Consider the following 402,325-nt stretch of genomic DNA (forward strand, 5'->3'; position numbering starts at 1 on the left):
GCCCAAGCCGGGAGCGTGGATGGAGACGCTCAAGCAGGTGCTGGCGTTCCCGATGTACCTGAGCGCGATCTGGCTGCTGTGGGTGCTGGGCAAGCAGCGCGGCGTGGACGCGGTGGCGCTGCTGCTGATCGGCGCCACCCTGCTGGCGCTGGGCCTGTGGTGGTTCGAGCGCGCGCGCTGGCGCGACCACAAGACCGGCATGCGCCTGGCCGCCGTGCTGCTGCTGGCCGCCCTGCTGCCGGCGTGGGGCGTGACCCGGCTGCCGCCGCCCAGCGCCAGCGTCGAGCGCAACACCGTGGCCTATTCGCCGCAGATGCTCGACCGCCTGCGCACCGACAACCGCGTGGTCTTCGTCAACATGACCGCCGACTGGTGCGTCACCTGCAAGGCCAACGAGCGCAATGTGTTCGACAGCGACGCGTTCCGCGACACCATCAAGCGGGTGGACGCGGTGTACATGAAGGGCGACTGGACCAACGAGGATCCGCGCATCAGCGCCTTCCTCGCCGAGCACAAGGCGGTGGGCGTGCCGCTGTACGTGGTCTATGGCCCCGGCGCGCCGCCGACGGTGCTGCCGCCGGTGCTGAGCCAGGCGGTGGTCGAGGACGCCCTGCTGCGCGCGGCGCGATGACCCCCGCCAGCGCGCGCCTGCTGGCGGTCGCCGCGGTGGCGGCGGTGCTCGGCGTGGCGGCGGCGCATTGGTGGGAACGGCGGACGCCAGCGCTGGCCCCGGCAACGTCCGCCCCGGCCAGCGGCCATGCGGCGGCGACGTCGGTCGCCGCGGCGCGCCCGGGCGACCTGGCCCCGGCACTGCGCCTGCCCACGCTCGACGGCGGCCACCTGACCCTGGCCCAGTTCCGCGGCCGGCCGCTGCTGGTCAACGTGTGGGCGAGCTGGTGCGAACCGTGCGTGCGCGAGATGCCGGAACTGGACCGGCTGGCGCGCGCGCAGCCGGCCGACGGCCTGCAGGTGCTCGGCATCGCCCTGGACCGTGCCGAGGACGTGCGCGCCTTCCTGCAGCAGGTGCCGATCGGCTACCCGATCGCGCTGGAGACGCCTGGCCCGGCCGACGCCAGCGTGCGCCTAGGCGACACCCAGGGCCTGCTGCCGTACAGCGTGCTGATCGACGCCGACGGCCGCATCGTCAGGCAGAAGCTCGGGCCGTTCGCCCCGGGCGAGGTCGAGGGCTGGGTGGGTGGCGGCGCGCAGCCGACGCAGTAGCCGGCAGAGCGCTGGACGCACTCGCGTAGGAGCGGCTTCAGCCGCGACCGGGCTTTACCGGTAACGCTTGGTCGCGGCTGAAGCCGCTCCTACGCGGGCAGTGCGGACAGCGCACGCATGCGGATCCGGCACTAGAACGCCAGCCGCTGCGGCGCATCGCCACTGGCGCCACCATCGGCGGTCCGCACCTGCGCCAGCGTCGCCAGCTCCTCGGCCAGGCGCTGCGCGGCGGTGCGCAGTTCCGGCACCGCGGTGATTTCCCACAGGCCGCCGCGCAGCAGCGGCCCCAGGCAGTACAGGCCGGCGACCGGCTGGCCGCCGGCGTCGCGTACCCGCAGCCGCGGATCGACCACCACCCCCAGGCCCAGCGGATCGGCCTGCAGCAGGCCGGCCTCGCGCAGCGCCGCAACCAGCGGATGGCTGGTGCGGGCGACGTCGGTATCCAGCCCGGTGGCACGGATCAGCACGTCGAACTGCTCGGTACGCGCGCCGCGGTCGGCGCGGTCGCGGATCACCGCCTCCACTGCGTCCTCGCCCAGGCGCGCGCGCAGCAGGCGCCCGGCGCGGATCCGCAGCTGCCCCTGCTGCTGCATCTGCGCCAGCGCGGTGGCTGCGGCCGGGGCCAGGCGGTGCCGCGCCACCTCCCAGTACGGCCGCAAGTGGCGCAGGAAACGCGCGCGCGCCGCCGGCGCCAGCCCGCTCCAGAACGGCTGCAGATGCGGACGCAGCGCATCCACCACGCAGCGCCAGTCCTCCACCACCGTGGTCAGTTGCCGCAGGCTGCGCACCAGGCCACGCAGGTCGTGGCCGCGCAGCGCCTGCACCACGCTCGGCGGCAGGCTCACCGGCGCGCCCGGCTGCGGCAGGTGCGCCTGCGGCGCCAGGCCGCGCCGCGACAGGGCGGTGATCGCGCCACGGTGGCCGCGCCGGCGCAGGGTCAGGGCCACGTCGGCCATGGTCAGGCCGGTGCCGACCAGCAGCAGCCGCGCCTGCGGCGGCACCGTGTCGAGCACGCCGTCCTGCCATGGCCAGCCGATGTAGCGCCGGTGCACCGCCAGGCGCGGGCCCACGCCCGGCAGCGCCGCCGGCGGCAGTGCGCCGATCGCCAGCACCACCACGTCGCTGACGAAATCCTCGCCATTGGCCAGGAACACGCGGAAGCCGCGCGGATCGCGCTCCAATGCCACCGCCTCCTGCGCCAGCGGCACCACCTCGGTGGCCGAGTCGGCCAGGGCGGCCGCCAGGTGCCGCTCCAGGTACTGGCCGTACTGCAGCCGTGGCAGGAACGCCATGCCCTGCGCCGCATCCAGGTGCAGCGCCGCGGCAAAGCCGCCGGGATCCTGCGGATCCACGCCCAGGTCCTTGGCGCGCACGTTCAACAGGTGCTCCGGCCGCGCCGCGCCATAGGCGACGCCGCGGCCGAAGGTGTCGGCCATGCCGACCAGGGTGATGCGGCTGGCGGTGCCCTGGCGGGCCAGCGCCGCGGCCAGCACGTTGCCGCAGAATCCTGCGCCGATGATCGCAATTCGCATGGCACGCACCTTGGCCGCTCGGGGCGTCCTTTGTGCCCGGGATCCGCCGCGCGGGTGTAAATCGCCGGTTAATGCGTGCGCTGTGCGGCATGGCGATCGGGCATCAGCACATGGGCGATGCCCATGAGCAGGTCCGCGCCGCCGACGCGCCGAACCGGAACGGACCGCAGCCCGCTAGCGCGCCGGCGGGCGTTCCACCAGACCGGGTGCATCGGCGATGAAGGTATCCAGCACACCGTCGGCGACCTTGACCGGGCCGCCGAAGCGGGTCGCGCCGGGAATGGATGGAACCGCCGCCGCTTGGGCGGCGAGCTGCCTGGCCGCAGCGAAGGCCTGCTCGGCCGCCGGATCGCCGGCCAGCACCTGGTTCAGCCCGTCCACGCTCAGGCGCAGCGCGCGGCCCCATAGCCCGGTCGCATCCAGCCACGGCGCCGCCTCGGCCACGAACGCGCCGGTGGTGGTACCGGCACGGATACGCTGAGGTGCCGCGGCCAGGTCGTCGGCCGCGCGGCCCAGCGCGGCCAGCGCCGCGCTGCGGGCGGCCGGATCGCCATCGGCCAGCGCATCGCGGGTCGCATCGATCAACGCCTTGAGCCGCGGCGCCTGCGGCTGCCAGGGCAGATGGCCGAAGGTCGGCGCCAGGTGCTGGGTGTCGAAGAAGGTCAGCAGCGCGTCGGCCACCTGCGCATCGCCGCCGGCCAGATCGCGCGCGGCCGCGCGCCAGGTGCGCTGTGCGTCGTAGCCGCGGTCGTTCCAGGCGAAGGCGAGCAGCCCGGCCACCGCCGGCCGGCTGGCCACTTCCTGGTTCATCGGGTTGGACACGATGCCGCTCAGCTCCGCCGACAGCCCGGCCTGGCGGCGGTCGTACGGCGCCAGCAGCAGGCGCCCGGCGGTCTCGGCGAAGTCGTTGACCGGATAGTTGTCCCACAGCAGGGTCTTGCGCCCGAACGCCTTGGTCGCGTTCTTCGCATCGCTCACCGAGATCGACGCCGGGACCACATCGGTGCCGGTCCACTGCACCACCACGCGCGGATCCAGCGCCTTGCGCAGGGTCGCCTTGTACGGCGATTCGGTGACGTTGTAGTACTCGGTCGGCACCATGATCAGCGCGCCGTGGCCGGCCGCGGCGATGTCCGCCTGCACCGCGTTGAGCAGTTGCGCCTGCGCAGTCGCCGCGGCCTGCTCGCCGGCCGCGCCGAACGCGGCGGCGTCGCCGGGGCAGTTCCACTTGGTGTATTCGATGTCGTCGAAGGCGATGTAGAAGCTGCGCACGCCGCGCGTGCGCAGCGCGGCGAACTTGCGCCGGATCGCCTGCAGGTCGGCCGCATCGCTGTAGCAGATCGACGGCCCCGGCGAGAGCGCGTAGACGAAGTTGATGTGCTCGCGGTTGGCGACCGCGGCCAGCTTGCCCAGCGCCGCCAGCGTGGCCGCCGGGTACGGCGCGCGCCAGCGGTCACGCGCGAAGGCGTCGTCCTTGGGACTGTAGATGTAGGTGTTGGCCTTGAACCGCGCCAGGAACGCCAGGTGCGCGGCGCGTTCGGCCATGCTCCAGGGCTTGCCGTAAAAACCCTCGATCGTGCCGCGGACCGGCATCGCCGGCGCGTCGGTCACCGCCACCGAGGCGACGCGTCCGTGCGCGACCAGTTGCCGGAAGGTCTGCGCCGCGTGGTACAGGCCGGCGTCGTCGCGGCCGGCCAGCACGATCCGCGCGCCGCCGCCGCTGGCGGTGCTGCCCAGCGCATAGCCTTCCGCGCGCTCCGGCACGTCCAGGTCGACGGCGGCCAGCGCTTCGCGCACCGGCGCCGCGTCGACGGTGCCGAGCACCACCGACACCGCCTGCGGGTCGTGCGGCAGCGTGCTGGCGCGGCGGATGCGGGAAACCCCGGCCTCGCGCAACACCGCGCGCACCAGCGCGTCGGTGGCCGGGTCGGCCTTGCCGGCCTGCACCAGCACCACCGACGGCCCCAGCGGCAGTTCCGGCCCGAGCAGGCGCAGCGCGGTCGGCGTCGGGTACACCGCCGGCAGGGTGGCCGGCGCCGCCAGCGCGGGCGCGATCGCCCCGGCCAGCAGCGCGAACGCCAGGATGTGGCGGCCAAGGCCGCAACGGCCAATACGCTCGCTTCGCATGCGCCTACCCTCGACTGGTATTTCAGTGATTTTGAAATGGTATATACCACTTCCACCGGCGCGTCGACGCGCGGCGGCGATGGCGCTGCAATGTGGCCGTCCCATGCTGCAGCGACACTTGCATGGTCCGCGCAAGATGCGACATAACCGCAGGCAGTGGCGCGGCCCGTTGCCCGCACGCCATGCCTGCGCTGACGCGACGCAGACCGGCGAAAAATCAAACATTTGTTTAAAACACCCGCAACTTCGCCGAACTGGACAGCAATGCCGGCTTCGCGCAGACTGCCGCCTTTTCCGCTGCTTTGTTCCCGATGGCGCGACTGCTGCTGCTGCATGGCCCCAACCTCAACCTGCTCGGCACCCGCGAGCCGGGCGTGTACGGCCATGCCACCCTGGCGCAGATCGATGCCGCGCTGCTGGCCCAGGCCAGCGCCGCCGGTCACGCGCTGGAGAGCCTGCAGTCCAACGCCGAGCACGTGCTGGTGGACCGGGTGCAGGCCGCGCGCGGCGACGGCACCGCCTTCATCCTGATCAACCCGGCCGCGTTCACCCATACCTCGGTGGCGCTGCGCGACGCGCTGGCGGCGGTGGCGATCCCGTTCATCGAGATCCACCTGTCCAACCCGCACAGCCGCGAGCCGTTCCGCCACCACAGCTACTTCAGCGACCACGCGGTCGGCGTGGTCTGCGGCTTCGGCGCCGACAGCTACCGCTATGCGATGGACGCGGCGCTGACCCGGCTGGGAGCGGCCGCATGAGCCGCGCCCACGCCCGACCGGCACCGCATATCCCCGTCTGAGTCCCCGGGCCGCGCGCCCGGTCTTTTTCAAAAGTCACCTCACGAGGCCGTTATGGATCTCCGCAAAATCAAGAAACTGATCGACCTGCTGGAAGAATCGAATCTCGCCGAGATCGAGATCAAGGAAGGCGAGGAAAGCGTGCGCCTGGCGCGCACCCCCAAGGGCATGACCGCCAGCGCGCCGCAGTACGTGGCCGCCGCCCCCGCGGCCGCGCCGGCCGCCGCCGCGCCGATGCCGATGAGCTCGCCCACCGAAGCCTCCACCGGCGGCAGCGCCAAGCCCGGCAACGCCCTGCCCGAGGGCCACGTGCTGCGCGCACCGATGGTCGGCACCTTCTACACCTCGCCGGCCCCGGACAAGCCAGCCTTCGTCAGCGTCGGCCAGGCGGTCAAGGCCGGCGAGACCCTGGCGATCATCGAGGCGATGAAGATGTTCAACCCGATCGAAGCCGACGTCTCCGGCACCATCGTCGCGATCCTGGGCGAAAGCGGCCAGCCGGTGGAGTTCGATCAGCCGTTGTTTGTGATTGGCTGAGACGCCGGGAATCGGGAGTGGAGAATGGGGAATCGTCAAAGCGACCGCACGAGCGGCTCGACGTCTGGCGCGACTCCATGGATCTGGTGGAAATGATCTACCGCCTCTCCGAAACGTTTCCGGCGACGGAACGTTTCGGGCTGACGGCGCAGCTGCGCCGCGCAGCGGTCAGCATTCCCGCCAACATCGCCGAAGGCGCGGCACGCCGCTCCACTCCCGAATACCTGCGTTTTCTGTCGATCGCACGTGGCTCGCTGTCCGAGGCCAGCACGCACCTGCAGATCGCGCGCCGGCTCGACTACACCTCCGACATCGCGGCACTCGACGGATTGATCGATACGATCTTCGCCAAACTGACCGCATTGATGAATGTTCTGAGCAAGCGCGGAGATTGACGATGCACGCCGTCCTCCATTCCCGATTCTCCATTCCCAATTCCCGGCCTTCCCATGCTCGATAAAGTCGTCATCGCCAATCGCGGCGAAATCGCGCTGCGCATCCTGCGCGCGTGCCATACGCTCGGCATCCGCACGGTCGCGGTGCATTCCACCGTGGACCGCAACCTCAAGCACGTGGCCATGGCCGACGAGTCGGTGTGCATCGGCCCGGCACCCTCGTCGGAGAGCTACCTCAACATCCCGGCGTTGATCGCCGCGGCCGAGGTCACCGACGCCCAGGCCATCCACCCCGGCTACGGCTTCCTGTCGGAGAACGCCGACTTCGCCGAGCGCGTGGAGCAGTCCGGCTTCATCTTCATCGGGCCCAAGGCCGACACCATCCGCCTGATGGGCGACAAGGTCGAGGCGATCCGCGCGATGAAGGCCGCCGGCGTGCCGTGCGTGCCCGGCTCCGGCGGCCCGCTGGGCGAGGACATCGTCGCCAACACCAAGATCGCCCGCGAGATTGGCTACCCCGTGATCATCAAGGCGGCCGGCGGCGGCGGCGGCCGCGGCATGCGCGTGGTGCATTCGGAGGCCGCGCTGAAGGCCGCCATCGAGACCACCAAGTCCGAGGCCAAGGCCGCCTTCAGCAACGACCAGGTGTACATGGAGAAGTTCCTGGAAAATCCGCGCCACGTGGAGATCCAGGTGCTGGCCGACGGCCAGGGCGGCGCCATCCACCTGGGCGAGCGCGACTGCTCGATGCAGCGCCGCCACCAGAAGGTGGTGGAGGAAGCGCCGGCGCCGGGCATCACCGAGGAACTGCGCAACGAGATCGGCAAGGTCTGCGTGGACGCCTGCATCCGCATCGGCTACCGCGGCGCCGGCACCTTCGAGTTCCTGTTCGAGAACGGGCGCTTCTACTTCATCGAAATGAACACGCGCATCCAGGTGGAGCACCCGGTCACCGAGCGCATCACCGGCATCGACCTGGTGTGCGAGCAGCTGCGCATCGCCGCCGGGCACAAGCTCAGCATCAAGCAGAAGGACATCGTCCTGCGCGGCCATGCGATCGAGTGCCGCATCAACGCCGAGGACCCGGAAACCTTCATGCCCAACCCGGGCCTGATCACCGGCTTCCATCCGCCCGGCGGCCCCGGCGTGCGCGTGGACACGCACATCTACAGCGGCTACAAGGTGCCGCCGAACTACGACTCGATGATCGGCAAGCTGATCGTGCACGGCCCCGACCGCGAGACCGCGATCGCGCGCATGCGCGTGGCGCTGAGCGAGATGGTGGTGGACGGCATCAAGACCAACATCCCGCTGCAACAGCGGATCATGCGCGACAAGGGCTTCCAGGCCGGCGGCCAGAACATCCACTACCTGGAAAAGCGCCTGGCCGAGCGCAAGAACAAGTCGATTGCGTTGTAGGAACGGCGGGATTCGGGATTCGGGATTCGGGATTCGCTAAAGCCGGCTTCGGATCGATGCCGGCGAGCGCAACGGTTGCGGCTTCGATGGGCCCATGGTCTTGCCGGGCCTAGGGTCGCAGATGCGCCCAGACACACCCGAAAGATTCGGATCTGGATCCGCTTTTGCGAATCCCCCCATCCCCAATCCCGAATCCCGGCTACTTCGCCTGCGTCCCCGCCACCGGCTCCACGCCCAGGCTCGAGGTCGGGCTGACGATCATCACCGTCTCGGTGGAGCCGTCCGGCCAGACGATCTGGAAGGTGCTGCCCGGGGCCAGGGTGGAAAAGGGCATGCCGCTGTTGGCGCGGTAGATCGCCGCCACCTGCGCGGCGCCGGCACGGCGCACGTCCGGCGCGGAGTGCGCGGTGGTCAGCTCGACCTTGGACAGGCCGCGGTAGCGCTGCTCGGCGGTGTCGATCAGCAGCAGGCCCGCCGCCGCCGCCGAGTAGGCGACGAAGGCCAGGACCCAGAACCAGAACTTGGCGCCGTGCAGCCATCGCCGGTAATTCATGAGCCTGCTCCCGTGCTGTCCACCAGTCGATTGACCATGTCGTTCATCGTGTCCGTGCCTTGCCGCGGCACCGCGGCGTCGTAAACAAAACTGCTGAAGTCCTGGGTGGGGTCGCGCGAGCAGATCCCGCCGTTGGCGCAATAGCGGGTCATCAGCTCGCTGTCCGGGCCGCAATCCAATCCCAGCCTGCAGGCGGCCAACTGCCAGGCCAGTTCGGAAAACTGGGTGCCGGCCACGCTGCCGCCCAGGCTGTCGTCGCCGCTGGCGGCCAGGCCCATCGCCGGCGCCAGCGCCACGTAGGCATCGGGATCGCCGGAGGCGCGCACCCGTGCGACCAGGTCGCGCTTGTACTCGGCGCCGGCATGCAGCGGCTGGCCCAGCGCCAGCAACGCCGCTTCGGCAGCCAGGTTGCCGCCACGCGCGGCCTGCACGCGCTGGGCCACGATGGCCTGGCGGGTCAGGCCATCGTCGGGCGCGAAGCCGGCACAGCGGCGGCCGACGCGGGCACGGGCCTGCACCATCTGCGCCGAGGTCGGCAGGCGCGCATCGGCGATGGCGCGGGTGTCGGCGCCGTAGCCGATCGGGTCCATCGCATAGCCGGCGCAATAGTCGTAGATGCGGCTCAGCCGCCAGGACGCCTCGGGGTCGCCGTGCGCGGCGGCGATCGACAGCTGCTGCGCGGCGCGGTAGAGGTCGGCACTGCGCTCGCCCCCGTTCTCCTCACGCAGGCGCGCAGGCGTCGACGCCTGCCGCGACGCCGTGGCCGGCGCGACGGACGCGGGGTAGGCGTCGGCCGCCACCACGCTCGCCGGCGCGGGCGCCGCCGCCGGTGCCGTCGGCAGCGACAGCGCGCGATAGGCCACCACGCCCAGCAACAGCGCGGCGGGCGCCAGCAACAGCCAGGTTGGACGGGACACGACGGGCATGCGCGAAAGAGCCGGACAACGGGCAGAAACGCAGCCGGACCCCCTGTCGCCCCGCCGCTGCGAGCCGGCAGTCTACCCCAGGCCACGGCGGCGGCATGCGCCAAATGCATGCCGCGATCCCAGCGCATGGACGTGCGGACCGGCGGCACGGACGAACGGCACGACACCACGGGCGGCGCGGTGCAGATCGCAGTGCCGGTGCTGGCCCGGCAGCGTCCAGACGCATTGCTGAGCCCTTTTCGGCCCGGCGCGGCCAGCGAGACGCCGCGTACCGCCGTCGCGTGTCGCGTTCAGAACGGCGCCGGCTGGACGTGGTTCGCAACCGGCCGAAATGCGTGCCGTACCCCGCTCCGCCGCAAGTCGGGCTTCAGCGCTAAGCCCGCCGCCCGTCTAAGATGCGCGCTTCTCCTTCTTGACCCACCGACCGATGCCGTTCCTCGAACTGACCCTGCGCTGCACCGATGCCACCCAGCCCCGCTATGAGACCGCGCTGGAGGATGTCGGCGCGCTGGCGGTGACCCTGCTCGATGCCGACGCCGACACCAGCAACGAACGCGCGATCCTGGAACCGGGCGTGGGCGAGACCCCGCTGTGGGGCACGCTGGTGCTGAGCGCGCTGTTCCCCGAGGACCAGGACGCGCTGGTGCTGCTGGCCGCGCTGGAGGCGTTCGACCCCGGGCTGGACTGGGCTCAGGTCACCTTCCGCAAGGTCGACGACCAGGACTGGGAACGGGCCTGGCTGGACCAGTTCCAGCCGATGCGCTTCGGCGCGCGCACCTTCATCGTGCCGTGGAACCACGACCTGCCCGAGGACGCCCGCGACGCCGACGCCGCGGTGGTGCGCCTGGACCCGGGCCTGGCGTTCGGCTCCGGCACCCACCCAACCACCGCGCTGTGCCTGCGCTGGCTGGACGCGCTGGCCGCCGACGGCGTGCTGGCGCAGGCGCGCGTGCTGGATTTCGGCTGCGGCTCGGGGATCCTGGCGCTGGCCGCGCTGAAGCTGGGCGCCGCCGCCGCGGTGGGCGTGGACAACGACCCGCAGGCACTGCTGGCCAGCCACGACAATGCCGAACGCAACGACGTGGGCGAGCGCCTGGCGGTGTACCTGCCGGCCGACGAGCCGGCCGCGACCTATCCGGTGGTGGTAGCCAACATCCTGGCCTCGGCGCTGGACGCGCTGGCACCGACCCTGGCCGCGCGCGTGGCGCCGGGCGGTCGCATCGCCCTGTCCGGCATCCTGCATGGCCAGGAGCAGGAACTACTGCAGCGTTATGCGCCGTGGTTCACCCAGCTGCGCACCGAGCAGGACGGCGACTGGATGCGCATCGACGGCGTGCGTCGCGACTGAATCGGGGCGCGAACGCGCGCAGCGGCGCCGAAGCGCGGCATTCCCGCGCCAGGCATGGCCCGCGCCCGGGCCGGCCGGCCCAATGAAACGAAGACAGTATCGCTAACATTCGCTCACTGGACAGCGCCACGAACCAACCGCAGCGGCCGCCGCGGCTATATCTCGCCTCCCCTGCGGAGGTGCGTGTGAACAGCAAGCTGTACGAACGGGTGCGCGAAGCGCGCAAGCTCACCGGCCTCACTCAGGAGGCCCTGGCGCTGGACCTGGGCGTGACCCGCAGCGCCGTGGCGCAGTGGGAAATGGCCGAAGGCACGGCGCCGGCGCTGGAGCACCTGATCGCCCTGGCCCGCCGCAGCGGGCTGCATTTCGAGTACCTGGCCACCGGCCGCGGCGAGCGCGTGTTCGGCGAACCGATGACGGCCGATGCCGCCGCCATCGGCGAACTGCCCAGCCAGTACCAGTTCACCGACCAGCAACTGCGCCTGCTGGAGCGCTTTGAAGGCCTGAGCCCGCGCCAGCGCGCCGGCCTGCTCGACCTGCTCGACCCCCGCAGGTCGCGCTGAGCGCGCCGCGGCGGGTTGCCCGCGCCGGGAATGGGGAATCGGGAATCGGGAATCGGGAATCGAATTCAGGTTTTCGGCCGAGTCCCGGTGCTGCGCCCTGCTCGCGCGGCGCCGATCGGCGCGCCTGTCTGACGCCTGCAAGGCCGCAGCCCAGCCGCCAGCGCGCTGCAGATCCCGCCGGCGCGTGCTGAACATGCTTGAATAAGGGTCTCGCCGTCGTCGTCCGCGCGCATGCCCGATCGCACTCCGCCCCGCCCGAGCCTCGCCACCTTGCTGCGCCAACCCGATCCGTCCGCCACGCCGGACGAGACCCCGGTTGCGGCAGCGGCGGACGAGGCGGCGTCGGCGGGCGCGGTGCCGCCGACCGACACCACAGCGCACCCCACGGCGCCGAGCGTCTCGCCAACGTTTGCGAACGCAACATCGGTCGAGACCGAGGGCGAAGCCGGGACCGAGGCAGCCCGCGCGCCCAGCGAGACACATGACCTGGACGCGCCGCTGGCGGCGTCGGACCCGACACCGGGGCCGACGCCAGCCACACCCCCAGCACGCGCGACCGCCCCCACCGCGGCGGCATCCCCCGCCGCCCCGAGCTTCCTGCACGGCCCACGCGCACGGCGCCCGGTGCTGCGCGCCGCGCCGTGGCAGTGGATCGCGCTGGCCGGGCTGGGCCTGCTGCTGGCGCTGCAGATCCTGATCGCCGATCGCCAGCGCCTGGGCGCCGACCCGCGCTGGCGGCCTTGGGTGGCCGGGGTCTGCCAAATCCTGCGCTGCAGGGTGCCGGCCTGGCGCGAGCCGGCCGCCTTCACCATGCTCAGCCGCGAGGTGCGGCCGCTGCCCGGCCATGCCGGCACCCTGCAGGTACAGGCGACCTTCCGCAACGACGCGCGCTGGGCGCAGGCCTGGCCGCTGCTGCAGTTGTCGCTGGCCGACGCCGACGGCCGCACCATCGGCAGCCGCGTGCTGCGCCCGCAGGAATACCTGGGCCGCGCGCGTCCGGACAGCGTCACGCTGGCACCGGGACAGAGCGCGCAAATCGCCTTCCAGGTGCGCGAACCGGCGGCCGAGACTGCGGCATTCAGTTTCGACTTCCACTGAGAACGCTGCGTTCGGGCACTGCGCCATGGCAGCGGCGCAGGCCACGCGCTAGACTCGTCCCCCCGCGCCGGCCCTCCTGCCGTCCGGTGCCGCTGTCATCCGGGGATCCGTCGAACTTGAACGCCGCCACCACTCGTCCTGACTCCAGTCGCGGGGCGCCGAAGCCGCCGCTGCGCGAACACGTGGCGCAATCGGTCCGCCGCTACCTGCGCGACCTCGACGGCTGCGATGCCGACGACGTGTACGAGATCGTGCTGCGCGAGATGGAGATCCCGTTGTTCGTGGAAGTGCTCAACCATTGCGAAGGCAACCAGAGCCGCGCCGCCGCGCTGCTGGGCATCCACCGCGCCACCTTGCGCAAGAAGCTCAAGGAATATGGGTTGGCGTGAGTGAGGCGGGGATTCGGGATTGGGGATTCGGGATGACCAGCCTGCGGCTGGTGAAAGGCCGGGAATCGGGAATCCAGCGCGCTGTCCTGCATGATTTCACTGTCAAGCAATCCGATACGCAGCGTGTAGCGCCTGCACATCGCCCTCGTAGGAGCGGCTTCAGCCGCGACGCCTGAAACCCACCCAGGCAACCGAACGCACTACCGCGGCGAAGAAAACACCGAACGCCGAACCGCGCACCTCGCTACTGTGGGAAGGCTTCAGCCCCGACGCGACATCGTCTGAAGATGCGGGTGCGGAAGCCCTGCTGTCCTCTTGCGCGATCAGCCGTTACGCGCTCTCGGTAAAGCATCGCGGCTGAAGCCGCTTGTGTCAAATAAGGGTCTATCGTTGTAGGTGAGAGCGGAGTGCGGCAGGCCGTTTAGCCGCAGTGCCAGCAAGCACGAGTAGGAGTCAGCGCCGCCGCACTCCGGTTCTCCTGCCTGACAAGCCCGAACAGTTGCCCGAGTGACGAGCTCGAACTCCACAAGCATGGGCATCGGCAGGAGCGCTCTCGTCCATGAGTCTACTGCGGAGAACGTCTATGCGGCGCCATGTCGGGATCGATGTATCCAAGGCCGAGTTGGTCATTCATGTCCTGCAGGACGAGCAGGCCTGGACCCAGCCCAATACCCCACAGGGGCAGCGTGCGCTGGCCCAACGTCTGGCTGGGATGGACTGCGAGCGGATCGTGCTGGAAGCCAGCGGTGGCTACGAACGTGCCGTGCTGCAAGTGTTGCGGCAGGCCGATCTGCCCGTGGTGCGGATGCCCGCCGATCGTCCGCGCAAGCTCGCCCAGGCCTTGGGCCTGCATGCCAAGACCGATGCCCTGGACGCGCGCCTGCTGGCCATCGCCGCCCAGCACATCCCGACCACCCCCACGCCCGTGGTGCCCGAGCACCAGCAGTCTCTTCGCGAACTGCTGGACCTGCGTGCCACCCTGGTGGGCCAGCGCGATGCCCATCGGCGGCGCTTGGAACACATTACCAGCGCCAAGGCGCAACACCGCTGCCGAGAGGTGATCGCCCTGCTGAACCAGCAGATCCAGACGTTGATGCAGGAGATCGAGCAGCAGGGCAAGACCTGCTCGAGCCTACCCAAGGTGCCTGGGCTCGGGACGATCCTGCGCGCGGTTCTGGCCGCGCGGCTGCCAGAGCTGGGCACGCTGCCGCCACGCAAGCTCGCTGCCCTGGTCGGGCTGGCCCCGTTCAATCACGACAGCGGTTGCTGGAAAGGCCAGCGCCGCATCAAAGGCGGACGTGCCGACGTGCGGCGCGTGCTGTACATGGCCACCTGGGCCAGCATCCGCGCCAAATCCCCCTTGGCCAACACCTACGCACGTCTGCGCGCAGCCGGCAAACCGGCCAAGGTCGCCATCGTCGCCTGCATGCACAAGTTCCTGCGCTGGCTCAACGCCATCGCGCGCGATCAGGCCCCGTACGCTCCTCCTGCCATCGCAGGTGCATGACAGTTGACTCCTACGCTCGCATAGACGCACACGCGCAGCCCGCGGCGCTCCAACCAATCCCCAATCCCACCATCCCCACTCCCCGCCCCTCACACCCATCCATAGCGGATCAGGTGGAAGAACACCGGCGCCGCAAAACACACCGAGTCCAATCGGTCGAGCACGCCGCCGTGGCCTTCGATCATGTGGCCCCAGTCCTTGATGCCGCGGTCGCGCTTGATCGCCGACATCACCAGGCCGCCGAAGAAGCCCATCAGATTCGCCACCAGCGCCAGCGCGAATGCCTGCAGCGGCGAGAACGGGGTGATCCACCACAGCGCCGCGCCGAGCAGGCTGGCCGAGAGGATGCCGCCGACGAAGCCTTCCACGGTCTTGGACGGCGACAGCTTCGGCGCAATCAGGTGCCGGCCCAGCAGCTTGCCCCACACGTACTGCAGCACGTCCGAGGACTGCACCACGATCACCAGGAACGCGAACAGCAGCAGGTTGCGGTCCTCGTAGCCGGGGATGCGCAGGTTCAGCAGCGCCGGCACATGCGAGATGCAGAACACGCAGATCATCAGCCCCCATTGCACCTTGGCGGTACGTTCCAGGTAGCGCGTGGTGTCGCCGCCGATGGTCGCCAGGATCGGCAGCACCAGGAACGCGTAGACCGGGATCAGCAGCGTGTACAGGCCGTACCAGTCGCTCCACACCAGCCAGTACTGCCACGGCAGCACCACGTAGAACGCGGCCAGCAGCGCGTAGTAGTCGCCGCGCCGAGTCGGGGTGAGGGTGATGAACTCGCGCAGCGCGAACAGCGACACCAGCGCGAACAGCACGATCACGCCGAGCCGGCCGAAGGCGAACGCCAGCGCCACCACCCCGGCCATCACCCACCACGCGCGGATCCGCGCCACCAGGTTGTCCAGCACCGCGCTGGGCCGTCCGCGTGCGCGCCAGCGCAGGGTCTCGGCGATCAGCGTGGCCACCACCAGCACCGTGGCGATGCCAAGAAACAGCCACACCGTCTGTTGCCGCAGCGAGGATTGCTGCAGGTGTTCGCTCAGCGCGATCGGATTCATCGGGCCGCCTCCGCCTGCTCCGGCGCCAAGGCCAGCAAGGCCGCACGCGCGCGATCGAGGAAGGCCTGCTTGTCCTCGCCGGCGCCCAGTCGCAGCGGTTCGCCGAAGGTGGTGGTGCACAGCAACGGCAACGGCAACCACTTGCCCTTGGGCATCACCCGCTTGAGGTTGTCGATCCACACCGGCACGAACTCCAGTTCCGGACGCTGCCGCGCCAGGTGATAGAGCCCGCTCTTGAACGGCAGCAGGCCGTCCTCGGTGTTGCGCGTGCCTTCCGGAAACAGGATCAACGAGCCGCCAGCGTCGACCGCCTCGCACAGGCAGTCGATCGGGTCGCGCGTGCGCTGCTGCGGATCGCGCTCGATCAGCACGCCGTTGAACACCGCGTGGATCAGGTAGCGGCGCAACGCATCGCGCTGCCAGTAATCGGCCGCCGCCACCGGCCGCACCTCGCGCCGCAGCGGCGCTGGCAGCGACGACCAGATCAGCACGAAATCGCCGTGGCTGGCGTGGTTGCCGTAATACACGCGGCGTTCGCTGGACGGCATGCAGCCGCGCCACAGCGCACGTGCGCCGGTGAGCAGGCGGATCGCGGCACTGCAGCCGCGGGCGATCAGGCGTTCGATCATTTCCACTCCAGTTCGCGCACGATGGCGCGCACGCGGATCACGATAGTCAGGGCGGCGGCGGCGATCAGCAGCGCCAGCGCCACGGCTAGGATCGTGCGGGCTAGTACCACGTGTTGCAGCAGCAGCGCGGCCGCCGCCAGCAACGCGGCCAGCGACAGCCAATGCATGCGCTGCACGCGCGCCATCGGCCCCTGCAGCGGTTCGCGCACTGCGCAGGCCAGACCGAGCATTCGCACATAGGCGGTGCCCACGCACAGCAGGGCGGCGGCCCAGCCCAGTTCCGCGCCGATGCCCAGCACATGCTGCAGGCCATAGCCCACGCCCAGGCACACCGCCACGTCCGACAGCCGGTCCGGCGCCTCGTTGTACACCGCGCCGGCACGGCCGATCATCTGCGCCTGCTGCGCCATCAAGCCGTCCAGGCGGTTGCACAGCAGCCGCGCCTGCAGCGCCAGCGCCGCCAGCACCAGCAGCGCGGCGGCGTTGGCCGGCGGCTCGCGCCAGGCCAGGGCGAACATCAGCGCCGCCAGCACCGCGCACGCCAGTCCGCTCCAGGACACGCCGTTGGGCGTGGCCCCGCGCGCGCGTAGCGCCAGCGCCAGCCGCACACGCCATTGCGCGCGCCGCGCCTGCCAGGTCGAACCGGCCATCAGTCGCCGCCTCCACACCCGCCGCAGCCACCGCCGCCGCAACTGCTGCCGCCGTCGCTGCTGCCACCGTCGCCACCGCAGTTGCTGGTCGAACAGCTGCCGCCGCGGCCGTTGGCTGCGGGCGCACGCAAGGCGTGATAGTCGGCCCAGGGCGTGGTCATCAGCACGCTGGTACCGGCCAGGGCCAGCGGCAGCGCCAGGTGCGAACCGGGCGCCAGCGAGGGCGCGGCGACGCCATCGCGCCAGGCCGCCTCGCGGTCGGCCAGCAAGGCATCGCCGGCGACGCTGCGCCGCGGCGGCGTGAGCAGGAAGCCGAGCGCAACGACGCCGACTACCACCATCGCCGCCACCAGGAAGCCGATCGGACGCTGCAACTGCAGGCCGATCCGCAACTTCATCACGCCCAGGGTCCACAGCGCCAGCAACGGCGCGGCGCCGAGCAGGCGGGCGCACAGCGCCTGCCCGTGGCCCAGCCACAGCCCCTTGGCGACCAGCACCCGGCGCAGCGGCGCGGCGTCGCGCTGCAGCGCAGCCAGCGCCTGCTGCAGCTGCGGGTGCGCGCGCACGATCGCGAGCGCGCGCTGCAGCGCCGGTGGTACCGCGACCGTGGTGTGCTGCAGCCGCGCCTGGCGGCGCACGTGCGGCTCCGCCTGCAGGCGCACCGCGCCGGCCGCCAGCAGCAGGGCCAGTTGCTGGTCGGCGACGCGTTCGCTGCCGCCGGCCAGATAGGCCAGTTCGGTGGCGTCGAGCGGCGTGTCGAGGGCGGCGCGGCGCAGTCCGCGCACGGCCAGGCGCAGGCGCGCGCCCAGGCTCCAGGCCAGGCCGATGCCGGCCAGGAACAGCAGCAGGAACGGCGGACCGGGCCAGTGCAGCGGCGACATCGGTCCGTGGCGTTGCCAGAGCACCGCGAACAGCAGGGCCACGCCCAGCAGCCAGCCCCACAGGGCGACGCCGGCACGCGCCGGCGCGCTGCGGCGCGTGTTGACCTGGTACCGGGCCGGCGCGGATGGCCGCGTGCCGGCCGGCGCTGGCCAGCACGCCGCCGGCGGCTCGCCGAAGTAGTGCCGGTACTGCGCCAGGGTGGCCGCGTACTGGGCCTGGAAGCGCGCAGCGTCGGCCGGGTCGCCGCGCCCGGGCTGGTGGTGCAGGGTGCGGCGCAGCACCTGTGGACAGAACCGCTGCCAGTACTCGCGGGTGTCGGTGAGGTGTGCATGCCAGGCCTGGTCGACCAGGGGACTCGGCGTGATCTCCTCGCCGGCGACGCAGGCCAGGAAGCAGAAGCGCCGATATTCCTCGACCAGATGCGCGGCCAGCGCCAGCGAGACGCCGGCCTCGTCGGCGACGCGACGCTCGAACGCCGGCAACGCCGCGTCGCCCTCGCCGAAACCGTCGGCCTGCAGGCGCTGCCACAGCGCCGCGTGATCCGGATCGACGCTGGCCGGCAGCAGTGGCGTCGGCGTTCGCGTCATCGCAGTGCGTCCCAGCCCGCTGGCGCCGTGCACAGCGCTAGCAGCAGTGACAGAACCTGCAGGGCGAAACACAGCAGCTGCCGCCGCAACAGGCGACGCATGCCCTGCCAGCGCGCCAGCCAGTCGCGCGGCGGCGGCAGCGTGCGCAACAGGCCCAGCCGCTGCAGCGCCGTGTCCAGGTCGGCGCCGGCGCGCTGCAGGTCCGGGTCGGCCAGCACTGCCTCAAGCAACGCCACGTCCAGGCCGACCCGCGCCGCCCAGTAGCGCTGCAGCAGGCCGGCCAAGGCGGCGACGCCGCAGCAGCACACGGCGAGGACGGCACCGGTGCCGGCATACCACGCCGCCAACAGCACGCTGACCGCGAGCAGCAGCAGCGACAGCCGATCCAGTGGCGCCGCTTGGCGCAACACCGCCGCCATCGTGCGCAGTTCCAGCGGCGTGTTCATGCCGGCACCTCCCGCGCCTGCAGCGGCGCCGGTGGCGCGGTGCAGGCGGCGGCGATGGCGGCACGCTGCGCCGGTCCCAGCACGATCCGCGGCGCGTGCGCTCGCACCAGCGCCAGCGCCTCGTCCACGCTGGCAGCGCGGCCGCTGCGCAGCAGCCAGGTGGCCACTGCTGCCGCGCTGCGCGAATAGCCCAGCGCGCAGCAGGCCAGGACGTGGCCGCGCGCGCGCGCCGCTTCGATCGCGTCGGCGGCCATGCGCAAGGCCGCCGCCGGCGGCGCCACCAGGTCCAGCATCGGCACCACGCGATCGTGCGCCTGCGCCTCGCGCAACGACAGTTCCGCACTGACGTCGACCACCACGGCGAAGCGTGCGCGCTCGCCATGGCCGGGTAGGCGCCCGAGCCAGACGCCGTCGACGATCGCGCGCGGCGCCGGATCGCGCCAGGTCCAGGCGCGCGAGTTGAGCCAGGCAGCGGCCAGGTACGGCGCATACAGCCAGCGGGCGGCCAGGCTCAGGCGGCCATCGTCACGTTTCTGCAGGCCCAGCGGGCCGAGCAGCGCATAACTGAGCGCGACCAGCAGCAGCGACAGCGCCGGCCACAGCAGCCACCAGCCGGCGCCACCGAGCGCGCGCGCGGCAGCCGCGCAGGCCGCGCTGCCGAGCAGGTACAGCGCAGCCAGGCGCCAGCGCCGCGGATCGCGCGCCGGCGCCGCGGCCCGCCACGGCGCGGCGATGCGCTCCGGCCACAGCCACACGCAGAGCCAGCCCGCGGCCAGGCCGGTGGGCACGTCGAGGAAGTGATGCTGGTAGGTGGTCAGCACCGATAACCCGATCAGCGCGAACCAGCCGTGCAGGGCCCACCGCGCCAGCCCGTGCAGGTGCTGCGCATAGCGCACCCACAGCACCACCAGCAGCACGATGTGCAGCGACGGCGCCTGGTTGAACGGCTTGTCGAAGCCGAGCAGCACCGCGAACAGCCAGCTGAACACGCCCTCGGTCGGCGGCCGCTCGAAGCCAAAGCGTAGCGGCCACAGCAGGAAGCAAGCCACCGCCAGCAGTTGCGCGGTGAGCAGGCGCCGCGCATGCGTGTCCAGTTCGGCGCGCGTGCGGCAGACGAAGAACGAAGCGACGTAGAACAGGTCGATCGACCAGTACGGCACGATGGTCCACGGCCAGAACGGGATGTGGGTTTCCCAGGCGAACGGCAGCGACGGCACGCCGGCGCGTCGCGCGGCCAGCGTGTTGGCCAGGCCATAGCTGAGGAAGAAGAACGGCCCCAGCAACGCCAGCCACGCCAGCGCTCGCCGCCACGGCCGTGCGGCCGCCGCGCTCATGGCGCGATCCGCTGCGCCAGCGACACGGTGAAGATGCCCCAGTCGTCGATGCGCTGTTCGAGCTTGCGGAAGCCGGCCGCGCGCACCAGTTCGTCCATCTCCTGCTGGGTGCGGCGGCGCATCACCCAAGCTGCACCGCCGCGGTGGCTGGTCAGCGCGCGGGCGATGAACTCCAGCTGCGGATGCCAGGGTTGGCCGGTGTAGGCCAGGTAGCCGCCCGGCTCCACCGCCGCGGCCACGCCCTGCAGCGAACGCAGCACCTGGTCGTTGTCCGGGAACAGCTCGTACAGACCCGACACCACCGCCAGCGTCGGCCGCGGCTGCAGCGCCGCTAACGCGTCGCGGTCGAAGGCGTCGCCCTGCTCGAAGCGGGCGATATCGGTGGCGCCGAGTGCGGCAATCAGCGCGCGGCCCTGCTCCACGTTCAAGGGGCTGAAATCGCGCAGCAGGATCGCATCGGCGCGCTGGTTGCCGCCGGCCAGCGCTTCGAGCACGTAGCGGCCGTGGCCGGCGGCGATGTCCAGCGCGCGCACCGGCAGGCCCGCTGCGCGCAACCGCTGCATCGCCAGGCCCAGCAGTTCGTGCAGGTGCTGGCGGCGCACGCGGATGCCGCGCCAGCCGATCGCATCCAGGTAGTTGCGGTCGATCATCCGCCCCAGCGGGCCGCGCCCGGCCGCCTGGTCGCGGTAGATGTAGTCCAGCGTGCTGCCGGAATCGAAGCCGGTCTGCAGGCCGAGGGCAATGCCTTCGGAGAGCTGCCCGCCCAGGCGCAGGCCGGCGCGCACGCCGCGCCAGCGCAGGTCCTGCAGGCTGTAGCGCTGCGGCGGCCAGGCCAGGCGCTCGGCTTCCTCGAAGGTCGGCCCGCGGCGGTGCGCCTGGCGCAGGCTGGGCAGCGCCGGCACCTCGGCGAAGCGCTCGCGCACGAAGCGGCGGATCTGCGCCAGCGCCGGTGCGCGGTCGCGCTCGCCCAGGGTGTCGTGGAAGAAACCGGGCAGCAGGTGGCGCTCCTTCACCGGCGAGGACAGGCGCTCGTAGAAGCGGTCCTGCGGCCCGCGGTGCACCACGAAATCGCTGCCGGACACCAGCAACTGCACCGGCACGGTGATCGCCTGCGCATCGCCGACCACGCGGTCGGCCGCCGCGTACAGCCCCAGCAACACGCGCACCGAGATCGGCCGGGTGATCAGCGGATCGGTGCGGTAGCTCTCGACCCGCGCCGGGTCGTGGGTCAGCCACTGCGGCTTGACGTAGCTGTTGACGAAGAAGTTGCCGCGCAGCGTCTGCATCAGGGCCAGCCCGGGCCGCGCGAACGGCACGTACAGCTTGACCTTGAACGCCGGCGAGGCCAGCACCAGCGCGCGCAGCGGCGGCGCGTAGTCGTGCACCCAGGTGCTGGCGACCACCGCCCCCACGCTCTGTGCGATCACCACGATGTCCTGCACGGCGATGCCGTGGACCTCGCCGATGTGCGCGACGAAGCGGTCCAGGTCGCGCACCAGCGCCGGGAAGCCGGGGGCATCGCCGCGTGCGCCGGGCGAGCGGCCGTTGCCGCGCGCATCCCAGGCGAACACCGCGCAGTCGTCCAGGCCCAGTTCCTCGGCCAGGTGCATGACCCGCCCGGAATGTTCGTGGCCGCGGTGCAGCAGCAGCACCGCCCGCGGCGGCGCCGCCGGCGCGGTGGCCGGCCAGTGCCGGTAGAACAGCCGTGTGCCGTCGAAACTGGCGAATTCGCTTTCGTTGACCTGCCGCATCCGTTGCCGATGTCCTGTCTGCCGTGAATCCCTGTGCCCCGCGGCCACGCCGGCCGCCCCTACTCACGCGCGCGTGGCCGCCTCGCGCAATCCGGCGGCGACCCGACGCACCACGGTCGCCACGCACAATAGCGCCACCGCCAAGGCGACGCCGTTCACCGTCGCCGCCCCGATCCAGCCGCCGGCCAGCACCACCCCCAGCACGCCGACGACGAAGGCGCGGTCGCTCTTGCCCATCGGCCCATCGTAGCGGCGGCTGGCGCCGACCATCAGCCCGAGCACGCCCGCATATTCGGTCAACGCGGCGGTCAGCGCCATCAGCCACAGCCAGCCGGCGCCAACACCGGGCACGCCGAGCAGGCTCAGGTACAGCGCCGTATCGGCGACCACGTCGCTCAGTTCGTTGAGGTAGGCGCCCAGCCGCGACTGCTGGCCGAACTCGCGCGCCAGCATGCCGTCCACCGCGTTCAAGGCCATCCGCAGCAGCATCCAGACGGGAAGCAGCGCGTACCACAGCGGCTGCGTGGCGCCTTGCGCGTAGACCACCGCGGCGACCAGCAACGACAGCAGCGCCGCGGCCACGGTCACCTGGTTGGCGGTGACGCCGCGCCTGTACAGCACGCGCACGCCCGGCCGCAGCAGATCCTGGAAACGTCCTTTGAGGGCATAGATCGACACGCGCGTGGTCCTGACGGCGAGGGCGGGGCGGCGACAGCCTAATGCATCGCCGCGGCTGCGCGCGCGATGGCGCGCGCAGCCAGCCCTGCCACCCGCTCGCCCACGGCAGGCGACGCGCGTGAGGCGACAACCGCGGTGGGCGTCGTCGACACGCTGCAGGGCGCCATGTCGCGCCGCCTGCAGCAGGGCAGCGAAGCTGCGCATGGGGCACGCCGCCCTCGTCGCCATCGCCTGAAATGGGCCTTCGCAGGCACGATCGGCGTACCGGGCGCGCGCGCCGGCCGGGCGTCGGCGGGCCTCAGCGCCTACAATGGCGGCCCGTTCCGCTGCCCCCGCCCTGCCCCATGTCCTCCGATTTCCTGCCCGTGCGCCGGGCGCTGCTGTCCGTTTCCGACAAGACCGGCCTGATCGACCTGGCCCGCGCGCTGGCCGCGCGCAACGTCGAGCTGCTGTCCACCGGCGGCACCGCCAAGGCGCTGCGCGAGGCCGGGCTGGCGGTGAAGGACGTGTCCGAACTGACCGGCTTCCCGGAAATGATGGACGGCCGGGTCAAGACCCTGCACCCGCTGGTGCACGGCGGCCTGCTCGGCCGCGCCGGCACCGACGATGCGGTGATGGCCGAGCACGGCATCGCCGCGATCGACCTGCTGGTGCTCAACCTGTATCCGTTCGAGGCGGTCACCGCCAAGGCCGACTGCACGCTCGCCGACGCGGTGGAGAACATCGACATCGGCGGCCCGGCGATGCTGCGCTCGGCGGCCAAGAACTTCGCCCGCGTGGCCGTGGCCACCGACCCGGCGCAGTACGCCGAGCTGCTGGCCGAGCTGGAGGCCAACGACGGCCGGCTGTCGGCGGCCAAGCGCTTCGCCCTGTCGGTGGCCGCGTTCAACCGCGTCGCCCAGTACGACGCGGCGATCAGCAACTACCTGTCCGCGGTCACCGCCAGCGACGCCGCCGTGCCCACGCGCAGCCCGTTCCCGGCGCAGATGAACTCCAGCTTCGTCAAGGTGATGGAACTGCGCTACGGCGAGAACCCGCACCAGCAGGCCGCGTTCTACCGCGACCTGCAGCCCACGCCCGGCACCCTGGCCACCTTCACCCAGCTGCAGGGCAAGGAACTGTCCTACAACAACATCGCCGACAGCGATGCGGCCTGGGAATGCGTGCGCCAGTTCGACGCGCCGGCCTGCGTCATCGTCAAGCACGCCAATCCCTGCGGCGTGGCGGTCGGCGCCGGCTGCGGCGACGCCTACGAACTGGCCTACGCCACCGACCCGACCAGCGCCTTCGGCGGCATCATCGCCTTCAACCGGCGCCTGGATGCGGCCACCACGCAGGCGATCCTGGACCGCCAGTTCGTCGAGGTGCTGATCGCCCCCGACTACGACGACGCCGCGCTGGAGTACGCCAAGAAGAAGGCCAACGTGCGCGTGCTGCGCATCCCCGCCGGCGACGGTGCCTACGGCATCGACAGCAAGCGCGTCGGCTCCGGCATCCTGCTGCAGACCAGCGACGCGCACGTGGTGCCGCGCGACGCGTTGAAGGTGGTGACCCGGCTGGCGCCGACCGAGGTGCAGTTCGACGACCTGCTGTTCGCGTGGAAGGTAGCCAAGTACGTCAAGTCCAATGCCATCGTCTACGCCAAGGACCATCGCACCATCGGCGTCGGCGCCGGGCAGATGAGCCGGGTGTACTCGGCGCGCATCGCCGGGATCAAGGCCACCGACGCCGGCCTGGCCGTGGAAGGCTCGGTGATGGCCTCCGATGCGTTCTTCCCGTTCCGCGACGGCATCGACGCCGCCGCCGCGGCCGGCATCAAGGCAGTGATCCAGCCGGGCGGTTCGATGCGCGACGCCGAGGTCATCGCCGCGGCCGACGAGCACGGCATCGCCATGGTGTTCACCGGCGTGCGCCACTTCCGGCACTGAGTCCCGGAGCGCTGCGCATGTCGGCTGTCGCGCCCCGTCCGCTCGCCGTGCTGGCCCTGGCAGGCGTGCTTGTGCTCGGCGGCTGCAAGCCGGCCGCGACGCCCGCCCCCAGCGCGGCACCTGCGTCCGCCAGCGCCGCAGCGCCGTCCCACGTCAGCCGCACCGCGCGGCTGCAGGCGTTCCTGCAGCAACGCTACGGCAGCGCCGCCATGCTCGCCGGGCACTGGCCTGGGCAGTGGACCCAGGATGGCGCGCGCCATGCGGTGGACTGGCAGGTCTGCGCCGAACAGCCGGTGGTCACCGGCGACGGCTGGCAGCAGTTGCTGGCGGTGTGCGGCGCGCTGCGCGATGCCGGCCATCCGGAGCCTGGCACCATCGACTTCTACGTGCTGCGTCCCGAGGGCCAGGGCTTCGCCGTCGCCGCCGAGCGCACCGGCGGCACCTACGGCAGCAACGGCCAGCCGGGCGAGGTCGACATCGTCCGCGCCGGCAGCGATTTCTACGGGTTCCGCGTCGAGGACGGCTGGTTCGGCCAAGGCTACGCGCTGCAATCGCAGACGCTGATCCTGCCCGACCCCAAGGGACTGGTCGACGCCGGCAGCGTGCGCAGCCACATCGACAATGGCGGGGCCGCCGACTGCGAGGAGGCCGATGCGGCGGCGGACTGCAAGGCCGGCCAGTTCAACATCGACTTCGCCCTGCGCTTCGACGACCGCGACCCTGCCGCCCGCGTGTGGCCGCTGCTGATCGAGGAAACCGGCGTGGATTGTGGCCAGCGTCAGGTACGGCGCGAACACCGCTTCGTGCTGGACACGAAGACCTGGACCTACCATTTCCCCGAAGCGCTGCAACGCGAAGGCTGTGCATGAGGCACGCGCGCCCGGTGCAGCCGTTCCCCTTTCCCCTGCAATCTGGAATTCCGCGATGAAACTGCTCGTCATCGGCTCCGGCGGCCGCGAACACGCCTTGGCCTGGAAGCTGGCCCAGTCCCCCCGTGTCGACGAAGTGCTGGTGGCGCCCGGCAATGCGGGCACCGCCGGCGAGGCCAAGTGCCGCAACGTACCGGTCAAGGTGAACGACCTCGACGGCCTGCTGGCGCTGGCCCGGGACGAAGGCGTGGCGCTGACCGTGGTCGGCCCGGAAGTGCCGCTGGTGCTGGGCGTGGTCGACCGCTTCCGCGCCGCCGGGCTGCGCATCTTCGGCCCCAGCGCCGCCGCCGCGCAGTTGGAAGGCAGCAAGGCCTACGCCAAGGACTTCCTGCAGCGCCACGGCATTCCCACCGCGTTCTACGCCGTGCATACCGAGGTCGAGGCGGCGCTGGCCTATGTCCGCGACAAGGGCGCGCCGATCGTGATCAAGGCCGACGGCCTGGCCGCCGGCAAGGGCGTGATCGTGGCGATGTCGCTGGAGGAGGCCGAGGCCGCGGTGTGCGACATGCTCTCCGGCAACGCCTTCGGCGACGCCGGTGCGCGCGTGGTGATCGAGGAATTCCTCGACGGCGAGGAAGCCAGCTTCATCTCCATGGTCGACGGCCACACCGCGCTGCCGATGGCGACCAGTCAGGACCACAAGCGCGTCGGCGACGGCGACACCGGCCCCAATACCGGTGGCATGGGTGCGTACTCGCCGGCGCCGGTGGTGACGCCCGAGGTGCACGCACGCGTGATGCGCGAAGTGGTGGAACCGACCGTGCGCGGCATGCGCGCCGACGGCGTGCCGTTCACCGGCTTCCTCTATGCCGGGCTGATGATCGACGCCAGCGGCGCACCCAAGGTGATCGAGTTCAACGTGCGTTTCGGCGACCCGGAAACGCAGCCGGTGATGCTGCGCCTGCAGTCGGACCTGCTCGACCTGCTCGACGCCGCGCTCGACGAACGCCTGCACGCGACGCAGGCGCAGTGGGATCCGCGCCCGTCGCTGGGCGTGGTGCTGGCTGCCGCGCCGTATCCGGAGACCCCGGTCACCGGCGAGCCGATCACCGGCCTGGACGCGGTCCCGGCCAACGCCAAGGTGTTCCATGCCGGCACCACGCTGGATGCGCAGGGCCGCGTGCTCAGCGCCGGCGGCCGCGTGCTGTGCGTGGCGGCGCTGGGCGAGAGCGTGGCCGAAGCGCAGCGCCATGCCTACGCCGGCGTGGCGCAGATCCACTGGGCCAGCGAATTCCACCGCCACGACATCGGCTGGCGCGCGATCGCGCGCGAGCAGGGGGCGTAAGCGCGCACGGCAGCGCTGCAGCACATGGCCCAATGTGGGAGCGGCTTCAGCCGCGACGAGTGAAGCCCAAAGCCGACTGACACCATCCGGCGTCGGGACTGAAGTCCCTCCCACAAGGACACCCGACCCGCTCCCTGTAGGAGCGGCTTGAGCCGCGACAGGGGCATGACCGGGAACGCCGGTCGCGGCTGAAGCCGCTCCTGCGAATGCGCCCACGCAATCTCCATCCCCCCCGCGCTAGCCTGAGTTTCCGCTGGTTCGCGCACACCCCATGGCCCTCTCCCCCACCCTCCGCACCCGCTTCCGCGCGCTCGCCGCGCAGACCGACGGCATCGACACCGCGGCCTATGCCGCCTGCGGCAAGGATCCGCTCGATCCCATCATCGGCCTGGGCCGCCGCGATGCGAAGGTGTGCATCCTCGGTCGCGACCCGGGCCGCAGCGAGGTGGAACACGGCCAACCCTTCGTCGGCAGCGGCGGCCAACTGGTGCGCAAGGCGCTGTACCGGCACCTGCACCACGGCGAGGAGATGCCCGACTTCGCCGCCGGGCTCAAGGCCGGCCGCGTCGCCTTCTGGCTCAACACCGTGCCGTACAAGCCGGTGGGCAACAAGGCGTGGTCGATGCCGGTGAAGCGGCGCTTCCATCCGCTGATGCGGCGCCTGCTGCTCGAGCAGTGGCGCGGCGATGCCATCCTCACCCTCGGCCGCGAGGCCTTCCTGTGGTTCGGCATCGACCAGCCGCGCGAGGTGCGCGCGGCGCTGGAGGCGTTCTGGGCGCGCGAGGACCGCTTCCAGGCGCGGACCGAGGTGGAACTGCGCAGCGAGGACGGCCGCCGCACCCGCCGCGTGACGCTGTACCCGCTGCCGCATCCCTCGCCGCTCAACCAGACCTGGTACAAGCGCTTCCCGGCGCTGCTGGACGCACGCCTGCGGCAACTCGCGGTCTGAGCCTACCTCTCAGAGGGGATCGCATACAGCGATGGTGCGCTATCGTGTCGCGGTGCCGACCCCCTCGATCGAAACCCGCCTGAGCCGCCTGTGGGCCCACGAAAAGGCCAGCTACGGGCTGCGCGTGTTCATCGCGCTGGCGGTGGCGATGGGCGTGTGCTGGCATCTGCAGCAACTGGAGGCGGTGCCGGCGATCTTCCTGGGCACCATCGCCAGCGCCATCGCCGAGACCGACGACAACTGGCTGGGCCGGATCAAGTCGGTGTTGCTGTCGCTGCTGTGCTTCGCCGCCGCCGCCGCCGCGGTGGTGCTGCTGTTCCCGTATCCGTGGCCGTTCGCCGCCGGGCTGGCGCTGTCCACCTTCGCCCTGACCCTGCTCGGCGCGCTCGGCGAACGCTACGCCTCGATCGCCCAGGCCACGGTGGCGCTGGCGATCTACGCGATGATCGGCCTGGATCACGGCAACCAGAACGGCCATGTCGGCGGCGACGCCTGGCACGGCGTGGCGCTGCTGTTGCTCGGCGCCAGTTGGTACGGCGTGCTGTCGGTACTGTGGACGGTGCTGTTCGCCAACCGGCCGGTACGCGAGCGGCTGTCGCGGCTGTACCTGGAACTGGGCCGCTACCTGCGGTGCAAGGCGGCCCTGTTCGAGCCGGTGCGGCAGAGCGACCTGCACGCGCGGCGGCTGGCGCTGGCCGAACAGAACGCGCGGGTGGTGGCGGCGCTGAACGCGGCCAAGACCGCGATCATCAGCCGCTTCGGCCGCTCCGGCCGGCCCGGCGTGCAGTCGGGCCTGTACTTCCGCCTGTACTACATGGCGCAGGACTTCCACGAGCGCGCCAGTTCCTCGCACTACCCGTACGAGGCGCTGACCGACGCGTTCTTCCACAGCGACGTGCTGTACCGCTGCCAGCGCCTGCTTGCCCTGCAGGGCAAGGCCTGCGCGGCGCTGGGCGAGGCGATCCGGCTGCGGCAGCCGTTCGACTACGGCGAACAGACCCAGCAGGCCACCACCGACCTGCGCCAGTCGCTGGATTTCCTGCACGCCCGCGCCGATCCGCGGCAGGCGCGCCTGCTCGGCTCGTTGGAACTGCTGGTGACCAACCTGCACAGCATCGAGCGGCGCCTGGCCGAGGCCGCGCAATCGGATACCACCAGCGACACCCTCGATACCCGCCTGCGCGACTCCTCGCCGCACACCCTGCGCGAGATGCTGCGGCGCCTCGGCCAGCAACTCACCCCCGGCTCGGTGCTGTTCCGGCACGGCCTGCGCATGGCCATCGCACTGGTGCTGGGCTATGTGGTCATGCAGTCGATCCACGCCAGCAACGGCTACTGGATCCTGCTGACCACCGCCTTCGTGTGCCGCCCCAACTACGGCGCCACCCGCCTGCGCCTGGTCCAGCGCATGGCCGGCACCCTGATCGGCCTGGGCGCGGCCTGGGCGTTGATGCAGTTGTTCCCGGGCACCGAACTGCAGCTGCTGTTCGCCCTGCTCGGCACCCTGGTGTTCTTCGTCACCCGCACCGACCGCTACATGCTCGCCACCGCGGCGATCACGGTGATGGCGCTGTTCTGCTTCAACCTGATCGGCGACGGCTTCATGCTGATCTGGCCGCGCCTGCTCGACACCCTGATCGGCTGCGCGATCGCCGCCGCCGCCTCGTTCCTGATCCTGCCGGACTGGCAGGGCCGGCGCCTCCACCAGGTGCTGGCGACGGTGCTGTCCAGCAGCGCGCGCTATCTGGCGCAGGTACTGGAGCAGTACCGCAGCGGCATGCGCGACGACCTGCCCTACCGCATCGCCCGCCGCGACATGCACAACGCCGACGCCGCGCTGTCGGTGGCGCTGTCGAACATGCTGCGCGAACCCGGCCGCTACCGCCGCAACCTGGATGCCGGCTTCCGCTTCCTGGCCCTGTCCAACACCCTGCTCGGCTACCTGTCGGCGCTGGGCGCGCACCGCGCCGCGCTGGCTGGCGAGACCGATCCGGACATCGCCCGCGCCGGCGACTACCTGCCGCAGGCGCTGGGCGCGTTGGCCGACGCACTGGCCGCGCGACAGGCGCTACCGCCCGCCGACGAACCCGCCGAGATCGCCCTGGCCGAGGCGCTGGAGCGCGAGGACGGCATCGACGAGGCCAAGCGCCGGCTGGTGCGCAACCAGCTCGCGCTGACCCTGCGCCTGCTGCCCAAGCTGCGCGCCGCCGCGCAGGCGGTCAGTGCCGCACCGGTGCCGCCGGCGCCGACGCTTGCCGCCCCGGCCGCACGCTGAGGCCCATCCACAGCAGCGCCGCCACCGCCAGCCCCGCGCCACCGATCGCCACCCCGCGCCAGCCGGCGTAGGCATAGGCCGCGGTGCCGAGGCTGGACCCGATCGCACCGCCGATGAAGTAGCAGGTGACGTAAGCCGAGGTGATGCGGTTGCGCGCGGCCGGATCCAGTTGGTAGATCACGCTCTGGTTGCCGATGTGCACGCCCTGCACCGCCACGTCCAGCAGCACCACCCCGGCGATCAGCAGCCACAGCGAGTGCGGCGCGCCGAGCAGCAGCAGCCACGACAGCAACAGCATGATCAGGCCGCCCCAGCCGACCAGATGGCCGGCACCGCGGTCGGACAGCTTGCCGGACAGGTTGGCGGCGAACGCGCCGGCCGCGCCGATCAACCCGAACAGGCCGATGGTCGCGGTGCCGTAGCGGTAGTCCGGGCCGGACAGCAGGAACGCCAGCGTAGTCCAGAACATGCTGAAACCGGCAAAGATCAGCCCACCCAGCACCGAGCGCGCGCGCAGCACCGGCTCGTCGCGCAGCAGCGCCAGCACCGAGCCGATCAGGTGCGGATAGGACAGCTGCGGATTGCCCGGATGCCGCGGCAGGCCGCGCCACAGGAGGCCCGACACCAGCAGGATCAGCGCCGCCGCCACCCAGTACACGGTGTGCCAGCCGCCGATCCCGGCCAGCAGGCCGGACACCGTGCGCGCCAGCAGGATGCCCAGCAACAACCCGCTCATCACCGTCCCGATCACCCGGCCGCGCTCGTGCGGCGCGGCCAGGGTCGCGGCGAACGGCACCAGGATCTGCGCCGCCACCGAACTCAGGCCGGTGATCAGCGTGCCCAGCAGCAGCAGCGCGAAGCTGTGCGCCATCGCGCTGACCAGCAGGCCGACCGCGCTGAGCGCATACAGCCCGACGATCAGGCTGCGGCGCTCGAAGCGGTCACCCAGCGGCACCAGGAACAGCAGGCCGGCGGCATAGGCCAGCTGCGCGGTGGTGACCACCGCGCCGGCATGGCGCACGTCGATGGCGAAGGTCTGCGCCAGTACCTCCAGCAGCGGCTGCGCGTAGTAGTTGCTGGCCACCGCCAGGCCGGTGGCGGTGGCCATCAGCAACACCAGGCCGCGGCGTATCGGCGGATGCGAGGTCGTGTCCATGGAAGGGAACCGGATCGAAGAGAGGGGCGCAGTCTGTGGCGGCGGCAGCGATCGTTCAAACGCATTTTTTTCACCACTGCCATCTGTTTTTGAGATAGCGTGGGTGCGGCCCGCGGCACCGCAGCTTCCGAGGAACCCGCCCATGCCCAGCACCGACATCGCCGAGGCGCTGCACCGGCACGGCTACGCCGTGGTCCGCGGCTTCCTGGGCGACGGCGACATTCCCGACGGCCTGCTGCGCTTCCTGGAAGGCGCCGAGAAGTTCCACGATGGCGTGATCGGCGACCTGCCGGCGGCGGACATGCAGCGGATCCAGGCGCGCATCGCCGCCACCGTGCCGCCGGTGGCCGCGGCCATGGGCCTGGCGATCGCCGTCGACCGCTTCGGCTACTGCGCCATCCGCATCCGCGAGAGCCACGCCGCGCCGAGCCTGCGCCTGCCGTTCGACCAGCACCGCGACCCGAAGACCGCGCCGGGCGGCGCGCTCAACTGGCACCTGGACCACTTCAGCTATTTCCTGCATGGCGACCACCGCAACTACCTGATCTGCTACATGCCGGTGTTCAAGCCCGACGCCGGCCTGGCCAATGTGGCGATCGTCGCCGACGACGTGGTCGCGCGCCTGGATCCGCACCTGCACCAGCGCATCCAGGGCCGCGGCGCGCTGCGCTTCCGCTGCGTGGAGGCCGACACGCTGGACTGGTTTCGGCTGCGCTTTCCCGGCGAGGCCATCGCCATCGGCGACTGGTATGCGATCGAGGACCTGCACGACGCCAGTCCCGGCTGGAAGATCGGCTTCGACCTGGAAGCGCACAAGGTGGTGCCGCAACTCGCCGTCGGCGACCTGCTGATCATGCGCGCCGACGTCATCCACCGCACCCACGACGCCGGCTGCGACCGCATCTCGGTGCGCTGCGACGCCCTGCCCGCGCAGGCGCCGCGGCTGGACACCCTGCGCGGCCTGCTCGGCATGACCCTGCGTTACCCGTTCATGAGCCGCAAGCGTCGCTACAACATCCGCCTGTGGCTGCGCCAGCAATGGCGCAGGCGGCTGGGACGCCCGGCATGAGGCGCGCGCCGCGACCACGGGCGACGCACGCCTGCGGCAGCAGTGCCGATCGGCTGCCACATCGGCGCGACGCACGCGGGGCGCCATCATGCTGACCCTGCGCCAGCTCGAATTCGCCGTCGCCGTCGCCGAGGAAGGCAGCTTCACCGCCGCCGCACGCCGCTGCCACACCGTGCAATCGGCGCTGAGTCACCAGATCGCCAAGATCGAGCAGGCGCTGGGCGCGCGGCTGTTCGAGCGCGGTGCGCGGCAGGTGCGCGCCACCGCCGCCGGCGAGGTGTTCCTGCACAACGCCCGCGCCACCCTGCGCGCCGCCGAGCGCCTGCACGAGGAAATGGCGCAGACCCTGGGCACGGTGCGCGGCCGCCTGCAGATCGGGCAGATCTCCTCGTTGAACGCAGTGCAGGTGCCTGCGGTGCTGCGCCAGTTCCGCGAGGCGCACAGCGCGGTGGACGTGCACCTGCGCACCGGCATGAGCGATGCGCTGCTGCTGGACCTGGGCGAAGGCCGGCTCGACGTGGCCCTGGTCGGGGTCGGCCCGCACGTGGCGCTGCCGCCGCAGCACCTGCTGCTGCACGAGGAGCCGCTGGCGCTGATCGCCGCGCCCGGCAACCGCTTCGCCGCGCGTCGCGAGGTGTCGCTGCGCGAACTGGAGGACGCACCGATGGCCGGGCTGACCCCCGGCGCCGGCGTACGCGGCATCATCGACCGCGCCTTCGCCGCCGCCGGCCTGCGCCAGCGCCTGCAGTACGAGGTCACCCACGCCGACCTGCAGCGGCAACTGGTGGCCGAGGACCTGGGCCTGGCGGTGGTGCCGCAGACCATGGCCGCCGGCATGCACGGCGTGGCCACGGTGGCGCTGCGCGAGCGCTTCCGTTTCCTCACCTACGCCGTATGGCGGCCGGACCCGACCCCGGCCGCACGCGCCTTCATCGCCCTGCTGCACGCGCGGCGCGACGCCATCCAGGCGGCGGCCGGCAGCGCCGGAGCGGGCCGCCGCGCACCGCGCCTGCGCGCGCGGCGAACCTGCTAGGCTGCGCGCGTTCGCAAAGGAGCCTGCATGTCCGCCCACAGCCAGTTCGCCCTGCTGCGGCAACGCCGCTTTCTGCCGTTCTTCGTGGTCCAGTCGCTGGGCGCGTTCAACGACAACGTGTACCGGCAGGCGATCATCGGCCTACTGTTCTATTTGGGCGTGACCCCGGAGCAGCGCACGCTGTACACCAACCTGGCGCCGGCACTGTTCATCCTGCCGTACTTCCTGTTCTCCTCACTGGCCGGGCAGATCGCCGAGAAACTGGAGAAATCGCGGCTGGTGGTCATCACCACCACGATGGAGATCGGCATCATGTCGCTGGCCGCGGTCGGCTTCCTGACCGAGAACATGGCGGTGCTGCTGGTGGCGCTGTTCTGCACCGGCCTGCAGTCGACCCTGTTCGGCCCGGTGAAGTATTCGATCCTGCCGTCGGTGCTCAAGCCGGAGGAACTGACCGGCGGCAACGGCCTGGTCGAGATGGGCACCTCGATCTCGATCCTGTGCGGCATGATCCTGGGCGGGCTGATCTTCCAGATCGCCGGCAGCCACGGGCCGGTGGCCGCGGCCACCGCGGTGGTGGCGCTGGCGGTCACCGGCAACCTGATGGCGCGCTGCATCCCCAAGGTCGACGCCGGCGCGCCCGAGTTGAAGATCAACTGGAACCCGCTGCCGGAATCGCTGGCGATCATGCGCCTGACCCGGCGCCAGCTGGCGGTGCGCAACGCGGTGCTCGGCGTGTCCTGGTTCTGGTTCGTCGGCACCGTGCTCACCGCGCAGTTGCCGACCTACGCCGAACTCAACCTGGGCGGCGCGCAGGACCTGTACATCTTCGCCCTGGCGCTGTTCTCCATCGGCACCGGCACCGGCTCGCTGCTGTGCGAGAAGCTGTCCGGGCGCACCGTGGAAATCGGCCTGGTGCCGCTGGGCGCGTTCGGCATCAGCGCCTTCATGCTCGACCTGTACTTCGCCCGGCCCGGCGCCGCGCTGCAGACCGGCCTGGGCATCGGCCAGTTCGTCCACCAGGCCGGCAGCTGGCGGATCATGCTCGACCTGGTCGGCATCGGCCTATGCACCGGCCTGTTCGTGGTGCCGCTGTTCGCGCTGATCCAGAGCCGCACGCCGAAGGCGGAGCTGTCGCGCGTCATCGCCGGCCTCAACATCCAGAACTCGCTGTTCATCGTGCTGGCGGCGATGATCGGCATCGTCCTGCAGATGCAGGAGCTGCACCTGTTCGGCACGCGCATCCCGCTGCCCGGGCTGAGCATCCCGCAGGTGTTCCTGGCGCTGGCCATCGCCAACGCGGTGGTCGCGATCTGGATCTTCAGCATCGTCCCCGAATTCCTGATGCGCTTCCTCAGCTGGGTGATGGTGCGCACCCTGTACCGGCTGCGCCTGCACGGCATCGAGCGGCATGTGCCCGAGGAGGGCGCGGCGCTGATCGTGTGCAACCACGTCAGCTACATGGACGCACTGGTGCTGGCCGCGGCGATCCCGCGACCGGTGCGCTTCGTCATGTACTACCGCATCTTCAACATTCCGGTGATGCGCTGGATCTTCCGCACCGCCAAGGCGATCCCGATCGCCGGCGCACGCGAGGATCCCGAGCTGATGCAGCGCGCGTTCGACGCCATCGACGCCGCGCTGGCCGAGGGCGAACTGGTGTGCATCTTCCCCGAGGGCGCGCTGACCAAGGACGGCGAGATCGCCGCGTTCAAGTCCGGCGTGGAGAAGATCCTGGCGCGGCGCGCGGTGCCGGTGGTGCCGATGGCCTTGCGCAACATGTGGACCAGCATGTGGAGCAAGCGCGACTCGCGATTGCGGCGCATGCGCGTGCCGCGGCGCTTCCGCGCGCATGTCGAGGTGATCGCCGATGCACCGGTTCCCGGCGCGCAAGCCAGCGCCGAGAGCCTGGAAGCCGACGTGCGGCGCCTGCGCGGCGATGCCGCCTGAGTGCGGCGCAGGTGCCGCAGGCGCGCGCTTGGGGTAAATTAGCCGCAGGGGAGATGCCACAAGCGGTGGCGTCCATCACGAAGGACCGCGCGGAAAGTGAACCACGTCGCACCACCACCAGCGCCCAACGCGACGGGCGTGTATGTACCCAACAATCTCGTCTGGGCGATCCTGTCCACGCTGTTCTGCTGCCTGCCGCTGGGCATCGTCTCCATCGTCTACGCCTCGCAGGTGGATGGCCGCCGCGCCGCCGGCGACATCGCCGGCGCCCGCGAGGCCTCGCGCAAGGCCGGCCTGTGGGCGCTGTGGTCCGCGTTCGCGCTGCCGATCCTGATGGCGCTGTGGTTCCTGCTGTTCGGCGGCCTGGCCTTCCTCGGCAGCCTGACCAACCACTAGCGCCAAGCGTTTCCCGTTTCACCACCCAACCATCGGAGCAACACGGATGAATACCACCGCACCGCAAGTATCCAACAACCTCGTCTGGGCGATCCTGACCACGCTGTTCTGCTGCCTGCCGCTGGGCATCGTGTCCATCGTCTATGCCGCGCAGGTCAACACCAAGCTCGCCGCGGGCGATGTGAACGGTGCGCGCGAGTCGGCGGACAAGGCCAAGAAGTGGGCGATCTACTCGGCGATCACCTCGGTGGTGCTGATCGTGCTGTACATGATCTTCCTCTTCGCCCTGGGCGGCCTGGGCATGATGCAGCAGTCGTCCATGTCCTGAGGACTGCGGCCGCCGTCGCCTGCGACGGCGGCCGACCACGCGATCGTCCGCCTGCCATGTCCCTTCAGCGCCTGCAGTCCCTGCCACGCTGGCTGCCGCTGGCCGCACTGAGCGGCGCCGCAGCGGTCGCCACCGTCGTGCTGCGCCGGGTCGATCCGAATGTCCCCGGCAATCCGCTGCCGGGTTGCCCGTTCCGCGCCCTCACCGGCCTGTACTGCCCGGGCTGCGGCAGCACCCGCTGCCTGCATGCGCTGGTGCATTTCGACCTGAGCCACGCCTGGGCCAGCAATCCGTTGCTGGTGGTGGCGCTGCCGCTGCTGGCGATCATGGCGCTCAACGCCGCCGGCCTGCGCCTGCGCCCACTGGCGCCGCTGCTGAAGATCCTCGCCGACCCACGCCTGTGGCTGTGGGTGCTGCTCGGCTATGCGCTGCTGCGCAATCTGCCCTGGTACCCCTTCACCCTGCTCGCGCCGCACTGACGGCGCGCCATGCCCGCACCGCAGCGGCTCGTCTAGACTCAGCGGCTGCGGTGCACCATCCCTCGAGGAGATCCACATGAGCACCGTCAGCCCCGTCACGCCCCCGCCTCCGCCCGCTCCCGGCCCGGTCCCCAACCATCTGGCCTGGGCGATCATCTCGACGGTGCTTGGCTTCTGCTTTTGCTGCCCGTCGTTGATCACCGGCATCGTCGCCATCGTGTTCTCCAGCAAGGTCAACGGCCTGCTCAACCAGGGCGACCTGGAGGGCGCGCGTCGCGCCTCCAACACCGCCAAGACCTGGTGCTGGGTGACCACCGTGCTGGCCATCATCGGCGTGCTGATCAATGGGGTCATGGTCGCCACCGGCGGCATGCAGAGCTACATGCAGTACATTCAGCAGATGCAGCACGCGAGCTGATCGGCATGCGCGCCTGGCAACAACGGGCGTGCCTGGGCGCCGCCGCCGCGTTCGCGGCCGGCGGCGCCACGCTGCTGTACCGCTTCGATCCCAATGCCGCGAACAATCCGTTCGCGCCGTGCATGTTCCATGCGCTCACCGGCTACTACTGTCCGGGCTGCGGCATGACCCGCGCCCTGCATGCGCTGGTGCACCTGGACCCGGTCGGGGCGTTCGCGATGAATCCCGGCGCGATGCTGGGCCTGGCCCTGCTGCCGGGCCTGATCGCCTGGAAGGCCGGCTGGCGCGCGGCCTGGTTCGCGCCGGTGGTCGGCGTGGTGTCGCGGCCGAACTTCTGGCTGATCGCGCTGCCGGGCTACTGGATCGCACGCAATCTGCCGTGGTTCCCGTTCACCCTGCTGGCACCGCACTAGCCGGCCTGCCGCATCCGCCTCGTCGTGTCCGATAGCAGGCTCGCACCTCCCAGCCCAGTTGATGGGTACATCTCATCACGTCGGCACGCGTCCCGTAGGAGCGGCTTCAGCCGCGACAGGCGTTCCCGACAAATCCGTCGCGGCTGAAGCCGCTCCTACGCGACAACCTCATGCGTGGCGAAACAGGTTGTCAGAGGTGCCCTGAGGTCGAGAGCGGCCTCAGCTGACCCAGCCGGCGATCACCAGCAGCGCCAGCAGCACCAGCCACAGCAGCAGCACCCGCCAGACCTGGCTCATCGCATCGCGCAGTTCGGGCAGGCGCCGCAGCGCCGGCACCACCATGCCCGCATCGCTGTAGTCGTGCGCCTCGGCATCGAGTTCGCCGCGCACGCTGGCGCAGGCCACCGGCCCGAGGAAGCCGATGTCCAACTGCCAGCGCTTGCTGCCGGCGGCGCGCCAGGCGCCGAACACCGCCTCGAAATTGCCGACCAGGGCAAGCGAGAAGGTCATCAGGTGCGCCACCGGCCATTCCAGCGCCGTCAGCAGCGCCCGCGCGCCGGCGGCAGTGGACGGCGGCAGCCGTGACGCGTACGGACCGACCGCGGCCAGCGCCAGCAAGCGGTAGCCCAGCGCGCCGAACGGCCCCAGCAGCAGGAACCAGAACAGCACCGCGAACCAGCGCCGCAGCGCGCTGACCGCCACCGCCTCGACCAACCCGGCCGGATCGGCGCGCAGTGGCCCGCCATCGGCCTGCAGTTGCGCCACCGCCAACTGCCGCGCCGCGGCATCGTCGGCGTCGATGATCGCCTCCACGTCGGTGTCCAGGTCGCGCGGCCCCCAGCTGAAGGCCAGCACCGCGATCCCGAACAGCAGGGTCAGCAGGCCCAGGTGCGGCGCGGTCAGCAACCACTGCAGCAGGCCGACCAGCAGCAGCGGCGGCAGCAGCGCCAGCGCGATGCCGTAGCGGCCGCGCCAGGCGCTGCCTTCGCCGGCATGCGTGTCCAGCCAGCTCAGCCAGTCGCCGAAGGCGTCGAAGCGGCGCAACGAGGCCACCATGCCGGGGGCGACATGGCCCAGCACCAGGGCGACGATCACAGCGACGAGGGTCGTGAACATGCAGGTCCTCCGGGACCATTCTGAAACGGATGCGCGCAGCGCGCCGGCGCGGTCAGGCCGGCACGCCGCGCCGGTACCAGTCCTCGATCAGCGCGCGGGCGATGGAGATGCGCGGCGGCAGGCGCAGGCCGTGGCCATCGTCGGCGCTGTCGCCGTGCGCGGCCAGGCGCGCCAGCGCAGCGCCGACTTCCTCGCGCTCGAACCAGCGCGCGTCTTCCAGCTCGCCATCCACCTGCGGCATGTCCGCCTCTGCCTGCGCGGTAAAGCCGAGCATCAGCGCGCCCGGGAACGGCCACGGCTGCGCGCCGAAGTAGCGGCAACTGCCGGGCCGCACCCGCACCTGGGTCTCTTCGGCCACCTCGCGCGCCACCGTCTGCTCCAGCGATTCGCCCGGCTCGACGAAGCCGGCGATCACCGAATAGCGCCGCGCCGGCCAGCTCGCCTGGCGCCCCAGCAGCAGCCGCCGACCGTCGCTGACCGCGACGATCACCGCCGGATCCACCCGTGGGTAATGTTCGCTGGCGCACTGGGTGCAGACGCCGAGGAAGCCGCCGCGCTGCAAGGCGATGGCGCCGCCGCAGACGCCGCAGAAGCGCGTCCGCGACTGCCAATGCAGCATTGCGCGGGCGTAGGCGAACAGTCCGGCCTCCCGCGCCGGCCACTCGGCGGCGGCGCGGCGCAGATCGATGCGCTGCGGCGGCGACGCCAACTGCGGCACCGCGTCGGTGGCCAGCGCAAACCAGGCCTGGCCGTGGTCTAGACCGAGGAACAGCGCCTGCTCCACCACGGCGCCCAGCGCGGCGCCGCTGGCGATCAGCGGGCGCCCGTCGGCCTCGGCATGCGCATGGCCATCGGCCTCCAGCACCAGCACCCGCGCCTGGTCCCAGGCCTGGCGCAGCGCGGCCGCGTCGTTGCGCACGGCATCGGCACGGTCGATCGCAGGACCGGCGAAGGCGAAGGAGTCAGGCGTCGGATCGGACATGCGCCGCAGGGTGCAGGCAAACCGTGCGTCCCGCAAGCCGCAGCGTGTCTACACGCTGAAGCTGCTGCCGCACCCGCAGGTGGTCTTGGCGTTGGGATTGCGGATCACGAACTGCGCGCCGTGCAGGCCCTCGCTGTAGTCCACTTCCGCGCCCATCAGGTACTGCAGGCTGAGCGGGTCGACCAGCAGGGTGACCTGGTCGGTCTGCACCGCCAGGTCGTCCTCGGCGCGGTTCTCGTCGAACTCGAACCCGTACTGGAAGCCGGAACAGCCGCCGCCCTGGATGTACACGCGCAGCGCCAGCGCATCGTTGCCTTCCTCGCGGATCAGCTCGCGCACCTTGGCCGCGGCGGCCGCGGTGAAGTTCAACGGCCGATCCAGCGACTGGTAGTCGGGCGTGGGCGCGGCGCCCGGCAGGGAAACGAGAGTGCTCATGGCGGCAGGATGGGGACGGCCGGCGCCCGAATCAAGCCTCGGCGGTCAGCGCGCGCGGCGGCTCGGCGTCGCCGGCGGCCTCGCGGTGCGCTTCCGGCGGCGCCAGCGCCGCCAGGCTGCCGGCGTGGATCAGGCGCCCGGTCAGCTGCGCGCCAGCGTTCATCTCCACCACCTGGTAGTGCACGTTGCCCTGGACCCGCGCCTTGGACGCCAGTTCCACGCGCTCGGCGGCATGCACGTCGCCGATCAGCTGGCCGTTGATGATGACCACCGGCGCGCGCACCTCGCCCTCGATGCTGCCGTGCTCGGACAGGGTCAGCGTGGCCGGCGCGCCGTCTTCGGCGATGACCTTGCCGAGGATGCGCCCTTCCACGTAGAGCCCGCCGCTGAACACCAGGTCGCCGCGGATCACCACCTGCGCGCCGATCAGCGTGTCGACCACGGTCTGGCCGCTGCTGCGGCTGTTCTTGTTCCCAAACATAGGCTGATTATTCCCCTTTGCCGTTACCGGCCAATGTCCAATCGAAGGTCTGGCTGACCGGCGCCCCCCCGCCGCTCAGCACCACCCGCACCCGTTGCGGAGTGAAGCCCTTGGGCAGGATCACGCTGCCGTCCAGTTGCTGGAAGTAGCGGAACGAGTAGTCCTGCCCGGGCACACCTGTCTTCTGGTGCAGTTCGTCCCAGCCCACGCTGGTCAGCTTGCCGCCGCGCACGCCTTCCACGGTCAGCCGCAGCTGGCCCTGGCTGATCGCGCCGCGGTTGAGGTTCTGGGTCAGCACCACGTTGTAGCGCCAGGTGCCGCCGGCCTCGGCGGAGAACTCCACCGAATGCACGCTCAGGCCCTTGCGCTGGCTGGTCGCGCCGACCAGGCGCTCGTAGAACGCCACGTCCGCGCGCAGCCCGGCGATCTCCTCGTCGCGCTCGGCCAGCGAACTCTGCACCTCGTTGTTGGCGGCGCGGCTGATCTGGTCGGAGCGGGCCAGGGTGGCCTGGCGCTGGTTGAGCGTCTCGATCTGCCGCTGCTGCGCCTGCAGGTTGCGTTCGGCCTCGCGCAACTGCGCGCTGACCGCACTCAGCCGCGGCGCGGCCTGGCGGCTGGCCAGCCACCAGGTCAGCGCCAGCGACAGCAGCCACAGCGCGGCCAGCAGCAGCCACAGCCCGCGGCCGCGGCGGGGCGCGGCGCCATTGGGCACGATCTGGAAACGGGGAACGGGTCGGTTCATGCGCACTGCCACGCCACCGAGGCGGCGCCGGCGTCGATCCTCGCGGGTCGGCCTGCTGGAACGCCCTAGTGTAAGCCACCCTCCTGAGCAGCGCCGGACTGCACCGCATCCCACGCCCCGCCCCGCGGGCTGGCCTTCGCGGCAGGCATGGCCGATAGTGGCCGACACCCGTGCTTTGCAGGAGCGCCTGCCATGACCGACGCCCATCTCTTCGTAATCGGCATCCTGCTGGCCTGGCTGGCCGGCATCCGGGTGTACCTGACCGTGTTCGGCATCGGCCTGGCCGGCCTGCTCGGCTGGCTGGAGCTGCCGCCGGCGCTGCAGGCGACGCAGTCGTGGTGGGTGCTGGGCACCTCCGGCGCGCTGGCGCTGGCGGAATTCTTCGCCGACAAGATCCCCGGCGTGGACTCGGTCTGGGACCTGCTGCAGACCCTGACCCGGATTCCGGCCGGTGCCTTCCTGGCCGCGGCCACGCTCTCGCCCGACGGCCAACTCGGCGCCGGCGCGCTGGCCACCGGCGCGGGCGTGGCGCTGACCAGCCATGCGCTCAAGGCCGGCACTCGCGCCCTGCTCAACACCTCCCCGGAACCGGCCAGCAACTGGATCGCCTCGCTGGCCGAGGATTCGGTGGTGATCGCCGCGCTGGCCCTGGCCCTGGCGCACCCGTGGCTGGCGCTGGCGGTGGTGCTGGCGGCGAGCGTGCTCGGCGCGCTGCTGGTGTGGTGGATCTGGCGCCTGCTGTGGCGGGGCATGCGCCGCCTGCTGGCCTCGCCCGCCCCTGCAACCGGCAACGCCACGCACACGGGCGTCCTGCCATCGTGAACTTCATCGCATAATTGGACGCGCCCCAGGAACCAGACGCGATGCCCGCCAACGACACCGCTCCGCTTTCCCCTCGCGAGGACGCCCGCGCGCGTCACGTCCGCGCCGAAACGCCGCCGCCGCACTACTGGCGCCGCTGGGTCGGCGATGCAGCGCGCGCCACGCCCGCCGATGTCGCCTCTGCGGCCGGCATCGCCGATCCTGCGTCCACCGACGCGACCGCCGACGCCACGCCGCCGGCCGGCAATGAGCACGACGACGGCGCGGCCGACGCCAACGCGGCCGCCTTCGTGGTCGCCGACGCCACCGCCGATTCCACCGCACAGGCTGCAGCCGCCGCGCCGTACCGCGTGTTGATCGTCGAGGACGACCGCGCGCAGGCGCTGTTCGCGCAGAGCGTGCTGCACGGGGCCGGCATGCACGCGCAGGTGCAGATGCAGGCCGAAGGCGTGCAGCAGGCCATCGCCGACTATCGGCCGGACCTGATCCTGATGGACCTGCACATGCCGGGCCTGGACGGCATGCGCCTGACCGCCCTGATCCGCCAACAGCCGCAGCACCAGCTGCTGCCGATCGTGTTCCTGTCCGGCGACGCGGATCCGGAGCTGGAATACGAAGTGCTCGACAGCGGCGCCGACGATTTCCTGACCAAGCCGATCCGGCCGCGGCACCTGATCGCCGCGGTGTCCAACCGCATCCGCCGCGCCCGCCAGCAGGCCCAGCACGGCCACGCCGAGGCGGCGCCGCTGAACAATCCCGAGACCGGCCTGCCGACCCGCGCGCATGTGCTGCAGTTGCTGGACACGACGTTGCGCGCCCACCGCCCCGGCAGCCTGTACTTCATCGAGATCGCCAGCGCGCTCGGCCTGCGCGAACGCTACGGCTACGCCGCGTTCGAGCGGCTGATGGTGCAGGCCGGGCGCCGCCTGGCCGGCGTCACCGCCCCGCAGCCGCTGGCGCGGCTCAACGACAACAGCTTCCTGCTGCTGGCCGACGACGCCGATGCCGACGCGCAGTTGCAGTGCGCGCAGCGCCTGCGCGACGCGCTGTCCGGCCACGCCTTCCCGCTGCGCGAGGACGAGGCGCTGCACCTGCGCTGCGCAATCGGCTACGCCGACTTCGGCCATGGCTTCGAGGACGCCGGCAGCGCGCTGGAGGCGGTCGAGCGCACCGCGCTGCAGGCGCGGCTGCAGCCGCAGGGCATCGCCGCCTACGTGCCGCCGCGCGCGGACGAGGACCTGCAGCGCATCGCCATGCTGGAAGGACAGCTGGAACCGGCCTACCAGCCGATCGTCGCCGTCGCCGGCGGCGACATCGCCCAGTACCAGGTGCTGCTGCGCCTGCGCCAGCGCGACGGCAGCCTGCTCTCGGCCGGCCAGGTGCTGCCGGCCGCCGAGGCCGGCGGCCGCATCGCCGACCTCGACCAGCAGGTGCTCGATCACGCGCTTGGCCTGCTGCACCTGTACCAGCACGCCACGCCGCCGCTGCGCCTGTTCGTCTCGCAGTCCTCGCGTACGCTGGCGCGTACCGCCTTCGCCGAATGGCTGATCGACACCATCGGCCGCCGCGGCGTCACCGGCACCTCGCTGGTGATCGACCTGCGCCTGGACGACGCCCTGGTCCACACCGCCACGCTGCAGCAGTTCTGCGCGCGGCTGATGCCGCTGGGCGTGCAGTTCTGCGTCAGCCAGTTCGAACCGGGCGCGGAGGCCGAGGCGCTGCTCGCGCACCTGCCGCTGGGCTATCTGCGCCTGTCGGCGCGCTTCGCCGGCGCGCATGCCGATCCCGAGTTGCGCGACCAGTTGCGCGCCACCATCGATCTGGCGCACCGCGCCGGCCTGCTGATCATCGGCCAGCAGATCGAGCAGGCGCAGGCCGCGGCGGCGATGTGGATGGGCGGGGTCGACTTCATCCAGGGCAACCTGGTGCAGTCGGTCGGCGACCAGTTGAACTTCGACTTCCAGAACGCGGTGCTCTAGCCATGTCCGTCCGTCGACGTCGGCCCGTCCCACGGCCGGCGGCCTTCGCCGCGGTGCTCGCCGTCGCCGGCACCCTGCTGGCGCTGCCGCCGCTGGCACTGCCCTTGCCGGCGCCGTGGCACTGGCTGGCGCCGGTCTGCATGGCCGCCGCCGCGGCCCTGGCCACCCTCGCCGGCTGCCGCGCGCGCCAGCAGATCGAACGCCTGGATGCGGCGCTGGCGCGTGCCGCGCTGGCCGAGTCCGAACGCAACGCCCTGCAGCACGACGTGCATGCGCGCGAGCGGCTGGAACAGGAACTGCTGCAGGCCAAGCAGGCCGCCGAGGCGGCGGTGCTGGCCAAGGGCGAGTTCCTGGCGACGATGAGCCACGAGATCCGCACCCCGCTCAACGGCATCATCCCGATGCTGGAGCTGATCGGGCGCGGCCCGCTCGGCCTGGACCAGCGCGAGATGCTGCGCGCGGCCAGCACCTCCTCGCTGCAACTGCTGCGCATCGTCGACGACATCCTGGATTACTCCAAGCTGGAAGCGAACCGGCTGGAGCTGGAGATCACCACCTTCAACCTGCGCGAGCTGCTCGACGGCGTGCTGGAGCTGATGCAGCGCGCGGCCGAGGCCAAGGGCCTGCGCATGACGCTGCAGCTGAACCCGGCGGTGCGCCTGCCGGTGCGCGGCGATCCGGTGCGCCTGCGCCAGGTGCTGAGCAACCTGCTCGGCAACGCGGTCAAGTTCACCGCGCGCGGCGGCATCGACCTGGGCGTGCGCCGGCTCGGCGAGACCCCGGCGCAGCACCTGCTGCGCTTCGAGGTGCGCGACACCGGCATCGGCATCAGCGCCGAACGCCAGGAGCACCTGTTCCAGGCCTTCACCCAGGCCGACGCTTCCACCACGCGCCTGTACGGCGGCACCGGCCTGGGCCTGACCATCTGCAAGCGCATCGTCGAACTGATGGGCGGGCGCATCGGCGTGACCTCGCGGCAGGGCCAGGGCGCCACGTTCTGGTTCGAGATCCCGTTGCTGAAGGTGATCGGCGACCTGGCGCAGCACCCGGGCGGCCTGCCGCGACTGCATGCGTTGCTGGTCGGCGCCGACCAGCGCCTGCAGCAGCGCCTGAGCGTGCTGCTGCCGAACTGGGGCGTGCAGGTCAGCAAGGTCGATTCGACCCAGGAGGCGCTGGAGCGGCTGCGCGGCAACGGCAACGGCAGCGGCGCGCGCGCGGCCTACGACCTGGTGATCGGCGACCTGGACGGCCTGCGGCAGAGCGCACGCGCCCTGCAGCGCGCGGTGGCGCGGCTGCCGGCACCGCAGACCACGCGGCTGATCTGGCTGTACGGCGAGGCCGACATTCCCGAGGAGATCCGCGCGCACGGCGCCCTGCTGTCGCGGCAGGCCGCCGACATCGATCTGCGCAGCATGCTGGCACTGGCGCCGGCGACGCCGCACCTGGCCAACGAGACGGTGGGCGCCAGCGACGACGCCGCGGATACGTTCTACCACGACGCCTTCGCGCAGGACGCCGCGGACAGCGCAACGTCCCCTCCCGCCGCGGACGCGGCGAGCGCGATCGCCGACGCCCCGCCGCCGCGCAGCGGCTACCGGCTGCTACTGGTCGAGGACAATCCGGTCAACCTGATGGTGGCGCGGCGCCTGCTGGAATCGCTGGGCCACCACGCCGACAGCGTCGAGGACGGCGCCGCCGCACTGGCGCAGTTGGCGCAGCAGCCGTACGACCTGGTGCTGATGGACTGCCAGATGCCGGTGCTGGACGGCTACGCCGCCACCGGCCAATGGCGCCAGCGCGAGGCCGAGATGGCGCGCCCACGCCTGCCGATCGTGGCGATGACCGCCAACGCGATGGCCGGCGACAGACAGCGCTGCCTCGATGCCGGCATGGACGACTACCTGTCTAAGCCGATCGACCGTGCGCGGCTCGAGACCTGCCTGCAGCGCTGGCTGCCGCTGCAACCGGCGGCCTTGCCGGCCAGCGCGGCGTTCGCGCCCGAGGCGGACGCAGCCCCGGCAACGGCCGCCATCGCGAATGGAGCGGCCACGGAGGCGCTCGCCAGCGCGATGCGCGTCGAACCGCAGGACACCCGCCACGCCGACATGCCCATGGCCGACGCCGCGGCGGCCACGCCTGCTACGGCATCCAGCCCCACTACCCCGTCGACCGCCCCAATGCCATCGCTCGATCACGACATGCGCGAAGCTCCCCCGGCCGCGCCTGCGCCGGAACAGGACCTGGCGTCGCGCGTCGCCACCGCGGCGTCGACGCCGCCGCTCGCCTCGCCAGAGGCCGACGATCTGCAACCACCATCGGCAGTGCCGGCGCCAGTGCTGGACATCGCGGTGCTGGACGAACTGCGCGACGTCATCGGTGCCGCCAGCGTGACCCAGATCGTCGAGCTGTTCCTGGCCGATGCGCCGCTGCTGATCCAGCGCCTGGAGCAGGCCGCGGCGACGGCGCAGAGCGACGTGCTGCGCGAAGCCGCGCACACGCTGAAATCCTCGGCCGCCAACCTCGGCGCGCTCGCGCTGTCGGCGGCGGCGCTGCGCATCGAATCGGGCGTACGCACCGGCACGCTGGAGCGCCCGGTGGTCGCGGTCGCCCTGGTGATCGCGGAGTTCGCGCGCGCGCGCCTGGCGCTGAGCGGTTACCGCGCCAGCGTCCGCGATGCCGTCGAGGACAGCGCCGCGCCCTGAGGCGTGCGGAGATCTGAGGACGCTCAATGCGTTTCGCCGTCCACGCCCGCAGAGGATGACGGCCAGGTGGAGCGAATCGCCCGACCTGACGCATGCAGGTTGCCCGCGTAGCGAACGGCGCTTGTCGCTTTCCGGATCCGCCGCGGCTTCTGATGCCACGCGTCGCGGCTGAAGCCGCTCCTACAGCAAGAGCGACGCGGCGCTGACATGGGCGTCGCGATGCGCCTTCCTGACCTGTCCCTCCTCGCACGATCGGGGTCTGTGATCGCACATAACTGAGGCAGCGCGATTCAGCCGCTTGTTCGATTCGTGTAGGAGCGGCTTCAGCCGCGACGCTTCACCGACACCGCATCGCGGCTGAAGCCGTTCCCGCTCGTGTACGCCGGGGCCGACGCAGTCCCTGCGTGCAGCAGCGAACACGCTCGATCGCGGCGGAGCCCCAGGCCAACGCCGCGGCAACCTGCGCCGACGATTCAGTCGTCGAGCTTGGTCAGCAGATAGTTCGGCTCGCCGATGCGATCGATCAGGTCGAGCTGGGTTTCCAGCCAGTCGATGTGCTCTTCTTCCGATTCCAGGATGTCGGCCAGGAGCTGGCGGCTGACGTAGTCCTGGATCGATTCGGCGTAGGCGATGCCCTCGCGCAGCGTGACCGTGCCGTCCTGCTCCAGCGCCAGGTCGCACTCGAGGATTTCCTTGGGGTTCTCGCCGATGCGCAGCTTGCCCAGCGCCTGGAAGTTGGGAAGCCCCTCGAGGAACAGGATGCGGTCCGCCAGCTTGTCGGCGTGCTTCATCTCGTCGATGGATTCCTTGTACTCGTGCTCGGCCAATTCCTTCAGGCCCCAGTTCTTCAGCATCTTGGCGTGCAGGAAGTACTGGTTGATCGCGGTCAGCTCGTTGTAGAGGACCTTGTTGAGGAACTCGATGACTTTGCTGTCGCCCTTCATGCTGTCGCTCGCGTAAATCCGGAAAGCGCAGACTCTAGCGAATCGCGCCGCGACGTGAAGGAACGCGAATCGTGATCATCCCGCGCCGCAGCGCGGCAGCCGCACTCAGGCGGCGCGGGCCAGGCCGCCCAGCACCGGCAAGGGCAGTTCGCGGCTCAGCGCGCGCTCGAGCAGCTCGCCGGCCATGTCCAGGCAGGAGCCGCAGGTGGCGCCGCAGCCCGTGCGCATGGTCAGTTCGGACACGCTGCGGCAGCCGGCGTCGGCGGCTTCGCGGATCTGGCGATCGGTGACCCCATTGCAGATGCAGACGTACACGGCGGGCTTGGCGGCGGACGGCGCGGACTGCGCCTGGCACCCATTCAAACCAAAGTGAGAATGGTTGTCAATTCCGCCCGTTAATCGTTATTAATACGCGCTGCCCAAGGCCCGCCGCGCTTGCGCGGACGCTTGCGCGGGCGCTCGTGGCCGGCGGTATTGCCCGGCAACCAGGCCTCCTGGGCCAGGGTCGGCATGGCGCGGATGCCGGCGCCGGCGATGGTCTGCGCCAGCGGCGCCAGATGGCGCAGCGCCCGCGCGTAGACCCCGCGCTTGAACAACACGACGTGCTCCACCGGGTACCAGAAATCGACCCAGCGCCAGTGGTCGAACTCCGGCGTCTCGGTCAGTTCCAGATTCAGCTGGCTCTCGTCGCACTGCATCCGCAGCAGGAACCATACCTGCTTCTGGCCGATGCAGACCTGGCGCTCGTTGCGGCGGATGGCCCGGCTGGGCAGGCGATAGCGCAGCCAACCGGGGGTGGCGCCGAGCACTTCCACATGCTCGGGCAACAGCCCGGTTTCTTCGCGCAACTCGCGGTACATGGCCTCCACCGGGGTCTCGTCGGTGTTCATGCCGCCTTGCGGGAACTGCCAGCCGTCCCGGCGCACGCGGCGTGCCCAGAACACCTGACCATCCGGCCGCATCAGCACGATGCCTACGTTCGGTCGATAGCCGTCCGGATCGATCACGATGCGGACTCCTGAAAAATCTACTGGCTCCGACTCTGCCATGGCTGCGGCCGGGCCACAAGCAGCGCAGAAACCCGTTGACAGCCGCCCGCTTCTCCATAAGAATTGGCGGTTCACCAGGGCTATGTAGCTCAGCCGGTTAGAGCACAGCACTCATAATGCTGGGGTCGGTGGTTCGAGTCCACCCATAGCCACCATGGTGTGTACGCCCAAGGCGTGCGATACTTGCAGTCCACATTGCCCCGTCGCCAAGCGGTAAGGCACCTGACTCTGACTCAGGCATTCGGTGGTTCGAATCCATCCGGGGCAGCCAAACACACAAAAAAGGCCGATCGAAAGATCGGCCTTTTTTGTGTGTTTGGCTGCGGGTTCGCGCAGGCGCAAAGCGCCTGCGCCCCACACCTTGCTGCGCAAGGTGCGGGCCCCGGCCTTCCGCCCCCACATCCCCGCGCCTGTCGGCGCGCCCCCTTGGACTCCAAGGGGGCTTTTCACCCGACGCATTTCGGACTGAGCCTTCGCATAGCGAATGCCGAGATCAGCTACTCACTCCCGGTTGCGCACTCGCCTGAAGTGGCGACGCTGCTGCAGCGAACGCCCACCAAGCCAGCCCGGGCACCGCGATCAGACAACCACCATCCAAGGCCGCCAATCCGACCACCCACTCCCCTCCAGCGAAGCCAGACGCCGCAGCACCAGGCCAGAAAGACAAAAGCCCGGCCGAAGCCGGGCTTTTGCGTCGTCCCCAGCAGGCTCCCGAAGGAGCCCACGCCAGGCGCGATGGATCAGCGCTTGGAGAACTGGGTGGCGCGACGGGCCTTGTGCAGACCGACCTTCTTACGCTCGACTTCGCGGGCGTCGCGGGTCATGAAGCCGGCCTTGCGCAGCTCGGTCTTCAGGGTTTCGTCGTACTCGACCAGCGCGCGGGCGATGCCCAGGCGGATCGCACCGGCCTGGCCGGTGGTGCCGCCGCCGGTGGCGGTGACCAGGATGTCGAAGCTTTCGGTGTTCTTGGTCAGCTCCAGCGGCTGGCGCACGATCATGCGCGCGGTCTCGCGGCCAAAGAACTCGTCCAGCGGACGGCCGTTGACGGAGATGTTGCCGGTGCCCTTGCGCAGGAACACGCGGGCGGTGGAGGACTTGCGGCGGCCAGTGCCGTAGTTTTGCGAAATCGCCATGATTAGATATCCAGAACCTGCGGCTGCTGAGCGGCGTGCGGATGCTCCGCACCGGAATAGACCTTGAGCTTGCGGTACATCGCGCGGCCCAGCGGGCCCTTGGGCAGCATGCCCTTGACCGCGATTTCGATCACGCGCTCCGGGTGGCGCTCCAGCGCCTGCTCCAGGCTCTCGGTCTTCAGGTTGCCGATGTAGCCGGTGAAGCGGTGATACTTCTTGTCCTTGAGCTTGTTGCCGGTGACGACGATCTTCTCGGCGTTGATCACCACCAGGTAATCGCCGGTATCGACGTGCGGGGTGTAGACCGGCTTGTGCTTGCCGCGCAGGCGGCGGGCCAGTTCGGTGGAAAGCCGGCCCAGCGTTTTGCCGGCGGCGTCGACGAGATACCAGTCGCGCTGGACGGTCTCGGACTTAGCAGTGAAGGTGCTCATGATCAGACTCGGTTGGTCGGGCGGATTCCTGCAGCGAACGGCCGGAACTTTGCCACGCGTTGTGAATTGCAAAAACGCAAGAGGCGAAATTCTACGTGGCCCAGCCGGCCGGCGCAAGTCCACCCATGACCGGCGGAGATCGGGCAGCGGCGCGCTTGGCAGTGAGCCGGTCGGCGGCGAAAATCGGGATCCCCACCGCTTCCGGGCTTGCCCATATGACGACCAGCCGCCAGCATTCCCCGCTCGATCGCGCCCTGGTCGAGGCCCAGCGCGCGCTGGAGACGGTATTCGGCGACCCGCCGGCGCAGCGCCCCTACCCGGCCGCGGCCACCGCCGATGTGGTGCTGGCGCCGGACGAGCGCCGCCATGCCGCCGGCCTGATGCGCATCAACCACGTCGGCGAGGTCTGCGCCCAGGGCCTGTATTTCGGCCAGGCCGCGGTCGCGCGCGATCCGGCCACCCGTGCGCACCTGCTGGAGGCGGCGCAGGAAGAGACCGACCACCTGGCCTGGTGCGCGGCGCGGCTGCGCGAACTGGACAGCCGCCCCAGCCTGTTCAATCCGCTGTGGTACGCCGGCAGCTACGCGATCGGCACCCTGGCCGGCCTGCGTGGCGACGGCTGGAACCTGGGCTTCGTGGTCGAGACCGAGCGCCAGGTCGAGGCGCACCTGGACGAACACCTGCAGACCCTGCCGCCGGCCGACCTGCGCAGCCGCGACGTGCTGAAGGTGATGAAGGCCGACGAGGCCCGCCACGCCGAGCATGCCGAACAGGCCGGCGCACGGCGCCTGCCGCCGCCGATCCCCACGGTGATGGCCGCCGCCTCGCGGCTGATGAAGGCCGTCGCCTATCGGCTGTAGCCGCCCGCCGGTCGGACCGGCGATGCGCCGGCTGGCATTGCCGGCCCAATGGGGGTAAAGTGAACGAACGCTGACTGATTCCACGTCGGCGCACGCCGTTCCGGCCGCAGCACCGCCATGTGCCGCAGCCACCGATGTACCCGTGCCGAGCCGCGCCCGCGTGCGCTCCGCCTGCCGACTGCCATGCCCGCATCCACGCTCCATCTGCCATCGCCCCGCACCCGCTGGTTGTCGCGCCTGCTGTTCGCAACCCTGTTCGCGCTCGGCGGCGGCACCCTGTTGCACCACCTGCTCGGCGATTACCGCCAGGCCAGCGCGATCCTGCGCGACCATTCGGTGGCGACCGTGCCGGTGATCGCCGATGGCGCCTTCGGCGTGCAGACCGAGCCGCTGGTGCGCTACCGCTTCCACTATGTGTTCGAGAGCAAGGGCCGCCTGCACAGCGGCGCCTTCGAGGCCAGCGGCGCCGAGGCCGCGCCGCTGCTGCTGGACGGCGCCACCGTCGAGATCGCCTACGCCAACGCCGACCCCGCGCGCTTCGGGCGCCTGGACCAGTTGCAGCATGCCGGCAACCTCGGCAGCGTGTTCACCCGCGCGATGATCGCGCTGTCGATCGCCGCCCTGCTGGCGGTGGTGGCGCACCGGCTGCTGATCGGCCGGGTGCTGACCCGACGCCGCATCGCCGCCGCCTGAGTTCCTGCGCGCGCCGCTCAGTGCGCGACCAGTTTCAGGCCGATCACCCCGACCACGATCAAACCGATGCAGGCCAGCCGCGCCGGCGAGGCGCTGTCGCCGAACAGGACCACGCCGAGCACGGCCGTGCCCAGCGCCCCGATGCCGGTCCAGATCGCATAGGCGGTGCCCAGCGGGATGTGCTTGAGCGCCTGGGTCAGCAGCCACAGGCTGAGGGCGGCACCGGCCATGGTTCCCAGGGATGGCCACAGCCGGGTGAAGCCTTCGCTGTACTTGAGGCCGAGGGCGAAGCCGATCTCGAACAGGCCGGCCAGCAACAGGTAGATCCAGGGCATTGTCTTTCTCCGTAGACAAATGAAAACGAAAACGGCCCGATGTCTGCACATCGGGCCGCCGTCGGCAGGGGTCGCAGCGCAGGCTGCGGGCGGGTCGTCCCGCCGGTGTGGAGGCTGCCTACTCGGACAGGTTGCGCCCGTGGAACAGCTCCTCGATCTCGCGCTTGAGCAGCGCTTCGATGCGCATGCGCTCCTTGAACGAGAGGTTCTTGGCCTTCTCCTCGAACAGGTACTGGTCCAGGTCGAAGTCCTTCAGGTGCATCTTGGTGTGGAAGATGTTCTCCTGATAGACGTTGACGTCGAACATCTCGTAGCGCGACTTGACGTTCTTGGCCAGGAAGTTCTGGATCGAGTTGATCTTGTGGTCGATGTAGTGCTTCTTACCCTTCACGTCGCGAGTGAAGCCGCGCACGCGGTAATCCATGATCACGATGTCCGATTCCAGGCTCTCGATCAGGTAATTGAGGGCCTTCAGCGGCGAAATGACGCCGCAGGTGGCGACGTCGATGTCGGCGCGGAACGTGGCGATACCGTGCTGCGGGTGGGTTTCCGGGTAGGTATGGACGGTGATGTGGCTCTTGTCCATGTGCGCGACCACGGCATCGGAAATGATCTCCTTGCCGGCGGCCTTCTTGTCGATGACCGGCTCTTCGGAGATCAGGATCGTCACCGAGGCGCCCTGCGGATCGTAGTCCTGGCGCGCGATGTTGAGGATGTTGGCGCCGATGATTTCGGCCACATCGGTGAGGATCTGGGTCAGGCGGTCGGCGTCGTACTGCTCGTCGATGTACTCGATGTAGCGCTGGCGCTCCTCTTCGGAGATCGCGTAGCAGACGTCGTAGATGTTGAAGCTCAACGCCTTGGTGAGGTTGTTGAAACCTTGCAGCCTCAGGCGAGGCAACGGCTTGACCACGGCGTGGATCCTCTGGAAGTGGGTGGGGAAAGACACTCAATTATGAGCCAAATGGCTCCGCTGCGAAACGTGGCGCCCGTCTCTTGTTTGCCGCCGCGAACGCGTCCCGTTAAGCTTCGGGAATTACGCCGTAGCGAAGCCGCCATGAGCCCCGGAAACACATCCACTGCAGCACCTGTGCGCATCGCTCCAAGTCCTCTGACGTTGGACACCGCCACCATCGACCGCTTCCTGGCCCACAGCCACCGTCGCCGCTATCCGGCGCGGACGGATGTGTTCAGGCCTGGCGACCCGGCCGGCACCCTGTACTACGTCGTCAGCGGCTCGGTCAGCATCATCGCCGAGGAAGATGACGACCGCGAGTTGGTGCTGGGCTATTTCGGCAGCGGCGAGTTCGTCGGCGAGATGGGCCTGTTCATCGAGTCCGACCAGCGCGAGGTGATCCTGCGCACCCGCACGCCCTGCGAACTGGCCGAGATCAGCTACGAGCGCCTGCATCAGCTGTTCCTGGGCTCGCTGTCGTCCGATGCGCCGCGGGTGCTGTACGCGATCGGCGTGCAGCTGTCCAAGCGCCTGCTGGACACCTCGCGCAAGGCCAGCCGCCTGGCGTTCCTGGACGTCACCGACCGCATCGTGCGCACCCTGCACGACCTGGCCCAGGAGCCGGAGGCGATGAGCCATCCACAGGGCATGCAGTTGCGCGTGTCGCGGCAGGAACTGGCGCGGCTGGTCGGCTGCTCGCGCGAGATGGCCGGCCGGGTGCTGAAGAAGCTGCAGGTCGACGGCATCCTGCATGCCCGCGGCAAGACCGTGGTGCTGTACGGCGCGCGCTGACCGCCATGGGGCGATAGGCCCGGCGCGATGCTGCTGAGCGAGACGTTCTACTGGTTCGTGCTGGTCGGCCTGGCCGCGCAACTGGTGGACGGCGCGCTGGGCATGGCCTTCGGTCTGGTCTCCTCGTCGGTCCTGCTGAGCCTGGGCCTGCCGCCGGCCGTGGTCAGTGCCAGCGTGCACAGCGCCGAGGTCTTCACCACCGGCGCCTCGGGGCTGTCACACCTGGCCCTGGGCAATGTGGACAAGCGGCTGTTCCTGCGCCTGGCGCTGCCGGGCATGGCCGGCGGCATCGCCGGCGCCTACGTGCTGACGCAACTGCCGGGCGAGCTGATCCGCCCCTTCGTCTATCTGTACCTGCTCGCCCTGGCGGTGCTGATCCTGCTGCGCGCGGCTGGCCGTGCGCTGCCGCGCCGCGAGGTGCAGCGGGTGCCGCTGCTGGGCTTCGTCGCCGGCCTGCTGGATGCCAGCGGCGGTGGCGGCTGGGGACCGGTGGCGACCTCGACCCTGCTCGCCCACGGCGGCCAGGCGCGCACCACCATCGGCACGGTCAACGCCGCCGAGTTCCTGGTGACGCTGTCGATCTCGCTGACCTTCCTGCTGACCATGGGCGTGCAGCACCTGGACATCGTGCTCGGCCTGCTGGTCGGCGGCATGCTCGCCGCGCCGCTGGCGGCGTTGCTGGTCAAGCGCGTGCGCGAGCGCTGGGTGCTGGTGGCGGTGGGCCTGCTGGTGCTGGGCATCAGCCTGTATCAGGTGGGTGGGGCGCTGTATCGCTGGCTGGGCTGAAGGTGGGGAGTCGGGATTGGGGATTGGGGATTCGTAACGGCGGCGTTCGTGGCGCCTGAGGCACCTTCTCTGTTGAGCTGATCTGCGGTCAGGCCGCGTTCGCTTTTTCATGGGTGGACCGCGCGATGATCGCGGCCGGGATGCCGCCGCCGATGGCCGCGCGTCTCGCCACTCCCCTGCCCCGCGAGACCGCCATGCGTGCCATCCCATTGCTCCTGGCCTTGTTGTGTCTGGCGCTGCCGGCGCCGCGCGCACGGGCCGACGACGCCTTCGCCCAGCTCGGGCGCGGGGTCAACATCCTCGGCTACGACCCGCTGTGGAACGACCCGGCGAAGGCGCGCTTCCGCCCGCCGCTGTACCGCACGATCCGCGACGGCGGCTTCCGCACGGTGCGGGTCAACCTGCAGGCGTTCGCGCACATGGACGCGGACAACCGGCTCGACCCGAGCTGGCTGAAGACGCTGGACACGGTGGTCGACCAGGCCACCGCCGCGGGCCTGAACGTGATCCTGGACGAACACGACTTCCACCCCTGCGCGGCCGACGCGGCGGTGTGCCGGACCAAACTGCTGGCGTTCTGGAGTCAGATCGCCCCGCGCTACCGCCACGCGCCGCCGTCGGTGCTGTTCGAGATCCTCAACGAGCCCAACGGCCAGATGACCAGCGCGGTGTGGAACGATCTGCTGCGCGATGCGTTGCCGATCATCCGCCGCGACAACCCGACCCGCACGGTGGTGGTGGGCCCGGCCAGCAGCAATTCCTTCACCGCGCTCGACAGCCTGCGCCTGCCCGATGACGATGCGCACCTGCTGGTCACCGTGCACTACTACAACCCGTTCCGCTTCACCCACCAGGGCGCGCCGTGGGCCCCGGCGGACATCCGCGACCACACCGGCGTGAGCTGGGGCAGTGCGGCCGACCGGACCAAGCTGTACGGCGAATTCGACCGCATCGCGGCCTGGGCCAAGGCGCACCATCGGCAGGTACTGCTGGGCGAGTTCGGTGCCTACGAGCAGGCGCCGCCGGCCGATCGGCTGGCCTGGACGGTGGCGGTGGTCAACGCCGCCGAGAAACGCCATTTCGCCTGGGCGTATTGGGAGTTCGAGGGCAGCTTCGGCGCCTACGACATCGACCGCGGCCAGTGGGTCGCGCCGCTGCACCACGCCTTGGTGGGCAGCGACAGCGCCTACCGCGGGGCCGGCGGCTGATCGCCGGCCTTCCTGCCGCGGCGCGCCCTAGCGGGAACCGGCGGCGTCGCCAGCGCGGTCGCGGCAGCCCCAGTTGAGAATTGGCGTGCCAGACGGCAGCAGCCGGCGGAACACCGCCACCGCGCCGTGCTTGGGATTGACCACCACCGGCGCGGCCGCGGCCTGCAGCAGCGGCAGATCGGCGGTGCTGTCGGAATAGGCCATGGCGATCTCGCCGTAACCCAGTTCGCGCAGCATGCGCATCTTTTCCTCGTTGTGGCAGTGGCGGGTGGCGGTGACCGCACCCAGGCGCGGGCCGATCAGGCTGCCGACCACCGGCACGTCCTGGTGCGCGACGAAGCCGAGGATGGCGCGCGCCAGTTCCGGCGGCGCGCCGGTGGCGACCACCACGCGATCGCCGGCGGCGCGGTGCCGAGCGAACACCTCCAGCGCCTGCGGCAGCAGCCGCTGGCGGATCTGCGCCTGATGCTGCAGCACGTACTGGTCGATGATGCGGTTGAACTCGCGCGCGCGGCGCAGGCCGAAGCTGGCGATCCAGACATAGCCGGAGATACCGGTGCGGCGGGTCGGCAGCATCGCCACCAGCGGCCCTAACAGCGGCGTGGCCAGCACCGCGGCGGTCAGGCGCAGCGGATTGCGCTTGATCAGCCAGGCGAACAGGTGGCTGCCGGAGTCGCCGTCGTACAGGGTGTGGTCGAAATCGAACACCACCAGCGGCGCATCGGCACGCGGCAGCGGATACGAGCTCGGGTCCTGCGCACTCATGCCGCGAAGAACAGCTGGCGCAGCGCCTCGCCCGGCTCCTCGGCGCGCATGAACGCCTCGCCGACCAGGAACGCGTGCACGCCGGCGCCGCGCATGAGCGCCACGTCGTCCGGGCCGAGGATGCCGCTTTCGGTGACCAGCAGGCGGTCGCGCGGCACCGCGTTCTGCATCGACAGGGTGGTCTGCAGCGACACCTCGAAGGTGCGCAGGTTGCGGTTGTTGATGCCGATCAGCGGCGCCGGCACCTGCAGCGCGCGTTCCAGCTCGTCGATGTCGTGCACTTCCACCAGCACGTCCATGCCCAGTTGCAGGGCCAGCGACGACAGCTCGGCCAGCTGCAGGTCGTCCAGCGCGGCCACGATCAGCAGGATGCAGTCGGCGCCGAGCGTGCGCGCCTCGTAGACTTGGTACGGATCGATGGTGAAGTCCTTGCGCAGCACCGGCAGGGTGCAGGCGTCGCGTGCCTGCTGCAGATAGCGGTCGTGGCCCTGGAAGAAATCCTCGTCGGTCAGCACCGACAGGCAGGCGGCGCCGCCGAACTCGTAGCTGACCGCGATGTCGGCCGGGTGGAAGTCCGGGCGGATCACGCCCTTGGACGGGCTGGCCTTCTTGACCTCGGCGATCACCGCCGGGTCGCCGTTGGCGATGGCCGCCTGCAGCGCGCGGGCGAAGCCGCGGGTGGGCGGCATGGCCTCGGCACGGGCGACCAGCTCGGCCAGCGGCACGCGCGCGCTGCGCTCGGCGATCTCGTCGGCCTTGCGCGCGAGGATGGTGCGGAGAATGTCGCTGCTCATGCGGTGGGAATCCTGGGGGATGGCCGGATTATCGGCGATGCAGGGTGTCGGGGGTGAGAACCGGGATCGGGCGCTGGCAAAGGCGGTTCAGTCCAGCCCGGCCAGGCCGCGGGTGCAGGCCACGTAGGCCTCCAGCTTCGCCCGCGCGCGGCCGTCGGCGATGGCCGCACGCGCCAGGGCGATGCCGGCACCGATGTCGGCGGCCAGGCCGGCCACGTACAGCGCCGCGCCCGCGTTGAAGGCGACGATGTCCAGCGCCGGGCCGGGCACGTTGTCGAGCACGGCGCGCAGCATCGCCATCGATTCGGCGGCGTCGGCGACCTTGAGGTTGCGGCTGGCCGACATGGCGATGCCGAAGTCCTCCGGGTGTACTTCGTACTCGCGGACCTGGCCGTCGCGCAGTTCGCCGACCAGGGTGCCGGCGCCGAGCGAGAGCTCGTCCATGTCGTCGCGACCCCACACCACCAGCGCGCGCTCGGCGCCCAGCTCCTGCAGCACGCGCGCCTGGATGCCGACCAGGTCGGGGTGGAACACGCCCATCAGGATGTTCGGCGCACCGGCCGGATTGGTCAGCGGACCGAGGATGTTGAAGATGGTGCGCACGCCCATCTCGCGCCGCACCGGCGCCACCACCTTCATCGCCGGGTGGTGCACCGGTGCGAACATGAAGCCGATGCCGGTGGCCTCCAGCGCCTGCGCCACTTGTTCGGGCTGCAGTTCGATCGCCGCGCCCAGTGCCTCCAGCGCGTCGGCGCTGCCGGACTTGGAGGAGACGCTGCGGTTGCCGTGCTTGGCGACCTTGGCGCCGGCCGCGGCGGCGACGAACATTGCGCAGGTGGAGATGTTGAAGGTGTGCGAGCCGTCGCCGCCGGTGCCGACGATGTCGACCATGTGGGTGCGGTCGGCGACCGGCACGGTGCGCGAGAACTCGCGCATCACCAGCGCCGCGCCGGCGATCTCGCCGACCGTTTCCTTCTTGACGCGCAAGCCGGTGAGGATGGCCGCGGTCATCATCGGCGAGACCTCCCCGCGCATGATCTGCCGCATCAGCCCGACCATCTCGTCGTGGAAGATCTCGCGGTGCTCGATGGTGCGTTGCAGGGCTTGCTGGGGGGTGATGGTCATGGCGAAGACGGGTCTGCGGTTAGGCGAATGAGGAAAGGCGGCGCGGGTCAGCGCGGAGGCGTCGGCCGCGGCATGCGCAGGCGCCCTTGCGCCAGCACCTCGAAGTAGTCGGCCGGGCCGCCGGCGCGCAGCAGGGTGGCGACCGCGGCCGGGTCGTAGATGCCGTCCTGCAGGGCGTGCTCGGCGATGTGCACGCCGACCACCTCGCCCAGCACCAGCCAGGTCTGGATCGGCTCGCCGCGTGCGCTCTGCAGCGGCAGCAACTGGCTGAGCCGGCATTCGAAGCTGACCGGGCTGGCGGCCACCCGCGGCGCACCGATCAGGCGCGAGGGCGCGACGGTCAGGCCGGCCAGCGCGAACTCGTCCACCTCCGGCGCCACCGCGGCGGAACTGGCGTTCATCGCCTCGGCCAGCGGCCGCGTGGCCAGGTTCCAGGTGAACTCGCCCGTGGCCTCGATGTTGCGCACGCTGTCCTTCCAGCCAATGCTGGCGAAGCCGACGATCGGCGGGACGTAGTTGAAGGCGTTGAAGAAGCTGTAGGGCGCCAGATTGGCGACGCCATCGGCGCCGCGCGAACCGATCCAGCCGATCGGCCGCGGCCCGACGATGGCGTTGAACGGGTCGTGCGGCAAGCCGTGGCCGTTGGCCGGTTCGTAGAAATGGAAGGCGTCGGTGCGATCGTGCATCGGCAGGGTCCGGCAGTGACGGAAGGCGGGCGACGCCGGCGCGGCGCGCTCAGCGCTCCAGGAAGTTCTTCAGCAAGGCGTGGCCATGCTCGGTGAGGATGGACTCGGGATGGAACTGCACGCCCTCGACCGGGAACTGGCGATGGCGCAGGCCCATGATCTCCTCCACCGTGCCGTCGTCGTGTTCGGTCCAGGCCGTCACTTCCAGGCAGTCGGGCAGCGTGGTCTTCTCCACCACCAGCGAGTGGTAGCGGGTGGCCTCGTAGCGGTCCGGCAGGCCGGTGAACACGCCGCGGCCCTCGTGGCGGATGCGCGAGGTCTTGCCGTGCATGATGGTGCCGGCGCGCACCACCTGCCCGCCGTAGACCTGGCCGATACTCTGGTGGCCCAGGCACACGCCCAGGATCGGCGTGCGCTGGCCCAGCCGCTCGATCAGTTGCAGCGACACCCCGGCCTCGTTCGGCGTGCACGGCCCCGGCGAGATGACGATGCGCTCGGGCGCCAGGCGCTCGATCTCGTCCACGCTGAGCGCATCGTTGCGCACCACCTTGACCTCGGCACCGAGCGCCTGCAGGTACTGCACGAGGTTGTAGGTAAAGCTGTCGTAGTTATCCAGCATCAAGACGGTCATCGACTTAACCTATTGATTTTTCATTGCATGTCTTGGAGAGAGAGAAAGCCGATCCGCGTGCAGTATTGACGCGCGATGGCTGGGTGCGGCGCAACCGCAGCATCGTTCGCGCCCGCCATCGTTGCCGCGCAGCACCCGCAACGACAGCACCAGGAGCGGTTCGGTCCTCACGCATGGATGCCGCCGATCCGTGGAGGGAGGCGCCGGCTCCGCAGACGCGGGAACCCGGACAGGCGCCGTGACGCGCGGCAGGCATGGGAGGCGTGGATCTGGTGGGGGACAAGACAACTCTCCTTCGTTGGGAGCCGCCATGCCGGGAGCCGAGGGAAGCCGCCACCGGTCAGGGCGGCGATCGTGCAGTCATGGACCGCAGGGGTGCGCCGCTTCTAGGAGAAGCGCCACCAATGCACCACGTTGGACGGGATGTTGCGGGTCATGCACTCGGCCACTTGATCGATGGAGGGTCCGGCCACCGCTGCAGGCAGCGGCGACAGGCCGGTCCCGAGTGTAATGCCCATGTTCGACAGTGTCGATTGCGCGCCGCGGCTGTCGTGTCGCCGCAGACAGCGGACCAGGTAAACCCCGCTGTTAGACCGCGCGCCCACGGCACATTACCGCGCTCGGCGACAGCACTGCGGACCGGTCGGGCTTCCGCCGTGGCGGGTGCTGCACTCAAGCGTCGAGCGCGTGCCCGGCAAAGGTGGCGACCGCCTCGCGGAAGGTGGCGACGATCGGACGCGCATCGTCGCTGCGCCAGACCAGATACAGCTTCACCCGCAGTCTCAGCCAAGGCAGATCGCGGAACACGATGCCGGCCGGCGCGCGCTCCTTCAACGCGGACTGGACCAGCGCCACACCGAGGCCGGCACTCACCAGATACAGCGAGGCCAGTGGATCGGAGGTCTCGTAGGCGATGTCCGGCGTGAAACCGGCATCCTGGCAGGCGGCGAGCAATGCCGGGCGAATCGTGTCCACCGGCTGGCGCGTCACCGCGATCCAGGTCTGCCCGTCGAGCTGCGCCGGGGTGATGCTGCGCGAACGACACAACGGATGCCCCTTCGGGATTGCCAGCGTCAACGGCTCATCCAGCACCAGGGCGCTGCTCAGGCCGGTATCGCGTTCCGGCATCCTGTAGGCGAGCCCCACGTCGAGCATGTGCCGGCGCAGGTAATCGAACTGCACCGCGGTCCCCAATCCCTGCAGCGACAGCAGCACCGACGGGCTGGCGATCCGGAACGCGCGCACGCTCGGGCTGACCACGTTCGCATACATCGCGCCCTCCACGTAGCCGATCGCCAGGCGCCCGGCGCTGCCCGCACCGAGGCGCCGCGCGAAGGTCTCGACCCGATTGGCGTTGGCGATCAGCGTCCGCACCTCGCCGAGCAGATCGCGCCCCTCCTGGGTGAGCCGGATGCGCTGCTTGCTGCGTTCGAACAACAGCACGCCCAACTGCTCCTCCAGTTGCTTGATCTGCCGGCTCAGCGGCGACTGCGAGATGTACAACTGCTCGGCCGCACGACCGACGTTCTCGGTTTCGGCCACCGCAACGAAATACCGAAGCTGGCGCAGGTCGAGCATTTGGGTGTGTCCTTTTGGGTCTCAACTTTCCCATATTCCGTCTTGGACGCCCAGCGACCGGGCGGCCATCCTCCGCATCGTCGAGCCGGCGCGACCCACGCGCAGCTCCACTCACCCAACAGCGGACAGAGCACCATGCACATCCTCCACCTCGATTCGAGCATCCTCGGCGATGCGTCGGCGTCCCGAGCGCTGACGGCATTGGTTGTCGCAGAGCTGCTGGCGCACGTGCCAGCGGCACAGATCCGCTACCGCGACCTCGTCGCCGAAGCGATTCCGCATCTCGATGGCCCCGTCGCGGCCGGATTTCGCCCCTTGACCGCACCGGCGGACACGGCAAGCGTGGCCGCCGAGCACGCGCGATCCGAAGCGCTGGTCACCGAATTCCTGGCCAGCGACGTCGTGGTCGTCGGCGCACCGATGTACAACTTCTCGGTCGCCACGCAGTTGAAGGCGTGGATCGACCGGATCGTGCAGCCCGGCCGGACCTTCCGCTACACGCCCGACGGTCCGATAGGACTGGCCACTGGCAAGCGCGTGGTGATCGTGACCACGCGCGGCGGCGTCTACACGAGCGGCCCCCTCGCGCCACTGGACTTCCAGGAGCCGTATCTCAAGGCCACGCTGGGCTTCCTGGGCATCACCGATGTGCATGTCGTTCGCGCCGAACCCCTTTCGAAGGGCGATGTGCTGGCCACGCAGGCCATGTCCGCCGCCCGCAGTGCCGCGGCCGATGTTGCGCGCCAGATCGCCCTGCACTGATCACCCGCACTTTCCGAGGAATCCAGATGATCTACATCGTCGCGTTGTCCTACCTCCGCCCGCCCGAGTACATCCAGGCGCATCTCGATGCTCACCGCCGATGGCTGGCGAACCATATCCAGGCAGGCCGCATCCTGGCGGCGGGACCGAATGCGGACAAATCCGGCGGGATCGTGCTGGCGTCATGCACGAGCCGCGTCGAACTCGACGCCATGATGGCGGAGGATCCGTTCGTGACCCATGGGCTGGTCGCGGTGTCGGTACAAGGTTTCGAGCCGTCGATCCGCGCCGACGCACTGGCGGCACGCTGGGCAAGCGCCGCCGCCGTGGTCAGCGCCCAGCCCGCCTGAGCACACGGCAAAGGAATTCTCATGGCGTTCCCCACCAAGCTTCTTGCGGGCCTTGCGGTCGCCGGCATGCTCGCTGCCAGTGTGTTTCCGCGATCAAGCCGGGCCGAGACGCTCCGCGGTGCCGTGCCGAACATCGTGCTGGTGCACGGCGCATTCGTCGACGGATCGAGCTGGGCGGAGGTCGTACGGCGACTGCAGCGCAAGGGCTACCACGTGACGGCCGTGCAGAACCCGCTGACCTCGCTGGCCGACGACGTCGCCGCAACCCGCCGCGTGCTGGCGCGGCAGCGCGGACCTGTTCTGCTCGTCGGGCACTCCTGGGCAGGCGCGGTCATCACCGAAGCCGGCAATGCCGACAACGTCCGCGGCCTGGTCTATCTGTCCGCCCTCGTGCCCGACAGCAACGAATCGGTCGCCGAGCTGCTGACCCGGCTGCACGCACCCATGGACGGCCTGACGCCCGATGCGGACGGATGGCTGTGGCTCGACGCGCCAGCCGCCTTTCGAACCGTCATGGCGGGCGATGTGCCGATAGACAAGGTGCGTGTGCTCGCTGCCACGCAGCAGCCCATCGCCGCGCGCGCCTTCGCCGACAGGGTGTCGCATGCGGCATGGCGCAGCAAGCCCAGTTGGTATCTGGTCACCGACAAGGATCACGCCCTGCCGCCGACGGTGCAGCGGCAACTGGCGCACGACATCGGTGCCCAGGTCCAGCATCTGGCGTCGAGCCACCTGTCGCTGGTGTCGCACCCGCAGGCGGTCGCCGATTTCATCGACCGCGCGGCGCGCGACGTGGGGCGGTGAGCGACGGGCTCATACATGGGTGCCATCGCGCGCGCCGGACGGATCAGCCGGCGCACTGCGTCGGTGTCCGCCGCACACCGCATAGCGAAGGACTCATTGCGCGATCAGGAAGACCGCATAGACGTTTTCGGAAAGGGTGAGGCTGCCGGCTTCGAGGGATTCGGCGGCGGGTGGAGGCATCGGGAGTGGCGTAGGCCGGTAGTTCCCGCTGACTAGACCTTGGCGACGCGATCCCGATGGCCAATGGCCAGCCTGGATGCCATAAGCGAAGTCCGGCGCCACTTCCGAAATGGTGTACAGGCCGCCCAGGCGAACGCCATAGGCGTTTGCCAGCGCTTGCGCCGACGCGCGGGTCTGTTCGGCAGCCTGACGCTTGAGTTCGGCACGCAGCGCGACTTCGCCGCTATAGTGCGGTGCGATGCCGGACACTTGCAGTTCTTCGCTGGTCCTGAGCTTGCCAAGCAAGCCACGCACGTCGTCCAGCGTTCCGAAATCAGCAGACAAGGTTCGCTGCACGCGGGTCCCGCTGAAGATTTGCTTGTCGTCTTCGTAGCGCTGCTCTGGCTCGATCGACAGCGTCGTCGCCTGCACGCTGTCAGCGAGCGCGTGCTGTTGCTTGAACGCAAGCAGCACGTTTGCCGCATTGGTCTGCACACGCTTGCGCGCCGCATCTGGATCGGCATCCACTGCGCTCAGCGTGATCTTGACCCCGAAGCGATCCGGCACCACCTCGCGCTCAGCCTCGCCTTTGACCAACAGATGTGGCTGCGACGGCAGACTGTTGACCTGCGCGCTTGCGACGGCCGGCAAGGCCAGCGCTGCGGCAATGGCCCAGGCAACAAGCGTACGGATTTTCATCTTCCTCTCCTTGGCGGAAGGTCAGCCGGCCGCACGCTGCGTGCCGGAGTGGAGCAGCGCGGCGAAATCCGCGATCAGCGCATCGACCGCCGCATCCTGCGTGGCCCACGAAGTGACGAAGCGGATCACCCAGCGGCCGTCGCCGAGCAGTTGCCAGCGCTCGAAGTCGTAGCGCTGCGCCAGCGTCTCGACCGCGGCGGTGGGCAGGATCACGAACAGTTGGTTGGTCGGCGAGTCCGAGGCGAACTGCGCGCCAGCGGCGGCCAGCCCGTCGCGCAGCCGTACGGCCATGCGATTGGCGTGCGCGGCTAACTGGTAGAACAGCCCGTCCTCGAACAGCGCGGCGAACTGCGTGCCCAGCATCATGCCCTTGGCCAGCAGCGCGCCGCGTTGCTTGAGCAGGTAGCGGAAATCCGCCTTCAACCCCTGGTTGAGGATCACCAACGCCTCGCCGAGCAGCGCGCCGTTCTTGGTGCCGCCGATGTAGAACGCATCGGTGAGCGCGGCGATGTCGGCCATGCGCAGGTCGTTGCCCTCGGCAGTGAGCGCGCTGCCGATGCGTGCGCCGTCCAGGAACAGCAGCAGGCCGTGCGCGTCGCAGAACGCGCGCAAGGCCTGCAGTTCGTGCTTGCGGTAAATCGTGCCGACTTCGGTGGTGTTGGACACGTAGACCAACCGCGGCTGCACCAGGTGCTCGTTACCGTGCTCGGCCAGCAGCGGCGCGATCCGCTCCGGCGTAAGCCGGCCGTCGGCCGCATCCACGGTGAGCACCTTGTGCCCGGTGGCCTCGATCGCGCCGGTCTCGTGGGTGGCGATGTGGCCGCAGGCCGCAGCGATCACCGCTTGGTGCGGACGCAGGAACGCGGCGATGGCGGTGAGGTTGGTCTGGGTGCCGCCGACCAGAAGGTGCACGTCAGCGTCGGCGCAGCCGATCTCGGCACGGATCAGTTCGGCGGCGCGCGCGCTGTGCCGGTCCAGGCCGTAGCCGGCATTCTGCTCGGCGCTGGCGGTGGCCAGGGCGGCGAGCAGGCGCGGATGCGCGCCTTCGCTGTAGTCGTTGCGGAAGCCGATCCGCGGCGCGGCGGCGCTCACAGCCCCTTCGCCGCTTCGGCGACCGCGCGGAACAGCGCGCGGCCCTTGTTCATGGTCTCGTCCCATTCGGTCTGCGGGTCGGAGTCGTAGACGATGCCGGCGCCGGCCTGCACGTGCAGGCGGCCGTGCTTGATTACGGCGGTGCGGATGGCGATGGCGGTATCGGCGTCGCCGTGCCAGCCGAGGTAGCCGATGCTGCCGGCGTAGACGTTGCGCTTGATCGGCTCCAGCTCGCGGATGACTTCCAGCGCGCGGATCTTCGGCGCGCCGCTGACGGTGCCGGCGGGGAAGGTGGCGCGCAGCACGTCGGCATAGCTCAGGCCGGGCAGCAGGGTGCCGGTGACTTCGCTGACGATGTGCATGACATGGCTGTAGCGTTCGATCACGAAGCGCTCGCCGACGGCGACGCTGCCGGCCTGCGAGACGCGGCCGGCATCGTTGCGGCCTAGGTCGATCAGCATCAGGTGTTCGGCGCGCTCCTTCGGATCGGCGAGCAGCTCCGCCTCCAGCGCCTGGTCCTCTTCCGGGGTCTTGCCGCGCGGGCGGGTGCCGGCGATCGGGCGCACGGTGACCTGGCCGTTCTCCAGCCGCACCAGGATCTCCGGCGAGGAGCCGACCACCTGGGTGTCGCCGACATCGAGGAAATACATGTACGGCGACGGGTTCAGCGCGCGCAGCGCGCGGTACACGTCCACCGGGCGCGCGGCGAACGGCACGCTCAGGCGCTGGCTCAGCACCACCTGGAAGATGTCGCCGGCGCGGATGTAATCCTTGGATTTCTCTACCGCGGCGATGAAGCCCTCGCGGGTGAAACCGGAGACGAAGTCGCTCTCGTCCAGCACATCGCGCGCCAGCGGCGCGGGGTAGCCGGCGCCGGGCTGGCGCAGCGTGGTGGTGAGCGCATCCAGGCGCGCCTGCGCGCGCTCCCAGGCGTCGGACTCGGCCGGGTCGGCGTGCACGATCAGGTACAGGCGGCCCTTGAGGTTGTCGAAGACCGCCACTTCCTCGGACAGCATCAGCAGGATGTCCGGGGTGTCCAGCTCGTCGCGGGCGACGGCGCCGGCCAGGCGCGGCTCGATGTAGCCGATGCATTCGAAGCCGAACCAGCCGACCAGGCCTCCGGTGAAGCCGGGCACGCCCGCCAGCTTGGGCACGACATGCTGGGCGCGCAGCGCCTCGACCTCGGCGAAGGGATCGGCGACCTCGCGGCGCTCGATCAGCTCGCCATGGTCGCGCACGTCCAGGGTGTGCCCGCGGAAGGTGTACACGCGGCGCACCGGCAGGCCGATGATCGAGTAGCGCCCGAAGCGTTCGCCGCCTTCGACCGATTCGAACAGATAGGTGTGCGGGGCGTCGGCGAGCTTGAGATAGACCGACAGCGGCGTGTCCAGGTCGGACAACACTTCGCGGACGACGGGGATGCGGGTGTGACCTTCAGCGGCGTAGCGCTGGAACTGCTCGCGGGTAATCAAGACGGCTTTCCTTCCGGGACTCGGTGACAGGGCGGACGACGGCTGCAGGCCACCATCGCCACGCACGGCGAGCGGAAGTGAAGGAACGCGGGGTCGTCAGACTGGACACGGCGGCTACTTTACCGCAACTGCGGCGACTGGCAACGGTTGCAGACGCGACCGATCGAGTGCGGTGCGGAGGTGGTCGGTGAGGGCGTCGCGTCGGGACTGAAGTCCCTCCCACACGGGGCGCACTCGCCTTGGTGCGCCGTGCGGAGTCTGAGGTGCGCGATCTGGTCAGCGCAAGCGCGTCCACGATCGAACCGATCCTCGCCACGCCGCCTGTCGTAGGAGCGGCTTCAGCCGCGACGGGCGTTACCGGGAATGCCCGTCGCGGCTGAAGCCGCTCCTACGAGAGCAATACGCTAGCAACACGAGCGCAGATGGATGACGTGCGCTGCGGGCCGGCTAGCGCCCGCGCGCCTGCAGCAGCGGCGAGTCCGGCGGCAGGTGCATGCGCAGGCGCCCGGGCACGCAGTCGATGCGGAAGTGGCGCGAGGTTTCCGGCTCGCCGTCCAGGTTCAGGGTCAGCGGCTGCGCCGCCTCGATCCGCAGCCATGGCAGGCGCGCACGCACCGCCACCCGCTCAAGCGCGGCCTGCTTGCCGGACGTGACCAAGGTGCCGAGGGTCGCGGCGACCTCGCCGGTCAGCTCGGGCACCAGGGTCAGGTCGAGCAGGCCGTCGTCGAGCAGCGCCTCCGGGCACAGCACCTGACCACCGCCGGCTTGGCGGCCGTTACCCAGGCCGAGCGCGATGAAATCGCCTTCCCAGGCAAACTCCGGCCCTTCGAAGCGGGCCCGGATCGGATCGATCCGGCCCAGCCGGCTCATGCCGGTGACCAAGTAGGCCAGCCCGCCCAGCATCTTCTTCAGGCCTTCGTCGGTCTCCACCGTGACCTGGGTGCCGAAGCCGCCGCTGGCGACATTGGCGCACCAGTGCGGGCCGTGCTCTGCCTCGATGCGCAGCAGGTCGATCGGCTGCGCCGTGGTGCGGGCGATCAACTCCAGCGCCTCCAGCGGCGGCAGCGGGAGACCGGTGGCCGTGGCGAAATCGTTGGCCGTGCCCAGCGCCACCAGACCCAGGGCCGGCAACGCCGCGGCCGGTTCCTGACGATGCGCCAGCGCGCTGGCGACCTCGCTCAGGGTGCCGTCGCCGCCGGCGGCGACGATGCAGGCGGCACCATCGGCCACCGCCTCGGCCACGTAGCGTTCGGCATCGCCCTGCTCCCAGGTGACCCGCACCTGCAGCGCCACGTCGCGCGCGCGCATGGCCATGACCGCCTCGCGCAATGCCTCGTCGCCGGCCGACTTGCCGTTGAGGATCAGACGCCAATGCGCTGCAGCCATGCGAACCATCCCGGGGTGAGGCGCCCAGGCTAGTAGGCGCGGCATGCGCGATGCGTGAATCCAGGCGGGTGCGTTGTCATACGCACGTCACCGAGCGTCCGGAACATGGAAGGCCATAGCAAGGAAGACGGATGGAGGCAGGATCAGCCTCCGATTTATCTCCCAGGGGCCGCACCGGCGACGGTGCGGTTCTTTTCTTTTGGCTGCCCTGTGCCGCTCAGCCGGCGGCGAACCGGGCCAGCGCCTCGCCCTGCAGCCGGTACACGGTCCACTCGTCCTGCGCGCGGGCGCCGACCGCTTCGTAGAAGTCGATCGCCGGCTGGTTCCAGTCCAGCACCGACCATTCGAAGCGGCCGCAGCCCTCGGCCACCGCCTGCCGCGCCAGATGCTGCAGCAGCGCCTTGCCGGCACCGACGCCGCGGTGCGCCGGGTCCACGTACAGGTCTTCCAGGTACAGGCCGTTGCGGCCGAGCCAGGTGGAGTAGTTGTAGAAGTACACCGCGTAGCCGATCGGCTGGCCGTCGGCCTCGCAGATCAGCGCCTGCGCGCGGGCATCGCCGCCGAACAGGGTCGCGCGCAGGCCGGCCTCGTCGGTCTGCACCGCGTCCTCGGCGCGCTCGTAGCGCGCCAGGTCGCGGATCAGGCGCAGGATCAGCGCCGCATCGTCGGCCACCGCCGGGCGGATATGCAGCACCGCCATCTCAGCGCCCCGCCACCGCGGCGCGCATCTGCGTGATCGCCTCGGCGTAATCCGGCGCATTGAAGATGGCCGAGCCTGCAACGAAGGTGTCGGCGCCGGCGGCGGCGATCGCGGCGATGTTGTCCGGCTTGACCCCGCCGTCGATCTCCAGCCGGATCGGCTTGCCGCTGGCGTCGATGCGCGCACGGATCGCGCGCAGCTTGTCCAGCGCCGAGGGAATGAAGGCCTGGCCGCCGAAACCCGGGTTGACCGACATCACCAGCACCAGGTCCAGGTCGTCCAGCACCCAGTCGAGGATGTCCACCGGCGTGGCCGGGTTGAGCACCAGGCCGGCCTTGCAGCCGTGCGACTTGATCAGCTGGATGCTGCGGTGCACGTGGCGGCTGGCCTCGGGGTGGAAGCTGATGATGCTGGCGCCGGCCTCGGCGAAATCCGGGATCAGCCGGTCCACCGGCTCCACCATCAGGTGCACGTCGATCGGCGCGGTGACGCCGTGCTTGCGCAGCGCCTGGCAGACCATCGGGCCGATGGTCAGGTTCGGCACGTAATGGTTGTCCATCACGTCGAAATGGATCCAGTCGGCGCCGGCGCGCAGCACGGCATCCACTTCCTCGCCGAGGCGGGCGAAATCGGCGGACAGGATGGACGGGGAGATGATGCAGTCGGACATGGCGGGATCTCAGCGCTTGCGCAGGGTGCGGATACGGTCGTAGGCGGTGTTGAGCTGGCTGGCCTTCTTCTCGGCGCGGGCGCGCAACTCGGGGCTGGCGCTGGCGACCTTGTCGGGGTGGTACTGGGACATCAGCCGGCGATAGGCCAGTTCGATCTCGGCGTCGGTGGCGTCGCGGGTCAGGCCCAGCTCGCGGTACGGATCCTCGCGCTGGGACAGCTTGAACCAGTCGGCGTCGAAGGCATGCCCGATCAGCAGCCCGATCAGGGCGCCCAGCACCGGCGTGGGCCGCAGCAGCAGGGCCCCGGCGATGGCGCCGAGCAGTTTTCCGTACCAGGGCATGGGGCGAGGGCGGGCGCGGCGTCAGGGCCGGCCATTTTACGGCACAGCGGGGCGTTCCGGCCGTACACTACGCGGCCCGCCGTCCGCCGCGGGCCCGCCGGGTCCCGGGACGGTCGCCATTGCGAAGTCCGTAGGAGTGCCTGTGTCCACCACGCTGTTGCAATCCGATCTGCCTGGCCTGCCCTTGCGCCACCGCGGCAAAGTCCGCGACGTGTTCGACATCCCCCGCGAGCGCCTGCCGGCCGACGCCCCGCCCGGCGACTACCTGCTGATGGTCGCCACCGACCGCCTGTCGGCCTTCGACGTGGTGCTGCCGGACCCGATTCCCGGCAAGGGCGAGATGCTGTGCCAGGTCTCCAACTTCTGGTTCAAGAAGACCGAGCACCTGATGCCCAACCACCTCACCGGCATCGACGTGGCTGCGGTGCTGCCCGAGGGCGTGGACACCGCGCTGTACGCCAGGCGCGCCGTGGTGACCCGCAAGCTCAAGCCGGTGCCGGTGGAGGCGATCGCCCGCGGCTACCTGATCGGCAGCGGCTGGAAGGACTACCAGCGCACCGGCAAGGTCAGCGGCATCGAACTGCCCGACGGGCTGCGCCAGGCCGAGAAGCTGGCCGAACCGATCTTCACCCCGTCGACCAAGGCCGCCGTCGGCGACCACGACGAGAACATCGACTTCGACGCCATGGTCAAGACCGTGGGCGCGGAACTGGCCGAGCGCGTGCGCGACGCCACCCTGCGCATCTACCGCTTCGCCGCCGACTTCGCCGCCGAGCGCGGCATCCTGCTGGCCGACACCAAGTTCGAGTTCGGCACCGACGCCGACGGCCGCCTGTACATCATGGACGAGATGCTGACCCCGGACTCCTCGCGCTACTGGCCGGCCGACCAGTACGAAGTCGGGACCAGCCCGCCGAGCTACGACAAGCAGTTCGTGCGCGACTACCTGGAGACGCTGGACTGGGGCAAGACCGCTCCCGGCCCGCGCCTGCCGCAGGACGTGATCGACCGCACCCGCGCCAAGTACGCCGAGGCGCTGCAGCGGTTGGCGGGGATTTCGGTCGACTGAGTGAGGTCGTGCGCCGGGTGAGCCGGCGCGTGAGGGTGGTCGCGGAAGGCGGCCGCCTTGCGGTCAGTGAGGTAATCGCTTCCGCTTCACGAGCAGACTGGCATGGATGTTCCTCGCGAACGGGCTGTGATCCGTCGCGATGTGCTGGTGTTTAATAGCGGGTTGCTCGGGCTACTTTCCGCCCTTGCATTGTGAGTTGTAGCAATGGCGGCAATACCCTGCCCCGGCTTCACGACATGATGATCCTGGTGAACTAAACTCACCCGCCCGCAGGGCGATTGCCCGCCCGACCCGATCAGGAGGATCCGTTGGCTATCGCACGCCCCATTCTGACGCCCCTGGCACTGGCCGCGGCCCTGGTCGCGTGCAAGGCGCAACCGGCTGGCTCCACGGTCGCCACGGCGACGGCCGCACCCGCGCAGGCTGCGCCCGCCGCAGAAGCCCCGCGTTGCCAGGACGCCGATTTCGATGCCTTCCTCAAGCGCTTCAGCGCCGACATCGCGGTCCAGGAAAAGGCCACCGCGAATCCGTTGACGATGATCCACATCGACCCGGACGCGCAGCCGGAACCGGCGCCGGTGACCCGCAACGTGCCGCTGGCCGAGGTCGAATGGCCGGTGATCCCGAACCTGGAGGCGGCCCGCAAGGGCGGGCGCGAGGTAGTGGTGACGCAGAACGCCGAGGGCCGGCAGGTCCTGGTGCGCACTCCCGATACCGGCGACCAGCAGGTCTACCAGTTCGCGCAGAAGCCGTGCTGGACGCTGGTTCGCGTGGACGATCAAGTACTTTAACTGCCGCTTTCCAACAGCTCCGCGCAAGTCCCACTCAGCCTCAACCTCCTTCACTATGCTGTATCTCGCCCACGCTACATTTCCGCAACCCTGCTCGCATGTGAGGTAAAGATGCGCTTGTCCCGTCCTTTCCGCCACTCCGGCAACCGCGTTGTGTGGCCTGCTATTTCGTTGATGCTGCTCGCGCTGAGCGCATGCAGCAACGGCCAGTCTGCCGCCCCTGCCGCTGTGTCCGCGAGCGACCCTGCGCCGGCCAAGCAAGCGGCTCACGCCACGCCCGCAACTGTAGAAGCCACGCCAAGCGACGCAGTACAGCAACTGGTGCAGTCCAGTGGTGTCCAGTGCGAAGACAGCAAGACGGTACGCAACTGTACGGCCGGCAATCTCGACGCGGGCGACTACTACGACGTCGAATTGACGGCAGACTGCGGCGAGCATGGATTCTTCGCAGGCGTTGCAGACACCAAGGGCGCGCCAGCACTGAATGCCGTACCAACGACGGGCAGCCATGCCACACCGCGGGCCACCCTCTCGCAAGGCCAGCTCGTCTGCGTCCAGGGCATCGCCCGCGCCGGCCAAAACCCAATGTACTACTACGTCGTCGCGGTTCCTGCGGAAAGCGTGGCGAAGTGCAAGGGCAATGCACTATGCAAGCAGTATGGGGATCGTCCAATCAAGTGGACCTCCCCCGCAAACGGCGCCGCCTGCCATGCCGCTGCGCCGGGCCACTATGCAGGTAACTGCGCGCAAGGCTGGGTCAGCGCCAGCGCGCTGGACGTGTTTTCAGACGGAATGTAGCAACTGCTTCCACAAGCCTCGCGCTTGTCCAATCGCAAGGAGAGCAATGTATGTCGGACCCCAAAATCACTCGACTCGTCAGCAGCGTCGGCACCACGCGCACGGTAGAGATGGACGATGGAAGTACCGTCAGCCGATCAGGCGGATCGGTGTCGTGGCGCAACAACAATCCTGGCAACCTCAAGTTCGAGTTCGCTGGCAGTGCGGACAAAACAGTCAACAACCCGCGTACGCGCGAAGAGGCGTTGCAGTCGGCACAGGACCGTTATCGTGGTGTCGTTGGTCTCGACCAGTGGGGTAATGCGGTTTTCGAAAGCTACGAAGCAGGTCGCGCCGCCAAGATCCAGCTGCTGGAGCGACGCTTCGGCAACGACACGGTCGAACAGATGCTGCCGCGCTACTCGAAGGCCGATTACAGTGGCACCACGCATCATCGCGAACAGGCCGCCACCATTTTCGCGGAGGGCGACCGCCAAGGCGTGGACCTGCGTAATAAAACGGTTGCGCAGATGAGCGAGCGCGAGCGCGAAGCGCTGGCCGACGGCATCAGGCGCTTTGAGGGTTGGCGAGCGGGCGAGGTCACGGTCCAAACACCCGCTCAGACCACGGCACAGACCGTGGCGCAAGCGACGTCCCCAGCTACGCCCACTGCATCGAGTCCTGTCCCCGCGACATCCGATAGACCTAGCGCGGCGGTCTACAACGAGGCGTACCAGCACTTCTTCAACGAGGGCCGACGCTACGAGTACGGTCGTCCGGACCACCCCAGGCCGGGGCGCGACAGCAGCCGCCTTGAGCGCGATGGTGATGGCGACGGTCGCCTTGGCGTGGATTGTTCCGCCTTCGTATGGCGCGGCCTCAAGAACGCCGGCTACGACGTGCCGGGCGAGAATGCCGCAGGATTTACCACCGCCAAGCTCTTCAATGGCTCACAGGTCACGCCTTATGCGCGTGAGCATTTCGATGTCACCTCGGCAGCGGAGGCACGCAAACCCAATGGCTCGTTGCACCAGGGCGATCTGCTGCTGTTTTCGTCGCCAAACGGGCAACACATCGGCATCTTCAAGGGATATGACAAGGCAGGAAACATTCAGTTCATCGGCTCGCAGGGCAGTACCGGGCCGGCGGAGGTCACGATTCGCCCAGGTGGCTACTGGGATGGAGGCAGCACCCGCATCGTGGGCGCGCTAACCCCGAAGCCGGAATTCCAGGTTCGCGCTCCACTGCATGGCAATGGCGAAGTTCCTGCGCGGCAGGCATCCGCCACACCCTCAGAAGCACACGGCGCCAAGAGTGCGGCCATGGCCGATGGCCTGCTCAAGCAGGGCGAACGCGGCAATGAAGTCGAAGCGCTGCAGCGTCAGCTCAACCGTATCGGCGTGCGCGATGCGCAAGGCAAGGCGTTGGCCGAGGACGGACGCTTCGGCGAGCATACCCGCGAGGCGGTTCTTGCCTTCCAGAAACAACGCGGCCTCACCCAGGACGGCATCGTCGGCCGCGACACCCGTGCCGGACTGGCGGCTGCCGAGCAGGCCCAGGCCAAGCCGGCGAAAGGTCCGCAGCTGGGCGAGCCGGGGCATCCGGATACGCCGCTGTACGACAAGATGCGCACGGAGGCCGATCGCGGTGCCGAGAAGGCCAACCCGCCGCACGCCAAGCTCTCGAACGAGGCAGTGGCCAACCTGACCCTGCAGGCCAAGCAGGCCGGGATCGACAGTCCCGACAAGCTGAAGGAGGTCAATGTGACCAACGACAAGGCCTTCGTCGCCGGGACCACGCCGGGCTTCCGTGCGGTGGTGGACCTGCAGCAGCCGGCACCGCCGCTGGAGCAGACCAGCGCACAGCTGGCGCGCCAGTCCGCGCAGCAGCAGGAAACGGTGCAGCGCGAGCAGCAGCAGGAGACGAACAGGAGCATGGCGCGCGCCTGAGCCGCCAAGCCGTGGCGGGGCGATCGTGCCGACAGCGCGATCGCCCCTGGTCGGCGACGCCGCCGCTTGCGTGCGGCGATTGGTCACGTGGTGTCTGACGCCGGTCGTCGAGACGCAAAAAGCGTTTCTCATGCCTTGCATTTGGCTCGATCGAGCGGATGCAAGGTGCGCCTGTAGGAGCGGCTTCACCCGCGGCGAGGCGTCCCGGTGAGGCCTGTCGCGGCTGAAGCCGCTCCTACGGGATGCTTCCCGAAGGTTTAGAAGCCCGACACGCCGCGTGGTGTCTCCGCATCGCGCCAGCGATGGCGCTATGCTGAGCCGGTTCCTGGGAGGGAAGATGGATACCACCGCCTACGCGCGCCCGATCGACCGCTATTTCGCCAGCTATTCCGACGATCACCGCAATGCCGCCAACCAGCGCATCCACGTGGTCGCGGTGCCGGCGATCCTGTGGTCGGTGGTGGCCCTGCTGTGGTGCATCCCGGTCGGCGGCACCTGGTTCCAGAGCGGGCTGTGGGCGGCGTTGGGCATGTTCGCGGCGTGGATGTACTACAACCGCCTGTCGCGCCCGCTGGGCTACGGCATGCTGGCGGCGTTCTTCTTCTGCGGCTGCCTGTGCCGGCTGCTGGAGGCGCACCTGGGCCTGCAGGGGCTGCTGTGGCTGGCGATCGGCGTGTTTGTGGTGGCCTGGATCGCGCAGTTCATCGGCCACGCGCTGGAAGGGCACCGGCCGAGTTTCCTTACCGACCTGACCTATCTGCTGATCGGCCCGGCCTGGGTGCTGGCCAAGCTGTACCGGCGCATGCACTGGCGCTACTGAGCGCGGCTGAAGCCCCTACCGCGCCTTCTTTCCGCACACCTCACGGTCGCTGCACGCGGCCCGCAGCAGGCTTGGCCGTGCGCGCAACACGACATCAGCCCTGCTTCGCCGTCTCTGCGGTCTCCAGGCCCAACATCGCCGCATCCGGGGCGAAGGCGCGCGGCGCGTAGCCGAAATCCTGCCGCGCCGGTTGCAGGTCGAACGCCAGGTCCTCGCGCATGCGCTGCAGCGCGGCGCGGTTCATGCCCTGCAGGCGGCCGCAGGCATGGGCCAGCGCCAGCGCCGACGCGAACAGTGCGTGCGGCAGGGTCAGCAGCCGCGCCGGCGGCCGCAACGCGATCAGGACCCGCCGCACCATTTCGCGGTAGCTGAGCGTCTCGCCACCCCCGAGCGCGTAGCTGCGTCCGTGCGTGGCCGGATGCGCCAGCACCGCCAGCGCCGCGTCGGCCAGGTCCTGCACATGCACCGGCTGGCGCAGGCCACTGGCGCTGCGCGGCAGCACGAACCAGCCGGTGCGCCGCGCCAGCGCCGCGATCGCGCTGAGGGTGCGGTCGCGGCCAGCGCCGTAGACCAGGGTCGGGCGCAACACCGTCGCCGCCGCGCCGCGCTCGGCGGCGACTGAGAACACGATCGCTTCGGCCTCGCGCAGGCGCCGGGCGACATCGCGTTCGGCGGCATCCAGCGAGTCGCGCTTGACCTCCAGGCTGGTGGAGCCGAAGGCGACCACGCGCGCGGCGGCGACCGGCGCGCGCCGGTACCAGTCGGCGAAAGCGTCCAACGGCCCGCAACTGAACACCACCTCCGCCGCCACCGGCGGCGCCTGCAGCGCGCTCAGTTCGCCGGCATGCCAGTGCAGGCCGGGTTGCGCCGTGCGCGCCTGCCGTGAGTAGGCATGCACGTCCCAGCCGTCGGCCAGCAAGCGGTGCAGCAGGCGCTCGCCGATCTGGCCGCTGCCACCGAACACCAGCGCGATGCGCGGCGACGCCACGGACGGAGGGGAAACGGATGCAGAAGCAAGCGAATCGGTCATCGGCACAGGATAGTGCGTGCGCCGCCATTTGCGGCCGGAGCGGCGTGCGATCGTTGCACCGCACGGCATGCCGACGGCTGGTAGCGCTTGGCAGGCGATGGGCAGCACAGGCCTGCACAGCGCCGGCGATCGCCACGCTCATAGGCGAACTCTCCCGCACCTCTCGCACCCTCATCCGCATCAAGGTCGCACGCGCCTCTGCCGCCGAACGTGTCCACACGAGGCGCTGCCCGCACCGCACGCCAACCGATAACGCGCAGCGCCGACATCCAACATCGTCCACGCCACGCATGCTCGCAAGCGCCTCACCCGCCCGCGGCTACGCTGACGGCATGACCGTGCACGCCTTCCGTTCCCGCGCCGGCCACCGCCGTGATGCGCCTGTTACACTCGGGCTCCTGCTCGCGAATCTCGTATTCCCTGCATGATCCCCGCCCTCGACATCCTGCTGGCCTTGCCGTTCCTGATGGCGGTGGCCGTGGTGGCCCTGCGCCACCGCTCGCGCGCCACCCTGGCCTGGGCCGCGGCGCTGGCGCCGTTGGCGGGATTGGCGGTGCTGGGCGCGCTGACGCCCACCGTGCTCGAGGGCGGCATCGTCCGTGCCGACCACGCCTGGCTGCCGCAGATCGGCCTGCAGTTCTCGCTGCGCCTGGACGGGCTGGCCTGGATGTTCGCCGGCCTGGTGCTGGCGATCGGCGCGCTGGTGGTGATGTACGCGCACTACTACCTGAGCGCACGCGAGAACGCGGCGCGCTTCTATGCCTGCCTGCTGCTGTTCATGGGCGCGATGCTGGGCATGGTGATCGCCGGCAACCTGTTGCTGCTGATGGTGTTCTGGGAACTGACCAGCATCAGCTCGTTCCTGCTGATCGGCTTCTGGTCGCACCGGCAGGATGCGCGCGACGGCGCGCGCATGGCGCTGGTGATCACCGGCGGCGGCGGCCTGGCGTTGCTGGGCGGCGTGCTGCTGCTCGGGCGCATCGTCGGCAGCTACCAGCTCGACGCGGTGCTCGCCGCCGGCGATGCGATCCGCGCCAGCGCACTGTATCCGTGGGCGCTGGGGCTGATCCTGCTCGGCATCTTCACCAAGAGCGCGCAGTTCCCGTTCCACTTCTGGCTGCCGCACGCGATGGCCGCGCCCACCCCGGTGTCGGCCTATCTGCATTCGGCGACGATGGTGAAGGCCGGCGTGTTCCTGCTGGCGCGGCTGCATCCGGCACTGGCCGGCAGCGACCTGTTCTTCTACACGGTCAGCGGCATCGGCGCGGTCACCCTGCTCACCGGCGCCTGGTTCGCGATCTTCCAGCACGATCTCAAGGGTCTGCTGGCGTATTCGACGATCTCGCACCTGGGCCTGATCACCATGCTGTTCGGGCTGTCCACGCCGATGGCGGTGGTGGCCGGCGTGTTCCACATCCTCAACCATGCGGTGTTCAAGGCCTCGCTGTTCATGGCCGCCGGCATCATCGACCACGAGACCCACACCCGCGACATGCGCCGGCTCGGCAACCTGCGCCGCTGGATGCCGCTCACCAGCGCGCTGGCGATCACCGCCTCGCTGTCGATGGCCGGCATCCCGCTGCTCAACGGCTTCCTGTCCAAGGAGATGTTCTTCGCCGAAGCGCTGGGCGCCGACGGCCCGGCGGCGATGCGGGTGTTCACCGCCACCTCGGCGCTGCTGGCCGGCGTGTTCGGCGTGGCCTACAGCCTGCGCTTCGTCTATGAAACGTTCTTTGGCACGGGCCCGCGCGATCTGCAGACGATGCCGCACGAGCCGCCGCGCTGGATGAAGATTCCGGTGGAGATCCTGGTGCTGGTGTGCGTGGCGGTCGGCATCGTGCCGGCGCTGACCGTGGCGCCGGTGCTGCGCGCCGCCGCCGGCGCGATCCTCGGCGACGCCCTGCCCGACTACAGCCTGGCGGTGTGGCACGGCTGGAACGCGCCGCTGGCGATGAGCATTGCTGGCGTCGTCGGCGGCGTCGTGCTGTATTTCGGCCTGCGTCGGCTGACCGCGCTGTACACCGAGGTCAGTCGTTCGCTGGGCAAGCGCGTGTTCCACTGGCACGTGCAGACCCTGTTCGGCGTGTCCACGCGTTTTACCCGCCTGCTCGCCAACGGCCGCCTGCAGCGCAGCCTGCGCTGGCTGGTGCTGGCCGCGGTGGTCGTCGTGGCCGCGCCGCTGCTGCGGGCGCCGCCGCTGTGGCAGCAGTGGCCGGCGCCGCAGGGCATGCCGTTGCTGGGTTGGGGGCTGTGGCTGCTGATCCTCAGTTGCGCGCTGTCCACGCTGTTCCTGTACCGGCAGCGGCTGCTGGCGGTGCTGGTGCTGGGCGGCAGCGGGCTGGGCGTGAGCCTGGTGTTCGTATTCCTGTCGGCGCCGGACCTGGCGCTGACCCAGTTGCTGGTGGAGATGGTGACCCTGGTGCTGATGCTGCTGGGCATGAACTACCTACCCAAGGCCTCGCCGCCGGAGCCGCGGCGCTGGCGGCGCTGGCGCGATGCGGCCCTGGCGATCGTCGCCGGCGGCGGCATGGCGCTGCTGGCGTATTCGGTGATGACCCGGCCGGCGACGACCATGGCCGGCGAGCTGCTGCAGCGCGCGCTGCCCGAAGCCTACGGCCGCAACGTGGTCAACGTGATCCTGGTGGACTTCCGCGGCTTCGATACCTTCGGCGAGATCACCGTGTTCGGCATCGCCGCGCTGGTGGTGCACGCGCTGCTGCGGCGCGCGCGGATGGCGCCGGAGAAGGTGATGCCGGGGCCGCCGATCAAGCTGCCGGTGCCGGCCGACCTGGCGCAGCTGATGTTCCCGTTGACCCTGACCGTGTCGATCTTCCTGTTCCTGCGCGGCCACAACGCACCCGGCGGCGGCTTCATCGCCGGGCTGGTGCTGGCGGTGCCGCTGCTGATGCAGTACGTGATCCAGGGCGCGGCCTCGGTGGAGTCGCGCTTCGGCTTCGACTACATCCGCTGCATCGGCCTGGGCCTGCTGCTGGCCACGTTCGGCGGCATGGCCTCGATGCTGTTCGGCGTGCCGTTCCTCACCAGTGGCCACCTGGATCTGCAAGTGCCGCTGATCGGCACGGTCCCGCTGGCCAGTGCGCTGGTCTTCGATACCGGCGTGTACCTGGTGGTGTTCGGCGGCACCATGCTGACGCTGTCGATGATGGGCACGATCAAGCCCTCGCGCACCCGCGATTCGCAGCGCGGGCAGATCGATCCGACGCGGCGGTCGGCCATCACCGGGGAGATGCCCTGATGGAGCTGGCACTGGCGAGCGCGATCGGCGTGCTGACCGCAGTCGGCGTGTACCTGCTGCTGCGCGCGCGCAGCTTCGACGTGATCCTGGGCATGACCGTGCTGTCCTACGCCACCAACCTGCTGATCTTCGCCGGCGGCCGGCTGGTGCAGGGCAAGGCGCCAGTGCTGCGCGACGGCATCGCCCCGACCCTGGCCGAGCACGCCGATCCGCTGCCGCAGGCGCTGGTGCTGACCGCGATCGTGATCGCCTTCGCGATGACCGCGGTGAGCATCGTGCTGGCGATGCGCAGCCGCGGCGACAACCACAGCGACCACGTCGATGCGCGCCCGGACCCGGGCGACGGCGAAGGCGAGGCGCCATGACCCATCTGTTGATCCTGCCGATCCTGATCCCCTTGCTCGGCGCGGCGCTGTCGCTGTTCGCCGAGCACCGCCGCTACGGCCGCAAGATCCGCCGTGCGGTGGCCTGGACCGCGATGACGGCGCTGGCCGCGGCGGTGCTGGCGCTGTGCGTGCAGGTGAGCGACGGCCAGGTCCACGCCTACCTGCTCGGCGACTGGCCGTCGCGGCTGGGCATCGTGCTGATGGCCGACCGCCTGTCGGCATGGATGCTGGCGACCACCACCCTGCTCGCCGGCGCCTGCCTGCTGCACGCCTGCGCCGGCTGGGACCGGCGCGCGCCGCACTTCCATGCGCTGTTCCAGTTCCAGCTGGTCGGCCTCAACGGCGCGTTCCTGACCGGCGACGTGTTCAACCTGTTCGTGTTCTTCGAGGTGATGCTGATCGCCTCCTACGGCCTGCTGCTCAGCGGCGGGCGCGGCCTGCGCCTGCGCGTGGGCTTCCACTACGTGGTGTTCAACGTCACCTCCTCCACCGTGTTCCTGATCGCGCTGGGCCTGCTGTACGCGCTGCTCGGTTCGCTGAACATGGCTGAGCTGTCGCAGCGCGTGGCGCAAGCGCCGCCGCAGAACGTGGCGCTGATCAAGGCCGCGTTCGGCCTGTTGCTGCTGGTGTTCTGCGCCAAGGCCGCGCTGCTGCCGCTGTACCTGTGGCTGCCGGAAACGTATGCGCGCGCGCCGGCGGCGGTGGCGGCGCTGTTCGTGATCATGACCAAGGTCGGCCTGTACGCGGTGCTGCGGGTGGGCACGCTGATCCTCGGCAGCCAGGCACAGGCGCTGGACGGCTACGGCCGCGACTGGCTGCTGTGGCTGGGCCTGGCCACGCTGCTGCTGGCCGCGCTGGGGGTGCTGGCGGCGGTGCGCCTGCGGGTGCTGATCGGCTACCTGGTGATCGTGTCGGCGGCGACGCTGTTCGTGGCCTTCGCGCTCGACGCACCGGGCACGCTCGGCGCCGGGCTGTATTACCTGGCGCATAGCAGCTTCGTCGCCGCGGCGCTGTTCATGATCGCCGACCTGATCCGGCGTCGCCGCGGCGGCGCCAGCGATCGCAAGGAGATCATCGCGCCGTTGCCGGGCAAGACCGTGCCCGGCGTGCTGTTCCTGATCGCGGCGATCTCGGTGGCCGGGCTGCCGCCGCTGTCCGGCTTCCTGGCCAAGGTGGCGATCCTCAGCGCGACGCCGGCCGGGTTGACCGCACCGGTGTGGGCCGCGGTGCTGCTCAGCAGCCTGATGGTGATCATGGGCCTGACCCGCGGCGGCGTGCGCCTGTTCTGGCGCGTGCCCGGCGACCAGGACACGGCCGAGCACGGCACCGTGGAGTTGCCGCGCCCGGCGCCGCGCAAGGCGCCGGCACGGCCGCTGGAAACCGCCGCCACCGTGCTGCTGCTCGGCTACGGCGTGGCGATGACCGTGGCCGCCGGGCCGCTGCTGCGCTACAGCGAGGCCGCCGCCGCGCAACTGCTGCGCCCGGCCGACTACACCACCCAGTTGCGCGGCACCGCGCCGGCCCTGCGGGAGCCCTGACATGTCCGCCCGTCCCTGGTCGCGCCGCCTGTTCCCGTCCTGGCCGCTGAGCCTGACCGTCACCGCGTTCTGGCTGCTGATGAGCGACAGTTTCAGTCTCGGCCAGGTGCTGCTGGGCGCGGTGCTGGGCGTGGCGGTGCCGCTGTTCGCCGCGCGCCTGGACCGTGAGTTCGCGCGCATCGGCTCGCTGCGCCCGGTGCCGAAGATGCTGTGCGTGGCGGCATGGGACATCGTGCGCTCCAACGTGGTGGTGGCGCTGCAGGTGCTCGGCCCGGAGAAGCGCATCCACCCCGGCTTCATCTGGGTGCCGCTGGACATCGCCAACATCCACGGCATCGCCGCGCTGACCAGCATGATCACCCTGACCCCGGGCACGGTGTCGGCGGCGCTGTCGGACGACCGCAAGTACCTGCTGGTGCACGTGCTGCACCTAGACGATGCCGAGACCGTGATCCGGCAGATCAAGACGCGCTACGAGGCGCCGTTGATGGAGATCTTCCCATGACCAGCCACATGTTCATCGAGACCACGATCGTCGTGTGCATGCACGTGGTGGCGCTGGCGATGCTGCTGGCGCTGTGGCGGCTGCTGCGCGGGCCGACCGTGCCCGATCGCATCCTGGCGCTGGACACGCTGTCGGTGACCGCGATCGCCGAACTGATGCTGTTCGGCATGTACCTGGATTCGCCGGTGTACTTCGAGGCGGCGCTGATCATCGCCATGCTCGGCTTCGGCAGCACCGTGGTGCTGAGCAAGTACGTGCTGCGCCGGGACATCGTCGAATGATCGGCGTGCTGCAGGTGGGGCTGTCGCTGCTGCTGATCGTCGGCTGCTTCTTCATCCTGGTCGGCGCGCTGGGCCTGGTGAAGCTGTCGGACTTCTTCAAGCGCCTGCACGCCCCGACCAAGGCCAGCACCCTGGGCGTGGGCTGCGTGCTGCTGGCCTCGGTCGGCTACCACCTGTTCCTGGGCCAGGACCCGCAGCCGCGCGAACTGCTGATCACCGCGTTCCTGTTCATCACCGCGCCGATCAGCGCGCACATGATGGCCAAGGCGGCGCTGTCGCTGATGCTGGAACAGCGCCCGCAGGTGCCGGGCAGCGACCACGCCGAGCAGGAAGGGCTGCCGCCGCCGGAGCAGCCGGAGGAGCGCTGAGCGCGCAGGTCTGCGTAGGAGCGGCTTCAGCCGCGACAGGCTTTACAGGGAACGCCCGTCGCGGCTGAAGCCGCTCCTACGAGCGAGGCCGGTGCGTACCGTGGGACCAGCCGCTTTTTCCAATCCCCAATCCCGACTCCCCACTCCCGGCCCTCAAGCCAGCAACGCCAGCTCCAGTCCCACCCACGCCAGGAACGCCACCAGCAGCACCGCGCCCTCGCCGCGGCTCAGGCGCATGTCGCCGCGCAGCATCGGGTACAGCACCACCGCCAGCGCGATCGCCGCCGGCAGTTCCAGGCGCACGAACGAGGCCGGCAACGGCAGCGGCCGCAGCGCCGCCATGCCGCCGATCACCACCAGCAGGTTGAACAGGCTCGATCCCAGCACGTGGCCGACCACCATGTCGCCCTGGCCACGGCGCGCGGCGGCCACTGCGGCGGCCGCTTCCGGCAGTGCAGTGCCGATCGCCACCGGCAGCAAGCCGACCAGCAACGGCGACAGGCCCCAGGCCGCGCCCAGCCGCGGCGCGTGCTCCACCACCAGGTTGGCGCCGGCGTTCAACAGCACGAGGGCGATCAGCAGGCGCAGCAGGTTCAGTACCAGCCCAGTGCGGGTCACCGCGTAGCCGGACACGCCGAGCTGGCGTGCGGCCGGCTCGTGCCGCGCGCGCAGCAGCAGGAAGGCGACCACGCCGACGAAGGCCAGCAATAGCGCCACGCCTTCGGTGCGCGAGATCGCGCCATCCAGGCCGAAGCCGATCAGCGCCAGCGTGGCCAGGGTCAGCAGGATCAATAGCGGCGGCAGCAGGCGCGTGCGCAGCAGCAGCGGCGCCGCCAGCGCGGCAAGCCCCAGGGTCAGGCCGAGATTGGCCAGATTGCTGCCGACCGCATTGCCCAGCGCCAGGTCTTGCGCGCCGGCGGCGTAGGCGCGCGCGTTGACCGCCAGTTCCGGCAGCGAGGTGCCGAAGGCCACCAGCAGCAAGCCGGCCACGAACGGCGAGGCACCAAAGCGCTGCGCCAGGCCGGAGGCCGCCTTCACGATCGAGTCCCCGCCCAGCGCCAGGAACGCCAGCCCCAACACGACCCAGCCGATCGTACCCGCCATCGCCGACTCCCCGCCCTCAAGAAGCGGCGATTCTATGCGCAGCGCCGATGACGCCGCCGTGGTCGTGCCGCCGCAGTGGTACGCGGCCGGCGTCCGGGCTGGGGCGCCGCCACGACCGCGCGTTCATGCCCGAGCGTGTCTGCTAGCGCCTGCCACGCGCCCGAGCGCGCCCTCCCTCGCCGCCGCCACAGGAGCCGCCCCATGTCCCGTCCCGATCTCACGCCGCCGCCGCGGCGGCCCTGGCTGGCGCTGGCCGGCATCGCCGCGATCGCCGCGGCGCTCGCCGCCGCCTTCGCCTGGAGCGCCGGCTGGCTTGGCGGCCCGCAGCGGCTGACCGCGCAGCGCATGACCGACGCCATCGAAGCCGGCGGCCCGCCGCATCCGGGGTTCCGCCGCGCGCACAGCAAGGGCGTGTGCGTCAGCGGCCATTTCGAGGGCAATGGCCAGGGCAGCGCGCTGTCCTCGGCGCGGGTGTTCGCGCAATCCTCGGTGCCGGTGCTCGGCCGCCTGTCGATCGGCGGCGGCGACCCGCACGGCGCCGACGGCGCCGCCCGCGTGCGCAGCATGGCCCTGCAGTTGCGCAGCGACGACGGCCAGGAATGGCGCACGGCGATGAACAGCTTCCCGTTCTTCGTGGTCGCCAGCCCCGAAGGCTTCATGGCGCAGACCCTGGCCGCGCGCCCGGACCCGGCCACCGGCAAGCCGGATCCGGCGAAGATGGCGGCGTTCCTGCAGCGTTACCCGGAGGCGAAGAAGTTCCAGGAGTGGGCCAAGACCGCACCGTGGTCGGACAGCTGGGCCAACACCCAGTACAACGGCGTCAACGCGTTCCGCTTCACCGCCGCCGACGGCAGCACGCATGCGGTGCGCTGGTCGATGCGCCCGCAGACCCCGTTCGCGCCGCTGTCGGCCGAGCAACGCGCCAAGGCCGATGCCGACTTCCTCAGCGAAGACCTGCAGGCGCGGCTGGCGCGCGGCCCGCTGCGCTGGGATCTGGTGCTGACCGTGGCCGCGCCCGGCGACCCGGTCGACGACCCCTCGCAACCGTGGCCGCAGGATCGCCAGCAGGTGGTCGCCGGCACCCTGGTGCTGGACCACGCCGAACCGCAGGCCACCGGGCCGTGCCGCGACCTCAACTACGATCCGCTGATCCTGCCGCACGGCATCGCCGGCTCCGACGATCCGATCCTGGCCGCGCGCTCGGCGGTGTATTCGCAGTCCTTCAACCGCCGCGAGCGCGAGATCGCCCACGGCCAGGCGCCCGACGCCACCGGCCGCCCGCACGGAGGTGCGCAATGAACCGCGACGACCGCCCCGCGCACTTCAACCTGCTCGCGCGCGTGCTGCACTGGCTGATGGCGGCGATGATCCTGACCATGCTGTTCGTCGGCGTGGGCATGGTCGCCTCGGTGTCGCAGCGGCCCTGGCTGCTGAACCTGCACCGCCCGCTCGGCATCGCCATCGGGCTGCTGGTGCTGGTGCGCCTGGGCAACCGCCTGCGGCACCGGCCGCCGCCGCTGCCGGCCGACCTGCCGCGCTGGCAAAAGGCCGCCGCGCACGCCTCGCACTGGCTGCTGTACGCGCTGATGCTGGCGATGCCGCTGCTGGGCTGGTCGATGCTCTCGGCCGGCGGCTACCCGATCGTGCTGTGGCCGGGCGTGCAGTTGCCGCCGATCGCCCCGCACAGCCCGGCGCTGTACGCCTGGCTGCGCAGCGCGCACGGTTGGCTGGCCTACCTGTTGTTCGCCACGGTGATGATGCATCTGTGCGCGGCGCTGTTCCATGCCTGGGTACGCCGCGATGGCGTGTTCTCGAGCATGGCGCGCGGCGCGGCGACGCCTGCAGCGCCACGCGACAAGGCTTAGTCCACGCGACACGCGGGACGCAGCGCGTGCGTCCCGCGCCGCGCACGCTAGTGCCCTCACGCGCACGTCGATCGGCCAGTGCGGTGCGGCATGACTCCCGGGCGACGCGACGCGTTTGTGCCGCCCCCGACATGGCCCCAGCCGCGGGCCGCCGTTACACTTGTCGGCGGACGGGCGCGCTCGTCCGCCCTGTTCTTCCCGCGCACCGGTCGTTCCCCTGGGAATCCGGCGCCGCGGCCGCGCCAGCCAGCGCCGTTGTTCCGCAGCCCGCCACGCCGGCCTGCGAGTCCGCGCGCCAAGCCAGCTCACCCTCGATCGTCGTCCGGCGCCGCATCCGCGCCGGCGATGGCCCTGCCTGCTGCCTTGGAGTCCGCGATGTCCCGTGTTGCCCCCACCCGCCGTTTTCCGCGCCGTTCGGCGCTGGCCGTGGCCTGCCTGCTGGCCGCCGCGCCGGCGTTCGCCGCGACACCGGCCGCGTCCGCCGCCGACGGCGCGGACGATGCCGAGCGCGATGTCACCACCCTCGACAAGATCAGCGTCAAGGGCGAGCGCGCCGAGGGCTACAGCGTGCGCAAGACCAGCGCCGGCACCCGCTTCGAACTGGCGCCGCGGGAGATCCCGCAGTCGGTGAGCATCATCAGCCACCAGCGCATCGAGGATCAGGGTCTGGACGACATCATCGACGTGCTGCAGAACACCACCGGCGTGTCCAGCACGCGCTCGGACAGCGAGCGCTTCGAGTTCTACGCGCGCGGCTTCTACATCGACAACTACCAGTTCGACGGCATCCCCACCACGATGGTGCAGAACTGGAGCTACGGCGATTCGGCGCTGGACCTGGCCCTGTACGACCGCGTCGAGGTGGTGCGCGGCGCCACCGGCCTGCTCACCGGCGCCGGCAACCCCTCGGCCTCGGTCAACCTGATCCGCAAGCACGCCGACAGCGCCGAACTGACCGGCAGCGTCACGGTCAGCGCCGGCAGTTGGGGCCGCACCCGCTCCACGGTCGACGTCACCACCCCGCTCAACGCCAGCGGCACGGTGCGCGCGCGGGTGATCGGCAGCTACCTGGACACCGATTCGTACGTGCAGCGCTACAGCCAGCGCAAGTCGCTGGGCTATGCGGTGATCGATGCCGACCTGACCCCGGACACGCAACTGAGCGTGGGCTACGACTACCAGAACAAGCAGTCCGACGGCGTCACCTGGGGCGGTTTCCCGCTGTGGTACGCCGACGGCAGCCGCACCGACTACCCGCGCTGGTTCAACCCGGCGGCGGACTGGACGTTCTGGGACACCACCAGCAAGCGCGCCTTCGCCACCCTGCAGCACGCCTTCGGCAACGGCTGGCAGCTCAGGCTCAACGCCACCCACGACCAGACCGACGTCACCGACAAGCTGTTCTATCCGTACTACACGATCTATGGCTTCGACCGGCAGACCGGCGCCGGCGTGGTGCCGTACTCGGGTTACTACATCACCGGGCGCAAGGTCGACGGCCTGGACGCCTACGCCGAAGGCCCGTTCCAACTCGGCGGGCGCGAACACGACCTGATGGCCGGCTTCAGCTACAACCGCCGCCGCTACGTGAACACCGGCGCCTTCGACTTCCCCGGGCCGCTGCCCAGCTATCTCGGCTGGACCGGCGCCTATCCGGAACCGGCGTGGTCGCCGCTCAGCGAGTTCAGCCGCGGCACCGTCACCCAGAAGGCCGGCTATGCGGCAGCGCGGCTGTCGCTGGCCGATCCGCTGAAGCTGATCCTGGGCGCGCGCTACACCGACTGGAAGGTGGACAGCAGCGAGAGCGGGGTGGGCTACGTGCTGCACCAGGAGAAGACCACGCCCTACGCCGGCCTGGTGTACACACTCGACGACGTCTGGTCGGTCTACGCCAGCTACACCGACATCTTCCAGCCGCAGACCGCGCGCACCGCCAGCGGCGCCTACCTGGACCCGGTGATCGGCAAGAGCTACGAGGTTGGGGTCAAGGGCGCCTGGTTCGACGACCGCCTCAACGCCGCGCTGTCGGTGTTCCGCATCGACCAGGACAACGTCGCCCAGGCCACCAGCGGGTTCGTGCAGGGCACCACCGAGACCGCCTATGTCGCCGCGCAGGGCACGGTCAGCCGCGGCGTGGAGTTCGAATTGAACGGTGAGCTTGCGCCGGGCTGGAACGCCACCTTCGGCGCCTCCCGCTACGTCGCCAAGGATGCGGCCGGCGCGGACATCAACAGCCAGCTGCCGCAGACCACGCTCAAGCTCTACAGCAGCTACACCCCGCGCAGCCTGAGCGAACTGACCGTCGGCGGCGGCGTCAACTGGCAGAACCGCATCTACTACGTCGATGCCACCTACGGCCGCTTCGCGCAGAGCGGCTACGCGCTGGTCAGCGCCTTCGCGCGCTACCGCCTGTCGCCGGCGTTCTCGGTGCAGCTCAATCTCAACAACCTGCTGGACAAGCGCTACTACGCGCAGATCTACGGTTACGGCGCCTGGGGCGAACCGCGCAACGGCACGCTGAGCTTCAGCTGGTCGTTCTGAACCGGCAGTCCACGCCGCACGCATGCCGCGACGCGGCATGCCTGGGAGGGAGACAGGCGCCTCAGGCCTCGACGATGCGCAGCGGCACGGCGTCAGCGGCGGCGACGCGGTTACGGCCGCCGCGCTTGCCGCGGTACAGCGCCGCATCGGCGCAGCGCAGCAGTTCTTCGGTGCTGCGGCCGTGGTCCGGATAGGCGGCCACGCCGATCGACACGGTCACTGGCGGCAGCGCCTGGCCCTGGTGCTGCACCTGCAGCGCCGCCACCGCGGCGCGGATCTGCTCGGCACGGCGCTGCGCCACGTCGGCGGCGGCACCGGGCAGGATCACCGTGAACTCCTCGCCGCCGTAGCGGCAGGCGATGTCCTCCGGCCGCACCAGCCCGGCCAGCAACTGGCCGAACGCCGCCAGCAACGCATCGCCGCCGGCGTGGCCGAGGCGGTCGTTGAGCGCCTTGAAGTGGTCCAGGTCCAGCATCATCAGCGCCAGCGGCTGCTCGCGCCGCTCGCAGCGCGCCAGTTCGCGCACCAGCGATTCTTCCAGGTAGCGGCGGTTGTACAGCCCGGTCAACGGATCGCGGATCGACTGCGTGCGCAGGCGCTGGCGCAACTGCAGGTTGTGCAGCGCCATCGCCAGCTGTTCGGCCACCACCTCGACCAGCGGCAGGCGCTCGAGCAGGGTCGGATCGCGGCTGGACAGATGGATCAGCCCCAGCGGCTCGCCCTGCACCAGCATCGGCACGCAGGTGCCATGCCGCGCCGCGCCCGCAGCGTGGGCGCAGGCCGGCGCCGCGCCGGGCCGCTGGATCTGGGTGGCGCGGCTGCGCAGGCCTTCGCAGCCGCTCAGCGACAGCGCCGGCATGCACAGCGCCTCTTCGCCCCAATGCGCCACGCAGACGGCCTGCTCGCCTGCCGCATCGGTGCAGTACACGCTGCAGCCGGCGTCGCCGAGCAGGCGTTCCAGCGCCTGCCGCGCGACCTCCACCGCCTCGTCCTGCTGCACGCAACTCTGCAGCCCGCGGCTGCAGCGGTTGAGCGTACGCAGATCCTGTTCGGTGCGCTGCATCTGCTGCACGGTGCCCACCAGCAGCGCATTGGCATGGTGGCCACGCAACTCGGCCTGGCTGCGCCGGCCGATCTCGCGGCGCAGCAGCAGGTACAGGCACAGCGTCATCGCACAGACGGCGGGAATGCCGACCACCGCCAGCCGGCGCAGCAGGTCGGCGTTGGCGGCGGTGGAGCGGGCGCTGCTCGCCAGCGCCGCGCGCTCGCTGCGCACCATGCTGTCGGTGTTGCGCCGGATCGCCTGCGCCAGCACGCGGCCCTGGCGCGCGCGCTCCGGGTCCGGCCTGAGCATGCCCGGGCCGCCGCCGCGCTCGAAACGGGCCACGGCCCGCGCGCTGTCGCGCATGCGCGTCTGCACCTGCGCCTGGACCAGGCGCAGGCGCTGCTGCTGGGCGGGGTCGTGCCGTACCAGCGCGGCCAGTTGCTCCAGCCGCGCCGGCAGCGTCTGCTGGCAGCCGCGGAAATCGGCCAGATGCTCGCGGCTGCCCAGCAGCAGGAAGCCGCGCAGGGAGGCATCGCAGTCGGCGAGGTTGAGCTGCAGGCCGTTGATGCCGGCAATCACCTGGTGGCTGCGTTGCACCTCGGCGGCATCGTCGAGGAAGCGCTCGCTGCCCACCAGCACGCCGCCGCTGATGCCCAACAGCAGCAGCAGGGCCAGCGGCACGCCATAGCGGTTGATCGTGGTGGAGGGCATGGCGTCGACGAGGGGAAGGGAGGAAGGCCGCGCGCGCCACCAACTGCGCTGCGCAGTCAAGCGCAGGGAGCCATGCAAATTTCAGGCCACCTGGCGCGGCGCGTCACAGCCAGCCCTTCTGCCGCGCCAGCCGCGCCGCCTCGATGCGGTTGCCGACCCCGAGCTTGCCGATCGCCTCGGACAGGTAATTGCGCACCGTGCCCGACGACAGCCCCAGCTGCGTGGCGATGTCGCCGGCCGAGGCGCCCTCGCCGGCCAGGCGCAGCACCTGGCGCTCGCGGTCGTTGAGCGGGTCGGCTTCGGACCACGCTTCCAGCGCCAGTTCCGGGTCGATCGCGCGGCCGCCGCGGTGCACCTGGCGGATCGCCTCGATCAGCCGCTGCGGCGGCGCATCCTTGAGCAGGTAGCCGCCGACCCCGGCATCCAGCGCGCGCCGCAGGAAGCCGGGACGGGCGAAGGTGGTGACGATGATGACGCGCACCGGCAGTTGCTGCCGCTGGATGCGCTGGGCCAGCTCCAGCCCGCTGAGGCCGGGCATCTCGATATCGGTGACCAGCAGGTCGGGGGAATGCGCCTGCAGCGCGCGCCACGCGGCCTCGCCGTCGGCCGCGCTGGCGACCACGTCCAGATCCGCTTCCAGGCCCAGCAGTGCGCCCAGCGCACCGCGCACCATCGCCTGGTCCTCCGCCAGCACTAAACGAATCACGGCACCCCCCGGTCCTTGTCGGCCCATTGTAGTGCCCGGGCCGGGCCGGCGCTCAGCCCAGTGCGGCGTCCTGGTTCGCCGGCGCGGGCACCCGCGGTGCCGCTGCGGGCTCCGGCACCACGGTCGCCTCGATCCGCGGCAACGGCGCGGCGGCGACCAGGCAGGTGCCCAGGCCGCGCTCGGAGGCGATGCGCAGGCTGCCGCCCACCGCCTCCAGCCGCTCGCGCATGCTGCTCAGCCCGGTGCCCGGCTGCAGCGCGCCGCCGCGCCCGTCGTCGCGCAGTTCCAGCAGGGCCTGGCCGCGCTCGCACCACAGCCGCAACTGCGCGTGGCTGGCACGCGCATGGCGCTGGATGTTGGTGGCGGCCTCGCGCAGCACCAGCGCGAACACCGTCTCCAGCTGCGGGCATGGCGGCAAGGCCTCGACCTGATAGCGGAAGCTCACCCCCGACGATTCCAGCAGCAGCTTGGCGGCGGCGATCTCCGCCGCCAGCTGCGCGGCGCGGATGCCGCTGACCGCGCGCCGCACCTGGCTCAGCGCCTCGCGTGCGACCTGGCCCACTTCCTCCATCTCGCGCTGCGCCGCGGCGGCGTCGTGGGCGAGCAGGCGGGTGGCCAGGTCCGACTTCAGGGCCACCAGCGACAGGGTGTGGCCGAGCAGGTCGTGCAGGTCGCGGCCGATGCGCTCGCGCTCGGCCACCGCCGCCAGGCGCCGTACTTCCTCGTGGCTCAGGCGCAAGCGCGCCTCGCCGCGCGCGCGGCGCTCGAAACTGATGTTCATCAGCCCCACCGACAGGCCGACCACCACCGCGCTGACCATGTACAGCGGCGACCAACCGCGCATCGTCCAGGCCAATGCGAACGAAGCCAGCACCAGCAGCATCGCCACCACCGCCCGCTTCGGCTCGAAGCAGAACGCCAGGAAGGCGCAGGCATAGATGATGTAGCACTGTGCGCCGGGGTTGTACGGCAGCACGACGAACGCCAGCGCCGCCATGCCGGCCACGCACCAGGGCAGGTAGCGCCGGTGGCGGTAATAGGCCACGTAGTACAAGGCCAGGAACATCAGATAGCTGGCCAGCGTCGGCGGGAACCAGTTGCGGAAGTAGTACGGCTCGTACAGCGGAGTGACGAACAGCCAGATCGACCACACCAGCGACAGCCACACGAACCAGTGGGTGCTGGGCTTGGCCGAGCTCCAGCCGATGCGTCGGGCGATCAGCGAGTCGGGCGAGGCGTGCAGCAAGGCGATCACGTCGGGCTCCCAGGGCGGCACGGCCGCCGCGGCGCATAGCTTAGCGAAGGCGCCGGCGCGCGGAACCGCGCGGCGACGCCGGGATCGGCGCGGCGTGCCATCAGCCGCGGCGCAGGCGCCGCTGCGCCAGTGCGTAGAACACCACCGTCACCGCCAGCAGCGCGGCGACATGGCCGACACTGCCGCGGCCATCGGCCTGGCCGACCACGCGCAGCGCCAACTGGCCCAGGTGATAGGACGGCCACAGCGGCGCCAGCGTGGTCAGCCATGCCGGCAGCAGTTGCAGCGGGATCCACAGCCCGGACAAGAACGCCATCGGCAGGTAGATCAGGTTGACCAGCGCCGGCGCACCGCTGCCGCCGGCATAGGCGCCCAGCGCCAGCCCGATCGCGCAGAACGGCAGCGTGCCCAGCACGTCGACCAGCAGCAGCCAGAGCCGCTGGCCCGGCGTCAGCATCACCCCGCCGAGCACGGCGGCCAGCGCCTGCAGCAGCACCCCGATCGCCAGCGCGAACGCCATCGCCAGCGCGGTCCGTGCCAGCAGCAGCGCCATCGGCGGCACCGGCATCGCCCGCTTCAGCGCCAGCAGGCCGCGCTCGCGGTCCAGGGCCAGGCCCACGCCGAACCCGAACAGCGCCGGCGCCATCACCCCGAACACGCTGTAGCTGGCCATCAGGTACACCGCCGCGTCGTGGCGCCCGTGATTGAGCAGCACGCCGAACAGCAGGTAGAACAGCGGCGGGAACAGCAGCGTCGGCAAGGCGAACGACGGCGTGCGCAGCCAGCGCAGCACCTCGTAGCGGATCTCGCGCAACAACAGCGCGCCCTGGTCGCGCAACGACCAGGCGGCCGCCGGCGGGACAACGGAAAGATCGATCGGGTTCATGCGGCCTCCGCACGGGTGATGGCGAGAAAGGCGTCGGCCAAGCCGGCGCGGCGGACTTCCAGCGCCGTCAGCGCCGGATCGCTGGCGAGCAGCCGCGCCACCACCGGCTCGGCCGGCTCGGCGACCACCTCCAGCACACCGTCGCGGCTCTCGGCGTGGCGCACCTGCGGCCACAGCGCCACCTGCGCCGCCGGCAGCGTGCTGCGGCAGCGGATGGTGCATTGTTCGAAGCGCGCACGCAGTTCGGCGACGCTGCCCTCGGCGATCAGCGTGCCGCGCTGCAGCACCGCCACCCGGTCGGCCAGCGCCTCGGCCTCTTCCAGATAGTGCGTGGTCAGCAGCACCGCGCAGCCGTCGGCGACCAGTTCGCGGATCGCCCGCCACAGGCCCTGCCGCGCCTCGATGTCCAGGCCGGTGCTGGGCTCGTCCAGGAACAGCACCTGCGGCCGCCCGCAGATCGCCATCGCGAACTGCACGCGCCGCTGCTGACCGCCGGACAATTGACCGTAGCGTCGTGCCATCAACCCGTCCAGCCCGGCCAGCGCCACGCAGTCGGCGACGCTGCGCGGCTGCGGGTAGTAGCCGCGCGCCTGCAGCAGCAGTTCGCCCACACGCAGCGTCTCCGGCAGCCCGGCGGTCTGCAGCATCGCCCCGGCCTGGCGGCGCGCGGTCAGCGCCCGCGGATCCTGCCCGCACAGGCGCACGCTGCCGACGTCGGGCGTCTGCAGCCCGAGCAGCAGGCTCACCGCGGTGCTCTTGCCGGCACCGTTGGCGCCCAGCAGCGCCAGCAACTGGCCGCGGTGCAACTGCAGGTCGACGCCGTCGAGCGCAACCAGCGCCCCATAGCGCTTGTGGACACCGCTGAGCTGCGCCAGCGGCAACGCATCATGGTCAGGCATGGACAATTCCAGTGGTGGCAGGGAGTGCCTAGGCTGCGCCGTGGCGGCGACGCGTCCCAGTGCGGCGCGTCAACTGCATCGGATGACATCTGTCACTGGCAGCCCCGGCACGATTGCCGCATGCTGCGATCCACGCCGAGGGGCGGCGTTTCTTCCCGTTGCAGCGCACCGCAGAAAGTGACTTCCGGCCATGCCCACGGCGGCCGGTGGCTCGCACACTGCAGCGCGCCGACCGTTTCGTTCAAGGACACGATGAGTACTTCCTCCGACCTGCTCAAGGAACTCCGTATCGACCGCAAGGCGCCGCCGAGCGAGCCGCCGTCGCGACGCGGACTGTGGATCGCATTGGTGCTGCTGGTGGTGCTGCTCGCCCTAGGCGCCGGCGGCTGGTGGCTGTTCGGCCGCAGCAAGCCGCTGGAGGTGCGTACCGCGGCGGTAGTGGCGATCGCCCCCGGCAGCAGCAGCGCCTCGGTGCTGGACGCCAGCGGCTACGTGGTGGCGCGGCGCATGGCCACGGTGTCGGCCAAGATCACCGGCAAGGTCCGCGAGGTGCGCATCGAGGAAGGCATGCGCGTGGAGGCAGGCCAGGTGATGGCGACGCTGGACCCGATCGACGCCAATGCGCAGCGGGTGCTGTCGGCCTCGCAACTGGACGCGGCACGCAGCCTGGTCGCCAACATGCAGGCGCAGGTGCGCCAGGCCGATGCCGACGCGCAGCGGCTGCAGACCCTGGCCGGCCAGCAACTGGTCTCGCGGTCGCAGTACGAGCAGGCGGTGGCGCAACGCGACGCCCTGCGCGCGCAGTTGCAGAACGCGCAGCGCAACGTGGCGGTGGCCGGCAACCAGTTGTCGATCTCCGATCTCAACGTCGACAACACCATCGTGCGTGCGCCGTTCTCCGGCGTGGTCACCGCCAAGGCGGCGCAGCCGGGCGAGATCGTCTCGCCGCTGTCGGCCGGCGGCGGCTTCACCCGCACCGGCATCGGCACCATCGTCGACATGGATTCACTGGAGATCGAGGTCGAGGTGGGCGAGTCCTACATCGGCCGGGTCAAGCCGGGCATGCCGGTGGAGGCCACGCTCAACGCGTATCCGGACTGGAAGATCCCGGCCGAGGTGATCGCGATCATTCCCTCCGCCGACCGCGGCAAGGCGACGGTGAAGGTGCGCGTGGCGCTGAAGCAGAAGGACGCGCGGATCGTGCCGGAGATGGGCGTGCGGGTCAGCTTCCTGGAGGCACCGCAGCCGCAGGCGCAGCACACGCCGCAGGGCGTGCGGGTGCCGGGCGCGGCGATCGTCAAGCGCGCCGGCCAGGACGTGGCGTTCGCGGTGAAGGACGACAACACGGTCGAGCAGCGCGCGCTGAAGACCGGCATCGCCCTGGGCGACGACCGCCAGGTGCTGTCCGGCCTGGCCGCGGGCGACACGGTGGTACTGGATCCGCCGGAGGCCTTGCATGCGGGCATGCAGGTGAAGACCGCGGAGGCCGCTGCGCAGTAGCACGCGATCGTGTGCTGCGCACTGCGTCAGCACCCGAGGTTGCACCTGAAGTTGTCACTTTCCAACGGCGCCCCACCGCAGCCACACCGCTCTAGCTCAAGTTTATGCAGTTGCTGTTGCATTCCTTCCCCGAGTGACGCTCCTGCTGTTGCTTTGTAGCTGTTGCTTTTGATTTTTGCTCTACCGGGTTCCCTTCCGCAGCGGCGGATGGACCGGGGAAACACCCGAAGGGCGGCGCACATGGATGTGCGCCGTTCGCGGCAGGGGCAGGATGCCCCTTCCGCGAATCCCCGGTGCATCCGCGGACCCGGAGCGCGCAGCGCGGAGGGCGCAAGGCAGGGCGCGCTTTCTTTTGGTTACCTTTTCTTTGCGCGAGCAAAGAAAAGTAACTCGCCCGTTAGGGCGAAAGCCTTTGCTGTTGCTTCAATCTTGAGCGTCAAACGAGAAGATCTGTAGGAGCGGCATTAGCCGCGACAAACGTAATTGGTCATGGCTGTCGCGGCTGAAGCCGCTCCTACAATCCAGCGGTCGTCACCGTAGCAGCAAGTGCAAGAGCAAAGCTTTCGCCTTGCGGCGAGTTACTTTTCTTTGCTTGTGCAAAGAAAAGTAACCAAAAGAAAGCACACCCTGCCTACGCGCCCTCCGCGCTAACGCGCTCCGGGTCCGCGTCCAGCCCGGGGATCCGCGGAAGGGGCATCCTGCCCCTGCCGCGGACGGCGTACATCCATGTACGCCGCCCCTTCGGGGTTTTTCCCCGCGCTGGCCGCCGCTTCGGAAGGGAACCCGGCAAGGCAAAAGCAAGAACAACGGCAACAGCGAAAACAACAGCAACAGCAACAACTGCAAAACCATCCCGCCGCTATCGGCGACCGCATCGCCTCCACCTCGTCCACCGCCAGGAACACCACCATGTCCACCCTCGTCACCCTGCGCAACGTCACCAAGACCTACCAGCGCGGCCCCGAGAAAGTCCAGGTCCTGCACGGCATCGACCTGGATATCGCCCGCGGCGACTTCGTCGCCCTGATGGGCCCGTCCGGCTCCGGCAAGACCACCCTGCTCAACCTGATCGGCGGGCTGGATTCGCCCAGCGGCGGCGAGATCGAGATCGAAGGGCAGCGCATCGACCGCATGAGCGGCGGCCAGCTCGCCACCTGGCGCAGCCACCACGTTGGCTTCGTGTTCCAGTTCTACAACCTGATGCCGATGCTCACCGCGCAGAAGAACGTCGAACTGCCGCTGCTGCTGACCTCGCTCGGCGCCGCCCAGCGCAAGCGCAATGCCGAGATCGCGTTGACCCTGGTCGGCCTGGCCGAACGCCGCAACCACAAGCCCAGCGAACTGTCCGGCGGCCAGCAGCAGCGCGTGGCCATCGCCCGCGCCATCGTCTCCGATCCCACCTTCCTGATCTGCGACGAACCCACCGGCGACCTCGACCGGCGCTCGGCCGAGGACGTGCTGGGCCTGCTGCAGGAACTCAACCGCAGCCACGGCAAGACCATCGTCATGGTCACCCACGACCCCAAGGCCGCCGAGTACGCCACCCACACCGTGCACCTGGACAAGGGCGAGCTGGCCGACGCGCCGGCCGCGCACTGAGCGAGGCGATGCCATGAAGTATTTCTCGTTGATCTGGGCGCAACTGTTCCGCAGCAAGACGCGGACGTTGTTGACCCTGTTCTCGGTGATCGTCGCCTTCCTGCTGTTCGGCCTGCTCGACTCGGTGCGTGTGGCGTTCACCGCCGGCGGCTCGGTGGAAGGGGTCAACCGCCTGGTGGTGGCCTCGCGGCTGTCGATCACCCAGTCGCTGCCGGTGCGCCTGGAGTCGCAGATCCGCAGCGTGCCGGGCGTGCGCGACGTGACCTATGCGATGTGGTTCGGCGGCATCTATAAGGATCCCAAGGACTTCTTCCCCAACTTCTCGGTCGCGCCGAACTTCTTCGACGTGTACAGCGAATACGTGGTGCCGCCGGAGCAACTCAAGGCCTTCCGCGACACCCGTACCGGCGCGGCGGTGGGCGAGGCGCTGGCGAAGAAGAACGGCTGGAAGGTCGGCGACGTGATCCCGCTGCAGGCCACCATCTTCCCGCGCGGCGGCAGCAACGACTGGCCGCTGGAGCTGAAGGCGATCTTCAAGGCCAAGGACCGCGCCAACGTGCAGGCCGAGAACCAGTTGATGATGAACTGGAAGTACTTCGACGAGAGCAACGACTACATCAAGGGCAAGGTCAGTTGGTACACGGTGCGGCTGGACAACCCCGAGCACGCCTCGCGCGTGGCGCAGGCGATCGATGCGCTGTCGGCCAACTCCGACCACGAGACCAAGTCGCAGACCGAGTCGGCGTTCCAGCAGGCCTTCGTCAAGCAGTTCGCCGACATCGGCCTGATCGTCACCTCGATCATGGGCGCGGTGTTCTTCACCCTGGTGCTGCTGACCGGCAACACCATGGCGCAGGCGGTGCGCGAGCGCATCCCGGAACTGGCCACGCTCAAGACCCTGGGCTTCCAGGACCGCACGGTGCTGACGCTGGTGATCGTGGAGTCGGTATTGCTGATCGTGCTCGGCGGCCTGCTCGGCATGGCGCTGGCGGCGGCGGCGATCCCGGTGCTGGCCAGTGCCAGCCGCGGCGCCCTGCCGGTGCACGCGGTGCCGCTGCAGACCTGGCTGATCGGCGCGGCGCTGATGCTGGTCATCGGCGTGGTGGTCGGCCTGCTGCCGGCGCTGCGCGCGCAGCGGCTGAAGATCGTCGACGCCCTGGCCGGACGCTGAGCCCGCCCTCTCTCTCCAGCACAGCGATGCCACGGACGGCGACGCAGACCCGAGGAACAACGCAATGAAGATGCAATGGTTATGGAATGTCCTGGCGATCGCGGCGCTGGCGCTGTGCCTGGGAATCTGGATCGCCCTGCCCTGGTTCATGGTCCTGGCGCTGGTGGCGGTGCTCGCCGTGCTGCTGCTGGTCACCCGCAGCGGCCGGCTGTCGCTCGCCGCCGCGCGCATCGGCATCGCCAGCCTGCCGCAACGCTGGGGCGCCAGTTCGGTGATCGTGGTCGGCATCGCCGGTGTGGTCGGCGTGCTGGTGGCGATGCTGGCGATGGGCCAGGGCTTCCAGGCGACCCTGGACAGCACCGGCGACGACACCACCGCCATCGTGCTGCGCGGCGGCTCGCAGGCCGAGACCAACTCGGTCATCACCCGCGACCAGGTGCCGCTGATCGCCAGCCTGGCCGGTGTGGCACGCGGCGCCGACAACCGCCCGCTGGTCTCGCCGGAACTGTCGCAGGTGGTGAACCTGCAGTCCAAGTCCGACGGCAGTGACGTCAACGCGCAGTTCCGCGGCGTCGGCGAGCAGGGCTGGGCGGTGCACGACAAGGTCAAGCTCCTGCAGGGCCGTCGCTTCAAGCCGGGCTTGCGCGAGATCGTGGTCGGCAAGGGCGCGCAGTCGCAGTTCCGCGGCCTGCAGCTCGGCCAGACCCTGACCCTGGGCAACCAGGCCTGGACCGTGGTCGGCGTGTTCGCCAGCGGCGATGCGCACGACTCGGAACTGTGGACCGACACCCAGACCCTGGCCACCACCTACAACCGCAGCGCCTACCAGTCGATCAGCGTGCGGACGCAGGGCCAGGACGGCTTCCGCCAGTTCAAGGCGGCGATGGACGCCGACCCGCGGCTGAAGCTGGACGTGTTCACCACCCGCGAGTACTACCGCAAGCAAGGCGGCAACCTCAGCAAGGTGCTGGAGGTCCTGGGCACCTTCATCGGCACCATCATGGCGATCGGTGCGGTGTTCGGCGCGCTCAACACTATGTACGCGGCGGTCGCCACCCGCGCCCGCGAGATCGCCACCATGCGTGCGCTGGGCTTCCGCGGGCTGCCGGTGGTGGTGGCGGTGATGCTGGAGACCATGCTGCTGGCGCTGCTCGGCGGGGTGCTGGGCGGGCTGATCGCCTGGGCGATCTTCAACGGCTACAGCGTCTCCACGCTGGGCAGCAACTTCAGCCAGGTGGTGTTCCAGTTCAAGGTGTCCCCGCCGCTGCTGTGGACCGGGCTGAAGTGGGCGCTGGGCATCGGCCTGGTCGGCGGCCTGTTCCCGGCGCTGCGCGCCGCGCGCCTGCCGATCACCACCGCCCTGCGCGCGCTATAGCGCCAGGGCTGAACGCGCCGGGCCGGGACCCCTGTCCCGGCCCGGCCCAATGGCCGCTGACGCGTCATCGTTTCGTCATCGAAACGCGGTAGAACGGCGGCCGCCGAGGCGCTAGCCTGCGCGGCCATTTGGTTCCACGCCGCCACGTCCATGTCCTCGCGCCTGCGCCTGCTGCTCGTCCTCTGCGCCAGCCTGTGGCTGAGCGCCTGCTCCTCCACCTCGCTGAGCGACCGCCTGGTCGCGCCGGGCGGCGTGTCGCCGCTGATGGACGAGGAGCGCATCCAGAGCCTGCTGGCGACCCTGCCCAATCGCAGCGGCCACGTGGTGGTGCCCGGCGGCATCCCGATCTTCTGGCGTGCCATCGACCCGGGCGACTACCACATGCGCTACCGCTACGAGCACGCCGGCCGCGACGCCAGCGGCCACGAGCACGCCGACTTTGCCATGGACGTGGGCACCCCGGCGCCGGCCACGCACATGGCCCCGCGCGGCACCGTGTTGCTGCTGCACGGCTGGATGATGGACGGCGACTCGCTGCTGCCGTGGTCGCTGGACCTGGCCCAGGCCGGCTACCGCAGCATCAGCATCGACCTGCGCAACCACGGCCGCTCCGGCGGCGGCCCGGCCGGCTACGGCACCCGCGAGTCCGACGACGTGGTTGCGGTGATCCGCGCCCTGCGCGCCAGCGGCGAGGTGCAGGGCCCGGTGTACCTGTTCGGCGTGTCCTACGGCGCGGCCACCGCGCTGTTCGCCGCGCAGAAGCTCGGCGACCAGGTCGACGGCGTGGTCGCGATGGAATCGTTCGCCAACGCCGGCCGCGGCATCCGCGACATGATCCCGCACATGCTCGCCAGCCGCCCGCGCGGCTGGATGGCCAGCGCGGCGATGGACCTGGCGCGCTGGCGCTACGGCGGGCAGAACCTGGATGCGGTGATCGCCAACGCCAACCAGCGCCTGGCGCTGAACCTGGACCAGGTCGACGTCACCGCCGCCGCGCGCGCCGCACCGGCCTGCGTGCTGTTGCTGCATGGCAGCGCCGACCAGCACATCCCGGTGGCGCACGGCCGCCTGCTGGCGCTGGATGCGCCACGCGCGCACTACCTGGAGATGCCCGGCGAGAATCACCTGAGCCTGCCGATGCGGCTGGACCTGCTGGCGCCGACCGTGGAGGACTGGTTCGCCGACCTGCAGTCGCCGAGCCACGGCGGCCGCTGCCCGCAGCCGCTGCCACCGCGTGCGGACCCCGAGCTGCAGTTGACGGGTGGGCCGGCTGCGAGTGGTAGCCGCGGCTGAGCCGGGATGACCAGCCATTCGGCTGTGGAAAGCGGGGAGTCGGGATTGGGAATTCGTAACGGCGGGTGCGCTGCGGCGTTTACCAATCCCGAATCCCTAATCCCCAATCCCCGCTCGCCGCCACACGCCCGACCGCCACAGACTCTCACCGGCGAACAACAGCAACCCGATCCAGATAGCAGCAAAGCCGATCGCCTTGCCCGCGTCGAACGGCTCGCGGAAGAACCACACGCCCAGCAGCAGTTGCAGGCTCGGCGCGATGTATTGCAGCAGCCCGACCAGCGACAGCGGGATGCGCCGCACGCCGTAGGCGAAGCCGATCAGCGGCACCGCGGTCACCACGCCACCGAATGCCAGCAGCAGGTCGTCGCGCCAGCCCCAGCCGCCGACGAAGCCGCCGCCGTGGCCGGCCTCGCCCCACAGCACGAAGCCCAGCGCCGGCAGGAACAGGTACAGGCTTTCCACGCCCAGCCCGGCCACCGCATCCACCTGCACCAGCTTGCGCAACAGGCCGTACAGCCCGAACGAGCCGGCCAGGCCCAGCGCGATCCACGGCAGCGTTCCCGCGTCGACCGTCAGCCAGGCCACGCCGAGCGCGGCGCAGGCCACTGCCAGCCATTGCAGCGGACGCAGCCGCTCGCGCAGCACCAGCACGCCGAGCAGCACGTTGACCAGCGGATTGATGAAATAGCCCAGGCTGGTCTCGATCACGTGACCGGCATTGACCGCCCAGATGTACAGGCCCCAGTTGAAGGCGATCGCCACGCTGCTCAGCGCCAGCGTGGCCAGCGCGCGCGGCTGCGCGGCGATGCGCCGCCACCACTGCAGGCGCGCGCTGTACACCAGCCAGGCCACCACCAGCAGCGTGCTCCAGACGATGCGGTGGGCGATGATGTGCGGCGACGGCACCGCCTGCAGCAGGTGCCAGTACACCGGCACCACGCCCCACAGCGCGAAGGTCGCCGCGGTGATCCACAGGCCGCGCCGGGCCTCCTGCTCGGCGGCCGCGATCATCGCCGGGTTCTCGCCACGGTGATCACCACCACGCCGGCCAGGATCACCGCCATCGCGCCGAAATCGCTGGCGCTGAAGCGTTCGCTGCCGAGCCAACTGCCCAGCGCCACCGCGATCACCGGATTGACGTAGGCATAGCTGCCGGCCAGCGCCGGGCGCACGTTCTGCAGCAGCCACACGTAGGCAGTGAAGGCGACGATCGAGCCGAACACGCACAGGTAGGCCACCGCCAGCATGCCCTGCGCGCTCGGCAGGGTGTGCAGGCGCTCGCCGCTGAGCAGGCCGATCGCCACCAGCATCACCCCGCCGCACAGCATCTGCCCGGCGGCGGCCATGAACGGCATCGGCAGGTCGCGCCCGCGCGACCACACCGAGCCGAACGCCCAGCCGACCGGCGCGATCAACAGCAGCACCAGCCCCAGCGGGCTGGCATTGAGGCTGCTGCCGGCGTTGAGCCACACCACCCCGGCGAAGCCGACCACGATGCCCAGCCATTCGCCACGGCTGGCATGGTGGCCGCGCAGCGTGCCGAACAGCGCCATCCACAGCGGCACCGAGGCCACCGCCACCGCCGCCAGCCCCGAGGACACCTGACGCTCGGCCAGCACCACCAGGCCATTGCCGCAAACCAGCATCAGCGCACCGAGCATGGCCAGCGGCCGCCACTGCGCGCGCGTGGGCGCGGCCACGCCGCGCCAGCGCAGCACCGCGTACAGCACGCTGCCGGCGATCACGAAGCGGGTGCCGGAGACCACGCTCAGCGGCGGCGCGCCGCCTTCCAGGGCGAAGCGGATCGCCAGATAGGTCGAGCCCCAGACGACGTAGACCAGGAACAGGGCGAGAACGACGAAGCCGCCGCGCGCAGGCGCGGCAGCGACAGGAGCAGACGACATCGGACGGCGCCAGAGACAGCGGGGGCGCTATTCTAGAGCACCTGCTCCGCGCGCAAGCCGCTTCACCCGCGCGTGTCGCGCCGCCGCGGCGTGCGGACCACTCGTCGAGAAAGGAGTCGTGGATGGCATCACACCGCACCTGGCTCGCGCTGCCCTTGCTGGCGGCGCTCAGCAGCAACAGCGCGGCACGCCCGCCTGCCGGACCCTGGGAATTGAACGGACATCAGTTGCTGGAAGCCCCGCTGGACGGCTCACTGGCCGCCGACCTGGGTCCGCAGCAACCGCAGGAACTGCGGGTCATGGTGTCCTCGCGCACGGCGGCCGCGTACATGCTCGGCATCGCGGCCGGCAGCGAGGGCGCGCGATGGTGCCGACCGGCCGGCCAGTCCGGCCCACCGGATGTCCAGGCACTGGTCGCCGATCTCAGCACGCTGCCCGACGCGCGCCTGGACGAGCGCGCCAGCGATCTGGTCGTGCAGTCCTTGGCCAAACGGTATCCCTGCAAATCCACGCCGCGCCGCGCCTCACGCTGAGGGCGCCCGGCTACCGCAGGTCGCGTCGGCGAGGCGAGGTCGTGATTCATCGCGGCTGGCGCGGTGTCCGCGCCGGGCGCCGAACGCGCATCCACTGTGGCATCGGCGCCACCAGGAGCGGCGCTTGCGCTCCACCAGCACTACCAAGCCCGTGTTGCAGGCCAGCATGGGCACGCCGAGGCGCGTCGGCGGCCGCTCCTGTACGCAGCCATGCCGCGCCGCGCTGCAGCCGAGGAAACGGGATCGGCCTCGCGTAGCGAATGTGCTGCGTAAAGCAGTTCTGGTCCTGATGTCTTCACCGATGAAAGGACGCCGATGACAGCACGGTCGGCACCTGCTGCCGCGCTCCGCCGCGCCGCGAAATACCTAATAGACGGTTCAGCCGCGCGGGCGTATCTGTACGCGTACACACCCGCTCGCCGAGCATCGCCATGGCCATCGCTACCGCACTGTCGCCGCTCGGCACCGTCAATCCGTACGGCACCTCGCCCTATGGCTTCTCTGCAACGGGCACCTCGGGCGATTCGGCCCAGGCCGGCAACCCCATCGTGTCCAGCAACGATCCGGCCGCGGTGCAACAGGCCGTGGAGTTGTCCGGCGACGCCTCAGTGATCTTCAGCCTCGGCGGACTTGCCGCGAGCACCGCGGCGGACACGGGCCTGACCTACAACGCCGCCGGGCTGTTCAACAGCATCGTCAGCGCCGGCCCCACCGATGCGGCCTCGACCAGCGGCACCTCCGGTTCCAGCACCGATCCTTCGACGTCGACGACCGGCACCGGCACGTCGACCTCGACGGCCACCTCGCCGTATCCCACGCTCGACCAGGCCACGCAGACCTACGACCAGGGCCTGCTCGGCACCATCACCGCGCCGCCGTCGACCCCCGGCCTGTACAACGCCTCTGGCGTCTTCAGCAGTCAGGGCCTGACGCCGCAGCTGTCGTCGCTGCTGCAGTCCAACCCCGACCTCAGCGGCACGGTGACCGGCGATCTGCTCAATCAAGGCATCGTCGGCGGGCTGATCGATACCACCGCCTGAGCAGTGGCCGCCTCGCAGTAACTACCTACGTCTGACCGGTGAACGGCGCTTCCCGTCACGGCCTCGCGGGACACCGGTCGTCCCCACGTAGGAGCGGCTTCAGCCGCGACAGGCCTTACCGGTAATGCCCGTCGCGGCTGAAGCCGCTCCTACGGGAATGACCTTTCAGCGCGCTCGGCGATGCCTTTGCGCCGCGACACCATCGCAACCGTGCGTACCGGCCATCGCCAACAGGCGCCAATCCTGCGCAACCGACTTGGGGTGGCGGCACGTCGTGCCGCAGCTCCGGCATCGTCTTCCTGCCAACCGCTCAGCCCGGCAGCGCCGGACCGCAACCCTCCGAAGAATCGCACGCCGCCGGCAACGCATGCCGCTCCAGCGCATCGGCGTCGCTTCCGGCGTCGCCGGCCAGCGCATCGTTGGCCGCTTGTGCCGCACCTCCCATGAACAGGGAAGCGGACAGCAGCAACATGCGCATCGGGTTCACGGTCACGACCTGGCAACAAGCGGGCCGCACAGTGTAGAGAATGGCGTCGCGCCGAGACAGCGCTGCGTGGCGTTCGCGTGCGCGACGCGAGGCGGCGTTCAGCGCGCGGGACGCTCCAGCCAGCAGGCCAGCCCCTGCGCATTGAGCTCGATGTCCATGTGCAGCACGCGCTCCACGCTGGCATCGTCCAACGGGCAGCCATGCAGCCGCGCCCGCTCCAGATACAGCGCGGTCAGTGCGGCGACCAGGCAACGATGCCGGTCGGAGCGGCCATCGCAGCCACGCGCGATCGCCACCATCGCCTCCAACTGTTCCAGCAGTTCCGCCGCCAGCGCCTCGGCCCCCTCCACCGGACCGTAATGGGTGATATACAGCGTCTGTGGCGCGTAGCCGAGCATGCGCTGGATCGAGGCCTGCATGGCCTCCGGTTCGAATTGCACCGGCGACGAGGTCGGGATCGCGAACGCCCCGCGCGCGCTATCCAGTTCGCGGTAGGACAGGCCGAAGGTATCGCCACTGAACCAGCTGCGGCTGCGTGCGTCCCACACGCACAGGTGATGGCGGGCGTGCCCCGGCGTGTCGATGCACAGCAACTCGCGCCCGGCCAGCGACAGGCGATGGCCGTCCTCGGCCACGACCACGCGCTCCGCCGGCACCGGCACGATGGTGCCGTAGCTGCGCGCCATCTCCGCCTCGCCATACACCGCAGTGGCGCCGGCGATCAGCCGCGTCGGATCGATCATGTGCGGCGCGCCGCGCGGATGCACCAGCAGGCGCGCGTTCGGCAAGTGCTGCAGCAGCGCACCGGCACCACCGGCGTGGTCCAGGTGCACGTGGGTGAGGATCAGCCAGTCCACGTCGCCCGGCGCCAGGCCCGCGTGCGCCAGCGCGTCCAGCAGCACCGGCACGGCATGGCTGGTGCCGCAGTCGACGAAGGCGCCGCGCCCGTTCTCCACGATCAGGTAGGCGGCATCGAACTGCGCGCGCTGGAAGCCGGTATCGACGAGATGGATGCTGGGATCGCGTGGCATGGCGCAAAGGCGTGGCGGGCGAGGCTCCATTCTAGGCGGTATGGAGGACGCTGCCAGTGCTGCCGGCAAGGGCCGGACGGAGGATGGACGACAGAACCACCCAGACGATCGCGAGCGCCCAGTGTGGGAGGGACTTCAGTCCCGACTGCATGCGACCAGCAAACACACGCGCTTCGGATGTCGCAACAGAACGCGTCATTTGTCTGTCGGCGCGGCTTCTGGCGCGACAGGCCTTCCTGGGAATGCTTGTCGCGGCTGAAGCCGCTCCTACGACGAACCGCCGCTTGTGCTCAACCCGCCTCGCGCAAGCGCGCCAGCGCCGCCAGCACCGTCTCGGCCGGCGCCTCCAGCGTCACCGGCGCGGCCTGCAGCGCGTCCGCCTGCGCGGCCTGCTTGAGCGCGGCGATGGTCTGCCCGGCATCGCGCGGCGAGGCGAAACCGCCGCTCTGCAACAGCAGCACGCCCTCGCCATCGAGCAGCTTGAAGTAGAACTGGCCGTCGGCCTCGCGGTACTGCTTGAAGCTCGGCAGCGCCTGCTTGGCGGTCGTCGCTGCGGTGGCGCCGCCGGCCTGCGCCGACAGGTCGCGCAAGCCCACCGCATGCCGCAGCTCGGCGAGGAACGGGATCGCATAGCGCTCGCGCAGACGCTGCGCGTTGTCGCGCAGAATCGCCTCGATGTCCTGCGGGCGCGCCATCAGCGCCTCGTAGCGCACGCGCATCGGTGCGATCTCGGCATCGATGCGCTCGAACAGCTGCTGCTTGGCCTCGCCCCAGCCGATGCCGGCGGCGAATGCCTGCGCGAACGCGGCGGTCTCCTCGGCGCTGGCGAAGGCCTGGTACAACTGGAACAGCGCCGAGCCCTCGGTGTCCTTCGGCTCGCCGGGCGCGCGCGAATCGGTGACGATGGCGAACACCCGCTTCTTCAGCTCCTCGCGCGGGGCGAACAGCGGAATGGTGTTGTCGTAGCTCTTGCTCATCTTGCGCCCGTCCAGCCCGGGCAGCGTCGCCACCTGCTCGTCGATCAGCGCGTCGGGCAGCACGAAGTGCTCGCGGCCGTAGACGTGGTTGAAGCGCTGCGCGAAATCGCGCGCCATCTCGATGTGCTGGATCTGGTCGCGGCCCACCGGCACCTGCTGCGCCTTGAACAGCAGGATGTCGGCGGCCATCAGCACCGGATACATGAACAAGCCGGCGGTGACCCCGGCATCGTCGTCCTCGCCGTCGGCGCGGTTCTTGTCCACCGCCGCCTTGTAGGCGTGCGCGCGGTTGAGGATGCCCTTGCCGGCGACGCAGGTCAGGAACCAGGTCAGCTCGTTGGTCTCCGGCACGTCCGACTGACGGTAGAACCACACCTGCGCCGGATCCAGGCCTGCGGCCAGCCAGGTCGCCGCGATCTCCAGGGTCGAGCGCTGGGTCCGCGCCGGGTCCTGCGCCTTGATCAGGCTGTGCAGGTCGGCCAGGAAGAAGAAACTCTCGATGCCGGGACGCCGGCTGGCCTGCAGCGCGGGGCGGATGGCGCCGACGTAGTTGCCCAGGTGCGGCGTGCCGGAGGTGGTGATGCCGGTGAGAACGCGGGTGCTCATGCGAAATGGACGGTCCGGAGAAAACCCGGCGAGTTTACCCGCTGCGCGACAACCCCGTTCCGGCGCGTGGGGCGTTCAATCCGGCGTCCCCAGCCTGGAGTCGCCGCGATGCATGCTCTTGCTCCGTCCCTGCCCCGTCGTTCCCTCGCCGTGCTCGCCTTCGCCGTGCTGTGCATCGGCGGGCTGTGCGGCTTCCGTCCCTGGCCCGCGCCACCTGCCTCGGCGCCGGCGGTGCAGTTGCAGGTGGTCGATCGCGATGCCGGCGACGCGCCGCTGCCCGCGCATGCCTGGCGCGGCGAGCGCTGGATCGCCGCCACGCCCGGCCACCGCTACGCGCTGCGCCTGACCAACCTGACCGGCGCGCGGGTGCTGGTGGTGCTGTCGGTGGACGGGGTCAATGCGGTCAGTGGCCAGACCGCGGCCAGCGACCAGCGCGGCTATGTGCTGGCGCCATGGCAACAAACCGAGATCGCCGGTTGGCGCAAATCGTCCGAGGACGTGGCGCAGTTCGTGTTCACCGACCTGCAGGACAGCTATGCGGCACGCACCGGACGCCCGCGCAATGTCGGCGTGATCGGGATGGCGGTGTTCGACGAAGCGCGCGCATGGCCCGATGATGCCGTGCGCGACGCGGACATCGACGCAAAGCGGGCAGCCGAGACGCCAGCGCGCGCAAGCGCAACGCCTGCACCGGCAGCGGCCGCCGACCTCCCGCAACCCAGTGCCGACGCACCGCTCGCGGCGGCGCCGTCGGCCGACGCACGGGCGTATGCACGCGAGGGCAACGCCGCCGAACGCGTGCAACAACGTCTGGGCACCGGCCACGGCGCACGCGAATGGTCGCCCTCGCGCGTCACCGAGTTCCAGCGCGCCAGCGACGTGCCGATGCAGCGGACCACGTTGCGCTACGACAGCCGCGCGCGGCTGATCGCACGCGGCGTGCTGCCGCGCGCCCTGCCACCGCCGCGCGTGGCGATCGCGCCGGATGCGTTTCCTGGCGACTACGTACCGGATCCGCCGGCGCGCTGATCGGCAGGGACACAAAAAGACACGGGCCGCGATGCGGCCCGTGTCGACGACGCTGCGGCGATGTGCGCCTCAGTCGTGGTATTCCTTGCCCAGGCTGTCGCGGAAGGCATGCACTTCCTTTTCGGCGCGATCGCGCGCCCAGCCGTAGCGCTCCTGCAGCTTGCCGGCCAGATACTGGGTATTGCCCTCGGCGACGTCGAAATCGTCGTCGGTCAAGTCGCCCCACTGCGCCTTGATCTTGCCCTTGAGCTGGGTCCACTTGCCGGCAATGATGTCTTTGTTCATGGCATCTCTCGTGATGTGTAAGCGGCGCCTTACGCCGCCCGCGCAGCATCGCGCAGCCTGTGTCGCGGATCGATCAATGCAGCGTCAGCGATGCATGAGCATCGTGAACCGTTGTGCATCGCAGGCAACCGCGCAAAAAAAAACGGGCCGGCAAGCCGACCCGTTTTTGCAGCTGAGACGAGGCTCAGTTCTTGGCGGCGTCTTCGACCTTCTCGCCCGCCTTCTGCACGTCCTTGCCGGCACCGGCAACGGTGTTGCAGCCGGACAGCAGGCCCACCGAGAACATCGCCAGCAGCATCCACGCAAACGTACGCTTCATAGGTTTCACTCCTTTACTTGGTCATGGGACGCGGCACGCAGGCCGCGCGAAACTCAGCACTTGCCAGCGCTGCAATCCTGCGCCTTGTCTTCCACCTTCTCGCCCGCCTTCTGCATGTCCTTGCCGGCGCCGGCGACGGTGTTGCAGCCGGTCAGCACGCCAGCGCAGAACAGGGTCAGCATCAACAGGGTGGTCAGTCGCTTCATCGTGTCGTCCTCGGCAATCGCAGGTGGTCGGGGTGGGCGGCGATAGGCGTCGCCGCGCTACCGTCTGGCGGTGAATCTGCCGTCACGACTGTGGATTTCACGTGAATGAACCGGCGACCCATTCAGGCTGAGGCCGCACCGCTCAGTCGCGCATCAGCGTCGATTTGCCGAACAGGCTCTCCACCAGGTCCACCGCCAGTTCCGCGGTCAGGTTGCGGTGGTCCAGCACCGGATTCAGTTCCACGATGTCCAGCGAGGCCATGCGCCCGCTGTCGGCGATCATTTCCATCACCAGCTGCGCCTCGCGATAGTTGGGGCCGCCCGGCACGGTGGTGCCGACGCCCGGGGCGATGCTGGGGTCGAGGAAATCCACGTCGAAACTGACGTGCAGGTGGGTGTCGGCGTCGAGCCCGTCCAGCGCCGCCTCCATGGTCCGTTTCATGCCCATCTCGTCGATGTAGCGCATGTCGTACACGTCGACGCGGTGCTGCTTGATCAGCCGCTTCTCCTCGGGATCGACCGAGCGGATGCCGATCTGCCGCACCTGCTCCGGCCGCAGCGCCGGCGCACTGCCGCCGAGTTCGATGAGCGCCTGCGGGCCAAGCCCGCACAGGCAAGCCACCGGCATGCCGTGCACATTGCCCGACGGGGTGACCTCGCTGGTGTTGAAGTCCGAATGCGCGTCCAGCCACAGCACGCGCAGCTTACGGCCCTGCTCGCGGCAATGCCGCGCCACCGCGGTGATCGAGCCGATGCCCAGGCAATGATCGCCGCCAAGCACGATCGGCATGCGGCCATCGCGCAGTTCCGCATAGCTGGCCTCCATCAGCGCGCGGTTCCAGGCCACCACCTCATCCAGATGGCGGTAACCGTCGACCGGCGCCTGCCACGGATTGCGCGGACCATCGATGTTGCCGACGTCGCGCACTTCCACGCCGCGATTGGCCAGCGCCTCGTGCAGGCCGGCGATGCGCAGCGCCTCCGGCCCCATCCGCGCACCGCGATGGCCGGCCCCGATATCGGTGGGAACGCCGATCAGGGACACCGGCAGAAAAGACGACTTCATGCGCATACGCTCCAGCCAAAAAAGTGGCCCAGTCTAGCGGGACCGGCATGGCACGACCCGCCGCGGCGCAGCAGGCGGAGGCGTGCGGTTGGACGTCGATGGCAGTGCCTGACTAAGCTGCTCCGCCGTTTCTGGAGATCGCCTTGGAAAAGCCCTTGATCGTGACCCTGGAAGCCGCATTCGCCGGGTTGACGTTCCTTCCCTGGTTCGCGTGGGCGCACAACAGCCTCAACCCCAGGCTGATCCTGCATGCGGACCACGTGGAATATCGGGCTCTGCGTACGCGCACCTGCCCGTACCGCGAGATCGCCAACGTGGACTATCGAACAGCGTGGGGAACCGAGAACATCGTGCTGGAATTCCACGGCGCGAAGACGACCTTCATCGCCAATACCGGCCTGCTGCGGCGGACAAGGGAGGCCATCGCGATGTTGAAGCAGCAGGGTTGTCCGCTTTCCATGCGCGCGCAGACCATGCTGATGTCGCAAAGCGCCGCGGTTTCGCAGCAGTAGGACACAGCGCGACTGCACAGCGCTGCAGACGCGTTTGGTGGCGGGCAGTTGCAGTGTGGTCGCGCCGCGCGTCCATGCCATCCACCGCAGCGTCTACACAGCGCGGGATCGCTCGCTGCTCGGAGAAATGTTCGGGAGGACACGCAACGGAGGGCAAAAGCCGCTGTTCCAGCGGATTGATGACCCGCCGCGGATCTCCGCGATGCAGAGAGAAGAGGGATGGTGCCGCTTATCCGAATCGAACGGATGACCTACTGTTTACAAGACAGTTGCTCTACCGACTGAGCTAAAGCGGCAAGACGAAAGACGCCCATGAGCGGGGCCGGGGCAGTCTACCTGCTGGCGCGGGCCGCGGCACGTCCGACGGCGCGGCGCCGAACACCGGCAGGCGCGGCATTCTAGCGCAGCGCGGCGCAGTCCACGCTGCGCTGGCGCGCGGCGCCGAGTTGGCGGCGCAAGGCCGCGGCCTGCGCCGCGGAGTCGGCGCGCAGGTCCAGCCACCAGCGCGACTGGCCGTTGCCGCCGCTGGGGATCAGGTCGGCGTTGAAGCCGGCACGGGCCAGTTCCGCGCGGCGGCGCTCGGCGCCTTCGCGGCTGCGGTACTGGCCCAGGGCGATGGCATTACCGGTCTCGCCCTGGCGCAACGGGTAATAGTCGCGGATGCCGGCAGCGACGATGCGCTCGGTGGCCTGCCTGAGGCCGTCCTCGCCGCCGATCGTCGGCAGGATCACGCGGAAGCTGGTGGCATCGCTGTCGGCCGCCTCGCGCAGGCGCGGACGCGGCGCGCCCGGGGCCAGCGCGGCGACGGCCGCCTGGGCGGCATCGCGATCCGGGTACGGCCCCACGCTCAGGCACACCGCTGCGTCGGCGGTGGACTTCGCCGCAGGCTCGACCTCGCTCTGGGTCGGAGCGGGCGTAGGGGCGGCCGCGGGCGGCGTGGGTGCGGCGGCCTGTGCGGCGGTCGTGGGAGCCGCCGGTGCGTCAGCCTGCGCCGGAACCGATCCGGCCCCATCCGCGGCGACGGCGGTGTCGGCCTGCACAGCGTTCTGCGCATCGGCTGGCGCGGCGACAGGCGCGACGGCCGGCGGAGTGGGCGCAGCGGCCGGTGCCGGCGTCTCGTTGACCAGTTGCAGCGTCGCCACCCCGGCAGGCACGGCCGGCATCGGCACCGACGGCGGGGTCGGCGGCTGCATCGCCCACCACACTGCGACGCCGAGGTTGAGGATGGTCAGGACGACGAGCAGGGCGCGAACGAGCATGGCCGGATTCTAGAGCGTGCGATGCAGCTTGGGAGAGACAGTGAGGTCCGGGTGGCAGATGGCTGCCTCGGCGCAACCTCCGCCGCCGCCACGCCGCACTGCATCGCGGCCGCCAGCGCTGGCCTGCTCAGGCGGCACCGGCCGCTGCATGCGCCTGCGCCCACAACGCCAGCCCGTCCAGGACCAGCGCCGGGCGCTGCTCGGCTGGCGGCAACGCATGCAACAGCGGTGGCACGCCGCCGCCATGCAGCAACAGCCGCGGCCGTCGCCCCAGCACGGCCTCGCCCTGCTGCAGGCTGCGTTCGATCAGCGCGACCGCGGCGCCGTCGCAGCCGGAGGCCAGGGCGTCGGCGGTGTCGGCGGCGAACTCGTGGTAATCGCCGCCCTCGGCCGGCAACTGCGCTGCCTTCTGCTGCAGGGCCTGGCGCATCACCGTGGGCGAGGGCGCGATGCGGCCGCCGTGATGCAGACCGTCGCGATCGAGCAGGTCCACCGTCAGCGCCGTGCCCACCCCCACCACCAGCACGTCGCCGCCGCCATGCGCGGCGAGCAGGGCCAGGAACCGGTCCACGCCGAACGCCTGCGGCCGCGCATAGGCGATGCGGACCCCGGCGCAGACGGCCTCGGTCCGCGCCACCTGCACCTGCGCGAAGCGACTGCGCAGTGTCTCCAGCACGGTTGCGGTCAGGGCCGGCGCGGCGACGCTGGCGACATAGGCGATGTCGCCCTGCGGCAGGGCCGCCACCGCCGCCGCGTCCATGGCTTCGGCCCCATGCGGCCAGGCCTGCACCGTGCCCGCCTGACCGCTCTGCAGCGCGGCGAACTTGAAGCGCGAGTTGCCCAGGTCGAACAGCCAGTCGCTCATGCCGCCCTCACGCTGACATCGCCCGCATGCACCGGCAGCTCGCCGTCGGCGAAGGCCACGCGCAGCGCGCCATCCTCGGCCAGCCCCAGCGCCACGCCTTCGCGCACCTGGCCGCCATCGTCGATGCGCACCGCACGTCCGGCCAGCAGATCCAGCGCGGCGTAGCGCGGCAGGAACGGCGCCAGGCCTTCGGCGTCGAACAACGCCAGCGCCGGCAGCAACTGCGACAGCACCGTCGCGGCGATCGCATTGCGCGACACGGTGCCACCGGCGAGCCGGGTCAGGTCGGTCCAGGGCTGGTCGATGTCCGCGGCAGTGGCCGCCGGCATCGCCACGTTCAAGCCCAGGCCGATCACTGCCCGCGCCGGCCCGGCGAACTCGCCGCCGCCTTCCACCAGCAGGCCGCCCAGCTTGCGCCCGTCGGCCAGCAGGTCGTTCGGCCACTTCAGCCCGACCGTGGCGAATCCGGCCGAACGCAGGGCTTCGGCCACGGCCACGCCGGCCGCCAGGCTCAGGCCGCCCAGTCGGCCCAGCCCGCCCTGGAAGCTGCGCGCCACCGACAGGTACAGATGCGCGGCCAGCGGCGAGGCCCAGACCCGGCCACGGCGGCCGCGCCCGCCGGTCTGGCGCTCGGCCAGCAGCACCGCGCTGCCCTGCGCCGGCGCCGGCCGCTGCAGCAGCGTCGTGTTGCTGGAGACCAGGCTCCAGGCGATCTCCAGGCCGGCCAGTTCGGTGCGCGCCGGCGCAGTCAGCCCAGCCCGGATCGCTGCGGCGTCGAGCAGTTCCAGCGGCCGCGCCAGCCCATAGCCCTCGCCGGCCCGGCCCTCGATCTCCACCCCGGCCGCGCGCAGCGCCTGAATGCGCTTCCACACCGCCGCCCGGGTCAGCCCGCAGGCGCGCGCCAGGGCATCGCCGGACAGGGGGCCCTTGCTGAGCCTGGCCAACAGTTCGCGCTCGTCCAACGCCGGTTCCATCGCCTCGTTTCGCCCCCGGGCGCGCCGTTGCGCGACCTCGTAAACCGAAAAGTATGCGGCAACGCCCCCCGGGCGCCCAGGGCCGGCGCCCTGCAGCGGGTGAAAACCGCGTTAGAATCGGGATTCACCGCCGCTCGCCCTGGATGCCGACGATGCGCCGTTCCCTGCCCTGCCTGCTCCTGTTGCTGCTGCCCCTCGCTGCCGCCCACGCGTCGAATGTGCTGGCGGAGAAGCCGCACACCGACTGCACCTACGGCGACGCGGCCGATGCCGACAACACCCCGACGCGCCCACCCGCGACGCTGCATGCGCCGTCCTCCACCAAGCCGGCCTCGACCACCACGGGCGGCGGCAGCGACAGCGACCTGGTGCCGCGCATGCGCATGCCGAAGTGGCACAGCTTCCTGCCGGGGATGTTCCGCTGATCCCACGCTGGCTGCGCGGGCTGTGGTCCAAGCCTGCTGCCATCGATGACGCCACCTGGCAGGCCGTGCGCCGCGACTGCGCCTGGGTTGCCGCCCTGGATGCGCCGCGCGAACAGCGCCTGCGGGCGCTGGCCAGCGAATTCCTGCACCGCAAGACCATCTCGCCGCTGGGCGGTCTGCAGCTGGACGCCCGCCAGTGCGGCCTGCTTGCCGCATTGTGCTGCCTGCCGCTGCTGGAGTACGGCGTCGACGGCATGCGCGGCTGGTCGCAGCTGCTGGTCTACCCGGACGCATTCCGCGTGCAGCGCAGCCATGTCGATGCGGCGGGCGTCCTGCACGAGTGGGAAGACGAACTGATCGGCGAATCCTGGGACAGCGGCCCGTTGATCCTGTCCTGGGCCGACGTGCAGGCCGACCTGGACGATCCGCGTGCCGGCTACTGCGTGGCGGTGCACGAGATGGCGCACAAGCTCGACGTGCTCGACGGCGTCCTGGACGGCACGCCGCTGCTGCCGCGCGCCTGGCAGCGGCAATGGGCCGACGATTTCCAGCGCAGCTACGACGCCTTCTGCGCGCGCGTGGACCGCGGCCGCGCCAGCGAGATCGACGCCTACGCCACCGAAGCGCCGGAAGAGTTCTTCGCGGTGGTCAGCGAATATCACTTTTCCGCGCCAGAGCGGCTGCAACGCGAGATGCCGGAAGTGGCGGCGCATCTGGCGCGGTTCTATGGGCCGTCGCCATTCGCTGTGGACTGAGCGGCCATCGCGCCTTGAGGCATCGCGTCAAGACGTCGCTGTGCTGAACGTGACAAAGCATGCGTTACGGGGAGTCGAGCGCATAACGCGTCGGGACTGAAGTCCCTCCCACAGTGCACCCGTCGCGGCTGAAGCCGCTCCTACAGGACATTTTCGAATCCCTTGGTCGCGAAGAACGCCTCACACCAACTTCAGATCCCGCGCATGCGCCTGCGGAAACACCTTCTGCAGTTGCGTCGGCGACAGGCCCCACATGCGGCCGAGCAGGCCGGCGAACATGTCGCGGTAGTTGGTCAGCACCGGGTAGTCGCGGTCCTGGAACAGCTTGTCCTTGCTCACCGCCACCTGCTCGCCGGCGATGCGTCCGCCGTTGACCCCGCCGCCCAGCACCCAGTACGTGGTGCCGTGGCCGTGATCGGTGCCCTTGTCGCCATTCTCGCGGAAGGTGCGGCCGAACTCGGACAGCACCACCACCACCGTATTGCGCCACTCCGGCCCCAGCGCCTCGGCATAGGCCGACAGCCCCTCGGACAGGTTGGCCAGGTTGTTGGCCAACGCGCCGTCGGTGCTGCCCTGGTTGACATGGGTGTCCCAGCCGCCGACATCGACGAAGCCGAGCCGGTAGCGCTCGCGCATCAGCGTGGCGATGCGGCGGGTCTCGTCGGCGAAGGTGCGCGCGCTGGCGGCGCCGCGGTTGGCCTGCTGCATCTCGTCGCGCAAGGCCTGCGAGACCTGCTGGCGCAGGGCCAGGCCATCGTGCGCGGCGCTGGCCAGCTGCGTGCCGTGGTACATGCCGGCGAGGATGTCGGCCTGACGCTGGTCGAAGGCCGGGGTCGGATTGCGCTTGAGCGAGAGATTGGGAATGTCGCCGCCGCCCTGGAAGCTCAGCGGCAGCGAATCGGTGAAGGCGATCGACGGCGTGCCGGTGGCTACCTGCGACAGCCGCGCCAGGAAGCCGGTGCGGTAGTCGCTGCGCTGCCCGGCCGGCTGTCCGGCCTCGATGCTGTCCTGGGTCTCGAAGTGGCTGCGCGACAGGTCGTCGGTGCCGGCGAAGGGCACGAACGCCAGCTGCTTGTCGTTCCACAACGGCATCAGCGTGTCGCGCAGCCGCGGGTTCAGGCCCCACTGGCTATCCAGCGCAATGGCGCTGTTGGGATTGGCCGGATCCGGCCTGGCGATCGCCAGGCTCGGCCGCGAGGCGTAGTAGAAATCGCTGGCGTACGGCACCAGCAGGTTGTTGCAGTCGTAGCCGCCGCGCAGGAACACCACCAACAGGCGCGGCGACGGCGCCGGTGCGGCGAACAGGCGCCCGGCGAACGGCAGGCTGGCCGCAGCGGCGGCGGACGCGAGCAGGAAGCGGCGACGGTGCATGACGGAACTCCGGGCGGCGAAGGCCGCAGTCAGCGGTAATTGAAGTCGGGGGACGCCAGCAGGTAGCCGTTCCACTCCTGCTGCGAGCGCGCCTGCGCCAGCGCCTGGCGCGTGGCATCGCTCAGTTGCGGCTCGATCGCGTGGTAGTACAGCGGGGTGCTCAGTTGCGGGAAACCACCGCGCTGCTGTCCGTCGACGGTGAACAGCTGGGTGTTGCCGTTGCCGATCGCGCGCGCGATCTCGAAGCGCTGCGCCATCTGCCCGGAGCTGTTCCAGGCACTGGACTGCAGCGACCAGCCATCGGGCGTGATCCGTCCGAAACTCGGCTCGCCCATCTGGTTCAACCAACCCAGCAGCGGCTGCGGATTGACGATGGTCTGGCCGTCGTAGGCCAGGCGCAGCGCCGAGACCAGGAACCGATAGGGGTCCTTGAACTTGTGCGGCGCGCCGGCGGCCATCTCCGGCGCGGTGAACATCACCTGCAGCACCGCGGCGATATCGCCATCGCTGCGCTGGAAGGTGCGCGCCATCTTCTCCACCAGCGCCGGCGGCGGATCGTCGGCGACGAAGTACTCGGCCAACTGCCGCGAGATGAAGTGCGCGCATGCCGGCTGGCGCACGATCAGTTGCACCGCGCGCTCGACCTCGTCGAAGCCGCCGCCGGCAATGCGCTGGCCGAGCAAGGTCTTGTCGCCGGGTTCGTGCCGCGCCGGATTGAATTCGAACGCGCCGCGGCGCACATACTGCGCCTGCAGCGCCGGCGGCAGCTTCGGCGGACCGTCGCGGTCGACCGGCGCGATGCCGACGCCGGTCAGGATCAGCGCCAGTTGCTGCACGTCCTTCTGCGTGTAGCCGGCATCGACGCCGAGGGTATGCAACTCCATCAACTCGCGCGCGTAGTTCTCGTTGACCTTGCCCTTGGCGTTCTGCGCGTTGTCCAGGTACTCCAGCATCGCCGGACTCTCCAGCGTCGCCATCACCAGGTCGGAGAACTTGCCCAGGGCATGCGGACGGATCGCGTTGTCGGCGTAGTCGGCCACGGTCCAGTGCAGGCGGCCCTTGTCGGCGAACACGCTGAAATGATTGAGCCAGAACCACACCATCTGCTCGCGCAGTTGGTCCGGCGCGTAGATCGCACGCAACAGCTGCGCCTGCCGAGCCTGGTTCAACAGCAGATCGCCGCGCTGCTGCGCAGCCTTCTTCGCCGCGACCTTGGCATCGCCGTCGGGCATCGCCTTGATCGCCTGCTGCGCGGCGGCCTGCTGCTTGAGCAGTTCCTGCACCGGCGTGTGCAATGCCGCGTAGCCGTCCAGTTGCGCGCGCACCGGCGCCGGCAGCGCGGCGTCTCCGGCATCGGCCTGCAGTTGCTCGCGCAGGAAGCGCTTGCGGCCGTCGTGCTCGAACTGGGCCACGCTGGCGCTGTCCAGGCCGATGGTCATCGACTGCAGCCAGCGCGCGTCGTCGCGCTTGATCACCTTGTCGGTGGCGGCAATGGCACCGACGGTGAACAGCACCAGCAGCGCCGACAGCAGCAGGCGCTGGGTGTGGCGCAACACACGCCGGCCGCGCACGCGCAGACGCGTTGCTGCAGGACGATGCCGGGGTACGGGCATGCGGGGCTCCTGGACGAAAAGCGGCGTGAAGACCGGCGCAGTATCGCCAGCTGGGCGCCGGTCGCGTTAAGCCACTGTCGGAAACCTCCCGGTCATTTGCACGGGATTCACCTGCTGCTGCGGTGCAGCGCTGCCGCGTGGGTCGACCGGATGTCGGGCCTGTAACACCGTGGGATACGGGTCTCAGCTGGCCGGACCTGTTCCTGCGCCTACAGCCCCGGCGGCAGAGTGACGAGGAAACGCGCCCCGCCCAGTTCCTCGGAGCGGCTCACCTGCAGTTCGCCGCGGTAGCCCTTGACCAGGTCCTGCACGATCGCCAGGCCGATGCCGTGGCCATGCACGCGCTCGTCGCCGCGCACGCCGCGCTGCAGGATGTGCGCCACTTCCTCCGGGGCGATGCCGGGGCCGTCGTCCTCCACGGCGATGATCAGGCCGGCGCGGCGGCTACCGGCGGCCGGCTCCGGGCGCACGCTCAGCAGCACCCGCCGGCGCGCCCACTTGAACGCGTTCTCCAACAGGTTGCCGAGCAGCTCCTGCAGGTCGCCGGGCTCGCCATGGAAGCGCGCGCTCGGCTCGATGTCGAACTCGCACAGCACGCCCTTGGCCGCGTAGACCTTCTCCAGGCCGCGCACGATCTCCTCGGCGTTGGGCTCGATCGGCAACGGTGCGGCGAACAGCTTGTGGCCGCTGGAAGCGGCGCGCGCGAGTTGGTAGGACACCAGGTTGTTCATGCGCCGCAACTGCACGTCCAGTTCTTCGCGCAGCTCCGGCCCCTGCGCGCCGCTGTCGAGCTGGGTGCGCAGCACCGCCAGCGGGGTCTTCAGGCTGTGCGCCAGGTCGGCCAGGGTGTTGCGCTGGCGGTCTAGGTTCTCGCGCTCGCTCTCGATGAAGGCGTTGATGCTGTCGGTCAGCGGCTCCAGTTCGCGCGGGTGGCGATCGCCCATGCGCATCGCTTCGCCGCGCTGCACCTTGGTCAGTTCGTTGATCACCCGGCGCAGCGGGCGCAGGCTCCATTGCAGGATGAAGGCCTGCAACACCAGCAGGATCAGGCCGGCGCCGCCGAGGTTGAACCACACCCGGCCGCGGAACACGCGCAGCTGCGCACCCAGCGCGCGGGTGTCCTCCATGATGTAGATGGTGACCGGGGTTTCCTTGTCGCGGCGCACGTAGGCCAGGCCGATGCCGTAGCGGTAGACCTCGCCCTCGCTGCCGTCGATCTGGGTCATCGGCCAGGGCCCGTCGAAGGTTTCCTGGCGCGGTTCGAGCATGCCGCCGCGCGGCGGCAGCGGGCCCTCGCTGGACATCGAGATCCAGCGCTCGTTGGGCATCACGATTTGCGCGTACAGGCCGCTGCCGGGCCGGTCGAAATGCGGGTCCGGCGGCGGCTTGTCGTTGTTGATGTACAGCGAGCCGTCGCGGGCTACGTCGATGTTGTTGGCGTAGGCGGTGGCGTAGCTCTTCAGGCGCTCGCGCAGGTTGCTCAGCGCGGTGTCGGCGAACGCCTGGTCCAGCGCATAACCTGCCGCGGCCAGGAACGCCAGCAGGCTGAGGCTGGCGGCGAGCAGCTGGCGCGCCTGCAGCGAACGCGGGCGCCAGCGCTTGTACCACCTGGGTCGTGCCGCCACGCGGTCGCTTCCTCGGTGTGCTCGCCGGCGCCTGCGATCAGCCTTCGGTGCGCGGAATCGCGAACCGGTAGCCGCGGCCGCGCACGGTCTCGATCGGCTTCAACTCGCCGTCCGGGTCCAGCTTCTTGCGCAGGCGGCCGATGAAGACTTCCAGCACGTTGGAGTCGCGGTCGAAATCCTGCTGGTAGATGTGCTCGGTCAGGTCGGCCTTGGAGACCAGTTCGCCGGCATGCATCATCAGGTACTCGAGCACCTTGTACTCGTAGCTGGTCAGGTCGACGTTGCTGCCGCTGACGCTGACGGTCTGCGCCGCCAGGTCCAGCGCGACCGGGCCGCATTCCAGCGTGGGCTTGCTCCAGCCGGCGGCGCGGCGCAGCAGCGCATTGACGCGCGCCAGCAGCTCTTCGACGTGGAACGGCTTGACCAGGTAGTCGTCGGCACCCTGCTTGAGGCCTTCCACCTTGTCCTGCCAGCTGGAACGCGCGGTGAGGATCAGCACCGGGAACTTCTTGCCTTCGTCGCGCAGCGCCTTGATCAGCTCCATGCCCGACATCTTCGGCAGGCCGAGATCGATGATGCCCACGTCGAAGGGCACTTCGCGGCCCATGTACAGGCCTTCCTCGCCGTCCTGCGCCGCATCCACCGCAAAGCCTTCGCGCTTCAGGCGAGCGGCCAGGGTCTCTCGCAGCGGAGCTTCGTCTTCGACCAGAAGGATACGCATAACTCTCCCTAGTAACTTACAGGTGGCCGTTGGCCGGGGCGGTGTGTGGAACCTGAACCGAACTATCCGGACTCACGGGTGATCGTCGCGTGGTGGCTCGGGAGGCTCGCCCGACCGCGGCGCCCGCGGCGGTACCGCACGGCCAGGTTGCGGATCGTCCATGTAGCGTACCCGCCCACGGCCGTCCATGTACTTGACGCGGTTGATGTCGCGGCCATCGAACGGCACGCGCTCGGCGCCGAGGATCTGCCCGCCGGTGGAGCGCTGCACCCGACGCACCGCGTCGGACAGCGAGCTGCCGCCATAGTCCCGGTTGCGCCCCGCATCGCGCTCCGGCGGCGCCATCACCCCCGGCATGGGCGGCTGCTGCGCACGGCCATGGCCAGCCGCGACCGACGCCAGCGCGAGCGCGAACACAGCGGCGAAGCGGTAGTGGCGGGAAGCGGAAGAAGTCACGACGGGCATCCTAACGGACTGATCGGAAACGTTCAAAACTTGTGAAGCGCGACACCTCGCGGGAACGATGGCGACCTCGAGAAATCGAGGCAAATTCTTGATTTTTCGGGGTGAATCCGGTCTGAACTTTTCCGGGCGCCACGGGCGACATTCAGTCAAATGAACCTGCCGAAGACCGATGCAAGGGCCGCGCCAGCGCTCTGGAGAGGCCCTCGCCAGGTACTTCAGGGCGTCTCCCTGCAGGCAGAGACTAGTCGGCGGACCCTGAACAGACTCCCTGAACGAGCAGAGGGAAAGTGGGATCCGGGTCCACCACCGAGCAGGCCGCCATGTCGTCGGATGCCTCCGCGCGGAGGCGATGACGGCCCGCCGCCACGCAGCAGCTACGGTCCGAAGACGCTCCCTGGATCGGCTCAGGCCGCCGCGCGCGCCGCCCCGTCGGTGACCGCCAGCGCCCGCTCCAGCAGTGCCCAATCGGCCCCGGGGCGGTGCGCCCCTTCGCTGAGCACCTGGCGGAAGGCACGCCCGCCGGGCTGGCCGTGGAACAGCCCGAGCAGGTGCCGGGTGATGTGCTTGAGCGCCAGACCTTCGGCCAGGCGTGCCTCGACGTAGGGACGCAGCGCGCGTAGCAGTTCCGCGCGCGGGCGCAGCGCGGCGCCGGTCAGGGCCGCGTCCAGCCGGTGCAGGACGTAGGGGTCGTGGTAGGCGGCGCGGCCCAGCATCACCCCGTCCACCGCCTGCAATTGCGCCTGCGCCGTCTCCACCGCAGCCAGGCCACCGTTGAGCACCACCTGCAGTTGCGGCCGCTCGCGCTTGAGCCGGTACGCCCAGTCGTAGCGCAGCGGCGGCACTTCGCGGTTCTCCTTCGGCGACAGGCCCTGCAGCCAGGCGTTGCGCGCATGCACCACGAACAGCCCGCAGCCGGCCGCGGCGACCTGGTCGACGAAGGCCAGGAACACCGCGTAGTCGTCGTCCTGATCCACGCCCAGCCGGCACTTCACCGTCACCGGGATGTCCACCGCCGCGACCATCGCTGCCACGCAGTCGGCGACCAGCGCCGGCTCGCGCATCAGGCAGGCACCGAAGCGCCCGGCCTGCACCCGGTCGGACGGACAGCCGCAATTGAGGTTGATCTCGTCGTAGCCCCAGTCCTGGCCGATCCGCGCCGCCTGCGCCAGCAGCGCCGGCTCGCTGCCGCCGAGCTGCAGCGCCAGCGGATGCTCGGCCGCATCGAAATCCAGCAACCGCGCGCGATCGCCCAGCACCACCGCATTGGCGTGCACCATCTCGGTGTACAGCCGCGCCGACGGCGCCAGCAGCCGGTGGAAGACCCGGCAATGGCGGTCGGTCCAGTCCATCATCGGCGCCACGGACAGCCGCAGCGAGGCGGCGTAGCGCGCGGGGAGATCGGCGGCGGGGAGCGGAAGCATCATCGGCACGGCGGACGGGCGCCACCGGCCGTCTGCCGCAGCGCCAGGTCATTGGCTTAGGGATCAATAGCTTACACGTTCGCGACAAACGCTGCCGGGCCGAGCCCGCAAAACACACCTGGCCCTTGACCGCCCGCCGCATCCGGCCTATCGTGCGCTCGCCGAAGGTATTCATCGCTTCATTCGGATGAAGGGATGAATTTAAACGGGAATCCGGTGACGGCCGGCGCCGCAAGCGCCTGCCCATTCCGGAGCTGCCCCGCAGCGGTGAATGGAAACGACCTCCGTCAATGGCACTGGGCCGGCGCATGCCGGCCTGGGAAGCGACGGACAGTAGGTGCGCAGCCAACGTGGTGCGCGTGTCCATCAGCCCGAATACCGGCCCCGGCCGGAGGACCGTGCGTCCTCCGATTCGACCTGGCGCCTCCGCGGGGAGGCGGCCGGACCGCGACCCGGCCTTGCGCCGCGCCGCGCCGTCCGCCTGCCCGCGCGGTACCGGTTCGCCCGCGGGGGCGAAGGTCGCTGGCGTGGCGGGCGGTCCGTGCGAACGGGGCGCGCGGCGCGCGGTTCCTTCGTTCCTCAATGCCCTTGAACGCAATGAGGAAACGCAACATGACGATCGTGACCAACCTGGGCTTCCCGCGCATCGGTGCGCGGCGCGAGCTCAAGCAGGCGCTGGAACGCTACTGGCGCCGCGACATCGACGGCGCGCAACTGCAGGACACCGCACGCGAGCTGCGCCTGCGCCACTGGCAACTGCAACGCGAGGCCGGGGTGGACGTGCCGCCCAGCAACGACTTCAGCCTGTACGACGCGATGCTCGACACCGCGTTCCTGTTCGATGCGATCCCGCAACGCTACCGCGCGCTGGCCGATGCCGATCCGCTGGCTGGCTACTTCGCGATGGCGCGCGGCACCCAGGAACACGGCCTGGACCTGCATGCGCTGGAAATGACCAAGTGGTTCGACACCAACTACCACTACCTGGTGCCGGAGCTGGCGCGGCGCCAGCACTTCCGCCTGCGCGGCGACAAGCCGGTGGTGGAGTTCCTGGAAGCCAAGGCGCAGGGCATCCAGACCCGGCCGGTGCTGATCGGGCCGGTGACCTTCCTGGCGCTGTCCAAGACCGTGGACGGCAGCGACCGCTGGGCGCTGCTGGACAGCCTGCTGCCGGTGTACGCCGAACTGCTGCAACGCCTGCACGCGGCCGGCGCCGGCTGGGTGCAGCTCGACGAACCGGCGCTGGTGCTGGACCTGGACGAGGCCGCACGCGCCGCCTATCGCCGCGCCTATGATGTCCTTGCGCAGGCGCCGCGGCCGAAGCTGCTGCTGACCAGCTACTTCGGCGAGTTGGGCGACAACCTCGACCTGGCGATGGCGTTGCCGGTGGACGGCATCCACGTGGATCTGGTGCGTGGCGTGGCACAACTGGACGCGGTGCTGCAGGCGCTGCCGGCCGGGCGCGTGCTCTCCGCTGGCCTGGTCAACGGCCGCAACGTGTGGCGTACGCCGCTGGACAACGCGCTGACCCTGGCCCGCTACGCCGCCGGCCATGTCGGCCGCGAGCGGCTGTGGCTGGCGCCCTCGTGCTCGCTGCTGCACGTGCCGGTGGATCTGCAGCAGGAGACCAGGCTGGACCGCGAACTGGTCGGCTGGCTGGCCTTCGCCAGGCAGAAGCTGCAGGAACTGCGCACCCTGGCCGATGCGCTGGACGACCAGCCGCAGGCGCAGGCCGCGCTGGACGCGGCGCGCGATGCGCTGGCCAGCCGTCGCGCCTCCACCCGCGTGCACCGCGCTGAGGTGGCGCGGCGGGTGGACGCGCTGACCGACGACGCCGGCCGCCGGCAGTCGCCGTACGCGCAGCGCCGCCAGGCACAGCAGGCGGCGCTGCGGCTGCCGCTGTATCCGACCACCACGATCGGCTCGTTCCCGCAGACCGAGCAGGTGCGGCAGGCGCGCGCGCAGCACAAGGCCGGCAAGCTCGACGATGCCGCGTACGACGCGTTCCTGGCGGCCGAGACCGAACGCTGCGTGCGTGCGCAGGAGCAGCTGGGACTGGACGTGCTGGTGCACGGCGAGTTCGAGCGCAACGACATGGTCGAGTACTTCGGCGAGCAGCTCGACGGCTTCGCCTTCACCCGCCACGGCTGGGTGCAGAGCTACGGCTCGCGTTGCGTCAAGCCGCCGATCATCTACGGCGACGTGCAGCGCCCGGCGCCGATGACGCTGCGCTGGACCCAGTACGCGCAGTCGCTGACCGAGCGGCCGATGAAGGGCATGCTGACCGGGCCGGTGACAGTGCTGCAGTGGTCGTTCGTGCGCGACGACCAGGAGCGCGCGCAGACCTGCCGGCAGATCGCGCTGGCGCTGCGCGACGAGGTGCGCGACCTGGAGGCGGCCGGCATCGGCGTGATCCAGATCGACGAGCCGGCGATCCGCGAAGGCCTGCCGCTGCGGCGTGCCGACTGGCAGGCGTACCTGGACTGGGCGGTGCAGTGCTTCCGCATCGCCGCGGCCGGCGTGCGCGATGCCACGCAGATCCATACTCACATGTGCTACTCGGAGTTCAACGACATCATCGAGGCGGTGGCGGCGATGGACGCGGACGTGATCTCGATCGAGACATCGCGCTCGCGCATGGAACTGCTGGATGCCTTCGTGCGCTTCCGCTACCCGAACGCGATCGGGCCGGGCGTGTACGACATCCACTCGCCACGCGTGCCGAGCACGCAGGAGATGGTGGAGCTGCTGGAGAAGGCGCGCGCGGTGCTGGATCCGCAGCAACTGTGGGTCAATCCGGATTGCGGGCTGAAGACCCGCGGCTGGGCGGAAACCCGCAACGCGCTGCAGGCGATGGTGGCGGCGGCGCAGCAGTTGCGCAGCCAGCACGCGCAGGCGGCGTGACCTGGCGATGCCCGGCGCCAGGTGCGCCGGGCATCGCGATGGCTGCAGCATGTCCGGCATCCCAGTTCGGCGTGCATTGCTGCATTGCGTCTTTGTCCGGCAATGTGCGCTGGCTATAACCACAGGCGAACGCGTGGCGAGGGGGCGCTGCGTCCTCGCCGACGTGCTGCCGGCGGCGCAATGCGTCGCGGCTCCGGCATGCACGTCTGCTTCTCAGCACCGCCAGGGAGAGCGCGTCATGCCGAAGCTGTCGAACCTGTCCGCCGTCTGCGTCCTGTGTCTCGTTGTCCCCGCCGCCGCACTGCACGCGGCCGAACTGATTCCCAAACAACTGGCCGGCCCGCCCGAGGAGTTCGCGCAGATGCGCGCACCCGCCCCGGCGGAAGCGGCGATCCTGTCCAAGAGCGCGTTGCTGCCGGTGGAATTCTCCGCCGCGCGCAGCGGCGGCCCGGCGCAATGGCAGACCACCCTGCCGGTGGAGAACGGCAAGCTGCGCTTCGTGGTGCTGTCCGGCGAACACGACTGGCAACCGCGCCTGAGCGCACCGGCCACGGCCAGCGCACGCATGGGCACGGCCGCCGCCACGCCGATGCTCGCGCCCAGCGCCAAGGCCACCCAACTGGGCGCCGGCGGCGCCGCGCTGCCGGCTCGCGAGTACCACGTGGACAGCGCCGCCAACGGCGACTGGACCCTGACCCTGCAGGCCGATGGCAGCAATACGGTGCAGCGCGGCTATGTGCTGATGGAAGGCGACCCGCGCACGCAACTGGCGTCCTATCCCAGCGACCGCGCGCAACTGCAGCGCGGCCAGCGTATCGGCCTGACCGCCCTGCTCGGCGGCATCGATGCGCAGGGCGGCGTGTCGCTGGCGCGCAGCGCCGGCAGCGGCCGCATCGACACCGCACAGCTGCGCGTGATCGCGCCGGACGGCTCCGTCAGCCAATGGCCGATGGCCGACGACGGCCGCCACGGCGACGGCGCCGCGGGCGATGGCGTGTATGCCGGCGACTTTCCGGCGACGGCCACCGGCACCTACATCGCGCAGGTGGTGGTGCATGGTCACGACGCCGGCGGCCAGGCCTTCGTACGCACCAGCGAGCACGTGCTGCCGGTGCTGGACACCACCTTGCGCATCAATGCCGATGCCGTCGCCGCCAGCGCACAGCCCGGCACCCGGCTGACCCTGCCGATCCCGGTGCGGATCGGCGGCGGCCAGGCGCCGGCGCACTACCGCGTGCTCGGCGAACTGTGGGGCACCGGCCGCGACGGCAGCGCGGTGCCGGTGGCCTGGCTCGGCGGCATGCTGGCGCCGCAGGACGGACGCCTGCCGCTGAGCGTGGACGAACGCTGGATCGTCCGCGCCGGCGCGCGTGCGCCGTTCACCCTGCGCAACCTGCGCGTGGAGGATCCGGACAACTTCGTGCCGCTGGCCACGCGCGCGACGCTGCCGCTGACCCTGCCGGCACTGCGTCGCAGCAGCGTGGCACGCAGCACCGGCACGATCGACGAGAGCATGCGCATGGGCGAGCGCCCGGCGCAGCTGAGCACCGCCGCCACCGACATGCAGGCGCAGGCCACCGGCAAGCGCCTGGTGCTGGTGCACGGCTATTGCTCGGGCGGGGTGTGGCCGGTGGCGCAGTTCACCAATGCCTCCGCGTTCCTGGACGTCAACCAGAACCGCAGCAACGACCAGTTCGCGCAGCGCCTGGCGCAGTTCGGCAGCCAGTGGAACTCGTTCGGAACCGTGGCGCACAGCCAGGGCGGCATGGCGGCGCTGCACCTGTACGTCTACTACTGGAGCGGCCTGGACAACGCCAGCGGCGGGCGGGTGATGCAGTCGGTGGGCACGCCCTACCAGGGCACCAACCTGGCCGGCATCCTGGCCACGGTGGGTTCGTGGTTCGGCGTGGGCTGCGGTACCAACAACGACCTGACCTACGACGGTGCCAAGGCCTGGCTGGCCGGCATCCCCAACTCGGCGCGGGCACTGGTGAACTACTACACCACCTCCTTCGCCAAGACCAACTGGTACACCAACGACTACTGCAATGCGGCCTCGGACCTGGTGCTGAGCGACCCGGAGGACGGCACCGTGGAGCAGGTCAACGGCCAGCTACCCGGCGGCGTCAACCGCGGTCACACCACCGGCGAATGCCACACCACCGGCATGCGCGACCCGGCGCAGTACCTGGACGCCGGCCGCAACGCGACGATGAACGCCAACGCGGCGCGTTGAGGGGCCGGGATCAGGGAATCGGGATTGGGGATTGGTGAAGCGCTGCCCGGGCATGTCAGCCTGTGCAGCGCCGATCTCTCCCCAGTGCCGAAGCCGCGGCTGGTGCAATTCGCTCGGCATGCGGTGGTTGTAGGAGCGGCTTCAGCCGCGACGGGCGTTGTCGGTGACGCCTGTCGCGGCTGAGGCCGCTCCGACGATCGTGCGGGGAATACGCTAACGCGCCGCATCCGCCACAGACTCGCCGCTCTGCGCATCGGCGCCGCCGCCAAGCACCTTGTATAGGGTCACGCGGTTGCTCGCCTCGGTCAGGCGTAACGTGATCAGGTCCTGCTGCGCGGCGTAGAGCGAGCGCTGCGAATCCAGTGCGTCCAGATAGCTGTCCACGCCATTGCGATAGCGGGCCTCGGCCAGGTCATCGCTGCGCTGGGTGGCCGCGACCAAGGCGCGTTGTGCGTCCATGCGTTCGTCCAGCTGCGCGCGCGTGGCCAGTGCGTCGGCCACTTCGCTGAAGGCGCTCTGGATCGCCTTCTCGTAGGTGGCGACGTTGGCGTCACGAGTGATGCGGGCCACGTCCAGTTCGGCCTTGAGCGCGCCGGCACGGAAGATTGGCACGCTGATGCTGGGCACGAACGACCAGGTGCGGCTGCCGGCGTCGAACAGGCTGGACAGCGCGCTGCTGCTGCGCCCGGTCGAGGCGGTCAGCGAGATGGTCGGGAAGAACGCCGCGCGTGCCGCGCCGATGTCGGCGTTGGCCGACTTCAGCGCGTGCTCGGCGTACAGAACATCCGGCCGCTGCAACAGCACGCGCGATTCCAGCGGCGCCGGCAGTGGCGCCAGCGCCACGCCGTCCTCCAGCGCGCCGGCCTGCGGCAGGGCATCGGCCGCCACCGACGCGCCGACCACCAGGTCCAGGGCGTTGCGCGCCGTGGCCAGTTGCGTGGTGTAGCTGGCCACGTCGGCACGTGCGCTCTCCACGCTGGTCTGCACTTGGGCCAGGTCCAGCCCGGAGGCGATGCCTTCGCGATGCCGCGCCTCGGTCAGCGCCAGCGTCCGCCGCTGGCTGTCCAGGGTCTGCTGCGCCAGCGCCAGGCGTTGCTGGTCGGCGGCCACGGCCAACCAATCCGCGGCGACCTCGGCGACCAGGCTCAAGCGGGTACTGCGCTGGGTCTGCGCGGTGGCCAGGTAGGTTTCTAGGGCTTCGTCCTTGAGGCTGCGGATGCGTCCGAACAGGTCCAACTCCCAACTGCTGACGGCGACGTCGGCCGTGTAGGTACGTGCCACCTCGGCGTGTCCGCTGGCGTTGGTGGACGCGCTGCTGCGCGCAGCGCTCTGGCTGCCGCTCACACTTACCGACGGGAACAGGTCGGCGCTTTGGATGCGGTATTGCGCGCGCGCCTTGTCGATGTTGAGCACGGCCACGCGCAGGTCGCGGTTGTTGTCCAGCGCCTGCGCGATCACCTGCTGCAGGCGCGGATCGAGGAACACCTGGCGCCAGTCCAGGATCGCCACGTTGGCGCCGTCGCCAACGGCGCCGCTGCCGCTGTCGGCAAAGGTGGCCGGCACCGGTGCGTCGGGACGGGCATAGCTCGGCGCCAGGCTCGCGCAGCCGGCGAGGACACCGGCGCAGGCCACCGCAAGCGCGCCACGGCGCAGGAACGAACGGATCACGGCGTTGCCTCCTCGGTGTGCAGCGGTTCCGATTCGGCGCGCTTGCCGGGGAACAGGCTGCGCACGATCACGTAGAACAACGGCACGAAGAAGATGCCGAGTGCGGTCGACACCAGCGTTCCGCCGAGCACGCCCGTGCCCAGCGCGTGGCGGCCGCCGGAGCCGGCACCGCTGCTGACCACCATCGGCAGTACGCCGAGCAGGAACGCCAGCGAGGTCATCAGGATCGGGCGCAGGCGCAGGCGCGCGGCATGCAGGGTGGCGTCGATCAGCGGCTGGCCCTTCTCTTCCAGTTCCTTGGCGAACTCCACGATCAGGATGCCGTTCTTGGCGGCCAGGCCCATCGTCGCCAGCAGGCCCACCTGGAAGTAGATGTCGTTGGACAGCCCGCGCAGCCACGTCGCCAGCAGCGCGCCGACGATGCCCACCGGCACCGCCAGCATCACCGAGATCGGGATCGACCAACTCTCGTACAGCGCGGCCAGGCACAGGAACACGAACACCAGCGATACCGCGTAGAGCATCCAGGTCTGCGCACCGGCCGCCTGCTCCTGGTAGGACATGCCCGACCAGGCGTAGCCCACGTCCTTGCCGATCTTGCCGACCAGCGCGGCGACGCCGTTCATCGCCTCGCCAGAACTGATGCCGCTGGCGGCGCTGCCGGTGATCTCCATCGACTCGACGCCGTTGAAGCGGCTCAGCACCTGCGGCGCATACGCCCACTGGCTGCTGGAGAACGCCGAGAACGGCACCATCTCCGCGCTGCTGTTGCGCACGTACCAGCGGCCGATGTCGGCGGGCAGCATGCGGGCAGCCGGCTCGCCCTGCACGTAGACGCGCTTGACCCGATTGTTGTTGAGGAAATCGTTGACGTAGCTGCCGCCCATCACCGTGGCCAGCGTGGCGTTGATGTCCGCAGCGCTCAGACCCAGCGCGCCGGCCTTGGCGTCGTCGATCTGCACGCGGTACGTGGGCGCGTCTTCCAGCCCGTTGAAACGCACGGCGCTCAGGTTCTTGTCGGCGTTGGCCAGATGCAGCAGCTGCTGGCGCGCGGCGACCAGCGCGTCGTGGCCCTTGCCGGCCACGTCCTGCAGTTCCAGGGTGAAGCCGGAGGTGGTGCCCAGGCCGTTGATCGCCGGCGGCGACAGCGCGAACACCTGCGCATCCGGCAGCGTGCCCATCATCGCGCCGGTGATGCGGTTGGCGATCTCCTGCGCCGAGGCATCGCGCTCGGCCCAATCCTTGAGCTTGATGAAGCCCATGCCCGAATTCTGGCTGCTGCCGGCGAAGCTGAAACCGGTGATGGTCATCATCCCGGCCACCTCCGGCTGCTTGAGGATGAAGTCCGATGCCTGGTCGATGGACTGCTGGGTACGTTGCTGGGTGGCGCCGGCCGGCGTGGTGAACATCACCATCAACATGCCCTGGTCCTCGTCGGGCAGGAACGAACTGGGCAGGCGCCAGAACAGCAGCGCCATCGCCCCCAGCAGCACCAGATAGGCCAAACCGCCGAGCTTACGGTGGCCGATCAGCTTGCCCACGCCGCGGCCGTAGCCATCGGCGCCGCGGTCGAAGCGGGCGTTGAACCAGCCGAAGAAGCGCCCCAGCACGCCCTTGCGCGACACCTGCCCGCCGCGCTCGATCGGCTTGAGCAGGCTGGCGCACAGCGCCGGACTCAGGGTCAGCGCCACCAACAGCGACAGCAGCATCGCCGCGGCGATGGTCACCGAGAACTGGCGGTAGATCTCGCCGGTGGCGCCGCCGAAGAACGCCATCGGCAGGAACACCGCGGTCAGCACCAGGGCGATACCGACCAGCGCGCCGGAGATCTGCCCCATCGAGGTGTAGGTCGCCTGCCGCGGCGACATGCCGTCCTCGCTCATCAGGCGCTCGACGTTCTCCACCACCACGATCGCATCGTCGACCAGCAGGCCGATCGCCAGCACCATCGCGAACATGGTCAGCGTGTTGATCGAATAGCCGAGCAATGCCAGCACGCCGAAGGTGCCCAGCAGCACCACCGGCACCGCGATCACCGGCACCAGCGTGGCGCGCCAGTTCTGCAGGAACAGGTACATCACCAGCACCACCAGCACGATCGCCTCGAGCAGGGTCTTGACCACCTCTTCGATGGAGATGCGCACGAACGGCGTGGTGTCGTAGGCGATCTCGTACTTCAGTCCGGCAGGGAAGTACGGCTTGAGCTGTTCGAGCTTGGCTTGCACCGCCTTGGCCGCATCCAGCGCATTGGCCCCGGTCGCCAGTTCCAGGCCCATGCCGGAGGCGGCCTTGCCGTTGTACTTGGAACTGGACGCGTAGGACTTGGACCCCAGCTCGACCCGCGCCACGTCGCGCAGGTACACAGTGGCGCCGCCGGTCTGCGACTTCAGCACGATCGTCTCGAACTGCGCCGGGGTCTTGAGCTTGCTGCGGGAGGTGACCGTGGCGTTGAGCTGCTGGCCCTGCACCGCCGGCAATGCCCCCAGCGCGCCGGAGGAGACGTCGGCGTTCTGCGCCGAGATCGCGCTGCTCACGTCCGAGGGCATCAGCGCATAGGTGCGCAGCTTTTCCGGATCCAGCCAGATCCGCATCGAATACTCGGAGCCGAACACGTTGACCCCGCCGACGCCATCGAGCCGGCTGATCGGGTCCTGCAGCGTGGACACCATGTAGTCGCCGATATCGGTGCTGTCCATGCTGCCGTCTTCGGAGGTGAAGGCCAGCACCATGAACATGCTGCTGCCCATGGACTTGGTGACGGTCACGCCATTGCTCTGCACCGCCTCCGGCAGCATCGCCTCGCCTTGCGAGACCTTGTTCTGCACCTGCACCTGGGCGGTGTCCGGGTCGGTGCCGGACTCGAAGGTCAGGGTGATCGAGGCGCTGCCGGCGGAGCTGCTGCTGGAGGTCATGTACAGCAGGTGGTCCAGCCCGGTCATCTGCTGCTCGAGGATCTGCGTCACCGAGTTCTGCACGGTTTCCGCCGACGCGCCGGTATAGGTGGCGCTGACATTGATCGACGGTGGCGCGATGTTCGGATACTGCTCCAGCGGCAGCGACAGGATCGAGAGCGCGCCGGCCAGGGTGATCACGATCGCGATGACCCAGGCGAAGATGGGACGGTCGATGAAGAAGCGGGCCATGGCGGTTCCTCAGTCGGCCTTCGGCGCCGCGGCGGCGGTGCCTTGCTTGGTCGCCGGGGCGATGCCGGCGGCATTGCCGGCCATCGCGGCCGCGGTCACCTCCACCGCCTTGACCTCGGCACCGACCGACACCTTCTGCAGGCCCTGCACGATGACCCGGTCGCCGGCCTTCAGGCCGTCGCGTACCACCCACTTGTCGCCGATCGCATCGCCGGTGCGCAGCACGCGCTGGGCGACCTTGTGGTCGCTGCCGACCACCATCGCCACTGCCTCGCCCTTGCTGTTGCGGCTGACCGCCTGCTGCGGCACCAGGATGGCCTGCTCGTCCACCGCCATCGGCAACACCGCCTTGACGTACATGCCGGGCAGCAGCAGATGGTCGGGATTGGGCACCACCGCACGCAGCTTGACCGTGCCGGTGGCGGTATCGACTGCGGCATCCACCACCTCCAGCGTGCCACTGTGCGCATAGGTGCTGCCGTCCTCCAGTTGCAGCTTCACCTCGGTCTTGCCGTCCACCGCCTTGAGCTGGCCGGCGTCGAGTTGGCGGCGCAACTGCAGCAGCTGCGCGCTGGACTGGGTCACGTCCACATACATCGGGTCGAGCTGGTTGATGGTGGCCAGCACCTCGCTCTGGCCGGCGCTGACCAGCGCGCCCGGCGTGTAGCTGGAGGTGCCGATGCGTCCGGAGATCGGCGCGGTGATGCGGGTGTAGTCGAGATTGATGCGCGCGGTCTGCAGTGCGGCCTTGGCCGCGACCACCGCCGCCTCGTTCGAGCGCAACGTGGCCAGCGCATCGTCGCCGTCCTGCTTGCTGACCGCATCCAACCCGACCAGGGTCTGGTAGCGCTGCGCCTTGGGCCTGGCCGACAGGACCGCCGCCTCGGCCTGTGCCAGGTCGCCCTTGGCGGTGTCGTACGCAGCCTGGTAGCTGGCCGGATCGATCTCGTACAGCACCTGCCCCGCGTGCACGTCCTGGCCTTCGGCGAACAGGCGCTTGCGCAGGATGCCGCCGACCTGCGGGCGCACGTCCGAGGCCATGTAGGCCACGGTGCGGCCGGACAGGGTCTGATCCACAGCGAGGCGTTGCACCGTCACTGTCTGCACGCCGACCTGCGTCTGCGGCATCTGCGGCGGCGGCTTGGACGAACACGCGGCCATGACCGTGGCGATGGCGACGGGCAGCAGCCAGCGCGAGGACGCGATGGGAAGACGACAGGCGACGGACGGCATGCGGCGAACTCACGGGATTTCCGAAGCTGGCCACGCTAGTGCGCAAATGTGCAGCAAATTTGGAGATTGCCGGCGATGGCGCGGATTCGCTTGATTTCCACTGCCATGGCGCGGCTAATACGCAGCAATTGCCGTTTCCGCGCCGCGCGTCGCCCCTCCGATGAAACTGGGCCTCACCGCCAAGCTGTTCCTCGCCATCCTCGCCGCCTGCGTGACGGTGCTGTTGATCAACGGCCTGGCCGTGCAGGCCTTCGTCAAGCGCCAGTTCCTGGATTACCTCAACGAACAGGGCGTGGAGCGCATGCAGGAGGCCTTGCCGCGGGTCAGAGCCGAATACGCGCGGCACGGCAGCTGGGATTTCGTGCGCGACAATCCCGAAGTCTGGTTCGTGCTGATGCGCCCGGAGCGCGGCCCCGGCCCGCCGCGCAGGGCGCCGCCGATTTCCGACCAGACCGGCGCGGTGTTTCGCTTCGCGCTGCTCGACCAGGACTTCAAGTCGCTGATCGGCAATCCGGATGTCGGGCGCGACGACATCCTGCGCCCGGTGGTGGTCGACGGCCGAACCGTCGGCTGGATGGCGATGCTGCCGTTCCAGAAAGCGCTGGCGGCGGCAGACGCGCGGTTCTACGCGGCGCAGCAGCGCGCATGGTGGACGATCGGCAGCGCCTCGCTGGTGGTCGCCGCGCTGCTCGGTTGGCTGCTGTCGCGCGCCCTGTTGCGGCGCTTGCGCGGCCTCACCGGCGCCACCCATCGTCTGGCCGCGGGCGACTACGCCACCCGCATCGACGCCGACGCGCGCGACGAACTCGGCCAGTTGGCGCGCGACTTCAATCTGCTGGCGCAGGCGCTGGAGCACAACGAGCGCGCGCGTCGCGACTTCATGGCCGATATCTCGCACGAGCTGCGCACGCCGCTGGCGGTACTGCGTGCGGAACTGGAAGCGCTGCAGGACGGCATCCGGCCGATGACGCAGCACTCGCTGGGCTCGCTGCACCAGCAGGTCGGCCAGCTCGGCAAGCTGATCGAAGACCTGTACGACGTGTCGCTGACCGACGTCGGCGCGCTCGCCTACCGACGCGCGCCGGTCGACCTGGCGGTGATCCTGGCTACCGTGCTTGACGGCATGCGCGCGCGCTTCGCCGCCGCGCAGCTCCATGTGCAGGAGCAGATCCAGGCCGGCCCGCTGCTGGTGGACGGCGACGAACGCCGCCTGCAGCAACTGCTCGGCAACCTGCTGGAGAACACCCTGCGCTACACCGATGCCGGCGGCACGGTGCAGGTGCGCTGCACGCGCCGCGACGCGATGCTGGAGCTGGTGGTGGAGGACAGCGCACCAGGCGTGGAAGCGGACAAGCGGGCGCGTCTGTTCGAACGCTTCTATCGCGCCGAGGCCTCGCGCAACCGCGCCAGCGGCGGCAGCGGCCTGGGCCTGGCGATCTGCCGCAACATCGCCGAGGCCCATGGTGGTGCGATCGACGCCGAGCCTTCTACACTCGGCGGATTGCGCGTGGTGGTGCGTCTACCGGCGCTCGCGGCATGAGCAGCCTGGATCCGATCGGACACGTGCTGATCGTCGAGGACGAACCGCGTCTGGCCGCAGTGCTGCGCGAATACCTGCACGCGGCCGGCTATTCGCACGACTGGATCGCCGATGGCGCGCAGGTACTGGGCGCCTTCCGCGCGCAGCAGCCGGACCTGGTGCTGCTGGACCTGATGCTGCCCAACCGCGATGGGCTGGAGATCTGCCGCGACCTGCGCAGGGAAAGCGCGGTGCCGGTGATCATGGTCACCGCGCGGGTGGAGGAGATCGACCGCCTGCTGGGGCTGGAGATCGGCGCCGACGACTACATCTGCAAGCCGTTCAGCCCGCGTGAGGTGGTGGCGCGGGTGCAGGCGGTGCTGCGCCGCCATCGCCACGATCCCAACGGCGCGCCGGCGCCGGGCCTGCGGATCGACGAGGACGCGTGCCGCGCCAGCGTGCACGGCCGCGACCTGGACCTGACCCAGGTCGAGTTCCGCCTGCTGCGCACCCTCGCCGCCGCGCCGGGACGCGTGTACTCGCGCGAGCAACTGATGGACCGGCTCTACCTCGACCACCGCATCGTCACCGACCGCACCGTCGACAGCCACGTCAAGAACCTGCGCCGCAAACTCGCCGACGCCGGCGTCGAGGACTGGGTGCGCTCGGTGTATGGGGCTGGTTATCGGTTTGAGCCGTGATTGGGGATTCGGGATTGGGGATTCGCAAAAGCGGCCTGGCTGATCACCGTCGTGGTGTGACGCGGGCCGCTTTGACGAATCCCCAATCCCGAATCCCCACTCCCCGCCTCACCGAAACACGACCGTCCGATGTCCGTTGAGCAGGATGCGATGTTCGACGTGGCGGCGCACGGCGCGGGCCAGCACCTGCGACTCGGTGTCGCTGCCCAGGCGCACCAGCTCGCGCGGGGTCATGGCGTGGTCCACGCGGGCCACGTCCTGCTCGATGATCGGGCCTTCGTCCAGGTCGCCGGTGACGTAGTGCGCGGTGGCGCCGATGATCTTGACCCCGCGCGCGTGCGCCTGGTGATACGGCTGCGCGCCCTTGAAGCTGGGCAGGAAGCTGTGGTGGATGTTGATCGCACGCCCGGCCAGGGCCGCGCACAGGGTCGGCGACAGGATCTGCATGTAGCGGGCCAGCACCACCAGGTCGATGCGTTCGCGTTCGACCAGCGCCAGCAACTGCGCTTCCTGTTCGTCGCGATTGGCGGCGCTCACCGGCAGGTGATGGAACGGCACGCCGTAGGAGCCGGCGAGCGCGGCGAAATCGGGGTGGTTGGAGGCCACCGCGGCGATATCCACCCGCAACTGCCGACTGTGCGCGCGGAACAGCAGGTCGTTGAGGCAGTGGCCCTGTTTGCTGACCAGCACCAGCAGGCGCGCACGGCGGCGCGCGTCGTGCAGTTGCCAGTCCATCGCGTAGTCGGCGGCCAGCGGCTCCAATTGCAGCTTCACCGCGGCGACGACGCCGTCGGCCGGCACGTCGAAGTGCACGCGCAGGAAGAAGCGGCCGCTTTCCTCGTCGCCGAACTGCTGCGCGTCGAGGATGTTGCAGCCGTGCTCGAACAGCAGGCCGCTGACGCGGAAGACGATGCCGGTACGGTCCGGGCAGGACAGGGTCAGGATGTAATCGTGGCGCATTTGCGGATGATAGGGGACCCGTACCCTCACCCCAACCCCTCTCCCGGAGGGAGAGGGGCTTATTGCTCCCTTCTCCCTTCGGGAGAAGGTGCCCCGAAGGGGCGGATGAGGGTACGGACGGAGCCTCGTGCAGTCGAAACACACCGCGTGCGCTGCGCGCCCGTACCCTCACCCCAACCCCTCTCCCGGAGGGAGAGGGGCTTATTGCTCCCTTCTCCCCTCGGGAGAAGGTGCCCCGAAGGGGCGGATGAGGGTTCGGGCGAAGCCTCGTGCAGTCGAAACACACCGCATGCGCTGCGCGCCCGGACCCTCACCCCAACCCCTCTCCCGGGGGAGAGGGGCTCGGCCGTGCTCGCACTAAAATCAGGTCGCGGCTGACGTCACACTTGGGACATTGCTCACTCGCCTGCGCTCACTCCGGGCGCAAGCGCAGCGCCAAACGGCGGTTGACCTTCTCCAGGCGCGCCAGCGAATCCTCTACCGACATGCCGACCGCTTCGTGCGTGGTGATGTGCGCGCGCAGGTGCGCCGGATCGTCCAGGTCGCCGCGCACCAGGAACACGTTCTCGCCATCCTCCACCTCGCCGATCTCGCGGCTGAGCACCACGTGGTCGACCTGGTCGAAGCCGTATTCCTTGGCCAGCGGCAGCAGCCGCGCGACCATGCGCTCGCTGATCGCATCCGGCGCGCGGCCGCAGGCCGCGTCCAGCGCGTGCACGCCCTCGCGGATCTGCGCGTACAGCAGGTGGTCCGGATGGTCCGGATGATCGGGCCCGGGCACGGCCTCGCGTACGACCGCGCGCGGCGGCTGGATCGGCGCTCTGTCGCCGGGATCGGACGAATTCGGGCTCATGGCATCCTCCTGTGATGCGCCAGCAAATCGCCTCACCTTAGCGGCAAGCGCGCGCCAGGCTCAAGCGGGCACGCAGTGTGCCGCATGCGCCGCCAAAGTCCGCTGAAGATCGTGCCGCGTCGCTCAGGCCTGGCCGGCGCGGCGCGCGGCGACCTTGGCCAGCGCCGCCCAGTCCAGCTCGCCGTCGCCGTGCGCGATCGCTTCGATGAAGGCATCGCGCAGCACCCCCGCCAGCGGCATCGGCACGTGCCGGGTCTCGCCGGCGTTCAGCGCCAGGCGCACGTCCTTCAGGCCCAGCGTGGCCTTGAAGCCGGCCGGGCTATAGCGCTGCTCGGCGATCATGCCGCCGTAGGTCTGGTAGGCCGGTGCGGCGAACACGGTGCTGGTGAGCATGTCGAGGAAATCGGCCGCTTCCACGCCGTGCCCACGCACCAGCGCCGATGCTTCGGCCATGGTGCCGATGGCGCTGGCCAGGCACAGGTTCGCGGCGAGCTTGACCGCATTGGCCTGTTCCGGCGCAGCGCCGAAATACCAGGTCTTGCGTCCGATGACATCGAGCAACGGCTGCACCCGCGCCAGCGCCGCGGCATCACCGGCGGCCAGCAGGTTGAGCTGGCCGGCCGCGGCCACCTCCACCCGCCCCAGCACCGGCATCGCCAGGTAGGCGACGCCGCGCTCGGCATGCAGCGCGTGCAGTTCGCGCGCCAATGCCACCGAGATGGTGGCCATGTTGACGTGCACGCTGCCGGCAGTGAGCGCGTCCAGCGCGCCGCGATCGAGCAGGGTCTCGCGCCACCGCGGTGTCGTCGGCCAGCATCGAGAACAGTACCGGCCCGCGCACCGTGTCGGCCGGTTGCGCGGCCAGCTGCGCGCCGGCCTCGAGCAGGGGCTGTGCCGCCGCGGGGCTGCGGTTCCAGACCGTCAACGCATGGCCGGCACGCAGCAGGTTGAGCGCGATCGGCTGGCCCATCGTGCCCAGGCCGAGAAATCCAATCGTCGTCATTGCATGCTCCCTGAAGGAATCAAAGTGGAGGCCGCCAACCGTGCGGCGCGTCGGTCAGGCGTCGAACACGCCGCGCGCCGCGTGCGGCTCGCAGCGCAGGTATTGCGGCGATGGCCGCAACCGCGCGCCCAGCGCGGCGGCCGCGTGCCAGGGCCAGCGCGGATCGTAGAGGATGCCGCGGGCCAGCGCGATGGCGTCGGCGCGGTCCTCGGCGAGAATCGCCTCGGCCTGCTGCGGCTCGGTGATCAGGCCCACCGCGATCACCGGCATGCGCAGCGCGCGGTGCAGTGCCTCGGCCAGCGGCACCTGGTAGCCGGGCGCCACCGGAATGCGCTGGCGCCGGTCCAGCCCACCGCTGGACACATGCAGGTAATCGCAGCCCTGCGCCTGCAATGCCTGCGCCAGCGCCTCGCTCTGCGCCAGGTCCCAGCCGCCCTCGACCCAGTCGGTGGCGGAGATGCGCACGCCCACTGCGATGCTCGGCGCCACCGCGGCGCGCACCGCCGCATGCACGCGCAGCAGCAGGCGCATGCGGTTCTCCAGGCTGCCACCGTAGGCATCGGCGCGCTGATTGCTCAGCGGCGACAGGAACTGGTGCAGCAGGTAGCCGTGTGCGGCATGCAGTTCGATCAGCTCGAAGCCGAGGCGCTCGGCACGCCGCGCCGACGCCACGAACGCCTCGACGATGGCGTCGATGCCGGCCAGGTCCAGCGCCTGCGGCGGCACGCCATCCTGGTCGAACGCCTGCGCCGACGGCGCCACGGTCTGCCAGCCGTTCGGCTGGTCGGGCGCGATCGCGCCGCCGCCATCCCAGGGCTTGCGCGTGGACGCTTTGCGCCCCGCGTGCGCGAGCTGGATGCCCAGCGGCATCGGCGACCAGCGCCGTACCGCGCGCAACACCGTGTCCAGCGCCGCCTCAGTGGCATCGTCCCACAGGCCCAGGTCGGCGTAGCTGATGCGCCCGCGCGGCTCCACCGCCGTCGCCTCCAGAATCAGCAGGCCGGCGCCGGACTGCGCCAGTTGGCCCAGATGCTGCACATGCCAGTCGCTGGCACGGCCGTCCTCGGCCGAGTACTGGCACATCGGCGCGATCACGATGCGGTTGGACAACGACAACGGCCCCAGTGCCAGGGGCGAGAACAACTGGCTCACGATGCGAATCCATGGAAACGCCGCGCGCGGCGCGGGAAGCGGCCATTGCACTCCTGCCGTACAGCGCGATCAACCACTGCCGGTGGATCAGTTCGTGCCGGGATTCGGAACGCGCGCCGCTGCCGGCAGCAGGAAGGCCAGCGCCTGCGCGCACGATTGCTCCACTTTCAGGCTCAGCAGATCGTCACCGCGGGTGCGGCCCAGGTTGACCGCGGCGATGGGCAGGCCGGCCTTGGCCGCGGTCTGCACGAAGCGGAAGCCGGAATAGACCATCAGCGACGAGCCCACCACCAGTACCGCGTCGGCGCGCTGCAGATGCGCGAAGGCACTGGCCACGCGCTCGCGCGGCACGTTCTCGCCGAAGAACACCACATCCGGCTTCAGCACGCCGCCGCAGTGCGTGCAGGCGGGCACCACGAAGCTGGCGAAATCCTCGCCCTCCAGGTCGGCATCGCCGTCCGGCGCCGGCGCGGCCTGCAGCGTCGCCCACTGCGGGTTGTGCTGCAGCAGGTGCTGCTGGAACGCCTCGCGCGGCATGCGCCGCTCGCAGCCCATGCAGCGCACCACGTCCAGACGCCCGTGCAGGTCGATGGTGGCGCGGCTGCCGGCGGCCTGGTGCAGGCCGTCCACGTTCTGGGTCAGCAGCAGTTCGACCTGGCCGCGCGCTTCCAGCTGCGCCAGCGCGGCGTGGGTGGCATTGGGCCGCGCATGGCCGAAGCGCGGCCAGCCGAGCAGGCTGCGCGCCCAGTAGCGCTGCCGCGTCGCCAGCTCGCCCATGAAGGCCTGGTAGGTCACCGGCTGCGCACGCTTCCAGTCGCCGGCGGCATCGCGGTAGTCGGGAATGCCGGAGTCGGTGCTGCAACCGGCCCCGGTCAGCACGAACAGGCGCCGGTGGCGGTCGACGAACGCCTCCAGCGCGGACGCCGCTGGCTGTGCGGACGCGGGGTGATCCTGCAGCAACTGCGACATCGTGGCGGCTCCCGTCGGTATGAAGGCGCGCGCAACGGAGGCGGCCGTCCCGCTGTATGTAGTGCGTGCGGGCCGGTAGCACAAGGCCTGGCATTGCCCGCACGTGGGGATAGCACCCGGCAGGGCGGCGAGATGGCGGCAAGAGCGGGTCAGGCAGCGCGCGAACAGCACACGTCCAATGCCAACGCGGCTCCCATCACACCGGATTGGCGACCTCGATCAGGTTGCCGTCCGGATCGCGGAAGTACAGCGACAGGATCGGCCCGCAGGCGCCGGTGCGTTGCACCGGCCCCTGCTCGATCGGCACGGCGGCAGCACGCAGTTCCTCGACCACCTGCGTCAGCGGCGTGGCAGTGAGCAAGCATAGGTCGGCCGAGCCAGGCGTGGGCGCCCGCGCCTTCGGGTCGAACTCGTGGCCATGCCGATGCAGGTTGATCTTCTGCTGGCCGAACGCCAGCGCCTTGCGACCTTCGCCGAAGGTGACCACGCGCATGCCCAACACCTGCGCATAGAACGCGCAGGTGGCGTCGATGTCGGCGACGGTGAGGACCAGATGGTCGAGATGGTCGATCTGCATCGCGAAATCCTCGCTGGATGAAGGCGGCGCGGCTCACTCGCCGCGCGGCGGATGCGGCCCGAAGCGGCCATAGGGGCGGCTGTCGTCGGCACCGCGGCGCAGCACCTGTGCGGCGACCAGGCCGATACCCAGCAACACCAGGCAGCACGCGACCAGCGCGTTCCAGCCACCGTGCTGCCAGGCCGCGCCGCTGAGCGAGCCGATCACGCTGGCGCCGGCGTAATAGGCCAGCAGGTACAGCGAGGCGGCATGGCCCTTGAACTCCCCGCCCAGGCGCCCGACCCAGGCGCTGGCCGCCGAGTGCGCGACGAAGAAGCCGATGGTCAGCAGCACGATGCCGGCGATGACTGGCACCAGCGCATGCGCCAGGGTCAGCGCCACGCCCAGCGCCGCGGTGGCGATGCCGGCCAGCACCACCGGGCCGCGGCCGAAGCGATCGGAGGCGGCGCCGGCGACCGAGGACGACACGATGCCGAACACGTAGGCGCTGAAGATCAGGCCGAGCTGGCTCTGGCTCAGGCCGAACTCCGGACCGCCCAGGCGGAAGCCGGCGTAGTTGTAGACGCTGACGAACACGCCCATCGCCAGGAACGGGATCGCGAACAGCCACGGCAGATGGCGATCGCGCAGATGCCCGCCCCAGGCGCGCAGGTGAAAGCGCAGGTTCACGCCCTGGCGGCGCACGAAGTGCCGCGATGGCGGCAGCAGCCACACGAAGCCGATCGCGGCCAGCAGGTCCACCGTACTCAGCGTGGCCAGCGCGGTGCGCCAGTCGAAGTGATCGGTGAGCACGCTCATGCCGATGCGGCCGACCATGCCGCCGAAGGCATTGCCGGCCACGTACAGCCCGGTGGCCGCGCCAAGCCGGCTCGCCGGCAGTTCCTCGGCCAGGTACACCATCGCCACCGCCGGCACGCCGCCCAGGGCGATGCCGGACAGCGCGCGCACCGCCACCAGCGCGCCCCAGTGCGGCAGGTAGGCCGCGAGCAGGTTGAGCAGCGCCGCCAACGCGATCGACACGAACATCAGCCCACGCCGGCCCAGCGTCTCCGACACCGCGCCGGCGCAGAAGATCGCGATCGCCAGGCCGCCGGTGGCCAGCGACAGCGGCAGCGAGCTGGCCGCCGCGCTGAGCCCGAACTCGCGGGCGAATTCGGGCAGCAGCGGCTGCACGCTGTACAGCAGCGAGAAGGTGGCGAAGCCGGCCAGGAACAGCGCCAGGCGGATGCGCAGCAGCGGCGCATCGTCCACGGCGTGCGCCGGCGGGCATTGGCTGGAGGCGTTCACGGGATGGGTCGCGGCGGGAAACGGAAGGCCAGTATTCGCCTGACCGACCCCGGCGTCCAATATATGATCGGCCCGTTCTCCATATGTGTTGGATATGACATGGAACTGCGCTACCTGCGCTATTTCCTGGCCGTGGCCGAGGCCGGGCACTTCACCCGCGCCGCGGCGCAACTGGGCATCCAGCAACCGCCGCTGAGCCAGCAGATCCGCGCACTGGAGGAGGAACTGGGCACGCCGCTGTTCGTGCGCACACCGCGCGGCGCCGAGCTCACCGATGCCGGCCGCGCCTTCCGCACCGAAGCCCGGCGCGTGCTCGCCGACCTGGAACGCGCCGGCGATGCCGCACGCCGCGCCGCACGCGGCGAAAGCGGCGTGCTGCGGCTCGGCTTCACCGCCTCGGCCGCGTTCAACCCGATCGTGCCGACCCTGGTGCGCGGCTTCCGCCGCGGCTGGCCGGCGGTGACGCTGGCGCTGGAAGAGACCAACACCGCCGGCCTGCTCGCTGCGCTGCTGCAGGGACGGCTGGATGCGGCCTTCATCCGCTACAGCGTGGCCACGCCCTCGGAACTGCAGTTGCTCAAGCTGCCCGACGAACCGATGAAGATCGCGGTGCCGGCCGCGCATCGCCTGGCCAAGCGCAAGCGCGCGCCGCTATCGGCGCTGGCCGGCGAACCCTTCATCCTGTTCCCGCGCAGCTTCGGCACCAGCCTCTACGACGAGATCCTCGACGCCTGCCGGCAAGCCGGCTTCGAGCTGAAGATCGAACAGGAAGCGCCGCAGATGTCCTCCATCGTCAACCTGGTGGCTGCGGAACTGGGCGTGTCAGTGGTTCCCGCCTCGACCGCGCAGGTGCAGTTGCCCGGCGTGCGCTACCTGGACATCGATGGCCGCGTGCCGATGGCGCGGCTGGCCCTGGCCGCGCTGCCGGCCACCGCGCAAGCAATGCCGATCGTGCGCCATCTGTGGCAGTTGGCGCAGGGACATGCGGCGGGCAGGCGTGGGTAAGGGCGGCAGTGCATGGCTGCGCTCTGTATGCATGCAGGAATCAACTGCCGTGCAGCCGCGACGAATGACGCTGCCAGGTACCCAACCTCAACGCGTCGGGACTGAAGTCCCTCCCACAGTGCACCCAGCCGACTTATCGCAAGCCCCGGCGAGAGGCGTTACGCATCGCCTTGGGCCATCAAGCGCGATAGAGGTTTCCACGGTAAAACCTGTCGCGGCTGAAGCCGCTCCTACGCTGGGTTCACCGGGTTACGAGGAACACGCCGCCGCATCACGCTACACCAACCCCTGTACGCTTGCCGCCCACGATCTGCACGCCACGCGCAGCGCATTCGCTGGCGGGCGCTACAATGACGCGGACATGCGCTGCAGCGGCAGTTGCTCGGGCTTTTGCTTTTGCTGTTGCTGTTGCTTTAGCTTTTGACTTACCGGGTTCCCTTCCGAAGCGGCGGCCAGCGCGGGGAAACACCCGAAGGGCGGCGTACATGGATGTACGCCGTCCGCGGCAGGGGCAGGATGCCCCTTCCGCGGATCCCCGTGGTGGACGCGGACCCGGAGCGCGTAGCGCGGAGGGCGCGTAGGCAGGGTGTGCTTTCTTTTGGTTACTTTTCTTTGCACAAGCAAAGAAAAGTGACTCGCCCGCAAGGGCGAAAGCCTTTGCTGTTGCTTCCAAGCTTTCGTGTCGGACAAGAAGAACCGTAGGAGCGGCTTTAGCCGCGACAGACGTTATGGGAAAGCCCGTCGCGGCTGAAGCCGCTCCTACGAGATACGAGGTGCGAGGAACGCGGCGCGCTCAGCCCAAGTGCGTGCGCACCGCTTCGTCGATCTTGGCCGGCGGCACGAAGCCGGGCACCCGCGCCACTTCCTCGCCCTGGCGGAACAGCATCAGCGTCGGCGTCTGCCGCAGGCCCTGGGCACGGAAGAACTCCTCGCCCACGTCTTCCATCTTCACCTTGAGCAGGGTCACGCCCTGCGCCGTGTCGCTCTCGGCGAAACGCTCCAGCGACTTGTCGAGCATGCGGCAGCCCGGGCAGTTGTCCTTGTTGAAATCGGCCAGCACGCGCGGGTGCGCGGCAAGCGCATCGGCGAACTGTTCGGCGCTGGAAACGGTGATGGTGGTGAGCATGGAACGGACCTCGTCTGGAACGTGACGCCCGGCGCGGCGATGGTCGGCGCCCGGGGCGGAAAAAGAAAAAAGGATCAGCCGCTGCCGGCAGGCAACGGCGCTGCGGCCTGGACGGCCTCGGCTCCGGCCGTGCCGACCACGTCCTGCGATACCGCCACCGCATTCGCTGCATCCGGCTGCAGGGCCCGCGTCGCGCGCAACGCCAGCACCTGCGCGCACCAGGCGTCGATCGCCGCGTTGTCGCGGTCGCCGTGCGGCATCTGCTCGATCTCCAGCAATGGATAGGCGCTGTCGAAGAACCGCGCGATGCGCTTGACCGCACCGCAGTAGTACTCCAGCCCCCACTGCGTCTCGCCGGTACCGAACGCTGCCACTTCGATCGTCTTGCCTGTCGCCTCGACCAACTCGGCGATATAGCGCTTCATCTCCGCCGGCGTGCGCCCGGCGTTGTCGCTCCAACTGCCGAGCAGATGCAGATTGAAGTCCGCCGCGCGCGCGGCATCGCCGAGCGCGCCCTGCAGCGTCTGCAGATCGGTATGGATCCAGGTGACCGCGTGCCCCGCCGCCTCGCACTGCGCATGCACGCGGCGGGCGACGTCGCGGGTATTGCCGCTGAGCGAAGCGTAGGCGAGCAGGATGTGCATGAGGCGGGGATTCGGGAGTGGGGATTCGGGATTCGTCAGGGCGGGGTTCGCTTTTGCCAATCCCCAATCCCGAATCCCCAATCCCGGCTCTTCACAGATCGTCGAAGCCGTTGTCCGAGTTGGTTTTCTTGTAGCTGGCGTTGCGCATCTCGAAGAAGTCGGTCTTGGTCTCGGTGAAGTTGTCGGCGTAGGCCTTGATCCACGGCATCACGTTGTCGCTGGCGCCGCTGTACAGCTTCTCGATGCCGAGCATGCCGGACATCTTGTTGGCGCGGTACTTCACGTACTGGATCATCTCGTCCACGTCGATGCCCTCGATGCCGTCCAGCACTTCCGAGGACCACTCGGTCTCCAGGCGGATCGCGTGTTCGAAGGCCTGGTGTACGTAGTCGGTCAGCTCATTGGTCTGCAGCTCGGCGTTCTCGCCGATGATGGCGCGGATCAGCTCGCTGATGAACTTGGTGTGGGCCAGCTCGTCGCGGTTGATGAAGCTGATGATCTTGCCGGTACCGGTCATGCGGTTCTGCCGCACCAGGTTGTAGAAATACGCGAAGCCGGAATAGAAGTTGATGCCTTCCAGGATCGAGGACTGGATCAGCGAGCGCAGCAGGGTCTCTGCGGTCTTCTCGCGCATGAAGTCGTCGTAGGCCTGCATGATCGGCTGGTTGCGCGCGATGATGGTCGGATGCGTGCGCGCGATCTCGAACACGCGGTTCTGGTCGGCCAGGCCGGCGATCGACGCCAGCACGTACGAGTAGCTCTCGTTGTGGATCACTTCCTGCTGGCCGATGATCGCGGCGTTGGCGTGCGCGGCCGGGTCGGTGATGTATTCGGCGACGTTGTAGATGAAGCGCGTCTGCGGCGAATCCAGTGTGGCCAGCAGGCCGATGATCGAGTCGTAGGCGTTCTTCTCGCGCGCCGACAGTTCCCCGTATTGCTTGGCATCGCCCTTCATGTCCACTTCGTCGGGGATCCAGAAGTTGGTCGACAGCTCCTTGTACGCCCGGTAGAAGGACGGGTACGGGATGTCGTTCCAGTTGAGGATGCCGCTGGTGGTGCCGTTGATGATGCCGGTGGAGCGGTTGGGGTGCAGCGGTTCGAGGATCTTGATGCGGTCGAGCGCGATGGCCATGGATGTGCTTCGGTAGTCGGGTGAACGGCGCCGGCGGGCGGCGCGGAATGCGGAACGCGCGCGGCAGGACAGGCCTGCCGCGCGGCGTGGGCGTCAGACGCCGGCGATCAGCTCGAGCACCACTCGCACTCGCTGATGTCGATGTCGTTGGAACGCACGTAGTAGGTGGTCTTCAGGCCTTCCTTCCATGCGGTCATGTGCAGGTCCAGCAGGGTGCTGGCGCGGATGCCGCTGGGCACGTAGAAGTTGAAGCTGATCGACTGGTCGACGTGGCGCTGGCGGCGCGCGTTCTGGCGCACGCTGGCGAACTGGTCGACCTTGTAGGCGCCCTTCTCGTAGTACGGGTAGGTGTCCACGGTCAGCCCCGGCGCCACCACCGGACGACGGAAGTCCTTCTTCTCTTCGTAGTAGAACGCGCTGTAGATCGGGTCGATCGAGGCGGTGGAGCCGGCGATCTGCGCGGTGCTCATGTTCGGCGCCACCGCCACCATCCAGGCGTTGCGCACGCCGTGCACGCTCACCTGCGCGGCCAGTTCCTGCCACTCGGCGCTGTCGTAGCCGCGCTTGGTGAAGTACTCGCCGTTCTGCCAGTCGCTGCCCTTGAACACCTTGTACGCGCCCTTCTCCTTGGCCAGCGCCAGGCTCGCCTGGATGGTCAGGTAGTTGATGCGCTCGTACAGCGAATCGCTGTAGGCCTCGGCGTCCGGCGAATTCCAGTCGATGCCCTTCTGCGCCAGCAGGTGGTGCCAGCCGAAGGTGCCCAGGCCGATCGCGCGGTACTTCTGGTTGGTGATGGTGGCCTGCGGCACCGGCAGCTCGTTGAGGTCGATGACGTTGTCGAGCATGCGCACCTGGACGCGGATCAGCCGCTCCAGGATGTCCGGCGACAGCAGGTCCGGCTGCGCGGTGACCGCGCGGCCCAGGTTCACCGAGGACAGGTTGCACACGACGAAGTCGCCGGCCTGCTTGGTGGTGACGATCTGGTCGCCGCTGATCATCTCCTGGATGACCCGCGTCGGGCTCATGTTCTGCAGGATCTCGGTGCACAGGTTGCTGGAATACACCATGCCCTGGTGCTTGTTCGGGTTCATGCGATTGACTTCGTCGCGATAGAACATGAACGGGTTGCCGGTCTCCAGCTGGCTGACCATGATCCGCTTGAACATGTCGATGGCCTTGACCACCTTGCGGCCGATGCGCTCGTCGGCCACCACTTCCTCGTAGCGGGCGCGGAAGCTGCCTTCGCCGCGCTTCTCGTCGAAGAAGTCCTGCAGGTACCAGCCCTTGACCTCCTTCACCTCGTGCGGGTCGAACAGGTACCACTCGCCGCGGCGCTCCACCGCTTCCATGAAGATGTCCGGCACGCACACCGCGGTGAACACGTCGTGCGCGCGCAGGCGCTGGTCGCCGTTGTTCAGGCGCAGGTCCAGGAACGCCTCGATGTCGCGGTGCCAGATGTCCAGGTACACGGCGATGGCGCCCTTGCGCTGGCCGAGCTGGTCCACCGACACGGCGGTGTTGTTGAGCTGCTTGATCCACGGCACCACGCCGCCGCTGGAGTTCTTCACCCCGCGGATCGCCGAACCGGACGAACGCACATAGCCCAGGTAGGCGCCGACGCCGCCGCCGTGCTTGGACACGCGCGCCACGTCGGTGTTGGAGTCGTAGATGCCCTGCAGGCTGTCGTCGACGGTGTCGATGAAGCAGCTCGACAGCTGCCCGCCGATCTTGCCGGCGTTGGCCAGGGTCGGCGTGGCCACGGTCATGTACAGGTTGGACAGCGCCCAGTAGGCCTCGCCGACCAGCTGCATGCGGCGCTCGCGCGGCTTCTCGTCCTGCATCAGGTACAGGGCGATGGTCAGCCAGCGCTCCTGCGGCAGCTCGTAGACCTTGCGCGAGTTGTCGGTGGCCAGGTAACGCGTGGCCAGCAGGTACAGGCCGTTGTAGGCGAACAGCTTGTCGCGCTCCGGATCGATCATGCGGCCGGCTTCGGCCAGTTCGTCCTTGGAGTAGTTCTTGAGGATGTCGATCGAGTACACGCCGCGGTCGGCCAGGCTTTCCTGCAGGCCGACGTAGGAGCCGTACTTCTCGCCGGCATCGTAGAAACGGTTCTTGCTGGCGCGCTTGTACAGGCGGTCCAGGTACAGGCGCGCGGCGAAGTACTCCCACTCCGGCGTGGCGATGTCCACGCGCGACTCGGCCTCGCGGATCAGGTAGTCGACCATGTCGTCGGCCGACAGGCTTTCCTTCTTCTCGATGAAGGCGAAGGCCTTGCGCTCGTAGTCGCTCACGTCCAACTGCGGGAACTCGGCGTGGATCCGGTCCAGGGTGCGCTGCAGGCGCGAGCGATCGAAGGCCATGCGGCGGTTGCCGCCGTCCTTGACGATCCAGGTCACGGCGCGCTGGTCGTTGCTCGGCTCGCTGCTGGCCGTCGGCTCCGGCTGGGCAGTGGCGGCAGCGGTCGTGGGGTCGACGGCGGCGTCGACGGACGCGGTGGCCGGCAGGCTGTGGGTCTGGCTCATGAAGGTCTCCAAGCGTGGTGCACGCGGCCGCCCGACCCTCGCAGGCAGCGGTCCGACCGGGTTCGCAGGCGGGCGGGCGGTGTCGCGAAGACTGCAAACGGCGCAGGCACCGGGCCTGCGGGCGGTCATCGCTGCACCGACCCTCTCCCCCCGGAGAGCGCGCGGTCGGCGCCGCGCGGTGTGCTTCGCGCGGCTGTCGGCAGGTCTTCGGGCTGATGGGCAACGGCCGTGGCCGGTTCCTAGCCCGTCGCTTCCCAAGGCGGGCGCCTCAGTGCGGATGACGGGTTCGTTCCCAATTACCGCTGCGGGGCAGCGCCGGAGTTGGCGTTGGCACGCCGCACCGGCTTCCCTTTTGATCCCGCGGCTTGTGGCCGCCGGAACCGACCACCCCAAGATAGTGGGGTCGGTCGGCGACGTCAACGCTAAATATGGGTGGAATGACGAAAACCTAAGCCTGGCAACGGTTTGCCGCCGACGGCCGATTCCGGTCCCGCCGCGACGGCCGTTCGCGGCCGTGACGGGGCCGTGAAGCCGGCCGCGGCCAGGGGCGTTGGCGCCCCCGGCCGGCCCCCGACACCGCCGCCTGCCCTAGGGCCGGCACGGCACCACCGCGCCGCTGGCGTCGGTGCAGGTGCTGGTGTGGACGACACTGCCGTCCTGCACGCTGGTGCTGCCCTGGTAGCTGCCCTGTGCGCCCGCGACGCTGCTCTGGCGGCTGCCGCTGAGGGTGCCGTCGGCGGCGCGGGCCAGGCTGCCGCTGCTGCTGGCAGTGGCGCCGTCGGCGCCCTGCACGCTGGCACTGCCCTGGCGGCTGGCGCTGCCGTCGGCGTTGCGGTCGGCGCTGCCCTGACGCGTGGCGCTGCCGCCGGCGGCCGTCGTGCGGGTGGCGGCGCTGCTGGCGCTGGCGTTGCCCTGGCCGTCGGCCTGCCATTGGCGGGCGCGCTGCACGCTGCCGTGGGCGCCGCTGGCGCTGGCCTGCACCGCCGCGTGACGAGCGCCATCGACGCCGCCGGCGGCACGCGTGCGGGTGTGCTCGCGTGCCTGGGCGAGGGGCGCGGCCAGGACGCCGGCGGCCAGCGCCAGCAGCAAGGTGGTGGTGCGAGGGGACAGCGACATGGCGTTCTCCGGTGGCGGCAGCGACGTGCTGCCAAGCGTCACCGTAGTCACGGCGCCGGCGCGCGGGGCGCCGCATCGGCCAGCGGATGTTGCCGCAGGCCGCGGCGGCAACATCCGCTTACAGTTGCGCCGCCATCGCCGTTGCCGCCAGGCCGCGGCGCAGCCGATAGTGGCGTCCATGCACGATGCCGCGCCCGCTCCCCGCCTGCTGCTGGTCGACGACGACGACCGCCTGCGCGCCCTGCTGTGCCGCTACCTGGAGAGCCAGGGCTTCGCGGTCAAGGCGGTGGCCGACGGCATGCAGCTGCAGCAGGCGCTGGCGCGCGGCCACTACGATCTGGTGGTGCTGGACCTGATGCTGCCCGGCGAGAACGGCCTGGAGATCTGCCGGCGCCTGCGCGGCCAGGGCGACCACACCCCGATCGTGATGCTGACCGCCAAGGGCGACGAGATCGACCGCATCGTCGGCCTGGAGATCGGCGCCGACGACTACCTGCCCAAGCCGGTCAACCCGCGCGAGCTGCTGGCGCGGATCCGCGCGGTGCTGCGCCGTACCCGCCCGGGCGGCGCCGGCGCGCCGCAGCCGGACGGCGGCGAGATCGGCTTCGGCCGCTTCCGCCTGCACCTGGGACGGCGCGAGCTGCGCCGCGATGGCGAACCGCTGAAGCTGACCACCGCCGAGTTCGCGGTGCTGTCGGTGCTGCTGCGGCACCCGCAGCAGCCGCTGAGCCGCGACCGCCTGTCCAGCCTGGCGCACGGCCGCGAGCACGAGCCGCTGGGCCGCAGCATCGACGTGATCGTCGCGCGGCTGCGCAAGCTGCTGGAAGACGACGTGCGCACGCCGCGGCTGATCCAGACGGTGTGGGGCGTGGGCTATGTGTACGTGCCGCCGGAGCCGCAGGCGTGAGCGCGCCGGTTTCCCGCGTCGCCGACTGGCCGCGCAGCCTGTTCGGGCAACTAGCGCTGGTGATCGCGCTGGTGCTGGCCGGCGCCGGGCTGCTGGCGCTGCTGCTCGGCCGCGAACTGGCGCTGCGGCCGGCAGCGCAGCAACAACTGCGCGTGCTGCACGGCTTCGCCAATGTCGCCGAGGCGCTGCAGCGCTCGCCGGCCGCCGCGGCGCTGGCGCCGGCGTTGCGCGAGGCCGGGCTGCGAGTGCGCACCACGCCGCCCACCGCCAATGCCGCCGGCCCGCTGGTCGACGCCGTGCAGCGCCGCGCGGCCGACCAGCTCGGCCCCGGGCGCGGGTTGCGGCGCGACGCCGACGGCACCCTGTGGCTGCAGTTGGCCACGCCCACGCCGCTGTGGATCGCGTTCTCCAGCCAGCCGCGCGGGCACGGCCTGCGGCGATTTTCCGTGGCGATGCTGGCCGGCTGCACGCTGCTGGTCTGGCTCGCCGCTGCGCTGGTCGCGCGGCGCCTGGTGCGGCCGCTGCGGCAACTGGCGCAGGCCGCGCCGCACCTGGTGCGCGGCGAACAGGCCGGACCGATCGCCACCGGCGGCCCGCGCGAAGTCACCGCGCTGGCGCAGGCGCTCACCGCGGCCAGCGCCGACGTGCGCCAGGCCGCGGCCGAGCGCGCGCTGCTGCTGGCCGGCATCTCCCACGACCTGCGCACCCCGCTGACCCGGCTGCAGTACGCGCTGGCGCTGCTGCCGCAGGTGGAGCCGGAACTGCGCGAGGGCATGGAGCGCGACATCGGCGAGATCGACGCGATCCTGGCGCAGTTCATCGCCTACGCCCGCGACGGCCGCGACGAACCCGCCGTGGCCCTGGACCTGGCCGACCTCTGCCGGCAGGCGCTGGGCGCGGCGCAGCCCGGCTGGGAGGCCGTCCTGCCCGCGCAGGCGCCGCTGCACGGACGGCCGCTGGCGCTGCAGCGCGCGCTCGGCAACCTCGTCGGCAACGCCGAGCGGCACGGCGCCGCGCCGTTCCAGCTGCGCCTGCACAGGGACGGCGGCGATGGCTGGCGCATCGAGGTGCGCGACCACGGCCCCGGCCTGGACCCGGCGCTGGCGGCGCGCGCGTTGCAGCCGTTCGTGCACGGCGGCCATGGCGGCAGCGGACTGGGCCTGGCGATCGTCGAGCGCGTCGCGCGCCAGCATCGCGGCGCGTTGCTGCTGCAGCCCATCGCCCCACACGGCCTGTGCGCCACCCTGCACCTGCGCCCGGCCTGAACCGGCGCGCGCCGGCGCCTGCAGCGGCCGGCCGCGCCACGACCTCCCTCGCCGTCCTTCAAGGAGTGATCCGCCCATGCGCCTGTCCCGCCCGTCGCCCACCCATTGCCTGCTCGCCCTGGCGCTGCTGCTTCCGGCGCTGACCGCCATGCCTGCCCACGCCCAGGACGGACGCCTGCGCGCACGCCTGCTGCAGCGTCTGCAGGGCGACCGCGCCGACACCGCGCGTGCGCCACTGCCCGCCGGCGCGCAGGTGCTGCGCGACGTCGCCTACGGCCCAGACCCGGCCCAGCGCATGGACGTGTACCTGCCGGCCGGCGCGCGCCAGGCGCCACTGCTGGTGATGGTGCACGGCGGCGGCTGGGCCGACGGCGACAAGGACAACCCCGGCGTGGCCGCCAACAAGGTCGCGCACTGGCTGCCGCAGGGCCACGTGCTGGTGTCGGTGAACTACCGCCTGCTGCCGCAGGCGACGCCGCTTGAGCAGGCAGAAGACGTGGCGCGCGCGGTCGCGCGGATCCAGCAACTGGCGCCGCAGTGGGGCGCCGATCCGGCGCGGCTGGTGCTGATGGGCCACTCGGCCGGCGCGCACCTGGTGAGCCTGCTGGACCTGTCGCCGGACCTGCTGGCCCAGGCCGGGGCGCGCCGACCGCTGGGCGCGGTGGCGCTGGACAGTGCGGCGATGGACGTGGAGCAGGTGATGCAGCAACGGCATCTGCCGCTGTACGACCGCGCCTTCGGCAGCGTGCGCAGCGACTGGATCGCCGCCTCGCCGTACCACGTCATGGGCGCCAGCGCGCCGCCGCTGCTGGCGGTGTGCTCCAGCCGCCGTGCCGATGCCTGCGCGCAGGCACGCCACCTGGCCGCCAAGGCCAACGGCCGCGGCATCCGCGTCGAGGTACTGCCGCAGGACGCCAGCCATGCCGAGATCAACCGCGACCTGGGCCTGCCCTCGGCCTACACCGCGGCGGTGGACGCATTCCTGCACACGCTGCGCTGAGCGCCGCGCGCAGCTCCCGCGGCCGGCAACGCGCTCAGGCCACCATGCACTGCTGCAGCAGCAACGGCAGCGCCACCGCGGCGCTGTCGCGCCAGTGCAGATCCGCACGGGCCGACAACGCACTGGGTTCGGGATTGATCTCGACCACGCAGGCGCCGCGCTCCTTGGCCTGCAGCGGCAGGCTGGCCGCCGGATAGACCAGGCCGGAACTGCCGATCACCAGCACCAGGTCGGCGGTGTCGGCCGCGGTCTGCGCGCGCGCCCACTCCGCCGCCGGCAACGCTTCGCCGAACCACACCACGCCCGGGCGCACCGTGCCGCCGCAGGCCGCGCACACCGGCGGCGCCAGGCGCTGGCTGGGGGTGTGCACATCGATCGGCGGCAGCAGGCCGCGCCAGGGCTGGCCGCAGTCGCTGCAGCGCAGCGCCGACAGGCGGCCGTGCACATGCGCGGCGACCTCGCTGCCGGCGCGCTGGTGCAGGTCGTCCACGTTCTGGGTCACCAGGGTGGTGTGGCGGACCTCGGGCAGGCGCGCCAGCGCCAGGTGTCCGGCGTGCGGCTGGGCCTGCGCCACGATCGCCATGCGCCAGCGGTACCAGCCCCAGACCAGGGCCGGGTCGGCACGCCAGGCGTCCTCGGTGGCCAGTTGCTCGGGATCGAAGCGCGACCACAGGCTGTCGTCCTGGCCACGGAAGGTCGGCACCCCGCTCTCGGCGGACATGCCGGCACCGGTCAGCACCAGCAGACGGCGCGCGCCCTGGATGAAGGCGGCGACGGTCTCGGCGTTGTAGGCGGAACTGAGCATGGCGCGCTCGATTTGACGAAGCGCACACTATTGCATCGCCACAGGACGGCCTCAATGTGCACGGCAGCACGCGCAGGCGCCCGCAACGCGAACGGGCGGCCAGTGGCCGCCCGTTCGCGTGTCGTCATGGACCGGCGCAGGTGCCGGCCCGGACCTCCGGCTGGCTCAGTCGAGCACGACCAGCTTGACGTCGATGTTGCCGCGGGTGGCATTGGAATACGGGCACACCTGGTGGGCCTTCTCCACCAGCGATTCCAGCGTCGCACGCTCCAGGCCCGGCACGGCGATGCGCAGTTCCACGGCGATGCCGAAGCCGCCCGGGATCTGGCCGATGCCGACATGGCCTTCGATGCTCGGCTCGGCCGGCAGCTTCACCTTCTCCTGGCCGGCGACGAACTTCAGCGCGCCGATGAAGCAGGCCGAATAGCCGGCCGCGAACAGCTGCTCGGGGTTGGTGCCGTCGCCGCCGGCGCCGCCCAGTTCGCGCGGGGTCGACAGCTTGACGTCCAGCGCCTTGTCCGGAGTGGCGGCGCGGCCGTCGCGGCCCCCGGTGGCGGTGGCGGTGGCGGTGTAGGCGATGGTGGTCGGTGAAGCCATGGTGGTTCTCCTTGGAGGGCGGCGCCGCGGCGCCATGGGGTAGAGGGGCGGGTTAGAGGGACTGCGATCGGGTCGGGAACCGCTCAGGCGGCGGCCTGCAACTTGCCGCGGACCTCTTCCAGGTCGTGCTTGAGCCGGGTCAGTTGCTGCAGGTTGCAGGCGACCGCGCACAGCACGCCTTCCGGCACCGCCTGCGCGCGCGTGCGCAGCGCCTGGCCGTCGGCGGTCAACGCGATCAGCACGCGGCGCTCGTCATCGGCGGCGCGGCGGCGGGTCAGCAGGCCGATCGCCTCCAGGCGCTTGAGCAACGGGGTCAGCGTGGCCGAATCCAGGAACAGCTTCTCGCCGATCTCCGACACGCTGCGCTGGTCCTGCTCCCACAGCACCAGCATCACCAGGTACTGCGGATAGGTCAGGCCGAGGTCGCGCAGCAGCCCGCGGTAGAGCTTGTGCATGGCCAGGTTGGCCGAATACAGCGCGAAGCACAGCTGGGTATCCAGCTTCAGCAGGGCGGTGGCGTCGGGGGCAGAGGTACGGTCCATGGGCACTACATTACATAGCATGCTATTTAATAGCAAGCGATATTTATGCTCCGCCGACTCCTCGCTGAAGCGGGCGCCGCCCTCCCCCTCGTGCTGCCAGCGGCACAGGACTACGCTGCGCGCAACTCGAGGAGCTTCCGCATGCGCGCATCGTTCCTGCTGCTGGCCGCGCTCGGCGCTGCCCCCATCGTGCCCAAGGCCGTGCCCAACACCCTGCCCGACGGCCCGGTGCTGATCGGTGCCGGCGCCGACGCGCTGGCCCGCGAAACCCGTCGCCAGTGCCCGGGCGTGCCGACCGACCGGCTCACCCCAGCCGATCTGCTCGATGCCGAGGAGACCTTTCGCGATGGATTGCCGGCGGCGCAGCGCCAGGCCATGGATCGACAGCTGCCGCAGGACGGCGCGTCCGGGCCGGCGCGCTGCGCGCACAGCGCAGGCGGCGCCAGTTGTCCGGCGGCCGCCTATCTGGAAGAGATCGCCGGCGCAGGCCTGATGCCGCGCTTCGTCGCCGGGCTGTGTGCGCCCGGCGCGGTGCGCTGAGCCTGCGCCGCGGACGTCGCGACCGCGCTCAGACCCGGTGCGCCGCCGCCAGGTACTCGGCGCTCTGCATTTCGATCAGGCGCGAGGCGGTGCGCTCGAACGCACCGGCCAGGCGCTCGCCGGTGTACAGCAGCGGCGGCGGATCCTGCGCGGTGCAGACCAGGTTGACGTGGCGGTCGTACAGCTCGTCGATCAGGTTGACGAAGCGCCGCGCCGCATCCTCGTTCATGCGGTCGAAGTGCGGGATGCCGCCGAGCAGCACGGTGGTGAACTCGTGCGCGATCTCGATGTAGTCGCTGGGACCGCGCGGGCCTTCGCACAAGGCGACGAAATCGAACCAGACGATGCTCTTGCCGCGCGCGCGCACCGGGATCTTGCGCCCTTCCAGTTCGATGTTGCCGCGGCGCGCCTCGGCATTGCCGGTCAGCGCGCCCCAACGCTCGCCCAGCCAGGCATCGCTGTCCTCGGCCAGCGGCGCGCGGTACACCGGCGAGCGGGTCAGCGCGCGCATGCGGTAGTCCTCGGTGCCTTCGGCGTACAGCTCCACGCAATAGGTCTGCAGCAAGCCGATCGCCGGCAGGAAGCTCTCGCGCTGCAGGCCGTTGAGGTACAGGTTCTGCGGCGCGGTGTTGGAGGTGGTGACCAGGGTCACGCCCTCGGCGAACAGGCGCTCGAGCAGGCGCGACAGCAGCATCGCATCGCCGATGTCGGTGACGAAGAACTCGTCCAGCACCAGCACGCGCAGCCGGCTGCGCCACTCCTGCGCGATCTTCGCCAGCGGATCGCTCTGCCCGGCGTGTTCGCGCAGGCGCTCGTGCACGCCGCGCATGAAGCGATGGAAATGCGTGCGGTACTTCCGCGCGATCGGCAGGCCGTCGTAGAACAGATCGACCAGGAAGGTCTTGCCGCGGCCGACCCCGCCCCAGAAGTACAGGCCGCGCACCGGCTCGGGCTTCTTCCAGAACGCCGACAGACGGTCCAGCCAGCCCTCCTGGTCGCCGTCCACGATCGCGACGTGGATGCGGTCCAGTTCGGCCAGCGCCGCATGCTGGGCCGGATCGTCGCGCCAGTCGCCGCGCGCCACGCCCTCGGCGTAGCGCTGCGACGGCAATGCCGCCGCGCTCACGCCTGCGCCGCCGGCAGCCAGGCCTTGACCGCGTGCTGCAACGCGCCGCGCAGGTCGATCAGCTTGCGATGGAAGAAGTGGCTGGTGTCGGGCATGCGCACCAGTTGCGGTTGCGCATCCAACGTGTCCAGCCAGTCGTACACGGCCTGCGGGTCGACGATCTCGTCGGCCTCGCCCTGGATCACCAGCCACTGCGGCGGCGGCGCCATGTCGGAAAAATCCCAACGCCCGGCCGGCGGCGCGATCGAGATCAGCACCTGCGGCTGCAGCGCGGCGCTGGCGCGCAGCGAGACGTAGGCGCCGAAGCTGAAACCGGCCAGCCACAGCGCGTCGTGCGGACGCTGATCGCGCACCCAGGCGGCCACCGCGGCCAGGTCCTGCTGCTCGCCGTCGCCGTGGTCGAAGCTGCCGGCGGAGGCGCCGACGCTGCGGAAGTTGAAGCGCACCACGCGCACGCCCAGTTCGCGCAGCGCGCGCGCGACCATCGTCACCACCTTGTTGTGCATGCTGCCGCCCTCGGTGGACAGCGGATGGCAGACGATGGCGGTGACCGGCAGCGCGGCGACGTCGGCGTCGGGTAGATCGACCGCGGCCTCGATCGGGCCGGCGGGGCCTTGCAGCGTCAGCGCGCCGGAAGCGGTGGGGAAAGCGGGAGAGGTCATGCGGTCATAATACCGGGGCTGGGTCGCGGCCACATGCCGATGCGGTGCACGCAGCGTTCCTTTTCCTCCCGATCCGGATCCTGTGCGTGGCGTTCGTCCTGCTGAGTGTGGTGTGCAGCGTGCTGGTCTCGGCGCTGCTGAAGCTGGCGCCGCAACGGCGCATCGACCTGGCCCAGGCGGTGACCTGGAACTACCTGGCGGCGCTGTTGCTGTGCGCCGCCCTGCTGCACCCGCCGCTGTCCGCGCTGGAGAACGCGCAGACGCCGTGGGCAGCGCTGCTGGCCCTGGGCGTGCTGCTGCCGGGCATCTTCCTGGTGCTGGGCCGCGCGGTGGCCAGCGCCGGCATCGTGCGCACCGACGCGGCGCAACGGCTGTCGCTGCTGCTGTCGCTGGCGGCGGCCTTCCTCTGGTTCGGGGAACGCGCCAACGGCGCCAAGCTGGCCGGCCTGGCGCTGGGCCTGCTGGCGATCGCCGGCATCGTGCAGTGGCCGGACACGGCGCCGCGCAGCGCCGCACGCACCGCGCCATGGCTGCTGCTGGTGTGGGTCGGCTTCGCCGCGATCGACGTGCTGCTCAAGCGCATCGCCCAGGCCGGCACGCCGTTCGCCGCTTCGCTGCTGGTGGCCTTCGCGCTGGCCTTCGTGCTGCTGCTGGGCGTGCAGCTGTGGCGCCACCTGCGCGGCACCGCGCCACTGGCCTGGCGCAACCTCGGCGCCGGCCTGCTGCTGGGCGCGCTCAACTTCGGCAACATCCTGTTTTATGTGCGCGCGCACCAGGCCCTGCCGGACAGCCCGGCCAGCGTGTTCGCAGCGATGAACCTGGGCGTGATCGGCCTGGGCACCCTGCTCGGCGTGGCCGTGTTCGGCGAACGCACCACCCGCTGGAACCGCCTGGGCCTGCTGCTGGCGGTGCCGGCGATCATCCTGATCGCGATAGGCGCAGGCAGCTAACCATCAGCACCCGCACCCCGCTCTCAAGATTCCCCAATCCCGATTCCCCACTCCCGGCCCCTCAACGCCTCCACACCGGGAACGGATCCTCCAGCCCCTGCCACGCCACCGGCCCCTGCTGCAGTTCGGTGTCGTCGAGCAGGCAGGCATCGAGTTCGGCGCGCACCCGCGCCGTGTCCAGGCCGACGCCGATCACCGCCAGTTCCTGACGGCGGTCGCCCCACAGCGGATGCCACATCGCCCGCAGCGCCGCGTACTCGCGCGCATCGCCGACCTCCTCGGCCTGCGGCGGCGGCGCGTTCCAGCACGCGGTCTGCTGCCGCTGCCAGCCCAGCTCGGTGTACGGCAGCGGCGACGGCGGCAGCGCCAGCGGCGTGTCCAGCAGCCCGCGATCCACGCGCTCGCGCGCCGCATACCAGAAGCCGGCGGCCTGGGTCTGGGTGGCCGCACCGACGATGGACAGCTCGCCGACCCAGTCCATGCGGCTGGCCAGCCAGAAGAAGCCCTTGCTGCGGATCACGTCGCGCAGCCCGCGCTGCGCCAGCCGCGCGAAGCGCAGCGGATGGAACGGCCGGCGCGCGCGATAGACGAAGCTTTCGATGCCGAACTGCTCGGTCTCCGGCGCGTGCTCGCCGCGCAGCGCCTGCATCCAGCCCGGCGCCAGCTGCGCGCGCACGAAATCGAAGCGACCGGTGTCCAGCACCAGCTCCAGCGGCACGTCGCCGCGGCTGGCTTCAACGATGCGCGCATCGCGGTTGAGCGCGCGCAGCACCGCGCGGGTGCGGTCGAGGGTGCCCGCATCGGCCAGGTCGGCCTTGCTGATGACGATCACGTCGGCGAACTCGATCTGCTCCACCAGCAGGTTGACCAGCCCGCGGTCGTCGTCGTCCCCGGCCTGCAGGCCACGGTCGGCCAGGCGCTCGGCCGAGCCGAAATCGCGCAGGAAGCTCACCCCGTCGACCACGGTGAGCATGGTGTCCAGGCGCGCGACATCGGCCAGGCCGCGGCCGTCGGCATCGCGCACGGCGAAGGTCGCGGCCACCGGCATCGGCTCGGAGATGCCGGTGGATTCGATCAACAGGTAGTCGTAGCGCCCGCTCTCGGCCAGGCGCTGCACTTCCTGGCGCAGGTCGTCGCGCAGGGTGCAGCAGATGCAGCCGTTGCTGAACTCGACCAGGGTCTCTTCGGTGCGGCTGAGCGCGGCCCCGCCGTCGCGGATCAGCGCCGCGTCGATGTTGACCTCGCTCATGTCGTTGACGATCACCGCCACGCGGCGGCCATCGCGGTTGTGCAGCACGCGGTTGAGCAGGGTGGTCTTGCCGGCGCCAAGGAAGCCTGACAGGACGGTGACGGGGAGGCGGGAATCGGAAACGGCGGACGTGGACATGGCGAGCATCGGCGCGGAGGCGTGGCGGGCTGGAAATGTTACTATATAACACTTGATGCATTGGAGTGATCGCCCATGAAATCCTTGCCGCAATCCTTCTTCGACGCCTCGGCGATGCTGTTGTCCGGGCTGTGCCTGCTGCACTGCCTGGCCTTGCCGTTGCTGGCCGCGGCGTTGCCGCTGTTCGGCGTCTGGGCCGAGGCCGAGTGGGTGCACGTGGTGTTCGTGGCGATCGCCGCGCCGTTGGCGGGGTTAGCGCTGTGGCGCGGGCACCAGCGTGATGCGCTGCCCTGGCCGCTGTGGACGCTGGCGGCGCTGGGTCTGCTCGGTCTGCTGGCCGGTGCTTTCGGCATTCCCGAAGAGGCCAGCGAAACCGCGATGACGGTCAGCGGCAGCCTGGCCATGGCCAGTGCGCACCTGTGGAACTGGCGCCGGCACCGGCGGCGTTGCGGGCATTGAGGGTGGGACCCGCTGCGTAGCGCGCTGTCGTTCGAGGCGGCAATCAGGATCGCGGTGCTGTGTGGCGTTCGCTGTTGCTTTGGCTGTTGCTTCTGCTGTCGCTGTTGGCTTTTGCTGTTGCTCTGGTTTTTGATTGACCGGGTTCCCTTCCGAAGCGGCGGCCATCGCGGGGAAAAACCCCGAAGGGGCGGCGCACATGGATGTGCGCCGTCCGCGGCAGGGGCAGGATGCCCCTTCCGCGGATCCCCGGGATGGACGCGGACCCGGAGCGCGCTAGCGCGGAGGGCGCGAGGCAGGGTGTGCTTTCTTTTGGTTACTTTTCTTTGCACAAGCAAAGAAAAGTAACTCGCCGCCAGGCGAAAGCTTTGCTCCTGCTTCAACGTTTTTCTGTAGGAGCGGCTTCAGCCGCGAGCAGGCTTTACCGTGGAGGTCGCGGCTGAAGCCGCTCCTACAGTTCTTCTTGTCCGACACTCAAGATTGAAGCAACAGCAAAGGCTTTCGCCCTAACGGGCGAGTTACTTTTCTTTGCTCGCGCAAAGAAAAGGTAACCAAAAGAAAGCGCGCCCTGCCTTGCGCCCTCCGCGCTAACGCGCTCCGGGTCCGCGGATGCACCGGGGATTCGCGGAAGGGGCATCCTGCCCCTGCCGCGAACGGCGCACATCCATGTGCGCCGCCCTTCGGGTGTTTCCCCGGTCCATCCGCCGCTGCGGAAGGGAACCCGGTAAGTCAAAAGCCAGAGCAACAACAACAGCAAAGGCTATTGCTGCGGTCGCTGCTACTTGTCCTATCGGGCGAAACCACAACGCATACACCTTCAGTACGCACCAGGGAAAACCGCGCAGGCAGCGCACAATAGGCAGGAGCAACTTTCATGGGATGACAGCAAAGCATGAGGCCGCATGCGCAGCGCGACCGGCCTTGAACGCAGCACACCTGCTCACGAGCGACCCGTGCACTTCACACATGACATGAGCCACGCAAGTACGCCCCGTGTATCAGGCTAGAGAATGAGCGCCGACAATCGGCTTTTCCGATTCCCCATTCCCATTTCCCCATTCCCAGCCTACAGATCGAACCCCAACAACAACGGATCGTGGTCCGAACTGCGCCACGGGCCCGGCAGATCGCGCTCGCGGTAGCCGTCGCTGTCGGGCAGGTCGGCGTTGACGTGCCATTCGGCGGCGCCGCGCAACCGCGCTGCCAGCGCCGGACTCAGCAAGGCGTGGTCCAGCCGGCCACTGAGGCCGCGATAGACGAAGCTGTAGGGCTGCGCGACATGCGCCTCCTGCAACGCATCGCGCCAGCCCGCGTCGCGCAGCAGGCGCAGCGGATCTTCCATCGCATAGGCGTTGAAATCGCCGAGCAGCACGTTGGCCGTGCTGCCGCTGCCGGTGGGATCGCTGCGCAGCCACGCATCCACGCGGCGCGCCGACTCGGTGCGGGTCGCGTTCCAGCAGCCCTGGCCATCGCCGCGGTCGGCGTCGGCGCCGCTGGCCTCGCTGCAGCCACCCTTGGACTTGAAGTGGTTGGCCACCACCACGAACGGCGCATCACTGCCGCGGCGGAACGCCTGCGCCAGCGGCACACGGCTGTGCTCGGCGAACGGGCCGCCTTCCAGCATCGCCGGCTTGCCCACCGGGCTGACCCGCGAGGCGCGGTAGATCAGGCCGACCCGGATCGGGTTGTCGCCGGGGCCGCGCCCGGCGTCGACGAAGCGCCAGTCGCCGCCGCCGGCATTGAGCGCGTCGACCAGGCTAGCGATCGCCGAGGTCGGGCCGTAGCCGTCGTTCTCCAGTTCCATCAACGCGGCGACATCGGCCTGCAGCGGGCGGATCGTCGCCACCAGCTTGCGCAGCTGCGCCTGGAATTCGGCCGGCGTGCGTGCGCCGCGTAGGGTCGGGAACCCGCCGCCGCGGCCGTCGCCGTTGAAGAAGTTCTCCAGGTTGAACGCGGCGATGCGCAGGCTGCCGGCGACCTGCGGCGGCGCCGGTTCCGGCGGCGGCGTCAGCTGCAGCGCGGCGGTCGGATACAGCCGCGCGGCACCTTCGATTACGCCGCCGACGATGCCCTCCACGCCCTGGAGCGTGCTGCCCGCGCGTGGCGGTGCAGTGGCGCTGCCCAGATAGTCCGGAAGTTTTGCCGTTGCCGTTGCCGTTGCCGTTGCCGTTGCCGATGTTGATGGCGGCGGCGCGGCAAGCGAGCCCAGCCGCAGGCCGCGCCGCGCATTGTCGGCAATGACCGCCGCCTGCTCGGCGCTGCCCGGCGCGGCCACCTCGCTGGGCTGCCACAGGCGCCCGCCGAAGGCCACGCCGAGTTCGCCGGTCTTGCCCAGCATGTCGTTGTCGACCACGGTCAGCGGCGCGGCGATGCGCACGCGCATGCCGGCCAGTGCCGACCAGTCCGCCGGCGCCGCGTCGAGCACCTGCAGCGGCAACGGTTGCGCGCGCGCCAGCACGGTGTGCCCCTGCTCCAGCACGCTGCGCCCGACGAAGGCCGTGCCGGCCTTGGCCGACGCGGCGGCCTGCGGGGCCAGTTCGCCCCACACCCGCACGCGGTCGCCCGGGGCCAGGCTGCGCTCGGCATCGCCACGCACCAGTAGGGCGTCGGCGGTCAACGGATCGTCGTCGCCGGCGTCCTGCACCAGGTAGCCGCTGCCGCCTGCCTCCACGCGCGCGGTGACCACGCCCTCGAACACCACGCCCTGCGCCTGCGGCCCCGGACGCAACTGTCCGATCGGCAGCAGCGTCGGCGGCGTCAGCGCCTGCGCGGCGGGGGCTGCGACCAGCAGCAGCAACGACAACAACGATGGCGGCGGCATGCGCATGCGATCACTCTCCTTGTTTGGCGCCGGCACGCGACGGGCGCGGAAACGACTGCGCCGCCCGAAGGCGGCGCAAGGGCGTGCGGGAGGCGCAAGGTTACTTCAGGTTGGCCAGCATCCAGTCCACGGTGGCGTGGATCTGCTCCTCGGTCAGCCCGGGATTGCCGCCCTTGGGCGGCATGATGCCGCCGTCGGGGCCGGTATAGCCCTCGATGGCGTGCTTGTAGAGCGTTTCCTTGCCCTGCGCGATGCGCTTGTCCCAGTGCGCGTGGTCCAGCGTCGGCGCCTTGCCCACGCCGTTGGTGTGGCAGGCGGTGCACAGGTTGTTGAAGATGGTCTTGCCGTCGGTGGTGCCGCCGTAGGCCGCCTGCGCCGAGGCCTTGGCCAGCGCCGCCGCCTGCGCGGCGGCCTGCGCCGCGGCGCCGGTGCTGCCGGCATAGACCGCACCGACCGGGGCGAGGCGTTCCTCGGTGCGCTTTTGCGCCACCGGCGACACCTCCGGCGGGATGGCCCGCTGCAGGTGATGCGCGAACACGATCAGGCCGAGGGTGATCAGCACCAGCAGGCCGATCACCATCGAGAAGCGCTTGAGAAATTCGAGGTCGTAATTCCGCACATCACACCCCTTTGGCACGTGGTAATCCGGACCACCGCTACGCGACCGAGTATAGCCAGCGTTTGCGCCGCGCGGCACGCCAGGATGGCCCGGAATCGCAGGCGATGCGTGCTGCATCGCAGCAGTTCGGCGCAGGCGGCGCGGCCGTTGCGCTCAGGCGCTGCCCACCGCACGCAGGCAGAACCCGCACACCGCCTCGACCAGGCGCTCGCTGTCGCGCGGGCCGTCGCGGCTGGGCGCGGTCGGGCCGACCAGGGCCTCGGTGTAGGCGCCGACCAGACACGCGGCCGCCGCATCGAGATCCTGCGCGGGGAACTCGCCCGCGGCCACGCCCTCGGCCAGGATGCCCTTGAACACGTCGCCGAGCAGGCGCCGGCAGCGTATGCGCTCGGCGTCCACCTCCGGTTCCACCGGTTCGGCGATGAAGGCGTAGGCCAGCCCGGGGCCGGCCAGGGCGCGGCGCACGAACGAGGCGATGGCGTCGCGCAGGCGCTGCGCGGCCGGCGCCGGTGCGGCGGCGATGGCGCGCAGGATGGTCAGCTCGTGCTCCACGGCGGCGGTCAGCACCTCCACGAACAGCTCGGCCTTGGACGGGAAATGCCGGTAGATCAGCCCGGTGGACACCCCGGCCTCCGCCGCCACGGCAGTGACCGGGGCACCACGGAAGCCGTCGGCGGCGATCAGCCGGCGCGCCGCCAGCAGGATCCGCTGGCGGTTGCCGGCGAGGCGTTCTTCCATCAGGGCGGAGCGTTTGTAGGCCATGGCGTGATTCTAAGTTCAATTAATGAATTTCTGTTCACTTCTTTGCCGTTCCCGGCTACGCTGGGCGCTCTTGCCCGGCGCGGGTCCGATTCTAGGCGCCGCCGGCCACCCGCCATTCCCGGAGTTGCCGCCATGCTGATGCCGTCGTTGAATTTCGAGTTGGGCGAGGAGGTCGACCTGCTGCGCGACAGCGTCGCCGCCTTTGCCGCGCGCGAGATCGCGCCGCTGGCCGAGCAGGCCGACCGCGACAACGCCTTCCCCGCGCCGCTGTGGCGCAAGCTCGGCGAACAGGGCCTGCTCGGCCTCACCGTGGAGGAGGAGTACGGCGGCAGCGCGATGGGCTACCTGGCGCACGTGGTGGCGATGGAGGAGATCTCGCGCGCCTGCGGTGCGATCGGCCTGTCCTACGGCGCGCATTCGAACCTGTGCGTGAACCAGTTGCGCAAGAACGCCAGCCCGGCGCAGAAGGCGCGCTACCTGCCGAAGCTGTGCAGCGGCGAGCACGTCGGCGCGCTGGCGATGAGCGAGCCCGGTGCCGGCTCGGACGTGGTGTCGATGAAGCTGCGCGCCGAGGCGCGCGGCGACCGCTACGTGCTCAACGGCAACAAGATGTGGATCACCAACGGCCCCGACGCCGACGTGCTGGTGGTCTACGCCAAGACCGACCCCAGCGGCGGCGCGCGCGGCATCACCGCGTTCGTGGTCGAGAAGGGCATGCCCGGCTTCAGCACCGCACAGAAGCTGGACAAGCTCGGCATGCGCGGCTCCAACACCTGCGAACTGGTGTTCCAGGATTGCGAAGTGCCGGCGGAGAACGTGCTGGGCGAGGTCGGCGGCGGCGTGCGCGTGCTGATGTCCGGCCTGGACTACGAGCGCGTGGTGCTGTCCGGCGGCCCGCTGGGGCTGATGGCGGCGGCGCTGGACGTGGTGCTGCCCTACGTGCACGAGCGCCGCCAGTTCGGCGAACCGATCGGCAGCTTCCAGCTGATGCAGGGCAAGCTGGCCGACATGTACGTGGGTCTCAACGCCTGCCGCGCCTACGTGTACGCGGTGGCGCGCGCCTGCGACGCCGGCCGCACCACCCGCCAGGACGCCGCCGGCGCGATCCTCTACGCCGCCGAGAAGGCGACCTGGCTGACCGGCCAAGCGATCCAGGTGTTGGGCGGCAACGGCTACATCAACGACTATCCGACCGGGCGCCTGTGGCGCGACGCCAAGCTCTACGAGATCGGCGCCGGCACCTCGGAGATCCGTCGCATGCTGATCGGCCGCGAGTTGTTCGAGCGGACCAAGTGATGCTGAGCGGGTGGCGGGCCTTCCCATGAACGCCCATCGCGGCTGAAGCCGCTCCTACACCGCACCACGCCTCTTCTCCTTTCCAACGGTTCTGCCATGAGCGCGATCCAGACCCAGTTGCAACCCGGCAGCGACGCCTTCGCCGCCAATGCCGCCGCGCTGCGCGCGGTGGTCGACGACCTGCACGCCACCCAGGCGCGCATCGCCCTGGGCGGCAGCGAGGCCGCCCGCGCCAAGCACCAGGCGCGCGGCAAGCTGCTGGTGCGCGAGCGCATCGACGCCCTGCTCGACCCGGGCAGCGCGTTCCTGGAGATCGCGCCACTGGCCGCACTGGGCCTGTACGACGACGAGGTGCCGTGCGCCGCCGTGGTCGCCGGCATCGGCCGCGTCTCCGGCGTGGAATGCGTGATCGTCGCCAACGACGCCACGGTCAAGGGCGGCACCTATTACCCGATGACGGTGAAGAAACACCTGCGCGCGCAGGAGATCGCCCAGCAGAACCGGCTGCCGTGCATCTACCTGGTCGATTCCGGCGGCGCGTTTTTGCCGCTGCAGGACGAGGTGTTTCCCGACCGCGACCACTTCGGCCGGATCTTCTACAACCAGGCCAACCTGTCGGCGCAGGGCATCGCCCAGATCGCCTGCGTGATGGGCTCGTGCACCGCCGGCGGCGCCTACGTGCCGGCGATGAGCGACGAGACGGTGATCGTGCGCGAACAGGGCACCATCTTCCTCGGCGGCCCGCCACTGGTGAAGGCCGCCACCGGCGAGGACGTCAGCGCCGAGGACCTCGGCGGTGCCGACGTGCACACGCGCATCTCCGGCGTGGCCGACCACTTCGCCGACAACGACCTGCAGGCGCTGGCGCGGGTGCGCGCGATCGTCGCCCAACTCAACTGGCGCAAGCCGGCCCCCGCCCTGGCGCTGCGCACGCCGGAGCCGCCGCTGTATCCGGCCGAGGAGCTGTATGGGGTGATCCAGGCCGACCCGCGCAAGCCGTTCGACGTGCGCGAGGTGATCGCGCGGGTGGTGGACGGCTCGCGCCTGGACGAATTCAAGGCGCGCTACGGCACCACGTTGGTCACCGGCTTCGCGCACATCCATGGCTATCCGGTGGGCATCGTCGCCAACAACGGCATCCTGTTCTCGGAGTCGGCGCTGAAGGGCGCGCACTTCATCGAACTGTGCGCGCAGCGCGGCATCCCGCTGGTGTTCCTGCAGAACATCACCGGCTTCATGGTCGGCCGCAAGTACGAGCACGGCGGCATCGCCAAGGACGGCGCCAAGCTGGTGATGGCGGTGGCCTGCGCCAAGGTGCCCAAGTTCACGGTGGTGATCGGCGGTTCGTTCGGCGCCGGCAACTACGGCATGTGCGGCCGCGCGTATTCACCGAATTTCCTGTGGATGTGGCCGAACGCACGCATCGGGGTGATGGGCGGCGAGCAGGCGGCCAGCGTGCTGGCGACGGTGCGCCGCGACGGCATCGCGGCCAAGGGCGGGCAGTGGTCGGACGCGGAGGAAGTGGCGTTCAAGGCGCCGATCCGCGAGCAGTTCGAGCGGCAGGGCCATCCGTACTACGCCAGTGCGCGACTGTGGGACGACGGGGTGATCGATCCGGCGCAGACACGGCGGGTATTGGGGCTGGGCTTGTCGGCGGCGTTGAACGCGCCGGCGGAGCCGAGCCGGTTCGGGGTGTTCCGGATGTGAGGGGGCGCATGCGCTCGTTGTTTCAGGCGCGTTCGCGCGGGGATCGGCGGTGGTCACGCAGGTGGTCGCTGGCGATGCCGGCGCTAGTGTGCCCGGCGGTGGAGTCCACGACCGGCTCCGCGGACGCGCTCGCTGCGACGGCGTCCGCCTTTGCTCCTGCTTTTGCTCCTGCTTTTGCTGCTTCTCTTGCTCCTGCATTTGCTCTTGCTCTGCCTTTGACTTACCGGGTCCCCTCGGCGCGGCAGCCGCGGCGGGGAAAAACCCGAAGGGCGGCGCACATGGATGTGCGCCGTTCGCGGCAGGGGCAGGATGCCCCTTCCGCGAATCCCCGTCGTGGCTGCGGACCCGGAGCGCGTAGCGCGGAGGGCGCGCTGCGGGGTGTGCTTTCTTTTGGTTACTTTTCTTTGCACAAGCAAAGAAAAGTGACTCGCCGCCAGGCGAAAGCTTTGCTCTTGCACTTGCTGCTATGGCGGTGGCCGCTGAATCGTAGGAGCGGCTTTAGCCGCGACAGGCATTACACATCATGTGGGTCGCGGCTAAAGCCGCTCCTACAGACCTTCTCGCCTGATACGCAAACATCAAGCAACAGCAAGAGCTTTCGCCCTTGCGGGCGAGTTACTTTTCTTTGCTCGCGCAAAGAAAAGGTAACCAAAAGAAGCGCTTTACCACAGCCGAAGGCTGGTCAAGCGCGCCCTGCCTTCGCGCCCTCCGCGCTGCGCGCTCCGGGTCCGCGTCCATCACGGGGATCCGCGGAAGGGGCATCCTGCCCCTGCCGCGGACGGCGTACATCCATGTACGCCGCCCTTCGGGTGTTTCCCCGCGATGGCCGCCGCTTCGGAAGGGAACCCGGTAAGTCAAAAGCAAGGACAACAGCCAAAGCCACAGCCACAGCCACAGCGAAGCCAAGCCAAGCCAAGCGACCGCGGCTACAACGCTAGCAACCGAAACCGCGACCCTCGCAGCACGCGCTTAACGCACGTCTGCACACCGCAAGCGCAACACCTCTAACCTTCTCCAGGCACCCGACCATGGCCACCCCCGACCTGCCGACCTTTGACAAGATCCTCATCGCCAATCGCGGCGAGATCGCCTGCCGGGTGATCGCCACCTGCCGCAAGCTCGGCATCGCCACCGTGGCCGTGTACTCCGATGCCGATCGCGACGCGCGCCACGTGCGCCTGGCAGACGAAGCCGTGCACATCGGCGCCGCGCCGGCGCGCGAGAGCTACCTGCGCGGCGAGCGCATCCTCGACGCCGCGCAACGTAGCGGCGCGCAGGCCATCCATCCCGGATACGGCTTCCTGTCCGAGAACGCGGAGTTCGCCGAGGCCTGCGCCGCGCGCGGGCTGGTGTTCATCGGGCCGCCGCCGACGGCGATCCGCGCCATGGGCGACAAGAGCGCGGCCAAGGCGCTGATGCAGGCGGCCGGGGTGCCGCTGACGCCCGGCTATCACGGCGAGCAGCAAGACCCGGGATTCCTGCGCGCGCAGGCCGCGGCCATCGGCTACCCGGTGCTGATCAAGGCCAGCGCCGGCGGCGGCGGCAAGGGCATGCGCCGGGTCGATGGCGACGAAGAGTTCGCCGCCGCGCTCGCCGCCTGCCAGCGCGAGGCGCAGGCCGCGTTCGGCAATGCGCACGTGCTGGTGGAGAAGTACGTGCTGCGGCCGCGGCACATCGAGATCCAGGTATTCGGCGACAGCCACGGCGAACTGGTCTACCTGTTCGAACGCGACTGCTCTGTGCAGCGCCGCCACCAGAAGGTGCTGGAGGAAGCGCCCGCACCGGGCATGGACGCGGAACGGCGTGCGGCGATGGGCCAGGCCGCGGTGGAAGCCGCGCGCGCGGTGGGCTACGTCGGCGCCGGCACGGTGGAATTCATCGTCGCGCCCGATGGCGCGTTCTACTTCATGGAAATGAATACCCGCCTGCAGGTGGAACACCCGGTCACCGAGTGCATCACCGGCACCGATCTGGTGGAGTGGCAACTGCGCGTGGCCGCCGGCCAGCCGCTGCCGCAGCGCCAGCACGAACTGGCGATCCACGGCCATGCGCTGGAAGCGCGACTGTACGCCGAAGACCCGGCGCGCGGGTTCCTGCCGTCGATCGGCACGCTGCAGCACCTGCGCCTGCCCGCCGCCGACGCGCATACGCGTGTCGATGCCGGCGTCGAACAGGACGATGTGATCGGCCCGCATTACGATCCGATGATCGCCAAGCTGATCGTCTGGGACGTGACCCGCGAGCGTGCGCTGCGGCGCATGCAGGCGGCGCTGGCCGCGTGCCAGGTGGTCGGCGTGTCGACCAATGCCGCGTTCCTGCAGCGCCTGGTCGGCACCAGCGCGTTCGCGCAGGCGGACCTGGACACGGCGCTGATCGAGCGCGAGCACGCGGCGCTGTTCGACACCCCGGCCCCGACCAGCGACGCGCTGTGGAGCCTGGCCGCGCTGGCCTGGCAACTGCACGCGTCGGCGCCCACCGCGCACGCGGCCGATCCGCATTCGCCGTGGGACCTGCGCGACGGCTGGCGGCTAGGCGCGCCAGCCCCGCATGCACTGACGCTGCAACATGGCGACACCCAGCGCACGCTACATCTGACCGCGCATGCTGGCGGCTGGCGGATCCATGCGGCGCAGGCGCAGGAGCCGCTTGAGGCGAGCGGCCAGTTGCGCGATGGGCGCCTGTCCGCCTTCCTCGGCACGCAGCGGGTGCAGGCCGATGCAGTGTTCGCCGGTGCGCAGTTGCACCTGTTCGTCGACGGCCATGGCTATCTGTTCGAACGCCACGACCCGGTGGCCGAGGCCGACCAACCGGCGGTGGAAAGCGGCGGGCTGACCGCGCCGATGCCGGGACGCATCGTCGCCCTGCTGGTCGCGCCCGGCACCCAGGTGACCCGGGGCACGCCGCTGCTGGTACTGGAGGCGATGAAGATGGAGCACACCCTGCAGGCACCGGCCGACGGCACCGTGCAGGGCTTTCGCGTGCGCGAGGGCGAGCTGGTCGGCGACGGCGTGGCGCTGCTGGATTTCGAAGCGGCGTGAGCGCTGCGCCTCGCGCGGTCGCCAAGACCGCAGCGAGGCGTCACACTCGGGGCTGGTCCATCCTCCTGCCCGCGCCATGAAACTCACCGCCCACGTTCTCGACGGCCACACCCTGGACGTGCGTCCGGCGCCGCGCGAGCGGCCGTGGATGGACCGCACCTCCGAGCGCTATGCCTACCGCTGCCTACCGCTGGACATCGCCAACGCGCACGGCTGGGAACTGTTGTGCCAGACCGCGTTCGAGGCCGAGTGGAACGGCGGCAATGCGCTGGACGACCTGCGCGTGCAGCCGGCGCCGGGCACGCACGCGCCGGCGGTCAGCCACTTCGGCTACGGCGTGCTCACCTTCCATGTGCCGTGCCTGTTCCGCACCGAGGCCGGCGTGGACCTGTACGTCACCGCGCCGGTGAACCGGCCTAAGGACGGCATCGCCGGGCTCACCGGGCTGATCGAGACCGACTGGAGCCCCTACACCTTCACCATGAACTGGCAGTTCACCCGACCCGGCCGCGTGCGCTTCGAGGCGGGCGAGCCGTTCTGCCACTTCTTCCCGGTGCAGCGGCGGGTGCTGGCCGAGACCGAGCCGCGCTGGCAGCCGCTGTCGCAGACGCCGGAACTGGAACGCGAACACCAGGCATGGATGCGCAGCCGCGGCCAGTTCCTGCACGATCTGGAGCAGCCCGATTCCGACGCCAGCCGCGAAGGCTGGCAGCGCAGCTACTTCCGCGGGCCGGCGCCGGGGCAGTGCCCGGCCGGCGTGGAGCACCGGGTGAAACTGCGGCTGGCGCCGTTCACCCGCAGCGACGACGCGGAATGACGCCGGCTCAGCGGGCGTGGCGCTGGCGCACGCGCGTGGACAGGCGAAACACGCCATAGGCCAGCAGCATGCCCAGGATCCCGGCCACGGCATGCGCCCAGTCGAACACGCGCGGACCGATCCCACCGACCTGATCGCCCCACAGGTTGAACAGCACCAGGACGATCGCGGTCAGCCCCAGGCCGGCGAGGAACGCGGCGCGTTTGGCGCCCAGCGCGTAGAACAGGAACGGCAGGCCCAGCCCGACCAGGAAATGCACCGGGAAGAAGTACACCGAGCCGTACGGCCGCAACAGCGACCAGACGATGGCGGCGAACACCGCGACGAAGACGAACAGGCCCAGCGACAACGCGCGGGTCTTGGTGGGAGAGAGGCGTGGCTCGGTCATGCGTCACCTGCAGGCAATGCGCGACCGTAGCCGAGTCCCGATCACGGTCAGGTCAAGACCCTGCGCCGCGCACGCGCCGACCGCGGCTCAGCGCGCGCGCCGGCACCACTGCCGTTCGCACGGCACGCCATCGTGGTTGCCATCCATCTCCACGCCCGGGCAGTGCTGCAGGAAGTACACCGCTTCGTCGCACGAGGTCATCTGCGCGCAATGCGTGCGGCCGTCGCACTGGAAGGCCGGCGCCGGCGATGCGGGCGCCGTGGCCACCGGCGCGACCGGCGCCGCAGGAGCTACCGGCGGCGGCGCCACCAAGCGCAGCACGGCATAGCCGGCGACCGCGAGCACCACCAGCAGCGCCGGCACGCCGAGCCAGCGGCCGCGACGCCTACGCGGTGCGGTCGCCGCCTGCGCGGCCGATACCGGTGCACGCCCGGGCCGCATCACCCGCATCGCGTGCGGCCGTCCCTGCGGATCTTGCTCCAGGTCGAAGGAGATCAGCTCGCCCACCCGTGGCGGCACCCCGTCGGCGGGAAACGCCGCGCGTTGCACCTCGGCTTCGGTCTCGCGATGCGCCAGGCGCACCAGGCCGCAGCCGCGCTCCTCGTTCCACTGAATCAAGGTCCCGTGCGTGCGCATGGCGTCACCGCAAGAAAGTGCATCGCCGCAGTGGACGCCGCCGTGCCCGGTGCGTCCACCGTCCCCACCGCGCCTGCCCGTTCCCGCCAGGCGCGACCCCGCACGCAGCATGCCACGGCGGCGGCCAGCGTGCCGGCGGGCCACCCGCTGCGCGCGCGATCGACGTGAAGGCCCACCGCCGTCTGCCATCGCGACGCCGGCGCGCGCAACTGTCTACCACCGGCTGCGCGGCGCTCGCTAGAGTCCGAAGCGTCGAGCAACGCCGAGGTCCGCGGCCACCCGGGACCAGCGATCGACGCGCAACCCGGCATCGCGGCCGCCGCACGGCGCCGCCTCCGCAGCATTCGTCCCCCGATGCTGCCCTGCCGGGCCCGCGCGTTTCCCCCACGCTCGACGCATCGGGGTCGTTCAACGCAGTTGCCTTCCACACGGGATCAGGAGAGCGACATGGACAGGTCTTCGGTCCGCTAGGCCGTTTCAACAGGACTGCCGCTTCCACAGCAGCGTCGCCGCATCCGCGCGGTGGCGATGGGCGGTGCATTTCCAAAAGCGTCTCTCGCTTCGTCTGCGCGCGCAGGCGGAAGCGTCCGTGCATGCCTGCGGCGTGGCCATGGCACGGCGGTGTTCTTTCATCGCGGCCGCGCAGCAGCGCGGGCGTGCGGCCGGTCCGGGGCCCAGGGGATGTCCGGACACAGGACGCGGCATCGCCCGCACGCACCGACGCACTCGACCGGAGGTCCACCATGCACCCGTCCCACCCGCGCATACTCGCCATCGCCGTCGCGCTGACCCTCGCCAGCGGCGCCGCCTCCGCCGGGCGCTTTCCGGATTTCGGCTACGCGCCGCCCTCTACGTACAAGGGGCCGCTGTTCCAGCTCAGTCAGGACTATCCGCAGCAACCGCCCAGCGGCCCGTTGCCGGCGTTCTTCCAGAAGCTGCCCAAGCCGCTGAGCAACAACTTCGAAGCCTGGCGCGGCTACGCCGATGCCGTGAAGGCCTACTGCCTGGAAGGCAACGTCGAAAGCGACTGGTACGTGCAGAACAACAAGGTGCGGCGCTGGTACCACGCGCCCTGGCAGCACTACGGCCCGCTCGGACGCGAAGGCGTGCATGGGCTGACCAAGGAAGCGCAGATCCAGGTCAAGCAACTGGCGCCGACCCAGCTCACCACCGGCCAGACCTTCGCGGTCGGCATCTACAACGATGTCGGCGCCTACACCTTCGGCCAGGTGTGGAAGGATCCGCAGAACCCGGATCCGAGCTTCACCACCAAGCCCAACACCTTCCGCGACGGCACCGTGGTGTGCAAGGCGCTGTTCGCCGACGTGGACCTGAGCCAGGTGCCGTTCCTGCAGAACCCGGTGCTGTGGAACGCCTGGGTCACCAACAGCTTCAAGTCCGCCGACCGCGCGTTCAAGCAGGTGGCGCTGATCCAGATGGATTTCGCCGTGCGCGACAGCCGCGTCCCCGGCACCGGCTGGATCTTCGGCACCTTCCAGTACAACGGTGCGGTCAGCGGCAAGCCCGGCTGGCAGAACCTGGTGCCGGTGGGCGTGATGTTCGGCAACGATCCGCAGAACACCGGCGACGACTACACCAACAAGCAGCCGACCCAGACCCGGATCAATCCGCGCATCCTGCAGTCGGCGATCAACGCCAACGTGAAAGAACTGCCGCCGACCCACCTGGGCTGGAACGGCCGCCTCAACGGCCCGGTGGACAACCCGATCAGCTCCTGCATGAGCTGTCACATGACCGCCGAATCGCCGCAGCTCTCGCCGATGAACCCGACCTTCCAGGCGCCGGACAAGGTGCCGCCGGTCGGCTCCAAGGAATGGATGCGCTGGTTCCAGAATATCCCCGCCGGGCAACCGTTCGACGCGGCGGCCAAGAGCACCGACTACAGCCTGCAGCTGGCCGGCGGCATCGCCAACTTCTACGACTGGAAGTGCACCCAGGACGGCGTGTTCGTCAGCGGCGGCAACCTCTGTGAGCAGAGCAAGACCTCGCTGAAGCTGATGCGCTCCACCACGCCACCGCCGACCGTGTACCCGGTCGAGCGTGGGGTGAGCAACCAGGAACTGGAGTAAGCACCGCAACGCCGTGCCTGCCGCGTGCCGTCCGACGGCGCCGGCGGGCACGGCCTGTGCCGAGTGCGGCGCAAGGCGCAGGGATGAGCGGCGTCAGACGTGCTGCCGCCTGCGCTCCCTCAGCCGATCTGCTGGCCGACCCACCAGGTCGTGCCGCCTGGGTCGCGGAAGCCGCCACGCCGGTCCGGATCGTCCTTCTGCACCGGCGCCTGCACCGCCGTGGCACCGGCAGCCAGCGCACGCTGGTAGGTCGCATCCACATCGCGCACGTAGACATGCACATGCGCCGGCACCGCCGGCCAGCCCTCGACCGCATCGCAGAACATCACCACGGTGTCGTCGATGCGCACCTCGCCGTGGGCGAGCAGGCCACCCTCGCCGGGAATCTGCCGCAAGGGTTCGGCGTCGAACACCGCGACCAGGAACGCGATGGTCCGCTGCGCGCCATCGACAATGAGATACGGCGAGACCGAGGTGTAGCGCTCTGGCTTGAACGACATGAAGAACTCCCGAGGGTCGAGTGTCGCGGGCAGGTCGACGTGTGCGGTGGTGAAGCGCCTCATGCAACGTGCGGCGATGCCAAAAGGCCACTGCGCCGCGGCGTGCAGCCGCGCTCACAGCGCGCACGTGCTGAGCCGCGCGGCCAGGGTAAAGGGACCGTGCCCAGGTCGTCCAGGCCTTCGACATCGAACGCATACACGCCCTTGGCCACGAGCGTCAGTTGCCCGTCGCGCGAAAGATGGAAGGTCAGCGTGTCGATGTCGACCGCATGGTGCGCGCCGGCCAGGTAAAGCGAGCCGTCGATGTAGCCGTCCTGCGGGTTGCTCGGGAAGTCGAAGTGCTGGCCGGCCAGCGCGCCGAGCCTGAGCGACGGCAGCGCCATGCCGTCCAGGCGGATCGCGGTGTCCACGATCTCGCCATCATGCAGGAACGGACGCAGCAGGATTTCCAGCGAGGCGTCCTCCGGCCGACCCGAGAGGATCGCGTGACGCGGTTGCAACAGGCTCGGCGAGAACGTCGACATCGCGGTGCCGTCTCAGTGCTGCGCCACCGGCAACACCACGTCCATCAGCGTGGCGTCGTCCGGATCCGGCGTGGCCTTGAAGCCGAGTTGCTGGCACATCGCCAGCATGGTGCGGTTCTCGCGCAGCACCTGGCCTTCGACCACCTTGAGGCCGAGCCAGCCGGCGTACTCGATCATGATCCGCATCAGTTGCCAGCCGATGCCGTGGCCCTTGAGGTCGGAGCGGATCAGGATACCGTATTCGCCGCGGTCGTAGTCGGCGTCGGCGTGCAGGCGCACCGCGCCGAGCATGTCGCCGCTGCGCGGTTCGATCGCCACCAGCGCGATCGAGCGCGCGTAGTCCAGCTGGGTCAGGCGCGCGATGAACTCGTGGCTGAAATGCTTGACCGCCTGGAAGAAGCGCAGGCGCAGGTCCTCGTCGGTGACGCGGGCGAAGAAGCTGCGGAACAGCGCGTCGTCCTCCGGCCGCACTGGGCGCACCAGCGCGGCGCTGCCGTCGTTGAGCACGATGCGCCGCTCCCACTCCTTGGGATACGGAAAGATCGCAAAGCGCGGATGGCCGCGGCCCTTGTGCAGGCGCCGCGACGGCGCCACCGCCACCCGCGCGTCGACCGCGATCACCCCGTCGCGGTCGGCCAGCAGCGGGTTGATGTCCAGTTCGCGGATCTCCGGCAGGTCGGCGGCCAGTTGCGCCAGCTTGACCAGCACCATCGCCACCGCGCGCTCGTCGGCGGCCGGCACGTCGCGGTAGGCCTTGAGGATGCGGCTGACGCGGGTGCGGCCGATCAGCTCGTGGGCCAGGCGCAGGTCCAGCGGCGGCAGCGCCAGCGCCTTGTCGTCGATCACCTCCACCGCGGTGCCGCCGCGGCCGAACACGATCACCGGGCCGAAGGTGGGATCGTCGGCGATGCCGGCGATCAACTCCCGCGCCTTCGGCCGCAGCAGCGAGGGCTGCACCAGCACGCCGTCGATGCGCGCATCCGGACGCGCGGCGCGCGCGCGGGCGAGGATGCCCTCGGCCGCATCGCGTACCGCCTCCACGCTGACCAGGTTGAGGCGCACGCCATCCACGTCGGACTTGTGCGGGATGTCGGCCGAATGGATCTTCACCGCCACCGCCGAGCCTTGCGCGAGCATCGGCGCGGCCACCTGCGCCGCGGCCTCGGCATCGGCGGCGTGTGCCACCGGCGCAGTGGGGATGCCGTAGGCGGCCAGCAGCCGCGTGGTCGCCAGCGGGTCCAGCCAGGTCTGCCCGGCGGCCAGCGCGGCGTCGACGATGCCACGCGCGGCGGCGGCGTCGAAGGCGAAATCGTCGGGCAGGCTCGGTGGGGTTTCCATCAGCGCCGCCTGCGCCTCGCGGTAGCGCACCAGGTGCATGAAGCCGCGCACCGCATCGGCCTCGGTGGCGTAGGTGGGGATGCGCGCGGCGTTGAGCGTGGCGGTGGCGCTCTCGTCGTTGCCCAGCCACACCGCGAACACCGGCTTGTCGCGGTGGTGGCGCGGGCGCTGGCCAAGGATGCGGGTCAGCGCCTGCGCTGCCTCGGCGGAGGAGGTGAACGCGGTGGGCACGTTGACCACCAGCACCGCATCGTTCTCCGGATCCTCCAGCAGCGCGCCGGCGGCGGCGGCATAGCGCTCGCCGTCGGCGTCCACCACGATGTCCACCGGATTGCGGTGCGACCATTCCTGCGGCAATGCCTGTTCCAACCGCTGTTGGGTGGGCGCCGACAGCGTGGCCAGGGTGCCGCCGAGATCGGCCAGCGTGTCCACCGCCAGGTGGCCGACGCCGCCGCCATTGCTGAGGATGGCCAGGCGCCGGCCGGGGAAGGTGCTGAGCCGGCCCAGCGTCTCCGCGGCGGCGAACAGTTCGTCCAGCGCGCGCACCCGCAGCAGGCCGGCGCGGGCGAACGCGGCGCCGTACACCGCATCGGAACTGGCCAGCGCCTGCACGTGGGTGTCGGCATTGGGGTCGATGCGCAGCTGCCGGCCCGACTTCACCACCACCACCGGTTTGGCGCGCGCGGCGGCGCGGGCGGCGGACATGAACTTGCGCGCGTCGCGGATGTGTTCGACGTAGAGCAGGATCGCGCGGGTGCGGTAGTCGGTGGCGAAGTAGTCGAGCAGGTCGGCGAAGTCCACGTCCAGCGCGTCGCCCAGCGAGACCACCGCCGAGAAGCCGACCGCGCGCGCCACGCCCCATTCCACCAGCGCCGCGGCGATGGCGCTGGATTCGGAGATCAGCGCCAGGTCGCCCGGCTGTGGGCAGTGCGCGGCGATGCTGGCATTGAGCCGCGCATGCGGGGCGATCACGCCCAGGCAGTGCGGGCCGAGGATGCGCAGGCCCTTGGCGCGTGCGGCGCTCTCCACCCGCGCCGCGGCCGAGCCCGGCCCGCTGCCGAGCCCGGCGGTGAGGATGATCGCCGCGGCCACGCCGCGCCGCGCGGCGATCGACACGATGCGCGGCACCATCCGCGCCGGCGCGGTGATCACCACCAGGTCCGGCACCCACGGCAGGTCGGTGAGCCGGCGCACCGTGGGCACGCCGTCGATCTCGCGGTAGCGCGGGCTGACCCAGCCGATCTGCCCCGGAAACCCGGCCGCGCGCAGGCTGCGCACCACCGCCCGCCCGGCCGAACGCTCGCGCGGGCTGCCGCCGACGATGGCGACCGAGGCGGGGCGGAACACGGACTGCAGGTGATAGGTGCTCATGGCGGCGGCAGAGGCGAGCGAATGCGCTAACGGTACACGGCTGGCCGCGGCGCGGGGATGATCCGGGTCTCGCGGCCGACGGTAGCGCGGGTCCGGCGATTGGGCGCACTGTCGCGATTCCGGCCTCCGTGCGTCGGGGCTGAAGCCCCTCCCACAGGGGCTTCGGTCGGCTGTCCGGTGTCCACGGCTCGCGTGTGTTGCTGGATTCAAAACGACCCCAATGGCCGCTCGCGCTCTACTCAGGACATCTCGAACGACCTGTTTTTGCCGCGCATCCCACCGTCTCGTAGGAGCGGCTTCAGCCGCGACGAGGCGTTACCGGTAAGGCACGGTCGCGGCTGAAGCCGCTCCTACGCGTGTGCGCTTGTGCTTGCTCGATGTCCCCTTCAAGCACGACGCCACGCCACAGGCCATAAGCACAGCGCGCTGACCAGGCGGCGCCCCCCTCCTCGACAGCAAGTCCAGCAGCACCGCCCATCCGTCCCCACCTCTCGGATTCACCAAGCCCGGCGAACACCCGCCCCCACAGCCCGGGTCAGCAGACGGTCGCATTGGCGGCCGCATAATGCGGCGATGGAGACGACTCGTGCATAGCGGCGGCCTGGAACTGGCGCTGGTGCTGCTGCTGGCCGCGGTGATCGCGGTGCCGGTGTTCAAGCGGCTGGGCCTGGGCGCGGTGCTGGCCTACCTGGCCGCGGGCGTGGTGCTGGGGCCGGACGGGCTGGGCTTCGTGCAGGACACCGAGCGCATCCTCAACGCCGCCGAGATCGGCGTGGTGATGCTGCTGTTCCTGATCGGCCTGGAGCTGTCGCCGGCGCGATTGAAGGTGATGCGGCATGCGGTGTTCGGCGCCGGGTCGGCCCAGGTCGCGCTGACCGCGTTGCCGCTGGGCGCGCTGGCGCTGTGCATGGGCATGAACTGGAAGAGCGCGCTGGTGATCGGCCTGGCGCTGGCGCTGTCCTCCACCGCGGTGGGCCTGCAGCTGCTGGCCGAGCGCAAGGCGCTCAACAGCGACTACGGCCGGCTCGGCTTCGCCATCCTGCTGTTCCAGGACCTGATCGCGATCCCGCTGCTGGCCGCGGTGCCGCTGCTCGGCGGGGCCAAGAACGACACCCTGACCTGGACCGAAGTGGGCCAGGCGCTGGGCGCGCTGGCCCTGGTGGTGCTGTGCGGGCGCTTCGCGCTGCGCCACCTGTTCCGCACCGTGGCGCGCACGCGTATGCCCGAGGTGTTCACCGCCAGCGCGCTGCTGGTGGTGCTGGGCAACGCCTGGTTCCTGCAGAAGGCCGGGCTCAGCCCGAGCCTGGGCGCGTTCCTGGCCGGCGTGCTGCTGGCCGATTCGGAATTCCGCCACGAACTCGAAGCGCAGATCGAGCCGTTCCAGGGCCTGCTGCTGGGCGTGTTCTTCATCGCCGTGGGCATGGGCATCGACCTGGACCGCATCGTCGCCGAGCCGTGGCTGATCGCCGGTGCGGTGGCCACGCTGCTGCTGGTCAAGTTCGCGCTGCTGGCCGGCATCGGCCGCGTGCTGCGCCTGCCCTGGCGCAGCGCGCTGCTGCTGGGCAGCCTGTTGTGGTTGGGCGGCGAGTTCGCCTTCGTGGTGTTCACCGAGGCGCAGCGCGTGCGCCTGCTCGACGACGCCACCCACGACCGCCTGGTCGCGGTGGTCGGCGTGTCGATGGCGCTGACGCCGCTGCTGCTGATCGGCATGCAGCGCCTGCTCGGCGGCAACGAGGCCGGCAAGGGCAAACAGCCACCACCGCCGGCCGCGCAGTACGACACCGTGGATGCGCAGCGCGCGCAGGTGCTGATCGCCGGCATGGGCCGCTTCGGCCAGATCGTGGCGCGCCTGCTGACCGCGCAACGCATCCCGTTCGTGGCGCTGGAACACAATCCGGACACGGTGGAGGACCTGCGTCGCTTCGGCAACCAGCTCTACTACGGCGACCCCAGCCGCCCGGACCTGCTGCGCGCGGCCGGCAGCGACGGCATCCGCCTCTTCGTAGTGGCGATGGACGATCCGGAGACCAACATCAAGACCACGCGGCTGATCCGCCGGCTCTACCCCACTGCCAAGGTGCTGGCGCGCGCGCGCAACCGCCAGCACGCCTGGCGACTGATGGACCTGGGTGCCGAACCGTTCCGCGAGGTGTTCGCTTCCAGCCTGGAACTGAGCGAACAGGTGCTGCTCGGCCTGGGCCTGGACGCGGCCACCGCGCGCGACCGCATCGCCCGTTTCCGCGAACACGACTCGCAACTGCTGCGCGCCCAGCACCTGGTCTACGACGACGAGGCCGCGGTGGTGCAGACCGCCCGCGCGGCGCGCGCCGACCTGACCAAGCTGTTCGAGGCCGACGTCAACGATCCGACGGCCGGGCCGGCGGATGCGACGGGCGCGACAGGCGCGGGACAGCAGCGCAGTTGATGCTGGTGGCTTGGCCCCGCGGCCAACGGTGTCCCAGGCATGCGCTGCGTACATGCGCTCGTCGCTGCCGACAACCGCGGTCACGATGGGTACGCCGTTGTCACGCGCGACGGATTGCGATGGAGATGCCGACGAGTCGCCGAGGTACATGCCCACTGCCGCGTGGTGCGCGTGCAGTCGAGCGTGGTCGCGTCGGGGCTGAAGCCCCTCCCACAATGGCGGTCGACAGCGTCCGCGGCGGTGGCGCCTTTGCTGGCTGCGACAACAGGGGCGGTGGACTCCCACGGCATGCCGACTCGCCATGGCCAATGCTCGGCAAGGGCGCTGTGTCCGCGCGCCGCCAATCCTTCCATTGTGGGAGGGGCTTCAGCCCCGACTTCAGGATCCCGCCGCCGTGGCTGTGCCGCTCCTCCCTGACATGGAGGCATTTCCCCGAACACTGGCGCTCATGCCAGCGCCCGGGGCATCGGCTTCAGCGCTTGCGCGCGGGACGCTTCGCGGTGCCGCTGGGCGCGCGCTTGACGGTTTTCTTCGCGACTTCCTTCGCAGCCTTCTTGGCGACCTTCCTGGCCGCTGGCGTCTTCGTCGGCGCCGAGGCAGTCTCGCGCTTGGTCGACTTGCCTGGCTTCGCGGACGCCGAGGCATCGCCCGCCTTGGCCCCGCTGCGCTTCGGCGCCGGCGTCACCGGCCGGGTCTCGGTCGTGGCGGTGGCTTCGGGCGGGCGCCGCGGTGGCGGGCGGCGCCCCGCGGTCAGGGTGCGCCAGGTATGGCCGCCGTTGAGCGCCAGCAGCGCATCGGCTGCGGCCGGGCCGGCGCTGCCGGCCGGGTACTGCGGGGTTTCGTCGGCCGAGGTCTGCCAGGCGTCGAGGATCGGCTGCACGATGGTCCAGGCCGCCTCGACCATGGTCGCGTCCTGGAACAGTCCCGCCTCGCCATGCATGCAGTCCTGCAGCAGGCGTTCGTAGCCCACCGTGTATTCCTTGGGGAACCAGTCGCGGTAGCGGAAATCCATGCGCACCGGTGCCAGGCTGACCCGCGCGCCCGGGCGCTTGACGTCGAACTGCAGCGAGATGCCCTCGTCGGGCTGGATGTGCAGCACCAGCCAGTCCGGGCCGTAGCCGCCGATCTCGGCGCTGCGCAGCGGCGCCAGCGGCGCCGGCTTGAAGCGGATCGCGATCTCGGTGGTGCGCTCGCGCAGGCGCTTGCCGGTGCGCAGGTAGAACGGCACGCCGGCCCAGCGCCAGGTGTCGACCTGCAGCTTCATCGCCACGTAGGTCTCGGTGTTGGAGTCCGACGGCACCGTGTCCTCCTCGCGGTAGCCGGGCACGGCGTTGCGGCCGATCGCGCCGGCCGCGTACTGCCCGCGCACCACGTCGGCCGGGCTCAGCGGCCGCACCGCCTCGATCACCTCGGCGCGCCGGCGCAGCATCGCCGCCGGGGTGAACGCGGCCGGCGGCTCCATCGCGATCATCGCCAGCAACTGGAACAGGTGATTGGGCACCATGTCGCGCAGGCAACCGGTAGGGTCGTAGAACCCGCCGCGGCCCTCCACGCCGATGGTCTCGGCCGCGGTGATCTGCACGTGGTCGATGCGGTCGCGGTTCCACACCGGTTCGAACAGGCCGTTGGCGAAGCGGAAGGCGAGGATGTTCTGCACCGTTTCCTTGCCCAGGAAATGGTCGATGCGGAACACCTGATCCTCGTCGAGCACGCGGCCGACAATGGCGTTGAGCTCGCGCGCGCTCTGCAGGTCGTGGCCGAACGGCTTCTCCACGATCACCCGGCGCCAGCCGCCGCTGGCGCTCTGCCTGACCAGCCCGGCCGCGCCCAGTTGCTCGATCACCGGCGCGAAGAAGCGCGCCGCGGTGGCCAGGTAGAACAGCACGTTGCCGCCGGTGCGGTACTGCGCGCCGATCTTCTCCAGCAGCGCGCCCAGGCTGCGATAGGTGGCTGCGTCGTTGAAGTCGCCGCGCAGGTAATGCAGGCGCGAGCGCAGCCAGCCCCACACCTCCTCGTCCAGGCCATCGGCCTTGAACTCGGCGTCGCGGTCGGCCATCAGCCCGCGCATCGCATCGCCGAGCATGCGCCGCCATGCCACTTCGCTGACCGCGCCGTGGTCCACGCCGATCACCGCGAACTCCTCTGGCAACGCGCCGCTGTGGCGCAGGTTGTACAGCGCCGGCAGCACCAGGCGGCGGGTCAGGTCGCCACGGGCGCCGAACACCACGATCAGGCAGGGAGGGGTGGTCTGGGAGGCATCGCTCATGGATGGGTGTCCTGTTCGCCGATCAAGCCATGCAGGCGCAGCGCCGCGTGGACCAGCGCCACGTGCGAATAGCCCTGCGGGAAATTGCCGAGCATGCGGCCGCTGCGCGGGTCGTACTCCTCGGCCAGCAGGCCGACGTCGTTGCACAGCGCAAGCAGGCGCTCGAACAGCGCGCGCGCCTGCTCGCGGTGGCCGAGCAGCGCGTAGTTCTCCACCAGCCAGAAGCTGCAGGCGATGAAGGTGCCCTCGCCGGCCGGCAAGCCGTCGCCGCTGGCGTCGTCGGCGCGGTAGCGCTCGACCAGGCCGTCGATGCTCAGGCGTGCGGCGATGGCGTCGGCGGTCGCGGCCACGCGCGGATCGTCCGGCGGCAGGAAGCCGACCAGCGGGATCAGCAGGGTCGCCGCGTCCAGCCGCTCGCTGCCGTAGCTCTGCACGAAGTAGCCGTCGCGGTGCACGCCCTGCGCCAGCACCTGCGCATGGATCTCGTCGGCCAGCGCGCGCCAGTGCGCGCGTTGCGTGGCATCGGCATCGGTGACGCCGTCGCGCGCGCCGCAGTCGAACGCCAGCCACGCCATCACCTTGGAATGCACGAAGTGCTGGCGCTTGTCGCGGATTTCCCAGATGCCCTCGTCCGGCTCGCGCCAGCGCTGTTCCAGGACCTCCAGCAACTGCCGCGCCAGCGAGCGGCCATGCACGGCCGTGGCCATGCCCTCGTGGTGGCCGCGGTGGAATGCGGCGATCACCTCGCCATAGACGTCGAGCTGGAACTGGCCGACCGCGGCATTGCCCACGCGCACCGGCGAGGCGCCTTCGTAGCCGGGCAGCCAGTCCACCGTCCATTCGGACATGCGCCGCTCGCCGCCGATGCCGTACAGCGCCTGCAACTGGTCCGGCGAGCCGGCCACGGTGCGCTGCAGCCAGCCGTGGAAGGCGGCGGCCTCGTCGAAGTAGCCGGCCGCGCGCAATGCGGTGAGGGTGAACACCGCATCGCGCAGCCAGCAGAAGCGGTAGTCCCAGTTGCGTTCGCCGCCCAGGCGTTCGGGCAGCGAGGTGGTCGGCGCTGCGACGATGGCGCCGGTGGGCAGATAGCTCAGGCCCTTCAACACCACCAGCGAGCGCCGCACCGCCTCGGTCCACGGGCCGGCATGCAGGCAGCGGTGCGACCAGCCGTGCCAGAACGCCTCGGTCTGCGCCAGCGCCTGTTCCGGCTCCAGCAGCGGCGGCAGCTCCAGGTGCGAGGCGCCGTGGCTGAGCACGAACCAGGTGCTTTCGCCGGCCTCCAGCACGAACTCGGCCTCGGTGGCGAAGCCGTGGCCGTGCATGGCCTGCGGGCTGCGCACGGCGATCTGGTCCGGCCCGGCCACCGCCTGCAGGCCACCGTCGATCTGCGAGACCCAGGGAATGGTGCGGCCGTAGTTGAAGCGCAACTGCAGCTGCATGCGCAGCGGCACCGTGCCGTGCAGGCCGCGCACGATCCGCACCACGTGGTTGTGCATCACCTCGTCGTGGCTGGCGACCATGAAGTCGAGCAGCGCCACTGCGCCGGTGTCGGTCTCGAACCGGGTCTCCAGCACCAGGCTGCCGTCGCGGTAGGCGCGGCTGCTGGTGTAGGCGCCCTGCGGCGCGATCGCCCAGCGGCCGTGGTCGGGCTCGCCGAGCAGGGCGGCGAACAGGGCATCGGAATCGAAGCGCGGCAGACACAGCCAGTCGATCGAGCCGCAACGGTCCACCAGGGCCGCGCTGCGGCAGTTGCCGAGCATGGCGTAGTCTTCGATTCGCGAGGCCATCGTCGGCGCCGGGACGGAGGAGCGGCGAGTCTGCCAGCGCCGGTGTTTGCGTCGCGTAATCGCCGCGGCACGCCGTTCAGGCGCGCGCAAGCGCGCGGCTGCGGCTACACTGCGGCTGCGCATGACTTCCGATCCCGCTGCCGCCGCCCTGCGCACTCTGGTCCTGGAGGACGATCCGATACTGCGCGATCGCATCCTGGTCCCGGGCCTGCGCCGCTTCGGTTTCGCCGCCGACGGCTGCGGCACCGGCGCCGAACTGCAGCAGCGGGTGCAGCGCGAAGGCGCCGAGATCGTGGTGCTGGATGTCGGCCTGCCCGATACCGATGGCTTCACCCTGGCCGGCGCGCTGCGGCAGCAGTATCCAGACCTCGGCATCGTCATGCTGACCAGCCTGGGCCAGACCGAGGACCGCATCCGCGGCCTGACCGGTGGCGCCGACGCCTACCTGTCCAAACCGGTGGAGATCGACCTGCTGGCCGCGACCCTGCACAGCCTGGCGCGGCGCGTGAGCGGGCGTCCGCCGGCGGCGCCGGCGCGCGGGCGCTGGCAGATGAGCGAAGACGGCTGGTGCCTGCTGTCGCCGTCCGGCGCCGCCGCCGCGCTGACCGGCAGCGAACGCCGCCTGTGCCTGCGCCTGCTCGAGCAACCGGGCCTGCTGGTGGCGCGCGAGGCGCTGATCGCCGCCCTCACCGACCGCGTCTACGACTTCGACGCGCACCGCCTGGATTCGATGGTGCACCGCCTGCGCAGCAAGGTGCAGCGCCGCTGCGGCGAACCGCTGCCGCTGGCCGCGGTGCACGGCAAGGGCTACATCCTCGATCCTGCCGGCTGATCCGCCACTCGCCATCGCGCGCCGCGTGACGCGGGCAGGCGCAGCTGACCAGACCTATGCCGGCACCGAGGCCAGCACCGCGTCGGCGTGCGGCAGCACGATGCGGAAGCGCGTGCCCACGCCCACCGTACTGTGCACCTGGATCCGGCCACCGGCGCGCACCACCAGATCGCGCACCACCGCCAGGCCCAGGCCGGTGCCGCTGTCGGCGGGCTTGGTGCTGTAGAACGGCTCGAACACCTGCGCGGCCACCTCGGCCGGCATGCCGTGGCCGTCGTCGGCGACCTCGATGACGGTGCCCTCGTCCTCACTGGAGACGGCGATGTCGAAATGGCCGCGGTCGGCGATCGCGTCGCGGCTGTTGGAGGCCAGGTTCAGCAGCATCAGGTCGAACTGGCTGCGCTCGAAGCGGATCGGCGCCGGTGTCGCCGGGACCGCGCAACGCAGCACGATCCGCGCTTCCAGCAACTGCCGCAGCATCGGCTGCAGCGCGTCCACCGCCGCCGCCGCGTCGAAGCGCTCGACATGCTCGGCGTCGCGGCGGCTGAAGCGCAGCAGCCGGCGCACGATGGTCATGCCGCGCTCGGCCGATTCCTCCACCGCCGCCAGGCTGTCCTCCAGGTGCGCGATGCGTTGCGCGTCGCCGTCCAGATCGTCGTCGTGGCGCGCGGCGGCGAAGCCGGACATCACCGCCAGGATGTTGTTGAAATCGTGGGCCAGGCCGCTGGCCATGCGCTCGGTGATCTCGCGCTTCTGCGCATGGATCAGCTGGGTCTGCGCGCGTTCGCGTTCCTGCATCTCCTGCTGCAGGCGCTGGCCGCGCGCGTTTGATTCGCGCAAGCTCTCGCGCAGCGCCTCGGTGGTGCGGTCCAGCAGCAGCGCCACCAGCAGATAGCTGAAGAGCACCGGTAGCACGTTGAACAGCGCCTGCGCCGGCGCGCCGGCCAGTTCGGCCAGCGCATCGCGACCCACGCCGACGCCGAGCATCAGCAGCAAGGCGACGAAGGTGACCCACAGCGCGCGGCGCCCCAGCACCAGCCCGGCCAGGATCAGCACCAGCATCTGCGCCAACTGGTCCGGCAACTGCCGCTGGAAGCCGTGGATGGCGGCATTGACCAGCAGCGAGCCGAGCATCGCTCCCAGCAGCAACCGCACGCCGCCGCGCAAGGCGCCATGGCGCACGCGCACGAACCCGATCGCCGCGCACACCCCGATCAACAGGCTCATGCTCAACGAGATCACCAGCCCGGGCTGCACCGGTTGCCCGCGCAGCTGCGGCCACGCCAGCACCAGCGCGATCACCAGCGTGGCGGGAATGGTCACCGCCAGGAACAGCAGCAGCAACTGGATCACCCGCGCGTTGCGCCGGTCCACCTCGTCCAGCAGCGGCGCGCGGCCCAGCCAGTTCCAGAACGCCTTCGCCATGCCGCCGTGCTCCATTCCCGTTCAGTGAGAATCCGATGATGATCATGCGAGAACTTGCAGGTGACAAGCCGGTGACGGCGGGCCTAAGTTCGCATGACGGAACGCGCCCGGGGACGACGGCGCGGCTCCCAGACCACTCCTGATCGATGCGGAGGCGCACACGCGCCGCCGACGTCACTTTCTGCCCTGCCGTTTTCCAGCCCGAGATCGCCATGAACGCATGCTCTTCCCTGCGCGGCACCGCCGCCCGTCATCCGATGCCCCGCGCGTACAGCACCCTGGCCCTGGCCTGTGCGCTGTGCCTGACCTCGACGGCGATGGCGCAGACGCCCACCACCACCGCGACGGCCGCCAGCGCCCAACCCGCCGCCGCCGGCACCGACGCCACGACCAGCGACGCCAGCGCGACCCCGGCCGCGGCCACCTACGACCCCAGCGTCTACTTCAAGGCCACCGGCAGCGCCGACAGCAACGCCGGTGCCGAGGCCGACGGCGACGAAGCGCTGGCCGCCGGCGAGGCCGCCTCGGCGGTGGGCACCGGCGCCATGGCGCTGGGCGGCGGCGCGGTGGGCTACGCCAACCACGCGCTGGCGGTGGGCCACAACAGCCTGGCCACCGAGATTTCCACCACCGCCATCGGCGGCATGCTCGACTTGGATTTCTCGAACGTCTCCAACGGCGTGACGATCCTGCAGCAGACCTCCGCCACCGGCGTGGCCGCCACCGCGCTGGGCGCCGGCGCCCAGGCCAGCGGCAAGTACAACGTGGCCGCCGGCGCCGGCGCGATCGCCAGCGACCGCTCCAGCGTCGCCGTCGGCGGCATCGTCGACGTGGGCGAGGAGATGAATCCGGGCTTCGGCGCCGAAGGCACCCAGTTGCAGGCCACCCAGGCCACCGGCCCGCTGTCCACCGCGCTGGGTGGCGGCGCGCTGGCCACCGCCTACAGTTCGACCGCGGTCGGCGCCCTGTCCGAAGCCAGCGCCAACCGCAGCGTCGCCGTGGGCACCACCGCGGTGGCCAACCAATACGCGGCCGTGGCGGTGGGCGCGCAGAGCACGGCCACCGCCGAGTGGGCGAGCGCCTTCGGCAACGGCGCACGCGCCTGGGGCACCCACAGCGTGGCGGTCGGCGCCAGCGCGTTCGCGCAGAGCGACGACGGCACGGCGGTCGGCCCGGCCGCCTTCGCTGGCGGTGTCGGCGCCACCGCGCTCGGCAACGGCTCCTGGGCCGGCGGCACCCGCAGCCTGGCCCTGGGCGGGGGCATGGTGTGGAACGGCAACTTCTTCCTCGACACCCCGGTGCTGTTCTACGACAGCATCGCCGTGGGCACCAACGCCGATGTGTTCGGCGACCACTCGATCGCGATCGGTGCCGGCGCGCGGGTCGGCAATTCGCAGTTCGTCGACGACAAGCAGACCATCACCAACAACAGCGTGGCGCTGGGCGCCGGCTCGGTCGCCGAACGCGACAACACCGTGTCCATCGGTGCGGTGGGCGCCGAGCGCCAGCTGACCAACCTGGCCGCCGGCACCATGGACACCGATGCGGTCAACCTGGCGCAGTTGCGCAACGTCGCCGCCGCCTTCGGCGCCGGCAGCGTGGTCGATGCCAACGGCAACCTGATCGGCGGCAATTACCTGGTGCAGGGCAGCCACTACACCGACCTGGGCTCGGCGATGGGTGCGCTGGACACCGCGCTGACCGGCTTCGGCAACCGCCTCGACGCGATCGGCGGCTCCGGCGGGGTCAGCATCGGCGGCGGCGATGGCGCGGCCACGGCACCCAGCACCGGCGCCGGCACCAATGCCGTGGCCGTGGGTTCCGGGGCCACCGCCAACGGCAACAACGGCCTGGCGATGGGCGCGCAGGCGCTGGCCTACGGCCCCAACGACACCGCCATCGGCGCCAACGCCACGGTCAATGCCGACGGCAGCACCGCGGTCGGCGCCAACGCCCGCGTTGCCGCAGTAGCGACCAATGCGGTGGCGCTCGGCGAGAGCGCCAGTGCCTCGGCCGCCTCGGCCACCGCGCTCGGCCAGGGTGCCTCGGCCACTGCCACCAACGCGGTGGCGCTGGGCCAGGGTTCGGTCGCCGACCGCGCCAACACGGTCTCGGTGGGCAGCGCCGGCAACGAGCGGCAGATCGCCAACGTCGCCGCCGGCAGCGCCGGTACCGATGCGGCCAACGTGGCGCAGATGCGCGCCGGCGACAGCGCCACCCTGAGCAGCGCCAACGCCTACACCAACACCCGCATCACCGCGCTGGACGACAGCTTCAACCAGTTGCGCACCGACACCGAACACCGCCTCGACGGCATGGATCGGCGCATGGACAAGCTCGGCGCGATGAGCGCGGCGATGCTCAACATGGCAGTCAACGCCGCCGGCACGCAGAGCCCGCGCGGGCGCGTGTCGGTCGGCGCCGGCTTCCAGGGCGGGCAGCAGGCGCTGTCGATCGGCTACGCCCGCAAGCTCGGCGCGCGTGCCTCGTTCAGCCTGGGCGGCGCCTTCAGCAACGGCGAGTCCTCGGCCGGCATCGGCGTGGGCGTGGACCTGTGATGTCGCGCGGCGCCACGCGCGCCGCGGTGTTTCTTCCTCTTCCTCTTTTTTCCAGGATCTGCAGATGATGTCTTCCAACACGCTCGCCGCTGCCCTCGCCGCCGTCCTGTTCGCCGCTGGCGCGCAGGCGGCCACTCCCACCATCGGCCTGGGCCGCGTGCAGGGCCCGGTGCCGCAATCGGCCAACCCCAACGACCTGGGCCAGCGCTTCATCGTCAAGACCCGCGACGGCGGCACCCAGGCGCGCAGCCTGCTCGCCACCACCCTCAGCAGCGCGGTGGCACGCAGCGGCATGCAGCGCGCGCAGATCGCCAGCGACGGCCTGACCGTGCGCAGCGCCGTCAGCGCCAAGGTGCTGCGCGACATGGCGGTGCCGGGCTGGCACGTGGTGCAGACCTCGCGCCACCTCAGCGACAGCGAGCGCACCGCCTTCATCAACGAACTGAAGGCCGACCCGTCGGTGGTGTCGGTGCAGGTCGACCGCCTGTACCGGCGTCTGGACGAGGCCAGCGTGCGCCTGCCGACCGCCGTCGCGGCCGCCGCCTCCACCACCCCCAACGATCCGGCCTACGCCCAGTTGCAGTGGAATTTCCACGACCCGGTCGGCGGGGTGAACGCCGAGCGGGGCTGGACCCGCTCCACCGGCAAGGGCGTGGTGGTGGCGGTGGTCGACACCGGCGTGGTGCAGAACAATCCGGACCTGGCCGCCAACGTGCTGCCCGGCTACGACATGATCACCGACCACCGCGTCTCGCGCCGCGACACCGACGGCCGCGTGGCCGGCGGCTACGACCTGGGCGACTGGGTCGAGGCCGACTACTGCAACGCCCTCGGCGGCTCCGGCAACGCCCCGGAGCCGAGCTCGTGGCACGGCAGCCATGTCTCCGGCACCATCGCCCAGGTCACCAACAACAACCTGGCCACCGCCGGCCTGGCCTACGACGCGAAGATCCTGCCGGTGCGCGTGCTCGGCTCCTGCGGCGGCTTCGGCAGCGACATCACCGACGGCATGCTGTGGGCCGCGGGCCTGCCGGTCGCCGGCCTGCCGACCAACCCGAACCCGGCCGAGGTGATCAACATGAGCCTGGGCAGCAGTTCCCCGGATACCTGCCCGCAGATCTACCAGGACGCGATCGACCAGATCAACGCCAAGGGCACGATCATCGTGGTCGCCGCCGGCAACTCCAACGCCAACGCCGCCACCTACACCATGTCCTCCTGCAACGGCGTGATCAGCGTCGGCGCCTCGCGCATCAACGGCGGCCGCGCGAGCTATTCCAACTACGGCACCCGCGTGGACATCGCCGCGCCGGGCGGCGGCGGCGACATCGACGGCAACCCGGGCGGCTACATCTTCCAGGTGATCAACGGCGGCTCGCAGAGCCCGACCAGCGACTGGCAGATCGGCGGCATGGCCGGCACCTCGATGGCCTCCCCGCACGTGGCCGCGGCGGTGGCGCTGGTGCAGAGCGTGGCCACCACCCCGTTCAGCTGGACCGGCATGCGCGACCTGCTGCGCGCCAGCGCACGGCCGTTCCCGGTGGCGATCCCCACCAGCACGCCGATCGGCGCCGGCATCCTGGACGTGGACATGCTGCTGCAGATGGCCACCACCCCGCCGTGCAATCCGTCGGACAGCACCTGCGTGCCGCCGACCAAGACCCTGGTCAACAAGGTGGAGATGCGCGGCCTCGGCAGCCAGGGCGGCGACGCGCTGTACAGCTTCCAGGCCGCCGCCGGCACCGCGGTCAGCTTCATGACCTTCGGCGGCAACGGCAACGTGGCGATGTACGTGTCGGCGGGCAAGGTGCCGACCAGCAGCAGCTACGACGCGCGCTCCACCCGTGCCGGCACCACCACCCAGACGGTGCGCCTCACCCCGTCCAGCGCCACGACCTACTACGTGCGCCTGAGCGGCAGCTACAGCGGCCTGACCGTGGTCGCAAGGCAGTAACGCGACCGCGCGGCGGCGCCGTTCGCCGCCGCGCCACGTCCGCGGGAGAAGACCCTGCCGCCGCGATTCCGAAAGCAGCGATGTGCCTACCATGACGCAGTTCGCCCGCCTTCCGGCGGGCATTTTTTTGGGCGCTGCGGTGCGCCGCGATGCGGCAAGCCCCTCTCCCATCGGGAGAGGGGTCTGAGTAAGGGGACGGCACGAGGCGCGGGGCGATGGGCGGCGCGAGGCTGCGCCCTGCCCTCATCCGGCCCTCCGGGCCACCTTCTCCCGGTGGGAGAAGGAAAAGCGCTAGCGGCTTTCGCGCAGGAACCGGGCCATCGAGGACACGCCCGGCAGCGCCGGCTGGAACTGCCCGGCGACGTCGACGAAACCGCGCATCACCGCGATCTCGCGCGGGGTGCGGTTCAAGGTATCGCGCAGTTCCGGATCGGCGCCGGCGCGCAGCAGGCGCTGCACCAGCAGCGGCAGGCCGTGCAGCGCGGCCAGGTGCAGCGGGCCGAAGCCGCGCGGATCCTGCACCTCCAGGCTGACGTCCTCGTCGAGCAGGCGCTCGACGCCGGCCAGCACCACCGGCTCCTCGCAGGCCGTGCCCGGTTCGGCGCGCGCGCCCAGCAACAGCAGCAGCGGCGTGACCCCGCCGGCGGAACCGCGGTCGGCCTCGGCGCCGGCAAGCAGCAAGGTGTCCAGCAACGCCAGCAAGCGGGTCTTGTCGCGCGCGGTGAAGCCGTACAGCGCCGCGCAGTGCAGCGGCGCCAGTTGCTGCGCGTCGCCGGCATGCACGTCGGCACCGGCGGCCAGCAGCCGCGCGGCGATGTCCGGCAGGCCCAGCGCGCAGGCCAGCATCAGCACGGTGACCCCGCCGGGCAGGCGGTGTTCGATCTGCGCACCGGCCTGCAGCAGGGCGGCGACGATCTCGGTCTGGCGCATGCTCACCGCCGCCGACAGCGGCGTGGCGCCGCTGGCCGCGGCGTGCTGCAGATCGGCGCCGCGCGCCAGCAGCAGCTTCACCGCCGCGGCATGGCCGCCACCGGCGGCGCGCAGCAGCGCGGTGCAGCCCTGCGCATCCACCGCATCCACCGGCAGGCCCAGATCGATCAGGCGGCGGATCGCCTCGGCATCGCCGACCATCGCCGCGGCCGGCACGTCGGCCTCGCGCAGCGGACGCCGCGGCAGCGGCCAGGTGCGCCAGTCCAGCCAGTCGGCCAGGTCGCGGCGGCCGCTGGCCAGGGCCACGCCGAGCGGGGTCTGGCCGTCGGCGGCGCGCGCGTCCGGCGAGGCGCCCTGCAGGATCAGCAGTTTCAGCGAGGCCTCGCGGCCCAGCGCGGCGGCCAGGTGCAGCGCGGTCATGCCGTGGCTGTCGCGTGCCTCGCGGTCGGCGCCGCGCTCGAGCAACTGCAGTTGCAGGCGCAGCCAGCCCAGCCGCACCGCCAGCGACAGCGGCGGATCGCCGGCCGGCGACGGCGCGAACGGATCGGCACCGCGCTCGAGCAGTTCCAGCGCGAACTGTTCCAGCGCGCGCGAGGCGTGATCGTGCTGGGCGCAGGCGGCGAGCAGGCGGGTCAGGCCGCCGCGGCCGGCCGGCGACACGCCGTGGCGGAGCATCGCCTGCAGGCTGGGCACCGCCTCCACGCCGCGCGAGAGCAGCGCGAACATCGGGGTATCGCCGCAGGCATCGAGCACTTCCGGCGCGGCGCCGTGCGCCAGCAGCCAGTCCACCGCCTGCGCGTTCAGCGCCAGCGGCGCATCGTGCAGCAGCGCGCCCAGTTCCTCGGGCGCACACAGCCGCGCCAGCGCGGCCAGGCCCTCGCGCGGCTGGCCCAGTTGCAGGCCCTCGCGCAGCAGTTCCAGCGGCGGCCGGTCAGGCAGGCCGGCCGGGCCGCTCTCGCCCTGGCCGTCGCTGACTGCGGCCGGCAGCGGATAGTCCGGGTCCAGCGCGGACACGATCGCCCAGCGCCCGGCCTCGGCGGCCAGGTCGACGGCGCGGCGGCCGCTCTGGTCCGGCTGCGCCGGCGCCACGCCCAGTTCGAGCAGGCGCCGGATCAGGCCGGGGGCGACGTGGTCGGCGGTGCAGGCCAGCAGGATCGCATTGCGGCCGTCGCCGTCGACCGCGGTCAGATCCGGCTTGTGCGGCAGCAGCCGTTCCAGCACCGCCACGCGGCCGTGGCGGGCGGCTTCCAGCCACGGCGTGCGGCCCAGCGCGTCGCGCGCTTCCAGGTTGGCGCCGGCGCCGAGCAGGGCCTGCACGATCTCCACGTGGCCGGCCTGCGCCGCCTCGTGCAGCGCGCTGCGGCGCTGGCGATCGCGCGCGTCGACCCGCGCCTTGTGCTTGAGCAGCAACTGCACGCCGGCCGGATCGTCTTCCTCGGTGCCGGCGGCGGCCAGCAGCACCGGGCTGGCCTCGGCTGGCTCCGGCTTGGCGCCGCGCTCGAGCAGGAACTTGGCCATGCGCCAGTTGCCGACCTGGCAGGCCACCGCCAGCGGAGTCAGGCCGTCGCGGTTGGCCGCGTCCAGTTCGGCGGCGGCGTCGCGCAGCAGCGCGGCCACGCCCGGGTCGGAACTGCGCGCGGCGTGATGCAGCGGGGTGTTGCCGTCGCCATCGCTGGCGCGCGGGTCGGCGCCGTTGGCGAGCAGGGTCATCACCGCCTCCGGGCGGCCATGCCAGCTGTCGCGGGTGGCGGCCAGCAGCGGGGTCATGCCCAGGTGCGGGCGATTGACGTCGACCCCGCGCACGATCAGTTCGCGCAGCAGGCGCAGGTCCGGCAATACCGCGGCCAGCACCGGCAGGCTGCGCTGGTCGCGCCACTCGGGGGCGGGCAGCGCGTGCGGATCGGCGCCGGCCTGCAGCAACTGCAGCGCGCGATCGACGCGGCCGCCGCGGGCGGCGTCATACAGCGCCGCATGCAGTTCGTCCTGCGCCGGCGGCGGCTCGTCGGCACGCGGCGCGGTGTTGGCGCTCAGTTCGGCGAACAGGTCGGCCGAGGACACCGGCGGGGTCAGCGTCTGCGGCGGCGCCACCCGTTGCAGGCCGGCGTGCAGCAGCGGCGACAGCAGCGCATAGGCCAGCGCCAGCGGCCAGCGCGCGGCGTCGGCGAGCAGCCCCGGCCAGGCCAGCACCACGCCGAGCCCGGCCAGCACCAGCACCAGCGCGGCCACCGCCAGCCCACGCCAGGCCTGCACGTCCTGCTGCGCCAGCGCGTGCCAGCGTGCGCCCAGCGGGCCGCCCTCGGCATCGCTGCCGTGCCACAGCGGCCAGGTCCGCCACAGCCCGAGCAAGGCCGCACTGGCGGCCACGCTCAGCGCCAGCGCCGCGGCCAGGCTGCCGCTGTCGTGCAGGGCCGCCAGCGGCCAGGCCACCAACACCGCGACCAGCGCCATGCCGCCGGCCCACAGCACCAGCAGCGGCGCCGCGGCGCCGACCAGCTCGCGCGCCGCGCGCGGACGCGGCCGGCTGCCGCGCTGCCAGGACAGCGCCAGGGCGAACGCCGGCTGCGCCAGCCAGGCGCCCAGCGCGGCGGCCAGCGGGCCGAATCCGGCGGCCAGCGCCAGCACCGCGCCGAGCGCGGCGGCGAGCATCGGCGCACGCGCGCGGAGAAAGGAGTCAGTCATCGTGTCGATCGGTGGTGCCGGGCAGGGACGGCGGCAATTGCAGATGGAAGCCGCAGCCGGCGAGGTTGGCGCGCACCGCGGCCGGATCGGCACGGGCCAGTTTGCGTTCGGCGGTCAGCGCCACTTCGAGCACGAACGCCAGCGGCTGCAGCGACGCCAGCAGCGCCGGCGGCAGACGGCCGAAGTCGTCGCGGGCGGCGAGATACAGATAGGTGTCCGGCTTGCGTTGGCTTTTGTAGACGTAGGCTTGCATGCCCGTGGCGTGCGCCTGGCGTGGAAAGGCAAGCGATTGTGGAGGAAATGCGCCAGCGGCGAAAGCGCACGCCGGCCCTGCGCTGAACGGATCCAGGGCAGGCGCGCCATTCACGTTCGCCTCGTTGGCGGTTCACGGCATCACCGAATGCGTCGATATACTGCGGTGATTGTCCTTGTATGGAAGACCGCGTGACCGAAGCGTCCTCGTCGCCCCGGATGGCCCCGGTGGCCATCCGCGCCTACACCGCGACCAACGCGCTCGGCAGCGGGCTGCAGGCCCAGGCCGCGGCGCTGCGCGAGGGCCGCAGCGGCCTGCGTCGCAACGATTTCGGCCCGCAACCGCTGGAATGCTGGATCGGCCGGGTAGATGCCCTGGAAACCGCCGCACTGCCGGACGCCCTGGCCGTCTGGGAATGCCGCAACAACCGCCTGGCCTGGCTGGCGCTGCAGCAGGACGGCATGGCCGCCGCCGTGGCCGCCGCGGCGCAGCGGCATGGCGCCGAGCGGGTGGCGGTGGTGATGGGCACCTCCACCTCCAGCATCGGCGCCAGCGAGGAGGCCTACACCCGGCTCGAGCATGACGCGGACGGCCCGCGTCTGCCCGCCGACCTGGACCGACCGATCGTGCACACCCCGCATTCGCTCGGCGACTTCGTGCGCGCCGCCACCGGCCTGCGCGGCCCCTGCATCACCGTCGCCACCGCCTGCTCGTCCAGCGCCAAGGTGTTCGCCCAGGCGGCGCGGCTGATCGCCGCCGGCGTGGTCGATGCGGCCCTGGTCGGCGGCGTGGACACGCTGTGCGGCAGCGTGCTGTTCGGCTTCAACTCGCTGCAGGTGGTATCGCCGGAACCGTGCCGGCCGTTCGACGTGCGCCGGGTCGGGCTGTCGCTGGGCGAGGCCGGCGGCTACGCGCTGCTGGAACGCGCCGATGCCGCCGACGCGCCGCCGGCGCAGGCGCTGCTGTGCGGCTATGGCGAATCCAGCGACGCGCACCACATGTCGGCGCCGCATCCGCAAGGGCTGGGCGCCGGCCTGGCGATGCGCGGTGCGCTGCAGCGCGCCGGCGTGGATCCGGCCGAGGTCGGGTATCTGAACCTGCACGGCACCGCGACCCCGGCCAACGACAGCGTCGAGGCCGCCGCGGTGGCGGCGCTGTTCCCGCCCACCCTGCACGCCAGTTCGACCAAGGCCTGGACCGGACACACCCTCGGCGCCGCCGGCATCGTCGAGTCGGTGTTCGCCCTGTTGGCGCTGCGCGACGGCCTGCTGCCCGGCACCCTCAACAGCGAACTGCCCGACCCCGCCTGCGGCCCGCAGATCCGCTTCGCCACTGCCCATGCACAGGTCCGCTACGCCATGAACAACTCCTTCGGCTTCGGCGGCAACAACTGCTCGCTGCTGTTCGGCCGCGCATGAGCACGCCGATGCTGCACGCGACGATCGAAGGCATCGGGTTCTGGGCGCCGGGGCTGCCGTCGTGGACGCTCGCACAGGCGTTCGCCCGCGGCGAAGGCGCGCCGCTGGAGACGCCCGGCCGGCCGTCGCCGCAGTTGCTGGCGCCGAACGAGCGCCGGCGCGCGCCGGACACGGTGGCGGTGTCGCTGGATGCGGCGCTGGCCGCCTGCCAGGACGCCGGCCGCGACCCGGCCACGCTGCCGTCGGTGTTCACCTCCACCCACGGCGACCTGGCGATCACCGACTACATGTGCACCACCCTGGCCAGCGACCCGCTGTCGGTGTCGCCGACCAAGTTCCACAACTCGGTGCACAACGCCGCCGCCGGCTACTGGACCATCGGCGCCGGCGCCACCGCCGCGGCGACCGCGATCAGCGCGCACTCGGGCAGCTTCGCGCAGGGCCTGCTGGAAGCGCTGTCGCAGCTGGCCGCGGGCGAGGACGCAGTACTGCTGGTCGGCTACGACAGCCGCTCGGTGGGCGCACTGGGCCGCATCGCGCGCAGCGAAGGGCTGCTCGGCGGTGCGCTGGTGCTGAGCGCCGGCGCACGCGACGGCAAGCCGCAACTGCAGGTGCAGTTGCGCGACGGCACCGCCGCGGCCGGCGAGGGCCCGCTGACGCGCCACGCCGCCGGCAACGCGATGGCGCCGATGCTGCCGCTGTTCGACGCGCTGGCGCTGGGCGGCAGCGGCTGCGTGCTCGACGCCGGCGGCGGCCGCTGCCTGCAGGTGGAGTTGCGCGCATGAGCCGCACGCCGCTGACCGCCGCCGACGCCGCGATCCTGATTCCGGCCCTCAACGAACGGCTGCGCATCCGCGAGGTGGTCGGCGACGCGCTGGCGCACTGCCCGCGGGTGATCGTGGTCGACGACGGCTCCGACGACGGCACCAGCGACTGCATCGCCGACCTGCCGGTGACCCTGCTGCGCCACCCGCAACGCCGCGGCAAGGGCGCGGCGCTGCGCAGCGGCTTCGCCGAGGCGCAGCGCCAGGGCGCGCGCGCGGTGATGACCATGGACGGCGACGGCCAGCACAGCGCCGCCGATTTCCCGCGGCTGCTGGCCGCGGCCAACCGCCATCCCGGCTGCGTGATCGTCGGCGCGCGCCTGCGCAAGCGCGCCAGCCAGCCGCCGATCCGCCGCATCGGCAACGATTTCGGCGACTGGGGCATCGCCTGGGGCTGCGGCTTCCGCCTGGTCGACAGCCAGAGCGGCCAGCGCCTGTACCCGAAGTCGGTCTACACCCTGCCCGACGTGCCCGGCGAGGGCTTCGTGTTCGAGGCGCAACTGCTGATCTCGGCCGCCCGCCAGGCCGGCGCGCGGGTGGTGGCGGTGCCGATCGAGACCCGCTACGCCAGCCAGACCCCGGGCACGTTCCGCAAGAGCCACTTCCGGCTGGTACGCGATCTGTGGAAGATCACCTCGCACGTGATCGTGCAGGTGTGGACCTACGGACACGTGGTACGCGAGTACCGACGCACCCGCGCCAATCCGGTGCTGATCGACGACGCCGACGGCACCCTCGACCCGGCCCCCCTGGCCGTCGCCAAGGAAAAGACGACATGAATGCAGCGCAGGCGGATGTGGCGATTCTGGGCGGCGGGCTGGCCGGGCTGACCCTGGCGCTGCAGTTGCGCCAGCGCGACCCGCAGCTGCGCATCCGCGTGCTGGAACGGCGCGCGCACCCGGTGCGCGAGGCCGCGTTCAAGGTCGGCGAGTCCTCGGTGGAGATCGGCGCGCACTACTTCGCCGAGGTGCTGGGCCTGCGCGAGCACCTGGATGCCGAACAGATCCGCAAGTTCGGCTTCCGCTTCTTCTTCTCCGACCGGCGCGCCGACATCGACCAGTGCACCGAACTGGGGGTGAGCCAGTTGCTGCCCACGCCGTCGTGGCAGATCGACCGCGGCCGCTTCGAGAATTTCCTCGGGCAGCGCGCGCGCGCGATGGGCGTGGAGTTCCTCGACGGCAGCACCGTGCGCGGCGTCGACCTGGCCGAGGACGACGGCGACCACTGCGTGCGCTACAGCTGCGACGGCGCCGACGCCCACCTGCAGGCGCGCTGGGTGATCGATGCCAGCGGCCGCGCCGGCCTGCTCAAGCGCAAGCTCGGCCTGGCCCAGGACAACGCGCACCAGGCCAACGCGGTGTGGTGGCGGGTGGACGGGCTGGTCGATCCCAACGGCTGGTCGCAGGACAGCGCCTGGCTGCAGCGCTGCACGCCGCCGGACCGCTGGCGCTCGACCAACCACATGTGCGGCCCCGGCTACTGGTTCTGGCTGATCCCGCTGTCCTCCGGCGCGCATTCGCTGGGCATCGTCTGCGATGCCGCGATGCATCCGCTGGAGACCATGAACACCCACGCCAAGGCGATGGACTGGCTGCGCACGTACCAGCCGCAGGTGGCCAGCACGCTGGAGCGCAGCGAGCACACGGTGCAGGACTTCCTGTTCCTGCGCGACTTCTCCTACGGCTGCAAGCAGGTGTTCTCGGCACAGCGCTGGGCGCTGACCGGCGAGGCCGGCGTGTTCCTGGATCCGTTCTATTCCCCGGGCAGCGACTTCATCGCCATCAGCAACACCTACATCTGCGAACTGATCGGACGCGAGCGCGCCGGGCGCGACATCGCGCCGTATGCCGAGCTGTACCAGCAGCTGTACTTCTCCTTCTACGAGAACACCCTGACCCTCTACCAGGATCAGTACCCGCTGTTCGGCGACGCCCAGGTGATGCCGGTCAAGGTGATCTGGGACTACACCTACTACTGGTCGCTGCTGGCGCCGCTGTACTGCACCGACCGCATCGCCGACCTGGCGGTGCTGGGCCGGCTGCGCCCGGCGCTGCAGCAGGCCAGTGCGCTCAACCTGGGCATGCAGGCGCTGCTGCGCGACTGGGGCGCGGCCAACCGCGCGCAGGCGGCGGCGGTGGCCGACGGGCGGCTGTTGGACCAGTACCTGATCGGCTGGTTCCACGAACTCAACCGCGCGCTGAGCGACCGGCTGGACGACGCTGCCTTCGTCGCCCGCCTGCACGGCAATGTCGCGCGCATGGCGGAACTGGCCGGGGAGATCCTCGCGCGCGCCCGCCAGCAGCATCCCACGCTGGCCGACCACGGCCTGCTGGACGCCTGCCGCGATGCGCAGACGCCGCTGCCGGTGCTGTCGCCGGCCTGGTACGCGGACGCGGCCTGATCCACGCGCAGGGCCATGCCGCCCTGCAACAACGCGCGCTCGGCCCGCCGCCGCGGCACGCCCAGCGGACGCCTCCATTGCGCGTCACGCGTCACATCGGGCGAATATCGCCCACGCATTCGCGTTTTCGCACGCAACCCGGTTGACGCCCCCGCGCCACCGGCGCGACACAGGCCCCCCGCGCCCGGCGCCCCTCAGGAGAACTCCATGCGCTCCACGCTGCTCGCCTTGGCCCTGCCCTTCGCCGCCCTGGCCGCCCCGACCACCGCACATGCGCAGAAGGCTCCGCGCGCACCGGCCACCCCGGCACCGCTGCAACAATCCTGCGACGCGCTGGCGAGCCGGCTCGCCTACCCCGGCACCCGCTTCACCGCCGTGCACAGCGTGGCCGCCGGCGCCCTGCAGGTGGCCGGCCAGCCGATCGGCGCGCATTGCCAGATCACCGGCCTGATGCACGAACGCGTCGGCACCGACGGCCAGTCCTATGCGATCGGCTTCGAGATGCGCTTGCCGGCCGCATGGAACGGGCGCTTCTTCTACCAGGCCAACGGCGGCCTGGACGGCAACGTGGTCCCCGCGCTTGGCGACATCGGCGGCGGCGGCCAGCGCGACAACCCGCTGCGCATGGGCTTTGCGGTCATCAGTTCCGATGCCGGGCACAGCAACGCGCAGAACCCGCTGTTCGGCCGCGATCCGCAGGCGCGCCTGGACTACGGCTACCAGGCGGTGCAGGCGCTGACCCCGATGGCCAAGCGCGTGGTGCAGATCGCCTATGGCAAGGCGCCGGACTACAGCTACTTCGGCGGCTGCTCCAACGGCGGCCGCCACGGCATGGTCGCCGCCGCACGCGACGCACAGGACTACGACGGCATCCTGGTCGGCGATCCCGGGTTCCACCTGCCCAAGGCGGCGATCGCCGACCTGGCCGCGGCCCAGCAACTGGCGGCGCTGGCCGGCGGCAGCGATACGCGCAGCGGCCTGAGCGCCGCCGAGCGCAGCCTGGTGGCCGAGCGCATCGTCGCCACCTGCGATGCGCTGGACGGCGTGCGCGACGGCATGGTGCAGGACGTGGTCGCCTGCCAGCGCCGCTTCGACCTGAATCGCGACGTCGCCACCTGCGGCAGCGCCGGGCGCACCGGCCAATGCCTGACCCCCGCGCAGAAGCGCGCGCTCGGCGCCATCCACGCCGGCGTGCGCAACAGCGCCGGCACGCCGCTGTACGCGCCCTTCCCCTACGACCCGGGCATCGCCAGCGGCGACTGGGCGGGCTGGCGGCAGGACGCCTCGCTGACCCTGGTGCCCGGATCGGTGGCCTTCGGCTTCGTCACCCCGCCGGAGGATCCGGCGGTGCTGCAGGATCTGAAGAAGTATGCGCTGCAGTTCGACATGGACCGCGACGCGCCGAAGATCTTCGCCACGGCCGGCGCCTTCCGCGAATCGGCCTGGTCGTACATGACCCCGCCGAACGAGACCCAGCTGACCACGCTGAAGAAGCGCGGCGGCAAGCTGCTGATCTACCACGGCACCGGCGACGGCATTTTCTCCTTCGCCGACACCGCGGCCTGGTACGACCGCCTGCGCACGGCCGACGCCGACGCCGCCAGCTACGCGCGCCTGTTTGCGGTGCCGGCGATGGCGCATTGCGCCGGCGGGCCGGCCACCGACCAGTTCGATGCGCTGACCCCGCTGGTGGCCTGGGTCGAGCAGGGCCAGGCGCCGGTCGCGATCGTCGCCAACGCGCGCGGCAGCGGCAGCGCCGCGCCCAACAACGAGGTGCCGGCCAGTTGGAGCAGCCAGCGCAGCCGGCCGCTGTGCCCGTATCCGCAGGTGGCGCGCTATGTCGGCGGCGACGTGGAGGCGGCGTCCAGCTTCGTCTGCCGCTGAGCGCAGACCGCCGTTGCGCCGCCGGCATCGCGGCGCAACGGCGGCGCGGTCGTCAGCCCATGCCGCCGTTGATGCCGATGACCTGGCCGTTGATGTAGGCGGCCGTGTCCGAACACAGGAACGCGACCAGCGCGGCCACTTCCTCCGGCTTGCCCGGGCGTCCGGCGGGGACCATCTGCTTGATCGCCTCCGGCGGGAAAGAACTGTCCGCCATCGCGCCCTGGATCACGCCTGGCGCGACCACGTTGACGCTGATCCCGCGGCTGGCCATTTCCCGCGCCAGCGACATGCTGGCGCCATGCAGCGCGGCCTTGGCCGCGGCGTAGTTGGTCTGCCCGCGGTTGCCCAGCACGGCCGCCACCGAGGACACGCTGACGATGCGGCCCCAGCGCGTGCGCGCCATCGGCAGCAGCAGCGGCTGGGTGACGTGGAAGAAGCCGTGCAGCGAGACGTCGATGACCTTATGCCACTGCGCCGCACTCATGCCCGCCATCGGCGCGTCGTCGTGGATGCCGGCGTTGTTGACCAGCACCTGGATCGGGCCGGCCTCCAGCAACGCCGCCAGCGCCTGCGCGCTGGCCTCGGCATCGGCCACATCGAAGGCCACCGCCTCGGCGCTGCCGCCGGCGGCGACGATCGCCTCCACCACCGCCGCCGCCCGCGCAACATTGGCATTGGCATGCACCACCACGTGCAGGCCCTGCGCGGCCAGGGCGTGGCAGATCGCGCCACCGAGATCGCCGCTGCCGCCGGTGACCAGGGCGCGGCGCGGTGCGGGGGATGCAGACATCGGGAATCCTCGGTCGCAATGAAGGTGGGCCGTCATCCTAACGGTTCATTCGCGCGCTCGTAGGCGCGGTCTCAACCGGGACGACTTGCAGGGAATATGCGGCGCAGCTCAAACGCACCGCTGATCACCACGGGACGTCTTTTTGTAGGAGCGGCTTCAGCCGCGATGGGCGTTACCGGGGCGCCTCGTCGCGGCTGAAGCCGCTCCTACGGGACGACCTGGATCCGGCTCGAGTGTGGCGAACGCAACGACCAACGCTGCCCTGAAGCCGCTCCTGCACTGGCCAGTCGAGCCTCTATGCCGCGCCCAGCATCACCGTCGCGCGGCCCTCGGCCAACAACTGCCCGGCATGGCTGAGGCGGAAGGCGTACTGCTGGCTGTCCTCGGCCTGCAGCAGCACCTCGGCCTCGCCTTCGATCGGACCTGGCAGATCCTGCAGTTCGCTGACGTGCAACTGCACACCGCGCAGCGCCACCAGCATGCCCGGCCGCACCGGCGTGCCGGCGGCACGGCCGAGCAGGCCGCCGTGCACCGCCATCGCCTGCGCGCCGTATTCGCACAGGTGCAGCGCGTGCAGCCGATCGCCGCTGCGCAGCGGATGCGCGGCCTGGCGATGCGCGACGCTGCGCAACAGGACGCGCTGCGCGTCCCAGGCCACCACCTCTTCCCACAGGCACATCAGGCCCTGGTGCGGGACCAGCGCGGCGATGGCGTCGCGTCCGTGCAAGGGTTCAGTGTGCATGGCGGCTCTCCTGGGCGTCGCTGGCGGTCTCGCGCGAAATCAGCAGCGCCAGCACGAAATTGAACAACACGCCCAGTGCCACCGTGCTGCCGATCGCGCGCAACACCGGGATGCTGGAGGCGGCCAGCAGCGCGAACACCAGCAGAGTCATCAGGCTGCACACGATCAGCGCATGCAGGGTGCGCAACTGGTCGGCGCGGTCGTCGCCAGCGTGGTCGAAGAACAGCGCGTAGTCCAGGCCCAGGCCGGCGGCCAGGATCAGCGCGATCAGGTGGAACAGGTTCAGTTCGACCCCGCAGCCGCGCAGGATCGCCAGGATCAGCAGCGTGGTCAGCGCCATCGGTAGCAGCACGCGCACGATGCGCCGCGGCGTGCGCAGCGCGATCGCCACGGTCAGCGCCAGCAGCACCGCAGCCACGCCCAGCGCGGCGAGCACGCGGCCGCGGTAGGCGGCGACCAGCGATTCGGAGGCGTCCTTGAGGTCCAGCAGTTGCGCGCCGCTGCCCTGCACCGCCCGCGCCAGTTGCGCCGGATCGCGCAGCCCGGTCAGCGACACCAGTGCGGTGGTGCGGTCCGGACGCTCCAGCAGCAGGCCGCCGACCGGGGTCGCCAGCGGCGTGCCGTGCAGGTCGCGCGCGGTCAGCAGCGGCGCACTGCGTGCGACCTGCAGGTCGGCCAGGAACGGCGCGAAGGCGTTGGCGCGGAACGGCGTGGCGGCGACCGCCGCGGCGGTCATCGCCTGGGCCTGCGCCGGATCGGGCAGAGCGGCCTGGCGCCGGCGCTGGGTGGCGGCGCTGGGCAGGTAGCGCGCGGCCATGTCGTAACCGGCCAGTTCGCCCTGCGCCACCAGCGCATCCAGGCGCGGACGCAGGCGCTCGGACGCGGCCAGCGCGGCCTCGGCCGAGGCCGCCGGCAACGCCAGCACGTAGCGCACGTCGGGCGCGCCCAGTTCCTGGCGCAGGTGCGCGTCGCGGGCCAGGCCGTCGGCCGGCACCGGGGTCAGCTTGGACAGGTCGTTCTGCCAGAACGGCCCCGGCGCGAACACGATGACCGCGGCCGCCAGCAGGGCCAGCGGCAGCAGCGACCAGCGCGGCCGCGGCAGCCGCGCGATGCCGCGCCACAGCCGCTCCAGCATCGGCGAATCGGCGTGGTCGCGCGGCGAGGGGTCGATCAGCGCCGGCAGCAGCAGGCGCGTGGTCAGCGCCGCCACCAGCAGGCCGGCAATGGTGAACACCGCCAGCTGGCGCAGGCCGTCCACGCCGGAGAACAGGAAGGTGACGTAGGCGATGCAGGTGGAGACCACGCCGGTGGCCAGGGTCGGCCACAGATGGCGGGCGTTCTCGCGCGGGTCCAGGCCCGGGCGCTGATGGCTGAACAGGTGGATCGGGTAGTCCTGCACCACGCCGATCAGAGTGAAGCCGAACGCCACGGTGATGCCGTGCACGCCGTCGAACAGCAGCGCCACCGCGCCGAGGCCGGCCAGGCCGGCGCTGGCCAGCGGCAGCACGCCCAGCACCGGGATCTTCCAGCTGCGGTAGGCCACCAGCAGCAGCACGATCAGCCCCACCGTATCCAGAGTGCCGATCCACTGCGCCTCGTTCTGGGTGCGCCCGCCGATCTCCACCGAGAACGCGCCGGGACCGGTCAGGGTCAGCTTGCTGCCGGTGCCGGCGCTGACCTTGGCGAAGGCGGCGTGGATCGCATCCACCGCGCGCTGCTGGCCGGTGGGGTCGAAGCCGGCCGCGCGGGTCTGCGCCACCAGCAGCGCGTCCTTGCCGGCGCGGTCGAACCACACCCAGTCGCGCTGCTGCGGGCCGCCGGCCGGCTGCAGGCTCTCGGCCAGGTGCAGCACTTCCAGGGTGGGATCGCGCGGCAGCAACGGCTCCACCATCGCCGCCGCCGGCGAACCCAGGTCCTGCAACCGTGCCTGCAGCGCATCGCGCAGGGTCGGCGCATCCAGCGGCCTGGCGTCGAAGCTGTCGCTGAGCAGGTAGCGGTACGGCAGCAGGCGCGGCGGGATCGCGTCCAAGCCGGCATCGGCGCCGTTGGCGACCAGTTCGAACACGTCGCGCTGCGCGGCCAGTTCGGCATGCAGCGCCTGCGATTGCCGCGCCAGCGTGGCCGCATCGGCCCCGGACAGCGACATCAGCAGCAGCCGCGAGCCGGGGCCTTCGCCGAGTTCGTCGAGCAGGAGTTTCTGCGCGGGAGTGCGGGCTTCCGGCATGAATTTACGAAGATCGCCCGACACCTGCAGCGCATTGCCCAGCCAGATCCCGGCCACGGTGAGCAGCGCCAGCCACAGCAGCGCCAGCGAGATCCGCATCTTCGAACTGAGTTGGCGTGTCACGACAGCCGCTCCCCAAACGCCCACTCGTTCAGACCCGGGGCCGCGGGCGCGGCATCGGGCATGACTGACCGCCGCCTGCTACCGCGGGCCGGCATGAATTTGCGCAAGTCGCCCGACACCTGCAGCGCATTGCCCAACCAGATCCCGGCCACGGTGAGCAGCGCCAGCCACAGCAGCGCCAGCGAGATCCGCATCTTCGAACTCAGGGCTCGCGTCATCGCCGCATCCCCACGCCGCCCTGCGCCGTGCGATCAGCCACCGCACGCGCAGCCGTCAGGCCGGCAGCACGCTGCCGGCGGGCGCCTCCAAGTGCGGGGATCACGCCGCGTCGCCGTGGCACAGCGCGGTCAGCGCGGCGCCGTCGGCAACGGCGCTGGCGGCCTGCGCGGCGCCGGCCAGCAGGGTGCGCTGGACGTCGCCCTTGGCCGGGATGGTCTCGATGCAGCGCAGTTCGGCGCCACGGCCGTACAGGTGCAGGCTGCGCACGTGCACGGCCATGGCCGGATCCTTGGGCTGCAACTGCAGCTGCCAGCGCTCGCGGGTGCCGCTGCTGCTGATGTCGAACTGCTGCTGCAGCAGCGCGCGGTCGCCGGACAGCAACGCGCCGAAGCCGCTCTGCAGGCCGGCCAGTTCCGGCACGCGCGCCAACGAGAAGCGCCGCGGCGGCTTGCCGTCGCGCTCCAGCGTGGCGTCGCCGCCACGCAAGGTGGTGGTCTCGTGGTACGGCGCGGTGACCTCGCGCACCAGGGTCTGCGCGTCCGGGCGGCGGTACTCGCCCTGTACCCGCAGCGGCGCCTTCAGCAGCGCCGAGCCGCGCAGTTCGACGAAGGCGGTGCTGACCGGCGCCGGCCGCGCCAGCTTCTGCAGGATCCAGTCGGCGTCCGGCGCCTCAGGCGATGCGGCGCTCAGCGGTGCGGCGCTGCACAGCAGTATCAGCATCCACGGCAAGGTGCGGCGCATCGGCATGGCGGTTGTTCCAGAAGTCGTAGAAATTGAACCAGTTGTAGGGCGCGGAGCGGGTGTAATGCTCCAGCCTGGCGGCGTAATCGCGGATGAGCGCGGCCAGCACCGGCGCACGCTGCCGACGCGGCAGGTCCAGGCCTTCGCTGAAGGTCTCGAACACCAGCTCGTAGCGGTTGCCGCCGCGGTACAGGCCGAACGCCAGCACCACCGGCACCTTGAGCGCCGCGGCGATCAGCCACGGCGAGGTCGGGAACAGCGCGCCCTGGCCGATGAACGCGGCCGGCAGCGCCGGATCCTCCGGGCGTGGCCGGTCTACCAGCAGCGCGACCAGCGCGCCCTCGTCGGTGGCCTGCTTGATCGCCATGACGATCGAGGTGCTGTCCATGCCGGCGTCGATGATGTTGGCGGCCAGCTGCGGATTCAGCGCGCCGAGCAGCTCGGTCATCGCCGGGTTGTGGGCCTTGTCCAGCACCACCTTGACCTGCACGTCCGGACGCTCGGTGGCCAGCACCCGCAGCGCGTCGAAGCTGCCCAGGTGCGAGCCGAAGATCAGCACGCCGCGGCCGCGGTCCATCTGCGCGTGCAACTGGTCCAGACCGCGGATCTGCACCCGGAAGCGGTGCATCTGCCCGCACAGCATGAACACCCGGTCGAGGATGGTCGAGGCGAAGGTGTGGATGTGCCGTGCCACCTCCAGCAGGGTGGCCGGGCGGTCGAACACGCGGCTCAGGTAGTGCCGCGAGTCGCGCCGCTCCGGGCCGCGCACCAGCAGGAAGTACAGGGTGATCGGGTACAGCAGCAGGCGACCGACGGCGCGGCCGCCGTAGCGGGCGATGCTGCGGATCAGCCACAGGGCGAAACGGCCGCCGCCTTCCGGGCGGTGCTTCCAGCCGGCGCTCACGGCGCGGCCTCGGCGTTGAGTTCGCCGCTGACCAGCAGGTCCTCGCCGCGCAGCACGCGGAAGCGCCAGCGCGGTGCGGCGCCGTCCAGTTCCACCCGCGCCGGCTGGCCGGGAAACAGCGGCTGCACGAACTTCACCTGCGGCAGGCGCAGCGGCGCGCGCGCGCCGTGCGCCGCCTCCACGGCCTGCAGCACGTGGTCCAGCACCACGACGCCGGGCACCACCGGGCGGCCCGGGAAGTGGCCGGGCAGGCTGGGATGATCATGCGGTACGACGAATTGCATACGGGCGACTCATATCCTGGGTTCGAGCATCGCACGGACGGCCTGGTGCGCGCGCTGGGTCACTTCCTGGCGAGTCAGCGGGCCGTCCTCGCCGTTCACCCGGATCGGCGTGCCGATCCGCACCCGGATGAGGCCGGGCCGGACCCGGAACAGGCTGGTCGGCGGCAGCACCTTGCCCGCCCCGTCCAGCGCCACCGGCACCACGTCCACCCCGGCATCGATCGCGGCCTGCAGCAGCCCGGCCTTGAACTCGGCCAGCGCGCCGCTGCGGCTGCGGGTACCTTCCGGGAACAGGCACAGGTCCTGGCCACGGCGCAGCAGCGCCGCCGCCTCGCGCCGCATCATCGCCCCGGCGCGGCGGCTGTCGCGGTCCAGGAACAGCATGCCGGTGTCGCGCGCATACCAGTTCACGAACGGCACCTTCAGCATCTCGTCCTTGAGCAGGAAGCGCAGCGGCACCGGCAGCGCCATGAACAGCGCGCAGATGTCGATGATCGACTGGTGGTTGCTGACGAACAGATGGTTGCGCGACCAGTCCACCCGCTCGCGGCCCTCCACCTGCAGTCGCGCCCCGGCGCCGAACAGCAGCACCGGCGCCCAGAAGCGCGCGGCCATGCGCAGCGGCAGGCGCGGCCCGCTCAGCCGCAGCAGCACCAGCGCAACGACGATGCCCAGCGCGGTGTGCGCCAGGGTGAATGCCAGTTGCAGGGCGTTCCACACCGCCCAGGCCATGCGCGAAGGCATCCCAGCCTGCGGCAACTTGCTGTTTTCCTTGATGATCTGCACGACCCTTGCGTCCCCTGCACTCCCGCACGTCAGCGCAACAGATCGCGCCAGAAAACCGGCCCCAGCCGCGCCAACCGGTGCAGGAAATCGGGCAGATTACGGTAGGGACGCTGCGGAAACCAGCGCCCGCGCAGCAGGTACTCGCCGACGAAGAAGCCGCCGATGACCCCGTAGCCCAGCAGATTGGCGAACAGTGAGGCGCGCGCGTCGCTGATCGGCAGCGGCGCGGCCAGGCCCAGTTGCGCCAGCACCCCGCTGGGCTGGGCGCACAGCGCCAGCACCAGATTGAGCAGGGTCAGCGCCACCAGCAGCAGGGTCCAGGCCAGGGTCAGGCGGCGGGTGTAGCGCAGCTGCTCCGCGGTGATCGGCATGCCGGCCTGGCGGTACAGGGCCTCGACGATGCGGGTGATCAGCGGCGTGCGCCCGCGCTGCAGGCTGCGCCCGAAGAACCAGGCCACCCAGGCGGTGAACAGCACCGGCGGCGCGGCCAGCAGCAGCAGCGCGTGCGGCGAGCGCCACAGCGGCACCAGCGCCGCCGTCGCGGCGATCGCCAGCGCCCAGGCCCAGGGCCGCCAGCGCGCCATCGGCTCCACCAGCACCATCAGCACCAGCGCCGCGCCGGCCAGCACCGCCAGGTCCGGGCGGTGCGCGGCGTTGGCCCAGTGCGCCAGCGGCGAGTAGGCCAGCGCCAGCAGCACGCCCAGGGCCAGCGCCCAGGGCGCGGCGTCGGCCGGCTCAGCTGGTCTTGTTGGCTTCGACATGCGCCGACAGCGCGCGCAGCGAGGCGAAGATGCGGCGGTTCTCGTCGTTGTCCGAACGCAGCTGGAAGCCGTAGCGCTTGCTGATCGCCAGCGCCAGCTCCAGGGCGTCGATCGAGTCCAGCCCCAGGCCGGTATTGAACAGCGGCGCCTCCGGATCGATGTCGCCGGGCTGGACGTCTTCCAGGTTCAGGCTCTCGACCAGCAGCTCGGCCAGTTCACGTTCGGCGGCGGTTTGCGAAGACATCCAGGGGCTTCCAGGCGTAAGGACGGGTGCGACAAGATGGTGCATCGGGCGCTGCGGCGCAACCATCGGCCCGCGAACGGCACGCTATCATGCCGTTTCGCCCCGCCGTTGCGCCGCAGGTTCCCTCAGGATGACGTCCCCCGCTGTTGCTTCCCCTCCCCCCACCGCAAGCGCCATCGAGGCGGAAACGCCCGACGTGCTGGTGATCGGCGGGGGGCCGGCCGGCTGCGCGGCGGCGATTGCCCTGGCGCAACGCGGCTGGCGGGTGACGGTGCTGGAAAAGGACCACCACCCACGCTTCCACATCGGCGAATCGCTGCTGCCGATGAACATGCCGATCCTGCAGCGGCTGGGCGTGCTCGACCAGGTGCGGGCGATCGGCGTGCTCAAGCTCGGCGCCGACTTCCCCAACGACGCCGGCGGCTACAACACCTTCCGTTTCGCGCACGCGCTGGGCGCGCAGTCCGACTTCGCACTGCAGGTGCCGCGCGCCGACTTCGACCGGGTGCTGTTCGCGCATGCGCGCGCGGTCGGCGCCGACGTGCACGAGGGTGTGCGCGTCGAGGCGGTGAAGCTGGACGGCGAGACGCCGACGGTGCAGGCGCGCAGCGCCGACGGCGTGCGCCACTACCGGCCGCGCTACCTGATCGACGCCAGCGGCCGCGACACCTTCCTCGGCAACAAGCTCAAGCTCAAGCGCGCCAACCCGCGGCACCAGTCGGCGGCGCTGTTCAGCCATTTCCGCGGCGTGGCGCGACGCCCGGGCGAGGACGCCGGCAACATCAGCATCTACCGCCACGCGCACGGCTGGATGTGGCTGATCCCGCTGCCCGACGACGTGATGAGCGTGGGCGCGGTGTGCGACCCGGAATACATGAAGACCCGCCAGGGCTGCGACAGCGAGACGTTCCTGCTGCGCACGCTGGCACTGAATTCGGACGTGGTGGCGCGCATGGCCGACGCGCAGCGCGTGGCACCGGTGCATGCCACCGGCAACTACGCCTACGAATGCACGCGCATGAGCGGCCCGCGCTGGCTGATGCTCGGCGACGCCTACGCCTTCGTCGACCCGATGTTCTCCTCCGGCGTGTACCTGGCCATGCACAGCGCCGAGCGCGGCGCAGCCATGGTCGACGCGGCGCTTCGCGACCCGGCCCGCGAAGCGCGACTGCAGCGACGCCTGGAGCGACACCTGCGCGGCGGCCTGGACGAGTTCAAGTGGTTCATCTACCGCTTCACCTCGCCGACCATGCGCGAGCTGTTCGCGCAGCCGCGCAACGTTCTGCAGGTGGAGCAGGCCGTGGTGGCGATGCTCGCCGGCGACGTCTTCGACAACCGTGCGGTGCTGCGCCGTCTGCGGGTGTTCCGTGCCATCTATGCGCTGTCCGCGGTGGCGATGCTGCCGCGGGCATGGCGCGCCTGGCGCCACCGCCGCCGCCAGGCCCGCGAATCGTTCCACGGCGACACCTTGCACGGAGACACCCCATGAGCCGCCCGCACCTGCAGTTTCCACATCACACGCAGGGCCATCCGCAGTTGCAGGTGGACTATGTCGCCGAGACCGACCCCAGCCAGTGGCTGGCCGAGGACCGCGTGCTGGCGGTGTTCGGCTTCGGCGAGACCGCGCCCTACCACGAGGACCCGCGCTACCTGCGGGTGCCGCTGCAGCCGCATGGCCCGCGCATGCTCGAGGTGTGGCGCACCGACGCCCCCGTGCACAGCGGCCGCGACGGCGCCATCGCCTGGGCCAGCGACGGCCGCCTGCAGTTCGGCGTCATCGAGATCGACGAGCGCCAGGTCGACCTGGACATCGAGGAAGCCGCCGCGCTCGCCTACGCGCAGCTCAGCGCCTTCGTCGCCGGCAGCGCCACTCCGCGCCTGCTGCGGATCTGGAACTATCTGGACGCGATCACCCTTGGCAGCGGCGACCGCGAGCGCTACCGGCGCTTCTGCGTCGGCCGCGCGCGCGGGCTGGGCGATTTCGACGCCACCCAGTTGCCGGCGGCGACCGCGGTCGGCCGCTGCGACGACGCACGGGTGATGCAGATCTACTGGCTGGCCGCCGCGCAGGCCGGCACCCCGCTGGAGAACCCGCGCCAGGTCAGCGCCTACCGCTATCCGCGCCAGTACGGCCCGCAGCCGCCCAGCTTCGCCCGCGCCATGCTGCCGCCGGCCGGCAGCGACATGCCGCTGCTGCTGTCGGGCACCGCCAGCGTGGTCGGCCACGCCTCCATGCACCAGGGCCAGCTACTGGCGCAGTTGGAGGAAACCTTTGCCAACTTCGACGCCCTGCTGGCGGCCGCGCGCGAGCACGCCCCGGACCTGCCGCCGCAGTTCGGCGATGGCACCCGGCTGAAGGTCTATGTGCGCGAGCCCGGCGACCTGCCGCTGGTCGCCGATGCCCTCGATGCCCGCTTCGGCGAGCGCGTGCCGCGCCTGCTGCTGCACGCGGTGATCTGCCGCGACGAACTGGCGGTGGAGATCGACGGCGTGCATGGTTGAACGGCAACGCAAGATCGTCCTGGTGTCCGGCGCCCCCGGTGCCGGCAAGACCACGCTGGCGGTCCCGCTGGCGGCGCACCTGGGCTTTCCGCTGTTCTGCAAGGATTTCATCAAGGAGACGCTGACCGACGCCCTGGGCGATGGCGGCGGCGATCTCGCCGCGTCGCGCCGTCTAGGCGGCGCCGCGATGGAGATCCTCTGGTCGCTGGCACAGCGCAGTCCGCACGCGGTGCTGGAAGCCAACTTCCGACCCCGCAGCGACTACGAACGCGGCAGGATCGCCGCACTGGAGGCGAGGCTGGTGGAAGTCCATTGCCACTGCGGCCATGACGAGACCCTGCGCCGCTTCCGCGCGCGCGCCGCGACGGGCACGCAGCATGCGGCGCACCCTCTGCGGGAACTGCCGCCCGACCTGCTTGCCGACTATCCCGGCCCGATCGGCCTGGGGACGGTGATCGACGTGGACACCCGCATGCCGGTGGATCTGCCGCACCTGTGCGCGCAGGTCGCCGCCGCGCTTTCCTGAGCGGGTACCGGCAGGATCGCGGCAGAACCGGTTATGCCGCAGCGACGGGCATGCCTGCGCATGCGAGGCGACCTGCCGCGAGACAGGCTCGGCGTATCGCAGACGTCGGGGTCGCTTGGCCGCTTGCCAAGCCGGCTTGATCCCGATCCCGGCGCGGTCGACCGCCCCGTCAGTCCTCGCGCGCCGCCAGCAACGCCAGCATGCGATCGCGCGGCAGCTTGCCGGTCTCGTTGCGCGGCAGGGCGTCGAGCAGGCGCAGCCGGCGCGGCAGGAACACCGGGTCCAGTTCGCGGCGCAGCGCGGCCAGGATCGCGGCCTCGTCCAGGGTCGGCGCCACCACCACCGCGGCGATGCGGCCCACCGCCTGGCCGGGTTCCGGATCCAGTTGCAGCATGGCGCCGTCGACCACGCCCGGCAGCGCCAGCAGGCGCCGGGTGAGATCGGCCAGCGAGGCGCGCTTGCCGGCGATTTCCAGCAGGTCGGCCTGGCGCCCGCGCACCTGGAAACGGCCGTCGGCGTCCACTTCCATCAGGTCGGCCAGCAGCACCGGCTGCGGCAGGTGCGGCGCGTGCACCAGGGTGCCGTCCGGCTGCGGCGCCACGCGCACGCCCGGCAGCGGTGTCCACGGCACTTCGCAGGCGGTGCGGCGGCTGGCGAACACGCAGGTCTCGGTGGAACCGAACATCTCGCGCACCTCGCCGCCGAAGCGCGCCTCGGCGGCGGCGGCCAGGTCCTGCGCCAGCGGCGCGGTGGCCGAGACGATGCCGGCCAGCGGCGGCAGGACGACGCCGGATTCGACCAGCGCACGCAGATGCACCGGCGTGGTCACCAGCAGCCGCGGCGCCGGCAGCTGCGCCAGTGCGCGGGCCACGTCCTCGGGAAAGAACGGACGCCCGGCGTGCACCGCCAGCGGCGTCACCAGCGGCAACAGGATCGACAGCTCCATCCCGTACATGTGCTGCGGCGGCACCGTCGCCACCACCTGCGGCACCGCCGTCTCCGGCCACAGCCCGACCAGTGCCAGCAGGTCCTGGCGAGTACTGGTGAGGAAGCTGCCCCAGGTCTTGGGATTGGGCTTGGGCGCGCCGGTGCTGCCGGAAGTGAAGCCGATCGCCACCAGCGCGTCGTCGGCCAGTTGCGGCATCGGCCCGTCCAGCGACGGCAGCGCGTCCGGCAACTGCCAGTAGCGCGGCGGCGGCTCGGCCAGCGCCAGGTCGCCCAGGCAGTAGCAGTCGGCATGAGTGCGCTGCACCTCGGCCACCACCGCCGGCGCGCGCGAGGACGGCAGCAGCGAGGTCTGCCCGCGCAGCGCCACCGCGCAGAACGCGACCATGAAGCGGTAGCGGTCCTCGCACAGGTTCAGCGCATGCCGGCCGGCCGGCAGCACCGCGGCCAGGCCGCGCACGTGGCCGAGGAAGGTGGCCAGGTCGATGTGCTCGCCGTTGGCGAAGGCCAGCGGGCGCCGCGCGTCGCCGACGGCCAGTGGATGCAACAGGGGCGAAGCGGGAATCTCGGAGGAAACGGCGGACATGCAGGGCGCGGCTCGGGCAGGCGGTGACCCGCACGGCGCGGGGAGCCGGTAGCTTGGCCGCCACCGCCGCCGCTGGCAAGCCGCCCGGCCGCGGCCGCGGTCAGTGGTGGTAGCCGGTGTCGGCGGTGATCTTGCCGCGGAACACCCGGTACGACCACGCCGTGTAGCCCAGGATCACCGGCAGCAGCACCGCCAGCCCGACCAGCACGAAGCCCTGCGAGGACGGCGGCGAGGCCGCTTCCCAGATGGTCAGCCCGGGCGGCACGATGTTCGGCCAGATGCCCAGCACCAGGCCGAAGAAGCCGAGCACGAAGAAACACAGGGTCAGCACGAACGGGCGCGCATCGCGGCCCTGCGCCATCGCCGCGCGCCACAGCGCCAGCGCGTTGACCAGCACCAGCAGCGGCACCGGCGACAGCCACCAGAAGTTCCCGTCGTGAAACCAGCGCGCCATGATCCGCGAGTCCAGGAACGGCAGCCAGGCGCTGACCAGGCCCATGAACACCACCACCACCAGCACCAGCGGCCGGGTCAGGGTGCGGGCGATGCGCTGCATCGCGCCCTCGGTCTTGAGAATCAGCCAGCTGCCGCCGAGCAGCGCGTAGCCGAACACCACCGCCGCGCCGGTGAGCATCGAGAACGGACTGAACCAGCCCAGCACCCCGCCCAGGTACTTGCCGTCCTGCAGCGGCATGCCTTCCACCAGCGCGCCCAGGATCACCCCCTGCCAGAACGCCGCGCACAGCGAGCCCAGTGCGAATGCCCAGCCCCACAGGTACTTGGATGTGCGCGCCTTGAAGCGGAACTCGAAGGCCACGCCGCGGAACACCAGCGCGATCAGCATCAGCAGCACCGGCAGGTACAGCGCCGACAGCACGATCGCGTAGGCCTTGGGGAACGCCGCCAGCAGGCCGGCGCCGCCGAGCACCAGCCAGGTCTCGTTGCCGTCCCAGATCGGCGCGGCGGTATTCATCATCAGGTCGAGCTGCTCCTCGTCCTCGGCGAACGGCGCCAGGATGCCCAGACCGAGCACGAAGCCGTCCAGCAGCACGTACATCAGCACGCCGAAGCCGATCACGCCGAACCAGATCACCGGCAATACGGTCGCCATGTCCATCAGCGGGTCTCCTCGATGTCGTCGTCGGCCGCCGACAGCGGCCGTGCCGGGGTCTTGTCGCCCTCCTGCATGCGCGGCGCCGGCTCGTGCGGCAGCGGCCCATGGCGCAGCATGCGCAGGATGTACCAACTGCCGAAGCCGAACACCAGCGCGTAAGCGAGCACGTACACGCTCAGCGAGATCCACACCATCGCCGGGCTGACCGGGCTGACCGCGTCGCGGGTGTGCAGCAGGCCATAGATCACATACGGCTGGCGCCCGATCTCGGTGACGAACCAGCCGGCGACCAGGGCCACGAACCCGGCCGGCAGCATCGCGTTCCACGCCAGGTGCAGCGCGCGCCGGCGCAGCAACGTGCCGCGCCACCAGAAGAACAGCGACACCAGCGCCAGCAGCAGCATCGCCATGCCCAGCCCGACCATCACCCGGAACGCGTAGAACACCGGCTTCACCGGCGGCCGCTCGTCCCGCGGCACCGCGGTCAGCGGGGTGATCTCGCCATCCAGCGTATGGGTCAGGATCACGCTGCCCAGGCGCGGAATGGTCACCTCGTAGTCGTTGCGCTCGGCGGCCTCGTTGGGCACCGCGAAGACCACCAGCGGCACGCCCTGCCCCTTCGCCTCGCCATGCCAATGCCCTTCCATCGCCGCCACCTTGATCGGCTGGTGCTCGAGCGTGTTCAGGCCATGCGCATCGCCGGCGGCGATCTGCAACGGCAGCGCGATCGCGGCGAACGCCACCGCCAGCTTGAGCATGCGTCCGGCCGCGTCCAGATGTTCGCCCCGACGCAGATACCAGCCGCTGACCCCGCCGATCACGAAACAGGTGGTGATGAAGGCGGCCAGCACCATGTGCGTGAGCCGGTACGGGAACGACGGGTTGAAGATCACCTCGCGCCAGTTGGCCGGGTGGAACACGCCCTCGACCACGGCGTAGCCGGCCGGCGTCTGCAGCCAGCTGTTGGCCGACAGGATCCAGAACGTGGAGATCAGCGTGCCGATGGCGACCAGGCAGGTAGCCAGGAAGTGCAGCTTTTCCGGCACCTTGTGCCAGCCGAACAGCATCACCCCGAGGAACGAGGCTTCCAGGAAGAATGCGGTCAGCACCTCGTAGCTGAGCAGCGGGCCGAGGATGTTGCCGGCACGTTCGCTGAGCACCGCCCAGTTGGTGCCGAACTGGAAACTCATCACGATGCCGCTGACCACACCCATGCCGAAGGACACGGCGAAGATCTTCAGCCAGAAGAAGTACAGATCGCGCCACACCGTGTCGCGGGTACGCAGCCAGCGCCACTCCAGGAACGCCAGCCAACTCGACAGGCCGATGGTGAAGGCCGGGAACAGCACGTGGAAACTGATGACGAATCCGAACTGGATGCGCGACAGCAGCAGGGCGTCCATACATAGCGCCTGAGGCAGCGGAAACGATGCCTATTGTTGGTGCAGCGCGGCGAAATGGGATGTGACGGTTTGTCGCAGCGCCTATATCACCCCAGGGTTGGCGCAACCGCGAGAGCGGAAAGAAGGCTCTGTTCGAGGCTCGGTTCATCGGACCACGTCTCAAGCCCGGCGCCTCCCTCAATCAGACAGCGCCAGCTCCACCTGGACTTCCTTTTTGCATCGCATGCCCACCTCGGGAAACGTCCACTGTCCGACAGCGTCAAGCACCGCTTCAGCGTATCCTGAATCGGAGAATTTTCTTTTCTCCAACTGTTTGACATCGACCCTCGATATTTCGGCAAACGATACGTCGCCATTCCTTTCGATCACGATCGCGACGTAGATCGAGCCCATGAACAGGCTTCCCGTGCGCCCTGGCAGCGCTGGCCGAATGGTTTCGAGTGGGCGCAAGCTGGACGCGCAGTCGGTCTTCGGCAAGTCGTGCGTTTGCTGTCCGCCACCTGTTGCAAGCGCCGCCAACACAAGCACACTTTTCATGATTCCCTCGCGTTTGCATACTTGCTTGCCCGGTGGCGCGCCGACCTTGGCCTGCGTCATGCCAGGCCGTCGTGACCTGAAGCAACGCGCGGTGTGACGAGCGATCATGGCGCAGCCACCGCGTGCGCCGATCTACCCGGCGCGTGTCCGCCAGCACCGTCGCCAAGACTACAAGGCCTAGGCTTCCAATGCCGCCCATGACCAACGGCGCAATCGCGCCTCCCTGGCGACTGCTACCCTTGCGGTTTGCCGTTCGCCCGGAATTCCAGATGCGTCGTCTCGCCCTGAGCGCTGTTGTGTTGCTGTCCCTATCCTGCCTGCCGCCGCTGGCCGCGGCCCAGGAGGCCGCCGCCCCGCTGACCATCGAGCAGGCCATGGCCGATCCGGACTGGATCGGGCCGCCAGTCGAGGACGCCTGGTGGGCCTGGGACGGGCACCAGGTGCAGTACCAGCTCAAGCGCACCGGCAGCCCGGTGCGCGACACCTACCGCCAGGGCGTCGACGGCGGCGCCGCGCAGCGGGTCGAGGACGCGCAGCGCAACACCCTGGACGCGGCCAATCCGGTCTATGACGCGCGCCGCCAGCGCATGTTGTTCGTGCGCAACGGCGACGTGTTCCTGCGCGACCTGCGCAGCGGCGCCCTGACCCAGCTGACCCGCAGTAACCAGGCCGCCGCGCGGCCGCAGTTCACCACCGATGGCGGCGCGCTGTGGCGGGTCGGCAACGACTGGTACCGCTGGAGTCCCGGCGGCGGCGTGCAGCAGGCCGCGGTGCTCAAGGCCGAGCGCGATCCCGATGCCGCGCCCAAGCCCGACGTGCTGCGCGACCAGCAGCTGCGCACCCTGGAAACCCTGGCCCGCGACCGCGCGCAGCGCGAGCTGCTGCGCCAGCAGGAGCAGGCCTGGCGCCGCGCCGACAGCAGCCGCGCGCCGGCGCCGGTGTACCTGGGCGACGACGTGGTGGTCGACGACAGCGCGCTGTCGCCGGACGGCCGCCACCTGCTGGTGGTCACCCACGCCAAGGGCGCCGAGGAAGGCCGCGACAGCAAGATGCCCAAGTACGTGACCGAGTCTGGCTACGCCGAGTTCCAGGAAGCGCGCACCCTGGTCGGGCGCAATTCGCCGGTGGCGCAGACCCTGTGGCTGGTCGACGCGGTGGCCGGCAGCGTGCGCAAGCTCGACCTGTCGGTGCTGCCCGGCATCGGCACCGATCCGTTGGCGGCGCTGCGCAAGGCCGCCAAGCAGGAGCCGCTGCAGGGCCCGCGCGCGGTGCGCGTGGAGACCGACGGCGACGGCAGCGGCGCCTCCATGCACTGGAGCGAGGACGGCCGCAGCGTCGCCGTGCTGCTGCGTGCGGTGGACAACAAGGACCGCTGGATCGCCAGCGTCGATCTGGACAAGGCGGTGCTGCAGCCGCGCCACCGCCTCACCGATCCGGCCTGGATCAACTGGAGCTTCAACGATTTCGGCTGGATGCCGGACAACCAGACCCTGTGGCTGCTGTCCGAGCAGTCCGGCTATTCGCACCTGTACACCCAGCGCGGCAACGAGAAGCCGCGCCAGCGCACTTCCGGCAAGTGGGAAGTGTCGGCGCCGGTGGTCAGCGCCGACGGCCAGGGCTTCCTGTTCCTGTGCAACCGCAAGTGGCCGGGCGACTACGAGGTGTGCAAGCTCGACCTGCGCAACGACAGCGTCGCCGAGCTGACCTCGCTGGACGGCGTGGAGGACTTCGCGCTGTCGCCGGACGGCCAGCAGTTGCTGGTGCACTATTCCGGCCCCTACCTGCCGCCGCAGCTGGCGGTGCTGCCGGCCGCCGGCGGCAACGCGCGCGTGCTCACCGACACCCGCAGCGCCGCGTTCAAGGCGCGCCCGTGGGTGCAGCCGCAGTTCGTGCAGGTGCCGTCCAAGCACGGCGCCGGCACTGTCTGGGGCAAGTACTACGGTCCGGCGCAGCCGGAGCCGGGCAAGCATTATCCGGTGGTGATGTTCGTGCACGGCGCCGGCTACCTGCAGAACGTGTCGGCGCGCTACAGCCCGTACTTCCGCGAGCAGATGTTCCACAACCTGCTGGTGCAGAAGGGCTACATCGTGCTGGATCTGGACTACCGCGCCAGCGCCGGCTACGGCCGCGACTGGCGCACCGCGATCTATCGCGACATGGGCCACCCGGAGCTGGAGGACTACCTGGACGGCCTGGACTGGCTGGTCGACAGCAAGCAGGGCGACCGCAGCCGCGCCGGCATCTACGGCGGCTCCTATGGTGGCTTCATGACCTACATGGCGCTGTTCCGCAGCCCTGGCACGTTCAAGGCCGGCGCCGCGCTGCGCCCGGTGGCCGACTGGAGCCAGTACAACCACGAGTACACCTCCAACATCCTCAACACCCCGGACCTGGACCCGGAGGCCTACCGCACCTCCTCGCCGATCGAATACGCCAGCGGCCTGCGCGACCACCTGTTGATCGCCCACGGCATGGTCGACGACAACGTGTTCTTCAAGGACTCGGTGGACATGACCCAGAAGCTGATCGAGCTGCACAAGGACAACTGGGAGATCGCGCCGTACCCGCTGGAGAAGCACGGCTTCACCCGCGCCGATTCCTGGCTGGACGAGTACAAGCGCATCCTCAAGCTGTTCGAGCGCGAGCTGCGCTGAGCCGAGTGCGCGCCGAGGTGCCTGCCGTCGACGTGCGGCAGGCGCCGGGGAGCCCTCAGCGCGGCGACCGCAGGACACCGCCAACCTTCTGCACCCGCCACGCATCACGCCATCGCGTAGGAGCCGCTTCAGCCGCGACGCGTTACCGGGAACGCACCGTCGCGGCTGAAGCCGCTCCTACGCAGGCGCCCACAGCCGCCGGACCCGGCACTGCCTGCGCCCCAGCGGTTTTGGCAGCCCCGGCCCGGACGGCAACGGACGACCTTGCCGTCGGCCAAGCGCCAGGCACATGCGCAGGGGGACACCATCGCGCGCCCAACCGGCTTGCGCCCGGGTCCGCCATCCCTATCCTTGCCGGACTGCCGCCGGTGCTGCGCCGCCAGCGCCGCCCCGCCCGAAGGACCGCCGATGTCGCCCCCGCCCCTGCCAGCCGCCCGCAACCAGACCATCGACGCGATGGCCAAGCTCACGCTGCTGCTGGGGGTGCTGTCATTGCTGTACGGGATTGGCCAGGCGCTACTGCTGCTGGCATTGCCGGACGGGGCGATCGAGGGCGTGCTGCGCGAGGCCGGCCTGCCATTGCCGCCCCTGCTGCAGTGGTGCGTGACCCATGCGCTGGCGCTGTCCTGGCTGACCGCGCTGCTGTCCGCGGCGCTGGGCGCGGCGGCGTGGGCGCTGCTGCAGCGGCGCGACTGGGCGCGGCGGGCATTCATCGTGTTCCTGGTAGTCACCGCCGCGGCCAACTTCGCGGCGCTGCCGCTGCTGTGGCAACTGTTCGACCTGCTGCATGCGTGGACCCTGCAGCAGGGCGTCGACCCGCAACAGCTCCAGCACGACCTGGCCCTGGGCCGGATCACGCTCATGGTCAGCGGCGCGCTGACCGCCCTGGTCTTCGCCGGCCTGCACGGCTGGCTGGTCTACCAGCTGTGCCGCCCCGCGATCCGCGCCGAGTTCCGCCGTTGACGCACCCCGACCGCTCTGCCCCGTCCGTGCAGCCGGCCGCAGACGGCTGACACAACGAGCTTCTAGAATGGCGGCATGCATACCTTCGACCGTGTCCGCGACTATCTCACCGGCCTGCAGGACCGCATCTGCGCGGCGATCGAGGCCACCGACGGCCAGGCCCGTTTCGCCGAAGACCTGTGGCAGCGCGCGGAGGGCGGCGGCGGCCGCACCCGCATCCTGCGCGACGGCGCGGTGTTCGAGCAGGCCGGCATCGGCTTCTCCGACGTCGCCGGCACCCGCCTGCCGCCCTCGGCCAGCGCCAACCGCCCGGAACTGGCCGGCGCCTCCTGGCGCGCGGTCGGGGTGTCGCTGGTGTTCCACCCACTCAATCCGTACATCCCCACCACCCATGCCAACGTGCGCTACTTCGAGGCGCAGCGCGATGGCGTCACCGTGGCCTGGTGGTTCGGCGGCGGCTTCGACCTGACCCCGTACTACCCGTTCGACGAGGACGCCCGCCACTGGCACCAGACCGCGCACGACCTGTGCGCGCCGTTCGGCGAGGACCGCTATCCGGCGCACAAGCGCTGGTGCGACGAGTACTTCTTCCTCAAGCACCGCAACGAGACCCGTGGCGTCGGCGGCCTGTTCTTCGACGACCTGCACGCCGATTTCGAGCGCGACTTCGCCTACCAGCGCGCGGTCGGCGACGGCTTCCTCGACGCCTACCTGCCCATCGTGGAACGCCGCCGCGGCCAGCCCTGGGGCGAGCGCGAGCGCGAGTTCCAACTGTACCGCCGCGGCCGCTACGTCGAATTCAACCTGGTCTACGACCGCGGCACCCTGTTCGGCCTGCAGAGCGGCGGGCGCAGCGAGAGCATCCTGATGAGCCTGCCGCCGCGGGTGCGCTGGGAATACGGCTTCCAGCCGGAACCGGGCAGCGCCGAGGCGCGCCTGGCCGAATACCTGGTGCCACGCGAGTGGCTGGCGTGAGCGCGCCGGCGCGCACCGCGGTGCTGGGCCGCGAGGACAAGCGCGCCATCGCCGAACAGCTGCAGGCCTACCTGCGCACCGAGCTGCAGCAGCAGGTCGGTGCGTTCGAGGCCGAATTCCTGCTCGACTTCGTCGCCGAGCGCATCGGCCCGCACTATTACAACCGCGGCCTGCACGATGCCCGCACCACGCTGGCCGCGCAGATGGACACCCTGGACGACGCGCTCTATCAATTGCAGCAGCCGACCGACGCGCGCCGCTGAACGCGGCAGCAGACGCCGGGGAATGCGGCGCCGAAAAACTGCGGGCATAAAAAAGCCCCGCGGACCAGGGGGAGGTCGGCGGGGCCAGGGAACGGAGACTTGGGGAGGAGTCGCCGTTCCTGGATCTGCTCCAGGGGATGGGAGGAGATCCGCGACAGGTATTGCGCCTGTCGAGGGATATAAGAACATTTCCCACCTTGCTCGTTCGTGAAGATTTAAGTTAAAAATTTGTCAGATTAAGGACGGATTCATTCGCAAAATCCGCCCGAAATAAACCGCGTCAAAATTCCGTTCAGCCGCTGCAGCGCCGCGCGCCGCAGGGTGTGACGCCAGTTGGAATTCCAGGCGCTTCAGCGCGCCACCGGGTCAAAAAAACAGCGCGAATGGGAAAGCGAAAATCACTGGCGGGATAATCCGTCCAAAAACCCGATTCAATTTTCCGCGAGCCGGCACGCGCGATGTCTACGCAAGGCACCGCAACGTCATGCCGAGTCCTGGATCCATCTCCAGGACCAGCGCGCTCAATGCGCCTCGTCCCAGTTGTCGCCCACGCCGCTGTCCACCACCAGCGGCACCTTCAGTTCCGCCGCAGCGGACATCCGCCCGGTCACTTCCGGCAGCAAGGCGTCGACGAAGTCGGCATCGGCCTCGAACACCAGTTCGTCGTGCACCTGCAGGATCATCAACGCGCGGTCGCGGTGGTCCTGCAGCCAGGCGTCCACGCCGACCATGGCGCGCTTGATGATGTCGGCGGCGGTGCCCTGCATCGGCGCGTTGATCGCGGCACGCTCGGCGCCGGCGCGCAGGCCCTGCTGGCGGGCGTTGATGTCGTTCAGGTACAGGCGGCGGCCGAAGAGGGTCTCCACGTAGCCCTGGGTGCGCGCCTGCTCGCGCATGCGTTCCATGAAGTCGCGCACGCCCGGGTAGCGGCTGAAGTAGAGCGCCACGTAGTCCTGCGCCTCGCCGCGGCCGATGCCCAGGTTGCGGGCCAGGCCGAACGCGCTCATGCCGTACATCAGGCCGAAGTTGATCGCCTTGGCGGCGCGGCGCTCGTTGCCGGTGACCTCTTCGAGCTTACGCCCGAATACCTCGGCGGCGGTGGCGCGGTGCACGTCCACGCCGCTGCCGAAGGCACGCAGCAGGCCCGGGTCCTCGGACAGGTGGGCCATGATCCGCAGCTCGATCTGCGAGTAGTCGCAGGCGATCAACTTGCGCCCCGGCGGGGCGACGAAGGCGCGGCGGATGCGGCGGCCGTCGTCGGTGCGGATCGGGATGTTCTGCAGGTTGGGATCGGAGGAGGACAGCCGCCCGGTGGCGGCACCGGCCTGGTGGTAGCTGGTGTGCACGCGGCCGGTGTCGGGGTTGACCATTTCCGGCAGCTTGTCGGTGTAGGTGCTGCGCAGCTTGGCCAGGCCACGGTATTCCAGGATCACCCGCGGCAGCTCGTGCTGGTCGGCGATCGCCTCCAGCGCCTCCTCGTTGGTGCTGGGCTGGCCCTTGGGCGTCTTCAGCACCGCCGGCAGCTTCAGTTCGTCGAACAGCACCGCCTGCAATTGCTTTGGCGAGTCCATGTTGAAGCTGCGCCCGGCCAGTTCGGTGGCCTTCTGCTGCGCGGCCAGCATGCGCTGGCTCAGCTCCTGGCTCTGCTTGCGCAGCTCGGCGATGTCCACGCACACCCCGTTGGCCTCGACCCGCGCCAGCACCGGCACCAGCGGCATCTCGATCTCGCGGTAGACCCGCGCCAGCGCCGGCTCGGCCTCCAGTTGCGCCGACAGCGTGCGGTGCAGGCGCAGGGTGATGTCGGCGTCCTCGGCCGCGTAGCGGGTGGCGTCGTCGATGGCCACCTGCGAGAAGGCGATCTGCTTGGCGCCCTTGCCGGCCACGTCCTCGTACTTGACCGTGTCGTAGCCCAGGTAGCGCCGGGCCAGCGAGTCCATGTCGTGGCGGCTGGCGGTGGAATTGAGCACGAAGCTCTCCAGCATGGTGTCGTCGGCGTAGCCCTGCACCGCCACGCCGTGGCGGCGCAGCACGTGCAGGTCGTACTTGCCGTGCTGGCCGACCTTGGCCTTGGCCGGGTCCTCCAGCAGTGGCTTGAGCATCTCCAGCGCCAGCGCGCGATCCAGTTGCACCGGCGCGCCCGGGTAGTCGTGGCCCAGCGGCAGATAGTCGGCGCGGCCCGGCTCGGTGGCGAAGCTGAGCCCGACCAGGTTGGCGCGCATCGCGTCCAGCGCGTCGGTCTCGGTATCGAAGGCGAAGCCGTCGGCGGCGCGCAGGCGCACCAGCAGTGCTTCGAATGCCTCGGGTGTGGTCACCGCGGTGTAGTCGCCCTTGGCGGCCAGTGCCGGGTCCAGCGCCGTATCGGCGGCCGGCGCCGCGGCCCGGGCATAGCCGGCGGCGGTGCCGCGCAGGCTGGGCGTCGCCTCGTTGGCGGCCTCCGGTGCGGCCACGCCGCCGTCCAGGTCACGCAGCGCCTGGGTGAAGCCGTAGCGCTGGTACAGGCCGCGCAGCTGCTCCGGCTCCTGTTCGCGCAGGCCCAGGGTGCGAGGGCCGCCGGGCAGCGCCACGTCGGTCTTGATGGTGACCAGTTCGCGGTTCAGCGGCAGGCGCTGCAGCGCCGCGCGCAGGTTGTCGCCGATCTTGCCCTTGATGCTGTCGGCGTGGGCGATCACCCCATCCAGCGAGCCGTACTCGGCCAGCCACTTGGCCGCGGTCTTGGGCCCGCACTTCTCCACCCCGGGCACGTTGTCGATGGCGTCGCCCATCAGTGCCAGCAGGTCGACGATCTGGTGCGGCCAGACCCCGAACTTCTCCATCACCGCCGCATCCGAGTCCATGCGGCTGCCGCTCATGGTGTTGACCAGTTGCACGCCGGGGCGCACCAGCTGGGCGAAATCCTTGTCGCCGGTGGAGATGGTGACGTCCAGGCCGTCGCCGGCGCCCTGCAGGGCCAGGGTGCCGATCACGTCGTCGGCCTCGACCCCGTTCTCGCGCAGGATGGTGATGCCCAGCGCATGCACGATCTGGCACATCGGCTCGACCTGCGCGCGCAGCTCGTCGGGCATCGGCGGCCGGTTGGCCTTGTACAGCGGATACAGGTCGTCGCGGAAGGTCTTGCCCGGCGCATCGACCACGAAGGCCACGTACTCGGGGCGCTCCTTGAGGGTGGCGCGCAACATGTTGACCACGCCGAACAGCGCGCCGGTGGGCTCGCCGGCGGCATTGGTCAGCGGCGGAAGCGCGTGGAACGCGCGATACAGGTAACTGGACCCGTCGATCAGGACTAATCGGCTCATCGGTCAATTCTACGCTGCTGCGTGTAGCCCCTCTCCCGTTGGGAGAGGGGTTGGGGTGAGGGTGCGACGCGAAGCGTCTCGCTGATTTGATCCACGAGGCTGCGCCCGTACCCTCATCCGCCCCTGCGGGGCACCTTCCCCCCAAAAGGGGGCCGTGGTCCCGACGGGAGAAGGGAACAGCAAGAGCCCCTCTCCCACCGGGAGAGGGGTTGGGGTGAGGGTACGGCGCGAAGCGGCGCGCTGACCTGGATCCACGAGGCTGCGCCCGTACCCTCATCCGCCCCTGCGGGGCACCTTCTCCCGACGGGAGAAGGGAACAGCGAGCCCCTCTCCCACCGGGAGAGGGGTTGGGGTGAGGGTACGGCGCGAAGCGTCGCGCCGACCTGATCCACGAGGCTGCGCCCGTACCCTCATCCGCCTCTGCGGGGCACCTTCTCCCAAAGGGAGAAGGGAGCCGCACGAGCCCCTCTCCCCCCGGGAGAGGGGTTGGGGTGAGGGTACGGTCACCATTCGCACACCGCACGCGGACACTCGGCGCATACTCTGCGCATGTCCTGCCTGTGGAGTACACCGCAATGAAAGCCCTGATCCTCGTTCCGCTGTTGCTGCTGGCGGGCTGCGCCTCGACCGGCCTGGGCCCGGACGGTGCACCGATGGATGTGCGCGGCGCGGAAACGACCCAGCGCAAGATGGACAACGGCGATACCGTCGACGAATACCGCGTGGGTGGCCAACTGCGCATGGTCAAGGTGACCCCGGCACGCGGCCCGGCCTACTACCTGTACGACCGCAACGGCGACGGCCATATGGAAGTGGACGGCAGCAAGGACAATGTGTCGCCCGTGTACTGGAAGCTGTACAGCTGGTGATGTCGCGCCCGGCGCGCCGCCCAACGGCGGCGCGCGTGAGGGTGAGCGCATCTTCCCGATCTGCCGGACGGACGGATGCACGTGCGTATCGGGCGCCAGCCCCCTGTCGCGGCGTCGCCTCTCGGCGCAGCCGCGTGACAGGCCGAAGCGTATCGGCACAGTCATAGGTCGCTGCCGCCAGCGGCAGGATGCCGAATGCCGGCCTCAAGCGGTTTCGGCACCGCGCCGACATCGGCGCGGCGCGCCCGCACGTCAGCGGATCACCAGCACCGGCACTTGGCTGTTGGCGAGCACTTCCGCCGTCTGGCTGCCGAGCAGCACCCGGCTCATGCCGCGGCGGCCGTGCGAGGTCATCACGATCAGGTCGCTGTTGCAGGCCACGGCCATGTCGATGATGCCCTCGGCGGCGTAGCGGTCGAGCACGTGACGGCCGTGCGCGGTCACCCCGGTCGCTTCGGCGGCGGCCAGCGCCGGCGCCAGGATCTTCTGCGCGCCAGCTTCGCGGTCCTGGCGGTATTCGGGGCTGGCCTCGTAGCCCACGCTCCAGCCCATCGCGTCGTACATGCCCATCGCCCACGGCTCGGACACGGTGACGATATCCACCTCCGCGCCGAGCGCGGCGGCCAGCGCCAGGCCCTGTTGCAGGCCTTTGGCGGACAACTCGGAACCATCGATGGCGATCAGGATGCGCTGGTACATGGCGGTGCTCCGGTAACGCCGCGCGTGGCGGCCAGGAAAGCATTGCACACCCGCTGCGCAGCGCCCGCCTTGACCCGGATCAAATTCAGTCGCTGTGCGGCTTCAGCGGGCGTGCCGGATTGCCGGCCACGCGCGCGCCGGCCGGCACGTCGCGGGTGACCACGCTGCCGGCGCCGATCACCGCATCGTCGCCGATGGTTACGCCCGGCAGCACGATCGCGCCGCCGCAGATCCAGACATTGCGGCCGATCATGACCGGCCGCCCCAGCTCCAGCCCCTCGGCGCGCTGCGCGGCCTCGCGCGGATGATCGGCGGCGTACAGCTGCACCGCCGGCCCGATCTGGGTACCGGCGCCGATGTGCACCGGCGCCACGTCCAGGATCACGCAGTTGAAGTTGAGGAACACGTCCTCGCCCAGGTGGATGTTGTAGCCGTAGTCACAATGGAACGGTGGCCGTACCACCGCGCCGCGTCCGACCGAACCCAGTCCTTCGACCAGCAATGCGTGCCGCCGTGCAGATGGCTCGGCCAGCGCCGCGTTGTAGCGCCGCATCCAGGCACTGGCCGCGTCCTGCTCGGCCTGCAGTTGCGCATCGTTGGGACGATACGCCTCGCCGGCCAGCATCTTCTCTTTTTCGCTTCGCATCCTTGCCCTCCCAGGCAGTGGTCGAAGGGGAATGATCGCATCGCGCTGCGTCACGGCGCGTGTCCTTGGCGGTGACGCGCAGGCGGCAGCCACGGCCACGTCGTGACCCACAGACCACGCCGCATTCACCGTCCAGCAACGCCTACGCGTCCGATCATCGAACGCCCGTGCCGGCACATTCCAGCCCACGTGGACTCTCTCCCAGACAAAGGCGGTGCGCGATGTCCGAACGTGTGGAAGCAGGTCAGATGGTGTTCGTCGCCGATGGCGAGGTCGGTGTGGGGGCAGTGCGCGAAGTCCGCGACGGCGGCGCCACGTTCGTCGTCAATATCGAGAACGGCGGCGACTTCGTGGTGCCGGCGAGCGCAGTGCGCGACGTGCACTTCGGCAAGGTGATCCTGGCGGTCGAGCACCTGCCGGCGCCGCTGCGCGAGGCGTTGCGGCATCCGCATGCTGCGGAGCTGCCAACCTCGACCTATGCCGCCAGCGATCCGAGCGACGGGGCGCTGAAGGACTGAGGCGGCACACTTCCAGCTGCAACACCGAAGCTGCGATGCAGCCGGAGTCCGGGGGTTGCGCACTTGGCGGCCGTCCACAGTGGGACAGAGCCGGACGAACAACGCTGTCGCCAGGCGCTGGAGGGATACCGCTGTCGCGCGGTCTTCCCGGGATCACAGCCCGGGACCCGTGGCACCGGGATGAACGGCATTGCCTGGCACCTGCGTGACCGGGCCGGGCAAGTGCGACGGCGACGGCGGCAGGTGCTAACGTTCCGCGCTTCGCATCCCATCCCGCCTCCCGGAGCCGCGCATGTCCGCCACCGCTTTTCCCGTCTCCCGTCGCGCCCGCCGGGCGCTGGTCCTCGGCATCGGCCTGGCGCTCGCCGGCGCCGCGCAGGCGCAGGTGGTGCGCACGCCCGACGTGCCGGCGCCGCAGGACACGCCTTATCCCGGCACGCTGATCCTGCAGGTGGACGCCGGCGACGTGCGCCAGGGCATCTACCGGGTGCACGAGACCATCCCGGTCAGCGTCGGGCGGCTGACCCTGCAGTATCCGCAGTGGATTCCCGGCGACCATTCGCCGAGCGGGCCGGTGGCGATGCTGGCCGGCCTCACCCTCACCGCCAACGGCAAGCCGCTGCCGTGGCGCCGCGACACCTTCGACGTGTACAGCTTCCATGTCGACGTGCCGCAGGGCGTGAGTGCGATCGACGCCAGCTTCCAGTACCTGTCGCCGCGCGACGACGGCTTCGAGATGACCGACAAGATGCTGCAATTGGAGTGGAACAAGGTCGCGCTGTACCCGGCCGGCCACGACACCCGCGGCATCACCGTGGCGCCCAGCGTGACCCTGCCGGCCGGCTGGGAGTTCGGCACCGCGCTGGAGACCGCCAGCCGCGACGGCGCCACCACCACCTTCAAGCCGGTGGACTTCACCACCCTGGTCGACTCGCCGATCTATGCCGGGCGCTACTTCAAGCGCGTGGACCTGACCCCGGCCGGCGGCGCGCCGGTGCACCTGGACGTGGTCGCCGACGCGCCGCGGTTCCTGGACATCAGCGCCGAGCAGCTGCAGGCGCACCGCAACCTGCCAGTGCAGGCGATCAAGCTGTTCGGCTCGCACCACTACGCGCATTACGACTTCCTGTTCTCGCTGTCGGACGTGCTGGGCGGCAACGGCCTGGAACACCACCAGTCCAGCGAGAACGGACTGGCTGCCGACTACTTCAGCGCCTGGGACGAAAACGCGCCGGACCGCGACCTGCTGGCGCACGAGTACACGCACTCCTGGAACGGCAAGTTCCGGCGCCCGGCCGACCTGTGGACGCCGACCTTCAACGTGCCGATGGGCGACTCGCTGCTGTGGGTCTACGAAGGCCAGACCCAGTACTGGGGCTATGTGCTGACCGCCCGCGCCGGGATGTGGACGCCGCAGCAGTTCCGCGACGCGCTGGCGATGACCGCGGCCAACTACGACCGCAACCGCGCGGGCTTCCGCTGGCGCTCGCTGGAGGACACCACCAACGACCCCACCGCCGCGCACCGGTCCCCGCTGCCCTACCGCAGCTGGCAGATGAGCGAGGACTACTACAGCGGCGGGCAGATGGTGTGGCTGGCGGTGGACGCCAAGCTGCGCGCGATGAGCGGCGGGCGCAAGTCGCTGGACGACGTGGCCAAGGCGTTCTTCGGCATCGACGACGGCAGTTTCGCGGTCAAGACCTACACCTTCGACGACGTCGTCGCCGCGCTCGACGGCGTGGTCCACTACGACTGGGCCGACTACATCAACCGCCGCGTCTACCAGGTGGACCCGCCGCTGCTGGAAGGCCTGCACGCCAGCGGTTGGAAGCTGGTGTACACCGACCAGCCCAGCGCGTTCGAGAAGCAGTACGACGGCCGCCACCAGTCGGCGCGGCACCGCTACAACTTCGCCTGGTCGATCGGCCTGGTGATGAACGACGACGCCAGCATCAACGACGTGCTGTGGGACGGCCCGGCGTTCAAGGCCGGGGTCAGCAGCGGCGCCACGGTGCTGGCGGTCAACGGCCAGGACTACTCGCGCGACACGCTCAAGCAGGCGATCGCCGACGCCAAGGGTGGCAGCGCGCCGATCGTGCTGACGCTCAAGTACCAGGGCGGCGTGCGCGACGTGCCGGTGAACTACCACGACGGCCTGCAGTATCCGCACCTGGTGCGGGTCGAGGGCACGCCCGACTACCTGAGCAAGATCATCGCCGCACGGCGCTGAGCCGACACCGCCGCCGCTGCCGGCACTGCAGCGGCGGCAAATGCGCGACGCGACACCGTCACGCGCCGCACGCGGACGCTGGCGACAATGGCAGGCGTAACGTCCGTCCTGCCCCGGCATGCCTGCGATCGAGTTGCTGACCGTCAATGCGCACATGGGCTTCAGCGTGCTGAAGCGGCGCTTCATGCTGCCGGAACTGCGGGCGGCGATCCGCGCCCTGCCCGCGGACCTGGTGTTCCTGCAGGAAGTGCTGGGCGAACACCAGCTGCATGCCGGCCGCCACGCCGACTGGCCGGCGCAGAGCCAGTACGAATTCCTCGCCGACGCGCTGTGGCCGCAGTTCGCCTACGGCCGCAATGCGGTGTATCCGCATGGGCACCACGGCAACGCGCTGCTGTCGCGCTTCCCGATCGCCTCCTTCGTCAACCGCGACGTCTCCATCGCCGGCCACGAACACCGCGGGCTGCTGCATGCGGTACTGGAGGTTCCCGGGCACGCCGAGACGGTGCACGCGATCTGCGTGCACCTGGGCCTGCGCGAGGCGCACCGGCGCCGGCAGATCGGCCTGCTCGGCGCGTTGGTCGCCGAACTGCCGGCGCATGCGCCGCTGATCGTCGCCGGCGACTTCAACGACTGGCGCCAGCGCGGGCATCCGCTGCTGCAGCGACACGGTCTGACCGAGGCCTTCGCGCAGCTGCATGGACGCGTGGCGCGCAGCTTCCCGGCGCGCTGGCCGCTGTTGCCGCTGGACCGCATCTATGTGCGCAACTTGCGCATCGAGGCCGCACGGGTGTTGACCGGCCGGCCGTGGTCGCACCTGTCCGACCATGCCCCGCTGCATGCCAGGATCGTGCTGTGAACCGGGCAGCGGACCGCGACACGCGCTGGCGCCAGGGCCACAGCCTGCAGTTGCTGGAGAACGGCGATGCGTACTTCCCGCGCGCCTTCGCCGCGATCGACGCGGCCCGGCACGAGGTGCTGCTGGAGACCTTCATCTGGTTCGAGGACAAGGTCGGCCTGGCGTTGAAGGACCACCTGGTCGCGGCCGCGCGCCGCGGCGTGCGCGTGCACCTGCTGGTGGATGCGTTCGGCTCGCCGGATCTCTCGCCCGGTTTCGTGCGCGAACTGACCGAGGCCGGCGCCGAACTGCGCCTGTTCGACCAGCAGCCGACCCTGCTCGGCGTGCGCCTGAACGTGTTCCGGCGCATGCACCGCAAGCTGCTGGTGGTGGACGGGCGGATCGGCATGATCGGCGGCATCAACTGGTCGGCCGATCACCTGGCCGACTTCGGCCCGGAGGCGAAACAGGACTACGCGGTGGAGGTGCACGGCCCGGTGGTGGCGGACATGGTCGCGTTCGTGCGGCGGACCCTGGCCACCCACGGCACCGGTGCGGGGTGGGTGCCGCAGGAGCAGGTCGATGTGCCGCCCGCCGGCGCGGCCGAGGTGTGCTTCCTGCCGCGCGACAATGCCGGCCGCTCGCGCAGCATCGAGCGCGCCTACCGGCAGGCATTCCGCAACGCGCGGCACGAGATCGTGATCGCCAACGCCTACTTCTTCCCCGGCTACGGCTTCCTGCGCGACCTGTGCGCCGCTGCGCGTCGCGGGGTGGCGGTGAGGCTGATCTTCCAGGGCCAGCCGGACACGCCGCTGGCGCTGTTCGCCGCACGCGCGCTGTACCGGCATCTGGTCGATGCCGGCGTGCAGATCTTCGAATACTGCGAGCGCCCGTTCCACGGCAAGGTCGCGGTGATCGACGGCCACTGGAGCACGGTGGGATCGAGCAACCTGGATCCGCTGAGCCTGGCGCTGAACCTGGAAGCCAACCTGGTGATCCGCGATGCCGCCTTTGCGCGCGACCTGCACGGGCGCCTGCAACGACTGATGCAACGGCACTGCCGCGAGGTGGTGCCGGCGCAGATGCCGCGCGGGCGCTTCTGGCAACCGCTGCTGCGGCCGCTGCTGTTCCACCTGCTGCGCAACGTGCCGCAGTGGGCCAGCCGACTGCCCAAGCGCACGCCGCGCACCGCGGTGCTGCGGCGCAAGCGGCACGATCCATGAACCGACCGCGCAAACGCTGGCGCGTGTTGCGCCGATTCGCCTATCTGGCCTTCCTGGTGCTGGTGGCGGTGCTGCTGGTACGTGCGGCGCGCACGGTGGACTGGGCACAAGTCGGCACCACCCTCGCCGGCTACGGTGCCGGCACCCTGGCCGCCGCCGCCGGGGTCAGCCTGGCCAGTTACCTGCTGTATGCCGGCTACGATCTGGCCGCGCGACGCTACGCCGCGCATGCGGTGCCAGCGCCACTGGTCATGGCGATCGCGGACATCGCCTACGCCTTCAGCCTGAATGTCGGCGCGCTGATCGGCGGCACTGCCCTGCGCTACCGCCTGTACGGACGCGCCGGGTTGGGCCTGGCGACGATCAGCCGCGTGGTCGGCTTCGCCATCGCCACCAACTGGGCAGGCTATCTGCTGCTGACCGGCGTGCTGCTGGTCAGCGGGCGCCTGCGCATGCCGGCGCAGTGGACGCTCAGCGGCGCGGCGCTGCCCTGGATCGGCGCCGCGATGCTGGCCGCGGTGCTGGCGTATCTGATCGCCTGCCAGCGCGCGCATGGCCGCACGCTGCAGGTGCGCGGCCACGCCCTGCACCTGCCGCCGTTGCCGCTGGCGCTGCTGCAACTCGGCCTGGGCACCGGCAACTGGGCGCTGATGGGCGCCCTGCTCTACATACTGATGCCGGCCGGCGTGGCCTACCTCTCGGTGCTCGGCGCACTGCTGGCGGCGGCCGTGGCCACCGCCATCGCCCACGTGCCGGCCGGCATCGGCGTGCTGGAAGCGGTGGTGCTGCCGCTGTTGGGATCGCAGGCGCCGCAAGCGGAACTGTTGGCGGCATTGCTGGCCTATCGCGCCTTCTACTACCTCGGCCCGCTGCTGCTGGCCTGTGCGGGCTATGCGGTGCTGGAAGCGCGGTGGCGGCGCGGCGCGGGCTGAGCGAGGCCGTGCACTCGGCGGACCCAGCCTCCTGACCACCGGACTTGTTGCGGTACGCACCCGGTGCTAGCGTCGCAGCGCACGCGTCCTGGAGCAGGACGGTCATGCCGCCGCACGGATGCGCTCTTCGGCACCCCGGCACGGTCGACCGAGCGAAAGCGCGTAGCGCACACCATTGGCTGTCCTCATCGCCGCACACCATTCCCGGGAGGTCGCATGAAACTGCTGTTCGCCGTCGCGCTCGCGACGCTGCTGTCGCCGTGTCTGTCCGCATCCGCCGCACCCGTTGCGCCCTCGCCCCTGCTCGGCAACTGGGCCGTGGACGTGGCGCGCCTGGATCGGGCACCCCAGGATCGGCCCAAGGCCGTCACCCTGCGCTTCAGCGAGGCGGGCAAGGGCAAGTGGGCGGTCAAGGTCGACATTGCCGAACAGGGCGGCGGCACCATGCATGCCGAAGGCGTCGCCGCGCTCGATGGCCGCGCCACGCCGGTGAAGAACAACTTCGAGGCCGATGTCTTTGCCCTGCAGATGCCCGCGCCCAACGTACTGGTGATGATGCTGGCCAAGGACAGGAGCGTGGCCTCGACCCGCATCTACACCGTCGCCGCCGACGGACGCTCGATGACCGAGACCGTGTCCGCATTCGCACCGGACGGCACGCCGACGATGCGCACCAACTACTTCACCCGCGTCGCAGCGTCGCAGCGCTGACGCATGCGCAGGGTGACGCGTCGCCTGCGCACATCAGAACGCGGGCTACCAAGGATGGCAGCCGTGGCCGTCTGGACGAGCCTGCTCGGCGGCTGCGGCGCAGCGGGATCACCATCGCATCCCTCGCGCAGTGAACCGCCGCCGGTCTGGATCGGCATGCCGTGTTCGGCAACGACACGGCAGCAGGATCGGCGTCTGCTCGTATCGCCTGCCGACAACGCGAGAATCTGCGTGGATCGCGGTGCGGCACGCCTGGACTACCGCCCGGATGCCCTGCGCGTCATCGTTTACCGCAATAAGGTCGCCGCAGTGCTGTTGCAGTGCGCATCGGCGCAGCAGGCGGCGACGTTCTTTCGCGAAAATCAGGGCAAACGCGCAATTCTGGTCGTGGGCGACACTGCGATCAGTGAGCCTCACGTGTCATTGCCCACGATGGGGTGCGGGTGGCTATCCGCCAGCGACCTGCAGGACGCCATCACCCAATGCGAGCGCATCGCCAGCGCCTGGTCACGGCCGGCGCAGCGCTGCTGGACCCTGTGCAATCAGGGCGAAAACGCAGGCAGCGACGGCATCTGCATCGCGCACAAGCGCACGCCCTGATCGCGAGGCGGCACGAAGTCCGCCCGCTGCCGCCACTCACAACACCGTCAGATTGGCGTACGCCATCACCAGCCACTTGGCGCCGGCCTCGTCGAACTGCACCTGCACGCGGGCGTGGGCGCCGCTGCCTTCGTAGTCGATGACCACGCCGCCGCCGAACTTGGGGTGCTGCACGTTGGCGCCGAGCTTGATCGCCGGCGCCTCGATCACGCTGTGCCCCAGGCTGCGCGGCGCGCCCAGCGAGGGGCTGCGCGAGACTTGCACCTTCGGTCGCACTTCGTGCAGCAGTTCGCGCGGGATCTCGCGCAGGAAGCGCGAGGGCACGTTGTAGTTGTCCTGGCCGTGGATGCGTCGCGACTCGGCGTAGCTCAGCACCAGCTTGTGGCGGGCGCGGGTGATGCCGACATAGGCCAGGCGCCGCTCTTCCTCCAGGCGCCCGCTCTCTTCCAGCGAACGCGCACTGGGGAACAGGCCGTCTTCCATGCCGGCCAGGAACACGATCGGGAATTCCAGGCCCTTGGCCGAGTGCAGGGTCATCAGCTGCACGCCTTCCTCGCCGGCCTGGGCCTGGCCTTCGCCGGCCTCCAGCGAGGCGTAGGCCAGGAACGCGACCAGTTCGGTCATCGCCTGGCGGCCTTCGTCGGCGTCCTCGTCGCCGTCGGCGCGCACGAAGCGCGAGGCCACCGAGACCAGTTCGTCGAGGTTGTCGGTGCGCGATTCCGAGTCCAGCCCGCCGCGGCTCTCCTTGCCCCAGTGCTCGCGCAGGGTGGAGCGCGCCAGCACCTGGTCGATCTGTTCGGGCAGCGGCAGCCCGGCCACGTCCAGGGCCAGTTGCTCGATCAGGCCGAGGAACTGGCCCAGCGCGTTGCGCGCACGCGCGGCCAGGTCGCCGCCCTGCTGCGCGGCCTGTCGCGCCGCTGCCCACAGCGACAGCGACTGCGCGCGCGCCAGCCGTCGCACTTCGTCGAGGGTGCGGTCGCCGATGCCGCGCGGCGGGGTGTTGACCGCGCGCTCGAACGCCGCATCGTCGGCGCGGTTGGCGACCAGGCGCAGGTAGGCCAGGGTGTCCTTGATTTCGGCGCGCTCGAAGAAGCGCATGCCGCCGTAGACCCGGTACGGCACCTGTTCGGCGATCAGCGCCTCTTCGAACGCACGCGACTGCGCGTTGCTGCGGTAGAGCACCGCCGCCTCGCTGTAGCTGCCGCCGTCGCGCACCCACTGACGCACGCGCTCGACCACGTAGCGCGCCTCGTCCACCTCGTTGTAGGCCGCGTACAGGTCGATCGGCTCGCCGTCGCCCGAGTCGGTCCACAACTGCTTGCCGATGCGGTCGGGGTTGTGCGCGATCACCGCGTTGGCGGCGTTGAGGATGTTGGCGCTGGAGCGGTAGTTCTGCTCCAGGCGGATGGTCTGCGCGCTGGGGAAATCGGTGAGGAATCGCTGCACGTTTTCGACCTTGGCGCCGCGCCAGCCGTAGATCGCCTGGTCGTCGTCGCCGACCACGAACACGTGGCCGCTGTCGCCGGCGAGCACGCGCACGAACGCGTACTGGATGGCGTTGGTGTCCTGGAACTCGTCGACCAGGATCTCGCCGAAGCGGACGCGGTAGTGCGCCAGCAGCGCCGGGGTGTCGCGCAGCAGTTCGTGTGCGCGCAGCAGCAGTTCGGCGAAATCGACCAGGCCGGCGCGGTCGCAGCGCTCCTGGTACAGCGCGTAGGCGTTGCGCAGGGTGGTGACCCACTCGTCGCGCGGTTCCGGCTGGATGTGCTGGGCGCGGCGGCCCTCGTCCTTCTGCTGGTTGATCCACCACACGATCTGCTTGGGCGGGTACTTGCCTTCGTCCAGCTCCAACTGCTGCACCACGCGCTTGACCAGCCGCAGCTGGTCGTCGGCGTCGAGCACCTGGAAGCTCTCCGGCAGCTTCGCGTCCTGCCAGTGCAGGCGCAGCAGGCGGTGCGCCAGGCCGTGGAAGGTGCCGATCCACATGCCGCGGCTGCCGTTGCGCAACTGCAGGTCGGCGCGGTGGCGCATCTCGCCCGCGGCCTTGTTGGTGAAGGTGACCGCCAGGATCCCGTGCACCGGCACGCCATGCACCTGGTGCAACCAGGCGATGCGATGGGTGAGCACGCGCGTCTTGCCGGAGCCGGCGCCGGCCAGGACCAGGTAATGGCCAGGCGCGGCGGAAACGGCCTCGCGCTGGGCGGGGTTCAGATCGTCGAGCAAATGAGAGACATCCACCCGCGCATTTTAGCCGGTGCGGCGGCGCAGCGGCTGCGACAGCGCGCGTCGCCCGGCTCAAGACGTGGCGTCAATCGGTGCGGAACAGCCGTTCGGCGAGGAAATCCACGAACACGCGCAGCTTCGGCGACAGTTGCCGGCGCGACGGCCACACCACGAAGAACGCGCCGCCGTCGGCCATGTGCGCGTCCAGCACCGGCTGCAGGCGGCCGTCGGCCAACGCGTCCTGCGCCAGGAACGCCGGCATGCAGGCGATGCCCAGGCCGGCGATCGCCGCGGCGCGTACCGCTTCCATGTTGTTGCAGGTGAGCACCGCCGGCGGCAGCGGCGCCGGTTCGGCCAGTGGCCAATCCTGCGGCTTGCCGGTGTCGGGAACGCGGAACAGCACGCCATCGTGCGCGGCCAGCTCCGCCGGGGTCTGCGGCACGCCGCGGCGGCGCAGGTAGTCCGGCGCCGCGCACAGGCAGAAGCGAAACGGCCCCAGCCGCCGCGCCAGCAGCCGCGAGTCGGCCTGCACGCCGCTGCGGATCACCGCGTCCAGGCCGTGTTCGAGCAGGTCGACCACGCGGTCGTCGAACTCCAGGTCCAGCTCCACGTCCGGATAGCGCTGGCGGAATTCGGGCAACAGCGGCACCAGGAAGCGATAGCCGATGGTAGGCAGGCCGACCCGCAGCCGCCCGCGCGGTGCCTGCCGGGTCTGCGCCAGCGCCTCCTCGGCCTCGCGCAGGTCGGCCAGCACGCGCTGGCAATGCTCCAGGAACAGCGCGCCCTCGGCGGTCAACGCGATGCGCCGGGTGGTCCGCTGCAGCAGGCGCACGCCGAGCTCGCGCTCCAGCGCGGCCACGCTCTTGCCGACCGCCGAGGCCGAGATGCCGAGCACGCGGCCGGCGCCGACGAAACTGCGCTGTTCGGCGGCACGGACGAAGGCAACGATGCCGGTGAGGCGATCCATCTGGCGATATTAGAGCGTTTCATTCCGCAAAGCGTGGAGGATCGAGTCCTTTTTCGCGGATTGCCGCCCCAGTATCTCTAGTGGCCTTTCGACATCCGCCGCAAGAGCCGCTCCGATGACCGCCGCTTCGCCTCCCGATTCAACTCCCCTGCCGCGCCGCGGCGCCGCCCTGGCCGCGGTGTGCCTGGCCGCCCTGGCGCTGCCGCTGAACTTCTCCGGCGGTGCCGTCGCCACCCCAGCGATCGGCGCGGCCCTGAGCGGCAGCGCGCTGGCCCTGGCCTGGATCACCAACGCCTTCATGCTCAGCTTCGGCAGCCTGCTGCTGGCCGCCGGTGCGCTCGCCGACCGGCATGGGCGGCGCCGGGTGTTCCTCGTCGGCCTGGCGCTGTTCGCCGGCGCCAGCCTGGGGGTGGCCGTGGCCGGCTCGGTCGCGGCGATCGACCTGTGGCGGGCGCTGCAAGGCGTCGGTGCCGCCGCCGCGCTGGCCGCCGGCACCGCGGCGCTGGCACAGCTGTACACCGGCGCGGGGCGCACGCGTGCGTTCAGCCTGCTCGGCACCACCTTCGGCACCGGCCTGGCGTTCGGCCCGCTGGCCGCCGGCGCGCTGAGCGAACGGCTGGGCTGGCGCGCGATCTTCTTCGGCGTGGCCGCGGTCGCCGCGCTGGCGTGGGCCCTGGCCGCGCGCTGGCTGCCGGCCTCGCGCGACCCTGCCGCCGGTCCGCCCGACCGTACCGGCGCGCTGTGTTTCAGCGCGGCGCTGGCGCTGTTCACCGCCGGCCTGATCCAGGGGCCGCACAGCGGCTGGGGCAGCGCCGCGCCGCTGGCCCTGCTCGGCGCCGCCGCGCTGTTGCTGCTCGGCTTCGTGCGGATCGAACGGCGCCGCCGGCATCCGCTGCTGGACCTGAGCCTGTTCCGTTACCGGCGCTTCGTCGGCGTGCAGTTGCTGCCGGTCGCCACCTGCTACAGCTACGTAGTGCTGCTGGTGCTGCTGCCGCTGCGCATGATCGGCGTGGATGGTGCGCCCGCCGCCAGCGCCGGCCTGACGCTGCTGGCACTGTCGGCGCCGATGCTGCTGGTGCCGAGCCTGGCCGCGGTACTGGCGCAGCGCATCGCCCCAGCCTGGCTGTCCGCGGCAGGACTGGCGGTGGCCGCGGCCGGCCTGTGCTGGCTGGGCGCGCGGCCACCTGCGCAAGCGCTGCCGGCGCTGCTGCTGATCGGTGCCGGTACCGCCCTGCCCTGGGGTCTGATGGATGCGCTGTCGGTCAGCGTGGTGCCGACCGAACGCGCCGGCATGGCCGCCGGCCTGTTCGGCACGCTGCGCGTGGCCGGCGAAGGCATCGCCCTGGCCAGCGTGGCGGCTTTGCTCGCGGCCTTGGTGCAGATGCGGCTGGCCGCGGTCGCGCCGCTGCTGCCGCACGCCGCTCTGGCGGATACCGCACAGCGGCTGGTCGCCGGCGATCTGTCGGCCTGCTTGCAGGAGGGCGCGCTGTCCGCGACGCAATTGCGCCTGGCCTACGCCGCGGCCTTCGGCACGCTCACCCGGGTGCTGGCGGCGATCACCGCGCTGGCGGCGATCGCGATCTGCCTGTTGCTCGGGCGCACGCCGCAGAACGCGGTGGATGGGGGCCGCTGATCGCAACAGGTGACCCGCCTGTAGGAGCGGCAATGCTCGGCGCGGCTAGGAACGATGCAACGATCTTGTCGCCGTAGGAGCGGCTTCAGCCGCGACGGGCGTTACCGAAATCCCGGTCGCGGCTGAAGCCGCTCCTACAAAGGATGTCACGGCTGCGCCGCGCGCAACCGCGGCCGGCATGCGCGGCGGTGCTCAGTGCGCAGCGGCAGGCGCCGGCGACGCCAGCGCCAGCAACGCCTGCGCGGTCTGCTGCGCCTGCACGCGCAGTTCGGGGATCGCCAGGCTTTCCCACAGGCTGCCGATGCGCAGGCTGCCGAGCACGCGGATGCGCGGCGTGGCGCAGCCGTCGGCATCGAGCAGCGCGCCGTCGGCGGCGCTACCCACGCCGATGCCGTGCGGCCCCGGCTGCGCATGGCCACAGCCCAGCAACTGGTGCAGCAGCGGATTGCGCATGGTCTGCGCGCGCAGTTCGACGCCGGTGGCGTTGATCACGCAGTGCGCGTCGAGCTGCAGCGGCACGCCGTCGGCGCCCATGCCGTTGACCTGCACGCAGGCGCCGACCGGGAACACCGTGTCCAGCCGCGCGCGGTGCAGGCGCAACTGGCCGACCCGGCGCATCGCCTGCAGCTGCGCGAACACCGGCGCGGCGATGCGATGCCGGTGCACGTCCCAGTAGCGCACCACGTGGCGCAGGAAGCGGCGCTGCTCGGCGACCGACAGCGATTGCCACAGCGCCTGGCTCAGCGGGCGTATCCGGTCCATCACGCTCTGCCAGGGCCGGCCCTGCGCCTGCGCCGCGGCCGCATGGCGACGCAGCGCGCGCACGCGCTGGCGCAACGGCATCGCCAGCAATGCCTGCGCATCGAAGTCGGCCGGCGCGCCATGCGCGGCGTGCGGCAAGGGCAGCAAGGCGTGCCGCGAGACCACGTGCACCGGGCCGCGGTGCGCATTGGCCAGCAGGGTCAGCACGCTGTCGGCCATGCTCAGCCCGGAGCCGACGATGCACACCGTGGCCTCGCGCGGAATCGCCTGCAACTGCGCATAGTCCCAGGCCTCGATCCGCGACGGCGCGTCGAGACCGGGAGCGCCGCGCGCCGGCAAAGGGCGCAGGCTGTTGCCCAGCGCCAGCACGGTGGCACCGGCGTGCAGCTGTCCACCGTCGTGCAATTGCAGAATCTGACCGCCGGTCGGCTGCGGATGCAGCGCCAGCACCCGCGCCTGCCGCCATTGCAGGCGCGCAGGTCCCGCGGCCTGCGCCTGCAGCAGGCGTGCGCGCAGGTAGGCGGCGTAATGCCGGCGCTGCACGTAGGCCTCGGCCAGCGCCGCGCGCGCCAGCTGCGGATACAGCGCCTGTTGCTGCAGCCAGTCGAGGAAGTCGTCGGGCGCGTCGGCGAAGGCGCTCATGCGTCCGGCCGTCACGTTCAACAGGTGCTCGGCGCAGGGCGTCGCATAGGCCACGCCCTGCGCCAGCGCCGGCTGCGATTCGATCAGTTGCACGCGCAGCGCGGTGCTGGCCTGGCGCAGCACGTGCAAGGCGACCAGCACGCCGGCCGCGCCGCCGCCGACGATGGCGATGTCGCAGTCGTCGTCGACCGGGTCGCTGGGCACAAGCTCATTCATGCGGCGATTGTAAGGGAAGCCCCCACCGGCCCGGCCCGCGGCTGAGAACCGTGGTGCATGTGCCGGCACCGATCGCGCATGAGCGCGTCATGCGCCTGTCATCGGCATGCGTCACATCAGTGCATCGGCCAGGCGCGCGATGCCTTCGCGGCTGCGCCGCCACGCCGGCCGCTTGCGCCAGTCCTGCAGCGTCAGCACCCGCGCATCGGCCAGGTAGTCGGCTTCCACCGCGCGCAGCCGCTGCACCACCGCGGCGCTGTAGCACAGCATGCCGACTTCGGCGTTCAACGCGAACGAGCGGATGTCCAGGTTGATCGAGCCGACCAGGGCGATGCCCTCGTCCACGCTCAGGTGCTTGGCGTGCAGGAAGCACGGCCGGTACAGCGCGATCTTGACCCCGCTGCGCAGCAGCTCGTCGTAATAGGCTTCCTGCGCCCACGCGGTGAGCCGCTGGTTGTTGCTCTCGGACAGGATCAACTGCACGTCCACCCCGGACAGCGCGGCGATGCGCAGCGCGCTGAGCGTGGCCTCGTCCGGTACGAAGTACGGCGTGACCATGACGATGCGCCGCCGCGCCAGATGGATCAACGCGTTGACCGTGTCGCGCGCGTTCTCGAACGGATACGCCGGCCCGCTGGGCAGCAGCTGCGCGGCGACGCCGCCGCCATGGATGGAGGCGGGCGCGACCACGCTCAGGCGCTGCCCGGTCTCGATGAACCAGTCGCTGGCGAACACCGCTTCCAGATGCGCCACCACCGGCCCCTGCACCCGCGCCACCAGCTCGCGGTTGGGATGACCGGGCACGAACTGCGGCTCGGCCAGGTTCTGCGAACCGATGTAGCCGACGCGGTTGTCGATCACCGCGATCTTGCGGTGGTTGCGCAGGTCCATGCGGCCGCTGCGGCGCCAGCGCAGCCCGCCCGGCAACAGCGCCTGCACCTCGACCCCGGCCGCATGCAGGCGCTTGCGGTAGCGGCGCAGGCCACGGCGGCCACCGCGCGCATCCAGCAACAGCCGGCACTGCACGCCGCGCGCGGCGGCGCGCAGCAGCGCCGCGCTCACCGCATCGCCGACCGCGTCGTCGAACATCAGGTAGTACAGCAGGTGCACGCGCTCGACCGCCGCATCGATGTCGTCGATCAGCGCCTGCAACGAGGGCGCGTAGCGGTCGAGCAGCTCGACGCTGTTGCCGTGGGTCGGCATGAAGCCGCCCTGGCGCTCGACCAACGGCACCACTTCGGCGACCACGGTGTCGGCCGGTGGCGCCCAGCGCAGCGCGGTCAACGGCACCTGCTGCTCGCGGATCACCTGCGAGGCCAGCGCCTGGCGACGGATGCGCTCGCGCGACAGCCAGGGGTGGCCGAGCAACAGGTACAGCGGCAGCCCCAGCAACGGCACGAAGCCCACCAGCAGCAGCCAGCTGCGCGCGGCGCCCGGCGTGGTGCGGGTGGGGATCCACAACAGCGCCACCAGCCGGATCAACCAGTCCAGCGCCAGCAGCCACGTGCCTTCCAACCAGACCGGCAGCATCGCGATCCTCGCAACCCAGGTCGCCCGATTCTGCGGACTGCGCCGGCAAACGCAACCATGGCCGCAGCGGCGGCGGGGTTTTCCATTCCCCAGACGCACGAAACCCGCCTTGCGGCGGGTTCCGTGTCCAGCGTGAACAGCGATCCGAGGATCAGCCGATCACTTGATCTTGCCTTCCTTATACAGGACGTGCTTGCGCACGACCGGATCGTACTTGAGGAATTCCATCTTCCCCGGGGTGTTCTTCTTGTTCTTGTCCGTGGTGTAGAAGTGGCCGGTACCGGCCGAGGAAATCATACGGACCTTATCGCGCTTGCCTGCCATGATGCTCTACTCCTCAGACCTTTTCGCCGCGCGCACGCAGCTCAGCCAGAACGGTGTCGATGCCGTTCTTGTCGATGGTGCGCAGCGCGTGCGCGGAAACCTTCAGCTTGACCCAGCGATTCTCGCTGGCGACCCAGAAGCGGCGCTCGTGCAGGTTGGGCAGGAAACGACGGCGGGTCTTGTTGTTGGCGTGGGAGACGTTGTTACCCGTCTGCACACGCTTGCCGGACACTTGGCATACGCGGGACATTGCGCACCTCGATAGTAGTTTGGTCGCCCATAGCCTGGGAGACGGCGGCCCCGGCAGCCCTGCGGCCACCACGCGACATGGGAAATCAAACGGTTACGCTGGAAAAGGCCGGCCGGTGATCGCGCATCCGGCCGCCGGCCCCGACCTCGTCGGGCACAGCGAGCCGCGCATTATGCAGGCGATCAAGGGCTTGTGCAAGTTGTCCACAGGGCCAGGCGCCGCGCGCAGGTCCGGGCCGATGGATCAGGCGGGCGTTGCTATTGTATCCGGCGCAAGCCGCTTGCTAGCCTCGTCCAGACCATGCGCCGCCTGTTCCGTCCACTGCGTACCTCCCTGCTGATGCTGCTGCTGGCGGCGTTCGTGGTCGTGCCGGTGGCCGATGCGCTGGCCTGTGCGCTGGAGCCGGAATCGGCCGACGCGGTGCACGCGCCCGCCGCGGCGCATGCCGATGGCGAGGACAGCGACGGCAAGCATGCCGGCGCCTGCAGCCACAACCATTGCCACCACTCGAACCTGAGCTTGCCGGCGAGCGCCCTGGCCGTGTTCGGCGCGCCGCGGCCGGCGCGCTGGATGCAGGCCGCCGACGCGTCCCCTGCGGGCGTCGTCCAGGACGGATTGAAGCGCCCGCCCAGAGCGTGAGTTGAGCGTGTCCCGCGATCGCGGGTTTCCGTTTCCCTCACCTCTGGAATCTCTTCATGTCGACTCCGACACGTCGGCCGCCGCGCGCGGCCTGGCGGGTCGTCGCCGTGCTGCTGGGCCTGGCCCCGGCCGCGCTGGCGATGGCGCAGACCGCCCCTTCCTACGACACCTTGCTGCAACGCCTCGACCAGTTGCCCGGCAGCCGTGCGGGCACGGCCCTGGCCGAGGCCGCCGACGCCCGCGCCGATCAGGCGCGGGCACTCCCCAACCCCACCCTGTCCTGGTCCGCCGAAGACGCCGCGGGTAGCGGCGCCTATGCTGGCATGGGCAAGGCGCAAACCGTGCTGACCCTGTCGCAACCGCTGGAACTGTGGGGCCAACGCGGCGCGCGCCTCCGTGCGGCCCGCGCCGAGGCCGACGCGGCCGCCATGCGCGGCACGCAGAGCCGCAGCGATGCCGCCGGCGAGATGGCCTCGGCGTACGCGCTGGCCGAAAGCGCGCTGCGCCGTTATGCGCTGGCCGAGGAAGCGCTGGGCCTGATCCGCGACGACGCGGCCGCCGTCGAGGCGATGGTCGCGCAGGGCCGCGAGCCGCAACTGCGCGCAGTGCAGGCGCGCAGCGAAGTGGCCGAGGCCACCGCGGCACTCGACGAGGCGCAGGCGTTCCGCGACGCGGCGCTGGCGCGCCTGGCCGCGATCGCGCTGCTGGACACACCGGTGCAGTCTCTCGACGGCGGCCTGCTCGACCGCGCGCCGCCGTCGCCGCGCGCGACCGAGGCGGCAGCGCTGCCGGTGCGCATCGCCGCCGCGGAAGCCGAGGCCGCCGACCGCCAGGTCGAGGTGGAGCGCAAGCGCGCCCTGCCCGAGTTGAGCCTGACCGCCGCACAGACGCGTTTGCGCGAAGACCGCGCCCATGCCTACACACTCGGCCTCAGCCTCAGCGTGCCGCTGTTCGATCGCAACCGCGGCGGCATCCGTGCTGCCAGCGCCGAACGGCGCGCGGCCGAGGCGCGGCTGGAGCAGCAACGCCGCGCCAGCGCCGCCGACCGCCTGTCCGCGCTCGCCACGCTGAAGGCCGCCGACAGCCGCACGCGCGCGGCCGACGCGAGCGTGGCCGCTGCGCAGGAGGCCTACCGCCTGGCCCGCATCGGCTTCGATGCCGGACGCATCGCACAACTGGAGCTGCGCAGCACCCGCGCGGCGCTCATCGCCGCGCGCGGCACCGCGGTGGACGCGCGCCTGGCGCGGGTCGCAGCGGAAATCGCATTGGCCCGCCTGGAAGGGCGCGCGCCGTTCATGGAGGCACAATGAATCTGTCCCGTTCGATCTCCCTTGCCGGCAGCGTGCTGCTGGCGCTGCTGCTGGCCGCCTGCGCCGGCGACAGGCAGGCCGCCCCGGCGGCCGATGACGCCCACGACCATGGCGCCGAGGGCAAGGACACAGGCCGCGCACCGGTGGCCAAGACCGATGCCGCTGCCCACGCGGATGCCGATGCCGGTGACGTGGTGCGGCTGACGCCGCAACAGATCGCCGCCTCCGGCCTGGACGTGGTCGCGGTCGGCCGCGGCGGCGGTGCCTCGGTGCGCCTGGCCGGCCGGGTCGAACCGGCAGTGGGCGCGCGCGCCTCGGTGGCTTCCACCGTGACCGGGCGGGTCGAGCGCGTGCTGGTCGCGCCGGGTGCCGCGGTGCAGGCGCAGCAGCCGCTGGCCATCGTGGTCAGCGGCGAGGCCGCGGTGTTCCGTGCCAATGCGCTGGCGGCCGCAGCCGAGGCCAAGGCCGCCGGGCTGGCACATGCCCGCGACCGCGCCCTGGTCGAACAGGGCGTGGTCGCCCGCCAGGAGCTGGAAACCTCGCATTCGCGAGCGCTGGCGGCGCAGGCCCAGGCCGCCGCCGCGCAGGCGCAGGCCGCGGCCAGCGGGGCTCCCGATGCCAGCGGCCGCGTGCGCATCGTCAGCCCGGTGGCCGGCATCGTCGGCAACGTGCAGGTCACGCCCGGCAGCGTGGTCGCGGCCGGCAGCGTGGTGGCCGAGGTCGCCGATCCGGCGATGAACGAGCTGGTGTTCAGCGCGCCGCCGGCGCTGGCGGCGCAGGTCGCGCCCGGCATGACGCTGGAGGTGCGCGGGACGGGGGGCAGCTTCGCCGCCCAGGTCACGGCGGCGGCGGCCGACCTGCGCCAGCCGGGCGGTGCCGCGGTGATCCGCGCGATGCCGGTCGATGCGTCACTGCCGCCGGCCGGCTCGCCAGTCTCCGCGGTGCTGGTCACCGACGGCCAGGACAGCGCGCTCAGCGTCCCCACCGATGCGGTGCAGACCGTCGAGGGCCGCAACGCGGTGTTCGTGGCGGTCGCTGGCGGCTTCAAGGCGCAGCCGGTGCTGGTCGGGCGGCGCGCCGGCGACCGTATCGAGATCCTGGGCGGACTGCGCGGCGACGAACGCGTCGTCGGCGCCAACGCCTTCCTGCTCAAGGCCGAACTGGCCAAGGGCGACGCCGAACACGGCCACTGAGGAGACGACCATGTTCAACCTCATGATCGACACCGCCGTGCGCTACCGCTGGCTGGTGGTGGCCCTGGCCGCGCTGCTCGCCGCCGTGGGCCTGTTCCAGTTGGGCAGGCTGCCGATCGACGCGGTGCCGGACATCACCAACCGCCAGGTGCAGCTCAACACGGTGGCGCCGGCCCTGACCCCGGAGCAGATCGAACGGCAGGTGACCTACCCGCTGGAAACCGCGCTGGCCGGCATCCCCGGCCTGACCGCCACCCGCTCGCTGTCGCGCAACGGCTTTTCGCAGGTCACCGCTATCTTCACCGATGCGACCGACCTCTACTTCGCCCGCCAGCAGGTGGCCGAACGCATGCGCGAGGCGGCCGAGGCGTTGCCCGACGGCGTGACGCCACGGCTGTCGCCGGTGACCACCGGCTTGGGCGAGGTGCTGATGTGGACGGTGGACTTCGCCGCGTTCGACCCGGCGCGGGTGGCGCGACCGGGCGCGGCGGGCTGGCAGGCCGGGGAGGTCTACCGCACGCCGGATGGCGAGCTGCTGCGCACGCCGCAGGAGCGCGCCACCTATCTGCGCACCGTGCAGGACTGGATCATCGCGCCGCAGATGCGCTCCAGCCCGGGCCTGGCCGGCGTCGACACGGTCGGCGGCTACGTCAAGGAATACGGGGTGCATCCGGACACGGCGCGGTTGGCGGCGCACGGCCTGGGCCTGGCCGACCTGGTCACCGCCCTGCAGCGCGCCAACGTGCAGGCCGGCGCCGGCTTCGTGCAGCGTGCCGGCGAAGGCCTGGTGGTGCGGGCCGATGGCCTGGCGCTGAGCGCCGACGATCTCGCGCAGGCGCCGGTGGCCATCCGCAACGGCATCGTGGTGCGCGTGGCCGACGTGGCCGAGGTCGCCTCCGGTCGCGCCCCGCGCCTGGGCGCGGCCAGCCGCAACGGCCACGAGGCGGTGCTGGGGACCGCGCTGATGATCGCCGGCGGCAACAGCCGCACCGTCGCGCAGGCCGCGGCCGCGCGGCTGGCGCAGGTGAACACGTCGCTGCCGCCGGACATCGTCGCGGCACCGGTGCTGGACCGCAGCGTGCTGGTCAACGCGACCATCAAGACCGTGGCCAGGAACCTCACCGAAGGCGCGCTGCTGGTGGTGGTGATCCTGTTCCTGCTGCTGGGCAACCTGCGCGCGGCCGCGATCACCGCGCTGGTGATTCCGCTGTCGTTCCTGTTCGCGGTGATCGGCATGCACCGCTTCGGCATCAGCGGCAACCTGATGAGCCTGGGCGCGCTGGATTTCGGCATTCTGGTGGACGGGGCGGTGATCGTGGTCGAATCGACCCTGCTCCTGCTCGGCCAGCGTCGCGCCGCGCTGGGCCGCGGGTTGACCGCCGCCGAGCGCCTGGGCGTGGCCGCCGAGGCGGCGCGCAAGATGGCGCGGCCGGCCGCCTTCGGCCAGTTGATCATCCTGCTGGTGTTCGCGCCGATCCTCACCCTGGAAGGCGTGGAGGGCAAGACGTTCCAGCCGATGGCGGCCACCTTCATGCTGGCCTTGGTCGGCGCATTCCTGTTTTCCTTCAGCTTCGTGCCGGCGATGGCGGCGCTGCTGGTGCGCGAGCCGACGTTGCCGAACGACGTGGCGCATGCGGCCGGCGGCGCGCACGAAACGCGGCTGCTCCGCGCGCTGCGCACGCGCATCGCCCCGGTGATCCGCACCGCCGTCGCGCATCCGCGCACGGTCGCCGGCGGTGCGGTGGCGATGCTGCTGGCGGGCGTCGGCGCGTTCGCGCTGCTGGGCCGCGAGTTCATGCCGACGCTGGACGAAGGCAATGTGGCGATGCAGGCGCTGCGCGTGCCGTCCACCTCACTGGAACAGTCGCTGGCGATGCAGCTGGCGCTGGAAAAGGCCATCGCCACGCAGCCGGAAGTGGCGACCGTGTTCTCGCGGACCGGCACCGCCGAGGCGGCGATCGACCCGATGCCGACCAACATCTCCGACAGCGTCATCGTGCTCAAGCCGCGCAAGGACTGGCCCGATCCGGCGCTGGACAAGGAGCGGCTGGTGGCCCGCCTGGAGGCCCTGGCGGGGCAGCAGCTCGGCAACAGCTTCGAGTTCAGCCAACCGATCGAATTGCGCTTCAACGAGCTGATCTCCGGCGTGCGCACCGACCTGGCGGTGATGATCTTCGGCGACGACTTCGGCCAGTTGCAGAAGGCGGCCGAGCAGATCGCGTCGACGCTGCGCACGGTGGAGGGCGCGGCCGACGTGCGGGTGGAGCAGATCTCCGGGCTGCCCACGCTCGAGGTGACCATCGACCACACGGCGGCGGCGCAGGTCGGGCTGAGCGCGGCGGATGTGAGCGACGCGCTGGCCACCGGCATCGGCGGCCGCGCCGCCGGCAAGATTTTCGAGGGCGACCGCCGCTTCGACGTGGTGGTGCGGATGGACGATGCCGCACGTAACGATCCGGATCAGCTGGCCGCGCTGCCGATCGCCACGCCGACCGGACAGGTGATTGCGCTGTCGTCGGTGGCGCGCATCGCCGTCAGCGAAGGGCCGAACCAGATCAGCCGCGACAACGGCAGCCGCCGCGTGGTGGTGCAGGCCAACGTGCGCGGCCGCGACCTGGGCGGTTTCGTCGGCGCGGCGCAGGCCGCGGTGGCCGACGTGGCGTTGCCGCCGGGCGCCTACCTGAGCTGGGGCGGCCAGTTCGAGAACCTGCAGCGTGCCGAGCGGCGGCTGGCGACCGTGGTGCCGGTGGTGTTCCTGCTGATCGGCGGCCTGCTGTTCATGGCCCTGCGCAGCGTCAAGGAAGCGGTGCTGGTGTTCAGTTGCGTGCCGCTGGCGCTGGTCGGCGGCGTGCTCGCCCTGCTGCTGCGCGGCATGCCGTTCTCGGTCTCGGCGGCGGTCGGCTTCATCGCCGTGTCCGGCGTGGCGACCTTGAACGGCCTGGTGCTGATGCAGGCGATCCGCGAGCGCCTGGAGGCCGGCGATCTGCCGCTGCAGGCGGCGATCGACGGCGCCGGCAGCCGCCTACGCGCGGTGTTGACCACCGCGCTGGTGGCGATCGTCGGCTTCATTCCGATGGCCATCGCCAACGGTTCCGGTGCGGAGGTGCAGAAACCGCTGGCGACGGTGGTGATCGGCGGGCTGATCACCGCCACCGCGCTGACCCTGCTGGTGCTGCCGACCTTCGCCGCACGCGTGGCCGGGCCACGCCGCGCCGACTGATCCGCCGCTAGCCGGCGCCCTTCCCGCAGGAAGTGGCGCCGGCCTGGGCGGCGGCGGTCAGGCCTTCTTCTTGCGCGCGGCGATGTAGGCGCGGATCTGCTGCTGCAGCACCGGCAGCGGCACCGAGCCCTGCTGCAGCACCGCGTCGTGGAAGGACTTGATGTCGAAATCCGCGCCGAGTTCGCGCTCGGCCTCGGCGCGCAGGTCGAGGATGGTCAGCTCGCCGAGCTTGTAGCTCAGCGCCTGGCCCGGCCAGGAGATGTAGCGGTCGACCTCGGTGGTGACCTCGTGCTCGCTGAGCGCGGTGCGCTCGCGCAGGTAGGCCTGCGCCTGCGCGCGGGTCCAGCCCTTGTGGTGCACGCCGGTGTCGATCACCAGGCGGCAGGCGCGCCACATCTCGTAGCTGAGCCGGCCGAAGTCCTCGTAGGGCGTGGCGTAGATGCCCATCTCCTTGCCCAGCTTCTCGGTGTACAGCGCCCAGCCCTCGCCGTAGGCGGAGATGTAGTTCTCGCGGCGGAACGCCGGCTGCGCGCCCTGCTCCTCGGCCAGCGCGCCTTGCAGCGAATGGCCCGGCGAAGACTCGTGCAGGGTCAGCGCCGGCAGGTTGTACAGCGGCCGCGACGGCAGGTCGTAGGTGTTGAGCCAGTAGGTGCCGACGCCACCGCGGCCGGCGGTCCAGAACGGGGCGATGTCCGCCGGCACCGGCACGATGGTGAAGCGCCCGCGCGGCAGCGTGCCGATGAACTTGCCGACCTCCCCGTCCACGCGCTTGGCGATCCACGCGGCGCGATCGAGCAGTTCCTGCGGGGTCTTCACGTAGAACTGCGGATCGGTGCGCAGGAACTGCAGGAACGCCGGGAAGGTCTTCTGCCCGGCCGGCGCGTGGAAGCCGACCTGCTGGATGATCGCGTCCATCTCCTTCTGGATCCGCGCCACCTCACGCAGGCCGAGCTGGTGGATCTGCTCGGGGTCCATGTCCAGCGTGGTGTACTCGCGGATCTGCTGGCGGTAGTAGGCCTTGCCGTCGGGCAGGGCTTCGGCGGCGAGCGTGGTGCGCGCCTGCGGCATGTACTCCTGGCGATAGAAGGTCAGCAGCTGCGCGTAGGCCGGGATCACCTTGTCGCGCAGCGCCGCCTGCGCCTGCGCGCGCAGTTGCGCCTGCTCGGCGGCGGGAATCTGCGCCGGCATCTGCTTGAACGGCGTGTACAGCACCGCGGCGGTCGGATCCTTCAGTTCGGCCACATTGGCGATGGCGCCGTCGCGACCGTCGAGCACCGCGCGCGGCACGCTGAAGCCGCGCTTGAGCCCGGCGCGCATGTTGTCGGTCTGCTGCGCGAAGTAGCGCGGCACGTCCTCCAGCCGCGCGATGTAGGCGCGGTACTCGTCGGGCGTGCGCAGCGTGCGCCGGGCCATGAACGCCAGGTCCGACCAGAACGCGCTGTCGGAGTTGAACGGCATTTCGTAGGCGCGCAGGCGCACCGCCGCGGCCAGGTTCTCCACCTGCGGCCGGTAGATCGCCAGGTTGACCTGGTTTTCCGGCGAGAGCTGGGCGGCATCGAGCGTGTCCAGCTGCCGCAGCACGTCGTCCCACACCTTCAGGCGCGCGGCCTGCGCGGCCGCGCCGACGTCGGGCAGATGGGTGTTGTCGCCGCTGCTGTCGCTGTCCTCGTCGGCCTGGCCGAGCTGCGCCTGGCGCCAGGCCCACTCCTTCTCGTAGATGGCCTGGAAGCGCGCATCGGCGGCGCTGGCGTTGGCCGTGGCCGGTGTCGCACTGGAGGCTGCCGACGCCGGCGGTGCGGCCAGTGCGGGCGTGACCACGGCGAACGCGATCAGCAGGGAAATGGCCAGCGGGGTCTTGGCGAGCATCGGCATGGGCGGCACACGGCGGGAACGGATCGTCGATGATCGCATCCCGGCCCGGCTTGGCGGGTGGGCCGGAAGTCCTGTGTGGGCGAGACAGAGAAATGGAAGTGCATCTGGTGGCAGTGGATACCGCGCTACAGCAAGGACTGCAGCCCTGGGCTAGGTTCCAGTTCTGGCTGGCTGCAGCGACGCAGAATTGCGTCCCATGTGGGAGGGACTTCAGTCCCGACGCGCTGTCGCTCCGTTCGCGACAGCACCAAGCGACAGCTAGCAGCCATTGCACCGGTCGCACATCTGCGGGTGCGGACATCGACCATGTGGCTGCAATACTCAGCGCCTCCATGCACGACATCAGCTAGTCGGACCAGGGCATGATCCGGGTAATGGCTCAGTAGCGCACCAGCGCAGCCAAACCGCATCCCAATACGGGTAATCGCCGACCCGGCGCACCAGACCGGCGCGCAATGGGTTGGCGACGATGTAGCGCGCGGCCGGCAGCAACTGCCGCGCGTCGCGCAGTGCGCGATCGTGGAACCCCTCCATCCACACCGCGCCGCCACGGCCGCGCGCGTGATTGGCTGCCCTGGCGGCGCGGCCCTTGGCATCGCGCATGACGGTCGGCAGCGCGGCACCGTGCTCGAGCATGACCAGTCCGTGCCAGTGATCGGGCATCAGCACCCAGCACAGCAACTGCGCGCCGACCCAGGTATCGGCATGGCCCAGGCAGGACGCGGCCGCCCAGGCGCATCGCCAGTCCTCGAACAGGCGTTGGCGCTGCCAGGTCACCGTGGTGACTAGATAGGTGCGGCCGGTCTCGCTCCAGCGCCCGGCACGCAGCGCGCGGTAGCCTCGGGGCAGTCGGGTGTGCATGACGCCAGGATTGCAAGGCGGATGACACGACACCATCGGGGATGGACTGGGGCGGGCGTAAGGAAACCTGCGCGCGTAGCGTCAGAAATCCGGTGTTCGCTGCTGTGTGCCGCGGAGGGCGGCACTACCGAGACCTGGAAGATTCAGGCGTCGGGACTGAAGTCCCTCCCACATGTGGAGCCTTGGCGTCATCGGCGGCAATGACGGTAGGACCACTGGGGCCTGGAAGATGTGCGCGTCGGGACTGAAGTCCCTCCCACAGTGGCGGGTCGCGATCGGAAGGTGTTAGGCGCCGCCTGCGATCATGTGTTGCCTGCAATCGCGCGCAGCGGCAGCGCGCTCAGTGCGTCGCGCGGTCGCGGTGCCAGCCGCGGTGCTTGATGTCCAGGTACAGGCTGTAGAAGGCGGTAAAGGCGGGGAACAGGTTCTGCAGCACGCCCACCGAGTCCTGCTTGGCCGAGAACATGAAGTAGCTCAGCGTCATCAGGCTGCCGACCACGCTCATGTACCAGAACAGGCGCGGGATCACCGGCTTGCCGGCGCGCTTGGAGGCGACGAACTGCACCAGCCAGCGGCCGCCGAACATCAGCGCGCCGACATAGCCGATCAGCTTCCAGCCGGTGACGTGCAGCCCGGTCCAGTACAGCGCCTGGATCGGTTCGTTGAGGAAATGCGCCTCCATCTCAGCGCTCCTGCACCGCGGTGCGGCGGCTGCGTGCGATCAGCCAGGCCACGCCGCGCAGGTCGCGGATGCCGACCAGGGCGCGGTTCAGGTTGTTGTACTTGGACACGCCGGAGGTGCGGTGGCGGTGGTTCACCGGCACGCTCAGGGTCTGCCAGCCGGCGCGCTGCATCAGCGCCGGCAGGTAGCGGTGCATGTGGTCGAAGTACGGCAGGTCCAGGAACGCCTCGCGCTCGAACAGCTTGATGCCGCAGCCGGTGTCCGGGGTGTCGTCGCGCAGCATGCGCGCGCGGATCGCGTTGGCCCACTTCGAGGCCCAGCGCTTGCTGCCCGAATCCTGCCGCGACACCCGCCAGCCGGCGAACAATTTGACCAGCGGCTCGGCTGCCTGGCGCGCGGCCAGCAGCTTGGGGATGTCGGCCGGATCGTTCTGGCCGTCGCCGTCCAGGGTGGCGATCCACAGCCCGCGCGCGGCCTTGACGCCGTTGCGCACCGCGGTGCTCTGCCCGCTCTGGCTGACATGGTGCAGCACGCGCAGCTCCGGTGTGGACGCCTTCAGCCCTTCGAGGACCGCCAGGGTGTCGTCGCGCGAATGGTCGTCGACATAGACGATCTCGAAATCGATCGTGCCGCGCAGCGCGGCGACGATCTCGGCGACCAGCGGCGGCACGTTGTCGCGCTCGTTGAACACCGGGACGACGACGGAAAGGGAAAGCTGGCTCATGGATTCGGCAGGGCTGGGCGCGGGGGCGCGTGGGGGAAAAGCGGGGCATTGTGCCGCGGACTAAGGGATCCGCGCATGAAGCGTCAGGCGGCGGCGCCGAAATACTCCCGGCACCAGGCCACCACCTGCGGCAGGCCGACCTCGATCGGGGTGCTCGGATCGAAGCCGAACGCGGCGTGGGCCCGCGCAGTATCGGCCATCGTCTCGATCATGTCGCCCGGCTGCATCGGCCGGTACAGCTTTTCGGCGCTGCGCCCGGCGGCGCTCTCGATCACCGCGATGAAATGCTCCAGTTCCACCGGGGTGTGATTGCCGAGGTTGAACACGCGGTGCGGCACCGGCTCGCTGGAGGCGTGATCGAGCGCGCCGAGCACGCCGGCGACGATGTCGGCGACGAAGGTGAAATCGCGGCGCATGCGCCCGTGGTTGAACACCTCGATCGGGCGTCCGGCCAGCACCGCGCGGCTGAACAGCAGCGGCGCCATGTCCGGGCGGCCCCAGGGGCCGTACACGGTGAAGAAACGCAGCCCGGTGGCACGCAGGCCGTACAGCTGCGCGTAGGTATGGGCCATCAGCTCGTTGGCGGCCTTGGTCGCCGCGTACAGCGAGCGCGGCTGGTCGATGCGCTGGTCCTCGGAGAACGGCGGCGTCGCCGAATCGCCGTACACCGAGCTGCTGGAGGCGTAGACCAGGTGCTCGACGCCGCGGTGCCGGCACAGCTCCAGCATGTTGACGAAGCCGACCAGGTTGCTGTCGACGTAGGCGTAGGGATTCTGCAACGAATAGCGCACCCCGGCCTGCGCGGCCAGGTGCACCACGCGGGTCGGCTGCACCTCGTCGAACAGCGCGGCCAGGCCGTCGCGATCGGTCAGGTCGAGCGTGCGGATGTCCGCGCCCGCGCACAGCGCGGCGACGCGGTCGCGCTTGAGCTGCGGGTCGTAGTAGTCGTTGTAGTTGTCCAGGCCGACCACCAGCTGCCCGGCGGCGCGCAGCGCGCGGACGGTGTGGGCACCGATGAAGCCGGCGGCGCCGGTGACGAGGATGGGCATGGCGGAATCCTGGAAAACGAAAGACGAAGAAATGGCGGGCGTTGCGACCGGGCAACGCTCAGGGCAGCCCGGCGTTGACGTCGCCCGGATCGATGGCGCCCGCCCGGCGGTGCTGCATGCCGTCCGGGCTGATCTGCGTGTCCTGGTGGCTCATGCAATGCTCCGGTTGCTGCCCCGCACCGCGGCGCGGGCCTCAGCGCAGGGTCAGCGGCGCGTCCTTGGCCAGCGCCGCCTTGCGCTCCTTGCTGAATTCCCACCACGGACGCGGCATCTCGCCCTGCATGAAGCGCACGATCGACAGGAACACGTCGATCACGCAGTGGTCGTGCACCACGCCCGTGCGCAAGCACAGCTGCGCGTACATGTCGTACGGATCGCGGCCCTGCAGATGCGCCGGCACGCGGATGCCGATCAGGCGCAGGTCCTTCTCGCAGGCCGGCCCGACGTTGGGCAGGTCGGTCAGGCGCAGCAGGTGGTGGCGGTCGACCTTGCTGGGATGCATGGCGGTGGCGGTCCTGGCGGACGCGGGCGGCGGCGCTCAGGCCTGCCGCGGACGCAGTTTCTCGAGCACGCCGTCCAGCGTGTCCAAATCGGTGTAGTGGATCACCAGCTTGCCCTTGCCGCCGCGGCCGTGGGCGATGGACACCTTGGTGCCCAGCGACTCGGACAGCTCGGTCTCCAGCGAGGCGATGTCGGCCTGCGGCGCGGTGCGCGCCGGCTTGGCCTTGCGGTTGCTCGGCACCTTGCCGGCGGCGAACTGCTGGGCGCGGTGCTCGACCTCGCGCACCGACCAGCCCTGGTCGGCGGCGTCGGAGGCCAGGCGGCTGGCCAGTTCCGGCGACAGCGTCAGCAACGCACGCGCATGGCCCATCTCCAGGCGCCGCGCCTCCAGCAGTGCGCGGATCGCCGGCGGCAGTTCCAGCAGGCGCAGCAGGTTGGACACCGACGCGCGCGAGCGGCCCACCGCCTCGGCGGCCTCGGCATGGGTCAGCGAGAACTCGTCGATCAGCCGCTGCAGCGCCTGCGCCTCTTCCAGCGGATTGAGGTCCTCGCGCTGGATGTTCTCGATCAGCGCCATGGCGATGACGGTGCGGTCGTCCAGCTCGCGCACCACCACCGGCACCTCGCTGAGGCCGGCCAGCTGCGAGGCGCGCCAGCGGCGTTCGCCGGCGACGATCTCGAAACTGCCCGGCGCCAGTTCGCGGGCGACGATCGGCTGGATCACGCCCTGCGCCTTGATCGACTCGGCCAGCTCCTGCAGCTTGGCCTCGTCCATCTCCTGGCGCGGCTGGTACTTGCCCGGCTGCAGCTGCCCCACCGGCAGGCGGCGCAGGCTCTCGCCCGGCTGCACTTCGGCGGTGGGCACCGGCGCGGCCGCGCCCTTCGGCCCCAGCAGCGCTTCCAGGCCACGGCCGAGGCCGCGCTTCTTCGCTCCGAGGGCGGGGGGCTTGGCACTCATCAGACGGTCTCCATGGCCGGCATCGGCCGATTGCGTTCGTTGCGGCGGCGCACGATCTCGCCGGCCAGTCCCAGGTAGGCGACGCCGCCGCGCGAGGTGCGGTCGTAGCCGACGATGCTCTGGCCATGGCTGGGCGCCTCGGCCAGACGCACATTGCGCGGCACGATGGTGCGGAACACCTTGTCGCCGAAGTGGTTGGTCAGCTCCGCCGACACCGCGTTGGCCAGGTTGTTGCGCACGTCGAACATGGTGCGCAGCACGCCTTCGATCTCCAGCGCCGGGTTCAGCTCGGCGCGCAGCGCCTCGATGGTCTCCAGCAGCGCGGTCAGCCCTTCCAGCGCGTAGTACTCGCACTGCATCGGCACGATCACCGAGTCGGCGGCGGTCAACGCGTTCAGGGTCAGCAGCGACAGCGCCGGCGGGCAGTCGATCAGGATGAAGTCGTAGGCTTCGCGCAGCGGCGCCAGCGCGGTCTTCAGCCGCTGCTCGCGCGCCGGCTGGTCCATCAGCTGGATCTCGGCGGCGGTGAGATCGATGTTGCCCGGCAGCAGGTCGAAGCCTTCCGGTGCGGTCACCCGGATCTGTTCGGCGCTGCTCTCGCCGAGCAGCACGTCGCAGGTGGAGGCGGCCAACTCGCGCTTGTCGATGCCGCTGCCCATCGTCGCATTGCCCTGCGAGTCCAGGTCCACCAGCAGCACGCGCTGCGACTGGCGGGCCAGCGCCGCGGCCAGGTTGACCGCGGTGGTGGTCTTGCCGACGCCGCCCTTCTGGTTGGCGATGGCGATGATGCGGGCCATGCGGGAGCCTCGTCGGCGATGGGGGTGGGACCGGGCATTATGCGGTCACAGCCCCCCGTGGCGGAAATCGGGGCCGGCCGCGGCCGCCGCTCAACCGCGCTCGACCACCACCAGGTGGCGGTCGGCGCCCAGGCCGGGGACCTGCAGCGGGTGCACCGTCGGCACCACCCAGCCCGGCGGCAGCGCGGCGATCTCCTCGTCCGGACGCACCCCCTTCATCGCCAGCAGGCGCCCGCCCGGGCGCAGCAGGTGGCCGCCGACGGCGACGATGCCGGCCAGCGTATCCAGCGCGCGCGCGGTCAGCAGGTCATAGGCGCCGGCCTCGTCCAGCGCCTCGGCGCGCGACTCGGCCACCCGCGCGTTGTCCAGGCGCAGCTGGCGCACCGCCTCGCGCAGGAACCGCGCCTTCTTGCCGTTGCTCTCCACCAGGGTCACCCGCAACTGCGGCCGCGCGATCGCCAGCGGGATGCCGGGCAGTCCCGGGCCGGTGCCCAGGTCGGCCAGCGCGCCCTCGCGGGCGAACGGCTGCATCGCCAGCGAATCCAGCAGATGGCGGGTCACCATCTCGTGCGGGTCGCGGATCGCGGTCAGGTTGTAGGTGCGGTTCCAGCGCGTCAGCAGCGCCAGGTAGGCCAGCAGCGGCGGCGCCAGCGCGGCGGCGTCCAGGCCTTGCGCGTGCAGGCCCTGCTCGAGCGCGACGCGGACGGAATCGGGAAGGGAAGCATCGGTCATCTGTGGATTATCGCAGGTGGCGCCGCGCGTGCTGCCATGTTGCGGACATCGGCGCGCGCGAGCATTGTCGGTCGTCTTCAAGCACGCTTCTGCCCATGTCCGACCTTGCAGACACCCCGACCGCGCCCGCCGGCGCCCCGCACGATCCCGGCCGCCGCCGGGTGCTGGCCGGGCTGGGCCTGCTGGCGGCGACGCCGCTGCTGAGCCCGTTCGCCCGTGCCAGCGGCAGCGCCGATCCGTTCACCCTTGGCGTGGCGGCGGGCGACCCGCTGCACGACGGGCTGGTGCTGTGGACCCGGCTGGCGCCCCAGCCGCTGGCGCCGGACGGCAGCGGCGGCCTGCGTGCGCCGGTGCCGGTGCGCTGGCGCGTGGCCACCGACGCGGCCATGACCCAGGTGGTCCAGCGCGGAGTGGCGATGGCGCATCCGCGCTGGGGCCATGCCGTGCACGTGGAGGTCAGCGGCCTGCAACCGGGACGGCCGTACTGGTACCGCTTCGAGGCGCTGGGCGCGCAGAGTCCACTCGGGTGCGCGCGCACCGCGCCGGCGCCGGGCGCCCTGGACAGCGCGCGCTTCGGCTTCGTCTCCTGCGCGCACTGGGAAGAAGGCTATTTCAGCGCCTACCGGCATCTGGCCGCGGAACGCCCGGACCTGGTGTTCTTCCTCGGCGACTACATCTACGAGTACAGCCACCGCGGCGAGGAAGCCGCCGGCCTGGTGCGCACCCACGGCAGCGGCGACTGCGTCGATCTGGCCGGCTACCGCAATCGCTATGCGCTGTACCGCACCGATCCCGACCTGCAGGCGCTGCATGCGGGCTCCGCCTGCGTGGCGACCTGGGACGACCACGAAGTGCAGAACGACTACGCCAACCGCTGGTCGCAGGACCCGGCCGTGCCCACCGCCGCCTTCCTGCGCCGCCGTGCCGCTGCCTATCAGGCGATGTACGAGCACTTTCCGCTGCGCGCCCGGCATCGTCCGCACGGCCCCGACATGCGTCTCTACCGGGCCCTGGACTACGGCGCGCTGGCGCGCTTCTTCGTCCTGGATGGCCGCCAGTACCGCAGCGAGCAACCGTGTCCGCTGCCCAGCGGCTGGCGCGGCGGGCACGTCGCGCCGCTCGACTGCAAGGACCTGAACGACCCGGCGCGCAGCATGCTCGGCGCGGCGCAGGAGCGCTGGCTGTACCGCGGCTTCGGCCGCTCGCAGGCGCGCTGGAACATCATCGCGCAGGACCTGCTGGTCGCGCCGATCGTGCAGCACGACCGCAACGACGGCCATGTCGGCGCCTGGACAGACGGCTGGGACGGCTACCCGGCCACGCGCACGCGCATGCTCGACGCCATCGTCCGCAGCGGCCTACGCAATCCGGTGTTCTGGGGCGGCGACATCCATTCCTACTGGGTCACCGACCTCAAGGCCGATTCGGCCGATCCGCAGTCGCGCACCGTGGCGACCGAATTCGTCGGCACCTCGATCACCTCCGACGGCCCGCCTTACGAGGAGATCATGCGACGGCTGCCGGACAATCCGCACGTGCGCTACGCCGAGAGCCGCCAGCGCGGCTACGTGTCGGTGTCGCTGAGCCCGGCGCGGATGGAGACCCGGCTGCAGGCGATCTCCGAACGCCGCGATCCGCACGCCACGGTGTCCACGCTCAAGCGCTTCGTGGTGGAGGATGGCCGCGCCGGTGCGCTCGAAGCCTGAGGCACGGCACCCGCGGCGCCTGGCGCGGGTCGGGCGCCGGCTGCGCACCGGTGCGCACGGCGATCGCTACGGCAGCGCCGCAGGGATCCACGCCAGCGCCGCGCGGTAGCCCGCGACCGGCGCCCATTCGTGCAGATGCCAGGCCTCGGCCTCACCCAGGCCCGGGTCGCACCAGATCAGGCGCAGCGCGCCGCCGGCGTCCTCGGCGAAGCGCAGCCGGTGCAGGCCGAAGGCGATGCCGTGCCCATGCGCCTTGAGCAGCGCTTCCTTGGCGCACCACAGGCGGAAGAACAGCGCCTCGCGCGCCGGCATCGCCAGCGCCGCCAGCAGCGCGACCTCGTCCGGGTGGAAGAAGCGCTGCGCCAGTTCCAGCAGGCGCGGCCGCGGCCGCTGCCGCTCGATGTCCACGCCCAGCCGGGCGTGCGCGGCCACCGCCACCAGCAGGTAGTCGCCGCTGTGGCTCCAGCCGGTGTCCAGGTGCGCCAGCGGCGCATGCAGCCGCGGCCGGCCGCGCGCATCGCGACGCAGCGGCAACTGCGCCGCCGGCAGCGCCAGTTCGCCGGCCAGCAGGTGCCGCGCCTGCGCTTCACCAGAAGTACGCGGCGGATGCCGGCGCAGCCACAGCGCCACCGGGCCAAGGCGCCAGTCCGGCGCCTCGGTGCCGTCGGCGGCGGCCGGGGGCAGCGGCGCGCTCACGCCGCACCCACAAAGCGCAATGGCCGCTGCGCCACGGGGCCGCCGCTATACGATCGCTTCACGGCAGCGCTTCTTAAATGGCGCGCACCCCACCGCTCCTGGTGCGGGCCGAACCGAGGAGTCTGACGCATGGGCATCATCATCTGGTTGATCGTCGGCGGCATCGTGGGCTGGCTGGCCAGCATCATCATGCGCCGTGACGCACAGCAGGGCATCATCCTGAACATCGTGGTCGGCATCGTCGGTGCGCTGATCGCCGGCTGGCTGTTCGGCGGCGGCATCAACCAGGCGATCACCCTGTGGACGTTCCTGTACTCGCTGATCGGCGCGATCATCCTGCTGGCGATCGTCAACCTGGTCACCCGCGGCCGCGCGCGCTGACACGCCGCCTGTACCGCTTGCGCAAACGCCCGGTCCGCCGGGCGTTTTGCGTTTGCGGCCGCGCTCACGGCGCGGCGCGGTCGGCGGCATGATGCACGCCGTCCTCGACCGGCACCGCGATGGCCAGCGCATACGGGTCCACGCCTTCCAGGCAGCCGACGTTGTAGCCGTACAGGCTGGGATCGGAGCGGCGCCGATGATGCGTGTAGATCCCGCAGGTGCCGCAGAAGTAGTGCTGCGCGGTGTGGGTGTGGAACTGGTACAGGCGCAGCGCCTGCTCGCCTTCGCGGACATGCAGGGCGGCCAGCGGGACCGACGCCACGATGGCGCCGCGGCGCCGGCACAGCGAGCAGTTGCAGCGGCGCGGGTCGACGATGCCGTGCGGCAGCTCCAGGTCGATCTGCACCGCGCCGCAGTGGCAACTGAGCCGGTGCAGCGGCGCGATCGCGGTATCGCCGACCCTGTCGATGCAGCGACGCACATGGCGCTCGCTCACGCGCCCGGCTCCAGTTCGATCCAGGCCGGCGCGTGGTCGCTGGGGCGCTCCCAGGTGCGCGGTTCGCGATCGATGCCGGCGGCGCGGGTGCGCGCCTTCAGCGCCTCGGACACCAGGGTCAGATCGATGCGCAGGCCCAGGTCGCGGCGGAAGCCGGCCTGGCGGTAGTCCCACCAGCTGAACAGGCCGCCATCGGCATGGTGCAGGCGGAAACCGTCGTGCAGGCCGAGAGCGAGCAGCTTGTGCAGGGCGCCGCGCTCGGCGGTGGAGGTGAGGATGTGGTTGTCGCTCCACACCAGCGGATCGTGCACGTCGCGCGCATCCGGGGCGATGTTGAAGTCGCCCAGCACCACCAGCCGCGGATGCCGCTGCAGCTCGTCGGCCAGCCAGGCGTGCACCGCCTCCAGCCAGCGCAGCTTGTAGGCGTACTTGTCGGTGCCCACGTCCTGGCCGTTGACCACGTACAGATTGACGATGCGCAGGTCGCCGACGGTGGCGGCGATGGCGCGCTTCTGCTCGTCCTCCAGGCCCGGCACGCCGATCTGCACGTCACCGATCGGCAGGCGCGAGAGGATCGCCACGCCGTTGTAGGTCTTCTGCCCGGCGAACACGCTGCGGTAGCCGGCCTCGGCCAGTGCCGTATCGGGAAACTTGTGGTCCTCCAGCTTGGTCTCCTGGATCCCGACCACGTCCGGCGCGAACGCGGCCAGCCACTGTTGCAGGTGCGGCAGGCGCACGTTGAGCGAGTTGACGTTCCAGCTGGCGATCTTCAAGGGAAATCCGGGACGGGGAAGCCGGCCGCTATTCTGACCGCAGCCGCGGCAGCGGCCAAACCCGCAGGCCGCGGGCCATTCAGCGCCGCGCGCAACACTGCGCGAACAACGCCGGCGCCAGACCCAGCGCCTGCTGCCGCTGCGCCTCGTTCAGGCCATCGAGCAGTTCGTCGGCACCGACCACCTGCTCGGGCGGCGGAAACGGCCGCTCCGGCGCCTGCCGCGCAGCCAGCTGCCAGGCCGCGGCGTACGGCGGATCGGCCACCGCCAGCCACGGCGCGCGCAGCAGTTGCGCCAACGCGTCGATCGATCCGCGATCGCCGTGCAGGGCGCGGTCTTCCAGTTGCGTCACCACGTCCTCGGCGTCGCGCTCGTCGGCGGCCGACAGCGGCACGGGTTGCCCGTCCGCACCGATGCTGCCGGTGCGCGCGAGCAGTTGCGCCACGCGTTGCGCCAGCAGTTGGCGCTGCGCGTCGGCATCGCCGCCAGCGGCCGCACTGCGCAGCATCGCTTCGACCTGCGCGGCATCGAGCCGGGCGACGCCGCGGCACGCCGCGAGACGGCGCTGTTCGGCCAGGCGGCGGGCCGTCGCCTCCTCCGTGCTGCCCTCGTCCACGCCCGGCGGCAGCACCGCGCTGGGCGCTGGCGCCTGCGCGCGCTGCCGGCAATCCAGCGCCAGCAACGCGGTGGCGGACAACCGTTGCGCCTCGTTGGCGCCTGCCGGCACCGTGGCGAGGGAATCCGGGGCGACCGCGACGACAGGCGCGGCGGTCGCAGCCGGTGGCGACGGTGATGGCGACGGCCGCGTTGACTGCGCGAGCGCGGTCGTCGGCGCTGCAGCCGGCCAGCACAGAAACGCCAGGGCTGCCGCCACCGCGGCAGCGCCCCCCCACCACACCGTCAGCGCAGCACGCCGCCGCACCGCCGGCCTCAGCGCGCGGCGGCCGCGTAGGCGGCGCGGTCGAACGCCATCGGTTGCGCCTGGCGCAGCCGCTGCATGGCGTCGGCCGCGGCCTGTTCGCGCAGTTGCAGGTCGATCTGCCCGCGCACCGCCTCGAAGCGCGCGTCGGTCTTCGTATCGAGACGGATCAGGTGGTAGCCGTCGGGGCCGCGCACCGGCGCGGACACGTGGTCCACCGCGAGCTGGCGGATCGGCGCGACGAAGGCATCGGCCAGGTAGCGGCCGAAGGTCGGCGACAACTGCCCGCCCTCGCCGGTGGTGGCGGTGTCGTCGGATTCGCGCATGGCCAGGGTGGCGAAATCGGCGCCGCCATCGAGCTGGCGCTTGAGCGCTTCGGCGCGCTGCAGGGCCTGCGCCTCGGTCAAGCGATGCCCGGCGCGTGGCCCGCCCTGCGGATTCAGGGCCACGAACAGATGGCGCAGGTGGTATTCGGTGTAGTCGTCCGGATGCGCGGCGAACTGCTGGCGCAGCATGCGCTCGTCGATCTGCGCGCCGCTCAGCAGGCGTGCCTGCGCGGCATCGGCCAGGATCGCGTCGGCGGCACGGCGCAGGCGGGCGGCCACCACCGGATCGTCCTGCAGGTGCTGTTGCCGTGCCTGGTCGAGCAGGATGGCGCGGTCGGCGAAGCGGCGCACCACGGAGTCGTCGTCGATGCCGGCATCGCCACGCGTGCCGTCGCTTGCCAGCGCGCGGTACTCGCTGGCGGTGAACTGCTGCGCGCCGACCCGCAACACCACCGGATCGGCGGCGGCAGGCTCGGCAGCCGGCGCGGCGGACGCGACGACGGCGCCCAGCGTGCAGGCGGCCAGCGCGATGGACAGGGCGACGGTGGACTTGGCAAGGGAAAGGGACATGCGCTTCTCCAGGAGAGGGCGGCGCGCGGCGCCGGAGCGCCGCGGCCGCGACACGGCGGCCGACCGCGGGGTCGGCCGCCAGGACGTGCAAGGACTCAGTCGTGCTTGCCGCGCGCCTTCAGATACGCGATCGCCGCCTTCGGGTCGTCGGTGGTGATCAGGCTGAACGCCTCCTGGTTGACGATGAAGTTGAGATCGCCACGGTTGTCGGCGGTGTCGCGGCCGCCGGAGTAGGAGAAGTACAGGTCCGACAGCCGATAGCAGCAGGCGCCGCTGTTCTGGTAGAACTGCCCGGCCAGCGGGCTGTCCGGAATCGCCTGGAACACGCCCACGCGCGCGCCGCGCTCGCGCACGCGGTCGGCGTCGCCCTGCAACAGGCCGCCGACCTGCTTGACGTTGATCTCCATCGCCTGCTTGGTGTCGAGCCAGGCCGACACGGCGTTGTCGACGTTGATCTTGGTCAGCATGTTGGTGGTGAACACCGGGATGCCGACCATGCTGCTGCCGTCGGCACGGAACGCCGAACGGGTCGGGTACAGGGTCGCATTGACCTTGGCCGCGACGAAGTTGGCCGAGGCCACCGAGAACGCGGCATCGGCCGCACGCGACACCGCGCGGACCGCATCGGCGGTCTTGATGTCGAACACCATCGGGGTCTTCAGGCCGTGCTGCTTGAAGTAGGCGAACAGGTCGTCCACACGCGGCACGTGGTAGCCGGTGGTGGTGCGGCGGTCCGGGGTCAGCAGGAACAGGCCGCTCACCGCCGACCACGGCGTCACCGTGATCGAGGGGTTGTAGCCCTGGTTGTTCATCGGGTCGTACTTGGTTTCGCCACGACGGCTGGTCCAGACGTTGGTGGTCCGGCCGAGGTTCCAGTCGTGCAGCACCACCGGCACGCCGTCGCTGGTCATCTTGATGTCCAGCTCCACGCCGTCCATGCACTGGTCGTTGGCGGTCTGCAGCGCGCCGCGCGAGTTTTCCGGCATGTCGGCGATGCCCGAGTACTTGCCCCACAGGCCACGGTGGGCCAGCACCATGGTGTCGCCGCTGCTGTCGGCGAACAGGATGTTGCTCATCTTGGTGCCGACGGTGTCGTTGCAGTTGGCCATGGCCAGCTGCGGCACGACGGCCAGCACCGTCAGGGCGGCGAGCACGCGGCAGGCGCGCGCCAGGGGCGAGGGAACGAATGCGATCTTCATTGGGCTGCGTCCGGTTCTGAAGGAAAGGGGGAGACACGGGGGAACGAGCGCCGGTCAGGTCGACGCATGGCGGCATCTCGTGTGCTGCGCTCCGCACGGACGTCTCGCGCAGGAGCCTGAGCCACCGTGATCGGCGGCGGCGTCGGGGCGAGAAGCTAATAACTTACTGTGAATTATTTATTTCCAGGGTGCGACCCGGCGATGGACTGTGGACTGCGCCACGATTTGCTGCCATCCCGGCCGGGTCGTACCCAGGGACCGGCGCTTCGAACCGGCCGGTGCGCGCCGCTGGCGCTGCATCTGGGGACTTGTCTCATCGCGGCGGAGGATCGCCTCCAGTGATCGCTTCCTTGGCGAGACACGCTGTCTCTTGTAGGAGCGGCTTCAGCCGCGAGGCTTTACCGGTAACGCCTCGCGGCTGAAGCCGCTCCTATACACGCGTGCCTCCTATCGCCACACCATGCGCGCGCCCCCGGGCGCCCGCTACGCCCCGCTCACCGCAACAGGAACGAAAGCATGCGCGCGATCCGCGCGTACGGCGGCTTGAGCAGGTCGCTGCCGGCGCAGCGCGCCTGCCACAGGATCGGCAGCGCCTTGCTGAAGGCGTCGAAGCCGGCGCGGCCGTGGTAGGCGCCCATGCCGCTGGGGCCGATGCCGCCGAACGGCAGCGCGTTGGCAGCGAAATGCAGCAGGCTGTCGTTGACGGTGACGCCGCCGGCGATGGTCGCGTGCAGGATCGCTTCGATCCGGGCGCGGTCGTGGCTGAAGGGATACAGCGCCAGCGGCCGGTCGCGGCCGTTGATCTCGGCGATGGCCGCATCCAGCGAGCGATAGCTGCGCAGCGGCAGGATCGGGCCGAAGATCTCCTCCTGCATCAGCAGCGCGTCGTCGCCCGGCTGCAGCACCACGGTCGGCACGATCAACCGCTCGCGCTCGGCGCGTTCGCGCTCCACCGTGGCCAGTTCGATCACCTCCAGGCCGCGCGCCCGGGCATCGTCCAGGTAGCCGCGCAGGCGCCGGTACTGGCCGTCGTTGACGATGCGGGTGTAGTCCTCGGCGCCGGCGAAATCGCCGTAGCGCGCCAGCACCTGCGCGCGCAGCGCCTGCACCAGCGCCGCCTCGCGGCCGGCGTCGATCAGCACGTAGTCCGGGGCGATGCAGGTCTGCCCGGCATTGAACCACTTGCCGGTGGCCAGGCGCGCGGCGGCCTGCTCCAGCGGGTAGTCGGCGCAGACGATGGCCGGCGATTTGCCGCCCAGCTCCAGGGTCAGCGGGGTGAGGTTGGGCGCCGCCGCCGCCATCACCTTGCGCCCGACCGCGGTGGAGCCGGTGAACACCAGGTGGTCCAGCGGCAACGCGGCGAACGCCGACGCCACCTCGGCCCCACCCAGCGCCACCGCCACCCGCTGCGGCGGGAACACCTCCGCCAGCAGCGACTGCAGGAACTGCGCGGTGCGCGGCGTGTGCTCGGAGGGTTTCAGGTAGACATGGTTGCCGGCGGCGATGGCGGTGGCCAGCGGGATCAGCGCCAGATTGACCGGGTAGTTCCAGGGTGCGATCACCCCGACCACGCCGACCGGCACCGGCCGCACTTCCGCGCGCGCCGGCCACAGCCGCCAGCCGGCACCGACCCGCTGCGGGCGCATCCAGCGCCTGAGATGGCGCAGCAGATGATCGATCTCGCCGAGCACGGTCATGCCGTCGGCGATCAGCGATTCGTGGCGCGAGCGGTGGCCGAAATCGGCGGCGATGGCATCGGCCATCTCCGGCAGCCGCCGCTTCAGCGCCGCGCGCAGCCGCAGCAGGTCCTCGCGGCGCTGCGCCCGCTCCGGCTTGGCCGCCTGCCAGGCCGCGCGCAGGCGCTGCAGGGTGACTGGCAGGGCGGCCAGCGGCGTGTCGGTGGAAGCGGCGTCGGCGGCGGGGGTCGGCATGGACGCACTATACGATGGTGGTTGCGGCTGCCGTGCGCGCAGGCCGCGGGTCGGCAGCGCGCGGCCGTGCCCCCTCGGTCTCACAGTGGGTCGCGTCGGGACTGAAGTCCCTCCCACAAGGGGCACCCCAACATTGGCCGCGAACTGGAGTTTCCACCTGTGGGAGGGACTTCAGTCCCGACCCAGTGAACCTGGGCGCTCCGCCCATCCACACGGCTACGCTGGCTCTTTCAGCAACCACGCCTGCAACTGCGCCAGCGAGGCGACCTGGTGGTGCGGCACGATGCCCTCCGGCGCGGCGGCGCCGTGCGCATTGAACCAGCAGGTGTGCAGCCCGGCGGCCAGGCCGCCGGCGATGTCGGCCTGCGGGTTGTCGCCGACCATCAGCACCTGCGCCGGCGGCGGATCGCCCAGTTGCGCCAGCGCGTGCGCGAAGATCCCCGGGTGCGGCTTGGCCACGCCCACGACCTCGGAAATGGCGATGACCTCGAAGCGGTCGTGCAGGCCGGTGCGCTGCAGGCGCGCGGTCTGCAGCGCGCCGAAGCCGTTGGTGACCAGCCCCAGGCGCGCGCGCCCACGCAGCGCGTCGAGCAGGTCCACCGCTCCGTCCAGCGGTGCGCACAGTTCGGCCATCGCCGCCAGGAACGCCGTGTTCAAGGTCTCCGGCGCGGTCTGCAGGCGCTGCGCCCAGTCGGCGAAGCGGCGCTGCTGCAATTGCAAGGCGGTGATCGCGCCGTTCTGGTACTGCACCCACAGCGGCCTGTTGCAGGCGGTGTATTCGGCGTAATCCGCCTCGCCGAACTGCACGCCGTAGCCGGCGAACATGCGCTGCAGGCCGGCGAAGGCGTCGAAGTGGAACAAGGTGTCGTCGGCGTCGAACAGGATCCAGCGATAGCGCATGCAGGCGACCGGGGCGGCAAGGGCCCGCCATGGTAGCCGCTGCCCGCAGACACGACGACGCCGGCACAAGGGCCGGCGTCGCGTGCGGCGATGGCCGCGTCCTGCCTAGGCGAGCGTGCTCAGTGACCCGAGCCGCGCGAGGCGCCCAGCCCGGTCTCGGCGCGGATCTGCTGCGCCTTGAACGCGGCACGTTCCTTGCCGGCCTGCGCGCTGCGGTCCAGCACCGAGAACAGCCAGATGCCGACGAAGCCGATGGTCACCGAGAACAGCGCCGGCGAGGTGTACGGGAACGGCGCCGAGCCGGTCGGGTTGCCCAGCGTGTCCACCCACACCGACGGCGACAGCACGGTCAGCACCAGCGAGGAGATCAGGCCGAGGAAGCCGCCGATCACCGCGCCGCGGGTGGTGCAGTCCTTCCACAGCAACGACAGGATCAGCACCGGGAAGTTGGCCGAGGCGGCGATGGCGAAGGCCAGCGACACCATGAAGGCCACGTTCTGCTTCTCGAACACGATGCCCAGCAGCACCGCGATCACGCCCAGCGCGATGGTGGTGACGCGCGACACCTTCAGTTCCGAGCCCGGGGCCGGATTGCCCTTCTTGATCACCGTGGCGTACAGGTCGTGGGACACCGCCGAGGCGCCGGACAGGGTCAGGCCGGCGACCACCGCCAGGATGGTGGCGAAGGCCACCGCGGAGATGAAGCCCATGAACACGTTGCCGCCCACCGCATTGCCGACCAGCACCGCCGCCATGTTGGCCGCGCCCTTGCCGCCGTGGATGGTGCCGGTGGCGACGTCGGCGAACTGCGGGTTGGTCAGCACCAGGGCGATGGCGCCGAAGCCGATGATGAAGATCAGGATGTAGAAGTAGCCGATCCAGGTGGTGGCCCACAGCACCGACTTGCGCGCCTGCTTGGCATCGGGAACGGTGAAGAAGCGCATCAGGATGTGCGGCAGGCCGGCGGTGCCGAACATCAGCGCCATGCCGAAGGAGATCGCCGAGATCGGATCCTTGACGAAGCCGCCCGGGCCCATGATCGACAGGCCGGCAGTGGCCGCCTCTTCCGGCGAGGCGCCGCCGTTGGCCGCCACCGCGGTCTTCACCCGCACGCCCTCGGCGAACAGCGCCTCGAAGCTGAAGTTGAAGTGCCACATGATCGCCACGGCCATGAAGGTCACGCCGGTCAGCAGCAGCACCGCCTTGATGATCTGCACCCAGGTGGTGGCGGTCATGCCGCCGAACAGCACGTAGACCATCATCAGCACGCCGACCAGGCTCACCGCCACCCAGTAGTCCAGGCCGAACAGCAGCTTGATCAGCGCGCCGGCGCCGACCATCTGCGCGATCAGGTAGAACAGCACCACCACCAGCGTGCCGGAGGCGGCGAAGGTGCGGATCGCGGTCGGCGCGAAGCGATAGCCGGCCACGTCGGCGAAGGTGTACTTGCCGAGGTTGCGCAGGCGCTCGGCCATCAGGAAGGTCAGGATCGGCCAGCCGACCAGGAAGCCGATGGCGTAGATCAGGCCGTCGTAGCCGTTGGTCATCACCGCCGCGGTGATACCCAGGAACGAGGCCGCCGACATGTAGTCGCCGGCGATCGCCAGGCCGTTCTGGAAGCCGGTGATGCCGCCGCCGGCGGTGTAGAAGTCCGACGCCGAGCGGGTCTTCTTCGCCGCCCACTTGGTGATCCACAGGGTGCCGGCGACGAAGAAGGCGAACATGGAGATCGCCACCCAGTTGGTCGGCTGCTTGTCGGTCTGGCCGACGTCGCCGCCGGCGGCCAGGGCCGCGCCGGCCGGCAGCAGCGCGGCCAGCAGCAGCAGAAGGAAGCGCAGGTGCTTGCTCATTGGCGGGCGTCCTCGAGGATGGCGGCGGTCAGCTGGTCGTACACGGTGTTGGCGCGGCGCACGTAGATGGCGGTGATGGCGATGGTGAAGACCATCACCCCGATCGCGATCGGGATGCCGATGGTGGTGACGCCGCTACCCATCGGCTGGGCCAGGAAGGCCTTGTCGAAGGCGATCAGGCCGATGAAGCCGAAGTAGGCCAGCAGCATCAGGACGGTCAGCGTCCAGCCCAGCGCGTTGCGCTGGCGCTTGAGCGCGTGGTACTTCGGATTGGCGTCGATCTTGGCGATCAGCGCGTCGTTGGAGAGGCTCATGAGATGGCTCCGGTAAGTGGCCGCGGCACGGATCAGAAGCTGTACTTGGTGGTGAACTGCAGGCGGGTGATGTCGCCCGTGGCGCCGCTTTCGATCTCGCGCTTGCCGTACATCAGCTCGGCGCCGATATCGACCTTGGGCAACGGCGAGTAGAAGACGTTGCCGCGGATGCTCTGCACGCTTTTGGTCACGGCCAGGCCGGTGCGCGCGGTGTCGTTGTCGTAGTCGCTGCGCGCGTAGATCAGGTTGGTGCGCAGCTTGGGCGAGAACGCGTGGCGCCAGCCGACGTAGCCGGCGACCACGCCGACCGTGTCCAGGTCGCGGTCGGCGGCGTCGTACATCGCGTTCTGGGCGATGCCCAGGCCGATGTAGCGGCCGATGCCTTCGCCGCCGGTGAGCTGGTAGAACAGGCTGTCGCTGTCGCTGGCCACCCACTTGCCGCCCAGGGTCAGACCGCCGGAGGCCTTGCTGGCGTCGGCGCCGGTGGCGCGGTTGTCGACCTTCTGCTGGCCGACCACGCCTGCGACGCCGAAGCTGCCCCAGTCGCCCTTCCAGCCGTAGCGCACGGTCAGGTCCGGCAGCGCGCCGCGGTCGGAACTGGCGGTGCTGACCACGCCGGCCACGCTGCGCGTGTACAGGGTGGTTTCCGGATTCTCCAGGGCGATGCTGAAACCGCCGTTGGTGTAGCGCAGCTGCGCCTGGCGCACGAACACCACGCCGTCGGTGGGGCCGATGAAGTCGGCCGCTTCCGGCAGCGCCGCCGGATCCATGAAGTTGGACCAGGTCTGGCCGGCCAGCCAGTGGTTCCAGTACATGTAGGCGTGGCGCAGGGTGGCACCGTAGGTGTTGGTGGCGGTCTGAGTACCCAGCGAATTGCCGAAGAAGTCCAGTTCCACCAGCGCGCCGGCCTTGTTGCCGCCTTCGGTCACGCTGTCCACGCCGAAGTTGATCCGCGAGAACTTGGCGTGAGCGTTGTAGTCGGTGCCGGACTTGGCGCCGCCCACCGGGGTCTGCCCGGGCAGGTACAGCGCGCGGCCGGTGGCATCGTCGGCGAGCTGGCCGTCGCCGGTGCGGGTGGCCAGGAAGTCGGCCTTGATGAAGCCGCCGACCTTGAAGGTGGTGCCGGGCGCCGCGCCCGGGGTGATGGTGGTGACCTGGATCGGCGCCTTGCCGGCCGGCGGTGCCGGGGGTGCCGGCGGCGGCGCGGCCTGGCTGGAGCGGACCGCGGCGACCTCGGTCTGGGTCTGCGTGATCTGCCCCTGCTGCTGTTGCTGCGCGGACAGCAGTTGCTGCACCTGCCGCTCCAGCTCGGCCACGCGGGTCTCCAGCGCCTGTTCGCGCGCCGAGGGTTTGCCTTGGGCGAAGGCCGCGCCGGGCGCGACCAGGGCCACCAACAGCGCCGCCGCCAACGGGCGACGCGCCAAGGATGCGATGCGGTTGCTCATTACTCCCTCCCGAATAATGGATGGCCGCACGCATGCGCACGGCCGTAGCCCAGCGTGCGCGAGCGGGGCGGGCGCGCCTATTGGCCATTAGTCGAACGTCGGCTGAGTTACGACCATCGTCTAAGGCCCGGCGCGTGTGCGCTTAACGCCGGATGCGGCACACTGCGCGTTGACGCGCCGCCGCATGCGGCGCCCCGTTCAATGCAGAGGGAACCATGGCCGATCTCTACCCCGTCGATCCGCAGTTCGCCGCCCGTGCGCGGGTCGACAAGACCCAGTACCAGACCCAGTACAAGGCATCGGTGGAACAGCCGGAAGCGTTCTGGGGCAAGGTGGCCGAGCGCCTGGACTGGTTCAGGAAGCCGACCCGGATCAAGGACGTCAGCTTCGCCCTGGACGACTTCCGCATCCGCTGGTTCGACGACGGCGAACTCAATGCCAGCGTCAATTGCCTGGACCGGCAACTGGCCACCCGCGGCGACAAGACCGCGCTGCTGTTCGAGCCGGACAGCCCGGACGCGCCGTCCTACCGCGTCACCTATCGCGAGCTGTACGAGCGCGTGTGCCGGCTCGGCAACGCGCTGCGCGCGCTGGGCGTGCGCAAGGGCGACCGCGTCACCATCTACCTGCCGATGATCCCCGATGCCGCGGTGGCGATGCTGGCCTGCGCGCGCATCGGCGCGATCCACTCGGTGGTGTTCGGCGGCTTTGCGCCCAACTCGATCGCCGACCGGGTGATCGACTGCGGCAGCAAGCTGATCATCACCGCCGACGAGGGCCTGCGCGGCGGCAAGAAGATCCCGCTCAAGGCCAACGTGGACGCAGCGCTGAAGCTGCCCGGCACCACCAGCGTGGAGACCGTGCTGGTGGTGCGCCACACCGGCGGCGCGGTGGACATGCAGGCCCCGCGCGACCGCTGGTTCCACGACGTGGTCGACAGCCAGCCGGCCGAATGCGAACCCGAGCGCATGAATGCCGAGGACCCGCTGTTCATCCTCTACACCTCCGGTTCCACCGGCAAGCCCAAGGGCGTGCTGCACACCACCGCCGGCTACCTGCTGTACGCCGCCTACACCCACGAGACCGTGTTCGATCTGCGCGAGGACGACATCTACTGGTGCACCGCCGACGTCGGCTGGGTGACGGGGCACAGCTACATCGTCTACGGGCCGCTGGCCAACGGCGCCACCGCGCTGATGTTCGAGGGCGTGCCCAACTACCCGAGCGTGTCGCGCTTCTGGGAAGTCATCGACAAGCACCAGGTGACGATCTTCTACACCGCCCCGACCGCAATCCGCGCGTTGATGCGCGAGGGCGAGGCGCCGGTGAAGCAGACCTCGCGCAAGAGCCTGCGCCTGCTCGGCAGCGTCGGCGAGCCGATCAATCCCGAAGCCTGGCGCTGGTACTACGACGTGGTCGGCGACGGCCGCTGCCCGATCGTGGACACCTGGTGGCAGACCGAGACCGGCGGCATCCTGATCACCCCGCTGGCCGGCGCCATCGACCTCAAGCCCGGCTCGGCGACGTTGCCGTTCTTCGGCGTGCAGCCGGCCCTGGTCAGCGCCGACGGCGAGATCCTGGAAGGCGCCACCGAAGGCAACCTGGTGCTGCGCGATTCCTGGCCGGGACAGATGCGCACCGTGTACGGCGACCACCAGCGCTTCATCGACACCTATTTCCGCACCTACCCCGGCAGCTACTTCACCGGCGACGGCTGCCGCCGCGATGCCGACGGCTACTACTGGATCACCGGCCGCGTCGACGACGTCATCAACGTCTCCGGCCACCGCATCGGCACCGCCGAGGTGGAGAGCGCGCTGGTCGCCCACCCCAAGGTGGCCGAGGCCGCGGTGGTCGGCTTCCCGCACGACATCAAGGGCCAGGGCATCTACGCCTACGTGACCCTGGTCGCCGAGGAACAGCCCAGCGAAGCCCTGCACAAGGAACTGGTGGCCTGGGTGCGCAAGGAGATCGGCCCGATCGCCGCCCCCGACCACCTGCAGTGGGCGCCGGGCCTGCCCAAGACCCGCTCGGGCAAGATCATGCGCCGCATCCTGCGCAAGATCGCCGAGAACGCCCCCGACCAGCTCGGCGACACCTCGACCCTGGCCGATCCATCGGTGGTGGATTCGTTGGTGAACGAACGGCTGGCGCGCTGACGCGCGCCGGGATTCGGGATTTGGGATTGGGGATTCGTCAAAGCGGTCCCCGGTCCGTGTCCGATCTCCTGGCGACGTCACGCTCCGCTGTTGCTGTTGCTCTACGAATCCCCAATCCCAAATCCCGAATCCCCGCCCCATGCCCACCCTGCTGATCGCCGACGACCATCCCCTGTTCCGCGAGGCGCTGCGTGGGGCGGTGCAGCGGGTGATGCCCGGGGTGCAGTTGTACGAGGCCGACAGCGTCGAGGCGCTGTACGCGCTGGCCGATCGCCACGCCGATGCCGATCTGCTGCTGATGGATCTCAACATGCCCGGCGCGCAGGGCTTCAGCGCGCTGGTGCACATGCGTGCGCTGCATCCGCAGTTGCCGGTGGTGGTGGTGTCCGCGCGCGAGGAGCCGACGGTGATGCGGCGCGCGCTCGACCACGGCGCGTTCGGCTTCATTCCCAAGTCGGCCGACTCGGACACCATCGGCCTGGCCCTGGGCACGGTGCTGGACGGCGAGCACTGGGCGCCGCCGGAAGCGCACAACGTGCCACCCACCGACCGCGCCGAGCGCGAGGTCGGGCAGCGCCTGCGCGAACTGACCCCGCAGCAGTTCCGGGTGCTGCAGATGCTCGGCGCCGGCAGCCTCAACAAGCAGATCGCCTACGACCTGGGCGTGTCCGAGGCCACGATCAAGGCGCACGTCACCGCAATCCTGCGCAAGCTCGGCGTCACCAACCGCACCCAGGCGGTATTGCTGGCCGGCAAGCTAGCCATCGACAGCGACGCCATCGTGCTGCCGCCGGAAGAGGACTGAGCCGCAGCGACGCCTGGCGAAGGCGCGAGCGGAGCGGATGCGGCGCGTGCGCGTCCGTTGTCCGTGCGTACACGGCGCGCTGGGGCGCCTCCTTGTGGGAGGGACTTCAGTCCCGACGCGCTGAACACCGAGCGCCAGTCGCTCCCTTGGGCACGGTGGGAAGCCCCCCCACGCAGCGGCGACGCATCGGTAGCTGCATGCGCGAACAGCGGACAGGTCCGTGGCGCCGTCCTGAAGTGGCACACAATTCGCCCACTCGCGCGCTACGGCTGAGTGCCATCGCGAGCCACGTGAGCGCAGAGTCAGCATCCTCGACGCATCCCGTGCACACGTACCGTACCGCCGCAGAGCCATGTCGATATAGCAGCAGCTATCAAGATAAGCTGCAGGTTCGCGTGCGTTCCAGGGATGTTCGCCGCAGTTGGCCGCTGTTAGACTGCGCGTCCCCTTGGGGAGTAGCCTGCTGTCCGACCTGCGCGGACAGCGCCCGTATCAACAGACTCGGCCGATGCGCCGTGGTATGGGCAGCCAGTTCGGTTGGCGAGACCAGCGGCGAGTGCGCAAGGCGAAGGCCGGGCGCGCGCGCTCGTCGTTGTCGCCTGTCCCGGTACGGTCTCCCATGTCGTTTCTTTCGATCCTCCTACTCGGCATCGCCATGTCGACCGACGCCTTCGCCGCCGCGGTCGGCAAGGGCGCGGCGATGCAACGCCCGCGCTGGGCCGACGCGCTGCGCGCCGGCCTGATCTTCGGCTGCATCGAGGCGCTGACCCCGGCGCTGGGCTGGGTGCTCGGCCAGGCCGCCTCCAAGTACGTGGTCGCGTTCGACCACTGGATCGCCTTCGGCCTGCTCGGCGCGCTGGGCGTGCACATGATCGTCGCCGGCCTCAAGCCGGAGTCCGCCACGCCCGAGGAGGCCGCGCCCAAGCGCCACGGCTTCTGGAATCTGGCCGCCACCGGCTTGGCCACCAGCATCGACGCGATGGCGGTGGGCGTCGGCCTGGCCTTCCTCGACGTGAACATCGTCGAGGTCGCGGCAATCATCGGCCTGTGCACGCTGACCATGGTCACCCTGGGCATCATGCTCGGCCGCGCGCTCGGTGCGCTGGCCGGCAAGCGCGCGGAGATCGTCGGCGGCGCGCTGCTGATCGCGATCGGCTGCACCATCCTGTTCGAGCATCTGCATGGTGCAGGTTGAGCGACGGGGCGCTGGTGCGGCCGGGATTGGGGATTGGGGATGTGCGGCGATGATGCGCGCCCATCCCACCAGCGCGGCGCCTTGGGTCAGGCCGGCTTGGCGGTGAATTCGAGATAGGTGGACAGGATGTACTTGTCGCCGCTGCGCGGCGGCAGGCCCGCGTGCAGGAACATCCAGTACGGCGGGAACACCAGCAGGCGGCCGGCGCGCGGCGCGACCTCTAGATCCAGGTCGAGGAAGCGGGTGTGCCCGCCCTCGGCCACGTCGTTGAGATACCACAGGAATACGAGGTAACGGCCGGTCTCCGCGTCGCAGGCGTCGAAGTGCGGCTGGAAGCGTTCGCCGGCATCGGCGCGGTAGCGCTTGATCCGCAGGTCGGCCAGGCGTGGGCGCCACGGCACCTCGGCAGTCAGGCCGAGATCGGCGTTGTAGCGGGCCAGCGCCGCACGCACCTGTTCGATGAAAAAACCCTGGAACGCCGGATCGGCGAGCCGGGTGACGTTGAGTTCGGTCCAGGCGCTGTCGTCCAGCCCCGCGCGCTCGCCAGCGCCGTTGCGACTGTGCTGGGCGGCGGTCTGCTCGAACTGCGCGATGAGCTGCGCGCAGAAGCCAGGATCCAGCGCCGCGTCGTAGACGCGGACGTAGTGGCGCAGGTCGGTCTGGTTCGTGTGCATCGGTATGCTGCCCCCTCAAGCAGAACGGCGCGCCCGCAAGGACGCGCCCTATCGTACGCTCCGGCGCCGCCCACGCAGGCGGGCGGCGCCGGCTCCACTCAGAAGCGGTAGGTGGCCCGCATCCAGTAGTAGCGGCCGAGCGTGTCGTAGGTGCTCACGTCGGTGTTCGCGTTCAACACGTTGTTCTGGTACATGACCGGCGGCTGCTTGTTGGTCAGGTTGTCCACGCCCAGGTCCAGGCGCAGGTTGGCCCCGGTCATGTCGTAGCCCACCTGCAGCGAGTGATACATGTAGCTGCCGTAGTCCAGCACCACGCCCTTGAACACGCCGTCTGCGGACATGTATTGCGTGGGGTCGCCACTACCGACCTGCACCTTGCCGATCCAGCGGGTCGTCCAGCTCGCATCCCAGTTGCCCAGCTTCCAGCCGACCAGGGCGTGCGCGCGCCAGTGCGTGTAGTTGCCGTAGGACGAGTTGTAGCGGCCGGCCATGTGCACCACCGTGTCCCCAGTGTCGATGTCGTAGCGGTGCAGGTAGGTGCTGTCCACGGCCACGGTGAACTTGCCGAACGCGGTCTCCGGCAGCACGTAGTTGGCGCCGAGGTCGACGCCCTGGGTGTTGAGCTTGCCGATGTTCACCACCGGCGTCTGGATGTAGTTGATGTTGCCGGCGCTGACGGTGCCCGCGGCATAGCGGTGGATGTAGCTGCAGTACGGGCTGTTGTCGTCGTTGTAGCAGAGATTGGCCACGGTCTGCGCGGAGATCGACTGGATCAGGTCGTTGAGCTTGACCTTCCACCAGTCGAGGTTGACCGACAGGCCCGGCACGTACTCGGGGCTGTAGACCAGGCCGTAGTCGAAGGAGGTGCCCTTCTCCGGCTTGAGCTGGTAGCCGACATAGCTGGATCCGGACACGATGCCGTTGGTCTGCGACAGGCCCGAACCGCTCCAGCCCGCCGGCACGCCGGCGCAGGCATTGGCGTGGCCGCTGCCGCTGTAGCCGATGCACGGGTCGACGAAGTTCGGCGAGTCGGCGGTCGGGCCCTGGTAGATGTCGGTGATGGTCGGCGCGCGGAAGACCTGCGCCGCGGTACCACGCAGCAGCAGATCATGGATCGGCCGCCACTCCACCTGGAAGGAGGCGCTATTGTTGCTCGAACGCACGTTGCTGTAGTCGGAGAAGCGGTCGCTGAGAGTCAGGTTGAGCGCGCCGATCGGCGAGGACTGTTCCAGTACCGGCATGAATAGCTGCGCATAGGCTTCCTTCACGTCGAAACTGCCGCTGAGCGGCGAGCCACACGCTTCCGAGGAAATGCCGCAGGTCAGGCCGCTGTTGATCAGCGCGTTGCTGGACACTGTCGAGCCAAGGCTTTCCTTGCGATACAGCGCACCGACTGCCAGCTGCGCGGCGCCGGCCGGCATGTCCCACAGGGTGCCGTTGGCGCTGGCTTCCCACTGGCGCATGATGGTGGTGGTTTCCAGGCGCGGAATCGATTCGTTGCTCTTCAGCCAGGCGACGGTGCTGGCGCTGCCCTGGTCGAAGATGTTGACCTGCCCGCTGTCGATCGCGCTCTGCAACGCGGCGTAGTCGACGTAGCCGTGGCTCCAGTTGCGCTGGCGATAGTGGCCGTAGTTGAAGTTGGTATCCCACACCCAGCTGCTGTCGCCGATACCGCCCTTCAGGCCGATCACGTCCTGGTCGGTGGCAGTGTCGTAGAAGCCCTCGCGCTGGCCGAGCGTGGTGAAGCGCGTGCGCAGCTCATAGTCGTTGGGGCCGAACTGCACGCCGAACGGGTTGTACGGGTTGTTGGCAGCGATGGTGATGCCGTCGCTCTGCGCGTCGAACGGCAGCGGCGCGATCGCGTAGTTGGACATCGTGTGATTGTGGTAGGCGTTGACGTACGCCTGCATCGAGTCGGTGATGTTGAAGCTGCCGAGCACGAAGCCGCCGACGCGCTGCTGCGGGGTGAGCAACAGGTTCTCTGCCTGGTAGTTGTAGGCGTCGGCCGAGGAGCTGTAGCACTTGTAGCCGCCGCTGCCGTTGCTGGTCAGCGCGCCTGTGTCGGGGTCGCAGCCGTTGGACGCCAGCGTGGTTTTCGGCAGCTTGTAGTAGCCGCTTGGCGTGCGGCTGGAACCACCCTTGTAGACGCTGCCGCTGGACAGGTACATCGCGTACTTGGAGAACGCGCGGTTGGCGCTGGAGACGTCCTTCTGCTTGTTGTAGTCCAGGCCGACCACGACGTTGCCGCGGTCCCAGGTCTTGCCGAATGTGAAGCTGCCGCCCTGACGCGCGCCGTCGCCGCGGCTGGTCTGGCCGTAGTTGGCCGAGACTTCGCCGCCTTCGAAATTCTTGCGCAGGATGAAGTTGACCACGCCGCCGATCGCGTCGGAGCCGTACATCGCCGAGGCGCCGACCTTCAGCACTTCGACGTGGTCGATCATGTTGGCCGGGATCGAGTTGACGTCGTTGTTCTGGATGCGGTGGCCGTCGATCAGGATGAGCGTGCGCTGGTCGCCGAGGCCGCGCAGCGAGATGGTCGAGGCGCCGTCGCCGCCGCCGTTGTTGACCTGCGGGTTGGTCGCGGCGCCGGCAATGCCGGGCAGCGCCTGCAGCAGGTCGCCCAGGGTCTGCTTGCCGCTCTGCTGGATCTGCTGGCGATCGACCACGGCGACCGGGCTGGCGGTCTCCACATCCACGCGGCGCACCAGCGAACCGGTGACGGTGAGCTTGTCCAGCGTCACCGGCGCGTCGCCGGACGCGGACGCCGCCGGGATGGAGCTCTGCGCATAGAGCGTGGCGGGAAGCGTCGCCATGGCCAGGCAAACGGCGTGAGCGAGTCTGTTCTTTGCTACGGACATCGGGAAGACCTCATGTGATGTACGACAAGCGCCGGCGCTGCACGCAGGCGCGAACCATCCCGGGCGCCTCGACGGCGCGGCGGGCGAAATGGATACCTCGGGCCGACGGTCCATTAAAGGACCGTCAGGCACTTGTTAGTTTTTTATAAGAAGGGTGTTGTTTCGGTGTGCCGGTGTGCGGCAGTCCCTGACAAAAACACCGCTTCAACCGCGGTACAGCGCGCGCGGCGTTTCGCCGTTCAACCCGTAGACGGGAACGGTTCAGACAAGCGGCACGCTCAAGCGGCGCGATAGTCCCAGCGTTGCAGGAACGGTTGCAGCACGGGCAGCACCGGCGCGAACGCATCGCGATAGGCATGCCAGCGGTCCAGGGCCTTGCGGTTGATGCCTTCCACCACCTGCGCGTAGCTCGGCGTGCTGATGAAGCCCTTGCCCTGTGCGTGCTGCTGGAACTCCAGCAGCCGCTCAGGCTGCTGCAGCTGCAGGAACTGCCCCAGCCGCGCCACCTGCGCCTGCGGGTCGGCCACCAGATCCTCGTAGCGCAACTCAAGCGTGCGCGGCTGCAACAAGGCGGCATGGTAGAGCCAGAAGTCCATCGCATCGGCATAGCCGCGCGCCAGCCGCGGCAGGCTGGCACACAGTAGCGCGAAAGCCGGCGAGCGGAACGCCTGCATGTAGCAGCTCAGCAGCACGTCGCAGGGGTGGCGCAGCGCCAGGATCACCGGCGCCTCCGGGAACAGGCGGCGGATCAGCGGCAGGCGCAGCAGATTCAACGGATTCTTGTCGACCAGGCGCTGGCCCGGCTGCAGTTGCACCACCCCGCGCACCGCCTGCCAGTACTCGGCGCGCAGCGCGTCACAGGCGGCATCGTCGAGCTCGCCCAGGCCATCCGGCCAGGCCACGCCGCGCGCCTCCAGGCGGTCGGCCAGCCCCTGCAGGAACGGCCGCTCGTCCATCGCCACCAGCTGCGGGTGAGCGTCGAGCATCTGTTCCAACAAGGTGGTGCCCGAGCGCGGGAAGCCGACCACGAAGATCGGCGAGTCCGCCATGGCCGGCGCGGTCACCGGCCGCGCCGCGGCATTGCGCGCCGGATCCCAGCGGGCCTGCGCGACCGGCAATGGCGGTGCGTCCGCCGCCGCCAGTTCCGGCACCAGCGCGGCCAGGCCCTCGACCTGGCCGGCATGGCCCTGCGCGCAGGCATCCAGCGCCTCGTCGTAACGGCCCAGGCGGTCGCAGACCCGCGCCAGCGCGAAGAACAGGTTGCTCTGCTTGCGCCGGTCGACGGCGCTGCCGTCAGCCAGCAGCCCGCGCAGCAGCGCGTGCGCCTGCTCCCAGTGACCCTCGCGCATGGCCAGCACCGCCAGCGCATTGGCGGCGTCCTGGCGCACGTCGGGGTCGTCGATCCGTTCCGGTGGCGGCAGTTGCGCGGCCGCCTCGCGCGCCTGCGGCAGGCGGTTGGCGCGTTCGAGCACCAGCACCAGCCGCGACCAGGCCCGCGCCGGCTGCGCCATCGGCCCCTCGGCGCAGGCGCGCAGCAGAGCGCAGGCGGTGTCGGTCTCGCCGCCCTGCGACAGCAGCCAGGCCAGTTCCACGGTGGTGTCCGGATCCAGCGGCGGCCACTGCCGCCAGTCGGCGATCAGCGCCTGCACGCGCTGGAAGTCGCCGCATTCGTGGCAGGCCATCGCCGCGTGCACGCACAGCGGCGGGGCCTGCGGCGCCAGCGCATGCGCGTCGAGCAGGTGTTCGCGGGCCGCGGCGTAGTCGCCGGCGTCCATCGCCAGCAGGCCGAGGTTGTGGTGCGGCAGCGGATCGTCCGGCGCCAGCGCGCGGGCGCGCAGATAGGCCTCGCCTGCCGGGCCGGGGTCGCCGGCCTCGCGCAGCGCCGTGCCCAGGTTGTTCCAGTGCGCCACCTCGTGCGGCTCGCGCTCGGCGAGCCTGCGGTACACGGCGGCGGCCGGTGCCGGCTGGCCCTGCATCTGCAGGCTCATCGCCAGCAGGCTGCTGGCCAGGACATCGTCGGGGTGCTGCCGCAGGTAGGCGCGGGCACCGTGTTCGAGCGTCTGCGCCTGCCCGGCCTCCAGCGCCGCCAGCAGGTCCGGGAGCGAGGGCATCGCGGGGGTGTCCAGGGAGGTCATGCGCAGGCGGATCGTGAGTGGTCCACCACCTTAGCCGCCCACCCGCGCCGTGCGCCACGCCGGCCGCGCCGCGGCGTGCCACACGGCACATACATTCCCGTTACAACGACGGGCGACGCCGCTAGATCGGGTCGTGGTAGGCGGTGAGGAAGGCGCGCAGCGAGGCCGGCTTGACCGGCTTGGTCAGCAGCCGGTAGCCGCGTTCGCGCGCCTGCAGCTTCAGTTCGTCGCGGCCGTCGGCGGTGAGCAGCGCGCCGGCCACCGGCCCGGACATCGCCGCGCGCAGCGCATCCAGGGTCTCCAGGCCGTCGAGCCGGTCGTGCAGGTGGTAGTCGACCAGCATCACGTGCGGTGCGCACGCGGCCTGCGCCAACGCCGCGTCGACGGTGCTGGCGCAGATCACCTCCACCTGCCAGCGGCCGAGCAGCGCGCGCATGCCGTCGAGGATTTCCTGGTCGTTGTCCACGCACAGCACGCGCAGCCCGGCCAGCGAGTCGGCCGCCGCCGCCGCGCGCGGCGCGCGTTGCTGCGCCTGTGCCGGCGGCGCCGCCCGAGGCAGGCTGATGGAGAACATGCTGCCGTGGCCGACGCGGCTGCGCGCATCCAGGTCGTGGCCGAGCAGGCGCGAGATGCGCTGGCAGATCGACAGGCCCAGGCCCAGCCCCTGCTCGCCCCAGTCGAACGGCTGCTGGTAGCGCTGGAACTCGTCGAAGATCTGCTGCATGTGGTGCGGCGGGATGCCGGGGCCGGTGTCCCAGACCTGCAGTTCCAGCGCCGCACCGCGGCGGCGCATGCCGAGCACGATGCGTCCCTGGCGGGTATAGCGCAGTGCGTTGGCGAGGAAATTCTGCAGCACGCGGCGCAGCAGCCGGCGATCGCTGCGCACCCACAGCGGCCGCGCGTGCACGTGCAGGCGCAGGCCACGGCCGGCGGCGATCGGACTGTACTGCGCGGCCAGTTCGCGCAGCAGCAGGCCGGCGTCGATGTCCTCGATGGTCGGGCGCAGGCCGCCGGCGTCCAGCCGCGACACATCGAGCAGGCCGTCGAGCAGCTCCTCGGCCGCGCGCAGCGAGGCGTCCACGCGCTCGGCCAGATGCCGCTGCTCCTCGTTCTGGTGCGCATCGCGCAAGGCCGAGGCGAACAGCCGCGCGGCGTTGAGCGGCTGCAGCACGTCGTGGCTGATCGCGGCCAGGAAGCGGGTCTTGGACTGCTGCGCCAGTTCCGCCTCGCGCGAGCGCTCGGCCACGCGCTGCTCCAGGGTCTCGTTGGCCTCGAGCAGGGCCTGCTCGGCGCGCTTGTAATCGGTGATGTCGTTGTAGCTGGTGACGTAGCCGCCGCCCGGCAGCGGCTGGCCGCGCATCTCGATCACCTTGCCGTCGCTGCGGGTGCGTTCGAACACGTGTGGGGTGCCGGCGCGCATGTGCGCGATGCGGCGGGCGATCTGGTCTTCCACCTGGCCGCCACCCAGTTCGCCGCGCTCGGCGTTGTAGCGGATCAAGTCGGCGACCGGGCGGCCGACGTAGAGCATGCCGTCGGGATAGCCGAACATCTGCTGGTAGCGGCGGTTCCAGGCGGTCAGGCGCATCGCCGGATCGACCACGCTGACCCCGGCACTGATGTTCTCCAGCGTGGTGGACAGGATCTCGCGGTTGAAGCGCAGCTCCTGCCCGGCCTCGTCGAGCACTGCCACCACCTCGCCCAAGTCCATGCCCGAGCCGCGCAGCAGGCTGGTCAGCACCAGGCGCGCGGAGGCCGCGCCGATCGAGGCGGCGAGCAGGCGTTCGGTGAACTGCACCCAGACGCGGTCGGCCACCGCAGTGGGCTGCGGCTCGCGGCCAAGCAATTGCGCCTGTTCGGCGAAGGCACGGCGGGCATGACGCTCGCCGACCATGCGCTCGGCCAGCGCCTGCAGATCCACCACGCGCACCTGCCCGAGCCAGTCGCCGGCCACCGCCGGGCGCTGCGAGTACGGCTCCAGGAACGGCGCCGCGCGCAGGCGCTCGTCCAGGCCAGGTCGCCAGCGCGCCGACACCAGCATCATCGTGCCAACGTTGACCAGCAGCGACCAGAACGTGCCGTGCGCCAGCGGGTCCCAGCCGCTCATGCCGAACAACTGCTGCGGGCGCAGCCAGGAGATGCCGAACGGCCCATCCAGCAGCCACGCCGGCGCCAGCCAGCCGGCCTGGGTCAGCGCCGGCAGCAGCAGCGTGTAGATCCAGGTGGCGAAGCCCAGCACCATGCCGGTCTCCACGCCCCTGCGGCTGGCGCCGCGCCAGTACAGCCCGCCGATCACCCCCGGCGCGAACTGCGCCACCGCGGCGAAGGCCATCAGCCCGTACGAGGCCAGCGTCGTGTCGTTGCTGCTGCTGCGGTAATAGCCGTAGGCGATCAGCGCCAGCAGCAGGATCGCCAGGCGGCGGATCCACAGCACCTTCGAGGCCACGTCGGCGCCGGCGGCCTGGTGCCCGCGGCGGCGCAGCAGCACCGGCATCACCAGGTCGTTGCTGATCATCGTCGCCAGCGCGATGCTGGAGACGATGACCATGCCGGTGGCGGCGGAGAACCCGCCCACGTAGGCGACCAAGGCCAGCGCGGTGCGGCTTTCGGCCAGCGGCAGCGCCAGCACGATGCTGTCGTCGGCCACGTCGCCGCCGCCGAACAGGGCGATGCCGGCGGCGGCGATCGGCACCACCATCGCCGAGATCAGCACCAGGTACAGGCCGAACAGCCAGCGCGCCTTGCGGATGTCGCCGACATCGCTGCACTCCACCACCGCCACATGGAACTGCCGCGGCAGGCACACCAGCGCCAGGAAGCTGAGCAGGGTCTGCGAGATGAAGCCCACCGGTGGGGTGTTCTGGAACAGCGTGCGCGTGGACTGCAGCACCTGGCCGCCGTCGCGCGCGGACAGCCACACGTAGGCGAACACACCCACGGCCACCATCGCCAGCAGCTTGACCACTGACTCCAGCGCGATCGCCAGCATCATGCCGTGATGATGCTCGGTGGCGTCGACCTGGCGGGTGCCGAACAGGGTGGCGAACAGCGCCATGCCCAAGGCCACGTACAGCGCCGGGTCGGCGTAGAACGGCGCACCGGCGCTGGACTGGCCGCTGAGCACCTGCAGGCTCATCGCCACCGCCTTGTACTGCAGCGCCAGGTACGGCACCACGCCGACCAGGGCGATCACCGCCACCAGCGCGGCCAGGCGCCGCGAGCGGCCGTAGCGCGAGGAGATGAAGTCGGCGATGGACACGGTGTTCTTGCTGCGCGCGATCAGCGCCAGGCGCTCGACGATGCGCCAGCCGAACAGCAGCATCAGCAACGGACCCAGGTAAATCGGCAGGTAGCCGGCGCCGTTGCGCACCGCGCTGCCAACCGCGCCGTAGAACGTCCACGACGAGCAGTACACGGCCAGCGCCAGGCTGTACACCGCCGGCCGCAGCCACGGCCGTTCCGGGTACAGCGGACGGCGGTCGCCCCACCACGCCACCGCGAACAGCAGCGCCGCATAGCCGACCGATACCAGCAGCAGGATCCAACTGGAAACCAAAGGCGAGCCCCCTCGACGATGCGTGCAGTCTAGAGGGTGGGATGCGTTTCGGCGTAGCCGGGAGTTCGGGGCTCGCTGCGTCTCGCTTGGGCTGCGCGTGCACCGGGCTGGTTGCTGCGAGGCAGTTGAGGCGACTGCGCCTACACCCCCCAACGGCGAGCACGGCGCTTCTCGCCTCTTTTCCTGCGCCCCCTTTGCACGCAGCCCAGTTAAGCAGAATCACCGCTCGGTAGCGGTGCGGCATCCGATGTCCGCGGCAGACGCAGGCATGCCGCTGGCTCTGCTTCTGCTGTTGATTTGTGGGGCCCTTTTAGCGCTACAGCCACGGCAAGGCAAAGCTTTCGCCTTACGGCGAGTTACTTTTCTTTGCTTGTGCAAAGAAAAGTAACCAAAAGAAAGCACACCCTGCCTCGCGCCCTCCGCGCTAACGCGCTCCGGGTCCGCGTCCAGCCCGGGGATTCGCGGAAGGGGCATCCTGCCCCTGCCGCGAACGGCGCACATCCATGTGCGCCGCCCTTCGGGTTTTTCCCCGCGCTGGCCGCCGCTTCGGAAGGGAACCCGATAAGGCAAAGGCAACAACCGAAGCAACTGCAACAGCAACAGCCATCGTGGAGTTACAAGCCCCGCGTAGGAGCGGCTTCAGCCGCGACGAACGAAGCCGCGATGGTCTCAAGAACCGCCCCGTGCCTTGCGCCCTATTCTTTTCCGAGATGTCCTCCTCCCATGGCAACGCCGCTTCACGCGCCGGCCTACCGTGTCCAGCACGGGCAATCTCCCACCCGCATCCACCCACGGCAGCCCCGCCGGCGCTCAGGCTAAGATGCGCGCGGTGACCACCCGCGCCCGCTCCCGCTGATGTCCGGCATCCCGGCCGCCGTGCCGACGCCCCCACCGTCGCTGCAACAGCAGACGCAGCGCCTGCTCGCGCAGGTGCAGCAGGCGCAGTCGCGCCAGGCGCAGGCCGATGCGGATATCGAGCGGCATCTGCCGGCCGTGGAGCAGGCGGCGGCGGCAATCCGGCACCGCTTCGCTGCGCACACAAGGAGTGCGGCGCGAGCGGCGGTACGGCGCGAGCGCCGCCGCGCCTGGGGACCGGCGCTGCTGCTGCGGCCGCTGCTGCCGGACTGGCGCTGGCGCGCGGCCTTGATCGGCATGCTGGTGCTGGTCCTGCCGTGGACGAGCGCACACTGGCTGGGCGAGACGCGCAGCTTCCTCGCCTGGTGGCGCCAGGTCGGCCTGCACGGCGATGGCGGCCTGCTGCTGCAAAGCCTGCTGCCCTCGTTGCTGGCGTACGGTCTGCTGGTCGCCGCCGGTGCGCAGTTGCTGGCGTGGCACCACAGCCATGCCGAACGGCGCGCACTGCAGGCGTTCGCACGCCTGCCGCTGGCGCTGGTGCAGGTGGCCGATGCCGCGCAGCACGATCCAGGGTCGACCTATCCGGTGACCCGTGCGCCATGGCCGCTGCGCGCCCTGCACGGGCGCTGGTCGATTCCCGCCACGCAGGGCGATCTGTCTGGTGCACGACTACTGGCCTTGCACGACGGCAGCGAGGATCCGCGGCTGCAGGCGCTGATCGTGCTGCCCGATGCCCGCCATGCAGCGGTCCTGATCCTCCTCGACGCCGATCTGGCCGCCGACGCTGCGCCGTCGCTGCAATCGCTGGCGCTGGCACTGGCCGAAGACGCCGCCGTCGATAGCGCGCCGATCGCCGCACTGCACGACAACGTGCAGGCCTGGGAGGTCGCGCGCGGCCAGCAACGCGCGCTGCAGCAGCGGCTGCAGAGCCTGGATGCGGTGCAACGGCACTGGGCGGACGTCGCCCTGCCCGACGCCACGCTCGACCAGATCCTGAAGCTGGTGGACCTGTTCGTGTCCGGGCGCCAGCCGGCGCCGAAAGGCATGCTCCTGCACGGGCCGCCGGGCACCGGCAAGACCCTGATCGCGCGCAAGCTGGCGCGTCACGCCGGCTGCCATTTCGAGGCGCTGGGCGTGGCCGACCTGAAGGCCGCGCACGTCGGCCACACCGGCCCCAAGGTGCAGACGATCTGGCAGCGCTGCCGCGCGCACGCACCGGCGATCCTGTTCATCGACGAATGCGAAAGCGTGTTCGCGCGCCGCGGCGGCGCCGACAGCGACAGCTTCGGCGCCGAACTGGTGCAGACCTTTCTCGCCGAATGGGACGGCTTCCATGCCGCGCACGGCCAGGTGCTGGTGATCGGCGCGACCAACCGCCCGGCGCTGCTGGACGACGCGATCCTGTCGCGCTTCACCGCCAGCATCGCCATCGGCCTGCCCGACGCCGCAGCGCGCGCCCGCATCCTCGGCGCCGAACTACTACGGGCCGGTTTTGCGTCGGCGCCGGACGCGCAGGTGATCGCCGACAGCACCGGCCTCTCCGGCCGCGACCTGCACACGCTGGTCGCGCGCGTCGCCGCCGAGTGCGTCGATGGCACGCTGGACAACGCCACCTTGCTCGCGCACCTGCGCGCGCTGCGCGGCAAAGGTTCCACCGCCGTCGCCACGCTCGGCTGGGACGACATCGTGCTGCCGGCCGCCACGGTCGAGGAGTTCGTCGGCCTGGGCAAGGAACTGCGCAATGCCGAGACCCTGGCCGCGCTGGGCGTACCGGTGCCGCGCGGCATCCTGATGGTCGGCCCGCCGGGCACCGGCAAGACCCAGGTCGCACGCATCCTCGCCAGCCAGTCGGGCCTGGCCTTCATCGCCCTGAGCAGCGCCGACCTCAAGGCCGGCTATCTCGGCCAGTCCGGACAGCGCGTGCAGGCGGCGTTCGAGCGCGCGCGGGCGCAGGCGCCGTGCATCGTGTTCGTCGACGAACTGGACATCGTCGCGCCGGCCCGCGGTGCCGACGGCGACGATGCGTATACCCGCGAGATCGTCGGCCAACTGCTGCAGGAGCTGGACGGCGTCGCCAGCCATGCGGGCCAGGTGTTCCTGCTGGCCGCCAGCAACCATGCCACTGCGATCGACCCGGCGCTGCTGTCGCGGCTGGACCGGCAGATCGTCATCGCCCTGCCCGACCACGCGGCGCGGATCGCCATCGTCACGCGCCTGCTGCGCGGCAAACCGCTGGATCTCGACGCCGACGCCGCGGCGGCCTGGGTCGCCGAGCGCAGCGACGGCCAGTCCGGCCGCGACCTGCACAACTGGATCAGCCGCGCCATGCGTCGCGCCGTTCGCCGCACCTTGCAGCACAGCGACGATGCGTCCGGCACGCGACTGCAGTGGGACGACCTGGTCGAGACGGCGAACGCGACGATGTAGACGCCGAGCCGGAGACAAAGCGCGCTGTGTAATCGGAAGAGCTGGCCGAAGCCCCTGTGGGAGGGGCTTCAGCCCCGACGCCAGGATCCACACAGAACCCAGTTGCCACGGCGCACATCTCAACAACAGCGCAAGACCCAGTTACAGAATCGCTGACGTCCACACAACGCCCACGCTGGCATCATGTGGGAGACCCCACGGGACCGCAGCACGTGACCCACGCCCACTCATCCCCGCCGCCGCGCGCCGAAGCCATCGTCGTGATGGGCGTGTCCGGCAGCGGCAAGACCAGCGTCGCCCAGGCATTGGCGGCGCACTACGGACTCACCTTCCTGGACGCCGACGACTTCCACAGCGCCGCCGCCAAGGCGCAGATGGCCCACGGCATCCCGCTCAGCGACGCGCAGCGTGCGCCCTGGGTCGCGGCCCTGGCGCAGCGCCTGCGTGCATCGGTCGATGCCGGGCAGAGCGTCGTACTGGCCTTCTCCGGTCTGCGCAAGGCGCACCGGCAGCAATTGCGCGACACCGGGGTGCCGATGCGCTTCGTGTTCCTGCACGCGGCCGCGCATGTGATCGCCGAACGCCTGGCCGCGCGCCATGGCCATTTCATGCCACCGGCGCTGCTGCAAAGCCAGCTCGACACGCTGGAACTTCCACTGGACGAGGCAGACGTGATCTCGGTGGACGTGGACGCGCCGTTCGCCACGGTCGTGGCCGATGCCATCGCGCAACTGGATGCGAGCGCCGCGATCGCCTAGCGTGTGCCTTGTCTGCATACCCTCAGCCATGCGCCCGTTTGTGGCAATGGTGACGCAGGTTGCCTGTCGTAGGAGCGGCTTCAGCCGCGACGAACGAAGCGAGGATCCCTGAGGAAATGCGTTCGTCTCCGATCCAAAGCACCTTCCGTCACCACCGCATTGCGGCCTTTCACTCGTGACGGCGGGCAAGGCACTGATCCTGTTGCAGCGTGTAGTGCGACGATGCCTCCAAGCGCCACGCTACCCGCGGCGCTTCGCCCGACCCACCACAAAGCGCGACACGTTCGGCTCGTCGGGCACATGCCAGCGCCACGGCGCGTCCATCGCCTTGCTGATACCGATCCGTGCGGTGACGATTGGCGCAGCAGGCGGCGGCGTCCCGTCCTGCCCCAGCCACAGGCGCGACTGCCGCGTGGTCAGGTCCAGCCCGTTGTCCGCGCCCGTAACACCCAGCGCCTTGGCCAGGCGCCCCGGCCCACGGGTGAGATCGGCGGCGCGCGCCGCACCGCGTGCCGACTGCATCGCCTCGATCCCGGCCACAGGCGCCAAGGCGCGGATCAGCACCGCATGCCCCGGCGCGCCACCGCATACCGCATTGAGCGCCCAATGCATGCCGTAGATGAAGTACACGTACAGATGCCCGGGCGGGCCGAACATCACGCGTGTGCGCGGCGTCATGCCGCGGAACGAGTGCGCCGCCGGATCCTCCGCACCGCAGTAGGCCTCCACCTCGACAATGCGCCCGCAACGGCCGTCGGCGGTGACAAGCAGCTTGTTCAACAGTTCCGGCGCCACCACGCGCGCATCGCGCGCGTAGAACGCGCGTGGCAGTGGCTTAGCGGCTAGGTGTTCCATCGGGTCAGTCTAAGCGGTGCATCGCAGTGGCGGAGTGAGCCGCGGCCGGCGCAGCCCACACCCATGACGTCGGTCTCCAGACCGCAGCGCATGATGCTCATTGTGGGAGGGACTTCAGTCCTGACGCATGACGGTGTCCGGTATCGGGATCGTCGTTCTGATCTCCGACGGCACACTGCATCGAGGTGAGCGCTGAGGGCTCACGCTTCCGAAGCAGCGGCAGACGATGCCGCCGCCGCACGAGCGCACAGGGCACAGTGCATGCCCATTTCGCTAGAGGCAACGCCAAGCGACATAGGCATCCCAGCCCGCCCAATCACTCCTGCGGAACATTCAACTCCTTCAGCAACTGCGGCGCCGGATACACCTTGGCCATCAGCCAGCGCAGATAGCGCATGTCCACGTGGATCGCGCGCTTGTAGCGCGGGTCGTACCACCAGCTGGCACTAACCGCCTCCCAGTTGCTGTCGAAATTCAACCCGATCAGCTCGCCGCGCGCATTGAGTACCGGCGAACCGGAGTTGCCGCCGGTGGTGTCCAGGTTGGTCAGGAAGTTCACCGGCTGCGTCTTCGACTGCGGATCGACCGTGCTGCCGAAATCGCCCTTGGCGATCGCCGCCAGCAGCGGCTTGGGCGCATCGAACGGCTCCTTGCCGGTGTTCTTCTCGACGATGCCGGCCACCGTGGTCAGCGGCGCGAAGCTGACCGCATCGCGCGGCGCCAGCGGCTCGACGCGGCCATAGCTGATCCTCAGCGTGCTGTTGGCATCCGGATACACCGCACGACCCTGCTGCTTGCGCCAGGCGAACAGCGCACGCATGTAGGCCGGGCGCAGCCGTAACTGCTCGCCCTCGCGCGCCTTGCGCTCATCGTCCAGCCGCAGCTGCGCCGGCACCAGCGCGGCGGCCAGCGCCAGCAACGGATCGGCCGCAGGCGCCTTGCCCTCGCGCGCAGCGGCAAAGCGCGACAGGCGCTCGGCCTCGGTGCCCAGCGCGGTGCCGGCGTAGGCCTTGTCCAGCGCCGCCTGCAGTTGCGCCGGGGTCCGCCCGAACGCCGCATCGAACTCTGGTACCCGCTGGGCATCCGGCAGTTGCTGGTAGCGGGTCAACAACGTCGTTAGCAGCGCCTTCTCCACGGTCGGCGAATAGCGGCGCTGCACCTGCTTGAGCATGCCCTCGATCAGCGCCAGGTCGCGCTGCTGGTAGCCGCTCTCGCGCCGATCGTCCGGCTTGGCCGCCTCCAGTCGCAGCCGCTCCAGGGTCAGCGCCGAACGCAGCGCCTGGGTCTGCGTGGCGATCAAGCCCAACAGCAGATCGCGCTCACGCAGCGCCGAGGCCTGGCCAAGTACCTTCTGCAACGCCGCGATATCGCGCGCATCGCTGCCGCGAGTCGCCGCGAGCATGCCGCGCTCGTCCTCCGCGCGCAGCCGCACCGCATCGCTGCGCTGCAGCCCTTCCAGTTCGCCGGCGGCGCGCTTGCGGTTGTTCTTCAGCGACTGCAGCTGCGACGCGTAGCGCGTGCGCGCCTCCGCATCGGCCTTGCCCGACGCCTCGATCACCTCGATCAACTGATCCAGCACCGCCACCCGCTGCGGCAGCGTCGCCTCCACCTGCTCGGCGAACTCGGCCGCCGTGCGATGCCGGTAGGTGATGCCGGGATAGCCGGCCAGCATCGCAAAATCGCCGGCCTTCGGCCCATCGCTGGCGATCTGCAGATGCGCCGGCGGCTGGTAGGGCACGTTGTTTGCGCTGTAGTCCGCCGGCTTGCCGTCCTTGCCGACATAGGCGCGCAGCAAGGTGAAATCGCCGCTGTGCCGCGGCCACATGAAGTTGTCGATCTCGTCGCCGTAGTTGCCGATCGCCCGCGGCGGCGCATACACCAGGCGCACGTCGCGCAGTTCCAGCTGGCGAATCCGGTAGAAATCGGTGCCGTAGTACATGTTGGCCACGCTGCAGCGCACCCCGGCCTCGCGCTCGCAGTCGGCAACGATACGCTTGCTCGCCGCATCCACCGCATCGTAGTAGGCGCGCCCGGTCTTGCCCTTGGCCGGCCCCAGCACCTGATCGGTGACCTTGTCGAAGCCCACGGTCACCAGCACCCGGAAATCCGGATTGGCCGCGCGCTCGTCGGCGCGGTCCCGCGCGATGAACCCGTTCTCGATCAGGCTCTCCTTCGCCGAGGTGTTGTACTGGATCACCCCGTAGGCGACATGGTGATTGGTCAACAGCAACCCGTCCGTGGACACGAACGCCCCGGTCCCGCCTCCGACTTTGACCACCGCACTCAACGGAGGCTGCGTCACTTCGGCCAGCGTCTGGGTATCGCCCTGGAAGCCTGCCTCGTGCAGCGGCTTGGCCAGCTCTGGCATCTGCGATGGCATCCACATGCCTTCGTCAGCGTGGGCAGTGGTGGTGAGGGCTAGGCTTAGAGTGAGAGATGCGGCAAGGCAGTTGGGCAAGGGCATGCAGAGGTCGAGGCAAAGAACATGACCGCGACCTTAGCCGGCCAATGCGATCGCAGCAACCAAGACGCCGATCCATTCATCGATGGAGGTGATCTTTACCAAGAAAGCTCCAGAGTGCTCGGTACAAAAGCGAGCGCGCGGTCAGCTCACTTCCTACGACCCTATATACAGATTCCCGCTATTGAATATGTGAACCTGGCCCCGCTACTGGCCAGCGAAGACGCAATCCACCATAGCGCAGGAAGCCGGGCTGGTCGCGAGCATGAGCCGCAACGGCATGCCTTACGACAGTGCAGTGATGGAGAGTTTCTTCAGTTCGCTCAAGCAGGAACTGACGCATCACGAGCGCTTCGCTAGTCTCGACTAAGCGCGCGGGAAGGTGTTCGAGTACATCGAAGTGTCTATAACTGGCAGCGGCTGCTCAGTGCGCTGGCCTATCGTTCGCCGATCGATTTCGAGAAGGTGGCTTTTTGTTCCCTAATCAACCTGTCCGAGAAATCGAGAACGGCTCAAGCTGACACCGTCAGCCCAGATTATCATTTCTAATGGTCGCCTTGAATTCTTTGAATCGCCAGTTCAATAAATTTTTGCTCGGGGTAAGGGTCGATTAAATCATCCAGATTCGAGGCAGGCTTGGGCTCAACATCTGCGGCGCGCAAATACGGAATCGCATTTCTCGCTCTCCCGCCCATCGCACCGAGAATTCTGGCAGCTCTATATTTTTTACCATAACTGTCGCTTTTTAACAGGCTCGCAACTGCCAGTATCGCGTCGTCATCAATGTTTTTATTTAAATCATCCTTGTTCATGTCATATATAATTTCGAAGTAATCGTCTAGCCGGTTAAAACAAGACACATCTTGACCACCATCTTTACCGCAGAATGTTGCTGCAGTCTCCAATTGACTGGAATAATAAGGCCCGTTGTTTTTTTCACCTGCATGTGCGGCTCCAAAAATTAAAATAAGAATCAATGCAGAAAAATGAAATTTAATTTTCATGACCAATCCAGATTAAATGTATAATTCACAGAATTTGACCTTTAGATCCATCGAGATTGGAGTCGTTGTGTGCCGAATTCAACTTGCCTGCACAATGCGCCCCATCAAGGACGAAATCTGCAGGCAAAACAAGACCTTGGCAGTATCGCGCACTAGCTTTGCTTGTGACAGTTCCTTGCAAAGCGACGCTCCTCGGTAAGGGAACGCGAAAAATGCCTTCGTGCCGCCCCTACTTCTCCTTCCGCCAATTCACCGACCCCCGGTTCTCCACCGTGCTCGATTCCACTTCGGCGTCGAAGCCGCGGCCCAGCAGATATTTCAGCGTCAGGACCGAGCCGCTGCCGATCAGCGACACGCCATAGCTGACATAGAGTTTCGGCGAGAGATATTTGCCAAAACCCACCACCGAGCCGCCGAGGGTGCGCGACTGGCTGACGCCGGCGTCGTCGAAACCGAGCCTGGCGCCGAGTTGCGAGGCGAGCAGGCCGCTGCCGGCCGACAGGGCGCTGGCCGCGGCGGTGACCTGGTCGGCCTCGGCGCTGCTGGTGTTGCTGAGGCTGCGGCCCAGCACCAGGTAGGACATCGCCTCCGATTGCGACATCGACGGGTCGGAACACACGTCCGCATGCGGGGCGGTGGCGCGGCCGGTGACGTCGATGCCGGCGGTGACGTCGCCGACCTGGCGCTGCGCGCGGATGTTGATGCGCGGGTCGGAGACGATGTTGTTGCTCCAGGTGAGCTGGCCGCGGGTGATGGTCAGGTCCTGCCCGTACGCCTTGTATTTGCCGCTGACGTCCAGCCCGCCGGTGGCGGTGGTTTCGCGGCCCGGCCGCGAGCGCACCTGCATGGCGCCGGTCAGCGCGCCCTTGAGGCCAAAGCCGGCCATCTTGACCTGGTCGCCCAACGTCACCCGCAGGTCCATCTCCAGCGGCGAGGTCGGCGTGGCCTCGGGGTCGGCCGGGTCCAGCACCACCACGTCCTCGGACAGCGAGGTGCCGCGATCCAGCCGTTCCAGGTCGATGTCGGCAGAGGGCACGGTGACCTGGCCGCTCAGCATCATGGTCTTGTTGGCGATGCCGAACTGCAGGTCGGGATTGGCCACCGCGCGCAATTCGGCGGTGTTGGACACCAGCACGTTGGTGCCGCGGATATTCAACTGCAGCGGCGTGCGGTCGCCGTACCAGGACAGACCGCCATCGACATTGAGCGTGCCTTCGCCGGACTTCACCGAGGCGACGATGCGCGCCGAGCCGTCCGGCTGCGCGTCGAAGCGGCCCTTGCCCTCGCTCAGGGTCAGGCCCAGCGCCGGCAGTTCGCCGGTGAAGTTACTCAACGTGGCGTCGCCGCCCATCGCCGGTTGCGAGCGGGTACCGCGCAGGCTGACGTGGCCTTCGACCAGGCCCTTGGGCCGCACCAGGTCGGGCGAGAACAGCTCCAGCCAGTAAAGCCGAGCCATGTTCATGTAGATCTCGCCGTTCAACGGCGCGTACGCATCCCAGCCGGTATCGACGGTGGCGTCGACGAAGCCGTCGCCCTGGAAGCCGATGCCGAGCTTGGAATGGATGTGCTGGGCGCTGAAATCGGTGACGAAACTGAACTGGTCGTAGCGCAAAAGTTCGCCGCGAGCGTTATCGCCCAGGCGCAGGCCGCCTTCGCGCGAGGCCAGGCGCAGCGAACCCTGCCAGGCGTTGCCGGCCGGCTTGAAGCTGCCGTCGATGGACAGGTCGCCGCGCAGGTACATCTTTCGGCCGTTGCTGGGCGGCAGCCATGGCTGCACCAGCGCGAGCGGCAGGGCGTCGCCGCGCAGGGTCAGGCCCTGCTTCGGCCAGTCGGCGGACACGCACAAGGCGCCGCCGCTGCCCGGCGCCAGGCAGCTCTCGGACAGGCTGAAGGCGCTGCCGGCCACACTGAAATTGGCCGCCTTCCGCAGCTGCCACGGCTCGCCCTTGGCCGGGGCGATGCGCAGCGTGTTCAAGGCGCCCTGCCAGCGCGCGCCATCGCGGCGCACCTGCCCGGCCAAGGCCAGCGCGCCCATGTCGTTCTCGGTATTGGCGTCGAGTTGCAAGTTCTCGACCGCGCCACGCGCGTCCACGCTCAGTGTCTGCAGCAGCACGCCGGCATTGATCGCGCTGCCGCGCAGGGCGAGTTCACCGCCGTTGCCGCGCCACGGCAGGCGTCCGCGCAGGCTGAGGCTGTCGGCGCTGTAGCTGTCCCACTTCAGGCCGCTGCCGGTGAGGTCGGCGGTGAGATCGGGCGCGTCGCGGCGGCCCTTGACCTGCACGCTGCCGCGCAGGCTGCCGGCGCCGCCGGGCAGCAGGTCGGCCAGTTGCAGCGGCTGCAGTTGCGCGTCCACGTCGAGCTGGTCGCCTACCTTGCCCTGCGCCTGCAGGCGGCTGTCGCCCAGACTCAGTTGCAGCTTGCCCTCGCCCTGGCTGCCCTGCAGGGCAAGCTTGGCGTTGGCGTCGAGCGGGCGGCTGCGCAGGCGTCCGTTCAAGCGCGGGATGTCGAGCGTGGCCTGGTAGCCGGCGGCACTGCCGTCCGGCCGCGCCGGCAACTGCTTGCCCTGTGAGGCGAAGGTGCCGGACAGCTTGCCGTCCCAGCCCGGTGCGAAGTAGCCGGGGTCGAAGCCGGCCAGCGTGCCTTGCACGTCCCAGTTCAATTCCGGCACCCAGGCCACGTTGCCGCCCAGGTCGAGGGTGCCGCTGGGCATGGTCGCGCGCACCTGCTTCAACTGCGCCTGGCGATCGTCGCCGCGCACGTCCAACTGCAGGTTGGCGCTGTCCTTGCCGCGGGCGACGGTGGCCTCGCCGTAGGTGGCCCATTGCTTCACCGTGCCGGCCACGCCCAGGTTGGCCTCGACCAGCTTGATCGGCACCGCCGGTGCATCCGGGGTGGACGGATCCGGCGCGGTGGCGAAGCTCATGCCGCTGGCGTTGACCGCAAAGCGCAACTGCGCGTTGTCCGGGTCGCGCAGATCGGCGGTGCCACGCAGGCGCAATTGCCCATCGAAGGCGCGCAGCTGCAGCGGCGCGACGGTGAGCACCTGGTTGTCCAGGCTCAGGTGCGAGGGATCGAGCACGAGCTTCTGCCCGTCGCGGGACAGTTCGCCCTGCAAGTCGGCGTTGCCGCCCTTGCCCTTGGCGCGCAGGTCGAAGGCCAGCGGCACGGACGCCGGCGCGTCGTCGGCCGGCGGTACCAGCAGCGACGGATCCAACGCCTTGCTGCTGGCGGCGAACTCCCACACCGGATCGGTTCGGCCGGTGAACACCAGGGTGGCGCGCAGCGGCGCCGGTGCGTTGCCGGCGATGGCCACTTCCATCTTCTCCAGGTCGCCGCGCGCGACCAGGCCCAGGCGCGCCGGGGTGCGCCCGCGTGCGGCCGGCAATACCGCGCTGGCAGTGAGGTCGGCCTTGTAGTCCTGGCCCGGCAGGTAATCGCCATTGATACGGAAATCGCCGCGGTCGCTGTTCACTACCACCTGGGTGGCGCGGAACTCGCCATTGGCCACTTCCACGCCGCCGCGCAGCGTGCGGATGTCGATCATCGGCTGCTGCGCCTGGGTGATGCGCAGGCCGTCGATGGCGATGCGGTCGGCCTGCAGCGCCAGCGGCACTTCGATCTGCGGCAGCGACTGCGGCCAGCGCGGCAGTTCGAACGGTTCGTCGCTCTTGGCCAGGTTGAGCGTGGCGTTGGTCAGCTCCAGCGCGTCCAGTTGCAGCTTGCGCCCGAGCAGCGGGCGGATGTCCGGATCGAGGTAGGCGCGCTCGGCGGTGAAGTGGATTTCGTTGTAGCGGAAATCCAGGTTGTGCAAGGTCAGCGGACCGGCCAGCGGTCCTTCGGCGCGCTCCCAGGTGAGCGTGGAGCCGGCCGGCAGCCGCGCCACCACCTGCGCCAGCAGCACGTCGCGCCCGGCCACGGTCTGCAGCAGCCAGTACAGCGCGATCGCCGCCAGCAGTACCAGGCCGGCCACGGTCAGCGCCGAGCCCCACCAGAAGCGCTTGCGCCGGTAGAAGCGCGGGCGCCGGGGTGGCGGCGTGGCGGGCGACGTCGGCTCGATCGGCGCGCTCACAGATTGGCTCCGATGTTGAGATAGAGCTGGAACTGCGAGTCGGGATCGTTCAAGCCGTGGGCGATGTCCACCCGCACCGGGCCGACCGGCGAGCGCCAGCGCAGGCCGAAGCCGACGCCAGTGTGCCAGTCCGGCGTGTCGTCGAAGGCGCTGCCGCTGTCGACGAACACCGCGCCGCCCCACGGCCCGCCCTTGAAGTAGTGCTCGTACTCGGCGCTGCCGGTGAGCACGTGCTTGGCGCCGAGCGCGAAGCGGTCCGGCCGCGCCGTGCGCGGGCCGACCTCGCGGAAGGCATAGCCGCGGATGCTGTTGTCGCCGCCGGCGAAGAAACGCAGGCTCGGCGGCATCGCCACCAGCGCGTCGGTCCAGGTGCTGCCGGCTTCGCCGCGCAGGATCAGGCGGTCGTTGTCGCCGATGCCGTGGAACCAGTTCACCCGCATGTGCGCCTGCACGAAGCTGGCGTCCGAGCCCACGCCCTCGGCACCGCCGCGCAGGCTGATGTTGCCGCTGAAGCCCTTGCGCGGGAACACCTTGTCGTCGACGCCGACGTAATCGGCCTCGATCTGCGGATAGAACAGCGTCGAGGTCTGGTACAGCGCGCCGTCGAACACCTCGTCGGTGGCGTAGCGCCAGCGTTCGCGCAGCGCGTTGATCGAGGCGATCGCGGTCCAGTGCTCGTTGATCTGGCCGCTGCGGCTGCCGGTGAGCTTGACGTTGCGCAGGTCGATGTAGTCGGTCTGCTCGTCGTAGACGCGCAGCGAGGTGGTGTACCAACCGTCGAGCCAGCGGAACGCCGGGATCCGGTAGCTGGTGATGAAGCTCTTGCGCTTCTGCGCGTAATCCAGCTGCGTGCTGAGCTTGTGCCCGCGCGCGTTGACGTAGCGGCGGTCCACGCCCAGGCGCACACCGGCGCCGCTCTCGCTGCCGTAGCTGAGGCCGGCGGTGTAGATGCTGCGCTTGGCGCGGGTGAGGTTGACGTCCACCGGCACGTCGCCGTTGGCGTCGGCCTCTTCCGGCTTGGGCTGGATGTCGATGACGCTGAAGTAGTCGAGCTTGACCAGCGACTCGCGCAGGCGGTCGAGCTTGCCCTCGTGGTAGTAGCTGCCTTCCTTCCAGTACACCAGCGGATCGAACAGCTTCTGGTTGAAGTAGTCCTGATGGAAGCGGATCGGGCCCATGTTGTAGCGGCGGCCGCTGTCCCAGCTCAGGTCGATGTCGGCGGCGTGGTCGGCGCGGGTCACCTCGACCTTGCGCTGGGTGAAGTCGGCATCGAAGTAGCCGCGCTCGGCCAGGCGCCGGGTGATGGTGACCTTGCTGGTCTCGTAGACGCTGCTGACGAAGACGTCGCCCTGCCGCGGGCGGAAGTTCTTCAGGTCCTCGCCCAGGTAGCGGTCGTCCTCGGCCGGGCCGGTGATGCCCACATGGAAGTTGCGCACCCGCACCGGCTCGCCCTTGTCCACGTGCACCACCACGGTCAGCTTGTCGTCCTGGCGTGGCGCGTCGACGGTGATCTTGGGAGTGAAGTAGCCGAACGGCTCCAGCGCCTGCCGGGTCTGGCTTTCGGCCTGGCTCAGCAGATACTCCAGGCGCGACTCGCCCTGGTCTTTGCCGATGGCGTCGTACAGCGACAGCGAGACCTGGATGTTCTCGATCATCGCCGCGTCCTCGTCCTTGTTCAGGCCCTGGATCTGCACCTTTTCGATGACGCCGCGGGCCTCGGCGAGGCCGGCCAGGGAGAGCAGGGACAGGAAGGTGGCGAGACGGGGGATGGGTCGCATGGGCGTCAGAATACCGGCACCCCATGTGAAGCTGTTAACTAGACGTTTGTTACATGTGACCGGGATGTCGGGTGCGATGATCCCATGTGGCGACGTTCCGCACCTCCCGAGCCCCATGGCGACGATGCGGCTGCGTCGCGCATCGCCTGCCGACGGTACCGCTTGCCAAGGCGCTGCCGCGGCGCCACGCTGGCCGCCCCACCCGCAGGAGCGCCGCATGTCCACCGTGATCGAGACCGGGCGCCTGCTGCTGCGCCGGTTGGACCCCGAGCGCGACGCCGCGCCGATGCTGGCCCTGCTCAACGACCCCGGCTTCCTGGCGCATATCGGCGACCGCGGCGTGCGCGACGAAGCGCAGGCCAGCCGCTATCTCGCCGACGGCTCGGTGCGCAGCTACGCCGAGCACGGCTTTGGCCTATATGCGGTGGAGCGTCGCGACGACGGCGCCTGGCTTGGCGTGGCCGGGCTGGTGTTGCGGCCGACCCTGCCCGCGCCCGACCTGGGCTATGCCTTGCTGGAACCCTACGCGGGCCACGGCTACGCCAGCGAGGCGGCGCGCGCGGTGCTGGAGTACGCGCGCACCGTATTGGCGATGCCGCGCGTCTACGCGATCGTATCCCCGGGCAACGCGCGCTCGCTGCGGCTGCTCGCCGCGCTGGGCTTCATCGCCCAGGGACACGTGCGCCTGAGCCCGGAAGCGGCCGAGGTCGAACTCCATCTGTGCGAACTGCACGCGCCCCAGGAGCACGCCTGAGCATGGACACCTTGCACACACTGCGGCTGTTCGCCGACTACAGCCAGTGGATGAACCAGCGTCTCTACGCCGCGGCCGCGACCCTGCCGGACACCGCCATCGCCGCGCCGCGCGGCGCCTTCTTCGGATCGCTGTTGGGTACGCTCAACCACCTGGTGGTGGCCGACACGATCTGGCTGCAGCGCTTTGCCCAGCATCCGGCACGCCACCCGGCGCTGCAGGCCATCGCCGCCAACCCAGTCCCGGCTGCGCTGGATACGCCACAGGCCGGCTGCTTGGCGGATCTGCAGACGCAGCGCGAGGCCCTGGATGCGACGATCGCTGCGTGGATGACGGAACTACAGCCCGACGACCTCGATGTGACGCTGCGCTATCGCAACACCCGTGGCGAGTCGCACAGCCGGCGCTTCGGCGACCTGCTGCTGCATTTCTTCAACCACCAGACCCACCATCGCGGCCAGGCCACTACCTTGCTCAGCCAGGCGGGCGTGGATGTCGGCGTGACCGATATGCTGGCGGTGATTCCGCAGGTGGAGATGACTTGATCTTGCGATCGCGGGCCGCTGCGCTCGATGAGCGACTTGGCGTATTCCGGGTGCTTTAGCAATGCGCCTTTGTCGTGACGTAGCGGGATCTGTCGTAGCGATTGTAGGAGCGGCTTCAGCCGCGACAGGCATCCCCTGTAGAGCGCATCGCGGCTGAAGCCGCTCCTACGCGTGAGCCTCCGTGTCTACGGGAGGCTCTCTTTTGAGGACACCCGCACCGCGTCACTCGGAGCCGCGCTGCGCCTGCAGCTGCGCCACGATCTCGCGCAACTCCTCCACCTCGGCCTCCAGCGCCTGCACCCGGCTTTCCAGTTCGTCGTGCCCCGACGACGTCGGCCGCGCCTTGAACGTGGCCGCCAACGCTTCCGCATCCACCGGACCGGTGAGCAGATGCATATAGCGGTCCTCGCGCTGCCCGCTGGCACGCGGCAACTGCAACGCCAACTGACGCTGCGCCAGCCGTTCCAACTGATGGCGGACGTCGTCCGCATCGGCGAAGCGCGCCATGCGCTCGGCACGCGTCAGCAACTCATTGACGGTCTGCGGACCGCGCAACAACAGCAGACCGAGCAAGGCCATCTGCTGCTGGGTCAGATCCAGCGCCGACGCCAACCGGTGCTCGTAGCGCTCGGCGCGCGAAGAGAACTGCTGCCGTACCAACCCGCGCCCCTCCAGTTGCCGCAGCGCATGCTGCACATCGCCCGGACTCAAGGTCATCACCGGCTCACGCGAGGTCTTCTGATTGGCCGCCACCACCGTCGCATTGACTGTGAGCGGATACGCATCCGGCGTGGTCGCCTCCTTCTCGATCAGGCAGCCGAGGGCGCGGGCTTCGATGGTGGAAAGGACGGGGACGGCGGGGGTGTCGGTCATCGTATGGACTGCTTGCTGGTCAGGGGCGAATCATACTGTTTGGCGAGTTACGGCTCTGTAGATCAATGCCGCACTCACCAACGCATTTTTCTAGTACCAAAGGATAGCTCTTAGTAGGCTGCGCATGATAAGCGCATTATTATCTTTTACAGAAAGGCAAATGGCGAAAATTTTATGATTGGCCATTATGCTTAAATGGCGCCGCTCGATGGATCTGAAAATTATATTACTTTAAAGTCAGCAACTAATCTATGGCAACCACGTCAAAAACCCCGCTCCCATTTTTTACTTCATAAGCATGCCTAAATGATCCGTCTGGATAATATATGAGATACCGCCCGGTAACCATATCGACATCCACAAGGTAATCCCCAATCACAACTTCTGTTTTTAGAATGAAAGACATGCATGAGGCAAACTCACCCAATAAATTACCGTACAACTCAACGCAAGAAATGCCGTTAACTAAAGTTCTGTACCCAGAATCCGCGCAAATAACCTCTAATCCAATGGATTTTTTTTGCTCTTCCGGAGAAAGACCGAGATACAGTGAGTGGTCAAATGCAGAGCCTACGTGCTCGCCGATGCAACTCAATGCCGCGCTGGCTACATCCGGGTAAGAAAACCTGGCCTTTAAGGAAAACTCAAAAAGAAAAATTTCCACGCGCCACCTCCGATAATTTAGGAAATCTTCTCTATAATATTTTTCTTTAAAGAGCTTTTAGACATTAAGGACATTAGCGACAGAACGCCTTGAGCCTTGGATTACAACGCCGCCCTCGTTATTCAGGACGCGCCTAAACCTGTCCGGAAGCGCGCCAGCCTTATTCGCAGCTACTCATCCCCACTTCATTGTCCTGCAGCCTGGAGGCACTCAGGGAAGTCAGCCAAACCAGAGGTATCGATGTCATTACCCCTAGGCACGTCCGATTTATCTTTCTATTTTAAAAATTCCTTGGTAGTCACCGAATTGAGAAAATTTCTCGTAGTTCTTATCAGGATTGAATTTTGAATTCCCAACCTCAGACTCGCGAGGATTGAACTTATCCCGCCTAATAAAAAGATCGCCTTCTGGCTTAAAAATATAAGTGTCAGCAGCTGCAACTTCCTGTGCTTCGGCAATATAGCTTCTATAAACCGCCATTACCAAAAACCAACGCTCCCCTTCAATGAGCTTGAACTGATACGAGATATATTCCCTAAGTAAATTGTCCAGAAAGCCGACGCAAACAAATCCTTTTTTTAAAAAAATCTCTGCAAACGCTGACGGAGAGGAAGCCGAATTGACCAGCACCGTGTATGCCTCACGTTGCTCATGCCGATTTTCGGCGACTTCCCTCGAATAAATTTCCAAAGGAATTTTTTCAGATCTAGACCAAGCACGGCAGTAACAGAAATTCACTTGTACACCTTTGCCCAGCGGCGCGCCGTCGCCGCCGACCACCTGCGGCAGCACCTGCCGTCGGCTTTACGCGACTTGGCTAATGCGCTTGGTAGCAGCATATTACGCCCAATTACTTTAGTCGCTAACCCAGCTTACATTCGGCGTTGTGCCGCCAAAAAACTGCTCTATCGCAGATTTCACCAAATCAATGGAAACAACCATATTTTTGTCGTATTCGCCAAACTGCCCACCAGCACAGATTTCTACAAGACCGCCCTTTTCTTCTCCATTTTCAAGATGGAAATTTTTGAAGTCAGAGGAAGTCATAGTCACGATATATTTTCCCGCCCCTCCTCCGACTAACATCTGAGACCCATCTGACTTTTCGATAGAAACAAGCGTATGCCTATTACCATCCAGGCGATCTACCAGATCAAAAACTTTCTCAAAATCCTCTGTTTCAAATATATTCTCATTATTCATTGTTCCACTTCTAGAATCGATTGAGATAATCATGTCACGGCCTTATAATAACAACCCCATCAGGGCCCACAACTTTCAGTTCAGAAAGACCCAGCTGCCTAACCATAGATCGAATGCCCCCATTTTGTCCACAAGCCGTACATGGTTGCCTATCTACGTACAAAGTTAGGCTCTGACCGCTGACATCAATCTTCATAGTTTTTATCTGGTTTAAAGCATCAATCTCCGCGTGAGTTTTTGATATTGAATTAACACCACTGACTTCCGTACCATGGGCATTTATTCCATATATTTTCTTTCCGTCAACCTCGATAACGGCAAGAGTACTTCTGTCAGCCGCAGAGCCGGACTTAGGCAGTCCTATATCTTCTCTAAAATTCGCCAAATCTAAAACAGCGCTTTCGTGATCTGCTATGTGTATTGAGTTATCGGATGGATATATTTTTCCAGACGAACTCTGTATTACAACTTCGCCGTCGGCATTGACAATGCGCCTAAATCCATCGGGCAACCCACCCGTTTCATTCGCGGCCGATCCTCCAGACTTCAACGTGCTATAGCCAGCAGGCACTTCAGGGAAGCCAGCCAAACCAGAGGTATCGATTCCATTGCCTCTGGGCACATCCATCACGCTGTTCGGGTTGGGCGCCTCTGGCTTCAACAGCGGCACCTCAGTGAGCACCTCTCCCGCAGTGCCGGTCGTTGCAGTCTCCTTCACCACCAACGGCAGCACCGAATCAGAAGCGTCCTTGGTTGAATTCAAGGCTTCCTTGATGATGGTGACGGCCTTGCCGGCAACGATTCCACCCAACTCACCGACCTTGGACAGCACCACGGCCCCGGCGACCGCACTGAGAGCGCCCTTCGCATCGCCCGTCGCCAGCTTGTGCGTTACATCCGCGACGAACCCGACATCGCCAGTGAAGGTCGTCCCGATGGCCCATGCGTCTCGGTTCAAGACGCCATGGACATAGTCATCGGTCCAGCCAGCATCCGTGCGGTTCAGCGCCTGCAGCAAGTGGCGCTGGTCATCCTGACTCGTTGCGGTGCGCAGCACTGCGCCGTACACCTGATCAAGCGCTGGTGTGCCACGCAAGGCGTCGGCGAACATCGAGTGATCGTTGTACTGGGCCCAGTCGGCGCCAAAGTCTGTGTAATTGCCCTTGGTCTGTGTGATTGATGACAGGAAACTTTGTGCATTTCCGTCCTGGGCGACTAGTCCCCCCATACCTAGGATGCTGTCCCAACGGCTGTCCGTTTGACGCATGGCCTGGACGATCAGGCGCTGCCGCGCGGCTTCCACCTGTTGTGGTGTGCATGCATCGCCACATTCCATCGCTGCGAACGTGGCAGCATTGGCATTGATCTTCTTCAGCTCGTCCGGATGCAGCTGCCGGTTGAAGTTCTCTCCATCCACTGCAACGCCGGCGCCAGTCTCGCCGCCGGCGACACCACCGACCAACGCGCTGACCAGGTTCTGCACAAGCTTCGATTCACCTTCGGTAAGCGGCCGTGCAAGTTCCGCGGCGCCTGCACCCAGCGCGCCTTGAATCGCATTTCCGCCACCAAGGCTCGCAGCGACCGCACCCGCGACGGCGTGCATCAGTGTCTTGCCGGTTCCGCCGTCCTTCCAGAGATCGTTTTGCTCCTGGTACGCCGCCATGGTGGCTTTGGCGGTATCCAGGTTCTGTTGGATTAGGGCGCGCTGCTCCGGAGTCAGATCGTCACGCTTCAATTGCCTTTCAGCGCCATCGGCAACGAGTGCGGCATCCTTGTATTTGCTGGTCAGCGCATCTCCAATCGCTCCAACCGTGCGGAAGCCAACCTCCCCCGCGACCTTGGCCATCTCCATTTGATCTTGGACTTTACATTCGTCGAAGATCTGCTTCAGACCGGACTGCTGCAGCTCAGTCGCTTTACGATCCAGGTTTGCGACCGCCGAGTCGTCTCCGTTGCGAACTTCGATCGACCCTGCGGAGACGCTGCTCTTGGTGACGCTGGTGGTGCTGCCGTTCTGACCTCCAGCCAGACTCAGGGCGGCTCCAAGCGCTGCCTTCGTCGCACTGGACGCCATGTCCGAGCTGACTCCGACGCTGCTGGCTTTGTACTCCGCCTTGTTCTGTACGTCCTCGACCGTCAGGCTATTGGTGGTCAGGCGGTTCCTCTCGGCATCGGCGGTGCTGGCGATGGCGCCACCGATCAGGTGCGTGTCGCCGCCAACGGTGACGTCAAACCCACCGTTACCAGCCTGGATTCCACTCTGCTCCTTGACGCTGGTGTAGCTGCTGTCGATCTTCTGCTGACTGTAATAGCCGCTGGCGTTGCCCCCGGTGCTATAGCCGTAGACCAATTGCACGCCTGCCTGCTGCTGCTTGCTCTTGTAGTCGTTGGTATCCTGCTCGCTCTGGATCAGCAGGTCGCCGCCGACCTTGGCCAGCACAGTGTCGCCGATCGCTTGTGCACCCTTGATCGTGGTGTCGTTGCCGCTGGCCAGGGTCAGCGTGTCCTTGGCCGTGACCACACTCTCGGTGTGTAGTTCGCTGTTGCCCTTGGCACTGCCCTTGCCGGCGTATGCAGTCAGGTAGACGCCAGTGGTGGTGCCGACGCTCACACCGATCTCGCCGCCGGCATTCTTGTTGCTCGACTTCTCGGTGTTGGTCTCTTGCTGACTCAGCAGGTTGAGGTTATTGGCCGCCGCCAAAGCGACGTTCTGGCCGTCGATCTTGCTGCCGATCACATTCAAGTCGCCGCCGGTGGCGGCGATGGTGACGTTGCCGTCGCTCAAAATGCGGCTGCCGCCGGTGGTTTCCTCGTGAGTAACGGTCTTGCTGGACGCGCTGCTGGCACCGATGCCGATGCGCAGACTGATACCGCCCATCTGTGCGCCTTGCGCGTCAGCGGCTTGGTAGGCATCGACGCTGTCCTTGACTGCGTAACCAGCCTTGGCCGCATACAGCGCCTGCAGTCGGCTATCCTCGACTTCGCTGCCGCGCTTGGTTGCGCCATATGCCGCTTCGGCAGCCTGTACCACCGCGCCGGTCAGGCCCAAGGTGATCCCCGCACTCTGCTGCTTGGACGTCTGCACCGTGTCCACGCGGTTCTCGACCGCGGCGATAGTCACGTCCTTGCCGACGATGGCCGTGCCGGTCTTGCTCAGCACGTCGCTGCCGGTGATCGCCACGGCATTGCCGGCGGTGAGCGTAACCGAGCCGTCGGTACTGCCCACCAGGCTGCCGCTCTGGCTCACTTCGGTGGTATCGAGCGTGTTGGTCTGCTTGCTCGCACCCAGGGTGACGCTGAAGCCGCCGCCGCTGTACAGACCGGTCTTCTTGACCTTCTTGTCGTGCTCCTCGCTATGCGTGTTCTTCGCCGTCTCCAGCGTCAGGTCGTTGCCCGCAGCAACGACCACATCGCCGGTGCCGGCGACCTGCGCGCCTTGCGAGAGCAGGTCGTGGCCGGCCGCGATCTGCACGGTGTCGCCACTGAGCGTGGTTGCCACCGCGGTGCTGTCGTGCCACTCGTCATGCGTGGTGGTGGTCTTGCTGGACAGGAAGCCCTTTTTCTTCTTCTGCATGTCCTGCACGGCGTCGTGCTGCTCCTGCGCGGCGAGCAGGTTGACGTCGTTGCCGGCGGACACCGCCAGCGCACCGGTCTCGGTGAACGCCTTGGCCGCGGTCAGGTTCACATCGTTGCCCGCCTGCAGGGCGATGTCGCCGCCAGCGGTGAACTCGCTGCCGTGGACGGTCTCGTCGCGGGTGCTGGTGGTCTGCTTGAAGCGCTTGCGCGTCTCCAGGGTGGTGCTGCTGTCGACCGTGGTCAGCGTGGTGCTGTTGAGGTCGTTGCCGGCGACCACGGCCAGGCCGTTGCCGGCGTCGAGCTTGGCGGCGGTCAGGTTGACGTCGTGGCCGGCGCTGAGCACCAGGTTGCCGCCGGCGGTGAGCGCCTGCTGGTCGATGTCCTGGGTGGTCGTGGTGGTGAAGACCCTGGTCTTGCCCTGGCGGCTCTGGTCGGTAACGGTGCGGCTGTCGCCCAGCACCGAGGTCACGTTGAGATCGTGCCCGGCCGCGGCGATCAGGTTGCCATCGGCCTTCACTTGGGCCTGGCGGATGGTGAGGTCGTTGCCGGCGGCCAGTTGCAGGCTGCCGCCGGTGGCGATGCTGGTGCGCACCGTGGCCATGCCGTTGGCGTCGGTGACCGGGGTCAGCGACAGGTCGTGCCCGGCCTGCAACGCGGCGTCGCCGCCGGCGGCGATCGCTACGCCGTGCAGTTGCAGGTCGTTGCCGGCCTGCAGGGACAGGTTGTTGCCGACGGTCAGGCTGGTGCCATCGCCGCCGCGGGTCAGACCGGACTCATCGCGCAGCGCGGTCGGCTGCAGCGTGAGGTTGTTGCCCGCCAGCAGCGCGGCGCTGTTGCCGGCCTGCACGGTGGTGCCGGTGAGGCTGAGGTCGCGGCCGGCCTGCAGCAGCAGGTTGTTGCCGGCAGTGATGCCCGAACGCAGGTCGCCGCCGGCGAGGGCGTCGCGGGTGGTGCTGGTGAGGTCGCGACCGGCACTGAGCAGCACGTCGCGGCCGGCGATCTGGCCGCCGAGGTTGAGCAGGTCCTGATTGGCCTGCAACTGCACGGTGCCGCTGGACACGATGCGGCCTTGGTTGAGCAGGTTGCCGACGTTGGCGCTGACATTGGCGCCGCTGATGGTGCCAGTGTTACTCAGGCCGGCCGTGCCGTTGAGCGAGACGTCGCCGCTATCGCTGGCCAGCAGCGCGCCGTCGCTGCGCAGGGTCAGCGCGGTCTTCGACGACAGGTACACCACCGGCACCAGCACCTTCTGGCCCTGGTACTCCTGTTCCACCATCCACACGATGTCGTGGGTCAGCGCGGCGACCTGGTCGGCGGTCAGCGCCACGCCAACGCTCAGGTGCAGGGTGCCGGCCTCGGCGACGCCGCCGTCGAGCAGCGCGCGGTACTGGGCCACGCCGTCGGCGTAGTTGCCCAGGTAGCGGCGGCCGGTAAGCTGGGTGATCTGGTCCAGCACCAGGCGCTGTTCGTAGAAGCCATCGCCCAAGCGGGTCTGGGTCCACTGCGGATCGACGCCGAGCTTGTCGAGCAGGTAGTCGCTGCTGATGAAATTGTTGTAGTCGACGAAGCGCGGATCGGTCTCGATCAGGTAGCGGCGGCCGGGGGCGCTGTTGCTGGCCTTCACCCCGCCCAGGCCGTTGGCGGCGCGGCCCAGCGTGTTGACGCTGGCGCCGTTGCTGCCGACCAGGCGGTACAGCCCGCCCATCGGCAGCACGATGTTGCCCAGCGGCGCGCCAACGCCGCCCACCACCTGCGGCACCTGGCCGGTGCCCGGATCGATCTGCTGGTACTGGGTCGGCACGCTGCCGGCGGTCAGCACCGCCTGCTCATCGTTTTTGAATATGAGACCCAGCTATCCCGCTTAAAATCAAATGTGCATTATCAAAATTGACAACGCTATTCACTTGTAGGACTTGATTATTGAAGTTGCAGATTCGTAAAAATCTAATTATCAAATTTACGACCTAGGGAAATCATATATAAAATATGAAATTGACACATTAGATATAAGGAATAAAATTACCTCTAAGCGCGAAAACCGTTTTGACAGAAAAATTTTCCCAAGAATCAAGGATACTAGAACCACATCTAAAATCGCAAAGGGCAGCAGCAAGTAGACCATTGCTAGCTTCATACCATCACAAAATTTTTCCTGACAGAAATATAAATGTGAGCCAAATACAATATTCAATACCCAAATGGACCAGAAGGCAGCACACAATACCCAAAGAGACAAATAAGCGCGTTTAATTACATTGACATTCATGCTCATTCTCAAGATTTTCACAGGTCTGTGTATTTTTTAAAATTTAGTTGGGAAGTTCGACCAGTCTATATTTATGACCTGCGGAAATTTTGGCCATACACCGTAAATTCCATTTATTGTTTCATTTGCCCTATTTTCCTTGCAACTCCAGAGAATGCAGTCTGACAATGGTGAATTTATTAGACCTGGATCGCTGCTTCCACGCGCTCTTGCAGCGGATGCTAAAGCGGCTTTCTGTTCAATATCAGTCTCCTTTGCAATCACAGCAGTAGTCAAGGCTGTGACGTTTTTACCTTGTGTAGTATCACCTGTTATCGAACTAGCGATATTGTAAAGAGTGGAAACATAATTTTCGTAAGCGTCACTATGCAAATGCGGATCATCAGGAACCTTCCAGTCCCCAACGTGGCCTACTTCGGGCGGATAACCAGAGCCGTCAGCTTTTACATGTGCAAAAGCATCGCCAAAAGCATGTAGAGCTCTTTGATTTTCCGGATCAGAAAGAATATTCGCTTTCGCATCAGGACTATCTTTATATTTAATCAAGTCGGCAAGAATGCTTTGGACCTTTTTACCAAAATCCTGCTGCTCAGCCTTAACTTTTTCTGGAGACGCCGCATTTAACAAATGGTTATATTGCTGCGGCGCATTAGGATTGTCTCCATCCAAGATATTCGGGGCCGTTATTGCATTTCTCTTATCCGTATCTGGTGAAAATGCTGCCATTGCTACGGCCTTTGCATCTTTATCTGAAAACCCTGCCAGATATAATACCGTTGCCATGGTTGAATAATGACCTACCTCGCCCCAGTTATTCTCAACCGCATTTTGCGCAGCCGTGCTGCCTACCATGGCCTGCTTGAGATCAGAAGTGAAGACGCCCAAAGCCGCACCACCGGCACCGACAATTTCAGTGATCGTTGACTTCTCGGCTTCGCTAAGATCCTTACTATCTCGCCCATAGATGAATTTTGCCAATGCGGGAGCCGCAGCCTCTGCTCCAGATGCCGCAATTGCACCTATCAATTCGCTGTCTCCGCCCGCAGAAGCCACCGCCGCTCCCAAGAGTGCATGCGCCAACAGATGCGTCGCACCGCCTTCTTCGGCGCGAGTCCCTCCGTCGACCGCGTTTTTGACGGCATTTTCCTTGAAGTACTGGCCGATACCATAAGAAACGACAGGCGCCAGGGTACCCGCAAGGATTTCACCGGTGCTACCTGCGGAAGCTCCCACTCCGTGTGAAATCGCGCTCACCAGAACACCCGCTTTCTGAAGACGCTCGATCTCCTCACTCGCTGCGATCGCATCCGTAGCCAGCTGAGCTTTTTGCTCGGAACTCAAATCAGCGCTAAGCGAGGGATCTGAAAGGATCGCTCTGGCATCCTCCATCTTCTGCTTTGCCTCATCGATGGACCGATTGATGTCGGCTCGGATGCTTTTTCCGGTTTCTACCACCGTCCCGATCGCCGCACCCATGGCCTGCTGTTCGGCCAACACCTTGCGCACGTCCGGCAGCGTCGCCAGCGTCTCGTTCGCCTTGCTGGCATCGGTGTTGATGCCCGTCTCCGCTGCGGTGGTGCGCTTGCCGCCGATCGTGATGTTGCCCTCGGTCAGCGTGGCGCGCGTGGTCGTGCTGTCGTTGCCGCTCTGGGACATCGGCAGTCCGCCGCCCAGGCCGCCGCTGTTGACTTGACCGTAATTACCGTTGGCAATCGTGTTGCCGATGTCTCGTGCCTGCCCGCCCACCGTATTGCCATCGGCCCCGGTAGACGATTGACCAGTACCGCTGCTACCGAACCCGCCAGCGAGACTGCCGGAGCTAGCCGAGTAGCCCATCCTGTTCTGCAGGTCGCTGAAGGTCAGCGAGGTGGCGGTCCGTTCGCTGTTGTCCGCATTGGTGCTGGCGATGGCGCCGCCGATCAGGTTCACGTTGCCCGCATCGACGTGGTAGCCGCCCTTGCCCGCGAACAGGCCCGACTGTTCGGTCACCCCAGAGGAGGTGCCGTTGGCCTTGGCCGTGCTGGCATAGCCGCTGGCGTCCCAGGCGGTGCCGAAGGACACTTGGATGCGGCCGCCATAGCCGCTCTCCTTGGACTGGATGTTCGAGGTGTCCTGCAGCGACTCGATGGTCAGGTCGCCGCCGGTCTGCACGTCGATGCGGTCGGCCTTGGCCACCGCGCCACGCAACGTGGTGTCGCCCTTCGAGGTAAGGACGATGTTCTGCGCGGCCAGCTCCGTGTTCTTCCACGTGGCGCTGTCGGCGTTGGAGGAATGACTGCCGACGCTGGCCTGCGCATAGGCGTAGACGCCGGTCTGCGCGCCGACCGAGGCGCCCACGCCCACTTCCAATCCGGCGTTGCTGCCCTTGCTCTGTTCCGAGCCCGAGGACTTGCCTGCTTCCAGTACCAGGTCGCGCGCCGCGTCCAGGCTCAGCGTGTCGCCGGCCTTCAGGTTGCCCTGCACCACGTGCAGGTCGCCGCTGGTGCTGGTCAGGCTGACGTTGCCGCCGCCGCTGATGGTCGAACCTTGCGCCGTCTGGCTGCCGGCCTTGTACTTCTCCGTGCTGGTGGCGTAGCCCACGCCCGCTTCCACGCTGACCAGCGCGCCGCTACCGGCACCGCCGGCCATGCTGCTGATGGCGCTGGCGGTCTGATAGCCGTTGGCCGCCGCCGCCATGCCCTGCATCGCCGACAACCTGCCGTCGGAATTGCGTGCCGCATCGACGTTGTTGATCAGGTCGATCAGTGGCGATTTCACCCGCGCGAACGCACCGATCTTCAGCGTGTCGTCCTGCGAGGACGCGGCATGGCTGTCGTTGGCGGTGAGCAACTGGATCGACGCGGCAGTCACGTCCACGTCCTTGGCCGCGACCACGTTGCTGGCGCTCTGCGTGTAGGTGCCGCCCGCGCTCAGATTGACGTTACCGCCCAGGCTGCCGACGCTGCTGGCCACCTGCGTCACCGTGGCGTTGTCGTCGCGGTGCTTCTCGGTGTGATAGCCGGAGAAGCGCTCGGTGTCGGAGATGACCACCGTGCCGATGGCCTTGTTGTCCGAGACGTTGGCGTTGCCGGCGGTGTCCTGCCCGCTCTGGATGGTCAGGTCGCCAGCAGCGTGCATGGTCACATCGCTCTGTGCCGCGATGTTGCTCGCGGTCAGGGTGACTTCATTGTTGCTTAGATTTAATTTTTAAGGAGCAGCCATTGATATCTATTGGCAGTCAATCAAAGCATGCGCATCGTTTTAATCAACGATTAATTCCTCTCCGAAATAGACGCATAAATGCGCCCTTCAGATCACTTCCCTTGCCATTGAGTTCCATCTTCTCTTTCTCCATTTCCTTATCACCGTATCGTGGGCTGCGTCCATCTTCCAACAGGTCACCAGGATAATGGGAATGATCAAGACAAATACTATCATCTATGTCAAAAACCTTGGCAACAACAGCAGCTTCGATGCACCAGCAACCCATGTAGTAACCGCCATTAATACTCCGGTTTGTATCCACACAAGCATTCCACCACCATGGAGTTCTGTGAGCTTTAGGGAAGCTTGGCGAACCCGCATCCTTAAGGCCAGCCAACCAACCATCCAAATATTGACGCAGAAGAACTGGCTGTAGCTCTCTCGGGGCCTCAGTAACGTCTAGCAAAGAGCGATATGCCTTTGGAAAACAGAGTGAATTTCCAATAGTTCTATCAGGGTCTCTGAAGGAAATTACCCGATCCAACAAAGCGTCCTCCCCTTCATTTCCCATGAGCTTCACTAAGCGACTCCAATCTTCGCCAGTCACATTCAAAGTTATTGCCAACCCAGCCATCCAAAAACAATCACTATAGTGATCAATATTTACAGCCCAGGAGTTTCTTGTTGTTTTTATATTATCACTCCACACATTTTCTCCAAGCTTTTCGGATTCTTCCCAAGCATCAAGAAATGCAGGAAAATAGCCTTTCAATTCACTAACATCGTCACCTCGAGAGTAACGCTGCAGCATCAAAATCTTTATTTTTTTTGCTATTTCGTATATGTATTGCGGCCTGTAATTCAGATCTCCGCCAGGCTGGCGATCAACTTCTCGCATAGAAGCTATGCGACCTTCTCCATAGGAAATGCATTTATCCCAATAGCCAATATTGGCCTTACTATCTCTCATCACTTTCGGTTAACTCCTGGTAACTTGGATTTTGGCTGGGGGATGAATTTACCATTTGCATCCAACAATCCAATCGAAACGCCACCATTTTTGTCTGTGTGCACCAGCCACCTCTCTACACGACCTTTGCGGAGAGAGTCGGCAATATTGTCGGCAACCTCTTGACTACCTACGGCATCAAGTATCCGATCATTTTTAGTAACTGCGCCTGTTAGCCAACCATCACTCCCCTGCATTCCATCAATAGTGTCTTTGAGCTTAGACTCCCCGAATTTATATTCAATGACGACATAATCCACGTCAGGCCGGTTAGTCTTATACAAATCATCGAGACCATTACTTCCCTCGCCCTGAATGCGAGCAAGCTTTTCACCATCAGGCAACAAACTCTTTACCTGATTTTCGCCAAAAATTTCGCCAATGACTCGCTTTTGATCCGTCGTCAACGAACCGAAGTCTAGCAGCGGCTTGCCATCCAGACTATGGCTTCCCCCACTCGACAAGAGTGATTGTTCCGCTTTTCGGTCGACGAATCCGTCCAGGACCTTTCCCGCCAGGGGGACCCACTTTCCTGCAATCAACTGAATTGCTTGACTACCTGCATATCCTGTCAGCGTCCCAAGCGTCGCATCAAACGCGAGTCCACCAACCTCGTTCGCATTCATCGTCGCAAGATTATCAATCTTACGTTCAATAGTTTGATTTGGAAGATCGCTTGTCAGCCAATCCGCGAGATCCTTGGTAATATTTTTGACGCCATTTGCCGCGTCAGACGTCATGCCCCCAACGCCGCGTCCTGTCAGGTAGTCATAAATAGAAGTAGCCATACCTGGCACTTCCTTTGCACGGTCTACTGCCCCGTCCAGCATCGCGGAGAGCTTGCCATCAGGATAGTAACCGCCCAGCACCAGTTGTCCGGCGTTATTTGTGCTTAGCAACTCTGCTCTAAGGCGATCGTACTCTTGAGAGGCCCAAGCTCTCGTATCTGCATCTGCTTTCGCATAGCAATCGCGATCATTTCCACAAGCTTCATCTGCAGCGCGTAGCCGGCTATAGAGTTCACTTTCAATTTCCCTCTTTCCGTCAAACAACTCGCGATCACGATTCTGATCCAGCGTATTCATCGCATCGACAATCTGCTTTCGGCAGTTCTGTACATCGCCGCCCTTGTTGTCACACGCTTTAAGCGCCTTATTCGCCTCTTCAATTTCCGGTTTGGACAGCCAGTTGTTCTCAGCCGCATTTTTGGCGACCGTACTGCCTACCAATGCCTCACCCAGGTTTCCGCCGGTCATCCCGCCCACCAGCGCGCCAACCGCCTGCGACAACGCCACGATGGTCTGCTTTTCTTGCTCCGACAGATCGCTCGGCTTGGTGTCGGCACCGTAGAGCGTCTTGGTGAGGTATTGGGCGGCAGCTTCGCCACCCGCTCCAGCCAGTGCACCGCCTGCGGCGGAACTGCCGTTGGCTTCGGCTAGTACAGCACCCAGCAATGCATGCGACAGCAGTTGCGCTGCCGCATTCGGATCGCTGCCATGGTTGGCATCAAACGCCTGTCCGATCAGTTGCGCCGCATACGGTGCCAGCGCGTTGCTCGCCACCTGCGTGCCGCTCTGACCGGACACGCCACCGACCAGTGCAGTGGTCACTGCCTGCAAGGCACGGTTGTATTCGCCACCCGTGCCCCATTGCTTTTCTTTGGCGTAAGCGTCGCTGTAAGCCGTGCTCTGGCTAAGCAGCACGTTCTGCTGCGCAGTCGGGTCCAGCTTTGCGAATGCCTCTTGCTCATCGCTATTGAGGCCTTTCAGGTAGGCATCGCGCGCCTCGGCAGTCTTCTTCGCCGCACTGGCCGCGATGTCGCCCGCCACCTGGCGGCTGGTCTCCAGGACTGTCCCGGCCGCCGCACCCATCGCCTGCTGCTCGGCCAGCACCTTGCGCACGTCCGGCAGCGTCGCCAGTGCCTCGTTCGCCTTGCTGGCATCGGTGTTGATGCCCGTCTCTGCTGCCGTGGTGCGCTTGCCGCCGATCGTGATGTTGCCTTCGGTCAGCGTGGCGCGCGTGGTCGTGCTGTCGTTGCCGCTCTGGGACATCGGCAGCCCGCCGCCCAGTCCGCCGCTGTTGACTGCGCCATAGTTGCCATTGGCGATGTTGCTGCCGATGTTCTTGGCTTGGTCGCCCGCGCTCACCGCCACTGGGTTGCCGTTGGCATCGGTGGCCGGCTTACCACTGCTGCCAAACCCGCCGGCGAGGCTGCCCGAGCTGGCCGAGTAGTCCATCCGGTTCTGCAGGTCGCTGAAGGTCAGCGACGTGGCAGTCAGCTCGCTGTTGTCCGCATTGGTGCTGGCGATGGCGCCGCCGATCAGATTCACGTTGCCCGCATCGACGTGGTAGCCGCCCTTGCCGGCGAACAGGCCCGACTGTTCGGTCACGCCGGTGGAGTTGCCGATGGCCTTGGCCGTGCTGGCGTAGCCGCTGGCGTCCCAGGCGGTGCCGAAGGACACCTGGATACGGCCGCCGTAGCCGCTCTCCTTCGACTGGATATTCGACGTGTCCTGCAGCGACTCGATGGTCAGGTCGCCACCGGTCTGCACGTCGATGCGATCGGCCTTGGCCACCGCGCCGCGCAGCGTGGTGTCGCCCTTCGAGGTGAGGGAGATGTTCTGCGCGGCCAGCTCCGTGTTCTTCCAGGTGGCGCTGTCGGCGTTGGAGGAATGGCTGCCGACGCTGGCCTGCGCATAGGCATACACGCCGGTCTGCGCACCGACCGAGGCGCCCACGCCCACTTCCAATCCGGCATTGCTGCCCTTGCTCTGTTCCGAGCCAGAGGACTTGCCTGCTTCCAGCACCAGATCGCGTGCCGCGTCCAGGCTCAGGGTGTCGCCGGCCTTCAGGTTGCCCTGCACCACGTGCAGGTCGCCGCTGGTGCTGGTCAGGCTGACGTTGCCGCCGCCGCTGATGGTCGAGCCCTGCGCGGTCTGGCTGCCGGCCTTGTACTTCTCCGTGCTGGTGGCATAACCCACGCCCGCTTCCACGCTGACCAGTGCGCCGCTACCGGCGCCGCCGGCCATGCTGCTGATGGCACTGGCGGTCTGATAGCCGTTGGCCGCTGCCGCCATGCCCTGCATCGCCGACAGCCTGCCGTCGGAGTTGCGCGCCGCATCGACGTTGTTGATCAGGTCGATCAGCGGCGATTTCACCCGCGCGAACGCGCCGATCTTCAGCGTGTCGTCCTGCGAGGACGCGGCGTGGCTGTCGTTGGCGGTGAGCAACTGGATCGACGCGGCGGTCACGTCCACATCCTTGGCCGCGACCACGTTGCTGGCGCTCTGCGTGTAGGTGCCGCCCGCGCTCAGGTTGACGCTACCGCCCAGGCTGCCGACGCTGCTGGCCACCTGCGTCACCGTGGCGTTGTCGTCGCGGTGCTTCTCGGTGTGATAGCCGGAGAAGCGCTCGGTGTCGGAGATGACCACCGTGCCGATGGCCTTGTTGTCCGAGACGTTGGCGTTGCCGGCGGTGTCCTGCCCGCTCTGGATGGTCAGGTCGCCCGCGGCATGCATGGTCACATCGCCCGTTGCCGCGATGTTGCTCGCGGTCAGGGTGATGTCGCCCTTGGTCGTGCTCAGGTTGGCGTTGCCGCCCACCGACAGTTGCGTGCCGGTGATGGTGTCGGTCTGGCCGTTGCCGTTGCCCTTCAGGTTGTAGTTGCCGAACGGCAGGCCCGCCGCATTGTTGAAGCTCCAGCCCTTGCCGCGGCTGTCGTTGCCGCTGGACTCGGTGGTATGCGCCACGCCCAGGTCGATGTTCTGGCTCGCCAGCAACAGCGCGTTGCCCTCGGCCGACAGTTGCGTGCCCTGGCTGGTGATCGAGCCGTCGCTGGCGAGCAGGGTCAGGTTGCCGCCGGCGCTGACTTGGCTCACCCGCGCAGTGCTGGTGCTGTCGTTCTGACCGGCAGTGGAACTGTGCGATCCGGCCTGGATCACCACCGGCGTGAGCGCGGCCGCGGTGCCGGCCGTATCGCCCTCGGCGCGCCGGCTGAGTTTGCCCATGGTCGAGCCGCTGTCGGGCATGTTGCTGGTCGCCGAATCGCGTGCGCTGCGATACGCCGCGGCCGGGTCGTAGGTCACGCCAATGGAGAAGCCGCTGGACTTGCTCGACTGATTGGACTGGTTGTCCACCGTGTCCTGGGCCGCGAGCAGCGCGATGTCCTTGGCCGCCAGGGTCAGATCCTTGCCGGCGGCGACGTCGGAGGCACCGATGGTCAGTTGATCGCCGGCACTGATCAGCAGATTGCCGTCCTTTGCACCGACTGCCGAGGCCACCTGGGTGGTGCTCTCGGTGCTGCTGTCGCTGCTGCTGCGCGACTTGCCGTAGCCGAGGCTGGCCACGCCGCCGGAGAAGCTGGCGCTGAAGCCGGACTTCTTCTGGGCGCTGCTGTGCGCCTCGCTGCTCTGGTCCTGCGCCGAGACGATGGCCACATCATTGCCGGCCACCAGGCGCGCGTCCTGCTGGGCCAGCACGGTCGAGCCGACCACGGCGATGTCGTTGCCTGCCTTGATCTGCACGCTGCCAGCGTCCAGCGACGTGCCCACGGCCAGGCTGTCGTGCCACTCGTCATGCGTGGTGGTGGTCTTGCTGGACAGGAAGCCCTTTTTCTTCTTCTGCATGTCCTGCACGGCGTCGTGCTGCTCCTGCTCGGCGAGCAGGTTGACGTCGTGGCCGGCGGACACCGCCAACGCGCCGGTCTCGGTGAACGCCTTGGCCGCGGTCAGGTTCACATCGTGGCCGGACTGCAGGGCGATGTCGCCGCCGGCGGTGAACTCGCTGCCGTGGACGGTCTCGTCGCGGGTGCTGGTGGTCTGCTTGAAGCGCTTGCGCGTCTCCAGGGTGGTGCTGCTGTCGACCGTGGTGAGCGTGGTGCTGTTGAGGTCGTTGCCGGCGACCACGGCCAGGCCGTTGCCGGCGTCGAGCTTGGCGGCGGTCAGGTTGACGTCGTGGCCGGCGCTGAGCACCAGGTTGCCGCCGGCGGTGAGCGCCTGCTGGTCGATGTCCTGGGTGGTCGTGGTGGTGACGACCCTGGTCTTGCCCTGGCGGGTCTGGTCGGTGACGGTGCGGCTGTCGCCCAGCACCGACGTGACGTTGAGATCGTGCCCGGCCGCGGCGATCAGGTTGCCGCCGGCCTGCACCTGCGCCTGGCGGATGGTGAGGTCGTTGCCGGCGGCCAGTTGCAGGCTGCCGCCGGTGGCGATGCTGGTGCGCACCGTGGCCATGCCGTTGGCGTCGGTGACCGGGGTCAGCGACAGGTCGTGCCCGGCCTGCAACGCGGCGTCGCCGCCGGCGGCGATCGCTACGCCGTGCAGTTGCAGGTCGTTGCCGGCCTGCAGGGACAGGTTGTTGCCGACGGTCAGGCTGGTGCCATCGCCGCCGCGGGTCAGACCGGACTCATCGCGCAGCGCGGTCGGCTGCAGCGTGAGGTTGTTGCCCGCCAGCAGCGCGGCGCTGTTGCCGGCCTGCACGGTGGTGCCGGTGAGGCTGAGGTCGCGGCCGGCCTGCAGCAGCAGGTTGTTGCCGGCAGTGATGCCCGAACGCAGGTCGCCGCCGGCGAGGGCGTCGCGGGTGGTGCTGGTGAGGTCGCGACCGGCACTGAGCAGCACGTCGCGGCCGGCGATCTGGCCGCCGAGGTTGAGCAGGTCCTGATTGGCCTGCAACTGCACGGTGCCGCTGGACACGATGCGGCCTTGGTTGAGCAGGTTGCCGACGTTGGCGCTGACATTGGCGCCGCTGATGGTGCCAGTGTTACTCAGGCCGGCCGTGCCGTTGAGCGAGACGTCGCCGCTATCGCTGGCCAGCAGCGCGCCGTCGCTGCGCAGGGTCAGCGCGGTCTTCGACGACAGGTACACCACCGGCACCAGCACCTTCTGGCCCTGGTACTCCTGTTCCACCATCCACACGATGTCGTGGGTCAGCGCGGCGACCTGGTCGGCGGTCAGCGCCACGCCAACGCTCAGGTGCAGGGTGCCGGCCTCGGCGACGCCGCCGTCGAGCAGCGCGCGGTACTGGGCCACGCCGTCGGCGTAGTTGCCCAGGTAGCGGCGGCCGGTAAGCTGGGTGATCTGGTCCAGCACCAGGCGCTGTTCGTAGAAGCCATCGCCCAAGCGGGTCTGGGTCCACTGCGGATCGACGCCGAGCTTGTCGAGCAGGTAGTCGCTGCTGATGAAATTGTTGTAGTCGACGAAGCGCGGATCGGTCTCGATCAGGTAGCGGCGGCCGGGGGCGCTGTTGCTGGCCTTCACCCCGCCCAGGCCGTTGGCGGCGCGGCCCAGCGTGTTGACGCTGGCGCCGTTGCTGCCGACCAGGCGGTACAGCCCGCCCATCGGCAGCACGATGTTGCCCAGCGGCGCGCCAACGCCGCCCACCACCTGCGGCACCTGGCCGGTGCCCGGATCGATCTGCTGGTACTGGGTCGGCACGCTGCCCGCGGTCAGCACCGCCTGCGCGGTGCCGGCCTGGACCTGGCTACGGCTGCCGCTGCCGGCACCGCCGAGCTGGGCCTGCACGCCACTAGCCTGGACCTGGGAGGCATTGACGCTGCTGCCATCGGCCAGAGTGGCCTGGCCGTCGTCGATGCGGATGGCACCCAGGCTGGCGGTGGCGATGTGGTTGCCGACGTTGGCCTTGGTCGGTGTCGCAGCGGTCTGCGCCTGCACGGCGATACCACCAGCGCCGTCGGCGCTCATCGTGCCGTACCGGTTCAGCGTCCCGCCCTGGGTGGCGTTGAAGGACGCGCCGCCGATGCTGCGGCCGTCGCTGCCGACGGCGCCGTTGCTGATGGAGGCGCCGCTGATGGACACACCCTGGCCGCCGGTCATGTTGGCGGCAAGGGCGATGTAGCTGGAGTCGACCGTCGTCGAGGAAATCGGCTTCTCTTCGGCGTCGTAGTAGCACACCATGCGCTTGCCGTTGGAAGTCTGCGCGCAGTCGTCGACCACGCCTTTGACGACGTACTCCACGTCCGACTGCTTCACCACCTGCTTGAGCGCCAGCGCCTGGTTCGCCACGGACTCGCCGCCCGTGATCATGCCGTCGGCCATGCCGCCGACACCGCGCTGATTGACCATCAGCGCACCTGCAGCGGCGATGGTCGACACGTTGTTGGTCACGCTGCCGGACAGGGCGATATTGCCGCCTGCCACGATGCGACTCTCGGCGCTGGCGGCGAGCAGACTTTCGCGCTCCTCCACCGAATACTCGCGATAGACGCCCGGCTGCTTGCCCTGGTACGGGAAACGCGCCGAGGTATTGGCCGGCATCTTGATGCTGCGCGCTTCGATCAACTCGCTCGGCATCGCCGCATTGGCCGCGGCCTTGTCCGCATCCGACAGCGGGCCGGTCTTGGTATTGAGCACCCGCCGCCGATTGTTGATCTGATTGGCCGCAATCAGGATGCTGCCATCGGCCTCGATGCTGCCGGAGACGTTGTCCAGCGTGCCGGTGCGCGCGGTGAGGGTGCCGTTGCCGTCGCGCGCGGCGCCGATGGCGATGTTGCCGAGGCTGAAGATCTTCGCATCGCGGTTGACCAACTGGTCGCGCACCAGCAGGGTCATGCCGCTGGTGGCGCCGATCAGCGCACTGCCATAGGCGGCGTTGTCGGTGGCCCCGCCCAGGTCGGCGCCGTTGACCAGGGTGCCGGTGTCCACCAGCACGTTGCCGCCGACCAAGCTGCCGGTGTTGGACACCGACCCGGCAGTGACCTGCAGGTTGCCGCTGGCGGAGAGGTCGCCGGCATTGGTGACGCTGCCGCCGGTGTTCAACTGCAGGTTGCCCGAGCGCATGCTGGCGCCGGCCACATTGTTGATGCTGCTGGCATTGATGCCCAGGCTGCGTCCGGCCTGCAGCGCCGAAGCGTTGACGAAGTTGCCGCCCACCGCCAGGCGGAAGTCGCCGTTGCTGGTGATGTCGGCACCGGCGCGATGGGTGTAATCGCTGCGGATGGTCAGGTCGAGCAGGTTCTGGCCGAGGATGCTGCCGCCGCCGTCGAAGCCGGCGGTGTCGATGACCACGTCGCCCGCGCCGCCGGTGCTGCTGCCGGCGCCGATCTGGCCGCCGCTGTTGCTCAGGCTCTGCAGGCTCAGGCGCACCGCCTGTTCGGCCTTGATCTTGCCGCTGCGGTTGTCCAGCGTGGCGCCGCTCCGCTGCAACAGCATGCTGGCGCCGGCGTAGACGCTGCCGCTCTGGTTGTCGAGCGCATTGGTGTTGGCGATCAGGTCGCCGCCGGCCACCAGTTGCCCGCTGCCGTTGGCGATGCTGGCGGCGTCGAGCGCGACGCTGCCGCGCCCGCCCAGGCTGCCGCCGACGTTGCGCAACTCGCCGCCGGTGGTGAGCCGGGTCAGGCCGCCGCCGTTGTTGACGATGCTGCCCTGGCTGTTGTCGATGCGGCCGCCGGACAGCGTCATGGCGTTGCCGCTGTCGAGCTGGCCGCCGCTGTTGAGCAACGCGCCGGTGACGGCGAGGCTGAGGTCGCGGGCGGCGCCGATGCGACCGCTCTGGTGGTTGTCGAGCTGGCCGCGCGCGGTCAACGCTAGGTCGCGCCCGGCCTGCAGGGTGCCGGCGCTGTTGCTCGCGTTCTCCGCGTTCACGGTCAGATCGGTGCTGGCGCCGATCACGCCCGCGTCGTTGTTCAACGTATGCGCCAGATCCACGCGCAGGTCGCCACCCGCACCGCCGCTGCTCAGCGCCTGCATCGTGCCGCCGCGGTTTTCGAGATTGTCGGCGCGCAGCACCAGGCTGCCGCCGGTGGCCTGCACCACGCCGAGACGGTTGTCGAGCGCGCCGCTGCCCAGTTGCACATTCAAGCCGCGTGCGGACACGCTGCCGCCGATGTTGCCCAGGCCGGCCGCGGTGACGCTGGCATCGCCGGCCGCGGCGATGGCGCCGCCCTGGTTGTCGAGCGTGTTGCCGGTGCTGAGCTGCAGCTGGCCCTGGGTCAGGATGCGACCGCCGGCATTGCCGAGGGCGCCGCTGCTGCTGACCGTGAGCGTGCCGCTACCGGCGTGTTCGATGCGCCCTTGCGCGTTGTTGATCGACGCCGCGCCCAGTTGCAGGTCACTGCCGTTGCTGACCAGGCGGCCGCCGCCGTTGTCGAACGCACCGGTGACGGCGATGCGGGTGATCCCGCTGCCGCTCTGCAACAGGCTGCCGCTGCCGTTGCGCAGCGTCGCCGCGCCCAGGTCCAGGCCCGCCGCCTGCAGCGTGCCGCCGACGCCGTTGAGCGCGCTGTTGTCCAGCGCGCCACCGGCGCGCACGGTGAGCAGGCCGCCGGCGAGCAGGTCGGCGCCGCGGTGATCCACGTCGCCGCTGGCGGTCAGCGTGGCGTTGCCGCCGACGCGGACGGTGCTGCCGGCCAGCGCGAGTTGCGCGGCATCGGCGGCGAGGTTGCCGGCGGCGATCAGGCGGCCGCTGGCGCTGAGCGTGCCTTCGGCATGCAGGGTCAGCGCGCCGCTGTTGCCGAGGCTGCCATCGGCGCGCACGCCCGCCGCGGCCACACCGCCGATGGCGACGTTGCCGCCGCTCAGGCGCAGATTGCCGCTGGACAGGGTCTGCCCGACGTTGTCGATGCGTTGGCCCTGCAGCGCGATGTCCGCGCCGCTGACGGTGCCGTGCTGGAGCACGCCAGCGTCGCTGCCGAGCAGGACCTGGTTGGCGTTGAGGGTGCCGGCCACGGTCAGGTCGCCGTGCGATTGCAGTTGCAGCGTAGTCGCGGCGCTGAGGGCGCCGCTCTGGGTCAGCGCGCCCCCGGCCTGTGCGCTGAAGGCGCCGGCCGAGGCCAGGGTGCCGCCGAGATTCAGATCGCCCTGGCTGACCAGGGCCACGTCGCCGGTTTCGCTGCCGAGCTGGCCGCTGCTGGCGACGCTGGCCGCCTGCACGCGCAGGGCGCTGCCGGCGATCAGGTCGCCGCGGTTGTCGACCGCCCCATTGGCGGTCAGCGCCAGGCGCTGCACGCCGTAGCTGCGCCCGGTCTGCTGCAGCGAGCCGACATCCAGTTGCAGGCGCTGGCGCGCACGCAGCGCGCCGGCGTTGCTGAGCAGGCCACTCACGGTGAAGGTGCCGTTGCCCAGGGCGGCGAGCAGGCCGCTGCTGCTGTTGGTGACGCTGGCGGCAGTGACGCTCAGGTCGGTGCCGGCGACGACCTGGGCGGCGTTGTTGAACGCGCCAGTCGCCTGCAGGTCGACGGTGGAGGCGGCCTGCACCAGGCCGCCGAGGGCGAGAGCGCCCGTGCTGGTCATCGCCAGCGTGGTGCCGGCATCGACGGTGCCCTGGCTGTCGATGGCCGCGCCGTTCAACTGCAGCGCGCCGGCGCTGTGCAGCACGCTCTGGCTGCCGCTGCGCAGGGTGCGGCCGGCTTGCAGGGCGGCGTCCTGGCCGGCGCTGAGGCTGCCGTTCACTTGCAGGTCGCGCTGCGCCTGCGCCTGCAGTCCTTGCGCGGTGGCGAGCTGGCCGCCCAGGGTCAGGTCGCGGCCGGCGCGCAGGTCCAGCGCCTGTGCGCTGAGCGTGCCGGTCTGCAGCAGATCGCCCTGCGCCTGCGCGCTGAGTCCGGTGGCGGCGGCAACGGTGCCGCCCAACGTCAGGTCGCCTTGGCTGGTCAGCGCCACCTGGCCGCTCTGGCTGCCGAGCTGGCCGGTGCTGGCGATGCGCGCGGCATCGAGTTGCAGGTCGCGCTTGGCGATCAACTCGCCCTGGCTGTCGATGGCGCCGCTGGCGTGCAGGCTCAGCGTGTCGCCGGCGTAGGCCTGGCCGCTGTGCTGCAGATCGCCGACCTGCAGGGTCATGGCCTGGCCGGACTGCAAGGTGCCGGCGTTGGCGAGGGTGCCGGCGGTGGTCAGGGCCAGCGCACCCTTCGCGGCGAGGCTGCCGCCTTGGGTATTGGCGATGCCGGCGGCGGCGACGCTGAGGTCGCGGCCGGCCAGCACCTGCGCGGCATTGGTCAGCTGGGTGCCCGCGGCGAGCGCGACGTCGCGCCCGGCCTGGGCCACGCCGGCCACGGCCAGGGTGCCATCGCTGCGCAGGGCCAGATCGGTGGCGGCGTCGAGCGTACCGCTGCTGTCGAGGCTGCCGCCTTGCAGGGTGATGGCGCCGGCCGCGCTCTGCAGCACCGCCGCGTTGCCGGTGGCGACGCTGGCGCCTTGCAGTTGCAGATCGCCGGTGGTCAGGGCCTGGCCATCGATGCGCAGCGCGCGTTGCGCCTGCAGCGTGGCGTTGGTCGCGCTCTGCAACCCGCCGGCGACGCCGACATCGCGCCCGCTCAGGGCGATCGCGCGCGCCTTGGCCACGCCGTCCAGGCGCAGGTCGCTCAGCGCGGTGGCGTTCAATGCCTGCGCGGCGATCACGCTGCCGCCCAATTGCAGGTCGCCCTGGCTGGTGAGCGTGACCTGTCCGTTCTGGCTGCCGAGCTGGCCGCTGTTGCTGAGGCTGCCCACGTCCACCAGCAGGTCGCCACCGGCGATCACGTTGCCGCGGTTGTCCATCGCGCCGCTGCTGCGCAGCGTCAGCGCCTGGCCAGTGGACAGCGTGCCGCTGTGCTGCACGCTGCCGGCCTGCAACGTCAGCGTCTGCTCGCCGCGCAGCAGGCCGGCGTTGTCGAGCAAGCCATCGACGTGCAGATCCAGCCCGCGGCCGGCGGCGAGCGTGCCGGCGGCGCGGTTGACCGCGCTGCCCGCCTGCGCCTGCAGATCGCGCCCGGCCACCACGCGGGCGCTGTTGTCGAACGCACCGGCGGCGGTCAGCCGCACGTCGTTGCCACCCTGGGCGATGCCGGCCAGGCGCAGCGCGTCCTGGCTGTGCAGGGTCAGGTCGGTGCCGGCGTCGAGCGCACCCTGGCTGTCGATGCTGCCGCCGTCCACGGCGATGTCCGCCGTGCTCTGCAGCACCGCGGCGCTGCCGGTGCCGACGCTGGCGCCGCGCAACTGCACGCTGCCGCCGGCCAGCGCCTGCCCGTCCAGCTGTAGCGCGCGTTGCGCCTGCGCCTGTAGGGTCGACGCACTTTGCACCGTGCCGGCCATGCTCAGATCGCGCCCCGCCTCCAGCTGCACGGACTGCGCCTTGCTGGTGCCGGCGTGCAGCAGATCGCCCGCCGCCTGCAGGCGCAGCGCGGTGCCGGCGATCTGGGTGCCGGTCAGTTGCAGATCGCTGGCGCTGACGACGCCGAGCTGTCCATCCTGGCTGCCGAGCTGGCTGCTGCTGGCCACGCTGCCGGCGACGATCGCCACATCGTACTTGCCGATCAGGTCGCCGCTGTTGGTCAGTGCGGTGGCTGCCTGCACGGTCAAGGTGTCGCCGGCATAGGTGCGGCCACTCTGCTGCAGGCTGCCCACGGTCAAGGTCGCCGCCTGGCCGGCCTGTACCAGACCGGCGTTGTCGAAGGTGCCCTGCACGCTGGCGTCGAGCGTCGTCTGCGCGAGCCACTGGCCTTGCGCCTGGTTGCTGGCGCTGGCGGCGGTGAGCTGCAACGCGCGCCCGGCGAACACCTTGGCCTGGTTGTCGAGGGTGCCATCGGCCAGCACCGCGACGTCGCGCCCGGCCTGGGCGAGGCCGGCCAGGTGCATGTCGCCCGTGCTGTGCAGGCGCAGATCGGTGCCCGCGTCCAGCGTGCCCTGGCTGTCCAGCGCGGCGGTGTCCACCTGCAGGGCGGTCGCGCTCTGCAGGATGGCGCCGGCGCCCAGCGCGACGCTGGCGGCGTTGACGCCGACCGCGCCGCTCGCACTGGCCTGGCCGTCCACGCGCAGCGCACGTTGCGCCTGCAGTTGCAGAGCGTCGGTGCTCTGCACGGTGCCGGCCACGCCCAGGTCGCCCGCGGCGGCGAGCTGCACGCCGGCCGCACGCAGGCTACCGCGCTGCTGCAGATCGCCGAGCGCCTGCGCGTTCAAGGCGCCGGCGGCCACGACCACGCCGTCGAGTTGCACGTCGCCGCGGCTGTTCAGCACGACCTGGCCGCGCTGGCTGCCGAGCTGGCCGCTGCTGACCAGGCTGCCGGCGTCGATCTGCACATCGCTGCCGCCGACCAGGTCGCCTTGATTGGCGACGGCGCCATCGACGGTCAGCGTCAGCGCCGTGCCGGCATTGGCCGAGCCGGTCTGCGCGAGGCTGCCGGCGCGCAGGCCGAGCGCGCCACCGGCGTACAGATGGCCGTCGTTGGACAGCACGGTCGCGCTGCTCAGGCTGGCATTGCCCAGGGCCGAGAGGCTGGCGCCAGCGGCGTTGCTGAGGCTGCTGGCATTGGCGCTGAGCGCGCCGCCGGCCACGACCTGGGCCTGGTTCTGCAGCGCCCCGGCGCTGCTCAGCGCGAGGTCGCCACGCGACTGCACGGTGCCGGCCAGCGACAGGTCGCCGGCGCTGCGCAGCGCCAGGGTCGTGCCGGCGTCGAGCACGCCGGCCTGGGCGATGCTGGCGCCGTCCAGCGCCAGTGCGCCACCGCTCTGCACCTGCCCGCTCTGCAGCAACGCGCCCTGCGCATGCAGCGTGGCGTTGCCGCCGGCCGCCAGGGTGGCGCTGCTGCGCAACTGGCCATCGGCGCTCAACTGCAGATCGCCATCGGTGCGGACCACACCATCCAGCGTGGCGTCGCCCACCGCCTGCAGTAGCGCGCTGCCTGCGCCCAGGGTGCCCGATTGCAGCAAGGCGCCGCCGGCCTGCGCGGTCAGCGCGCCCTTTGCCGCCACCTGCCCGGCCAGGGCCAGGTCGCCGCGGCTGCGCAGGGCGACATCGCCGCCCTGGCTGCCGAGTTCGCCGCTGCTGTGCAGTTGCGCCGCGTCCACGCTCAGCGCCGCGCCGGCCACCAGGCTGCCGCTGTTGTCCAGCGCCGCCGTGCTGGCGAGCGTGGCGTTGCGCCCGGCGTAGCTGCCGCCGGTGTTGCCGACGCTGGCCGCGTCGATGCGCAAGTCGCGTCCGGCATACAGGGTGCCGGCGTTGTCGAGCGCGCCCGGCGTCGCCAGCGCGACGTCGCCACCGGCCGAGACCACCGCACCGGCCGCATTGCCGATCGCCGCCGCGCCCAGGTCCAGGCGCCCGCCGGCGCTGAGCTGGCCGAGCGTGTCCAGGCGTCCGCCGGCCTGCACGCTGGCGTCCTGCCAGGACTGCGCGAGGCCGGACAGGCGCATGTCGGCGTCGCTGCGCAGGCGCAGGCCCGCGCCGGCGTCGAGTACGCCGGCGGCGTCGATCCGCGCCGCCTGCACCGCCAGGCTGCCCGCGCTCTGCACGGTGCCGCCTTGCTGCAGCCAGGCCGCTCCGGCCTGCAGCTGCGCTGCGCCACCGGCGTAGGCGCTGCCGCTGCTGCGCAACTCGCCGCTGGCGCTCAGCGCCAGATCGCCGCCGCTGTAGAGGCTGCCGCCAGCATCCAGCTCCGAACCGAACAGGGTGATGGCGCCGGCGCTGCTGCGCCCGCTGTGCGCCAGCGCGCCGCTGGCGGCGGCGTCGAGCAGGCCGTGGGCGATGGTGTCGCCGCTCAGCGCCAGTTGCGCGGCGCGCAGGCGCACGCCGGCCTGCTGCGAGCCGAGCACGCCCTGCTGGCTCAGCGCGCCGGCCGCGCGCAGGTCGACGTCGTCGCGGGCCACCGCGGTGCCGGCCAGGCTGAGCTGGCCGGCGCTGTCGATCTGCAGGCTGCCGCTCTGCGCGGACAGGGTGCCGCGGCTGACCACGCCCACCCCGGCCTCGGTGGCGATCAGGCGGATGCGGTCGGCATACATGCCGCCCAGATAGGCCACGTCGATGCCGATCGCCGGCGGTGCGCCGTCGCTGCCGGGCAGCACGTCCAGCAACATGCCGTCGTAGCCGATGCGCTGCGCACCGGCGCTGGCCAGCAGGTCCTTGGCCCACACCGAGCCGTTCACGCTCAACTGCCGCGACAGCAGGTCCAGGCGGTCGACGTTGTAGGCATCCAGGCCGTTGATGCCGACGCTCAGCGCGCCGCCGGTGATGGAGAAGCCGTTCAAGGCGCCATCGGCGCCGAGCAGTGGGGTGCCGGTGGCGAGGGTGACGCGCGAGGTGTTGAGGAAGCCGCAGCCGTCGCAGACGATGCCGTTGGGGTTGGCGATCACCAGTTGCGCCTTGGCCCCGGCGATTTCGGTGTAGCCCTGCAGGCGGCTGGTGGTGGAGGTGACTTCGTTGAGGATCAGCGTGGCCGCGCCGCTGTTCTTCAGGTTGTCGTTGCCGGCGATGTAGCCGCCCAGCTCGGTCTTGGAGATCTGCGCGCTGTTGTTGAGGATCAGGCCATTGCTGCCGACGTCGAAGCGCGAATAGCGGTTGTGCGAGACGCCGCGCGCGTTGGGGGCAACGATGTCGACCACCGGCACGCCGTTGGCAGCGGCCTGCTGGCCGGGCTGGCGCCCGTCCGGATTGGCGACCGGCGCGACCTGCGCGTAGAGCGGCAGCGAGGTCCAGGTGACGGTGCAGCACAACAGCGCGGCGAGGCCGCGCTTGAGCGGCTCGAGCAGGCGGTGGCGGCGGTCGTCGGTACGGTCCATGTGCATCGTCGTCTCTCTCGTGCCGCGCACCGCGGCAAAACCCATCGCGTTGCCTGCCGCCGGCCGGCGGCAGGGACGTGTCAGAACTGGTAGATCAGGCGCACGCCGTAGGCCGGCTGCGCGCTGTGGAAGTCGCGCGGCGCGTGCAGGTCCCAGCCGGCGAAGCCATCCCAACTGAGCCCGCCGTGCGCGCCGCGCACGCCGACGAAGCCGCCGACCAGGCTGCGCCCGGCCAGGCCGGCGGCGCTGGGCCCGGCGATGCGGCCGGCATCCACGCCCAGGTACGGGGTGATGCCCAGGCGCTGCACCGGCAGGTTGAGGCTGTTGCGCCAGTACGCGCCGCGCTCGGCACCGAGGGTGCGTTCGCCGTCGAAGCCGCGCACGCTGTAGCGCCCACCCAGGGTGATGAATTCCGAACCCAGCAGCAGGTGCGGCGAGGTCTGCGCATGCAGGCTGCTGTCCCAGCTCATCGCCACCGGGCCCAGCGCGAACGGCAGACCGGCGCTGACATCCAGGGTGGTGACGCCGTAGCGGTAGCCGGGGAAGCCCACCGCCGGGTCGTAGCCGGTCCACTGCCCGTCGAACCACGGCGTGCCGCGGCGATGGCCCAGGCGCGTGTCCAGCTGCAGCTTGCCCAAGTAATGGCGATGGCTGAGATAGAGCTCGGCGCTGGTGGTGTGGCGGCGCTGGATGCCGATCTCCACGCCGTCCAGGTAGCTGCGCGCCGCGCGCTTGGCCACCACCATGCCCAGCGTGGTCTTGCTGGTGCCGGCGCGGTGGATCACCCGCTGCAGATCCAGTTGCGCGCTGTCGGAGCTGCCGCTGGACTGGAAACTCTGGCGGAAACCCTCCACCTGCTGGTGGTAGCGGTACGACGACAGCGACAGCGAGAAGGTCCACCAGCCCCAGGGCACGCTGTAGGACAGGCTGTTGCCGCGGGTGCCGCGCGCGGCGCCATCGTCCACCAGGTCGTGGTTGTAGCCGATCGAAAGCAGGTCGTTGATGCCCAGCGGCGCATCCAGGGCGAAATCGACGCCGCCCTGGTAGCGGCCGGTCGCCTGCACGCCCGAATCGTCGGCGTTGAACACCGCGCGCCAGCGCTTGCTGCGCTGCACGGTGATCAGCAGGTCCGACTCGCCCGGCTGCTCGCCCGGCGCGATATCGATCTTGGCGTCCTGCGACGGCACCCGCTTGAACTGCTCCACGCCCTGCTCGATCGCGCGCAGGTCGAGCACGTCGCCCGGCCGCAGCGGCAGCGCGCCGCGCCAGAACACACGGCCGTCCGCCGACTGCACGCGCACCTGGCGCAGGCGCCCGGGCAGCAGTTCGAAGCGCAGCTCACCGCGGGACAGGTCCTGCGCCGGAACGCCGATGCGAGTGGTGACGAAGCCGCGCTCGACCAGTTGGTCCAGCGCACGGCGGCGGATCAGGTCGATGCCGGCGGTGCCGATGCAGCGGCCCTCGTAGCGACGCAGCGACTGCCACAGCCAGGAAAAACGCGCCGCATCCAAGCCGCCGCCGTTGAGGCGGACGCGCTGGATCGGGAAGCACAGGGCTTCGGTCGGCAGGCTGGTGCTGCGCATGTCCGCCGGCGCTTCGGCCTGCCGCTGACCCACGAACGGCGCCTGCCGATCCTGCTCCTGCTGCCGCTGCACCTGCTCGGCCTGGCGCAGCTGTTCCTGGCGGTCGAGCGTGCTCGGCGGTTCCTGCGCCTGCGCCATGGGCACGCCGGCAAGCAGGCACGCAGCCAGCACAATGCGAGAAACTCCTTTTCTCCAGCGATCCACTGCAACGTCCCCTGTGACGCTTCCGGCGTTTGCCTGCAGGTGCAGGCGCGATCGCGCTGCAGCGCACCAGGCGCCGCGTCGCGCGGTTTTCCGTACTGCGAAGTGTGGTGCAAACCACAGCGCAGCGGCATCCGGAGGCTCCCGACATGCTGTCGGGAAATTCCCTGCAAAACAGACACTTGCGTGAATCACGTCACTTTCACAAAGGATGTACGTCACAACTGGTGCGCGAGCCGCGGTGGCTGCCACACTCATGGCTCACACCGCGAAGGCCCCGCATGCTGCCGCTCACCCTCCTGCTGGCCCTGGCCGCGCCCGCTGCGCCCAGCGCCGTGCCAATCCACACCGCCGCGCCCCCGACGCCGACGGACTGCGGCGCGGCATCGGCCACGCTGGCCGAGACCGAGGTCTGCGATCCACGCCGCGGCGTCCTGCATCTGGCCTATCGCGCCGGCCGCGTCGTGCTGCAGGTGCCGGGGCGCGCACCGACCGTGCTGGAAACCATCCCGCGCGCCTACGCACCGGAACTGATCGGCAGCGCGCGCGCCATCCGCCTGCTGCCGACCCGGCTGCAGCCGTATCTGGCGCGCGACCGCCTGCTGTACCTGTCGGTGCGCCGTTCCTCGCCCGGGGACGGACATGGCTATTGCGGCGCCGGTGCGGAGATGGCGCTGACCGTGGTCGATCTGCACGGGGCGCCGTCGATCCTGGCCCGGGTGCCGGTGTCCAGTTGCCTGGACAACATCGATCTGGACGCGCCCGACCTCGACGACCTGACGCCCTACGCCGTGCGTGATGGCCGCCTGCGCATCCGCTTCAGCACCTATGCCGGCCACGACAGCGCTAACCCTGTCGAGGCGGTGCTCGCCCCGGATCTGCGTGCGCTGACGTTCGCGCCCTGAGCGCGGCGGCCTGCCTGCGCCGCTGCGCGCTGCGCCGCGCCGGTCATCGCAACCGGCTAAAATCCGTGGTTCATTTGCCCAGGTTCCCACGCCCGATGACGCCGATCGCCCGCACCGCACTGGCCTGCGCCGTGCTCGCCCTGTCTGCCTGCAAGCCGCAGGCGCAGGTCGCCGACCCCGCCGCCAAGCCGGCGGCTACCGCCACTGCCGCGTCGACCGCGTCCGCTGCCGCCCCGGGCGCGGCCGACGACAACCTCAATGCGGTGCTGTGGATGCAGCGCTCGGCCGAGTACCAGGCCCTGACCGAGCAGACCTATCGCGCCGCCGCCGACCGCCTGGATGCGGCGCTGAAGGAGCCGAACTGGGATGCGCTGGTGCCGGAGGAACGCGGCAACGCCGCCACCGGGCTGAAGCCGGCGGTGGTGATGGACGTGGACGAAACCGTGCTGGACAACTCGCCCTACCAGGCGCGGCTGATCCGCAACGGCAAGGAATACGACGAGGTCACCTGGGACCAGTGGGTGGCCGAGAAGAAGGCCAAGCCGATCCCCGGCGTGGTCGATTTCGCCAAGGCCGCCACCGCCAAGGGCATCACCGTGCTGTACGTGACCAACCGCGCCGTGCACCTGACCGACGCGACCCTGGCCAACCTGCGCAGCGCCGGCCTGCCGGTGGCCGACAACAGCGTGCTGCTGGGCCTGGGCACGGTGGTCAAGGATTGCGAGCAGAACGGCTCGGAGAAGAACTGCCGGCGCAAGCTGGTCGGCCAGCAGTACCGCGTGCTGATGCAGTTCGGCGACCAACTCGGCGACTTTGCGCAGGTGGTGGCCAACACCCCGGAAGGCCGCGCGCAGTTGCTGCAGCAGTACCACGACTGGTTCGGCGAGCGCTGGTGGATGCTGCCCAACCCCAGCTACGGCTCCTGGGAACCGGCGCTGTTCAACAACGACTTCACCCAGTCGCGCGCCGCCCGCCACCAGGCCAAGGTGCAGGCGCTGGAGCTGGCGCAGTGAGCCGCGCGCCGCTGGCGCTGGCGCCGCACGAGCGCCTGATCTTCGCCCTCGACGTGCCCGGGCGCAGCGAGGCGCTGGAGTGGATCGAGCGGCTCGGCGATGCGGTGGCGTTCTACAAGATCGGCATGGAACTGCTGGCTTCCGGCGAGTACTTCGACGTGCTGGACACGCTGGCCGGGCGCGGCAAGCGCGTGTTCGTGGACCTGAAGTTCTTCGACATCCCGGCCACGGTGGGCGGGGTGATCCGGCGGCTGTCGCAGTGGCCGGTGGACTACTGCACCATCCACGGCTGGCACCCGGCGATGATGCAGGCCGCGGCCGAGGCCAACGGCAGCGACATGCGCCTGCTGGCGGTGACCGTGCTGACCTCGATGGGCCGCGCCGACCTGGCGTCGATGGGCATCGACCGCGCGCCGGAAGACGTGGTGGTGGAGCGCGCGCTGGCCGCGCAGGCGGCCGGCATCGACGGCGTGATCGCCTCCGGCCAGGAAGCGGCGCCGATCCGCCGCGCCACCGGCGCCGGCTTCTCCATCGTCTGCCCGGGCATCCGTCCGGGCGGCCCGGTCGGCGACGACCAGCAGCGCACCGTGGGCGTGGCCCAGGCCTTCGCCGACGGCGCCGATGCGATCGTGGTCGGCCGGCCGATCCGCCGGGCCGCCGATCCGCGTGCGGCGGCCGAGGCGATCCAGCAGGAGATCGCGGCGACACTGGCTGGCCACCCCGGTCATTGATTTTAAATCAATTACTTAGAAGATAAATTCTAAAGTGTTGCTTTAACTTCGGCGTGCCGGTAGCATGCCCAGCGTCCGGCTCTGCCGGAGATGTGCCATACCGTTCTCCGGCTTCGGTCGGATTTGAAGAGGCCCGCGCCTGGTGCGCGTGGCCTCTTTTTTTGTGCCCGCGTCGCGCTCAGGCGGGCCGGGCCGCGCAGTAGCGGTCGATGAAGGCCTGGTGCGGCGGCATCGCGTCGGCGCAATGGCCGATGGTCTGCTCGACGCTGGCCATGAAGCGCTCCAGATCGGCCTGCGGCACCTGGTCCACCAGCGGGTGGTAGGCGCGCGGCAAGATGCCCTGCCCCACCATCACCTGCACCCAGCTGATCTCGGCGAACATCTCATCGCCGTTGCGGTAGAAGCGGCCGCTGTCGCGGAACAAGTCCAGGGTCTCCTGCAGTTCCGGGGTGATCGGCATGCTGCGGCAGTGCCGCCAGAACGCGCTGTCGTCGCGCTCGGTGGCGTGGTAGTGCAGCAGCAGGAAATCGCGGATGCGGTCGAATTCGAACGCGATACGGTCGTTGTAACGCCGCACCAGCACCGGGCTGATGCCCTCGCGCGGGAACAGCTCCAGCAGCTTGGAGATGCCGGACTGGACCAGGTGGATGCTGGTCGACTCCAGCGGCTCCATGAAGCCGCTGGCCAGGCCTAGCGCGATCACGTTGCGGTTCCACACCTGCTTGCGGCGGCCGGTGACGAAGCGCAGCGGGCGCGGGTCGGCCAGGGCCGGGCCGTCGAGGTTGGCTAGCAGCGTGGCGGCGGCCTCGTCGTCGCTGATGTGCGCGCTGCAGTACACGTAGCCGTTGCCGGTGCGGTGCTGCAGCGGAATACGCCACTGCCAGCCGGCCGCGCGCGCGATGGCGCGGGTGTACGGCGTGGGCGGGCCGACCTTGGCGCAGGGCACCGCCAGCGCGCGATCGCACGGCAGCCAGTGGCTGAAATCGTGGTAGCCGGTGTGCAGCGCCTGCTCGATCAGCAGACCGCGGAAGCCGGAGCAATCGATGAACAGGTCGCCGGCGATCGCCTCGCCCGAGGCCAGGCGCACCGCGCGCACGTCGCCGGACTCGGGATGCAATTGCACCTCCTCGACAATGCCCTCGCGCCGGGTCACCCCGCGCTGCTCGGCGTAGCGGCGCAGGAAGCCCGCGTACAACGCCGCATCGAAGTGGTAGGCGTAGGCGATGTTGGCCAGCGGCGAGTTCGGCGGCACATCCGTGGCCGATGTCATGAAGCGGTCGCGCTTGGCGGCGACGGTGTTGAGCGTATAGGCGCCCAGCGGCTTCGCCTTGCCGGCCAGCGCCTGCTTGAACCAGTACTGCTGGAACGGCAGCAGCCCGAGCGGATGCCCGATCTCGGTGCCGAAGCCGTGCACGTAGGAGGTGCCCGGGCGCTGCCAGTCGGCGAACTCGATGCCGAGCTTGAAGCTGCCCTGGGTGTGGCGCACGAACTCGGCCTCGTTGATGCCGAGCAGGTTGTTGAAGGCCTTGATGTGCGGCACGGTGGCCTCGCCGACGCCGACGATGCCGATCTGCTCGGACTCGATCAAGGTGATGCGGTAGTCGGGGCCCAGCACACGCGCCAGCGCGGCAGCGGCCATCCAGCCGGCGGTGCCGCCGCCGACGATGACCAGGTTGCGGAGAGGAGCGGCGATCATGCGTGCATGGTCCTGTACCGAAGAAAGGGGCGACCGCAAACGCGGACGGGGCCACGCGGCCCCGTCCGTTGAAACCCCACGCGCGCCGGTCGGGCACGCGCGTGGGTGATGCGGTGGATCAGAACTTGGCGCCGATCTCGAAGGTCACGGTGCGCGGGAAGTACATGATTTCGCCGGTCTTGTTGATGGTGATGTTCGGATCGAAGCGACCATCGGAGCCGAAATCGTTGTACGAGTACGACGAGTAGTTCTTGAAGTTGAAGGCATTGAGCAGGTTGATGCGCGCCGACAGCTTGAAATCGTTGTACACGGTGAAGTCCTTGGTCGCCTGGAAGTCGACCGTGCGGTAGCCCCATATCTTGCCGCCAACCAGGAACTTGCCGCTGCCCGGCGGCACCGCCGCCACCTGCTGGCAGGTCGCGCCGTCGGGATCGGTGTGGCCGTAGCAGGCGATGGTATTGATCGGTTCCGGGGTTGCCAGCACCACCTTGGCGCCGAAGGTCAGGCCCCACGGACCATCGATCGAGCCGGACGCGACGAAGCGGTGCGCCGCCACCGCATCGGACTTCACGAACGGATAGTCGTGGATGGTCGCCTTGTCGAACGCGTACGGCTCGTCGATGTTGCGGTTCTGACGCGCGCTGGTGTGGGTATAGGACAGGGTCAGGCCCCAGCCCGATTCCTTGGTGTACGGCTTGTCGGCCGACAGCAACACCTGGCTGCTGCGCTGCTCGAGGCCGTTCATGCCCAGGATCGTGTTCTGGTAGCCCGGCACCGGCTGGCCCCACGGCGCGCTGCCGTTCTGGAAGTAGGAACCATCCGGATAGCGGTTGATCAGCGACATCGCGAAACCGTCGTAGCTGAGGATGCGCTGGAAGGTTACGTCGGTCTGCCAGTCGCCGACCTGGTTGGTGATGCCGATGCTGTACTGGTCGCTGTACGGGGTCTTCAGGTGGTTGTTGAACATGAACAGCTCGGCGCTGCCGCTGACACCGGGGATGGTGTTCAGCTGATCCACGCCATTGAGGTAGCGCGGATCCCACGCGGTGCAGACGCGGTCGCTGCGGTAACACTGGCCGGTGGCCGGATTCTGGAAGTACACCGCGACCGGCGACAGCGCCGCCTTGCTGGTTTCCAGCGCCAGCTGTTCGAACAGGTTGCGATCGTAGGAGCGGCCGGCACCACCGTGCAGCACCGCGCTCTCGTCGCCGAAGAAGTCGTAGGAGAAGCCCAGACGCGGCGCCCAGCCATCCTTGAAGTTCTTGCGGTTGCGACCGGTGCTGATGTAGTCGGCAGCATTGATGCCGCTAGGCAACAGGCGGTTGGCCCAGGGCTGACCCGGATTGGCCGGATCGTCGGAGTACAGCGCGTTGACGAAGGCCTGCGAGGTGACGAAGTCGGTGTAGGCCGGGCTGTCTTCGTAGTCCCAACGCACGCCGACGTTGATCATCAGCTTGTCGGTCGCCGCCCAGTCGTCCTGGATATAGACGCCGTATTGCTTGGACGGCGACTCCACGGTGGCCTTCTGGCCGGGGGTGTTATACGGCGCAACATAGTCCACGCGGTACGGCGTGGCGGCGACGCCGCTGCTGTCGACCGAATAGCTGAACTGCGGGTTGAGCGCCGCCGCATCCTGCGAGGTCAGCTTGATGTCCTTGTAGCTGACGCCCATCTTGATGGTGTGCTCGCCATGCCACTGGAAGCTGGTGAAGGTCAGGTCGTTCTGCAGGAACCACCCCTTCTGGCTCTTGCGCTGCACGTTGCCACCACCGGCGGAGCCGGTTTCCAGGAAGGTGTACTCGTCCACGTCGGTGGACCCGGCGCGTGGGGCCAGATACTTGTAGACGATGCCGTTGCCGATGCTCTTCGGATACGGATTGTTCTCGGAGTCCTCGGTACCGACGATCAACTCATTGAACCAGTTGTCGGCGCTGTGCTGCCAACGGATGTTGGCACGCTTGTCCTTGTTGATCTTGTTGATGCCGTGATCCGGCGCACTGGTGCCACCAATGTTGCCGGCCTGGGTCTCGTCGCGGTACTGGCCGCTCAGTTCGATGCGGTCGCGGTCGGTGGGTTCGAAATCGATCTTGCCGAAGTACAGGTCCTCGGTGAACGGCATGTTGGCCGCACCGAACTGGCTCGACAGGTTGGACGGCAGCAGGCCGACGTACGGCTGTGCGGTGTTGTCCGCCTGCACGCTCTTGGGCGCGACGTTCTCCTTGCCCTCGTAGGCGACGAAGAAGTGCATGCGATCCTGGATGATCGGGCCACCGAGAGCGAAGCCATATTCCTTCACCTGCGAATCGATCTTGCCGTTCGCTTCGTCCGGGCGCTTGTCGCGCAGATCCTGATCCGTATAACGGAAGAAAGCCTCGCCGTGGAACTCGTTGGTACCGGACTTGGTGGCCGCGGTGATCGCTGCGCCGCTGATCTGGCCGTACTCCGCCTTGTAGTTGGAGGTGATGACCTTGTACTCGCCGATCGCCAGCTGCGGGAACGGATTGCCCTGAGTATCGCTCTGGCCGGCGATGCCGCCGCCCTTGACGTAGCTCTTCTGGCCGACGCCATCGATGTACAGGTTGCCGGCGCTTGCGTTGGACGCACCGCCGCGCAGCTTGGTGTTTCCGTTGCCATCGACCTGGAACACCATGCCCGGCACGGTGTCGGCGAACTCCAGGAAGTTGCGGGTCGCCTGCGGCAGCTGCTGGATCTGGTGCAACGACACCACGTTGCCCACTTCCGAGGTCTTGACGTCCTTCAGCAAGGGCGCGCTGACGGTGACGGTGTCCAGGGTGGTCGCGTTGCCGCCGGCGGCCGTGGTCCCGGCATCGAGATCGACGGTGGACGAGGACGCCACCTGCAGGGTCACGGTCTTGGTGACGCCGTTGGCCTCGACCTTGTAGGTGCCCGGCGGCAGACCGACCACGGTGTAGTTGCCGTTGGCGGCGACCGGCGCGCGGCGCACCGAGCCGGTGGCGATGTTGGTGACGGTGACCTCGGTGCCGGCCTGGGCGGCGGCGACCTGGCCGCGCAGGGTCGCGCTGCTGGACTGGGCCATCGCCGGCATCGTGGCGAACAGGCAGGTGGCCAGCGCGCAGCACAGCAGGCTGCGTGCGGGTAGGTTGGAGGCGGAACGCGATTTCTTCATGACAAAAGCCCTCCCAGGGCGGTAAACGGGATCGTTGTTGTGTTCTTCTAGGTGCTGCAAAAAACGACATCGGTGTTGCATGCGTCGGTGTCAGTCCATGGCGGTCCCTCGCTGGGCACTGGAAGCACGAACGATGAGTTGTGGAGCGATCGCATTGGCCGACGCCGCCGACACCGCCGCAGCCGCATGCGGCTCCAGCGCCGCCAGCAGCAACTGCATGGCGCGGGCGCCGAAACCGGCGATGTCCACGCGCATGGTGGTCAGGGCCGGATGCACGTAACGTGCCATCGGCACGTCGTCGAAGCCGGCCAGGGCGATGTCCTCGGGCACGCGCAGCCCGGCATGGGTGAAGGCGAACAGGCAGCCCAGCGCCATCATGTCGTTGGCGGCGAACACCACGTCCGGGCGCTGGCCCTGCAGCAGGGCTTCGCCAGCGCGGTAGCCGGAGGCCTCGTCGAAGGCGCCGGGCAGCACCAGCGGCGCCACCTGCGGGCAGCGCTCGCGCAGTTCGTCGCGGTAGCCGCGCAGGCGCTCGCGCGCGTCGAAGTTGTCGTCCGGCCCGGCGATGAAGGCGATGCGGCGATGGCCCACGTCCAGCAGGTGGCGGGTCATGGCGCGCGCGCCGCCGTAGTTGTCGACGTTGAGCACCTGCGCCTCGCCGATGCGCTCGGCGCAGTTCATCAGCACCGCCGGCAGCGTGCCGGGCAGCATGTCGGCCGGGTCCTCGGCATCGCTGGCCAGGGACGGCGACATGATCAGCAAGCCGTCCACGCGCCCGGGCATGCGCCGCACCGCCAGCCGCTGCTGTTCCGGTTCGCCGTGGTAGCTGGACACCAGCAGGTGCAGGCCGCGCTCGCGCGCCACCGTGTCGATGCCGCGGATCAATTCGGAGAAGAACTCGCCGTGCAGATCCGGCAGCACCACGCCGATGGTGTGGGTGCGGCGGCTGCTCAGGCTGCGCGCAGCGTGGTGCGGCACGTAGTGCAGGGTGCGCGCGGCTTCCAGCACGCGCGCGCGCACCGATTCGGCCACGTGCTGGTGACCGTTCATGGTGCGCGACACGGTCGCCACCGACACGTTGGCCAGGCGCGCCACGTCCTTGATGGTGATGTTGGCGCGCTGGTCCGGCGCCATGACGGGGGGCGGGCTCACCAGCGTGCCTCCAGGGTCCGGAACGGCTTGGACAGGGTCACTCCGCCGGCGTCGTATTGGTCGATCCGGCGGCCATCCACGCGCACCTGGGTCGGCCGCGTGCGCGTCGGCCAGGCCACGCGCACGGCGGTGCCGGCGCGCAGGCCGCTGTCGAGTTCGACCCGCAGCCGCCCGTCGCGCTGGCGCGCGCGCAGGCCGAGCGTGCCGTAGGCGGTGGGCAGGCGCTGCACGGCCAGGCCATCGTCGGCCAGCCAGGCCGGCGGCACACCCGGCAGCAGCACCAGCGCATCGTCGCCCTCGTGCATGAGCATGCCGAACAACGTGCGCGCGTACTCGGCGCCGATCCAGGTATGCGGCATGTCGCCCAGGTAGCGCGGGAAGCGCAGCCGCGACTGCACCACCTCGGCCAGCACCTGCCATTCGAACGGGCGGCGGTCGCGCAGCAGGTCCTGCAGCAGTTCGTCGGCCACCTGCGGCTGGTCCAGATGCACGTAAGTCAGCACGTTGCGCATCTCGTACGGGGTGTAGGCCCACAGCGCATTGGGTTGCTTGCGCTGGCGCACGTCTTCCAGATAGCGCGCGAAGGTGGTGCGCAGCGCCGCCTCCGGCAGCAGGTCCTGCTGGCCGGTGGGATCCAGGGCGATGGAGACGCTGGTCGGATCGCCGTCGCCCAGGTCGGCCGCGGCGGGAATGTAGTCCGCGCCCTTCCACGCCATGGTGGCGCGGATCGAGGCGGCCAGCGAGGTGCGCAGCGCCGCGTACTGTTCGCGCGCCCAGGCCGCGGTGGCGGTATCGCCCAGCGATTCGGCCAGCCAGGCACCGTCATGCCAGCCCTTCAGCGCCCAGTAGTCGTCCCAGTAGCTGTGGGTGGGGCTGGAATAGCCTTCGTGGCTGATCGACGGGGCCAGGATGCCGCGGAAGCGTTCCGGCGCGGGCTGCTCGGCCATGTAGCCAGGCACCAGGGTGCGCTCGCGCAGCTCCTGCAGGAACTGCATCGCCAGCTTCACCTTCGGCAGGTAGGCGCGCACGCTCTCCGGGCCGCCGTCCAGCCGCGCCACGTCGGCGACCAGGGCGATGTACTCGCCCTGGCTGTCGTACTCCAGGTCCGAGCCGAAACCGTCGTTGACGCTGCCATCGTCGTTGAGGATCGGCGAGACCAACCCGTTCGGGTGCACCGCGTGGTCGCTGTACCACTGCAGGTAGTCGCGTGCGACCTGCGCCTGGCCCATGCGCAACAGGATCGCCGAGGTGGCCATGCCGTCGCGGATGAAGGAACGGTTGTAGTTGCGCGGCCCCGGCTGCATCGCCGGGCCGGTCTGGTTGATCAGCATGTACGCGGCTTGCGCGCGCAGCATGTCCACCAGGCTGGCGTCGGGCAGGCGCAGGCCGACGTTGCCCAGGCGCTGCTGCCAGTCCGCGGAGACCTGCTCGGCCAGCGCGTCGAAGCTGCGACCCGCGTCGCCACGGCCGGCGGCGAGCAGGGCGTCGCGGTCCAGCGGCGGCGCCGGCGGCAGTCGGCCCTGGGCGTCGGCGCTGGCAGTACCCAGCGGGAACGCCAGCACCACGTCCTGTTGCGCACCCGGCGCCAGGCGCACCGTGTAGTTCAGCATCGCCGCGGCCAGGCCGTCGGCGTCGTGCGCCTGGTGCTGCGCCGGCAGCGTGCCGGCGACGACGTGGCGGGTGATCTCGGTGGCGCCGTTCGTGCCGAACGCCTCGGCGCCACCGCCGCTGGGCGTGCTCAGCGAGGTCAGCAGCGCGCGGCCGTCGACCTGCACGGTGCCGCCGTCGACGGCGATATCGTGGATCGGCGACAGGCCGCCGTTCTGCCACGGCGGATTCATCTGCATCGGCCGCACCAGCAGAGAGAGGGTGCCGCTGACCGGCGTGGTGCCGATGTTGCGCAGGCGATGGCGCAGCAGCGTCACCGGCTGGCCGCCGCGTTCGATCGCGAAGGTCTCGCTGCGCAGTTCCAGCCCCGGCTGCGGCGACCAGCGCACCGACGGCATCGGCTTCCAGCCATCGCGCAGCGCGTGGGTCAGGGCATGGCCGTCGGCCCCGGCAGCGGTGCCGGACACGTCGCGCCACAGCGGCTGCACCAGCGGCGCGCCCTTCCACGCCTCCAGGTTGCCGTATTCGTCGAAGATCGACTTCTGCCGGCCGGCATGGATGCCGACCGCGGTCCAGTAGGTCTGCTGCATGTGCAGCGAGGCCGGGAACAGCGCGCGCGTGGCGCCGCGCTGCGCGGCGACCTGGTAGCGCTTCATCGGCGTCATCACCGCCTTCGGCCCAAGCAGGCGCAGGCGCGCCAGGGTCGGCGCGACCCCACCGGGCGCGGCGTCGACGCGCAGCCGCAGCGCCCTCACCGGCAGCGGCGCGGTACCGGCGAGGTAGGCGCTGTCGCTGTCGCCGGCCTGCGCATCGTCGGCCAGCGTGCGCCAGCGGCCTGCGGCATCCTGCGCCTGCAATTGCGCCGCGCCATGCGCGCCGGCGAACTCGACGATCAGGCCGGCGCTGTCGAACGCGCGCGGGAAGGCGATGTCCAGTTGCCGCGCCTGCGCGCCCTTGCCCGGCATCGCCACCGCGGCACCGCCCTGCCACAGCGCCGCAGCGTCGGCTGCGGACACGCCACGCAATTGCGCAGCGTCGGCGCCCAGCGGCTGCATCTCGTAGATCGACACGCCCCAGTCGGCGCTGCGCGCGGGCGCGGCCAGGCGCAGGTAGCGGGCCAGGTGCGGCGCGAAGAACACCGTCTCGGTGCCGCCCAGCGAATCGGCCATCGTGTAGACCGTGTCCCAGCGCTGGCCATCGCGCGAGGTCTGCAGCAGGAAGCCTTCCGGATTGGAGGTGTCCCACTGCAGGCGCACGCCGCCGACCTGCGCGGCGCGGCCCAGATCGATCTGGAACCAGTGGCCGGGACTGAAGGCGCCGGCAGTGCGGGTGCTGGCGTCGCCGTCGATCAGATAGCCGATCGCCTGCGCCTTGACCTGCTTGGAGGAACTGGACGCCTGCCATTGCGCACGCGGCGGCAGGCGGCCGTCCTGCGCCTGCACCGGCGCCGTCATCGCGAGTCCGCACAGGACTGCAGACAACACCCAGGCGCAGCGGCGCGCGCCACCGTGACCGAGCACTCGGATGATCTCTGACGAATATCGCACTGGGTCCCCCGGCCAGCACCGCCTCAATCGAGGTGGGCGGACGTTAGCAGCAACTGCAAGCGGTTACATGATGCGTTGCAACATGTGCAATCCGCTGGCACGTCTGGTCATACGCCGACATGCCTGTCCCGACGGTCCCAAGCCGGGTCATGAAATGTCCTGCCGCGACAAGCCCAGCCCCCTGGATGCCTGCCAATGCTCCCCGCGCCACACCCCCGCCCGGCTTGCCGGAATCGCCCGCGCCCAGCAAGATGCGGGACGTTTTGGGGAACGAGCCCGCACCGTATGCCGTCCTGCCCGACCCGGGTCATCTCCTCGCGCGCGCTGTGCGTCCTGCTGCTGGCGATGCTCGCCCTGGCCGCGGGCGGATGCAAGCGCACGCCCGCCGAACTGCCCGGCGCCAGCGCCGAGCCGGCCGCCGCGGTGCGCACGCTGGCGCGCGCGCTGCAGCGCAACGACCTGCTCGGCTATGCCCAGGCCGCGGTGCCGCCGGCCCAGTACCAGCGCCTGCAGCAGGCCTGGAGCGAGGACCGCAGCCGTTGGCCGCTGACCGAATTGCCGCTGGCCGAACGCCTGCCCGAGGTACTGGACACCCTTGCCGCGCCGGACGCCGAACGCCAGCTGCAGCGCGCCTTCGACGCGCAGTTCGGCGGCCAGGCGGCGAGCCTGAAGCAGGCGGCGCACTCGCTGGGCCTGTTCGGCGTGCAGTTCCTGCGCAATCAGGGCCACTACACGCCCGAGCAGCGCGGCCATTACGTGCAACTGGTGCAGGCGCTGAGCGCCTGGGCCGCGCGCGCGCCGCTGTCCGAGCGCAAGCGCGCGCAGGCGGCGCTCGCGCGGCTGTGCGCGGGCGCGCGCCGCACTGGCGTGCGCAGCGATGCCGACCTGCGCAGCCTGGGCATGGACGAGAGCCTGCGCCGGCTGGGCCCGTTCCTGGCCGACCTCAAGGCGGTGCTGGCCGACTATGGCCTGGACCTGGACGCCAGCGCCGGCGCGCTGCGCACCGGCCTGGTCAACCAGCAGGGCGACCAGGCGGTGGTGCGCATCCAGTACCCGCTGGACGGCGAACAGATCGACACCACCGCGGTGCTGGTGCGCCGCGACGGGCACTGGTACCTGCGCGACACCCTCAGCGAGGTGGACGCGCTGCTGGCGGCCAGCGCCGGCACCGCCGCCCCGGCCGCGGCACCCGCCGCCGACCCCGCTCCGCCGGCTAAGCGATAATGGCCCCGATGCCAGAACAAAATCCCCTCCCGTTCCCCGACGACGCCGCGGCCGCACGCGCGGCCGACGCGGCCCGTGCGCCCGCCGACGCGTCCCCCGCCGGCCCCGGCGCCGCGCCCTCTTCGACCGTTGTCCCCTCCCCCCTGCCCGTGGCCGTGACCGCCGCGCGCCAGGGCAAGGGACCGCTGTGGGCGCGCCTGCTCGGCCGCCTGGCCGATCCCTGGCTGGGCCTGAAGATCGAACCGGCCGAGCCCGGCCAGTACAACGACGGCCGCCCGGTGGTGTACGTGCTGGAGGACTACGGCCTGTCCAACGCGCTGATCCTGGACAAGGCCTGCCGCGAATCCGGCCTGCCCTCGCCGCTGGTGCCGCTGCCCGGCGATCCGCTGGGGCGCAAGCGCGCCTACCTGGCGCTGTCCCGGCGCAGCAGCAACCACGCGCTGCTGCCGGAACAGCGCGGCGCCAAGACCCACTCCGATTCGCTGGCCAAGCTGCTGCAGGCGCACCGCGAGCGTCCGGAGCTGGACATCCACCTGGTGCCGGTGTCGATCTTCGTCGGCCGCGCCCCGGACAAGCAGAGCGGCTGGTTCGCCGTGCTGTTCTCGGAAAACTGGGCACTGGTGGGCAGCTTCCGGCGCCTGCTCGGCGTGCTGCTCAACGGCCGCAGCACCATCGTGCGCTTCGCCCCGCCGGTGTCGATGCGGCAGACGGTGGAGGAAGGGCTGCCGCCCGAGCGCACCGTGCGCAAGCTGCAGCGCGTGCTACGCACCCATTTCCGGCGCATCCGCGAGGCGGTGATCGGCCCCGACCTGTCGACCCGGCGCCTGCTAGTGGACCAGGTGCTGGCGGCCGAGCCGGTACGCGAGGCGATCGCCGCGCAGGCCAAGCGCGACAACAGCAAGCCGGTGGACGCCTGGCGCAAGGCGCACGCCTACGCCTGGGAAATCGCCGCCGACTACTCCAGCCCGGTGGTGCGCTCGGCCAGCTTCCTGCTGACCCACGTGTGGAACCGCATCTACGCCGGCGTGCTGGTCCACCACCTGGACAAGCTCAAGGACGCCGCGCCCGGGCACGAAGTGATCTACGTGCCCAGCCACCGCAGCCACATGGACTACCTGCTGCTGTCCTACCTGCTGTACGAACGCGGCATCGTGCCGCCGCACATCGTCGCCGGCATCAACCTCAACCTGCCGGTGGTCGGCACCCTGCTGCGCAAGGGCGGCGCGTTCTTCATCCGCCGCTCGATCAAGGGCAACGCGCTCTATTCGGCGGTGCTCAGCGAATACGTGGCGCAACTGGTGGCCGGCGGCTACTCGATCGAGTACTTCGTCGAGGGCGGGCGCTCGCGCACCGGCCGCCTGCTGCAGCCCAAGGGCGGCATGATCGCGATGACCCTGCGCGCGTTCCTGCGCCAGCCGCGCAAGCCGGTGCTGTTCCAGCCGATCTACGTCGGCTACGAAAAGCTGATGGAAGGCAACAGCTACCTCGACGAACTCAGCGGCCGGCCCAAGGAGAAGGAATCGATCTGGGCGCTGCTGTGGGGCATCCCCAAGGTGCTCAAGCAGAACTACGGCCAGGTGGTGGTGAACTTCGGCGAGCCGATCCCGCTGAGCCAGGTACTGGCGCAGCGCGCGCCGGAGTGGGACGGCCAGCCGCTGGGCGAGGACGAGAAGCCGGCCTGGTTGAACGGCACCGTCGATGCGCTGGCGCAGCAGATCCAGGTGCACATCAACGCCGCCGCCGACGTCAATCCGGTCAACCTGCTGGCGCTGGCGCTGCTGTCCACGCCCAAGCACGCCATGGGCGAGGCCGACCTGATCGCGCAGATCGAACTGTGCAAGAAGCTGCTGGCGGAACTGCCGTACTCGGACCGGGTCACGGTGACACCGCACTCGCCCGAGCGCATCATCGCCCACGCCGAAGAGATCAACGTGCTGACCCGCACGCCGCATCCGCTCGGCGACGTGCTCAGCGTCAACGGCGACAACGCGGTGCTGCTGAGCTACTTCCGCAACAACGTGCTGCACCTGTTCACCGCGTCCTCGTGGGTGGCGTGCTGCTTCCAGAACAACCGTCGCATGAGCCGCGCCGGCCTGCTGCGGCTGGGCCGCACCGTGTACCCGTTCCTGCAGGCGGAACTGTTCCTGCCGTGGAGCGAGGACCAGTTCGCCGAGCGCATCGAACGCACCATCGAGGTGTTCGTGCGCGAAGGCCTGCTGCTGCAGCTCAACGAGGACGACGGCAGCGTGCTGGCGCGCAACACCGGGCAGACCGACGAGGTGTTCCGCCTGCGCGCCATCGGCCACTCGCTGCAACAGGCGTTCGAGCGCTATTACATCGCCATCTCGGTACTGGTGAAGAACGGCCCGGGCAAGCTCGGCGCCGGCGAACTGGAGAGCCTGTGCCAGCAGGCCGCGCAGCGCCTGAGCCTGCTGTACGCACCGGCCGCGCCGGAGTTCTTCGACAAGACCCTGTTCCGCGGCTTCATCCAGAAACTGCGCGAACTGAAGCTGGTGTGGCCGGACGAGAACAGCAAGCTCATGTTCGACGAGCGGCTGGATGCATGGGCGAAGGATGCCAAGTTCATCCTTGGTCGCGAGCTGCGCCACACCATCGAACGGGTCAGCCCGGAAGCAGCCAAGGTCGAGGAGCCGCCGGTTCCGCAGGATTGAGGCGGCAGTTGCCGCACCTGCAGTCGTGATGCGGTGAGATTCTGGCGCGTGGCGCCGCGCCAAACACAAGGGCGCCCTGGTATCACTGCGCGCGGCGCGTGGCGACGCGCCATGCATAGAGGCGCCCCGCTATCACTGCCGCGCGGCACAGTGACTTCCGACACGCGACCCAGGGGCCGGTACGGCCCGAGCATGCTTGAAACTCCCTGCTGCGGGTTCCGGCGATGCGCACAGCTCCTCTTTTCGCTCTGTTGCTGTTTGCCGCCTCCAGCGGGCCCGCGTGGGCCGACCAGGGCGAAGACAGCGGCGACGGCAAGCACGACCATCGGCCGCAGGTGTCCTCGCACCAATGCGGCCTGAGCACGCCGTTCAACGTGCTGGCCGACAGCGGCGGCATCTGGCTCACCCGCGACGGCGAGGGACCACGCGAGATCTTCTTCCATGCCGGCGAACTGAGCGTGGATCACCAGGTGCAGCAGATCGGCGCAGCGGATGCGCAGCGATTGCTGGACATGGAGCGCGAGACCCGCGCGCTGATGCCGGAGGTGACGGATCTCTCGCACGAAACGGTCGACCTCAGTTACGACGTGCTCGGCGTCGTCGTCGAAGTGCTGACCGGCAATGCGGGCAATGCGCGCAAGATCGAGCGGCTGCGCACGCAGGCCAACGCATACGTCGACGGCACGCTCGGCAGGGGACGCTGGGACCAGACCGCGTTCGACAGCAATTTCGAGCGCTACGTGCAGACCCAGGCCGAGAGTTTCTCGGGCAGCATCGCCCGCCACCTGCTCTGGCAGATCGTCACGGGCCGCGCCGATGCAATCGACAAGCGCGCAGACCGCATGGACGCCGCCCTCGAGGCCCGCCTGGATGCGCGCAGCAAGGGCATCGAAACCAAGGCGCAGGCGCTGTGCGCGCGGGTGGCGCGGCTGGATCAGCTGCAGCAGGCGCTGGAATACCGGTACCACGGCCAGCCGTTGCGCCTGCTCACCACCTCCGAGGACGGTACGCCTGAGCAGAGCACCGCCGCCCTCGTCGGCACCGACGATACGCCGCGGAGCAATGCGGTCACGGTGCCGTCGGTCCCAACGCATTGAACCTGACGCCGCCGCTGGCGCATCGCGACGCACCCGCCGCGCTGGCGGCCTGCGGCGACGGCAGCACCGCTCAGGCCTCGAACAGGTCCCCGGTGCGCGGTCCGGCATCCGCCGCATCCGGCGGATAGACCAGTTGCCCCTGCGCGTCGCTGCGCGCGGCCGGGTTCAGCGTGGCCGGTTCCTGGCGGGCGACGTCGATCAGGTGCACCACCGGGTGGCCGTGATGCAGCAGGTGGTCGCAGATAATCTGGCGGTGGCACTGGCGCCAGTAGGCCTCGGCGCACATCACCGCGCATGCACCGTCGTCGCCGAAGGCCTGCAACTCGGTCAGCGCCTCGGTGAATTCGCTGCCCAACGCATAGTCGGCGTAGTTGTGGAAGCTGACGCTGCGCCAGTGACCGTTGCGCTGCGGATCGACCCCCGGCTGCCTGCCGCGGCGCCCGCCCAGAGCGCGGAAGTGCCGGTAGGCGATGCCTGCGGCGGCCAGCGCCGGCGCCAGCGCGCTGCCGTCGAACTGTGGGAACCGCCGCGAATACGGAAACGCGCGCACGTCGGCCAGGCGGGTGACGCCGGCGCCCTGCAGGATCTGCAGGAAGGTCTCCAGGCTGCGCGTGGAATGGCCGACGCTGAAGAAGGTCGCTGCGCTCACGCCGGTTCGTCGGGGATCAGCAGATGCTCCAGGCGCATGATGCAGTCCTTCAGTTGCAGCTTGCGCTTCTTCAGCCGCTTGGCTTCCAGCTCGTCGTCCAGATTGGCCGGGATGCGCTGCAGCTGTTCGTCGAGCGCGCGGTGCTCGCGACGCAGGGCGTCGATGCGCAGGGAGATCTCGGCGGGCGTCAGGGTGTCCACGAGGTTCGAGCATACACAGGCCAGCGGTCCGCCGTCACCGTGCAACGCGTCGCTATCCGGGGCGCGGGCCAGCCGGCACAATGCGCGCGGGCGCCGCGGCGGAGGCAGCGCCCTCCCACCCTCGTGCCACCCGCGGCAGGATCGCCGCGCCGAAAGGAGTCAGCCATGCGTTCGTTCCGTTCCCCGTTCGTTCTCGCCCTCGCCCTGGCGGCAGCCCTGCCGCACCTGGCCGCGGCGGCCGATGCCAAGTTCTCCGGCTTCCTGTGCTGCAACATGCGCAGCGACGGCAGCTGGATCAGCGACAGCAACTATGCCGAAGACGGCAAGCAGGTGATTCCGGCCGGCACGCCGGTGCAGGTGACCGGTTACGGTCGCTACCGGGTCAATGTGTTGATCGACGGCAAGAAGCAGTCGATCGGCAACGACTACAGCCGCGACCTGGGCAACGAGGCCTTCGCCCAGCGCTACGTGGTCGCGCAGGATCCCAAGGCGAAGCTGGCGGCCTACCCGCCGAAGATCCGCGAGGCGATCGCCGCCAACCGCGTGACCAAGGGCATGAGCCGCGAGCAGGTGCTGATGGCGCTGGGCTATCCGATCACCAGCGAGAACCCGAGCCTGGACGCGCCGCTGTGGCGCTACTGGCTCGATAGCTTCAACGAGTTCCAGGTGTCCTTCGACGGCACCGGCAAGGTCGAGAAGGTCACCGCCGACCCGAAGACCCAGAACCTGGTCTGGCAGCCGTAAGCCCAGCGTGTCCCTGGCGCCGCGCTCCCGACGCGATGGGAGGCGGCGCGAGCGGCGCGCCGTGGCCGCGGCCTGCCGCGACCATGGCCCACCGAGGCGGCAGTACCGCGCGCGCGCTGCCGCCCTGCTGCGCTCAGCGGCTCAGCACCTGCGGCGGATCGCTCCGCGTCGGGCCTTGTTGCGATGCCTGCAGCGCCTGTTCCTGCTCCGGTGCCTGGCGCTGCGCCTGTCCCTGGTGCGCCCCCAGCTGCTGCAGTTGCTGGTAGGTCTCCTGCGCCGGCCGCGCGATCGCCTCGCTGGTCGGCATGTGTGCGCGGTTGGCGTAGGGATCGGGCGAGACATCGCCTCCGCTGCGATACACGAACGCCAGTTCGCCGCCCTGATAGGACGCGGTCGGTCGGTTGAAGCCGACCGCCAGCTGGTCGCGCTCGCTGAAGCCGTTCTGCTTCGCCAAGAGGGTCAGGCTGGCGGTCATGCGCTCGCTGTTGTCGTCCCAGCCCTTGCCGATCGCCTGTTCGGCCTGGGCCACGCCGTTGCGGACCCGCTCGTGCAGGGCGCGATCGGCGGCACCCGGCGCGGCGGCCGGCTCGCTGGCGCGCGGCGCAGGCGGTTCGGGTGTCGGCGCCGGTGCGGAACCGTCGCGGAATCCCGCCGGCAGCGCATCGCGCGGCACCTGCGCGGCATCGATGCCGAGCGCCTTCAGGTCGGCATGCACCACCGGCGGCGTGCGCTCGGGGTGCTGCGCCTGCGCCCGGTCCTCGGCATCGGCGATCTGCGCCAGCGCGCGCTCGCCATAGTTCTGCGGGTAGCCGCGCGCGTCGTAGAACAGCTTGCCCATCGCCTCCACGTTGCGCGGATTGTCGGCGTCGATCTTCAGATCCTTGCCGAAGCTCAGCCCGTCCTTGGCGGTGTAGGTGGCCTTGCTGCCCACGCCCTGCTTGTCGATGTAGCTCGCCATCTCGCTGCTGGCGTTGTACAGGTCCTTGAGCGTGGCCTTGGGGTTGTTGCGGGTGACGTAGTCGGCCAGCGTGTTGACCCCGGCGATCTCGTCCTTGGCCTCGCGGGTGCGCTGTTCCTGCCCGTAGGCCTTGAGCGTGGCGGTGTAGTCGTGCGGCGAAGGCGAGGCGGCGATGCCGTCGACCTTGGCGGCGAATGCGGCATCGCTACGGTCGATCGCGGCCTTGTTGATGGCATGGCCGATCTCGTGGCCCAGCACGATGCGGGCGGTGTTGGCCGAATCGTCGCGCGGCGCGTTCATCCTGGCCGTGGCCAGCACGTCCATCGGCAACTCGATCTGCCCGGTGCGCGGGCTGTACGCGCCGGCGCCCGCCTCGGGACTGGGTGCGAAGCCGGACAACTGCTGTTGCCCGATCGCCTGCTCCACCCGCGAGCGCAGCTCCGGCGTGTTGTCCAGCATCTGCCGCAGCGCCTGGCCTTCCTTCGGATGCGCCTGCGCGAACGTGTCGACCATGCCCTTCAGGCGCTCGTCGTCGTGTGCCATCTCCGCTCTCCTTACGCGTCGACCAGGATCTGCAGCATCTCCACGCACGCCTGCGCATCGTGCTCGCCGGCGTCCTTGCCGACGAAGGCGTACACGGCGACCGCGCCGCGTTCGAAATGCCAGCGGCCGGCGCTGCCCTGACGCGGCGGCGCGATCCAGCGCGGCACGAAGCCGGCTGCGACCAGTGCCTGGCGATACGCGTCCAACGATTGCGTGCACTGCGCCGGCGCCGCGCCCGGCGCGGGCGTGAAGCGCAGGTCCAGCCGCGACGGCGGGGCAGCGTCGGCATCGGCGACCGATTCCAGCGTGTAGCCGCCACCGCCGGCGAGCGTGCCGGACGCGCTGAACGCATGTCCGCCCTCGTCCTCGACCTGCAGACCGGTCTGCGCCGCGACCTGCGCGGCGACCAGATCCTGCTTGCCGCCGATCGCCAGGATCAACCGTACTACGCCTTGTGCCAGGTGCTCTGGCGTCATCTCCGACATGGTCCGCTCCGTGTGTGCAGGGGTGATCGAGGGGGAAGAGGAATGCGCGCCGGCACACGCGGCCAGCAGCGCGGTGGCCAGCAGCAGGACCGCGCGCGGCGCCAGGCGCATGCCGGCTGCGCGCCGCGGTATGCGGCCATTGCGATGAAACATCCGCTCCATGAAACGCCTCTCCGTCGAGCGCCTGCCGCGCACCGCAGCGCGGCCAGGCTTGGGTGTGCGATTGTAGCCAGCGCACCGGGGTCGCGCAGCCCGCCGCTGCGCCGGCGCATCAGTCCCAGTCGGCGCGCCGCTGCCAGACGAAGCCGGGCAGATCGATACGCTTGCGCGGCGTCCCGTCCCAGTCCACGGTGAAGCCGGCCGCGCGCAACGCCGCGGCGACCTGCTGGCCGACCGCCAGGTCTGCATCCTCGCGCCCGTCCAGATCGCCAAATGCCAGCATCAGCCCACCGCCGTCGATCGCGCGCTCCATGTCCTGGCCGTGATAGAAGCAATAGCCGTGGTAGCGCCGGTCCGGCGCGTCGGCCACCGCCTGGTTCACTTCGACGTGACCGTCGGACATGGTGTAGCCGGCATTGGCCAGCGCGCAGATGCCGGCCTCGTGCAGCCGCTCGAACAGCGCATCGAGCCGGTCGCAATCGGTCTGCGCCGGCCAGGTCTGTTCCGCCTGCTGCTTGGCCTGCCACTGGCTGGCGACCGAGGCGCGCAGCATGGTCTCGTCGCAGTCGTCTTCCAGGATGTCCTCGATCATCTCCTGGATCTCGTCCTGGGAGTAGAAGCCGGACCAGACCCACTTGCGGATCTCGTCGTACACATAGGCATCGGATTCGTTCACGGTCGCTCCTGCGGTCTTCGACGCACGCCGCGCGCACTGTAGCAGGGCCTTCCAGTCGCGTTGCTGACCATCACATCAACAAGCACGGTCGCAGCGGCCAAGCCGGCGCGACCGCGCGGTGCCATGCACGCCATGACCGTGGATCGGCCTACTTGACCTCCACCGCGCCGAGATCGCACACCACGGTATTGCGGGGATTGCCGCGCTGGTCGATGGCGGCGCAGCCGCTGCCTGCATTCAACGCCGGGCTGTTGGCCGCAGGCAGCTGGGTGAGCGTCGGTCCGCCGTTGTTGGCCGGGGCCGACAGCAACGGATCGGCCGCTTTCACGGTGCCCACGGCCAGGCAGGCATTCGGCCACACCGCGCCCTTGGCCGAATACTCGATCAGGTTGTTGCCGGTGTTGCTCTGGTTGTTGCAGAACACGCGCTCGGTCTTGGAATACAGGATGCTGTTGCGCAGGTCGAACCTGTCGCCGAACAGCGTCACCCACGGCGTGTTCTCGGCGAAGGTGACGTTGTTGAAGCGCACGCTGGGGCTGCCCTGGTCGCCGTTGGCCGGCTGCCAGCCGACATGCTGGATGGCCGCGCCCACGCCCTTGGCGGAGTTGCCGTAGAAGGTGCTGTTGCTGACGTCGCAGGCGCCGTAGCAATCCAGGTACAGCGCGCCGGCGTTGCCCTGTTCGGCCTTGTTGGACAGGAAGCTGGTCTCGGCGACGCTGATGGTCCCCGGCGTGGTGATGGTGGTGCCGGCGTGCGAGGTGTCGGTGAAGCCCATGCTGATGCGCGCGCCGCCGCCGGGGCCGCCGGTGGCGACGTTGTTGGCGAAGGTGGAGTACTTCACGTCGATGGTGTCGGGCGCGTACGCCCACAACGTGGCACCGCCGGAGCCGTTGGCGGCGACGTTGTTGCGGACCACGGTGCCGCACATCGCCAGCGTGCCGCCGCTGCCGACGCCTCCCTTGAGATAGCCGGTCAGGGACGCGCCGTCGGTGTCGATCGCGCCGCCGCCGCCGAAGTTGCCGGCATCGGGGAAGCCCTGCGGCGCATTGATCGCCTGGTTGTTGGCGAATTCCGAACCGACGATGGTCAGCCGGCTGAGCTGGGTGTACAGCGCGCCGCCGAGCCAGGAGCTGTTCTTGTAGAAGCCGCTGCGGACGATGGTCACCTCGGCGTCGCTGCCGGCGAAGATGGCGCCGCCGCCGATGCTGCTGCGGTTGGCCAGGAACTGGCTGTTGATGACTTCCAGCTTGCCGCGGTAGCCGACCTTGATCGCGCCGCCACCCCAGGTGCCCGGATCGTAGGCCTGGTTCGATGCCGGTTGCACCGAACTGCCGTTCTGCAGTTTCAGGTTGCGCACCGACAGCGCACTGCCGGCATTGACCAGCAGGATCCGGGCGGACTGGCGACCATCCAGGGTGATCTTGCCCTGGCCGTCGATCACGGTGGGCGCCGCCGCTGCGATGACGATCGAACGGTCGACGGCGATGCTGGTCGGCTTGGTGCCGCAGTTGAAGGTGATGTAGCCGCCTTGTGCGGCAGCGGTAGCCAGCGCGCTGGCGGTGCAACTGGCCTGCGTGCCGTTGCCGACCACCGTGGCCGCGGCCGGCAGCGCCCAGGCCTGCGGCACGCTGCACTGTGGCGCCGCGGGGACCGCGGCGATCGCCGTGGCGGTGGTCATGAGGGCGAAGACACCCAGCGCGCGTGCGCCGGTGATGAGGGAGAACGTCGTGGTCATGATCATGCTCGATAGGGTTGCGGGGGAAACAACACGACGCGTGGCAGTCATTCAACTGTCATCCACGTCGCTGACACCTCGAGTGCGACCGGCAGCCTGCGCCGACCGGCGGCACAGGGTGCTTGAGCGCGCGGGGAGCGACCACAACGCAGGTAGCAGTTCGCGCGATTGCACGGTGCCCCGATGCGACAGTGTGCCGATCCGCGGCGCATGGCACGGTTTGGATGCGTCGCAAGGCACGTTCCCCTGCCGCACCCGATCGCGGCGTGCATGCGGCGAGGCACCCGGCCCGCGCTACAGCGTGTCCAGGCGTTCGCGCAACTGCTGCGCCTGCGTCCGTAGCGCCTGCAGTTGCGCGGCCGGCAGCTTGCGCAACTGGCGGTAGACCATGTCCAGGCGGCGATTGCGCCCCAGCGTGTGCTGGTGCCGGGCGAAGAAATCCCAGTACAGCGCGTTGTACGGACACGCACGCGCGCCGGTCTTCTGCCTGCGGTCGTAGCGGCAGCCCTGGCAGTAGTCGCTCATGCGGTCGATGTAGGCCGCGCTGCTGACGTAGGGCTTGGTCGCGAGCAGGCCGCCGTCGGCGAACTGGCTCATGCCGACGGTGTTGGGCAGTTCGACCCACTCGAACGCATCGATGTACACGCCCAGGTACCAGCGATGCACCGCCGCCGGGTCCAGGCCGGCGAGCAGGGCGAAGTTGCCGATCACCATCAGCCGCTGGATATGGTGCGCGTACGCATCCTGCAGCGATTGGCCGATGGCGTGCTGCAGGCAGCGCATGTGCGTGTCGCCGGTCCAGAACCAGGCCGGCAGCGGCGTGTCGTGGCCGAGCGCGTTGCGCGCCGCATAGCCCGGCATGTGCGCCCAGTAGATGCCGCGCACGTACTCGCGCCAGCCGAGGATCTGCCGCACGAAACCTTCCACCGCCGCCAGCGGCGCGGCGCCGGCGCCATAGGCCGCCAGCGCGCGCTGCACCACTTCCTGCGGCCGCAGCATCTTGGTGTTGAGGGCGAAGGAGAGCTGCGAATGGAACAGGCGAGGACTGCGTGTGCTCATCGCATCTTCGTAGCGGCCGAAATGCGGCAGGCCGTCGACGATGAAGCGATCGAGGCAGGCCAGCGCCTCGGCCCGGCTCAGCGGCCAGCGCACCGCGTCCGCCTGCGGCTGGCCGAAGCTGGCCACGCCGGCCCCCTGGATGCTGGCCCACAGCGCGCGGTGATCGTGGCTCGGGCGCGTCTCCGGCGGCGGCGCCGGTTCGCCATGCCAGGGCTGGCGATTGTCGTGGTCGTAGTTCCACTGTCCGCCCTCGGGCGTTCCGTCCGCCGCCAGCAGGATCCGGTGGCGCTTGCGCATGTGCCGGTAGAAGTGCTCCATCAACCATTGCGGGCGCCCGCGGAAAAAATCCGCCAGTTCGCCGCGGCGCGTGTAGAAGTGCGTGCTGTCCACCGCCTCGACGACGAAGGCCTGCGCCGCGCCCCATTGCCGCAGTTGCTGGTCCAGGCGCCATTCGTCCGGATCCTGGTATTGCAGGCGCTGCGCACCGTAGTGCGCCATCAACGCACCGAGATTGGCGGGGATGGACTGGCGGTTGCTGGCATCGTCGATGGCCACGTAGCGCACGCGGTGGCCAGCGCTGCGCAGGTGCCGGGCGAAGTCGCGCATCGCGGCGAACACCGCCAGGATCTTCTGCGCATGGTGCAGGACGTAGTCGGTCTCCTGCCGCACTTCCATCAGCACATGCACCACGCCGGGATCGCGCACGGCGAACCAGCCGTGTTCGGGATCGAGCTGGTCGCCCAGTACCAGGCGCAGGGTGTGGGCGGTGGAGGGCAGCGGACTCACGCAGGGCGGCGCGCCTGCTGGCATGCGGTGCGCCAGCGCACGGCCCGGCAGTTCACGGCGCCTCCGGCGCGCGCACGCGCTTGCGCTCGCCACGGCAACGGTCGGAACAATACTTCACCTCGTCCCAGACCTTCTCCCACTTCTTGCGCCAGCGGAACGGCCGGCCGCAGTGCAGGCAGGGCTTTTCCGGCAGATCCTGTTTCTTGCGCATGCGCGATCCCGCGGCGATGTGGGACGGACCGGCCGGCGTGGCCGGGACCAGCAACCGGTATTTGCATAGTGTGCCCCGCCAGGTCCCCGACGGGACACTCCCGCCGCGGCCCAGGCGCAGTCGCGACCGCGTGCTGCCGATGAGACCGGACTGCGCTACTGTCCGCCCAGGCTGCGCGCCGCGCGGCCACGCCAGAGTGGGTCGGGTATGCATCAGGGATACGCGCTGTTTGTCGCATTGTTGGCCGCGAGCGCGGCGCCGGTCTCCGCTGCGGAGCCTGCACGTTTGAATGATGCGCTTGCGGCCTACGATGCGAAGGACTACGGCACTTGTGCCGATACCTTGGCGCGCATCGACGCAGCGCCGGCCGGCCTACCGAGCGGAGGGGATCTGTTCTACGTCGAATGCCTGGCCGCTGCCGGGAGAACGGATGCGGCCGTGGCGGTACTCGACGCGCGACTGGCGCAAGGCCACATCGATGTGCAGGAACTGATGCACAAGGATCGACCCGGCCTGAACCGGCTGCGCGCCTCGCCGGCTTGGCGAGCGCTGCTCGCCCGTGCCGAGACGCTCGATGCCGCACGCCAGGCGCGCCTCGACCAGCCACTGCGCCAGTCATTACTGGCGCGTGTGGAGAAGGATCAGGCCGTCCGACAGAGGGCCATCGACGAGGGAAACACCCCCGCATCATGGCAACAGACGGTGGCGGTGGATCAGGACAACACCGCCTGGCTGAAGGCGATGGTGGCGAAGAAGGGATGGCCGACGCGCACATCGGTGGGCGAAGACGGGGCCAAGGCCGCGTTCCTGATCGCCCAACACGCCACCCTGGACCCCGCCTTCCAGGAGCAGATCCTCGCGTTGATGCAGTCCGCCCTGGCGCAGAAAGAGGCGGATCCTTCCGACGTGGCGATGCTGCAGGATCGCGTGCTTCTGCACCAGGGCAAGCCGCAGCTTTACGGTACGCAGTTCAAAACCGAGCCGGACGGCACGATGGTCCTGGACAGGACCCAGGACATCGATGGCCTGGATGCGCGCCGCGCGACGATGGGCCTGCCGCCGATCGCCGAGTACAAGGCCTTTCTGTCCGAGGTCTACCGCGCGCCGGTACGATGAACGGACCGGACGCACATGGCATCCACCCGCGCGCCCTCACTCCTGCGCCGGCCACTCGCGGAACACCACACAGACCGTGGTCGGGTCCAGCATCGCGAACTCGCGTGCGCCCCAGGGCTTGAGCGCGACGGTACGGCAATTCGGATGCAGCCACTGCGGCGCGCGTGCGGACAACTCGGCATGGATCGTGTCGATGCTGTCGGTTTCGATGCCCAGTTCCGGCCGGTCCTTCGCCGCCCACTCGGCGTTCTCCACCAGATAGGCCTTGGCGCCGTCGCGTGCGATCACCGCCATCGTGGCGTCCTGGTACAGCACCTGGAATCCCAGGCCGCCGACGAAGAAGTCCAGCCCGTCCTGCATGCGCGCGTAGAAGATCTTGGGAATGAGGTTTTTGAACATGGGGCGACCTTGCGTCCGTGACCAGGGACGAGTGTAGCGGGCCGGTCCCGGCACGGCATGACGACAAAAACAGGGGCGCCGGACGCCTGCCGCGCGCCGGGGCTGGCGATGCCGCAGGCGGCTACACTGGCCAACCTTCTTGCCGTCTCGACCCCAGCCATGACGTTCCGCTTCACCTGCAGCGCCTGCGATCAGGTCCACGAAGGCATGCCCGGCTTCAGCGTGGCGGCGCCGCTGAGCTATGCGCTGATTCCGGAGGCGCAGCGCGCCACCCGCTGCGAGCTGGGCTCGGACGATTGCGTGATCGACGAGGCTCACTTCTTCGTCCGCGGCTGCATCGAGATCCCCGTGCATGGCCACGCCGAACCGTTTTCCTGGGGCGTGTGGGTCTCGCTTAGCGAAGCCAGCTACCTGCAGTGGGTCCGCTGTTTCGATCAGCCGCAGCGTGCGCATGTGGGGCCGTTCTTCGGCTGGCTGAACACACGCCTGTCGCCGTATCCGGAGACCGCCGGCCTCAAGACGCAGGTCCATCTGCGCAACGACGGCATTCGCCCATGGATCGAACTGGAGCCGACCGCGCACCCGCTCGCAGTCGAACAGCGTGAAGGCATCTCCGAGCAGCGAGTGGCCGAACTGTATGCGCTGATGACGCACACATCCACCTCCGTCGCGACGGACCCGGGGACGACGCCATGACGCTGTCGGGTGACGTGGCACGCCGCTAGGCGCCGCCCCGAATCGGAGCAGCACATGGGATATGCGTATCGCCTGACGTCTGCCGGTGCCGATCCAGCAAAGACACGGCATGCCATCGTCCAGCTGCCGGGCGTGGAAGATGCGGACGCGGGCGATGACGGCGCTGCCGCCGCGCTGGCACGACCGATGCCGGACGCAGTGATGTGCTGCACCGCGGACGGCCTGTCCTTCTGCGCGAACACCAGCGAGGGGCTGCGCTGCCTCGGCACTGTCATCGCCCGCCCGACCAGCACGTTCGGGACGGTCGAGGTGGCGGAACTGGAATGACCGGCAACGCCGACCGCGCGGTGCTGCGCCAGCCGCGCCGACTACACTACCGCCGATGACCTCGTCCCTGCCCCTGCCGCCGCTGCACCCGCTCGCCGATCCCGCACCGCCTGCCGCCCGCAACCCCGCGGCGCTGGGCAAGCGCCTGTGCCGCCAGGTCGGCCAGGCCATCGCCGATTTCGGCATGATCGGCGCTGGCGACAAGGTCATGGTGTGCCTGTCCGGCGGCAAGGACAGCTACACCCTGCTGGACATCCTGCTGCAGCTGCAGCGCAAGGCGCCGGTGCCGTTCGAGCTGGTGGCGGTGAACCTGGACCAGAAGCAGCCGGGCTTTCCCGCCGACGTGCTGCCGACCTACCTGCGCCAGCGCGGCGTGCCCTGGCATGTGATCGAACAGGACACCTATTCGGTGGTCACCCGGGTGGTGCCGGAAGGCAAGACCCTGTGTTCGCTGTGCTCGCGGCTGCGCCGTGGCGCGCTGTACCGCTACGCCGCGGAGAACGGCTTCACCAAGATCGCGCTGGGCCACCACCGCGACGACATCGTTGCCACGTTCTTCATGAACCTGTTCTTCCACGCCAAGCTGGCGGCGATGGCGCCGGTGCTGCGCAGCGACGATGGCCGCCACGTGGTGATCCGGCCGCTGGCCTACGTGCGTGAGGACGACATCGCCGCCTACGCGCAGGCGCAGGCTTTCCCGCTGATCCCCTGCACGCTGTGCGGCAGCCAGGAGACGCTGCAGCGCCGCCAGGTCGGGCAACTGCTGCAGCAGTGGGACCGGGAGCATCCGGGGCGGGTGGAGCAGATTGCCCGCGCGCTGGGCAACGTGCATCCGGCGCAACTGGCCGACCGCGCGCTGTTCGACTTCGCCGCGCTCGGCGGCGCCGCCATGGCGCCGGCCGGCGCCTGGGCGGACGACGCGCCGGGCTGACCCACCTCGCTGAACCGCCCGATGCGGTACCTGGGCGGGCACGATGCGACAATGGCCACCGCTCCCCGGCGCACGCCGCCGGACCGTTCCGTTTCCTTCCGCTGGATGCTCGATGTTCTTTCGCAATCTGACCCTGTTCCGCTTCCCTACCACACTCGATTTCTCCGAGGTCGAAAAGCTCCTGCCGGAGGCCCTGCTCAAATCGGTCGGCCCGCTGGAAATGAGCTCGCGCGGCTTCATCTCCCCGTTCGGCCGCGACGAGCAGGAAGCGCTGTCGCACCGCATCGCCGATTTCCTGTGGCTGACCGTCGGTGGCGAGGACAAGATCCTGCCCGGCTCGGTGGTCAACGACCTGCTCGCGCGCAAGGTCGCCGAGATCGAGGAGAAGGAAGGCCGGCGCCCCGGCGGCCGCGCACGCAAGCGGCTCAAGGACGACCTGATCCACGAGCTGCTGCCGCGCGCCTTCGTCAAGTCCTCGCGCACCGACGCCATGCTCGACCTGCAGCACGGCTACGTCGCCGTGGACACCTCCAGCCGCAAGACCGGCGAGAACGTGATGTCGGAGATCCGCGGCCTGCTCGGCAGCTTCCCGGCGCTGCCGCTCAACGCCGAAGTGGCGCCGCGCTCGATCCTCACCGGCTGGATCGCCGGCGAGCCGCTGCCCGAAGGCCTGAGCCTGGGCGAAGAGTGCGAGATGAAGGATCCGATCGAAGGCGGTGCGGTGGTCAAGTGCCAGCACCAGGAACTGCGCTGCGACGAGATCGACAAGCACCTGGAAGCGGGCAAGCAGGTGACCAAGCTGGCGCTGGTGCTCGACGACCACGTGTCCTTCGTGCTCGGCGACGACCTGGTGATCCGCAAGCTGAAGTTCCTCGACGGCGCGCTGGACCAGCTTGAGCATGCCGACCAGGACGGCGTGCGCGCCGAGCTGGACGCGCGCTTCGCGCTGATGAGCGCCGAGGTGCGGCGCCTGTTCCTGCTGGTGGAAGCGGCGCTGAAGCTGAGCAAGGCCGACTGATGCCGCGGTGGAGGCGGCCGTACGCGGCTGTCACCGTGCGCACCCGCGCCGGCGGTATGCTGTGCCCATGCCCGACCTGCTCCGTCGCCTGATCGCGCCGCCCCCGGCGGCCGTCGAACGCGACCTCGTCCGCTTCCGCCTGGACGAGCGCGATGTCGAGGTGCTGCGCGTGCGCGACCCGCGCGCGCGCCGCATCAAGCTCAGCGTGGACGAACGCGGCGCGCGCCTGACCCTGCCGCTGCGCGCGAGCCTGGTCGCCGGCGAGCGCTTCCTGCTGGAGAACCGGCAGTGGCTGGCGCAGCAACTGTCGCGCTATGTCGCCGCCGAGACGCTGGCGCCGCTGCGACCGGGCGAGGCCGGCGAACTGCCGCTGCGCGGGCAGTCGCTGCCGGTGGCCTGGCACGACGCCCGCTACGCGCGCATCGCGCTCGTCGACGGCGTGGCCGAAGTGCACCTGCCGCCGCGCGGCGGCGATGCGGCGCTGCGCCGCGCGCTGCGCGATTTCTACGAGGCCCAGGCCCGCGCCGACGTCGGCCGCTGGCTGCCGCGCTACCTGCCGTCGCTGCCGCGTGCCCCGCGCGCGGTGCGCTACAAGGTCATGTCCTCGCAGTGGGGCTCGCTGGCGCCCGACGGCAGCATGGCCCTGGACCTGGCGCTGGTGCTGGGGCGGCCCTCGGCGTTCGAGTACGTGCTGGTGCACGAGCTCTGCCACCTGATCCAGGCCAACCACTCGCCGGCGTTCTGGCACGAAGTGGAAGCGCGCTTCCCCGATTGGCGCGCCGAGCGCACCTGGTTCCATCAGCACGGCCGCCAGCTCAAGGCGCATCTGCGCTGGCTGCTGCGTCCCGAGCGCGATTGAAGAGCGCCTCCACGCACGATGGAACATGCGCCGTAGGAGCGGCTTCAGCCGCGACGGGCTCCACCGGGAACGCCCGTCGCGGCTGAAGCCGCTCCTACAAAACACGCTGCACACGACAGGCTTGGCCGAGCACGCTCTTCGAAGCGCCCGGAAGACCCCGCGGCGCTGGTACACCGGACCGCGGCTGAACACCGAACATCACGGTGCGCGCGGCGTCAGCGGCGAGGGTGCGGATGGGTAGCGAATCGGGCAAGCATGCTGCGCTGCGGCACGACATGGCGCGAGCGGAGATGCGAACAAAGGGGGATAAAGACTGTGGGTGGGCGCGCCGCTGCGGGCGCATCGCGGTGGGTTGGCCCAGCGCTGCGGAAGCAGAACTCCATGCAGCGCCCGGTAGGCCCCCTCTCCTCCCGCCTACCGCAAATCAGGCGCGACCTCCGGCGCCAGCGAGGCGGTACGGTCCGAGCGGCGCTACGCCGGCATGTCAGGACGCCGGGATCGAGCCGCGAACACAGGACGTATCGCGTCTACGCCTGTTGACGGCAGGCGCGGGCGCAACTTAAGCGAAAATTCTTTTACACACAAGCTTCACGTTCAGTGTGTAGGGCGCACCCCGACAGCGCTGTCCGCAGGGCCCCGACGCCCGCGGATTTGGCGTGGCGATGGAACACCACCGGTCGCTGCCCGCGCTGCGTACGCAGTGCCCGATCCTGCCGCTGACGCCTTCGCATCAAGCACTGCGCGCGTAATCGAAGCCGACCGGCGCAGGCTGGATTGCCAGTTCCGGCGGCTCGTCCTCCGCACGCAGCGCCAGCGGTGCCGTACCGGCCAGCCGGAACACCGCCACCGCCTCGCTCAGGCTGCCGGCCTGCTGCTCCAACGCATGCGACGCCGCAGTGGCCTGTTCCACCAGCGCCAGGTTCTGCTGGGTGCTGCGGTCCATCTGCGCCATCGCCTGGCCCACTTCGTCGATGCCGGCGGCCTGCTCCTGCGAGGCCGCCGCAATCCCCGTCATCAACGCATTGACCTCGTTCACCGAGGCCAGCACGCGGCCCATGGTGCGGCCGGCGTCGTGCACCTGCGCCGAGGCCACCGCGACCTGGTCCACCGACGCCTCGATCAGGCGCTTGATCTCCCTGGCCGCATCGGCCGAGCGCTGCGCCAGCGCGCGCACCTCGCTGGCGACCACCGCGAAGCCGCGGCCCTGGTCGCCGGCGCGTGCGGCTTCCACCGCCGCATTGAGCGCCAGGATGTTGGTCTGGAAGGCGATGCCGTCGATCACCCCGATGATCTCGCCGATCTTGCGCGAGGCCGCTTCCACGCCCTGCATCGCACCGACCGCCGCGTCGATCGAGGCGCCGCCGTGGCCAGCCACCGTCGCCGCCGCGTCGGCCAGTGCGTTGGCGTGGTGCGCATGCGTGGCGTTCTGGCGCACGGTCTCGGTCAGACGCGCCGCCGCGCGCGCGGTGCGCTCCAGCGTGCCGGCCTGTTCGGCGCTGCGCTGCGACAGATCCTGGTGGCCGCTGGCGATGGCGCCGGCCTCGGCGTCGATCGCCGCGGCCGCGTGCTGGATGCCGGCCACGATCGACGCCAGTTGGTCGGCGCTGGCGTTGGCGTCGTCGCGCATGTCGGCGAACACGCCACGGAAGTCGCCGTGCATGCGCACGCCCAGGTCGCCGCTGGCGATGGCGCGCAGCAAGCCGGACAACTGGCCCAGGTTGCCGTCCACCGTGGCCATCAGCTGGTTGAGGCTCTCGAGCATGATGCGGAAATCGTGCTGGTGCGCACCCAGGTCGGCGCGTGCGCTGAAGTCGCCGGCCGCGGCGGCCTCGGCCAGGTGCCAGATGTCGCGGCTGAGCGAGCCCAGGTTGGCCTTGATCGCATCCATCGCCTCGGAGATCGCGGCCTGCTCGCCGGGCAGGCGCGGCATGTCCTCGCTGAGGTCGCCGATGGCGTAGCGCCGCATCAGCGCCACCATCGACTGCGCGGTGCCCACGTGCAGGTCGACCAGCGCATTGGCGTCGCGCAGCAACTGGCCGTAGTCGCCCGGGAATGCCGCCGCATCGCCGCGGCAGGCGATGGCGCCGTCGGCATGCCGTTGCGCCATCCGCCGCTGCTCGGCCAGCACCGCGCGCAGCTGCGTCTGCATGGTCTGCATGCTGCGCAGCAGGTCGGCAGCCTCGTCGTTGCCGTGTGCCGGTACCACGGCATCGAGCTGGCCGGCGGCGATCGCCGCGGCGACGCGGGTACCTTCGCGCAGCGGTCGTACCAGGCTCTGGGTGATGCACCAGCCCAACCAGGCGCTGACCGCCAGCAACAGGCCGCCGCCGAGCAGCAGCAACCAGCGCGCGCGGGCCATGGTGGTCACCGCCTGGGCATACGCGCCATCGCTGAGCGTGCGCAGATGCGCGGCATTGCGCTGGATCGCCTGCTGCCACTGCGCCAGCAGCGGCTGCAGCGTGTACAGATGCAGGGTCTGCGCATCCAGGTTCTGGTTGTCGGCGGCCAGCGCCAGCACCTGCGACTGGAACGGCTGCACCTGCGCGTAGGCCTTGTCGATCGCCGCGCGGCGCTGCGCGCCGGTGCGGTCGGCCGGGTCCAGGCGCAGCGCGAACAGCTTGCGCCGCGCCTGCATGTAGTCGCGCTGGGCGTCGCCGATGGCGCGCACCACCGCCTGCTTCTCGTCGGGGTTGGTCAGGATCACATCGTTGAGCAGGCCGATCTCCAGCCGCGCCTGCGCCGCGACCATGGCGTTGGACAGGCGGATCTTCTCCATCTTGTCCAGCGCGATGTCGTCGAGCTGCTGCCGCGCCAGCGCCATCGACGCCAGGCTGGCCACGATCAGGGCGCCGCAGATCAACAGCAGGGCAGCGAAGGCGAAGGTCAGGCGCGGGCCGACCCGGTAGCGGCGGAGGAGGTGGATCATGGGAAGCGCGGCGTAGGGCGAAAGGTGCGCGCTACGCTGTGCGCGGAAGTTTTCCGAACCGCGACGGCACGGCGACAACATGCCGAACTGTGACGCCGGAAAGCGCACGACCGCGGCGGGCTGCACAGCGCAGGTGATGCGTACGTCGCAGTCCGCGTGCGGGGTGCGCGACGGAGCGATGGCGCCGCAGGCGCGCACTGCGGTGCGGCGACCGCCTCGCCGCCGCGGCCGCCTCAGAGGAAGTCGTGCAGCAACGCGGCCACTGCCGCCGGTTGTTCCATGTGCAGGTGGTGGGTGCCGGGCAGCGTGTGCACGCGGCCGTCGCGCAGGCACGCGGCGCGCTGCAGGCGCAGCGGCTCGGGCAACATGTCCTGGGCCGGATCGGCGAACACCACCGCGGTCGGGCATTCGATGCCGCGCAGCAGCGCCTGCATCTGCGGTTCGGTCGCGCGGATCGCCGTCGGCAGGGTCAGGCGGCGATCGCTGCGCCACACGTAGCCACCCTCCACCGCACGCACGCCGCGTTCCACCAGCAGCCGCGCCGCCGGCTCGCTGAGCTGGTTGGCCAGCATCCGCGCCCGTACCGGCGCGGCCAGGTCGGGGAACACGCGCAACGGCGTGGCATTGGCGCGGCGCGTGCTGGCGACGCTGTTGCGCAGCCGTTCCACAGCGCCCGCCTCGCTCTCGGCCAGGCCGCCCAGCATCTCGATCGCCACGAACTTCTCGATGCGCTGCGGCGCTGCGGCCGCGAGCAGGCTGGCGATGGCCGCGCCCATCGAGTGGCCGATCAGCACGAAGCGCTCCCAGCCCAGTGCATCGGCCGCGTCCAGCACCGGGTGCAGGGCGCTGGCCAGCAGGTACTCGGCGCCATCGGGCAGGTCGCTGCTGTGGCCGTGGCCGGGCAGGTCCAGCATCACCAGATCCCACTGCGGCAGGTGTCGGCTCAGCGGCACGAAGCTGGCGGCGTTGTCGAGCCAGCCGTGCAAGGCCAGCGCCTTCGGCCCCTGCGGATCGCCGCTGCGCAATCCGGCCAGCGCGCCCACCCGCGACGGGCAGGCGAAGGGACGCAGGCTCATGCGGCGCGGGCCGCCAGTTGCGCCAGCGCGCGCGCGTGCGCCGCGGCGTCGTTGAGGCAGGGAATGTAGCGCACCTGCATGCCGCGTTCGGCGCAGGTCTCGACGAAGCCCATCGCCACTTCTTCCAGGGTTTCCAGGCAGTCGGTAGCGAAGCCGGGACAGAGTACGTCCACCTGCTTGACCCCCTGCGCCGCCAGTTCCCACAGCCGCGGCTCGGCATACGGGCGCAGCCAGCGCTCGGCGCCGAAGCGCGACTGGTAGCCGAGCTCCCACTGCCCGGCCTCCAGGCCCAGCGCGGTGGCGATCGCCTGCGCGCTGGCTTCGCAGCGCTGCGGGTAGGGATCGCCGTTGTTGGCCACGCGCTGCGGCAGGCCATGGAAGGAGAAGAACAGGCGCTCGCCGCGGCCGTGCTGCGCCCAGTGCGCGCGCACGCTGTCGGCCACCGCGGCGACCCAGGCCGGGTCGGTCGGATAGTCCTCGATCAGGCGCACCGGCAGATGCGGATGGCGCGCCTGCCAGGCCTGCACCACATCCTCGATCGAGGCGGTGGTGGTGGTCGAATACTGCGGGTACAGCGGCAGCACCACGATCCGGCGCACGCCGGCCTCGCGCAGCGCGTCCAGGGCCGGCGCCAGCGCCGGCGCGCCGTAGCGCATCGCCCAGGCCACGCGGTGCCCGGGCAGTTCGCGCTGCATGCCTTCGGCCAGGCGCCGGGTATACACCGCCAGCGGCGAGCCGTCGGCCAGCCAGACCTGCGCGTACTTCTCGGCCGACTTGGGCGAGCGCCGCGGCAGGATCACCCAGTGGAGCAGCGGCCACCAGAACAGCCGCGGGATCGCGACCACGCGCTTGTCGCCGAGGAACTCGGCCAGGTAACGGGCGACCGCAGGCGCGGTGGGCGCCTCGGGCGTGCCTAGATTCACCACCAGGATGGCGGTCTCGGGTGCGTCGGACATGCGCGCATTGTGGCAGAGCGCACGCCCCACGGCGTGTCGATTCGCTCGATCACGGCGATCGACGGCGCCTGCGCCTGGCGGCGGCGGCACTCATTGGCGATTCATTGCCCTGTGACTAAGTTCAAGTACTTGCAGTATCTTGCTGCGGACCTATTTCGGAGCCCGCCATGCCCCTCCTGCCGCGCCTCGCCCTGTTGTTGAGCACCGTGTTGTTCGCTGGCCACGCCGTGGCCGGACCGGAAGAGGACGAGCGCGCCCGCAACGCGCTGCGCGTGCTGACCGACATCCAGAAGATCCCCGAACAGTCCATTCCCGACAAGCTGCTCGACGAGGGCCGCGCCATCGTGGTGATCCCGGACACGCTCAAGGCCGGGCTGGTGATCGGCGGGCGTCGCGGCCACGGCCTGATGTCGGTCAAGCGCCCCGACGGCACCTGGTCCAACCCGGTGTTCGTCAAGCTCACCGGCGGCAGCATCGGCTTCCAGGTCGGCGTGCAGTCCTCCGACGTGGTGCTGGTGTTCCGCAATGACCGCAGCCTGGACAACATCGTCAACGGCAAGTTCACCCTCGGCGCCGATGCCGGCGTCGCCGCCGGCCCGGTCGGGCGCAACGCCGCCGCCGCCACCGACGGCCAGCTCAAGGCCGAGATCTGGTCGTGGTCGCGCGCCCGCGGCCTGTTCGCCGGCGTCGCCCTGGATGGCGCGGCGCTGCAGATCGACGATGCCGCCGACCTCAACGCCTACGGCAGCAACACGACCCCGCGGATGATCTTCGAGGGCCGTACCAGCAACCGTCCGTCCAACGACATCGTCGCCTTCCGCGACAAGCTCGAGGAAGCCACCTACGCCGCGCGGCAGAGCCGTGGCACCGATGGCAGCGGCAATCCAGTCGCCGCCCCGGCACCGGCCATGCCGGCGCCGCCGGCCGCGCCGGAACCGACCGCCGCGCCCGACGCCGCCGCCAGCACCGTACCCCTTCAGGGCCAGACGCAGCCGGCGCAGCAGGGCTTCCAGCCGGTGTCAGACGGCGAGATCCGCACCGAGAAGCTCGACGGCGATCGCTGAGCGCCGTTCCCAACGCCGCCTGTCCATTCGGCCGTGCAGGCACGCCTGCATGGCAGGGAAAGGTAACGCGGCGCGGCGCGGTGCGTTATCCTGCGGGTTCCTTACGACTTTTCTGCGAGCGGATCATGGGCAGTCTTAGCATCTGGCACTGGCTGGTCGTGCTGGTGATCGTGCTGCTGGTGTTCGGCACCAAGCGGCTGACGAGCGGCGCCAAGGATCTGGGCAACGCGGTCAAGGAATTCAAGAAAGGCATGCGCGACGACGACAAGCCCGCCGGCCAGCTCGGCGACGAGACGCGCAGCAGCAGCGAGCCGTCCCGCCAGACCCAGACCGAACGCGACCGCGACGCGCACTGACGGGACTCCGCCGGCGTGTTCGATATCGGATTCAGCGAACTGCTGGTGATCGCGGTGGTGGCCCTAGTGGTGCTGGGGCCCGAACGCCTGCCCAAGGCAGCGCGCTTCGCCGGGTTGTGGGTGCGCCGCGCCCGCGCGCAATGGGACTCGGTGAAGCACGAACTGGAACGCGAACTGGAAGCCGAGGAACTCAAGCGCAGCCTGCACGATGTGCAGAGTTCCCTGCGCCAGGCCGAAACCGAACTGCGCGACAGCGGCCAGGAACTGCAGCGGCAGACCGAGGCGCTGCGCCGCGAGATCGATCCGAATCCTCCGGTGCCGCCTGGCGACTCCGCGTCGACGGTCGCGGCAGCGACCGCCGACACCGGCGATATCCCGATGCCGCACGCTGCCGACACGGCCACGCCCCTGCCGACGCCACCGCCCGCTGCGTCTGCCGTGCCGGCCGCCGCGCGCGGTGCGGCCGCACCGCATCCGGCGCCCACGACCGCGACCACGCAGACCGGCCAGCCGCTCTCCGATGACCCGGAGGCGCCGCGATGAACGTCGAAGCCGAAAGCAGCCTGATCGAACACCTGATCGAATTGCGCGCGCGGCTGATGCGCGCGCTGATCGGCCTGGGCGTGGTGGTGGTGGCGCTGCTGCCCTTCTCCAAGCGCCTGTACTCCTGGCTGGCCGAGCCGATGCTGGCGCAGTTGCCGGTGGGCCAGAGCGTGATCGCCACGCACCCGGCCGGCGCGGTCATCGCCCCGCTGAAGCTGGCGTTCTTCCTGGCGCTGTTCGTGTCCGCCCCGTGGCTGCTGTACCAGGCCTGGGCCTTCGTCGCCCCCGGCCTGTACCAGCGCGAGAAGCGCCTGGCGCTGCCGCTGCTGGCCTCGGCGGTGGTGCTGTTCTACCTCGGCTGCGGCTTCGCCTACTTCCTGGTGTTGCCGGCGGTGTTCCACTTCCTGACCACGTTCAAGCCGGACGTGATCCAGCTCACCCCCGATGCCGGCGCCTACCTGGACTTCGTCCTGGCGATCTTCTTCGCCTTCGGCGCCAGCTTCGAGTTGCCGGTCGCCCTGGTAATCCTGGCCCTGCTCGGCTGGGTGACCCCGCAGCAACTGCGCGAGGGCCGCGGCTACGCCGTGGTCGGCATCTTCGTGCTGGCCGCGGTGCTGACCCCGCCGGACGTGGTCTCGCAACTGATGCTGGCGATCCCGATGTGCCTGCTGTATGAACTGGGCATCCTGGCGTCGAGCTGGCTGGTGTCGAGCCAGGCGCGGACGCAGTAAGCGAATGCGGCGGTAGACCGCGCGATCGCTTGCGGTGATCTGGGATGCGAATTACGGCACCACCGTAGCGCGTGACGTATAAAAGTCCCCACGGTCGACTGCACGCCGTCGTTCCGGACACACCGCAACGGATGCCCCCTGGGGGCCGCGAATACGCCAAGGAAGGTGCCGCGTGCGAATGACTGCCGGTACACACGACCAAGACCATTCCCTTGCGCGCACGCTGATCGCCCATGCGCGGGTGCTGTCGCTTGCGCGACGACGTGATCTGCGGAGTCAGCGATGCGATGCGCTTCCACGGCGCGGCGCTGACCTCGTTGCGGCGCGCCACGCCACGCCATTTCGCCAACGCTGCAGCTGAGTCCGAGCAAGGTGTGTTGTCGGCTCGTGGCCGACGCTGGATCGTGCGATCCGCATACACGGCGTCGGAGCCGCACCCGATCACAGGAGCATCGGCACCGGGCCGCATTCCGGCCCTGCCGACACGGTCATGGAAGACCGTATTCGTGGCGGTGGGTACGTCCACCCCGCCACCCCCCGGTCCCTGGCGGACGGGCAGGCCGGGAGCGCGCAGGAGGTCGCGTCGACCCGGCTTCTCTCGCAATGAAGCAGTATTCCAATGACCAAGGAGCACGTCATGAAACGTCTGGCTGCACTGGGATTTACCTTGCTGGTATCGACAGCGGCGACCGCGGCGGTCGCGGCTACGCCATCGTTCCAGAAACTGGGCGGGAAAGCGAAGTTCATCAACGGCGACAATCTGGTGACCGGCGTGTCCGCGGAAACCGCACCCCCAACGGACACGCGCCTGCAGAGCCCGCAACAGAAGGCCGCCGGCCTGAGCGCGGTGATGGTCACCCGCAATGGCGACCAGTACGCGTCGCCGGCAAGCGCGGAGGACGTGGCACTGTTCGAAGAGGCGATCAGGGCGATGGAACTGCTCGGCCGCCTGCCGGACTCCGTGCCCGGCACGCCGCCGCTGCGTCCCACCGACCACGGTGACGGCCGCGCCGTCCCCAACGTGGTGATCGGGACCGACGAGCGGGTGCAGGTGACCACCACCACCGCCGCGCCGTACTGGCACATCGGGCGCATCGCCATCGGCTGCACCGGAACGCTGATCGGGCCCAAGCACGTCCTGACCGCCGGCCACTGCGTGTCCAACGGCGCGGGCAGCTGGTATTCCAGCCTCGACTTCACGGTGGCCCAGAACGGCAGCTACCAGCCGTGGGGAACGGCGACGTGGGCGCGTGCCATCACCACGACGGCGTGGCTCAACAACGGCGACAGCAACTACGACTATGCGCTGATCGTGCTGAGCACGGCGCCCCATGGCGGCAATGCGGGCTGGGGCACCTACTCGGGAGGCACCCATACCATCACCGGATATCCGGGCGACAAGCCGTTCGGAACGATGTGGAGTGCGTCCGGGGGCGTCTCCACCAGCGGCTCCTACCGGCTCTGCTACACCATCGACACCAGCGGCGGCAACAGCGGGAGCGGCATCTACGACAGCGGCTACGTCGTCCGTGGCGTCCACACCACCGGCTCATCGAGCCAGAACTGCGGGACGCGGCTGACCAGTACCGTCTTCAACACGCTGCAGAACTGGATCGCCGACAACCCGTGATGCGCGCACGGTGACGATCCTGCGCGATACCGCCGTGGTGCAGCGGGCGACTGCGCACCACGGCGTTGGCCGAACCCGCGCTGCAGGAGGAGGTGGAATGAGACGAATGCTTGTCGCGACGCTGCTACTGCTGGCGGGCTGCAGCCTGGGCAGTGGGCCGGCCGCGAATCGCGAGCCGCTGGAATCCGCGCTGATTATCGGCAGCGCGCAATCCCCGGACCCCGTGCTGGCCCGGGTCATGGAACTGAAGGAGCAAGGTGTGGTGGAGGGCGTCGTGGTGTACGAATCGTTCCCCGTGCAGATCCGCCTGCGCGCACCCAGGCGGGTGATCGACGAACTGCAGGCGATTCCGCGGGCGGCCCAGCGCACTCCCGGTAACGGCAGCGAGCGCCGCTGAGTCAGCCGCGATCAGGCTTCGATGACATTCGCTGGCGGCGCGACGGCTGCGGCATCGCCGGCGTGCACGAACATCTGCTTCCAGGCCACGTACACGATGCCGGCGATCGCTGGGGGCAGCACCGCCATCAGCAGCACCTGCGCGATCAGCGCCGCCATCGTGGTGCCGACCAGCAGCTGCAGCACCAGCATCACCACGGTCAGTGCGAAGTAGAACGCGAACATGGCCAGGAAGGCGAGCACGAAGAACACCAGCAGCGCCGGCAGATTGTGCAGGCAGGCGCGCAGACCCAGGCCGATCGCGACGATGCCGTTGCGGCCGTCGAACATCACCTGGGGGGCGAACAGGAACAGGGTCAGCGCCACCGCCACGACGCCGACCGCCACCAGCATCAGCCACAGCAGGATGCGCAGCGCCGGCAAGGTGGCCACGAGTTGCTCCACCTGCTGTGGATCCGGTTGCACGCCGGACTGGCCAATTTCGTTGAACTTGTCGATCACCGTGTTCAGCTGCTGCAGTCCGCTCGGGCCGATCACCACCACGGCCAGGAGCGCCAGCGCCAACCCGACCGCCACCTGCGGCAGCAGTGCCACCAGCAGGTTCGGCGCGCGGTTGCCATGCAGGCCCTGCAGCAGGTGCGCCGGCTCGGCGCTGCGGCCCTGGTCGACCTCGCGCGCGGCCCACACCAGCCCGCCGAACAGCAACGGCCCAGCCAGGCCCATCAGCAGTTGCGCCAGCATGCCCAGGGTCGGATGGAGCGCGCTGAGGAACACCGCAAGCAGTGTCGCCAGGCCCCAGATCACCCCCAGCCGGCCCAGTGCCCACGGCGCCCGTCGCAGCAGGGCCACACCACCCAACAGCCATTCCGCGCCGGCCGAGGCCGGCAGCTTGCGAATCTCGATCATTGCCAATCCGAAGTGGGGGACGCCGTACAGCGCGGCGACTGCACAGATTATCGCGGTTTTGCCTGGCCGCTGCTGTGCTGCCCGCGTGCGTGCTGAACGAAGCGCCGCAACAGTTTGCGTGCCAGCGGCGCGGCGCTGACCTCGCGGGCGATGGTACGGGCGCAGCGTCCAGCGCTGCGTAGACAGTCCGCGCGCGCCTGCACGTAGCCGCGCATGTGGTGGGTGGCGAACTCCGGGTGGAACTGCACGCCCCAGGTCGCCTCGCCCCAGCGGAACGCGTGGCACTGGTCCTGCGCCGAGCGGGCCAGCACCGTGGCGCCGGCCGGTGCGCGCAGCACCGTCTGCAGATGCGTGGCATGCGCGGGGAAGCGCGCCGGCAGACCGGCGAACAGCGGATCCTCGGCGGCGGGCGGATGCAGTTCGATATGCACCGTGCCCGATTCGCGCCCGGCCGGGTTGTAGGCCACCTCCCCGCCCAACGCGTGCGCCAGCAGCTGGTGGCCGTAGCAGATGCCCAGCAGCGGCGTGCCGTCCTCGGCAGCCGCGCGTAGCCAGTCGGCCGAGCGCTCGCTCCAGTCGGCGCGGTCGGTGACGAACGCCGCCGAGCCGGTCACGATCACCCCGGCGAAGTCGTCCCGCGCCGGCAAGGCCTCCCCGGCGGCGACATTGGCCACCACCGTGTCGCGCTCGGCCAGGCCGGCGGCAACGCGGATCCAGTGCGGGAAGCGTCCGTAGCGTCGCATCGTCGCCACCGGTTCGCCGGTTTCGAGGATCAGGAAGGGCGCAGCACGGCGACGGACGGGAGAAGCGAACGGCATGGAGGGATTCTAGACGCCGTCGCCGTGGATTGTTCAAGGGGGCGCGGCGGGCGCGGCATAGCCATATAACTGGCGATCATGAGGCGGGAAAGCGCCCGGCGCTCACTCCCGCGGCGGCAGCACCGACAGCACTTCCTCGATGGTGGTCAGCCCGGCGGCCACCTTTTCCAGGCCCGCGCGGCGCAGGGTGCGCACGCCCTCGGCCTGGGCGGCGCGGCTGAAGCCGGCCAGGTCCATGTCGGCGCGGATCAGGGTGCGCAGGCGCGGGGTCACCGGCAACAGCTCGTACAGGCCCACGCGGCCCAGGTAGCCGGTGCGGCGGCATTCCAGGCAGCCGACCGGGGCGTAGGGTTGCAGCGTCTCGGGCAAGGCCTCGCCCGGTTCGCGCAGCGCGTCCCATTCGTGCGGCTCCAGCGTGTGCGGGCGCTTGCAGTGGCTGCACAGGGTGCGCACCAGGCGCTGCGCCAGCACGCCGTTGAGGGTGGAGGCGACCAGGTAGTGCGGCACGCCCAGGTCGAGCAGGCGGGTGATCGCCGAGGGCGCGTCGTTGGTGTGCAGGGTCGACAGCACCAGGTGTCCGGTCAGCGAGGCCTGCACCGCCATCTGCGCGGTTTCCAGGTCGCGGATCTCGCCGATCATGATGATGTCCGGGTCCTGCCGCAGCAGGGTGCGCACGCCGCTGGCGAAGTCCAGGTCGATGTTGGCCTGCACCTGCATCTGGTTGAACTCGGTGGCGATCATTTCGATCGGGTCTTCCACGCTGCACACGTTCACGTCCGGCGTGGCCAGGCGCTTGAGCGTGGAGTACAGCGTGGTGGTCTTGCCCGAGCCGGTGGGGCCGGTGACCAGCACGATGCCGTGCGGGCGCTCCACCAGCGCGTTCCAGCCGGCCGCTTCCTGCGGGCTGAAACCGAGCTGGTCCACGCTCTTGAACGCCGCATCCGGGTCGAAGATGCGCATCACGCACTTCTCGCCGAACGCGGTGGGCATGGTCGACAGGCGCATCTCGGTCTCGCGCCCGCCCGGCGAGCGGGTCTTGATGCGCCCGTCCTGCGGCCGCCGCCGCTCGGCCAGGTCCATGCGCCCGAGCACCTTGATGCGGCTGACGATGGCGGTCATCACCGCCGGCGGCACTTCCAGCACCTTGTGCAGCACGCCGTCGATGCGGAAGCGCATGCGCCCGGCCTCGCGCCGCGGCTCCAGGTGGATGTCGCTGGCGCGCTGCTCGTAGGCGTACTGCAGCAGCCAGTCGACGATGTGCACGATGTGGTGGTCGTCGGCGTTGACGTCGCCGCCGCGGCCCAGTTCCACCAGCTGCTCGAAGCTGGGCAGGCCGCTGCTCTGCTCGGTGCGCCCGTCCTTGGCGCCGCGCACCGAGCGGGTCACGCCGAAGAACTCCATCGTGTAGCGATGCAGGTCCAGCGGGTTGACCACCACCACCTCGATGCGCCGCCGCGCCAGGTGCTGCACGTCGCTGAGCCAGTCCAGCGCCAGCGGTTCGCTGGTCGCCACCAGCAGGCGCTCGGGCTGCAGCGCCAGCGGCAGGATGCGGTGGCGGCGCGCGTAGGCGTGCGAGACCACGCCGGTGACCGCGGCCACGTCGACCCGGGTCGGATCGATGCGCAGGTAGCGCAGGCCGCAGCGCTGCGCCAGCCATTCGGTCAGCCGTTCCAGGCTCAGTTCGCTGCCCGGCGGGCGGGTGGCGGCCAGTTTCAGGTTGGACAGCAGCACCAGCGGATGCACGTCGCTGGCGGTGCGCGCGGTCTGCGCCGAGAACTGCACGCGGCCGCGTTCGGCCGGTGCGACCAGGCCGTCGGCGAGCAATGCGGCGGCCACGCGCTCGAAGCTCAACCGGCCCGGCGGCAAGGCCACGGTGGGCTCGGCGGGCGACGACGCGGGCGGCGCGGCAGGGCGCGAATCCATGGTCCAGGTCCGGTGCGCGGAAGTCCCCGCGAGTCGGTCGCTATACTAGCGCACCCCTCAACCGGCCCCTGCTAGATGTCCGTCACCCGGTCCGTACCGATCACGTTCCAGGGTCTGATCCAGACCCTCAACCAGTTCTGGGCGCAGCACGGCTGCGTGCTGATCCAATCGCTGGACCTGGAAGTGGGCGCCGGCACCTTCCATCCGTCCACGTTCCTGCGTGCGCTCGGACCGGAGCCGTGGAACGCCGCCTACGTGCAGCCCAGCCGGCGCCCCACCGACGGCCGCTACGGCGAGAATCCGAACCGCCTGCAGCGCTACTACCAGTACCAGGTGGCGATGAAGCCGAACCCGGACAACATCCAGCAGTTGTACCTGGACTCGCTCAAGGCGCTGGGCATCGATCCGCTGGTGCACGACCTGCGCTTCGTCGAGGACAACTGGGAATCGCCGACGCTCGGCGCCTGGGGCCTGGGCTGGGAGGTGTGGCTCAACGGCATGGAAGTCACCCAGTTCACCTACTTCCAGCAGGCCGGCGGCCTGGAGTGCAAGCCGGTGCTGGGCGAGATCACCTACGGGCTCGAGCGCCTGTGCATGTACCTGCAGAACTGCGACAACGTTTACGACCTGGTGTGGACCTACGGCCCGGACGGCACGCCGGTCACCTACGGCGACGTCTACCACCAGAACGAGGTGGAGCAGAGCGCGTACAACTTCGAGCACGCCAACGTGGCCGAACTGTTCCACCGTTTCGACGCGTGCGAGCAGGAAGCGCAGGCGCTGGTCGAGGTCGGGCTGCCGCTGCCGGCCTACGAACAGGTGACCAAGGCCAGCCACGCCTTCAACCTGCTCGACGCACGCCGCGCGATCTCGGTGACCGAACGCCAGCGCTACATCCTGCGCGTGCGCGCGCTGGCGCAGGCGGTGGCCAAGGCCTACTACGCGCAGCGCGAGAAGCTGGGCTTCCCCGGCGTGAAGCGCTGAGGCACGGCCGATGCGGCCTGATCGGGAACTGTTCGTGGTGCTCGGCCTGCTGTGGTCGGCGCCGGTGGCGTTCGGCTACTTCTGCGCCTGGTGGGCGCAGCAGCGCGGGCGCAGCGCCTTCGGCTGGTTCCTGTTCGGCTGCTTCCTGCTGCCGGTGGCCGGATTGTGGCTGCTGGCGATCAACGGCGACGACCGCGATAGCCGCGGCAAGCCTAAAGACAAATCGATTGGGCGCGGCGACCTGCTGGCGACCCGGAAGGACGTGATATGAGCATGCATCCCCTGCTGATCGAACTGGGCACCGAGGAACTGCCGGTCAAGGCATTGCCGGGCCTGGCCCAGGCGCTGTTCGACGGCGTGATCGCCGGGCTGGAGAAGCGCGGCATCGCGGTCGAGCGTGGCGACGCCAAGCCGCTGTCCACGCCGCGCCGGTTGGCGGTGCTGCTGCCGGGTGTGGCCGTCGAGCAGCCGGAGCAGCGCGCGGAAGTGCTCGGCCCCTACCTCAACATCGCGCTGGACGCGGACGGCCAGCCGACCAAGGCGCTGCAGGGGTTCGCCGCCAAGGCCGGGATCGACTGGACCGCGCTGGAGCGCACCAGCGACGCCAAGGGCGAGCGATTCGTGCACCGCGCGGTGAACCCGGGCGCGCGCACCGCCACGCTGCTGCCGGAGATCCTGCGCGAAGCGATCGCGGCGATGCCGATCCCCAAGCCGATGCGCTGGGGCGATCACGACTACGGTTTCGCGCGGCCGGTGCAGTGGCTGGTGCTGCTGTTCGGCAGCGAGGTGGTGCCGATGCCGCTGTTCGGCGTGGAGGCTGGCCGCGACAGCCGCGGCCATCGCTTCCTGCACGACGCGCCGGTGCCGCTGGCGCAGCCGGGCGACTACGTGGCCGCACTGCAGGCCGCGCAGGTGCTGGTGGACCCCGACGTGCGCCGCGCGCGCATCGTCGCCGAGGTCGAACAGGCCGCGCGTGAGGCCGGCGGCAGCGCGCGCATCGCCGAGGACAACTTGGAGCAGGTGGTGAACCTGGTCGAATGGCCGTCGGCGGTGCTGTGCAGGTTCGAGCCGGCGTTCCTGGCGGTGCCGCAGGAAGCGCTGATCGAGACCATGGAGAGCAACCAGAAGTTCTTCCCGGTGCTCGATGCAGGCGGCAAGCTCACCGAGCACTTCATCGGCATCGCCAACATCGTCTCGCGCGATGTGGCCGAAGTGGCCAAGGGCTACGAGCGGGTGATCCGCCCGCGCTTCGCCGATGCCAAGTTCTTCTTCGACGAAGACCTCAAGCAGGGCCTGGAGGCGATGGGCGCCGGCCTGGCCAGCGTCACCTACCAGGCCAAGCTCGGCAGCATCGCCGACAAGGTGCAGCGCGTGGCCGCGCTGGCCGAGGCGATCGCCGCGCAGGTCGGCGTGGACCCGGCACAGGCGCGCCGCGCCGCCGAACTGAGCAAGAACGACCTGCAGTCGCGCATGGTCAACGAATTCCCGGAACTGCAGGGCATCGCCGGCCGCCACTACGCGCTCGCCGCGGGCGAGACGAGCGAGATCGCCCTGGCGATCGACGAGGCTTACCAGCCGCGCTTCGCCGGCGACGACATCGCCCTGTCGCCGCTGGGCAAGGTGCTGGCGATCGCCGAACGTCTGGACACGCTGGCCGGCGGGTTCGCCGCGGGGCTGAAGCCCACCGGCAACAAGGATCCGTTCGCGCTGCGGCGCAATGCGCTGGGGTTGGCGCGGACGGTGATTGAGAGTGGGTTCGATGTGAATCTGCGCAATTTGCTTGCCGTCGCTACGCTGCAGGCGCTCCTCGCTGTCGCCGCCACCACTCCGAAGAAGGAAGCAGCGGGGAGGCAACCCACCACAAACCCGGCTGCCACCGCCTCCGCGAGCGGTGGTTTCGTCGCCGACGTTCTGAAGTCTCACTTTGCCGAGCACGGCCAGACCGCCGCAACACTGGATGCGGCACCGATGGTGGCCGAACTGTTCGACTTTATCCTCGACCGCCTGCGCGGCTACTACGCCGACAAGGGTGTCCCGGCAACGCAGTTCAACGCGGTGGCTGCGCTGTTCTCGGTCGCGGCTGAAGCCGCTCCTACGACGGCGCCAGCAACTGCGGCGCTCGGCTCGCTGTACGACTTCGACCGCCGCATCGACGCGATCGGCACCTTCGCCGCGTTGCCTGAGGCCGAGGCACTGGCCGCGGCCAACAAGCGCATCCGCAACATCCTGCGCAAGGCCGAGGGCGAGATTCCGGCGCAGGTCGACGCGGGCCTGCTACGCGAGCCGGCCGAGCGCGCGCTGGCCGAGGCGGTGGAAGCGGCGATCGCCGAAACCGACGGCGCGCTGCGCCAGCACGACTACGTGACCGTGCTGAACTTCCTGGCGCGGCTGCGCCCGCAGGTGGACGCGTTCTTCGACGGCGTGATGGTCAACGCCGACGACCCAGCGCTGCGCCGCAACCGCCTGGCCCTGCTCAAGCGCCTGGGCGACCGCCTCGGCAGTGTCGCGGCGATCGAGCACCTGTCGGCGTAAGCAGCACAAGCGTCGAACCGGAGACGGGCCGCCTTGCGCGGCCCGTTCTCGTTTTGCGGGTGGAACTCCTGCGGCAGTGCGCGGCGCCAATGGCTTCGGCACAGCGCAATGCGTCGGGACTGAAGTCCCTCCCACAGGGTCTCCAGCCCACTCCCGCAAGCTCACTGTGGGAGCGACTTCAGTCGCGACGAGCGAACGCCGGCAACCTCCAAAGCAAAACTAAAGAAGCGCCTGACTACGCCCTATCCACGGTGCATATGCAGCCAACAGTGAATCCCCTGCTTAAGCCCCTCTCCCCCCGGGAGAGGGGTTGGGGTGAGGGTCCGGCGCGAAGCGCCCCACGGAGTCTGAGTACACGAGGCTTCGCCCGTACCCTCATCCGCCCCTGCGGGGCACCTTCCCCCAAAAAGGGGGCCGTGGTCCCGGTGGGAGAAGGAATAGCCGATTAGCCCCTCTCCCTCCGGGAGAGGGGTTGGGGTGAGGGTACGGCGCGAAGCGACTCGCGGAGTGTGGGCGGATGAGGCTTCGCCCGTACCCTCATCCGCCCCTTCGGGGCACCTTCCCCCAAAAAGGGGGCCGTGGTCCCGCAGGGAGAAGGAACAGCCGACTAGCCCCTGCGCACATCCGCACGCCCCATCCCCAGCGACCGCACTCGCAGCACACCCCGCCGTTACGAATCCCCAATCCCAACTCCCCAATCCCCGCCTTCAATCAAACAACGCCTGGATCGCCGCCAGCCCCGCATTGGCGCGCTCCTTCTTGCGCGCCGCGTCGGCCACCGGGTCGGCGCCGTCGCGCTGCATTTCCTCGGCCGGGATCTCGTCGAAGAAGCGGCTGGGCTTGAGCCGGATATGCTCGCCGAACTTGCGGGTGAGCTTGCTGTAGCTCATCCACAGCTGCTCCTTGGCGCGGGTGATGCCGACGTACAGCAGGCGCCGCTCTTCCTGCAGGTTGCCCTCTTCCAGGCTGACCTCGTGCGGCAGCACGCCGTCCTCGCAGCCGACGATGAACACGTAGCGGAACTCCAGGCCCTTGGACGCGTGCATGGTCATCATCCGCACCTGGTTGCCGCCGTCGTCCTTGTCGTTGCGCGACAGCAGCGCCAGCTGCGCGGCCAGGTCGCCGACGGTGGCGCCGCGCGGGCCGCCCTCGAACCACTTGGCCAGTTCCTCCAGGTTGCCGCGGCGACGCTGGAAACTCGCTTCGTCCTTGCACTGGCTGCGCAGCTCGCGGATCAGCCCCGACTGCTCGGCGAGCTGGCGCACCACGTCGGCCGAGGACAGCGTGGTCGAGGCCGTGCGCAGTTCGTGCAGGATGTCGACGAAGTCGCTCAGGCCGTTGGCCGCGCGCGGCGGCAACTGCTGCAGCGCGCCCACCGACTCGGCCGCGCGCGACATCGGCAGGTGCTTGGCGGAAGCCAGTTCGGCCAGCTTGGCCAGCGAGGTCGCGCCGACCTCGCGCTTGGGCGCCTGCACCGCGCGCAGGAACGCCGCGTCGTCGTCGGGATTGACCAGCAGGCGCAGCCAGGACAGCACGTCCTTGACCTCCTGCCGCTCCAGGAACGCGGTGCCGCCGGTGATGTGGTACGGCACGCCGGCCATCTGCAGCGCTTTTTCGAGCGGCCGCGACTGGAAGTTGCCGCGGAACAGGATGCAGAAGTCGCTCCACGGCACCTGCTTGGCGGTGCCCAGGTAGGCGATCTCGGCGGCGACCTTCTCGGCCTCGTGCTCGCTGTCGCGGCACTCCCACACGCGGATGCGCTCGCCGTCGGCCTGGTCGCTCCACAGCGTCTTCAGGTGCTCGTGCGGGTTGTGCGCGATCAGGGCATTGGCCGCGCGCAGCACGCGGTTGGAGCAGCGGTAGTTCTGCTCCAGCTTGATGATCTGCAGGGCCGGGTAGTCGCGGCCCATCTGCATCAGGTTTTCCGGGTTGGCGCCGCGCCAGGCGTAGATGCTCTGGTCGTCGTCGCCCACGCAGGTGAAGTTGCCGCGCGGGCCGGCCAGCATCTTCAGCAGCCGGTACTGCGCGTCGTTGGTGTCCTGGCTCTCGTCCACCAGCAGGTAGCCGATGCGTTCGCGCCAGGCCATCACGACGTCCTCGTTCTCCTCCAGCACCTGCACCGGCAGGCGGATCAGGTCGTCGAAGTCCACCGCGTTGAACGTGCTCAGCCGCGCCTGGTAGCGCTCGTACAGGCTGGCCGCTTCCTGCTCGCGGTTGCTGCGCGCGGCCGCTATCGCCTGTTCCGGCGACAGCCCGGCGTTCTTGGCACGCGAGATCAGGTTCTTGGCGTCCTCGATGGCATCGGGCTTGGCGCCGGGCATCAGGTCCTTGATCTGCGCGGCGGCATCGTCGGCGTCGAAGATCGAGAAGCCGCGCTTCAGACCCACCGCGGCGTGTTCGATCTGCAGGAACTTCAGGCCCAGGGCGTGGAAGGTGCAGATGGTCAGACCGTCGGCCGCCTCGCTGCGGATGCGCTTGGCCACGCGCTCGCGCATTTCCTTGGCCGACTTGTTGGTGAAGGTGATCGCGGCGATGCGCTTGGCCGGGTAACGGCCGCTGGCGATCAGGTGCGCGATCTTTTCCACGATCACACGGGTCTTGCCGCTGCCGGCGCCGGCCAGCACCAGCAACGGACCCTCGCAATGCAGGACCGCGGCGCGTTGGGGAGGATTGAGACCGTGCATGAAGACTTCCCTTGGCCGCCTATTGTACCGGGCGCCCGCCGGCGGCGACGTCCCCGCCGTGCCCCCTGCGCTGAACCGGTTCGCCAAGCGCAGGCCGGCCGGGGCGCGCGGCCGCCGCGCTAGAATCGGCGGCATGGCGAAACTGTATTTCTACTATTCGGCGATGAACGCCGGCAAGACCACCACGCTGCTGCAGTCGGCGCACAACTACCGCGAACGCGGCATGCGCACCGCGATCCTGACGCCGCGGCTGGACCACCGTGCCGGCAGCGGCGTGGTCGCCTCGCGCATCGGCCTGCGCGCCGACGGCATGCCGTTCGTCGCCGAGACCGATCTGCTGGCCACCCTCGAGGCCGACATCGCCAGCCACGGGCCGCTGCATTGCGTGCTGGTGGACGAGGCGCAGTTCCTCAGCCGCGCCCAGGTCTGGCAACTCAGCGAAGTGGTCGACCGGCTGCGCATCCCGGTGCTGTGCTACGGCCTGCGCACCGATTTCCGCGGCGAGCTGTTCGAGGGCAGCCAGTACCTGCTGGCCTGGGCCGACGAACTGCAGGAGATCAAGACCATCTGCCACACCGGCAGCAAGGCGACGATGACCGTGCGCGTGGACGAGAACGGCCACGCGGTGCAGGACGGCCCGCAGGTGGAGATCGGCGGCAACGAGCGCTACGTGTCGGTCAGCCGCCCCGAGTTCAAGAAGATCATGCGCGGCGAAGGCCGCATCGATCCGCTGCAGATCGCCTTGCCGCTGTAACCCGGACGGCACCACGGACGCGCCGTGGCCGACGCCGTGTCTGCGCCATCAGTTTGTGGATCGCGCCGGGTAGCATGCGTGGAATCGCGCCGGCCACCGGTATCGGAAGGGCTCGTCGAATACGGCGACCAGGTCGCCAAGCCGCGCCAGGAAGCGGTATTGCGGCGCGAGGCGATGCGCAGCACCGGCGGCCTGCTCGGCCATTCCGGCGCGGCCGGCCCGCTGTCGATCAACGGCCCGCGCGGCGGCAGCATCGATCCGGAAGTGTTCTACGCCAAGCAGTTCTGGGAGCCGAGCGCGTACTGGAAGCTGCAGGACCAGGTGTGGGACGGGCGCACCCCGGGCCGGGTCGACATCGGCGATGTCGAGGACATCAGCACGGAAGGCGCACCGCCGCCGACGCCGCAGGAACCCGACAAGCACTGAATGCGGAGCCATTTCCGCGTCGGGACTGAAGTCCCTCCCGCAGCAACACATTGCCGGGACCGCGCATCCTTGTAGGGGCGGCTTCAGCCGCGACGCGCGATGCGCACCACGCTCGCACACCCGGCTGCGCCAGGACTGAAATGCGAGCGCAATGCCCGATCCAAGCACGCGCGCGATGCCGGCAAGCACCGCGCGCGGTTGCGCTCAATACAGCTTGCGCTCGGCCGCCGGCGGCGGCGTCCACTGGTACAGCCAGGTCTCGGTGAGCGGGCGCTCGCCGCTGCGCAGGTATAGGCGGATGTCGATCTGCTCGGTGCCGTCGTCCGGCGGCACTACGTCGAACATCGCGCGGTAGCCGGAGATCTCGTGCAACGGCCGCGCCGAGACGATCTCGGTGCGGCCGCGGTTGAGCTGCAGCACCGCCTCGACCTTGGCGTCCTTCTCCTTGCCGAGCTTGGCCAGTTCGCCACCGGCGAAATCCACCGCGAAGCGCCAGGAGAAATAGTGCCGCTTCTGCCCGACCACGCCGCCCAGGCCGGTGCGCGTGGCCACGCAATGCGCCAGCGGCGAGGACGCCGGCGCCTGCGCGCCCCAGTACAGGCGGTAGCCGAACAGCAGCTCCTGGCCCGGCTGCGGCTTGTCCTGCGGATTCCAGAACGCGACGATGTTGTCGAAGGTCTCGTCGACGGTGGGGATCTCCACCAGTTGCACCGAGCCCTTGCCCCAGCCCTGCTTCGGCTCCACCCACAGGCACGGGCGCTTCTCGTAGAACACGCCGTCGTCCTGGTAATGGTCGAAGTTGCGGTCGCGCTGCAGCAGGCCGAAACCGCGCGGGTTCTCGTCGACGAACATGTTGAAGCGCAGGTGCGGCGGATTGCACAGCGGCCGCCAGATCCACTCGCCGCCGCCGGTCCACATCGCCAGGCCGTCGGTGTCGTGGATCTCCGGACGCCAGTCCCAATCCATGCGGCGGTCGTTCTCGCCGACCTGGTACATGCTGGTGCACGGGCCCAGGCCCAGCCGCTCGATTGTCTTGCGCGGATACAGCGCACTGTCGATGTCCATCAGCAGCACGTCGCCATTGGTGATCGCGAAGCGGTACGCGCCGGCCACGCTGGGCGAATCCAGCAGCGCGTACACCACCACCGTGTCCGAGCCGGCCTTGGGCTGCTCCAGCCAATAGGCGATGAAGTCCGGGAATTCCTCCGGCCCGCCGGTGCCGGTATCGATCGCCAGCCCGCGCGCCGACTGGCCGTATTGGCCCTCCTTGCCCACCGCACGGAAGTAGCTGGCGCCGAGGAACGCGGCGAAGTCGCGCTCGGTGTCCTGCTTGGTGTTGAGGCGGAAGCCGGCAAAGCCCAGTTCCTTCGGCAGCGGCTTGCCCTTCAGCCCGCTGCTGCCGTAATCGAACGCCGCGCTGTCGTAGGCCAGTTCCTGCGCCTGCCCGTCGACCAGGTCGAACATGTGCACTGGCGTCTTGAAGTACAGGCCCAGGTGAAAGAACTTGGCCTGGAACTTCGGGCCCTGCTCGGCCGCCCACAACGCATGGTCCTGGCGGTAGCGGATCGACTGGTACTGGTCCCAGGTCAGGCCCTCCACCGGCGCCGGCAGCACCCGCTTGTGGCTCTGGTACGGCGCATAGGCCATGGCCCGCGCATGGCCCTTGAGCCAGGCGTAGTCGAACGGCTGCGGCTTGCCCAGGCGGCGCAGGCCCACCGCAGGGGCCGCCTGGCCGAGCATCGGCATCGCCGGCAAGCCCATGGCGGCGAAGGCGGCGGCGGCGTTCTTGAGGAAATCGCGTCGTTGCATGGCCGGGATCGAAACAGAAAAGGACGCCCATCATAGACAAGCGGCGCCGAAGGTGGCGGTGATGGTGTCCGTGGGAGCGCGTCCCGGGCGCAGACGTGCAGGAAGTGGGCCGGCAGGCCCGGGCGACACGGTTTGCCGACCCGACCGCATCGGCGTCGCTATGCCCGAGTGGGCAAGGCGTCTTCGGGAGCCGCTAACGACGCGACAAGGTCCGCCGAGAAGCCCACTGACATGTGCGCTTGAGCCGACGCGTTACCGGCAAGGCCCGTCGCGGCTGAATCACGCTCGCGGTCGCGACGGCCCATCGTGCCGAGACGCTGCAAGAAGCGCGGTGCTAGCGGTGTCCCTGCAGACGCCGCACCGCCTTCGTCGGTGCGTGCAGCGCGATCGCGTTCGTTCGTTGCTCAGCGCTGGCAGTGGCCACACCAGACGCTGGCGCGCTGGCCGATGCTGGCGTGGCGCAGCGTGCGCCCGCAGCGCTTGCAGGCCTCGCCCTCGCGGCCGTAGACCGACAGCTCCTGCTCGAAGTAGCCCGGCGCCCCGTCCGGGCTGATGAAGTCGCGCAAGGTCGTGCCGCCGCGCTGGATCGCATGGCCCAGGATCGCCTTGGCTGCCTCGGCCAGGCGTGCGTAGCGGGCACGCGAGACGTCGCCGGCCTCGCGCAGCGGACTGATGCCCGCCTGGAACAGACTCTCGGCCGCGTAGATGTTACCCACCCCGACCACGATGCGCTGATCCATTAGGAAGGTCTTGACCGGCGCAGTGCGGCCGCGACTGAGCCGGAACAGATGATCGCCGTCGAACGCATCCGACAGCGGCTCCGGCCCCAGCTCGGCGAGCAAGGGGTGGGTCTCGCCCGGCGCCTGCCACAGCAGGCAACCGAACCGGCGCGGATCGTTGAAGCGGAGCACCCGGCCGTCTTCCAGGCTGATGTCGACGTGGTCGTGCGCCCGCGGCGGCGTATCGCCCGGCAGCACACGCAAGCTGCCGGACATGCCCAGATGCAGCAGCGCACTGCCGACCGCGGTATCCAGCAATAGGTATTTCGCGCGCCGGCGGATGCCGTCGATGCGCTGCCCCGGCAACTGCTCGGCCACTTCCGGCGGAATCGGCCAGCGCAGATCCGGCCGTCGCAGGATCACCCCATGGATGCGCCGCCCCGACAGATGCGGCTCCAGGCCGCGCCGGGTGGTTTCGACTTCGGGGAGTTCGGGCATGGACGCAGTCGCGGACAGTCGGTGGAGGAGATGGTCGACAACTGTAGCACCGGGTCGTCTATCCCCTGTCGGCGACATCGCCGAGCAGTCCAACGTGTGTGCAGGATGAGGGTCATGTGGCGCGTCTTTAGTGTAGGTGGGTCCCCGATGGCGTTGGTTGCAGGCGGCCACGCCCTCGTCTAGCATCACGCACCGTGATGACAAGGATTGTCGTATGCGCAACGTGCGTGCACCCGTTCGCTGTACTGCGTCGCTCAGGGATGACGCGACTGCCCGCTCTCGGGCATTCCACCTGTTTGGTTCTCCCATAACACTGCCGAGTCTTTGGCCGCGCGCTGTTGCGCGTCGATCGGCCTCCGGCTGGATAGGCAGTTGGCAACCGCTGACTCGATTGGCTTGATCGACTTCTTGCAAGGACGCGCGATGAACACGATGCACCACGAACGTACCTCCGGCGGCGCCAGCCGCCTTGTGCTGGTAATGGCACTGTTCTTTCTGTTCATGGGTTCAGCATTCGCCGGGACAGAAGGGCCGAAGCAGAAATTCGTGGTCCGCGACGCGGAGGGCAGTGACCACGGCACCTACACCACTCAGTCGGAGGCGGAGGCGGCGATCAAGGCGATTCCTGGGCCTAAGTACCAGGAGGATGCCTATCAATACGCGGACACTATCAAGAGTTCAGTTGTTCGAGAGGATGGTGCCACGCTGATTACGTATTGGCTCGGACGTGAGAAGGCAAAGGACGAAGATTGGGTATACACCTCAGGGAATGTGGAAAAGATAGCGACTGAGCAAGATGCCTATGCTTTGCTTGAACAGAGGGCGAGGCAAAAGGCACCTCAGTGCGGATCGCCGCAAATTGTTCCAAGGAATAATTGGGGGGATAACAGTTCGGGTCCTTACCCGCAGTATGACGTTGGGTATGAAATGCAGGCGCGACAGTTTACCGTGAATGCTTTTTTTAAGGACTGCAGCGATACGTATGCCTATGGAGATTCGATCAGTCGAAAGAGACGTACCGAGTGTGCGCGACCTTACACACAGTGGCACATCAGTGATCAGGGCTGCACGAACAAAGTGATCTTCGCCACCATCGAAGTCTCCACTCTGCAATGCGGCGATGAGCAAGGTAAGGCAGGTAATCCAGTTGGCGCCGGCCACTCCGGTTTGGTCGGCAACCCCTGCGACGTCAAGACCGGCGAGAAATTCCAGACCGAGCGCGACCTGGATCTGGGCTGGATCACCCTGACGCGCTACTACCACTCAGGCATTGCACTGAATACCGGTGGATTCGGCCCCGGCTGGACCTTCTCGCACAGTCTGCACCTCACAATCCAGGGCGATACGCTGGGCCTGATCGAGGGTAGCGGCTATGCCGTGCCGTTCCGTAAGCTGGGAGCCGAGTATCGCGCAGCCAATGCCTCGGACGAACGCATCGTCGCCAATGGCGACCAATGGGTCCTGTATCGCCAGGATGCGATCTACACCTTCGATGTCAAGGGCAAGCTGGTCTCGCGCATGGCCGAGGATGGCAGTGGGTTGGTGTATGGCTACAACACGCGTGGGCGCTTGCAGAGCATCGCCTCGCTGCAGGGGCGCTCCATCGAACTGGTGTATGCCGACGACAACGACGATGCGCTGATCACCGGCATCGTCTCCGGTGGGGTGCAGCTAGCGAGCTACGGCTACGACCAGCAGCGCCTGACGAGCGTCACCTATGCCGACGGCCACAGCCGGATCTATCACTACGAGGAAACGCGCTTCCCGCGTCATCTGACCGGCGTGACCACGGAAGATGGCCAGCGCTTCAGTACCTTCGCCTACGACGAGGCCGGCCGTGCGATCTCCAGCCAGCATGCTGGTGGCATCGACGGCATCACGTTGGCGTACTCGGCTGCCGGTACTCGCGTCACCGATGCGCTGGGTGATGTCAACGATTACACGATGACCGAAGCGGGCGGTGCCTCGCCGAAGGTCGCCACCGTCGCCAGGACCGACGGGACGCTGCAGTACAGCTACAACGACCAATCCAGCGACTTCCGCCGCCGGCTCAGCAGCGTCACCGATCGCCGTGGCATCCAGACCCAGCACAGCTATGCCGAAGCGACCGAGAACGGTGTCGCGGTGAACATCCACACTGTACGCGAGGCGGTCGGGCAACCGCAGGAGCGCACCACGACGACGCGCACCGCGGCCGGCAGCAATCGCCTGCTGTCGGTGCAGACCGGCGGGCGCACCCTGTCCTACAGCTACAACGATCGCCTGCAGCCGGTGCAGATGATGAGCAGCGACACGGCCACCGGCAAGCAGCGCACTATCACCTACAGCTACTGCGAAGCGGCGGACGTGGCGGCGACCGACAGCTCCTGCCCGATCCTGGGCCTGCCCAAGACGGTCGATGGCGCGCGCACCGACGTCAACGACATCACCCGCTTCACTTACTACGCCACCGACGACAGCACCTGCGCCACGTCCGCAACCACCTGCCCGCACCGCAAGGGCGACCTGTGGAAGGTGACCAACGCGCTCGGCCAGGTCACCGAGTACCTGGCCTACGACGGCGCCGGCCGCGTCCTGTCGGCGAAGGACGCCAACGGTGTGGTCACCGACTACACGTACCACCCGCGCGGCTGGCTGACCGCCAGCAAGGTACGCGGAGCCGACGACAGCAGCGAGAGCGACGACCGCATCACCGCGATCGACTACTGGCCGACCGGCCTGGTCAAGCAGGTGACGCAGCCCGATGGCGCGTTCACCCACTTCACTTACGACGTAGCGCACCGGCTGACCGATATTGCCGACAACGCTGGCAATACTATCCACTACGCCCTGGACAATGCCGGCAACCGGCTCAAGGAAGACACCAAGGACGCGTCGGGCACGCTCAAGCGCACGCTCTCGCGGGTGTACAACCAGCTCGGCCAACTGGCCACGCAGGCCACCGCGCAGGGCGATCCGACCGACTTCGGTTACGACGGCAACGGCAACACCAAGGCCGTCACCGACGCGCTCGGGCATGCCACCCAGAACGACTACGACCCGCTCAACCGCCTGGCGCGCACGCTGCAGGACGTGGGTGGCATCGCCGCCGAGACCACCTTCGGTTACGACGCCCTGGACAACCTGACCAAGGTTACCGATCCCAAGGGCCTGGACACCACCTACGCCTACAACGGCCTGGGCGACCTGACCAAGCTCACCAGCCCGGACACCGGCAGCACCATGTACACCTACGACAGTGCCGGCAACCGCGCCACCCAGACCGACGCGCGCAACATCAAGACCAGCTACGGCTACGACGCGCTGAACCGGCTGACCCAGGTCACCTATCCGACCACCAGCCTCAACGTCAGCTATACCTACGACGTCAGTCAGACGACCTGCGCCAGCGGCGAGACCTACGCCGTGGGTCGTCTGACCCGGATGCAGGACGGCAGCGGCAGCACCGACTACTGCTACGACCGCTTCGGCGATCTGGTGCGCAAGGTGCAGACCGCCAACGGCAAGGTGTTCGTGGTCCGCTATGCCTACACCAAGGCCGGGCAGCTGAGCCGGCTGACCTACCCGGATGGGGCGGTGGTGGACTACGTGCGCAACGCGCAGGGCCAGACGACTGAGGTCGGGGTGACCACACCCGGCGGCACCCGGCAGGTGCTGCTGAACCAGGCCACCTACTATCCGTTCGGCCCGGTGGCCGGCTGGACCTACGGCAACGGCCGTCCGATGCAGCGTGTGCTGGATCAGGACTACCGCCCGCTGGCGGTCAATGACACCCGCAGCGATGGCCTGGCGGTGGGCTTTGCCTTCGACCCGGTCGGCAACCTCAGTGCGCTGACCGCACCAGGCAACACCGCACCGGTCATCAAACTGGACTACGACCCGCTGGGCCGGCTGACCGCGTTCAAGGACGGCCCGACCGACACGGTGATCGACGGCTATACCTACGACGCCACCGGCAACCGCCTCAGTGCCAAGGTCAATACCACTACCCAGACCTACAGCTATCCGACCACCAGCCATCGCCTGAGCAGCGTGGCTGGTACGTCACGCAGCTACGATGCGGCTGGTAACACCACGGCCATCGGCGGTACGGCGCTGCAGTTTGTGTATGGCGCCAACGGCCGGCTGACACAGGTCAAGCGCAGCGGCACCACCGTGGCGAACTACGCCTACAACGGCCGTGGCGAGCAGGTGCGTCGCGTGGGCAAGACCAACACCTATACGCTGTACGACGAGAGCGGCCACTGGCTGGGCGACTACGACAACAACGGCGCGGTCGTGCAACAAGCGATCTGGCTGGACGACCTACCGGTGGGCGTGTTGGCCAAGACCACGCTGCGCTACGTGCAGCCGGACCACTTGGGCACCCCACGCGCGGTGATCGACCCGGTCCGCGACATGGCGATCTGGCGCTGGGACCTGAAGGGCGAAGCCTTCGGCACCACCGCGCCGGATCAGGACCCGGACAAGGATGGCACTGCCTTCGTGTTCGACATGCGTTTCCCGGGGCAGCGTTACGACGCGCTGAGTGGGCTCAATCAGAACTACTTCCGCGACTATGAGCCGGGTACAGGGCGGTATGTGCAAAGTGATCCGATTGGGTTGGCAGGGGGGAGCGGCACTTTTATCTATGCTCAATCGCGGCCCGTGTCAGCTATAGATTTTTATGGCCTCGAATCGGTCGGGTCGTTTAATAACGGCGGCCATCGAATGTCTTGGGAGGATGGCCCGAAGCGTACCCCCGATTATTTTAAGCTTCAATCAGACCTCTATGTTTTCAGTTTTTCAATTACGCTGTCACGTAGTGGGAAAGTTTTTGTGGGGGGAGGATTTGCTCGTAATTATTTGACGTACAATACTAGAACCCCAGGAATCTCACTGTCGGCAGGATTCTTGAATCAATGTGACGACCCAAGCGGTAGCGAGGTGGACAATTTTATCGGTGGTTTTGGCATGGGGGCTGCAGGTGGCTATCGTGGAATTGGAGGCGCCTTTGCATGGTCACCTGGCCAAGGTACGGCTACTGAAGTGGGTTTAGGCATTGGCGCTGGCGCTTCACCCGGAGAAGTCACTACAGAGAAGTGGAGGATCGGAAGTGGCTGGTAAAAAAACTAATATTTTCTTCAAAGTAGCCTTTTTTGTTGCTTTTGGAGCCATAGCTTTATCTATTATTCTGGGCCATGACGGCTCTGATAAAGTTGCCATGGCTGATCTTAAGAAGACAGCAAGATCATCTCTGCCATCAAATTGGCCGACGACCTCAGAAGCAACCATTAATAAAGGAACATTCATCGGATATGCCATATCCAAGAATAGCCCTGTTGACACAATAGAAAGCGGCAAAGCTATCGAAAAATTGGCTAGCGCTGAAGGATTTCATGAGAAATCCAATGTCGGCTCTACCGCTCATTATCGAAAGGTGTTTTGCCGCCAATCCACAGCTCTTGATGTGGAAATATACAAAAAAAACGATAAAGAATTTGTTGTTGAATCAGGTGCTTATTGGGCGTCACAAAAGAGTGACTCTAGATATTGCCGATAGCACTAAATAAAACTACATGCCCGCGAAGCCACGAGTTAGAATCCAAGCAATCTCTCTAGAACCAAACTCCTATTTTGGCGTAGGCGTAAAATTATGTTCAGAGCAACAGAATCGGATTCTTAGTGGACCAAGTCGGAATATTTGAGTGAATTATACAAACCATGCTTGCGAAGCAGATATATCGCACGATTTGCCAAAGCGATTGCAACGGTAGACGGCAGGGATGAAAATTTTCAAGTGGGCGTTAGCGCTTTTATCTTTTTTGGCATTTTCTCTTATTGCATTGAACACCCTTTTTGCTAATAAGCACTTACTTAATGGCTATTCGGCGGGAGACTATGTCAGATATTTAATCTTCTTCCCTGGAATAACGCTCTGCGTATATCTGGCGTTTTCACTCTACAAAGCAAGTACGTGGTCACAGTTTTTCGTTGCTGTCTTCCTTTGCCTGCCGGCGCTAATTGCGGTGCATTTCGTCGTGTCTGTGATGAATGCACATACGGGCGGCGCATATTGGTGGTGGCAGCTGTTGGAGATCGTAGTAACTTATGTGGCATGGTCGCGAACAGGAAAGCGTTGGCCCAAATCGCTGCTATCTGATCGAGCGAAGCACTCTGCAAACGGAATCTCGTAGGAGAACTTGGCCTAGTACCGCGGGTGCGTTGAGCCAATCACTGTAGCCATAAAGGCTGCACCGGATTGCATGTCCCCTCGGCGAGGCGAGCCTGGGGAAATAGGGCTGTCGTCGGTTTCGTTTTACTGTAGTTGCGCTATTCCCCACGCGCCAGAGCATCAACACGCCGCACTCTAGTTTTTTTATAAACCCCAGCTGTAGAGCCAAAGGTTCGCAGCTGTCCATCGGATCCTCGCTCACTGCGGCGGCGCCGCCAACTCCCGCGCGCTGAGGTAGCCGTCGCCGTTGGTGTCCTGCTTGCGGAAGCGGGCAGTCAGGGTGGCGAGATGTTGTGCACGGGTGATCGGCGGGCCGCGGCCGCCGGGCAGTTCGGCGGGGCTGAGCACGCCGTCGTGGTCGAGATCGCGCGCGTCGAAGGCGTAGCTCATCCAGGCCAGGTATTCGTCCAGGCTGACGCGGCCGTCGCCGTCGCGGTCCATGCGCTGCAGGTAGCTGGCGGTGCTGTTGATCGACTGCGCCTGCGCATCGACGATGCCGGCCGCGATCACGACGCAGGCGACGCCCAGCGTCGACACGGCCATCAACGACGAACGCCGCGCGAGGCGGCGTTCGTGCGATCGGGTGCGCAGTCCGCCGCGGCTCATGCCAGGGCGTAGCCCTTCAGTCGTGCGGCGTAGGCCTGCAGCGCGGCGATGCCGCTGGCTTCGGCGTCGTGGCACCAGGCCTGCAGGTGCTTGAGGCGTTCGCTGGCGTCGTGGGTGCGCGCTTCCAGCAAGGCCGCCAGGCGCGCGCGATGCTCGACCAGCGTGCGCATGCGCGGGCGCTGCGCCACCCAACGCTGCAGCTGTTCGCGCGCGTCGGGCTTGAGCCAGCGGCCGTCGTCGACCAGGCCCTTGCGCAGGCGCCGCGGCAGCAGCTTGCGCAGCTTGGCGCCAGCCTGCGCGGCTTCTTCCTTCAACGCCGGCGCGAACACGTTGCGCTGGTAATCGGTCATCGCCTGGAAGCGATGCGACAGCAGCGCGCGCAGGGTGTCGGCGTCGGGCACGGCGATGTTCGGGCGCACGTCCAGGGTCGGCGCCACGCGCAGGATCTTGGCCAGACGCAGGGCGGCCAGCGCGCGGATCGCGATCCAGCCGATGTCCAGCTCCCAGCGGCGCATGGAGAAGCGCGCCGAGCTCGGGAAGGCATGGTGGTTGTTGTGCAGCTCTTCGCCGCCGATCCACAGCGCCCACGGCGTCAGATTGGTCGAGGTGTCGGCCGATTCGAAGTTGCGGTAGCCCCACCAGTGACCCAGGCCGTTGATCACGCCGGCGGCCCAGAACGGGATCCATGCCATCTGCAGCGCCCACAGTGCGATGCCGGGCAGACCGAACAGTGCGAAGTTGACCGCGAACAGCGCCACCGGCCCCAGGTTTGCGTACGGGGTGTACAGGTGCCGCTCGATCCAGTCGTCCGGCGCGCCCTTGCCGTACTGCTCGATGTCGCCGCGCTGGGTGCGCGCTTCGCGGTACAGCTCCACGCCGCGCCAGAACACGCGGGCGATGCCCTTGGTCTGCGGGCTGTGCGGGTCTTCCTCCGTCTCCACCTTGGCGTGGTGCTTGCGATGGATCGCCACCCACTCCTTGGTGATCATCGAGGTGGTGAACCAGGTCCAGAAGCGGAAGAAGTGCGACAGCAGCGGATGGAAATCCACACCGCGGTGCGCCTGGCTGCGGTGCAGGTACAACGTCACCGCGAAGATGGTGAGCTGGGTGAACAACAGCAGCACGGCCAGCATGCCCCACCAGCCGACGCCGAGCAGGCCGTTGCCGAGGAAGTCGAGGATCGCGTCGAACATTGCCAGAAGCTCCAGAGCGTAAGACGGCGTGAGGGGATGACGACATGATGGGGGTTGCGGGCGCAAACTTCACCCGGCGCTCGCGTATGGTATTCAGCCGCCAAGCGCCTTCGATCACAGAACGGTGTCGGTTCCATGTCAGTCGTTTCTTCTCAAGCAACCCCTGTGCCAGCGGCACCGCCGTTGATCGAACTCGACCGCGCCAGCGTCGTCCGCGGGCAGGTCCGCGTGCTGCACGCGCTGAGCCTGCGCATCGCACTCGGCCAGCACACCGCCATCCTCGGCCCGAACGGCTGCGGCAAATCCTCGTTCATCAAGCTCATCACCCGCGAGCTGTATCCGCTGGCGCGCGCCGGCGAGGAACCGGCGGTGCGGGTGCTCGGCCAGAGCCGCTGGCAGGTGGACCGGCTGCGCAGCCAGTTGGGCATCGTCACCGGCGATCTCAGCGTCAATCTCGCCGATATGCCCGGGCTGGACGTGGAGAGCGCGGTGCTGTCCGGGTTCTTCGCCAGCTATGTGGTGCCGCCGCACCGCGAGGTGAGCGACGCCATGCGCGACCGCGCGCGCGAGGCGCTGCAGGCGGCGCACGCGCTGCCGCTGTTGCGGCGCCCCTATGCCGAACTGTCGGCCGGCGAGACCCGACGCGTGCTGATCGCGCGCGCCCTGGTCAATCGTCCACAGGCCTTGCTGCTCGACGAACCGAGCACCGGCCTGGACCTGGTCGCACGCGAGCACCTGCTGGCGACGATGCGCGACCTCGCCCGCCAAGGCATCACCCTGGTGCTGGTCACCCACCACATCGAGGAAATCGTGCCGGAGATCGCGCGGGTGATCCTGCTGCGCGAGGGCCAGGTGTACGCCGACGGCACGCGCGAGGAACTGCTGGCCGATGCGCCGCTGTCGGCGGTGTTCGGTGGACCGGTGCGGGTGCAGCGCGACGGCGACCGCTACAGCGCGCGGGTCGTTGCGGACGGTTGATCCGCGCTTGCCGAGTTCGGGCGTTCGGGGGCCGTCGGGTTTGCGGGGTTGCGAGATGTCGCAGGTGATGCGGGAATGTCCGTAGGAGTCAACTGTCATGCAGCCGCGATGGCAGGAGGAGCGTACGGGGCCTGATCGCGCGCGATGGCATTGAGCCAGCGCAGGAACTTGTGCATGCAGGCGACGATGGCGACCTTGGCCGGTTTGCCGCCTGCGCGCAGGCGCGCGTAAGTGTTGGCCAAGGGGGATTTGGCGCGGATGCTGGCCCAGGTGGCCATGTACAGCACGCGCCGCACGTCGGCACGTCCGCCTTTGATGCGGCGTTGGCCTTTCCAGCAGCCGCTGTCGTGATTGAACGGGGCCAGCCCGACCAGGGCAGCGAGCTTGCGTGGCGGCAGCGTACCCAGCTCTGGCAACCGCGCGGCCAGAACCGCGCGCAGGATCGTGCCGAGCCCAGGCACCGGGGGGAGGCTCGAGCAGGTCTTGCCCTGCTGCTCGATCTCCTGCGTCAACGTCTGGATCTGCTGGTTCAGCAGGGCGATCACCTCTCGGCAACGGTGTTGCACCTTGGCGCTGGTGATGTGCTCCAGGCGCCGCCGATGGGTATCACGCTGGCTCACCAGGGTGGCACGCAGGTCCAGCAGTTCGCGAAGAGACTGCTGGTGCTCAGGTACCACGGGCGTGGGCATGGTCGGGATGTGCTGGGCGGCGATGGCCAGCAGGCGCGCGTCCAGGGCATCGGTCTTGGCATGCAGGCCCAAGGCCTGTGCTAGCTTGCGCGGACGATCGGCGGCCATCCGCACTGCCGGCAGGTCCGCCTCTCGGAGCACCTGCAGCACGGCATGTTCGTAGCCGCCACTGGCTTCCAGCACGATCCGCTCGCAGCCCAGCTCGGCCAGGCGTTGGGCCAGCGCACGCTGCCCCTGTGGCGTATTGGGTTGGGTCCAGGTCTGCTCGTCCGGCAAGACATGAATGACCAGTTCGGCCTTGGCAACATCGATCCCGACAAAGCGACGCATAGACGTTCTCCGCAGTAGACTCAGGGGTGAGAGCACTCCTGCCGATGCCCATGCTTGTGGAGTTCGAGCTCGCGACTCGAGCAACTGTTCGGGCTTGTGAGGCAGGAGACACGGAGTGCGGCGGCGCTGACTCCTACTCGTGCTTGCTGGCACTGCGGGCTACACGGCCTGCCGCACTCCGCTCTCACCTGCAACGATAGACCCTCTTTTGACACAAGCGGCTTCAGCCGCGACCGGACGTTCTCGGTAAAGCCTGTCGCGGCTGAAGCCGCTCCTACGGGACGCGTCAACCGTACGCGGCGCCGGCCGCCCGCGCCGGCGCATCGGCCTCGAACGCGGCGCGCGCGCCACGGATCTGCGCGTGGTGATCGGCGGCCCAGCGCACCAGCGGCGCCAGCACCACGCTCAGCGATTGCCCCAGCGGGGTGAGCCGGTACTCCACGCCCGGCGGCACGGTCGGCAGCACCTCGCGTGCGACCAGGCCTTCGCGCTGCAGATCGCGCAGCGTCTGGGTCAGCATGCGCTGGGAGATGTCCGGCACCGCGCGGCGCAGTTCGCCGAAGCGGTGCGGGCGCTCGGCAAGCAGCATCACGAACAAGGTGCTCCACTTGTCGCCGATCTGCGCCAGGACGTCGCGCACCGGGCACTGGTCGATGGCCATGCCGGCGCGCTGGTAGTCCTGCAGTTGCTGGCTCATCAGCGGGTCGCAGGTGGCGGCCGGCGGTACGACGATGTCCATAGCGGTTACCTCGAGGTAAGCAGGGGCGGAAAAAGTGCCGTCTTTACAGGTCGGCCAAGGTCTCTAGGATAGACCAGGTTCCTTTTCCAGACCATGGCGTCCTGCGACGCCGCCCTTCCTCAGGAGACCTGTCATGTCCGCATCTTCCGATTCCCTGCTCGTCACCGGCGCCGGCGGCCACTTCGGCCAGCGCGTGCTCGCGCACCTGCTCGACACCCTGCAGATCGCGCCATCTCGCGTGGTGGCGATGACCCGCCAACCCGAGCGCCTGGCGGCCTGGGCTGCACGCGGCGTGGACGTGCGCCACGGCGATTTCGACGACGCCGCTTCGCTCGACGCGGCGTTCCACGGCGCCGCTCGTGTGCTGCTGATCAGCACCGACGCGCTGGACCGCCCCGGCCACCGCCTGCAGCAGCACCAGGCCGCGATCGCCGCCGCCGAGCGCGCCGGCGTCGGCCACTTGGTCTACACCTCCTGCCCGGAACCGCACGACTCGCCGCTGTTGCTGGCCACCGACCACGGCGGTACCGAGGACGCCCTGGCCGCCAGCGCCCTGCCCGCCTGGACTGTGCTGCGCAACCACTGGTACTTCGAGAACCTGTTCATGAGCCTGCCGTCGGTGCTGGCCTCGGGCCACTGGTACAGCGCGGCCGGCGATGGCGGCATCGCCCATATCGCCCGCGACGACCTGGCCCGCGCCGCCGCGGTCGCCCTGGCCAGCGGCGACGGCAAGCGCACGCTCACCCTCAGCGGCGCCCGCGCCTATACCACCGCCGAGATCGCCGCACTGGTCGCCCAGGTCCTGGACGTGCAGATCCAGGTGGTGCCGGTGCCGGTCGAAGGCCTGGTACAGGGCATGGTCGGTGCCGGCCTGCCCGAGCCGGTCGCGCGCGTCTACGCCTCGTTCGACACCAACACCGCCGCCGGCCGCGTCGCCACCGTCACCGGCGACTACCAGGCGCTGACCGGGCAGGCACCGCTGCCGTTCGAACAGTGGCTGCAGGACAACCGCGCGCAACTGGCCGCGCTGAAGCCGTAAGCGCGTTCGGCGGCGCGACGCGCTATTTGCCGATGCAGAAGCTGGAGAAGATCCGCCCGAGCAGATCGTCGGCGCTGAGCGTGCCGACGATCTCGCCGAGCGCGGCATGGGCCAGGCGCAGTTCCTCGGCGGCCAGTTCCAGACGTTCGTGCTGCAGTTCGGCGGCGGCCGCGTCGGCATGGGTGGCGGCACGCTGCAGCGCGTCGACGTGGCGGGCGCGCGCGGAGAACTCGCCGTCGCTGCCCTCGCCGGCCGCGGTGCCGGCGATCGCGCGCAGCTGCGCGTGCAACTGCTCCAGCCCGCTGCCGGTAGCCGCAGAAACGTAGACGCGTTCTGCACTGGCCGCGGGCACGGCAGCGAGCAGGTCGCTCTTGTTGTGGATCCACAGGCGCTGCGGCACGTCGGCGATGGCGTCGGCGATCGCCGCCCGGCCGGCCTCGGCGTCGCGCGCGTCCAGCACGATCAGCGCCAGGTCGGCGCGCTGCAGTTCCTGGCGCGCGCGGCGCATGCCCTCACGTTCGATCGCATCGCCGCCCTCGCGCAGACCGGCGGTATCGACCAGGGTCAGTTCCACGCCGTCCAGGCGCACGGTCTCGTGCAAGGTGTCGCGGGTGGTGCCGGCGATGTCGGTGACGATGGCGCGGTCGCTGCCGGCAAGCGCGTTGAGCAGCGAACTCTTGCCGGCGTTCGGCGGGCCGACCAGCACCGCGTGCAGGCCATCGCGCAGGCGCCGGCCGCGTTCGGCGTCGGCACGCAGCTGCGCCAGGTCGGTGCGCGCATGCGCCAGGCCTGCGCGAACCTGCTCGCCGCCCAGTGTATCCAATGCCTCGTCGGCGAAATCGATCGCCGCTTCGACGTGGATGCGCAGGCGGATCAGCTGTTCGGCCAGGTCGTCGACGCGCCGCGAGAACACGCCGTCCAGCGAGCGCCGTGCCGCGCGTGCCGCACGCAGGTCGCCAGCGGCGATCAGGTCGGCGATCGCTTCGGCCTGGGCCAGGTCGAGCTTGCGGTTGAGGAAGGCGCGCTCGCTGAATTCGCCCGGACGCGCCGGACGCGCGCCGAGTTCGCAGCAGCGTGCCACCAGGTGCCGCAGCAGCACCGGGCTGCCGTGCGCCTGCAGTTCCAGCACGTCCTCGCCGGTGAAGCTGCGCGGTGCCGGAAACCACAGCGCGATGCCGTCGTCCACGATCTCGCCATGCGCGTCGCGAAAACGCGCGTAGCGGGCGCTGCGCGGCACTAGTGCACGCAAGCCCAGTCCATCGGCGATGGCGGCCGCCGCCGGACCCGACACGCGCACCACGCCGACACCACCGGCGCCCGGGGCGGTAGCGATGGCAGCGATGGTGTCGGGGGCGGAAGACGGCATGGCGAAGGCAGCAGGTCGGTGATGCGGTGGACTACAGCGTCTGCAACTGGCCGCGCACGTAGGCGGCCGACGCCCCGTTGGGTTGCAGCTCCAGGTAGGTCTGGAAGGCGCGCTTGGCCTTGGCGGCATCGCCGAGCTGGCGGTAGGCGTCGCCCAGGTTGACGTAGGCCACCGCACGCGAGGGATCGATCTTCAGCGTGTTCTCCAGCCAGCGCACGGCCTGCGCGTACTTGCCCTGGCGATAGTAGATGAAGCCCAGGTTGTTGGCCGCCAGCGCAAAGTCCGGGCGCAGCTTCAGCGCCTCGGTGAACTGCGCCTCGGCCTCGTCGTAGCGCTTCTCCTTGTACAACTGCAGGCCGCGGTCGTTGGCGCGCTGCGCACGCTGCCGGTCGGACACCGGACCGGCCGCGGCCGGCACCGCCAGCGGCCGCTCGCCGCCCTGCAGATCCTTGACCACCACCGCCGGCTTGGCCGGAGCGGCCGGCGCGTCGGCGCTGCTGGCGCCCGCGTTCGGCGTCGCGGTCGACGCTGGCGCGGCCGCATCGACGCGGTCGTTCATTGCGATCGCCGCCGAGGACAGTTGCTGGGTGCTGGCGGTGAGGAATTCCTCGCCCTCCGGCACCTGCAGCACGAACTCGCCGCCCTGCGAACCAGGCAGGCTGCCGAAGGCCGGCGTCTGCTGCGAGATGCTCGACACCGCCGGCGCCACGTAGGCGGCCAGTTCGGTGCCGGTGATCAGCCCGTCGCCGTTGAGGTCGGCCTTGCCCGACAGCGCCTGCAGCAGCACCCAGGTGAACACCGAATGGCCGTTGGGGCCGCTGTCGGCGACCTGCTGGTCGGCGCCGCCGGCGGTGAGCATCTGCCGGGCGATGCGCCGCGCGTTCTCGCGCAGGTAGGCGCTGGTGCCGCCGCCGCGGGTCAGGCCCAGGCCGCTGTAGCACGCGTCCATCACGAACAGCACATGCTTGGCTTCCAGGCTTTCGGCAATGTCCTGGATCTCGGTCATCGGGATCGCGTCGGTGGCGAACTGCGCCGGGTCCGAGTCGGCCGGGATGATGTAGCCCAGGTCGCGACCGGAAGCCAGCTTGCGGGTCGCGCCGTGGCCGGCGAAGAACACGAACACGCGGTCGTTCTTGCCGACCCCGCCGTGTGCAAGCCGATCGTGGAAGGCGGCGAGGATGTTGTTACGGGTGGCTTCCTGGTTCTTCAGTACGATCACCTGCGACGACGGGAAGCCGAAGCTGCCGGTCAGCGTCTGCGCGATCGCCTGCGCATCGTTGGCCGCGTACTGCAGCTTGGGCCAGTGCGCGTAGTCGTCGATGCCGATGACGATGGCCCACGATTTGTCGTAGCCGCTGGTCACCGCCGGCGCGGCGGCGTTGCTGGCGGCGCGCGCCACGCTGAAGTCGCGCCCGTTCCAGGCGGCGAACTGGTAACCGTCGGCGCTGAGCCGGTCCAGGATCTGCGGCAACGCCTTGACCGTGCGTTCGTGGATGTCGTGGAACAGCAGGATGCCGCGTTGCTCGCGGCCGACCTGCTCGAGCACGCGCTGCACGATCGACTCCGGCACCGGGTCGGCCCAGTCCAGCGAATCCACGTTCCACATCACCGACTTCAGCCCGGCCTCGCCGAGGATCTGCATGCCCTCGGCGTTGCGCGCGCCGTAGGGAAAGCGGAACAGCGGCGCACGCTTGGCGTCGACCGCGCGCAGCATGCGGTCGGTGTCCAGGATCTGGCTGCGCAGTGCGGCGCCGGTTTCCTTGGACAGTTGCGCATGGGTCAGGCTGTGGTTGCCGACGGTGTAGCCCTGCTCCATCAGGCTGCGACTGACGCTGGCCAGCGGCGACAGATCGACCTTGCCATCCGGCTCCAGCTTGCCCAGGTTGCGGCCGACTTCGAAGAACGTCGCCGGCACGTCGTAGCGCTTGAGGATGGCGACGATCTCGTCGGTGTATTCGCGATGCGGGCCGTCGTCGAAACTCAGCACCACGGTCTTCGGCGGCAGGTCGCGGCCGAACACCTCGCGGTCGCTGTCCTTCATCGACATCGGGTACGGCGTGATCACGCCGTAGTCGCGCAGGATCGCCTCGCGCGTGTACAGCGTGCCCAGGTGGGCGACGTAGTCCTCCCACTTCTCGCGCTTCTGCACGATCGCGCGGGTACGGTCGAAGCGGCTGAAGATCGCGGTGATCTCGCGGTTGTAGGTGCGTTCGATCTCGTCCAGCGCTTCCAGATCCTCGCCGATGCGCTGGTGCAGCTTGATCGCCGGCAGCGAGGAATCCTTGCCGATGCGCAGCTGCCAGTCGGCGAGAATCTCGCGGAACGCCAGGCGGTCGGCGTCGTACAGGTCCGGCGCCGATTCGACATAGTCGAGCAGGCTGCCGACCGCGGCGAAGCGTTGCGCGTCCGGCAGCGCCAGCAGCGCATCGAACTGCTTGGCCAATGCCTCGCGGCGCTCCAGGCCCTCGTGGAACAGTTGCTGGCCGACGCTGCTGGAGGTCTGCCGGTCGGCCGGCGATTGCTTGGCCTCGTCGGCCAGCAACACGATGATCTTGCGCTGCGCCGCCAGCTGCGCCTGCAGGCCCTGCAGCAGCAGCGTCGCCTGGGCCTGCAATGCGGGGGAGCCTGGAATGGCGATCGCCGGCGCCGATGTCGCGGGCTTGGACGGCGTGGCCGCGCTGTCGGCAGGCGTGCGCTGGCACGCGGCCAGGGCCAAGGCGAGCAGCCCGATCACGACAACGGACGACGACAACGGACGACGGCGCTTGCGCATGACCACGGACTCGCGAGCAAGGCGCTACGGGGAGAACGCAGACGCCGGCGCCTTCCCCGGCCGCATGCGCAACGCCCGCCGGAGGGCGGGCGTTGTCGGGTTTACTTCTTGGCCTTGGCCGGCGGCTTGCCGCTGCCGCCGCCGCCAGCGGTGGCCGCCTCGCCATGGCGCTTGAGCATCCACCACTGCTGCAGCAGGCCCAGCGAACCGTTGGTGACCCAGTACAACACCAGACCCGACGGCACGAAGGCCATCATCACGCCGAACACCAGCGGCATGAACTGCATCATCTTGGCCTGCACCGGATCCATGCCCGGGGCCGGGGTCAGCTTCTGCGTAAACCACATCACCGCCACGTTGATCACCGGCAGGATGAAGTACGGATCGCGCGCGGTCAGGTCCTGGATCCAGGCGAACCACGGCGCCTGGCGCAGTTCCACCGACTCCACCAGCACCCAGTACAGCGCGAAGAAGATCGGCATCTGGATCAGCACCGGCAGGCAGCCGCCCATCGGGTTGATCTTCTCCTTCTTGTACAGCTCCATCATCGCCGTCTGGAACTTCTGCTTGTCGTCGCCGTAGCGCTCCTTGAGCTGCTGGATGCGTGGCTGGAACTTGCGCATCTTGGCCGCGCTCTTGTACTGCGCGGCCGACAGCGGATACAGCACCAGTTTCAGCAGCACCACCAGGCCGACGATCGACCAGCCCCAGTTGCCGAGCAGGCTGTGCAGGTGGCTGAGGATCCAGAACAGGCCCTGGCCGAGCAGCGCCATCACGGAGAAACGGCTGTAGTCGACCACGCGGTCGAGGCCGCGCACGTTCTCCTTGGCGATCTGGCTGACCAGCTTCGGCCCCACCCACAGCCGCGCTTCGGTGCTGGCGCTTGCGCCCGGCGCCACGGTGAAACCGGGGCCGCGCGCTTCGACCACATGCCGCGGGCCGTCGTTGGACAGCACGAACAGGGAATCCTGGTCGTCCTGCGGAATCCAGCTGGTGAAGAAGTGGTGCTGCAACAGCGCGATCCAGCCCCCCTTGACCGTCTGGTTCAGCGGGCCGTCGTCCAGATAGTCCTTGAACGCACGACGCTGGTAGCCATCAGCCGGGCTGAACCAGGTGGCGCCATTGAAGCTGAAGGAATCCGGGTTGGTCATGCCGCGGCTGACGATGGTCGGCACCCGGCTCAGCTTGCGGAACACATAGCCCTGCCACGGCTTGCTGCCGTGGTTGATGACCTCGTCGTGCACCTGCACGGCGTAATGGCCGCGCTGCAGGGTGTAGACGCGGCGAATGGTCACGCCGTCCGGGCCGTTCCACACGAACGGCACCTGCAGGCTGTCCTGGCCCTTGGCCAGCACGTACTCCTGGCCCGGGTGTTCGGGGCGGAAGCCAGCCGGGCCCGGCGACGGCGAGTTGTGCTCGCCGACCCAGCCGCTGGTGGCGGTGTACGGATGCGCCGCGTCCTCGGTCAGCAGCTGCACCGGGGGGCTGCCCTGCTGCTTGGTCTGCGGGAACAGCAGCAGGTCGGCGTCGAACACGCTGCGGCCGTCCAGGGTCAGGCGCAGCACGTCGGTGGTGACGGTGACCCGCGGTGCGGCGCTGGCCGCGGCGGTCTCGGACGTGCTGCTGGCGGCCGGCGTGGTGCCCGGCACCGTGGCCTGCGGGATCGCCGGCGCATGCGTGGCGCCGGCATCGGCGTCCTGCGCCGGCGGCACCGTGGTCGCCGCCGCAACCGTCGCCGCAGTGGCGTCCGGCGCGTGTTCCTTGTTCCACTCCATCCACAACAGGGCCGCGACCATCAGCCAGGCGAAAATCAGGAAAAGGCGGGTCTGGTTCATCGGACAGGCAAGCTCGGCTCAGCCAGAAGCGGGTTCTGACGTGGAGGTGGGGGAAGAAGGAAGAAGAGGCGGCGGCATTGTGCCGTCCGCGGCCTGGGCCGGCAATGCGCCGGCGCGACGCAGCAGGCGCACATAGGCCTGGCGCAGTTGATCGCCGCTGGCCTGGGCGGCCGCGCTGCGCGCCACCACCACGTAGTCGCCGGGCGCCAGCCACGGCAACAGCTGCCGCGTGGCCTCGCGCAGCACGCGCTTGATGCGATTGCGCACGACCGCACGCTTGTCGACCTTGCGCGACACCGCCAGGCCCAGCCGCGCCGGATGCGGCGCACTGCGCCAGTGCAGGCTCATCAGCGGCTCGGAACAGCGGCGCGCGGCATCGAACACGACGCGGTATTCCGCAGACGTGCGAACCCGCGCAGAGCGAGGAAATCGCCTACGCGGGTCGGGATGATTCACGGTCCGGATTGCAGGCGCCGCCTGGGGCGGCGAAGCAATCAAGCGCTCAGGCGCTTGCGGCCCTTGGCGCGGCGGCGGGCCAGGATCTTGCGGCCGTCGGCGGTGGCCATACGGGCACGGAAGCCGTGGTCGCGCTTGCGCTTGAGGTTGCTGGGCTGGAAGGTGCGCTTGGTGGCCATCGGGGCGCTCTGATCTGAATGGGGCGGAAAGAACCGGAAATTCTATAGGACCGCTTACGCCGCGGTCAACTCCCTGTGACGACGGGAACGGAGCACGGCCGTGCCCGGCCTGTGGATGGATCTGTGAATAGCCATGGGAAAACCATTCCCGACCCTGCGCGCCGGTGGTAGTCTGATCCATCCGCTTTCCTCTCCCACCGGCCGAATGCGCCGCGCCCGAGCGCGCCCTTCATGCCCGGTCTATCGACGAATTTAGATCTG

At 69.5% G+C, this 402,325-nt stretch carries 331 protein-coding genes, 3 tRNA genes, 2 pseudogenes and 2 riboswitches (1 of these 338 cut by a window edge); of the genes and pseudogenes, 145 read left to right on the top strand and 191 right to left on the bottom strand.

The genetic code is table 11. The features are described from left to right. Positions 1-631: the 3' end of a protein-disulfide reductase DsbD family protein gene (locus AC1PLR_RS19365; RefSeq protein WP_481102022.1), read on the top strand. The gene continues 1,667 nt to the left of window position 1, outside the view; the window shows 631 of its 2,298 coding nt (coding positions 1,668-2,298); the start codon falls outside the window, past its left edge; the stop codon is at positions 629-631. Further along, complete coding sequence (locus AC1PLR_RS19370; RefSeq protein ID WP_481102023.1) at positions 628-1,221, top strand: TlpA disulfide reductase family protein; 594 nt, start codon at positions 628-630, stop codon at positions 1,219-1,221. The genes AC1PLR_RS19365 and AC1PLR_RS19370 overlap by 4 nt, the downstream gene beginning before the upstream one ends. A gap of 131 nt (positions 1,222-1,352) precedes the next feature. Here AC1PLR_RS19370 and AC1PLR_RS19375 read toward each other — a convergent pair whose 3' ends face one another. Together AC1PLR_RS19375 and AC1PLR_RS19380 are read right to left on the bottom strand one after the other, a co-directional pair. Beyond that, entirely contained in the window at positions 1,353-2,753 is a 1,401-nt protein-coding gene (locus AC1PLR_RS19375) for an FAD/NAD(P)-binding protein (protein ID WP_481102024.1), read from the bottom strand. Positions 2,754-2,927: 174 nt separating this feature from the next. After that, on the bottom strand, positions 2,928-4,880 hold the full coding sequence (locus AC1PLR_RS19380; RefSeq protein ID WP_481102025.1) for a glycoside hydrolase family 84 protein: 1,953 nt from the start codon (positions 4,878-4,880) through the stop codon (positions 2,928-2,930). Between the two features lie 311 nt (positions 4,881-5,191). Here AC1PLR_RS19380 and aroQ point away from each other — a divergent pair, with 311 nt between their 5' ends. The 4 genes from aroQ to accC all read left to right on the top strand — a co-directional run bounded on the left by aroQ (position 5,192) and on the right by accC (position 8,028). Beyond that, complete coding sequence (gene aroQ / locus AC1PLR_RS19385; RefSeq protein ID WP_019801847.1) at positions 5,192-5,638, top strand: type II 3-dehydroquinate dehydratase; 447 nt, start codon at positions 5,192-5,194, stop codon at positions 5,636-5,638. Between the two features lie 93 nt (positions 5,639-5,731). Beyond that, a complete protein-coding gene (gene accB, locus AC1PLR_RS19390; protein WP_148827977.1) occupies positions 5,732-6,214 on the top strand; it encodes an acetyl-CoA carboxylase biotin carboxyl carrier protein in 483 nt (160 codons plus the stop codon). Positions 6,215-6,231: 17 nt separating this feature from the next. Beyond that, positions 6,232-6,609 carry a four helix bundle protein gene (locus AC1PLR_RS19395; RefSeq protein ID WP_026143397.1) on the top strand — a complete coding sequence of 126 codons (378 nt, stop codon included), beginning with the start codon at positions 6,232-6,234 and terminating at the stop codon, positions 6,607-6,609. Positions 6,610-6,663: 54 nt separating this feature from the next. After that, positions 6,664-8,028 carry an acetyl-CoA carboxylase biotin carboxylase subunit gene (gene accC, locus AC1PLR_RS19400; protein ID WP_010343850.1) on the top strand — a complete coding sequence of 455 codons (1,365 nt, stop codon included), beginning with the start codon at positions 6,664-6,666 and terminating at the stop codon, positions 8,026-8,028. A 199-nt stretch (positions 8,029-8,227) separates the two neighbouring features. On the opposite strand, the gene AC1PLR_RS19405 is transcribed toward accC, so the two are convergent. Then, a complete protein-coding gene (locus AC1PLR_RS19405; RefSeq protein ID WP_152182762.1) occupies positions 8,228-8,581 on the bottom strand; it encodes a hypothetical protein in 354 nt (117 codons plus the stop codon). Beyond that, positions 8,578-9,507 (bottom strand): hypothetical protein, encoded by a 930-nt coding sequence (locus tag AC1PLR_RS19410; RefSeq protein WP_481102026.1) that lies wholly within the window; start codon positions 9,505-9,507, stop codon positions 8,578-8,580. The genes AC1PLR_RS19405 and AC1PLR_RS19410 overlap by 4 nt, the downstream gene beginning before the upstream one ends. A 427-nt stretch (positions 9,508-9,934) precedes the next feature. On the opposite strand from AC1PLR_RS19410, the gene prmA reads away from it, so the two are divergent. The 5 genes from prmA (at position 9,935) to AC1PLR_RS19435 (ending at position 14,412) form a co-directional block, all read left to right on the top strand. Then, positions 9,935-10,855, top strand: coding sequence for a 50S ribosomal protein L11 methyltransferase (gene prmA / locus AC1PLR_RS19415; protein ID WP_481102027.1), 921 nt, complete (start codon positions 9,935-9,937; stop codon positions 10,853-10,855). Positions 10,856-11,040: 185 nt separating this feature from the next. Then, complete coding sequence (locus AC1PLR_RS19420; RefSeq protein WP_019800993.1) at positions 11,041-11,418, top strand: helix-turn-helix domain-containing protein; 378 nt, start codon at positions 11,041-11,043, stop codon at positions 11,416-11,418. 231 nt (positions 11,419-11,649) lie between these two features. Further along, a complete protein-coding gene (locus AC1PLR_RS19425) occupies positions 11,650-12,516 on the top strand; it encodes a DUF3426 domain-containing protein (RefSeq protein WP_481102028.1) in 867 nt (288 codons plus the stop codon). A 116-nt stretch (positions 12,517-12,632) separates the two neighbouring features. Then, positions 12,633-12,905 (top strand): DNA-binding transcriptional regulator Fis, encoded by a 273-nt coding sequence (gene fis, locus AC1PLR_RS19430; RefSeq protein ID WP_010343856.1) that lies wholly within the window; start codon positions 12,633-12,635, stop codon positions 12,903-12,905. 583 nt (positions 12,906-13,488) lie between these two features. After that, positions 13,489-14,412, top strand: coding sequence for an IS110 family transposase (locus tag AC1PLR_RS19435; RefSeq protein WP_481102029.1), 924 nt, complete (start codon positions 13,489-13,491; stop codon positions 14,410-14,412). 89 nt (positions 14,413-14,501) lie between these two features. On the opposite strand, the gene AC1PLR_RS19440 is transcribed toward AC1PLR_RS19435, so the two are convergent. The 8 genes from AC1PLR_RS19440 to AC1PLR_RS19475 form a co-directional block, all read right to left on the bottom strand. After that, entirely contained in the window at positions 14,502-15,476 is a 975-nt protein-coding gene (locus AC1PLR_RS19440; RefSeq protein WP_010343857.1) for a phosphatidate cytidylyltransferase, read from the bottom strand. Continuing rightward, positions 15,473-16,105, bottom strand: a complete 633-nt coding sequence (locus AC1PLR_RS19445) for a lysophospholipid acyltransferase family protein (protein WP_481102030.1) — start codon at positions 16,103-16,105, stop codon at positions 15,473-15,475. The genes AC1PLR_RS19440 and AC1PLR_RS19445 overlap by 4 nt, the downstream gene beginning before the upstream one ends. Continuing rightward, the gene (locus AC1PLR_RS19450; protein ID WP_481102031.1) at positions 16,102-16,755 is read right to left on the bottom strand and encodes a CDP-alcohol phosphatidyltransferase family protein; all 654 of its coding nucleotides are present in this window, start codon (positions 16,753-16,755) and stop codon (positions 16,102-16,104) included. The genes AC1PLR_RS19445 and AC1PLR_RS19450 overlap by 4 nt, the downstream gene beginning before the upstream one ends. After that, positions 16,755-18,224, bottom strand: coding sequence for a TIGR04222 domain-containing membrane protein (locus tag AC1PLR_RS19455; RefSeq protein WP_481102032.1), 1,470 nt, complete (start codon positions 18,222-18,224; stop codon positions 16,755-16,757). The genes AC1PLR_RS19450 and AC1PLR_RS19455 overlap by 1 nt, the downstream gene beginning before the upstream one ends. Beyond that, complete coding sequence (locus tag AC1PLR_RS19460) at positions 18,221-18,670, bottom strand: hypothetical protein (RefSeq protein WP_481102033.1); 450 nt, start codon at positions 18,668-18,670, stop codon at positions 18,221-18,223. Before AC1PLR_RS19460 ends, AC1PLR_RS19455 begins: the two co-directional genes overlap by 4 nt. Next, a complete protein-coding gene (locus AC1PLR_RS19465) occupies positions 18,667-20,004 on the bottom strand; it encodes a phosphatase PAP2/dual specificity phosphatase family protein (protein ID WP_481102034.1) in 1,338 nt (445 codons plus the stop codon). The genes AC1PLR_RS19460 and AC1PLR_RS19465 overlap by 4 nt, the downstream gene beginning before the upstream one ends. Beyond that, the gene (locus AC1PLR_RS19470) at positions 20,001-21,755 is read right to left on the bottom strand and encodes a bifunctional alpha/beta hydrolase/class I SAM-dependent methyltransferase (protein WP_481102035.1); all 1,755 of its coding nucleotides are present in this window, start codon (positions 21,753-21,755) and stop codon (positions 20,001-20,003) included. The genes AC1PLR_RS19465 and AC1PLR_RS19470 overlap by 4 nt, the downstream gene beginning before the upstream one ends. Positions 21,756-21,818: 63 nt before the next feature. Continuing rightward, the gene (locus AC1PLR_RS19475; protein WP_481102036.1) at positions 21,819-22,433 is read right to left on the bottom strand and encodes a CDP-alcohol phosphatidyltransferase family protein; all 615 of its coding nucleotides are present in this window, start codon (positions 22,431-22,433) and stop codon (positions 21,819-21,821) included. A 344-nt stretch (positions 22,434-22,777) separates the two neighbouring features. Here AC1PLR_RS19475 and purH point away from each other — a divergent pair, with 344 nt between their 5' ends. From purH to yccS, 5 genes are all read left to right on the top strand, one after another. Next, positions 22,778-24,361: a bifunctional phosphoribosylaminoimidazolecarboxamide formyltransferase/IMP cyclohydrolase gene (gene purH, locus AC1PLR_RS19480; protein WP_481102037.1), complete on the top strand. Its 1,584-nt coding sequence runs from the start codon at positions 22,778-22,780 to the stop codon at positions 24,359-24,361. Positions 24,362-24,378: 17 nt separating this feature from the next. Then, positions 24,379-25,230 (top strand): hypothetical protein, encoded by an 852-nt coding sequence (locus AC1PLR_RS19485; protein WP_481102038.1) that lies wholly within the window; start codon positions 24,379-24,381, stop codon positions 25,228-25,230. A gap of 55 nt (positions 25,231-25,285) precedes the next feature. Beyond that, entirely contained in the window at positions 25,286-26,575 is a 1,290-nt protein-coding gene (purD, locus tag AC1PLR_RS19490; protein ID WP_481102039.1) for a phosphoribosylamine--glycine ligase, read from the top strand. Positions 26,576-26,846: 271 nt separating this feature from the next. Then, complete coding sequence (locus tag AC1PLR_RS19495) at positions 26,847-27,524, top strand: uracil-DNA glycosylase family protein (protein WP_481102040.1); 678 nt, start codon at positions 26,847-26,849, stop codon at positions 27,522-27,524. Positions 27,525-27,576: 52 nt separating this feature from the next. Beyond that, a complete protein-coding gene (yccS, locus tag AC1PLR_RS19500; RefSeq protein WP_481099219.1) occupies positions 27,577-29,799 on the top strand; it encodes a YccS family putative transporter in 2,223 nt (740 codons plus the stop codon). Here the strand turns inward: yccS and AC1PLR_RS19505 are convergent. Continuing rightward, positions 29,744-30,955 (bottom strand): MFS transporter, encoded by a 1,212-nt coding sequence (locus tag AC1PLR_RS19505; RefSeq protein WP_481102041.1) that lies wholly within the window; start codon positions 30,953-30,955, stop codon positions 29,744-29,746. The genes yccS and AC1PLR_RS19505 overlap by 56 nt on opposite strands. A gap of 142 nt (positions 30,956-31,097) precedes the next feature. Here AC1PLR_RS19505 and AC1PLR_RS19510 point away from each other — a divergent pair, with 142 nt between their 5' ends. The 8 genes from AC1PLR_RS19510 (at position 31,098) to AC1PLR_RS19545 (ending at position 37,041) form a co-directional block, all read left to right on the top strand. Further along, positions 31,098-32,024 (top strand): hypothetical protein, encoded by a 927-nt coding sequence (locus tag AC1PLR_RS19510; protein WP_481102042.1) that lies wholly within the window; start codon positions 31,098-31,100, stop codon positions 32,022-32,024. Positions 32,025-32,112: 88 nt separating this feature from the next. Continuing rightward, a complete protein-coding gene (locus tag AC1PLR_RS19515; protein WP_481099222.1) occupies positions 32,113-33,057 on the top strand; it encodes a LysR family transcriptional regulator in 945 nt (314 codons plus the stop codon). A gap of 27 nt (positions 33,058-33,084) precedes the next feature. After that, positions 33,085-35,007, top strand: coding sequence for an MFS transporter (locus AC1PLR_RS19520; protein WP_481102043.1), 1,923 nt, complete (start codon positions 33,085-33,087; stop codon positions 35,005-35,007). Positions 35,008-35,145: 138 nt separating this feature from the next. After that, positions 35,146-35,403 (top strand): CD225/dispanin family protein, encoded by a 258-nt coding sequence (locus AC1PLR_RS19525; RefSeq protein WP_010341443.1) that lies wholly within the window; start codon positions 35,146-35,148, stop codon positions 35,401-35,403. Positions 35,404-35,449: 46 nt separating this feature from the next. Beyond that, positions 35,450-35,731 (top strand): CD225/dispanin family protein, encoded by a 282-nt coding sequence (locus tag AC1PLR_RS19530; protein WP_420008163.1) that lies wholly within the window; start codon positions 35,450-35,452, stop codon positions 35,729-35,731. 56 nt (positions 35,732-35,787) lie between these two features. Then, positions 35,788-36,210: a DUF2752 domain-containing protein gene (locus tag AC1PLR_RS19535; protein WP_481102044.1), complete on the top strand. Its 423-nt coding sequence runs from the start codon at positions 35,788-35,790 to the stop codon at positions 36,208-36,210. A gap of 76 nt (positions 36,211-36,286) precedes the next feature. Next, on the top strand, positions 36,287-36,628 hold the full coding sequence (locus AC1PLR_RS19540) for a CD225/dispanin family protein (protein WP_481102045.1): 342 nt from the start codon (positions 36,287-36,289) through the stop codon (positions 36,626-36,628). A gap of 5 nt (positions 36,629-36,633) precedes the next feature. Further along, the gene (locus tag AC1PLR_RS19545) at positions 36,634-37,041 is read left to right on the top strand and encodes a DUF2752 domain-containing protein (protein ID WP_010341436.1); all 408 of its coding nucleotides are present in this window, start codon (positions 36,634-36,636) and stop codon (positions 37,039-37,041) included. Positions 37,042-37,260: 219 nt separating this feature from the next. Here AC1PLR_RS19545 and AC1PLR_RS19550 read toward each other — a convergent pair whose 3' ends face one another. Genes AC1PLR_RS19550 through AC1PLR_RS19570 form a run of 5 tightly spaced genes read right to left on the bottom strand, consistent with a single transcriptional unit; the run spans position 37,261 to position 40,797 of the window. After that, complete coding sequence (locus tag AC1PLR_RS19550) at positions 37,261-38,157, bottom strand: hypothetical protein (RefSeq protein ID WP_481102046.1); 897 nt, start codon at positions 38,155-38,157, stop codon at positions 37,261-37,263. A 52-nt stretch (positions 38,158-38,209) separates the two neighbouring features. Further along, positions 38,210-39,139, bottom strand: a complete 930-nt coding sequence (gene nudC, locus AC1PLR_RS19555) for an NAD(+) diphosphatase (RefSeq protein ID WP_481102047.1) — start codon at positions 39,137-39,139, stop codon at positions 38,210-38,212. A gap of 48 nt (positions 39,140-39,187) precedes the next feature. After that, positions 39,188-39,574, bottom strand: coding sequence for an iron-sulfur cluster insertion protein ErpA (gene erpA, locus AC1PLR_RS19560; protein WP_017908990.1), 387 nt, complete (start codon positions 39,572-39,574; stop codon positions 39,188-39,190). 31 nt (positions 39,575-39,605) lie between these two features. After that, entirely contained in the window at positions 39,606-40,055 is a 450-nt protein-coding gene (locus tag AC1PLR_RS19565) for a bactofilin family protein (protein WP_010341431.1), read from the bottom strand. 7 nt (positions 40,056-40,062) lie between these two features. Continuing rightward, a complete protein-coding gene (locus tag AC1PLR_RS19570; RefSeq protein ID WP_010341430.1) occupies positions 40,063-40,797 on the bottom strand; it encodes a DUF6776 family protein in 735 nt (244 codons plus the stop codon). 192 nt (positions 40,798-40,989) lie between these two features. Between AC1PLR_RS19570 and AC1PLR_RS19575 the strand changes: the two genes are divergently transcribed. The 3 genes from AC1PLR_RS19575 to AC1PLR_RS19585 are packed head-to-tail and all read left to right on the top strand — an operon-like array spanning position 40,990 to position 46,300. Then, on the top strand, positions 40,990-41,619 hold the full coding sequence (locus AC1PLR_RS19575; protein ID WP_420008168.1) for a DUF4126 domain-containing protein: 630 nt from the start codon (positions 40,990-40,992) through the stop codon (positions 41,617-41,619). Positions 41,620-41,660: 41 nt separating this feature from the next. Next, on the top strand, positions 41,661-43,598 hold the full coding sequence (locus tag AC1PLR_RS19580; RefSeq protein ID WP_481102048.1) for an EAL domain-containing protein: 1,938 nt from the start codon (positions 41,661-41,663) through the stop codon (positions 43,596-43,598). Between the two features lie 2 nt (positions 43,599-43,600). Continuing rightward, positions 43,601-46,300, top strand: a complete 2,700-nt coding sequence (locus tag AC1PLR_RS19585; protein WP_481102049.1) for a hybrid sensor histidine kinase/response regulator — start codon at positions 43,601-43,603, stop codon at positions 46,298-46,300. 473 nt (positions 46,301-46,773) lie between these two features. On the opposite strand, the gene bfr is transcribed toward AC1PLR_RS19585, so the two are convergent. The 3 genes from bfr to AC1PLR_RS19600 form a co-directional block, all read right to left on the bottom strand. Beyond that, positions 46,774-47,244 (bottom strand): bacterioferritin, encoded by a 471-nt coding sequence (gene bfr, locus AC1PLR_RS19590; RefSeq protein ID WP_017910327.1) that lies wholly within the window; start codon positions 47,242-47,244, stop codon positions 46,774-46,776. Positions 47,245-47,349: 105 nt separating this feature from the next. Next, entirely contained in the window at positions 47,350-47,559 is a 210-nt protein-coding gene (locus AC1PLR_RS19595) for a (2Fe-2S)-binding protein (RefSeq protein ID WP_481070173.1), read from the bottom strand. 80 nt (positions 47,560-47,639) lie between these two features. Further along, on the bottom strand, positions 47,640-48,251 hold the full coding sequence (locus AC1PLR_RS19600) for an RNA pyrophosphohydrolase (RefSeq protein WP_010341422.1): 612 nt from the start codon (positions 48,249-48,251) through the stop codon (positions 47,640-47,642). Between the two features lie 120 nt (positions 48,252-48,371). Here AC1PLR_RS19600 and AC1PLR_RS19605 point away from each other — a divergent pair. Further along, positions 48,372-48,448: transfer RNA gene (locus AC1PLR_RS19605), tRNA-Met, on the top strand. 41 nt (positions 48,449-48,489) lie between these two features. Beyond that, positions 48,490-48,564 (top strand) — tRNA-Gln (locus AC1PLR_RS19610). 469 nt (positions 48,565-49,033) lie between these two features. Here AC1PLR_RS19610 and rpsI read toward each other — a convergent pair. Continuing rightward, a complete protein-coding gene (rpsI, locus tag AC1PLR_RS19615; protein ID WP_010341421.1) occupies positions 49,034-49,426 on the bottom strand; it encodes a 30S ribosomal protein S9 in 393 nt (130 codons plus the stop codon). 2 nt (positions 49,427-49,428) lie between these two features. Further along, positions 49,429-49,857, bottom strand: a complete 429-nt coding sequence (gene rplM / locus AC1PLR_RS19620) for a 50S ribosomal protein L13 (protein WP_010341420.1) — start codon at positions 49,855-49,857, stop codon at positions 49,429-49,431. Between the two features lie 215 nt (positions 49,858-50,072). Between rplM and coq7 the strand changes: the two genes are divergently transcribed. Together coq7 and AC1PLR_RS19630 are read left to right on the top strand one after the other, a co-directional pair. Beyond that, the gene (gene coq7, locus AC1PLR_RS19625) at positions 50,073-50,717 is read left to right on the top strand and encodes a 2-polyprenyl-3-methyl-6-methoxy-1,4-benzoquinone monooxygenase (RefSeq protein ID WP_010341419.1); all 645 of its coding nucleotides are present in this window, start codon (positions 50,073-50,075) and stop codon (positions 50,715-50,717) included. A 183-nt stretch (positions 50,718-50,900) separates the two neighbouring features. Then, positions 50,901-51,410 (top strand): hypothetical protein, encoded by a 510-nt coding sequence (locus tag AC1PLR_RS19630; protein ID WP_481102050.1) that lies wholly within the window; start codon positions 50,901-50,903, stop codon positions 51,408-51,410. A 17-nt stretch (positions 51,411-51,427) separates the two neighbouring features. On the opposite strand, the gene sugE is transcribed toward AC1PLR_RS19630, so the two are convergent. Both sugE and speD read right to left on the bottom strand, forming a co-directional pair. After that, positions 51,428-51,745, bottom strand: coding sequence for a quaternary ammonium compound efflux SMR transporter SugE (sugE, locus tag AC1PLR_RS19635; protein WP_209229085.1), 318 nt, complete (start codon positions 51,743-51,745; stop codon positions 51,428-51,430). Positions 51,746-51,863: 118 nt separating this feature from the next. Then, entirely contained in the window at positions 51,864-52,658 is a 795-nt protein-coding gene (gene speD, locus AC1PLR_RS19640; protein WP_017910332.1) for an adenosylmethionine decarboxylase, read from the bottom strand. A 144-nt stretch (positions 52,659-52,802) separates the two neighbouring features. On the opposite strand from speD, the gene crp reads away from it, so the two are divergent. From crp to AC1PLR_RS19655, 3 genes are all read left to right on the top strand, one after another. Beyond that, entirely contained in the window at positions 52,803-53,492 is a 690-nt protein-coding gene (crp, locus tag AC1PLR_RS19645; protein WP_010341415.1) for a cAMP-activated global transcriptional regulator CRP, read from the top strand. Between the two features lie 27 nt (positions 53,493-53,519). Next, on the top strand, positions 53,520-54,278 hold the full coding sequence (locus AC1PLR_RS19650; protein WP_481102051.1) for a sulfite exporter TauE/SafE family protein: 759 nt from the start codon (positions 53,520-53,522) through the stop codon (positions 54,276-54,278). 194 nt (positions 54,279-54,472) lie between these two features. Further along, on the top strand, positions 54,473-55,486 hold the full coding sequence (locus tag AC1PLR_RS19655; protein ID WP_481102052.1) for a glycoside hydrolase family 5 protein: 1,014 nt from the start codon (positions 54,473-54,475) through the stop codon (positions 55,484-55,486). A 27-nt stretch (positions 55,487-55,513) separates the two neighbouring features. On the opposite strand, the gene AC1PLR_RS19660 is transcribed toward AC1PLR_RS19655, so the two are convergent. The 7 genes from AC1PLR_RS19660 to AC1PLR_RS19690 form a co-directional block, all read right to left on the bottom strand. Then, positions 55,514-56,251: a haloacid dehalogenase-like hydrolase gene (locus AC1PLR_RS19660; protein WP_481102053.1), complete on the bottom strand. Its 738-nt coding sequence runs from the start codon at positions 56,249-56,251 to the stop codon at positions 55,514-55,516. Next, positions 56,248-57,045, bottom strand: coding sequence for an indole-3-glycerol phosphate synthase TrpC (trpC, locus tag AC1PLR_RS19665; protein WP_010341411.1), 798 nt, complete (start codon positions 57,043-57,045; stop codon positions 56,248-56,250). Before trpC ends, AC1PLR_RS19660 begins: the two co-directional genes overlap by 4 nt. 87 nt (positions 57,046-57,132) lie before the next feature. Next, complete coding sequence (gene trpD, locus AC1PLR_RS19670) at positions 57,133-58,170, bottom strand: anthranilate phosphoribosyltransferase (protein WP_481102054.1); 1,038 nt, start codon at positions 58,168-58,170, stop codon at positions 57,133-57,135. A 47-nt stretch (positions 58,171-58,217) separates the two neighbouring features. Next, a complete protein-coding gene (locus AC1PLR_RS19675; protein ID WP_481102055.1) occupies positions 58,218-58,856 on the bottom strand; it encodes a flavin reductase family protein in 639 nt (212 codons plus the stop codon). Between the two features lie 49 nt (positions 58,857-58,905). Then, positions 58,906-59,487, bottom strand: coding sequence for an anthranilate synthase component II (locus tag AC1PLR_RS19680; RefSeq protein ID WP_481102056.1), 582 nt, complete (start codon positions 59,485-59,487; stop codon positions 58,906-58,908). A gap of 386 nt (positions 59,488-59,873) precedes the next feature. Continuing rightward, the gene (locus AC1PLR_RS19685; RefSeq protein ID WP_481099239.1) at positions 59,874-60,005 is read right to left on the bottom strand and encodes a hypothetical protein; all 132 of its coding nucleotides are present in this window, start codon (positions 60,003-60,005) and stop codon (positions 59,874-59,876) included. A 154-nt stretch (positions 60,006-60,159) separates the two neighbouring features. Further along, on the bottom strand, positions 60,160-61,065 hold the full coding sequence (locus AC1PLR_RS19690) for a LysR substrate-binding domain-containing protein (protein ID WP_019799298.1): 906 nt from the start codon (positions 61,063-61,065) through the stop codon (positions 60,160-60,162). A gap of 135 nt (positions 61,066-61,200) precedes the next feature. On the opposite strand from AC1PLR_RS19690, the gene AC1PLR_RS19695 reads away from it, so the two are divergent. From AC1PLR_RS19695 to AC1PLR_RS19705, 3 genes are read left to right on the top strand one after another with little or no spacing between them, the layout of a single operon-like run. After that, on the top strand, positions 61,201-61,827 hold the full coding sequence (locus AC1PLR_RS19695; RefSeq protein WP_010341406.1) for an FMN-dependent NADH-azoreductase: 627 nt from the start codon (positions 61,201-61,203) through the stop codon (positions 61,825-61,827). A 26-nt stretch (positions 61,828-61,853) separates the two neighbouring features. After that, positions 61,854-62,177, top strand: coding sequence for a YciI family protein (locus AC1PLR_RS19700; RefSeq protein WP_481102057.1), 324 nt, complete (start codon positions 61,854-61,856; stop codon positions 62,175-62,177). A gap of 21 nt (positions 62,178-62,198) precedes the next feature. Beyond that, positions 62,199-62,981, top strand: coding sequence for an alpha/beta fold hydrolase (locus AC1PLR_RS19705; RefSeq protein ID WP_481102058.1), 783 nt, complete (start codon positions 62,199-62,201; stop codon positions 62,979-62,981). A 93-nt stretch (positions 62,982-63,074) separates the two neighbouring features. Here AC1PLR_RS19705 and AC1PLR_RS19710 read toward each other — a convergent pair whose 3' ends face one another. The 7 genes from AC1PLR_RS19710 to AC1PLR_RS19740 all read right to left on the bottom strand — a co-directional run bounded on the left by AC1PLR_RS19710 (position 63,075) and on the right by AC1PLR_RS19740 (position 69,501). Beyond that, positions 63,075-63,833, bottom strand: coding sequence for an SIMPL domain-containing protein (locus tag AC1PLR_RS19710; RefSeq protein WP_481103647.1), 759 nt, complete (start codon positions 63,831-63,833; stop codon positions 63,075-63,077). 27 nt (positions 63,834-63,860) lie between these two features. Further along, entirely contained in the window at positions 63,861-64,931 is a 1,071-nt protein-coding gene (locus tag AC1PLR_RS19715; protein ID WP_481102059.1) for a threonine aldolase family protein, read from the bottom strand. Then, positions 64,928-66,403, bottom strand: coding sequence for an anthranilate synthase component I (gene trpE, locus AC1PLR_RS19720; RefSeq protein ID WP_481102060.1), 1,476 nt, complete (start codon positions 66,401-66,403; stop codon positions 64,928-64,930). Before trpE ends, AC1PLR_RS19715 begins: the two co-directional genes overlap by 4 nt. Before the next feature lie 447 nt (positions 66,404-66,850). Continuing rightward, positions 66,851-67,789, bottom strand: a complete 939-nt coding sequence (gene yegS, locus AC1PLR_RS19725; protein ID WP_481102061.1) for a lipid kinase YegS — start codon at positions 67,787-67,789, stop codon at positions 66,851-66,853. 217 nt (positions 67,790-68,006) lie between these two features. Next, complete coding sequence (locus tag AC1PLR_RS19730) at positions 68,007-68,489, bottom strand: N-acetyltransferase family protein (protein ID WP_481102062.1); 483 nt, start codon at positions 68,487-68,489, stop codon at positions 68,007-68,009. A 1-nt stretch (position 68,490) separates the two neighbouring features. Beyond that, the gene (rpe, locus tag AC1PLR_RS19735; RefSeq protein WP_481102063.1) at positions 68,491-69,159 is read right to left on the bottom strand and encodes a ribulose-phosphate 3-epimerase; all 669 of its coding nucleotides are present in this window, start codon (positions 69,157-69,159) and stop codon (positions 68,491-68,493) included. A 9-nt stretch (positions 69,160-69,168) separates the two neighbouring features. Beyond that, positions 69,169-69,501 carry a J domain-containing protein gene (locus AC1PLR_RS19740; RefSeq protein WP_010341396.1) on the bottom strand — a complete coding sequence of 111 codons (333 nt, stop codon included), beginning with the start codon at positions 69,499-69,501 and terminating at the stop codon, positions 69,169-69,171. A 142-nt stretch (positions 69,502-69,643) separates the two neighbouring features. Here AC1PLR_RS19740 and AC1PLR_RS19745 point away from each other — a divergent pair, with 142 nt between their 5' ends. The 5 genes from AC1PLR_RS19745 (at position 69,644) to AC1PLR_RS19765 (ending at position 74,907) form a co-directional block, all read left to right on the top strand. Further along, a complete protein-coding gene (locus tag AC1PLR_RS19745; protein WP_019801108.1) occupies positions 69,644-70,570 on the top strand; it encodes a phosphoribosylaminoimidazolesuccinocarboxamide synthase in 927 nt (308 codons plus the stop codon). A gap of 308 nt (positions 70,571-70,878) precedes the next feature. Then, positions 70,879-71,361 (top strand): hypothetical protein, encoded by a 483-nt coding sequence (locus AC1PLR_RS19750; RefSeq protein ID WP_481102064.1) that lies wholly within the window; start codon positions 70,879-70,881, stop codon positions 71,359-71,361. A gap of 117 nt (positions 71,362-71,478) precedes the next feature. Continuing rightward, positions 71,479-72,159, top strand: coding sequence for a hypothetical protein (locus tag AC1PLR_RS19755; RefSeq protein ID WP_420008185.1), 681 nt, complete (start codon positions 71,479-71,481; stop codon positions 72,157-72,159). A gap of 50 nt (positions 72,160-72,209) precedes the next feature. After that, positions 72,210-74,087, top strand: coding sequence for a peptidoglycan-binding protein (locus tag AC1PLR_RS19760; protein ID WP_481102065.1), 1,878 nt, complete (start codon positions 72,210-72,212; stop codon positions 74,085-74,087). Positions 74,088-74,424: 337 nt separating this feature from the next. Further along, positions 74,425-74,907, top strand: coding sequence for an Mpo1 family 2-hydroxy fatty acid dioxygenase (locus tag AC1PLR_RS19765; protein WP_152236627.1), 483 nt, complete (start codon positions 74,425-74,427; stop codon positions 74,905-74,907). Between the two features lie 94 nt (positions 74,908-75,001). Here the strand turns inward: AC1PLR_RS19765 and AC1PLR_RS19770 are convergent, their stop codons facing one another. After that, positions 75,002-75,937 carry an NAD-dependent epimerase/dehydratase family protein gene (locus AC1PLR_RS19770; RefSeq protein ID WP_481102066.1) on the bottom strand — a complete coding sequence of 312 codons (936 nt, stop codon included), beginning with the start codon at positions 75,935-75,937 and terminating at the stop codon, positions 75,002-75,004. A gap of 424 nt (positions 75,938-76,361) precedes the next feature. Here AC1PLR_RS19770 and AC1PLR_RS19775 point away from each other — a divergent pair, with 424 nt between their 5' ends. Genes AC1PLR_RS19775 through AC1PLR_RS19800 form a run of 6 tightly spaced genes read left to right on the top strand, consistent with a single transcriptional unit; the run spans position 76,362 to position 82,271 of the window. After that, positions 76,362-79,193, top strand: a complete 2,832-nt coding sequence (locus AC1PLR_RS19775) for a monovalent cation/H+ antiporter subunit A (RefSeq protein WP_481102067.1) — start codon at positions 76,362-76,364, stop codon at positions 79,191-79,193. After that, complete coding sequence (locus AC1PLR_RS19780; protein WP_010341385.1) at positions 79,193-79,558, top strand: Na+/H+ antiporter subunit C; 366 nt, start codon at positions 79,193-79,195, stop codon at positions 79,556-79,558. The genes AC1PLR_RS19775 and AC1PLR_RS19780 overlap by 1 nt, the downstream gene beginning before the upstream one ends. Further along, the gene (locus tag AC1PLR_RS19785; RefSeq protein WP_481102068.1) at positions 79,555-81,117 is read left to right on the top strand and encodes a monovalent cation/H+ antiporter subunit D; all 1,563 of its coding nucleotides are present in this window, start codon (positions 79,555-79,557) and stop codon (positions 81,115-81,117) included. The genes AC1PLR_RS19780 and AC1PLR_RS19785 overlap by 4 nt, the downstream gene beginning before the upstream one ends. A gap of 1 nt (position 81,118) precedes the next feature. After that, on the top strand, positions 81,119-81,622 hold the full coding sequence (locus AC1PLR_RS19790; RefSeq protein WP_010341382.1) for a Na+/H+ antiporter subunit E: 504 nt from the start codon (positions 81,119-81,121) through the stop codon (positions 81,620-81,622). Continuing rightward, the gene (locus AC1PLR_RS19795; RefSeq protein ID WP_010341381.1) at positions 81,619-81,903 is read left to right on the top strand and encodes a K+/H+ antiporter subunit F; all 285 of its coding nucleotides are present in this window, start codon (positions 81,619-81,621) and stop codon (positions 81,901-81,903) included. The genes AC1PLR_RS19790 and AC1PLR_RS19795 overlap by 4 nt, the downstream gene beginning before the upstream one ends. Continuing rightward, positions 81,900-82,271 (top strand): Na+/H+ antiporter subunit G, encoded by a 372-nt coding sequence (locus AC1PLR_RS19800; protein WP_017908202.1) that lies wholly within the window; start codon positions 81,900-81,902, stop codon positions 82,269-82,271. Before AC1PLR_RS19795 ends, AC1PLR_RS19800 begins: the two co-directional genes overlap by 4 nt. Positions 82,272-82,424: 153 nt before the next feature. On the opposite strand, the gene AC1PLR_RS19805 is transcribed toward AC1PLR_RS19800, so the two are convergent. After that, positions 82,425-83,375 carry a calcium/sodium antiporter gene (locus tag AC1PLR_RS19805; protein ID WP_481102069.1) on the bottom strand — a complete coding sequence of 317 codons (951 nt, stop codon included), beginning with the start codon at positions 83,373-83,375 and terminating at the stop codon, positions 82,425-82,427. Between the two features lie 201 nt (positions 83,376-83,576). On the opposite strand from AC1PLR_RS19805, the gene AC1PLR_RS19810 reads away from it, so the two are divergent. The 3 genes from AC1PLR_RS19810 to fhuE all read left to right on the top strand — a co-directional run bounded on the left by AC1PLR_RS19810 (position 83,577) and on the right by fhuE (position 87,781). Continuing rightward, complete coding sequence (locus tag AC1PLR_RS19810) at positions 83,577-84,674, top strand: catalase family peroxidase (protein ID WP_481102070.1); 1,098 nt, start codon at positions 83,577-83,579, stop codon at positions 84,672-84,674. Further along, positions 84,671-85,240, top strand: coding sequence for a cytochrome b (locus AC1PLR_RS19815; RefSeq protein WP_481102071.1), 570 nt, complete (start codon positions 84,671-84,673; stop codon positions 85,238-85,240). The genes AC1PLR_RS19810 and AC1PLR_RS19815 overlap by 4 nt, the downstream gene beginning before the upstream one ends. 375 nt (positions 85,241-85,615) lie before the next feature. Beyond that, positions 85,616-87,781 carry a ferric-rhodotorulic acid/ferric-coprogen receptor FhuE gene (gene fhuE / locus AC1PLR_RS19820; RefSeq protein WP_481102072.1) on the top strand — a complete coding sequence of 722 codons (2,166 nt, stop codon included), beginning with the start codon at positions 85,616-85,618 and terminating at the stop codon, positions 87,779-87,781. Positions 87,782-87,842: 61 nt separating this feature from the next. Here fhuE and AC1PLR_RS19825 read toward each other — a convergent pair whose 3' ends face one another. The 5 genes from AC1PLR_RS19825 to AC1PLR_RS19845 form a co-directional block, all read right to left on the bottom strand. Next, on the bottom strand, positions 87,843-89,537 hold the full coding sequence (locus AC1PLR_RS19825) for a diguanylate cyclase (protein WP_481102073.1): 1,695 nt from the start codon (positions 89,535-89,537) through the stop codon (positions 87,843-87,845). Between the two features lie 103 nt (positions 89,538-89,640). After that, the gene (locus AC1PLR_RS19830; protein WP_209030199.1) at positions 89,641-90,243 is read right to left on the bottom strand and encodes a response regulator transcription factor; all 603 of its coding nucleotides are present in this window, start codon (positions 90,241-90,243) and stop codon (positions 89,641-89,643) included. A 52-nt stretch (positions 90,244-90,295) separates the two neighbouring features. After that, positions 90,296-91,498: a sensor histidine kinase gene (locus AC1PLR_RS19835; protein WP_481102074.1), complete on the bottom strand. Its 1,203-nt coding sequence runs from the start codon at positions 91,496-91,498 to the stop codon at positions 90,296-90,298. Positions 91,499-91,598: 100 nt separating this feature from the next. Continuing rightward, positions 91,599-92,384: an ABC transporter permease gene (locus AC1PLR_RS19840; protein ID WP_481102075.1), complete on the bottom strand. Its 786-nt coding sequence runs from the start codon at positions 92,382-92,384 to the stop codon at positions 91,599-91,601. Further along, positions 92,381-93,283 carry an ABC transporter ATP-binding protein gene (locus tag AC1PLR_RS19845; RefSeq protein WP_481102076.1) on the bottom strand — a complete coding sequence of 301 codons (903 nt, stop codon included), beginning with the start codon at positions 93,281-93,283 and terminating at the stop codon, positions 92,381-92,383. Before AC1PLR_RS19845 ends, AC1PLR_RS19840 begins: the two co-directional genes overlap by 4 nt. Before the next feature lie 252 nt (positions 93,284-93,535). Between AC1PLR_RS19845 and AC1PLR_RS19850 the strand changes: the two genes are divergently transcribed. The 5 genes from AC1PLR_RS19850 (at position 93,536) to AC1PLR_RS19870 (ending at position 100,221) form a co-directional block, all read left to right on the top strand. Then, the gene (locus AC1PLR_RS19850) at positions 93,536-94,783 is read left to right on the top strand and encodes an efflux RND transporter periplasmic adaptor subunit (RefSeq protein WP_019800780.1); all 1,248 of its coding nucleotides are present in this window, start codon (positions 93,536-93,538) and stop codon (positions 94,781-94,783) included. Positions 94,784-95,692: 909 nt separating this feature from the next. Next, the gene (locus AC1PLR_RS19855) at positions 95,693-96,382 is read left to right on the top strand and encodes an ABC transporter ATP-binding protein (RefSeq protein ID WP_010340093.1); all 690 of its coding nucleotides are present in this window, start codon (positions 95,693-95,695) and stop codon (positions 96,380-96,382) included. 13 nt (positions 96,383-96,395) lie between these two features. After that, the gene (locus AC1PLR_RS19860) at positions 96,396-97,553 is read left to right on the top strand and encodes an ABC transporter permease (RefSeq protein ID WP_481102077.1); all 1,158 of its coding nucleotides are present in this window, start codon (positions 96,396-96,398) and stop codon (positions 97,551-97,553) included. A gap of 64 nt (positions 97,554-97,617) precedes the next feature. Further along, positions 97,618-98,928, top strand: a complete 1,311-nt coding sequence (locus tag AC1PLR_RS19865) for an ABC transporter permease (protein ID WP_481102078.1) — start codon at positions 97,618-97,620, stop codon at positions 98,926-98,928. A gap of 150 nt (positions 98,929-99,078) precedes the next feature. Continuing rightward, positions 99,079-100,221: an alpha/beta fold hydrolase gene (locus AC1PLR_RS19870; RefSeq protein WP_481102079.1), complete on the top strand. Its 1,143-nt coding sequence runs from the start codon at positions 99,079-99,081 to the stop codon at positions 100,219-100,221. A gap of 96 nt (positions 100,222-100,317) precedes the next feature. Here the strand turns inward: AC1PLR_RS19870 and rarD are convergent, their stop codons facing one another. Together rarD and yedA are read right to left on the bottom strand one after the other, a co-directional pair. Beyond that, positions 100,318-101,235, bottom strand: a complete 918-nt coding sequence (gene rarD / locus AC1PLR_RS19875; protein ID WP_481102080.1) for an EamA family transporter RarD — start codon at positions 101,233-101,235, stop codon at positions 100,318-100,320. Then, on the bottom strand, positions 101,232-102,128 hold the full coding sequence (gene yedA / locus AC1PLR_RS19880) for a drug/metabolite exporter YedA (protein ID WP_481070132.1): 897 nt from the start codon (positions 102,126-102,128) through the stop codon (positions 101,232-101,234). The genes rarD and yedA overlap by 4 nt, the downstream gene beginning before the upstream one ends. A 122-nt stretch (positions 102,129-102,250) precedes the next feature. On the opposite strand from yedA, the gene AC1PLR_RS19885 reads away from it, so the two are divergent. Continuing rightward, entirely contained in the window at positions 102,251-102,661 is a 411-nt protein-coding gene (locus tag AC1PLR_RS19885) for a Rap1a/Tai family immunity protein (RefSeq protein ID WP_481102081.1), read from the top strand. Positions 102,662-103,092: 431 nt separating this feature from the next. Beyond that, positions 103,093-103,701, top strand: coding sequence for a hypothetical protein (locus AC1PLR_RS19890; protein ID WP_481102082.1), 609 nt, complete (start codon positions 103,093-103,095; stop codon positions 103,699-103,701). A 310-nt stretch (positions 103,702-104,011) separates the two neighbouring features. Here AC1PLR_RS19890 and AC1PLR_RS19895 read toward each other — a convergent pair whose 3' ends face one another. From AC1PLR_RS19895 to AC1PLR_RS19905, 3 genes are all read right to left on the bottom strand, one after another. Next, positions 104,012-104,179 (bottom strand): peptidase, encoded by a 168-nt coding sequence (locus tag AC1PLR_RS19895; protein ID WP_209229214.1) that lies wholly within the window; start codon positions 104,177-104,179, stop codon positions 104,012-104,014. A 107-nt stretch (positions 104,180-104,286) separates the two neighbouring features. Next, a complete protein-coding gene (locus tag AC1PLR_RS19900) occupies positions 104,287-105,219 on the bottom strand; it encodes an MBL fold metallo-hydrolase (RefSeq protein WP_481102083.1) in 933 nt (310 codons plus the stop codon). A 290-nt stretch (positions 105,220-105,509) separates the two neighbouring features. Beyond that, positions 105,510-106,802, bottom strand: coding sequence for a tryptophan--tRNA ligase (locus tag AC1PLR_RS19905; RefSeq protein WP_481102084.1), 1,293 nt, complete (start codon positions 106,800-106,802; stop codon positions 105,510-105,512). A gap of 108 nt (positions 106,803-106,910) precedes the next feature. Between AC1PLR_RS19905 and AC1PLR_RS19910 the strand changes: the two genes are divergently transcribed. Continuing rightward, positions 106,911-107,831, top strand: coding sequence for a hypothetical protein (locus tag AC1PLR_RS19910; RefSeq protein WP_481102085.1), 921 nt, complete (start codon positions 106,911-106,913; stop codon positions 107,829-107,831). A 69-nt stretch (positions 107,832-107,900) separates the two neighbouring features. Here AC1PLR_RS19910 and AC1PLR_RS19915 read toward each other — a convergent pair whose 3' ends face one another. The 4 genes from AC1PLR_RS19915 to rocF form a co-directional block, all read right to left on the bottom strand. After that, a complete protein-coding gene (locus tag AC1PLR_RS19915) occupies positions 107,901-108,116 on the bottom strand; it encodes a CsbD family protein (RefSeq protein WP_010341025.1) in 216 nt (71 codons plus the stop codon). Between the two features lie 184 nt (positions 108,117-108,300). Then, entirely contained in the window at positions 108,301-108,435 is a 135-nt protein-coding gene (locus AC1PLR_RS19920; RefSeq protein WP_010341024.1) for an entericidin A/B family lipoprotein, read from the bottom strand. A gap of 53 nt (positions 108,436-108,488) precedes the next feature. After that, entirely contained in the window at positions 108,489-108,641 is a 153-nt protein-coding gene (locus AC1PLR_RS19925; protein WP_010341023.1) for an entericidin A/B family lipoprotein, read from the bottom strand. A 142-nt stretch (positions 108,642-108,783) separates the two neighbouring features. Further along, on the bottom strand, positions 108,784-109,707 hold the full coding sequence (rocF, locus tag AC1PLR_RS19930) for an arginase (protein ID WP_481102086.1): 924 nt from the start codon (positions 109,705-109,707) through the stop codon (positions 108,784-108,786). 143 nt (positions 109,708-109,850) lie between these two features. Between rocF and AC1PLR_RS19935 the strand changes: the two genes are divergently transcribed. After that, on the top strand, positions 109,851-110,219 hold the full coding sequence (locus tag AC1PLR_RS19935) for a hypothetical protein (RefSeq protein WP_481102087.1): 369 nt from the start codon (positions 109,851-109,853) through the stop codon (positions 110,217-110,219). 220 nt (positions 110,220-110,439) lie between these two features. Here AC1PLR_RS19935 and AC1PLR_RS19940 read toward each other — a convergent pair. From AC1PLR_RS19940 to birA, 4 genes are all read right to left on the bottom strand, one after another. Next, positions 110,440-110,515 (bottom strand) — tRNA-Thr (locus tag AC1PLR_RS19940). A 102-nt stretch (positions 110,516-110,617) separates the two neighbouring features. After that, positions 110,618-111,478, bottom strand: coding sequence for an SPOR domain-containing protein (locus AC1PLR_RS19945; protein WP_481102088.1), 861 nt, complete (start codon positions 111,476-111,478; stop codon positions 110,618-110,620). A gap of 127 nt (positions 111,479-111,605) precedes the next feature. Beyond that, complete coding sequence (locus tag AC1PLR_RS19950; protein WP_481102089.1) at positions 111,606-112,343, bottom strand: type III pantothenate kinase; 738 nt, start codon at positions 112,341-112,343, stop codon at positions 111,606-111,608. Then, entirely contained in the window at positions 112,340-113,305 is a 966-nt protein-coding gene (gene birA, locus AC1PLR_RS19955; RefSeq protein WP_481103648.1) for a bifunctional biotin--[acetyl-CoA-carboxylase] ligase/biotin operon repressor BirA, read from the bottom strand. Before birA ends, AC1PLR_RS19950 begins: the two co-directional genes overlap by 4 nt. A 155-nt stretch (positions 113,306-113,460) precedes the next feature. On the opposite strand from birA, the gene AC1PLR_RS19960 reads away from it, so the two are divergent. Together AC1PLR_RS19960 and AC1PLR_RS19965 are read left to right on the top strand one after the other, a co-directional pair. After that, positions 113,461-113,742: a hypothetical protein gene (locus AC1PLR_RS19960; protein ID WP_029561834.1), complete on the top strand. Its 282-nt coding sequence runs from the start codon at positions 113,461-113,463 to the stop codon at positions 113,740-113,742. Next, a complete protein-coding gene (locus tag AC1PLR_RS19965) occupies positions 113,709-114,497 on the top strand; it encodes a M90 family metallopeptidase (protein WP_481102090.1) in 789 nt (262 codons plus the stop codon). Before AC1PLR_RS19960 ends, AC1PLR_RS19965 begins: the two co-directional genes overlap by 34 nt. A 180-nt stretch (positions 114,498-114,677) precedes the next feature. On the opposite strand, the gene AC1PLR_RS19970 is transcribed toward AC1PLR_RS19965, so the two are convergent. From AC1PLR_RS19970 to dusA, 6 genes are all read right to left on the bottom strand, one after another. Then, positions 114,678-115,868 (bottom strand): DUF1501 domain-containing protein, encoded by a 1,191-nt coding sequence (locus tag AC1PLR_RS19970; RefSeq protein WP_152181587.1) that lies wholly within the window; start codon positions 115,866-115,868, stop codon positions 114,678-114,680. Positions 115,869-115,897: 29 nt separating this feature from the next. Next, the gene (locus AC1PLR_RS19975) at positions 115,898-117,481 is read right to left on the bottom strand and encodes a DUF1800 domain-containing protein (RefSeq protein ID WP_481102091.1); all 1,584 of its coding nucleotides are present in this window, start codon (positions 117,479-117,481) and stop codon (positions 115,898-115,900) included. Between the two features lie 209 nt (positions 117,482-117,690). Next, positions 117,691-119,061, bottom strand: a complete 1,371-nt coding sequence (locus AC1PLR_RS19980; protein WP_193314135.1) for an ATP-binding protein — start codon at positions 119,059-119,061, stop codon at positions 117,691-117,693. 82 nt (positions 119,062-119,143) lie between these two features. Then, complete coding sequence (locus tag AC1PLR_RS19985; RefSeq protein ID WP_003469280.1) at positions 119,144-119,827, bottom strand: response regulator transcription factor; 684 nt, start codon at positions 119,825-119,827, stop codon at positions 119,144-119,146. Between the two features lie 72 nt (positions 119,828-119,899). After that, positions 119,900-120,283 carry a PepSY domain-containing protein gene (locus tag AC1PLR_RS19990; RefSeq protein ID WP_481102092.1) on the bottom strand — a complete coding sequence of 128 codons (384 nt, stop codon included), beginning with the start codon at positions 120,281-120,283 and terminating at the stop codon, positions 119,900-119,902. Between the two features lie 413 nt (positions 120,284-120,696). Further along, positions 120,697-121,716: a tRNA dihydrouridine(20/20a) synthase DusA gene (gene dusA / locus AC1PLR_RS19995; protein WP_481102093.1), complete on the bottom strand. Its 1,020-nt coding sequence runs from the start codon at positions 121,714-121,716 to the stop codon at positions 120,697-120,699. Positions 121,717-121,860: 144 nt separating this feature from the next. Beyond that, positions 121,861-122,114, top strand: a riboswitch (cobalamin riboswitch). Positions 122,115-122,325: 211 nt separating this feature from the next. Here dusA and metE point away from each other — a divergent pair. Together metE and AC1PLR_RS20005 are read left to right on the top strand one after the other, a co-directional pair. Next, positions 122,326-124,617: a 5-methyltetrahydropteroyltriglutamate--homocysteine S-methyltransferase gene (gene metE, locus AC1PLR_RS20000; RefSeq protein ID WP_481102094.1), complete on the top strand. Its 2,292-nt coding sequence runs from the start codon at positions 122,326-122,328 to the stop codon at positions 124,615-124,617. A gap of 238 nt (positions 124,618-124,855) precedes the next feature. Then, positions 124,856-126,853 (top strand): choice-of-anchor X domain-containing protein, encoded by a 1,998-nt coding sequence (locus tag AC1PLR_RS20005; protein WP_481102095.1) that lies wholly within the window; start codon positions 124,856-124,858, stop codon positions 126,851-126,853. A gap of 213 nt (positions 126,854-127,066) precedes the next feature. Here AC1PLR_RS20005 and AC1PLR_RS20010 read toward each other — a convergent pair whose 3' ends face one another. From AC1PLR_RS20010 to AC1PLR_RS20020, 3 genes are read right to left on the bottom strand one after another with little or no spacing between them, the layout of a single operon-like run. After that, entirely contained in the window at positions 127,067-128,521 is a 1,455-nt protein-coding gene (locus AC1PLR_RS20010) for an efflux transporter outer membrane subunit (protein WP_481099288.1), read from the bottom strand. Beyond that, on the bottom strand, positions 128,518-131,664 hold the full coding sequence (locus tag AC1PLR_RS20015; RefSeq protein ID WP_481102096.1) for an efflux RND transporter permease subunit: 3,147 nt from the start codon (positions 131,662-131,664) through the stop codon (positions 128,518-128,520). Before AC1PLR_RS20015 ends, AC1PLR_RS20010 begins: the two co-directional genes overlap by 4 nt. Before the next feature lie 9 nt (positions 131,665-131,673). Further along, positions 131,674-132,897, bottom strand: a complete 1,224-nt coding sequence (locus tag AC1PLR_RS20020) for an efflux RND transporter periplasmic adaptor subunit (protein WP_481102097.1) — start codon at positions 132,895-132,897, stop codon at positions 131,674-131,676. Between the two features lie 160 nt (positions 132,898-133,057). Between AC1PLR_RS20020 and baeS the strand changes: the two genes are divergently transcribed. Both baeS and AC1PLR_RS20030 read left to right on the top strand, forming a co-directional pair. Further along, a complete protein-coding gene (gene baeS / locus AC1PLR_RS20025) occupies positions 133,058-134,437 on the top strand; it encodes a sensor histidine kinase efflux regulator BaeS (RefSeq protein WP_481102098.1) in 1,380 nt (459 codons plus the stop codon). Continuing rightward, positions 134,434-135,117, top strand: coding sequence for a response regulator (locus AC1PLR_RS20030; RefSeq protein ID WP_010340999.1), 684 nt, complete (start codon positions 134,434-134,436; stop codon positions 135,115-135,117). The genes baeS and AC1PLR_RS20030 overlap by 4 nt, the downstream gene beginning before the upstream one ends. Positions 135,118-135,225: 108 nt before the next feature. On the opposite strand, the gene purU is transcribed toward AC1PLR_RS20030, so the two are convergent. The 7 genes and pseudogenes from purU to AC1PLR_RS20065 all read right to left on the bottom strand — a co-directional run bounded on the left by purU (position 135,226) and on the right by AC1PLR_RS20065 (position 141,918). Beyond that, positions 135,226-136,077 (bottom strand): formyltetrahydrofolate deformylase, encoded by an 852-nt coding sequence (purU, locus tag AC1PLR_RS20035; protein ID WP_019799808.1) that lies wholly within the window; start codon positions 136,075-136,077, stop codon positions 135,226-135,228. 412 nt (positions 136,078-136,489) lie between these two features. Continuing rightward, positions 136,490-136,930 (bottom strand): XVIPCD domain-containing protein, encoded by a 441-nt coding sequence (locus AC1PLR_RS20040; RefSeq protein WP_010340996.1) that lies wholly within the window; start codon positions 136,928-136,930, stop codon positions 136,490-136,492. Between the two features lie 123 nt (positions 136,931-137,053). Beyond that, positions 137,054-137,933, bottom strand: a pseudogene (locus AC1PLR_RS20045) (NAD(P)-dependent oxidoreductase). A 54-nt stretch (positions 137,934-137,987) separates the two neighbouring features. Beyond that, the gene (locus AC1PLR_RS20050; protein WP_481102099.1) at positions 137,988-139,085 is read right to left on the bottom strand and encodes an NADH:flavin oxidoreductase/NADH oxidase; all 1,098 of its coding nucleotides are present in this window, start codon (positions 139,083-139,085) and stop codon (positions 137,988-137,990) included. A gap of 87 nt (positions 139,086-139,172) precedes the next feature. Further along, positions 139,173-140,054 carry an NAD-dependent protein deacetylase gene (locus AC1PLR_RS20055; RefSeq protein ID WP_481102100.1) on the bottom strand — a complete coding sequence of 294 codons (882 nt, stop codon included), beginning with the start codon at positions 140,052-140,054 and terminating at the stop codon, positions 139,173-139,175. Between the two features lie 196 nt (positions 140,055-140,250). Next, a complete protein-coding gene (locus AC1PLR_RS20060; protein WP_481102101.1) occupies positions 140,251-140,631 on the bottom strand; it encodes a VOC family protein in 381 nt (126 codons plus the stop codon). Between the two features lie 33 nt (positions 140,632-140,664). Continuing rightward, the gene (locus AC1PLR_RS20065; protein WP_481102102.1) at positions 140,665-141,918 is read right to left on the bottom strand and encodes an MFS transporter; all 1,254 of its coding nucleotides are present in this window, start codon (positions 141,916-141,918) and stop codon (positions 140,665-140,667) included. A 99-nt stretch (positions 141,919-142,017) separates the two neighbouring features. Here AC1PLR_RS20065 and AC1PLR_RS20070 point away from each other — a divergent pair, with 99 nt between their 5' ends. Then, positions 142,018-142,923 carry a LysR family transcriptional regulator gene (locus AC1PLR_RS20070; RefSeq protein WP_481102103.1) on the top strand — a complete coding sequence of 302 codons (906 nt, stop codon included), beginning with the start codon at positions 142,018-142,020 and terminating at the stop codon, positions 142,921-142,923. A gap of 793 nt (positions 142,924-143,716) precedes the next feature. Here AC1PLR_RS20070 and AC1PLR_RS20075 read toward each other — a convergent pair. From AC1PLR_RS20075 to AC1PLR_RS20095, 5 genes are all read right to left on the bottom strand, one after another. Further along, positions 143,717-144,049 (bottom strand): thioredoxin family protein, encoded by a 333-nt coding sequence (locus AC1PLR_RS20075; RefSeq protein ID WP_209245013.1) that lies wholly within the window; start codon positions 144,047-144,049, stop codon positions 143,717-143,719. Between the two features lie 74 nt (positions 144,050-144,123). Beyond that, positions 144,124-144,693: a flavodoxin gene (locus AC1PLR_RS20080; RefSeq protein ID WP_481102104.1), complete on the bottom strand. Its 570-nt coding sequence runs from the start codon at positions 144,691-144,693 to the stop codon at positions 144,124-144,126. A gap of 91 nt (positions 144,694-144,784) precedes the next feature. Then, the gene (locus AC1PLR_RS20085) at positions 144,785-145,825 is read right to left on the bottom strand and encodes a ribonucleotide-diphosphate reductase subunit beta (protein WP_010340146.1); all 1,041 of its coding nucleotides are present in this window, start codon (positions 145,823-145,825) and stop codon (positions 144,785-144,787) included. A 107-nt stretch (positions 145,826-145,932) separates the two neighbouring features. Continuing rightward, entirely contained in the window at positions 145,933-148,347 is a 2,415-nt protein-coding gene (locus tag AC1PLR_RS20090; RefSeq protein ID WP_017908331.1) for a ribonucleoside-diphosphate reductase subunit alpha, read from the bottom strand. A 181-nt stretch (positions 148,348-148,528) separates the two neighbouring features. After that, positions 148,529-148,747: riboswitch (cobalamin riboswitch) on the bottom strand. Positions 148,748-148,935: 188 nt separating this feature from the next. Next, a complete protein-coding gene (locus AC1PLR_RS20095) occupies positions 148,936-149,463 on the bottom strand; it encodes a hypothetical protein (RefSeq protein WP_481102105.1) in 528 nt (175 codons plus the stop codon). Between the two features lie 178 nt (positions 149,464-149,641). Here AC1PLR_RS20095 and ompR point away from each other — a divergent pair, with 178 nt between their 5' ends. From ompR to AC1PLR_RS20110, 3 genes are all read left to right on the top strand, one after another. Further along, the gene (ompR, locus tag AC1PLR_RS20100) at positions 149,642-150,370 is read left to right on the top strand and encodes an osmolarity response regulator transcription factor OmpR (protein WP_481070106.1); all 729 of its coding nucleotides are present in this window, start codon (positions 149,642-149,644) and stop codon (positions 150,368-150,370) included. After that, positions 150,367-151,635, top strand: a complete 1,269-nt coding sequence (locus AC1PLR_RS20105) for an ATP-binding protein (RefSeq protein ID WP_481102106.1) — start codon at positions 150,367-150,369, stop codon at positions 151,633-151,635. The genes ompR and AC1PLR_RS20105 overlap by 4 nt, the downstream gene beginning before the upstream one ends. Positions 151,636-151,711: 76 nt before the next feature. Continuing rightward, the gene (locus tag AC1PLR_RS20110; RefSeq protein ID WP_481102107.1) at positions 151,712-152,635 is read left to right on the top strand and encodes an alpha/beta hydrolase; all 924 of its coding nucleotides are present in this window, start codon (positions 151,712-151,714) and stop codon (positions 152,633-152,635) included. A gap of 34 nt (positions 152,636-152,669) precedes the next feature. On the opposite strand, the gene AC1PLR_RS20115 is transcribed toward AC1PLR_RS20110, so the two are convergent. The 3 genes from AC1PLR_RS20115 to AC1PLR_RS20125 form a co-directional block, all read right to left on the bottom strand. After that, positions 152,670-153,440 carry an SIR2 family NAD-dependent protein deacylase gene (locus tag AC1PLR_RS20115; RefSeq protein WP_481102108.1) on the bottom strand — a complete coding sequence of 257 codons (771 nt, stop codon included), beginning with the start codon at positions 153,438-153,440 and terminating at the stop codon, positions 152,670-152,672. 165 nt (positions 153,441-153,605) lie between these two features. Then, complete coding sequence (locus AC1PLR_RS20120) at positions 153,606-154,037, bottom strand: organic hydroperoxide resistance protein (RefSeq protein ID WP_010342071.1); 432 nt, start codon at positions 154,035-154,037, stop codon at positions 153,606-153,608. An 83-nt stretch (positions 154,038-154,120) separates the two neighbouring features. Further along, positions 154,121-154,579 carry a MarR family winged helix-turn-helix transcriptional regulator gene (locus AC1PLR_RS20125; RefSeq protein WP_481102109.1) on the bottom strand — a complete coding sequence of 153 codons (459 nt, stop codon included), beginning with the start codon at positions 154,577-154,579 and terminating at the stop codon, positions 154,121-154,123. A gap of 141 nt (positions 154,580-154,720) precedes the next feature. Here AC1PLR_RS20125 and AC1PLR_RS20130 point away from each other — a divergent pair, with 141 nt between their 5' ends. After that, on the top strand, positions 154,721-155,119 hold the full coding sequence (locus AC1PLR_RS20130; protein ID WP_481102110.1) for a hypothetical protein: 399 nt from the start codon (positions 154,721-154,723) through the stop codon (positions 155,117-155,119). A gap of 28 nt (positions 155,120-155,147) precedes the next feature. On the opposite strand, the gene zapE is transcribed toward AC1PLR_RS20130, so the two are convergent. Both zapE and AC1PLR_RS20140 read right to left on the bottom strand, forming a co-directional pair. Continuing rightward, positions 155,148-156,245, bottom strand: a complete 1,098-nt coding sequence (gene zapE / locus AC1PLR_RS20135) for a cell division protein ZapE (RefSeq protein WP_029561968.1) — start codon at positions 156,243-156,245, stop codon at positions 155,148-155,150. Next, entirely contained in the window at positions 156,242-156,907 is a 666-nt protein-coding gene (locus AC1PLR_RS20140; RefSeq protein ID WP_481102111.1) for an alpha/beta hydrolase, read from the bottom strand. The genes zapE and AC1PLR_RS20140 overlap by 4 nt, the downstream gene beginning before the upstream one ends. Before the next feature lie 86 nt (positions 156,908-156,993). Between AC1PLR_RS20140 and AC1PLR_RS20145 the strand changes: the two genes are divergently transcribed. After that, entirely contained in the window at positions 156,994-157,857 is an 864-nt protein-coding gene (locus AC1PLR_RS20145; protein ID WP_481102112.1) for an EamA family transporter, read from the top strand. Positions 157,858-157,918: 61 nt separating this feature from the next. Here the strand turns inward: AC1PLR_RS20145 and AC1PLR_RS20150 are convergent, their stop codons facing one another. Further along, positions 157,919-159,244: a GTP-binding protein gene (locus AC1PLR_RS20150; protein ID WP_481102113.1), complete on the bottom strand. Its 1,326-nt coding sequence runs from the start codon at positions 159,242-159,244 to the stop codon at positions 157,919-157,921. Positions 159,245-159,319: 75 nt separating this feature from the next. Between AC1PLR_RS20150 and AC1PLR_RS20155 the strand changes: the two genes are divergently transcribed. Beyond that, positions 159,320-159,703 (top strand): MerC domain-containing protein, encoded by a 384-nt coding sequence (locus AC1PLR_RS20155; RefSeq protein ID WP_481102114.1) that lies wholly within the window; start codon positions 159,320-159,322, stop codon positions 159,701-159,703. A 1,063-nt stretch (positions 159,704-160,766) separates the two neighbouring features. Here the strand turns inward: AC1PLR_RS20155 and AC1PLR_RS20160 are convergent. The 3 genes from AC1PLR_RS20160 to AC1PLR_RS20170 form a co-directional block, all read right to left on the bottom strand. Further along, positions 160,767-162,527 (bottom strand): ExeM/NucH family extracellular endonuclease, encoded by a 1,761-nt coding sequence (locus AC1PLR_RS20160; RefSeq protein WP_481102115.1) that lies wholly within the window; start codon positions 162,525-162,527, stop codon positions 160,767-160,769. A 94-nt stretch (positions 162,528-162,621) separates the two neighbouring features. After that, positions 162,622-163,140, bottom strand: a complete 519-nt coding sequence (locus tag AC1PLR_RS20165; RefSeq protein ID WP_420008252.1) for a c-type cytochrome — start codon at positions 163,138-163,140, stop codon at positions 162,622-162,624. 153 nt (positions 163,141-163,293) lie between these two features. After that, positions 163,294-163,902: a TetR/AcrR family transcriptional regulator gene (locus AC1PLR_RS20170; RefSeq protein ID WP_420008253.1), complete on the bottom strand. Its 609-nt coding sequence runs from the start codon at positions 163,900-163,902 to the stop codon at positions 163,294-163,296. A 132-nt stretch (positions 163,903-164,034) separates the two neighbouring features. Between AC1PLR_RS20170 and AC1PLR_RS20175 the strand changes: the two genes are divergently transcribed. From AC1PLR_RS20175 to AC1PLR_RS20190, 4 genes are all read left to right on the top strand, one after another. Beyond that, on the top strand, positions 164,035-165,198 hold the full coding sequence (locus tag AC1PLR_RS20175) for an isovaleryl-CoA dehydrogenase (RefSeq protein WP_010341368.1): 1,164 nt from the start codon (positions 164,035-164,037) through the stop codon (positions 165,196-165,198). 96 nt (positions 165,199-165,294) lie between these two features. Next, positions 165,295-166,905, top strand: coding sequence for a carboxyl transferase domain-containing protein (locus AC1PLR_RS20180; RefSeq protein ID WP_481102116.1), 1,611 nt, complete (start codon positions 165,295-165,297; stop codon positions 166,903-166,905). Positions 166,906-167,933: 1,028 nt separating this feature from the next. Next, positions 167,934-169,943, top strand: coding sequence for an acetyl/propionyl/methylcrotonyl-CoA carboxylase subunit alpha (locus AC1PLR_RS20185; protein WP_481102117.1), 2,010 nt, complete (start codon positions 167,934-167,936; stop codon positions 169,941-169,943). Between the two features lie 76 nt (positions 169,944-170,019). Then, positions 170,020-170,760, top strand: coding sequence for a DUF6065 family protein (locus AC1PLR_RS20190; RefSeq protein ID WP_481102118.1), 741 nt, complete (start codon positions 170,020-170,022; stop codon positions 170,758-170,760). Between the two features lie 7 nt (positions 170,761-170,767). Here the strand turns inward: AC1PLR_RS20190 and AC1PLR_RS20195 are convergent, their stop codons facing one another. Beyond that, positions 170,768-171,148, bottom strand: a complete 381-nt coding sequence (locus AC1PLR_RS20195) for a hypothetical protein (protein WP_481102119.1) — start codon at positions 171,146-171,148, stop codon at positions 170,768-170,770. Between the two features lie 87 nt (positions 171,149-171,235). Next, positions 171,236-171,784, bottom strand: a complete 549-nt coding sequence (locus AC1PLR_RS20200) for an excalibur calcium-binding domain-containing protein (RefSeq protein WP_481102120.1) — start codon at positions 171,782-171,784, stop codon at positions 171,236-171,238. Between the two features lie 743 nt (positions 171,785-172,527). On the opposite strand from AC1PLR_RS20200, the gene AC1PLR_RS20205 reads away from it, so the two are divergent. Then, on the top strand, positions 172,528-173,874 hold the full coding sequence (locus tag AC1PLR_RS20205; RefSeq protein ID WP_481102121.1) for a hypothetical protein: 1,347 nt from the start codon (positions 172,528-172,530) through the stop codon (positions 173,872-173,874). Between the two features lie 119 nt (positions 173,875-173,993). Here the strand turns inward: AC1PLR_RS20205 and AC1PLR_RS20210 are convergent, their stop codons facing one another. The 3 genes from AC1PLR_RS20210 to AC1PLR_RS20220 are packed head-to-tail and all read right to left on the bottom strand — an operon-like array spanning position 173,994 to position 177,607. After that, the gene (locus AC1PLR_RS20210; RefSeq protein ID WP_017909307.1) at positions 173,994-174,374 is read right to left on the bottom strand and encodes a VOC family protein; all 381 of its coding nucleotides are present in this window, start codon (positions 174,372-174,374) and stop codon (positions 173,994-173,996) included. Between the two features lie 59 nt (positions 174,375-174,433). Further along, a complete protein-coding gene (locus tag AC1PLR_RS20215; protein ID WP_481102122.1) occupies positions 174,434-174,898 on the bottom strand; it encodes a hypothetical protein in 465 nt (154 codons plus the stop codon). Positions 174,899-174,910: 12 nt separating this feature from the next. Then, complete coding sequence (locus AC1PLR_RS20220) at positions 174,911-177,607, bottom strand: bifunctional acetate--CoA ligase family protein/GNAT family N-acetyltransferase (protein WP_481102123.1); 2,697 nt, start codon at positions 177,605-177,607, stop codon at positions 174,911-174,913. Positions 177,608-178,193: 586 nt separating this feature from the next. Between AC1PLR_RS20220 and AC1PLR_RS20225 the strand changes: the two genes are divergently transcribed. Continuing rightward, a complete protein-coding gene (locus AC1PLR_RS20225; protein ID WP_481102124.1) occupies positions 178,194-180,032 on the top strand; it encodes a monovalent cation:proton antiporter-2 (CPA2) family protein in 1,839 nt (612 codons plus the stop codon). A 472-nt stretch (positions 180,033-180,504) separates the two neighbouring features. Here the strand turns inward: AC1PLR_RS20225 and zwf are convergent, their stop codons facing one another. Then, the gene (gene zwf / locus AC1PLR_RS20230) at positions 180,505-182,298 is read right to left on the bottom strand and encodes a glucose-6-phosphate dehydrogenase (protein ID WP_481102125.1); all 1,794 of its coding nucleotides are present in this window, start codon (positions 182,296-182,298) and stop codon (positions 180,505-180,507) included. Beyond that, positions 182,295-184,085, bottom strand: coding sequence for a glycoside hydrolase family 15 protein (locus tag AC1PLR_RS20235; RefSeq protein WP_481102126.1), 1,791 nt, complete (start codon positions 184,083-184,085; stop codon positions 182,295-182,297). Before AC1PLR_RS20235 ends, zwf begins: the two co-directional genes overlap by 4 nt. A 121-nt stretch (positions 184,086-184,206) precedes the next feature. On the opposite strand from AC1PLR_RS20235, the gene AC1PLR_RS20240 reads away from it, so the two are divergent. Continuing rightward, on the top strand, positions 184,207-184,917 hold the full coding sequence (locus tag AC1PLR_RS20240) for a response regulator transcription factor (protein WP_010341557.1): 711 nt from the start codon (positions 184,207-184,209) through the stop codon (positions 184,915-184,917). Positions 184,918-184,971: 54 nt separating this feature from the next. On the opposite strand, the gene AC1PLR_RS20245 is transcribed toward AC1PLR_RS20240, so the two are convergent. Next, complete coding sequence (locus AC1PLR_RS20245; protein ID WP_481102127.1) at positions 184,972-186,342, bottom strand: sensor histidine kinase; 1,371 nt, start codon at positions 186,340-186,342, stop codon at positions 184,972-184,974. Between the two features lie 212 nt (positions 186,343-186,554). Here AC1PLR_RS20245 and AC1PLR_RS20250 point away from each other — a divergent pair, with 212 nt between their 5' ends. Then, positions 186,555-188,900, top strand: coding sequence for a YadA family autotransporter adhesin (locus tag AC1PLR_RS20250; RefSeq protein ID WP_481102128.1), 2,346 nt, complete (start codon positions 186,555-186,557; stop codon positions 188,898-188,900). Positions 188,901-188,964: 64 nt separating this feature from the next. Continuing rightward, positions 188,965-190,854 (top strand): S8 family serine peptidase, encoded by a 1,890-nt coding sequence (locus AC1PLR_RS20255; protein ID WP_481102129.1) that lies wholly within the window; start codon positions 188,965-188,967, stop codon positions 190,852-190,854. A 291-nt stretch (positions 190,855-191,145) separates the two neighbouring features. Here the strand turns inward: AC1PLR_RS20255 and AC1PLR_RS20260 are convergent, their stop codons facing one another. Both AC1PLR_RS20260 and AC1PLR_RS20265 read right to left on the bottom strand, forming a co-directional pair. Then, complete coding sequence (locus AC1PLR_RS20260; RefSeq protein ID WP_420008267.1) at positions 191,146-194,463, bottom strand: ankyrin repeat domain-containing protein; 3,318 nt, start codon at positions 194,461-194,463, stop codon at positions 191,146-191,148. Next, the gene (locus AC1PLR_RS20265; protein WP_010342688.1) at positions 194,456-194,716 is read right to left on the bottom strand and encodes a YcgL domain-containing protein; all 261 of its coding nucleotides are present in this window, start codon (positions 194,714-194,716) and stop codon (positions 194,456-194,458) included. The genes AC1PLR_RS20260 and AC1PLR_RS20265 overlap by 8 nt, the downstream gene beginning before the upstream one ends. A 218-nt stretch (positions 194,717-194,934) precedes the next feature. On the opposite strand from AC1PLR_RS20265, the gene AC1PLR_RS20270 reads away from it, so the two are divergent. From AC1PLR_RS20270 to AC1PLR_RS20290, 5 genes are all read left to right on the top strand, one after another. Continuing rightward, positions 194,935-196,134 carry a beta-ketoacyl-[acyl-carrier-protein] synthase family protein gene (locus AC1PLR_RS20270; protein WP_420010276.1) on the top strand — a complete coding sequence of 400 codons (1,200 nt, stop codon included), beginning with the start codon at positions 194,935-194,937 and terminating at the stop codon, positions 196,132-196,134. 8 nt (positions 196,135-196,142) lie between these two features. Next, complete coding sequence (locus AC1PLR_RS20275) at positions 196,143-196,919, top strand: beta-ketoacyl synthase chain length factor (RefSeq protein ID WP_481103649.1); 777 nt, start codon at positions 196,143-196,145, stop codon at positions 196,917-196,919. Beyond that, a complete protein-coding gene (locus AC1PLR_RS20280; RefSeq protein WP_481102130.1) occupies positions 196,916-197,737 on the top strand; it encodes a glycosyltransferase family 2 protein in 822 nt (273 codons plus the stop codon). Before AC1PLR_RS20275 ends, AC1PLR_RS20280 begins: the two co-directional genes overlap by 4 nt. Continuing rightward, entirely contained in the window at positions 197,734-199,359 is a 1,626-nt protein-coding gene (locus AC1PLR_RS20285) for an NAD(P)/FAD-dependent oxidoreductase (protein WP_481102131.1), read from the top strand. The genes AC1PLR_RS20280 and AC1PLR_RS20285 overlap by 4 nt, the downstream gene beginning before the upstream one ends. Before the next feature lie 207 nt (positions 199,360-199,566). Further along, on the top strand, positions 199,567-201,243 hold the full coding sequence (locus AC1PLR_RS20290; RefSeq protein WP_481102132.1) for a tannase/feruloyl esterase family alpha/beta hydrolase: 1,677 nt from the start codon (positions 199,567-199,569) through the stop codon (positions 201,241-201,243). 52 nt (positions 201,244-201,295) lie between these two features. Here the strand turns inward: AC1PLR_RS20290 and fabG are convergent, their stop codons facing one another. From fabG to xanC, 10 genes are all read right to left on the bottom strand, one after another. Next, the gene (fabG, locus tag AC1PLR_RS20295; protein ID WP_481102133.1) at positions 201,296-202,033 is read right to left on the bottom strand and encodes a 3-oxoacyl-ACP reductase FabG; all 738 of its coding nucleotides are present in this window, start codon (positions 202,031-202,033) and stop codon (positions 201,296-201,298) included. Between the two features lie 295 nt (positions 202,034-202,328). Then, complete coding sequence (locus tag AC1PLR_RS20300; RefSeq protein WP_481103650.1) at positions 202,329-202,760, bottom strand: hotdog family protein; 432 nt, start codon at positions 202,758-202,760, stop codon at positions 202,329-202,331. A 4-nt stretch (positions 202,761-202,764) separates the two neighbouring features. Continuing rightward, positions 202,765-205,098: an MMPL family transporter gene (locus AC1PLR_RS20305; protein WP_481103651.1), complete on the bottom strand. Its 2,334-nt coding sequence runs from the start codon at positions 205,096-205,098 to the stop codon at positions 202,765-202,767. 20 nt (positions 205,099-205,118) lie between these two features. Beyond that, on the bottom strand, positions 205,119-205,340 hold the full coding sequence (locus tag AC1PLR_RS20310) for a hypothetical protein (RefSeq protein WP_481099329.1): 222 nt from the start codon (positions 205,338-205,340) through the stop codon (positions 205,119-205,121). Positions 205,341-205,440: 100 nt separating this feature from the next. Next, on the bottom strand, positions 205,441-206,088 hold the full coding sequence (locus AC1PLR_RS20315) for a LolA-related protein (RefSeq protein ID WP_481102134.1): 648 nt from the start codon (positions 206,086-206,088) through the stop codon (positions 205,441-205,443). Then, positions 206,012-206,986 carry an LpxL/LpxP family acyltransferase gene (locus AC1PLR_RS20320; protein ID WP_010342700.1) on the bottom strand — a complete coding sequence of 325 codons (975 nt, stop codon included), beginning with the start codon at positions 206,984-206,986 and terminating at the stop codon, positions 206,012-206,014. Before AC1PLR_RS20320 ends, AC1PLR_RS20315 begins: the two co-directional genes overlap by 77 nt. Then, complete coding sequence (locus AC1PLR_RS20325; RefSeq protein WP_017914445.1) at positions 206,983-207,270, bottom strand: ApeI family dehydratase; 288 nt, start codon at positions 207,268-207,270, stop codon at positions 206,983-206,985. The genes AC1PLR_RS20320 and AC1PLR_RS20325 overlap by 4 nt, the downstream gene beginning before the upstream one ends. A 9-nt stretch (positions 207,271-207,279) precedes the next feature. Beyond that, entirely contained in the window at positions 207,280-208,029 is a 750-nt protein-coding gene (locus AC1PLR_RS20330; protein WP_371180688.1) for a lysophospholipid acyltransferase family protein, read from the bottom strand. Positions 208,030-208,085: 56 nt separating this feature from the next. Then, a complete protein-coding gene (locus tag AC1PLR_RS20335) occupies positions 208,086-208,817 on the bottom strand; it encodes a COG4648 family protein (RefSeq protein WP_371180636.1) in 732 nt (243 codons plus the stop codon). After that, a complete protein-coding gene (gene xanC, locus AC1PLR_RS20340) occupies positions 208,792-209,061 on the bottom strand; it encodes a xanthomonadin biosynthesis acyl carrier protein XanC (RefSeq protein WP_003470209.1) in 270 nt (89 codons plus the stop codon). Before xanC ends, AC1PLR_RS20335 begins: the two co-directional genes overlap by 26 nt. Before the next feature lie 130 nt (positions 209,062-209,191). Here xanC and AC1PLR_RS20345 point away from each other — a divergent pair, with 130 nt between their 5' ends. From AC1PLR_RS20345 to AC1PLR_RS20355, 3 genes are read left to right on the top strand one after another with little or no spacing between them, the layout of a single operon-like run. Beyond that, a complete protein-coding gene (locus tag AC1PLR_RS20345) occupies positions 209,192-210,550 on the top strand; it encodes an NAD(P)/FAD-dependent oxidoreductase (RefSeq protein WP_481102135.1) in 1,359 nt (452 codons plus the stop codon). Then, positions 210,547-211,563, top strand: a complete 1,017-nt coding sequence (locus AC1PLR_RS20350; protein WP_193314733.1) for a chorismate transformation FkbO/Hyg5 family protein — start codon at positions 210,547-210,549, stop codon at positions 211,561-211,563. The genes AC1PLR_RS20345 and AC1PLR_RS20350 overlap by 4 nt, the downstream gene beginning before the upstream one ends. Further along, a complete protein-coding gene (locus AC1PLR_RS20355) occupies positions 211,556-212,089 on the top strand; it encodes a P-loop nucleotide/nucleoside kinase family protein (protein WP_481102136.1) in 534 nt (177 codons plus the stop codon). The genes AC1PLR_RS20350 and AC1PLR_RS20355 overlap by 8 nt, the downstream gene beginning before the upstream one ends. A gap of 169 nt (positions 212,090-212,258) precedes the next feature. On the opposite strand, the gene AC1PLR_RS20360 is transcribed toward AC1PLR_RS20355, so the two are convergent. The 4 genes from AC1PLR_RS20360 to AC1PLR_RS20375 form a co-directional block, all read right to left on the bottom strand. Beyond that, a complete protein-coding gene (locus tag AC1PLR_RS20360; RefSeq protein ID WP_481102137.1) occupies positions 212,259-213,620 on the bottom strand; it encodes an AMP-binding protein in 1,362 nt (453 codons plus the stop codon). A 100-nt stretch (positions 213,621-213,720) separates the two neighbouring features. Beyond that, positions 213,721-214,737, bottom strand: coding sequence for a cytochrome d ubiquinol oxidase subunit II (gene cydB / locus AC1PLR_RS20365; protein WP_010342708.1), 1,017 nt, complete (start codon positions 214,735-214,737; stop codon positions 213,721-213,723). Then, positions 214,737-216,137, bottom strand: coding sequence for a cytochrome ubiquinol oxidase subunit I (locus tag AC1PLR_RS20370; RefSeq protein WP_371180644.1), 1,401 nt, complete (start codon positions 216,135-216,137; stop codon positions 214,737-214,739). Before AC1PLR_RS20370 ends, cydB begins: the two co-directional genes overlap by 1 nt. 177 nt (positions 216,138-216,314) lie before the next feature. Beyond that, entirely contained in the window at positions 216,315-216,734 is a 420-nt protein-coding gene (locus tag AC1PLR_RS20375; RefSeq protein ID WP_481102138.1) for a hypothetical protein, read from the bottom strand. 209 nt (positions 216,735-216,943) lie between these two features. Between AC1PLR_RS20375 and AC1PLR_RS20380 the strand changes: the two genes are divergently transcribed. The 4 genes from AC1PLR_RS20380 (at position 216,944) to AC1PLR_RS20395 (ending at position 221,529) form a co-directional block, all read left to right on the top strand. After that, on the top strand, positions 216,944-219,328 hold the full coding sequence (locus AC1PLR_RS20380) for a S9 family peptidase (protein WP_481102139.1): 2,385 nt from the start codon (positions 216,944-216,946) through the stop codon (positions 219,326-219,328). Between the two features lie 408 nt (positions 219,329-219,736). Beyond that, positions 219,737-220,291 (top strand): hypothetical protein, encoded by a 555-nt coding sequence (locus tag AC1PLR_RS20385; protein WP_481102140.1) that lies wholly within the window; start codon positions 219,737-219,739, stop codon positions 220,289-220,291. Between the two features lie 75 nt (positions 220,292-220,366). Next, on the top strand, positions 220,367-221,266 hold the full coding sequence (gene hemF / locus AC1PLR_RS20390; protein WP_481102141.1) for an oxygen-dependent coproporphyrinogen oxidase: 900 nt from the start codon (positions 220,367-220,369) through the stop codon (positions 221,264-221,266). After that, positions 221,263-221,529, top strand: a complete 267-nt coding sequence (locus AC1PLR_RS20395; RefSeq protein WP_267119671.1) for a DUF2164 domain-containing protein — start codon at positions 221,263-221,265, stop codon at positions 221,527-221,529. Before hemF ends, AC1PLR_RS20395 begins: the two co-directional genes overlap by 4 nt. A gap of 521 nt (positions 221,530-222,050) precedes the next feature. Here the strand turns inward: AC1PLR_RS20395 and polA are convergent. Then, positions 222,051-224,822 carry a DNA polymerase I gene (polA, locus tag AC1PLR_RS20400; RefSeq protein WP_481102142.1) on the bottom strand — a complete coding sequence of 924 codons (2,772 nt, stop codon included), beginning with the start codon at positions 224,820-224,822 and terminating at the stop codon, positions 222,051-222,053. 575 nt (positions 224,823-225,397) lie between these two features. Between polA and AC1PLR_RS20405 the strand changes: the two genes are divergently transcribed. Continuing rightward, positions 225,398-225,691, top strand: a complete 294-nt coding sequence (locus AC1PLR_RS20405) for a DUF2782 domain-containing protein (RefSeq protein WP_017910345.1) — start codon at positions 225,398-225,400, stop codon at positions 225,689-225,691. 252 nt (positions 225,692-225,943) lie between these two features. Here the strand turns inward: AC1PLR_RS20405 and AC1PLR_RS20410 are convergent, their stop codons facing one another. Further along, complete coding sequence (locus AC1PLR_RS20410) at positions 225,944-226,390, bottom strand: universal stress protein (RefSeq protein ID WP_481102143.1); 447 nt, start codon at positions 226,388-226,390, stop codon at positions 225,944-225,946. A gap of 85 nt (positions 226,391-226,475) precedes the next feature. Then, positions 226,476-227,036: a sugar O-acetyltransferase gene (locus AC1PLR_RS20415; RefSeq protein ID WP_481102144.1), complete on the bottom strand. Its 561-nt coding sequence runs from the start codon at positions 227,034-227,036 to the stop codon at positions 226,476-226,478. Between the two features lie 221 nt (positions 227,037-227,257). Here AC1PLR_RS20415 and AC1PLR_RS20420 point away from each other — a divergent pair, with 221 nt between their 5' ends. From AC1PLR_RS20420 to AC1PLR_RS20450, 7 genes are all read left to right on the top strand, one after another. Then, positions 227,258-227,554, top strand: coding sequence for a hypothetical protein (locus tag AC1PLR_RS20420; RefSeq protein WP_481099343.1), 297 nt, complete (start codon positions 227,258-227,260; stop codon positions 227,552-227,554). Positions 227,555-227,846: 292 nt separating this feature from the next. Next, on the top strand, positions 227,847-229,784 hold the full coding sequence (locus tag AC1PLR_RS20425) for a M61 family metallopeptidase (protein ID WP_481102145.1): 1,938 nt from the start codon (positions 227,847-227,849) through the stop codon (positions 229,782-229,784). A 118-nt stretch (positions 229,785-229,902) separates the two neighbouring features. Then, positions 229,903-230,643: an endonuclease/exonuclease/phosphatase family protein gene (locus AC1PLR_RS20430; RefSeq protein ID WP_481102146.1), complete on the top strand. Its 741-nt coding sequence runs from the start codon at positions 229,903-229,905 to the stop codon at positions 230,641-230,643. Beyond that, entirely contained in the window at positions 230,640-231,845 is a 1,206-nt protein-coding gene (gene clsB, locus AC1PLR_RS20435; protein WP_481102147.1) for a cardiolipin synthase ClsB, read from the top strand. The genes AC1PLR_RS20430 and clsB overlap by 4 nt, the downstream gene beginning before the upstream one ends. Then, on the top strand, positions 231,842-232,777 hold the full coding sequence (locus AC1PLR_RS20440; RefSeq protein WP_481102148.1) for a UPF0104 family protein: 936 nt from the start codon (positions 231,842-231,844) through the stop codon (positions 232,775-232,777). Before clsB ends, AC1PLR_RS20440 begins: the two co-directional genes overlap by 4 nt. Positions 232,778-232,993: 216 nt before the next feature. Further along, complete coding sequence (locus AC1PLR_RS20445; RefSeq protein WP_481102149.1) at positions 232,994-233,488, top strand: hypothetical protein; 495 nt, start codon at positions 232,994-232,996, stop codon at positions 233,486-233,488. Between the two features lie 63 nt (positions 233,489-233,551). Then, positions 233,552-234,088: a hypothetical protein gene (locus AC1PLR_RS20450; RefSeq protein ID WP_481102150.1), complete on the top strand. Its 537-nt coding sequence runs from the start codon at positions 233,552-233,554 to the stop codon at positions 234,086-234,088. 36 nt (positions 234,089-234,124) lie between these two features. On the opposite strand, the gene uvrD is transcribed toward AC1PLR_RS20450, so the two are convergent. Together uvrD and AC1PLR_RS20460 are read right to left on the bottom strand one after the other, a co-directional pair. Beyond that, positions 234,125-236,326 carry a DNA helicase II gene (uvrD, locus tag AC1PLR_RS20455; RefSeq protein ID WP_481102151.1) on the bottom strand — a complete coding sequence of 734 codons (2,202 nt, stop codon included), beginning with the start codon at positions 236,324-236,326 and terminating at the stop codon, positions 234,125-234,127. Between the two features lie 70 nt (positions 236,327-236,396). Beyond that, complete coding sequence (locus AC1PLR_RS20460; RefSeq protein ID WP_267107136.1) at positions 236,397-237,278, bottom strand: LysR family transcriptional regulator; 882 nt, start codon at positions 237,276-237,278, stop codon at positions 236,397-236,399. Positions 237,279-237,393: 115 nt separating this feature from the next. Between AC1PLR_RS20460 and AC1PLR_RS20465 the strand changes: the two genes are divergently transcribed. Beyond that, positions 237,394-238,911: an MFS transporter gene (locus tag AC1PLR_RS20465; protein WP_481102152.1), complete on the top strand. Its 1,518-nt coding sequence runs from the start codon at positions 237,394-237,396 to the stop codon at positions 238,909-238,911. Between the two features lie 192 nt (positions 238,912-239,103). Here the strand turns inward: AC1PLR_RS20465 and AC1PLR_RS20470 are convergent, their stop codons facing one another. From AC1PLR_RS20470 to rpmB, 4 genes are all read right to left on the bottom strand, one after another. Continuing rightward, positions 239,104-240,531, bottom strand: a complete 1,428-nt coding sequence (locus AC1PLR_RS20470) for an FAD/NAD(P)-binding protein (protein ID WP_481102153.1) — start codon at positions 240,529-240,531, stop codon at positions 239,104-239,106. A 111-nt stretch (positions 240,532-240,642) separates the two neighbouring features. After that, positions 240,643-242,061: a cardiolipin synthase gene (gene cls / locus AC1PLR_RS20475; RefSeq protein ID WP_481102154.1), complete on the bottom strand. Its 1,419-nt coding sequence runs from the start codon at positions 242,059-242,061 to the stop codon at positions 240,643-240,645. Between the two features lie 159 nt (positions 242,062-242,220). Further along, a complete protein-coding gene (rpmG, locus tag AC1PLR_RS20480; RefSeq protein WP_169411268.1) occupies positions 242,221-242,388 on the bottom strand; it encodes a 50S ribosomal protein L33 in 168 nt (55 codons plus the stop codon). A 10-nt stretch (positions 242,389-242,398) separates the two neighbouring features. Beyond that, the gene (gene rpmB / locus AC1PLR_RS20485) at positions 242,399-242,635 is read right to left on the bottom strand and encodes a 50S ribosomal protein L28 (RefSeq protein ID WP_010342733.1); all 237 of its coding nucleotides are present in this window, start codon (positions 242,633-242,635) and stop codon (positions 242,399-242,401) included. 300 nt (positions 242,636-242,935) lie between these two features. Here rpmB and AC1PLR_RS20490 point away from each other — a divergent pair, with 300 nt between their 5' ends. Genes AC1PLR_RS20490 through AC1PLR_RS20505 form a run of 4 tightly spaced genes read left to right on the top strand, consistent with a single transcriptional unit; the run spans position 242,936 to position 248,997 of the window. Next, positions 242,936-243,274 (top strand): hypothetical protein, encoded by a 339-nt coding sequence (locus AC1PLR_RS20490; protein WP_481102155.1) that lies wholly within the window; start codon positions 242,936-242,938, stop codon positions 243,272-243,274. A 56-nt stretch (positions 243,275-243,330) separates the two neighbouring features. Next, entirely contained in the window at positions 243,331-244,584 is a 1,254-nt protein-coding gene (locus AC1PLR_RS20495) for a TolC family protein (RefSeq protein WP_481102156.1), read from the top strand. After that, positions 244,581-245,777: an efflux RND transporter periplasmic adaptor subunit gene (locus tag AC1PLR_RS20500; RefSeq protein ID WP_481102157.1), complete on the top strand. Its 1,197-nt coding sequence runs from the start codon at positions 244,581-244,583 to the stop codon at positions 245,775-245,777. The genes AC1PLR_RS20495 and AC1PLR_RS20500 overlap by 4 nt, the downstream gene beginning before the upstream one ends. Before the next feature lie 10 nt (positions 245,778-245,787). Then, entirely contained in the window at positions 245,788-248,997 is a 3,210-nt protein-coding gene (locus AC1PLR_RS20505; protein WP_481102158.1) for an efflux RND transporter permease subunit, read from the top strand. A gap of 57 nt (positions 248,998-249,054) precedes the next feature. On the opposite strand, the gene AC1PLR_RS20510 is transcribed toward AC1PLR_RS20505, so the two are convergent. From AC1PLR_RS20510 to rsmG, 9 genes are all read right to left on the bottom strand, one after another. Continuing rightward, entirely contained in the window at positions 249,055-250,863 is a 1,809-nt protein-coding gene (locus AC1PLR_RS20510; RefSeq protein ID WP_481103652.1) for a DUF885 domain-containing protein, read from the bottom strand. 348 nt (positions 250,864-251,211) lie between these two features. Then, complete coding sequence (locus AC1PLR_RS20515; RefSeq protein ID WP_481102159.1) at positions 251,212-251,730, bottom strand: REP-associated tyrosine transposase; 519 nt, start codon at positions 251,728-251,730, stop codon at positions 251,212-251,214. Positions 251,731-252,070: 340 nt separating this feature from the next. After that, positions 252,071-252,412 carry a lipid-A-disaccharide synthase N-terminal domain-containing protein gene (locus tag AC1PLR_RS20520; protein WP_295914969.1) on the bottom strand — a complete coding sequence of 114 codons (342 nt, stop codon included), beginning with the start codon at positions 252,410-252,412 and terminating at the stop codon, positions 252,071-252,073. 1 nt (position 252,413) lies between these two features. Next, the gene (locus AC1PLR_RS20525; RefSeq protein ID WP_010342743.1) at positions 252,414-253,136 is read right to left on the bottom strand and encodes a glycosyltransferase family 2 protein; all 723 of its coding nucleotides are present in this window, start codon (positions 253,134-253,136) and stop codon (positions 252,414-252,416) included. 83 nt (positions 253,137-253,219) lie between these two features. Further along, entirely contained in the window at positions 253,220-254,185 is a 966-nt protein-coding gene (locus tag AC1PLR_RS20530) for an NAD-dependent epimerase/dehydratase family protein (protein WP_481102160.1), read from the bottom strand. A gap of 193 nt (positions 254,186-254,378) precedes the next feature. Then, on the bottom strand, positions 254,379-254,687 hold the full coding sequence (locus tag AC1PLR_RS20535) for a helix-hairpin-helix domain-containing protein (protein WP_010342745.1): 309 nt from the start codon (positions 254,685-254,687) through the stop codon (positions 254,379-254,381). A gap of 36 nt (positions 254,688-254,723) precedes the next feature. Next, on the bottom strand, positions 254,724-255,644 hold the full coding sequence (locus AC1PLR_RS20540) for a ParB/RepB/Spo0J family partition protein (RefSeq protein WP_010342746.1): 921 nt from the start codon (positions 255,642-255,644) through the stop codon (positions 254,724-254,726). Continuing rightward, entirely contained in the window at positions 255,644-256,441 is a 798-nt protein-coding gene (locus AC1PLR_RS20545; RefSeq protein ID WP_010342747.1) for a ParA family protein, read from the bottom strand. The genes AC1PLR_RS20540 and AC1PLR_RS20545 overlap by 1 nt, the downstream gene beginning before the upstream one ends. A 90-nt stretch (positions 256,442-256,531) precedes the next feature. After that, complete coding sequence (gene rsmG, locus AC1PLR_RS20550; protein ID WP_481102161.1) at positions 256,532-257,173, bottom strand: 16S rRNA (guanine(527)-N(7))-methyltransferase RsmG; 642 nt, start codon at positions 257,171-257,173, stop codon at positions 256,532-256,534. Between the two features lie 95 nt (positions 257,174-257,268). On the opposite strand from rsmG, the gene AC1PLR_RS20555 reads away from it, so the two are divergent. Continuing rightward, the gene (locus AC1PLR_RS20555; protein WP_481102162.1) at positions 257,269-258,879 is read left to right on the top strand and encodes an alkaline phosphatase D family protein; all 1,611 of its coding nucleotides are present in this window, start codon (positions 257,269-257,271) and stop codon (positions 258,877-258,879) included. Between the two features lie 66 nt (positions 258,880-258,945). Here the strand turns inward: AC1PLR_RS20555 and AC1PLR_RS20560 are convergent, their stop codons facing one another. Further along, entirely contained in the window at positions 258,946-259,575 is a 630-nt protein-coding gene (locus tag AC1PLR_RS20560; RefSeq protein ID WP_481102163.1) for a 4'-phosphopantetheinyl transferase family protein, read from the bottom strand. A gap of 129 nt (positions 259,576-259,704) precedes the next feature. Here AC1PLR_RS20560 and AC1PLR_RS20565 point away from each other — a divergent pair, with 129 nt between their 5' ends. Beyond that, the gene (locus AC1PLR_RS20565; RefSeq protein ID WP_010342751.1) at positions 259,705-259,956 is read left to right on the top strand and encodes a GlsB/YeaQ/YmgE family stress response membrane protein; all 252 of its coding nucleotides are present in this window, start codon (positions 259,705-259,707) and stop codon (positions 259,954-259,956) included. A gap of 64 nt (positions 259,957-260,020) precedes the next feature. On the opposite strand, the gene AC1PLR_RS20570 is transcribed toward AC1PLR_RS20565, so the two are convergent. From AC1PLR_RS20570 to AC1PLR_RS20615, 10 genes are all read right to left on the bottom strand, one after another. Next, positions 260,021-260,452, bottom strand: coding sequence for a GFA family protein (locus AC1PLR_RS20570; RefSeq protein ID WP_481102164.1), 432 nt, complete (start codon positions 260,450-260,452; stop codon positions 260,021-260,023). Then, positions 260,449-261,225, bottom strand: coding sequence for an exodeoxyribonuclease III (gene xth, locus AC1PLR_RS20575; RefSeq protein WP_481099362.1), 777 nt, complete (start codon positions 261,223-261,225; stop codon positions 260,449-260,451). Before xth ends, AC1PLR_RS20570 begins: the two co-directional genes overlap by 4 nt. Before the next feature lie 79 nt (positions 261,226-261,304). Continuing rightward, positions 261,305-261,922 (bottom strand): hypothetical protein, encoded by a 618-nt coding sequence (locus AC1PLR_RS20580; protein WP_481102165.1) that lies wholly within the window; start codon positions 261,920-261,922, stop codon positions 261,305-261,307. Positions 261,923-262,155: 233 nt separating this feature from the next. Then, a complete protein-coding gene (locus AC1PLR_RS20585; RefSeq protein ID WP_481102166.1) occupies positions 262,156-263,040 on the bottom strand; it encodes a peptidylprolyl isomerase in 885 nt (294 codons plus the stop codon). Between the two features lie 95 nt (positions 263,041-263,135). Beyond that, entirely contained in the window at positions 263,136-264,149 is a 1,014-nt protein-coding gene (locus AC1PLR_RS20590; RefSeq protein WP_209245653.1) for a glycerophosphodiester phosphodiesterase family protein, read from the bottom strand. 584 nt (positions 264,150-264,733) lie between these two features. Then, positions 264,734-266,170 (bottom strand): coniferyl aldehyde dehydrogenase, encoded by a 1,437-nt coding sequence (locus AC1PLR_RS20595; RefSeq protein WP_481102167.1) that lies wholly within the window; start codon positions 266,168-266,170, stop codon positions 264,734-264,736. A gap of 216 nt (positions 266,171-266,386) precedes the next feature. After that, entirely contained in the window at positions 266,387-267,070 is a 684-nt protein-coding gene (gene yjjG, locus AC1PLR_RS20600; RefSeq protein WP_481102168.1) for a pyrimidine 5'-nucleotidase, read from the bottom strand. Positions 267,071-267,189: 119 nt separating this feature from the next. Further along, positions 267,190-268,920 carry a cation acetate symporter gene (locus tag AC1PLR_RS20605; protein WP_371181146.1) on the bottom strand — a complete coding sequence of 577 codons (1,731 nt, stop codon included), beginning with the start codon at positions 268,918-268,920 and terminating at the stop codon, positions 267,190-267,192. Then, complete coding sequence (locus tag AC1PLR_RS20610) at positions 268,917-269,234, bottom strand: DUF485 domain-containing protein (protein WP_010342761.1); 318 nt, start codon at positions 269,232-269,234, stop codon at positions 268,917-268,919. The genes AC1PLR_RS20605 and AC1PLR_RS20610 overlap by 4 nt, the downstream gene beginning before the upstream one ends. A gap of 32 nt (positions 269,235-269,266) precedes the next feature. After that, positions 269,267-270,679, bottom strand: coding sequence for a DcaP family trimeric outer membrane transporter (locus AC1PLR_RS20615; protein WP_481102169.1), 1,413 nt, complete (start codon positions 270,677-270,679; stop codon positions 269,267-269,269). Positions 270,680-270,894: 215 nt separating this feature from the next. Here AC1PLR_RS20615 and acs point away from each other — a divergent pair, with 215 nt between their 5' ends. The 3 genes from acs (at position 270,895) to AC1PLR_RS20630 (ending at position 274,838) form a co-directional block, all read left to right on the top strand. Next, positions 270,895-272,838: an acetate--CoA ligase gene (gene acs, locus AC1PLR_RS20620; protein ID WP_481102170.1), complete on the top strand. Its 1,944-nt coding sequence runs from the start codon at positions 270,895-270,897 to the stop codon at positions 272,836-272,838. A gap of 139 nt (positions 272,839-272,977) precedes the next feature. After that, positions 272,978-273,643, top strand: coding sequence for a response regulator transcription factor (locus AC1PLR_RS20625; RefSeq protein ID WP_010342764.1), 666 nt, complete (start codon positions 272,978-272,980; stop codon positions 273,641-273,643). A gap of 619 nt (positions 273,644-274,262) precedes the next feature. Next, positions 274,263-274,838 carry a manganese efflux pump MntP gene (locus AC1PLR_RS20630; protein WP_481102171.1) on the top strand — a complete coding sequence of 192 codons (576 nt, stop codon included), beginning with the start codon at positions 274,263-274,265 and terminating at the stop codon, positions 274,836-274,838. A gap of 86 nt (positions 274,839-274,924) precedes the next feature. Here the strand turns inward: AC1PLR_RS20630 and AC1PLR_RS20635 are convergent, their stop codons facing one another. The 4 genes from AC1PLR_RS20635 to AC1PLR_RS20650 form a co-directional block, all read right to left on the bottom strand. Beyond that, positions 274,925-275,512: a 2OG-Fe(II) oxygenase family protein gene (locus tag AC1PLR_RS20635; RefSeq protein WP_481102172.1), complete on the bottom strand. Its 588-nt coding sequence runs from the start codon at positions 275,510-275,512 to the stop codon at positions 274,925-274,927. A gap of 98 nt (positions 275,513-275,610) precedes the next feature. Then, positions 275,611-278,325, bottom strand: a complete 2,715-nt coding sequence (locus AC1PLR_RS20640; RefSeq protein WP_481102173.1) for a TonB-dependent receptor domain-containing protein — start codon at positions 278,323-278,325, stop codon at positions 275,611-275,613. 323 nt (positions 278,326-278,648) lie between these two features. Continuing rightward, positions 278,649-280,505: a sulfotransferase gene (locus tag AC1PLR_RS20645; protein ID WP_481102174.1), complete on the bottom strand. Its 1,857-nt coding sequence runs from the start codon at positions 280,503-280,505 to the stop codon at positions 278,649-278,651. Positions 280,506-280,626: 121 nt separating this feature from the next. Next, positions 280,627-284,058, bottom strand: coding sequence for a hybrid sensor histidine kinase/response regulator (locus AC1PLR_RS20650; protein WP_481102175.1), 3,432 nt, complete (start codon positions 284,056-284,058; stop codon positions 280,627-280,629). Between the two features lie 855 nt (positions 284,059-284,913). Between AC1PLR_RS20650 and AC1PLR_RS20655 the strand changes: the two genes are divergently transcribed. Continuing rightward, positions 284,914-287,340, top strand: coding sequence for an AAA family ATPase (locus AC1PLR_RS20655; RefSeq protein ID WP_481102176.1), 2,427 nt, complete (start codon positions 284,914-284,916; stop codon positions 287,338-287,340). A 263-nt stretch (positions 287,341-287,603) separates the two neighbouring features. Next, the gene (locus AC1PLR_RS20660) at positions 287,604-288,098 is read left to right on the top strand and encodes a gluconokinase (protein WP_148828880.1); all 495 of its coding nucleotides are present in this window, start codon (positions 287,604-287,606) and stop codon (positions 288,096-288,098) included. Between the two features lie 240 nt (positions 288,099-288,338). Here the strand turns inward: AC1PLR_RS20660 and AC1PLR_RS20665 are convergent, their stop codons facing one another. From AC1PLR_RS20665 to AC1PLR_RS20685, 5 genes are all read right to left on the bottom strand, one after another. After that, positions 288,339-288,953: a DNA-3-methyladenine glycosylase gene (locus AC1PLR_RS20665; protein WP_481102177.1), complete on the bottom strand. Its 615-nt coding sequence runs from the start codon at positions 288,951-288,953 to the stop codon at positions 288,339-288,341. A 316-nt stretch (positions 288,954-289,269) separates the two neighbouring features. Then, entirely contained in the window at positions 289,270-291,339 is a 2,070-nt protein-coding gene (locus AC1PLR_RS20670; RefSeq protein WP_481102178.1) for a S46 family peptidase, read from the bottom strand. A 620-nt stretch (positions 291,340-291,959) separates the two neighbouring features. Continuing rightward, positions 291,960-292,418, bottom strand: a complete 459-nt coding sequence (locus AC1PLR_RS20675) for a hypothetical protein (RefSeq protein WP_481102179.1) — start codon at positions 292,416-292,418, stop codon at positions 291,960-291,962. A gap of 229 nt (positions 292,419-292,647) precedes the next feature. Continuing rightward, entirely contained in the window at positions 292,648-296,487 is a 3,840-nt protein-coding gene (locus AC1PLR_RS20680) for a translocation/assembly module TamB domain-containing protein (RefSeq protein ID WP_481102180.1), read from the bottom strand. Beyond that, positions 296,484-298,265, bottom strand: coding sequence for an autotransporter assembly complex protein TamA (locus AC1PLR_RS20685; protein WP_481102181.1), 1,782 nt, complete (start codon positions 298,263-298,265; stop codon positions 296,484-296,486). Before AC1PLR_RS20685 ends, AC1PLR_RS20680 begins: the two co-directional genes overlap by 4 nt. A 217-nt stretch (positions 298,266-298,482) precedes the next feature. On the opposite strand from AC1PLR_RS20685, the gene AC1PLR_RS20690 reads away from it, so the two are divergent. Next, on the top strand, positions 298,483-299,019 hold the full coding sequence (locus AC1PLR_RS20690; protein WP_481102182.1) for a GNAT family N-acetyltransferase: 537 nt from the start codon (positions 298,483-298,485) through the stop codon (positions 299,017-299,019). Between the two features lie 2 nt (positions 299,020-299,021). Next, positions 299,022-299,564 carry a DinB family protein gene (locus AC1PLR_RS20695; protein WP_481102183.1) on the top strand — a complete coding sequence of 181 codons (543 nt, stop codon included), beginning with the start codon at positions 299,022-299,024 and terminating at the stop codon, positions 299,562-299,564. A gap of 222 nt (positions 299,565-299,786) precedes the next feature. On the opposite strand, the gene AC1PLR_RS20700 is transcribed toward AC1PLR_RS20695, so the two are convergent. From AC1PLR_RS20700 to AC1PLR_RS20740, 9 genes and pseudogenes are all read right to left on the bottom strand, one after another. Further along, a complete protein-coding gene (locus AC1PLR_RS20700; protein ID WP_481102184.1) occupies positions 299,787-300,437 on the bottom strand; it encodes a YceH family protein in 651 nt (216 codons plus the stop codon). A 244-nt stretch (positions 300,438-300,681) separates the two neighbouring features. Next, positions 300,682-301,101, bottom strand: a complete 420-nt coding sequence (locus AC1PLR_RS20705) for a hypothetical protein (protein ID WP_481102185.1) — start codon at positions 301,099-301,101, stop codon at positions 300,682-300,684. Between the two features lie 267 nt (positions 301,102-301,368). Then, positions 301,369-301,893, bottom strand: coding sequence for a hypothetical protein (locus AC1PLR_RS20710; RefSeq protein WP_481102186.1), 525 nt, complete (start codon positions 301,891-301,893; stop codon positions 301,369-301,371). A 63-nt stretch (positions 301,894-301,956) separates the two neighbouring features. Next, positions 301,957-302,304 carry a hypothetical protein gene (locus AC1PLR_RS20715; RefSeq protein WP_481102187.1) on the bottom strand — a complete coding sequence of 116 codons (348 nt, stop codon included), beginning with the start codon at positions 302,302-302,304 and terminating at the stop codon, positions 301,957-301,959. Between the two features lie 118 nt (positions 302,305-302,422). Then, positions 302,423-307,699, bottom strand: a pseudogene (locus tag AC1PLR_RS20720) (hemagglutinin repeat-containing protein); the annotation flags it as partial. Positions 307,700-308,182: 483 nt separating this feature from the next. Further along, positions 308,183-311,263, bottom strand: coding sequence for a hemagglutinin repeat-containing protein (locus AC1PLR_RS20725; protein WP_481102188.1), 3,081 nt, complete (start codon positions 311,261-311,263; stop codon positions 308,183-308,185). 127 nt (positions 311,264-311,390) lie between these two features. Next, entirely contained in the window at positions 311,391-312,299 is a 909-nt protein-coding gene (locus AC1PLR_RS20730; protein WP_481102189.1) for a PoNe immunity protein domain-containing protein, read from the bottom strand. Continuing rightward, positions 312,299-327,808: a hemagglutinin repeat-containing protein gene (locus AC1PLR_RS20735; protein WP_481102190.1), complete on the bottom strand. Its 15,510-nt coding sequence runs from the start codon at positions 327,806-327,808 to the stop codon at positions 312,299-312,301. The genes AC1PLR_RS20730 and AC1PLR_RS20735 overlap by 1 nt, the downstream gene beginning before the upstream one ends. Before the next feature lie 80 nt (positions 327,809-327,888). After that, positions 327,889-329,529, bottom strand: coding sequence for a ShlB/FhaC/HecB family hemolysin secretion/activation protein (locus AC1PLR_RS20740; protein ID WP_481103653.1), 1,641 nt, complete (start codon positions 329,527-329,529; stop codon positions 327,889-327,891). 344 nt (positions 329,530-329,873) lie between these two features. Between AC1PLR_RS20740 and AC1PLR_RS20745 the strand changes: the two genes are divergently transcribed. The 3 genes from AC1PLR_RS20745 to pyrF all read left to right on the top strand — a co-directional run bounded on the left by AC1PLR_RS20745 (position 329,874) and on the right by pyrF (position 332,241). Next, entirely contained in the window at positions 329,874-330,497 is a 624-nt protein-coding gene (locus AC1PLR_RS20745; RefSeq protein WP_481102191.1) for a hypothetical protein, read from the top strand. Positions 330,498-330,592: 95 nt separating this feature from the next. Further along, a complete protein-coding gene (locus AC1PLR_RS20750) occupies positions 330,593-331,510 on the top strand; it encodes a 5'-nucleotidase, lipoprotein e(P4) family (RefSeq protein ID WP_481099391.1) in 918 nt (305 codons plus the stop codon). Further along, complete coding sequence (gene pyrF / locus AC1PLR_RS20755) at positions 331,507-332,241, top strand: orotidine-5'-phosphate decarboxylase (RefSeq protein ID WP_481099392.1); 735 nt, start codon at positions 331,507-331,509, stop codon at positions 332,239-332,241. The genes AC1PLR_RS20750 and pyrF overlap by 4 nt, the downstream gene beginning before the upstream one ends. Positions 332,242-332,419: 178 nt before the next feature. Here the strand turns inward: pyrF and AC1PLR_RS20760 are convergent, their stop codons facing one another. From AC1PLR_RS20760 to AC1PLR_RS20775, 4 genes are all read right to left on the bottom strand, one after another. After that, positions 332,420-333,937, bottom strand: coding sequence for a tryptophan halogenase family protein (locus tag AC1PLR_RS20760; protein ID WP_481102192.1), 1,518 nt, complete (start codon positions 333,935-333,937; stop codon positions 332,420-332,422). Positions 333,938-334,055: 118 nt separating this feature from the next. Then, on the bottom strand, positions 334,056-337,085 hold the full coding sequence (locus AC1PLR_RS20765) for a TonB-dependent receptor (protein ID WP_481102193.1): 3,030 nt from the start codon (positions 337,083-337,085) through the stop codon (positions 334,056-334,058). Positions 337,086-337,175: 90 nt separating this feature from the next. Beyond that, positions 337,176-338,219, bottom strand: a complete 1,044-nt coding sequence (locus tag AC1PLR_RS20770; protein WP_420010283.1) for a LacI family DNA-binding transcriptional regulator — start codon at positions 338,217-338,219, stop codon at positions 337,176-337,178. Between the two features lie 14 nt (positions 338,220-338,233). Beyond that, complete coding sequence (locus AC1PLR_RS20775; protein WP_481102194.1) at positions 338,234-341,299, bottom strand: galactose-binding domain-containing protein; 3,066 nt, start codon at positions 341,297-341,299, stop codon at positions 338,234-338,236. A gap of 378 nt (positions 341,300-341,677) precedes the next feature. Between AC1PLR_RS20775 and AC1PLR_RS20780 the strand changes: the two genes are divergently transcribed. The 3 genes from AC1PLR_RS20780 to AC1PLR_RS20790 all read left to right on the top strand — a co-directional run bounded on the left by AC1PLR_RS20780 (position 341,678) and on the right by AC1PLR_RS20790 (position 346,385). After that, positions 341,678-342,616 (top strand): hypothetical protein, encoded by a 939-nt coding sequence (locus tag AC1PLR_RS20780; RefSeq protein ID WP_420008348.1) that lies wholly within the window; start codon positions 341,678-341,680, stop codon positions 342,614-342,616. Next, positions 342,616-345,288 carry a glycerol-3-phosphate 1-O-acyltransferase PlsB gene (plsB, locus tag AC1PLR_RS20785; RefSeq protein WP_481102195.1) on the top strand — a complete coding sequence of 891 codons (2,673 nt, stop codon included), beginning with the start codon at positions 342,616-342,618 and terminating at the stop codon, positions 345,286-345,288. The genes AC1PLR_RS20780 and plsB overlap by 1 nt, the downstream gene beginning before the upstream one ends. A 224-nt stretch (positions 345,289-345,512) precedes the next feature. Continuing rightward, positions 345,513-346,385, top strand: a complete 873-nt coding sequence (locus AC1PLR_RS20790) for a DUF2884 family protein (protein ID WP_371180987.1) — start codon at positions 345,513-345,515, stop codon at positions 346,383-346,385. Between the two features lie 70 nt (positions 346,386-346,455). Here the strand turns inward: AC1PLR_RS20790 and AC1PLR_RS20795 are convergent, their stop codons facing one another. Together AC1PLR_RS20795 and AC1PLR_RS20800 are read right to left on the bottom strand one after the other, a co-directional pair. Continuing rightward, complete coding sequence (locus tag AC1PLR_RS20795) at positions 346,456-347,034, bottom strand: DUF488 domain-containing protein (protein ID WP_481102196.1); 579 nt, start codon at positions 347,032-347,034, stop codon at positions 346,456-346,458. Further along, positions 347,031-347,234 carry a YdcH family protein gene (locus AC1PLR_RS20800; protein ID WP_010342388.1) on the bottom strand — a complete coding sequence of 68 codons (204 nt, stop codon included), beginning with the start codon at positions 347,232-347,234 and terminating at the stop codon, positions 347,031-347,033. The genes AC1PLR_RS20795 and AC1PLR_RS20800 overlap by 4 nt, the downstream gene beginning before the upstream one ends. A gap of 165 nt (positions 347,235-347,399) precedes the next feature. On the opposite strand from AC1PLR_RS20800, the gene bamE reads away from it, so the two are divergent. Then, a complete protein-coding gene (bamE, locus tag AC1PLR_RS20805) occupies positions 347,400-347,978 on the top strand; it encodes an outer membrane protein assembly factor BamE domain-containing protein (protein WP_481102197.1) in 579 nt (192 codons plus the stop codon). Between the two features lie 133 nt (positions 347,979-348,111). On the opposite strand, the gene AC1PLR_RS20810 is transcribed toward bamE, so the two are convergent. The 6 genes from AC1PLR_RS20810 to AC1PLR_RS20835 all read right to left on the bottom strand — a co-directional run bounded on the left by AC1PLR_RS20810 (position 348,112) and on the right by AC1PLR_RS20835 (position 354,590). Continuing rightward, complete coding sequence (locus AC1PLR_RS20810) at positions 348,112-349,479, bottom strand: XVIPCD domain-containing protein (protein WP_481102198.1); 1,368 nt, start codon at positions 349,477-349,479, stop codon at positions 348,112-348,114. Between the two features lie 11 nt (positions 349,480-349,490). Next, on the bottom strand, positions 349,491-350,075 hold the full coding sequence (locus tag AC1PLR_RS20815; protein WP_481102199.1) for a hypothetical protein: 585 nt from the start codon (positions 350,073-350,075) through the stop codon (positions 349,491-349,493). Between the two features lie 160 nt (positions 350,076-350,235). Then, positions 350,236-350,799: a DUF6891 domain-containing protein gene (locus AC1PLR_RS20820; protein ID WP_481102200.1), complete on the bottom strand. Its 564-nt coding sequence runs from the start codon at positions 350,797-350,799 to the stop codon at positions 350,236-350,238. Between the two features lie 148 nt (positions 350,800-350,947). Beyond that, positions 350,948-352,540, bottom strand: coding sequence for a choice-of-anchor Q domain-containing protein (locus AC1PLR_RS20825; protein ID WP_481102201.1), 1,593 nt, complete (start codon positions 352,538-352,540; stop codon positions 350,948-350,950). A 288-nt stretch (positions 352,541-352,828) separates the two neighbouring features. Then, positions 352,829-354,403, bottom strand: coding sequence for a cryptochrome/photolyase family protein (locus AC1PLR_RS20830; RefSeq protein WP_481102202.1), 1,575 nt, complete (start codon positions 354,401-354,403; stop codon positions 352,829-352,831). A 28-nt stretch (positions 354,404-354,431) separates the two neighbouring features. Then, positions 354,432-354,590, bottom strand: a complete 159-nt coding sequence (locus AC1PLR_RS20835; protein WP_017912123.1) for a DUF2256 domain-containing protein — start codon at positions 354,588-354,590, stop codon at positions 354,432-354,434. A 207-nt stretch (positions 354,591-354,797) separates the two neighbouring features. Between AC1PLR_RS20835 and AC1PLR_RS20840 the strand changes: the two genes are divergently transcribed. Next, complete coding sequence (locus AC1PLR_RS20840; protein WP_481102203.1) at positions 354,798-355,706, top strand: DUF6624 domain-containing protein; 909 nt, start codon at positions 354,798-354,800, stop codon at positions 355,704-355,706. Positions 355,707-355,742: 36 nt separating this feature from the next. Here AC1PLR_RS20840 and AC1PLR_RS20845 read toward each other — a convergent pair whose 3' ends face one another. After that, positions 355,743-356,105: a VOC family protein gene (locus AC1PLR_RS20845; RefSeq protein WP_481099408.1), complete on the bottom strand. Its 363-nt coding sequence runs from the start codon at positions 356,103-356,105 to the stop codon at positions 355,743-355,745. Between the two features lie 159 nt (positions 356,106-356,264). On the opposite strand from AC1PLR_RS20845, the gene AC1PLR_RS20850 reads away from it, so the two are divergent. From AC1PLR_RS20850 to AC1PLR_RS20870, 5 genes are all read left to right on the top strand, one after another. Next, positions 356,265-356,801, top strand: coding sequence for a DUF2199 domain-containing protein (locus tag AC1PLR_RS20850; protein ID WP_481102204.1), 537 nt, complete (start codon positions 356,265-356,267; stop codon positions 356,799-356,801). A gap of 54 nt (positions 356,802-356,855) precedes the next feature. Next, positions 356,856-357,128 carry a hypothetical protein gene (locus AC1PLR_RS20855; protein ID WP_481102205.1) on the top strand — a complete coding sequence of 91 codons (273 nt, stop codon included), beginning with the start codon at positions 356,856-356,858 and terminating at the stop codon, positions 357,126-357,128. A 55-nt stretch (positions 357,129-357,183) separates the two neighbouring features. Next, a complete protein-coding gene (ttcA, locus tag AC1PLR_RS20860) occupies positions 357,184-358,059 on the top strand; it encodes a tRNA 2-thiocytidine(32) synthetase TtcA (protein WP_481102206.1) in 876 nt (291 codons plus the stop codon). 112 nt (positions 358,060-358,171) lie between these two features. Next, positions 358,172-359,077 carry a recombination-associated protein RdgC gene (locus tag AC1PLR_RS20865; RefSeq protein WP_481102207.1) on the top strand — a complete coding sequence of 302 codons (906 nt, stop codon included), beginning with the start codon at positions 358,172-358,174 and terminating at the stop codon, positions 359,075-359,077. Between the two features lie 67 nt (positions 359,078-359,144). Then, positions 359,145-359,936 (top strand): YgjP family zinc-dependent metalloprotease, encoded by a 792-nt coding sequence (locus AC1PLR_RS20870; protein WP_010340614.1) that lies wholly within the window; start codon positions 359,145-359,147, stop codon positions 359,934-359,936. 730 nt (positions 359,937-360,666) lie between these two features. On the opposite strand, the gene AC1PLR_RS20875 is transcribed toward AC1PLR_RS20870, so the two are convergent. The 3 genes from AC1PLR_RS20875 to hemH form a co-directional block, all read right to left on the bottom strand. Continuing rightward, positions 360,667-362,862, bottom strand: coding sequence for a methyl-accepting chemotaxis protein (locus AC1PLR_RS20875; protein ID WP_481102208.1), 2,196 nt, complete (start codon positions 362,860-362,862; stop codon positions 360,667-360,669). Between the two features lie 233 nt (positions 362,863-363,095). Next, positions 363,096-363,938: an alpha/beta fold hydrolase gene (locus AC1PLR_RS20880; protein WP_481102209.1), complete on the bottom strand. Its 843-nt coding sequence runs from the start codon at positions 363,936-363,938 to the stop codon at positions 363,096-363,098. After that, positions 363,935-364,894, bottom strand: a complete 960-nt coding sequence (hemH, locus tag AC1PLR_RS20885) for a ferrochelatase (protein WP_481102210.1) — start codon at positions 364,892-364,894, stop codon at positions 363,935-363,937. Before hemH ends, AC1PLR_RS20880 begins: the two co-directional genes overlap by 4 nt. A 167-nt stretch (positions 364,895-365,061) precedes the next feature. Here hemH and AC1PLR_RS20890 point away from each other — a divergent pair, with 167 nt between their 5' ends. From AC1PLR_RS20890 to AC1PLR_RS20915, 6 genes are all read left to right on the top strand, one after another. After that, on the top strand, positions 365,062-365,958 hold the full coding sequence (locus tag AC1PLR_RS20890; protein WP_481102211.1) for a lipid-binding SYLF domain-containing protein: 897 nt from the start codon (positions 365,062-365,064) through the stop codon (positions 365,956-365,958). Between the two features lie 125 nt (positions 365,959-366,083). Further along, complete coding sequence (gene tatA / locus AC1PLR_RS20895; protein ID WP_371181004.1) at positions 366,084-366,314, top strand: Sec-independent protein translocase subunit TatA; 231 nt, start codon at positions 366,084-366,086, stop codon at positions 366,312-366,314. Between the two features lie 15 nt (positions 366,315-366,329). After that, on the top strand, positions 366,330-366,857 hold the full coding sequence (tatB, locus tag AC1PLR_RS20900) for a Sec-independent protein translocase protein TatB (RefSeq protein WP_481102212.1): 528 nt from the start codon (positions 366,330-366,332) through the stop codon (positions 366,855-366,857). Then, positions 366,854-367,588 carry a twin-arginine translocase subunit TatC gene (gene tatC, locus AC1PLR_RS20905; RefSeq protein ID WP_010340865.1) on the top strand — a complete coding sequence of 245 codons (735 nt, stop codon included), beginning with the start codon at positions 366,854-366,856 and terminating at the stop codon, positions 367,586-367,588. The genes tatB and tatC overlap by 4 nt, the downstream gene beginning before the upstream one ends. Before the next feature lie 637 nt (positions 367,589-368,225). Continuing rightward, positions 368,226-369,218 carry a trypsin-like serine peptidase gene (locus tag AC1PLR_RS20910; RefSeq protein WP_481102213.1) on the top strand — a complete coding sequence of 331 codons (993 nt, stop codon included), beginning with the start codon at positions 368,226-368,228 and terminating at the stop codon, positions 369,216-369,218. 106 nt (positions 369,219-369,324) lie between these two features. Further along, positions 369,325-369,615, top strand: coding sequence for a hypothetical protein (locus AC1PLR_RS20915; RefSeq protein WP_481102214.1), 291 nt, complete (start codon positions 369,325-369,327; stop codon positions 369,613-369,615). An 11-nt stretch (positions 369,616-369,626) separates the two neighbouring features. Here the strand turns inward: AC1PLR_RS20915 and AC1PLR_RS20920 are convergent, their stop codons facing one another. The 3 genes from AC1PLR_RS20920 to AC1PLR_RS20930 all read right to left on the bottom strand — a co-directional run bounded on the left by AC1PLR_RS20920 (position 369,627) and on the right by AC1PLR_RS20930 (position 373,261). Continuing rightward, positions 369,627-370,520 carry a BPSS1780 family membrane protein gene (locus AC1PLR_RS20920; protein WP_019800343.1) on the bottom strand — a complete coding sequence of 298 codons (894 nt, stop codon included), beginning with the start codon at positions 370,518-370,520 and terminating at the stop codon, positions 369,627-369,629. Positions 370,521-370,567: 47 nt separating this feature from the next. Continuing rightward, the gene (locus tag AC1PLR_RS20925) at positions 370,568-371,338 is read right to left on the bottom strand and encodes a glutamine amidotransferase (protein ID WP_371181009.1); all 771 of its coding nucleotides are present in this window, start codon (positions 371,336-371,338) and stop codon (positions 370,568-370,570) included. 102 nt (positions 371,339-371,440) lie between these two features. Further along, on the bottom strand, positions 371,441-373,261 hold the full coding sequence (locus AC1PLR_RS20930) for a GspE/PulE family protein (protein WP_481102215.1): 1,821 nt from the start codon (positions 373,259-373,261) through the stop codon (positions 371,441-371,443). Positions 373,262-373,336: 75 nt separating this feature from the next. On the opposite strand from AC1PLR_RS20930, the gene glyQ reads away from it, so the two are divergent. The 3 genes from glyQ to glyS are packed head-to-tail and all read left to right on the top strand — an operon-like array spanning position 373,337 to position 376,777. After that, a complete protein-coding gene (gene glyQ / locus AC1PLR_RS20935; protein ID WP_342074394.1) occupies positions 373,337-374,245 on the top strand; it encodes a glycine--tRNA ligase subunit alpha in 909 nt (302 codons plus the stop codon). Positions 374,246-374,255: 10 nt separating this feature from the next. Beyond that, positions 374,256-374,516, top strand: coding sequence for a hypothetical protein (locus AC1PLR_RS20940; RefSeq protein WP_267082394.1), 261 nt, complete (start codon positions 374,256-374,258; stop codon positions 374,514-374,516). Further along, entirely contained in the window at positions 374,513-376,777 is a 2,265-nt protein-coding gene (gene glyS, locus AC1PLR_RS20945) for a glycine--tRNA ligase subunit beta (RefSeq protein WP_481102216.1), read from the top strand. The genes AC1PLR_RS20940 and glyS overlap by 4 nt, the downstream gene beginning before the upstream one ends. A gap of 707 nt (positions 376,778-377,484) precedes the next feature. Here the strand turns inward: glyS and rep are convergent. Next, positions 377,485-379,461 (bottom strand): DNA helicase Rep, encoded by a 1,977-nt coding sequence (rep, locus tag AC1PLR_RS20950; protein WP_481102217.1) that lies wholly within the window; start codon positions 379,459-379,461, stop codon positions 377,485-377,487. 133 nt (positions 379,462-379,594) lie between these two features. Here rep and AC1PLR_RS20955 point away from each other — a divergent pair, with 133 nt between their 5' ends. Both AC1PLR_RS20955 and AC1PLR_RS20960 read left to right on the top strand, forming a co-directional pair. Beyond that, complete coding sequence (locus AC1PLR_RS20955; RefSeq protein ID WP_017912189.1) at positions 379,595-380,215, top strand: thymidine kinase; 621 nt, start codon at positions 379,595-379,597, stop codon at positions 380,213-380,215. Positions 380,216-380,293: 78 nt separating this feature from the next. After that, the gene (locus tag AC1PLR_RS20960; protein WP_481102218.1) at positions 380,294-380,641 is read left to right on the top strand and encodes a hypothetical protein; all 348 of its coding nucleotides are present in this window, start codon (positions 380,294-380,296) and stop codon (positions 380,639-380,641) included. A 204-nt stretch (positions 380,642-380,845) separates the two neighbouring features. Here the strand turns inward: AC1PLR_RS20960 and AC1PLR_RS20965 are convergent, their stop codons facing one another. After that, a complete protein-coding gene (locus AC1PLR_RS20965) occupies positions 380,846-382,450 on the bottom strand; it encodes an OpgD/OpgG family glucan biosynthesis protein (RefSeq protein ID WP_481102219.1) in 1,605 nt (534 codons plus the stop codon). Between the two features lie 404 nt (positions 382,451-382,854). After that, positions 382,855-383,667 (bottom strand): bifunctional DNA-formamidopyrimidine glycosylase/DNA-(apurinic or apyrimidinic site) lyase, encoded by an 813-nt coding sequence (gene mutM, locus AC1PLR_RS20970; protein ID WP_481102220.1) that lies wholly within the window; start codon positions 383,665-383,667, stop codon positions 382,855-382,857. Between the two features lie 423 nt (positions 383,668-384,090). Here mutM and AC1PLR_RS20975 point away from each other — a divergent pair, with 423 nt between their 5' ends. The 3 genes from AC1PLR_RS20975 to AC1PLR_RS20985 all read left to right on the top strand — a co-directional run bounded on the left by AC1PLR_RS20975 (position 384,091) and on the right by AC1PLR_RS20985 (position 389,843). After that, positions 384,091-388,773, top strand: coding sequence for an RHS repeat-associated core domain-containing protein (locus tag AC1PLR_RS20975; protein WP_481102221.1), 4,683 nt, complete (start codon positions 384,091-384,093; stop codon positions 388,771-388,773). Further along, positions 388,763-389,209 carry a hypothetical protein gene (locus AC1PLR_RS20980; RefSeq protein ID WP_481102222.1) on the top strand — a complete coding sequence of 149 codons (447 nt, stop codon included), beginning with the start codon at positions 388,763-388,765 and terminating at the stop codon, positions 389,207-389,209. The genes AC1PLR_RS20975 and AC1PLR_RS20980 overlap by 11 nt, the downstream gene beginning before the upstream one ends. A 223-nt stretch (positions 389,210-389,432) precedes the next feature. Further along, the gene (locus AC1PLR_RS20985; RefSeq protein ID WP_481102223.1) at positions 389,433-389,843 is read left to right on the top strand and encodes a hypothetical protein; all 411 of its coding nucleotides are present in this window, start codon (positions 389,433-389,435) and stop codon (positions 389,841-389,843) included. A 236-nt stretch (positions 389,844-390,079) separates the two neighbouring features. On the opposite strand, the gene AC1PLR_RS20990 is transcribed toward AC1PLR_RS20985, so the two are convergent. Continuing rightward, on the bottom strand, positions 390,080-390,424 hold the full coding sequence (locus tag AC1PLR_RS20990) for an EF-hand domain-containing protein (protein ID WP_481102224.1): 345 nt from the start codon (positions 390,422-390,424) through the stop codon (positions 390,080-390,082). 59 nt (positions 390,425-390,483) lie between these two features. Further along, entirely contained in the window at positions 390,484-391,680 is a 1,197-nt protein-coding gene (locus AC1PLR_RS20995; protein WP_481102225.1) for a DesA family fatty acid desaturase, read from the bottom strand. Positions 391,681-391,815: 135 nt separating this feature from the next. On the opposite strand from AC1PLR_RS20995, the gene AC1PLR_RS21000 reads away from it, so the two are divergent. Then, on the top strand, positions 391,816-392,658 hold the full coding sequence (locus AC1PLR_RS21000; RefSeq protein ID WP_481102226.1) for an ABC transporter ATP-binding protein: 843 nt from the start codon (positions 391,816-391,818) through the stop codon (positions 392,656-392,658). 95 nt (positions 392,659-392,753) lie between these two features. On the opposite strand, the gene AC1PLR_RS21005 is transcribed toward AC1PLR_RS21000, so the two are convergent. After that, positions 392,754-393,677: an IS110 family transposase gene (locus AC1PLR_RS21005; protein WP_481102227.1), complete on the bottom strand. Its 924-nt coding sequence runs from the start codon at positions 393,675-393,677 to the stop codon at positions 392,754-392,756. 286 nt (positions 393,678-393,963) lie between these two features. Next, positions 393,964-394,416 carry a winged helix-turn-helix transcriptional regulator gene (locus tag AC1PLR_RS21010; protein WP_481102228.1) on the bottom strand — a complete coding sequence of 151 codons (453 nt, stop codon included), beginning with the start codon at positions 394,414-394,416 and terminating at the stop codon, positions 393,964-393,966. 133 nt (positions 394,417-394,549) lie between these two features. Between AC1PLR_RS21010 and AC1PLR_RS21015 the strand changes: the two genes are divergently transcribed. Further along, entirely contained in the window at positions 394,550-395,455 is a 906-nt protein-coding gene (locus tag AC1PLR_RS21015) for an NAD(P)H-binding protein (protein WP_481102229.1), read from the top strand. Between the two features lie 22 nt (positions 395,456-395,477). Here the strand turns inward: AC1PLR_RS21015 and mnmE are convergent, their stop codons facing one another. From mnmE to rpmH, 5 genes are all read right to left on the bottom strand, one after another. Further along, on the bottom strand, positions 395,478-396,821 hold the full coding sequence (mnmE, locus tag AC1PLR_RS21020; protein ID WP_481102230.1) for a tRNA uridine-5-carboxymethylaminomethyl(34) synthesis GTPase MnmE: 1,344 nt from the start codon (positions 396,819-396,821) through the stop codon (positions 395,478-395,480). A gap of 31 nt (positions 396,822-396,852) precedes the next feature. After that, positions 396,853-399,594 carry a polysaccharide deacetylase family protein gene (locus AC1PLR_RS21025; RefSeq protein WP_481102231.1) on the bottom strand — a complete coding sequence of 914 codons (2,742 nt, stop codon included), beginning with the start codon at positions 399,592-399,594 and terminating at the stop codon, positions 396,853-396,855. Between the two features lie 101 nt (positions 399,595-399,695). Continuing rightward, positions 399,696-401,429 (bottom strand): membrane protein insertase YidC, encoded by a 1,734-nt coding sequence (gene yidC, locus AC1PLR_RS21030; protein ID WP_481102232.1) that lies wholly within the window; start codon positions 401,427-401,429, stop codon positions 399,696-399,698. 18 nt (positions 401,430-401,447) lie between these two features. Then, positions 401,448-401,885: a ribonuclease P protein component gene (rnpA, locus tag AC1PLR_RS21035; protein WP_481102233.1), complete on the bottom strand. Its 438-nt coding sequence runs from the start codon at positions 401,883-401,885 to the stop codon at positions 401,448-401,450. Positions 401,886-401,923: 38 nt separating this feature from the next. Continuing rightward, complete coding sequence (rpmH, locus tag AC1PLR_RS21040) at positions 401,924-402,064, bottom strand: 50S ribosomal protein L34 (RefSeq protein WP_003469983.1); 141 nt, start codon at positions 402,062-402,064, stop codon at positions 401,924-401,926. Positions 402,065-402,325 lie beyond the last annotated feature (261 nt).

This window comes from Xanthomonas sp. NCPPB 3570 (assembly GCF_056725115.1).

Bases quoted from the DNA above. Each gene is read 5' to 3' on its own strand.
- AC1PLR_RS19370 (WP_481102023.1), top strand. From the start codon at position 628: ATGACCCCCGCCAGCGCGCGCCTGCTGGCGGTCGCCGCGGTGGCGGCG.
- AC1PLR_RS19375 (WP_481102024.1), bottom strand. From the start codon at position 2,753: ATGCGAATTGCGATCATCGGCGCAGGATTCTGCGGCAACGTGCTGGCC.
- AC1PLR_RS19380 (WP_481102025.1), bottom strand. From the start codon at position 4,880: ATGCGAAGCGAGCGTATTGGCCGTTGCGGCCTTGGCCGCCACATCCTG.
- aroQ (WP_019801847.1), top strand. From the start codon at position 5,192: ATGGCGCGACTGCTGCTGCTGCATGGCCCCAACCTCAACCTGCTCGGC.
- accB (WP_148827977.1), top strand. From the start codon at position 5,732: ATGGATCTCCGCAAAATCAAGAAACTGATCGACCTGCTGGAAGAATCG.
- accC (WP_010343850.1), top strand. From the start codon at position 6,664: ATGCTCGATAAAGTCGTCATCGCCAATCGCGGCGAAATCGCGCTGCGC.
- AC1PLR_RS19405 (WP_152182762.1), bottom strand. From the start codon at position 8,581: ATGAATTACCGGCGATGGCTGCACGGCGCCAAGTTCTGGTTCTGGGTC.
- AC1PLR_RS19410 (WP_481102026.1), bottom strand. From the start codon at position 9,507: ATGCCCGTCGTGTCCCGTCCAACCTGGCTGTTGCTGGCGCCCGCCGCG.
- prmA (WP_481102027.1), top strand. From the start codon at position 9,935: ATGCCGTTCCTCGAACTGACCCTGCGCTGCACCGATGCCACCCAGCCC.
- AC1PLR_RS19425 (WP_481102028.1), top strand. From the start codon at position 11,650: ATGCCCGATCGCACTCCGCCCCGCCCGAGCCTCGCCACCTTGCTGCGC.
- AC1PLR_RS19435 (WP_481102029.1), top strand. From the start codon at position 13,489: ATGCGGCGCCATGTCGGGATCGATGTATCCAAGGCCGAGTTGGTCATT.
- AC1PLR_RS19440 (WP_010343857.1), bottom strand. From the start codon at position 15,476: ATGAATCCGATCGCGCTGAGCGAACACCTGCAGCAATCCTCGCTGCGG.
- AC1PLR_RS19445 (WP_481102030.1), bottom strand. From the start codon at position 16,105: ATGATCGAACGCCTGATCGCCCGCGGCTGCAGTGCCGCGATCCGCCTG.
- AC1PLR_RS19450 (WP_481102031.1), bottom strand. From the start codon at position 16,755: ATGGCCGGTTCGACCTGGCAGGCGCGGCGCGCGCAATGGCGTGTGCGG.
- AC1PLR_RS19455 (WP_481102032.1), bottom strand. From the start codon at position 18,224: ATGACGCGAACGCCGACGCCACTGCTGCCGGCCAGCGTCGATCCGGAT.
- AC1PLR_RS19460 (WP_481102033.1), bottom strand. From the start codon at position 18,670: ATGAACACGCCGCTGGAACTGCGCACGATGGCGGCGGTGTTGCGCCAA.
- AC1PLR_RS19465 (WP_481102034.1), bottom strand. From the start codon at position 20,004: ATGAGCGCGGCGGCCGCACGGCCGTGGCGGCGAGCGCTGGCGTGGCTG.
- AC1PLR_RS19470 (WP_481102035.1), bottom strand. From the start codon at position 21,755: ATGCGGCAGGTCAACGAAAGCGAATTCGCCAGTTTCGACGGCACACGG.
- purH (WP_481102037.1), top strand. From the start codon at position 22,778: ATGTCCTCCGATTTCCTGCCCGTGCGCCGGGCGCTGCTGTCCGTTTCC.
- AC1PLR_RS19485 (WP_481102038.1), top strand. From the start codon at position 24,379: ATGTCGGCTGTCGCGCCCCGTCCGCTCGCCGTGCTGGCCCTGGCAGGC.
- purD (WP_481102039.1), top strand. From the start codon at position 25,286: ATGAAACTGCTCGTCATCGGCTCCGGCGGCCGCGAACACGCCTTGGCC.
- AC1PLR_RS19495 (WP_481102040.1), top strand. From the start codon at position 26,847: ATGGCCCTCTCCCCCACCCTCCGCACCCGCTTCCGCGCGCTCGCCGCG.
- AC1PLR_RS19505 (WP_481102041.1), bottom strand. From the start codon at position 30,955: ATGGACACGACCTCGCATCCGCCGATACGCCGCGGCCTGGTGTTGCTG.
- AC1PLR_RS19510 (WP_481102042.1), top strand. From the start codon at position 31,098: ATGCCCAGCACCGACATCGCCGAGGCGCTGCACCGGCACGGCTACGCC.
- AC1PLR_RS19515 (WP_481099222.1), top strand. From the start codon at position 32,113: ATGCTGACCCTGCGCCAGCTCGAATTCGCCGTCGCCGTCGCCGAGGAA.
- AC1PLR_RS19520 (WP_481102043.1), top strand. From the start codon at position 33,085: ATGTCCGCCCACAGCCAGTTCGCCCTGCTGCGGCAACGCCGCTTTCTG.
- AC1PLR_RS19530 (WP_420008163.1), top strand. From the start codon at position 35,450: ATGAATACCACCGCACCGCAAGTATCCAACAACCTCGTCTGGGCGATC.
- AC1PLR_RS19535 (WP_481102044.1), top strand. From the start codon at position 35,788: ATGTCCCTTCAGCGCCTGCAGTCCCTGCCACGCTGGCTGCCGCTGGCC.
- AC1PLR_RS19540 (WP_481102045.1), top strand. From the start codon at position 36,287: ATGAGCACCGTCAGCCCCGTCACGCCCCCGCCTCCGCCCGCTCCCGGC.
- AC1PLR_RS19545 (WP_010341436.1), top strand. From the start codon at position 36,634: ATGCGCGCCTGGCAACAACGGGCGTGCCTGGGCGCCGCCGCCGCGTTC.
- AC1PLR_RS19550 (WP_481102046.1), bottom strand. From the start codon at position 38,157: ATGTTCACGACCCTCGTCGCTGTGATCGTCGCCCTGGTGCTGGGCCAT.
- nudC (WP_481102047.1), bottom strand. From the start codon at position 39,139: ATGTCCGATCCGACGCCTGACTCCTTCGCCTTCGCCGGTCCTGCGATC.
- erpA (WP_017908990.1), bottom strand. From the start codon at position 39,574: ATGAGCACTCTCGTTTCCCTGCCGGGCGCCGCGCCCACGCCCGACTAC.
- AC1PLR_RS19565 (WP_010341431.1), bottom strand. From the start codon at position 40,055: ATGTTTGGGAACAAGAACAGCCGCAGCAGCGGCCAGACCGTGGTCGAC.
- AC1PLR_RS19570 (WP_010341430.1), bottom strand. From the start codon at position 40,797: ATGAACCGACCCGTTCCCCGTTTCCAGATCGTGCCCAATGGCGCCGCG.
- AC1PLR_RS19575 (WP_420008168.1), top strand. From the start codon at position 40,990: ATGACCGACGCCCATCTCTTCGTAATCGGCATCCTGCTGGCCTGGCTG.
- AC1PLR_RS19580 (WP_481102048.1), top strand. From the start codon at position 41,661: ATGCCCGCCAACGACACCGCTCCGCTTTCCCCTCGCGAGGACGCCCGC.
- AC1PLR_RS19585 (WP_481102049.1), top strand. From the start codon at position 43,601: ATGTCCGTCCGTCGACGTCGGCCCGTCCCACGGCCGGCGGCCTTCGCC.
- bfr (WP_017910327.1), bottom strand. From the start codon at position 47,244: ATGAAGGGCGACAGCAAAGTCATCGAGTTCCTCAACAAGGTCCTCTAC.
- rpsI (WP_010341421.1), bottom strand. From the start codon at position 49,426: ATGGCGATTTCGCAAAACTACGGCACTGGCCGCCGCAAGTCCTCCACC.
- rplM (WP_010341420.1), bottom strand. From the start codon at position 49,857: ATGAGCACCTTCACTGCTAAGTCCGAGACCGTCCAGCGCGACTGGTAT.
- coq7 (WP_010341419.1), top strand. From the start codon at position 50,073: ATGACGACCAGCCGCCAGCATTCCCCGCTCGATCGCGCCCTGGTCGAG.
- AC1PLR_RS19630 (WP_481102050.1), top strand. From the start codon at position 50,901: ATGCCCGCATCCACGCTCCATCTGCCATCGCCCCGCACCCGCTGGTTG.
- sugE (WP_209229085.1), bottom strand. From the start codon at position 51,745: ATGCCCTGGATCTACCTGTTGCTGGCCGGCCTGTTCGAGATCGGCTTC.
- crp (WP_010341415.1), top strand. From the start codon at position 52,803: ATGAGCCCCGGAAACACATCCACTGCAGCACCTGTGCGCATCGCTCCA.
- AC1PLR_RS19650 (WP_481102051.1), top strand. From the start codon at position 53,520: ATGCTGCTGAGCGAGACGTTCTACTGGTTCGTGCTGGTCGGCCTGGCC.
- AC1PLR_RS19655 (WP_481102052.1), top strand. From the start codon at position 54,473: ATGCGTGCCATCCCATTGCTCCTGGCCTTGTTGTGTCTGGCGCTGCCG.
- AC1PLR_RS19660 (WP_481102053.1), bottom strand. From the start codon at position 56,251: ATGAGTGCGCAGGACCCGAGCTCGTATCCGCTGCCGCGTGCCGATGCG.
- trpC (WP_010341411.1), bottom strand. From the start codon at position 57,045: ATGAGCAGCGACATTCTCCGCACCATCCTCGCGCGCAAGGCCGACGAG.
- trpD (WP_481102054.1), bottom strand. From the start codon at position 58,170: ATGACCATCACCCCCCAGCAAGCCCTGCAACGCACCATCGAGCACCGC.
- AC1PLR_RS19675 (WP_481102055.1), bottom strand. From the start codon at position 58,856: ATGCACGATCGCACCGACGCCTTCCATTTCTACGAACCGGCCAACGGC.
- AC1PLR_RS19680 (WP_481102056.1), bottom strand. From the start codon at position 59,487: ATGACCGTCTTGATGCTGGATAACTACGACAGCTTTACCTACAACCTC.
- AC1PLR_RS19685 (WP_481099239.1), bottom strand. From the start codon at position 60,005: ATGGGCATTACACTCGGGACCGGCCTGTCGCCGCTGCCTGCAGCGGTG.
- AC1PLR_RS19690 (WP_019799298.1), bottom strand. From the start codon at position 61,065: ATGCTCGACCTGCGCCAGCTTCGGTATTTCGTTGCGGTGGCCGAAACC.
- AC1PLR_RS19695 (WP_010341406.1), top strand. From the start codon at position 61,201: ATGCACATCCTCCACCTCGATTCGAGCATCCTCGGCGATGCGTCGGCG.
- AC1PLR_RS19700 (WP_481102057.1), top strand. From the start codon at position 61,854: ATGATCTACATCGTCGCGTTGTCCTACCTCCGCCCGCCCGAGTACATC.
- AC1PLR_RS19705 (WP_481102058.1), top strand. From the start codon at position 62,199: ATGGCGTTCCCCACCAAGCTTCTTGCGGGCCTTGCGGTCGCCGGCATG.
- yegS (WP_481102061.1), bottom strand. From the start codon at position 67,789: ATGGCTGCAGCGCATTGGCGTCTGATCCTCAACGGCAAGTCGGCCGGC.
- AC1PLR_RS19730 (WP_481102062.1), bottom strand. From the start codon at position 68,489: ATGGCGGTGCTGCATATCCGCCCGGCGGTGGCCGACGATGCGGCGCTG.
- rpe (WP_481102063.1), bottom strand. From the start codon at position 69,159: ATGTCCGACTGCATCATCTCCCCGTCCATCCTGTCCGCCGATTTCGCC.
- AC1PLR_RS19740 (WP_010341396.1), bottom strand. From the start codon at position 69,501: ATGCCCTGGTACGGAAAACTGCTCGGCGCCATCGCCGGGGCCCTGCTG.
- AC1PLR_RS19760 (WP_481102065.1), top strand. From the start codon at position 72,210: ATGTCGGACCCCAAAATCACTCGACTCGTCAGCAGCGTCGGCACCACG.
- AC1PLR_RS19765 (WP_152236627.1), top strand. From the start codon at position 74,425: ATGGATACCACCGCCTACGCGCGCCCGATCGACCGCTATTTCGCCAGC.
- AC1PLR_RS19770 (WP_481102066.1), bottom strand. From the start codon at position 75,937: ATGACCGATTCGCTTGCTTCTGCATCCGTTTCCCCTCCGTCCGTGGCG.
- AC1PLR_RS19775 (WP_481102067.1), top strand. From the start codon at position 76,362: ATGATCCCCGCCCTCGACATCCTGCTGGCCTTGCCGTTCCTGATGGCG.
- AC1PLR_RS19780 (WP_010341385.1), top strand. From the start codon at position 79,193: ATGGAGCTGGCACTGGCGAGCGCGATCGGCGTGCTGACCGCAGTCGGC.
- AC1PLR_RS19785 (WP_481102068.1), top strand. From the start codon at position 79,555: ATGACCCATCTGTTGATCCTGCCGATCCTGATCCCCTTGCTCGGCGCG.
- AC1PLR_RS19790 (WP_010341382.1), top strand. From the start codon at position 81,119: ATGTCCGCCCGTCCCTGGTCGCGCCGCCTGTTCCCGTCCTGGCCGCTG.
- AC1PLR_RS19795 (WP_010341381.1), top strand. From the start codon at position 81,619: ATGACCAGCCACATGTTCATCGAGACCACGATCGTCGTGTGCATGCAC.
- AC1PLR_RS19800 (WP_017908202.1), top strand. From the start codon at position 81,900: ATGATCGGCGTGCTGCAGGTGGGGCTGTCGCTGCTGCTGATCGTCGGC.
- AC1PLR_RS19805 (WP_481102069.1), bottom strand. From the start codon at position 83,375: ATGGCGGGTACGATCGGCTGGGTCGTGTTGGGGCTGGCGTTCCTGGCG.
- AC1PLR_RS19810 (WP_481102070.1), top strand. From the start codon at position 83,577: ATGTCCCGTCCCGATCTCACGCCGCCGCCGCGGCGGCCCTGGCTGGCG.
- AC1PLR_RS19815 (WP_481102071.1), top strand. From the start codon at position 84,671: ATGAACCGCGACGACCGCCCCGCGCACTTCAACCTGCTCGCGCGCGTG.
- fhuE (WP_481102072.1), top strand. From the start codon at position 85,616: ATGTCCCGTGTTGCCCCCACCCGCCGTTTTCCGCGCCGTTCGGCGCTG.
- AC1PLR_RS19825 (WP_481102073.1), bottom strand. From the start codon at position 89,537: ATGCCCTCCACCACGATCAACCGCTATGGCGTGCCGCTGGCCCTGCTG.
- AC1PLR_RS19840 (WP_481102075.1), bottom strand. From the start codon at position 92,384: ATGAACCCGATCGATCTTTCCGTTGTCCCGCCGGCGGCCGCCTGGTCG.
- AC1PLR_RS19845 (WP_481102076.1), bottom strand. From the start codon at position 93,283: ATGCCTGACCATGATGCGTTGCCGCTGGCGCAGCTCAGCGGTGTCCAC.
- AC1PLR_RS19850 (WP_019800780.1), top strand. From the start codon at position 93,536: ATGAGTACTTCCTCCGACCTGCTCAAGGAACTCCGTATCGACCGCAAG.
- AC1PLR_RS19855 (WP_010340093.1), top strand. From the start codon at position 95,693: ATGTCCACCCTCGTCACCCTGCGCAACGTCACCAAGACCTACCAGCGC.
- AC1PLR_RS19860 (WP_481102077.1), top strand. From the start codon at position 96,396: ATGAAGTATTTCTCGTTGATCTGGGCGCAACTGTTCCGCAGCAAGACG.
- AC1PLR_RS19865 (WP_481102078.1), top strand. From the start codon at position 97,618: ATGAAGATGCAATGGTTATGGAATGTCCTGGCGATCGCGGCGCTGGCG.
- AC1PLR_RS19870 (WP_481102079.1), top strand. From the start codon at position 99,079: ATGTCCTCGCGCCTGCGCCTGCTGCTCGTCCTCTGCGCCAGCCTGTGG.
- rarD (WP_481102080.1), bottom strand. From the start codon at position 101,235: ATGATCGCGGCCGCCGAGCAGGAGGCCCGGCGCGGCCTGTGGATCACC.
- yedA (WP_481070132.1), bottom strand. From the start codon at position 102,128: ATGTCGTCTGCTCCTGTCGCTGCCGCGCCTGCGCGCGGCGGCTTCGTC.
- AC1PLR_RS19885 (WP_481102081.1), top strand. From the start codon at position 102,251: ATGGCATCACACCGCACCTGGCTCGCGCTGCCCTTGCTGGCGGCGCTC.
- AC1PLR_RS19890 (WP_481102082.1), top strand. From the start codon at position 103,093: ATGGCCATCGCTACCGCACTGTCGCCGCTCGGCACCGTCAATCCGTAC.
- AC1PLR_RS19895 (WP_209229214.1), bottom strand. From the start codon at position 104,179: ATGCGCATGTTGCTGCTGTCCGCTTCCCTGTTCATGGGAGGTGCGGCA.
- AC1PLR_RS19900 (WP_481102083.1), bottom strand. From the start codon at position 105,219: ATGCCACGCGATCCCAGCATCCATCTCGTCGATACCGGCTTCCAGCGC.
- AC1PLR_RS19905 (WP_481102084.1), bottom strand. From the start codon at position 106,802: ATGAGCACCCGCGTTCTCACCGGCATCACCACCTCCGGCACGCCGCAC.
- AC1PLR_RS19910 (WP_481102085.1), top strand. From the start codon at position 106,911: ATGCATGCTCTTGCTCCGTCCCTGCCCCGTCGTTCCCTCGCCGTGCTC.
- AC1PLR_RS19915 (WP_010341025.1), bottom strand. From the start codon at position 108,116: ATGAACAAAGACATCATTGCCGGCAAGTGGACCCAGCTCAAGGGCAAG.
- AC1PLR_RS19920 (WP_010341024.1), bottom strand. From the start codon at position 108,435: ATGAAGCGTACGTTTGCGTGGATGCTGCTGGCGATGTTCTCGGTGGGC.
- AC1PLR_RS19925 (WP_010341023.1), bottom strand. From the start codon at position 108,641: ATGAAGCGACTGACCACCCTGTTGATGCTGACCCTGTTCTGCGCTGGC.
- rocF (WP_481102086.1), bottom strand. From the start codon at position 109,707: ATGAAGTCGTCTTTTCTGCCGGTGTCCCTGATCGGCGTTCCCACCGAT.
- AC1PLR_RS19945 (WP_481102088.1), bottom strand. From the start codon at position 111,478: ATGCTCGTTCGCGCCCTGCTCGTCGTCCTGACCATCCTCAACCTCGGC.
- AC1PLR_RS19950 (WP_481102089.1), bottom strand. From the start codon at position 112,343: ATGAGCGACTGGCTGTTCGACCTGGGCAACTCGCGCTTCAAGTTCGCC.
- AC1PLR_RS19960 (WP_029561834.1), top strand. From the start codon at position 113,461: ATGCCGACGATGCGCCGTTCCCTGCCCTGCCTGCTCCTGTTGCTGCTG.
- AC1PLR_RS19970 (WP_152181587.1), bottom strand. From the start codon at position 115,868: ATGCACCGTCGCCGCTTCCTGCTCGCGTCCGCCGCCGCTGCGGCCAGC.
- AC1PLR_RS19975 (WP_481102091.1), bottom strand. From the start codon at position 117,481: ATGCCCGTACCCCGGCATCGTCCTGCAGCAACGCGTCTGCGCGTGCGC.
- AC1PLR_RS19985 (WP_003469280.1), bottom strand. From the start codon at position 119,827: ATGCGTATCCTTCTGGTCGAAGACGAAGCTCCGCTGCGAGAGACCCTG.
- dusA (WP_481102093.1), bottom strand. From the start codon at position 121,716: ATGATGCTTCCGCTCCCCGCCGCCGATCTCCCCGCGCGCTACGCCGCC.
- metE (WP_481102094.1), top strand. From the start codon at position 122,326: ATGACGATCGTGACCAACCTGGGCTTCCCGCGCATCGGTGCGCGGCGC.
- AC1PLR_RS20005 (WP_481102095.1), top strand. From the start codon at position 124,856: ATGCCGAAGCTGTCGAACCTGTCCGCCGTCTGCGTCCTGTGTCTCGTT.
- AC1PLR_RS20015 (WP_481102096.1), bottom strand. From the start codon at position 131,664: ATGGCCCGCTTCTTCATCGACCGTCCCATCTTCGCCTGGGTCATCGCG.
- AC1PLR_RS20020 (WP_481102097.1), bottom strand. From the start codon at position 132,897: ATGCCGTCCGTCGCCTGTCGTCTTCCCATCGCGTCCTCGCGCTGGCTG.
- baeS (WP_481102098.1), top strand. From the start codon at position 133,058: ATGAAACTGGGCCTCACCGCCAAGCTGTTCCTCGCCATCCTCGCCGCC.
- AC1PLR_RS20030 (WP_010340999.1), top strand. From the start codon at position 134,434: ATGAGCAGCCTGGATCCGATCGGACACGTGCTGATCGTCGAGGACGAA.
- purU (WP_019799808.1), bottom strand. From the start codon at position 136,077: ATGCGCCACGATTACATCCTGACCCTGTCCTGCCCGGACCGTACCGGC.
- AC1PLR_RS20040 (WP_010340996.1), bottom strand. From the start codon at position 136,930: ATGAGCCCGAATTCGTCCGATCCCGGCGACAGAGCGCCGATCCAGCCG.
- AC1PLR_RS20055 (WP_481102100.1), bottom strand. From the start codon at position 140,054: ATGTCGCAGTTGCTGCAGGATCACCCCGCGTCCGCACAGCCAGCGGCG.
- AC1PLR_RS20060 (WP_481102101.1), bottom strand. From the start codon at position 140,631: ATGCAGATCGACCATCTCGACCATCTGGTCCTCACCGTCGCCGACATC.
- AC1PLR_RS20070 (WP_481102103.1), top strand. From the start codon at position 142,018: ATGGAACTGCGCTACCTGCGCTATTTCCTGGCCGTGGCCGAGGCCGGG.
- AC1PLR_RS20075 (WP_209245013.1), bottom strand. From the start codon at position 144,049: ATGCTCACCACCATCACCGTTTCCAGCGCCGAACAGTTCGCCGATGCG.
- AC1PLR_RS20080 (WP_481102104.1), bottom strand. From the start codon at position 144,693: ATGCACATCCTGCTCGCCTACGCTTCGCTCAGCGGCAATACCCGCGAC.
- AC1PLR_RS20085 (WP_010340146.1), bottom strand. From the start codon at position 145,825: ATGGCCATCGCGCTCGACCGCATCAAGATCCTCGAACCGCTGCACCCC.
- AC1PLR_RS20090 (WP_017908331.1), bottom strand. From the start codon at position 148,347: ATGAGCCAGACCCACAGCCTGCCGGCCACCGCGTCCGTCGACGCCGCC.
- AC1PLR_RS20095 (WP_481102105.1), bottom strand. From the start codon at position 149,463: ATGTCGCTGTCCCCTCGCACCACCACCTTGCTGCTGGCGCTGGCCGCC.
- ompR (WP_481070106.1), top strand. From the start codon at position 149,642: ATGCACGATGCCGCGCCCGCTCCCCGCCTGCTGCTGGTCGACGACGAC.
- AC1PLR_RS20110 (WP_481102107.1), top strand. From the start codon at position 151,712: ATGCGCCTGTCCCGCCCGTCGCCCACCCATTGCCTGCTCGCCCTGGCG.
- AC1PLR_RS20115 (WP_481102108.1), bottom strand. From the start codon at position 153,440: ATGCTCAGTTCCGCCTACAACGCCGAGACCGTCGCCGCCTTCATCCAG.
- AC1PLR_RS20120 (WP_010342071.1), bottom strand. From the start codon at position 154,037: ATGGCTTCACCGACCACCATCGCCTACACCGCCACCGCCACCGCCACC.
- AC1PLR_RS20125 (WP_481102109.1), bottom strand. From the start codon at position 154,579: ATGGACCGTACCTCTGCCCCCGACGCCACCGCCCTGCTGAAGCTGGAT.
- AC1PLR_RS20130 (WP_481102110.1), top strand. From the start codon at position 154,721: ATGCGCGCATCGTTCCTGCTGCTGGCCGCGCTCGGCGCTGCCCCCATC.
- AC1PLR_RS20140 (WP_481102111.1), bottom strand. From the start codon at position 156,907: ATGACCTCTCCCGCTTTCCCCACCGCTTCCGGCGCGCTGACGCTGCAA.
- AC1PLR_RS20150 (WP_481102113.1), bottom strand. From the start codon at position 159,244: ATGTCCACGTCCGCCGTTTCCGATTCCCGCCTCCCCGTCACCGTCCTG.
- AC1PLR_RS20155 (WP_481102114.1), top strand. From the start codon at position 159,320: ATGAAATCCTTGCCGCAATCCTTCTTCGACGCCTCGGCGATGCTGTTG.
- AC1PLR_RS20160 (WP_481102115.1), bottom strand. From the start codon at position 162,527: ATGCGCATGCCGCCGCCATCGTTGTTGTCGTTGCTGCTGCTGGTCGCA.
- AC1PLR_RS20170 (WP_420008253.1), bottom strand. From the start codon at position 163,902: ATGGCCTACAAACGCTCCGCCCTGATGGAAGAACGCCTCGCCGGCAAC.
- AC1PLR_RS20175 (WP_010341368.1), top strand. From the start codon at position 164,035: ATGCTGATGCCGTCGTTGAATTTCGAGTTGGGCGAGGAGGTCGACCTG.
- AC1PLR_RS20180 (WP_481102116.1), top strand. From the start codon at position 165,295: ATGAGCGCGATCCAGACCCAGTTGCAACCCGGCAGCGACGCCTTCGCC.
- AC1PLR_RS20185 (WP_481102117.1), top strand. From the start codon at position 167,934: ATGGCCACCCCCGACCTGCCGACCTTTGACAAGATCCTCATCGCCAAT.
- AC1PLR_RS20190 (WP_481102118.1), top strand. From the start codon at position 170,020: ATGAAACTCACCGCCCACGTTCTCGACGGCCACACCCTGGACGTGCGT.
- AC1PLR_RS20195 (WP_481102119.1), bottom strand. From the start codon at position 171,148: ATGACCGAGCCACGCCTCTCTCCCACCAAGACCCGCGCGTTGTCGCTG.
- AC1PLR_RS20200 (WP_481102120.1), bottom strand. From the start codon at position 171,784: ATGCGCACGCACGGGACCTTGATTCAGTGGAACGAGGAGCGCGGCTGC.
- AC1PLR_RS20205 (WP_481102121.1), top strand. From the start codon at position 172,528: ATGCACCCGTCCCACCCGCGCATACTCGCCATCGCCGTCGCGCTGACC.
- AC1PLR_RS20210 (WP_017909307.1), bottom strand. From the start codon at position 174,374: ATGTCGTTCAAGCCAGAGCGCTACACCTCGGTCTCGCCGTATCTCATT.
- AC1PLR_RS20215 (WP_481102122.1), bottom strand. From the start codon at position 174,898: ATGTCGACGTTCTCGCCGAGCCTGTTGCAACCGCGTCACGCGATCCTC.
- AC1PLR_RS20220 (WP_481102123.1), bottom strand. From the start codon at position 177,607: ATGAGCACCTATCACCTGCAGTCCGTGTTCCGCCCCGCCTCGGTCGCC.
- zwf (WP_481102125.1), bottom strand. From the start codon at position 182,298: ATGAGCGATGCCTCCCAGACCACCCCTCCCTGCCTGATCGTGGTGTTC.
- AC1PLR_RS20235 (WP_481102126.1), bottom strand. From the start codon at position 184,085: ATGGCCTCGCGAATCGAAGACTACGCCATGCTCGGCAACTGCCGCAGC.
- AC1PLR_RS20240 (WP_010341557.1), top strand. From the start codon at position 184,207: ATGACTTCCGATCCCGCTGCCGCCGCCCTGCGCACTCTGGTCCTGGAG.
- AC1PLR_RS20245 (WP_481102127.1), bottom strand. From the start codon at position 186,342: ATGGCGAAGGCGTTCTGGAACTGGCTGGGCCGCGCGCCGCTGCTGGAC.
- AC1PLR_RS20250 (WP_481102128.1), top strand. From the start codon at position 186,555: ATGAACGCATGCTCTTCCCTGCGCGGCACCGCCGCCCGTCATCCGATG.
- AC1PLR_RS20255 (WP_481102129.1), top strand. From the start codon at position 188,965: ATGATGTCTTCCAACACGCTCGCCGCTGCCCTCGCCGCCGTCCTGTTC.
- AC1PLR_RS20260 (WP_420008267.1), bottom strand. From the start codon at position 194,463: ATGACTGACTCCTTTCTCCGCGCGCGTGCGCCGATGCTCGCCGCCGCG.
- AC1PLR_RS20265 (WP_010342688.1), bottom strand. From the start codon at position 194,716: ATGCAAGCCTACGTCTACAAAAGCCAACGCAAGCCGGACACCTATCTG.
- AC1PLR_RS20270 (WP_420010276.1), top strand. From the start codon at position 194,935: ATGGCCCCGGTGGCCATCCGCGCCTACACCGCGACCAACGCGCTCGGC.
- AC1PLR_RS20275 (WP_481103649.1), top strand. From the start codon at position 196,143: ATGCTGCACGCGACGATCGAAGGCATCGGGTTCTGGGCGCCGGGGCTG.
- AC1PLR_RS20280 (WP_481102130.1), top strand. From the start codon at position 196,916: ATGAGCCGCACGCCGCTGACCGCCGCCGACGCCGCGATCCTGATTCCG.
- AC1PLR_RS20285 (WP_481102131.1), top strand. From the start codon at position 197,734: ATGAATGCAGCGCAGGCGGATGTGGCGATTCTGGGCGGCGGGCTGGCC.
- AC1PLR_RS20290 (WP_481102132.1), top strand. From the start codon at position 199,567: ATGCGCTCCACGCTGCTCGCCTTGGCCCTGCCCTTCGCCGCCCTGGCC.
- fabG (WP_481102133.1), bottom strand. From the start codon at position 202,033: ATGTCTGCATCCCCCGCACCGCGCCGCGCCCTGGTCACCGGCGGCAGC.
- AC1PLR_RS20305 (WP_481103651.1), bottom strand. From the start codon at position 205,098: ATGCGGATCTCGCTGGCGCTGCTGTGGCTGGCGCTGCTCACCGTGGCC.
- AC1PLR_RS20310 (WP_481099329.1), bottom strand. From the start codon at position 205,340: ATGACGCGAGCCCTGAGTTCGAAGATGCGGATCTCGCTGGCGCTGCTG.
- AC1PLR_RS20315 (WP_481102134.1), bottom strand. From the start codon at position 206,088: ATGCCGATGCGCCGCACCTTGCCGTGGATGCTGATACTGCTGTGCAGC.
- AC1PLR_RS20325 (WP_017914445.1), bottom strand. From the start codon at position 207,270: ATGCAATTCGTCGTACCGCATGATCATCCCAGCCTGCCCGGCCACTTC.
- AC1PLR_RS20335 (WP_371180636.1), bottom strand. From the start codon at position 208,817: ATGTCGAAGCCAACAAGACCAGCTGAGCCGGCCGACGCCGCGCCCTGG.
- xanC (WP_003470209.1), bottom strand. From the start codon at position 209,061: ATGTCTTCGCAAACCGCCGCCGAACGTGAACTGGCCGAGCTGCTGGTC.
- AC1PLR_RS20345 (WP_481102135.1), top strand. From the start codon at position 209,192: ATGACGTCCCCCGCTGTTGCTTCCCCTCCCCCCACCGCAAGCGCCATC.
- AC1PLR_RS20350 (WP_193314733.1), top strand. From the start codon at position 210,547: ATGAGCCGCCCGCACCTGCAGTTTCCACATCACACGCAGGGCCATCCG.
- AC1PLR_RS20355 (WP_481102136.1), top strand. From the start codon at position 211,556: ATGGTTGAACGGCAACGCAAGATCGTCCTGGTGTCCGGCGCCCCCGGT.
- AC1PLR_RS20360 (WP_481102137.1), bottom strand. From the start codon at position 213,620: ATGTCCGCCGTTTCCTCCGAGATTCCCGCTTCGCCCCTGTTGCATCCA.
- cydB (WP_010342708.1), bottom strand. From the start codon at position 214,737: ATGGACATGGCGACCGTATTGCCGGTGATCTGGTTCGGCGTGATCGGC.
- AC1PLR_RS20370 (WP_371180644.1), bottom strand. From the start codon at position 216,137: ATGGACGCCCTGCTGCTGTCGCGCATCCAGTTCGGATTCGTCATCAGT.
- AC1PLR_RS20375 (WP_481102138.1), bottom strand. From the start codon at position 216,734: ATGACGCAGGCCAAGGTCGGCGCGCCACCGGGCAAGCAAGTATGCAAA.
- AC1PLR_RS20380 (WP_481102139.1), top strand. From the start codon at position 216,944: ATGCGTCGTCTCGCCCTGAGCGCTGTTGTGTTGCTGTCCCTATCCTGC.
- AC1PLR_RS20385 (WP_481102140.1), top strand. From the start codon at position 219,737: ATGTCGCCCCCGCCCCTGCCAGCCGCCCGCAACCAGACCATCGACGCG.
- hemF (WP_481102141.1), top strand. From the start codon at position 220,367: ATGCATACCTTCGACCGTGTCCGCGACTATCTCACCGGCCTGCAGGAC.
- polA (WP_481102142.1), bottom strand. From the start codon at position 224,822: ATGAGCCGATTAGTCCTGATCGACGGGTCCAGTTACCTGTATCGCGCG.
- AC1PLR_RS20405 (WP_017910345.1), top strand. From the start codon at position 225,398: ATGAAAGCCCTGATCCTCGTTCCGCTGTTGCTGCTGGCGGGCTGCGCC.
- AC1PLR_RS20410 (WP_481102143.1), bottom strand. From the start codon at position 226,390: ATGTACCAGCGCATCCTGATCGCCATCGATGGTTCCGAGTTGTCCGCC.
- AC1PLR_RS20415 (WP_481102144.1), bottom strand. From the start codon at position 227,036: ATGCGAAGCGAAAAAGAGAAGATGCTGGCCGGCGAGGCGTATCGTCCC.
- AC1PLR_RS20420 (WP_481099343.1), top strand. From the start codon at position 227,258: ATGTCCGAACGTGTGGAAGCAGGTCAGATGGTGTTCGTCGCCGATGGC.
- AC1PLR_RS20425 (WP_481102145.1), top strand. From the start codon at position 227,847: ATGTCCGCCACCGCTTTTCCCGTCTCCCGTCGCGCCCGCCGGGCGCTG.
- AC1PLR_RS20430 (WP_481102146.1), top strand. From the start codon at position 229,903: ATGCCTGCGATCGAGTTGCTGACCGTCAATGCGCACATGGGCTTCAGC.
- AC1PLR_RS20440 (WP_481102148.1), top strand. From the start codon at position 231,842: ATGAACCGACCGCGCAAACGCTGGCGCGTGTTGCGCCGATTCGCCTAT.
- AC1PLR_RS20445 (WP_481102149.1), top strand. From the start codon at position 232,994: ATGAAACTGCTGTTCGCCGTCGCGCTCGCGACGCTGCTGTCGCCGTGT.
- AC1PLR_RS20460 (WP_267107136.1), bottom strand. From the start codon at position 237,278: ATGGATCGCCTCACCGGCATCGTTGCCTTCGTCCGTGCCGCCGAACAG.
- AC1PLR_RS20465 (WP_481102152.1), top strand. From the start codon at position 237,394: ATGACCGCCGCTTCGCCTCCCGATTCAACTCCCCTGCCGCGCCGCGGC.
- AC1PLR_RS20470 (WP_481102153.1), bottom strand. From the start codon at position 240,531: ATGAATGAGCTTGTGCCCAGCGACCCGGTCGACGACGACTGCGACATC.
- cls (WP_481102154.1), bottom strand. From the start codon at position 242,061: ATGCTGCCGGTCTGGTTGGAAGGCACGTGGCTGCTGGCGCTGGACTGG.
- rpmB (WP_010342733.1), bottom strand. From the start codon at position 242,635: ATGTCCCGCGTATGCCAAGTGTCCGGCAAGCGTGTGCAGACGGGTAAC.
- AC1PLR_RS20490 (WP_481102155.1), top strand. From the start codon at position 242,936: ATGCGCCGCCTGTTCCGTCCACTGCGTACCTCCCTGCTGATGCTGCTG.
- AC1PLR_RS20495 (WP_481102156.1), top strand. From the start codon at position 243,331: ATGTCGACTCCGACACGTCGGCCGCCGCGCGCGGCCTGGCGGGTCGTC.
- AC1PLR_RS20500 (WP_481102157.1), top strand. From the start codon at position 244,581: ATGAATCTGTCCCGTTCGATCTCCCTTGCCGGCAGCGTGCTGCTGGCG.
- AC1PLR_RS20505 (WP_481102158.1), top strand. From the start codon at position 245,788: ATGTTCAACCTCATGATCGACACCGCCGTGCGCTACCGCTGGCTGGTG.
- AC1PLR_RS20510 (WP_481103652.1), bottom strand. From the start codon at position 250,863: ATGCTCGCCAAGACCCCGCTGGCCATTTCCCTGCTGATCGCGTTCGCC.
- AC1PLR_RS20515 (WP_481102159.1), bottom strand. From the start codon at position 251,730: ATGCACACCCGACTGCCCCGAGGCTACCGCGCGCTGCGTGCCGGGCGC.
- AC1PLR_RS20520 (WP_295914969.1), bottom strand. From the start codon at position 252,412: ATGGAGGCGCATTTCCTCAACGAACCGATCCAGGCGCTGTACTGGACC.
- AC1PLR_RS20525 (WP_010342743.1), bottom strand. From the start codon at position 253,136: ATGAGCCAGCTTTCCCTTTCCGTCGTCGTCCCGGTGTTCAACGAGCGC.
- AC1PLR_RS20530 (WP_481102160.1), bottom strand. From the start codon at position 254,185: ATGCCCATCCTCGTCACCGGCGCCGCCGGCTTCATCGGTGCCCACACC.
- AC1PLR_RS20535 (WP_010342745.1), bottom strand. From the start codon at position 254,687: ATGCATCCCAGCAAGGTCGACCGCCACCACCTGCTGCGCCTGACCGAC.
- AC1PLR_RS20540 (WP_010342746.1), bottom strand. From the start codon at position 255,644: ATGAGTGCCAAGCCCCCCGCCCTCGGAGCGAAGAAGCGCGGCCTCGGC.
- AC1PLR_RS20545 (WP_010342747.1), bottom strand. From the start codon at position 256,441: ATGGCCCGCATCATCGCCATCGCCAACCAGAAGGGCGGCGTCGGCAAG.
- rsmG (WP_481102161.1), bottom strand. From the start codon at position 257,173: ATGACCGATGCTTCCCTTCCCGATTCCGTCCGCGTCGCGCTCGAGCAG.
- AC1PLR_RS20555 (WP_481102162.1), top strand. From the start codon at position 257,269: ATGTCCGACCTTGCAGACACCCCGACCGCGCCCGCCGGCGCCCCGCAC.
- AC1PLR_RS20565 (WP_010342751.1), top strand. From the start codon at position 259,705: ATGGGCATCATCATCTGGTTGATCGTCGGCGGCATCGTGGGCTGGCTG.
- AC1PLR_RS20585 (WP_481102166.1), bottom strand. From the start codon at position 263,040: ATGTCCCTTTCCCTTGCCAAGTCCACCGTCGCCCTGTCCATCGCGCTG.
- AC1PLR_RS20590 (WP_209245653.1), bottom strand. From the start codon at position 264,149: ATGGCCAACTGCAACGACACCGTCGGCACCAAGATGAGCAACATCCTG.
- AC1PLR_RS20595 (WP_481102167.1), bottom strand. From the start codon at position 266,170: ATGCCGACCCCCGCCGCCGACGCCGCTTCCACCGACACGCCGCTGGCC.
- yjjG (WP_481102168.1), bottom strand. From the start codon at position 267,070: ATGCGCTATCGCTGGATCCTGTTCGACGCCGACGACACCTTGTTCCAC.
- AC1PLR_RS20605 (WP_371181146.1), bottom strand. From the start codon at position 268,920: ATGAGCAAGCACCTGCGCTTCCTTCTGCTGCTGCTGGCCGCGCTGCTG.
- AC1PLR_RS20610 (WP_010342761.1), bottom strand. From the start codon at position 269,234: ATGAGCCTCTCCAACGACGCGCTGATCGCCAAGATCGACGCCAATCCG.
- AC1PLR_RS20615 (WP_481102169.1), bottom strand. From the start codon at position 270,679: ATGAGCAACCGCATCGCATCCTTGGCGCGTCGCCCGTTGGCGGCGGCG.
- acs (WP_481102170.1), top strand. From the start codon at position 270,895: ATGGCCGATCTCTACCCCGTCGATCCGCAGTTCGCCGCCCGTGCGCGG.
- AC1PLR_RS20625 (WP_010342764.1), top strand. From the start codon at position 272,978: ATGCCCACCCTGCTGATCGCCGACGACCATCCCCTGTTCCGCGAGGCG.
- AC1PLR_RS20630 (WP_481102171.1), top strand. From the start codon at position 274,263: ATGTCGTTTCTTTCGATCCTCCTACTCGGCATCGCCATGTCGACCGAC.
- AC1PLR_RS20635 (WP_481102172.1), bottom strand. From the start codon at position 275,512: ATGCACACGAACCAGACCGACCTGCGCCACTACGTCCGCGTCTACGAC.
- AC1PLR_RS20640 (WP_481102173.1), bottom strand. From the start codon at position 278,325: ATGGCGACGCTTCCCGCCACGCTCTATGCGCAGAGCTCCATCCCGGCG.
- AC1PLR_RS20645 (WP_481102174.1), bottom strand. From the start codon at position 280,505: ATGACCTCCCTGGACACCCCCGCGATGCCCTCGCTCCCGGACCTGCTG.
- AC1PLR_RS20655 (WP_481102176.1), top strand. From the start codon at position 284,914: ATGTCCGGCATCCCGGCCGCCGTGCCGACGCCCCCACCGTCGCTGCAA.
- AC1PLR_RS20660 (WP_148828880.1), top strand. From the start codon at position 287,604: ATGGGCGTGTCCGGCAGCGGCAAGACCAGCGTCGCCCAGGCATTGGCG.
- AC1PLR_RS20665 (WP_481102177.1), bottom strand. From the start codon at position 288,953: ATGGAACACCTAGCCGCTAAGCCACTGCCACGCGCGTTCTACGCGCGC.
- AC1PLR_RS20670 (WP_481102178.1), bottom strand. From the start codon at position 291,339: ATGTGGATGCCATCGCAGATGCCAGAGCTGGCCAAGCCGCTGCACGAG.
- AC1PLR_RS20675 (WP_481102179.1), bottom strand. From the start codon at position 292,418: ATGAAAATTAAATTTCATTTTTCTGCATTGATTCTTATTTTAATTTTT.
- AC1PLR_RS20685 (WP_481102181.1), bottom strand. From the start codon at position 298,265: ATGCGACCCATCCCCCGTCTCGCCACCTTCCTGTCCCTGCTCTCCCTG.
- AC1PLR_RS20690 (WP_481102182.1), top strand. From the start codon at position 298,483: ATGTCCACCGTGATCGAGACCGGGCGCCTGCTGCTGCGCCGGTTGGAC.
- AC1PLR_RS20695 (WP_481102183.1), top strand. From the start codon at position 299,022: ATGGACACCTTGCACACACTGCGGCTGTTCGCCGACTACAGCCAGTGG.
- AC1PLR_RS20700 (WP_481102184.1), bottom strand. From the start codon at position 300,437: ATGACCGACACCCCCGCCGTCCCCGTCCTTTCCACCATCGAAGCCCGC.
- AC1PLR_RS20715 (WP_481102187.1), bottom strand. From the start codon at position 302,304: ATGAATAATGAGAATATATTTGAAACAGAGGATTTTGAGAAAGTTTTT.
- AC1PLR_RS20725 (WP_481102188.1), bottom strand. From the start codon at position 311,263: ATGCACGCTGCTGGCGACCTGACCATCCAGAGCGGGCAGGACACCGCC.
- AC1PLR_RS20730 (WP_481102189.1), bottom strand. From the start codon at position 312,299: ATGAGAGATAGTAAGGCCAATATTGGCTATTGGGATAAATGCATTTCC.
- AC1PLR_RS20735 (WP_481102190.1), bottom strand. From the start codon at position 327,808: ATGGACCGTACCGACGACCGCCGCCACCGCCTGCTCGAGCCGCTCAAG.
- AC1PLR_RS20740 (WP_481103653.1), bottom strand. From the start codon at position 329,529: ATGGCGCAGGCGCAGGAACCGCCGAGCACGCTCGACCGCCAGGAACAG.
- AC1PLR_RS20745 (WP_481102191.1), top strand. From the start codon at position 329,874: ATGCTGCCGCTCACCCTCCTGCTGGCCCTGGCCGCGCCCGCTGCGCCC.
- AC1PLR_RS20750 (WP_481099391.1), top strand. From the start codon at position 330,593: ATGACGCCGATCGCCCGCACCGCACTGGCCTGCGCCGTGCTCGCCCTG.
- AC1PLR_RS20760 (WP_481102192.1), bottom strand. From the start codon at position 333,937: ATGATCGCCGCTCCTCTCCGCAACCTGGTCATCGTCGGCGGCGGCACC.
- AC1PLR_RS20765 (WP_481102193.1), bottom strand. From the start codon at position 337,085: ATGAAGAAATCGCGTTCCGCCTCCAACCTACCCGCACGCAGCCTGCTG.
- AC1PLR_RS20770 (WP_420010283.1), bottom strand. From the start codon at position 338,219: ATGGCGCCGGACCAGCGCGCCAACATCACCATCAAGGACGTGGCGCGC.
- AC1PLR_RS20775 (WP_481102194.1), bottom strand. From the start codon at position 341,299: ATGACGGCGCCGGTGCAGGCGCAGGACGGCCGCCTGCCGCCGCGTGCG.
- AC1PLR_RS20780 (WP_420008348.1), top strand. From the start codon at position 341,678: ATGCCGTCCTGCCCGACCCGGGTCATCTCCTCGCGCGCGCTGTGCGTC.
- plsB (WP_481102195.1), top strand. From the start codon at position 342,616: ATGGCCCCGATGCCAGAACAAAATCCCCTCCCGTTCCCCGACGACGCC.
- AC1PLR_RS20790 (WP_371180987.1), top strand. From the start codon at position 345,513: ATGCGCACAGCTCCTCTTTTCGCTCTGTTGCTGTTTGCCGCCTCCAGC.
- bamE (WP_481102197.1), top strand. From the start codon at position 347,400: ATGCGTTCGTTCCGTTCCCCGTTCGTTCTCGCCCTCGCCCTGGCGGCA.
- AC1PLR_RS20810 (WP_481102198.1), bottom strand. From the start codon at position 349,479: ATGGCACACGACGACGAGCGCCTGAAGGGCATGGTCGACACGTTCGCG.
- AC1PLR_RS20815 (WP_481102199.1), bottom strand. From the start codon at position 350,075: ATGCGCCTGGCGCCGCGCGCGGTCCTGCTGCTGGCCACCGCGCTGCTG.
- AC1PLR_RS20825 (WP_481102201.1), bottom strand. From the start codon at position 352,540: ATGATCATGACCACGACGTTCTCCCTCATCACCGGCGCACGCGCGCTG.
- AC1PLR_RS20830 (WP_481102202.1), bottom strand. From the start codon at position 354,403: ATGCCAGCAGGCGCGCCGCCCTGCGTGAGTCCGCTGCCCTCCACCGCC.
- AC1PLR_RS20835 (WP_017912123.1), bottom strand. From the start codon at position 354,590: ATGCGCAAGAAACAGGATCTGCCGGAAAAGCCCTGCCTGCACTGCGGC.
- AC1PLR_RS20840 (WP_481102203.1), top strand. From the start codon at position 354,798: ATGCATCAGGGATACGCGCTGTTTGTCGCATTGTTGGCCGCGAGCGCG.
- AC1PLR_RS20845 (WP_481099408.1), bottom strand. From the start codon at position 356,105: ATGTTCAAAAACCTCATTCCCAAGATCTTCTACGCGCGCATGCAGGAC.
- AC1PLR_RS20850 (WP_481102204.1), top strand. From the start codon at position 356,265: ATGACGTTCCGCTTCACCTGCAGCGCCTGCGATCAGGTCCACGAAGGC.
- AC1PLR_RS20855 (WP_481102205.1), top strand. From the start codon at position 356,856: ATGGGATATGCGTATCGCCTGACGTCTGCCGGTGCCGATCCAGCAAAG.
- ttcA (WP_481102206.1), top strand. From the start codon at position 357,184: ATGACCTCGTCCCTGCCCCTGCCGCCGCTGCACCCGCTCGCCGATCCC.
- AC1PLR_RS20865 (WP_481102207.1), top strand. From the start codon at position 358,172: ATGTTCTTTCGCAATCTGACCCTGTTCCGCTTCCCTACCACACTCGAT.
- AC1PLR_RS20870 (WP_010340614.1), top strand. From the start codon at position 359,145: ATGCCCGACCTGCTCCGTCGCCTGATCGCGCCGCCCCCGGCGGCCGTC.
- AC1PLR_RS20875 (WP_481102208.1), bottom strand. From the start codon at position 362,862: ATGATCCACCTCCTCCGCCGCTACCGGGTCGGCCCGCGCCTGACCTTC.
- AC1PLR_RS20880 (WP_481102209.1), bottom strand. From the start codon at position 363,938: ATGAGCCTGCGTCCCTTCGCCTGCCCGTCGCGGGTGGGCGCGCTGGCC.
- hemH (WP_481102210.1), bottom strand. From the start codon at position 364,894: ATGTCCGACGCACCCGAGACCGCCATCCTGGTGGTGAATCTAGGCACG.
- AC1PLR_RS20890 (WP_481102211.1), top strand. From the start codon at position 365,062: ATGCCCCTCCTGCCGCGCCTCGCCCTGTTGTTGAGCACCGTGTTGTTC.
- tatA (WP_371181004.1), top strand. From the start codon at position 366,084: ATGGGCAGTCTTAGCATCTGGCACTGGCTGGTCGTGCTGGTGATCGTG.
- tatC (WP_010340865.1), top strand. From the start codon at position 366,854: ATGAACGTCGAAGCCGAAAGCAGCCTGATCGAACACCTGATCGAATTG.
- AC1PLR_RS20910 (WP_481102213.1), top strand. From the start codon at position 368,226: ATGAAACGTCTGGCTGCACTGGGATTTACCTTGCTGGTATCGACAGCG.
- AC1PLR_RS20915 (WP_481102214.1), top strand. From the start codon at position 369,325: ATGCTTGTCGCGACGCTGCTACTGCTGGCGGGCTGCAGCCTGGGCAGT.
- AC1PLR_RS20920 (WP_019800343.1), bottom strand. From the start codon at position 370,520: ATGATCGAGATTCGCAAGCTGCCGGCCTCGGCCGGCGCGGAATGGCTG.
- AC1PLR_RS20925 (WP_371181009.1), bottom strand. From the start codon at position 371,338: ATGCCGTTCGCTTCTCCCGTCCGTCGCCGTGCTGCGCCCTTCCTGATC.
- AC1PLR_RS20930 (WP_481102215.1), bottom strand. From the start codon at position 373,261: ATGGATTCGCGCCCTGCCGCGCCGCCCGCGTCGTCGCCCGCCGAGCCC.
- glyQ (WP_342074394.1), top strand. From the start codon at position 373,337: ATGTCCGTCACCCGGTCCGTACCGATCACGTTCCAGGGTCTGATCCAG.
- AC1PLR_RS20940 (WP_267082394.1), top strand. From the start codon at position 374,256: ATGCGGCCTGATCGGGAACTGTTCGTGGTGCTCGGCCTGCTGTGGTCG.
- glyS (WP_481102216.1), top strand. From the start codon at position 374,513: ATGAGCATGCATCCCCTGCTGATCGAACTGGGCACCGAGGAACTGCCG.
- rep (WP_481102217.1), bottom strand. From the start codon at position 379,461: ATGCACGGTCTCAATCCTCCCCAACGCGCCGCGGTCCTGCATTGCGAG.
- AC1PLR_RS20955 (WP_017912189.1), top strand. From the start codon at position 379,595: ATGGCGAAACTGTATTTCTACTATTCGGCGATGAACGCCGGCAAGACC.
- AC1PLR_RS20965 (WP_481102219.1), bottom strand. From the start codon at position 382,450: ATGCAACGACGCGATTTCCTCAAGAACGCCGCCGCCGCCTTCGCCGCC.
- mutM (WP_481102220.1), bottom strand. From the start codon at position 383,667: ATGCCCGAACTCCCCGAAGTCGAAACCACCCGGCGCGGCCTGGAGCCG.
- AC1PLR_RS20975 (WP_481102221.1), top strand. From the start codon at position 384,091: ATGAACACGATGCACCACGAACGTACCTCCGGCGGCGCCAGCCGCCTT.
- AC1PLR_RS20985 (WP_481102223.1), top strand. From the start codon at position 389,433: ATGAAAATTTTCAAGTGGGCGTTAGCGCTTTTATCTTTTTTGGCATTT.
- AC1PLR_RS20990 (WP_481102224.1), bottom strand. From the start codon at position 390,424: ATGGCCGTGTCGACGCTGGGCGTCGCCTGCGTCGTGATCGCGGCCGGC.
- AC1PLR_RS20995 (WP_481102225.1), bottom strand. From the start codon at position 391,680: ATGTTCGACGCGATCCTCGACTTCCTCGGCAACGGCCTGCTCGGCGTC.
- AC1PLR_RS21000 (WP_481102226.1), top strand. From the start codon at position 391,816: ATGTCAGTCGTTTCTTCTCAAGCAACCCCTGTGCCAGCGGCACCGCCG.
- AC1PLR_RS21005 (WP_481102227.1), bottom strand. From the start codon at position 393,677: ATGCGTCGCTTTGTCGGGATCGATGTTGCCAAGGCCGAACTGGTCATT.
- AC1PLR_RS21010 (WP_481102228.1), bottom strand. From the start codon at position 394,416: ATGGACATCGTCGTACCGCCGGCCGCCACCTGCGACCCGCTGATGAGC.
- AC1PLR_RS21015 (WP_481102229.1), top strand. From the start codon at position 394,550: ATGTCCGCATCTTCCGATTCCCTGCTCGTCACCGGCGCCGGCGGCCAC.
- mnmE (WP_481102230.1), bottom strand. From the start codon at position 396,821: ATGCCGTCTTCCGCCCCCGACACCATCGCTGCCATCGCTACCGCCCCG.
- AC1PLR_RS21025 (WP_481102231.1), bottom strand. From the start codon at position 399,594: ATGCGCAAGCGCCGTCGTCCGTTGTCGTCGTCCGTTGTCGTGATCGGG.
- yidC (WP_481102232.1), bottom strand. From the start codon at position 401,429: ATGAACCAGACCCGCCTTTTCCTGATTTTCGCCTGGCTGATGGTCGCG.
- rpmH (WP_003469983.1), bottom strand. From the start codon at position 402,064: ATGGCCACCAAGCGCACCTTCCAGCCCAGCAACCTCAAGCGCAAGCGC.